The 409,461-nt window shown below is 55.8% G+C and carries 375 protein-coding genes, 2 tRNA genes, 1 other RNA gene, 1 pseudogene and 1 riboswitch (1 of these 380 cut by a window edge); of the genes and pseudogenes, 232 read left to right on the top strand and 147 right to left on the bottom strand.

The features are described from left to right. Positions 1-228: 228 nt before the first annotated feature. Together RBB44_RS13815 and RBB44_RS13810 are read right to left on the bottom strand one after the other, a co-directional pair. A complete protein-coding gene (locus tag RBB44_RS13815) occupies positions 229-1,167 on the bottom strand; it encodes a LysR substrate-binding domain-containing protein (protein ID WP_306147866.1) in 939 nt (312 codons plus the stop codon). Between the two features lie 174 nt (positions 1,168-1,341). After that, the gene (locus tag RBB44_RS13810; protein ID WP_306147865.1) at positions 1,342-2,139 is read right to left on the bottom strand and encodes a creatininase family protein; all 798 of its coding nucleotides are present in this window, start codon (positions 2,137-2,139) and stop codon (positions 1,342-1,344) included. 153 nt (positions 2,140-2,292) lie between these two features. Between RBB44_RS13810 and RBB44_RS13805 the strand changes: the two genes are divergently transcribed. Beyond that, positions 2,293-3,318: a putative metalloprotease CJM1_0395 family protein gene (locus RBB44_RS13805; RefSeq protein WP_306147864.1), complete on the top strand. Its 1,026-nt coding sequence runs from the start codon at positions 2,293-2,295 to the stop codon at positions 3,316-3,318. Positions 3,319-3,355: 37 nt separating this feature from the next. On the opposite strand, the gene RBB44_RS13800 is transcribed toward RBB44_RS13805, so the two are convergent. After that, complete coding sequence (locus tag RBB44_RS13800) at positions 3,356-4,081, bottom strand: YEATS-associated helix-containing protein (protein ID WP_306147863.1); 726 nt, start codon at positions 4,079-4,081, stop codon at positions 3,356-3,358. A gap of 242 nt (positions 4,082-4,323) precedes the next feature. On the opposite strand from RBB44_RS13800, the gene RBB44_RS13795 reads away from it, so the two are divergent. Continuing rightward, positions 4,324-4,842 carry a MarR family winged helix-turn-helix transcriptional regulator gene (locus RBB44_RS13795; RefSeq protein ID WP_306147862.1) on the top strand — a complete coding sequence of 173 codons (519 nt, stop codon included), beginning with the start codon at positions 4,324-4,326 and terminating at the stop codon, positions 4,840-4,842. Between the two features lie 40 nt (positions 4,843-4,882). Here the strand turns inward: RBB44_RS13795 and chrA are convergent, their stop codons facing one another. Beyond that, positions 4,883-6,220: a chromate efflux transporter gene (chrA, locus tag RBB44_RS13790; RefSeq protein WP_306147861.1), complete on the bottom strand. Its 1,338-nt coding sequence runs from the start codon at positions 6,218-6,220 to the stop codon at positions 4,883-4,885. A gap of 424 nt (positions 6,221-6,644) precedes the next feature. Then, entirely contained in the window at positions 6,645-7,100 is a 456-nt protein-coding gene (locus RBB44_RS13785) for a methylated-DNA--[protein]-cysteine S-methyltransferase (protein WP_209174873.1), read from the bottom strand. Positions 7,101-7,211: 111 nt separating this feature from the next. Here RBB44_RS13785 and RBB44_RS13780 point away from each other — a divergent pair, with 111 nt between their 5' ends. The 4 genes from RBB44_RS13780 (at position 7,212) to RBB44_RS13765 (ending at position 10,620) form a co-directional block, all read left to right on the top strand. Then, positions 7,212-8,120, top strand: a complete 909-nt coding sequence (locus RBB44_RS13780; protein WP_306147860.1) for a DMT family transporter — start codon at positions 7,212-7,214, stop codon at positions 8,118-8,120. Positions 8,121-8,284: 164 nt separating this feature from the next. Beyond that, positions 8,285-8,875 carry a L,D-transpeptidase gene (locus tag RBB44_RS13775; RefSeq protein WP_306147884.1) on the top strand — a complete coding sequence of 197 codons (591 nt, stop codon included), beginning with the start codon at positions 8,285-8,287 and terminating at the stop codon, positions 8,873-8,875. After that, positions 8,872-9,444 carry an OmpA family protein gene (locus tag RBB44_RS13770; protein WP_306147859.1) on the top strand — a complete coding sequence of 191 codons (573 nt, stop codon included), beginning with the start codon at positions 8,872-8,874 and terminating at the stop codon, positions 9,442-9,444. Before RBB44_RS13775 ends, RBB44_RS13770 begins: the two co-directional genes overlap by 4 nt. 84 nt (positions 9,445-9,528) lie before the next feature. After that, entirely contained in the window at positions 9,529-10,620 is a 1,092-nt protein-coding gene (locus RBB44_RS13765; RefSeq protein WP_306147858.1) for a LacI family DNA-binding transcriptional regulator, read from the top strand. Between the two features lie 60 nt (positions 10,621-10,680). Here the strand turns inward: RBB44_RS13765 and RBB44_RS13760 are convergent, their stop codons facing one another. The 4 genes from RBB44_RS13760 to RBB44_RS13745 all read right to left on the bottom strand — a co-directional run bounded on the left by RBB44_RS13760 (position 10,681) and on the right by RBB44_RS13745 (position 16,472). Continuing rightward, positions 10,681-12,318 (bottom strand): BCCT family transporter, encoded by a 1,638-nt coding sequence (locus RBB44_RS13760; RefSeq protein ID WP_306147857.1) that lies wholly within the window; start codon positions 12,316-12,318, stop codon positions 10,681-10,683. A gap of 30 nt (positions 12,319-12,348) precedes the next feature. Beyond that, the gene (locus RBB44_RS13755; RefSeq protein WP_306147856.1) at positions 12,349-12,762 is read right to left on the bottom strand and encodes a universal stress protein; all 414 of its coding nucleotides are present in this window, start codon (positions 12,760-12,762) and stop codon (positions 12,349-12,351) included. 216 nt (positions 12,763-12,978) lie between these two features. Next, the gene (locus tag RBB44_RS13750) at positions 12,979-15,147 is read right to left on the bottom strand and encodes a diguanylate cyclase (protein WP_306147855.1); all 2,169 of its coding nucleotides are present in this window, start codon (positions 15,145-15,147) and stop codon (positions 12,979-12,981) included. A gap of 149 nt (positions 15,148-15,296) precedes the next feature. Next, on the bottom strand, positions 15,297-16,472 hold the full coding sequence (locus RBB44_RS13745) for a pyridoxal phosphate-dependent aminotransferase (protein WP_306147854.1): 1,176 nt from the start codon (positions 16,470-16,472) through the stop codon (positions 15,297-15,299). Positions 16,473-16,705: 233 nt separating this feature from the next. On the opposite strand from RBB44_RS13745, the gene RBB44_RS13740 reads away from it, so the two are divergent. From RBB44_RS13740 to RBB44_RS13720, 5 genes are all read left to right on the top strand, one after another. Beyond that, positions 16,706-17,758: a GTP-binding protein gene (locus RBB44_RS13740; protein ID WP_306147853.1), complete on the top strand. Its 1,053-nt coding sequence runs from the start codon at positions 16,706-16,708 to the stop codon at positions 17,756-17,758. 9 nt (positions 17,759-17,767) lie between these two features. Then, complete coding sequence (locus RBB44_RS13735) at positions 17,768-18,748, top strand: WD40 repeat domain-containing protein (RefSeq protein ID WP_306147852.1); 981 nt, start codon at positions 17,768-17,770, stop codon at positions 18,746-18,748. Positions 18,749-18,810: 62 nt separating this feature from the next. Next, positions 18,811-19,305, top strand: a complete 495-nt coding sequence (locus tag RBB44_RS13730; RefSeq protein WP_306147851.1) for a DUF2937 family protein — start codon at positions 18,811-18,813, stop codon at positions 19,303-19,305. Between the two features lie 45 nt (positions 19,306-19,350). Then, positions 19,351-20,265 (top strand): LysR family transcriptional regulator, encoded by a 915-nt coding sequence (locus tag RBB44_RS13725; protein ID WP_306147850.1) that lies wholly within the window; start codon positions 19,351-19,353, stop codon positions 20,263-20,265. 100 nt (positions 20,266-20,365) lie between these two features. Continuing rightward, positions 20,366-20,905: a TetR/AcrR family transcriptional regulator gene (locus RBB44_RS13720; protein WP_133951281.1), complete on the top strand. Its 540-nt coding sequence runs from the start codon at positions 20,366-20,368 to the stop codon at positions 20,903-20,905. 65 nt (positions 20,906-20,970) lie between these two features. On the opposite strand, the gene RBB44_RS13715 is transcribed toward RBB44_RS13720, so the two are convergent. Further along, positions 20,971-22,044 carry a Glu/Leu/Phe/Val dehydrogenase dimerization domain-containing protein gene (locus RBB44_RS13715; protein WP_306147849.1) on the bottom strand — a complete coding sequence of 358 codons (1,074 nt, stop codon included), beginning with the start codon at positions 22,042-22,044 and terminating at the stop codon, positions 20,971-20,973. A gap of 246 nt (positions 22,045-22,290) precedes the next feature. Between RBB44_RS13715 and RBB44_RS13710 the strand changes: the two genes are divergently transcribed. Beyond that, positions 22,291-24,216 (top strand): DUF1007 family protein, encoded by a 1,926-nt coding sequence (locus RBB44_RS13710; protein ID WP_306147848.1) that lies wholly within the window; start codon positions 22,291-22,293, stop codon positions 24,214-24,216. Between the two features lie 41 nt (positions 24,217-24,257). Here the strand turns inward: RBB44_RS13710 and RBB44_RS13705 are convergent, their stop codons facing one another. From RBB44_RS13705 to RBB44_RS13695, 3 genes are all read right to left on the bottom strand, one after another. Continuing rightward, entirely contained in the window at positions 24,258-25,016 is a 759-nt protein-coding gene (locus RBB44_RS13705; protein WP_306147847.1) for a gamma-glutamyl-gamma-aminobutyrate hydrolase family protein, read from the bottom strand. A 68-nt stretch (positions 25,017-25,084) separates the two neighbouring features. Beyond that, entirely contained in the window at positions 25,085-25,753 is a 669-nt protein-coding gene (locus RBB44_RS13700; protein ID WP_040452569.1) for a response regulator transcription factor, read from the bottom strand. 7 nt (positions 25,754-25,760) lie between these two features. Continuing rightward, on the bottom strand, positions 25,761-27,122 hold the full coding sequence (locus tag RBB44_RS13695) for a cache domain-containing protein (protein ID WP_306147846.1): 1,362 nt from the start codon (positions 27,120-27,122) through the stop codon (positions 25,761-25,763). 189 nt (positions 27,123-27,311) lie between these two features. Between RBB44_RS13695 and RBB44_RS13690 the strand changes: the two genes are divergently transcribed. The 4 genes from RBB44_RS13690 (at position 27,312) to RBB44_RS25535 (ending at position 32,075) form a co-directional block, all read left to right on the top strand. After that, positions 27,312-28,412, top strand: a complete 1,101-nt coding sequence (locus RBB44_RS13690; protein ID WP_055672577.1) for a TRAP transporter substrate-binding protein — start codon at positions 27,312-27,314, stop codon at positions 28,410-28,412. A 79-nt stretch (positions 28,413-28,491) separates the two neighbouring features. After that, positions 28,492-29,526 (top strand): TRAP transporter small permease subunit, encoded by a 1,035-nt coding sequence (locus RBB44_RS13685; RefSeq protein WP_133951289.1) that lies wholly within the window; start codon positions 28,492-28,494, stop codon positions 29,524-29,526. A 21-nt stretch (positions 29,527-29,547) separates the two neighbouring features. Further along, positions 29,548-31,812, top strand: a complete 2,265-nt coding sequence (locus RBB44_RS13680; RefSeq protein ID WP_371932633.1) for a TRAP transporter large permease subunit — start codon at positions 29,548-29,550, stop codon at positions 31,810-31,812. A gap of 17 nt (positions 31,813-31,829) precedes the next feature. Next, the gene (locus RBB44_RS25535) at positions 31,830-32,075 is read left to right on the top strand and encodes a hypothetical protein (protein WP_371932632.1); all 246 of its coding nucleotides are present in this window, start codon (positions 31,830-31,832) and stop codon (positions 32,073-32,075) included. 84 nt (positions 32,076-32,159) lie between these two features. Here the strand turns inward: RBB44_RS25535 and RBB44_RS13675 are convergent, their stop codons facing one another. Together RBB44_RS13675 and RBB44_RS13670 are read right to left on the bottom strand one after the other, a co-directional pair. Further along, positions 32,160-32,903: a response regulator transcription factor gene (locus tag RBB44_RS13675; protein ID WP_306147843.1), complete on the bottom strand. Its 744-nt coding sequence runs from the start codon at positions 32,901-32,903 to the stop codon at positions 32,160-32,162. After that, on the bottom strand, positions 32,900-34,942 hold the full coding sequence (locus tag RBB44_RS13670; RefSeq protein WP_306147842.1) for a PAS-domain containing protein: 2,043 nt from the start codon (positions 34,940-34,942) through the stop codon (positions 32,900-32,902). The genes RBB44_RS13675 and RBB44_RS13670 overlap by 4 nt, the downstream gene beginning before the upstream one ends. Positions 34,943-35,108: 166 nt before the next feature. On the opposite strand from RBB44_RS13670, the gene RBB44_RS13665 reads away from it, so the two are divergent. The 10 genes from RBB44_RS13665 to RBB44_RS13620 all read left to right on the top strand — a co-directional run bounded on the left by RBB44_RS13665 (position 35,109) and on the right by RBB44_RS13620 (position 46,435). Continuing rightward, positions 35,109-37,094: a long-chain fatty acid--CoA ligase gene (locus RBB44_RS13665; RefSeq protein WP_306147841.1), complete on the top strand. Its 1,986-nt coding sequence runs from the start codon at positions 35,109-35,111 to the stop codon at positions 37,092-37,094. Next, positions 37,091-37,918, top strand: a complete 828-nt coding sequence (locus tag RBB44_RS13660; RefSeq protein ID WP_133951299.1) for an ABC transporter ATP-binding protein — start codon at positions 37,091-37,093, stop codon at positions 37,916-37,918. Before RBB44_RS13665 ends, RBB44_RS13660 begins: the two co-directional genes overlap by 4 nt. A gap of 13 nt (positions 37,919-37,931) precedes the next feature. Then, positions 37,932-38,885, top strand: coding sequence for a branched-chain amino acid ABC transporter permease (locus RBB44_RS13655; RefSeq protein ID WP_133951301.1), 954 nt, complete (start codon positions 37,932-37,934; stop codon positions 38,883-38,885). Positions 38,886-38,889: 4 nt separating this feature from the next. Next, a complete protein-coding gene (locus RBB44_RS13650; protein WP_306147840.1) occupies positions 38,890-39,966 on the top strand; it encodes a branched-chain amino acid ABC transporter permease in 1,077 nt (358 codons plus the stop codon). A gap of 107 nt (positions 39,967-40,073) precedes the next feature. Beyond that, positions 40,074-41,402 carry an ABC transporter substrate-binding protein gene (locus RBB44_RS13645; protein ID WP_133951305.1) on the top strand — a complete coding sequence of 443 codons (1,329 nt, stop codon included), beginning with the start codon at positions 40,074-40,076 and terminating at the stop codon, positions 41,400-41,402. 54 nt (positions 41,403-41,456) lie between these two features. Further along, on the top strand, positions 41,457-42,311 hold the full coding sequence (locus tag RBB44_RS13640) for an ABC transporter ATP-binding protein (protein WP_008196185.1): 855 nt from the start codon (positions 41,457-41,459) through the stop codon (positions 42,309-42,311). Positions 42,312-42,337: 26 nt separating this feature from the next. Further along, positions 42,338-43,576 (top strand): phenylacetate--CoA ligase family protein, encoded by a 1,239-nt coding sequence (locus RBB44_RS13635; RefSeq protein WP_306147839.1) that lies wholly within the window; start codon positions 42,338-42,340, stop codon positions 43,574-43,576. 130 nt (positions 43,577-43,706) lie between these two features. After that, positions 43,707-44,783, top strand: coding sequence for a ferrochelatase (gene hemH, locus RBB44_RS13630; protein ID WP_306147838.1), 1,077 nt, complete (start codon positions 43,707-43,709; stop codon positions 44,781-44,783). A gap of 198 nt (positions 44,784-44,981) precedes the next feature. Next, positions 44,982-45,968: an SPFH domain-containing protein gene (locus RBB44_RS13625; protein ID WP_133951311.1), complete on the top strand. Its 987-nt coding sequence runs from the start codon at positions 44,982-44,984 to the stop codon at positions 45,966-45,968. After that, positions 45,965-46,435 (top strand): NfeD family protein, encoded by a 471-nt coding sequence (locus RBB44_RS13620; RefSeq protein WP_133951313.1) that lies wholly within the window; start codon positions 45,965-45,967, stop codon positions 46,433-46,435. Before RBB44_RS13625 ends, RBB44_RS13620 begins: the two co-directional genes overlap by 4 nt. 25 nt (positions 46,436-46,460) lie before the next feature. Here the strand turns inward: RBB44_RS13620 and RBB44_RS13615 are convergent, their stop codons facing one another. The 3 genes from RBB44_RS13615 to RBB44_RS13605 all read right to left on the bottom strand — a co-directional run bounded on the left by RBB44_RS13615 (position 46,461) and on the right by RBB44_RS13605 (position 49,279). Next, a complete protein-coding gene (locus RBB44_RS13615; protein WP_133951315.1) occupies positions 46,461-47,315 on the bottom strand; it encodes a flagellar motor protein MotB in 855 nt (284 codons plus the stop codon). Positions 47,316-47,341: 26 nt separating this feature from the next. Beyond that, complete coding sequence (locus RBB44_RS13610) at positions 47,342-48,109, bottom strand: motility protein A (protein ID WP_133951317.1); 768 nt, start codon at positions 48,107-48,109, stop codon at positions 47,342-47,344. 156 nt (positions 48,110-48,265) lie between these two features. Continuing rightward, positions 48,266-49,279, bottom strand: a complete 1,014-nt coding sequence (locus tag RBB44_RS13605; RefSeq protein ID WP_306147837.1) for an SIS domain-containing protein — start codon at positions 49,277-49,279, stop codon at positions 48,266-48,268. 192 nt (positions 49,280-49,471) lie between these two features. Here RBB44_RS13605 and RBB44_RS13600 point away from each other — a divergent pair, with 192 nt between their 5' ends. The 3 genes from RBB44_RS13600 to RBB44_RS13590 all read left to right on the top strand — a co-directional run bounded on the left by RBB44_RS13600 (position 49,472) and on the right by RBB44_RS13590 (position 53,526). Beyond that, entirely contained in the window at positions 49,472-50,944 is a 1,473-nt protein-coding gene (locus RBB44_RS13600; protein WP_306147836.1) for an outer membrane beta-barrel protein, read from the top strand. A 73-nt stretch (positions 50,945-51,017) separates the two neighbouring features. Continuing rightward, a complete protein-coding gene (locus tag RBB44_RS13595) occupies positions 51,018-52,304 on the top strand; it encodes a lytic murein transglycosylase (protein ID WP_306147835.1) in 1,287 nt (428 codons plus the stop codon). A 163-nt stretch (positions 52,305-52,467) separates the two neighbouring features. After that, positions 52,468-53,526 carry a DUF459 domain-containing protein gene (locus RBB44_RS13590; protein ID WP_306147834.1) on the top strand — a complete coding sequence of 353 codons (1,059 nt, stop codon included), beginning with the start codon at positions 52,468-52,470 and terminating at the stop codon, positions 53,524-53,526. Positions 53,527-53,615: 89 nt separating this feature from the next. Here RBB44_RS13590 and RBB44_RS13585 read toward each other — a convergent pair whose 3' ends face one another. Further along, a complete protein-coding gene (locus RBB44_RS13585) occupies positions 53,616-55,049 on the bottom strand; it encodes a glutamate synthase subunit beta (protein ID WP_306147833.1) in 1,434 nt (477 codons plus the stop codon). A gap of 86 nt (positions 55,050-55,135) precedes the next feature. Beyond that, positions 55,136-59,869, bottom strand: coding sequence for a glutamate synthase large subunit (gene gltB, locus RBB44_RS13580; RefSeq protein WP_306147832.1), 4,734 nt, complete (start codon positions 59,867-59,869; stop codon positions 55,136-55,138). A gap of 600 nt (positions 59,870-60,469) precedes the next feature. On the opposite strand from gltB, the gene RBB44_RS13575 reads away from it, so the two are divergent. The 5 genes from RBB44_RS13575 (at position 60,470) to RBB44_RS13555 (ending at position 64,290) form a co-directional block, all read left to right on the top strand. Next, on the top strand, positions 60,470-60,775 hold the full coding sequence (locus tag RBB44_RS13575; protein ID WP_133951331.1) for a DUF2282 domain-containing protein: 306 nt from the start codon (positions 60,470-60,472) through the stop codon (positions 60,773-60,775). Between the two features lie 101 nt (positions 60,776-60,876). Then, a complete protein-coding gene (locus RBB44_RS13570; RefSeq protein WP_306147831.1) occupies positions 60,877-61,773 on the top strand; it encodes a DUF692 domain-containing protein in 897 nt (298 codons plus the stop codon). A gap of 1 nt (position 61,774) precedes the next feature. After that, positions 61,775-62,566, top strand: a complete 792-nt coding sequence (locus RBB44_RS13565) for a DUF2063 domain-containing protein (protein WP_306147830.1) — start codon at positions 61,775-61,777, stop codon at positions 62,564-62,566. Between the two features lie 41 nt (positions 62,567-62,607). Continuing rightward, positions 62,608-63,186, top strand: coding sequence for a DoxX family protein (locus tag RBB44_RS13560; RefSeq protein WP_133951337.1), 579 nt, complete (start codon positions 62,608-62,610; stop codon positions 63,184-63,186). Between the two features lie 45 nt (positions 63,187-63,231). Beyond that, positions 63,232-64,290, top strand: a complete 1,059-nt coding sequence (locus tag RBB44_RS13555) for a low specificity L-threonine aldolase (RefSeq protein ID WP_306147829.1) — start codon at positions 63,232-63,234, stop codon at positions 64,288-64,290. A gap of 78 nt (positions 64,291-64,368) precedes the next feature. Here RBB44_RS13555 and RBB44_RS13550 read toward each other — a convergent pair whose 3' ends face one another. Then, complete coding sequence (locus RBB44_RS13550; protein WP_133951341.1) at positions 64,369-64,815, bottom strand: Hsp20 family protein; 447 nt, start codon at positions 64,813-64,815, stop codon at positions 64,369-64,371. A 270-nt stretch (positions 64,816-65,085) separates the two neighbouring features. Between RBB44_RS13550 and RBB44_RS13545 the strand changes: the two genes are divergently transcribed. Then, a complete protein-coding gene (locus RBB44_RS13545) occupies positions 65,086-65,511 on the top strand; it encodes a hypothetical protein (RefSeq protein ID WP_306147828.1) in 426 nt (141 codons plus the stop codon). 106 nt (positions 65,512-65,617) lie between these two features. Beyond that, the gene (locus tag RBB44_RS13540; RefSeq protein ID WP_306147827.1) at positions 65,618-66,697 is read left to right on the top strand and encodes an alpha/beta fold hydrolase; all 1,080 of its coding nucleotides are present in this window, start codon (positions 65,618-65,620) and stop codon (positions 66,695-66,697) included. A gap of 41 nt (positions 66,698-66,738) precedes the next feature. Here RBB44_RS13540 and hisN read toward each other — a convergent pair whose 3' ends face one another. Together hisN and RBB44_RS13530 are read right to left on the bottom strand one after the other, a co-directional pair. Further along, positions 66,739-67,545, bottom strand: a complete 807-nt coding sequence (gene hisN / locus RBB44_RS13535; RefSeq protein WP_306147826.1) for a histidinol-phosphatase — start codon at positions 67,543-67,545, stop codon at positions 66,739-66,741. 278 nt (positions 67,546-67,823) lie between these two features. Continuing rightward, complete coding sequence (locus RBB44_RS13530) at positions 67,824-68,669, bottom strand: N-formylglutamate amidohydrolase (protein ID WP_306147883.1); 846 nt, start codon at positions 68,667-68,669, stop codon at positions 67,824-67,826. 250 nt (positions 68,670-68,919) lie between these two features. On the opposite strand from RBB44_RS13530, the gene cpdR reads away from it, so the two are divergent. The 5 genes from cpdR (at position 68,920) to RBB44_RS13505 (ending at position 71,638) form a co-directional block, all read left to right on the top strand. After that, positions 68,920-69,279: a cell cycle two-component system response regulator CpdR gene (gene cpdR / locus RBB44_RS13525; RefSeq protein ID WP_008196017.1), complete on the top strand. Its 360-nt coding sequence runs from the start codon at positions 68,920-68,922 to the stop codon at positions 69,277-69,279. Positions 69,280-69,413: 134 nt separating this feature from the next. Beyond that, a tRNA-Val gene (locus RBB44_RS13520) sits at positions 69,414-69,488 on the top strand. Positions 69,489-69,640: 152 nt separating this feature from the next. Beyond that, on the top strand, positions 69,641-69,766 hold the full coding sequence (ykgO, locus tag RBB44_RS13515; RefSeq protein ID WP_008196524.1) for a type B 50S ribosomal protein L36: 126 nt from the start codon (positions 69,641-69,643) through the stop codon (positions 69,764-69,766). Positions 69,767-69,932: 166 nt separating this feature from the next. Further along, positions 69,933-70,583: a tetratricopeptide repeat protein gene (locus RBB44_RS13510; protein WP_306147825.1), complete on the top strand. Its 651-nt coding sequence runs from the start codon at positions 69,933-69,935 to the stop codon at positions 70,581-70,583. A 71-nt stretch (positions 70,584-70,654) separates the two neighbouring features. After that, complete coding sequence (locus RBB44_RS13505) at positions 70,655-71,638, top strand: alpha/beta fold hydrolase (RefSeq protein WP_306147824.1); 984 nt, start codon at positions 70,655-70,657, stop codon at positions 71,636-71,638. Between the two features lie 50 nt (positions 71,639-71,688). On the opposite strand, the gene pyk is transcribed toward RBB44_RS13505, so the two are convergent. Both pyk and RBB44_RS13495 read right to left on the bottom strand, forming a co-directional pair. Next, positions 71,689-73,125 carry a pyruvate kinase gene (pyk, locus tag RBB44_RS13500; RefSeq protein ID WP_133951353.1) on the bottom strand — a complete coding sequence of 479 codons (1,437 nt, stop codon included), beginning with the start codon at positions 73,123-73,125 and terminating at the stop codon, positions 71,689-71,691. Continuing rightward, positions 73,122-73,565: a DUF1036 domain-containing protein gene (locus RBB44_RS13495; protein ID WP_306147823.1), complete on the bottom strand. Its 444-nt coding sequence runs from the start codon at positions 73,563-73,565 to the stop codon at positions 73,122-73,124. The genes pyk and RBB44_RS13495 overlap by 4 nt, the downstream gene beginning before the upstream one ends. A gap of 464 nt (positions 73,566-74,029) precedes the next feature. On the opposite strand from RBB44_RS13495, the gene RBB44_RS13490 reads away from it, so the two are divergent. The 3 genes from RBB44_RS13490 to RBB44_RS13480 all read left to right on the top strand — a co-directional run bounded on the left by RBB44_RS13490 (position 74,030) and on the right by RBB44_RS13480 (position 75,581). After that, positions 74,030-74,839, top strand: a complete 810-nt coding sequence (locus RBB44_RS13490) for an N-formylglutamate amidohydrolase (RefSeq protein WP_286183426.1) — start codon at positions 74,030-74,032, stop codon at positions 74,837-74,839. 39 nt (positions 74,840-74,878) lie between these two features. Continuing rightward, positions 74,879-75,175, top strand: coding sequence for a DUF1244 domain-containing protein (locus tag RBB44_RS13485; RefSeq protein WP_133951359.1), 297 nt, complete (start codon positions 74,879-74,881; stop codon positions 75,173-75,175). Positions 75,176-75,314: 139 nt separating this feature from the next. After that, the gene (locus RBB44_RS13480; protein ID WP_133951361.1) at positions 75,315-75,581 is read left to right on the top strand and encodes a DUF2312 domain-containing protein; all 267 of its coding nucleotides are present in this window, start codon (positions 75,315-75,317) and stop codon (positions 75,579-75,581) included. A 75-nt stretch (positions 75,582-75,656) separates the two neighbouring features. Here RBB44_RS13480 and RBB44_RS13475 read toward each other — a convergent pair whose 3' ends face one another. After that, on the bottom strand, positions 75,657-77,414 hold the full coding sequence (locus RBB44_RS13475; protein WP_371932254.1) for a DUF882 domain-containing protein: 1,758 nt from the start codon (positions 77,412-77,414) through the stop codon (positions 75,657-75,659). 286 nt (positions 77,415-77,700) lie between these two features. Further along, positions 77,701-79,263: a sigma-54 dependent transcriptional regulator gene (locus RBB44_RS13470; RefSeq protein WP_306147821.1), complete on the bottom strand. Its 1,563-nt coding sequence runs from the start codon at positions 79,261-79,263 to the stop codon at positions 77,701-77,703. A 189-nt stretch (positions 79,264-79,452) separates the two neighbouring features. On the opposite strand from RBB44_RS13470, the gene RBB44_RS13465 reads away from it, so the two are divergent. The 8 genes from RBB44_RS13465 to RBB44_RS13430 all read left to right on the top strand — a co-directional run bounded on the left by RBB44_RS13465 (position 79,453) and on the right by RBB44_RS13430 (position 87,992). Continuing rightward, positions 79,453-81,279: a M3 family oligoendopeptidase gene (locus RBB44_RS13465; RefSeq protein WP_306147820.1), complete on the top strand. Its 1,827-nt coding sequence runs from the start codon at positions 79,453-79,455 to the stop codon at positions 81,277-81,279. 16 nt (positions 81,280-81,295) lie between these two features. Then, positions 81,296-82,210 carry a DUF3445 domain-containing protein gene (locus RBB44_RS13460; RefSeq protein WP_306147882.1) on the top strand — a complete coding sequence of 305 codons (915 nt, stop codon included), beginning with the start codon at positions 81,296-81,298 and terminating at the stop codon, positions 82,208-82,210. 99 nt (positions 82,211-82,309) lie between these two features. Further along, positions 82,310-83,689 (top strand): AarF/ABC1/UbiB kinase family protein, encoded by a 1,380-nt coding sequence (locus tag RBB44_RS13455; RefSeq protein WP_306147819.1) that lies wholly within the window; start codon positions 82,310-82,312, stop codon positions 83,687-83,689. A gap of 177 nt (positions 83,690-83,866) precedes the next feature. Continuing rightward, positions 83,867-84,148: an aa3-type cytochrome c oxidase subunit IV gene (locus RBB44_RS13450; RefSeq protein ID WP_008190938.1), complete on the top strand. Its 282-nt coding sequence runs from the start codon at positions 83,867-83,869 to the stop codon at positions 84,146-84,148. Between the two features lie 61 nt (positions 84,149-84,209). Continuing rightward, entirely contained in the window at positions 84,210-85,349 is a 1,140-nt protein-coding gene (locus RBB44_RS13445; RefSeq protein ID WP_209174833.1) for a Re/Si-specific NAD(P)(+) transhydrogenase subunit alpha, read from the top strand. A gap of 11 nt (positions 85,350-85,360) precedes the next feature. Beyond that, a complete protein-coding gene (locus tag RBB44_RS13440; RefSeq protein ID WP_008188999.1) occupies positions 85,361-85,831 on the top strand; it encodes a proton-translocating transhydrogenase family protein in 471 nt (156 codons plus the stop codon). Between the two features lie 12 nt (positions 85,832-85,843). After that, on the top strand, positions 85,844-87,238 hold the full coding sequence (locus RBB44_RS13435; RefSeq protein ID WP_133951373.1) for an NAD(P)(+) transhydrogenase (Re/Si-specific) subunit beta: 1,395 nt from the start codon (positions 85,844-85,846) through the stop codon (positions 87,236-87,238). Between the two features lie 82 nt (positions 87,239-87,320). Further along, positions 87,321-87,992 (top strand): pseudouridine synthase, encoded by a 672-nt coding sequence (locus tag RBB44_RS13430; RefSeq protein WP_306147818.1) that lies wholly within the window; start codon positions 87,321-87,323, stop codon positions 87,990-87,992. 13 nt (positions 87,993-88,005) lie between these two features. On the opposite strand, the gene RBB44_RS13425 is transcribed toward RBB44_RS13430, so the two are convergent. The 4 genes from RBB44_RS13425 to rpsU all read right to left on the bottom strand — a co-directional run bounded on the left by RBB44_RS13425 (position 88,006) and on the right by rpsU (position 89,954). Beyond that, positions 88,006-88,398 (bottom strand): NAD(P)H-dependent oxidoreductase, encoded by a 393-nt coding sequence (locus RBB44_RS13425; protein ID WP_306147817.1) that lies wholly within the window; start codon positions 88,396-88,398, stop codon positions 88,006-88,008. Positions 88,399-88,437: 39 nt separating this feature from the next. After that, positions 88,438-88,599, bottom strand: a complete 162-nt coding sequence (locus RBB44_RS13420) for an NAD(P)H-dependent oxidoreductase (protein ID WP_306147816.1) — start codon at positions 88,597-88,599, stop codon at positions 88,438-88,440. Between the two features lie 102 nt (positions 88,600-88,701). Next, on the bottom strand, positions 88,702-89,565 hold the full coding sequence (locus RBB44_RS13415) for a tetratricopeptide repeat protein (RefSeq protein WP_306147815.1): 864 nt from the start codon (positions 89,563-89,565) through the stop codon (positions 88,702-88,704). 161 nt (positions 89,566-89,726) lie between these two features. Continuing rightward, the gene (gene rpsU, locus RBB44_RS13410; protein WP_008188883.1) at positions 89,727-89,954 is read right to left on the bottom strand and encodes a 30S ribosomal protein S21; all 228 of its coding nucleotides are present in this window, start codon (positions 89,952-89,954) and stop codon (positions 89,727-89,729) included. A 353-nt stretch (positions 89,955-90,307) separates the two neighbouring features. Between rpsU and RBB44_RS13405 the strand changes: the two genes are divergently transcribed. Then, the gene (locus RBB44_RS13405; RefSeq protein ID WP_306147814.1) at positions 90,308-91,708 is read left to right on the top strand and encodes an MATE family efflux transporter; all 1,401 of its coding nucleotides are present in this window, start codon (positions 90,308-90,310) and stop codon (positions 91,706-91,708) included. On the opposite strand, the gene RBB44_RS13400 is transcribed toward RBB44_RS13405, so the two are convergent. The 3 genes from RBB44_RS13400 to RBB44_RS13390 form a co-directional block, all read right to left on the bottom strand. Beyond that, positions 91,709-92,803, bottom strand: a complete 1,095-nt coding sequence (locus RBB44_RS13400) for a 5-(carboxyamino)imidazole ribonucleotide synthase (RefSeq protein WP_306147813.1) — start codon at positions 92,801-92,803, stop codon at positions 91,709-91,711. A 24-nt stretch (positions 92,804-92,827) separates the two neighbouring features. Further along, complete coding sequence (gene purE, locus RBB44_RS13395) at positions 92,828-93,322, bottom strand: 5-(carboxyamino)imidazole ribonucleotide mutase (RefSeq protein ID WP_306147812.1); 495 nt, start codon at positions 93,320-93,322, stop codon at positions 92,828-92,830. 135 nt (positions 93,323-93,457) lie between these two features. After that, a complete protein-coding gene (locus RBB44_RS13390; RefSeq protein ID WP_133951385.1) occupies positions 93,458-93,655 on the bottom strand; it encodes a YdcH family protein in 198 nt (65 codons plus the stop codon). Positions 93,656-94,003: 348 nt separating this feature from the next. Between RBB44_RS13390 and RBB44_RS13385 the strand changes: the two genes are divergently transcribed. After that, complete coding sequence (locus RBB44_RS13385) at positions 94,004-94,183, top strand: YdcH family protein (protein WP_133951387.1); 180 nt, start codon at positions 94,004-94,006, stop codon at positions 94,181-94,183. Positions 94,184-94,253: 70 nt separating this feature from the next. Here RBB44_RS13385 and RBB44_RS13380 read toward each other — a convergent pair whose 3' ends face one another. Then, the gene (locus RBB44_RS13380; RefSeq protein ID WP_306147811.1) at positions 94,254-95,885 is read right to left on the bottom strand and encodes an acyl-CoA synthetase; all 1,632 of its coding nucleotides are present in this window, start codon (positions 95,883-95,885) and stop codon (positions 94,254-94,256) included. Positions 95,886-95,972: 87 nt separating this feature from the next. Beyond that, the gene (locus RBB44_RS13375; RefSeq protein WP_306147810.1) at positions 95,973-96,737 is read right to left on the bottom strand and encodes a sulfite exporter TauE/SafE family protein; all 765 of its coding nucleotides are present in this window, start codon (positions 96,735-96,737) and stop codon (positions 95,973-95,975) included. A 167-nt stretch (positions 96,738-96,904) separates the two neighbouring features. Here RBB44_RS13375 and RBB44_RS13370 point away from each other — a divergent pair, with 167 nt between their 5' ends. From RBB44_RS13370 to RBB44_RS13360, 3 genes are all read left to right on the top strand, one after another. Then, positions 96,905-98,812 carry a propionyl-CoA synthetase gene (locus RBB44_RS13370; protein WP_306147809.1) on the top strand — a complete coding sequence of 636 codons (1,908 nt, stop codon included), beginning with the start codon at positions 96,905-96,907 and terminating at the stop codon, positions 98,810-98,812. Between the two features lie 135 nt (positions 98,813-98,947). Then, positions 98,948-99,739 carry an SDR family NAD(P)-dependent oxidoreductase gene (locus tag RBB44_RS13365; RefSeq protein WP_306147808.1) on the top strand — a complete coding sequence of 264 codons (792 nt, stop codon included), beginning with the start codon at positions 98,948-98,950 and terminating at the stop codon, positions 99,737-99,739. A gap of 109 nt (positions 99,740-99,848) precedes the next feature. Continuing rightward, positions 99,849-100,253, top strand: coding sequence for a hypothetical protein (locus RBB44_RS13360; protein ID WP_306147807.1), 405 nt, complete (start codon positions 99,849-99,851; stop codon positions 100,251-100,253). A gap of 28 nt (positions 100,254-100,281) precedes the next feature. Here the strand turns inward: RBB44_RS13360 and RBB44_RS13355 are convergent, their stop codons facing one another. Continuing rightward, the gene (locus RBB44_RS13355) at positions 100,282-102,075 is read right to left on the bottom strand and encodes an ABC transporter transmembrane domain-containing protein (protein ID WP_306147806.1); all 1,794 of its coding nucleotides are present in this window, start codon (positions 102,073-102,075) and stop codon (positions 100,282-100,284) included. Positions 102,076-102,394: 319 nt separating this feature from the next. On the opposite strand from RBB44_RS13355, the gene rpmE reads away from it, so the two are divergent. After that, complete coding sequence (gene rpmE / locus RBB44_RS13350) at positions 102,395-102,619, top strand: 50S ribosomal protein L31 (protein WP_008196026.1); 225 nt, start codon at positions 102,395-102,397, stop codon at positions 102,617-102,619. A gap of 127 nt (positions 102,620-102,746) precedes the next feature. On the opposite strand, the gene RBB44_RS13345 is transcribed toward rpmE, so the two are convergent. Both RBB44_RS13345 and RBB44_RS13340 read right to left on the bottom strand, forming a co-directional pair. Then, entirely contained in the window at positions 102,747-103,289 is a 543-nt protein-coding gene (locus RBB44_RS13345) for a DUF1465 family protein (protein ID WP_306147805.1), read from the bottom strand. A 403-nt stretch (positions 103,290-103,692) separates the two neighbouring features. Beyond that, positions 103,693-103,890, bottom strand: coding sequence for a DUF1192 domain-containing protein (locus RBB44_RS13340; RefSeq protein WP_306147804.1), 198 nt, complete (start codon positions 103,888-103,890; stop codon positions 103,693-103,695). Positions 103,891-104,029: 139 nt separating this feature from the next. On the opposite strand from RBB44_RS13340, the gene RBB44_RS13335 reads away from it, so the two are divergent. Next, entirely contained in the window at positions 104,030-105,034 is a 1,005-nt protein-coding gene (locus RBB44_RS13335) for an NAD(P)H-quinone oxidoreductase (protein ID WP_306147803.1), read from the top strand. Positions 105,035-105,188: 154 nt separating this feature from the next. Continuing rightward, a complete protein-coding gene (locus tag RBB44_RS13330) occupies positions 105,189-105,935 on the top strand; it encodes a DUF1013 domain-containing protein (RefSeq protein ID WP_209174820.1) in 747 nt (248 codons plus the stop codon). A 138-nt stretch (positions 105,936-106,073) separates the two neighbouring features. Here RBB44_RS13330 and RBB44_RS13325 read toward each other — a convergent pair whose 3' ends face one another. The 13 genes from RBB44_RS13325 to tkt form a co-directional block, all read right to left on the bottom strand. Further along, the gene (locus RBB44_RS13325; protein ID WP_306147802.1) at positions 106,074-106,457 is read right to left on the bottom strand and encodes a GFA family protein; all 384 of its coding nucleotides are present in this window, start codon (positions 106,455-106,457) and stop codon (positions 106,074-106,076) included. Between the two features lie 61 nt (positions 106,458-106,518). Then, the gene (locus RBB44_RS13320) at positions 106,519-107,553 is read right to left on the bottom strand and encodes a peptidoglycan -binding protein (protein WP_133951411.1); all 1,035 of its coding nucleotides are present in this window, start codon (positions 107,551-107,553) and stop codon (positions 106,519-106,521) included. Positions 107,554-107,559: 6 nt separating this feature from the next. Next, positions 107,560-108,549: a flagellar motor protein MotA gene (locus RBB44_RS13315; RefSeq protein ID WP_040451027.1), complete on the bottom strand. Its 990-nt coding sequence runs from the start codon at positions 108,547-108,549 to the stop codon at positions 107,560-107,562. A 168-nt stretch (positions 108,550-108,717) separates the two neighbouring features. Continuing rightward, entirely contained in the window at positions 108,718-109,524 is an 807-nt protein-coding gene (locus RBB44_RS13310) for an inositol monophosphatase family protein (protein ID WP_008191746.1), read from the bottom strand. Between the two features lie 66 nt (positions 109,525-109,590). Continuing rightward, positions 109,591-110,154, bottom strand: coding sequence for an elongation factor P (efp, locus tag RBB44_RS13305; RefSeq protein WP_008196321.1), 564 nt, complete (start codon positions 110,152-110,154; stop codon positions 109,591-109,593). A 157-nt stretch (positions 110,155-110,311) separates the two neighbouring features. After that, positions 110,312-111,445, bottom strand: a complete 1,134-nt coding sequence (locus RBB44_RS13300; RefSeq protein ID WP_306147801.1) for a tetratricopeptide repeat protein — start codon at positions 111,443-111,445, stop codon at positions 110,312-110,314. A 7-nt stretch (positions 111,446-111,452) separates the two neighbouring features. Then, positions 111,453-112,091 (bottom strand): thiamine phosphate synthase, encoded by a 639-nt coding sequence (locus RBB44_RS13295; protein WP_306147800.1) that lies wholly within the window; start codon positions 112,089-112,091, stop codon positions 111,453-111,455. A gap of 136 nt (positions 112,092-112,227) precedes the next feature. After that, positions 112,228-113,295: a class II fructose-bisphosphate aldolase gene (fba, locus tag RBB44_RS13290; protein WP_306147799.1), complete on the bottom strand. Its 1,068-nt coding sequence runs from the start codon at positions 113,293-113,295 to the stop codon at positions 112,228-112,230. Between the two features lie 216 nt (positions 113,296-113,511). Next, positions 113,512-113,892: a VOC family protein gene (locus tag RBB44_RS13285; RefSeq protein WP_209174814.1), complete on the bottom strand. Its 381-nt coding sequence runs from the start codon at positions 113,890-113,892 to the stop codon at positions 113,512-113,514. A 24-nt stretch (positions 113,893-113,916) separates the two neighbouring features. Then, the gene (gene pgk, locus RBB44_RS13280) at positions 113,917-115,110 is read right to left on the bottom strand and encodes a phosphoglycerate kinase (protein WP_306147798.1); all 1,194 of its coding nucleotides are present in this window, start codon (positions 115,108-115,110) and stop codon (positions 113,917-113,919) included. Between the two features lie 16 nt (positions 115,111-115,126). Further along, positions 115,127-115,750 (bottom strand): LysE family translocator, encoded by a 624-nt coding sequence (locus RBB44_RS13275; RefSeq protein WP_133951419.1) that lies wholly within the window; start codon positions 115,748-115,750, stop codon positions 115,127-115,129. Positions 115,751-115,852: 102 nt separating this feature from the next. Continuing rightward, a complete protein-coding gene (gene gap, locus RBB44_RS13270; RefSeq protein WP_306147797.1) occupies positions 115,853-116,863 on the bottom strand; it encodes a type I glyceraldehyde-3-phosphate dehydrogenase in 1,011 nt (336 codons plus the stop codon). Between the two features lie 139 nt (positions 116,864-117,002). Further along, positions 117,003-118,991, bottom strand: a complete 1,989-nt coding sequence (gene tkt, locus RBB44_RS13265) for a transketolase (RefSeq protein WP_306147796.1) — start codon at positions 118,989-118,991, stop codon at positions 117,003-117,005. 443 nt (positions 118,992-119,434) lie between these two features. On the opposite strand from tkt, the gene RBB44_RS13260 reads away from it, so the two are divergent. From RBB44_RS13260 to RBB44_RS13230, 7 genes are all read left to right on the top strand, one after another. Further along, entirely contained in the window at positions 119,435-119,713 is a 279-nt protein-coding gene (locus RBB44_RS13260) for a DUF4164 domain-containing protein (protein ID WP_209174937.1), read from the top strand. Between the two features lie 6 nt (positions 119,714-119,719). Continuing rightward, complete coding sequence (locus tag RBB44_RS13255) at positions 119,720-120,097, top strand: cell division protein ZapA (RefSeq protein WP_306147795.1); 378 nt, start codon at positions 119,720-119,722, stop codon at positions 120,095-120,097. An 89-nt stretch (positions 120,098-120,186) separates the two neighbouring features. Further along, positions 120,187-120,341: non-coding RNA, 6S RNA (gene ssrS / locus RBB44_RS13250), on the top strand. A gap of 55 nt (positions 120,342-120,396) precedes the next feature. Next, positions 120,397-120,975, top strand: a complete 579-nt coding sequence (locus tag RBB44_RS13245) for a 5-formyltetrahydrofolate cyclo-ligase (protein WP_306147794.1) — start codon at positions 120,397-120,399, stop codon at positions 120,973-120,975. Positions 120,976-121,015: 40 nt separating this feature from the next. Then, positions 121,016-121,843, top strand: a complete 828-nt coding sequence (locus tag RBB44_RS13240; RefSeq protein ID WP_306147793.1) for a TIGR00282 family metallophosphoesterase — start codon at positions 121,016-121,018, stop codon at positions 121,841-121,843. A 96-nt stretch (positions 121,844-121,939) separates the two neighbouring features. Beyond that, positions 121,940-122,686, top strand: a complete 747-nt coding sequence (locus RBB44_RS13235) for a YebC/PmpR family DNA-binding transcriptional regulator (protein WP_040451022.1) — start codon at positions 121,940-121,942, stop codon at positions 122,684-122,686. Between the two features lie 79 nt (positions 122,687-122,765). Then, the gene (locus RBB44_RS13230; protein WP_306147792.1) at positions 122,766-123,062 is read left to right on the top strand and encodes a MazG-like family protein; all 297 of its coding nucleotides are present in this window, start codon (positions 122,766-122,768) and stop codon (positions 123,060-123,062) included. Here the strand turns inward: RBB44_RS13230 and RBB44_RS13225 are convergent. Next, positions 123,051-123,812, bottom strand: coding sequence for a sulfite exporter TauE/SafE family protein (locus tag RBB44_RS13225; RefSeq protein ID WP_306147791.1), 762 nt, complete (start codon positions 123,810-123,812; stop codon positions 123,051-123,053). The genes RBB44_RS13230 and RBB44_RS13225 overlap by 12 nt on opposite strands. Before the next feature lie 95 nt (positions 123,813-123,907). Between RBB44_RS13225 and ruvC the strand changes: the two genes are divergently transcribed. The 18 genes from ruvC (at position 123,908) to serA (ending at position 143,687) form a co-directional block, all read left to right on the top strand. Beyond that, the gene (gene ruvC, locus RBB44_RS13220) at positions 123,908-124,423 is read left to right on the top strand and encodes a crossover junction endodeoxyribonuclease RuvC (protein WP_306147790.1); all 516 of its coding nucleotides are present in this window, start codon (positions 123,908-123,910) and stop codon (positions 124,421-124,423) included. After that, on the top strand, positions 124,420-125,037 hold the full coding sequence (gene ruvA / locus RBB44_RS13215; RefSeq protein WP_306147789.1) for a Holliday junction branch migration protein RuvA: 618 nt from the start codon (positions 124,420-124,422) through the stop codon (positions 125,035-125,037). The genes ruvC and ruvA overlap by 4 nt, the downstream gene beginning before the upstream one ends. Beyond that, positions 125,034-125,279, top strand: coding sequence for a hypothetical protein (locus tag RBB44_RS13210; RefSeq protein WP_008196106.1), 246 nt, complete (start codon positions 125,034-125,036; stop codon positions 125,277-125,279). The genes ruvA and RBB44_RS13210 overlap by 4 nt, the downstream gene beginning before the upstream one ends. Continuing rightward, positions 125,269-126,312, top strand: coding sequence for a Holliday junction branch migration DNA helicase RuvB (ruvB, locus tag RBB44_RS13205; RefSeq protein ID WP_306147788.1), 1,044 nt, complete (start codon positions 125,269-125,271; stop codon positions 126,310-126,312). Before RBB44_RS13210 ends, ruvB begins: the two co-directional genes overlap by 11 nt. Before the next feature lie 143 nt (positions 126,313-126,455). Beyond that, positions 126,456-128,567, top strand: a complete 2,112-nt coding sequence (locus tag RBB44_RS13200; protein ID WP_306147787.1) for a methyl-accepting chemotaxis protein — start codon at positions 126,456-126,458, stop codon at positions 128,565-128,567. A gap of 81 nt (positions 128,568-128,648) precedes the next feature. Further along, on the top strand, positions 128,649-129,110 hold the full coding sequence (ybgC, locus tag RBB44_RS13195; RefSeq protein WP_209179836.1) for a tol-pal system-associated acyl-CoA thioesterase: 462 nt from the start codon (positions 128,649-128,651) through the stop codon (positions 129,108-129,110). A 270-nt stretch (positions 129,111-129,380) separates the two neighbouring features. Beyond that, entirely contained in the window at positions 129,381-130,088 is a 708-nt protein-coding gene (gene tolQ, locus RBB44_RS13190) for a protein TolQ (RefSeq protein ID WP_306147881.1), read from the top strand. A 3-nt stretch (positions 130,089-130,091) separates the two neighbouring features. Then, the gene (locus RBB44_RS13185) at positions 130,092-130,544 is read left to right on the top strand and encodes a biopolymer transporter ExbD (RefSeq protein ID WP_040451020.1); all 453 of its coding nucleotides are present in this window, start codon (positions 130,092-130,094) and stop codon (positions 130,542-130,544) included. Positions 130,545-130,550: 6 nt separating this feature from the next. Next, a complete protein-coding gene (locus tag RBB44_RS13180; RefSeq protein ID WP_306147786.1) occupies positions 130,551-131,492 on the top strand; it encodes a cell envelope biogenesis protein TolA in 942 nt (313 codons plus the stop codon). A 46-nt stretch (positions 131,493-131,538) separates the two neighbouring features. Beyond that, on the top strand, positions 131,539-132,888 hold the full coding sequence (tolB, locus tag RBB44_RS13175; protein WP_209174800.1) for a Tol-Pal system beta propeller repeat protein TolB: 1,350 nt from the start codon (positions 131,539-131,541) through the stop codon (positions 132,886-132,888). Between the two features lie 130 nt (positions 132,889-133,018). Continuing rightward, on the top strand, positions 133,019-133,504 hold the full coding sequence (pal, locus tag RBB44_RS13170; RefSeq protein WP_209002513.1) for a peptidoglycan-associated lipoprotein Pal: 486 nt from the start codon (positions 133,019-133,021) through the stop codon (positions 133,502-133,504). Positions 133,505-133,736: 232 nt separating this feature from the next. Beyond that, complete coding sequence (ybgF, locus tag RBB44_RS13165; RefSeq protein WP_306147785.1) at positions 133,737-134,672, top strand: tol-pal system protein YbgF; 936 nt, start codon at positions 133,737-133,739, stop codon at positions 134,670-134,672. After that, positions 134,611-136,023, top strand: a complete 1,413-nt coding sequence (gene tilS / locus RBB44_RS13160; protein ID WP_371932247.1) for a tRNA lysidine(34) synthetase TilS — start codon at positions 134,611-134,613, stop codon at positions 136,021-136,023. The genes ybgF and tilS overlap by 62 nt, the downstream gene beginning before the upstream one ends. Before the next feature lie 181 nt (positions 136,024-136,204). Further along, complete coding sequence (ftsH, locus tag RBB44_RS13155) at positions 136,205-138,121, top strand: ATP-dependent zinc metalloprotease FtsH (RefSeq protein WP_133951456.1); 1,917 nt, start codon at positions 136,205-136,207, stop codon at positions 138,119-138,121. Positions 138,122-138,293: 172 nt separating this feature from the next. Beyond that, positions 138,294-139,637 (top strand): phosphoglucosamine mutase, encoded by a 1,344-nt coding sequence (glmM, locus tag RBB44_RS13150; RefSeq protein ID WP_306147783.1) that lies wholly within the window; start codon positions 138,294-138,296, stop codon positions 139,635-139,637. 232 nt (positions 139,638-139,869) lie between these two features. Further along, positions 139,870-140,685 (top strand): outer membrane protein, encoded by an 816-nt coding sequence (locus RBB44_RS13145; protein WP_166672791.1) that lies wholly within the window; start codon positions 139,870-139,872, stop codon positions 140,683-140,685. A gap of 158 nt (positions 140,686-140,843) precedes the next feature. Beyond that, positions 140,844-142,022 (top strand): phosphoserine transaminase, encoded by a 1,179-nt coding sequence (locus tag RBB44_RS13140; protein ID WP_306147782.1) that lies wholly within the window; start codon positions 140,844-140,846, stop codon positions 142,020-142,022. Between the two features lie 78 nt (positions 142,023-142,100). Continuing rightward, positions 142,101-143,687, top strand: a complete 1,587-nt coding sequence (gene serA, locus RBB44_RS13135) for a phosphoglycerate dehydrogenase (RefSeq protein WP_306147781.1) — start codon at positions 142,101-142,103, stop codon at positions 143,685-143,687. A 39-nt stretch (positions 143,688-143,726) separates the two neighbouring features. Here the strand turns inward: serA and RBB44_RS13130 are convergent, their stop codons facing one another. Then, positions 143,727-144,632 carry a DMT family transporter gene (locus RBB44_RS13130; RefSeq protein WP_306147780.1) on the bottom strand — a complete coding sequence of 302 codons (906 nt, stop codon included), beginning with the start codon at positions 144,630-144,632 and terminating at the stop codon, positions 143,727-143,729. Positions 144,633-144,934: 302 nt separating this feature from the next. Here RBB44_RS13130 and RBB44_RS13125 point away from each other — a divergent pair, with 302 nt between their 5' ends. The 4 genes from RBB44_RS13125 (at position 144,935) to RBB44_RS13110 (ending at position 150,266) form a co-directional block, all read left to right on the top strand. Next, positions 144,935-146,227 (top strand): adenylosuccinate synthase, encoded by a 1,293-nt coding sequence (locus tag RBB44_RS13125; RefSeq protein ID WP_133951466.1) that lies wholly within the window; start codon positions 144,935-144,937, stop codon positions 146,225-146,227. A 239-nt stretch (positions 146,228-146,466) separates the two neighbouring features. Then, entirely contained in the window at positions 146,467-148,209 is a 1,743-nt protein-coding gene (locus RBB44_RS13120; protein ID WP_306147779.1) for a hypothetical protein, read from the top strand. A 78-nt stretch (positions 148,210-148,287) separates the two neighbouring features. After that, a riboswitch (TPP riboswitch) is annotated at positions 148,288-148,394 on the top strand. Between the two features lie 154 nt (positions 148,395-148,548). Further along, positions 148,549-149,301 (top strand): ABC transporter permease, encoded by a 753-nt coding sequence (locus tag RBB44_RS13115; RefSeq protein WP_306147778.1) that lies wholly within the window; start codon positions 148,549-148,551, stop codon positions 149,299-149,301. A gap of 23 nt (positions 149,302-149,324) precedes the next feature. Beyond that, the gene (locus RBB44_RS13110) at positions 149,325-150,266 is read left to right on the top strand and encodes an ABC transporter substrate-binding protein (RefSeq protein WP_306147777.1); all 942 of its coding nucleotides are present in this window, start codon (positions 149,325-149,327) and stop codon (positions 150,264-150,266) included. Between the two features lie 34 nt (positions 150,267-150,300). On the opposite strand, the gene RBB44_RS13105 is transcribed toward RBB44_RS13110, so the two are convergent. The 3 genes from RBB44_RS13105 to RBB44_RS13095 all read right to left on the bottom strand — a co-directional run bounded on the left by RBB44_RS13105 (position 150,301) and on the right by RBB44_RS13095 (position 154,743). Continuing rightward, positions 150,301-152,520 carry a CHASE2 domain-containing protein gene (locus RBB44_RS13105; RefSeq protein WP_306147776.1) on the bottom strand — a complete coding sequence of 740 codons (2,220 nt, stop codon included), beginning with the start codon at positions 152,518-152,520 and terminating at the stop codon, positions 150,301-150,303. 142 nt (positions 152,521-152,662) lie between these two features. After that, positions 152,663-153,550 carry an RNA polymerase sigma factor RpoH gene (rpoH, locus tag RBB44_RS13100; RefSeq protein ID WP_040451015.1) on the bottom strand — a complete coding sequence of 296 codons (888 nt, stop codon included), beginning with the start codon at positions 153,548-153,550 and terminating at the stop codon, positions 152,663-152,665. 167 nt (positions 153,551-153,717) lie between these two features. Next, positions 153,718-154,743, bottom strand: coding sequence for an RluA family pseudouridine synthase (locus tag RBB44_RS13095; protein WP_306147775.1), 1,026 nt, complete (start codon positions 154,741-154,743; stop codon positions 153,718-153,720). Here RBB44_RS13095 and RBB44_RS13090 point away from each other — a divergent pair. Together RBB44_RS13090 and RBB44_RS13085 are read left to right on the top strand one after the other, a co-directional pair. Beyond that, positions 154,742-155,098 carry a hypothetical protein gene (locus RBB44_RS13090; protein WP_040451014.1) on the top strand — a complete coding sequence of 119 codons (357 nt, stop codon included), beginning with the start codon at positions 154,742-154,744 and terminating at the stop codon, positions 155,096-155,098. The two genes, RBB44_RS13095 and RBB44_RS13090, sit on opposite strands and share 2 nt — an antisense overlap. A gap of 111 nt (positions 155,099-155,209) precedes the next feature. Then, a tRNA-Glu gene (locus RBB44_RS13085) sits at positions 155,210-155,285 on the top strand. A 79-nt stretch (positions 155,286-155,364) separates the two neighbouring features. Here the strand turns inward: RBB44_RS13085 and RBB44_RS13080 are convergent. The 3 genes from RBB44_RS13080 to RBB44_RS13070 all read right to left on the bottom strand — a co-directional run bounded on the left by RBB44_RS13080 (position 155,365) and on the right by RBB44_RS13070 (position 158,252). After that, positions 155,365-156,138, bottom strand: a complete 774-nt coding sequence (locus tag RBB44_RS13080; protein ID WP_008194524.1) for a DeoR/GlpR family DNA-binding transcription regulator — start codon at positions 156,136-156,138, stop codon at positions 155,365-155,367. A gap of 81 nt (positions 156,139-156,219) precedes the next feature. Further along, positions 156,220-157,527 carry a hypothetical protein gene (locus RBB44_RS13075; protein WP_306147774.1) on the bottom strand — a complete coding sequence of 436 codons (1,308 nt, stop codon included), beginning with the start codon at positions 157,525-157,527 and terminating at the stop codon, positions 156,220-156,222. A gap of 119 nt (positions 157,528-157,646) precedes the next feature. Beyond that, positions 157,647-158,252 carry a DUF1134 domain-containing protein gene (locus tag RBB44_RS13070; protein WP_306147773.1) on the bottom strand — a complete coding sequence of 202 codons (606 nt, stop codon included), beginning with the start codon at positions 158,250-158,252 and terminating at the stop codon, positions 157,647-157,649. A gap of 231 nt (positions 158,253-158,483) precedes the next feature. Here RBB44_RS13070 and RBB44_RS13065 point away from each other — a divergent pair, with 231 nt between their 5' ends. The 7 genes from RBB44_RS13065 to RBB44_RS13035 all read left to right on the top strand — a co-directional run bounded on the left by RBB44_RS13065 (position 158,484) and on the right by RBB44_RS13035 (position 165,667). Further along, positions 158,484-158,861 (top strand): YHS domain-containing (seleno)protein, encoded by a 378-nt coding sequence (locus tag RBB44_RS13065; protein WP_306147772.1) that lies wholly within the window; start codon positions 158,484-158,486, stop codon positions 158,859-158,861. Positions 158,862-159,058: 197 nt separating this feature from the next. Then, positions 159,059-159,703: a histidine phosphotransferase ChpT gene (chpT, locus tag RBB44_RS13060; RefSeq protein WP_133951483.1), complete on the top strand. Its 645-nt coding sequence runs from the start codon at positions 159,059-159,061 to the stop codon at positions 159,701-159,703. Between the two features lie 132 nt (positions 159,704-159,835). After that, positions 159,836-162,646, top strand: coding sequence for a chemotaxis protein CheW (locus RBB44_RS13055; protein WP_306147771.1), 2,811 nt, complete (start codon positions 159,836-159,838; stop codon positions 162,644-162,646). Next, complete coding sequence (locus tag RBB44_RS13050; RefSeq protein ID WP_133951487.1) at positions 162,643-163,134, top strand: chemotaxis protein CheW; 492 nt, start codon at positions 162,643-162,645, stop codon at positions 163,132-163,134. Before RBB44_RS13055 ends, RBB44_RS13050 begins: the two co-directional genes overlap by 4 nt. Positions 163,135-163,172: 38 nt before the next feature. Then, positions 163,173-163,538, top strand: a complete 366-nt coding sequence (locus RBB44_RS13045) for a PleD family two-component system response regulator (RefSeq protein WP_133951489.1) — start codon at positions 163,173-163,175, stop codon at positions 163,536-163,538. Positions 163,539-163,553: 15 nt separating this feature from the next. Continuing rightward, the gene (locus RBB44_RS13040) at positions 163,554-164,783 is read left to right on the top strand and encodes a chemotaxis response regulator protein-glutamate methylesterase (RefSeq protein ID WP_209179940.1); all 1,230 of its coding nucleotides are present in this window, start codon (positions 163,554-163,556) and stop codon (positions 164,781-164,783) included. Then, complete coding sequence (locus RBB44_RS13035) at positions 164,780-165,667, top strand: protein-glutamate O-methyltransferase CheR (RefSeq protein ID WP_133951493.1); 888 nt, start codon at positions 164,780-164,782, stop codon at positions 165,665-165,667. Before RBB44_RS13040 ends, RBB44_RS13035 begins: the two co-directional genes overlap by 4 nt. A gap of 125 nt (positions 165,668-165,792) precedes the next feature. On the opposite strand, the gene RBB44_RS13030 is transcribed toward RBB44_RS13035, so the two are convergent. After that, positions 165,793-166,689, bottom strand: coding sequence for a LytTR family DNA-binding domain-containing protein (locus tag RBB44_RS13030; RefSeq protein ID WP_306147770.1), 897 nt, complete (start codon positions 166,687-166,689; stop codon positions 165,793-165,795). A 253-nt stretch (positions 166,690-166,942) separates the two neighbouring features. Between RBB44_RS13030 and RBB44_RS13025 the strand changes: the two genes are divergently transcribed. Beyond that, positions 166,943-167,914 (top strand): MBL fold metallo-hydrolase, encoded by a 972-nt coding sequence (locus tag RBB44_RS13025; RefSeq protein WP_306147769.1) that lies wholly within the window; start codon positions 166,943-166,945, stop codon positions 167,912-167,914. A gap of 128 nt (positions 167,915-168,042) precedes the next feature. On the opposite strand, the gene ctrA is transcribed toward RBB44_RS13025, so the two are convergent. Beyond that, a complete protein-coding gene (gene ctrA, locus RBB44_RS13020; protein ID WP_008194123.1) occupies positions 168,043-168,735 on the bottom strand; it encodes a response regulator transcription factor CtrA in 693 nt (230 codons plus the stop codon). Positions 168,736-169,108: 373 nt separating this feature from the next. On the opposite strand from ctrA, the gene fliI reads away from it, so the two are divergent. The 3 genes from fliI to RBB44_RS13005 all read left to right on the top strand — a co-directional run bounded on the left by fliI (position 169,109) and on the right by RBB44_RS13005 (position 171,488). Further along, entirely contained in the window at positions 169,109-170,434 is a 1,326-nt protein-coding gene (fliI, locus tag RBB44_RS13015; protein ID WP_209179816.1) for a flagellar protein export ATPase FliI, read from the top strand. Between the two features lie 28 nt (positions 170,435-170,462). Then, entirely contained in the window at positions 170,463-170,873 is a 411-nt protein-coding gene (fliJ, locus tag RBB44_RS13010) for a flagellar export protein FliJ (protein WP_008193062.1), read from the top strand. Between the two features lie 171 nt (positions 170,874-171,044). After that, positions 171,045-171,488: a paraquat-inducible protein A gene (locus RBB44_RS13005; RefSeq protein WP_306147768.1), complete on the top strand. Its 444-nt coding sequence runs from the start codon at positions 171,045-171,047 to the stop codon at positions 171,486-171,488. Here RBB44_RS13005 and RBB44_RS13000 read toward each other — a convergent pair whose 3' ends face one another. Next, positions 171,489-172,604 carry a DUF2336 domain-containing protein gene (locus tag RBB44_RS13000; RefSeq protein WP_306147767.1) on the bottom strand — a complete coding sequence of 372 codons (1,116 nt, stop codon included), beginning with the start codon at positions 172,602-172,604 and terminating at the stop codon, positions 171,489-171,491. Positions 172,605-172,878: 274 nt separating this feature from the next. Between RBB44_RS13000 and RBB44_RS12995 the strand changes: the two genes are divergently transcribed. From RBB44_RS12995 to RBB44_RS12960, 8 genes are all read left to right on the top strand, one after another. Continuing rightward, positions 172,879-175,149 carry a mechanosensitive ion channel domain-containing protein gene (locus tag RBB44_RS12995; RefSeq protein ID WP_306147766.1) on the top strand — a complete coding sequence of 757 codons (2,271 nt, stop codon included), beginning with the start codon at positions 172,879-172,881 and terminating at the stop codon, positions 175,147-175,149. Between the two features lie 160 nt (positions 175,150-175,309). After that, positions 175,310-176,830, top strand: a complete 1,521-nt coding sequence (gene glpD / locus RBB44_RS12990) for a glycerol-3-phosphate dehydrogenase (protein WP_306147765.1) — start codon at positions 175,310-175,312, stop codon at positions 176,828-176,830. Between the two features lie 82 nt (positions 176,831-176,912). Further along, positions 176,913-178,406, top strand: a complete 1,494-nt coding sequence (gene glpK, locus RBB44_RS12985; RefSeq protein ID WP_306147764.1) for a glycerol kinase GlpK — start codon at positions 176,913-176,915, stop codon at positions 178,404-178,406. 176 nt (positions 178,407-178,582) lie between these two features. Then, the gene (locus RBB44_RS12980; protein ID WP_371932246.1) at positions 178,583-180,187 is read left to right on the top strand and encodes an ABC transporter substrate-binding protein; all 1,605 of its coding nucleotides are present in this window, start codon (positions 178,583-178,585) and stop codon (positions 180,185-180,187) included. Between the two features lie 209 nt (positions 180,188-180,396). Then, on the top strand, positions 180,397-180,750 hold the full coding sequence (locus RBB44_RS12975) for a helix-turn-helix transcriptional regulator (RefSeq protein WP_306147762.1): 354 nt from the start codon (positions 180,397-180,399) through the stop codon (positions 180,748-180,750). 26 nt (positions 180,751-180,776) lie between these two features. Next, a complete protein-coding gene (locus tag RBB44_RS12970; protein WP_306147761.1) occupies positions 180,777-181,268 on the top strand; it encodes an arsenate reductase ArsC in 492 nt (163 codons plus the stop codon). Between the two features lie 11 nt (positions 181,269-181,279). After that, positions 181,280-181,978 carry an MIP/aquaporin family protein gene (locus tag RBB44_RS12965; protein ID WP_306147760.1) on the top strand — a complete coding sequence of 233 codons (699 nt, stop codon included), beginning with the start codon at positions 181,280-181,282 and terminating at the stop codon, positions 181,976-181,978. A gap of 68 nt (positions 181,979-182,046) precedes the next feature. Continuing rightward, entirely contained in the window at positions 182,047-183,288 is a 1,242-nt protein-coding gene (locus tag RBB44_RS12960) for an FAD-binding oxidoreductase (protein ID WP_306147759.1), read from the top strand. 15 nt (positions 183,289-183,303) lie between these two features. On the opposite strand, the gene RBB44_RS12955 is transcribed toward RBB44_RS12960, so the two are convergent. Continuing rightward, entirely contained in the window at positions 183,304-185,733 is a 2,430-nt protein-coding gene (locus RBB44_RS12955) for a Tex family protein (RefSeq protein WP_306147758.1), read from the bottom strand. Positions 185,734-186,187: 454 nt separating this feature from the next. Here RBB44_RS12955 and RBB44_RS12950 point away from each other — a divergent pair, with 454 nt between their 5' ends. Then, positions 186,188-186,829, top strand: a complete 642-nt coding sequence (locus RBB44_RS12950; protein WP_306147757.1) for a TetR/AcrR family transcriptional regulator — start codon at positions 186,188-186,190, stop codon at positions 186,827-186,829. On the opposite strand, the gene RBB44_RS12945 is transcribed toward RBB44_RS12950, so the two are convergent. Together RBB44_RS12945 and RBB44_RS12940 are read right to left on the bottom strand one after the other, a co-directional pair. Next, positions 186,813-187,934 carry an ATP-dependent RecD-like DNA helicase gene (locus tag RBB44_RS12945; protein WP_306147756.1) on the bottom strand — a complete coding sequence of 374 codons (1,122 nt, stop codon included), beginning with the start codon at positions 187,932-187,934 and terminating at the stop codon, positions 186,813-186,815. The two genes, RBB44_RS12950 and RBB44_RS12945, sit on opposite strands and share 17 nt — an antisense overlap. Before the next feature lie 83 nt (positions 187,935-188,017). Next, positions 188,018-189,346 carry an FAD-binding oxidoreductase gene (locus RBB44_RS12940; protein ID WP_306147755.1) on the bottom strand — a complete coding sequence of 443 codons (1,329 nt, stop codon included), beginning with the start codon at positions 189,344-189,346 and terminating at the stop codon, positions 188,018-188,020. Positions 189,347-189,626: 280 nt separating this feature from the next. Here RBB44_RS12940 and RBB44_RS12935 point away from each other — a divergent pair, with 280 nt between their 5' ends. Both RBB44_RS12935 and RBB44_RS12930 read left to right on the top strand, forming a co-directional pair. Then, on the top strand, positions 189,627-190,553 hold the full coding sequence (locus tag RBB44_RS12935; RefSeq protein ID WP_306147754.1) for a fatty acid desaturase: 927 nt from the start codon (positions 189,627-189,629) through the stop codon (positions 190,551-190,553). Further along, positions 190,550-191,377 (top strand): phosphate/phosphite/phosphonate ABC transporter substrate-binding protein, encoded by an 828-nt coding sequence (locus tag RBB44_RS12930; protein WP_306147753.1) that lies wholly within the window; start codon positions 190,550-190,552, stop codon positions 191,375-191,377. The genes RBB44_RS12935 and RBB44_RS12930 overlap by 4 nt, the downstream gene beginning before the upstream one ends. A 16-nt stretch (positions 191,378-191,393) precedes the next feature. Here the strand turns inward: RBB44_RS12930 and RBB44_RS12925 are convergent, their stop codons facing one another. After that, positions 191,394-191,528, bottom strand: coding sequence for a hypothetical protein (locus RBB44_RS12925; protein WP_286183412.1), 135 nt, complete (start codon positions 191,526-191,528; stop codon positions 191,394-191,396). A 170-nt stretch (positions 191,529-191,698) separates the two neighbouring features. On the opposite strand from RBB44_RS12925, the gene RBB44_RS12920 reads away from it, so the two are divergent. Both RBB44_RS12920 and RBB44_RS12915 read left to right on the top strand, forming a co-directional pair. Next, positions 191,699-192,610 (top strand): LysR family transcriptional regulator, encoded by a 912-nt coding sequence (locus RBB44_RS12920; RefSeq protein ID WP_306147752.1) that lies wholly within the window; start codon positions 191,699-191,701, stop codon positions 192,608-192,610. A 105-nt stretch (positions 192,611-192,715) separates the two neighbouring features. Continuing rightward, positions 192,716-193,012 carry a hypothetical protein gene (locus RBB44_RS12915; RefSeq protein WP_306147751.1) on the top strand — a complete coding sequence of 99 codons (297 nt, stop codon included), beginning with the start codon at positions 192,716-192,718 and terminating at the stop codon, positions 193,010-193,012. Positions 193,013-193,031: 19 nt separating this feature from the next. Here the strand turns inward: RBB44_RS12915 and RBB44_RS12910 are convergent, their stop codons facing one another. The 3 genes from RBB44_RS12910 to RBB44_RS12900 form a co-directional block, all read right to left on the bottom strand. Next, positions 193,032-194,408 carry a Xaa-Pro peptidase family protein gene (locus tag RBB44_RS12910; protein WP_306147750.1) on the bottom strand — a complete coding sequence of 459 codons (1,377 nt, stop codon included), beginning with the start codon at positions 194,406-194,408 and terminating at the stop codon, positions 193,032-193,034. A 53-nt stretch (positions 194,409-194,461) separates the two neighbouring features. Beyond that, a complete protein-coding gene (locus RBB44_RS12905) occupies positions 194,462-196,897 on the bottom strand; it encodes an FAD-dependent oxidoreductase (RefSeq protein ID WP_306147749.1) in 2,436 nt (811 codons plus the stop codon). Positions 196,898-196,959: 62 nt separating this feature from the next. Further along, entirely contained in the window at positions 196,960-198,540 is a 1,581-nt protein-coding gene (locus tag RBB44_RS12900) for a trimethylamine methyltransferase family protein (RefSeq protein WP_306147748.1), read from the bottom strand. Positions 198,541-198,806: 266 nt separating this feature from the next. Between RBB44_RS12900 and RBB44_RS12895 the strand changes: the two genes are divergently transcribed. Both RBB44_RS12895 and RBB44_RS12890 read left to right on the top strand, forming a co-directional pair. Beyond that, a complete protein-coding gene (locus RBB44_RS12895; RefSeq protein WP_306147747.1) occupies positions 198,807-199,715 on the top strand; it encodes an aminoglycoside phosphotransferase family protein in 909 nt (302 codons plus the stop codon). 59 nt (positions 199,716-199,774) lie between these two features. After that, the gene (locus RBB44_RS12890; protein ID WP_306147746.1) at positions 199,775-200,821 is read left to right on the top strand and encodes an ABC transporter ATP-binding protein; all 1,047 of its coding nucleotides are present in this window, start codon (positions 199,775-199,777) and stop codon (positions 200,819-200,821) included. A 9-nt stretch (positions 200,822-200,830) separates the two neighbouring features. Here RBB44_RS12890 and RBB44_RS12885 read toward each other — a convergent pair whose 3' ends face one another. The 3 genes from RBB44_RS12885 to RBB44_RS12875 form a co-directional block, all read right to left on the bottom strand. Next, entirely contained in the window at positions 200,831-201,298 is a 468-nt protein-coding gene (locus tag RBB44_RS12885; protein ID WP_306147880.1) for a GNAT family N-acetyltransferase, read from the bottom strand. 72 nt (positions 201,299-201,370) lie between these two features. Continuing rightward, positions 201,371-203,086, bottom strand: a complete 1,716-nt coding sequence (locus RBB44_RS12880) for an iron ABC transporter permease (RefSeq protein ID WP_306147745.1) — start codon at positions 203,084-203,086, stop codon at positions 201,371-201,373. Positions 203,087-203,092: 6 nt separating this feature from the next. After that, entirely contained in the window at positions 203,093-204,073 is a 981-nt protein-coding gene (locus RBB44_RS12875) for an ABC transporter substrate-binding protein (protein ID WP_306147744.1), read from the bottom strand. Positions 204,074-204,315: 242 nt separating this feature from the next. On the opposite strand from RBB44_RS12875, the gene gndA reads away from it, so the two are divergent. Beyond that, complete coding sequence (gene gndA / locus RBB44_RS12870) at positions 204,316-205,740, top strand: NADP-dependent phosphogluconate dehydrogenase (protein ID WP_306147743.1); 1,425 nt, start codon at positions 204,316-204,318, stop codon at positions 205,738-205,740. A 75-nt stretch (positions 205,741-205,815) separates the two neighbouring features. Here gndA and RBB44_RS12865 read toward each other — a convergent pair whose 3' ends face one another. Beyond that, positions 205,816-206,556 carry an SDR family oxidoreductase gene (locus tag RBB44_RS12865; protein WP_306147742.1) on the bottom strand — a complete coding sequence of 247 codons (741 nt, stop codon included), beginning with the start codon at positions 206,554-206,556 and terminating at the stop codon, positions 205,816-205,818. Positions 206,557-206,689: 133 nt separating this feature from the next. Between RBB44_RS12865 and RBB44_RS12860 the strand changes: the two genes are divergently transcribed. After that, positions 206,690-207,310: a TetR/AcrR family transcriptional regulator gene (locus RBB44_RS12860; protein ID WP_306147741.1), complete on the top strand. Its 621-nt coding sequence runs from the start codon at positions 206,690-206,692 to the stop codon at positions 207,308-207,310. A 109-nt stretch (positions 207,311-207,419) separates the two neighbouring features. Beyond that, positions 207,420-210,086 (top strand): AsmA-like C-terminal region-containing protein, encoded by a 2,667-nt coding sequence (locus tag RBB44_RS12855; protein WP_306147740.1) that lies wholly within the window; start codon positions 207,420-207,422, stop codon positions 210,084-210,086. Positions 210,087-210,098: 12 nt separating this feature from the next. Here RBB44_RS12855 and RBB44_RS12850 read toward each other — a convergent pair whose 3' ends face one another. The 3 genes from RBB44_RS12850 to RBB44_RS12840 all read right to left on the bottom strand — a co-directional run bounded on the left by RBB44_RS12850 (position 210,099) and on the right by RBB44_RS12840 (position 212,373). Next, positions 210,099-210,917: a sugar phosphate isomerase/epimerase gene (locus tag RBB44_RS12850; protein ID WP_306147739.1), complete on the bottom strand. Its 819-nt coding sequence runs from the start codon at positions 210,915-210,917 to the stop codon at positions 210,099-210,101. 98 nt (positions 210,918-211,015) lie between these two features. Then, positions 211,016-211,963, bottom strand: a complete 948-nt coding sequence (locus tag RBB44_RS12845; protein WP_306147738.1) for a glyoxylate/hydroxypyruvate reductase A — start codon at positions 211,961-211,963, stop codon at positions 211,016-211,018. After that, complete coding sequence (locus RBB44_RS12840) at positions 211,960-212,373, bottom strand: VOC family protein (protein ID WP_209174750.1); 414 nt, start codon at positions 212,371-212,373, stop codon at positions 211,960-211,962. Before RBB44_RS12840 ends, RBB44_RS12845 begins: the two co-directional genes overlap by 4 nt. Before the next feature lie 90 nt (positions 212,374-212,463). Between RBB44_RS12840 and RBB44_RS12835 the strand changes: the two genes are divergently transcribed. The 4 genes from RBB44_RS12835 to RBB44_RS12820 all read left to right on the top strand — a co-directional run bounded on the left by RBB44_RS12835 (position 212,464) and on the right by RBB44_RS12820 (position 216,800). Further along, positions 212,464-213,360: a LysR family transcriptional regulator gene (locus RBB44_RS12835; RefSeq protein ID WP_306147737.1), complete on the top strand. Its 897-nt coding sequence runs from the start codon at positions 212,464-212,466 to the stop codon at positions 213,358-213,360. Positions 213,361-213,821: 461 nt separating this feature from the next. Next, complete coding sequence (locus RBB44_RS12830; protein ID WP_306147736.1) at positions 213,822-214,814, top strand: glycine betaine ABC transporter substrate-binding protein; 993 nt, start codon at positions 213,822-213,824, stop codon at positions 214,812-214,814. A 74-nt stretch (positions 214,815-214,888) separates the two neighbouring features. Beyond that, a complete protein-coding gene (locus RBB44_RS12825) occupies positions 214,889-215,776 on the top strand; it encodes a proline/glycine betaine ABC transporter permease (protein ID WP_306147735.1) in 888 nt (295 codons plus the stop codon). Continuing rightward, positions 215,769-216,800: a glycine betaine/L-proline ABC transporter ATP-binding protein gene (locus RBB44_RS12820; RefSeq protein WP_209174747.1), complete on the top strand. Its 1,032-nt coding sequence runs from the start codon at positions 215,769-215,771 to the stop codon at positions 216,798-216,800. Before RBB44_RS12825 ends, RBB44_RS12820 begins: the two co-directional genes overlap by 8 nt. Before the next feature lie 71 nt (positions 216,801-216,871). Here the strand turns inward: RBB44_RS12820 and RBB44_RS12815 are convergent, their stop codons facing one another. From RBB44_RS12815 to RBB44_RS12805, 3 genes are read right to left on the bottom strand one after another with little or no spacing between them, the layout of a single operon-like run. Then, entirely contained in the window at positions 216,872-218,212 is a 1,341-nt protein-coding gene (locus tag RBB44_RS12815) for an HlyD family type I secretion periplasmic adaptor subunit (protein WP_133951565.1), read from the bottom strand. Between the two features lie 56 nt (positions 218,213-218,268). Continuing rightward, complete coding sequence (locus RBB44_RS12810) at positions 218,269-220,455, bottom strand: peptidase domain-containing ABC transporter (RefSeq protein WP_306147734.1); 2,187 nt, start codon at positions 220,453-220,455, stop codon at positions 218,269-218,271. Position 220,456: 1 nt separating this feature from the next. After that, positions 220,457-222,232, bottom strand: a complete 1,776-nt coding sequence (locus RBB44_RS12805) for a peptidase domain-containing ABC transporter (RefSeq protein ID WP_306147733.1) — start codon at positions 222,230-222,232, stop codon at positions 220,457-220,459. Between the two features lie 1,090 nt (positions 222,233-223,322). On the opposite strand from RBB44_RS12805, the gene RBB44_RS25530 reads away from it, so the two are divergent. Both RBB44_RS25530 and RBB44_RS12800 read left to right on the top strand, forming a co-directional pair. Next, positions 223,323-223,400, top strand: a complete 78-nt coding sequence (locus tag RBB44_RS25530; RefSeq protein WP_371932253.1) for a hypothetical protein — start codon at positions 223,323-223,325, stop codon at positions 223,398-223,400. 98 nt (positions 223,401-223,498) lie between these two features. Then, positions 223,499-232,504: a cadherin domain-containing protein gene (locus RBB44_RS12800; RefSeq protein WP_371932252.1), complete on the top strand. Its 9,006-nt coding sequence runs from the start codon at positions 223,499-223,501 to the stop codon at positions 232,502-232,504. Between the two features lie 71 nt (positions 232,505-232,575). On the opposite strand, the gene RBB44_RS12795 is transcribed toward RBB44_RS12800, so the two are convergent. Both RBB44_RS12795 and RBB44_RS12790 read right to left on the bottom strand, forming a co-directional pair. Further along, positions 232,576-234,006 carry a TolC family outer membrane protein gene (locus tag RBB44_RS12795; protein ID WP_306147731.1) on the bottom strand — a complete coding sequence of 477 codons (1,431 nt, stop codon included), beginning with the start codon at positions 234,004-234,006 and terminating at the stop codon, positions 232,576-232,578. A 270-nt stretch (positions 234,007-234,276) separates the two neighbouring features. Further along, entirely contained in the window at positions 234,277-235,557 is a 1,281-nt protein-coding gene (locus RBB44_RS12790) for a bifunctional diguanylate cyclase/phosphodiesterase (protein ID WP_306147730.1), read from the bottom strand. 1,370 nt (positions 235,558-236,927) lie between these two features. On the opposite strand from RBB44_RS12790, the pseudogene RBB44_RS25525 reads away from it, so the two are divergent. From RBB44_RS25525 to RBB44_RS12755, 8 genes and pseudogenes are all read left to right on the top strand, one after another. Then, a pseudogene (locus tag RBB44_RS25525) lies at positions 236,928-237,128 on the top strand (GntR family transcriptional regulator); the annotation flags it as partial. A gap of 45 nt (positions 237,129-237,173) precedes the next feature. Continuing rightward, positions 237,174-237,596: an FCD domain-containing protein gene (locus tag RBB44_RS12785; RefSeq protein ID WP_306147729.1), complete on the top strand. Its 423-nt coding sequence runs from the start codon at positions 237,174-237,176 to the stop codon at positions 237,594-237,596. A 345-nt stretch (positions 237,597-237,941) separates the two neighbouring features. Continuing rightward, entirely contained in the window at positions 237,942-238,733 is a 792-nt protein-coding gene (locus tag RBB44_RS12780; protein ID WP_133951579.1) for a DeoR/GlpR family DNA-binding transcription regulator, read from the top strand. Continuing rightward, entirely contained in the window at positions 238,730-239,800 is a 1,071-nt protein-coding gene (locus RBB44_RS12775; protein ID WP_306147728.1) for an ABC transporter ATP-binding protein, read from the top strand. Before RBB44_RS12780 ends, RBB44_RS12775 begins: the two co-directional genes overlap by 4 nt. An 83-nt stretch (positions 239,801-239,883) precedes the next feature. Continuing rightward, complete coding sequence (locus tag RBB44_RS12770) at positions 239,884-241,167, top strand: ABC transporter substrate-binding protein (protein ID WP_209174738.1); 1,284 nt, start codon at positions 239,884-239,886, stop codon at positions 241,165-241,167. Between the two features lie 109 nt (positions 241,168-241,276). Beyond that, a complete protein-coding gene (locus tag RBB44_RS12765) occupies positions 241,277-242,164 on the top strand; it encodes a carbohydrate ABC transporter permease (protein WP_306147727.1) in 888 nt (295 codons plus the stop codon). Then, positions 242,161-242,982: a carbohydrate ABC transporter permease gene (locus RBB44_RS12760; RefSeq protein WP_306147726.1), complete on the top strand. Its 822-nt coding sequence runs from the start codon at positions 242,161-242,163 to the stop codon at positions 242,980-242,982. Before RBB44_RS12765 ends, RBB44_RS12760 begins: the two co-directional genes overlap by 4 nt. A 162-nt stretch (positions 242,983-243,144) precedes the next feature. Continuing rightward, entirely contained in the window at positions 243,145-244,059 is a 915-nt protein-coding gene (locus RBB44_RS12755; RefSeq protein WP_306147725.1) for a sugar kinase, read from the top strand. A 22-nt stretch (positions 244,060-244,081) separates the two neighbouring features. Here the strand turns inward: RBB44_RS12755 and RBB44_RS12750 are convergent, their stop codons facing one another. After that, positions 244,082-244,453, bottom strand: coding sequence for a helix-turn-helix domain-containing protein (locus tag RBB44_RS12750; RefSeq protein ID WP_306147724.1), 372 nt, complete (start codon positions 244,451-244,453; stop codon positions 244,082-244,084). A gap of 136 nt (positions 244,454-244,589) precedes the next feature. On the opposite strand from RBB44_RS12750, the gene RBB44_RS12745 reads away from it, so the two are divergent. The 5 genes from RBB44_RS12745 to RBB44_RS12725 all read left to right on the top strand — a co-directional run bounded on the left by RBB44_RS12745 (position 244,590) and on the right by RBB44_RS12725 (position 249,241). After that, positions 244,590-245,201, top strand: coding sequence for an NAD(P)H-dependent oxidoreductase (locus tag RBB44_RS12745; protein WP_306147723.1), 612 nt, complete (start codon positions 244,590-244,592; stop codon positions 245,199-245,201). Next, positions 245,188-245,907, top strand: coding sequence for a glutathione S-transferase family protein (locus RBB44_RS12740; RefSeq protein ID WP_306147722.1), 720 nt, complete (start codon positions 245,188-245,190; stop codon positions 245,905-245,907). Before RBB44_RS12745 ends, RBB44_RS12740 begins: the two co-directional genes overlap by 14 nt. 98 nt (positions 245,908-246,005) lie before the next feature. Beyond that, on the top strand, positions 246,006-246,623 hold the full coding sequence (locus tag RBB44_RS12735) for an NAD(P)H-dependent oxidoreductase (protein ID WP_306147721.1): 618 nt from the start codon (positions 246,006-246,008) through the stop codon (positions 246,621-246,623). Further along, positions 246,623-248,533 carry a monovalent cation:proton antiporter-2 (CPA2) family protein gene (locus RBB44_RS12730; protein ID WP_306147720.1) on the top strand — a complete coding sequence of 637 codons (1,911 nt, stop codon included), beginning with the start codon at positions 246,623-246,625 and terminating at the stop codon, positions 248,531-248,533. Before RBB44_RS12735 ends, RBB44_RS12730 begins: the two co-directional genes overlap by 1 nt. Before the next feature lie 36 nt (positions 248,534-248,569). After that, on the top strand, positions 248,570-249,241 hold the full coding sequence (locus tag RBB44_RS12725) for a DsbA family oxidoreductase (protein ID WP_306147719.1): 672 nt from the start codon (positions 248,570-248,572) through the stop codon (positions 249,239-249,241). 37 nt (positions 249,242-249,278) lie between these two features. Here RBB44_RS12725 and RBB44_RS12720 read toward each other — a convergent pair whose 3' ends face one another. After that, entirely contained in the window at positions 249,279-250,676 is a 1,398-nt protein-coding gene (locus tag RBB44_RS12720; protein ID WP_306147718.1) for an adenylate/guanylate cyclase domain-containing protein, read from the bottom strand. A gap of 276 nt (positions 250,677-250,952) precedes the next feature. Between RBB44_RS12720 and RBB44_RS12715 the strand changes: the two genes are divergently transcribed. The 6 genes from RBB44_RS12715 (at position 250,953) to RBB44_RS12690 (ending at position 256,673) form a co-directional block, all read left to right on the top strand. After that, entirely contained in the window at positions 250,953-252,152 is a 1,200-nt protein-coding gene (locus RBB44_RS12715) for a substrate-binding domain-containing protein (RefSeq protein WP_306147717.1), read from the top strand. Between the two features lie 137 nt (positions 252,153-252,289). Next, on the top strand, positions 252,290-253,060 hold the full coding sequence (locus RBB44_RS12710) for an ABC transporter ATP-binding protein (RefSeq protein WP_133951606.1): 771 nt from the start codon (positions 252,290-252,292) through the stop codon (positions 253,058-253,060). Beyond that, complete coding sequence (locus RBB44_RS12705) at positions 253,060-253,785, top strand: ABC transporter ATP-binding protein (protein ID WP_306147716.1); 726 nt, start codon at positions 253,060-253,062, stop codon at positions 253,783-253,785. Before RBB44_RS12710 ends, RBB44_RS12705 begins: the two co-directional genes overlap by 1 nt. Then, positions 253,782-254,810, top strand: a complete 1,029-nt coding sequence (locus tag RBB44_RS12700) for a branched-chain amino acid ABC transporter permease (protein WP_306147715.1) — start codon at positions 253,782-253,784, stop codon at positions 254,808-254,810. The genes RBB44_RS12705 and RBB44_RS12700 overlap by 4 nt, the downstream gene beginning before the upstream one ends. A gap of 10 nt (positions 254,811-254,820) precedes the next feature. Continuing rightward, entirely contained in the window at positions 254,821-255,882 is a 1,062-nt protein-coding gene (locus RBB44_RS12695; RefSeq protein WP_306147714.1) for a branched-chain amino acid ABC transporter permease, read from the top strand. Then, the gene (locus RBB44_RS12690; protein WP_306147713.1) at positions 255,879-256,673 is read left to right on the top strand and encodes an alpha/beta fold hydrolase; all 795 of its coding nucleotides are present in this window, start codon (positions 255,879-255,881) and stop codon (positions 256,671-256,673) included. Before RBB44_RS12695 ends, RBB44_RS12690 begins: the two co-directional genes overlap by 4 nt. A 440-nt stretch (positions 256,674-257,113) precedes the next feature. On the opposite strand, the gene RBB44_RS12685 is transcribed toward RBB44_RS12690, so the two are convergent. From RBB44_RS12685 to RBB44_RS12665, 5 genes are read right to left on the bottom strand one after another with little or no spacing between them, the layout of a single operon-like run. After that, positions 257,114-257,482 (bottom strand): phosphate acetyltransferase, encoded by a 369-nt coding sequence (locus RBB44_RS12685; protein ID WP_306147712.1) that lies wholly within the window; start codon positions 257,480-257,482, stop codon positions 257,114-257,116. After that, complete coding sequence (locus tag RBB44_RS12680; protein WP_306147711.1) at positions 257,475-257,870, bottom strand: MaoC/PaaZ C-terminal domain-containing protein; 396 nt, start codon at positions 257,868-257,870, stop codon at positions 257,475-257,477. Before RBB44_RS12680 ends, RBB44_RS12685 begins: the two co-directional genes overlap by 8 nt. A 3-nt stretch (positions 257,871-257,873) precedes the next feature. Next, positions 257,874-259,412, bottom strand: a complete 1,539-nt coding sequence (locus tag RBB44_RS12675; RefSeq protein WP_306147710.1) for an AMP-binding protein — start codon at positions 259,410-259,412, stop codon at positions 257,874-257,876. A gap of 45 nt (positions 259,413-259,457) precedes the next feature. Next, complete coding sequence (locus RBB44_RS12670) at positions 259,458-260,231, bottom strand: enoyl-CoA hydratase/isomerase family protein (protein WP_306147709.1); 774 nt, start codon at positions 260,229-260,231, stop codon at positions 259,458-259,460. After that, on the bottom strand, positions 260,228-260,869 hold the full coding sequence (locus RBB44_RS12665; protein ID WP_133951622.1) for a TetR/AcrR family transcriptional regulator: 642 nt from the start codon (positions 260,867-260,869) through the stop codon (positions 260,228-260,230). Before RBB44_RS12665 ends, RBB44_RS12670 begins: the two co-directional genes overlap by 4 nt. A gap of 318 nt (positions 260,870-261,187) precedes the next feature. Between RBB44_RS12665 and hemA the strand changes: the two genes are divergently transcribed. Continuing rightward, positions 261,188-262,405: a 5-aminolevulinate synthase gene (gene hemA, locus RBB44_RS12660; RefSeq protein WP_306147708.1), complete on the top strand. Its 1,218-nt coding sequence runs from the start codon at positions 261,188-261,190 to the stop codon at positions 262,403-262,405. A gap of 29 nt (positions 262,406-262,434) precedes the next feature. Here the strand turns inward: hemA and RBB44_RS12655 are convergent, their stop codons facing one another. The 3 genes from RBB44_RS12655 to RBB44_RS12645 form a co-directional block, all read right to left on the bottom strand. Next, on the bottom strand, positions 262,435-263,298 hold the full coding sequence (locus RBB44_RS12655; protein ID WP_306147707.1) for a glycosyltransferase: 864 nt from the start codon (positions 263,296-263,298) through the stop codon (positions 262,435-262,437). Positions 263,299-263,379: 81 nt separating this feature from the next. Next, positions 263,380-264,327, bottom strand: coding sequence for a DUF563 domain-containing protein (locus RBB44_RS12650; RefSeq protein WP_306147706.1), 948 nt, complete (start codon positions 264,325-264,327; stop codon positions 263,380-263,382). 362 nt (positions 264,328-264,689) lie between these two features. Continuing rightward, on the bottom strand, positions 264,690-265,088 hold the full coding sequence (locus tag RBB44_RS12645) for a DUF427 domain-containing protein (protein ID WP_306147705.1): 399 nt from the start codon (positions 265,086-265,088) through the stop codon (positions 264,690-264,692). Positions 265,089-265,279: 191 nt separating this feature from the next. Here RBB44_RS12645 and RBB44_RS12640 point away from each other — a divergent pair, with 191 nt between their 5' ends. From RBB44_RS12640 to RBB44_RS12555, 18 genes are all read left to right on the top strand, one after another. Continuing rightward, complete coding sequence (locus tag RBB44_RS12640; protein ID WP_306147704.1) at positions 265,280-266,542, top strand: glycerate kinase; 1,263 nt, start codon at positions 265,280-265,282, stop codon at positions 266,540-266,542. 3 nt (positions 266,543-266,545) lie between these two features. Continuing rightward, entirely contained in the window at positions 266,546-266,857 is a 312-nt protein-coding gene (locus tag RBB44_RS12635; protein ID WP_306147703.1) for a Dabb family protein, read from the top strand. A 147-nt stretch (positions 266,858-267,004) separates the two neighbouring features. Further along, positions 267,005-268,153, top strand: a complete 1,149-nt coding sequence (locus RBB44_RS12630; RefSeq protein ID WP_306147879.1) for a GAK system CofD-like protein — start codon at positions 267,005-267,007, stop codon at positions 268,151-268,153. A 27-nt stretch (positions 268,154-268,180) separates the two neighbouring features. Further along, positions 268,181-268,591, top strand: coding sequence for a D-ribose pyranase (gene rbsD / locus RBB44_RS12625; protein ID WP_209179747.1), 411 nt, complete (start codon positions 268,181-268,183; stop codon positions 268,589-268,591). Between the two features lie 387 nt (positions 268,592-268,978). Continuing rightward, positions 268,979-270,067, top strand: coding sequence for a LacI family DNA-binding transcriptional regulator (locus RBB44_RS12620; protein ID WP_306147702.1), 1,089 nt, complete (start codon positions 268,979-268,981; stop codon positions 270,065-270,067). Between the two features lie 22 nt (positions 270,068-270,089). Next, the gene (locus tag RBB44_RS12615) at positions 270,090-271,439 is read left to right on the top strand and encodes an ABC transporter substrate-binding protein (RefSeq protein ID WP_306147701.1); all 1,350 of its coding nucleotides are present in this window, start codon (positions 270,090-270,092) and stop codon (positions 271,437-271,439) included. A 160-nt stretch (positions 271,440-271,599) separates the two neighbouring features. Next, positions 271,600-272,904: a carbohydrate ABC transporter permease gene (locus RBB44_RS12610; RefSeq protein WP_306147700.1), complete on the top strand. Its 1,305-nt coding sequence runs from the start codon at positions 271,600-271,602 to the stop codon at positions 272,902-272,904. Further along, complete coding sequence (locus RBB44_RS12605; RefSeq protein WP_306147699.1) at positions 272,901-274,130, top strand: carbohydrate ABC transporter permease; 1,230 nt, start codon at positions 272,901-272,903, stop codon at positions 274,128-274,130. Before RBB44_RS12610 ends, RBB44_RS12605 begins: the two co-directional genes overlap by 4 nt. Before the next feature lie 42 nt (positions 274,131-274,172). Beyond that, complete coding sequence (locus RBB44_RS12600) at positions 274,173-275,462, top strand: hypothetical protein (protein WP_306147698.1); 1,290 nt, start codon at positions 274,173-274,175, stop codon at positions 275,460-275,462. A 13-nt stretch (positions 275,463-275,475) separates the two neighbouring features. Beyond that, positions 275,476-276,540, top strand: coding sequence for an ABC transporter ATP-binding protein (locus RBB44_RS12595; RefSeq protein ID WP_306147697.1), 1,065 nt, complete (start codon positions 275,476-275,478; stop codon positions 276,538-276,540). Positions 276,541-276,635: 95 nt separating this feature from the next. After that, positions 276,636-277,727: an ABC transporter substrate-binding protein gene (locus tag RBB44_RS12590; protein ID WP_306147878.1), complete on the top strand. Its 1,092-nt coding sequence runs from the start codon at positions 276,636-276,638 to the stop codon at positions 277,725-277,727. Between the two features lie 105 nt (positions 277,728-277,832). After that, complete coding sequence (gene kynA, locus RBB44_RS12585) at positions 277,833-278,690, top strand: tryptophan 2,3-dioxygenase (RefSeq protein WP_306147696.1); 858 nt, start codon at positions 277,833-277,835, stop codon at positions 278,688-278,690. Between the two features lie 124 nt (positions 278,691-278,814). After that, positions 278,815-279,951, top strand: coding sequence for an ABC transporter substrate-binding protein (locus tag RBB44_RS12580; RefSeq protein ID WP_209174704.1), 1,137 nt, complete (start codon positions 278,815-278,817; stop codon positions 279,949-279,951). A gap of 249 nt (positions 279,952-280,200) precedes the next feature. Continuing rightward, positions 280,201-282,081: an NAD(P)H-dependent oxidoreductase subunit E gene (locus RBB44_RS12575; protein WP_306147695.1), complete on the top strand. Its 1,881-nt coding sequence runs from the start codon at positions 280,201-280,203 to the stop codon at positions 282,079-282,081. Then, complete coding sequence (locus tag RBB44_RS12570) at positions 282,078-282,806, top strand: 2Fe-2S iron-sulfur cluster-binding protein (protein WP_306147694.1); 729 nt, start codon at positions 282,078-282,080, stop codon at positions 282,804-282,806. Before RBB44_RS12575 ends, RBB44_RS12570 begins: the two co-directional genes overlap by 4 nt. Further along, a complete protein-coding gene (locus tag RBB44_RS12565) occupies positions 282,803-283,387 on the top strand; it encodes an NADP oxidoreductase (RefSeq protein ID WP_306147693.1) in 585 nt (194 codons plus the stop codon). Before RBB44_RS12570 ends, RBB44_RS12565 begins: the two co-directional genes overlap by 4 nt. 14 nt (positions 283,388-283,401) lie before the next feature. After that, positions 283,402-284,844: a Ni/Fe hydrogenase subunit alpha gene (locus tag RBB44_RS12560; protein ID WP_306147692.1), complete on the top strand. Its 1,443-nt coding sequence runs from the start codon at positions 283,402-283,404 to the stop codon at positions 284,842-284,844. Between the two features lie 10 nt (positions 284,845-284,854). Next, on the top strand, positions 284,855-285,295 hold the full coding sequence (locus tag RBB44_RS12555; protein ID WP_306147691.1) for a hydrogenase maturation protease: 441 nt from the start codon (positions 284,855-284,857) through the stop codon (positions 285,293-285,295). 3 nt (positions 285,296-285,298) lie between these two features. On the opposite strand, the gene RBB44_RS12550 is transcribed toward RBB44_RS12555, so the two are convergent. Beyond that, positions 285,299-286,168, bottom strand: a complete 870-nt coding sequence (locus RBB44_RS12550) for a MurR/RpiR family transcriptional regulator (protein WP_306147690.1) — start codon at positions 286,166-286,168, stop codon at positions 285,299-285,301. A gap of 145 nt (positions 286,169-286,313) precedes the next feature. Here RBB44_RS12550 and RBB44_RS12545 point away from each other — a divergent pair, with 145 nt between their 5' ends. The 7 genes from RBB44_RS12545 (at position 286,314) to RBB44_RS12515 (ending at position 294,248) form a co-directional block, all read left to right on the top strand. Continuing rightward, positions 286,314-287,108, top strand: coding sequence for an N-formylglutamate amidohydrolase (locus RBB44_RS12545; protein ID WP_306147689.1), 795 nt, complete (start codon positions 286,314-286,316; stop codon positions 287,106-287,108). Continuing rightward, complete coding sequence (locus RBB44_RS12540) at positions 287,101-287,697, top strand: TRAP transporter small permease subunit (protein ID WP_306147688.1); 597 nt, start codon at positions 287,101-287,103, stop codon at positions 287,695-287,697. Before RBB44_RS12545 ends, RBB44_RS12540 begins: the two co-directional genes overlap by 8 nt. After that, complete coding sequence (locus RBB44_RS12535; RefSeq protein WP_209174697.1) at positions 287,697-289,037, top strand: TRAP transporter large permease subunit; 1,341 nt, start codon at positions 287,697-287,699, stop codon at positions 289,035-289,037. The genes RBB44_RS12540 and RBB44_RS12535 overlap by 1 nt, the downstream gene beginning before the upstream one ends. A gap of 119 nt (positions 289,038-289,156) precedes the next feature. Then, positions 289,157-290,206 carry a TRAP transporter substrate-binding protein gene (locus RBB44_RS12530; RefSeq protein WP_055670853.1) on the top strand — a complete coding sequence of 350 codons (1,050 nt, stop codon included), beginning with the start codon at positions 289,157-289,159 and terminating at the stop codon, positions 290,204-290,206. Positions 290,207-290,345: 139 nt separating this feature from the next. Further along, a complete protein-coding gene (locus tag RBB44_RS12525; RefSeq protein WP_306147687.1) occupies positions 290,346-291,713 on the top strand; it encodes a glutamine synthetase family protein in 1,368 nt (455 codons plus the stop codon). 2 nt (positions 291,714-291,715) lie between these two features. Beyond that, positions 291,716-293,101, top strand: a complete 1,386-nt coding sequence (locus RBB44_RS12520; RefSeq protein WP_306147686.1) for an aldehyde dehydrogenase family protein — start codon at positions 291,716-291,718, stop codon at positions 293,099-293,101. Position 293,102: 1 nt separating this feature from the next. After that, a complete protein-coding gene (locus RBB44_RS12515; RefSeq protein WP_306147685.1) occupies positions 293,103-294,248 on the top strand; it encodes an iron-containing alcohol dehydrogenase in 1,146 nt (381 codons plus the stop codon). 75 nt (positions 294,249-294,323) lie between these two features. On the opposite strand, the gene RBB44_RS12510 is transcribed toward RBB44_RS12515, so the two are convergent. Genes RBB44_RS12510 through RBB44_RS12495 form a run of 4 tightly spaced genes read right to left on the bottom strand, consistent with a single transcriptional unit; the run spans position 294,324 to position 296,842 of the window. Further along, on the bottom strand, positions 294,324-294,806 hold the full coding sequence (locus RBB44_RS12510; protein ID WP_306147684.1) for a DUF6505 family protein: 483 nt from the start codon (positions 294,804-294,806) through the stop codon (positions 294,324-294,326). Beyond that, positions 294,803-295,510, bottom strand: coding sequence for a biotin/lipoate--protein ligase family protein (locus RBB44_RS12505; protein ID WP_306147683.1), 708 nt, complete (start codon positions 295,508-295,510; stop codon positions 294,803-294,805). The genes RBB44_RS12510 and RBB44_RS12505 overlap by 4 nt, the downstream gene beginning before the upstream one ends. Beyond that, entirely contained in the window at positions 295,507-296,646 is a 1,140-nt protein-coding gene (locus RBB44_RS12500) for an Mrp/NBP35 family ATP-binding protein (protein ID WP_306147682.1), read from the bottom strand. Before RBB44_RS12500 ends, RBB44_RS12505 begins: the two co-directional genes overlap by 4 nt. Before the next feature lie 7 nt (positions 296,647-296,653). Continuing rightward, positions 296,654-296,842 (bottom strand): DUF6494 family protein, encoded by a 189-nt coding sequence (locus tag RBB44_RS12495; RefSeq protein ID WP_008193496.1) that lies wholly within the window; start codon positions 296,840-296,842, stop codon positions 296,654-296,656. Positions 296,843-296,980: 138 nt separating this feature from the next. On the opposite strand from RBB44_RS12495, the gene RBB44_RS12490 reads away from it, so the two are divergent. Then, positions 296,981-297,694: a cytochrome c gene (locus RBB44_RS12490; protein ID WP_306147681.1), complete on the top strand. Its 714-nt coding sequence runs from the start codon at positions 296,981-296,983 to the stop codon at positions 297,692-297,694. A 16-nt stretch (positions 297,695-297,710) separates the two neighbouring features. Here the strand turns inward: RBB44_RS12490 and RBB44_RS12485 are convergent, their stop codons facing one another. Further along, the gene (locus tag RBB44_RS12485; RefSeq protein ID WP_306147680.1) at positions 297,711-299,669 is read right to left on the bottom strand and encodes a 4Fe-4S binding protein; all 1,959 of its coding nucleotides are present in this window, start codon (positions 299,667-299,669) and stop codon (positions 297,711-297,713) included. Between the two features lie 220 nt (positions 299,670-299,889). On the opposite strand from RBB44_RS12485, the gene RBB44_RS12480 reads away from it, so the two are divergent. The 9 genes from RBB44_RS12480 (at position 299,890) to RBB44_RS12440 (ending at position 308,568) form a co-directional block, all read left to right on the top strand. Next, positions 299,890-300,435, top strand: coding sequence for a DUF3305 domain-containing protein (locus tag RBB44_RS12480; RefSeq protein ID WP_133951682.1), 546 nt, complete (start codon positions 299,890-299,892; stop codon positions 300,433-300,435). Further along, the gene (locus tag RBB44_RS12475; protein ID WP_306147679.1) at positions 300,432-301,109 is read left to right on the top strand and encodes a DUF3306 domain-containing protein; all 678 of its coding nucleotides are present in this window, start codon (positions 300,432-300,434) and stop codon (positions 301,107-301,109) included. Before RBB44_RS12480 ends, RBB44_RS12475 begins: the two co-directional genes overlap by 4 nt. A 57-nt stretch (positions 301,110-301,166) precedes the next feature. Then, a complete protein-coding gene (locus tag RBB44_RS12470; protein ID WP_306147678.1) occupies positions 301,167-301,775 on the top strand; it encodes a molecular chaperone in 609 nt (202 codons plus the stop codon). Between the two features lie 92 nt (positions 301,776-301,867). Next, entirely contained in the window at positions 301,868-302,068 is a 201-nt protein-coding gene (locus RBB44_RS12465; protein WP_306147677.1) for a twin-arginine translocation pathway signal protein, read from the top strand. A gap of 104 nt (positions 302,069-302,172) precedes the next feature. Further along, positions 302,173-305,067: a molybdopterin-dependent oxidoreductase gene (locus RBB44_RS12460; RefSeq protein WP_133951686.1), complete on the top strand. Its 2,895-nt coding sequence runs from the start codon at positions 302,173-302,175 to the stop codon at positions 305,065-305,067. A gap of 12 nt (positions 305,068-305,079) precedes the next feature. Next, a complete protein-coding gene (fdh3B, locus tag RBB44_RS12455) occupies positions 305,080-305,688 on the top strand; it encodes a formate dehydrogenase FDH3 subunit beta (RefSeq protein ID WP_040450988.1) in 609 nt (202 codons plus the stop codon). A gap of 137 nt (positions 305,689-305,825) precedes the next feature. Beyond that, on the top strand, positions 305,826-307,040 hold the full coding sequence (locus RBB44_RS12450; protein WP_306147676.1) for a formate dehydrogenase subunit gamma: 1,215 nt from the start codon (positions 305,826-305,828) through the stop codon (positions 307,038-307,040). 74 nt (positions 307,041-307,114) lie between these two features. Beyond that, a complete protein-coding gene (locus RBB44_RS12445) occupies positions 307,115-308,443 on the top strand; it encodes a c-type cytochrome (RefSeq protein WP_306147675.1) in 1,329 nt (442 codons plus the stop codon). Continuing rightward, on the top strand, positions 308,440-308,568 hold the full coding sequence (locus tag RBB44_RS12440) for a hypothetical protein (protein ID WP_008194840.1): 129 nt from the start codon (positions 308,440-308,442) through the stop codon (positions 308,566-308,568). Before RBB44_RS12445 ends, RBB44_RS12440 begins: the two co-directional genes overlap by 4 nt. Positions 308,569-308,593: 25 nt before the next feature. On the opposite strand, the gene RBB44_RS12435 is transcribed toward RBB44_RS12440, so the two are convergent. From RBB44_RS12435 to RBB44_RS12395, 9 genes are all read right to left on the bottom strand, one after another. Further along, positions 308,594-309,562 (bottom strand): NAD(P)H-binding protein, encoded by a 969-nt coding sequence (locus tag RBB44_RS12435; protein WP_306147877.1) that lies wholly within the window; start codon positions 309,560-309,562, stop codon positions 308,594-308,596. A gap of 209 nt (positions 309,563-309,771) precedes the next feature. Continuing rightward, on the bottom strand, positions 309,772-310,608 hold the full coding sequence (locus RBB44_RS12430; protein WP_306147674.1) for a substrate-binding domain-containing protein: 837 nt from the start codon (positions 310,606-310,608) through the stop codon (positions 309,772-309,774). Positions 310,609-310,633: 25 nt separating this feature from the next. After that, positions 310,634-311,413: an ATP-binding cassette domain-containing protein gene (locus RBB44_RS12425; RefSeq protein WP_306147673.1), complete on the bottom strand. Its 780-nt coding sequence runs from the start codon at positions 311,411-311,413 to the stop codon at positions 310,634-310,636. Beyond that, positions 311,406-312,113 (bottom strand): ABC transporter permease, encoded by a 708-nt coding sequence (locus RBB44_RS12420; protein WP_306147672.1) that lies wholly within the window; start codon positions 312,111-312,113, stop codon positions 311,406-311,408. The genes RBB44_RS12425 and RBB44_RS12420 overlap by 8 nt, the downstream gene beginning before the upstream one ends. Before the next feature lie 192 nt (positions 312,114-312,305). Continuing rightward, positions 312,306-313,097, bottom strand: a complete 792-nt coding sequence (locus RBB44_RS12415; protein WP_306147671.1) for a citryl-CoA lyase — start codon at positions 313,095-313,097, stop codon at positions 312,306-312,308. Next, the gene (locus RBB44_RS12410) at positions 313,094-314,287 is read right to left on the bottom strand and encodes a CaiB/BaiF CoA-transferase family protein (protein WP_306147670.1); all 1,194 of its coding nucleotides are present in this window, start codon (positions 314,285-314,287) and stop codon (positions 313,094-313,096) included. Before RBB44_RS12410 ends, RBB44_RS12415 begins: the two co-directional genes overlap by 4 nt. Positions 314,288-314,312: 25 nt before the next feature. After that, complete coding sequence (locus tag RBB44_RS12405) at positions 314,313-315,830, bottom strand: tripartite tricarboxylate transporter permease (RefSeq protein ID WP_209174684.1); 1,518 nt, start codon at positions 315,828-315,830, stop codon at positions 314,313-314,315. 1 nt (position 315,831) lies between these two features. Further along, positions 315,832-316,326: a tripartite tricarboxylate transporter TctB family protein gene (locus RBB44_RS12400; protein ID WP_306147669.1), complete on the bottom strand. Its 495-nt coding sequence runs from the start codon at positions 316,324-316,326 to the stop codon at positions 315,832-315,834. Between the two features lie 115 nt (positions 316,327-316,441). Continuing rightward, positions 316,442-317,428: a tripartite tricarboxylate transporter substrate binding protein gene (locus RBB44_RS12395; RefSeq protein ID WP_306147668.1), complete on the bottom strand. Its 987-nt coding sequence runs from the start codon at positions 317,426-317,428 to the stop codon at positions 316,442-316,444. 193 nt (positions 317,429-317,621) lie between these two features. Here RBB44_RS12395 and RBB44_RS12390 point away from each other — a divergent pair, with 193 nt between their 5' ends. The 3 genes from RBB44_RS12390 to RBB44_RS12380 are packed head-to-tail and all read left to right on the top strand — an operon-like array spanning position 317,622 to position 320,747. After that, entirely contained in the window at positions 317,622-318,284 is a 663-nt protein-coding gene (locus RBB44_RS12390) for a response regulator transcription factor (protein WP_306147876.1), read from the top strand. Further along, complete coding sequence (locus RBB44_RS12385) at positions 318,277-319,674, top strand: sensor histidine kinase (RefSeq protein ID WP_306147667.1); 1,398 nt, start codon at positions 318,277-318,279, stop codon at positions 319,672-319,674. The genes RBB44_RS12390 and RBB44_RS12385 overlap by 8 nt, the downstream gene beginning before the upstream one ends. After that, on the top strand, positions 319,671-320,747 hold the full coding sequence (locus RBB44_RS12380) for an ABC transporter substrate-binding protein (protein WP_306147666.1): 1,077 nt from the start codon (positions 319,671-319,673) through the stop codon (positions 320,745-320,747). Before RBB44_RS12385 ends, RBB44_RS12380 begins: the two co-directional genes overlap by 4 nt. Positions 320,748-320,757: 10 nt before the next feature. On the opposite strand, the gene RBB44_RS12375 is transcribed toward RBB44_RS12380, so the two are convergent. The 3 genes from RBB44_RS12375 to RBB44_RS12365 all read right to left on the bottom strand — a co-directional run bounded on the left by RBB44_RS12375 (position 320,758) and on the right by RBB44_RS12365 (position 323,905). Then, complete coding sequence (locus RBB44_RS12375; protein ID WP_306147665.1) at positions 320,758-321,672, bottom strand: ROK family protein; 915 nt, start codon at positions 321,670-321,672, stop codon at positions 320,758-320,760. Between the two features lie 124 nt (positions 321,673-321,796). Then, positions 321,797-322,498, bottom strand: coding sequence for a GntR family transcriptional regulator (locus RBB44_RS12370; protein ID WP_306147664.1), 702 nt, complete (start codon positions 322,496-322,498; stop codon positions 321,797-321,799). 18 nt (positions 322,499-322,516) lie between these two features. Continuing rightward, the gene (locus RBB44_RS12365; protein ID WP_306147663.1) at positions 322,517-323,905 is read right to left on the bottom strand and encodes a formimidoylglutamate deiminase; all 1,389 of its coding nucleotides are present in this window, start codon (positions 323,903-323,905) and stop codon (positions 322,517-322,519) included. Positions 323,906-323,988: 83 nt separating this feature from the next. Here RBB44_RS12365 and hutI point away from each other — a divergent pair, with 83 nt between their 5' ends. The 7 genes from hutI to RBB44_RS12330 all read left to right on the top strand — a co-directional run bounded on the left by hutI (position 323,989) and on the right by RBB44_RS12330 (position 332,575). Then, positions 323,989-325,194, top strand: a complete 1,206-nt coding sequence (hutI, locus tag RBB44_RS12360) for an imidazolonepropionase (protein ID WP_306147662.1) — start codon at positions 323,989-323,991, stop codon at positions 325,192-325,194. Continuing rightward, positions 325,191-326,747 carry a histidine ammonia-lyase gene (hutH, locus tag RBB44_RS12355; protein WP_306147661.1) on the top strand — a complete coding sequence of 519 codons (1,557 nt, stop codon included), beginning with the start codon at positions 325,191-325,193 and terminating at the stop codon, positions 326,745-326,747. The genes hutI and hutH overlap by 4 nt, the downstream gene beginning before the upstream one ends. Beyond that, positions 326,734-327,567, top strand: coding sequence for an N-formylglutamate deformylase (hutG, locus tag RBB44_RS12350; RefSeq protein ID WP_306147660.1), 834 nt, complete (start codon positions 326,734-326,736; stop codon positions 327,565-327,567). The genes hutH and hutG overlap by 14 nt, the downstream gene beginning before the upstream one ends. Further along, complete coding sequence (gene hutU / locus RBB44_RS12345; protein WP_306147659.1) at positions 327,560-329,233, top strand: urocanate hydratase; 1,674 nt, start codon at positions 327,560-327,562, stop codon at positions 329,231-329,233. Before hutG ends, hutU begins: the two co-directional genes overlap by 8 nt. Positions 329,234-329,280: 47 nt before the next feature. Next, the gene (locus RBB44_RS12340; protein WP_306147658.1) at positions 329,281-330,378 is read left to right on the top strand and encodes a TRAP transporter substrate-binding protein; all 1,098 of its coding nucleotides are present in this window, start codon (positions 329,281-329,283) and stop codon (positions 330,376-330,378) included. A 146-nt stretch (positions 330,379-330,524) separates the two neighbouring features. Then, positions 330,525-331,028, top strand: coding sequence for a TRAP transporter small permease subunit (locus tag RBB44_RS12335; protein ID WP_306147657.1), 504 nt, complete (start codon positions 330,525-330,527; stop codon positions 331,026-331,028). Then, positions 331,025-332,575: a TRAP transporter large permease subunit gene (locus tag RBB44_RS12330; RefSeq protein WP_209179711.1), complete on the top strand. Its 1,551-nt coding sequence runs from the start codon at positions 331,025-331,027 to the stop codon at positions 332,573-332,575. The genes RBB44_RS12335 and RBB44_RS12330 overlap by 4 nt, the downstream gene beginning before the upstream one ends. A gap of 45 nt (positions 332,576-332,620) precedes the next feature. Here RBB44_RS12330 and mgrA read toward each other — a convergent pair whose 3' ends face one another. The 12 genes from mgrA to RBB44_RS12270 all read right to left on the bottom strand — a co-directional run bounded on the left by mgrA (position 332,621) and on the right by RBB44_RS12270 (position 343,981). After that, a complete protein-coding gene (gene mgrA / locus RBB44_RS12325; protein ID WP_306147656.1) occupies positions 332,621-333,670 on the bottom strand; it encodes an L-glyceraldehyde 3-phosphate reductase in 1,050 nt (349 codons plus the stop codon). A 166-nt stretch (positions 333,671-333,836) separates the two neighbouring features. Beyond that, positions 333,837-335,114, bottom strand: coding sequence for an NAD(P)/FAD-dependent oxidoreductase (locus RBB44_RS12320; protein ID WP_306147655.1), 1,278 nt, complete (start codon positions 335,112-335,114; stop codon positions 333,837-333,839). Positions 335,115-335,162: 48 nt separating this feature from the next. After that, on the bottom strand, positions 335,163-335,924 hold the full coding sequence (locus RBB44_RS12315; RefSeq protein WP_306147654.1) for a c-type cytochrome: 762 nt from the start codon (positions 335,922-335,924) through the stop codon (positions 335,163-335,165). 28 nt (positions 335,925-335,952) lie between these two features. After that, a complete protein-coding gene (locus tag RBB44_RS12310) occupies positions 335,953-337,062 on the bottom strand; it encodes a c-type cytochrome (protein ID WP_306147653.1) in 1,110 nt (369 codons plus the stop codon). Further along, positions 337,046-338,329: a sulfite dehydrogenase gene (soxC, locus tag RBB44_RS12305; RefSeq protein ID WP_209174670.1), complete on the bottom strand. Its 1,284-nt coding sequence runs from the start codon at positions 338,327-338,329 to the stop codon at positions 337,046-337,048. Before soxC ends, RBB44_RS12310 begins: the two co-directional genes overlap by 17 nt. Positions 338,330-338,356: 27 nt before the next feature. After that, positions 338,357-340,054, bottom strand: coding sequence for a thiosulfohydrolase SoxB (soxB, locus tag RBB44_RS12300; protein WP_306147652.1), 1,698 nt, complete (start codon positions 340,052-340,054; stop codon positions 338,357-338,359). Between the two features lie 199 nt (positions 340,055-340,253). Further along, positions 340,254-341,111 (bottom strand): sulfur oxidation c-type cytochrome SoxA, encoded by an 858-nt coding sequence (soxA, locus tag RBB44_RS12295; protein WP_306147651.1) that lies wholly within the window; start codon positions 341,109-341,111, stop codon positions 340,254-340,256. 48 nt (positions 341,112-341,159) lie between these two features. After that, complete coding sequence (soxZ, locus tag RBB44_RS12290) at positions 341,160-341,489, bottom strand: thiosulfate oxidation carrier complex protein SoxZ (RefSeq protein ID WP_306147650.1); 330 nt, start codon at positions 341,487-341,489, stop codon at positions 341,160-341,162. 31 nt (positions 341,490-341,520) lie between these two features. Further along, entirely contained in the window at positions 341,521-341,970 is a 450-nt protein-coding gene (gene soxY, locus RBB44_RS12285; protein ID WP_306147649.1) for a thiosulfate oxidation carrier protein SoxY, read from the bottom strand. A gap of 23 nt (positions 341,971-341,993) precedes the next feature. Continuing rightward, entirely contained in the window at positions 341,994-342,473 is a 480-nt protein-coding gene (soxX, locus tag RBB44_RS12280; RefSeq protein ID WP_306147648.1) for a sulfur oxidation c-type cytochrome SoxX, read from the bottom strand. Between the two features lie 154 nt (positions 342,474-342,627). Then, positions 342,628-343,224 carry a thioredoxin family protein gene (locus RBB44_RS12275; RefSeq protein ID WP_306147647.1) on the bottom strand — a complete coding sequence of 199 codons (597 nt, stop codon included), beginning with the start codon at positions 343,222-343,224 and terminating at the stop codon, positions 342,628-342,630. A gap of 22 nt (positions 343,225-343,246) precedes the next feature. Next, entirely contained in the window at positions 343,247-343,981 is a 735-nt protein-coding gene (locus RBB44_RS12270) for a cytochrome c biogenesis CcdA family protein (RefSeq protein ID WP_306147646.1), read from the bottom strand. Positions 343,982-344,171: 190 nt separating this feature from the next. Between RBB44_RS12270 and RBB44_RS12265 the strand changes: the two genes are divergently transcribed. The 3 genes from RBB44_RS12265 (at position 344,172) to RBB44_RS12255 (ending at position 346,165) form a co-directional block, all read left to right on the top strand. After that, positions 344,172-344,465 carry a transcriptional regulator gene (locus RBB44_RS12265; RefSeq protein ID WP_306147875.1) on the top strand — a complete coding sequence of 98 codons (294 nt, stop codon included), beginning with the start codon at positions 344,172-344,174 and terminating at the stop codon, positions 344,463-344,465. A 95-nt stretch (positions 344,466-344,560) separates the two neighbouring features. Further along, complete coding sequence (locus RBB44_RS12260; protein ID WP_306147645.1) at positions 344,561-344,920, top strand: helix-turn-helix transcriptional regulator; 360 nt, start codon at positions 344,561-344,563, stop codon at positions 344,918-344,920. 138 nt (positions 344,921-345,058) lie between these two features. After that, entirely contained in the window at positions 345,059-346,165 is a 1,107-nt protein-coding gene (locus tag RBB44_RS12255) for a YeeE/YedE family protein (RefSeq protein ID WP_306147644.1), read from the top strand. Between the two features lie 92 nt (positions 346,166-346,257). Here RBB44_RS12255 and RBB44_RS12250 read toward each other — a convergent pair whose 3' ends face one another. Further along, positions 346,258-347,196: an MBL fold metallo-hydrolase gene (locus RBB44_RS12250; RefSeq protein ID WP_306147643.1), complete on the bottom strand. Its 939-nt coding sequence runs from the start codon at positions 347,194-347,196 to the stop codon at positions 346,258-346,260. A gap of 123 nt (positions 347,197-347,319) precedes the next feature. Here RBB44_RS12250 and RBB44_RS12245 point away from each other — a divergent pair, with 123 nt between their 5' ends. Continuing rightward, positions 347,320-348,408 carry a YeeE/YedE family protein gene (locus RBB44_RS12245; protein WP_306147642.1) on the top strand — a complete coding sequence of 363 codons (1,089 nt, stop codon included), beginning with the start codon at positions 347,320-347,322 and terminating at the stop codon, positions 348,406-348,408. 6 nt (positions 348,409-348,414) lie between these two features. Here RBB44_RS12245 and RBB44_RS12240 read toward each other — a convergent pair whose 3' ends face one another. Next, a complete protein-coding gene (locus RBB44_RS12240; protein WP_306147641.1) occupies positions 348,415-349,290 on the bottom strand; it encodes a LysR substrate-binding domain-containing protein in 876 nt (291 codons plus the stop codon). A gap of 118 nt (positions 349,291-349,408) precedes the next feature. Between RBB44_RS12240 and RBB44_RS12235 the strand changes: the two genes are divergently transcribed. Both RBB44_RS12235 and RBB44_RS12230 read left to right on the top strand, forming a co-directional pair. Continuing rightward, on the top strand, positions 349,409-350,383 hold the full coding sequence (locus tag RBB44_RS12235) for an NAD(P)-dependent oxidoreductase (protein WP_306147640.1): 975 nt from the start codon (positions 349,409-349,411) through the stop codon (positions 350,381-350,383). A gap of 21 nt (positions 350,384-350,404) precedes the next feature. After that, positions 350,405-351,829 carry an aldehyde dehydrogenase family protein gene (locus RBB44_RS12230; protein ID WP_306147639.1) on the top strand — a complete coding sequence of 475 codons (1,425 nt, stop codon included), beginning with the start codon at positions 350,405-350,407 and terminating at the stop codon, positions 351,827-351,829. Positions 351,830-351,974: 145 nt separating this feature from the next. Here the strand turns inward: RBB44_RS12230 and RBB44_RS12225 are convergent, their stop codons facing one another. The 10 genes from RBB44_RS12225 to RBB44_RS12180 all read right to left on the bottom strand — a co-directional run bounded on the left by RBB44_RS12225 (position 351,975) and on the right by RBB44_RS12180 (position 361,538). After that, the gene (locus RBB44_RS12225) at positions 351,975-352,160 is read right to left on the bottom strand and encodes a hypothetical protein (protein ID WP_306147638.1); all 186 of its coding nucleotides are present in this window, start codon (positions 352,158-352,160) and stop codon (positions 351,975-351,977) included. 56 nt (positions 352,161-352,216) lie between these two features. Next, complete coding sequence (locus tag RBB44_RS12220) at positions 352,217-352,792, bottom strand: carbon monoxide dehydrogenase subunit G (protein WP_306147637.1); 576 nt, start codon at positions 352,790-352,792, stop codon at positions 352,217-352,219. A 24-nt stretch (positions 352,793-352,816) separates the two neighbouring features. Further along, positions 352,817-353,689 carry an XdhC family protein gene (locus tag RBB44_RS12215; RefSeq protein WP_306147636.1) on the bottom strand — a complete coding sequence of 291 codons (873 nt, stop codon included), beginning with the start codon at positions 353,687-353,689 and terminating at the stop codon, positions 352,817-352,819. A 19-nt stretch (positions 353,690-353,708) separates the two neighbouring features. After that, on the bottom strand, positions 353,709-354,908 hold the full coding sequence (locus RBB44_RS12210) for a VWA domain-containing protein (RefSeq protein WP_306147635.1): 1,200 nt from the start codon (positions 354,906-354,908) through the stop codon (positions 353,709-353,711). Between the two features lie 3 nt (positions 354,909-354,911). Further along, positions 354,912-355,796: a MoxR family ATPase gene (locus RBB44_RS12205; RefSeq protein ID WP_306147634.1), complete on the bottom strand. Its 885-nt coding sequence runs from the start codon at positions 355,794-355,796 to the stop codon at positions 354,912-354,914. A gap of 20 nt (positions 355,797-355,816) precedes the next feature. Beyond that, positions 355,817-355,969: a hypothetical protein gene (locus RBB44_RS12200; protein WP_306147633.1), complete on the bottom strand. Its 153-nt coding sequence runs from the start codon at positions 355,967-355,969 to the stop codon at positions 355,817-355,819. 60 nt (positions 355,970-356,029) lie between these two features. Next, positions 356,030-358,450 (bottom strand): aerobic carbon-monoxide dehydrogenase large subunit, encoded by a 2,421-nt coding sequence (locus RBB44_RS12195; protein WP_306147632.1) that lies wholly within the window; start codon positions 358,448-358,450, stop codon positions 356,030-356,032. Beyond that, on the bottom strand, positions 358,447-358,956 hold the full coding sequence (locus RBB44_RS12190) for a (2Fe-2S)-binding protein (RefSeq protein WP_371932245.1): 510 nt from the start codon (positions 358,954-358,956) through the stop codon (positions 358,447-358,449). Before RBB44_RS12190 ends, RBB44_RS12195 begins: the two co-directional genes overlap by 4 nt. Before the next feature lie 23 nt (positions 358,957-358,979). Next, positions 358,980-359,846, bottom strand: a complete 867-nt coding sequence (locus tag RBB44_RS12185) for a xanthine dehydrogenase family protein subunit M (protein ID WP_306147631.1) — start codon at positions 359,844-359,846, stop codon at positions 358,980-358,982. A 423-nt stretch (positions 359,847-360,269) separates the two neighbouring features. Continuing rightward, positions 360,270-361,538, bottom strand: a complete 1,269-nt coding sequence (locus RBB44_RS12180; protein ID WP_306147630.1) for an MHYT domain-containing protein — start codon at positions 361,536-361,538, stop codon at positions 360,270-360,272. A gap of 229 nt (positions 361,539-361,767) precedes the next feature. Here RBB44_RS12180 and RBB44_RS12175 point away from each other — a divergent pair, with 229 nt between their 5' ends. From RBB44_RS12175 to RBB44_RS12160, 4 genes are all read left to right on the top strand, one after another. Then, complete coding sequence (locus RBB44_RS12175) at positions 361,768-362,625, top strand: metal ABC transporter substrate-binding protein (RefSeq protein WP_306147873.1); 858 nt, start codon at positions 361,768-361,770, stop codon at positions 362,623-362,625. Positions 362,626-362,698: 73 nt separating this feature from the next. Next, positions 362,699-363,598 carry a manganese/iron ABC transporter ATP-binding protein gene (locus RBB44_RS12170; protein WP_306147629.1) on the top strand — a complete coding sequence of 300 codons (900 nt, stop codon included), beginning with the start codon at positions 362,699-362,701 and terminating at the stop codon, positions 363,596-363,598. Next, positions 363,595-364,497, top strand: coding sequence for a metal ABC transporter permease (locus tag RBB44_RS12165; protein WP_306147628.1), 903 nt, complete (start codon positions 363,595-363,597; stop codon positions 364,495-364,497). Before RBB44_RS12170 ends, RBB44_RS12165 begins: the two co-directional genes overlap by 4 nt. After that, positions 364,497-365,363: a metal ABC transporter permease gene (locus RBB44_RS12160; RefSeq protein WP_306147627.1), complete on the top strand. Its 867-nt coding sequence runs from the start codon at positions 364,497-364,499 to the stop codon at positions 365,361-365,363. The genes RBB44_RS12165 and RBB44_RS12160 overlap by 1 nt, the downstream gene beginning before the upstream one ends. A 103-nt stretch (positions 365,364-365,466) precedes the next feature. Here RBB44_RS12160 and RBB44_RS12155 read toward each other — a convergent pair whose 3' ends face one another. Continuing rightward, positions 365,467-366,525, bottom strand: a complete 1,059-nt coding sequence (locus RBB44_RS12155) for an MBL fold metallo-hydrolase (RefSeq protein ID WP_306147626.1) — start codon at positions 366,523-366,525, stop codon at positions 365,467-365,469. A gap of 101 nt (positions 366,526-366,626) precedes the next feature. Then, the gene (locus tag RBB44_RS12150; RefSeq protein ID WP_306147625.1) at positions 366,627-367,013 is read right to left on the bottom strand and encodes a YciI family protein; all 387 of its coding nucleotides are present in this window, start codon (positions 367,011-367,013) and stop codon (positions 366,627-366,629) included. Positions 367,014-367,116: 103 nt separating this feature from the next. Between RBB44_RS12150 and RBB44_RS12145 the strand changes: the two genes are divergently transcribed. From RBB44_RS12145 to RBB44_RS12115, 7 genes are read left to right on the top strand one after another with little or no spacing between them, the layout of a single operon-like run. Next, positions 367,117-367,998: a fumarylacetoacetate hydrolase family protein gene (locus tag RBB44_RS12145; RefSeq protein WP_306147624.1), complete on the top strand. Its 882-nt coding sequence runs from the start codon at positions 367,117-367,119 to the stop codon at positions 367,996-367,998. Next, on the top strand, positions 367,995-368,675 hold the full coding sequence (locus RBB44_RS12140; protein ID WP_133951780.1) for a malonic semialdehyde reductase: 681 nt from the start codon (positions 367,995-367,997) through the stop codon (positions 368,673-368,675). The genes RBB44_RS12145 and RBB44_RS12140 overlap by 4 nt, the downstream gene beginning before the upstream one ends. 6 nt (positions 368,676-368,681) lie before the next feature. Next, positions 368,682-369,140: an OsmC family protein gene (locus RBB44_RS12135; RefSeq protein ID WP_306147623.1), complete on the top strand. Its 459-nt coding sequence runs from the start codon at positions 368,682-368,684 to the stop codon at positions 369,138-369,140. 28 nt (positions 369,141-369,168) lie between these two features. Further along, on the top strand, positions 369,169-370,254 hold the full coding sequence (locus tag RBB44_RS12130) for a C4-dicarboxylate TRAP transporter substrate-binding protein (protein WP_306147622.1): 1,086 nt from the start codon (positions 369,169-369,171) through the stop codon (positions 370,252-370,254). A 29-nt stretch (positions 370,255-370,283) separates the two neighbouring features. Beyond that, positions 370,284-370,901 (top strand): TRAP transporter small permease, encoded by a 618-nt coding sequence (locus RBB44_RS12125; protein ID WP_306147621.1) that lies wholly within the window; start codon positions 370,284-370,286, stop codon positions 370,899-370,901. Then, positions 370,898-372,205 carry a TRAP transporter large permease gene (locus tag RBB44_RS12120; protein ID WP_209179680.1) on the top strand — a complete coding sequence of 436 codons (1,308 nt, stop codon included), beginning with the start codon at positions 370,898-370,900 and terminating at the stop codon, positions 372,203-372,205. Before RBB44_RS12125 ends, RBB44_RS12120 begins: the two co-directional genes overlap by 4 nt. 10 nt (positions 372,206-372,215) lie before the next feature. After that, positions 372,216-373,085, top strand: coding sequence for a dioxygenase (locus RBB44_RS12115; protein ID WP_133951790.1), 870 nt, complete (start codon positions 372,216-372,218; stop codon positions 373,083-373,085). A gap of 85 nt (positions 373,086-373,170) precedes the next feature. Here the strand turns inward: RBB44_RS12115 and RBB44_RS12110 are convergent, their stop codons facing one another. After that, a complete protein-coding gene (locus tag RBB44_RS12110; RefSeq protein WP_306147620.1) occupies positions 373,171-373,851 on the bottom strand; it encodes a GntR family transcriptional regulator in 681 nt (226 codons plus the stop codon). A 328-nt stretch (positions 373,852-374,179) separates the two neighbouring features. Here RBB44_RS12110 and pcaF point away from each other — a divergent pair, with 328 nt between their 5' ends. The 8 genes from pcaF (at position 374,180) to paaZ (ending at position 382,120) form a co-directional block, all read left to right on the top strand. Continuing rightward, entirely contained in the window at positions 374,180-375,385 is a 1,206-nt protein-coding gene (gene pcaF, locus RBB44_RS12105; protein WP_306147619.1) for a 3-oxoadipyl-CoA thiolase, read from the top strand. A gap of 115 nt (positions 375,386-375,500) precedes the next feature. Then, positions 375,501-376,499, top strand: a complete 999-nt coding sequence (gene paaA, locus RBB44_RS12100; RefSeq protein WP_306147618.1) for a 1,2-phenylacetyl-CoA epoxidase subunit PaaA — start codon at positions 375,501-375,503, stop codon at positions 376,497-376,499. A gap of 29 nt (positions 376,500-376,528) precedes the next feature. Further along, on the top strand, positions 376,529-376,816 hold the full coding sequence (paaB, locus tag RBB44_RS12095) for a 1,2-phenylacetyl-CoA epoxidase subunit PaaB (RefSeq protein ID WP_306147617.1): 288 nt from the start codon (positions 376,529-376,531) through the stop codon (positions 376,814-376,816). Continuing rightward, entirely contained in the window at positions 376,816-377,634 is an 819-nt protein-coding gene (gene paaC / locus RBB44_RS12090) for a 1,2-phenylacetyl-CoA epoxidase subunit PaaC (RefSeq protein WP_306147616.1), read from the top strand. The genes paaB and paaC overlap by 1 nt, the downstream gene beginning before the upstream one ends. A gap of 11 nt (positions 377,635-377,645) precedes the next feature. Next, on the top strand, positions 377,646-378,167 hold the full coding sequence (gene paaD, locus RBB44_RS12085; protein WP_306147615.1) for a 1,2-phenylacetyl-CoA epoxidase subunit PaaD: 522 nt from the start codon (positions 377,646-377,648) through the stop codon (positions 378,165-378,167). Between the two features lie 23 nt (positions 378,168-378,190). Further along, the gene (paaE, locus tag RBB44_RS12080; protein ID WP_306147614.1) at positions 378,191-379,267 is read left to right on the top strand and encodes a 1,2-phenylacetyl-CoA epoxidase subunit PaaE; all 1,077 of its coding nucleotides are present in this window, start codon (positions 378,191-378,193) and stop codon (positions 379,265-379,267) included. Then, positions 379,257-380,036, top strand: coding sequence for a Phenylacetic acid catabolic protein (locus RBB44_RS12075; protein ID WP_306147613.1), 780 nt, complete (start codon positions 379,257-379,259; stop codon positions 380,034-380,036). Before paaE ends, RBB44_RS12075 begins: the two co-directional genes overlap by 11 nt. A gap of 29 nt (positions 380,037-380,065) precedes the next feature. Further along, positions 380,066-382,120: a phenylacetic acid degradation bifunctional protein PaaZ gene (gene paaZ, locus RBB44_RS12070; protein WP_306147872.1), complete on the top strand. Its 2,055-nt coding sequence runs from the start codon at positions 380,066-380,068 to the stop codon at positions 382,118-382,120. Positions 382,121-382,170: 50 nt separating this feature from the next. Here the strand turns inward: paaZ and RBB44_RS12065 are convergent, their stop codons facing one another. The 4 genes from RBB44_RS12065 to paaG all read right to left on the bottom strand — a co-directional run bounded on the left by RBB44_RS12065 (position 382,171) and on the right by paaG (position 385,490). Next, positions 382,171-382,770, bottom strand: coding sequence for a TetR/AcrR family transcriptional regulator (locus RBB44_RS12065; protein WP_133951805.1), 600 nt, complete (start codon positions 382,768-382,770; stop codon positions 382,171-382,173). A gap of 131 nt (positions 382,771-382,901) precedes the next feature. Beyond that, entirely contained in the window at positions 382,902-384,212 is a 1,311-nt protein-coding gene (gene paaK / locus RBB44_RS12060; RefSeq protein ID WP_306147612.1) for a phenylacetate--CoA ligase PaaK, read from the bottom strand. Between the two features lie 35 nt (positions 384,213-384,247). Further along, positions 384,248-384,694 carry a hydroxyphenylacetyl-CoA thioesterase PaaI gene (gene paaI / locus RBB44_RS12055; protein WP_306147611.1) on the bottom strand — a complete coding sequence of 149 codons (447 nt, stop codon included), beginning with the start codon at positions 384,692-384,694 and terminating at the stop codon, positions 384,248-384,250. Between the two features lies 1 nt (position 384,695). After that, complete coding sequence (paaG, locus tag RBB44_RS12050; protein WP_306147610.1) at positions 384,696-385,490, bottom strand: 2-(1,2-epoxy-1,2-dihydrophenyl)acetyl-CoA isomerase PaaG; 795 nt, start codon at positions 385,488-385,490, stop codon at positions 384,696-384,698. Between the two features lie 430 nt (positions 385,491-385,920). Between paaG and RBB44_RS12045 the strand changes: the two genes are divergently transcribed. The 5 genes from RBB44_RS12045 (at position 385,921) to RBB44_RS12025 (ending at position 390,435) form a co-directional block, all read left to right on the top strand. Then, positions 385,921-387,060, top strand: coding sequence for an ABC transporter substrate-binding protein (locus tag RBB44_RS12045; protein WP_306147609.1), 1,140 nt, complete (start codon positions 385,921-385,923; stop codon positions 387,058-387,060). 72 nt (positions 387,061-387,132) lie between these two features. After that, a complete protein-coding gene (locus RBB44_RS12040; protein WP_306147608.1) occupies positions 387,133-388,005 on the top strand; it encodes a branched-chain amino acid ABC transporter permease in 873 nt (290 codons plus the stop codon). Between the two features lie 3 nt (positions 388,006-388,008). Further along, positions 388,009-388,965 carry a branched-chain amino acid ABC transporter permease gene (locus RBB44_RS12035; RefSeq protein ID WP_306147607.1) on the top strand — a complete coding sequence of 319 codons (957 nt, stop codon included), beginning with the start codon at positions 388,009-388,011 and terminating at the stop codon, positions 388,963-388,965. Further along, a complete protein-coding gene (locus RBB44_RS12030) occupies positions 388,965-389,747 on the top strand; it encodes an ABC transporter ATP-binding protein (protein ID WP_306147606.1) in 783 nt (260 codons plus the stop codon). Before RBB44_RS12035 ends, RBB44_RS12030 begins: the two co-directional genes overlap by 1 nt. After that, positions 389,734-390,435 carry an ABC transporter ATP-binding protein gene (locus RBB44_RS12025; protein WP_306147605.1) on the top strand — a complete coding sequence of 234 codons (702 nt, stop codon included), beginning with the start codon at positions 389,734-389,736 and terminating at the stop codon, positions 390,433-390,435. Before RBB44_RS12030 ends, RBB44_RS12025 begins: the two co-directional genes overlap by 14 nt. 5 nt (positions 390,436-390,440) lie before the next feature. On the opposite strand, the gene RBB44_RS12020 is transcribed toward RBB44_RS12025, so the two are convergent. From RBB44_RS12020 to RBB44_RS12000, 5 genes are all read right to left on the bottom strand, one after another. Next, positions 390,441-391,430 (bottom strand): LacI family DNA-binding transcriptional regulator, encoded by a 990-nt coding sequence (locus tag RBB44_RS12020; protein WP_306147604.1) that lies wholly within the window; start codon positions 391,428-391,430, stop codon positions 390,441-390,443. A 79-nt stretch (positions 391,431-391,509) separates the two neighbouring features. Next, complete coding sequence (rbsK, locus tag RBB44_RS12015; protein ID WP_306147603.1) at positions 391,510-392,436, bottom strand: ribokinase; 927 nt, start codon at positions 392,434-392,436, stop codon at positions 391,510-391,512. A 92-nt stretch (positions 392,437-392,528) separates the two neighbouring features. Next, positions 392,529-393,527, bottom strand: a complete 999-nt coding sequence (locus RBB44_RS12010) for an ABC transporter permease (RefSeq protein ID WP_306147602.1) — start codon at positions 393,525-393,527, stop codon at positions 392,529-392,531. Continuing rightward, positions 393,524-395,092 carry a sugar ABC transporter ATP-binding protein gene (locus RBB44_RS12005; RefSeq protein ID WP_306147601.1) on the bottom strand — a complete coding sequence of 523 codons (1,569 nt, stop codon included), beginning with the start codon at positions 395,090-395,092 and terminating at the stop codon, positions 393,524-393,526. Before RBB44_RS12005 ends, RBB44_RS12010 begins: the two co-directional genes overlap by 4 nt. Positions 395,093-395,173: 81 nt before the next feature. Next, complete coding sequence (locus tag RBB44_RS12000; protein ID WP_306147600.1) at positions 395,174-396,094, bottom strand: sugar ABC transporter substrate-binding protein; 921 nt, start codon at positions 396,092-396,094, stop codon at positions 395,174-395,176. Between the two features lie 435 nt (positions 396,095-396,529). Between RBB44_RS12000 and RBB44_RS11995 the strand changes: the two genes are divergently transcribed. The 7 genes from RBB44_RS11995 (at position 396,530) to RBB44_RS11965 (ending at position 404,372) form a co-directional block, all read left to right on the top strand. Continuing rightward, positions 396,530-397,537 carry a BMP family protein gene (locus tag RBB44_RS11995; protein WP_306147599.1) on the top strand — a complete coding sequence of 336 codons (1,008 nt, stop codon included), beginning with the start codon at positions 396,530-396,532 and terminating at the stop codon, positions 397,535-397,537. Between the two features lie 112 nt (positions 397,538-397,649). Then, positions 397,650-399,197 (top strand): ABC transporter ATP-binding protein, encoded by a 1,548-nt coding sequence (locus RBB44_RS11990; protein WP_306147598.1) that lies wholly within the window; start codon positions 397,650-397,652, stop codon positions 399,195-399,197. Further along, a complete protein-coding gene (locus tag RBB44_RS11985; protein WP_306147597.1) occupies positions 399,194-400,276 on the top strand; it encodes an ABC transporter permease in 1,083 nt (360 codons plus the stop codon). The genes RBB44_RS11990 and RBB44_RS11985 overlap by 4 nt, the downstream gene beginning before the upstream one ends. Continuing rightward, entirely contained in the window at positions 400,273-401,217 is a 945-nt protein-coding gene (locus RBB44_RS11980; protein ID WP_209002528.1) for an ABC transporter permease, read from the top strand. The genes RBB44_RS11985 and RBB44_RS11980 overlap by 4 nt, the downstream gene beginning before the upstream one ends. 13 nt (positions 401,218-401,230) lie before the next feature. Next, positions 401,231-402,523 carry an amidohydrolase family protein gene (locus RBB44_RS11975; protein WP_306147596.1) on the top strand — a complete coding sequence of 431 codons (1,293 nt, stop codon included), beginning with the start codon at positions 401,231-401,233 and terminating at the stop codon, positions 402,521-402,523. Positions 402,524-402,609: 86 nt separating this feature from the next. Further along, the gene (locus RBB44_RS11970; protein WP_306147595.1) at positions 402,610-403,335 is read left to right on the top strand and encodes a uridine monophosphate kinase; all 726 of its coding nucleotides are present in this window, start codon (positions 402,610-402,612) and stop codon (positions 403,333-403,335) included. A 134-nt stretch (positions 403,336-403,469) separates the two neighbouring features. Next, entirely contained in the window at positions 403,470-404,372 is a 903-nt protein-coding gene (locus tag RBB44_RS11965) for a heparin lyase I family protein (protein ID WP_306147594.1), read from the top strand. On the opposite strand, the gene bhcR is transcribed toward RBB44_RS11965, so the two are convergent. Then, positions 404,350-405,204, bottom strand: coding sequence for an HTH-type transcriptional regulator BhcR (gene bhcR, locus RBB44_RS11960; RefSeq protein ID WP_306147593.1), 855 nt, complete (start codon positions 405,202-405,204; stop codon positions 404,350-404,352). The genes RBB44_RS11965 and bhcR overlap by 23 nt on opposite strands. Before the next feature lie 170 nt (positions 405,205-405,374). On the opposite strand from bhcR, the gene bhcA reads away from it, so the two are divergent. From bhcA to bhcD, 4 genes are all read left to right on the top strand, one after another. Further along, the gene (bhcA, locus tag RBB44_RS11955) at positions 405,375-406,565 is read left to right on the top strand and encodes an L-aspartate--glyoxylate aminotransferase BhcA (protein ID WP_306147592.1); all 1,191 of its coding nucleotides are present in this window, start codon (positions 405,375-405,377) and stop codon (positions 406,563-406,565) included. Beyond that, positions 406,562-407,533 (top strand): beta-hydroxyaspartate dehydratase BhcB, encoded by a 972-nt coding sequence (gene bhcB, locus RBB44_RS11950; RefSeq protein WP_306147591.1) that lies wholly within the window; start codon positions 406,562-406,564, stop codon positions 407,531-407,533. The genes bhcA and bhcB overlap by 4 nt, the downstream gene beginning before the upstream one ends. Positions 407,534-407,555: 22 nt before the next feature. After that, positions 407,556-408,719: a 3-hydroxy-D-aspartate aldolase BhcC gene (bhcC, locus tag RBB44_RS11945; RefSeq protein ID WP_306147590.1), complete on the top strand. Its 1,164-nt coding sequence runs from the start codon at positions 407,556-407,558 to the stop codon at positions 408,717-408,719. A gap of 62 nt (positions 408,720-408,781) precedes the next feature. Continuing rightward, positions 408,782-409,461 carry the 5' portion of an iminosuccinate reductase BhcD gene (gene bhcD / locus RBB44_RS11940; protein ID WP_306147589.1) on the top strand. Its footprint extends 286 nt past the window's final position, so the window shows 680 of its 966 coding nt (coding positions 1-680); the start codon lies at positions 408,782-408,784; its stop codon lies off the right edge, out of view.

Here is a 409,461-nt window from a genome sequence, read left to right as displayed (position 1 = left end):
TAGGTTCAAATCCTACTCCCGCAACCAAATCCCAACAAAATAAACAAAACCTCGCTCTTTAGCGGGGATATGCGCGTTGTGGTGGGCGCACGGAACTCCTCGCAGAGGCCAAAACCCCAATCCGCTCAAACAAAAGGGTAAATGCTAAGGCGATATTTCCGGAAATGATTGGGTCTCGGCCGCCCATTTTCAGGTTGCCCCAATCCTAGCTAAAAATTCATTCGAACATCAAGAAACCGGCCTAATCATTGCTGCCCGTATTTCGGAAATGCGTTCGCCAAGCGTATCGGAAAATTCCTTAGCCACGATAGATATCGGTCTATGGGTCGGAGTCAGTATGGACAGATTGTTTTGGATCCGAGGCCGAAAGGGTCTGAAGACTATCAGTGGAGGACCAAAACCATGCTTGTATATTTCTTGAGTTTTGAATGCTGTCACCATATCGCAAATGAGCGCACAAAGGCCAGCTTCCACGAACTTTAGACCAGGTTTGGATGTTTGGAGTTCAAATCGTTGATTTAATTGGACGCCAGTATCACGAAACCGATCCAAGGTTTGCTTGTGACTGCGGTGTTCTGGATGGAGCAGAGCAAGCGGGTACCCATCGAGATCGGCCGGTGTGATAACTTCTTTAGATGCCAGTGGATCTGAAGAGGAAAGTGCACACATGCACTCCAACTCGAAATCAACCTGATCAAAAGAGCTTCTGATCCTCGGAGTTTCAGCAATGCCGAGGTCAAAGTGTTGCGCTGCGATCAGGTCTTCAATTTCTGCGGAAGACTTGCTGGCCAGCGCGATATTCACTTTTGTCTTATCGGACAAAAAACGCGATATCACATCAGGCAGAAAGTCCTCCGCGACTTCCGGAATACAAGCGATACGCAGCTGACCTTGTTCCCGATTGGCAAGTCCGCGCAAAGTACGTTTGGAAATTTCGAGGCGCTTCAGAATAGCGTCCGCTTCCTCAAGGAAGAATTCAGCTTCGGGTGTGGGCACGAGCCGACCCTGTTCTCTCACAAAAAGTTTGAGTTCGAGTTCGGTTTCCAGGCCGGATATTGTTGAACTGATGGCCGGTTGCGTTCGCCCGAGCGTTCGCGCGGCTTCAGATATTGATCCGCACCGCATGACTTCCCGAAAGGTCGCAAGCTGCCTGATTGAAAGGTTCATAGAGGCTCTATGTTACAATCCGCAAATCCCCTCACACTGTGGAACTGAATTTAACCACCGTCAACTGCTTGTCGTTGTTGGAAAAATTCAACTTGCAGCAATCGCGCAAAGCATTCCGAACCTTACTCAGTACACTTTCCGTTGTGAAATATGCGTTGGGAAGAGGTTTATTCATTAACGGTGCTTAAGCCGGTGAAGATCATAGCTTTGCACATCTTCCAAGAGTTCGATAAAGGCTTGCGCCGCGTGGTTCAGTGATTGCCGCCCCTTTTCTACTGTTGCTGCAGAAGCGTTGCCTTGAGTGCCGTGCGGGTTGAGGTCTTGTGCTTTCCAGCCGAATTGGGCCTTCCCGTGCCCTCTCAAATGTTTAAATTCTTTGAGAAAATTCTGTTGTTCCGATGAGAAGTCCTGTGAAAGGTCTATCCGCACTAGATCAGGCCGGATAGCAAGCATGAGTGACGTTTCAATGTCACCGCCGTGGATGCCGTAGGTAAATTCGTCCTCCGGAAAAAGACCTTCTGGCTGTCCAAAGCGGAGCCAGTTCGTCCCAAGCACAAACATATCGTGCCTGATGCGCAGTTCCCGGCTCACAATATCAATCACGGGAACATTACCGCCATGGGAATTGATGATAACCAGTTTCCGTATTCCGGCACGGGCGACGGACTCACCGATCTCGATCCAGCATTTGGTGATGGTGTCCCAGCTGAGCGTAAGAGTTCCCGGATAATCGATATGTTCGTCTGATTTGCCGATAGTCTGTACAGGAAGGAATGTCACTGGAAGGCGCTTAGGAAGAAGCTCAATTACCCGTTGGATCTGACCCTCGGCGAGCGTAGTGTCCGTCGACAGTGGCAAATGTGGCCCATGCTGCTCAATTGCCGCCACTGGCAGGACCGCGATCCAGTCTTCGGTGCCGGCATCTTTGAAATCCTCTGTTGTCATCTCATGCCAGAAACGTTTGGGCAGCATTCTTGGTATCCTGATTCTAAGTCTCGCCTTCTTGATACCCGATTTTCTGGTGTCTGACGAAAATGGGCGCCGAATAATCCTCGCGAAGTTTTGATCTCGAATTCTTAATGCAAATTAATAAATTGGCGATGTTTTTCGGGGATATATGGCCCGATGATCGGCGCACTTTTATCCAACACGCCGGCGAACCTATTGAGAAGCAGCGGTGTCGCTGGTGATGCGGCTCCCGGTTCTGAGGAGACAGCCCAGAACCGGGACGGTGGTGCTGTGCGCGACAGTCAGGCGAGCCCAAGGGCTATTGCTGTCCGGGCGGGGGCGACCACCCTTTTAACGCCGCAAGCAATCCTTGCCTTGCAAGAAACCGATGAATCGGACGCCCCAGCGCGCCGAAAATCCCAGGCGGAACCGTTAGGTAATGGGCGCCAATTATCTGAAGAAAGTGGCCTGGACCAATCTCAGAAGTCCGGCGATACTGTGAGTGCTGGTGCAGCGCAATCAGCCGGCGCGCAATTGCCTGCTAACCCTGCGTCTTCTGGTCAGGATGCGGCACAGCAGACAGAGCCGGACGACGATGCAGATGGAGATGGCCTGACGGAGGGCGAAGAAAAACAGGTTCAGGAACTGAAGCAAAGAGACCGTGAAGTCCGAGCACACGAGCAGGCTCATGCCCGGGTGGGCGGTGCTTATGCAAGTGCGCCGACCTACACCTTCCAGCAAGGCCCTGACGGCAAGCGTTATGCCGTTGGCGGTGAGGTTCAGATCGATACCTCAACAGAACGCACACCTGAGGCAACGATCCGGAAGATGCGCGTGGTGATCAGCGCTGCTCTGGCCCCGGCCGAACCCTCTGGCCAAGACCTTAGAGTTGCGCAACAGGCACGTTCGCAATTGTCTGAGGCTCAAGCTGAGCTGCGTCAACAAAAGCTGGAAGAGTTGCGCGGCGATGAAACATCAGAAGTCTCGGGTGTTGAGAACAGCTCGGCGAGCAGGAATAACCCATCTGAAAATGTGGCCAGTGCCAATGAGGCAGAATCATCGGGCGACGCCAATTCCGACAATGAGGACGATACTAGCCGCTCCTCGCGTAACCGACCTGACGCCAGTGCAATAGAGGCGTACCAAGCAGCTTTGGAGCGGGCGAATGACTTGCAACAAGCAGCAGGATCGCTTTTTGCCTGAAGACACCTTCTGCGGCATTCATGATACCAGCGTGATGCTAGAGTATTGCACCGGTGGCAAGACGGGCTGCCAATTCGAGACCATCTTCTGTGAGTGAAACAAGCCTCCGGCGAGTTCCGAAAGGTGAATGGTGGGTGGCAAGCTTGCGGTCGATCAGTTTCGCGATGGCGTCTTCTGCCTGGTTATTTGTGATCCCACAATCCTGGGAAATGCCGTCTATTGTCCGGACTGCCAAATCGCCCAATGCGCTTAAGACCGTTTTCTCAAGATCGCTCAGCGACCGGCCTGTTTGGCCGAGTTTTGGCGGCAGAGGACTGTTTTGATCAATAACTGCGGCTTCTTCCTTTTGTAGTTTATAGGCGAGATTGTCCTTTAGCTCCTGAATTTGAACTTCCGCGCGCTGTTGGCTGTCTGCCATCTTGTTAGTCAGCTCGTTGATGACGCGATCCGACAATGTCGACAGAAAGGCCTTTGCCGAGAAACCGGCCAATATGCAGAAGCCTCCAAAAATGAGATAGGCCTCAGTGTTTTCGCCGTTTTTAACTTCGTTCAGGATGTTCGATTGTAGAAGTGACAGGAAAAGGGGAACAGTGAAAGCGGCGATGATACCGACCATCGCAAAACCGGCCATACCGAACCGAACCTGCGTAGAAGCGGTCTTTGATGTGGTTAGAAATGCCGCGATGCCACCCAACCCACCTGCGATCACGATCGTCAGGCTCAATGGCAAAAGTGCTTCCAGGAATGAGATGATATCCGCCATGGGTTTCAATGACAGTCAGTGCTGCCGCGGCCTTGAGATCATACGTTCACCTGAAGAGACGCTTGAGCCGAGCTGACGTGAAACTGCCCTTCCAAGGCTTCTGAGCTGCGGCAAGTTTTATGCGCAGATCACGCTTGTGGGATGTCGATATTCAGACTGTCATTTGACGGTTAAATAACTTGGTTAGGTTTCCCCCGTTCAAGATGAACGATTTGAATGAATCTGCGTTCGGGGATCCCTTAATGCCTTTCAACTACAAAAAGAGCATTACATTCCGGCTGTTACAGGCCGCCAAAGCACAGCGCGCCCGGTCGGGTGCGCATCTGATGCGGATCGGTTTGCATCCAGGGCAAGAGCTTGTTTTGAAGGTTTTGGCGGATGCCGACGGCCGGACGATGAGCCAGCTTGCTTTGGCCCTTGGGGTTCAGCCGCCGACGGTCACCAAAATGGTTACCCGGCTCTCCAGTCAGGGGTATGTCCGCCGTCAGGTGTCAGATTCAGACGGCCGCCTTGCACGTGTCTATCTGACAGAAACTGGCCGGGACCTGGTTGTCTCTGTCGATAAAGCCTGGAAGCGCTTGGAACGTGAGGCGATGGCGGGCATCGAAGACAAGGATCGTAAGAAACTGCGCAAGCTTTTGCGGCAGGTTGAAAAAAATCTGTCTGTCTCGGTTGATGATGACCCGGATCACGACGAAGATCTGGAACCCGACGAAGCGGACACAGCGAGCAAAGCCAATAAGGAATTGACTGCCGCTTGATAGGGTGCGCTCAGCGCCACAATCTAAAACCAAGTGATTTTTAGCTGGTCAGCATTCTTGCGGCCAGACCGAGGGCGGCCGTTGTTCCGATCACTGTGAACATTCCGCACTTAGCCCAAAAAACAAGCACGGCGGCGGCAACGGCGATCGCGAAAAGGATCGTGTCTAAGCTGCCGGGGGTCGGTGCAATAACTGTCACGGGACCAATCGACGCGGTCTTTGTTTCAGTAAACAAGACATTGATTGCGAACCATACTGCAAGGTTCAAGACTGTGCCCGCAACGGCAGCAGTGATCGCTGACAGAGCGCTTGCCAAATACGCATTCCCATACAGCCGCTCCATCCAGGGGGCGCCGGCCAAAACGAACAAAAAGCTTGGCACAAACGTTACCCAGGTGGTCATTGCTGCTGCGAGTAACGCCATGGTTATCGGTGTGAGCGGTCCTGGGTTCTGCCAGCCTCCCAGGAACCCGACGAATTGCGTCACCAGAATGAGTGGGCCCGGAGTTGTTTCGGCAAGGCCGAGGCCATCCAGCATTTGACCCGCAGTTAACCAGCCTTTTGTGTCAACAGCGACTTGGGCCATGTAACTGAGGAGTGCATAGGCTCCCCCAAAACTGACCACAGCAAGAGTTGCAAAGAAACCTGCAACATCAACGAGGACGGACTGGGGTGTCAGCAATAGAGCAGCCAGGAACGGCGGCGTCAGCCAAACAAACCCTCCGATTACGAGCGTCTTGAGCGTGTTGATGGCAGATGGATGAGACTGCGATGTGTCTGCCGGCCGCTCTTTTTCTTCTTCCCGCTTGCCAAAGAAAAGCCCGATAGCTCCGGCGGTGATGATGACCAACGGAAAGGGAACTGCGAAGAAAAACAGGGCGCAAAACGAAAGACCGCATAGTAGCCAGCTTAATCGGGTCTTTAGTGCCTTTGCGCCAATCCGCAACAACGCTTGCATTACGATTGCCAGCACTCCGGCTTTGATGCCGTAGAACAGCGCGTTGAAAATCTGGGTTTCGCCATATGCCGCATAGATGTAGCTCACGACAGCCATTGTGAGAGCGCCGGGTAAGATAAATAGCAAACCGGCGATCAGCCCACCCAAAGTCTTGCCGGTCAACCAGCCACAATAGGTTGCCAGTTGCTGGGCTTCCGGACCGGGCAGAAGCATGCAGTAATTCAAGGCATGAAGAAAACGTTCTTCGGAAAGCCATTTACGGGTTTCGACAAACTCCTGGTGCATCACCGAGATTTGCGCCGCGGGGCCACCAAAAGACAAAAGCCCAACTTTTGACGCGACTTTCGTCACCTCCATAAGAGACGGCAAGTTGTCATTGTGGTTTTCGTTATTTTTGTTGGTGTCGGGACTGACTGACATGTGGGATCCGGTCACGCGCATTGGTGTTTCGGTTTCCTAGTGCGCCTGTATGACCCCAGCAAGACAGAAGTCTTGGTGCCAAAGATTACAAAACGCTCATTTGAATTTTCTTGTAGCCGACCCACGTCAAAATCGAACGATCTAAATTTCAAGGAGAAAGAGAGGGCGGTTATGTCCGGCCATACAATCGACAATGAACGAGGCGCTAAACGGGCTGAGGAACTGCGCAAACGGTTCAATAAGGTCTCGACGGCTTCTCTTGGGCGCAGCGGACCGCGAAATCCATTCAATATGAATATTGGGCGGCGCTCAGATACTTCCCGGTATAATTCTCAGAACAAAGCCTTGGCATTGTGGCTTGTCCTTGCACTTCTGGTTATGTCCGCGACGCTCTTTCTTTAACGCGTAAGCCTCAGAATGCGGGCTAAATCAAAAAAGGAAAGCCGCCCTCGAGTTTGAGAAGCGCAATTTTTGTCTCAGTGCCGCCAGAACCGGAATAACCGCCGAGCCCGTTGGCAGACAAAATCCTGTGACATGGGATGATGACCGGGATCGGGTTGGCGCCGCAGGCTTGACCGATCGGTTGCCCATAAGTGTCCAGGTCACGGGCCAGGTCGCCATATGTTCGTGTCTCGCCGTACGGGATCTCCAGCATGGCCTTGAATACGGCCTGATGCAGATCACCGCCTTTGGGGCTCAGAGGCAAATCGAAGTTTTTCAAGTCTCCCTCCAAATAGGCTGACAACTGCCGGATAGTTTCTCGCAGAAGCGGCGTTTCCGCTTGGCTTGGCTCACCATTCCATTGTAGGTCGGTGATGGCGCCATCGGTTTCTGTCACGGTGAGGCAGCCCAGCCATGTTTCAATTCCTGCAACTGGCATCTTGTATCCTTGTGGCCCTGCACCTGTTTCCCTAAGCCGAGGCAGGGCCGTTATCTGCGTTTTTGGTTCTCTTCAACACCAACTGCAGCATTTTAAAAAGGTCAACTGGCGATGTCTGCAGTCTCGGGTCAAGGACAAAATGATGGCGGCGGTGCCAATACCACGGCTCCAATTGCCGGGATCGGGCTGATTATTCTTGCTTGCCTTTGTTTCTCCGTTCTGGATGCGACCGCAAAGTACCTGTCCGCAAGTCTGCCAACGCTTCAAATTGTTTGGGTGCGGTTTGTCAGCCATGTGGTTCTCGCCCTGGTTCTGTTTCAGGTTTGGAAGTCACCGCAGTATTTGCGTACAGACCACTGGGGGCTCCAAATCGTGCGTGCCTTCTGTTTGTTAGGGACGACGATCTTTAATTTCTTGGCGGTTCGCTATCTGCAGCTTTCCGAAACGATGTCGATCATGTTCGCAGCGCCGTTTGTCATTACCGCTCTCGCCGGACCGTTTCTTGGGGAGTGGGCCGGAGTCCGGCGTTGGGCTGCCATTGTTGTCGGGTTCATTGGTGTACTCGTGGTGACTCGGCCGGGGCTTGGAGGGCTCCATTGGGCCGTCGTCTATTCACTGGCCGCTATGACCTTCTATGCCGTTTATGCGCTCCTTACCCGGAAATTGGCTGCGACCGACAGCTCCGCCGGAATGCTGATCATTTCAGGTGTCGTTGCAGCGGTTGCCATGGCACCTGTGGGCATTTCTGTGTGGCAAGCGCCAAATGGGCTTTGGGAGTGGACCTTGCTGGTTGCGACTGGGGCACTTGGCGGCGGAGGTCACTTTCTCTTCATTCTGGCACACCGTATGGCCCCAGCTCCGGTCCTTGCACCTTTGATTTATGTTCAGATCGTTTGGATGATTGTTCTTGGCTATCTGATTTTTGACGATGTTCCGACCGTGACGACGATCCTGGGAGCATCGATTGTTGTCGCTTCCGGGCTTTACATCCTCTACCGGGAACAAGTGAAGGCATCCTAAGCCGGAATTCCGGTGCCTCCCCTGTTGACCCTGCGCTGGAGTTGACGGCTTAATAATCCCAGATGTGAATTGTCAGGTCTCAATTGGCTGGATTGCCTGGGAGGATCGGGATGGAATTTGATCGCCGGACGCTGCTGAAGGGTGCAACGGTTGTTGCCGGAAGTATGGCATTGCCCACAGCTGCGCGCGCAAGTGCTGCAGCCAATGCCTATTTTACCGGATACCAGGATGACAACGGGTATCGGTATCGCCGGACCAACTTCAAGAAGATTGATCCGGTCTGGCACCGTCAGATGGTCAAGTACTTCAGTCCGGAGCCTCCTGGCACGGTGGTGATCGATACCAACAACCATTTCCTTTATTGGGTCTGGGAAAACAATACTGCGCTCCGTTACGGAGTGGGAGTTGGCCGGGAAGGCTTCAAATGGTACGGGCGGGCCCGCATTGATCGGAAGGCCTTATGGCCGCGCTGGGTGCCGCCCCCCGAAATGCTGAAACGCCAGCCTGAATTGCCGCGCAAAGTGGAAGGCGGGGCGGCGAACAACCCGCTTGGGCCGCGGGCACTTTATCTCTACCGCGATGGCGTTGACCTTGGATACCGTTTGCACAGCACCTTGGAGCCTTGGAGTATCGGTCATGATGTGTCGAGTGGCTGTATCCGGATGTTCCCGGAAGATGTGATCGATCTCTACCAGCGCTGTCCGAAGGGCACAGGTGTACTGGTGCTGGAGCACCTTGGGGCAAATGCCGGTTGAACCCGGTCATAAATGAAAAACAATTGGGGGCGTTTTTGTCTATTCGATTTGGCCGTACGACAGGCGGCATCTGTTTGGCTGTCGTTTTTGGCCTGGGGCTTGCCAGCTGCAATACGGCGTCAAACCTTGCTTCACCGAACGTAACGAATGCTCCGGCGGCCGGTTTTGCCGAAATCCGTCCAGGATCTGAAGAAGAGTTCATCATCAATGTGGGCAGAAGGATCTATTTCGACAGAGGATCGGCGACGATCTCTGATGAAGCGAAAATGACTCTGGATAATCAGGCAAAATGGTTGAAGCAGAACAAATCCTGGTTGGTGAAAGTACAGGGCCATGCTGATGATCCGGGCAGTGAAGCGACCCAAAAAACATTGTCGACACAAAGAGCAACAGCGGTTTACAACGCGCTTGTTGCACGGGGTGTCGATGCCAAACGCATGTGGACCAAGGGTTATGGCGTGGAGCGTCCTGTAACCGATTGCGATGCGGTGACCTGTCAGTCGCAAAACCGCCGCGTCGTTGTGAATTTGAGAGAAGAATTCGACGCTTCCGCTCCCCAAAGTAACTGATCAGAGGATTGTTACGCGGTATCGTTCCAGCTGGCGCAGTGTTCCAAACTGCCGCCCGCTGCAACCGAACTTTGAGTGTACGGCATGCCCGACAGTGAAAATAACAAGTCCCGCACACCGGAAGGGACGCAAAAACCCGGAAAACGTCTGACGCTGGGTCATATTGCCGACCAACTTGGGATCTCGACAGCGACAGTCTCTTTGGCCTTGCGGGACAGTCCGCTGGTTGCCGAAGAAACCCGGGCAAAGGTCAAGCAGACAGCTGAAGAGATCGGCTATATCTACAACCGGTCAGCCGCTTCTCTGCGCACCTCGAGAAGTCAAATTGTCGGGGTGGCGGTCCATGACATCTTGAACCCGTTCTTTGCCGAAGTGTTCTCAGCGCTCGAGGATGTTCTGGAGGAGCAGGGGCAGATGATCTTCATCTGCAATCACAGGGACGATGTTAAGCGGCAAAAGGCGTTCGTGAATACCCTGCTCCAGCACCGTGCCGACGGTCTTATCTTGTGTCCCTCGGTTGGAACCTCTGCTGAGGAGATAAACCGCCTTGTCGACCAGGGCATCCCTGTCACTTTGGTCGCGCGTGAGGTGCCCGGGGTCTGGGCGCCGTGTGTGCGCGGCGACGATGAAGCCGGCATGTACCAAATTACAAAGCACCTCATTGATCAGGGGCACAGTCAGATCGCCATGCTGGGTGGCCGCCGGGACAGTTCCACCGGCAGATACCGGCATACAGGGTGGCGGCAGGCCATGCTGGATGCTGGATTAGATCCGGATGCGCAAGTTGATATGCCGGAGCTGATGACCCAAGCAGACGGGCGCTCGGCTGCACCGGCGATCCTGGGAGCCGCTGAACGGCCGACAGCGGCTGTCTGTTTCAATGATTTGGTCGCCTTTGGCATGATGACCACCTTGCGGCGGGCCGGCGTCGAACCTGGGCCGGAAATGGCCATCACCGGGTATGACGACATTGACGGCGCCGATGCCCGCACACCGGCCCTAACGACCGTTGGTGCGCAACCGGACAAGATCGGGCGGCTGGCAGCATTGACACTGCTCCGGCAAATCGCGGGTGATCGTGTTCCGAACACACCGATCGTCATCGAACCCCAACTGCGGGTTCGCGAAAGCTCGCCGCCGCCGGGAGTGCGGTTGGCGCCGCAGCTCCCGGACTAAACAACGTCAACAAAAATGGGCGGCCTAGCCGCCCATGTCTTAGTCCAGATGGCGATTCGCCTAACGCGGTTCATCTTTCAATCCCTTGAAGATCGCATAACACGCGAGCAACAAGACGATTGTGAAGGGAAAGCCCGTAGAGACCGCCATGGCCTGCAAGGCCCCGAGGCCGCCGCCGAGCAAGAGCGCAATCGCTACCAAGCCTTCAAACGTGCACCAGAAGACCCGTTGAGAAACAGGCGCATCCACCTTGCCACCGGCAGTGATCGTATCAATGACCAGGGATCCGGAGTCCGACGAGGTCACGAAGAAGACAATGACCAAGATGATGGCAATGAACGACGTGATGGATGCGAACGGCAGATCCGCAAGCATTCCGAACAAGGAAAGCTCGGGGCTGTAAGATGCGATCACATATTCTCGAACCTGACTTCCCGAATCCGTCAGTACTTGCTCGATCGCGGTGCCGCCGAAGGCAGTCATCCAAAGAACCGACACGATTGACGGAATGATCAGAACGCAGATTACGAACTCGCGCACTGTGCGGCCGCGGCTGACCCGGGCGATAAACATGCCGACAAACGGCGACCAAGAAATCCACCACGCCCAATAAAACGCAGTCCAGCCCTGCCGGAAACCGTCATCTTCCCGGCCGAAGGGCATGGAAAGCGGCACGACCTCGCGGGCATAAGCGCCAAGGTTCGCAAAGAAATCGCTGACAAGCGTCATGGTTGGGCCGGCAATGATGACGAACAGCAGCAGCAAAGCCGCAATCATCATATTGATCTCTGACAGCACCTTCACGCCGCCGTCGAGGCCGCGCATCACCGACACAAGAGCGACAACCGTGATGCCGATGATGAGAACGACCTGTGCCGTATCGCTCACAGGAATGCCGAAGACAAACTCCAGTCCGGCATTGGCTTGCTGAGCGCCAAAACCGAGGGATGTCGCAAGGCCAAAGAGTGTTGCGAAAACTGCGAGAATATCGATGACGTGTCCCGGCCAGCCCCAAGTCTTCTCTCCAAAAATCGGGTAGAAGACGGAACGCATCGTCAACGGCAGGCCCTTGTTATAGGAAAATAACGCTAGAGAAAGCGCAACGACTGCGTAGATTGCCCAGGGATGCAGGCCCCAATGGTAGATGGTGGCGGCCATGCCCATGGCCTTGGCCGCGGCAACATTCTCCTCAATAAGGTTGCCATCCGCATCAAACGGTGAGGGCACACCGAGCGGCGATGAAAACGCCATGTGATAGACAGGTTCGAGCACGCCGAAGAACATCAGACCGATGCCCATGCCTGCTGCGAACAACATCGCGAACCAGCCGAAGTAGGTATAGTCGGGTTCTGCGTCTTTGCCCCCAATGCGGACACTGCCCAAAGGGGTCACAATCAAGAGCAGGCAGACCAATACGAAAACATTTCCAGACAGGATGAAGAACCAGTCCAGGTTGGACGTCAGCCAATTTCGCAGGGCGTCAAAGACCGGTCCAACTTCCGTCTGGAGAGCGAGCGTCAGAAAGACAAACGCGACGATTGTCAGGCCGGACACCAGGAAAACAGGATTGTGGATGTCCAAATTAAATGGTCCAACCTGTGTTTCGATATTGTCTTGGCCGATCTCATAGTCGGTATCGATCATGTTGGCAGCGCCGTCGGGATCCGGGATGCCCTGATTGCTTGTATCGTCGCTCATGGAGCGTTCCTTTTAACATGAGAGGCGGGTCTAGCGGACAAGGAAGACCGAAACGCCCGCGTGGGACGCAATTCGGCCGCCGTTGGACGGCCAGAAGCGATCGAACAGGTGCGGCACGTGCGTTGCCATAACCACCAGATCCGCGCCGGTTTCGTCGATCGCCTTTAAGAGAGCGTTTTCCAGATCAATCGACGGGTCATGCGAAAAAAACGCTTGTCCGGTCGCATCAATCCCATGCTGCCTGCCTTGTGCGTCGGCAAACTCCGCCATCTTCGATTTGAGTTCATCCGGGTTGTGTGCGAGCGCAGACGGGGCTGCCGTTGATACTGCGGCGAAGACAACCGGAATGTTTTCAGACTTGGCGATTGCTGCCGTAGCCGAGATCGCCTTCTCAAGAGCATCAGGGTGTCTGAGGTCAATTGGAACGAGTATTTTTTTGAACAAGCGAACCTCCCATGGTTGCGTTCACCAAGACGTTGTCGTCGAGGTAAACCGTAATGGCGCGGTCGCGTTCCAAATTTTTCTGTGATGGGCTTGGTTTATGCTCACGTACTCATGCGCCAAACACCACGGTAGGGTCTCACCGTGATGTTCGACTGTCAAATGTACGGCATGCTCCGGCTAACCTGCGACACCCTGTCGCAAAGTCGGATGTCGTTCCTAAACTGCAGCGTCCGGCTCCAGGGCGGGCGTGAACTCGACGCAGCGGTTCCTGCCAGTTTCTTTTGCGGTGTAAAGGGCCGTATCGGCGCGCTGCATGAGCGTGGAAAACTCGACATCTTCACGCGCGATGGATGCAAGCCCCATGCTGCAGGTGATCGTCTGGTCGACATTGTCGAATTGGCACTCTTCGACGATTTTCTCGCGAAGCCGCTGTGACACCAGCATGGCATCTTCCATGGTGGTGTTGTGCAGGATCATGCAGAACTCTTCGCCGCCGACGCGTCCAAATACGTCAACCGCGCGCAGAGCGCCGCCGATAATACCGGTAAACTTCTTCAGCACTTCATCGCCGACAGCGTGGCCGCATCGGTCGTTGATACGCTTGAAGTTATCGATGTCGATCATGACAGCCGTGAAGGGGCGTTGTGTCCGACGGTAGCGAGCGACTTCCGTGTTAGCGGCTTCGAGGAAAGCCCGCCTGTTCATGATGCCGGTCAGGTCGTCGATACTTGCGATCCGCTCGAGGTTGATCTTGGCTTGCATCAGAGCCTTGTGGGCACGGTCGCGGGCGATCTCATGACCCACCCAATCCGCAAACTGCCGAACGATTTGAACATCAGCTTCTGTAAACGGACGTTTCCTTACTTCTTCGGACGTGAAGTTGATCGTCCCGTGGATTTCCCCATCGACCAGGAGAGGAGCACCGATGTAGGTTTCCAGGCCGAAAACCCGGTAGCACGGATGTTTTGCGAACTCAGACTTTGAGGCCTCTGCCGTTGCGATCGGGCCGTCGGCATCCAGAGTCAGGGTGCAATAGGTGTCTTCGAGCGGGAAGGATGTGCCTGGTTCGATGACACATCCCGGGCTGTGCGCATGGCTGATGGAATAGCGATCATCTATGACGTGACTGATGATCCCGCATGGCAGGTCGAGATGCTCACATCCGAGCCGAAGGATCTCTGCAATCTTATCTTCGTATGTAAGTTCGTTGGTTGACGTAATCGCATAAAGCTCTGCGAGTGTGCGCTCTGTCTTTTTCTTGTCCGTGATGTCGACAATCATGACCACGAGCCCTGAGACGTCGCCCACCTCGTCAAACCTTGGTGTTGCCTCAAACTGGCATTCGCGGGAAATGCCGTCCGGGAAGTGGAAAGAGATGTCTGCGGCAGACTTCTCGCCGGCATAGGCTTTTTGAAACACCTGGCGAACCTGCTCGCGCTCTTTCCACGGAAGGCGTTCGCGAAGACGGGTTCCCAGGAGTTCTTCCTGCGTGCCATTGAACCATTCGCAGCCGATCTTGTTGATGAAGACGCACCGGCCTTCAAGATCAACCTCAGTAATGGAACAGGAAACGTTATCGGCAATCAGAGAGAGGTTCCGGTAAGCGGATTCGGCCTCAGCTTTGGCCGTTTTCATCTCCGTGATATCTGCCCGGATACCTGCTCTCCGGCCGCTCCGGGTTTTGGTCTCTGAAATCCGAAGCCACCGGCCATCCGCCAGAGATTGTTCAATCACCTTGCCGTCGGCAGCTTCATGATGACTAAGGCGTTCCTGGAGCCATTCCTCTTTCGTTAGGCCTTTGGTGTCGTACTGATCTCTATCAAGACCGTATTTCAGGATGGCCTTAAAGGAGTTGCCCGGCTGGATGGCGGGCGCTGAAGGCGCGTAGATTTCGCGGTATGTGTTGTTGCAGACAACCAGCTTGTCATCCGTGTCGTAGATTGCAAAGCCTTCTGAAATTGCATCCAGAGCATCGTCCAGTGTTTCCGCGATGTTTTTGACCCGTTTTTCCAACGCGATCCGCTCAGATTGGTCGCGTGAGATGAACAGGATGCCAGTCAGTTCGTGATCAGCGTCGAAGAGCGGTGCGCTCACGACCTCGAGGGGGACAATACTTCCGTCCCCCGTTTTGATATCGAAGGCATAGGACTTGCGATGCCGCTGGTCAGTCGGCGTGTCGTAGATCTCGCCAAGATTTTCGAAATGCTTTTTGTCTGCGAAAAAGCGCTCGGTCGTCGTGCCAATTAGGTCCTGACGATCCACCTTGAGCAAGTCTTCCATCGCCTTGTTGACGAAGATGATCGTGCGGTCGGGTTGCGTGACCAGAACACACTCATTGAGCTCTCCAAAGGATTGCTCCAGATCCAAGGCAATATTTGTCGCCATCTCTCGTTTCCCACCATCGCGCTTTTTTCAGCTTGAGCGGCATTGAACGGCCTAAAGGTTTAATAAAACAATACGTAGCGTAATTCGAATTTTCTTAAGGTAAATTATGTCTTATTCAGAAGTATCTTAAGATGGGTGTGGATAAAGACTTATGATTTTTGACCGGATAGGAAAATTTCTATCCTGTTAAGCGCTCTCTGGATGTTTTCGGATGAGTTTGCATAGCTGAGGCGGATGTAACCTTCTCCGAGTACACCGAAGTCCGGGCCTCCGATTACGGCAACGCCGGCTTCTTCAAGGAGTGCAGACGCCAGCTTTTTAGCCGGCCAACCAGTCTGCTTGATGTTTGGATAGGCATAGAACGCACCGAGCGGTGTTTTGCACGAAATCCCTTCTATTGCATTCAGACCCTCGACGACGATCTTCCGGCGCTGATTGAACTCCCGAACCATCGCATGAACGGCGTCTTGCGGACCGGTCAGCGCGGCAAGTGCAGCATATTGGGCAGGGGCGTTGACGCAGGACCAGGCGTTGACCGCAAGCTTGCGTGCTTTGTCGATCAGCTGATCCGGCCACAAGGAAAACCCGAGCCGCCATCCGGTCATGGCATAGGTTTTGGACCATCCGTCCAGTAAAATCAGGCGGTCGCGGATTTCCGGAAACGACAGCAACGACACGTGCTCCATGCCGTCATAAGTTATCTGAGAATAGATTTCGTCAGAAAGAACGGCTGCCTCGGGGAAGGCAGCCAGACCTTTGACCAGTGTTTCGATTTCCGTTCTCGGCGTCACACCGCCGGTTGGATTCGCTGGTGAATTGAGGATCAGAAGACGGGTCTTTTCCGTCATTAGTGACAGCGTTTCTTCAGCGGAAAACCCGAAATTGTTTTCTTCGCGAATAGGCACCGGAACCGGGCGTGCGCCCGTGAACTCAATCATTGACCGATAAATTGGAAAACCGGGGTCCGGATAAAGAATATCCACGCCGGGTTCGCCAAACATAAGTATCGCCATGAACATGGTGACCTTGCCGCCTGGCACTATGACGACATTGTCCGGATTGCTGTCGACGTTGTGACGCTTGTAAAGATCGGCTGATACCGCTTCGCGCAACGGCGCAATGCCGGTTGCCGGTGTGTAGCCATGGTGGCCGTCCTTAAGGGCCTTGATGGCCGCTTCGACGATGTGGTCCGGCGTTTGAAAATCCGGCTGGCCAATTCCCAGATTGATGATGTCATGCCCTTCGCCTGCCAGCTGCGTGGCGCGCGCAAGAACGGCGAATGCATTTTCCTCACCGATCCGATCAAACCCAGAAATCGTTTTCATGACGTCTTCGTTCCACGTTGCAAAGCTGACTGGACTCCAGTGATAACACGCTGCGAAACGCCTGAAAGGTCGCTTGTGCTGAAAGCAGTTCGGGGTCCGGCAGTTCGCGTATTGACTTTCAACGGCTGCAAAAATCGCGATCTGCTCTCCCAATTCGGCAAGGATATGATTATATGGCGGCTAACCGGGGCTCAGATGAGCCCGCCTTTTTCAATTTTCCAGGAAGATACGCAATGCCTGCGACCCAGGAGACCCCGGCTCAGATTCCGGTCACCGTTTTGACAGGATATCTGGGGGCCGGGAAAACCACCTTGCTTAATCGGATCCTGACCGAAAACCACGGTCAGCGGTACGCCGTTATCGTCAATGAGTTCGGAGAAGTCGGCATCGACAACGACCTGTTGGTCGAGTCGGATGAAGAAATTTTCGAAATGAATAACGGCTGCATTTGTTGCACGGTTCGTGGGGACCTGATCCGGACGGTACAAAATCTGATGAAGCGCAAGGGCGCCTTTGACGCCATAATCGTGGAGACCACTGGCGTCGCCGATCCTGCGCCCGTCGCGCAGACGTTCTTTATGGACGATGATGTGCGGGCAGCAGCCAAGTTGGACGCGGTCGTGGCGGTCGTGGATGCACGCCATGTACTGCAACGTTTGGAAGACACTCAGGAGGCTGAAGATCAGGTTGCCTTTGCAGACGTTATCCTGATCAACAAGACCGACTTGGTATCTGCTGACGAATTGAGCGCTGTTGAAGCCCGTATCCGGTCGATCAACCCATATGCGGTTCTTCATCATAGCGAACGATGCGGTGTCGACATCGCGAAGGTGCTTGATCGCGGGGCCTTCGATCTTGATCGGATCCTGTCGCTCGATCCCCATTTCCTGGAACACGGTCATCACGCCCACGAATGCAGCCCGGACTGTGATCATGACCACGACCATCATCATCATGACCACAGCCATGATCATGGTCACGAAGAGACGCATTCCGTCAAAAGCATTTCACTGACCGCGGGTGATCTTGACCCTGAAATGTTCTTCCCTTGGATCAATCAGGTGACCCAGATCCAGGGACCGAACATTCTCCGAATGAAGGGGATCCTCGCGTTCAAGGATGACCCACAGCGTTATGTCATCCAGGGCGTTCACATGATCGTCGAGGGAGATCATCAGCGGGACTGGAAGAACGACGAACCGCGCGAAAGCCGGCTGGTCTTTATCGGCCGGGATCTGAACTGGGATGTCCTGAAAGCAAACTTCAAGGCTTGTGCCGCGGAATAGGAGCGCAGGGTGCCGATTGTTGCTCCTATGGACGTGGACGGCTTCGTTGTCCGAGCCGGATTTTTGGGTGATGCTGCGTATGTCGCGACCGGTGAGGGCGCCATACACTTCGTTGAAGTAGGCGAAACTCACCTGGCGCCGCACAAGAACGGCCTTTTGGCCGCGGAGCCATCGTTTGATGGCACATCTCTGATCACTTCGGGCGATGATGGTGCGATTTATGCCTCGTCGCCGGATGGATCGAGCGAACTTCTGGCAGAACGTCCCCGCAAGTGGATTGATCTGATTGCCTGCGGGCCCAACGGCGCTGTTGCCTTTGCAAGCGGCCGGACAGCGTGGGTTCGCTTGTCGGATGGCCGGGAAAAGGAGTTTGTCCACGATCGGGCCGTAGGAGGTATTGCGTTTGCGCCCAAGGGCCTGCGGTTGGCCGTCTCGCGGTATGATGGTGCCACATTGTGGTGGGCAGGCACCGAAGGCAAGCCGGTCAACCTGACCTGGAAAGGTGCCCATCTTGGAACAAGTTTTTCACCCGACGGCAAATACCTCGTTACGGCAATGCAGGAAAACGCGCTGCATGGCTGGCGCTTGTCTGACAGTCAAGACATGCGCATGACGGGATATCCGGCAAAAGTTAAGTCTTTCAGCTGGTCGGTCAAAGGCAAGTATCTTGCAACCTCCGGAGCCAATGCCGCGATCGTTTGGCCGTTTTTTGGAAAAACCGGTCCGATGGGCCAATCCCCATTGCAGCTTGGGACACGGAGCGACGTCTTGGTTACGGCGGTTGCCTGCCATCCAAAGGAAGAGGTCGTCGCGCTGGGCTATCAGGACGGCATGGTCATGATGAGCCGGTTCGAAGATAACGCGGAAATCTTGTTGCGGCGTCCTGGAGGCCATTCAATCACCAGCCTTGGCTGGGATAACGCAGGGCTTCGGCTCGCTTTCGGCAGCGAAAAGAACGAAGCAGGCATTATCTCTCTTCAGGACGGGTAGATCTTTGTGATCTGATTGTCTTGGCTGTGAATAAGTTTGCATCATTTCATGGAGTGGCGCGGATGCTGCGGATTTTCACAGTTTTGACGATGCTAGCCAGTGGCACACTGACATCACAGCTTCCGGAGTTCGCGCAACAATACCGGCAACGCCTGGGCGGTGCGATTGATGCATTGGAACAGGTGATGGCAGACTTCCGGCAGGATGCGGCGGATTATGGTCTCACTGTTCCAGAGGCGATTGACCGGCAAAAGGCATCAGCAGATCCGTTCATTCAGGCGCGGGGCGCAAGTATTGAGCGGGCGAGCCAGCGTCTTGTTCATCTGAAAGATCAAAGATCCGGTTTTGAAACAGCCAGTCCGTTTGAGCGGATCTTCATTCTCGTTCAGAGCCCGGACCGCGAATTGGCGCAAGCGACCGCGGACGATTATGCGCCCGCTATTCCGGTCACCCCGGTCGGTCTGGCGAGCGCTGGGGCTGGCGCTGCGGGTGGTTTCATTCTCATTTGGTGCTTGTCGGGACTTGTCCGCTTGACGCGCCGTCGCGCCCCCGCTTGAACTGTGGTGATGTGAACACCTCAGATTCGGTGGAGGCTTTGCCCTATGGACGCGCTGACGCGGATGCGTTGTTTTATTCAGGTCGTGGATTCCAAGGGGTTTTCCGCCGCTGCCAGAGACATGGGGCGGTCCAAGGCGCTCGTCTCCAAATACGTTAGCGAGTTGGAAGATGAACTGGGGGTCCGGTTGCTAAACCGGACAACCCGCCAGGTTTCCATGACCGAAGTTGGAGAGTCTTACTACAAGGAAGCCTCTGAAATCCTCCAGCGCATTGATGACCTCCAGGCATCAGTTCAGTCATCCCATCAGGAGATCCGCGGGCGGCTGCGTGTGTCGGCGCCGCGGTCTATGGGGGACAAGCTCTTAAATGCGGCCATGATGGAGTTTCTCGCGCAGCATCCTGATGTCGTTCTTGATCTCAGGCTTGAAGACCGGTTCGTGGACCTTGTGGAGGAGGGGTTCGACATCGCGGTGCGGGTGACGCAGCTCGAAGACTCAAGTCTGATTGCAAGAAAAATAGCGCCCTTTCGGACAGTGATTTGTGCCAGTCCGTACCTGCTGGCTAAAGTCGGTGTTCCAAATACACCGGCTGATCTTGCCGATCGTCCCTGCATCATCGATACCAATTACCGGTACAAGCAAAACTGGGCGTTTGGCAGCCAAGGCGAACGCCAGATGGTCACTGTAAAAGGGCCGGTTGAGGTTAACAGCGCCGAGGCGGTCTGTGAGGCCGCGCTTCAGGGGCTTGGCTTCATACGGATGCCACTGTTTTTCGTCTCAGAGTACATTAATGAAGGTCGTCTCAAGATTGTGCTGGCGGAACATGAAGAGCCAATGCGCGGAATATATGCCGTTTACCCGCATCGGCGCCATTTGACAGTAAAGGTCCGGGCGTTGGTAGATTTCCTTGTCAGCTGGTATGCGGCTCGATCAAGGGCGGAAGTGCGCACGGAGGCTTAGCGCGAGGAATTTGAGTGACTTAGGGTAAATAAGACCCTGCACGGCGAAAATAAGCGTAATTTTTTCTTGATTAAAAAAAATACAGGCTCACAATCTGAACATGAGTGACTCCAAGGACGATATTGCCGCGGGCCTGGAACAGGTTTTCTGGAGCCGTGGTTTCGCGGAACCAAGCGTTCCCGTCTTGCGCGCCGGCGTTGGTGTCAGCATGCGGACCCTCTACCGGTATTTTCCCTCTCGTGAGGCGATGATTTTGGGCGCTTTGGAGTTCCGGCATCAACGGTACATGCGGTACGTCACAGATGGTGTTGAAGAGCCTGGTTTGAGTGCTGCCGAGCAGTTGTTTGACAAACTGGGTGGCTGGATGCGGATGACGGAGGGCAAAGAGTGTTTCTTCCGGCAAGCTCTTGCAGCAAACCCTGACAGTACAGACATCGCTGAGACCGTGAACCGGCATAAATCGGAGCTGCTGACGTTTTTTGGAAATCTCAGTGGTCAGATGCAGTTCGCTTCAACGCTCTATCTTCTCCACGAGGGTGTAACCGCTTCTTACGCGGAGCTGGGCGAGCAGGCTGTAGAAGATGCCAAACGTCTGGTGCGTCAAATGTTCAAGAGCGCGAACGAGAGCAAATACTCTTAAAGACGGCAGTTTGTCTAAGAAACGGCGGGACTAAACCCGCCATTCCAAGATTAGTCTTAGGAGACTTAGATCGGACGTGCGGCTGAGAGGCGTTCTTCGGCCATTCTGTCAGCAATCTGTTCCGGTGCCGCATTCTCGCGGACTGCCCGGTCGTAGATCCGGGTCAGCGTATCGCCGATTGCGATTGTTTTTTCACGGACTTCCAAGTCGTTGCCGCCTGGCTTTGCCAGAGCGATCGAGATAACGCCGCCTGCGTTGATCGCGTAGTCCGGTGCATAGAGAATGCCTCGGTTTTTGAGAGCCACGCCATCAGCCGGTGTCTGCAGTTGGTTATTCGCAGCACCCGCCACGATCCGCGCCTTGATTTCCGGAATGGTGCGGGCGTTGAGGCCTGCGCCTAGAGCGCACGGTGCAAACACATCTGCTTCCACCTTGTGCGCGTCCGCCGGATCAACTTTCTTTGCACCAAAGGCTTCGACAGCCTTCTCAACGGCCGGCTTGTGAAGATCGGAAACGATAAGGTTGGCGCCGGCTTCATGAAGTTGACGGGCGACATCGAAGCCGACATGCCCAAGACCTTGAACCGAGACTGTCCGACCGGACAAGGACGGATCACCGAAGACATGCGCAACGGAAGCTTTAATGCCCTCAAAGACACCCAGCGCGGTGTAGGGTGAGGGGTCTCCCAGTCCTGTTGCCTGGGTGCCGCGCACGTGGTCCGTGTGGCGCGCAACCGCCTCCATATCTTCTGGTGAGACGCCGACGTCTTCCGCTGTGATGTAAGTGCCGGACAACCGCTCCACATGCCGTCCAAAGGCTTCCATCAAAGCTTCTGACTTATCCTTGCGCGGATCAGCGATGATGACCGCCTTACCGCCGCCAAGTTCAAGGCCTGCGAGTGAGTTCTTGTAAGTCATACCTCGGGACAACCGGAGCGCATCGTTCAAAGCTTCGGACGGCGTGGCGTAAGGCCAGACGCGGCAGCCACCGAGAGCGGGGCCAAGCCGGGTGTCATGGACGGCGATGATCGCTTTCAGACCGGTATTCGCATCTTGAACGATCACGATGTTTTCGTGGTCTTCCATTTCCGGATGGTCAAAGACAGCGGTGTGATGGACAGTGGTATGGATGGCGTTCATGGTTGGCTCAATTCAAAATGATTTTTGTTGAGTATATTTTATTCAGCCATTCTGAAATTTGCTGCTTTTCTTACTCAATTGAATGCTAATAGGTGAAGGTTCTTTCCTGTATCTCAGAACTATTGTGAAAAATTTTTCATTTCGTTTTTGCGGCTGCGAACAGTTTGGGTCATCTTGTTGCCGCCTTCTGGGACAACAACCCGATTGCGCTATATTAAGGTTCAGGGATTCGAGCAGGAGCAACAAGTGCGTCAGCAAATCGTTCGCGCGTGGAACTTGATGAACGCCAGGGCAGTCTTGCTCCTTGCGGTATTTGGTTTTGCGATGTTTGGCGCGACCGGCGCTCAGGCGCACCCGCACGTCTTCGTGGAGGCGCGCTCTTCCCTTGTGTTCGATGAAACCGGTGATGCTGTCGCCGTCCGGCATATCTTCCGCTTCGATGACGCGTTTTCAGCCTTTGCGATTCAGGGCTTCGATACCAATCAGGACGGCATCTATTCTCGGGAAGAGCTTGCCGAACTGGCTGACGTCAATGTCGAGAGTATGGCTGATTTCGGCTATTTCACGTTTGGCGACAACACGCGCATCGAATTGGATTTCGCAACGCCGACCGACTACTGGCTTGAGGTGAAGACTGTCGCACTCGAAGACTACTGGGTCATGAAGCCAGAGGACTTTGAGGCGATCGCCGAAGATATTCAGATGAACGGCGGCACAATGCCGGAGGATGTAAAGCTCCTTGAGCTGCATTTCACGTTGCCGCTCAAAGATCCAAGTGATGCGTCTGCACCAATCACGCTTGATGTCTATGACCCGACTTATTACGTCGATTTCCGGTTTGGCCAAGAGGATAGCGCACTCGGAACAGTAAATGCGCCTGGTGCGTGTCAGATCACGCGCAAAGAACCGCCGCCGCTTGATGATGCGACGGCCTATGCTCTTGCTCAAATCGGTCCGGATCAAAGAGACCTGCCGCCCGAGCTGCAGTCTGCAGCCGCGACACAAGTCAACCAGATGATTGTCACCTGTGGGGCTGCTGCTCAAGTAGCCGCCACTCTCAACGCTTCAGAGCTTTCAGAACAACAATCATCAGCAGGAAATGCTTCGCCCGAGACTGCGGCAGCGGCAATTGAAAGTGCAATCGCGCAAGGCCCGGGTACAGAGCCGATGTCCCGGGCTTCAGATGTGCTGCAAAACACGCAGCAGACGATCACGATAGAGCCGGGTTTGATGGACCAGATTTTCGGATCGATTGCCCAGATGCAGAAGGACTTTTATCAAAAGCTGGTCGCGAGCTTGAGGTCTTTCCGGACCAATCCGAATGCGTTTTGGCTGCTCGTCGGCCTTTCCTTCGCCTATGGAATATTCCACGCGGCAGGTCCGGGGCATGGGAAGGCGATCATCACGTCTTATGTCGTCGCCAACAACGAAACCTTGAAGAAAGGTATTATACTTTCCTTCGCCTCCGCGTTTGCTCAAGCAGTCACCGCGATCGTCCTGGTGGGCGGGCTTGCCGTTGTGTTCAATCTCACGAGTATCGCTATTCAGGATACGGCGCGCTGGTTCGAGATCGGGTCTTATGTGCTGATTACAGCTCTGGGCGCCTGGCTCTTGTGGCAAAAGGCGGGAAAACCCGTTCTGGCAAGCATGGTGAACCGTCAGGCCCACGAGGGGCTTGCTTTTGCCGGTGCCCACGCTGGGGGGCATCATGGCCACGATCATCATCACCACCACCACCACAGTCATTACCACCATCATCATGACCATAACCATCATATTGGCCCGGATGGTGTGTGCTCCAGTTGTGGGCATGCCCACGCACCGACACCGGATATGCTTCAGGGCAAGATCACGCTGTCCAAGGCCGTGTCCATCATTTTGGCAGTAGGCTTGCGGCCCTGCACCGGTGCGCTTGTCGTGCTGGTCTTTGCTTTGTCGCAGGGCATGATCGCTGCCGGGATTGCCTCAACGCTTGCGATGGCCGTCGGTACAGGGATTACCGTTGCGCTTCTGGCAGGGCTTGCCGTCTCGGCCAAGGATCTGGCCGTCCGCCTCTTCGGCGAAGGCAGCCCCATGGCGGTAAGAGTGCACCGTACAATCGAGATCCTGGGCGCTGCAGTTGTATTTTTGCTCGGGATTACACTTTTGATCGCCGCTGTCGGCTGGGGATAGGGACTGATTTGTTCCGAAAGAAAGAGATTTTGGGTTGGCGCTTAGAGTGCCAGCCTTTTTTGCCTGTAAGTGCGTACGGCGTCTCCAAAAGCTGAAAACAATTTCTTGGAGGGCCCGTCGGTCATCACCCAATACTCTGGGTGCCATTGGGTGGCCATCACATAGCCAGGCGCATCCTTAATGGTCATGGCTTCGATCGTGCCGTCTTCCGCTTTGGCTTCGATCACAAGCCCTTTGCCGAGTTCCCCGACCGCTTGCCGGTGGAGGGAGTTCACCTCAAACGGTTCCTCGCCCAGGACGGTTTCCAACGGGCCGCCTGTGTTGATCTCGACGGTATGAGCGATACGGAAACGTTCGTCCTGACTGTCTGATGTCGGCGGCCGGTGGTCCTTACGCCCTTCAATCTCCTGAACCTCGGTCAATAGTGTCCCGCCAAAGGCTACATTCATTTCTTGCATACCGCGGCAAATCGCGAACACCGGAACGCCGCGTTCCACAGCCCTCTTGATTAGCGGCAATGTGGTCGCGTCGCGGTCCGGATCATAAGGCCCGTTGGCTTCTGTCGGTTCTTGTCCATAGAGCTGCGGATTTACATTCGACCGCGATCCAGTCACCAGAACTCCATCTACGTTGTCCAGAGCCGCGTCGATATCCAGGTCCGCTCCAAGAGCCGGCAGGATCATGGGTATGGCGTCTGCGCCTTTGAGAACCGCCTGCAAATAGGTGGAGATGGTCGCATGCCAGTTGAAGCCATCGATGGATTTGACATCGGCGGTCACGAGAACCAGCGGTTTGGACATGGTCTTGCCTTATCAGATTGTCTGGACAGAACGTTACGAGATCAGAAGAGAGTGATACTGCCTGCCGATCAATCGAGCAATCCAAGATCCTGTGCAACCTTGTAGAGCTGCGCTGCGTTCTTGTTGCCGACCTTCTCCCGCAAGTTCAGACGATGGGACTCAACCGTCCGCACACTGATCCCGAGGCTCTTGGCAACTTCCTTGTTGGGCAGGCCTTTGGCAATTGCTGTGAGCACCTGGCGCTCGCGGTCAGTCAATCCATAAGGGTCCTCAATCGGAGCGGAGGTTGCGGTCCCAACTAGTGTCGGCCCCACCGCAGAGGAGAAATAGTATCCGCCGGACGCCACACTCGAGATCGCAGTGATCATTTCAGGGGCTGAAATATCCTTCAGGATGTAACCGCGGGCACCGGCTTGAACAACGCCGCGCACATATTCAGAGTTGTCATAGATCGACAGGATCAGCACCGCGATTTCCGGGAAGGATTTGCGAACTTCCGCAGCGGCTTCAAGGCCGTTCATGACCGGCATCGAGACATCCATCAAGAGGACATCCGGCCGGAGTTCATGCGCGAGTTTGACCGCTTCCCGGCCATTCGTTGCTTCGCCCACAACTTCGATTTCCGGAACCTTGTTCAACCGGGCCCTTATCCCGTCGCGGACAAGGGCATGATCATCGGCCAGCAAAACCCGTATCGGTTTGGTCATTGGCTCAAGATTAGGTGAGTGAACTGTCATGTTGATATCATGCAGCCATTGCAGTGGCGTTGTCGAGAGGCATTTCAACGTCGATCTGTGTCCCGCCGAACTTGCCGCGGCTCATGGATAATTTGCCGCCGTATGTTTCGATACGCTCGCGCATGTTCCGGAAACCCAGACCGCCAGTTTTTGGAAGCGGATAAGGCAGTCCAATCCCATCGTCTTCAACCCGCAGCTTGAGCGTGCGCGCGCCGACGGTCAGGGAGATGTTTACTTCCCCGGCTTCAGCGTGACGGGCCACATTTGTCATGCACTCCTGCACAACGCGATAAAGTGACGTTTTTGCGCCTTCTGACAAGCGGGCGTGGCATCGTTCTGCCTCGACGTTGACTGTGATGCCCGATTGGGCCTGGAATTCTTTGCCAAGGCTCCCGAGCGCTGCAGCCAGCCCCATGTCGTCCAGAACACTTGGCCGCAGGTCCCGTGAGATCCGGCGAACCTCGGTAATGGTTCCGTCGATGATGTTCAGGCATTTTGCAGCTTGGGCCTGAAGGTCCGCGTTTTGGTTGGCTTCGCTATGGATCAGCTCAAGGCCATACCGGACGGAAACCAACAGCTGCGATATACTGTCATGAAGTTCGGTGGAAACGCGTTTGCGTTCTTGTTCCTGAACTTCAAGGATCCGGTTGGTCAAGGCCTTCAAACGCGTGTCAGCAAAGCGCTGCTCAGAGAACCGTACGGCTGCGATCAAGGTGCCGACTATAACAATCGTGGCAAGCGTGATCAAAAATATCACAAACAGGGTTTGCCGGATGCTGCGGGCAAAATCGGCTCGTATGGCAGCAATTTCCTTCGCAATATCGTCGGTATAAAGACCTGTACCGAGCATCCAGCCCCATTTGTCCAGAAGAATGGCGTAGCCGAGCTTTTCTTCCACCGTTCCGGTCGACGGCTTGTGCCAGACATATTGATGAAAGCCGCCGCCTTGCTGCGCAGCCTTGATCAGATTCTGGATGACGAAATCGCCCGTCTTATCCTGCAAGTCCCACCAATTGTTACCGACGAGCTGCGGTAATTTGGGGTGCACAACGTTGGTGCCGTCCAGCGTGTAGACGAAAAAATAGCCGTCATAATCAAAGGTCAGATTCTTCAAGATCTCCTTGACCTCAGCTTGAGCAGCCTGCCTTCCGTCCGGTTCGTTTTCATAGATCTGTTCAATCGACGTGAGCGCAAGGCTCACGTAATTCCGGATTTCCTGGCGTTTTGCAGCAAGGATCCGGGTTTCGACGGAACGGGTCTCGGCATCTATGAGTGCGCTGGACTGATAATAGCTGACGCCACCGATCAGCAACGAAACAGCGATCAGTGGCAGGATCGTGATCAGCAGCAATTTTGTCTTAAACGTCACCCACTTGTTCCTCATATTGCGCGAACCGGCGCCCTAATAGCACTCTCTTGCGTGGAATTCAGTAGTACTACTGAAAAGATGCGCAGAACCACGAATAGCATCAGTGCCGCTTGGTCAACTAGACATACGGCGAGATCGGTGCAAGGGTGTATTCCGGTCCGATATCAGGTCCGTTTAGGGAGGAAACTAATGGATCGTCGTTCGTTTATCAAAAAAGCTGGTCTTGGTGCTGGTGGTATCGCTGCAGGTTCTGCTCTTGCGGCTCCGGCCATCGCGCAGGGCACCAAGGACATGGTCATCGTGTCAACCTGGCCGCGGGACTTCCCGGGTCTTGGTATTCCGGCTCAGCGCCTCGCAGCTCGCATTGCAGAGCTGACCGAAGGCCGCATCAACGTTCAGTACTTCGCCGCTGGCGAACGCGTTGGTGCTTTCGACTCCTTCGATGAAGTTGCTTCCGGCAACGCGCAAGCTTACATCGGCGCAGACTACTACTGGAAAGGTAAGCACCCGGGTTGGGCTGCATTTACTGCTGTTCCGTTCGGTCTCACCTACACTGAAATGGACGCCTGGATTAAGTTCGGCGGCGGTCAGGAACTGTGGGATGAGCTTGCAGGTGAATTCGGCCTGAAGAACTTCGCCATGGGTAACACAGGCGTTCAGATGGGCGGCTGGTTCAACAAGGAAATCGAGACAGCTGACGACCTTAAAGGTCTGAAGATGCGTATTCCTGGCCAGGGCGGTGACGTCATGGCGAAACTCGGTGCATCTCCGGTTTCTCTGCCGGGTGGCCAGATCTACGAAAACCTGGTTTCCGGTGCAATTGATGCGACTGAGTGGGTTGGTCCGTTCAACGACTACTTCATGAAGTTCTACGAAGCTGCGAAGTACTACTACTATCCGGGTATGCACGAGCCGGGCGCACAGCTGGCCATGGGCATCAACAAGGCATGGTGGGATACACTTGACGCGACCGATCAGGCGATCATCGCGGCAGCGTGTAACGAAGAAAACGCCCTGACCATGGCTGAGACAAACGCCAACAACGGTGTTTACCTCAACCGTCTGATCAACGAGCACGGCGTTGAGCTGCGTGAATTCAACGACGAAATCTATGATGCGTTCGGTGAAGCAGCTCAGGAAGTTCTTGAAGAGGCAATGGACCATTCTCCGATGGCCAAGAAGATCTTCGAAAGCTTCATCAATGCCCGCAAGGACATCGGCAGCTGGATGGCGATTTCCGACGTTGCATACAGCAACAAGCGGAACGCCGTTCTCGGTATTCCTTCATAAGGGATGCTCTTCTACGGATAGGGGCGGGAAACTTCCCGTCCCTTCTTTTTATTGACACGATAAAAAAGGCTCCGCCACGATGACTGCCTTGGACAGTGTTCAAGACGGATCTCCAGCCATGAATACAGGCACGGGACCAACACCAGAAAGCGCGCGTCTTTTCCGCCTATTCGGTTGGGGTGTACTGGCCATCATGGCCGCATATCTGTTGAACAATTACCTGACATACTGGCAAGATCTACCCGGCATTGCGCCCATCTATGGTGGTGCTGCAAACGGGTCGCTGCCGATCGTCTGGTCTTGGTTGCAAATGGCTGTTTATGCCGGTTTTCTGGCGGCCGTGTTCGTCTATGTGATGCGGAGTACAACACCGCTGCGCGTCGACAGCGCACGGATCAGCAACATCAACACTTTCATAATCCGGGCCGCATTTTTTGCGGTTTTGATCGTTGGATTGGTGGACAGTGCGATTTCCTTCCTGCGGATCGAAGAGTTGTTGCCGGGAATTGTTGGGCAGGATCTCGCAGATGAGCTTGGCAAGTCTCGGTTCCGCGGCGCCTACGTCCACATGCCGTTGATTGCCTTGTCGATCGTGATCGCCGCCTTTACAAGAACACTTGGCTTTACTTGGCTCGCACTGCTTGTGGTGGTGGCCGAGCTGGCCATCGTGATTGGCCGTTTTGTGTTTTCCTACGAGCAGGCCTTCCTCGCCGACTTGGTGCGCTTCTGGTATGCAGCACTCTTCCTGTTCGCGAGCGCCTATACGCTGCTTGAAGAAGGGCACGTTCGAGTGGATGTGTTTTACGCCGGTATGGCTCCGAAGACCAAAGGCTATGTCAACGCGATCGGGTCGGTTGTACTGGGCATGAGCCTTTGCACGACGATCCTTGTTCTCGGCATGGGCGGAAAACAGAACATCATCAACAGCCCGATCCTGGCCTACGAAGTGACACAGGCAGGATTTGGTCTTTACGTGAAATACCTCATGGCCGGTTTTCTGGGAGTGTTTGCCACCTCCATGATGATCCAATTCGTGGCCTATTTCCTGGACGCCATTGCCGACATTCGCGGCGAACCCGGCGGCCGGGATCACGAAAACCACCCTGTTAACTAGAGCCAGACGAGATCGTTTGATATGGAACTTTTCTTCCTTCTTCTTCTTGTCGTGATAATGGCGTTTGCGCTTGGCTGCGGTTTTCCGGTGGCATTCGCCCTTCCAGGCGCGGCAATCATCACAATCGGACTTGCGGCCGGTGCCGGCGCGCTCTTCGCCAGTGGGGCGGACGCGTTCTTCCACTCCGGCAGCGCCGCACAGTGGCTGAGTGCCGGTGTTACCAACTTCCGGGGCATCTACTGGGAAGCGGAACGAGATACGCTCATAGCGATTCCGCTTTTCGTGTTCATGGGCATCATGCTCCAGCGGTCCAAGATCGCTGAGGATCTTCTCGTGACCATGGCGCGGCTTTTCGGTCCGGTTCCGGGCGGTCTCGGCATTTCTGTTGTGTTCGTGGGCGCGCTGCTGGCGGCAACGACGGGCATCGTTGGTGCGACCGTTGTGGCGATGGGTCTGATCTCCTTGCCGGCAATGCTGCGGAACAATTATTCGGTGCCTCTGGCAACGGGTACGATCGCAGCTTCAGGTACGCTCGGACAGATCATCCCGCCGTCCATCGTTCTGATTATTTTGGCTGACCAGCTCGCAAGTGCGGTCGACCAGGCCGGGTCTATCCGGCAGGCGCTTTACAAGGACAACACTGGCGAACTTTCGATGCCGTCCGACTTCTCGGTCGTGTCGACCAGTGCCGGTGAGATGTTTCTTGGCGCGTTCTTGCCAGGCCTCGTCCTTGTTGGGCTGTACATGCTGTTTATCCTTGGCTTCGCGCTTCTGAAGCCAAGCGCTGCACCTGCAGTGCATGAGGAAGGCACGTTTACACGCCAGTTCGCTGTGAAGGTTTTCATTACTCTGGTTCCGCCGCTGGCCTTGATCTTCCTGGTTCTGGGTTCGATCATTGCGGGTATTGCAACGGTGAACCAGGCTGGCGCGATCGGTGCTGTCGGCGCCATGATCATGGCTGGGTACAGGCTGCGTGATGGTGAGAAGGGGGCATACACCCCTGCGATCATCGCGATCGTGGCGTTGCTGGCGATCGCTATTGTGATCAGCTTCATTGGTGCCGTGAACATCAAGTTGATCCAGACAAGCCAGGACCTTCTTGGACTTGTGTTGGCTCTGATTGCCGTCTCGTTGCTGCTGATTGCGATCTTCTGGTCCGGTTGGCGCACATTGAAGTTGGAAGACACCCTCCGTGGTGTGATGGTTGAAACCGCGAAAACAACGTCGCTGGTCTTTATCATCCTGCTTGGTGCGGCGATGCTGACATCCGCGTTCCGGGCCTTCGGTGGTGAAGACCTTGTGAAGGACTTCTTGCAGGGGCTGCCTGGCGGCTTCTGGGCGCAATTCCTCATCGTGATGCTGGTGATCTTCATCCTCGGCTTCTTTCTCGACTTCATCGAGATTGCAGTTGTGGTCGTGCCGATTGTTGCACCGATCCTGCTTGCTGACCCGTCTGCAAACGTCACGGCTGTGTGGCTTGGTGTGATGATCGGTCTGAACATCCAGACCTCCTTCCTGACACCACCATTTGGCTTTGCTCTGTTCTACTTGCGCGGGGTTGCACCGGCGATCGTGAAGACGGTCGATATGTACAAGGGTGTGATCGCGTTCATTGCACTGCAGCTCGTTGCGCTCGCGATTGTCGGGTTTAATCCGCAGCTCGTGAACTATCTTCCGAACCGCTCGACTCTGTTGTCGGAGACCGCACCGCCGCCGAAGAACCCGCGTCTTCAATACTGCATGGAAAAAATCGTTCATGAGGACTTCCAGCAGAATGGCGATGGCATTCTGTCTACAATCCAGTCGACGGCAAACGTAGACATGAGCTACCTGCCGGAGGATCTGCGTGAAGACCTGGCCGAAGGCTTTGAAAAAGCGCAGAACGCACTTCCGTTGATGCAGGAGATCAAGGACGCAGAGGCGGCGGTAGCGGCAGCTGCGGGCGACTACCGTCCAATCCACGGCCTGGTACGGGCTCTGGAGCGGGATGCTCGCCGAATCGACGAGACGATCGAAGAGCTTAAAGTGGTCGTCAGCCGGTCTGGTCCGGAAGGCATCTATACGGTGGAGCAAGGCGAACGGGCTCAGGCACGGATCGACGCTCTTCAGGCCGAGCATGATGCGCTTCTGGCTCAGATCCCTGAGGAATGGAACGACACATATGCGACCTTCTCGCAGATCCAGAAAGCGGAAAATACGGCACGTCTTACGTACCGCCGCAATGCGGATCAAGCCTACGAGCCAGTGCTCGAGCTGAAGGCACAGGCGATATTCGCGATGGTCTGACGGAAGCCCGTAAGATCATGCGGAGCCGGACACCCAACGCGGAGGAGGCGATTGCGGAGATCGACAAGTCGATTGCTGCAGTCCAAGCTGATCTTGCCTGGCGCCAACGTGCGGCATCGGAGCTGTTGCCGCAACTGGAGGCGTATGACGCCGCGGTTGGCAACAACATCGGTCTGCGCCAACAGGACCGATTGCCGGACGCAATGGCTCTGGAAGTCGCCGGATGTCTCTCCGATCACAGAGACATTTCGCTCAGCTTCTAAGTTAAAAAGAGACGAAAAAAGCGGGGAGAGAAATCTCACCGCTTTTTTGTTTGGATGGGCGGTTGCTGCGTTGGGGCGCTGAGCTCAATCCCACTTCACATCGCAGGTCAGCATGTAACCGGACCCGTAAATCGTCCGGATGTGCGCAGGGCCGTCTTTCCTATTCAGCTTCTTTCGTATCCGCGAAATGCGAACGTCGATGGACCGGTCGAGGCTCTCATCGCGGCCGCCGTGTTCAAGCAGGTAATCCCGGGTGAGTACCCGCTTTGGTGCTCGCAATAGTGCCTCCAGGAGTGTTGCTTCCCCGGTCGACAGAAATGTTTCCTCCCCTTCCGGAGCTGTCAGGCAGTGGGAAGACGGTATGTAACTCCAGTCTGCAAAGCGTGCGGTTTCTTCTTTCTTGGCGGCGCGGATCGGTTCGCCCCCCAATCTCCGAAGAATTGACCGAATGCGCGCCACGACTTCTCTCGGATCGAAGGGTTTGACAACATAGTCATCTGCACCGAGTTCCAGGCCAAGAACCCGGTCCGTTGCATGTGCTCGGGCAGATAGAACGATGATTGGTACCGAAGAGTGCCGACGGATCTCATTGATCAAGGCCATGCCCTCCATATCCGGGAGGCCAAGATCGACAATGCATGCGTCTGGTGTTTCTGCCTCAAGAGCTGCCAGCATCTGCGCTGCAGTTGAAAATACCTCACCTTCCATATCGAAGGGCTGCATCGCCTCGATCAACAGACGACCGATTTCCGGTTCGTCATCGACGATGAATGCGCGGGTCTTTCCCGTTGCCAAAGGCTTTGAGTGCGAAGAGCGTTCTGATGTCATGGTTGCAGTATTTTGCGGAGTGTTTCCGCGAGTTGGTAGTCGTTAAAAGGTTTAGCTAAAACAGGAAATTCGCAGCTGCTGCTGTTGTCTGCGAGTGCCGACCAATCCGCGTAACCCGTCATCAAAGCGATCCCCAACTCTGGCCGGTTCTGGCGTATTTCACGGGCAAGCTTCAAACCGTTGGTTTGCCCTGGCATGATGATGTCACTCAAAACTGCTCGCAGCTCCGGCAGGTCCAGCGCGAGTTGACGGGCATCGTCCGCGTTTTCCGCCTTCAATATCGCGAACCCGAGGTTCTGCAGCTGATCAGCGATGGTTTCGCTCACATCCGGATCATCCTCGATCAGCAGAAGCAGTTCTCCTGAGCCGTATTTCAAGGATGCTTTGTCATCGCTTTCGCCGATGTCACCCGCGTCTTGCAGCCTGACAAGCGGCAAGTAGATTGTAAGTGCGGTGCCTTCTCCCAGCTTGCTGCGCACCTGGATCGCGCCGCCCGATTGCTGAATGAAGCCATAAACCATTGACAGACCCAACCCGCTGCCAGTGCCGAAAGCCTTGGTCGTAAAAAAGGGTTCAAAGATTTTGAGTTGGCTGTCTTCATCCATACCGCTGCCTGTATCAGCAACGGTGATCACGGCATATTCTCCCGCCGGCACCGACAATTCTTGGGCCTGTTGAGAATCCAGATCAGTTGCCTTCAACCCGATGGAGAGCGAGCCACCATCCGGCATCGCATCACGCGCGTTGAAGGCCATATTGATGAACGTCGTTTCCATCTGGGTCGGATCGATCAATGCGCCAATCCTGCGATCCTCGGCATCTATGGTGAGCGAGATGGAAGATGGTAGGGAGCCTTCAAGCAGTCGCGCCGCTGACCCGATCACATCGGCGACCGGAACCCTTTGCGGATCGACCGGCTTGCCACGGCTGAAGGCTAATAGGCGCTGGATCAGATCAGATCCTCGTTTAGCGGCTTCCAGCATCGGGGTGACCTTGCTGTCGAGCGCTTCCTTACCAACAGGTGTTTCCATCCGGCCAAGCGTAAGAAGATTGCCCATCATAATGGCAAGAAGATTGTTGAAGTCGTGCGCCAATCCCCCGGTCAGTTTGCCGACGGCATCCATTCGCTGGGATTGGACCAGCGCCGCTTCCGCTGCTTTTTGATCGCTTGCATCGAGGGACAAAACGAATATTCCGAGAGTCCTCCCGTCAACGGTCATGTCGGGGATGAGCGTCGACCGCATATAGGCCATTGTGCCGTCCAGGCGTTCCCTTTGATACTCATAGCTGACAGCGTTGCCCTCAAAGGCACGATTGATATGCGGTTCAAGCTCTGCAAACAGCTCGTCGCCCACAATATCCCGCGCCGGACGCCCGGCAATCGAGACGATGGAATGGCCGAACCAGTCCGCATATCTGCGGTTTGCAAACCTGAAAACCGGTCCCGGTGAAAGGTACGCAATGAGGGCCGGGATGTTGTCCGTCACGAGACGGAGCCAGTCCTCACTCTGCTGTAAGGCGTGCGTTCTTTCTTCGACAGTCCGTTCGAGTTTCTCCTGCCGTTGACGTTCTTCGGTGACATCTGAGTAAATCGTCACGAACCCGCCTTGGGGGAGGGGCGTCCCAGAAACCGCAATGATCTGACCGTTTGGGCGAATGCGTTCGAAATAATGCGGCTCGAAAAGCTTGGCGCGTTCGATCCGGCGTTCAATTTTGGCTTCGATGTCTCCCGGGCCATATTCGCCCCGTTCGGCATTTACGCGAATAAAATCTTGCAGGTGAGAACCGCGCCGCACAATGCTCTCCGGCATGTCCAGCATGTCGTACAAACCGCGGTTCCAAGCGACCAGGCGAAGGTCGCTGTCAAAGACGGTAAACCCCTGATTAATATGATCAAGAGCCGCCTGCAGCAGGTCGATCTGCGCTTTGAGTTGTTTGGTCTCCTCCATATCCGAACAGTAAGGTGCGATGGAGGCTTTGGCTACTGCCTTGTTTCGCACCCGCAGCGAACTTGCAACATTTCGATAAGATTTGAACATACTGCTGCAAACCACCCGAATTAGCGTGAAGGCGTTGGAAGTGGATCAAGCCTTTGTCCGTTCGACAAACCAGATTCTGGTTGAATGGGATGGCACTAGGTAGTTTCATATCCAGCATGAGAACGACCTCGGATAACCGGGGCGCCTTCTAAGGGAAGAAACATCTATGGTAGGGTCGGCCAGCGCTGGACAGCGCGCGGAGGACACCTTTCCGAAAATCCTTCTAAGCAATGGGAAGGTATTCGGATCTCGGACGGCGTTCCGGGAAAAAGATCGGGGGATCTGGCAAAGCTGGACCTGGTCTGAGGTGCTTGATGAAATCCGTGCTTTTTCAATCGGACTTCAGTCTTTGGGTCTGAAACCCAAGGACAAGATCGCTATTGTCGGGGCCAACAGGCCGCGTCTGTACTGGTCGATGGTGGCCGCGCAGGCCCTCGGCGCGGTGCCAGTGCCGGTCTATTCCGATTCTGTTGCGGAAGAGATGGCATATGTCCTCGGCCACGCGGAAGTGCGGTTCGCGGTGGTCGAGGATCAGGAGCAAGTCGATAAACTGCTCAGCATGGGCGATGAAGTTCCGTCGCTGGAGCATCTCATTTATGACGATCCTCGTGGCTTGCGCGACTATCAGCAGGATCATCTGCACTTCTTCGACACGGTTCAGGAAATCGGCCGGAAACAGTTGTCTGAGAACTCCGGCCTGGAAGCCGAATGGGTCAACGGGTTCTCAGGGTATCAAGGCAGCGACATTGCAGTGATGTTGTACACCTCCGGAACCACTGGGCGTCCGAAGGGGGTCATGCTTTCGTTCGACAACTTGGTAATATCGGCACGCAACGGAAATGCGTTCGACAACCTCGATGAGACGGAAGAGGTTCTGGCCTATCTACCGATGGCCTGGATAGGCGATCACGTGTTTTCGCTCGCGCAGGCATTTACGGCCGGATATTGCGTGAACTGCCCGGAAAGCATGGACACGATCGATACAGATCGCCTCGAAATTGCGCCAACATATTTCTTCGCCCCGCCGCGCGTTTATGAAAATCTGCTGACCCGGATCATGGTCCAGATGGAAGACGCAGGTAGGTTCAAGAAAAAGATGTTTGATCATTTCATGGGCGTTGCCCGGAAAGTCGGCGAGAAAATCTTGAACGGTGAGCAGGTCTCGTTTGGCGACCGTCTTCTTTATAACATCGGCGAGTTCTGCGTTTACGGCCCTCTCAAAAACCGTATGGGTCTGACACGCCTGAAAGTTGGCTACACTGCAGGTGAAGCGATTGGTCCGGAGATCTTCCAGTTCTTCCGCTCACTGGGGCTGAACCTCAAGCAGCTTTATGGCCAGACCGAAGCCAGCGTTTACATCACCCTTCAGCCGGACGGCGAGATCTATGGTGACACGGTGGGTAAACCGGCACCGGATGTTGAGATCAAAATCGCCGACAACGGTGAAGTCATGTACCGCTCACCCGGCGTATTCGTCGGCTATTTCAAGAACGATGAGGCGACAGCCAGCACCAAGACACCAGACGGCTGGGTGCACACGGGCGACGCCGGCATTATTGCAGACAACGGACATCTCAAGATCATCGATCGGGCCAAGGACGTCGGCAAACTCAATGACGGAGCTTTGTTCGCTCCAAAATACATCGAGAACAAGCTGAAGTTCTTCCCGAACATCAAAGAGGCGGTTGCATTCGGTCATGAGCGGGACATGGTGACGGTGTTCATCAACATCGATTTGACTTCGGTCGGGTCGTGGGCTGAACGGAACAACGTCAACTATGCGTCCTACCAGGAACTGGCGTCCAACCCTGAAGTCTATGCGATGATCGAAAGTCACGTAGATCAGGTCAACCGTGACCTTGCCGGCGAACCGATGATGGCGGGTGCCCAGATCAAGCGCTTCCTGGTCCTGCACAAGGAACTTGACGCTGATGATGGCGAATTGACACGGACGCAGAAGGTCCGCCGGTCGTTCATCGCAGACCGGTATGCCCCGTTGATCGAGGCGCTCTATGACGGGTCGACCAGCAAACACGTGCGTACGGAAGTCACCTTCGAAGACGGGCGCAAGGGCGCTATCGAGGCGACTGTCGAAATTCGCGACATGAAGACCTACGAGCCCGGTGCAGGGTTCCAGGAGGCAGCCGAATGAACGCCCTAGTATCAGAGAAAGAACTTTCACCGGCTGCCGCGGGAGCACCTGCTGCCGGTGAAGAGCTCCTGCGCGTGGATAACGTGTCCTTGTCGTTCGGCGGCGTGAAAGCGATCACCAACATCTCTTTCGACATTCTGAAAGGGGAAATCCGCGCCATCATTGGTCCGAACGGGGCCGGCAAGACCTCAATGTTGAACGTTATCAATGGGTTCTACCACCCTCAGGAAGGCACCATTACCTGGCAAGGCAAAGTGCGCCGGAAGATGAAGCCGTATGAGGCGGCCAGCAATGGCATTGCCCGGACCTTCCAAAACGTTGCGCTGTTCAAAGGCATGACGACGCTGGACAACATCATGTCCGGCCGGTCCCTGAAGATGCACAAGAACTTCTTCTGGCAGATGCTCTGGCGAGGTCCGGCAGAAGCGGAAGAAATCGAGCACCGCAAGAAGGTCGAGGACATTATCGATTTCCTCGAGATCCAGGCGATCCGCAAAACCCCTGTAGGCCGTTTGCCATATGGCCTTCAAAAGCGGGTTGAGCTTGGCCGGGCGCTTGCCATGGAACCGGATCTTCTACTCCTGGACGAGCCGATGGCCGGCATGAACTTGGAAGAAAAAGAAGACATGAGCCGCTTCATCATCGATGTAAATCAGGAGTTTGGAACCACCATCGCCCTGATTGAACACGACATGGGTGTTGTCATGGATCTCTCCGACCGGGTCGTCGTGCTCGACTACGGCAAGAAGATTGCGGACGGTCCTCCCGAGGAAGTTCAGGCCAGCCAGGCCGTTATCGACGCTTATCTCGGTGTGAGCCACTAACGGGGGGAACCAAATGCTCTACGATATTTTCATTGATCCCTTCGTCCAAATGTACCAGATGCCGGACTTTTTCCTGCAGGTGCTTTGGGAAGGATTTGTTGCCGGGATCCTGTATGCGCTCATTGCGCTTGGATTTGTGCTTATCTTCAAGGCCTCCGGTGTCTTCAACTTTGCCCAGGGCATCATGGTGGTGTTCGCCGGCTTGACGCTTGTGGGCCTTCACGAAAACGGCGTTCCGGCGTATCTGGCCTTGCTGCTGACCATCGGTGTCATGGGTGTGCTGGCCTACAGCGTGGAACGGGTTGTGATGCGTCCGCTGGTCAATCAGCCAGACATCATCTTGCTGATGGCGACCATCGGTCTGACCTACTTCCTGATTGGGTTTGGTGAATTTGTCTTCGGTGGTGAGCCCAAGCAAATGATCACTCAAGAACTTGGCCTGCCAACCGGTTCAACGGCATTCGAATTCGGTGAGCGCGGTCTGGTTATCCTGCAACATATTGATATTGCAGCGGCTGTGATCGCGGTCATCATGGTGGCGTCGCTCGGTATCTTCTTCAACAAGACGCGTATTGGCCGGGCCTTGCGTGCTGTTGCCGATGATCACCAGGCAGCGCTTTCCGTCGGCATTTCGCTCAATCAGATCTGGGCAATTGTCTGGTTCGCAGCAGGCCTGGTTGCGCTTGCAACGGGGATCATGTGGGGCGCGCGCTCCGATGTGTCCTTCGCGCTGGAAATCGTCGCCTTCAAGGCCTTGCCGGTCTTAATCCTCGGGGGCTTTACCTCGATCCCAGGCGCGATTGTTGGCGGCCTTATCATCGGGTTCGGCGAAAAGATAGGTGAACTTTACTGGGGTGGTCTTGTCGGCGGCGGCATCGAGTCGTGGCTCGCCTACATCATCGCACTCATTTTCCTGCTGTTCCGGCCTCAAGGGCTGTTCGGCGAAAAGATCATCGAGCGGGTTTGACACCATGTTTTATCGCGAAGCTGGCCAATTCAAAACAAGCTACCAGGCGGACCAGGCGCTTATGCCGATCCGTCAGGACCGGATCGGTCTTGCGGCAATCCTGCTGATCGCATTTGTCGCCATTCCGTTCTTTGCCAACGACTTCTTTCTGACGTCCATCATGATCCCGTTCCTGGTATTTTCGCTGGCGGCGATCGGGCTGAACGTTCTGACGGGGTTCTGTGGGCAGTTGTCACTCGGCACCGGCGCCTTCATGGGTGTCGGAGCCTATGCTGCCTACAAACTGACAACCATCTTCCCGGACGCCAACGTTATCTTGATGGTGTTGTTGTCCGGCGTGTTCTCCGCCGGAGTTGGCGCAATCTTTGGTCTTCCGAGCTTGCGCATCAAAGGCCTCTACTTGGCTGTGACAACACTGGCGGCCCAGTTCTTCCTTGAGTGGTGCTTCATCCGCATTGGTTGGCTCTACAACTACAATGCTTCCGGGGCGATCGAAGTCCCGCACCGTGAAGCCTTCGGTCTCGTGGTTTCCGGTGCGGAATCGTCTCCACTGGTGCGTTACTTCATCGTACTGACAATCACTGTCGGCATTGCGATGTTGATGGCGAACGTCTTGCGCGGCCGGATCGGACGGTCCTGGATGATGATCCGCGACATGGACATCGCGGCGGAACTGATGGGCATCCGCCCCTTGCAAACCAAGTTGTTGGCTTTTGCCGTGTCGTCTTACATCTGCGGTGTTGCAGGTGCGATGATGGTGTTCTTCTGGCTCAACGCGGCTGAACCGTCATCCTACTCCATCCAGCTGTCCTTCCAGGTGCTGTTCATGGTGATCTTGGGTGGCTTGGGCAGCCTTGCAGGCGCCTTTATGGGCGCAGCGTTCATCTGGATCCTGCCGGTCTTCCTGAAGTTCATTCCGGGTGTTCTCGGATTTGACGTGGCAGCAGAAGCCGTCGAGCATGTCACTTTCATGATCGTCGGTGCATTGATCATCTTCTTCCTGATCGTCGAGCCGCACGGGTTTGCCCGGCTGTGGCAGATCGGGAAACAAAAGCTCAGGGTCTGGCCGTTCCCGTACTAAGGCGGCCAGCCTTATACCCGCCATCCGGACTTGGACCAGTCCGGGGAGGAATGGCGTCACTGGTCTGGCGGTATCGGATCGTCCGGTCCGCATGGGAGGAGTACAAAATGAACTTCAAGCAACTTGCTCTGGGAACAGCTGTTGCCGTCGGTGTGGGCTTGTCGGGTGCTATGACGCCTGTCGCCCAGGCCGAAGACACCAACTATGTTCCGCTGCTGACTTACCGGACCGGTCCGTTCGCAGCTTCAGGCATTCACATCGCCAACGGCATGCACGACTATCTGAAAATGCTCAATGAGCGCGATGGTGGTATCGGCGGTGTCAAGCTGGCCCTCGAAGAGTGCGAAACCGGCTACAACGCGCAAAAAGGCGTGGAGTGCTACGAAGCAACCAAAGGCAAAGGCGCGCTGGTCTATAATCCGTATTCAACGGGCATCACGCTCCAGCTGATCCCGAAGGCCAGCGTTGATAAAATTCCGGTTCTCTCCATGGGGTACGGTCTGTCTGCGGCCGCAGACGGCAACACATTCCCTTGGGTCTTCAACGTGCCGGACACATACTGGGACGGTGCTTCCGTGGTCATCAAATACATTGGTGAACAGGAAGGTGGCCTGGACAATCTGAACGGCAAAAAGATCGGTTACATCTTCCTGGATGCCGGCTACGGCCGTGAGCCGATCCCGCTTCTGGAACAGCTCGCAGAAAAGCATGGCTTTGAGCTCCTGAAGTACCCGGTTGGTCTGAAGGAAATGCAGAACCAGTCCTCACAGTGGCTGAACGTGCGCCGTGACCGTCCGGACTACATGATCATGTGGGGCTGGGGCGCAATGAACCCGACCGCGATCAAGGAAGCCGTCAAAATCCGTTACCCGATGGACAAGTTCATTGGTGTGTGGTGGTCCGCAGGCGATGACGATGCAGCTGCGGGCGGTCAGGATGCCAAAGGCTACAAGGCTCTGAACTTCTCTGGCGTTGGCCGTGACTTCCCGGCTCTGGATGACATTCAGAAGTATGTCATTGACGCTGGTCTGTCTTCCACGGACGGCGAGACACTGGGTCAGACGCTCTACAACCGTGGTGTGTTGAACTCCGTAATCGTTGCCGAAGGCATTCGGACTGCTCAGGAACTGACCGGTAAGAAAGTGATCACTGGTGAAGACATGCGGATGGGTCTGGAAGCCTTGAACCTTGATGAAGCTCGTCTTGCGGAACTTGGCCTTAAAGGTTTTGCACATCCGATGAAGGTGACCTGTGAAGACCACTCCGGCAGCCATCCTGTGTTCGTTCAAGAGTGGAACGGCACAAAGTGGCAGCAGGCATCTGGCTGGATTGAACCGATGACCGATGTCGTTCGCCCGCTTATCGAAGCTGCGGCTAAAGAATACGCAGAGAAAAACGCTCCGTGGCCTGCACGGACTGAACCCTGCCCGAACTGATTGGCAGCCCGCTCCGCCGCACCACTGCGGCGGAGCCTCTCAGGAGAGGACGGAATGGCTTTATTGGATGTAGAAACGCCGAACACGGAAGCTGCCGCTGAGCCGGCTGAAACGATCCTGTCGGTCAACAATATCGAAGTGATTTATGACCACGTGATCCTGGTGCTCAAGGGCGTGTCCCTGACTGTACCAAAGGGTGGGATCGTGGCTCTGCTCGGGGCGAACGGCGCCGGCAAATCAACCACATTGAAGGCCATATCCAATCTGCTCGGCGCTGAGCGCGGAGATGTGACAAAAGGCAAGATCCTTTTTGAAGGGGAAGAAGTTCAAGCACTGTCTCCAAATGATCTGGTCCGCCGCGGGTGTATTCAGGTCATGGAAGGCCGGCACTGCTTTGGTCACCTTTCAATTGAAGAAAACCTGCTGACAGGTGCTTACACACGCAAGGACGGGCACGCTGCGGTAAAGGCAGATCTGGAGATGGTTTATGACTATTTCCCCCGTTTGAGAGAACGCCGCCAGAGCCAGGCGGGGTACACCTCAGGCGGTGAGCAGCAGATGTGCGCCATTGGCCGGGCCCTGATGAGCCGGCCGAAGATGATCCTGCTGGATGAACCGAGCATGGGCCTTGCGCCGCAGCTCGTGGAAGAGATTTTCGAAATTGTTCGCAAGCTCAACCAAAACGAAGGTGTTTCCTTCCTCTTGGCTGAGCAGAACACCAACGTTGCGCTCAAATACGCAACCTACGGCTATATTATGGAATCGGGACGGATCGTTCTTGATGGGGCTGGGAAATCCCTTCTGGAGAACGAAGACGTCAAGGAATTCTACCTTGGTGTTGGCGGCGAAGGACGCCGCTCCTTCAAGGACGTCAAACACTACAAACGAAGAAAGCGCTGGCTGGCCTAAACAAGGGCTTACAGGCGGAGACGACCATGAGCAATCAACCATATGAGGCGCGCGAGCAGCAAAGCCCTGCTCAGCGCGAACAGGATCTCTTTGCCCGGCTACCGGAGCAACTGAGTGGCGCCATGCAGTCCGCCCCAGGGTGGGCGGCACAATTGGATGGTGTCGATGCGCATTCCGTAACAGACCGTGCGGCGCTCGCAAAACTACCGGTCTTGCGCAAATCCGAGATGCTCGAGAAGCAGAAAGCGGCTCCTCCGTTTGGTGGCTTCCTATCGCAAAACGGTGTCACGGCCGCGCGCGTTTTCATGTCGCCTGGACCGATCTGGGAACCTCAAGCACCCGGTCTGGATCCGTGGAACGGGGCGCGGGCGTTGCACGCTGCAGGCTTCAAGATGGGCGATACCGTTCTCAACGCCTTCTCTTACCATTTGACACCTGGCGGCTTCATCCTGGATCAGGCTGCGATTGCGATGGGCTGCTCCGTGTTTCCTGCCGGTGTTGGCAACACGGATATGCAAGTGGAAGCGGTTGAAGTATTGAAACCGACCGGTTTCACGGGAACGCCAGACTACCTCAAGGTTCTCCTCGACCGTGGGGCAGAGCAGGGCCGGGACATGTCCTCCATCAAGGTTGCGCTGGTCTCCGGCGGAGCCTTGTTCCCGGCCTTGCGCGAGGAATATGCATCCAAGGGCATATCCGTTGCGCAGTGTTATGCGACGGCCGACCTCGGTGTCATTGCTTATGAGACCGAAGCGCGCGAAGGCATGGTGGTCAATGAGGACTATATTGTTGAGATCGTGCGCCCTGGAACCGGAGAACCGGTTGCCGATGGCGAAGTCGGTGAGCTTGTGGTCACCAACTTCAACCCCCTCTACCCGTTGATCCGGTTTGGAACCGGGGACCTGTCGATGGTTATGCCCGGTCAGTCGCCCTGCGGGCGGACCAACATGCGGCTGGCCGGGTGGATGGGACGGGCCGATCAGCGGACCAAAATTAAAGGTATGTTCGTCGACCCGTCCCAAATCGCCCAGATCCTCAGCAACCATCCGGAAGTCAAGAAAGCGCGCTTGTCTGTCAGCCGTGCCGGGGCCAGTGATGCCATGAAGCTGTCTGTCGAGACGGAGGTCATGGGCAACGGGCTTGCTGAGCGTGTTGCAGATACCTTGCGGGATGTAACCCGATTAAAGGGAGATGTGGAACTTGTGTCTCCCGGGACGCTGCCTAACGACGGGAAAGTCATCGCTGACGAACGCGACTACGGCTAAGGTTGCCAGTCGCCTGGTCGGTCTCTGTTAAGAAAAGATCATCTGCGCCGGTGATGCCGCATTGGCCTTCCGCAGTCGTTGTCCTATGTATGGGCGAAAGTGACGCAAAGCGTAAGGGTAATGAAAGCAGATGAACGTTCAACCGACAGCTCCCATCCTCGATCAGGCAGCTGAGTTTCAAAAAGTCCGCCTGCCTGAGGGACACCCGGATGTGAAAGCCGGAAAGGTCGGCGTCCTTCTTGTCAATCTCGGCACGCCGGATGCGACGGACTACTGGCCAATGCGCCGGTATCTTCGCGAGTTCTTGTCGGACAAACGCGTGATCGAATGGCCTAAGGCGATTTGGTATCCGATCCTCTATGGAATTGTTCTGATGACCCGCCCGGGGAAATCCGGCAAGGCCTATGAAGAGATCTGGAATCACGAGAAAAATGAGTCGCCCCTGCGCACCATTACCCGCAGTCAGTCGGACAAGCTCACTGACATGCTGGGCGATGCCAATGGCCGGTTGAAAGTGGACTGGGCGATGCGTTATGGCCAGCCGTCAATCCCCGATAAGCTGAAAGCGCTGAAGGATGCCGGCTGCGACAGAATTCTCGTGTTTCCGCTTTACCCGCAGTATTCGGCCACAACCACGGCCACTGTGAATGACGTTGTTTGCAAAACCCTGATTGACATGCGTTGGCAGCCGGCAATCCGGACTGTGCCACCCTATCATGATGATCCGATCTACGTGAACGCGCTGGCGAAATCGGTCGAGAGACATCTGGAAAGCCTGGATTTCGAGCCGGAAACGATCCTTACGTCCTACCACGGTATCCCGCAGTCCTATTTCAAACGGGGCGATCCTTACCATTGCCACTGCATGAAAACGACGCGCTTGATGCGTGAGGTGCTGGGCATGGACGAAACGAAATTGCGGACCACGTTCCAGTCCCGTTTCGGGCCTGAAGAGTGGCTTCAACCCTACACCGACAAGACCGTAGAACAACTTGCCATAGACGGCATGAAGAACATTGCGGTCATGAACCCTGGGTTCGTGTCGGATTGCCTTGAAACGCTCGAAGAAATCGCTGGCGAGGCTGGCGAGATCTTTGAAGAGGCCGGCGGCGAAAACTTCACCCATATCCCATGCCTCAACGACAGCGATCTGGGAATGGATGTTCTGAACACGATCGTTCGCCGCGAGCTCGGCGGTTGGATTTGATCTGAATTGGAAGTTGAAGTTCATCGGGCGTTGCGAACAGCAATGCCCGGTGGATTGAGGCCGTCATAATCCAGCCAGGCTCAAGCGCCTAATATCATTTTGAAAACAGTCACACCACGTTGACGCTGGGTGTTTCGTCTGGAACAACCCGACCTCACGTCGTAATGTGCTGTCAGATAATGATTTTAGGAGGCTGAAATGCCTATTGCCGGATTTGATATTGTTTTGATCGGCGTACTTTTGCTGGTCATCCTTGTGTTCTTTGCCGGGGTCAAAACAGTCCCGCAAGGATACAATTACACGATTGAGCGTTTTGGGCGGTACCGCAAGACACTGACCCCAGGACTGAACTTCATCATCCCGTTCATCGACCGGATCGGTCACAAGCTGAACATGATGGAGCAGGTCCTGGATGTTCCCTCGCAAGAGGTGATTACCCGAGACAACGCGACCGTGACGGCCGATGGTGTCACGTTTTATCAGGTGCTTGATGCCGCCCGGGCAGCCTATGAAGTTCTGGGTCTACAGAACGCTATCCTCAATTTGACAATGACAAATATCAGGTCTGTCATGGGATCCATGGATCTTGATAGTCTGTTGTCCAACCGCGACGAAATCAATGCCCAAATCCTGAGGGTTGTGGACGCCGCTGCAGAGCCGTGGGGTATCAAGATCACCAGGATTGAGATCAAGGACATCAATCCGCCGCGTGATCTTGTTGATGCTATGGGCCGGCAGATGAAGGCCGAGCGGGAAAAACGGGCATCGATCCTTGAGGCGGAAGGCAAACGTCAGTCTGAGATTCTGAAGGCGGAAGGCGAGAAGCAATCGCTCATCCTTGAGGCAGAAGGGCGCAGAGAATCAGCGTTCCGGGACGCGGAAGCCAGAGAGCGTGAGGCGGAAGCCGAGGCCAAAGCAACGCAAATGGTCAGTGAGGCCATCGCCAATGGTGATGTGCAGGCGATCAACTACTTCGTTGCCAATAAATACGTTGAAGCCTTCACGGCGCTGGCTACGTCCCGCAACCAAAAGACCCTGATTTTGCCAATGGAAGCAACCTCCTTGCTTGGCTCGTTGAGCGGTATCGGCGAGATTGCGAAGGAAGCTTTTGGTGATGGCGATAAACCTCAACGGTCATCATCTGGGGTGCCGGTTACACGTACATCGACCGGAGAACAGCAATGAGTCTTACAGAGAGCATCATTCAGGCTCTCGGCTCGTGGAGCTGGGTCGTCCTGGGGTTGATCCTTCTGGGACTGGAAATCCTGGCTCCTGGCACGGTCTTCCTATGGTTTGGACTGTCTGCCATTGTGGTCGGGATTGTTGCGCTGCTCTTCGATTTCAGCTGGCAGGTTCATGTCGGCCTCTTTGTTGTCCTCTCAATTGTCAGCTTGTTGATTGGTCGTAAGCTGATGCTGAAAGCGGCTTCTGAGACCGGGGATCCGGGGTTGAACAAGCGCGGCAGCCGTTACATTGGACGTGAATTCACCCTCACGACGCCGTTAAGCGAAGGCGCCGGCAAGCTGTCAATTGATGATACGATTTGGCGGATTTCAGGCCCAGATTTGCCAGCAGGCACAAAAGTGCGTGTCGATGGTGTCGACGGCGCTCGGTTGGTTGTTTCCGATGTTAACGGGGAGAGCACGTCTTAGCCCCGTTGTAGATCGCAACACTGGCTTAGAGCTTGTGGCCCGGCGGGATCGGTGGTTCTTCGGCCATCAATAGGATACCAACCCGCCGGTTGGCCGCAAGATAAGGATCGTTCGGGAACAAAGGTTCTGTGTCCGACTTTCCAACCACTGAATAGAATTGTCCGTCCGGCACACCATACTCTGAGAGGATCTGACGGGCGACATTGGCACGCTCCGTCGACAGGTCCCATCCGGTGTAGCTGGGGTCTACCGTTGCTGCACCAGCTGTCGTATGCCCGGTGATCTCGATCCGGTTGGGCATTCGCGCAAGCACCGGTGCCATCTTCGCGATCAGCCGGCGTGTGGTCTCGTAAGGATACTTCGACCCTTCTCGGAACATGGACCGGCCGTCCTGATCAACCAGCATGATGTTCAGACCTTCCTCGGTCTCTTCCAAAATGATGTTGGTCGAAACTTCCGTGATTTCCGGCATTTCCTGCCAGGCTTGCCGAAGGGAGGCCGCGGCGGTTGCAAACTGACGCGGTTTTTCGATTTCCGCTTCCATCGTGTCGTGCGTGTTGGCTTCCGGGCCTTGTTTGCGGCGCTTCTCGTGGCGCTCTTGTGCAAAATCTGAGTCCAGTTCCTGCTCGACCTGGCTGATATCTTTCATGTAGTCCCGGATCGGGATGCCTTCGACTTCGATGATCCCGGTACGGCGAGAGTTTTCTTTCACGCCAAAGGCTTCGCGCATTGAACCGGCGACGACCTGAAGTTTTTCCTTATCTTGAATGGAAAACGAGATGATCAGAACGAAGAAACACACGAGGAGTGACATCAAATCGGCGAACGTCACCAGCCAATCCGGTGCGCCGCCTCCCCCTTGTGGTTTCTTTCTTGCCATAACGCGTTACTCGCCCCTAAGCCAACTTAAGCAGCTTCTGCCAGATCAGCCCGGGCTTTTTCCGGCAGATATGCGACCAGCATTTCCTTGATCAGGGCAGGGCTCTTGGATTCTCGGATTTGGCAAACACCATCGATGATCAGGGTTTGGTTCAATTCATCGACATCAAACTTTGCATCCAGCTTGTCGACCATCGGCAGGCACAAGATGTTGGAAATCAATGCGCCATAGAGCGTTGTCAAAAGAGCAACCGCCATGGACGGGCCGATCGCGGCCGGATCGTCCATGTTCGCAAGCATTTGGACGAGACCGACCAGCGTACCGATCATGCCGAAGGCCGGTGCCGAATCCCCAAGGGCTTTCATCACACGTTTGCCCTCCGACAAACGGCTTAATTGAAGGTCGCGTTCGCGCTCCATGGCTTCCTTGATGAATTCCAATTCGTATCCGTCGGCGATGTATTGCACGCCCTTTGCAAGGACAGGATCTGAAACGTCGACGTTCTCAAGACCGAGCGGACCGGACTTGCGAACTATTTCACCGAGGTTGGTAATTTCAGAGATGAGGTCGCGCGGGCTTGCGCTTTTCCCGGACAACGCAACCTTGAAGGCGGTCGTGAACGCCGCTGCGATATCGGAAACCTGAAATCGGATAAGGGTCGCGGCAAGGCCGCCACCGATAACGATCAGCATAGATGGAACATCGACGAATTGGCCGAAACTGCCGCCAAGAAAAATAGCGGTAATAACGATGGCAAACGCACCGATAATTCCAAGTAGGGTCGCGAGATCCATACGAAACACACCAAGGTCTCGGGCGAAAGGCCCAGTCAAACTTGGGAGCAGTGTAGGCTCGCTATGGCTAATCAAATGCTAATGCTGCCACTAAAATTTTGCAGCGCTGAGAAAATGTCAGAATCCGTGACCTACTTGTGAACGCAAAGCTTTCGTCTAAGCGGCACCAGCTCGAAGAAGGTCATGCATGTGAACAATTCCAACCGGTCGGCCGTCTTCTACGACAAAGACAGTCGTGATCGAGGAACTGTTCAGGAGTTCCAGGATTGAGGCGGAAAGTGTCCCTGGATGCACAGTCTTCGGCCCGCGTGTCATGATGTCACCAGCCGTTTTTTCCAGAAGGTTGGATGTCACATGGCGGCGCAAATCACCATCGGTGATGATACCCATCAACTGGTTCAACTCGTCTACGACACCCAGAACGCCAAAGCCTTTTTGTGACATGACAACAATACCGTCGGTCATGGGTGTAGCTGCCGGGACAAGTGGTAGCGACTCACCAAGATGCATGATATCTTTTGCCGTCTTGAGGCTGGCGCCAAGGCGGCCACCAGGGTGAAAGACCTTATAGTCCTGAACGGTAAACCCGCGCCCCTCGAGAAGCGCCACCGTCAAAGCATCGCCGAGGGCAAGCTGTACCAGAGCAGATGTTGTTGGTGCCAGCCCGTGCGGGCAGGCTTCAGCCACACTTGGCAGCTTTAGAATAATGTCCGCGGCTTGGCCGAGCGTGCTGTCCTGCCGTGATGTGATGGCAACCAATGGAACTTTAAAGCGCCGTGTGTAGGCCACAAGGCTGGCAAGTTCCTGTGTTTCACCGGACCAGGACAATGCAAGGACAACATCATCTTGGGTAATCATCCCGAGATCGCCGTGACTTGCCTCCGTGGCATGGACGAAGAACGCAGGCGTTCCTGTTGAGGCAAGGCTTGCCGCGATCTTGGTCCCAATATGGCCGCTCTTGCCGATGCCCGAGACAATGACACGCCCGGAAATGCCTTGGATCAGGCTGCAGGCTTTCTGGAAAGGCGCCGCAAGCCCATCTTTCAGAGCCACCCGCAATGCGCTCAGCCCTGCCATTTCGGTTTCTAGGGCCCGCTCAGCGGAAACGATATACTCCATGTGCAGCTCTGAGCTTTCCGAAGTGTTGGGGTCTTGAGCTGGGCTGGTCATGGATCGCGGTCTTTCTTGCTTTTCGGCGCTAGAATTAGGCCACAGCAGGCTTTCGTTCAAGAACCTGTTTATTTTATGTCCATATCCAGCAGCTATGGTTAATCAGCGTTGGCATTTTGCAATATGGAAACGAAGCATTAACCATCCTTCGTCAGGTTGGGCGGGTATAATCTGACCGCATTCTGGCTGTGAATGACCCGTTTTTTAACATGCATCATCTGTTTCGCGCTTAGCCTGGCGCTTGCGGAACCGTCGTTCGCTCAGACGGCGGTGCCGGGTCTGCGTGGTTCGGATGATCCTGGACGTGTCAATGCTGCAGATGATGATGGCCGGGAAGAAGCAGAAACACCGGCAGGTGTGAACCCGACACAATCAAACGTTTTTGCCCTACGCCCTTCCGTCAATATTGCGGAAGAAGAGGATGGATCAACGGGACTCGGTGCAGCCGGACGTGTTCAGCCAGTGCGGCCATTCTCCGACAGGATAACTGCCGTAACGCGTGCCGTCCCTCTCGCTCAGGGCGGGATCGACGATACTGTCTTTGGAGGTGACACCACGTTCGATGCGCCGGACGGGATTCGGCTCGGCTCGTTCATTTTGACACCGCAATTGACCGTCACCGCTGGCTATACCGACAACACCTCAAGATCAGCAACAGGTGGTGCGGGCAGTCTTTACAGAATCGCCCCGGACATTTCTCTGACTTCGGATTGGGTCCGGCATCAGTTTGATGCTTCCCTACGCGGCAGTTACATCGGTTATCCTGGAAATCCGGACGACGATGACATTTTCGGGTCCGCCGCTGCGGGCCTGCGTCTTGATATTACCGAGGCAACACGGGTTGATGCGGACATCAGCTACGGCATTAGCCGGGAGGAAGATGGGAGCGCCGAGTCGCTCGGGAATGACACTTTCATCCATGAAGGCAATATCGATCTCGGTGTCACGCGCAATGTTGGTCTTCTTGCTGCGACTGCAGCCGTTGGCGCAGATCGCAGGGTCTATGATTCAGATAGCACCATCGAGAGCGGGCGTGACAACACAGTCTATTCCGCGAGTTTGAGGCTCGGCAGCAACGCTGGAGGCTTGTTGTCACCGTTTGCTCAAGGCTCGCTCCTTTTCCGCCGGTTCGACCAAACCTGCAGCGACAGTATCTGCGAAATCCGGGATGCAGACGGGTATGAGCTTCGTGGCGGTCTTGCCATTGCAGCCGGCCCGAAACTCGTCGGTGAAGTCAGCGCCGGTTGGCGTTTGGAAGACATTGAAGACAGCCGTTTGAAAAATCTGTCGGGACTTGTGATTGACGGATCGCTGGTCTGGTCGCCCAGCCGCCTGACAACGGTCACAGCTGGCGTTGGAACGAGTTTTGATGCAACAGACATCGACAATGCCAGCGGCTCCATTATCTACTCTGGAGATCTTCGGCTTGCGCATGCCTTCAGCGACCGGTGGGTAGGCGAGGCTGGGCTTGGTTACAGCTATCGGACATATGAAGGTGTTTCGATCGAGGAAAATACGCTGACCGGCTTTGGTGGAATGACATACGCATTGACGCAAAACGTTGCGCTCACTGCAAATTATATTCATCGCCGCTTTGAGAGTTCCCAAGACGGTGGTGATTACACCGAAAACGCCATTGAAGCCGGCCTTCGTTTCCGGCATTAACTGCACAGTAACCAAAAACAGATCATTTGGACGAGGCGGGGCGACACTACGGTTAGGGCATTAGGAGGCCCGTATGCGGGATATTTTTCGGCAAACGACACGTGTGATCGGCGGAATGCCTTCGGTTTTTTCCTTCAAACCAGTGCTGCGCAACAGCCTAAGAGCGTTTGTTATTGCGGTTGGCAGTCTAAGCGCCAGTTCCGCCTTCGCTACGAGCGGCGGGGCGTCGGATCCCGGTTTTACCCGTTTTATCAAGGATTTCTGGCCGGCAGCCCGGTCTGCTGGCATCACCGCACAGACCTACAATGCGGTCTTCACGGGCATGCAGCCCGACAACGATACGATCCGCCTGATGAGCAAGCAGTCGGAGTTCGTAAAGCCGATTTGGGAATACCTTGACAGTGCAGTTTCCGATACCCGTGTCGAAAAGGGCCGTGAGCTTCTGATCGAGTACGATGGTGTCCTGCGCCAAATCGAAGCCCGCTACGGTGTCGACCGTGAGGCCGTGCTCGCCATTTGGGGCATGGAAACCAACTACGGCGGCTTCATGGGCCGCCACAACGTTATTCAGGCGCTTGCGACCCTGGCTTATGCCGCGCCGAGGCGGACAGACTTCTGGCGCAAAGAACTCGTAACGGCACTTGCGATTGTTCAGGCCGGACATGTGAAATTCTCTGAGATGGAAGGCTCCTGGGCAGGAGCAATGGGGCATACCCAATTCATGCCGTCCAGCTGGAAAGCCTATTCGGCGGATTACAACGGTGATGGAAAGCGGGATATCTGGACCTCAATACCGGACGCTCTGGCGTCCACTGCCTACTATTTGAAACGCCATGGTTGGCAGACGGGCAAGACATGGGGCTATGAAGTCCAGCTCCCGAACGGTTTTGACTACAATCTTGCCGATGGTGAGAAGACACTCACACTCGGAGAATGGCAACGTTATGGCATCCGCCGGGTAAATGGCCGAGGGTTTCCGCGTCCATCCGACAACGGCATCCTTGTCTTGCCTGCCGGCGCCTCCGGCCCCGCCTTTCTGATGCTGCGCAACTTTTATGTGATTAAGCGGTACAACAATGCAACGGCCTATGCCCTGGCAGTTGGCCATCTGGCGGATCGTATTATTGGTGGTGGACCTCTGGCCGGAAACTGGTCGAAGGAACATCTGCCACTAACACGGTCAGAAACGACCGAGTTGCAGGCGCTTTTAAACCAGAAGGGCTTTTCTGTTGGGGCTGCCGACGGCAAAGTCGGCCCGGCTACCCGCAGGGGCATCCGGGCCTATCAGCGGTCAAAGGGGATGGTGCCGGATGGGCATCCGTCAGTTGTTTTGCTGGCGCACCTGAAAACAGACCGCTAAACTGACCCGAACACGGATCGGTGTTGGGACGCGAACAGTGGCTTTCAAATCTTCACTTCGTCGTTTGACGCAGATGGCTCGGCCATCTGCGTTGCCGTTCGCACTTGCCCTGGCACTTCTTGTTTGTCCGGCTGAGCCGACTGGCTGGTTTCAAAGAGAGGCCATGGCTGAAGAACCGATAGTGCTTGCTCAGAATAATGGATTTCGGGGCTTCAACCCGTTCGCCCCAATTCAGCGTTTGTTTGGTGGTGGCCGTGAGAAAAAACGGCAAGCGCCAGTTCAGCAAGCTCCAAAAGTGGTTCGTCCTGCCGGCCTCCCGCCGCGCTTTGAGGAAGTGGAAAAAGACCCCGACGCCGGTCTGATCCTTGTGGTCGGAGACCGGATGGCACGGGGTGTGGCCGACGGTCTGCGATTTACGCTGGCGCAACAACCAAAAATCAAGGTTGAGGAAATCACCGAAGACCGGGAGGGTTTTGCAGGCGCAGAGTCGCCGGACTGGGCCACACGTACGCTCTCCCGTATTCGGGGCGCGGATGTCAAAGCGGTTGTCGTGATGATGGGATGGCGTGACCGGGACGAAGAGTTTCCGGGCGAACCGCCCATCGAGTATATGACGGCGGAATGGCTTGAGACCTATCGAAACAAGGTCATGGCGCTGGTTCGTAGTGTTCGGCAGGAGAAGCTTCCAATTGTCTGGGTCGGGTTGCCGCCCACCAATGACGAACTTCTCAACGGTGATTTCACCCAACTGAACTCTGTCTTTGCCGGGGCGGCGGAAGAGCGCCGTGTCCGATATGTTGATTTGTGGGATATCTTCCTCTCAGAGGATGGCGCCTACACATCCTTTGGTCCCGATGTAGACGGTAAGAACACCCGACTTCGGACCAATGACCGGATCGCATTTACATGGGCCGGGTACCGAAAAGTTGCGTTTTTTGTCGAACGCGAGTTGTCGCGTCTTCTTGGCGGCTATGGTGGACTGGCGTTCGAAGGTGTCGAGGATGACCCCAATTTCATCGTGTTGACGGGCCGGACAACATCACCTGAAGGTTTTTTGCTTGGCGGTGAGGACGATGCCGAAATTGACACCAGCAGTACAGCCTACCGGTTCTTCGTTGAAGGCGAGCCGCTTGCGCCGGTGTCCGGGCGTGTTGATGATCCGCGCATGATCGGCAACGATAGCGTGTCTTCCTTGGTAGAGGCGGAAGCCGGAGATACATGAGTTTCTATTCCGGGTCAGATGTACATTTCAACGCAACAAAAAGCCGCCGGAGATCCGGCGGCTTTTGCATGTCGTTTGACGTGTTTCGATCAGCGCGGCAGGTCGCTTGACCCGGTCAAGTACTCGTCTACCGCGCGCGCTGCCTGGCGGCCCTCACGGATTGCCCAGACGACCAGCGACTGCCCTTTGCGAACATCTCCCGCTGCAAACACCTTGTCGATCGATGTTTTATAGTCGTCAGTGTTGGCCTTGACGTTGGTGCGGCCATCCAGTTCGAGTTTCTCACCGGCCTGTGCGATGTAGGTGTCCAGGCGTGGTCCGGAAAAACCGATCGCTGCAAAGACCAGATCGGCACGCAGGATGAATTCCGTGCCTTTAATCGGCTTGCGCTTCTCGTCAACACGGGCGCATTTCACACCGGTTACGACACCATCTTCATCTGCGACCAGACCGAGCGTTGCAGCAGAAAACTCGCGCTCTGCCCCTTCCGCCTGAGAAGAGGATGTGCGGAACTTGGTTGGCCAGTAAGGCCAGATTGTGAGCTTGTCTTCTTTCAGAGGCGGGATCGGCCGAATGTCGAGCTGCGTGACTGAAAGCGCACCCTGACGGAATGCAGTTCCAACACAGTCGGATGCGGTATCGCCGCCGCCAATGACGACAACATGCTTGCCGCCGGCCCAGATCGGGGCTTCGTCGCCTTCCGGTTCGCCGCCAACGCGGCGGTTCTGTTGAACCAGGTAGTCCATTGCCCAATGGCAGCCCTGAAGGTCCATGCCTTCAACGCCAGGATCGCGCGGACGTTCAGCACCGGCGCACAGGATTACAGCATCGTGGCGTTCGGTGAGCTCGTCCATGCTGACTGTGACGCCGACATCGACGTTGTAGTGGAAGGTGACACCCTCGCCCTCCATCTGTTTGATGCGGCGGTCGATGAAGTGCTTTTCCATCTTGAAGTCCGGAATGCCGTAGCGCAGCAGACCGCCGGCCTTTGGCTCCCGTTCATAGACGTGGACCGTATGGCCGGCCCGGGCGAGTTGCTGGGCCGCGGCCATGCCTGCGGGGCCTGAACCGATGATGGCAACGGCTTTGCCTGTCTTCGTGGCGGACGGTTCCGGGGCAATCCAGCCTTCTTCCCAGCCCTTGTCGGCAATCGCCTGCTCGATGCTCTTGATGTTGACCGGAATGTCTTCAAGGTTCAGCGTGCAGGCTTCTTCGCACGGGGCCGGGCAGATACGTCCGGTGAACTCCGGGAAGTTGTTGGTCGAATGCAGGTTGCGCAGCGCGATGTCCCAGTCGCCTTGAAAGACCAGATCATTCCAGTCCGGGATCTGGTTGTTGACCGGACACCCGCTTGGTCCATGGCAGAACGGAATGCCGCAGTCCATACAACGTGCCGCCTGGTTGGCGACTTCCTGATCGTTGAGCGGGATCGTGAATTCGCGGAAATGGCGAATGCGGTCAGAAGCTGGTTGGTACTTCTGTTCCTGACGATCGATTTCCAAAAAACCGGTTACCTTGCCCAAGGCGACCTCCTCAAATTTGTGCGTCCTCAAGGTGGCTGCAATCGGCCGCGATCGGCGGCCGAGAGCCATTTTGTTCAATGTGCCGGTTACTCCGCCGCGACCATGCCGAGGCGTTGCTCTTCCATTTCCCGCAATGCACGGCGGTACTCGACCGGCATGACCTTCACGAATTTCGGCCGGTAAGTGGCCCAATCGTCCAGGATCGCTGCTGCCTTGGTTGAGCCGGTCAGCTCCTTGTGCTTGGTCAGCATCTGCCGCAGGCGCTCATCATCATGACGTGTCATGTCGCAGGAGAGATCCACACGGCCCTTGTGCTCAATGTCACCGCCATGGTGATGCAGCTTCTCAAGCAAGTCATCTTCTTCGGTGACTGGTTCAAGTTCCACCATTGCCAGGTTACAACGGGATCCGAAGGTTCCATCCTCATCGAGAACGTAGGCGATGCCGCCGGACATGCCAGCTGCGAAATTCCGTCCTGTCTGACCAATCACGACGACGACACCACCGGTCATGTATTCACAACCGTGATCTCCGACGCCTTCAACAACGGCAACCGCACCGGAGTTGCGGACTGCGAACCGCTCACCTGCAACGCCGCGGAAGTAGCATTCGCCCTCAGTTGCACCGTAAAGCACGGTGTTGCCGACAATGATGGAGTCTTCGGCAACGATCCGGGTGTTTTCCGGTGGGCGGACAATGATCTTACCGCCGGACAGACCTTTGCCGACATAATCGTTGGCATCGCCTTCCAGGTCCATTGTGACGCCTTTGGCGACGAACGCGCCAAACGCCTGACCCGCTGTGCCCTTGAGTTTGACCGTCAGTGTGTCCGGTTTCTTCAGGCCTTTGTTGCCGTAGCGCTTGGCAATCTCGCCAGACAGCATGGCGCCAACCGACCGGTCCACCGAACAGATGGTCTCCTCGATGGTCGACGGTTCCTTGGTATCCAGCGTGTGTTGCGCAGCTGCAATCAAGCGGCGGTCAAGAATGTCGACGATTGGGTGCTCTTGGCGCTCCGTCCAGCGGGTTTCTTCCGGCTTTGCGTCCGGCTGGAAAAAGATCCTGGAGAAATCAAGGCCGTTGGCTTTCCAGTGATCGAGCGCGGCTTCCTTGTCGAGGAAGTCGGAGCGACCAATGAGGTCATCGAGTTTTTCAACGCCGAGGGATGCCATGAGCTCACGGACTTCTTCGGCAACGAAGAAGAAGTAATTGATGACGTGCTCCGGAGTGCCCTTGAAGCGCTTGCGCAGAACCGGATCCTGTGTCGCAATCCCAACCGGGCAGGTGTTCAAATGGCACTTGCGCATCATCAGACAACCGGCCGCGATTAGAGGGGCGGTCGAGAACCCGAACTCGTCCGCGCCCAGAAGAGCACCGATGATTACGTCGCGACCCGTACGAAGCCCACCGTCAACCTGCAGGGCAACACGTGAGCGCAAGCCGTTCAGAACGAGGGTCTGCTGGGTCTCTGCAAGGCCAATCTCCCACGGAGAGCCGGCATGCTTGAGCGAGGTCAGCGGTGATGCACCGGTGCCGCCGTCAAAGCCTGAAATGGTGATGTGGTCTGCCCGTGCCTTGGCAACGCCTGCGGCCACGGTCCCGACGCCGACCTCGGAGACTAGCTTCACCGAGATGTCCGCGACCGGATTTACGTTTTTCAGGTCGTAGATCAGCTGTGCCAAATCTTCGATGGAATAGATGTCATGGTGCGGGGGAGGCGAGATAAGGCCAACGCCCGGGGTCGAATGACGGACTTTTGCGATCACCGCATCCACCTTGTGGCCCGGCAACTGACCGCCTTCGCCAGGCTTTGCACCCTGAGCAACCTTAATCTGGATCATGTCGGAGTTGACCAGATATTCGGTTGTCACGCCGAAACGTCCCGAGGCGACCTGTTTGATGGCCGACCGTTGCGGGTTCATGGTGCCATCGGGGAGCGGATTGAAACGTTCTGGCTCTTCGCCACCTTCACCGGTGTTGGACTTGCCGCCAATCTTGTTCATGGCGACGGCAAGGCTGGAATGGGCTTCTTTCGAAATCGACCCGAACGACATTGCGCCGGTGACGAACCGCTTGACGATGTTCTCAGCGGGCTCAACCTTGGAGATGTCGATTTCGGAGCGGCCGATTTCCTCTGCATTTTTGATGCGGAAATGGCCACGGATCGCGAAGCGTCCGCTTTCCTGATTCACTTCTTTTGCGAACGTCCGGTACATGTCCGGTAGCTTGGAGCGGACAGCATGTTGCAGGTTTGCAATGGAATCTGGCGTCCACATGTGGTTTTCGCCGCGGATCCGGTAAGCGTATTCGCCGCCAACATCCAGCGACCGGCGCAGAATTGCCACATCGCCGAATGCCTCGGAATGGCGCTGAACGGTTTCCTGGGCAACTGCACTCAGGCCAATGCCTTCGATCATGGTCGCTGTGCCGAAGAAGTACTTCTCGACGAATTCAGAAGACAAACCAACGGCGTCAAAAATCTGGGCACCGCAGTAGGACTGGTAGGTCGAGATGCCCATCTTGGACATGACCTTCAAGATGCCCTTGTCGATCGACTTGATGTAGCGCTCGACGACTTCGTACTGATCAACTTCTTCCGGGAAGTCCATCTCCATGTGCATGGAAAGAAGGGTTTCGAAGGCAAGATACGGGTTGATGGCTTCGGCACCAAAACCGGCAAGAACACAGAAATGGTGCACTTCACGGGCTTCACCGGTTTCAACCACCAAGCCGACAGATGTGCGAAGGCCCTTGCGGATCAGGTGGTGATGGACCGCAGCTGTCGCCAAGAGGGCCGGGATCGCAATCCGCGATCGGTTAATCATGCGATCCGACAGAATGATGATGTTGTATCCGTCAAGCACCGCTTTTTCGGCGCGCTCGCAGAGTTCGGCCAATGCGCCTTCCATTCCTTCAGCGCCTTTATCGGCGTTGTAGGTGATGTCCAGGGTTTTGGCCGAGAACTGATTGTCGGCGATGTCGCCGATCACCCGGATTTTTTCCAGATCTTCGTTGGTCAGAATTGGCTGACGGACTTCCAGGCGTTTGGATGTCGACAAACCTTTCAGGTCAAACAAGTTCGGGCGCGGCCCGATGAATGAGACCAGGCTCATCACCAGCTCCTCACGGATCGGGTCGATCGGCGGGTTGGTGACTTGAGCGAAGTTCTGTTTGAAGTAGGTATAAAGCAGCTTAGATTTGTCCGACAACGCCGAGATTGGCGTGTCGGTGCCCATGGAGCCAATAGCTTCTTGACCGACTGTTGCCATCGGGGTCATCAAAAGCTTGATGTCTTCCTGGGTGTAGCCAAAGGCCTGCTGACGGTCGAGCAGGCTTTCGCCTGCGACCGGGGCCATCTGGCGGACGCCCGGCAGATCTTCCAGAACGATCTGTGTCTTGTGCAGCCAGTCTTTATATGGGTTGGCCGTGGACAGCTGGCGCTTGATTTCGTCGTCAGAGACGATCCGACCTTCTTCCAGGTCGATAAGCAGCATCTTGCCCGGTTGCAGGCGCCATTTCTGGACGATCTTTTCTTCTTCAACCGGCAGAACGCCAACTTCGGAAGACATGATGACGAAGTCGTTTTCAGTCACGATGTAGCGGGCCGGGCGCAGACCGTTCCGGTCAAGCGTCGCACCGATCTGGCGGCCATCGGTGAAGGCAACAGCAGCCGGGCCGTCCCACGGCTCCATCAATGCAGCGTGGTACTCGTAAAAGGCACGGCGATTGTCATCCATCAGCGGGTTGCCAGCCCAAGCCTCCGGGATCAGCATCATTGCAGCATGGGCGAGCGAGTAACCGCCCATCACCAGGAATTCGAGCGCATTGTCGAAACAGGCTGTGTCTGATTGGCCTTCATAGGAAATCGGCCAGAGCTTCGAAATGTCGTCTCCCAACAGCGCGGATGAAACCGATGCCTGGCGGGCAGCCATCCAATTGACGTTGCCGCGGAGCGTGTTGATTTCGCCGTTATGGGCGACCATCCGGTAGGGGTGGGAGAGGTCCCAGGACGGGAACGTATTGGTCGAGAAACGCTGGTGAACCAGCGCGAGAGCAGAGGTGAACCGCTCATCCTTCAGGTCGCTGTAGTAAGCGCCAAGCTGATAGGCGAGGAACATGCCCTTGTAGACAATGGTCTGGCTCGACAGCGAGACGATGTAGAAGCCTTTCGTGACCGCATCTGTTTCCGCGCGAACGGTATTGGAGATCACTTTGCGCAGAACATAAAGCCGGCGCTCGAACGCATCCTGATCGTCGCCATTCGAGCGTTTGATGAAGACCTGACGCGATACCGGCTCAGTGGCTGCAATGTCTGGAGCTTTGGAAAGGGACGCGTTGTCGACCGGCACATCGCGCCAGCCAATCAACTCTTGCCCTTCGGCTTTGATGACCCGCTCTACGATTTCTTCGCACTTGGCACGCAGGACATCGTCCTGTGGCAAGAATACAAAGCCTACGCCATAGCCGCCGAATTCCGGAAGCGGTGTGCCAGCGGCAGACATCTCAGCTTCGAAGAACCCGTGAGGGATTTGAACCAGCATGCCGGCGCCGTCGCCCATGAGCGGATCTGCACCAACTGCGCCGCGGTGTGTGAGGTTCTCCAGAACCTGCAGTCCATCTGCAACGATCTTGTGGGATTTTGCGCCCTTCATGTGCGCAACAAAGCCAACACCGCAGGCATCGTGTTCGCGCGACGGATTGTAGAGCCCTTTGTCGGCGGCCGTGCCCAGTCGATCGGCAAGTGTTGTGGCTGTCACGGTGTTTGTCTCCGTCTGGCCTGCTTGCATGGCTGTGCTGGTCGTCAGCTCTGTCTTCGTCATGTGCGCCCTCACTGTTACCCCAGTGTTAGCCGTGGTTTGGAGCGTCGGGTTCCGTTCGGGTCGCATTCCATCAAGAGTGCGGCTCGGTGAACCCTGGCTTTTGCCCCGGCTCTGTCGATGTACTTACTGCAGCGGCTTGTTCTGGCAAACCGTCGCATTGCCGCAGCGCCAGTTAGCGCTGTTGAAACACAATTGCCTCATCTTGCTGGAGGCCCTCCCCGGACCGAGCAAGCGGCTGCTTGGATCTTACATTTATCACGACCGGCGGTCCGGTGGTGTTTCCCTTACCTCAAAAGGACAGTATGCCTGTCCTATTCCAAGCGGGCGGAACATGACAGATTTCATTGCAAGGAGCAAGTGTGTTTCTTTGTCGCTATTATAATTGTTTCGTACGTAAAGTGCCAATCGTCCGGAAACGTCGCGTTGAGTTGGGTTTGAGTAAGAATCTTTCGTTTAATAGTCTAAGGTAGGTGACAGCTCGCAGCAGTGTCACAGGCGTTTGATTTCCCATTGAACGCCAATCCGGCCATGTAACGGGTGTAGCAGCACTTATCCGGCATCGTGGTTGCTGCGCTGATTTTTTGACCAGAGGAGTTTGATATGAAAAACAAGGCTATGTCTGCAGCAGTTGTTGCTGGCGCCGTTGCCACTGCAATTGCAGGTCTTTCGGCGACCACTTCGACACCGGCCCATGCTCAAGCCAAAGAGAAATGCTATGGTGTTTCCCTGAAAGGCCAAAACGATTGTAAAGCCGGTCCGGGAACGACGTGTGCCGGTTCTTCAACCGTTGACTACCAAGGCAACGCTTGGACGCTGGTTCCGAAAGGTACATGCGTGTCCATGGAACTGCCGGACGGCCGCAAGGGATCCTTGACGGAATTGTCTCGCGACCTTCCGGAAGCGTAATTGGAAGAATTCGAATCGGCCATTAACGGGCGATCATGCGAACTCAGGCTGGCGGTTTGCGCCGCCCGCCTCACACCGTAGTTCAAGGTCTGGAGCTTGCCATGCGGTCCGACGAGCAACCCGTTTCTCCTTTTGGCACTCAGGCGGCCGTTCCGAACCGGCCCGGCGCTGGTTTGAAATCGGAGCATATCGCCGACATTCTTCAAAGCCACCCGGACATCGGATTTTTCGAAGTTCACGCGGAAAACTATATGGGCGCCGGAGGGCGGCCGCATCAACAACTCACGGCAATTCGCGATATCTATCCGCTATCGCTTCACGGGGTTGGTCTGTCCATTGGCGGCGAAAGCCCGCTCGACAAAGATCACCTGGCTCGGCTCGCGGAGCTGAACAAACGCTATGAGCCGGGTCTGTTCTCTGAACACCTGGCCTGGTCTACACACGAGACGACCTACTACAATGACCTCTTGCCGGTTCCATACGACCAGGCAACTCTCATACGCGTGTGCGATCACATCGATGAAGTTCAAGATGTGATGGGGCGGCAGATGCTTTTGGAGAACCCGTCCACTTACATTGCCTATGCTCAGAGCACCTTCAGTGAGTTGGATTTCCTTAAGGAGATCACTCGCCGGACAGGGTGTGGTCTGCTGCTTGACGTCAACAACGTCTACGTGTCCTGTACTAACCAGCAACAGTCGCCGGCCGCTTACCTTGCCGAATTTCCCATGCAATATGTCGGTGAGATACATCTTGGAGGCCATGCTCCGGATATGGACGAGGCGGGACGTCCGCTGTTGATTGATGCGCATGACCGCGCCGTCGATGATGCTGTTTGGGCTCTCTACAAAGACGTGATTGGAATGCACGGCGCCCTGCCGACGTTGATTGAATGGGACAATGATGTTCCTGCATGGCCCGTTTTGCTTCGTGAAGCAGATGCTGCGCAGGAAATCCTGCGTCGTGCCGAAAACGCAGACCTGAAGGCGGTCAGCTGACATGGCACAAGTGTTTGTACTGCCAAGGCTCTCCGCAGCTGACTTTGGCGACGCTCTCATCAATCCGGAACTCGGGACACCCGAAGGCGCTGTCGGACCCGATGGGCTGCCGGACGTGAAACGCTTCAATGTTTATAGGAACAATGTCATCGTCAGCCTTTGCGAGGCGCTGGGCGAGACCTACCCGTCTATCAAAGCGCTCCTCGGCGACGAATATTTTGCGGCTTTGGCCCGTGCGTTTGTCGCAAAACATCAGCCGTCAAACCCTGTCCTTATCTGGTATGGAGAAGAGTTTTCAAGTTTTCTTGCCGCATTCCCACCGCTGAAGGCCTATCCTTATCTGGAAGATGTGGCGCGCCTAGAATGGGCTTGGCTTCAATCCTACCACGCGAAAGACTGTCAAGTTTTTGATCCGGCTACGCTTGCGACGATCCCGCCCGCAGATCTTGGAGGGGTGAGATTTCGGCGCCACCCCGCCGCAACGATCGTGGCTTCAGAGTGGCCGATCTGGGATCTCGTGAAGGTCAACCGGTTCAAAGATGGAGAGCAATCGCAGATCGATCTCTCTGTTGCCCAGCCCGTGCTGATCGTCCGGCCAGAGCTTGATGTCGATGTCCGGGTTTTGGAACCAAGCCATGCTGCCTTCGGGGGCGCAATTTTTTCCGGAGCGTCGTTGGGGGAAGCGGCTGAAACGGCACTTGAAGTAGACAGCGGTTTTACACTGGCTGATTGTTTGTCGAACTTTCTATCAAATGGGGCTCTTGCCGGTTTGCAGACCAAAGAACCCGCCTAAGCGGGATCCGGCTAGAAACAACAAAAGAGGCTATGAAGCGGATGGTTATTGGTTTTTTTGTAAGGCTTTACACGTTGGTGTTCGGCGCAATTGAACGGCTGACTGAGGGCTGGTTTCTGGGTCTTGCCTCCCGCCTTATTTTTGCTGCTGTGCTTTTTCAGTTTTTCTGGAACTCGGCGCTCACAAAAATTGGCGGCAACATCATGAACATCTTCACGCCGACGGCTGGCGCATATGCCCAAATGCTGCCGGCTATGATGGAGCAGGTCAGCTATGACACCAGCCAGATCGCCTTTTTTCCATATGGACTGATTGTCCTCCTCGGAACTTGGGGCGAGTTCATCCTGCCGGTGCTTGTTGTTGTTGGCCTTTTCACCCGCGCGGCGAGCCTTGGCATGATCGTCTTCATTATTGTCATGACTTATGTCGACATCACGGGTCATGGGGCCGATGCCAAGACAATCGGGGCGCTGTTTGACGGAGATCCTTATGCGATTATTGCAGATGATCGGCTGCTGTGGATCTTCCTGCTTCTGGTGCCGACTTTGAAAGGACCGGGTTTGATTTCGCTCGATGCGCTACTGGGTGTCCAGTACCGCAAGCGGGAAATGTACTACTAGGAAATAGCGGTTGCCCGGTTGGGGCCGTGGTGATTTAACGGCCCCATGAATTTTGCCAGTGACAATTGGGCGGGTGCAGCTCCGGCGGTGATGTCGGCGCTGACCCGCCATAATAATGGTCATGTGCCGGCTTACGGCAGTGACCCCCTCACCGAAAGCGTCTCCAACAAGTTCAATGAGCTGTTTGAACGGGAAGTGGCCGTTTTTTTTGTGGCAACAGGGACAGCTGCAAATTCGCTCGCCCTCGCAGCATACGGGAAGCCGGGTGGCGCCATTTTCTGCCACCGCGATTCGCACATTCAGGTCGATGAGTGCAATTGTCCGGAATTCATGACAAGCGGCGGCAAGCTGGTCAGTGTTCCTGGGGCGAATGGGAAGTTTGCCGCAGGAGGGTTGGCCGAGGCCATGTCCGCTTTCCCCGATGGTGTGGTGCATCATGGTCAGGTTGCAAGTGTCTCCATCAGTCAGGCGACGGAAAGCGGCACAGTCTACACGTTGGAAGAGATTGCCGCGATTAAGGAAGTTGCGGCTTCCCGGTCTGTTCCTTTGCACATGGACGGCGCTCGCTTCGCAAATGCACTCGTAACGCTTGGATGTTCACCTGCCGACATGACGTGGAAGTCCGGCGTGGATGTGCTGTCCTTCGGTGCAACAAAAAACGGATGCTGGTGCGCGGAAGCGGTCGTCTTCTTCGACCTGGAAGCTGCCAAAGGCTTTGAGTACTTCCGCAAGCGCGGCGGGCATCTTTTTTCCAAGAGCCGGTTTGTGGCTGCTCAGTTTGATGGATATTTCAGTGAAGACAGCTGGCTGGATACGGCAGCACACGCCAATGCGATGGCATTAAAACTAGCCGAAGGCATTCGGTCCGCTGGTGGAAGAACAGCCTGGCCTGTTGAAGCCAATGAGCTGTTTCCAATCCTGGAGCGTCGGCAGTTCGAGCAATTGGAAGCCAAAGGCGCAAAAATTTACGAATGGCCGGCGAAAGATATGCCTGAGGACCATGCTCCGCAGGCGGATGAAGTTTGCGTACGCATGGTGTGCAGCTTCGCAACGACCGAAGACGACGTGGCAGCGTTCTTGGGTGCGCTGTCCGAGATATCTTGAGGCTGCGGTAGATACGAAGAGAGGCGCCTGTTTGACAGGCGCCTCCGCACCGCTTCAGCTCAGGGGAGAAGCTGCCGGTTAGTGAGCGGTGCTTTCAATCTGTTTGGTCCCGCCGGATGTGATCTCGATCTTGCGGGGCTTCATGGCCTCGGGCAGTTCACGGACCAGGTCGACGTGAAGGAGACCATTTTCGAGGCTCGCACCGTCAACGCGGACGTATTCCGCGATCTGGAAGCGGCGTTCGAACGTCCGGGATGCGATGCCGCGATATAGTATTTCGCGATCAGCAGCTTCTTCTGCTTTTTCACCCTTGATCGTCAGAACGTGTTCTTTTGCTTCAACGGAGAGTTCCGCATCGCTGAAGCCTGCAACAGCCATGGTGATCCGGTAGGAGTTTTCGCCGGTCCGCTCGATGTTGTACGGCGGATAGCTTGGAGCTTCATTGCCAGCTGCATCCAGCATGGAAAAAAGGCGGTCAAAACCGATTGTGGAACGGTGAAGTGGGGTAAAGTCGAAGTGACGCATAGTCTGTCCTCTCTTTGAGCAACTGTTACTTCTGATTTTTGCGATCTCCTGTCCCCCATTATTGGCGAGACTGGAACGCTCCGCAGACCCGTTTTGGCGCCTGCACTGATCGAGATGGGAATTCTGAATTTTGAATTCAAGAGGTCGTGGGTAAGCGGAATCATCGGCGATGAACTGAAGATGAATAGGGCCTTCCGGTCCCGTTCAAACGCTCTTCGGCATTCTCCGGGTATCGCCAGCACGGGGCTGGCGGAACAAGGAGATCACACAATGTCGATGTCACTCATGAAGCGCATTTCCACGAAAGCGTCTGCCCCGATTGCAGGAGCGGTTTTGCTCTTGGCCGCCGGTGGAGCAACGCAAGCGCAGGCTGTTCCTGTCTCAGGTTTCGGTGCAAAGGCACCCGTGGTCAGCGGCATGACGATTACAGTCGATTACCGCGGCGGGCCGGGGCGCGGTTGGGATCGTCGGCACGGTCGGCATCAATACGAGTTGGGGCCGAGGCAAATTCGCCGCAGCTTGCGCCATCGCGGGTTTCATCGGATCAAAATCATTGATCGCCGCGGCCCGATGTACATCATCAAAGCACGTGGCTGGCGTGGTTTTCCTGTCAGACTCGTTGTCGATTCCCGCAATGCAGATATCGTGCGTAGCCGCCCTCTGGGCCCACGGTACAACTGGCACAGCCGGTGGTAATTCTGGTCACTTTTGGAGCCGGTCCTGCGGGGCCGGCTCAAAGTATATTGAGAGCTGGAGCTCAGGCGGCTATCACTGATCGCTGCGACAAGCGAATCGGATCAAGATGAGCCTGATTGACACCAAGGATAATCCGGTCCCGGATGGGGCCGTTTCCGGGTTTTTGGAGATGAATGGCCGGGTCAAGCTGCGCTATGCGCATTGGCCTGCTGCGCCGGGCAAGTCGTGTCGGGGCACTGTGACCATCCTCCAGGGACGCGCTGAGTTTATCGAAAAATACTATGAAGTTGTCTCCGACCTGCGTTCGCGAGGATATGCTGTTGTTGCCTTCGATTGGCGCGGGCAGGGCGGTTCGACGCGTTTGACCCGAAGCCCGGCGCGGGGACACGTCACGAACTTCAAAAGATATCAGCAGGATTTGCTGGCGATCTTGAAGAACGTTTCCCTTGCAACCTACCCGGGGCCGCATTTTGCGCTGGCGCACTCTACGGGCGGCCTCATTTTGATGTCATGTTCACAGCGACTGCGGACGATGTTGGATCGGGCGGTTATTACGGCGCCGCTACTGGCGATCGCACCAAGGGATTGGGAAAGCGAACTGACGGCCGGTTTGCGAAAGCTGCTCCGTATTTTGACTTTGGGGCTGTTTGGAAGACCTCAACTCAGGGCGACCCGCCCGTCCACTTCCCGATTGATCGAGACACTCGGTTTTGGCCTTGCTCGATTTTGCGCCTGGACCTTTTTGGGCCGGCTCTACGTTCCAGGTGGAAACGGGAGGCTTACGCTCCCATTCGAAGAAAACCGCCAGACAACTGACCGTCAGCGCTATCGCAGGTTTTCCAAGGTTCTGGAGGAGTACCCGGAAATCGGTATCGGATCGCCGACGATGAGTTGGCTGAACGCAGCCGCCACGGCCATGAAGTCGATGCGTCAGCGCCGGGCCGGACCTGAAATGCGACTGCCGTGCCTTATACTTGGTGCCGGCCGTGACAGAATTGTTTCGACGCCTGCCATTGAAGAGTTTGTCTCCCGCACAAAAAATGCATCGTATATCGAGATCTCGGGCGCGGAACACGAGCTTCTTATGGAAGCCGACAGATACCGGGACCAGGTCTGGGCGGCATTTGACGCCTTTATTCCGGGTTTGGAAGCAGATTTAGTGATGGACCAGGCGGGTGCTGATTGATCTTCAGTGATACGCCGCCTGGTTGATCTTGCAGGCAAGTATTAGACGGCAGCTTTCGCCAGTTCGGTCAGCAAGATGTCGTGGAGGCGTTTATCGCCGGATGCAACGATCTGACCGCCATCTGCCGGTGAGCCGCCTGTCCATGTCGTCACAACGCCGCCGGCACCTTCAATTATCGGGACCAATGCGACGATGTCATAGGCTTGCAGCCCGGACTCTATGACGGCGTCGCCATGGCCCGCTGCAACCATGCAATAGGCGTAACAATCCGTTCCGTATCTCGTCAGCTGTGCCTTTGCCTCCAGTCGATCAAAGACCGGCCGTTCGCTGGCGTTAAAAAGCGCGGGTGTTGTCGTAAACAAGGTCGCGCTGTCGAGCGATGCGCAGGCCCGCGTTTTTAGATCTTTTTGGCCGAGAGGCCCATGATACCAGGCGCGTTCACAATCCCCGCTGTAGCGCTCGCCAATGTAAGGCTGGACCATCATGCCAAGGCTGGGTTTGCCATTTGACCGGAGGCCGATCAGCGATCCCCAAGTTGGAAGACCGGTAATAAAGGCCCGTGTGCCATCAATCGGGTCCAAGACCCAAACATGATCAGAATCAAGGTTCTCTGGTCCATGTTCTTCACCCAGTATGCCGTGGTCGGGGTAGTGTTCGTTGATCAGCGCCCGCATGGCTGTTTCGCCGTTCTTGTCGGCGATTGTGACCGGGTCGAAACCGCTTTCCAACTTGTTGTCGACCGAGAAGCCTTGCCGGAAATGCGGCATGATCGCAGCGCTGGAAGCGTCCGCCAGGCGATCGAGAAATGGAGCCAGCGGGTTTGCACTGGCAGCGAGCGGCATGGACATATGGCCTCCAGTCGATGTGTCACTTTTCGGTCAGAACGACCGCAGGTGGCTGTCTTATAACCTGATTTGCAAAAAAAGAATTCGGAATACCTGAATTGATGCTCATATTTTGAGCATGAAACAACCGCTGTTGGGGTTGCATTTTGTGCGGTGCGGTGCGATCTTATTGCGGTGCGATAGAGCTTTCTGTCGTACCGCCCTCCTTGGGCGTTTCCTCCCTAGACTTCGGCCGCCTCGTTCGAGTGCGGCCTTTTTTTTAATTCGATTTAATTCAGGGATTATTCGGCCGCGATAGAATCCGCGACGAGACCGGCGTCCGGCATTGCGGTCAACTCCCGGACGAAGTCTTTCAGATCGTGGAACAATTGTCCGAAATGGGCCGTCGGTTCATGGGTCGCTTCGTCCATGTAAAGGCCGCGATTGATTTCAATTTGAAGAGCATGCAGTCCGCTTGACGGCCGGCCGTAATGCTCCGTTATGAAGCCGCCCGCATACGGTTTATTGCGGCTCACGCTGTATCCTTTGCTCCGCAATGTTTCAAACGCAAAGTCGGTGAGGTCGCTGTTGCAACTGGTGCCGTAGCGATCACCCAGAATGAAATCGGGCCGTGTATCTGTGGTCTGACATTTCACTGTTGACGGCATGGAGTGGCAGTCAATCAAGACTGCATGCCCAAATGTCACGTGCGTTTGCGCCAGCAGACGCCTCAGTGTCGAGTGGTAGGGCTTATAGATCGTCTCGATGCGGTTGAGCGCTTCTTCAACAGGCAGCCTGTGCCGATATATTTCGTGGTTTTCGCTGACAATGCGCGCGACGGTTCCAAGGCCACCCGCTACCCGGATTGAGCGGATGTTTGCGTAAGACGGCAGCCGGCCGTCATACATCTTCGGATCGAGCTCATAAGGTTCCCGGTTCACATCCAGATAAGCGCGCGGAAAGTGTGCCCGCAGCATGGGGGCACCAAGTGGCACCACATGCGAAAAGAGCTCGTCCACATAAGCATCTTCGGACCGCCGGATCGAGCGCGCATCAAGCCGTGAGGCAGCCAGGAAACTCTCTGGATATTGACGGCCCGAATGAGGAGAGTTGAAAACAAATGGCAGCCGTTGATCAGCAGGGGACAACACATCAAATGCAGGAAAGCCGTTGAAGTCGACTTCGAACTGGCTGTATGGGGCGCTGGGCGTTGAACTTGTCAATATGTGTGTCCCGTTTGCGGCGATTGCCTATCGTGCCAAGGAATCAACACGCAGTCCACAGTCGAGCGCGCAAAAGCTTAGGAGAACCAATTCACCCTATCTTTCTGTTGATTTCGAGCTATAACCGGCGAAAGACTTGAATGCTCCGTAATGCGAAGGAAATTGGTTGCAAACTATGCCGCGTATCCTGCTTGCCGAAGACGATAACGACATGCGCCGGTTCCTGGCGAAGGCTCTGGAAAATGCCGGGTATGACGTTGTGTCATTTGATAACGGCAAAAGCGCGTATGAGAGACTGCGCGAAGAACCGTTTTCCCTGCTTCTGACCGATATTGTGATGCCGGAGATGGACGGCATTGAGCTCGCGCGGCGTGCAACGCAGCTCGACCCTGATCTGAAGGTGATGTTCATAACCGGATTTGCAGCCGTTGCGCTCAATCCTGAATCGGATGCGCCGAAGGATGCAAAGGTTCTTTCAAAGCCCTTCCACCTCAAGGACTTGGTGCAGGAAGTGGAGCGAATGCTCGCTGCCTGATCGGCATTTTCAACAGGCTGAAGAGCGAAAAAGGAATTTTTGACAGTTCGGTGAAAAGGGGGTTGCACAGACTTTGGATCCCCGCTATATCGCACCCCACCACGGCGTTGGGGCGCCGGTGGCCGAAGAAATTCGGGCGTGTAGCTCAGCGGGAGAGCACTTCGTTGACATCGAAGGGGTCACAGGTTCAATCCCTGTCACGCCCACCATTATTGCGCAGATCAAATCAGTGACGCGCTCTAGCTAGGAAGACTGGCGCAGATATCTGCAGCGACTTCCGGCAAAAATGACTGAGAAGAATGGGCGCCTTGGGCGCTCATTTGGTTTGAAGCTAAACAGACGACCCCACGGGGACAATGACATGAAGATCAAGAATTCGCTCAAAGCGTTGATGACCCGTCACCGGGAAAACCGCATGGTCCGCCGTAAGGGCCGCGTTTACATCATCAACAAGAAAAACCCGCGCTTCAAGGCACGTCAGGGCTAAGTGTTCTGACGCTGCTTTTGACAGCGTCACGCAACAGGCATTGTCAGGTGCGCGCCTTAGAAAGGCGCTGTATCACAATGTACCCAATTCGCGTTTGTGTGAACGTGTGAGCTTTCGGGATTGACCGCCGCATTCAACGACCCATAATCGTTGTATGCGGATTTTTGTGTTTGCCACCTTTCTTTTTCTGTCTCCGGTTGTGGGGCTTGCCCAACCGGTGCCTGATCTTGGCCCTGAGACAGATACGCCCTCTATTGATGATTTTGATGCCTTGCCGGATGCGGAGCCGGACGAAGGCGGGCAGGTGGTCGTGGAAGAAACCGACCCTGGCGAAACTCTTACCAAGCTCGATAGTCTTTATGAAGATCTCGCAGGTGCCGAAGATCCGGCTGCGCGCCAACGCGTTGCACGCGACATCCGGCGCATTTGGATGGACTCGGGCTCTGATACTGTCGATCTGTTAATGGCGCGCGCTGGGCGCGCCATCCAGGCCGAGGATCATGGGCTTGCGCTTGATCTTCTCGACGTCGTTGTCGTCCTTGAGCCGTCCTTTGCTGAAGGGTGGAACCGCAGGGCGACCGTGCATTACATGAAGGAAGACTTCGGCAAGTCACTTGTCGATATTGAGCGAACCCTGGCCTTGGAACCCCGGCATTGGGGTGCATTATCAGGCCTTGCGATCATCCAGCGCCGATTGGGATTTGAAGAGCAAGCGCTGTCCACGTTCCGGCGGGCATTGGAAATCCATCCAGGTCTCGAAAACGCAAGTGATGCAGTCGAATCTCTGGAAAAGGAAGCAGAGGGCGAACCCGTTTGATGGAAACGCGCAAATCCTGCGCCACTTAACCCGTATGACGCGTTCCAACGATACGGTTTCAGGCCCTCAACATGCTCTCAGTTCTGCTCGCAATCCTTGTTGTACTCGCATCGCTTGCCGGTTACTCGGCCTTGCGGTTTCATCAGATCAGACGCTCGATCCAACCTGATGGGGAAATGTGCGCCGTAGACGGTGTGCAACTCCACTATCATTTTTTCCCAGCGGAAAACGCGTGTCCCGATACGCCGACCTTGGTCTTCCTGCATGGTGCGAGCGGAAATGCCTATGATTCTCAACTCGCGTTTCTAAAGCCGCTGAAAGGTCGTTATCCGCTGCTTTTTTTGGACCGGCCGGGTTTGGGTTTTTCCGGTACGATCCCGGATGGAAAGAACTCGCCCGCGCGTCAGGCGGAGCTGATTGACGGACTGCTTCGTGAATTGGGCATTGATCGTTGTATTGCCATCGGTCACTCACTCGGCGCGTCTGTCACCGCTGCACTTGGTCTGAGGGCGCCGGACCGGATATGCGGTTTGGCGTTTTTAGCGCCTGCAACACATCCTTGGCCTGGCGGTGTCGCGTGGTACAATCATGTGGCAGCAGCGCCGGTAATCGGGTGGTTGTTCTGCCGGATCTTGACGCTTCCCGTTGCCGAGTATTTGGCACCACAGTCCATCCGGCACGTTTTTCATCCGGAGCCGCAGCCAGAGAACTACAATCAGGCAACACGATTGCCATTGCTCTTTTTGCCGGACGCTTTCCGCTCAAATGCCACGGATATCGCTCGCTTGAAGCCTCACGTGATAGCGCAGTCCAAGGACTATGGTGGTCTGGAGCAGCCCACTGTCATCTTAACCGGCACGGAAGACACGGTCGTGTGGCCATCTATTCACAGCGAAGGTTTGCTGCGCGATCTTCCAAATGCCGAGCTTGTGGTTTTAGAGGGGGCGGGGCACATGCCGCATCACACCCGAACGGATGCGATTGTCGAGGCTTTGGACCAGCTTGTTCTCCGGGTCGGGAGGGCAAGCGTATTGGATTGCCGGAGCAGCGTATAAAAAAGGGCGGCCAGTTGCCGCCCTCCTGGAAATTTCAACCGATTAGATCGTCAAATGCCGCCCTGGCCGTCTGTGCCAACAAACGCAATCCGCAACATATTGGTGGATCCTGGTGTGCCGAACGGAACGCCGGCAGTGATGATGATCCGCTGACCCGGTTTTGCCCATCCTTCAGAATGAGAAATCCGGCAGGCGCGATCGATCATATCCTCTTCGTTGGCAGCGTCTTCGCTGACCACACAGTGGAGACCCCAACCGAGCGACAGCCGACGGGCTGTTGCCATGACGGGTGACAATACGATGATCGGGCTGGACGGGCGTTCCCGCGAAGCGCGCAAACCCGTGGCGCCGGATGTCGTGTAGCAAACCACTGCAGCCAGATTAAGCGTTTCCGCAATTTGGCGTGCCGCCGCAGAGATCGCATCAGAACCGGTCGCTTCCGGTTCGGTACGCTGGGCGTAGATGATGGTCCGGTAGTTCGGATCCTGTTCCACCTGTTGAGCGATCCGGTCCATTGTGGACACGGCCTCGATCGGAAAGTCGCCAGCAGCCGATTCCGCGGAGAGCATGACTGCGTCAGCGCCTTCAAAGACAGCAGTCGCGACGTCAGAAACCTCTGCACGGGTTGGTACCGGTGCGGTGATCATGGACTCAAGCATTTGGGTTGCGATAACTACAGGCTTTCCTGCGCGCCGGCAGGCGCGTGTGATCCGCTTTTGCAGACCTGGAACCTGTTCCAGCGGCATTTCAACGCCAAGATCGCCACGAGCCACCATGATCGCGTCTGACAGCTCGATGATTTCATCAAGGCGACCGATCGCTTGCGGCTTTTCAATTTTTGCAAGTACACCGGCGCGGCCGCGGGTGATCTTGCGCACTTCTGCAAGATCGTCCGGGCGTTGAACGAAGGACAGGGCAACCCAGTCCACATTCTGCTCCAACGCGGCAATTAGGTCCTTGTGGTCCTTTTCCGTCATCGCGCTGGTCGCGATTTCAGAGTCTGGGACGCTGACGCCTTTCCGGTCAGAGAGCTTGCCGCCGACGATAACTTCGGTCTGAGCTTTCGTCGGAGACGATTCAGTCACGCGCAGCTGGATCTTGCCATCGTCAAGAAGTAGCCGGTGGCCGGGTTCCAGAGCCTTCAGGATTTCGGGGTGAGGAAGGTGGACACGATTGACATCGCCTGCCGATGTGTCTGCGTCCAATGTAAAGACTGCGCCGTTTTCAAGCATCACCGGGCCATCGCCGAATGTGCCTACGCGTAGTTTTGGTCCCTGTAAGTCGGCAAGAATCCCAATCGGTCTTCCTGTTACTTCCTCCACAGCACGGATGCGGCTGACCAGCATCTTGAGACGATCATGATCGGTATGGCTCATGTTGATGCGAAACACATCAGCACCAGCTACATACAATTTTTCGATGATGTCTTGTTCTGAGGAGGAGGGTCCGAGAGTTGCGAGAATTTTAACTCGTCGGTTTCGCCTCATCGCCCACCTGTCCCTTGTTGCACGGGTTCTGTGAGCTGGACTGTCCAGCTGCTTTGTTCTCCCGTGTCGATTTCAAAAAAGCCTGTCCGCTCGAATCCCCGAGCAACACAATCTTCAATTCCGCGAATAGTGAATTCTTTTTCCCGGGTGCACATGAATGCGCGACCGCCCCATTCGCCGAACTGATCGTAATCCACCGCATAGATGTAATAGTAGCGTGACACCAAAGCGCCCGGGACCAGTGTTTCACAGCTGTTGGACGCAAGGTTCCACCAACCTTCAGTGATCCAGTCGGACTTGTCCTTGTATCCAATAGCCACACCAACCTGGCTGTCCGTCTTGTTGCATAGACGGAGATCAGCGTGTGCGTTGTCGCTGAAAATGGTGTTCAGGAAGACGGCCAGACATAAGGCGCAGAAGGTCTGGATGGATGCACGCATCCACGTTTGCGACCAGCCCCGGTGCCGTTCCCCTACCTCTAACATACGCAGTCGTTCACTTTGCTGCTTTACAGACATTGGCTTTTTGCGTGGACAGAAGTGTCTTGTCAACGTCGTTAACAAGATATGTGCGGGAGGAAAACCCCTTGACATCCATCGCTTCCATCTCTTGGGCCCACCCAGATGAAACCAAGCTACCCTATGAAGTTATAATTGGGGCGGGAACATGACCGTATCTCCGTGGGTAGCCGTTAGCCGTCAAAAAAGGGTAACCAAACACTTTCATCCACATCAAAAACCTGGGTTGTTGATTGCTGGCAGCTGCGATCATCTAACGGGCTGATTTTTCACGATTCGGGCCCATATAAGCGGCTGTCGTTGGAATTGGGCTTGGTTCCGCTGAGCCTTTGTCGTAAATCTGGCGCCCTGCCTCCACAGCCGCATTAGAAATCAAGAAGACCACGATGACCGATCCTGTCCCAATGCCGGACACGTCTTTTCAGCCGTATGAATATGTTCATGGTGACGAGACCGCAGGCATCCTGCTCTTGTGTGACCATGCGCGGAATACGGTCCCGGATGAGTATGGTGATCTTGGGGTCCCTGCCGCTCAGTTTGAGCGGCACATTGGCTACGATATCGGAGCTCGGGCGGTCACGTTGGAGCTGGCCCGGCGTCTCAATGCTCCGGCTTGCTTGTCGACATTCTCAAGACTGTTGATTGATCCCAATCGGGGCGAAGATGATCCGACCCTAATCATGCGCTTGTCGGACGGTGCCGTTGTCCCTGGGAATGCGGGAGTTGATGCCACCGAGAGGCGGCGGCGGATTGATCTTTTTCACAAGCCGTATCATGACCTGATCGATGCAACGCTGGATCGGATGATGGCGGTTGCGTCGGCGCCTGTGATCATTTCGATCCATAGTTTCACTCCAGTCTGGCGGGGCGTCCCGAGACCTTGGCATGTTACGGTGCTCTGGGACAGTGATCCGCGCGCTGTCGATCCCATGCTGGCAGGTTTGAGGGCACAAGCCGATCTGGTTGTCGGAGACAACGAGCCTTACGACGGTGCCCTTGAAAACGACACGATGTATCGGCACGCAACCAAGCGGGGCCTGTCTCAGGCTCTTCTGGAGATCCGGCAAGACCTGATCGGAGATACCCGTGGGGCGTTGGAGTGGGCCGATCGGTTGGAGCCGATACTGAAAGAACTCGCACAATCATCGGAATGCCGTCAGGTTCGGCACTATGTGTCGCGATGTGACAACAAATGACCGCTCGGTTTCAGGAGCAGACTTGAGGGAGATGAGTTGATGGATGATCAAACGAAAATTGAGCTGGAGGCTGCCGTTTTCCGTCGGTTGGTCGAGCACCTGCGTGGCCGGACCGATGTTCAGAACATTGACATGATGAACCTTGCAGGCTTTTGCCGCAATTGCCTGTCCAATTGGTATGCGGATGCGGCTGCCGAAAAGGACATGAACCTGGACAAGGACGCAGCTCGCGAGATCGTTTACGGCATGCCCTACGGTGACTGGAAGGCAAAGTATCAAACCGAGGCCACAGCTGAGCAGAAAGCCGCTTTTGACAAAAACAAGCCTGAGCATTGAGGGCTTTGGTCTGGTCCGCTTGACGTGCGTCTTGAAGTCTGGCACGGCACCGGCCGGAATTAACGTGGACTGGTGTTGTGGCACCGTCCGTGACGTGATCGCAGAAGAAGAACACAACTAGCCAAGGAGAAACACTCGAATGTCCGATCCGGGTGGAGTGGCCGCAGACCAGCTGCGCGCCTTCATTGAACGTATTGAACGTCTGGAAGAAGAAAAGAAGGTCATCTCGGATGACATCAAGGACGTTTACGCCGAAGCCAAGGGCAATGGCTACGACGTCAAAATCCTGCGCAAGGTTGTCTCTCTTCGCAAGAAGCAGCCGCATGAGCGCGAGGAAGAGGAAGCTGTGCTCGACCTCTACCTGCATGCGCTCGGCATGGCAGGGCCTGGGCCTTCCGAGGGCTGAGCTGACTACCGAAACTGAAAACGCCGGGCAGTTGTCCCGGCGTTTTTTTTGATGTCACTGCGTTCTGAAATTTCGCTATCTGGCAAACCGGACAGGCAGCACCACGATCGCAGGTCCGTCAAATCGGTCGGTGCGCAGATTGCCATAAGGATCTTGCTGAAAGCTTGCAGCTACGAACCTGTTACCCGGCTTCATCACATTGTTCAGTTGCCGTTGATTGGGATGGCTCAGCCACGCAAAAGTCTGGTGGCGGGCTGTGCCTGCGCCAGTAAGCAGAAGTGGTTCGGACCGGTCCGGAAGACTCGCGAATCCGGCAAGCGGATCAACAATCTGGTCTTTCTGAATGCGCCCGGATACCGATGGCCGCGCGGCGGTCGCTGCCGGTGCAGCCGTTGGACGTGGCGCTGCAGCTTGTTGGTTCGTGGCGGTGCCAGGCCGCAGTGACCGTGTCAACTCGGGCGGTGTCGGTGCCGCCGATGCATAGGCAAGTGTGGTATCTGAGCGGGGCGCAGGGGCTGGTGACGGGATTGCAGTTCCCGTTGCAGCAGCAATTGCCGCCACCGGATCGTCAACCGTTGTTCCCTCAGAGCCACCAATTCTCTCTGCTGCGGCTTGTGCAGCTGCTTGGAGGCTCGCTGCCGGCTTTTGTGCCGGCGCCCTTGCAATCTGGAACCGTGCGTCGAGCGGTTCGCTTGCAGCTGAAGGCTGGCCGGCATTCAAAGCTGCCCGCTGACCATCGAGTGTGTTGGGCGCGGGTGTAGGAACAGATGCCGCGCTTGCAATTTGAACCGGCTGTTCGTCGATTGGCTTCAACTCTGGAGCTGCACTTGCCACTGCAATGACGGGAGCCTCCTCAGGCGTGTCGACGATCTTGCGCGTAGGCACAGGAGGATTGGCTATGACCGGAGAGACTGTCTCAGCCTGTGATGCCGCCTGACGACCGCCAACCGCGCCGGGCCGGGTTGCATCGGAGTTTCCGGTGCGCTCGCCGCCACCAAACAGGCTCGCAAACAAATTACCACCGCCCTCAGGCGCTTCACGCGTAACATTTGCCGGAGGCGTTGGTGCTGGTGTGCTGCGGACACTCTGGTTCCGGGTCGTAAGCGTCCGTGCGCCTTGGTCCCGATCATTGATGTTCCGAGCAGCAGATGTGTCGTTTGATGCGACAATGGTCGGCCGTGTTGAACTCCGCCGGCCTGATTTGGACTCTGCAAGAGCGATCTTGTAGCCCTTCATCGGCTTGCCGTCGGAGGGGATATGCAAAGTCTTGCCGTTTGGGAATACCCGGGCAAGCTGCGACCGGCTCATCTTCGGCCAATGGCGAACGCTGCCTGTATCCAGATGGACAAATGGCGATCCCGAGCGCGGATAATACCCGACGCCGCCAACTTGCTTGCGCAAGCCGGTTTCACGCAGCTTTCTGATGTTCACGCCAGGAATATAGAAATCCATGGCTTTGCCGAGCGTGTGCTGGCTGTTTCTGGCAACGCCCTTGGAGCGCTTGCGCAACATGTTGTTCGTTGCAGGCGACCGGTAGCTGGATACAACGTGAATGTAATCTCTGGCTCGTACCTTTTGGTAGACTTCCCAAACAAGGTCGAGCAGTTCTGGATCAATTTTTGTGATTTCGTTGCGCCGCCAGTCGCGCAGAAACCGATTGGCTTCGCGCAGACCGGACGGAATATACCGGCCGTTCTTCTTGAAAGTGATCGAAACACGCTCTTTGGTATGCGTGTTATATAGTTTCAAGGTTCTGGTTTCTGCTTGAACCGTGCCTGCAAATGTTATGGCAAACGCCACGATCGCTGCCGCTGAAATCGCGGCGCGTTTCATCCAGGCGACGGCGTCGAAACCAACAGACCGTTTACGCAATTTCTATCCCGCCGTTTTGTGGTGGCTTGCACCCATCCCGTGCTCCCCAGCAGAACCCGAGTTTTACATGCCGCAGGTTAAGAAGTTTTTACCCTAATCTCAGTTCTGCAGAAATCGTGGTAAAATTGCAACTTGTTGGGCGGTTATCCGCAACGGATTGCCCACAATAACCCAAGGGCATCCCGTACCGCCCGAATGTGTCCAAAAATCGGCCAAAGCCGAGTGGGCGCCTTAAAGTGTCCGGAAATTAGGCAGCTGCATCCGTGCCACCATCGTCCAACCCGTATTCTTTGAGCTTGCGATAGAGAGTGGAGCGGCCAATGCCCAGCCGCTTGGCAACTTCTGTCATACGCCCGGAATAGTGTTTGATGGCGGCCCTGATCAGCTCTTCCTCAATATCAGTCAGTTTTCTGACATGTCCTTCCGGGTCGAGGTTCCGCATGAAGCCAAAGGGTGCTGAGCCCTCAAATCCGGCCGGCGTTGAGGTGGTCGTTGCTGTCGGCGCAACTTGTTGGGCAGGTGGCGGCGGCGTACTAGCAGCCGGGTCTAGCGGAGTCGCTGCAAATGGGGCTGAAGCGCTTGGGTGGACAACGCCGGACTGGCTGCCAGGGTGCTCGATTGTGGCTGCAACTTGCGGAAAATCGTCGATGGTCAGTTGAGCTCCATCACACAAGACAACGGCCCGGAAGACGGTGTTCTGCAATTGCCGAATGTTGCCGGGCCAAGCGTACTCCTGAAGCATGGCCAATGCGTCTTGAGCAACGCCTGACACCTGGGGCTTGCCTTCTTCAGCCGCAAAGCGTGCCAAGAAATGCCGCACAAGGGCTGGGATGTCTTCCCGGCGGTCTCGCAATGGCGGGATCCAAATGGGGAAAACGTTCAGGCGATAATAAAGGTCTTCACGGAACGCGCCGTCTTTGACTTGGTCAATGAGCCTGCGATTCGTTGCGGAGATGAGCCTGAAATCCACTTTGACCGGCCGGCGGGACCCGATCGGATCAATCTCGTTTTCCTGTATCGCGCGGAGCAGCTTGACCTGCACATCTTGTGGCAATTCACCCACTTCATCTAGAAAAAGGGTGCCGCCATGTGCTTCCTGAAATTTGCCGACATGCTTGTCGACCGCGCCAGTGAAAGCACCTTTCTCGTGGCCGAAAAGGATTGATTCCACCAAATTGTCGGGGATGGCACCGCAGTTGACCGTGATCAACGGTTTTGACTTGCGGTCACTGGATCCTTGGATCGCGCTTGCGATCATTTCCTTGCCAACACCGCTCTCCCCTTCGATTAGAATGGGAATGTTGGAGGCTGAAGCCCGTTTGCCCAGATTAATCACCCTCTCCATTGCCGGCGAATGGGTGATGATATCGGCAAAGGTCAGGGTCCCGGAAGCCTTCTTCTGGATCCGGGTGATTTCACCTTCCAGGGCGGACGTTTTCAGAAGGTTTCGGATCGAGACATTCAACCGCTCAGGCGCGACCGGCTTTACTGCAAAGTCCTGTGCTCCAGCATTCATCACCGAAACAACCGTGTCGATGCCGCCATGAGCTGTTTGAACGATCACGGGGGTGGAAATCTTGTCTGAGCGCAGGCGCTCCAGTACGCCGAGGCCGTCAAGTTCGGGCATCACCATATCGAGGATGATCAGATCGATTTCGCTGGCTTCTGGGCCGGTCATGATCCGCACAGCTTCCGCGCCGTTTTCGGCAGTTTTGGATCTGTAACCAAATTTGTGCACGGCTTCCTGCAGGAGCCGCCGCTGAATTGGATCGTCGTCAACAATGAGAATTTTGCCGCTGAGTGCTTGCATCAGGTGCCTTCGAACTCGTCAAGGTGTCTCGTTTCGGGCCATTCTGGTCGTAAAGCGGTAAACAAATTCTCCAGCCCAATTGAAAAAAGATGCTGTTTTTCGTTTGCAGCTACAGGTGGCTAGGGCCTACAAATTCTCTAAATATCCCATCGGAGCAACCAATCGTTCCGCCGTTTTTCGGAGTATGAAATGCCCTTTTTGAGCCCGAATTTTGCGCCTTCCGCCTCAGGAACAGCAGAGCTTGGCGAACTCCCCGTCTGGGATCTGACGGACCTCTACCCGTCCGTCGACGCACCCAAAGTCACCTCTGATCTAAAAGAAGCGCTCGATCGCGCAAAGACTTTCGAGGCGTCCTACAAGGGGCGGCTTGCCGATTTGGCGGTAAACAATGTTGCGGCTTTGGTGACAGCCATTCGCGCATATGAAGATCTGGAAGACCTCATGGGCCGCCTGATCTCTTTTGCCGGATTGGTCTATGCAGGCAACACAACTGACGCGGCTGCGCAAAAGTTCTACGGCGATGTTCAAGAGCAAATCACGACGGCAAGCTCACATTTGCTTTTTTTCAGCCTGGAACTGAACCGGATCGAGGATGCTGTGGTCGATGCCGCACTGGAGGATGCACATCTCTCCCACTACCGGCCCTGGATCGAGGACCTTCGCAAGGACAAGCCGTACCAGCTGGAAGACAGGGTCGAGCAGCTTTTTCACGAAAAATCGGTCACCGGCAGCAGTGCCTGGAACCGCCTGTTCGATGAAACCATGGCGCGGTTGACCTTCAATGTTGCAGGCGAAAAGCTGCCGGTCGAGCAGACCCTGAATTTGTTGACCGACCCTTCACCTGAAAGGCGGGAAGAAGCCTCAAAGGCGCTCACCGAGACGTTTTCCAAGAATCTCAGCACCTTTGCACTGATCACAAACACCTTGGCCAAGGACAAGGAGATTTCCGACCGGTGGCGGAACTTCTCCGATATTGCCGATAGCCGGCACCTGGCCAATCGTGTCGAGCGTGAAGTCGTTGACGCAATGGTATCCGCAGTCCGGGAGGCCTATCCGCGGCTTTCGCACCGGTACTACAAACTCAAGGCAAAGTGGCTTGACGTTGATCAACTCAACACCTGGGACCGAAACGCTCCGCTTCCCGATGCCGATACGCGGGTTATTCCTTGGTCTGAAGCCAAGGACACCGTGCTTTCTGCCTACAACAAGTTTTCACCAGATATGGCGGAGATCGCGAGCCGGTTCTTCGACAAAGGGTGGATTGACGCCCCGGCGCGGTCCGGCAAGGCGCCAGGCGCCTTTGCCCATCCAACAGTACCAAGCGCGCATCCCTATGTTCTGGTCAATTACCAGGGCAAAGTTCGGGATGTCATGACCCTTGCTCATGAACTCGGTCATGGCGTTCACCAGGTGCTCGCAGGTCCGAATGGTCCGCTCATGGCGCCCACTCCGCTGACACTTGCAGAAACAGCGAGTGTCTTTGGTGAAATGTTGACCTTCAAGTCTCTCCTTGCGAGAGCGGAAAACCCGAAAACCAAAAAAGTCATGCTCGCCTCCAAGGCCGAAGACATGATCAACACGGTCGTCCGGCAAATCGCATTTTACACTTTTGAGCGGAAGGTTCACACGGAACGGCGTAATGGTGAGCTGACCGCGGACAAGATCGGAGAACTCTGGTTGTCGGTGCAGGGGGAGAGCCTCGGTCCTGCGATTAAGCTCAATGACGGCTATGAGACTTTCTGGACTTACATCCCTCATTTCATCCATTCACCCTTCTACGTTTATGCCTACGCCTTCGGGGATTGCCTCGTGAACTCGCTTTATGCGGTTTACGAGGAAGCTGAGACTGGGTTCCAGGAGAAGTATTTCGCCCTCCTGAAAGCTGGAGGCACCAAGCATCATTCCGAACTGTTGAAGCCATTTGGTCTCGATGCAACCGATCCTGATTTCTGGAAGAAAGGTCTGTCCGTCATCGAACGTTTGATCGATGAGCTGGAAACTCTGGATCAGGCCTGAGCAACGGTCTGCTTTGATGTCCAAGGAAGATTTCCGGTTTCAGCATACTCCCTATGACGGCTCCAGCCATCCATTCACGGTCGGTCTAAAGCCGATCGACGAAGGGGAATGGCTCGAGCCGGATGCTTTCCTTGTTCCGCATCTGGCTGAGAAGGACCGTTTGGTATCCGAGCGCCATGATGCTGTTTTCCGCGCTGAGGACGGCACGGAAGAGGCGCAGCGGGAAGTGCTTGCGCTTATCGTTGAAAACCTGAAGCAGTATCACGGCAAGACCCACAAGTTTGAGGCTGGTCGTGTGGTGATTGCGGATCGGGGGCCGGTCGTCGACCTTTCCAACGAGCCAGCCCTTCTGACAGCCGCGCGCCTTGTCCAAGAAGACTTGGTTCTGATGCGTCAGGGGCCAGACGGCTACAGGTTGGCGGCGGCCAGCCTGAGTTTTCCATCTTCCTGGTCATTGGCCGAGAAGTTCTCGAAATCCATGAGTGCAATTCACGAGACGGTCCCGGGTTTTAACGGCGCGCGCATGGGCCTAATGGTCGCTCGCCTCTTCGAGAACCTGAAGGTGGGCCAATTTGTGTGTCGCTTCAACTGGTCGATTTACCCGGATGATGAGCTCTACAATCCAAAGCCCCATCGCATCGATATGCGGGATGGCGAGCCGGCCCTGTCGCGCCTCTTCCTGAGAGTTGAACGGCAAACTCTGCGCCGTTTGCCGGGAAGTGGGGACATTATCTTCACGATCAAAATCCATCATGATCCGTTGCGCGCATTGGAGGGACATCCAGAGCGGGGGCAGTTGGCCGGGCAACTCAGAACGCAGTTGATGGCGCTGGATCCGGACCAGCTGCAATACAAAGGTTTGGCCAATGCGCGGGATGAACTGGCGCGCGCGCTGTCCGAACTCTCCACTTCTGAAGCTGGAGTGATGTGACAGATCGTCGTTTCTGAGCCTCTGGACTGGAAGTTGGCGGGCAATTTTATATGTACCGGTCAATAGAAACGTTTCGTTCGGTAAGGAGCATCTGGGCACATGCCTCAGGACAAGGATCGGGAAAGCAACCGCTTCAGCGCACGTATGGGCCGATATGCACGTGTGGGCACGAACGTTGGCGGCATTGCTGCCAAAGTTGCCGGCGCGAAACTGCTGGGCATGGATCTCGACAATGGGAAGAACGCTTCCGAGCTGGCTGCTGCCTTGGGAGGGCTCAAAGGTCCGCTGATGAAGGTGGCGCAACTTCTATCGACTATACCCGATGCACTGCCACCGGAATACACCACCGAACTTGCCAAGCTCCAGGCCAGTGCGCCCCCTATGGGATGGGCGTTTGTCAAACGGCGCATGCGGGCTGAGCTTGGTGCTGGCTGGGAAAAACGTTTTGAAAGTTTTGAGCGCGAACCGGCTGCGGCCGCATCGCTTGGGCAAGTGCATCGCGCTGCTGGACACGACGGCCGTGTTCTGGCCTGTAAACTTCAGTATCCAGATATGGCATCCGCAGTGGAGGCTGATCTCAAGCAACTGCAAATGCTGTTTTCACTACACCGGCGTATGAAGCCGGCAATTGATACCAGCGAGATAGCGAAAGAAATCAGTGCTCGCGTTCGCGAGGAGCTCGACTATGGCCGCGAGGCCGGGCACATCGGGCTATATAAGCAGATCCTCGAGGATGCGCCGCATATCCGTGTTCCCGACGTCGTACCGGATCTGTCGACTAAGCGGCTCTTGACGATGAACTGGCTGCACGGGCGGCCATTACTTGATTTCAAAGAGCATGATCAAGCGGATCGCAATGGGTTGGCAAAGACCATGTTTCACGCATGGTGGCATCCTTTCAGCCATTACGGTGTGATCCATGGTGATCCACACTTGGGCAATTACACGGTGTTTGAGGAAGATGGCGTGCCCTCCGGGATCAACCTTCTGGACTATGGTTGCATCCGGATCTTCCCTGAAGCTTTTGTCGAAGGCGTTGTTGAACTCTACAAAGGGCTTTTGGAAGAGGATAATGACCGTGTGGTTGCCGCATACGAACGCTGGGGATTTCAAAACCTGAAGAAGGAAGTCATTGAGGTCCTGAACATCTGGGCCCGCTTTATTTACGGTCCGCTTCTCACGGATCGTGTCCGATCGATCGCAGATGGCGTTTCGGCGGCTGAATACGGCCGGAAGGAAGCGTTCAGGGTGCACTCTGCGCTGAAAGAACTCGGCCCTGTCACAGTGCCGCAGGAGTTCGTTTTCATGGACAGGGCCGCAATCGGCCTGGGTGGTGTCTTTTTGCACCTGCGGGCAGAGTTGAATTTCTTTCAACTGTTCAATGAGCAAATTGACGGATTTGAAGCGAGTACAGTTCGCAATCGGCAGGAAACTGCGCTAGAGGCTGCGGGCCTTCTTGAGGCTGGATGGGCTGCTTAGGCGTGGTGCCTATCACTTTTAGCCTGCAGGTTTAACTCGAAAGTCGGATATATATCCCGTTTACGTAAACGGAATTGCTGCTATGCTTCCTTCGAATTTGCAATGCAAAAGATTGCCGAGTGGCAAGGGTTTATTGTAAGGAAGACCACTGAATGAGGAATTTATTTGGGGGACTTTATGTCTGACGAAACTGCACCGGCAATGGACTACGAAACGCACGAGAGCACTTACGAGGGGTTCATCAACTTCTCCAAGATCGGCACCGTAGCGGTTTTGAACATTGTTCTTTGCCTGATCCTGTTTGCCTTCGGTGGCACCTCTGCTGTTGTCTTCGGTTGGTTGATGCTCATCGCGACGCTTGTGGCCTCTGGCATCGGCATGGCGCTGGGCGAAAAGGGATGGGTCCCGCCAACAGTCGTATTTGCTCTGACCGGCGTTCTGTGCATCCTGCTGGTCTAAGCCTTACCTGACATACGCTCTGGCCCCGGATCCCGGGGCCGCAAATCCTGGGGAGGGGTATATGAAAATTGCTGTACCGCGCGAAACCGACGCGGTTGAAACACGTGTGTCCGCCACGCCTGACACGATCAAAAAGCTGATCGGCTTCGGCGCAACTGTGGTTGTTGAGAAGGACGCCGGCAAGCTTTCGCGTATTCCCGACCAGGACTACAAAGACGCTGGCGCGGAAATCGCGGCTGACTATGCATCAACGGTTGGCGACGCTGACGTGGTGTTGAAAGTCCGCCGCCCTTCCGCAGATGAGCTCGGAGCCATGAAGAAAGGCGCGCTCGTTCTGGCGTCGATGGATCCTTACGGCAACGAGAAGGACGTTGAGGCCATGGCGAAAGCCGGTATCACCGCCTTCGCAATGGAATTCATGCCGCGCATTACTCGTGCGCAGGTCATGGACGTGCTTTCTTCCCAAGCCAACCTGGCAGGTTATCAGGCTGTCGTTGAAGGAGCGGCCGAATATGATCGCGCCATGCCGATGATGATGACGGCAGCAGGAACTGTTCCCGCGGCGCGTGTCTTCGTTATGGGTGCTGGCGTTGCTGGTCTTCAGGCGATTGCGACCGCGCGGCGCCTGGGTGCGGTCGTCACCGCAACAGACGTGCGGCCAGCTGCCAAGGAACAAGTTGAATCCCTCGGCGCAAAGTTTGTTGCCGTTGAAGACGAAGAGTTCAAGCAGGCGGAAACTGCTGGCGGATATGCGAAGCAGATGTCCGAAGAGTACCAGAAGAAGCAGGCTGAACTCGTTGCGTCTCATATCGCCAAGCAGGACATCGTGATCACCACAGCGTTGATCCCCGGTCGTCCGGCGCCGCAGCTGGTCAGCAAGGCGATGCTAGAGAGCATGCGTCCTGGCGCTGTCGTCGTTGATCTTGCTGTTGAGCGCGGCGGTAACGTGGAAGGCGCCAAACCTGGCAAGGTAGCAACGGTCGCGGGCGTGAAGGTGGTCGGTCACCTGAACATGGCAGGCCGCATCGGTGCGTCCGCGTCGGCCCTTTACGCCAAGAACCTGATCGCATTCCTTGAGACCATGATCGACAAGGAAGCCAAGGCCTTGAAACCTGATTTCGAGGACGAGCTGCTGCAGGCGACTGTATTGACCCGCGATGGCAAGGTGGTTCATCCCGCCTTCGCTCCTGCGGAAAGCTAAGGGGGAGAGTGATGAGCGACTTGTCTCAAACCGAAGCCTTGGAACGCGCAGAAGCGGCCGCGGAAGCAGCCAGGGAAGCCGCGTCCAATGCGCAGGAAGCTGCCACGGCAGCTCAGAGTTATGTGGACCAGATCGCAGGCGGAGCTGCCGATGTTGCCGTTCAAGCAGCATCAACGAGTGCAATCGAACCGTTTGTGTTTCTGTTCTCAGTCTTCGTTCTGGCGATCTTTGTCGGATATTACGTGGTTTGGTCGGTGACACCGGCTCTGCACACGCCGCTTATGGCGGTAACCAACGCGATTTCATCGGTTATCGTCGTCGGTGCGTTGCTGGCAGTTGGTGTTGACCTGACCCAAAGCGATGGCGCCTACATGGCGCGGGTCTTTGGGTTCCTGGCCCTTGTCCTTGCTAGCGTGAACATATTTGGCGGGTTCCTTGTGACCAGCCGAATGCTCGCTATGTACAAGAAAAAGCAGCGATAGGAGGCCGAACCCATGTCAGCTAATCTTACGGCGGTTCTCTACCTCATATCCGCAGTCTTGTTCATCATGGCCCTTCGCGGCCTGTCCAGCCCTGAGACCTCCCGTCAGGGCAACACTTACGGCATGGTCGGGATGGCCATCGCGGTTCTGACAACGTTGTTCGCAACGGGCCTGACCGCTGGATCGTTCTTCCTGATCGTGATCGGTGTCGGTGTCGGTGGCGGCCTCGGTGCCTACATCGCGCAGCGTATCCCGATGACGGCCATGCCGCAGCTTGTGGCAGCCTTTCACTCGCTGGTTGGTCTTGCGGCGGTGTTCGTTGCGGCCAGTGCGCTCTATGCGCCCGGCGCATTCGGGATCGGCGCGCCGGGTCAGATCTACACCTCGGCCATGGTTGAAGCGTCCATTGGCGCTGCAATCGGTGCGATCACCTTCACCGGCTCGGTGATCGCCTTCTTGAAGCTCGACGGCCGCATGTCCGGCAAGCCGATCATGCTGCCGATGCGCCATGCCATCAACATCGCGCTGGCAGTTGGAATGGTGGTTCTGACGATCATTCTGGTCGGCTCGGAAAGCATGACGGTCTTCTGGGCCTTGGTGATCGTAGCGTTCATCTTCGGTGTCCTGATCATTATCCCGATCGGCGGTGCGGACATGCCAGTGGTGGTGTCCATGCTGAACTCCTATTCCGGATGGGCCGCGGCCGGCATTGGTTTCACAGTGTCGAACATGGCGCTGATCATCACCGGTGCGTTGGTCGGATCTTCAGGTGCGATCCTGTCCTACATCATGTGTAAGGGCATGAACCGGTCGTTCATCTCGGTTATCCTTGGCGGATTCGGCGGCGAAACAGCTGCCGCCGGCGGTGATGGCGGCGAAGAGCGTCCTGTCAAACAGGGTGCTGCGGACGATGCAGCCTTCATCATGAAGAACGCGTCCAAGGTGATCATTGTTCCAGGTTACGGTATGGCTGTGGCTCAGGCGCAGCACTCGCTGCGCGAGCTCGCCGACCAGCTCAAGGAGGAGGGCGTTGAAGTCAAATACGCTATCCACCCGGTTGCAGGCCGTATGCCGGGTCATATGAATGTGCTCCTTGCCGAAGCGAACGTTCCGTATGATGAAGTGTTCGAGTTGGAAGACATCAACTCCGAATTTGCGCAGGCAGATGTTGTCTACGTGATCGGGGCGAACGATGTGACCAACCCGGCTGCTCGCGATGATCCGCAATCGCCGATTTACGGCATGCCGATCCTGGATGTTGACAAGGCGGGCACCGTCCTCTTCGTCAAGCGCGGCATGGCCTCCGGTTATGCGGGCATTCAGAACGAGCTCTTCTTCAACGACCGTACGATGATGCTGTTCGGCGATGCCAAGAAAATGACCGAGGAAATCGTCAAAGCACTTTGATCGGTTCCACCTGGTTTGGGGTCTGAAAGGCGCGGCACCTGCCGCGCCTTTTGTTTTTGTCAAAACCCGCTATAAGCCGGGCATGAACCAATCCGCCCCAGCTTTTTTTGTCTACGAGCCGCCGAGAGAGCCGTTCCTGCACGTTCTCCATGTGGATGCGGATCTTTTGGTGGTAGATAAGCCAAGCGGGCTGCTGAGTGTCCCAGGTAAGGCCCTGGAGCATTCTGATTGCATCGAGGCCCGCGCGCAGCAAACCTATGCAGAGGCGCGGATCGTCCATCGGCTGGATATGGATACCTCCGGTGTCATGGTGCTGGCCATGAATGCTCAGGCTCACCGACACCTTGGTCTTCAGTTTGAGCGGCGGAAAACGGAAAAGACCTACGTGGCAGAGGTCTGGGGTCAGATTGAGAAGGATGCTGGAGAAATCGATCTGCCGCTTATCTGTGACTGGCCGAACCGCCCAAAGCAAATGGTGAGCTTTGAACACGGCAAGCCGGCCTTGACCAGATGGCAGGTGATTGCGCGGAACGAGCGGACCACGCGTGTTCGGCTTTTCCCGTTTACAGGCCGATCTCATCAGCTGCGTGTTCACATGCTGTCACTCGGCCATCCGATTGTTGGTGACCGGTTTTATGCGACTGGCGACGCGCTTTCAGTTTCGCCGCGTTTGCGCTTGCATGCAGAAAGTCTGACCTTGCATCACCCAACCGGCGGAGAGCGTGTCACGTTCGACTCTTTCTGCGAGTTTTGAACTCCAAAATACCCTAGGCAGCTTTTTGTCCGAGGGTCCTCATTTTTCGTTTCCAGCTCGAGATTTTGGTGTCGTCTGCAGCTTCAACCATTCCGAATAGCGTTGACCTGACGTGCGAAAATCCGATGAAGCGAAAGATGTTACGCTCAAGGCTTTTCAGACTATGGGCCCGGTACCACAGGCGGTAGAAGAGCGAGGGCATCCCCATCGTCACGACAATTCGTGCTGACTTTCCCTTCATTTTCCCTCTAGGCCAAGCGTCATCAGCACCGCGCTCAAAGGCGGTGTCGTAATGGAATATCTGCTCTAGAAAGGCTTTCGTGTAGGCGGGCAACGTGCCGAGCCACAGGGGATACACCAGCACAACATGGTCCGCAGCCAGTAGGAGGTCTCTGGCCGGATGCAAAGGGACTGGTGTTGGCTGGTTTTGAAAGTCGGATGGTGTTTAGAGGACCGGGAAATCCAGATCGGCGATCCGAATTAACGTTGCATCGTGTCCAGCTTCGATAGCGCCGCTTCGGTAGCTCTCCGCGAGGGCGTGGCACAGATGGTTGGGGGCTAGGTCCGGGTGCCCGTCCAAAATCACGATACGTTTTTCGATAGCCATTGACCGCTCCGAATTCTATTGGAGACGGTGGTACTCTATTGTTTCTGCGATTGGTCGCCTTGAGCCCAGTCAATCAGAAAGGAACTAATATGCGTCGGCCGGTTATGCGCCGCCCACCCGGCGCAACCCGTCTCGTGCTATCTGGTTCGAATTGTCGAGGGTCATCGCGCGGGTAAAATTGCGCCGCGCATCTTTTGGCTTATCAAGCATTTCCAATGCAAGCCCCCGGTTTGCCCAGGCAACGGACGAATCGCGGTCCAAATTGACCGCCATGGAAAGGTCAGAGAAGGCTGCATTCGGATCGTTGACAGCGAGATAGGAAATGCCGCGGGCAATGTAAGGCGCGCTGGCTTTCGGGTTAAGGCCGATCGCTGTTGCGAAATCTTCGATGGCGCGCGGGTTCTGGTTTTGCGCCTGATAGATTAGCCCGCGGTTATAGAACGCTCGTGCATCACTGCTGTCTCGTGAAATCACGGAGTTGAAGTCGTTCAAAGCCGCTGTAAAGTTGCCCTGCTGACGGTAGATGTTCCCGCGGCCGACATAAGCGACGTCATAGTCCGGCTTGATGTTGATCGCCCGCGTGTAGTCAGAAATCGCCAGATCGTTTCGGCCCATCCGGCGGTAGACCAAAGCCCGGTTGGCATACGTCTGGAAAGACTGCGGATTGAGCTGCAGGGCCCGATTGAAGTCTTCTATCGCGTTGTCGAGTTTTCCCGCCTGGCCGTAGGCAATCCCGCGTGTGCTATATGCGTTGGCGTCAGACGGGTTGGCTTCAATCACGGATGTCAGCGAGGCGATGTTCGTCGAAGACCCTGCAGACGAGTTGACCGGCACACCTTGATAAACCCCGCTGCCCTGGCAAGCCCCCAGGAGCGTGGCCATCCCGAAAAGGGCGGCGTGTGGCAGAAAATTCCTGATCCGGCGCATGGAACTCATCTTAGTCAAGCCAATGGACATGCCGTTCATCTGCCTCCAATTAGGCGGTAATATGGCTCTTAAGTCCGCTGCCATCCACGGCGGAGCGGGTATCCCCGACAAACGCCAAAAAGCCGACCGATCTTACGGCCGGCCTCTCGGCAGATATGGTTTGCAGAAAGCTTGCTGCCAGCAGCACGCTCAAGCCGGGATTAGCGGCGAGCGGATTTGCCCGGCAGAAGGCCTTCGCGCTGAGCCCGCTTGCGAGCCAGCTTGCGTGCGCGGCGGATAGCTTCAGCTTTCTCACGCGCTTTTTTCTCAGACGGCTTTTCGAAGTGACCGCGAAGCTTCATTTCACGGAAGATGCCTTCGCGCTGCATCTTTTTCTTGAGCGCCTTCAGCGCTTGATCGACATTGTTGTCGCGAACCAGAACCTGCACGCGTTTTTTCCCGTTTTTAATATGCTACGGTCAATTCCGCAGCGAATTAAGACCATGATTGAAGCGAGGTTTCGTCAAACGATCTTGAGACTGCTCTGAACAACATGCAGTCAACGCAAGAGTGCATCCACTAGTGTACAGAAACCGGATCGCCGCTGACGCGTCGCTCACTTTGAGCCGGGTGTTTACCAGAGGCCGGGGATTGAGTCCACAGTGATTTGAAAAAGAAATGGCTCAAATCCGTGATTTGGTCATTTCCAAGCGCTCCGGCAAGGGCGGAAAGGTGGTGGACACCGATGAGTTAGACGAGTAGAGGTGGTTTTTCAATTCCCGCCCATACTTTGGAATGACGAATGGCGCAGCGCGCTGCAGGGGCTCCTGATTCGACGACAAAACAATCCTTGTGGCAGAGCGATATTCTGCCAACCCTTTCGCTTGGGTTGCCCTTGGCCGGTGCGCAGTTGGCGCAAATGGCTATCAACACAACTGATGTATTGATGATCGGCCGTTTGGGCGCCGAAGAGCTGGCCGCGTCGGTGTTGGCGTTCAATTTTTACATGCTGCTCTGGTTTTTCGGCATGGGACTTCTTCAGGCGGTGATTCCCCTCGCAGCCCGTGCCCGGGGGCGGCGGCAACCGCGGGATCTTCGCCGCGCGGTCCGGATGGGGTTTTGGGTTTCGGTTCTGTACTGCCTGCCGATCTGGGTGCTTCTTTTTTTTACTGAGGAATTGCTCCTGCTTTTCGGTCAGGATCCGGAACTTGCCCGGCTCGCTGGCATTTACATGGGCGTCTTGCAATGGACCATGTTGCCGGCGCTTCTGATCATGGCTGTTCGCGGCTTCTTGACCGTGATGGAACGTACACAGGTCGTCCTGTGGGCAACGATTGCCGGCGCCTTGGTCAATGCGGCCCTTGATTATGTACTGATCTTTGGAGAGTTCGGGTTTCCGCGTTTGGAATTGATAGGTGCGGGTATTGCCTCCGTTTTCAGCGCAACGACAACGTTCCTGTTTCTACTCTTTTACGCGCTCTATCATCCGAGGCTGCGGCGGTATCACATCCTCGGCCGAATTTGGCGGTCGGACTGGCCCGTTTTCTTCCAGATCGTTCGGTTGGGAACGCCAATCGCGGTCACGATTGTGGCTGAAGGATCATTGTTCACTGCATCTGCAATCATGATCGGGTGGTTGGGCACGATTCCGCTTGCCGGTCATGGCATCGCGTTGCAGATTGCTTCCCTGACGTTCATGGTCCCCGTTGGCTTGTCTGTTGCTGCAATGACCCGGGTGAGCTTGGCTGATGGGCGCGGCGACAAAGAAGGTGTTGGCCGTGCCGGGTGGACGGCGCTCGGCGTGACGATGACCTTTATGGGTGCGTTCGCGGTTCTGTTTTGGACCGTGCCGGAGACACTTGTCGGGTTTTATCTGGATCTCAGCGACCCGCAGTCGCAAGAAGTGCTCGCCTACGGCGTGTCTTTCCTTCTCGTGGCGGCACTCTTCCAGTTGGCCGACGGCGGTCAGATCATAGGCGTCAACAACCTGCGTGGCCTAGGCGACACCACGATCCCGCTTTTTTATGCCCTTTTCGGCTACTGGATCGTCGGGATCAGCCTCTCGCTTGGCCTCGGATTTTTGGCCGGCTGGGGCGGTGTCGGGGTCTGGTGCGGTCTTGCTGGGGGCCTCTTGTCGGTCGCGATCCTGTCCAACGTCCGCTTTGCCCGTCGGGAAAGCCTCGGTCTGCTTCAGCGCAATTGATCAGCGGGTTTTGGGAGAGATCCGGTTCACATGACCCATCTTGCGGCCATCCCTGATTTCGGCCTTGCCATAAAGGTGCAGTTGAGCCGCCGGGTCTTTGAGAATGCCATGCCAGTCTTCGGCATCACGGCCGATGAGGTTTTCCATGACGGCATCAGAATGACGGTCTACAGGGCCAAGCGGCCAACCGGCGACTGCACGAATGTGTTGATCAAACTGGGACGTCAAACACGCGTCCTGGGTCCAATGACCTGAATTGTGAACGCGCGGCGCGATCTCGTTGACCAAAAGCTTTTCGGTATCGCCGTTGCGAACAAGGAACATCTCAACGCCCATCACGCCAACATAGTCGAGACTTGAAACGATCCGTTCGGCCATTTGCCGGGCTGCCGTCAGCGTTTGCTTAGAAACGCCAGCCGGAACCGTTGATGTCTTCAGAATGTGGTTTTCGTGATGGTTTCGGGCAATGTCATAACTTGCACTGTTGCCGTCCAAGTCTCGTGCGACGATCACCGAGACTTCACAGTCAAAGCCAATGAGGGCTTCTAGAACCGCAGGAGCGTTGCCGATCCGTTCGAATGCACCGCCAATGTCCTCAGGCGAACGGATCATGGTCTGGCCTTTACCGTCATATCCGAACCGCCGGGTTTTCAAGACGCCTTGGCCGCCAAAGTCTTGAACGGCTGTTTCGACATCCGCTTGCGAGGTGATTTTTTCAAAGTCAGCAATCGCCACACCTGAATTTTTCAGAAACTCTTTCTCAAACAGGCGATCCTGGGAAACTTCAAGAGCACGGACGCCGGGGCGAACCGGGACCTTGCCCGCAAGATGCTGCGCGGTGGGCCCAGGGACATTTTCAAACTCGTAGGTTACGACGGACACGGCATCAGCAAATGCTTCCAGCGCAGCTGTGTCCTCATAAGCTGCGATCGTGTGTTGGGCGCTGACATCAAACGCAGGGCTGTTCTGGTCAGGACAGAAAATGTGTGTTTTGAGGCCCATGCTGGCAGCCGACTGAGCCAGCATGCGGCCCAACTGGCCGCCGCCAAGAATTCCGATCGTGTCACCGGGTTGAAGGCGAATGGAAGCGCTCATGGCAGCCTATCCTGCGTCTGGTGATTAATTGGTGTCGTCGACCGGGAACTCTGCGACAGCGGCAGTACGCCCGGCCCGGTACTTGTCGAGAGCTTCTTCGATATCAGAATTGTTGAGGGCCAGGACCGCGCCTGCCAACAATGCCGCGTTGGTCGCTCCGGCGTTGCCGATTGCCAATGTGCCAACCGGGATGCCGCCGGGCATCTGTACGATCGACAGGAGGCTATCCTCCCCGGAAAGCGCGCGGCTTTCGACCGGAACACCGAAAACGGGCAGAGGTGTTAAAGCTGCAGTCATGCCGGGCAGGTGAGCCGCACCGCCGGCGCCAGCGATGATAACCTTGAAACCTTCGGCCTTGGCGCCCTTGGCAAATTCATACATGCGGTCTGGCGTCCGGTGCGCGGACACAATGCGCGCTTCGAAGGAGATGCCAAGCTCGGCAAGCGTGTCGGCAGCGTGTTTCATGGTCGGCCAGTCGGACTGACTGCCCATAATAATTGCAACGTCTGCCTGCGCCATTCTCTACTCCAAGTGTTGCGGGAGGCCGGAAGAGCCGCGGAGTATAGGCACGGAGCGCTGCTTCGCAAGCATCAAAGCAGACGAAACATCAGGGAGCTCTGTCAAGCAGGGCTGTTTGGCACTGACGTGTCGATATTATGCAATAATGTCGGGGCGAAGCTGATCTTCCAAAACCATGATCCGGTCTTTGATCATCAGTTTCTTTTTCTTCAAGCGCTGAAGTTGAAGAGCGTCGTGATTGGACGTGGCCGCCAATGCCTCTACGGCGACGTCGAGATCCCTGTGTTCCTGACGGAGCTGCGCAAGCTCCACCCGCAAAGCCTCAGTATCCATTCGTGCCTTCAATCCCCCAGAACCGGTTCCTAGTCCTAGTCCATTTTTGGGTGTACGGGCAAGACAGCATAAGTTTTTGCTGTTTATTCACCGCAGGATTGGGCCCTGGCCCTTGGAACTACTTTTTCCTGTGTGCCGTAATTTCTGAGATGGCAAATCTGTCATGATCAAAAACCGATAGTTTTTAGTGTCTTAGGTATGTGCCGGAATTTAGGAATTCTAAAGGATAGTGGCGAGAACCCGTTCTACGACGGCAAAATGGTTCCGGTATGCAGAATCTGCAATCGACAACGCCTGAAAATGTGTGGCACGATGCTTTCGTTGAGCCAACAGACAGGAGGTTTATCCATGTCAATGCAGTCACATCTCGCAGAACTTGAGCGCCGCCATGCGGAAATGGAACGCAAGATCGAAGACGCTCTGTTACATCCGAGTACGGACTCCCTGAAATTGGCTGACATGAAACGGCAAAAACTCAAGATCAAGGATGAGATTGAGCGAATACGAAAAGATGTGACGATCCACTGATCGCACGGACTTCGGAAAATTCAACGCCGCGCCATCTGCGCGGCGTTTTTTATTTATGGAGATGAACTTTTTATAGGGCCTTGGCTTGCTCCCGGAGGGCAAACTTTTGGATCTTACCGGTCGATGTTTTCGGGAGGTCGCAGAAGACAATCGTCTTTGGAGATTTGAAGCTTGCCAGATGTTCTTTGCAAAAGGCCATCAGCTCGGTCTCCGTTGTATCCGAGCCAGGCTTCAGCTCAACGAAGGCGCAAGGGGTCTCGCCCCATTTTTCGTCCGGTCGGGCCACAACAGCCGCGGCCTGAACGTCCGGGTGTTTGTAAAGGACATCTTCAACCTCAATGGAGGAGATGTTTTCCCCGCCTGAAATAATGATGTCCTTGGACCGGTCTTTCAATTGGATATAGCCGTCCGGGTGCATCACACCGAGATCGCCGGAATGGAACCAGCCACCCTTAAAGGCTTCATCCGTCGCCTCCGGGTTTTTCAGATACCCTTTCATGACGACATTGCCGCGGAACATTACCTCCCCAATGGTTTGCCCATCGGCGGGAACCGGTTCCATGGTCTCCGGGTTGAGAACCGTCAGATCTTCCAGCGCAACGTAGCGAACACCTTGCCGCGCTTTCTTTTGAGCTTGTTGTTCAAGAGGCAGCGAATCCCATTCCCCCTTCCAGTCATTGACCACCGCTGGGCCGTAGACCTCGGTCAATCCATAGAGATGGGTCACGTTGAACCCGGTCGTTTTCATTGCTGCCAGAACGCTTTCTGGCGGGGGCGCTGCGGCGGTGAAGAACTCGACCTCCCGGTCCAAATCGCGTTTGTCGTCGCCGGCATTGAGGAGTGTCGACATGATAATCGGCGCACCGCACAAGTGGGTCACGCCTTCATCCGCGATCAGATCCCACATGGTTTTTGGCCGGACCCAACGCAAACACACATGCGTTCCGGCGACAACGGATAGGGACCATGGAAAGCACCAGCCATTGCAATGGAACATGGGCAATGTCCAAAGATAGACAGGATGCTTGGCCATTGATGCGGTGATGACGTTCGCCTGGGCCAGTAGGTAAGCGCCGCGGTGGTGGTACACGACACCTTTGGGATTTCCTGTGGTGCCAGACGTATAGTTCAGCGTGATGGCATCCCATTCATCATCGGGGAGGGACCAGCTGAAATCCGGGTCCCCGGATTGAAGGAAATCTTCATAATCCAGTGACCCCAACCGCTCGCCATCCTGTGGGAATTCGGGGTCTGAATAATCGATCACGATCGGTTTGACGGTGGCCAGTTCGAGCGCTTCCTTGATTACGGGCGCATATTCGCGATCCGTAATCAGCACCTTGCAGTTGGCGTGATCGAGCTGGAACGCGATGATCGCTGCATCAAGCCGTGTGTTGAGGGAGTGCAAGACAGCTTTCGTCATCGGTACACCATAGTGAGCCTCAAGCATTGGCGGGACATTCGACAGCATCACGCTGACTGTGTCTTCTTTACCAATGCCGTGTTTGCTCAGTGCGGATGCCAGTTGTTTCGAGCGCTTGTAGAATGTCCGATAATCTGTCCGCTGTTTGCCATGAATGATCGCGGTGTGTTCTGGAAACACATCTGCGGCCCGCGCCAAGAAGCTTAGCGGGCTCAGCGCTGCATAGTTAGCGTCAGTCTTGTCCAGTCCTTTGGCAAAGGGGCTAACTGTCGCGTCCATGATTTTCCTCCCAATCGTCTTTGCCCGGTATCAAAGCCGGAAAAGTCTTTGGGAGCAATGCAACAAAGGGCGTTTGTGGTACTGCGATCAGGCAAGCAGTCCGGCGAGCCCGTCATACGTCAATTTTGCGCCGATTAGGCCCATGACGACATAGATGATGGTGTAAAACGTTTCCGCCTTGATAATGCGGACAAGACGCACACCGGCCAGCGTGGCAACCAGTGCGACCGGGAACAAAACCGCTGATGTTGTAAGGTTCGTCGTATCAAATTGCCCGAGAAAGAAATATGGGATGACCTTTACCGCGTTCACGGTGGCAAAGAAGATCACTGCTGTCCCGGCAAACAGCATCGGCGCGAGTTTCAGGGGCAACATATACATCTGAAACGGCGGGCCTCCGGTATGGCTGATGAAGCTGGTAAAGCCGGCGACTGCTCCCCAGAAAGACCCTTTCGGTATGTTGTGGCCGAGTGCTGCAGCCTCTTTTCTACGTTTGAAAACATAGTCGGCGACAAACGCCAGTGAGATCACCCCGATCATCAGCGTGACGAATGTGTCATTCACGTAGGCAGCCGTGCCCCAGCCAATACCGATCCCGACGATTGCTGCCGGAAGCAAAATAGCCAGGCTGCGCCAATCTGCTTTGCCTTTATATGCCATCAACGCAACGGCATCCATCACCAGCAGGATCGGCAACATGATCCCGGCGGCCTGAAGCGGCGAAATCACCAATGACATGATGGGAACCCCAAGCATGGCGAAAGTTCCACCGAACCCTCCCTTTGACAAGCCGACGCAGATGACGGCAGGGACAGCAGCTGCATAGAACCAGGGGTCGGTGATGAGAAGCATCAAAAATCACTGTTATGACGTGGGAAAAGGCGCTGCAAACAAGCACGACGGAGGGATTACGTAAAGGTCCGCTCATCGAATTGCTAAGTCAGTGACACTTGCTTTTCAAACCATACTTGCAACACACTCGCGAAAATCGATGAGTGCTGCTGTTTGGGAGGAAGACGATGGCAAGCCGGTATCATGACGTTTATCAAGGCTGGCATTCCGATCCGATGGGGTTTTGGAAAAATGCCGCTTCCGAGATTGACTGGATCAGCACGACAGACAAGGTCTTCGATCCCGATCAAGGTCAATTTGGCCGCTGGTTTCCGGATTGGGAATGCAACACCTGCTACAATTGCCTAGACCGTCATGTGGAGCGCGGCCGACCCGGCCAGCCGGCGCTGATCTACGACAGCCCGATCACTGGAGCTAAAGCAACCTACACCTACGCTGAGCTGCTCGAAGAGGTCGAGGCACTGGCGGCTGTTCTTCAGGACAACGGACTGGAGAAGGGAGATCGGGCAATCATCTACATGCCGATGATCCCGCAAGCTGTCATGGCGATGCTGGCTTGCGCGCGTCTTGGCGTGATTCACTCAGTGGTTTTCGGTGGCTTTGCGGCCAATGAACTTGCCACCCGGATCAATGATGCGACCCCGAAAACGATTATCGCAGCGTCCTGCGGGATCGAGCCGGGAAGGGTCATTTCCTACAAGCCGCTGATTGACGACGCTATCGGGCTGTCCACACACAAGCCGGACAGCGTGTTCGTTTATCAACGTGAGGCAGAGATTGCTTCGCTGGTAGAGGGTAGGGACCATGATCTTGGCAAGCTGATGGAAGATGCGGTTGCTGCTGGCCGCCGTGTGCCGCCGGTGCCGGTCAAGGCGACCGATCCGCTCTATATTCTCTACACTTCAGGCACCACCGGGCAGCCGAAGGGCGTGGTCCGTGACAATGGTGGCCATATGGTCGCGCTCAAGTGGTCCATGTCGAACCTCTATGACATTCAGCCCGGCGAAGTTTTCTGGGCAGCGTCAGACGTGGGGTGGGTCGTGGGCCACAGTTACATCGCGTACGCACCGCTTCTTCACGGCTGCACCACGATTGTGTTTGAGGGCAAACCTGTGGGAACGCCGGATGCAGGTACTTTCTGGCGTGTGATCTCTGAACACAGCGTCGCGTCCCTTTTCACCGCGCCAACTGCGTTCCGTGCAATTCGTAAGGAAGACCCGAACGGTGAACTGATCAAGAAATACGATCTGTCGACCTACAGGTCTTTGTTCCTTGCCGGAGAGCGCGCCGATCCGGAGACCGTGAACTGGGCGATTGATCAGTTGCAGGTGCCTGTCATTGACCATTGGTGGCAGACCGAAACCGGCTGGTGCATCGTCGGCAACCCGCTCGGGCTCGGGGCGCTTCCGGTCAAGCCGGGCTCACCCACTGTTCCCATGCCCGGATATGACGTCCAGATCCTGGATGATGCGGGACACCCTCTGGAAGCAAACACCCTCGGCAACATCGTTGTAAAGCTGCCGTTGCCTCCGGGCGCTCTGCCAACCCTTTGGAATGCGGACAAGCGTTTCTTTGATGCGTATCTGGCCGAATTCCCAGGGTACTACAAGACCGCGGATGCTGGCGTGATTGATGATGACGGGTATCTGTCAATCATGGCGCGGACTGACGACATCATCAACGTTGCTGGGCACCGCTTGTCGACTGGCGGGATGGAAGAAGTGCTTGCCACGCATCAGGATGTTGCTGAATGTGCGGTCATCGGGATAGCCGACAAACTGAAAGGTCAGCTGCCGTGCGGCTTTGTTGTTCTGAAAGCCGGTGTCGATCGCGAGCATGCGGATATCGAAAAAGAACTGATCAAGCTGGTGCGCGAAAAAATCGGCCCTGTTGCGGCCTTTAAGATCGCCATTACGGTTGACCGATTGCCAAAGACGCGGTCTGGCAAGATCCTGCGCGGGACGATGCGTCAGATCGCCGACGGCGAAGAGTACAAGATGCCGGCGACGATTGATGACCCGGCAATCTTAGATGAAATCACCGACGCCCTGAAATCACATGGGATTTCCGCATAAGTGGGAAAGGTGACGCGACTGGAGGTGTGCCAGAGGCATCGACAGACGTAATTTTCGGACTTATGGTCGGGCCGCCGCGAAGCGGCCCGTCGCATTTGCGGCGGTGTTTTTGTTAGCACAGCCGTGAGGTTTTCCGTGTCTTTAGAAAATAAAGTCGCCATCGTAACTGGCGCAGCCCGAGGTATCGGTTTTGCTGTTGCCAAGCGTTTTGTCATGGACGGCGCAAAGGTTGTGATTGCCGACGTTGATGACGAGGCTGGCGAAGCGGCTGTTGAAGATCTCAGTGGCCTCGGCACTGCCATGTACATCCATTGCAATGTTGCGGAGCGGTTGGACGTCCGCAACATGGTTGCCGAAACGCTGAACGCCTATGGCGATATTGATGTTCTGGTCAACAATGCCGGCATTGTTGTCGGCGCCGAATTCCTTGATCTGGAAGAAGACGACTTTGACAAGGTCCTGTCGATCAACCTGAAAGGGGCCTTCCTGTGTTCGCAGGCTGTTGCCCGGCACATGGTTGAAAAGGTCGACAATGGCGGTGATCCGGGCTGCATCATCAACATGTCATCGATCAACTCTGTGGTCGCGATCCCGAACCAGATCCCATATTGCGTCTCCAAAGGCGGGATGACACAGCTGACCAAAACGACGGCTCTATCTCTTGCGAAGTATGGTATCCGCGTCAATGCGATCGGGCCCGGGTCGATCATGACCGAGATGCTTGCCTCCGTGAACAGCGACCCGGCTGCGAAGAACCGGATCATGTCCCGTACGCCAATGCTGCGTATCGGGGAGCCATCAGAAATTGCAGGTGTGGCGGCCTTCCTTGCTTCTGAAGATGCCGGTTACGTCACGGGTCAGACAATTTTTGCAGATGGTGGCCGGATGCCGCTGAATTACACCGTGGCCGTTCCAGAAGACGACTGAGTCTCGAAGCATCCGCCTTTACTTCACCGCGTTGGTGCGTCTTCATGTCAAGAGAGCGTTCGCTTTGCTCGACGTGACAGAAGTGCCAGCGCTTTGGGAGGGGGCAAAAATGAGACAGTTCCTTTGGTGGTGTGTCTGGTCCATGCTTCTTGTGTGGCCAGCAACAGCACAGAACATTGCATATGTGAAATTCGCCGCGGGCAATTACGGCGCCATGGTAAGCGGAACAATCATCGGTGACGAGTTTTTCGATTACCGTCTTGATGTTGCAGCCGGGCAGGAGATGTTCGCAGAGTTGACGGTTTCAGGCACAAACGGTACCGGAACCGTTTATTTTAATGTGCTGCCGCCGGGCAGTGATGGCGTGGCTGTCTATAACAGCTCAATCAATGGGAACAGCGCGACCGTCGATTTGACGGAAACCGGTGTCTACACAATCCGTGTGTATCTAATGGGTAATGATCGGGATGCTGGCAAGACTGTTGGCTACAATCTCGATCTATCTATTCAGTAACCGGCAATGCAGATTGTGGAGTGCGCCCTCAGAGTTCGGACGGCTCTGGCTCCTTCACGGTGCCAAATTGCAATTTGGCGAGTTTCGCATAAAGCCCGCCAGCCGCACTCAGCTGTTCATGTGTTCCGGTTTCAACGATCCGGCCCTCGTCCATGACAATGATACGATCCGCTTTCAGCACCGTAGCCAACCGGTGGGCAATGATCAGAGTCGTTCGCCCTTCCATCAATTGATCCAAAGCCTTTTGGACGAGCTGTTCGCTTTCGGCATCCAGGGCGCTGGTTGCTTCGTCAAGCAACAGCACAGGAGCCTGTTTCAACACGGCACGGGCAATGGCAATTCGTTGGCGTTGCCCACCCGACAAAGTGATGCCGCGTTCGCCGACGAGTGTGTCGTAGCCATTTGTCATGGTTTCGATGAAAGGGGAGGCAAGGGCGGCCGTGGCCGCTTTGACGATGTCCTCACGTTTTGCATCAGGAAGGCCATAGGCAATGTTCTCGGCGATGCTGGCGCCGAATACAGCGGTGTCCTGCGGCACCAGCGCAATGTTGCGCCGAAGTTCATCTGGGTCGAGGTCACGCAGTTCCACGCCATTCATTCGAATGGCCCCTGATGTCGGGTCATAGAACCGCATCAGCAGACTGAATAGCGTGCTTTTGCCGGCGCCTGAGGGGCCGACAACCGCAACTTTCTCTCCCGGAGCAATGGTCAAGGTCAGATCCTGCACTACCGGTAGATTGCCCGCTGCTTGGTAGGCGAACGAAACGTCCTCGAAACGAATTTCACCCCGTGGTGTGTCCGGCAGGGGGATGGGATTGAGAGGGGCCCGGATCTCCGGCGTGATCTCCAGAAGTTCGGAGAGACGTTCAGCGGCACCAGTTGCCTGTGACAGCTCGCCCCAGACTTCGGACAAAGCGGCCAATGAGCCCGCGGCAAGGATTGAATACAAAAGGAACTGGCCAAGTTCACCGCCGGTCATGCGTCCGGCAAAAACGTCACTCGCGCCGATCCAGAGAACAGCGACGATGGAAGAGCCAATGACGAGGATGGCAAATCCCGTCAATGCGGCGCGGGCGGTTATCGCCTGGCGCGCAGCGGTGAACGCTGTTTCCACAGCAGATCGGTAGATCCCGGAGCTGCGGCTTTCGTGCGTGAAAGCTTGCAATGTCCTAACCGATCCGAGCATTTCCCCGGCATAAGCTGAAGCGTCTGCCAGCATATCTTGCGCAAAACGCGAGCGCTTTCTAACCTTCCGGCCAAACCCGATGATCGGGATGAGGATGACCGGGATCGCCGCGAGCACAATGACCGACAAGCGCGGACTGGTTACCACCATCATCACCGAGGCACCGGTGAACATGATCGTGTTCCGCATTGCCAGCGATGCACTTGCGCCAAATGCCGCTTTGATCTGGGTTGTGTCTGCAGTCAACCGGGACAGGATTTCGCCAGACTTTGCGCTGTCGTAAAAAGAAGGACTCAGCCGGGTCATGTGGGCAAACACATCTGCCCGAACCTCGGCCACGACGCGTTCCCCGAGCCACATGACAAGGAAGTACCGGACAGAACTGGCACAGGCGAGGGCGCACACGACCCCGATCAGCACAGCGAAGTAGGAGTTGACCAGCACCGGATCATCTGCGCCAAAGCCAAAGTCGATCATGCGCCGGACGGCGGCGGGCAGAACCAATGTGATGATCGCGGCGGAGAAAAGAGCAGCGAGCGCAGCAAGTACCATGCCTTTGTGCTTCAACAGGTACGGCAGCAACCGGGTCAATGGGCGCAAAGACCTTCTGGTGTCAGAGGGGGCATTTGATGTCATGTGTTGCCTTGCGAAAACCGGTCTTCCAAAACTATGTCTCCGCCTACTTAATTGGACGGGTGCAGTATGCCAATCCCGTATTGGTCTAACCGGAGGTTTCTAAAGCCAGTTATGCGCTGAAATGCTGTAGTGGATTTGATTCCCGGAAATGTCCGGAATTGCGGGAAATTCGGTCTTGTCTTGTCCGCTGCCTTGGGGTATATCCCCGCCTCATGTTTCTAAGGGCGGCATCCGCAACTGGATCGGCGGCCCTTCATCTTGTTTGCGCTCCATAGCATTCTGACCAAAGATGGCTTGAAGGCGCTGGAAAGGACCGGTCATGAAAGCGGATATCCATCCCGACTACCACACCATCAAGGTCGTAATGACCGATGGCACCGAATTTACCACCCGCTCCACGTATGGCGCGGAAGGCGACACCCTGCAGCTCGACATCGACCCGACGTCTCACCCGGCTTGGACCGGTGGTGACCGTCAATTGATGGACCGCGGCGGCCGCGTGTCCCGCTTCAAGAACAAGTTCGCTGGTTTCCTGGGTTCCTAAATCCAAGCCAACAGCGTGACTGTTTAAGACCCGGCCGGAAGGCCGGGTTTTTTTGCCTTGTATTCTGGTGATAAAAAAAGCCGCCCGGAGGGGCGGCTTAAAAGAAGAGAAACGTGAAGACGATCTATCAGCCGATTTTGCCGAAGGCGGCGTGCAGCTGGTTGATCTGAGATGCCACAGGGTTGTCGTTGTTCGCTTCTTCCTGCGGTGCGGCTTCTTCAGCTCTGTAGAGCATCTTGTCGAGATGAACGACGCGCTCCTGCAGCCGGGTCGAACGTTCTACAAGATTGCGCAAGCTTTCCGGCAGGTCGTCCCAGGCCGGGCCGCCAATTGCGCTGCTGAGTTTGTCTAGACGGACCTTGTTCTTGTCGCTACCGGCTTGTTCGCGGGACATCTCGCCTTCGTTGACGGCGCGTTGCAGCAGCAGCCAGGAAGCCAGCTGCATAAGGCGCGTTGTCAGGCGCATGGATTCAGTTGCATAAGCCAGCGAGGCTGGGCGTGGCAGCTTCTTGGCTTCTTCGCGCCCATCGCCATCAAGATAAAGAGCTGTCTCTTCGACCAGAGACATGCCTTCCTGAAAAAGCGTCTGGAAGTTGTCGGAGCTGGCCAGATGATGCGCGATGTGTACGGCATCAGAAGTGCGGTCCGTTGTCTTGATATCTTCCGTCATGAGCTTACTACGCCTCGGTTACTTATTCTGGTTGCCCGCGGTTGTTGTGCCGTTTGTGTCACCTTTGATCAGGTGTGCACATTTGGAACAGTGCGAGCCCGTGTGCCCTTTACACAGCAATCCGTGTGCCAGATGCAGTCACTTGAGCCGCGTTAACCAGAACTACCGCAGAGTACTACGCTCGAACGGCAAAAAAAAGAGCCGCACGGTTGCGGCTCTAAGTCTTTAACAGGGAGGCGTCAAACAGAGTGGTCTGAACCACTCCTATCCAGATGACTGGATGCATAAATTTATAATTTGGAAAGATTAATGATTGGTAAATGAATAAAAATCTATTAAAGGCGTTAAGGATAAAGGCCGTCGATTTCGAATAAATTCACAATTTTTGCAGATAGTTACAAGGTTACTTCTGAAAGAATGCGTCTGCAGCATTGCGAATAGTGCTGCGTTGCTCAAGCGCCTCTCTTGTACGGTTAACTTCTGCAGTTAATGCCTCGATCCGGTCCTGGAGTTCGTCCTCTGACAAGCGGCTTAGATCTTCGCCAACGGTAACCACATTCGATTCCTGCTTTTTGGGGATATCATCGTCAAAGAGGCCCATGTCATATCTCCTGCTGGATCTACGCGAATGGCAATCTTGCTCACCCGTGTTTGATACTCATAAACTCGGCCATTATTTACCATAGAACCGGGACAAGCACAGCCGTATGTCCCAATTTGGATCATAAGGACAGTTCCATATGCAGAATTTGCCGGACACCATGACAGTTGTTGCGATTTCAGAACCGGGTGGACCTGAGGTTCTCATTTTGGAACAGCGCGCCCTGCCGGACGTGGGCGACGGCGATATCCTGATCCGGGTTGAGGCTGCAGGTGTGAACCGCCCCGATGTCCTTCAGCGAATGGGCGCTTATCCGCCTCCGAAGGGCGCATCGGATCTTCCAGGCCTTGAGGTCGCCGGCGAAGTGGTTGCTGTCGGGGCAGCCGTTCATGGGCACTCTGTCGGTGACAAGGTGACAGCTCTTTGCCCGGGCGGAGGCTATGCGGAGTATTGTAAGGTGCCAGCGGGTCATGCCTTGCCGGTGCCGGCTGGTATGAGTGTCCTGGAAGCGGCCGCGTTGCCGGAAACATTCTTCACTGTATGGACCAACGTTTTCGACCGTTGCGGTCTACGGGAGGGCGAGCGCTTTCTGGTTCATGGTGGGGCGTCCGGAATTGGCACATGTGCCATTCAGTTGGCCAAGGCCTTCGGTGCTGAGGTGTTCACCACCGTCGGTTCATCAGATAAGATCGAAGCGGTGAAAGCCCTTGGTGCCGATCATGTCATCAATTACCGGGAACAGGCATTTGAGAAGGTCATCCTTGAGGTCACTGGCGGACAAGGTGTTGATGTCATCCTGGATATGGTTGGCGGCGATTATGTTGAGCGGAACTGGAAAGCTGCGGCCATTGAAGGCCGGATATGTCAGATCGCGACTCTGAACGGTGTTTCGCATGATGTGAATTTCTCGCGCCTCATGGTGAAGCGGCTAACACACACCGGTACGACGCTGAGGCCAAGAGATGATGCGTTCAAGACTGCCATTGCCGATAGTCTCCGATCCAAAGTTTGGCCATTGATCGAATCGGGCCAGATCAAGCCGTTGATCGATTCCACCTTTCCGTTGAGTGAGGCTGCCGAAGCTCATCGGCGCATGGAAAGCTCTGGCCACACTGGTAAAATCGTCATGACGGTCGGATCCTAGAAGACCGACCGGACCTGGGCGCTGTGGTGGTTCGCAAGATCATTTGCGTTTCCGCCGCGTTCAGCCTATATTCGCGCCAATTCCCATTAAATTGAAATGGAACACCGCTCTTCCGACCTGCCGGCCGGGGGAGCAGATAAGAGGAATTTGACCGATGGCGAACACGCCGCTTATGCCGAAAGCAACTGCCGTCTGGCTCGTGGACAACACTGCGTTGAGCTTCACGCAGATCGCGACATTCTGCAAGCTGCATCCGCTTGAAGTGAAAGCCATCGCAGATGGTGAAGCGGCACAGGGCATCAAGGGTTTGGATCCGGTTCTGACCGGCCAGTTGACGCGTGAAGAAGTTGAACGTGCTCAGAATGATCCGAACTACCAACTCAAGCTGCAAGGCTCAAAGGTTGTTGTCCCGGAAACCAAACGCAAAGGCCCGCGCTACACGCCGGTTTCGCGCCGTCAGGACCGCCCGAATGCAATTCTCTGGCTGGTGCGCAATCACCCGGAGTTGAAAGACGCGCAGATCATGCGTCTTGTTGGAACCACCAAGCCGACGATTGCCGCCATTCGCGACCGTACCCACTGGAACTCGGCGAACCTGACGCCATCCGATCCGGTGACGCTCGGTCTTTGCAGCCAGCTTGAGCTCGACATTGAAGTTGAAAAGGCTGCGAAGAATGCACCGCAGCCGATGGCAGGCGAGCCGGCAGAAACGCTGATGTCGGTTGATGACAGCACCAGCGAAGATGCAATTGCTGCAGCGTTCTCGCTCGATCCGAATACCGCGCCGAAGCGCGAGGAAGAAGAAGAGATCGATGTCGACGCCGTGTTCGCCAATCTGAACTCTCCGAAAGACACAGATGGCGACGACGAAACAGACGACGACAGCTCAACTAAGCTCTAAACGCCTGTCACAGTAACAATTCTGGAGCCACCGGATGACGTGTCATCCGGTGGTTTTTATTTCACACGGCAATAGCGGAAACCAATCCGGCCCGGAGTCTGTCTCTCTTCCTAACCTTCGTAGAGGTGGAGGCGCTGGCTAAAATTTCTGGATCTGTGGTGCATCGTCGGTGATGTTATAGTAGTCACCTTTATCTTTGACAAAGATGTGCTTGCCAATCTCCAGCCCTGTCGGGCTCTCCAGGCAACCGGCAGCTATTCCGATGCCATCCTCAGTATTCATCCGGTAAAACAGGCTGGACCCACAGAATTTGCAGAAGCCACGTTTGGCAAAGTCAGATGACTCATACCAAGTCAGGCCTTCGTCAGTTGTAAACTGCAATTCCTTGAAAGGGGCGTGGGTCGACGCCCAAGTGTGCCCGCTGGAGCGGCGGCATTGCCCGCAATGGCAGATCGTGACTGTTTTTCTAACCTCCGGGACTTCAAACCGGACTTTTCCGCAATCGCAGCGACCTTTGAGCAATACTGCCTCCTGAAATTATCCTTAAAGAACGGATTTCATAGATCGAGATGGGTCCGGCGGTTTAGCGCTCGGTTAGTTTCAGCTCGATCCGGCGGTTTTTCGCCAAAGCATCCGGCGTTTCACCTTCTTCCAGAGGTTGGAACTCGCCAAAGCCCGCCGCTACCAGCCGTTTTGGGTCGACACCCTTCTCAATGAGATACCGGACAACCGAGATGGCACGGGCTGCCGACAATTCCCAGTTGTTGCGCAGGCGCCCAGTTCCGGAAAGCGGCCGGGCATCGGTATGACCATCCACACGCAAGACCCAGTTGATCTCATCCGGGATCTGTCCGCTTAGTTCGAGGATTGCCTCCGCAAGCTTGTCCAGTTCCTGCTGGCCTTCCGGGTTGATGTCCTCAGAGCCGGAATCAAAGAGCACCTCCGACTGGAAGACAAAGCGGTCGCCGACAACCGAAATGTCGGAGCGTTGGGAAAGGATTTCCCGCAGCCTTCCGAAAAAGTCTGAACGGTAGCGAGAGAGTTCTTGAACCCGCTGCACCAGAGCGGCGTTCAGTCGTCTGCCAAGGCTCGCGATCTTCGCCTGGCTTTCGGCTTCCTTGGCTTCAGAGGCCTCAAGCGCGGCATTGGCTGCTGCAATTTGGCGGCGAAGAGCCGCAATCTGCTGGTTGAGCAGTTCGACCTGGGCCAAGGCCTCCTGGCTGACCTGACGCTCATCATCGAGGAGATTCTCAAGTTGTGCTGCTCTGCCGCCGGCTGCCTCGGCATCTCCTGAGCTGCTTTCCAAAAGGCCCAGCAGGCGAGACTGTTCAGCTTCAGCGCTGCTGAGGCTGGCCTGAAGTCCAAGAATGGTGTCTTCCAGTTCGCCAGACGAGGCCCGTTCCAGTGCAAGCAGCTCAGTCAGTTCACTGATTTGGGCGTTCAGCCGGTTCAGAACTGTGTCACGCCCGGACAGTTGCTGCGAGAGAAAAAACTGCGCGATCATGAAGATCGACAACAGGAAGATAATAACCAACAGGAGTGTGGCCATCGCATCGACGAAGCCGGGCCAGTAGTCGGTCTGTTGGGCGCGGCGGCGCGACCTGAGGCTGCCAGCCATCCGCGATTACTCCTTCGCCCGATCGAATGCGGCGGAGATCGAGGCCAGTAGACCCTCGATCCGCTTTTGCTGTTCGCCTTGTGATTCCGCCCAGTCGCGCATCATCTGCTGTTCAGAGCGCACATGTTTGACCAGTCCCTGAATACCTTCAGCGAGGTTTGCCATGGCCTGGGAGGCGGTTTTGCTGCCGCCCTCTTCAACGCTTTTCTGCAAGGCTGAGATCGAAGCCTGAATCTGCTCGACGCCCGGGGAGTCTCCAGAGGCAAACATACCGTCTTCCGGGTCGATATCTGTCACTGTCGACAGCCAGTCTTCCAGTTCGTTGTAGAACCGGTTTTGTGCCTGACCGGCTTGCAGATCCAAAAAGCCGAGGATCAAAGACCCTGTCAGACCGAAGAGGGATGATGAAAACGCTGTGCCCATGCCGGACAATGGGGCTTCCAAGCCGGCTTTTAGGTCCTCAAAGATGACATTCGCATCGCCAGAGCCGACATCCAAGGACTGGATCGTCGCGCCAACCGAACTCACTGTTTGCAAGAGGCCCCAAAACGTCCCAAGCAGACCGAGAAAAACCAGCAGCCCGGTTAGGTAACGGGATATTTCCCGGGATTCTTCAAGGCGCATGCCAATGGAATCGAGAATGGAACGAGCAATTGTCGGGGTCAGCGCCATGTCTCCGGATTTGTTACCGAGGAGGGCTGCCATTGGTGCGAGCAAAACGGGAGACCGGGTGTCGAGCGCAGGATCCCCGATCCGGAAGCTGTTGACCCATGCGATTTCCGGAAACAAGCGAATGACGCGGCCAAAAAGGAGGAGCACTCCAAAGGCACCAACAAACACAATCAGGCCGTTGAGGCCCGGGTTGCTCATGAAAGCTGTTGAGACTTGCGGAAAAAGAATGAAGGCAATGAAAGCGACGATCACCAGAAAGATGATCATGAACGTCAGATAGGCCCTCGGGCTCGACAAGCTGTAGGGGTCAAATTCACGTGCCATGTTCGCTGTCAATCACCATTCTGCAGAGGTCATTGATAGATAGCGTGATTTTTAACGTCTTGGAAACCGTGAATCGGCCCGGCAACCCCAATTAAATTTGGAAAGCCAAAAAATCGGCAGGCCTCATGGGGCTGCCGGTAAAAAACATTTGCGGGTGAATGTGGGGCGTTATGCTTGTTGCGGGGCCGCTGCTTTCTTAAGCAGGCGCAGGAGGTGCTTGTGGGCATCCTCATTGCCGACCACAACATCGCCGGTCTCCAGCATCTTGGATTTGCCGTCCAGATCGCTGACGAAGCCGCCCGCTTCGCGGACCATCAACAGGCCGGCTGCAATGTCCCAGGAATTGAGGTCGCGCTCCCAATAGCCGTCGAGCCGGCCGGATGCTGTCCAGGCCAGATCGAGCGCTGCGGCGCCAGCCCGGCGAATGCCAGCGACTTCCGGCATGATGTGGCGCAGCTCGCGCAGTGTACGGCCATGATCACCGCGTCCGATGAATGGCAGGCCGGTCCCGAACACCATCTCCGGCAGCTCTGTCCTTCCCGCAACACGAAGTCTGCGGTCGTTGAGAAAAGCGCCACGGCCACGTTCGGCGGTGTACAGCTCGTCCATGACCGGATTGTAGATCACACCGGCAACGATCTCGCCGTTCCGCTCAAGTGCAATGGATGTTGCGAAAATCGGAATGCCGTGCAGAAAGTTGGTCGTGCCGTCGAGAGGATCAATGTGCCAGCGATGCTGACCGTCCGTTCCCTCAACTTCACCGCTTTCTTCCATAACGAGGCCAAAAGTCGGACGGGCCTTGGTCAGCTCGGACCGCACGATTTCCTCAGCTTTCCGGTCGGCTGCCGAGACGAAATCTCCAGGACCTTTCCGGGATACCTGCAGGTTTTCAACTTCACCGAAGTCACGGACGAGGCTGCGACCGGCTTTGGTCGCGGCTTGAACCATGACGTTGAGGATTGCTGTGCGGGCCATGTTGTTTCACTTGTTGTTGGGCGCAACAGCAGATCCGCTGCGCCAGATGTTCAGCTGGTTGAGGCGTCAGTCTGCGCGCTTCACGTATTCCAGCGTACCGGTGTCGACGATAATTTTTTCGCCAGCGGTGATGAACGGCGGCACCATCACGCGAACGCCATTTTCCATGAGCGCCGGCTTGTAGGATGAAGACTGGGTCTGGCCTTTCACGACCGCATCGGCTTCGCTGATTTCCAGCGTGACGTGTTGCGGCAGAGTGATGCCTATCGGGCGCTCTTCATGAAGTTCCACGGTCACCATCATGCCGTCCTGCAGGAAGGCGGCACGATCGCCGACAAACTCTGTCTGCAATTCCAGCTGTTCGTAGGTCTCTGTGTCCATGAAGATCAGCATGTCGTCTTGCGTGTAAAGGTACTGGAAGTCCTTCTGCTCAAGACGGACGCGCTCGACTTTATCTTCAGACCGGAAGCGCTCATTGAGCTTGCGGCCGTCTAGCAGGTTTTTCATTTCGACCTGCGCAAACGCACCGCCCTTTCCAGGCTTTACGTGTTGAACCTTGACGACGGCCCACAGGGTTTCCTGATGCTGAAGCACGTTGCCCGGCTTGATTTCGTTACCGTTGATTTTCATGGAACGACCGATTTTTGATTTGTCTGGATCTTGTACGGCGCAAAAATCAGTTCAATAGACCGCGCCAACAATGGATTGCGCCTGTCCACCATAAATGCTCGCTTCTTTCAAGGAAAAAAGCGAGCTCCGGCCACAAACAGTCGGGCAATTGCCAGGATTACGGAGAGTTCAGGTACGATTCGTCCGATGGTGCCATCAAGGTCGCGGAATACTGCTCAGCCAGCTTTCTTGCGGCAGCAAGTGTCTCGTCGTCCAGCGTTCCGAATATGCCGTCCAGTGTCGGGTCGGAAACTCCAAGTGTCCGGGCAATAAGATGCCATCCGGCAGCCGCAGCATTGTCATGCTCGCGCCCGCGGCCATACGCATAGATCCGGGCAAGCCGGTTCATAGCGACAGGGTTTCCAGCAGTTGCTGCGCGTTCAAACCAATCTGCAGCTTCGCTTTCATCGGGATCTACGCCGCGGCCCTGAAACCGGAGAATGCCGTAGTAGACTTGCGCAAAGGTATGACCTCTGCGGGCGGCGCGCCCCATCCAGAAGGCACCTTTGCCAGGATCATTGAGACCGTCACCGGATTCAAGATATGCCAAGGCGAGTGTGTATTGCGCTTCAGGATCGTTCAGTTGAGCAGCTTCTTCGAGAAGTTCCCGTGCCTTTTCCTCGTTGTAAGGCCGCCCCTCGCCCTCCTTGTAAAGCATCGCAAGATTATAGAGCGCGGAAGGGTTGTCCGCTTCGGCAGCTTGTTCGAAGAGTTCGGCTGCCTTGGCCTTGTCCTGCGGTATGGCATCGCCGAGCAGGTATAGTTGCGCGAGCTGAAGCGCAGACCCATTGTCGCCTTGTGCCGCTGCAAGACCATACCAGTCCGCAGCTTTCGCCTTGTCCTGTTTGATGCCAAGCCCTGCCTCATGGAGAACACCCAACAACGCTTGCGCGGATCGGTCGCCGTTCTCCGCGAGCGGCGTTGCCAGGGCCAAAGCGGTCAAATGCCAGCCGCGCTGGAAGGCGCTGTAGGCTGTGTCCGAGGAAGCCGTTTCCCCGTCGGCCAGAGACGGGGGGCCGGAATCGATCAGGCTGGCAATGGTTTTGTCCCGTGTCGTGACATCGACAAGTGCAGGAAGTTTCGCAGTGCCTGGAGCTTCAACTGCCGAGATATCTGCCGCCGGTGTTTCCGTTTGTCCGGATGCGGCTAAGGGCAATCCAATCAAAGCTGCAGACACGAATGCTGCCGCTGCAGTGTGCCGAACCACGGGGGTGGTGGTCAGTTTATCCATGGCCGGTTTGAGACCTCTCATACGGCTGTCAGTCAACCTCCGGGAACGGGTGCGCTTCAAGCACCGTGTTGGCATCTGAAATTGTCTTGGCGATGTCTTCAGAATCCCAGACAGCATCCTTCAGGGCAACGAAGTCGGCGCCAGTGGCCGCCACCTCGGCAAGTGTTTCAAGTGTGTTGCCCGCCAGGGCGACACAAGGTGTCTCGAAAAGTTCCGCCCACCAATTGGCACCGGACAGGGTCTTGTCGTGGGCGGTTTCTTTTTCCGTCAGATCCAGCTTGCCGAAGAACAGGTAGTCGACGCCGGTCTCTGCCCATTCCATGGCATCATGTTTCGTTTTGGTTCCGCCTGTCCCGACGACGCGGTCGGGCTGGAAGCTCTCCACGGCGAGTTTCACATCTTCAAGGGACTTGTCGACGTGGACCCCATCGGCGCCCGAGCGACCCGCCGCTTGTGTGTCGCCGTAGACCAATGCGGCTGCGCCGCCTTCCTGAATGATCGGAACAAGGACTTCTGCTGCCGCTTGAATGTCCTTTGTTGATGCATCCGGCATGTAGATCATCACACACGCGATATCACCGCCCGTGAAAGCCTGTTTGAGCTGATCTGCGACCTTTACCGTATCAAATGCAGGCGGTGTCACAAGGAAAAGGCGGGGTCGGTTCACGAAAATCTGTCCTGATGCATGATTGAGTATGGCAGCGCGTTACTGCCGTTTCTTGTCCCTAAAGACGGCGAAAGAGGGACGCAAGGCCCCTCTTTCAAGATTTTGATCTGACCAACGTGACAGATGTTGCCAATACTCAGGCGATCTTCGGATCCAGGCTACCATTCTGGTAGCGGGCCGCCATGTCGGACAGCGTGACAATTTTCTTGATCTTGGATGCTTGGCCTGCGGTGTTGAACGCTTCCAGACGGGCTACACAGAGCTTTTGCATTGCCTCACGTGCCGGCTTCAGGTATTTGCGCGGATCGAATTCGCCAGGGTTTTCCTGCAAGATCTTGCGGATCTGGCCGGTCATCGCCATGCGGTTGTCGGTATCGATGTTGACCTTGCGCACGCCGTTTTTGATCCCACGCTGGATTTCTTCAACCGGCACACCCCAGGTTTGCGGCATTTCCCCGCCATACTGGTTGATGATGTCCTGAAGATCCTGGGGTACCGTAGAGGACCCGTGCATCACAAGATGTGTGTCCGGCAGGCGGCGGTGGATCTCTTCGATCACGTGCATGGCAAGGATATCACCGTCTGGCTTGCGGGTGAACTTGTAGGCGCCGTGGCTTGTGCCCATGGCAATTGCCAGCGCGTCCACCTTGGTTTCCTTGACGAATTTTACCGCTTCATCCGGATCGGTCAGGAGCTGATCTTCTGTCAGCTTGCCTTCTGCACCGTGACCGTCTTCCTTGTCGCCCATGCCGGTTTCAAGGGAGCCGAGGACACCCAATTCACCTTCGACCGAGATGCCGCCGAGATGCGCCATGTCGGTCACGGTTTTTGTGACGCCGACGTTGTAATCCCAGGACGCAGGAGTTTTGCCGTCCGCTTCCAGAGAGCCGTCCATCATGACGGATGTAAAGCCCGCCTGAATCGCAGTCATGCAGGTTTGGGCCGCATTGCCGTGGTCCAGGTGAACGCAAACTGGGATGTGCGGGTAGATTTCGACAACCGCGTCCATCATGTGCTTCAGCATAACATCATGTGCGTAGGCCCGGGCACCGCGGGAAGCCTGAATGATCACTGGAGAATCGGTCTGGTCAGCGGCGGACATGATGGCCAGCGCCTGTTCCATGTTGTTGATGTTGAATGCCGGCACGCCGTAATCGTTTTCGGCAGCGTGATCAAGCAGCTGGCGGAGTGTAATGCGGGCCATTTATGTCTCCCAGAAGCCGGTATCGCAGCGTCCACTTTGGGGTTGTTTTACGATCCGGGTGTTGCGGTGCGTCAATCTCCGGTGGTTCTATCAAGAATCCGGCAGAGGAAAAGGGGCGAGAGGTTTCTTAAATCAATTTAATTTCAAGGTGATGCCGGTTTCTACCCGGTTGTGATTAATTTGACCTGTGAATTAATTGAGGTGGTTTTTATGAACTCAACTGCCAGCCTGGATCAGTGAGCTCACATCAATGATTGTTCCTGATGGATCGCTCAAGATCATCCGGCGTTGTCCATATGGCATGTCGCGCGGCGCTTCGATGATGTTTGCACCCAACTCCAATGCTCTGTTGTGAACAGCATCGCAATCATCAAGGACAAACGTCAAGATGATGCCTGCGGGTTGATGCCGAGCGGCCTCGGGCACAATCTCATGGCTTGCGAGAAGTATGCCGAGCTCCAAACCCGTTTGATCAGGGGCCTCCAGGTTTACAAACCAGTCAGAAGAGAACTTCGCCGTGTAACCAAAGAGCTTCTGGTAAAAGGCCGCGGTGACCGCGACCTCTTCTGTCAGGATGTTGGTGAAAGCACGTTGCATTTCAATCTCCCGAAGCGTTGTAGATCAGCTCTCCAAAGCCTTTACGCCCGGCAGTTCCTTGCCTTCAAGCCACTCAAGGAACGCGCCGCCTGCGGTCGATACATAAGAGAAATCGCTTGCAGCTCCTGCATGATTGAGGGCTGCCACCGTGTCACCGCCACCGGCAACAGAGTTCAATTTGCCGGATTTGGTGTTCTTGGCAGCGTGTTTGGCAGCCGCCACAGTCGCAGTATCAAACGGGGCGATTTCAAAGGCACCGAGGGGGCCATTCCAGACCAGGGTCTTGGCAGCGTCGATTTTAGACTTCACCACCTCAACCGACGCTGCGCCAACATCCAGGATCATGCCATCCGCAGGTATAGCGTCCACCGACACGGTTTCGTTGTCCGCGCCTGCCTTGAACTCCTTGGCGACAACGGCATCGACCGGCAGCACGATTTCGCAGCCAGCGGTCTCCGCAGCAACCATAATCTTCTTTGCCGTGTCCGAAAGGTCATGTTCGCACAGCGACTTGCCGACATTTACGCCTTTGGCGGCCAAGAAAGTGTTGGCCATGCCGCCGCCAATCACCAGCATGTCCACTTTGGCAACGAGGTTCTCCAGAAGGTCGATTTTGGACGACACCTTAGCGCCGCCTACAACAGCCAGAACAGGGCGGACGGGTTCACCAAGCGCGGAGCCGAGTGCTACTAGCTCCGCCTGCATCGTGCGGCCTGCATATGCCGGAAGCAGCTGGGCGATGCCTTCCGTCGAACCATGCGCCCGGTGAGCGGCGGAAAACGCATCATTCACATAGATGTCGCCATTGGCGGCGAGCGCTTTTGCAAACTCCGGATCGTTCTTTTCTTCGCCTTTGTGGAAACGCGTGTTTTCCATCATAAGAACCTGGCCGTTTTGCATGACCGCAACCGCGCCGGCCGCCGAGGGGCCGATGCAGTCTTCCGCGAAGCCAACGGTCTTGCCAAGCAGATCAGAAACGGCTCGTGTCACCGGCGCAAGGGACAGTTCCTTGACCTTTTCACCTTTCGGTCGGCCAAAATGCGCGAGCAGAATGACCTTGGCGCCTTTCTCGGAGAGTTCTTTGATTGTCGGTAGAACCCGTTCGATACGGGTTGTGTCGGTGACTTTGTAATTGTCCATCGGAACATTGAGGTCAACGCGAACAAGGACGCGTTTGCCTGAAAGATCGGTGATGTCGTCGAGTGTCTTGAAAGTCATGAGATCCACCTAGTTGTCAGGGGCGGGTTGAACTGGTTGTAACAGCGATACCGATCCCGAAAAGGGTCAAGAGAACGCCGAAGGACCGTTCCATCCAGAGTTTTGCGCGGATGAATTGCTGGCGCACTGGCGGCAGCGTGAAGAAGAAAGTGACGAGCACGAACCAAAGGAATACGCCGCTTGCCATGATCACGCCATAACTGACCTTGGTCCAAAGCGGTGTTTCCGGGGAGGTGACCTGCAGAAAGACGCTGAGAGCGAACATTGTTGCCTTGGGATTGGTCACGTTGGTGAAGAAACCCCAGCGCAGAGCCTTTAGCGGGGGCATACCAGCAAGCGCGCTGTCTGCCGGCATTTCCCTTGAAGCTGTCCGGTACATGGTGACACCTAGAAACACCAGATAAGCTGCGCCGATGAGCTTGAGTGCATTAAAGAGAAAAATGGACTGCGAGACGATGAGGCCAATTCCGGCGAGGGCGTAGGTAACGTGAACGCCTAAAGCGAGGGCGATGCCAAGTGCGGTCATGATACCGGCCAAACGGCCACCGATGAGCGCGTTGCGAAGCACAACGGCGAAGTCGGGGCCAGGAACGATCGCAACGACAATCGTTAGTGAAATTACAGTGAAAAGCTCGAGCAAGCGTGCCCCCAGGTTGGATGTTTTAAGCAAACAAAAAGCGGATGCAGGAGACCTGCATCCGCCTATATGTCATAGCAGATGGCTGCCCATCCAGACCATGTTTTAAATCAGTTTTGCCATGGCGATGGCCGTGTCCGCCATCCGGTTGGAGAAGCCCCACTCGTTGTCATACCAGGACAGCACCGACACCATTGTCCCGTCCATGACCTTGGTCTGATCCATATGGAAGATCGACGAGTGCGGGTCGTGGTTGAAGTCGATGGAGACGTTCTTGTCTTCAGTGTAGCCGAGCACGCCTGTCAGGGCTCCGCCCGCTGCCGCTTTGACTGCAGCATTGATCTCTTCAACAGTGGTGTCGCGTTTGGCGATGAACTTGAGGTCAACCACAGAAACATTCGGGGTTGGAACGCGCATTGCGAAGCCGTCCAACTTGCCGTTCAGTTCTGGCAAGACGAGACCGACAGCTTTCGCTGCACCGGTTGATGTCGGGATCATGGACATGGCCGCAGCGCGGGCGCGGTAAAGATCCTTGTGCATCGTATCCAATGTCGGCTGGTCACCGGTGTAGGAGTGAATGGTCGTCATCATGCCTTTTTCGATGCCGACGGAATCGTGCAGGACCTTGGCGACCGGTGCCAGACAATTGGTGGTGCAGGATGCGTTGGAAACGACAAGGTCTTCAGCCGCCAGCGTGTCATGGTTGACGCCGTAAACAATTGTCTTGTCGGCGCCAGACGCCGGTGCAGATACGAGGACGCGCTTTGCGCCAGCATCGAGGTGTGCGGCAGCCTTTTCCTTCGAATTGAAAATGCCTGTGCATTCCATGGCGATGTCGACACCCAGTTCTCCCCAGGGAAGATCTTTCGGGTCGCGGATCGCGGTGACCTTGATCGGTTTGCCGCCGTCGATGGAAATCGTGTCACCGTCAACTGTGACCGTTGCCGGAAATTTGCCGTGAACAGAATCGTAGCGCAGCAGGTGCGCGTTGGTCTCAACCGGGCCGAGGTCGTTGATGCCGACGACCTCAATGTCAGCGCGGCCAGATTCGATAATGGCACGCAGAACGTTGCGGCCGATGCGGCCAAAGCCGTTGATTGCTACCTTGGTTACCATAGTATTCTCCCGCATTTGGGGCCAGCTTAGGCCCTGCGCCTATCAATAGGTTACTATATCTAATCGATTTAAAAGGCAAAATAATTGCCAAAAAGTCCCGGCAGCGTGCAGAGCCGCTGCGCTGCCGGGAAACGTTACATCAAACGTTGAGCTTTTCCTTGGCCGCAGCAACTACAGCATCCTTCGTGATGCCGAAGTGCTCGTACAATTCCTTGTAAGGCGCGCTGGCACCAAACCCGGTCATGCCAATGAACAGACCGTCATTGCCGATGAACCGGTCCCATCCCATGCGGATGCCGGCTTCGACGGCGATCTTGACCGGGCTGGAGCCGATGACGGCCTCTTTGTAGTCTGCAGACTGTGCTTCGAAGAGTTCGAAGCTCGGCACGGAAACAACGCGAGCGGCAACACCTGAGTCCGTCAGTTCCTTATGCGCGTCAACGGCGATCTCCACCTCAGAACCTGAGGCAAAGATTGTAACGGCTGCGTCGTCTTCGCTTTCGATCAGAACATACGCGCCATTTGCGCTCAGGTTCTTCTCTTCAAAAGTCTTGCGCTGGGACGGCAGGTTTTGGCGTGTCAGGGCAAGAACGGAAGGTCCATCCTTGTTCTCCAGCGACAATTGCCAGCATTCCAGTGTCTCGGTGATATCAGCCGGACGGAAGAACGTCAGGTTCGGGATCGCCCGAAGCGCTGCGAAGTGTTCAACCGGCTGGTGGGTCGGGCCGTCTTCCCCCAGACCGATGGAATCGTGCGTCATGACATGAATGACGCGCTGGTTCATCAGGGCTGCGAGGCGGATTGATGGACGGCAGTAGTCGGAGAAAATCAGGAACCCGCCGGAATAGGGGATCAGGCCGCCATGCAGGGCCATGCCGTTCATCGCGGCTGCCATGCCGTGTTCGCGAATGCCGTAGTGGATGTAGCGGCCTGAGAAGTCATCCGGGGTAACCGGATTGGTCTGCGCCGTTTTGGTGTTGTTGGACCCGGTCAGATCGGCAGAACCACCGATTGTTTCAGGGATAACGCCGTTGATGACACCAAGGACAGCCTCGGATGCTTTGCGCGTTGCCATGGTCGGCTGCTCTTCGGCAAGCTTCTTCTTGTAGTCGAGGACAGCCTGCTCAAATCCTGCCGGAAGATCACCACGGTTGCGGCGTTCAAATTCGGCTCGGGTTTCGGTGTCCGCATCGTTGAAGCGTTTCTGCCAATCCTTGTGAGCGTGGGCCGAACGAAGGCCGGCAATGCGCCAGGCGTCCAGAATTTCGCTTGGAACCTCAAATGGCTCATGCGGCCAGTTCAGTGTCTCGCGGGTACCTGCGATTTCCTCAGCGCCGAGGGGAGCGCCGTGCACCTTGGCCGTACCGGCTTTTGTCGGGGCGCCGAAGCCGATGGTTGTCTTCGCTGCGATCAGTGTTGGTTTGTCGCTGGCCTGTGCCTGCCGGATTGCAGCCGCGATGCCATCAGGGTCGTGCCCGTCGACATTCAGCGTGTTCCATCCAGAAGCAGCAAAACGGGCAACCTGATCCGTGGAATCCGTGATGCTAACAGCGCCGTCGATCGAGATGCCGTTGTCATCCCAGATTACGATCAGTTTGTTCAGTTTCAGGTGACCTGCGAGCGACAGGGCCTCCTGACTGATGCCTTCCATCAAGCAACCGTCGCCGGCCAGAACGTAGGTATAGTGATTGACGAGATCCTTGCCGAAACGCTCTTCTTGCAAGCGCTCCGCGATCGCCATACCGACGGCATTGCCGAGCCCCTGACCCAGCGGGCCTGTGGTCGTTTCGATACCCGCACCATGACCAAATTCCGGGTGACCGGCGGTCTTTGCGCCGAGTTGACGGAAGTTTTTCAATTCTTCGAGCGGGAAGTCTTCATAGCCGAGCAGATACAGCAGGCTGTAAAGCAGCATGGATCCGTGACCCGCTGACAGAACAAACCGGTCGCGGTCAGCCCAGTTCGGCGCGGTCGGGTCAAACTTCAGAAATTCTGTAAAAAGGACAGTGGCGATATCGGCCGCGCCCATTGGCAATCCGGGGTGTCCGGATTTGGCCTGTTCCACGGCATCAATGGCAAGAAAGCGGATTGCATTCGCCATGCGCTGGTGTTTTTCAAGATCGCTCATCTGTGTCCCGTCGCTTGCGTTGGAGCCCCTGCCGCCAGCGTGGACCGTCCGGCGTGGAGTTGTAAGGTGCGTTGTTTCTTTAAAGGCAACTGTTGTCAGTTCCGATCAGGCGCCAGACAAATATCAGGAACGGTCAGCGAGTCAATAAAGCCCTGAATAGCGAAAGAGGGAATAAATTCCGCATTTGGGGGTTATCGAATTGAGGAAACTAACAATGGTGCCATTGACGGGAAGAATATGGTGCACCTAATCTCAGCTGCCGGGGCCGGATTTACCTTTTTTGATTTATCAGGTTGCCAGGGAAAGCGCGAAACCCGCTGGTTGTTTGCGGACGCTGCTTTTTTTATGCAAAAAGCTACGTTGAGGGTAAGGCATAACACAAAGCGGCAAAAACCGCTCCAAGAGGGATTGAGGTGACGCTTTATATGGCGGAAGTCGATGTCATGGAAAAGACGAGCCTGTCCGATGCCGTAAAGCGCCTTGAATCCGCCCTCGGCCAGTTGGAGACTGCCGTCCAGCGCCGCTTGGATGCAGACCGTTCTCTCAATTCCCTTCAGGATGACCTTCAGCGTATGGGAGAAGACAGGTCTCAGTTGGCTGCCTCTTTGGACGAAAGTGAAGCGCGCGCGTCCCGGCTTGAAGAAGCCAACAAAGATGTTTCCCGCCGGTTGGTAACGGCCATGGAAACGATCCGCAGCGTTTTGGACACCCACGGAGGCTGATGCGGTTTGGCTCAGATTAGCGTAACCATCAATGGCAAGTCCTTTCGGATGGCGTGTGATGATGGCGAAGAGCAGCGCCTCGAAGGGTTGGCTGCGCGGTTCGATGGCTGGATTGGCGAGCTCAAATTGGCCTTTGGTGAGATCGGTGATCAGCGCCTGACTGTGATGGCCGGCATCATGGCAACCGATCAGTTGTCGGAACTGGAACGTAAAGTTACACGGCTTGAGCAGGAGTTGGCGGCAGCCAAGGATCAGCAAGTGGCTGCCCTCAACAATATGAGCCAGAATGAACAGGATCTTTCGAGAGCCGTAAACACCGCTGCGGCGCGCATCGAAAGGCTTGCCGACGGACTTACGAAGAGCCTGCGAACGGCCAATGACTGAGCGGCCAAATCCGCCTTGTCCAAGACTTCGTTTGTGATCAACGCGGCGCCGCACTGGTAATTGCGCAGGCGTGCCTCTATATGCAGTAATCGTGGCTGCCCGATTTGTCAGGACACTTATCCCCGGGGCCTTACGCATTCCTTAGGGAGCTGTCCCTGCTTTGGGCCGTGGTCCGTTGCATACGGCGCCCACCTACTTTGTAGGTTCTCCGGGATTGCACATCCAACGGTCGGGTGGCTACGCAGCTTGAGCATGTCTCGTTCAAGCCGGGCCGGTCAAAACAGATGATGTGAGCGCCCATGACTTCAAATCTTTCACTCGCAGACGAAAAACATCAGCTCCGCAAGGAAGCTTTGGCGCGCCGCAAGGCTATGGCCGAGGTCGTGCGGATCGAGAAAAGCTTGGCGCTTGCCGATCACGTTTCTGATCTCCCGATCCCGGAGGGGGCAATTGTCGCAGGCTTTTGGCCGATCCGGGACGAGATTGATCCGCGTCCGCTGCTAGACCGTCTTCGTCAAAACGGCCATACCTTGTGTTTGCCGGTTGTCGCAGACCCTCATTTGATTTTCAGGAAGCTGGACCGGGGCTGTGCAATGGAAGATGCCGGTTTTGGCACGATGGCACCTGGACCAGAAGCACAGGAGCTGCGGCCGGATGTTCTGTTGATGCCGCTTGCGGGGTTCGACCGGCAGGGCAATCGGATCGGGTACGGCAAAGGCCATTATGACACCGCGATTTCTGCTCTTGAGAAATCAGGGCCGCTTCTTTGCATTGGCCTTGCGTTTGCCTTGCAGGAGGTCGAGCTTGTCCCGGCAGAAGAGCACGACAAACCCCTCGCTGGGATATTAACGGAAGACGGCTACCAATCGTTCTGCTAATGGATGGCCGTTTGGCAAAGTCGGCGTGCTGTGAGGTTTGATGCGTATTCTTTTTCTGGGGGATTTGGTGGGCCGTGTCGGCCGAACGGCAGTCATTGAACAACTGCCGGACCTAGTAGAAGAACAGCAGCTCGATTTTGTCATCGTCAACGGCGAAAACTCCGCATCCGGTTTCGGCATAACCGAAGCGATCCTCCAAGACGTGTTGGATGCTGGTGCAGATGTGGTGACCACCGGCAACCATGTGTGGGACCAGCGGGATACACTTGTCTACATCGAACGTCAGGACCGTTTGCTGCGGCCGGTCAACTATCCGGCCGGGACGCCTGGCCGGGGCGCGCATCTTTTTACAGCGCGCAATGGCGCCCAGGTCATGGTCGCGAACGTCATGGGACGTGTCTATATGGATGCACTCGATGATCCGTTTGCGGCAATAGACAAAGTCGTCTGCGACTGTCCGCTTGGGGATGTTGCTGATGCGATTATTATTGATGTTCATGCGGAAGCCACCAGCGAGAAACAGGCGATGGGCCATTTCCTGGACGGCCGGGTTAGCCTGGTGGTTGGCACGCATACGCATGTTCCGACGGCAGATCATCAGATTTTGGAAAACGGCACGGCCTACATGTCGGATGCCGGCATGTGCGGTGCATATGACAGCGTGCTGGGCATGGATAAGGAAGAGCCGGTCAATCGCTTTCAGCGCAAGATCCCAGGTTCCAGATTTACGCCGGCGACAGGTGCCGCGACCATTTGTGGTGTAGCGATCGAAACAGATGATCGGACCGGACTGGCCCAAGCGATTGCGCCGGTCAGAATTGGCGGGCGTCTTGAGCCGGTCCTGCCGCCATTCTGGGCCGCAAGCTAGTTCCGAATTTTCAGGAACTGGATTTTCCGCGTCAACTTGCATATAAGCGGCGCAGTTTTCGTTAAAAGCAAATCCGACTGAGAGCCGAGAAGAGCCATGGCAGGCCATTCAAAATTCAAGAACATCATGCACCGCAAGGGGCGTCAGGACGCCGTTCGTTCCAAGATGTTCTCCAAACTGTCCAAGGAAATTACTGTCGCAGCGAAGATGGGCGACCCGGATCCGGACTCCAACCCGCGCTTGCGCCTGGCGGTGAACAACGCCAAAGCTCAGTCCATGCCGAAAGACAACATTCAGCGCGCAATTAACAAGTCGCAAGCTGGTGATGCTGAAAGTTATGACGAAATCCGCTATGAAGGTTACGGTCCGGCTGGCGTTGCTGTTGTCGTTGAAGCCCTGACAGATAACCGCAATCGGTCGGCGTCCAATATTCGATCCTACTTCACCAAGTGTGGCGGGTCTCTTGGCGAAACCGGTTCTGTGTCTTTCATGTTCGACCGTGTTGGCGAGATCATCTACAAGCCGGAAGCTGGCGAGGCGGATGCTGTTCTTGAAGCGGCCATCGAAGCTGGTGCCGAAGACGTTCAATCCGATGAAAACGGACACACGATCTACACGGCATTTGAAGATCTCAACGATGTCGCAAAGGCATTGGAAGAGGCGCTTGGCGAAGCAGACTCCACAAAAATCATCTGGAAGCCGCAGAACCTAACACCAGTTGATGCTGACAAGGCCCAAACGCTGATGAAACTGATCGACATGCTGGAAGACGATGACGACGTCCAGAACGTCTACACCAACTTCGATGTCGATGAAGAAACCATGGCAGAACTGGCCTCTTAAGGTCTTTGAAACACCGATTGTCAAACCCCGGATTTTCCGGGGTTTTTCTTTTTGATCATTGAATCCAAGGCTCAGCGATATGTTCCAGATTTTCGAACTCACCCAAGCGGATCCGAAGTCTCTCCTTCAGCGCGCCTTGAAATTGTCGGAGGAGACCGGCGAGTTGGCCGAGGCCGTGCTTTCAGTCACCGATGCGCCCGGAAGTGCCTACAAAGTGCACACCCTTCACGATGTGCGCGAGGAAGCGGCCGATGCGGCATTGGTTGCCTTAAGTGTTTTGGCTCAAACGTGCAAAACTTCGGAAGAGTTTTCGGCAGAACTAGACCGTTTGATGCGAGAAAAGTCTGCCAAGTGGCAGGCGAAACTAACGGAGTAGGGGGTCTAGTAGTGGCAGGCTGGTAATGGCTGCAATGGCGATGAGCAGGTTTGCGATCCATCTGTATGTCCACTGATTTGAACCGGTAAAGCCCTTGGACCCGAGATAAAGCGCAATTCCGTATACCGGTATGGCGAGGACGAGAAGCCGGGCGACCTCAACCGTGAAAAATCCATTCAGTATGTAGGCGACAAATGTTCCTATGCTTGCCAGCGGGAAAAACATAATGAGGTTGGCGCGGATGACTGGTGTGTCGTTCCTGCCGGAAAGCCAGAAAGCAGCAACCGGCGGAGCAGAGACTTGTGAGACACCGCCCAGAACTCCGGACACTGCTCCAACGCCAAATGAAACCTGAGGTGTTGGGTGTTTCTGATAGCGCCAACCGGACACCACGAGCGCCAGGGTGCCTGTGACGACAGCACTGATTATCCAACGCAAGGTCAATACATCCATAGTCGCCAGAAACCACGCTCCGGCATGGACAAATAGGACAGATCCAATCACTGCAGGAAGCACCGTCGACCAGTCACACAAATGGATCGCCCGGCGGACCAGAGGCAAGGAGACGATGCTGTCGATAAAGAGAAATGTGGCGGCCGCCGTTGAGGGGAGCATCACACTTGCGGCGACCGGTATGAAAATCATTCCTGCGCCAAATCCTGCAAAGCCTCGGATATATCCGGCAACAAACAGGACCGCCGCCAGAAAAACCAGCAACTGCGGGGAAAAAGACGCCAGAATGTCGAACATGCAATCTCGCAATTTGCGGAAAGGCGCTGTGGGAAATGTTCGTAAGCAGCGCTTTAGCTGGCGTCAATGGGCAAGTTTTGTTACCGATTTGTTCCATGACACATGCGATTCGATTGCTGGGCATAGACCCCGGCCTCCGGCGGACCGGGTGGGGCATGATCGAGGCGGCTGGAAACCGGCTCTCCTTCATTGCCTCAGGGACGGTGACTTCCGATAACAAGAAGAGCCTTGCAGAGCGCCTGGTCGAGTTGCATGACGGGTTGACCGCTGTTGTGCGTCAGCACAATCCGGCAGAGGCCGCCGTCGAGCACACCTTTGTCAATAAGGATGCAGGGGCAACTCTGAAGCTCGGTCAAGCGCGCGGCGTGGCGCTTCTTGTTCCTTCGCTGGCCGGGCTATCGGTCGCGGAATATGCTCCGAACCTGGTGAAGAAAACTGTGGTCGGGACCGGGCACGCGGAAAAAGAACAGATTCGGGCCATGGTGAAGGTCTTGATGCCACGGGCGACCTTCAATTCAGATGACGCAGCAGATGCACTTGCGATTGCCATCTGTCATTCCCAGCACCGGGCGAGCACGGCTGCGCAACTGAAAGCCTTGGGGGCAGCATGATCGGGAAACTGAAGGGAACAATCGACAGTTATGGAGAGGATCACGTGATCCTTGATGTTCATGGCGTGGGGTACCAGGTGCATTGCCCGTCCCGGATATTGCAAGCGCTGCCGCGGGCTGGGGAGGCTGCCGTTCTGTTTATCGAGACAATCGTGCGCGAAGACATGATCCGCCTTTACGGATTTGCAGCGGAAGCCGAACGGGAATGGTTCCGCATCCTGATGACGGTGCAGGGCGTTGGTGCAAAGGTGGCGCTGGGCATACTCGGGATTTTGAAGGCAAGCGAAGTTGCCAATGCGATCGCGCTGGGCGACAAGGCCACGATCTCGCGTGCGCCAGGTGTGGGCAAGCGGGTCGCAGAGCGGATCCTCAGCGAGCTGAAAGACAAGGCGCCCGGCTTTGCGAGCATTGATCAAGATACGATTGCTGTCTCTCAAACGGTGGCGGACAATGTGGCGGCTCGTCCGGTGGCAGAGGCCGTATCGGCCTTGACAAATCTTGGTTATGGGCAACCTCAAGCAAGTGCCGCTGTTGCCAAGGCGATGCAGTCTGCAGGCGAAGATGCGACAACGGAAACCTTGATACGTCTTGGGCTGAAGGAGCTCGCGGGATGATTGTTTTTACCTATGCCGTTATTGCGATTTCTTTCGTCGTGCTTGGGATCGGCGGGATCATGTATCTGGACCATCGGTTTTCTCTGACGGTTGGTGATCGGCCGTTTGCGATCAAGGGGCGCCGGATCGAGACCGATGATCCTTTTGTCCGGAAACAGTTCCGGAAATTCTATGCTATCCGGGTCGCCTACTCTCTGTTCCTACTCGTCTTGTTGTTCGTGGTGGTCAGCCATGTCGGATGACCAGCGCATCGTCTCTCCGGAAATCCGGGGCGATGAGATCGACAGCACAATGCGCCCGCAAGCGCTTGATGACTTTGTCGGCCAGGCGCAAGCCCGTGCGAATCTGAAGGTCTTCATTGGTGCGGCCAAGGCGCGTGGGGAAGCGCTGGACCACGTCTTGTTCGTCGGGCCTCCCGGGCTCGGAAAAACAACCCTTGCGCAGATCATGGCGCGCGAACTTGGCGTGAACTTCCGGGCGACTTCCGGCCCGGTCATTGCCAAGGCGGGTGACCTGGCAGCTCTTCTGACAAACCTGGAAGAGCGCGACGTTCTTTTTATTGACGAGATCCATCGACTCAATCCGGCCGTTGAGGAAGTCCTTTATCCTGCGATGGAAGACTATCAACTGGATCTGATCATCGGAGAGGGGCCAGCCGCGCGCTCAGTAAAGATTGATCTTGCGAAATTCACACTGGTTGCAGCCACCACACGTCTGGGACTTCTCACAACGCCTCTGCGCGACCGGTTTGGTATTCCGGTGCGTCTTGAGTTCTATACGGTGCCGGAGCTGGAGCACATCGTAAAACGTGGCGCGTCCATCCTTGGGATTGGTATGGCGGAAGACGGTGCCCATGAGATCGCAAAACGGTCCCGCGGAACGCCCCGGATCGCGGGTCGCCTGCTGCGCCGGGTTCGGGACTTTGCAGTTTTTGAAGGTGCTGAGAAGGTCGACCGAGCGTTGGCGGATAAGGCCTTGCGGCAGCTGGAGGTCGATGGCGCCGGGCTCGATAGCCTGGATCGGCGCTATCTCAATCAGATCGCCGTCAACTTCGGCGGTGGCCCGGTTGGGATCGAGACCATCGCAGCCGCCTTATCGGAGCCGCGCGACGCGATTGAAGAAATCGTGGAACCCTACCTAATACAAAACGGATTTTTGCAGCGGACACCGCGTGGACGCATCTTGACGCCAACCGCATTCTCGCATCTTGGTCTTGCCGTGCCGTCGCGGCCGGATGGGCCGCAAATGGGTTTGTTCCTCGATTCTGATCCGTGACCCTTAAACCGAGCGTTCGGCAGACATTTACCCTTGAGCAAATGCTTCTAAAGATGTCTGCAGTTTTAACGGTAGGGATTTTTACTAGTTAACCAATAATTTCCGATTCTTTCCTAGGGTTCGCTCGAATTCTGGGGGGACCTATGCGTAAGCGGCTTTCAACTAAACTTGCTGTTATGTTCTTGGCCGGTGCACTCACAATGTGCATCGCGATTGTCACAGTTACATCGACGCTCTCGCGTGATGTGGCCAATGGTCAGGCGGATGCCGCTTTGCAAAGCGGAACAAAGGCGAAATTGAAAGTCGCTGAACTCGCCTTGGGTCAGGCAGCTGACAGCGCCAAGTTCTTTGCATCGCTCGAAGATGCCAAGAACAGCCTGATGAAAACGCTGGTTGGCTGGAAGAACCTCAAAGAAGGCCAGAACGCGATCCTGCGCGGGATCTACGTCACCAACAACCCGCATTCTCCGGACGAGCGGCACTTGCTGATCGAGCCTGCGGAAGGGAACCAGTACACGAACAACCACAAAGTGGTGCACCCGATCTTCCAGGATCTGGTCAGCCAGGGTGTTTTCTCGGATGTAGCGCTGGCAACTCCGGATGGGGTGATCACTTACACGTATGCGAAAGGCGATGAGTTCGCGTTTCACATCGGCGATGCTGAAATCTCCGGGCACCCTGTGCAAATCGCATTCAGCCCACTGTTCGACGCGGTGGCGAATGAGACGATTGAAGCGGGTCAGATCTTCACGTCGGGTTTCATGACCGGGGAAGACGGCAAAGTTTCCATGATCATCGCTACACCGGTTTTCTATCTCGACCGGTTTTTCGGTGCCGCGGCCTTCTCTGTGAACATGGCAAACTTCGCAAACCTGGTCAGCGGATCTGGTGAACTTGAAGATGGCGAAAAGGTATTCCTGATTGATACTGCCGGGCAGTTGGTCGGTCTGGACGCGGCAGGGGCTGCTGAAGTTGTCCACGACAAGCAAACGGTCTATGCGGGCAATGAAACACTTGTTTTGGATGGAAACGACTATCGGTATGCGGAAGCTGACGCCTCATTCGCAAACATGCCTTACGGGATTGTGGATGCTGTTCTCCAGACCAAGCTGTCTGCTGCAGCCGACCGGATTACCTATGGCGCGGTCATTTCCGGGTTCTTGTGCCTGGTGCCAATCGTTGGTGTCATCTGGTGGGTGACAGGCCGGATGTTTGCCCCGCTCCAAGGACTATCTGCGGCAGCGCGGCAAATTGCAGACGGTGATCTTGAAGTCCCTGTGCATGCGACCGAACGCTCGGATGAGATCGGCGAGATGGCGCGCTGTATTGAAGTCTTCAAAGACAACTCGGTTGAGCGCGAGAGGTTGGCTGCTGAACGGAAAGTTGGCCATATTGCTCGCGAAAAGCGCGAGAAACATATCGATGCGTTGATCAATGGGTTCCGCGCAGAAGCCCAAGGCGTTCTGGAGTTGGTTGAAGCCAATATTGGCCGGGTTGAAGCCGTCACGGCAGAATTGCGTGAGCGATCTGGAGCTGCAGCAGATGAAGGACAAACTGCTGTGGTGTCGTCCGAAAACGCATCTGCAAATGTGCAGGCTGTTGCCTCTGCAACAGAAGAACTGAATGCTTCGATTTCAGAAATCTCCCGCCAGGTCGAAACCACGGCCGGCATCGTGGCTCAAACAACCACTGCTGCGCAGGTGTCTAACGGTAAAATTTCTGGGTTGGCTGAAGCTGCCAACCGGATTGGTGACGTTGTCTCCCTGATCTCCGAGATTGCCGAACAGACCAATCTGCTGGCACTCAATGCGACGATTGAGGCCGCACGCGCTGGTGAGGCGGGCCGCGGGTTTGCTGTTGTTGCTTCTGAAGTGAAGTCGCTTGCGGGGCAAACGGCCAAGGCGACCGAAGAGATTTCAACGCAGATTGCAGCCATTCAGGCGTCCACCACAGAGGCGGTCGCGGAAATCGCGCGTGTTTCGGAGTCCGTTGGTGAAGTCAATGAGTACACATCCACCATCCAGGATGCGGTACAGCAACAAGGCGCTGCGACGAACGAAATTTCCAGAAACGTCGCCGAAGCTGCCGATGGGACCCGTTCTGTTGCCACCACGGTTGCGTCTCTCAACGACGGTGTTACTGAGAATTCTCGCGCGGTTGATGACATGTTGTCCGCGACGATCGAGATGAAACAGCAGGCAGATCGCTTGAGAGGATCTGTCGAAAAATTCCTCAATGAGGTTGCGGCGGCCTGACCGTCTTCCTAAATCAATAGAGTTATGGGCTTTCCGGTTTTTAGATCGGAGAGCCCTTTTTGGATTTGTGGAGACACTATCGTGAGTGATTGGCCGGATCTCGCAGGCCGTTTGGACCAAAGCGGTCACGTTCTGCCCGTACGCGTCTATTATGAGGACACCGATTTCACAGGTATCGTCTACCACGGTGCCTATGTCCGTTTCTTTGAGCGGGCCCGATCCGACTTTTTGAGGCTGATCGGTATTCACCACAGTGAGTTGGCAGAAGGGGACGATGGCACATCGCTGGCTTTTGCCGTGCGCACAATGACCTTGGATTTCCAGAAACCTGCGAAGATCGATGATGTCCTGGAAGTGCAGACGTCTCTAGCCGAGTATAAGGGCGCCAGGATCAAGCTTGATCAACTCATTTACAGAGGTGATGAACTGCTTGTGTCGGCGGCAGTGACCGTTGCTGTCATTTCATCTGAAGGTCGGCCAACCCGTCTTCCGTCAGCCCTTTCGGAGAAGCTGCTAAAACACAGGCCTTCTGAGCAAGACTGACTTGGCTGTTCGCGGGCAAACGCTGACGCATAATTGAGCGCGCCAGCGGCAAAAATAAGCGGTTCGACCGGGTCGCGTTAATCTTGCAGTAACCTTAATTGATTCTTTTAGAAAAGCGCGCAATTGCGCGTAATAAGTCCCAGTTTTGACAAAATCAAACGTCAGAGAAGCGGTCGGCGAATAGGGGCGAATTCCCCCGTGATCGGTGCAATCGGGGCGCCGGTACTCTGAATGCAACACGCATCATTCGGCCGAGAGGTCATCGGGTTTATGGAAACACTAGTCGAAACGACATTGGCGGCGCCGAAAGGCGACCTTTCTTTTTATGGCTTGTTCTGGCAAGCGCACATTGTCGTACAGATCGTAATGTTGGGATTGCTTGCTGCATCGGTTTGGTGCTGGGCAATCATTGTCGACAAGATCATGATTTTCGGAAAGACAAAACGGCAAATGAACCGGTTCGAAACCGTGTTCTGGTCGGGTCAGTCTTTGGAAGAGCTTTATGGAACGCTGCACAATCGTGTGAACCATTCCCTGGCGGCGCTGTTTGTAGCGGCCATGCGGGAATGGAAGCGCAGTCATGAGGGCGCGCGCCCGGCGATTGGAAGCCTTCAACAACGGATCGACCGCGTTATGGATGTCACAATCCAGCGCGAGCAGGAGCGGCTGGAAAACCGGTTGCTGATCCTGGCGACCGTTGGGTCATCTGCTCCGTTCATCGGACTGTTTGGAACCGTTTGGGGCATCATGACTGCATTCCAGGCGATCGCGGCGTCTGAGAGTACGAACCTTGCGGTCGTGGCTCCCGGTATCGCGGAAGCTCTGTTTGCGACGGCTCTGGGTCTTCTGGCCGCCATTCCAGCGGTTATCGCATACAACAAATTCTCTTCGGATGTCGGCCGGGCGGTTGCTCGTATGGAAGGCTTTGCTGACGAGTTCTCCGCGATCTTGTCGCGGCAGATCGACGAGAGGGCCTGATCCATGGGCATGCAGGCCGGTGGTGGACAAGCAGGTGGCGGCCGCCGGGGACGGCGCCGGCGGCGCAGTCTTCCGATAAGTGAGATCAACGTCACACCCTTCGTCGATGTGATGCTGGTGCTGCTCATCATTTTTATGGTCGCAGCGCCATTGTTGACAGTCGGTGTGCCGATTGACCTGCCGGAGACACGTGCGAAGGCCCTGGAAGGGGACACCGAGCCGATAACGATTTCCATCAATTCGGCAGGCGAAATTTTTATTCAGGATACTCCGATCCTCATTGATGAGGTCGTTCCCAAATTGGAGGCGATTGCGGCCAACGGGTACGAAGAACGCATCTACGTGCGTGGAGATCAGGATGCTGATTACGGCACCATGATGAAACTCATGGGCCGGATCAACGCGGCTGGCTTTAAACGGCTCGGCCTTGTCACTCTGGAAGAACGGGACTCGTAACGCAGAATGCGCGCAGGTCTCATTGCGTCTTTGACCGGTCACTCGGTTTTTTTGGTCTGGGGCTTGATAGCCTTTCCGGACGCAAAGAGTTTTTCCGTTCCTCAAGTTGAAACGCTGCCGGTGGATCTCGTTCCAATCGAGGAATTTACGCAGCTTCGCTTAGGTGAGAAAACGGCTGAAGTTCGGGACGTTGCGGCGCTGCGGCCGAGCGATACACCGGCTGAAGACACCCCGCAACCGGCCGACAAACCTGGTGACAGTCAAGTTCAGCAGCCCTCGCCTCCCACGCCGGCGCCAGCGCCAACTCCGACGCCGCCTGAACCGGAACCAGTCGCAGAGCCTGAAGATGCCCCTGAACCTGCACCTGCGCCCGAACCGGTACCAGCTGCTGAGCCAGAGCCGGCCCCTGAACCGGAGCCTGTACCTCAGCAGGAAGCCGCACCGGCTGTGCAGCCGATTCTGACAAGCGTTGCACCGAGGACAAAACCGGCGCCGCCACGGCCGCAGCGACAGGAGCCGCGGGATGAATCTATCGTCAACGACGTTGCGGCCCTGCTCAACAAGGTGGAGCCAGCCGGCCAGACCGGGGGACAACCTGATACGCCTGCATCGCTGGGAACACGGCAAGGCGCGCCAAACATCCGCATGACCCAATCGGAGTTGGATGCGTTACGCTCCCAAGTTGCCATGTGTTGGAGCCCTCCTGTTGGGGCAGTGGGTGCGGAAGATCTGAATGTGCGGGTTCGTTTCAACCTGTCGCAGAACGGCGAAGTGTCCAATGGTCCGGAAGTCATGAATTCCAATGCAAATCCGGCCTTCCGCGCAGCAGCAAGCAGTGCGGTCCGTGCTGTGATGCGCTGCCAGCCATACAGCCTGCCAATTGCGAAATATGATGCGTGGCAGGAAGTGATTATCAATTTTGACCCGAGAGAGATGCTCGGGGGCTAAGCCGATTTCGCAGTCGGAACCCAAAGGTGAAGGAGCTGTATTGCTCATGCGTCAGATTTGGAAACATTTTTTAGGGTTCGTCGGGTCCTCGGCCCGCGTCCGCGGTGGGTTTGTTGCACTCCTAGCAGTACTCAGTCCGATCCCGGCCGCTGCGCTGGTTGAAATCGACATCACTCAAGGGAATGTCGAACCGCTGCCAATTGCCTTGCCGCAGTTCTCTGCAGAAGGTGGCGACAGCAAACTGGCCGCCGACATGACCGCGGTGATTGCGGCGGATCTCAAACGGTCCGGTCTCTTTAATCCTCTCGATCCAGCGAGCTTCATACAGAAGAACATGAGCGTGAATTCCACCCCGCGCTTTGGGGATTGGCGTACGATCAGTGCACAGGCGCTTGTGACGGGAACCGTGACAAAGCAGGCGGATGGCCGCTTGCGCGCTGAATTCCGGCTTTGGGATGTCTTTGCGGCAGAGCAGATGCTTGGGCAACAGTTCTATACGACACCGGAAAACTGGCGGCGACTCGCCCATATCATTGCGGATGCCGTTTACGAGCGTCTCACCGGCGAAAAAGGCTATTTTGACACGCGCATCGTGTTTGTCGACGAGACGGGGCCGAAAGACAAGCGCGTAAAACGCTTGGCACTGATGGATCAGGACGGCGCGAATGTTCGGTACCTCACCCGGGGTGATGATCTGGTTTTGACACCGCGTTTTTCGCCGACGAGCCAGGAAATCACCTACATGTCTTATGCAGGTGCGGATCCAAGTGTGTACCTCTTGAACATCGAGACCGGGCAGCGCGAGATCGTGGGCAATTTTCCGGGGATGACCTTTGCGCCGCGGTTTTCACCTGATGGACAGAGCGTGGTCATGAGTTTGCAACAGGGTGGCAACGCAAACATATTCAAAATGGATTTGCGGTCGCGGCAGACGACCCGCTTGACCAACACAGCCGCCATTGATACGAGCCCGTCTTTCTCTCCGGATAGCGGCCGTATTGTTTTTGAATCCGATCGGGGGGGCTCACAGCAGCTTTATGTGATGAGTGCAGCTGGCGGCCAGGCTCAGCGGATTTCCTTCGGCCCGGGGCGCTACTCGACACCGGTCTGGTCTCCACGGGGCGACCTGATTGCTTTTACCAAGCAGCACCAGGGCCGGTTCATGATCGGTGTGATGCGGCCTGACGGAAAAGGCGAGCGGATTCTGACAGAGGGATATCACAACGAAGGACCAGCCTGGGCTCCGAATGGCCGGGTTCTGGTGTTCTTCCGTGATACGCCGGGCGCAAACGGAGGTCCGCAGGTCTGGACCGTCGATTTGACCGGCTACAATGAACAAAGGCTGGAAACACCGGCATTTGCATCAGATCCGTCTTGGTCGCCATTGATCGACTGAGACAACGAATAACGAAGTGTTTACCAGCCTTATTGAGAGCGCATTAACCGACTTTGGCTAGAAAGCGTTTACCAAAATGTGGGGGCGCATTTGGAAAGCCGGTTTAGCGGGCTGGGGTAAGGAGACAGGAATGTTCAATATGGTGAGTGCCTCCAGCGGGGCGCGTTGGATTGCAGTCTGTTTTGCAGTCCTATTTGCCGCAGCGTGCGCGCAAACCAAGCCGGACGGGCTGGCGACCAACGTCAAGCCGGGGACCGGGCAGGATTTCGTGGTGAATGTCGGGGACCGGGTGTTCTTCGAAGAAGACCAATCCACCCTGAATTCGCAGGGGCAGGCCACGCTTGCCAACCAGGCAAAGTGGCTTCAACGGTACTCGCAGTACACGATTACCGTGGAAGGCCATGCTGATGAGCGCGGTACGCGCCAATACAACATCGCACTTGGTGCAAGGCGTGCGCAGGCCGCACGCGATTACCTTGTATCCCAGGGAGTTTCTGCCTCCCGGATCAAAACGATTTCGTATGGCAAAGAACGGCCAGTTGCCGTTTGTAACGACAACAGCTGCTGGTCTCAGAACAGGCGGGCAGTGACCGTGCTGAACAACGCGACCAACTGATCAGTGTCCGAATAACGCTAAAAACGCCGGGGTCAGCCCGGCGTTTTTATTTGCCCGGAGCAAAAACACGCCCTTTCCCGGTTTGTTTGTCAAAATTTGGCCGAACTCGGAGCGCCATTTGCGCTAGAATTCAGCGTGTGGCCATACGGGTGAGAACCTCTCCCTGCCAATCAGATGGCTTTCCATTTATCAATATTGGTATATGACAGGTGGCTGCACAGCGGAGGGACGAATGAAACAATTTTACAGGCTGGTATGCCCTGTATTGGCCGTAATGCTCATCTCAGTGGCAACGCCATCTCATGCGCAGCTTTTCGGAAAACGGAATGATGATTCCAGTGTCCGGATCGGACAGCTGGAAGAGCAGATCCGGGTGTTGACCGGTCAAATCGAGCAAATGGCGTTTCAGATGCGCGAATTGCAAGACCAGATGCGCCGGATGCAGGAAGACAACGAGTACCGTTTTCAGCAGCTTGAAGGCGGGACGCCTGGCAAACGGTCGGACGCTTCTCCTGGGCTGGCGCCGGATGGCACACCTCAGTCTGGAAGCCTGGTTGCACCTGGCGGCGGATTTGCAACCCTTCCTGCCGATGGCTCTGGAGACGGAGATTGGTCCCAATCGGGCGGATATGAAGCCGGTGCAGGCGTTCCTTCGAACGGACCGATTGATTTGTCGTCTCTGGCGCAAGGTCAAGTCGTGCCACCCGGAGGAGCTTCAGACTCCACTCCCAGCCCTGAGTTTTCGACAGACGATGACCAGATTGCCGGTATCATTGGAAGTGGTGACCCGCGGACGGACTACGACCGCGCGTATTCCATGGCAGTGAATGGAGATTATGCAGCGGCTGAGGCCGGATTTCGCACATTCCTGGAAAGTTATCCAGACAATCAGCTGGCGGCCAATGCGCAGTATTGGCTCGGCGAAAGCCTCCTGGCTCAGCAGAACTATCGCGAAGCTGCGGACGCGTTTTTGAAAACCTACCGGGATCATCCCGGCAATTCAAAAAGTCCGGACAGTTTGCTGAAACTCGGAGTTTCGTTGCGCGGGCTCGGCGAAACCGATGTTGCTTGCGCGACGTTTTCCGAACTCTTGAGCAAATTTCCAAATGCTGCGCCGGCGGTTTTGTCACAAGCGCGGGATGAACGCCAAAGTGCCCAGTGTTCGTAACCAGCCGGATCCCTATTCCGGGCTTACTGACCGGGAAATTGACCAACTATTTCATTCATTAAACAACTTTTCAAAGATTGCTCTTGCTGTCTCAGGCGGTGGAGACTCAGTTTGCCTGCTGATCGCCTTTTGTGAATGGCGATCGAGACAAAACTGGGAAGGTGCTTGCGAGGTGGTCGTTGTTGATCACAAGCTGCGTCCAGAAAGTTCTCAAGAAGCGTGCTTTGTTCGGGAATTGAGCGAACAATATGGTTTGCACTGCCATATTTTGAAATGGACGGATGACAAGCCGGCAACTGGCCTTCAAGAGGCTGCGCGCGACGCGCGATACAAATTGATCGCAAAACAGACTGCTGTGTCGGATTTTGAAGCCGTTCTTCTCGCGCATCATCTCGATGACCAGGCTGAAACGTTTCTCGATCGTTTGACCCGTGGAAGCGGATTAAACGGGCTTGGCGCCATGGCTTCAGATGAACCTGAAGGACCCGCCGGACTTCGTTTGCTGCGCCCTTTTCTCGGTGTACCCAAAAGCCGTCTTTTGGCGACCTTGGAAGACCGGGGTCAAAAATGGTGTGAAGATCCTTCCAATAAGAGTTTGAAGTACAAGCGCAGCCGTTTGCGGTCGATTTCGAGCACTCTCGCGGAAGAGGGGTTGTCGCCGAGTCGAATTGCCACAACAGCACGGCAGCTTAGGCGTGCGCGCGAAGCTCTGGAAACGGTCCTCGCGGAGCTTTTTCGTCAGCATGTCGAGGAACATCCGGCAGGACCGGTCAAGACTTCGACGCTGATGTTTCGCGCTCAGTCAGAAGAATTCAGGCTCCGTTTGCTCATACTCATGATCGAGCGGGTGACCGGCCGGGTTTATCAGCCGAAGTTGCGGAAGATCGAAGCCCTCGATCACTGGATTTTGAACAACAAGGTAGGGCGCCAAACATTGGGTGGAGCCGTTCTGGAAATGAAACGGGATACTCTATTTGCCTGGAAAGAAATCGGCCGATCACCGCCTGTGGTTCTTGAGAACCTCAGCGGAGAGGGGAAATGGGACGCCCGGTTTCTGTTCGATGTTCAGGCCGCCGAGGGGGCACCGTCGAACGGTATGACAGTCAGTCTCGGCCCGCTGTTCAATGCGCCGGTCGACCGGCGGCAGATTTCCTGGCCAAATGGGTGGCCAAAGGAGGCGTTTGAAAGCGCGCCGGTGTTCTGGATCGGAAACGGGCCGGTGGGTGTTCGGTCTGCGGCCTCCTTGATTTGGCATGATGTGCTGCGCGGCGGGTACGAAATTTCACTTCAGCGGATCCCCGTTCCGGCAAAATTGGCCGGTAACTATAGGACAGATCTTGAGGGGTCTTAGGATTTCCGCGGTTTTCGCGGGCGCAAACATCTGTTAGGGGTGTCTCTTAAGAAAATAGTCAGTGTGCATGCGCAATATGGCGCACCACCTTGGCATAGGGCTATGGGCGACCTATCTTCGATGAAAGAAATGTAACCGCGCGCATTCTAATAAAGTCGCGTCGGGCGGTTAAGGGATAGAAATGAACGCACATTTTCGCAACTTCGCGCTCTGGGTGATAATCGCCCTTCTGCTGATCGCTTTGTTCCAGCTGTTTCAGAGCCCAACACAGAACAGCGCAACGGACGAGATCGCTTTCTCCGAGTTCATGAATAAAGTCGATCGCGGCGATGTGCGATCGGTGACCATTCAGGAACAGAAGATCTCGGGCAGCTCGACGACGGGTCCGTTCCAGACGTACGCGCCCGAAGGTGCGCAGTATGTCGAAGAACTTCGCACCAAAGGCGTGTTGATCAACGCGCGTCCGCCGGCCGAAAGTTCACCGCTCCTCGGCGCGCTGTTCTCTTGGCTTCCGATGCTGATCATTCTTGGCATCTGGATTTTCGTGATGCGGCAGATGCAGGGCTCTGGTGGCAAAGCCATGGGCTTTGGCAAATCCAAAGCGAAATTGCTGACCGAAGCGCACGGCCGGGTCACATTCGAAGACGTTGCCGGCATCGACGAAGCTAAGGAAGATCTCCAGGAAATCGTCGAATTCTTGCGCGATCCGCAAAAATTCCAGCGGCTCGGCGGTCGTATTCCGCGCGGCGTGCTGCTGGTAGGCCCTCCAGGTACTGGTAAAACCCTGACCGCCCGAGCGGTTGCAGGTGAAGCAAACGTGCCGTTCTTCACGATCTCCGGTTCTGACTTTGTGGAAATGTTTGTCGGCGTGGGCGCAAGCCGCGTCCGCGACATGTTCGAGCAAGCCAAGAAGAACGCACCTTGCATCATCTTTATCGATGAGATTGACGCCGTCGGCCGTCACCGCGGTGCAGGCCTAGGTGGTGGTAATGATGAGCGCGAGCAGACGCTCAACCAGCTTCTCGTCGAGATGGACGGCTTTGAGCCGAACGAGGGCATCATCATCATCGCGGCCACCAACCGTCCGGATGTTCTTGATCCTGCGCTTCTGCGCCCTGGTCGTTTCGACCGTCAGATTGTTGTTCCGAACCCGGACGTGACTGGCCGCGAAAAGATCCTCAAGGTCCACATGCGGAAAGTACCACTGGCTCCCGATGTCGATGTGCGCACACTGGCACGCGGCACGCCAGGCTTCTCTGGTGCCGATCTTATGAACCTTGTTAATGAGGCTGCCCTACTTGCAGCACGCCGGTCCAAGCGCTTGGTCACGATGGCCGAGTTCGAGGACGCCAAGGATAAGGTCATGATGGGTGCAGAGCGCCGCACGTTGGTAATGACTGAGGAAGAGAAGAAGCTGACGGCCTACCATGAAGCTGGTCATGCTCTGGTTGCTCTTCATCAGGAAGCTTCTGATCCCATCCATAAGGCGACAATCATCCCGCGCGGTCGCGCGCTTGGCATGGTCATGCGGTTGCCGGAAAAAGATCAGGTGTCCTTGACACGCGCCAAGTGTAAGGCCGACCTGGCCGTAGCGATGGGCGGACGCGTCGCCGAGGAAATGATCTTCGGATATGAGAAGGTAACCTCAGGTGCATCTGGCGACATCCAGATGGCCACCAAACTTGCCCGTGCGATGGCGACCCAGTTCGGCATGTCCGACAAGCTCGGTCCGCTGCTCTACGGCGAAAACCAAGAAGAGGTTTTTCTCGGCCATTCCGTTGCGAAAAATCAGAGCGTTGCGGATGAGACCCAGAAGATCGTCGACGCTGAAATCAAATCCTTCGTTAACCAGGGATATGAGACAGCGAAGAAGATCCTTGGTGATCACGAGGACCAGTTGCACAGTATTGCGAAAGGTCTACTCGAATACGAGACGCTTTCAGGCGATGAGATCAAGGATCTTCTCGATGGCAAGCCGCCGGTGCGTGACACTGATGACGATCAGCCGATCGGTCGTTCCTCTGCGGTTCCGAAAGCGGGCGCAAAGCGCGGCGGCGATGAGCCGAGCGGCGGCATGGAGCCTCAGCCTCAGGCCTAAAACGCTCCTCTATTGAACAATTAAAGTGCCCGGTGTCTCACCGGGCATTTTTCATGTGTTTGGATAGATATGAACTGGCCGCCGATGGTAACATTTGCTCATAAGATGTGACACACGGCGCCGGTAATCTCGGTTACAACGACAAAGATTCTAAAACGACAAGGTTTGGTTTATGCGCAAGTTCTTTGGCACCGACGGTATTCGCGGACAGGCGAATGCCTATCCTATGACCGCGGAAATGGCTCTTAAGATCGGCATGGCGGCGGGCCTGGTGTTTAAGAATGGCGGTCATCGCCATCGTGTTGTCATCGGAAAAGACACAAGACTGTCCGGTTACATGCTGGAAAATGCGCTGGTGGCAGGTTTTACATCGGTCGGTATGGATGTTTTCTTGCTCGGGCCTCTTCCAACCCCGGCCGTTGCGATGCTGACCCGTTCCTTACGTACGGATCTTGGTGTCATGATCTCCGCATCTCACAATCCCTTCCAGGATAATGGCATCAAGTTCTTTGGGCCTGACGGATTCAAACTGAGTGACGAAATCGAGAAGTCCATTGAGGAACTCGTCGAAAGCGATCTGACACCGCATCTTGCAAGCGCTCAGGAGCTTGGACGGGCCAAACGAATTGACGGGGCTCAAGAGCGCTACATTGAAACGGCCAAGCGCACCTTGCCGCGTAAGATGAGCCTTGAAGGCCTGCGGGTCGTTGTCGATTGCGCCAATGGCGCTGCCTACAAAGTCGCGCCGGATGCCCTTTTTGAGCTCGGAGCCGATGTAATCCGGATGGGCGTGTCTCCGGACGGGTTCAACATCAACAAGGACTGCGGGTCGACCTCCACAGATGCATTGTCCAAGAAGGTTCATGAAGTGCGCGCCGACATCGGCATCGCTCTTGATGGCGATGCGGACCGGGTGATCATCGTAGATGAAAACGGAAACGTAGTTGACGGTGACCAGTTGATGGCGGTGGTTGCCCAATCCTGGCAAGCCAATGGCCGCTTGGCAGGCAATGGCATCGTTGCAACTGTTATGTCCAACCTTGGGCTGGAACGGTATTTGGGGGATTTGGGGCTCGGTCTTGAGCGCACGAAAGTCGGCGACCGTTATGTGGTTGAACATATGCGCGCCAATGGCTTCAACGTGGGCGGGGAGCAGTCCGGCCATATTGTGCTGTCGGACTTTGCGACCACGGGTGACGGTCTGATCGCAGCACTTCAGATTATGGCTTGTATCAAGCAGCAGGATAAACCTGTGTCAGAAGTTTGCCGCCGGTTTGAGCCTGTTCCGCAAATCCTGAAAAACGTCCGATACAAAGGCGGCGCGCCGCTTCAGCATTCCGAAGTAAAATCTGCGATTGAGGACGGCGAAGCCCGTCTCGGGACGTCCGGCCGTCTCGTGATCAGGGCTTCCGGGACAGAACCTTTGATTCGGGTTATGGCTGAAGGCGATGACGCGGATTTGGTTAAACAAGTTGTGAACGATATTGCCGGGGTTGTTGCGTCTTCCGCTGCGTAGCGCCTGCCCCCTCTGAGTTTCACTTACGTTCTTAACAATAAAGCCAGCTGTTTCAGCTGGCTTTTTTAATGTTTGGTAAAAAGCAAGGCGCAGGATTTACCATTCATTTACGTAAAAAAACTCGGTTAAAGAACACAGTTAAGTCAACCTTAATGAATACACGTCATTTTTGGCCTCGAGATTGGTGTGTCGGCAATGAAATGCAGACGCTACATCGAAAGAGGACGAAGACATGGATAAATTTTTTAAACGTTTGTCTTTGACCGGCTTTGCTGTTGTGCTGTCCACTGCGGGTTTTGCAGCAGACTTGCCGACGCCGGTCATTGAACACGTTCCGGTCGCTCCTGCGGCGGTCGGCGGTTTCTACTTGCGGGGTGATATCGGCTACAAGGTCTACGGCGACCCCAGTGGAAGTTTCAGCGACTCCGCGATCGGTGGGCTGCGCTATGAGCGCGAAAGCCTCGACAACACCTGGATGATTGGCGCAGGTGTCGGTTATCAGTTCAACCGTTACTTCAGAAGTGATGTCACGGTCGATTATGAAGCCAAGGCAACTGCAACCGGCTACGCGCCGTGTGGTGGCTGTGCGGCTGCAGGCCAATTCTCAACCGAGAAGGCCGATATCGACGTCTGGACGGTCATGCTGAATGGTTATGTCGATCTTGCGACCTGGAACCGGATCACACCTTATGTCGGTGCCGGTATCGGTGCGTCATACGTGAGCGCCAGCAACAAAACGTCCCTCAACCCGGACGGTACGTTCTCCAGCTACGACGGCAGCAACGGCGATTGGAATTTTGCCTGGGCCTTGATGGCAGGTGCAGAATACGCTGTGACGCCGAATTGGAGCATCGATGCGGGTTACCGGTATAAGGACCTTGGCGAAGCAAAAACCGTTAAGCTTTATAACGTTGGCACCGGTGAATCCCGTGAAGTCTGGGAAGACCTGACCGCTCACGAGTTCCGCATTGGTGCGCGCTACACATTCAACGCACCTGCAGCGGCTCCGGCATATTATCCAGCCGGCCCGATCACGAGCAATTTCTGATTATCCAGCACACGTGTTGGTGAAAGGGCTGGTCATCGACCGGCCCTTTTTCTCGTCTTTTTCGCAATTGAATTGACGTAACTGCCGTTCGGCTTTATCCCCATAGGTGGGCCACCCCTCCCCAACGAGGGGCTCCTATCTGTGAGGGTAGACTTGAAATGAGCATAGTTATCTCCAAGCCGGACGTGCGTCCGGCCAATCCTAATTTTTCTTCTGGTCCCTGCTCCAAGCGTCCCGGCTGGTCGCTGGAGGCGCTTTCCGATGCGCCGCTTGGACGGTCGCACCGCGCCAAGGCGGGCAAGGCCAAACTTGCGGAAGCTATTGAGCTGACACGCAAGGTGCTGAGCGTTCCAGCAGATTACCGCATTGGCATTGTTCCGGCCTCCGATACCGGCGCAGTTGAAATGGCCATGTGGTCATTGCTTGGTGCCCGGGGCGTCGACATGCTCGCCTGGGAAAGCTTCGGATCCGGCTGGGTGACCGATGTGGTCAAACAGCTGAAGCTGGAAAATGTCCGCAAGATAGAAGCGCCTTATGGCGAGCTGCCGGACCTTGCGACGGTCGACTTTTCGAATGACGTCGTCTTCACATGGAATGGGACCACATCGGGCGTCCGTGTGCCGAACGCAGATTGGATTCCAGCGAACCGCGAAGGTCTGACAATCTGCGATGCGACCTCGGCCGCATTCGCTCAGGAGCTGGATTTTACCAAGCTCGATGTGGTGACGTTTTCCTGGCAAAAGGTGCTTGGCGGTGAAGCCGCACATGGCATGCTGATTCTCAGCCCGCGCGCCGTCGAACGCCTGGAAACCTATTCTCCGGCTTGGCCCTTGCCGAAGATTTTCCGCCTGACCAAAGGCGGGAAGTTGATTGAAGGGATTTTCCGCGGCGAGACGATCAATACCCCGTCTATGCTGTGCGTTGAAGATTATCTCGATGCTCTGAAATGGGCTGACGATCTCGGTGGTTTGGCCGGTCTTGTCGCGCGCGCTGACGGCAACCTTCAGGTTCTGGCTGACTGGGTTGATCAGACGTCTTGGGTCGATTTTCTGCCGAAGGATCCTGCCAACCGGTCCAACACGTCCGTCTGTCTGACCGTGGTTGATCCGGACATTCTGGCGCTGTCCGATGAGCAGCAGGCCGCTTTCGCGAAGGGCATGGTTTCCCTGCTCGACGGTGAAGGCGTTGCCTATGACATCGGCGCTTACCGGGATGCACCTTCCGGTCTTCGGATCTGGGCAGGGGCAACCGTTGAGGCTAGCGATCTGAAAGCGCTGACGTCTTGGCTGGATTGGGCCTTCCAAACCGAAAAAGCGAAACACGCTCAGGCCGCCTGAGCCTGTTCTTTGAACAGCTAAGTCCAATGCCGGGCGGTACGCTGCCCGGTCAGGTATTGATGTCAAGGAGAGGCTCATATGGCCCCGAAAGTATTGATTTCTGACAAGTTGTCTCCAGCTGCCGTGCAGATCTTCAAGGATCGCGGCGTGGAGGCGGATTTCCTGCCAGACGTTGGCAAGGACAAGGAAAAGCTGCGCGAGATCATCGGTCAGTACGATGGTCTGGCGATCCGTTCTGCCACGAAGGTGACCGAAAAAATCATTGCTGCAGCGGACAACCTGAAGGTTGTCGGCCGCGCAGGGATTGGCGTCGACAATGTCGACATTCCCAAGGCTACGGCACGCGGCATCATCGTGATGAACACGCCGTTCGGCAATGCCATCACGACGGCCGAACACGCGATTTCCATGATGATGGCGGTGGCCCGTCAGATCCCGGCCGCTGATGCGTCGACCCAGGCTGGCAAATGGGAAAAGTCCCGGTTCATGGGGCGTGAGATCACCGGCAAAACCTTGGGCCTGATCGGTTGCGGAAACATTGGATCGATCGTTGCCGAGCGGGGTATCGGTCTCAAGATGAAGGTGATCGCCTTTGACCCGTTCCTGACGCCGGAACGGGCGCTTGCGCTCGGTGTCGAGAAGGTCGAACTGGAAGGGCTTCTCTCCCGGTCTGACTTCATCACGTTGCACACACCGCTCACTGATAAGACGCGGAACATCATTGATGCGGCCGCGATCGCCCAAATGCGGGACGGGGCTTACCTCATCAACTGTGCCCGCGGTGGTCTTGCTGATGAACAGGCTGTCCGTGATGCACTTGATAGCGGGAAACTTGCGGGCGCCGCTTTCGACGTCTTTGTCAACGAACCAGCCAAGGAAAATGTGCTTTTCGGCGCGCCGAACTTTGTGTCGACACCGCATCTTGGAGCCTCAACGGAGGAAGCCCAAGAGAACGTTGCTCTGCAAGTTGCCGAGCAAATGTGCGACTACCTCTTGAGCGGTGCTGTCCGGAATGCACTCAACATGCCGTCAATCACGGCGGAAGAAGCGCCGAAACTGGCGCCGTTTGTCCGGTTGGCCGAACAGTTAGGGTCTTTCGCTGGACAGCTTACTGAAACCGGCATTGAACGCGTTCGCCTGGAATATGCCGGTGCCGTCGCCGACATGAACGTTCAGGCACTGACATCGGCAGCACTCACAGGATTGCTGACACCGCTTTTGCAGACCGTGAACATGGTCTCTGCACCCATCCTGGCGAAGGAAAGGGGCATGCAAATCGAAGAGGTCCGGCGGGACAAGCAAGGGGCGTATGAGACCTACATCCGCCTGACTGTGGAAACCGAGCGCCAAAGCCGCTCCGTTGCCGGGACGGTGTTCGCCGACGGCAAGCCTCGGATCATCCAAGTGAAGGGCATCAATATGGAAGCTGAGCTCGGCGAGCACATGCTTTACATCACCAACGAAGACAAACCGGGTTTTATCGGCCACCTTGGAATGGAATTGGGCAACAACGAGGTAAATATTGCGACCTTCAACCTCGGCCGGACAGCACCAGGAGAGGAAGCGATATGTCTCGTTGAAGTGGACGCCCCGGTCTCAAAAGAGGTCATGGCCCGCTTGGAGACGGTCTCCCATGTAAAGCAAGTCAAGCCGCTTCGCTTTTGACACCAAGGGCGCCCGGATGAAAAGTCATCCGGGCGCTTGCTATTTTGCGGATGTGGATACTGGTTTGAAACGGGCGAAGAGCCGCCCATCAAGAACGACCAACCCACTTAACAAGAGTGCGAAGCCGGCAAGTTGGATCGCCGACAGTTCCTCGCCCAACAAAAGCCAGCCAAAGAACAAGGCGCTGGCTGGCACCAGAAGCGTGACCAGCGAAGCGTTGGTCGCGCCAGCTTCGGCCAGAAGCCGAAAGTACATCAGGTAAGCAAGTGCTGTCGCGAAGATGCCGAGCGCGAGAACGTTGAGCCAGGCAATGAGGCTTGGATCCGCCACGCTCCAAGAACCGGATGCGAACAGGGCGATCGGAGCCATGATCAGGGTTGAACCGGACAATTGACCAGTTGCCGAGATCAGGGGCGGTAGGCCTTTGAAGCGTTTTGCAAAGGTTGCTGCAAAGGCATAGGACAGCGCTGCTCCCAGACATGCCACCTGAGCCCATAAAGGGTCTGAGACTATGCCGGACAAACTGCCGGAGAGCATGGTTGCGACGCCAGCGATTCCCAGAGCAATACCGGTAATCTTGTGAATGCCGAGAGTTTCCTGGCGGAACAAAACGCCTGCTACCAAAACGGTGAAGACCGGTGTCGTTGCGTTGAGGATAGACGCAAGACCTGCCCCGATCACAGTCTGTCCTGCAAAGAGCAGCGAAAACGGAATAACGTTGTTCAAGAGGCCCATTGCCAGAAACGAGGCCGCCATCTTGATAGGAAACTGCTTCAGGGTGCCTTGGGCCCAGAGCACAAGCCAAAGGGCGAGGCAGGCGGACGCGACGCGGAAAAATACCAGCGTCAGCGGAGGGATCTCGGCAACCGCAACCTTGGCAAAGATAAACGATCCGCCCCAAATCGCGCCGAGACAAATCAGCAAGATCCAATGCTGCAATTTCATGTGGGAGCTCCAACCAGGTGAATGTCTCCCGGGTACCATGTGTTTTCGGATCCCGACACCCGAAAACCGAGTGAATATTGGACGCTCAGACTTGTCTTGCGCAGTGATAAAACGAACAGGCACCGGAATTGGGGAGAGTTTGATCGGTCGCTTGCGCAATTCTTCAATTAAATGGCTGGGAAGACTCGCGCGGCAAACCAATCCTGTCTATAGTCCGCGCCGTTTGCCCCGGGGCCTTGTCCGGGGCTTGTTGTGTTGGCGTCAAGGACGTCACGAACCTGCTTTAGGAGAGCAAAAGCTAGATGGCGAATGTGGTTGTTGTCGGTTCGCAATGGGGTGACGAAGGCAAAGGCAAGATTGTCGACTGGTTGTCGGAACAAGCCGATGTCATTGTAAGGTTCCAGGGCGGACACAACGCTGGACATACACTCGTTATTGACGGTGTGAGCTACAAGCTCTCCTTGCTGCCATCCGGTGTGGCCCGGCCGGGCAAGTTGTCTGTGATCGGCAATGGTGTTGTGCTGGATCCACATGCGTTGGCCGAAGAGGTCAAACGGCTCGGCGAGCAAGGCGTTGTTGTTACGCCTGAAAGCCTGCGGGTGGCTGAGAACGCAACCTTGATCCTGTCTTTGCACCGGGAACTGGACGCTCTTCGCGAAAACTCCAACACCGGCACCAAGATCGGCACAACAAAACGCGGTATCGGTCCGGCATACGAAGATAAGGTCGGCCGCCGTGCGATCCGTCTGATGGATCTGAAAAACCTCACAACGCTTCCGGCGAAAATCGACCGGCTCTTGACTCACCACAATGCTTTGCGCCGGGGGCTGGGGCAGGACGAAATCTCAGCGGATGTCATTTTCGAAGAGCTGTCCAGCGTTGCAGATCAGGTTCTGCCTTACATGGACAAGGTCTGGTACCTGCTCGACGAGCAACGCCGCCAAGGCAAACGGATCCTCTTTGAAGGGGCTCAAGGCGCACTTCTCGACATCGACCATGGGACATATCCGTTCGTGACATCGTCCAACACGGTCGCCGGGCAGGCTGCGACTGGCTGCGGCCTTGGACCAGGATCGGTTGACTATGTTCTCGGTATTACCAAGGCTTATACCACACGTGTGGGCGAGGGGCCTTTCCCGACCGAGCAGGAAAACGAGGTTGGTGAGTTTCTCGGGACCCGTGGTCATGAGTTCGGTACGGTGACCGGCCGCCGCCGCCGTTGTGGCTGGTTCGATGCGGTTCTTGTGCGTCAGACCGTTTGTACGTCCGGTATCAACGGGATCGCGCTGACCAAGCTTGATGTTCTGGATGGTCTTGAGGAAATCAAGATTTGCGTTGGCTACGAACTCGACGGTGAGCGCATCGACTATCTTCCAGCGTCACAAGGCGCCCAAGAACGGGTCAAGCCGATCTATGAGAGCATGCCGGGTTGGAAAGAATCCACTGAAGGTGCGCGGACTTGGGCTGAGCTTCCGGCGCAAGCGATCAAATACGTACGGCATGTTGAAGAGCTGATCGGTGCACCGGTCGCGATCTTGTCGACCAGTCCGGAACGCGATGACACAATTCTTGTGCAGAATCCTTTCCAAGACTGAGCGAATTGACGTAAACAAGACAATATCAAAGATGCTTAGAGTGCGTTGCGAATCGCTACGCACTCGGCAGCTTTTGAAGTCCGGGGTCTCCGGCATCAAAAGCAAGATGGAACGACAATTGTGCGCGTCTCGCGCGATCTGATAGGCGAAAATCTCTTCGAAAGCTTGGTATAAGTCACGAAGAAGTCGCGAATCGGATCCAGGAGACGCAGGAGCGCAGTTGGCCGGTAGGCAGGAAGATGGCTGATTACTATTCGATATTAAAGAAAACAATCGCGTCCTTGCCCGAAAGCAATGGTGCAGCGCGGCGCAGCGTTTACAGCCGTGCGCGCAATGCCATCGTGAATCAGCTCAAGGCCTATGAGCCGCCACTGTCGCCATCGGAAATCACAGCAGAACAACTTCGTCTGGAAGAAGCAATCCGGAAGGTCGAGGCGGAGGCTGCCAGAGAAAGCCTGGGATTGCAGCCATCTACGCCGCCAGCGCCTGCCACCCCAGCTGCACCGCCGGTCCGGGAGCCGGAGCCAGCGCCTTCGATCCCGGCGGCCACCACGACTTCTCCAGTTGAGACTTCGGCGCCACCTGCACCGCCAGTGTCGTCTCCGGAGCCGTCTGCCTATCCAGTCGAAGAGCCAGCAAGTGCTCCTTCGTCCGATGCTTCATATGACAGCCAGCCACAAGCCGCACCTCTATCAGGAACGACTGGTTCAAGTCTGGCTGAGCCCGAAGGTCCAGTATCCTCACCAGAGACAACTCCGGCCTATGACCCTGTTTCAGTCGAACCGGCTCCGGTCTCGGATGATCAAGTCTCTCAAACAGAACCGCTCTTTGAAGATGAGGTGGTTCAGCCGCAGACCGGAACAGCAGGCTTAACAGACGCCCCAGTATCGTCCCGCGCCAACCGTTCAAGATCGTCTGCTTCAGCGGCGCTTCGCGGTTCGGACGAAAAAAGCCGGACAGTGCCGATTGCAGCTGCTGCTGTGGTTGCCGTTCTGGTTCTTGGAGCCGCTGCCTATTTCTTCTTGTCCGGGCCGTCTGATGAGGCTGTGACCGACGCCGCACCGGCTGTTTCACAAGAGCCGGAAACAACGGCTGTTACCGAACCAGCGGCACCCGTCGAAGACACCGTGGCCGCATCCTCGGAAGATGCAGACGAGGCGAGCAAGAACACTGATCGTCTTTTGAATGAGACCGATGCAAATGTGGTTGCACCTGACGCGCGCGCAGTGACAACTACGACCATCAACCCGCAAGAAACCGCACCGGGGACTGTTGCTCAGCCGTCGATCGTGACGAATGTGGAAAGCACCCCGTCTGCCGATGTCGATACGCCAGCGACGGATAGCGCCGAAGTAAGTCAGGGCGTTCAGCCGGACAGTCTTGCTGCAGTGAGCCCAGAGCAATCCGAACCGGCACCGGCAGCTCAGGTGCCGGCTTCCGGAGCGCAACGTTCCATCCTTTATGAGGAAGGGGCAGATGCCAGCTCTACCGGCACTGCGGCACAAGGAGCCGTCATCTGGACACTTGGCGAAGAGACCGATCTTGGCGGTGAAGCGCAGTCCGTCCTCTCCGCTGCCGTCGAAATTCCGGAGCGGGATATCAAAGTCGATATCCGTATTAAGCCCAACGACGATACCTCCCTGCCGGCAAGCCACTTGGTTGAAATCAAATATGAGCTACCAGAAGGGTTTTCCGGTGGCGATATCGTCAATGTTCCCGGCTTGGTCATGAAGCCGACCGAGGAAGCGCGCGGCGATGCCTTGATCGGAGCATCCGTGAAGGTCTCTCCCGGCTTTTTCTGGATTGCGTTGTCCAGCTTGCCCAATGAGCAACAACGCAATTTGGCACTTCTGCGTGAGCGTGGCTGGATCGACATCCCGATGCTTTATGAGAATGGCAAACGCGGCATTCTTACGCTCGAGAAGGGCCCGATCGGCGAAGATGCCGTTGAAAAGGCAGTCACCGCCTGGCAAGCCGGCTAAGCAGATCCAGCTTCTTGTGTTTTTGGCCGGTGGTCGGCACTTTCTCTTGCAATTTGTAAATTGGCGGGGCATTGTCCCGCTTGGTCCGAGGGGTGTTCCGGTTTCCGGAACTGAGATGGCATCGCGCCGAACCCTTAGAACCTGATCCGGGTCATGCCGGCGAAGGGACGGAAACCTTAGCCTCTTCCCGGATCTCCAGTGTCATTTTCGGCTTTGCTGAAGGCAGGAGATCCTTATGTCTGCTAATGCGTTAATGCGCGGGGCACACGCTGTACAACAGCTGTCTGCCCTTTATAGATTCACAAAACCATACGCCATCCCGGTAGGGAACGGCGATATATGATGGTTTTGGTTTTCCTGCTGAAACGCTGTGCCGGCGTTGCGGTCGCCGTTTTCATTTGGGCGGCCTTGGTCCGTTTCTTTGAAATCCCGCCTTATATGCTACCTGGCCCTGAGCGCGTTTTTGTTGCGTTTCAGAACCAGGGTCTGTTTCTCCTGCACCATGCAAGCATCACCTTTTCCGAGACACTTCTCGGCTTCGTCTTTGGGGTCGCTGCAGGGTGCCTTTTGGCGATCCTTATTTGGGTGTTTCCCGTGGCCAAACGGGCGATTATGCCGACGATCCTCGTCACCCAGGCCTTGCCCGTTTTTGCGATCGCGCCGATCCTCGTTTTGTGGCTCGGATTTGGATTAGCCTCCAAAATTGTCATGGCGGTTTTGGTGATCTTCTTTGCCGTGACCTCCACGTTCTATGATGGGCTGCGCCGCCTTGATCCCGGGCTTGCGGACCTCAGCCGCCTTTATCGTGTGTCTCGCCTAAAGGAACTTTGGGTGTTCCGGCTGCCGTCTGCCATGCCTGCCTTGGCGTCCGGCTTGAGGATCGCGGCTGTTTTCGCACCAATCGGTGCGATTGTTGGGGAGTGGGTCGGCGCGAAGGGCGGGCTCGCTTTCATCATGCTTCAAAGCAACGCACGGATGCAGACGGACGTGATGTTTGCCGCGCTGATCCTGCTGGCTCTCATGGTTCTGTCATTGCGGTTCGCCGTAGACCATTTCACCCGGTTTCTTGTTCCTTGGCAGGTTGAAGACTGATCTGCTTTTCCTTGGAGGATTGAATGAAAAAAACACTGCTCTCTGCCGCTTTCGCAGCCGCTCTGTTTGCGTCGGCACCTGTACAAGCAGCCGAAAAACTGACGGTCTTGATGGATTGGTTCACCAATCCCGACCACGCACCGCTGATCACCGCCCAAGCGATGGGATTCTTTGAGGCAGAAGGTCTGGATGTCGAATTGATAGAACCTGCCGACCCTGCGATGCCGCCGAAACTGGTTGCAGCAGGACAGGGCGACATTGCCATTTCCTATCAGCCGACCTTGCACGCCCAGATCGAGGAAGGACTTCCGCTCAAATGGATCGGAACGCTTGTTGAGACACCATTGAACTCACTGATCGTCCTCAAAGATGGTCCGATCAAGGAATTGAAAGACCTTAAGGGAAAGAAGATCGGTTTTTCTGTTTCCGGGTTTGAAGACGCCATGCTCGGCCAGATGCTGCGGTCTGTCGATCTCAGTGTCGACGATGTCGAGCTGATCAACGTCAACTTTGCTCTGTCACCGTCGCTGATGTCCGGCCAAGTCGATGCGGTCATTGGTGCTTACCGGAATTTCGAGCTCACTCAGATTGAGATTGAAGGCAAGGAAGGCAAGGCGTTCTATCCGGAAGAGAACGGTGTGCCGATTTTTGACGAGCTGATTTACGTTGTTCACAAGGACAAGACAGATGATCCGCGCTACGTAAAATTCATGGCGGCCATCGAAGCGGCAACGATTTTCCTGACGAACCATCCGGACGAAGCCTGGAATGCGTTCATCGAAGCCTACCCGAACCTGAATGACGAGCTGAACAAACGCGCCTGGGCCGATACGCTGCCGCGTTTCGCAAAACGCCCGGCAGCCCTTGATGAAGGCCGCTATCAGCGTTTTGCGGAGTTCATGGCTGAAAATGACCTGATCTCTAAAGTGGTTCCTGTCGATACCTATGCGGTCGAGATCCGCTGATCATCACTAACTTCTAAATCAGCAGCGCGGTGTCTCAGGATGCCGCGCTGCTTTCGTCTTGCGCCAAGGGGAGGTCTGCAATCCGGGCGGCAAACGGGGCGTAAAAGCTGCTGAGCCGTGGGGCGGACTGCTGGGCGGTAGTGAGAGCACTATGTGCGGTAGTTACATTGCCTGCTTCGATCGCACTTATAAGTGAATTGTGATTTTGAGCGAGCCTCTGAAAATCCTCGGATTTTGCGTAGTTCTCATCGCCTAACAGCGCAAACAGTGTGACGGTTTCGCTTTTGCCTTTGAGAGAAATCTCGCCGGCTTCCAGGTAGGCCAGCTCCGGTGCCTGCTTTCTTGTCTCTTCCGAGACGAGGAGATCTGCGCCCACTGCCTTGCAACTTGATTCAATCCTCGATGCCACGTTTACCGCATCGCCGATCACAGAATAATTGAACCGGTGCTCTGAGCCCATGTTGCCAACGCAGGCATCGCCGCTGTTCAGACCTATACCGATCTGAACCGTCTGTGCTTTTAATCCGCGCGCCTTGAAACCGAATGCGTCTTTCTCGTTCAGTTCATCGACAATCTTAAGCATAGCGAGACTGGCCCGGCCTGCTTTTTCTGCGTGGTCCGGCACGGGTATTGGGGCATTCCAGAACGCCATGATGCTGTCACCGATATACTTGTCGATCGTTCCCCCTTCGGCCTGGATGGCATCGGACAGAGGAGAGAGCAGAGTATTGAGGAAGGTAACGAGCTCTGTCGGCGTCAGTTGCTCGGAGATTGGCGTGAAGCCGCGAATGTCCATGAACAGTATGGTCATTGGCCGTATCTCACCGCCCAATGTCAGTTGTTCCGGCGCCTTCTCCAGCTGATTCACGAGATCCGGAGAGAGATATTGACTGAATGCCTGCCGGACAAAACGCTTTTCACGTTCAGTCAGAAAATAGAGCATGACCGTTGCTGCTGCGAAGACAAGAAACACAGACAGGCTTGGGTATATCGGGTCGATGAGAAGCCCTTTGTCCAAAAAAAGGTAGAAAGAACCGCCGATCAGCACCGCGGCAACAATACCGCCAAGCAAGGCTGTTCCAACGCTGCCAATGATGGGCAAGATGAGAATGAAAAGCGCACCGACCAAAAAAGTCGTGAGTGTCTCCAGGCCACTTGCCCAGTCCGGCCGGCTCAGAAACTGACCGTTGATGATTTGCTCAAGTGCCTGAGCATGCACTGCCACACCTGGAACCAATTCACCGATCGCGGTTGAGCGGATATCACGGAGGCCTGCTGCAGACGTTCCGACCAGCACAATTTGCCCTTCGATCAACGGCGCAAGTACGCCATAGTGCTCCGGTTTAAAAAAATCCATCGCCCGGACATATCGATCTGATTGGTCCGGTGTGTAATGGACCCACATTTCCCCTGCAGCTGTTGTTGGAACTTCAAAAGCACCAATTTTAAGGTCAGTTATTGCTGGAGTGCCGCTGTCCACTTCGCCGCTGGCGTTGGTCGTTCGGACTATCAAGCCGCTTGCTCCCTGGGCCACCCGAAGGGCCTCTGTGATCAGGCCTGGATAAACGTTGGTTCCGTCGCTCGTAATCAATGGAATGCGGCGGATGACGCCATCGCGATCATCGAGGGAAACAGAAATCGATCCAATTCCGCTCGCTGTTTGTTGAAGTGCGTCGAGGCTGGGGACTGCGGCTGGGAAGGGCGGCAGGATCGTAACAGGATCTGCTCCCCCATAGGCAATGCCGGCTTTTTTCAAAGGCGTTCGGCCGGTTAACTGATCCGAGATCGCGAAGCCGAGAACAACCGGTGCGCTGGCTATTGTCGCGGCGAAACGTTCATCATTGTCCGGCAGCTGTTGCAGAGCTTCCTGAACACTCGCTGGCGTCTCTGGGGGAAGGGAAGCACGAATTTGCGTTGGCGACGTTCGATCCGGTTCAGCGAAAACTACGTCGAATGCAATGGCGGCTGCGCCCATTTCAGTCAGGGTTTCGACCAGCTCGGCAACTTTGGTGCGTGGCCACGGCCATTGCCCGATTTCGGTGATGGAGGTCTCGTCAATGTCAACGATCCGAACTGGGGCGGGCATATACTCGCGCGGACTGAAACGTTGATAGTAATCGAATGTGAGCTCCCGAACGGCAACGAGAAAGTCCGGATTGGCAATCCGAAGCCCGGTCATGAGAATCAGGACGATGGTTGCGGTGAGGGCAACAAAACCGCGCCGTGAAAAAAAAGGGTCTATCCGAAACGCCATTGGTGCCTGATGTCTTGAAACTAACCAGCAGTGGTCCTGACCCTAGGGTGGTAAGGCGCCAAGGAGCAAGCTCAGACGGACCAGCAAACAAAAAACGCCGGGCGTTTTGCCCGGCGTTTCCTTAAATCTGTGTTCCAGACGATTAAGCGGCTGGTTGTTGGTCAAGCGTGCGGGCACTGTTCCGGACCGCTTTTTGAACCTTTTCAAAAGCACGGACCTCGATTTGCCGCACGCGCTCCCGGCTGACACCAAACTCTCCGGAAAGATCTTCCAGCGTCATTGGGTCCTCCGACAGCCGGCGAGCCTCGAAAATCCGGCGTTCCCGATCATTCAGAACGTCCATAGCGTCGCTGAGCATTTTGCGACGCATGTCGAGTTCTTCCTGATTGGCAAGCAAGGTTTCTTGGCTATCGCTTTCGTCGACGAGCCAATCCTGCCATTCGCCAGCATCTGCTTCCGCCCGGATCGGTGCGTTCAGGCTTGCGTCGCCGCCGAGGCGGCGGTTCATCGACACGACTTCTTCTTCCGAAACGCCGAGACGGGTTGCGATTTCCTGTACCTGGTGCGGCTTCAGATCGCCCTCTTCCAGCGCTTGTATCTTGCCCTTCAGGCGGCGCAGATTGAAGAACAGGCGTTTCTGGTTGGCTGTCGTCCCCATTTTGACGAGTGACCAGGAACGGAGAATGTATTCCTGGATGGCAGCCTTGATCCACCACATGGCATAGGTCGCCAAACGGAACCCTTTGTCGGGCTCAAAACGTTTAACGGCTTGCATGAGGCCAACGTTGCCTTCGGATACGACCTCGCCAATCGGGAGACCATACCCGCGATAACCCATGGCGATCTTGGCAACGAGGCGCAGGTGTGAATTCACAAGGCGCTCGGCAGCTTCCGGATCTTCGTGCTCCTTGTACCGCTTGGCGAGCATGTACTCCTCCTGCGGCTGAAGCATCGGAAACTTGCGAATCTCATCAAGGTAGCGGCTAAGTCCGCCTTCCCCTGCAGTGAGTGTCGGTAAGTTCTGGGCCATTGAATGCACCCCCTCTCGTCGAAATCACCCGGTTCCCCACTTTGCCCCGCAGAGCGCAGGCGTTTGGCTGAGGCAACCAAGTTACAATGCGTGCCCTATCGGCACACGCGAACAGCTAATATAGGTTGAATTTTGCCGATTGCATGGCTTCAATGCGAATTGGCTTTCTAAAATTTTTGTAATCCGGATAAAAGATTTGCAAAATCATCGGGATATGGGCTCTCAAAGCGCAGTGTCTCGCCTGAAACTGGATGCTCAAATGCCAACAGTCCAGCATGCAAAGCTTGCCGTGTGAAACCGCCGACAAGGCTCTTTAATGGCTCTTCCAACCGGTTGATTTTCGTCTTGAAGCCGGAGCCATAATCATCGTCGCCAAGCAATGGATGGCCAATATGGGCCATGTGGACCCGGATCTGATGAGTTCGGCCTGTCTCTAGTCTGCATTCCATGAGTGAGGCAAGTGGAGGCTGGTCCGCGGCGCCGAAACGTTCCTTGACCTGCCAATGCGTAATTGCATGACGTCCGCTCGTTTTCACAACCGCCATCTTCTGCCGGTTTGCCTGAGAACGGGCCAGATTGGCATCAATCGTACCCTTGAGGCTGGATGGCGCGCCCCACACAAGCGCGGAATATGCTCGCTCCAGTGGTCCGGTGCGGCCATGATCTGCAAATTGTGCTGCTAGCCCTTGATGTGCCTGATCCGTTTTGGCGACGACTAGAAGCCCTGACGTGTCTTTGTCGATCCGGTGAACAATGCCGGGACGTTTCACCCCGCCTATCCCCGACAGACTGTCACCGCAATGATGGATCAAGGCGTTGACCAGTGTGCCGGTCCAGTTGCCGGCACCAGGGTGAACGACCAACCCAGCCGGTTTGTCGATTACGATGACATGTGAATCTTCGAAAACCACACTGAGCGGAATGTCTTCGCCTTTGGGATCCGGATCCTCCGGTTCAGGAAGATGCAAAGTAATCTCGTCACCTTCATTGACCCGGTATTTCGGCTCCCCTATTTTCGCGCCTCCGATGGAAACGTCGCCCGCCTTGATCAGTGACTGAATTCTGTTCCGGCTCAATGTTTCCAAATGCGATGCAAGGACGGCGTCTATCCGCTTCCCGGCGTCCTCAGGATCAACCTTTAAAATGAAATCCGCGTCAAAGCTGGCCGGATCGTCTTGGGAATTGTCTGTCATGTCTCAACCTGATTTCCGGGATGAAGGTCCGGAAGATGCCCCTTTAGATCCTGCGACCGAACGCGTTCAGGCAAAACTGAAGCGCCTGTTGCTCGGGTCGTCCCTGATCATGTTTGCCGGGTTTATCGCTGTCTTTGCAGCAATCCTTTACAAGATCAACACTTATGAGGCCGATCCATCTGAGGCCGCAATCGTTGAAACCCTAAATGTCGGTGCTGATGCCGAAGTTCTGCAGGCAACGATATCAGAAGGGATTATGCTCGTTCTCGTGCGTGAAGGCACCACCACCGCCTTGCTCCGGTTTGATCCGCAAGATGGAAAATTATTGGGCCGGACGGTTTTCGTCGGCCGGTAGTGGATATAGACCGGTTGACTTCAAAAAAATGACCAAGGGGGCTTGCGTCCTGCTCGAACCCCCTTTATACGCACGGTCCTCGGCTTGAAACAAGCAACTTTCAAGCCCCGCGCGCCCATCGTCTAGCGGTCTAGGACGCCGCCCTTTCACGGCGGAAACACGGGTTCGAGTCCCGTTGGGCGTGCCAACTTTCTCTCGAGATCTAGGTCTATTTTTAAACTGGTCACAAGTGGCTGGTTTCGAAAAGGCTTACCACTTGGCCGCTTCTAGATGGCCGGCAGGTTTTCAGTTTCGATAAGCTGCGTATCTGAGTCTTTTGCAATCGTCGCGAATTCCGGGCTCGGGCAACGGTCGGTTACAAGCGTCGTGACTTGCGAGAGGTGGCCAACCCGGACGGGCGCGGTGCGCTCAAACTTGGTGCTGTCCGCTGCCAAGATCACATGCCGAGCATTTTCCATGATCGTTTTGGTGACTTTGACTTCGCGATAATCGTAGTCGAGCAAAGACCCGTCCGGATCAATGGCAGATGCGCCTATCACTGCAAAATCCACCTTGAATTGGCGCATGAAATCAACTGCGGCTTCGCCGACAATTCCGCCGTCGGCATGCCTTAAAACCCCGCCGGCAACAACCACTTCAATCTGGGAATAACCCCGCATCAAGCTGGCGACATTCAGGTTGTTGGTGATCACCATCAGTCCGTGGTGTTGCAACAGCGCCTGTGCGACCGCCTCAGTTGTCGTGCCGATATTGATGAAAATAGACGCATTGTCGGGAATGAGTGCAGCGACACTGGAGCCAATGTCAGCCTTTTCCTTGCTGGAAATGATGCGTCTTGCTTCATAGCCGACGTTTTCAATACCAGATGAGAGTAAGGCTCCGCCGTGCGTGCGTGCGAGAAGTCGGCGCTCACACAGCTCATTCAAGTCTTTACGGATGGTCTGCGGACTGACTTCGAATCTTTTCGCCAAGTCGTCCACGCTGACACGACCCATCTGGCGGGCCAGTTCGAGAATGGCGTTATGGCGTTCGATAAGCATGAGGTATTGGTCCGGTAGGAAGTTAGTTCAATAATTCAAAACGCACACAAACTGACGCCTTCTGTCGCAGCAGAACTCTTGTCAGGCAGCCCCGGCGGTCCGCCGTTGTTTCGGCTTTTTCATAGTCGGCGGATCTGTCTTTTCAGGGGGCACTTGATCGCTGTCACTCGAGGGCTCTTTGTTTTTTCGGGTCGACGCAACAATCCGGCTAACAAGGGCTTCCGCCGCGTTGGCGATATCTGTGGTAGATGAGCTTTCTGCGGCTTTGGGAGCCGGTGGAGGCGCTGTGTTTGGCTTTTCGGCACTAGCGGCAGCACGGCGTGTTCTTCTCTTGGGCTTCATGTCACCAGCGGTATTCGACACAGGTGCCGATTTGCCGGCTGCTTTGGGGGAGGGCTTGGAAGCGGCTTTCTTTTTATCGTTAGGGTCCGCTGACACTTGAGCAACCAGCTGCCGGAAATCCTGCCGCACCTGCGCAAGGGAAGAGGTGGCGGCAAGGTCTTGCCGAAGCTTCTTGATCTCCCCGGTTAGCCGGTTGACCGTGCGGTCCTTGTTTTTTAGCTGAGAAAGTCTTTGCGCGTTTTCTGTTGCCAGCGCTTCCAACTGCTCGGTCAAATGCTTCTGAAGATCGCTGTCCTTAATGTCGGCTGCGTCCAGCTGCAGGGAAAGCCGGGTCACTTCCGCCTGAGCAGTTATGAACTTTGCCTCAGTATCCACAAGCTGGGCTTCAAGCTCTGCAAGGCGGGCCCGGGCAGTCTCTGATCGTTCAGCGTCGAGTTCTCCGGCAACAGACGGTTCCGCCTTGGCCAGGCGCGCTTTCAAGGTCGCAACTTCAGCTTCCAACCCCGTGATGGTCGCAAGCGCCATCGTGTCTGTGGCAGGCAGCCAATCGGAAGTGTCTTCGCCTTGCGCGCCTTTTGCGAGCACGTCTTCGCCGGTTTCCGGTTTCTGAGACCAGCTTTCCGCCAGAGCCTTCTCAGCTTCGGCGAGTTTTTGCTTTAGTTGTGCGACTTCCGAGGACAGCATGTCAGCTGATTTCTCATCAGAGGCTTTTGCAGAAAGCTCTTCTTTCAGTTTGGAAATCTCGCCTTCGTGGCTTTTTTCCAGCGCAGCCATTTCTGTTTTCAGCCGTGTCACATCCACGTGCCATTTTGCCGCCTTTTCCCGCTCGGCGTTCAGAGACTGTTCAACGCGGCGCAGATCGACGGCATGTTGTGCGCGTGCCTGGTCTTGCGCAGCTCGGACCTCTGCGTAACTGGATGGATTGACAGCCCGAAGAGCCTCTTCGGTCAGTCTCGCGGCACGGCGATAGAAAGCTGGCAGGATCGCAAGGCAAATCAGCCCGGCCGTGCAAAACCCTAGTGCCACATACATCGCCGCTTCTATCACATCAGGCTCCCGGTGGCCGTTCAAAGCATCAAGACGTTACATCATCATTAGAGGACATCGGTTTAATAGCCAAGTCTGGGCTCCAGTTGAGGCTGGACCCTGATAGTTTTTGCAGGTCTCTAGAAAGGATTCCAAGTCGGTTCTCTTGTGAATTTCAAGTAACCGAGATTCAACCCGAGGCGTGCGCCGACCCCGGCCTTGATCGGGACCACGAAGACTGAGTCTTTTGCAAGGACTGTCATGCCGACGCCGCCAACCAGATAGGCGGACCCATTTACGCCGCTGAACCGGTCGTAAACCCGGTCAATGCTCGGCAAATTGTAGATCAGCATCATGACGCGTGCGCCGTCAGCTCCAAAGTCGAAACCTATAGACGGTCCTTGCCAGAATATTTTGTGGTTGCCTGCATTGCGGGTGTAAAGCTGACCTTCTCCAAACCGGGCACCTGCAACGAATGCACCAGAGCCTTCTTCCCCAAGGATGTACCCATTTGGTTCGCCATAACTTGCAAAAGCTCTCTCCACAACCGAGGCCAGCCCACCAGACACAGATCCGAAAAACTGATGCCCCGTTTGCAGGATCTGATCTTGGTCATAAGTGTTGACGGGGGGCGACTGCGTGTTGGTCGTGGTCTGTGCGAACGCAGCTTTGGGTCCAACGGACAAAAGCAGAATGACTGCGGCGGCTGGAAGAATTGAAAATATGAGCCGTGACATATGTGCCATCCAGTAAACTCCTTGGCGCCAGACAGGCGACGTCTTTCTCGCTGCGTTGCGTCTCTTCGATGTTAAACTTAACGAATACAGTGATGATTCGCAGTTCAATTGATGAAAGACGTGTCCGCCGAATCAATGAAACGTTGGCCCCCAAAAAAGACCTGGATGTGTCTTTCTGCAATCCTTGCAGCGGTTATTTGTCTGTGGAGTGTCGACGGAAAGGCACGTCCGAGGAGCTTTGTGCCGGATCCGATTACTGGGTATGCAATTGGTGGGCACGACCCAGTCAGCTATTTTGTTGATGGATACCCGCGGAAGGGAAGCCGGGAATACACATATAAATGGGGCAACACCGAGTGGGTTTTCGTCAACAAGGGCAATATGGAAGCCTTCAAACTGCACCCCAATGCCTATGCCCCGATGTTTGCGGCTTGCGGCGGATATGGCCTGTCGGAAGGCTTCGCGACGGCCGGAAATCCGTTTATCTATGCGATAGTCGAAGGGCGGCTGATGTTCTTCTATTCGGTGGTCAACCGGTTTCTATTCATTGTGAATGGCACCCAAAGGCTCACCGAAGCTCGGTCGTATGCTGAAACTGTCGGCTGCCTGCCGGAATGACGATTGATGTGGCCGTTGGGACGGATTTGAGTTTGGTTTGCCGGTTTCGGCAGATGTATCTCCAAAAATAGCTTGGATGACCGGGAAATCGGCTGATTTGCCGCCTTGGCAGGGCCTTTGCGGATGTGTAACGCTGGCATATCGGCTTGCGAATCAGGTCGTTTTGGCAGGTTTTTTACAAAGAGCAGCGTCGAGCAATGTCCGCACTTAAAGAGCTTTCATCCATGGATCTTGCAGCCCTGGTGGCAAGCCGGGTCTGTCACGACATCATCAGTCCGGTTGGTGCGATCACCAATGGACTGGAAGTGCTGGATGAAGAAGGGTCTGAGGACATGCGCGAATTCGCCATGGATCTGATCCGGAAAAGTGCGCGACAGGCGTCTGCCAAGCTGCAGTTTGCACGACTTGCCTTTGGTGCTGCCGGATCCGCCGGCGCAGAGATTGATCTTGGCGATGCCCAAGTGGTTGCCACCGGGTTTATGGAAAATGAAAAATCCAACCTGAATTGGCAACTGGACCGGCACTTGATGCCGAAAAATTTTGTGAAGTTGCTTCTCAATCTCATCCTGATCGCCAATCAGTGCGTTCCGCGTGGGGGCGAGATCAAGGTTGAAATGAGTGGGACACCACAATCTCCGTCCTTTACTTTGAATGCGGCTGGTTTGAACCCGCGAATTCCACTTGGAATGAAGGAAACCTTGAGCGGAGAAGAGCCTGAGCGCGTTGATGCACACTCTGTTCAGCCGATTTACTCGTTGCTTCTGGCGCGTGAGTGCGGGATGGAGTTAACAATAGATAAAGACGAAGACTGCGTAAAAATAACAGCCCTTCCGACCGAATAACTTAGGCCCGAAAAGAATCTTTTTGCTTCAGCGTATCTTAACGCTTTGACGCCAATCTACTCTCATGGACTTCCCGGTCCAGACATCCTTTTCAGGGTGCGGAACCAGTAACAAGTCGGGTGAGAGCAGGCCATGGACGACCTCCTCAGGGAATTTATTACCGAGACCAATGAGAGTCTCGACGTTGTAGACGTGGAGCTCGTAAAATTCGAGCAAGAACCGAACAACGCTACGATTCTAGACAACATATTCCGTCTGGTACATACGATTAAGGGCACCTGTGGGTTCTTGGGCCTTCCCCGGCTTGAAGGAATTGCACACGCGGCTGAAACCCTTATGGGCAAGTTCCGCGACGGTGCGCCGGTCACCCAAGACGCGGTGTCATTGATCTTGGTTTCCATTGACCAGATCAAGGACATTCTTGGTGAGCTGGAAGCTGCTGAAGGCGAAGAACCGCAAGGCGATGACAGCGAGCTGATCGGTAAGCTGGAAGAGATGTCTGCAGCGGCTGATGCCGCGATGGCCGGCGGCGGTGCAGCCGATGAACCGGCGCCGGATGCTGAGCCGGAAGCCGAAGCTGCGACCGACAGCGACGACTTTACACTGCCTGAACAAACCATTGAACGGCCGTTGCGGCCAGGCGAAGTTTCGCTCGATGAGCTTGAGCGTGCCTTCCGTGAGACCGAGATTGAAGTCGAGGTTGCCGAAAGCGCTGAAGATGAGGCTCCGGACGAGCAGCCGGAAGAAATTGAGGCGCCGGCCCCGGCTCCAGCGGCAACAAAAGCCCCTGAAAAGCCTGCAGAGGCGCAGCCAGCGGCAAAAGCCAAGCCTTCTGGTGAGGGCGGCGAGAAGAAAGCATCCGGCGGTGGTGTCTCCAACCAGAGCATCCGTGTTGCGGTCGATACGCTTGAACACCTCATGACGATGGTGTCCGAGCTGGTGCTGACCCGGAACCAGCTTCTGGAAATTGTACGCCGCCATGAAGACAGTGAATTCAAGGTTCCGCTTCAGCGCCTGTCAAATGTGACTGCCGAGTTGCAAGAGGGCGTGATGGCGACCCGCATGCAGCCGATTGGCAATGCTTGGCAGAAACTGCCTCGGATCGTTCGCGATTTGAGCCAGGATCTGGAGAAGCCGATCGAACTGGAAATGATCGGCGCTGACACCGAACTTGACCGTCAGGTTCTTGAGATGATCAAGGATCCGCTGACGCACATGGTTCGGAACTCCGCCGACCACGGATTGGAGCGTCCGGAAGAACGCCGCGCAGCTGGCAAGCCGGAGAAGGGCATCATCACCCTTGCTGCCTATCACGAAGGTGGCCACATCATCATCGAAGTTCGTGATGATGGTAAGGGTATCGACGTTGAGCGTGTAAAGGCCAAGATCATCGAGCGTGGTCTTGCGACCGAGGCCGAAGTCGAGAAGATGACGGATGCTCAGGTTCAGAAGTTCATCTTCCATGCAGGCTTCTCGACAGCGGCGGCAGTGACAAGCGTTTCTGGCCGTGGTGTCGGGATGGACGTTGTCCGCAACAACATCGAATTGATCGGCGGAACCGTTGATCTGCGGTCTGTTACGGGCAAGGGTTCGAGCTTCATTATCAAGATCCCGCTGACCCTTGCGATCGTTTCCACGTTGATCGTTGAGGCCGGTGGCGACCGGTTTGCAATTCCGCAGCTTTCTGTCGTGGAGTTGGTGCGTGTTCAGAAGAACTCCGAGCATCGGATTGAACGCATCAAGGACACGCCGGTCCTTCGGTTGCGCAACAAGCTGCTTCCTCTCGTCCATTTGTCCCAGCTTTTGGGTATCTATGAGGGCGAAAACGCAGACGAGGCGATTGATGCTGATAACGGCTTCATCGTTGTGATGCAGGTCGGCAGCCAGACATTCGGTGTTGTCGTAGATGGTGTCTTCCACACGGAAGAAATCGTGGTCAAGCCGATGTCCACCATGCTGCGTAATCTCGACATGTTCTCGGGCAACACCATCCTCGGCGATGGTTCGGTGATCATGATCATCGACCCGAACGGCATTGCAGGCGCAATGGCAAGCCATGCATCCAGTGCTGTCGCAGAAAACAGCGAAGACGAACAAGAGGATTTGCAGCAAAAGGCAATGACCGGACAGAACGCGATTTCGTTGCTTCTTTTCCGCGCCGGTGCTCCAGAACCGAAGGCAGTTCCGCTGTCGCTGGTCACGCGTTTGGAAGAGTTCGACATTTCCAAGATCGAACGTTCCAATGGTCGCGATCTGGTGCAATACCGCGGTGCGCTCATGCCGCTCGTTTACGTCAACGACGGCGACAGCCACAAGACCGAAGGCACCCAGCCGATGCTGGTGTTCTCCGATGCGGGTCGATCCATGGGCCTTGTGGTCGACGAAATCGTCGACATCGTCGAGGACCGGATGAACATCGAAGTCGGTTCGGAACGCCCGGGCGTTCTCGGCTCCGCGATTGTCAAAGAACGTGCGACCGAGATCATCGACCTTGGCTTCTATCTGCCGCAGGCGTTCGAAGACTGGTTCATGCGGAAAGAAATGGACATTGAGGCGCTGACGAAGAAAGTTCTCTTTGTCGACGACTCGTCTTTCTTCCGCAATATGCTGACACCCGTTCTGAAAGCGGCCGGTTACGATGTAACCACTTGTGTTGGTGTATCGCAGGCGTTCGAACTGTTGGAAAACGGTGACAAGTTCCACGCGATTGTCAGCGATATCGAGATGCCTGAAATCAACGGCTTCGAGTTCTGCGAGGCAATCCGTCGTGATCCGCGTTTCCGACAGATGCCAATCCTAGCACTGTCTTCGCTTGTGACGCCCGCGTCCATCGAGCGTGGCCGTCAGGCTGGATTTGATGATTACGTCGCAAAATTCGACCGTCCAGGTCTGATCGCAGCGTTGAAAGATATCTTTGCCGGTGATTTGGGAGCTGCCGCATGAGTATGTTGGAGAACAAGGTTGCCGGAGATAAAAATGCCGGCAACGACATGATCCAATATGTGACCGTAGTGATTGGCGGTCAGTTGTTTGGATTGCCGATCTCTCAGGTTCACGATGTGTTTGTTCCTGAGAGCGTGACACGGGTCCCGATGTCCGCACCGGAAGTACAAGGCGTATTGAACCTGCGTGGACGTATTGTCACTGCGATCAATATGCGGCGTCGGCTGCATCTGCCGCCGCTTCAGGATGAGCAGATGATGGCTGTCGGTATCGAATACAAACATGAGAGCTATGGACTGGTTATCGACACGGTCGGTGAGGTTTTGACCCTGCCGTCCAGTTCAGCTGAACCAAACCCATCGAACCTGGATCGCCGCTGGGCGGAAATCGCAGGTGGTGTCCATCGGCTTGATGGTCAGTTGATGGTAATTTTGGACGTGGACCGCTTGCTTGGCGCAATGTTCACCGAACCCATGGCAGCAGCATAAAAAGACCTGCAAGACGGTCGATAGTGGAGTTACGCCCGATGAAACAGTGCCTTGTCGTCGATGACTCTAGCGTCATTCGAAAGGTCGCACGCCGGATCCTTGAAGATATGAACTTCGAGATTGTCGAGGCAGAGGACGGTCAGAAGGCGCTTGAAGAATGCCGGAAGACAATGCCGGATGCCATCCTTCTGGACTGGAACATGCCTGTCATGGATGGGCTGGAGTTCTTGACCAGCCTGCGCGCAGAGGAAGGCGGCGAAAGTCCTGTGGTCGTGTTTTGTACGACGGAAAATGATGTTGCTCATATCGCCCGGGCAATTCGTGCGGGTGCAAATGAATACATTATGAAGCCGTTTGATCGTGAGATCGTGGAAGCCAAGTTTCAAGAAGTTGGGCTTATCTAAGTACAGAGTTGGTCGATCAATATGGCATTTGCTCAACGAAATGTGACGGCTGGGGTCACGCCGGGTGCAGACCCGATTAAGGTCATGGTGGTGGATGATGCCGTTGTGATCCGTGGGCTTTTGACCAGGTGGCTCGGTGAGGACAAGGCGCTCAAGGTTGTCGGCTCTCACCGGAACGGCAGGTTAGCCGTCGAGGATATTGAGAAAAGCAACCCTGATGTTGTGGTCCTCGATATTGAAATGCCGGAAATGGACGGGATGACTGCTTTGCCGCTTATGTTGGCAAAGAAACGGGACTTGGTTGTCATCATGGCATCCACACTGACGCGTCGGAACGCGGAGGTCAGTCTTAAGGCCCTGTCATTGGGCGCCGCCGATTACGTCCCTAAGCCGGAGTCGACTTCTGAAGTCACTACATCTGTCGATTTCCGCCGGGAACTGATCGACAAGGTCAAAGCCCTTGGCGCCCGTGCTATTCGGATGCGTGCACCAGTGCGGACGATGCGTGCGGAGACGCGTGCTGGCCAGACATCACGGCCATCCGCACCAACGTCTCCGGCTGCTCGTCCAGCTGTTGATACGCGTGCAAGCTTTCGCGGAGCTGGTCCTCAAGGGGCAGCCGCGACGCCGAAGTTTAAACTCCGGCCGTATTCCTCAGCGCGTCCGCGGATCCTGGCAATCGGGTCGTCGACCGGTGGACCTCAGGCTTTGCAGGAAGTCATGAAGGAAATTGGCACGGCAATGAATGATGTGCCGGTGGTTATTACACAGCACATGCCGCCGACGTTTACGGCGATTCTCGCTGAACATATGGGGAAAGCCGCGCTGCGCCCGTCAAAAGAAGGCGAGGATGGCGAGGTATTGAAACCCGGAAACATCTATGTCGCTCCGGGTGGCAAGCACATGACAGTCGAAAAAGAGGGTGGAGCTGTAAAAATACGGCTCAATGACGGACCGCCTGTCAATTTCTGTAAGCCAGCAGTTGATCCGCTTTTTGACAGTGTGTCGAAGGCCTATGGGTCGGCCTGCCTTGGTTTGATTTTGACCGGCATGGGCTCCGATGGGGCCAATGGCGTCCGGACAATTGCCGCAGGAGGCGGTAGCATTATCACTCAGGATGAAGAAACAAGTGTTGTTTGGGGTATGCCTGGAGCAGCCGCCAACACCGGCATGTGCTCTGAAGTTCTGCCATTGAAGGCAATCGGACCGAAGGTGTCCCGCGTCTTGAAGGGGAGCACACGATGACCCCTATGGAATTTGATTTTCTCAAGACATTCTTGAAAACGCGCTCCGGTCTCGTTCTGTCAAACGACAAGCAATATCTGGTGGAAAGCCGGCTGTTGCCGATTGCCCGTAGTTCCAAGTTGGAAACCTTGAGTGCGCTGATTCAGTCACTGCAAAAAGGTGGCAACCGGGCTTTGGAAACGGAAGTTGTCGAAGCCATGACGACCAATGAGTCGTTCTTCTTCCGCGACAAGACCCCGTTTGAGCATTTCAAAGAGACGATGCTTCCGGCAATGTTGCAAAACCGTGCAACCCGTAAGCAGATTAAAATCTGGTGCGCGGCCGCATCGACTGGCCAAGAACCGTATTCGCTCGCGATTTGCCTGAAAGAGGCGGCCGCAAAGGTCGGCGGTTGGCGGATCCGCATTCTGGGCACAGACCTCTCGCAGGAAGTGCTGGAAAAGGCGAAAACCGGGCTTTATAGCCAGTTCGAGGTTCAACGCGGACTGCCGATCCAGCTTCTGTTGAAATACTTCGATCAAAAGGGCGACATGTGGCAGATCAATGCCGGATTGCGGGCCATGATCGAGTGGAAGAAACTGAATCTTCTGGAGCAGTTCTCTCATATCGGGGAGTTCGATATCGTGTTCTGCCGGAACGTCTTGATCTACTTTGATCAACCGACGAAGACCGAGATCCTAGAGCGGATCGCCAAGGCTCTCCCAGATGATGGTTTCCTGGTTCTGGGCGCAGCTGAAACGGTGGTTGGCTTGACTGATGCCTTCAAACCGGTTCCTGGGAAACGCGGTCTTTTTCAGAAAAAGCAGGCTGCTCAGACGGCGACACGTCCTGCTTTGGCAGGGGCAACATCACGGCTGGCAGTTGGTGCAACAACGCTCCGTTAAGGCGACACTCCAAATTTCTATAAAGCCCGCTGGTTTTCCCGAAACTTTGCGGGCTTTTCTTTTGATCTGGAACGATGCAAGTGCCGGTGGAGGTCCGCGCCAGTTCGTCCTGACGGACTAAGGTTCTATTTATCGATTTGAGATCCATAATCAGCTGACGGTTGTCGCAGATTTTGCTCTGCCCAGGCTCTTACCGTGCTGACATAGCGTCGGCTAACCGGGATTTGAGTTCCGTCGTTCAACACGAGCCGCGTATTGTTGCCCTCTTTCTGGACCTGCTGAATGGCCTCGTGGGCTATCCAATGGCTCCGGTGAACCTGCATGCCAGTGTTTTCCGGAAGCTCCCGGAGAATATCGCTGAACCTGTAGAGCACCATTTGTGTGTCATTCGGGCCGACCAGTTTTACATAATGCTCTTGAGCTTCTGCGCGGAGAATGCGGTCAGTAAATGGTGGTGACAGGCTCTGCAGCAAAGATGATTTTGTCGAGGTGTTCTCTGGTTCTGTTATTCCCGGGCCGGATGGTTCTGCGGCTGACATCTGCGTTGAGCCAGTGTTTGCGCCGCTGAGTGGCTGAAGCTGTGCCGGTCTCCAACATGCCTGGAGTATCATGGGAATGCTGAGCAACGCGCACAAAGCGATATGGTTGTCCAAGAGATAGACAAGCTCTTGCAGAAACGCCCCAAGTCGAATTGCGGATCCCGCTACGCCCAATGCGGGCGCGTCGAGTTCAGGGAGTCCGAGAACAATATCCAGTGCGGTTACAGATAGGACAAAGGGAATGTAGCTTGCGAGTGCAGCGAGGCTGATTGCCCAAAGGGTATGCTTGGCAATTCTGGGCAACAAGCTGAGCAGCTGCAAAAAGGCTATAAACAGAGTGGATTCAATTCCGATCCGGACCAACCAATAGCCATAAACGCCGATGACAGGCCATCCCTCCGGCCGCGTCTGTTGGTTCGCAGCCAGCAATCCCGCTGCAGCGAGGGTCAGCCCAAACAATGTTAGCGACCCGTGCCGCGTCATTCAGAATTCCTTCCATCGGACAGGGTTCATCATACCATTGATGATGCATGAATGGAAAACTTCAATAAGCATCTGGAAATATTGATATTATTTTTACGCTTAAGAATTCACGAATTAATGAGGGCTCAATTGGTCTAAGGCGGTTTACTGTCAGCTATTGTGTCCCAGTTATCCAAATGTGTTCGTTCACGGCTTCGTTGTATGACGAGTTAAAAAGCCTTGGACCCAGTTTGATCAATCAAGGGAAATACACATGAGTGATATCCAAGTCCAACTGACGCGGCGCGCTGCGCTTCTCGGGGCAGGGGCTGCTGCAGTAGGAGCTGGAGTGGTGTCTTCTGGAGCAGTGCATGCTGCTGCCGAGAAGCAAGGCCCTATGGCTGCACCCGTCGCGCGCTACAATGTTGGCTCTTTTGAGGTCAACACGTTGCTGGATGGTGCCGTGACCGTTGGTGAGCCACAAAAGACCTTCGGCATGAATGTCGATGCGGACACATTTGCGGCAAAATCGTCAGAGTCCTTTATCCCTGCGGACACGTTCAAAGCGTTTTTCACACCCACTCTGGTCAACACAGGCTCTGAGCTGGTTCTCTTTGACACTGGCGTTGGCGAAGGTGGACGCCCAGCGCGGGGCAACATGCGTGCTGCCCTGGAAAGCGCAGGCTACACTCCGGAACAGGTCGACGTCGTGGTCATCACCCATATGCATCCTGACCACATCGGTGGCCTGATGGAGGGCGGTGCGCCAGCTTTCCCGAATGCGCGTTACGTGATCGCTCAAAAAGAATATGATTTCTGGGCGGGAATGGATCCGGAAGCGAACGGTGTCACAAAACTGATGACCAAAAACGTCAAGCCGCTCGCGGACAAGATGACTTTCCTGGATGAAGGTGGCAGTGTTGCCGGTGGGATCACCGCAATGGCTGCCTACGGTCATACACCGGGTCATACACTTTATATGTTGGAAGATGGCGGTCAGCAGCTTCTTCTCGCTGCTGACCTGGCAAATCACTATGTCTGGTCGTTGGCGCGCCCTGACTGGGAAGTTCGGTTTGATATGGACAAGGAAGCTGCGGCAGCAACCCGGAAATCTGTCCTGGGCATGCTCGCATCCGACCGTATCCCATTTGTCGGCTACCATATGCCATTCCCAGCCGTCGGATATGTTGCAACGGACGGTGACGGCTTCCGTTACGTACCAGCGTCCTATCAGCTTAGCCTCTAGCGCACAGGCCCCATCCCTGAAACTAGAGAGGCGGAAGCGGCTGGAGCTCGATCCAGCCGCTTCTATTTTGAGCAATAAAAAACCCGGCTATTTCAGCCGGGTTTTTTCGATCTAATTGAGCCGCGTGTTTATGCAGCAGCCTCAACATCCGGTTCACGCAGAACGTATCCACGGCCCCAGACTGTTTCGATGTAGTTCTTTCCAGACGTCGCAGCGGCCAATTTTTTGCGCAGCTTACAAATAAAGACGTCGATGATCTTCAGCTCGGGTTCGTCCATGCCGCCATACAGGTGGTTCAGGAACATCTCCTTGGTCAGGGTCGTGCCCTTCCGAAGAGAGAGAAGTTCAAGCATCTGATATTCTTTGCCGGTCAGATGCACACGCTGTCCACCGACCTCAACTGTCTTGGTGTCCAGATTGACCTTCAAATCGCCAGTGACGATGACGGACTGTGCATGACCTTTCGAACGGCGCACGATCGCGTGGATGCGGGCCACAAGCTCGTCCTTGTGGAACGGCTTGGTCATGTAGTCGTCGGCGCCAAAGCCTAAGCCACGGACCTTGTCCTCGATGCCGGCGTTACCGGACAGGATCAAGATCGGTGTCTTAACTTTAGAGACCCGAAGTGTGCGGAGAACCTCGTACCCGGACATGTCCGGCAGGTTCAGATCCAGCATAATGATGTCGTAATCGTACAGCTTGCCGAGGTCGATACCTTCCTCGCCAAGATCTGTCGTGTAGACGTTGAAGTTCTCGGACTTCAGCATCAATTCGATGCTTTGCGCTGTCGCGTTATCATCCTCAATCAACAATACACGCATGCCAATCCCCTTATTCTGCCTTTCCTGGGCAAGTCGCAACGGCTGTGTCGGCGCCTGCTACGAAGGACTGCTGTTAACCCCGACTCATTTGTTATCGGTTAATGGTTAACAAATTCTCTTTCATAGCGGCAAGGCTCGTTGGAACGTTTCTGTGAACAACAACCAACTAATTGAATCCCCGGAAAGAATCCCGATTCATCTTTCTTAAAGTGGTGCGTTAAGAAACCGGCGTAACCGATTCCGTTCAGATTCCTTTCAACAAAGCCAGATTAACTTAGAAATGACCCTCGCTCGTCTGCCTTTCAAAGGTTAAGATTAACCAGACTCGTAAACGATCGGTTACCAAAACCATTAATGGTTAGAGGATTCTTAGGTGAAGGCGCTTTTTGCGGAAATTGATTCGCTTATGGCTACGGAAATTTATGGCCGTGTAGCCGCCGTTCAGGGGCTGCTTGTCGAGATTGCCGGACCCATTCACGAAATGAGTGTCGGATCCCGTTTGTTGATCGACAGTGGTGAGGATAACCCGCAGGTTCCTGCAGAAGTTGTAGGTTTCCGGGAAGGGCACGCGCTGTGTATGCCTTTCTCCGGTCTTGAAGGAGTGCGGATGGGATGCAAGGCCGTAATCACCTCCCGGGAGAGCGTTGTTCATCCGAGTAATGCCTGGCTTGGCCGAGTGATTAATGCTCTTGGTGAACCGATTGATGGTAAAGGACCTCTTCCAAATGGCGGTCTGCCTCGCAAATTGCGAAGCGCACCTCCGCCGGCCTCTGAACGGGCCCGAGTGGGGCCGCCGCTGGATCTAGGTGTTCGGGCACTCAATACCTTCGTTACGTGCTGTGAAGGTCAGCGTATGGGTATCTTCGCCGGTTCGGGCGTTGGTAAATCCGTGCTTATGTCGATGCTGGCCCGAAACACTCAGTGCGATACGGCCGTAATCGGGTTGATCGGTGAACGTGGCCGGGAAGTGCAAGAGTTCATTGAAGACGATCTTGGCGAAGAAGGATTGGCCCGGTCGGTGGTTGTGGTCGCGACTTCCGATGAGAGTGTGTTGATGCGGCGGCAGGCAGCTTATCTTGCTATGACGGTCGCAGAACATTTCCGGGACGAGGGCGACAAAGTCCTGTGCATGATGGATTCGGTAACCCGATTCGCTATGGCGCAACGGGAAATCGGCCTTTCCATCGGCGAACCGCCGACATCAAAAGGATATACACCGACGGTCTTCACCGAATTGCCGCGCCTTCTGGAGCGGGCTGGTCCCGGCAAAACCGGATCAGGCTCGATTACGGGGCTCTTCACTGTTCTTGTGGAAGGCGACAATCACAACGAACCTGTGGCGGATGCTGTGCGCGGGATCCTGGACGGGCACGTTGTGATGGAGCGCGGGATCGCGGAACGGGGACGGTATCCAGCAATTAATGTCTTGAAATCTGTATCGCGGACCATGCCGCGTTGTGTCCCTCCGGAGCAGCAACCTGTCTTGAGAAAGGCAAAGCAGCTTCTCTCCACCTATACGGATATGGAGGAACTCATTCGGCTTGGTGCCTACAGGCGGGGATCGGACCCGACTGTTGATGAGGCAATCTTTCGATTCGGGCCAATTGATGATTTCCTGAATCAGGGCAAAGACGAGTCGACAACAATTTTTGAAGGTTATGCGCAGCTTGCCAACCTTTTGGAAATGACTCAGGGATAGACTACCCGTGTAAGGGGAGTATTGAGTAATGAAAACCCGAGACAGTTTGATCCGTTTGAAGCGGTTTCAGGTTGACGAAAAACGGCGGCAGCTCGCCCAGATCGAGAGCATGATATCCGAGTTCAACCGGATGGCAGACGAGCTCGATGATCAGATTCGCACCGAGCAGGAGCGGACAGGGATTACCGACGTCAGTCATTTCGCCTACCCGACATTCGCAAAGGCTGCTGCTGATCGTAGAGACAATTTGCGTAATTCGGCCCATGAACTGGACGATCAGTTGCAACGCGCTCAGGACGAGCTCAGTGAGGCTATTGAAGATCTGAAGAAGTTCGAACAGCTGGAAGAGCGGGATCAGCAGCGCGAACGCACCGCTCAGGAAGCCGCAGAGCAGGAACAACTTGATGAAGTTGCGGCGCGTGGACGGTCCAGATACTGAGATCAGGAACGGTTTGTGAAACAGGCGCCGCGGCGGTTTTGGCCACGGCGTATAAATTGTGTGAGCCACTCGCCTTCATAAAGATATATTTGGAATACTATTCTCACGACATAAATTGCGGGACGAAATCGTCTTCTGAAATTGAATAAACCTTCTGCAGGAGCAACCAATATGCGGTTGATGATTGCACTACTCCTGCCATTCGCAACTTTTTCATTCACACTCGGCATTACCCTCCCGCTGATGAGTATTGAAAAACTCTATTTTCTGGAGGAGCGGCCGTCTCTGCTAGCGGTCATTCATGGTTTGTGGCTGGAAGGGGATGGAGCGCTAGCGGTGATCATCGCGTTGTTTTCCGTCGTGTTTCCTGCTGCAAAGATCATCGTTGTACATGTCGCGGTGATAACAGGCGCACGGCTGAGATCGCTCGCATTGCTGTCGACGCTCAGTAAGTGGTCCATGCTGGATGTGATGCTTGTCGCGCTGGTCCTCTTCGCGGCGAAAACCAGCGGTTTGGCGGCCGCCTCGATCCTGCCGGGGTTATGGTTTTATGCCAGCGCTACTGTTGCGACCGCACTTGCTGCAGCCTTGTGCCGGCGGGCGACCGGAGGATGATTATGCAAAAGCGAGCCTGCTAGAAACGGTCGCAACTGCGTCTGATTTTCTGCCTTTGCGATTTGCCTGGAAGTCAGAACACCGGCCCTCTTTAGACGCTTCCAACTCTTTAAGGTGCGCAGCGTAAGCGCCGATCCAGCTCGAACCCTTCTTTGACGGAATCCGAAGGTGGTCGCACCGAGCTTTCACAAACAATGCAAAAGTTTGAGGTTGAAGGCCGCAACGGGCAGCCGTCCGCATGACGGTTTCCAGCTTTCCGTTGAAAACGGCGTCCTTGAAGGCTTTTTGCGCGATCCTTCCACGCAAGCTCATCAGCTCGATGACGTGGTTAAATCGCTGGTCCTGGAGCAAGAGTGTGATCAGCTCATCCGGTGTTGCACCGGCGCGTTGTGCATCAGGCCACAACAAGCTCATATCGTGATTGTCCAAGGCATGCCCAAGTTCCCGTCTCAGTTTCTTGATCTTCGCAATCTGATCGAGCTGTTCCTGTGACAGGGCACCTTGAATGATTGACGTCAAACGCTTCTTTGCGTCTTCATTGACCATTGGCAGCAATTGCTGACAGATCGCGGGCGTCAGATCCGATCTATGCGACAAGCTTTCCCGAACTTTGGTGTCTTCGGCAGCAAGCCGTACGAGGCAAACCATGGCATCTCGGGACAATCGAATTTCCCGGTTTCCGGCAAGGATACGGTGAATCGGGGTATCACCCTTTTGCGCAAGTGCGTCGGAGACTTCAGAGCTGAGGTCCGGACGGTGGGCAATGGCTTGCAGATGCGCATTGCTCAGTTCTTGAATGAACTGAAGAAGATCTTCCTGTGAGAAGACAGGAGAAGACGCCAGGAGGGGGGATGCGATTGGTGCATCATCTTCCGCGATTTTTTTGGCCAGCGTATCGGGTATGTCTGGGCAGTTTGACAGTTTCTGCGCGAGGCGCACGCGGTCGTCGGCCGTGGCGTCGCTGTAAAGCTTGAGCGTTACCTCAGCAAATATCGTGAGTTCCGGTGTGGTGCGCTGGTCCAGATCATCAGTAACGAGCCTGCAAAGCTCACCGAACAGCGCCGCCCGTGCGGAATCTGTACCTTCCTCGGCAAGTTTTAACAGCGTGACTGACATCTTTCCTCCTCTTAACACGGAAGGAAAGCTTCATACTGTTATTAATACGTTACCATTTAGTCCGAAAGTTAAAGATGACCTTGCGGAAATTTAGGATATCTCTTGATATTTTGCGACGTATATCGTCATAAATCGCAATGTATTGACTGATCGGGAGCAGACATGGCTTCTGTTGAGCGAACGGCTAAAGACACCGAACCGGGATTGCCGTGGGCCTACGTCACCTCTAGCATACTGTCTTTCCAACGATAATTCTGTGCTGGTGGAAGCCTTTATGACCGTCCTTATGCGTAGCCTTTGCCTGATCATTTTTCTCATGCTTGTTCCAGGTGCGGCCATCGCGCAAGACGCTGCTGATTCCACCCAGCAAGCAGACGAAATCAGCCAGGCGCGTGATGCACTGATCAAGATTTTAGAGGATCCTGATACCCGCGCGGCACTCATCAAACAACTGAGCGAAGACCAGCAGACGCCGGATAACGGCAGTGATCAAACTGGCGCGCAGTCCGAGCCCGCTACGGCGACACCAGTTGAGGCCAATGAGAGCTTTGTGCTGAGGGTGGGGGAATACACCCGCAAGCTTGCAGATGAAGTTGGCATCTTCCTCGATAGGGCCGGGCATTCGCTGAACGGACTGTATTTGATCCTCAAAGGGGATATCCCGATCAAGTGGGATCGGGTTCAGACGGTATTTGTGCAGGTTGCGGCGGTCTTGATTGCCGCATACTTGGCTTTCTGGTCAGGTCAGTTGGTTGCTCGAAAAGCGTATGCCGGGCTCGCTCTCAAGGCGCGGTATGGTGGCGGGCTGATGCGGACATCCATTCTGGTTTTGTCGACCGTGATTGACGGCATCACGGTCGCAATCGGTTTGGGCGTTGGCTATTTTGTTGCTCTTTTGGCGTATGGCGGGTTTGCAGCTGGCGTCACCATTCAGGAAAGTCTTGCGCTCAATGCGTTTTTCATAACTGGAATGGCCAATGTCGCGCTTCGGTTTGTGTTTGCGCCGCGCCGTCCGGAGTTGCGATTGCTTCCCTTCGACGACCAGAATGCCCTTTATTGGTACACAAGGCTTCGTCTGTATATGTACTGGAACAACTTCGGCATATTTTTGCTTGTTCCCGTTTCCAACATTGCTGTTTCGTTTGTTCTTGGGAATGCGCTTCGCTTTCTGATCGTGCTCAGCGGTATGATCTACTTGATGGTGCTGATTGTGCGGAACCGCGTCCGGGTGCGGGAAGGAACGCAAGGATATGCGGAAACGCTGCAGAGTAATCTGGCGCAAAGGGCTCTATCCAACCTTGGAAAGCTTTGGCATGTTGGCGCGCTCGGTTACATCATCGCGATCTTTGTTGTCTGGGTAACGCGACCGTTTGATGCAACAACCATCATCTTGCGGGCGACCGTCCTGTCGATTGTCACGATCATGGCAGGGATGGCGCTGTCGTTGATCGTTACCCGAGCCATAAAGGGCGGAATTCGACTGCCCGATGACCTGAACGCAAAGCTTCCGGCACTCCAACACCGGCTAAATGCCTTCGTTCCGCGACTTCTCAAGCTGGTTCGATTTTTCGTCTTTATCGCAACTGTTCTCCTGCTCTTTGAGGTTTGGGGGCTCTTCAGCATTCTGGATTGGTTGTCGTCTGAAACCGGCAATCGTCTCGTCAGCAGCTACGGGTCCGCGTTCCTTGTTGTTCTGGTTGGTTTCGCTATCTGGTTGGCGTTGATGTCTTGGGTTGACCTGCGTCTGCAATCGCGGCGCGGTCACATCGTTACCGCGCGCGAGCGAACACTTTTCCAACTGTTTCGGAATGCCGCGACCGTCGTCATTCTCGTGATGACCGTTTTGCTCGGACTGTCGGAAATCGGAATCGATATTGGCCCGCTGATTGCCGGTGCCGGTGTGGTGGGTCTTGCGATTTCATTTGGCGCGCAGACCCTGGTTAAAGACATCATCACGGGCGCCTTCATTCAGATTGAGAATGCAATCAACCAGGGAGATGTTGTGACCGTTGCAGGCATCACCGGCACTGTTGAAGGCATTACCGTGAGATCTGTCCGGATTCGCGATCTGAATGGGACGACACACATCATTCCATTCTCGTCTGTGGACATGGTGTCCAATTTCATGCGCGGTTTCTCGTATCACGTGGCCTTGATTGGGGTTTCTTACGATACAGATATCGCCGAGGCAAAAGAGGCGATGCAGGAAGCATTCCGGCGTCTCAAGGCGACCGACTACGGTTCCAAGATATATGAAGATCTTGAAATGCACGGGGTCACAAACTTCGGTGCAAGTTCGATCGACATTCGTGCCCGGATCAAAACCACGCCAGGTGATCAATGGTCGGTCGGCCGGGCTTATAACGAGTATGTCAAACAGGTTTTTGACGAGCGCAATATCGAAATTCCGTTCCCGCAAGTGACCTATCATGCAGCAACGCCAGCGTATGCGCAGGATGATGTGCCAAAGGTCACGCAAGCCAAGGCCGCCAAGAAACCGAAACCGCTCGCCGATGACGCGCCGGCGGAGGATGGCGATCGCTAGCCGCACACTTCTCATTTGCATTTTTCTGAGCCTCTGCTGGCTGGCTTGTCCTCTGGCAGGGGCTTTTCTTATGCGTGAATGAATTGTGATTGATTTTCGACTGGTTTCGAATTATTTTCGTTTTTGAAATCGCGCGAAATATACGGAGCCTTAGAGGACCATGGCGGCGGACTACGATCTTTTGGTAATTGGTGGCGGGATCAATGGTGCAGGAATCGCCCGTGATGCTGTCGGTCGGGGCGCGTCGGTTATGCTTGTTGAGATGGGGGATCTTGCGGGAGCAACCTCGTCTGCATCTACCAAGCTTATCCATGGCGGCTTGCGCTACCTTGAGTATTACGAGTTCGACTTGGTGCGCAAAGCGCTGAAGGAGCGCGAGGTCCTTTGGAAGCTGGCGCCGCATATCGCCTGGCCACTGCGTTTCATCCTGCCCCATCACAAGGACCTGCGCCCGGCGTGGCTGCTGCGGCTCGGCTTGTTCATGTATGACCATCTCGGCGGCCGGAAACTTCTTCCGGCGACAAAAACCGTACCCCTGGATCAAGGGGCCTTCAGCAAGGGTTTGAAAAAGCTTTTCAAGAAGGGTTTTGAGTACTCAGATTGCTGGGTCGACGATGCGCGTTTAGTGGTTCTGAATGCCCGCGATGCTGCCGATCGCGGGGCTGAAGTCCTCACCCGCACAAAATGCGTCAGCGCCCGCCGGGAGGGGGATCATTGGAAAGTTGTCCTGAAAGATCTATCGACCGGCACTGAGCGCACCGTGACAGCCTCCGTCTTGGTCAACGCTGCAGGGCCTTGGGTTGCGGAAATGTTGCGCGGGGTCGTCGGAGCAAACAATTCGTCGGCAATCCGCCTCGTTAAAGGCAGCCACATCATTGTGCCGCGTCAGTTCGAGCACGACCGGTGCTTCATTTTCCAGAACGGAGATGGCCGGATTGTATTTGCGATCCCGTATGAAAATGACTTTACGCTCATCGGGACCACCGACGTTGATTACCAGGATGACCTTGGCAGGGTGCAAATCTCTCAAGACGAGGTTGAGTATCTGTGCAAGGCGGTGAGCGAATATCTCGAGACGCCGGTAACTCCGGATGATGTCGTCCATACCTATTCGGGCGTGCGCCCACTTTATGATGATGGCGCGAAAGATGCGAAGGCTGCCACACGCGACTATGTCCTTGAGTTGGATGCCGGGGACAAGAAACCCGCCGTTCTGTCTGTGTTTGGCGGTAAAATCACAACGTACAGGAAGCTATCCGAACACGTTCTGGAAAAACTGAAACCACATCTGTCGTTCAAACGCGATGAGTGGACGGATCAGGACGTGTTGCCGGGCGGAAACTTCAACGTTCTGGCTTTTGATGAAGAAGTCTCAGCGCTAAAGGCTCATTATCCTTTCCTCGACAAGGCCTTCGCCACGCGCCTGATCCGCCTTTACGGCACTGATGCCCGGTCTATCCTGGGCAAGGCAGCGCAACTTTCTGATCTTGGTCAGCTGTTTGGCTACAATCTCTATGAAGCCGAAGTGAAATGGCTCGTCAGCCGCGAATGGGCCCGGACCGCAGAAGATGTCTTGTGGCGGCGGACCAAATTGGGTTTGCGTTTGAGCGAAGTGGAAACAGCCGCGCTCGACAACTACCTCTCTGCTCATCTTGCGGAGTTGGTTGGCACTGCTGCATAGTACTGTCAAAACCTGACCGAACCGCCGGGAGCCTTCGGCGGTTTTTCAAAAAACAACAAGCATGAAATTTGGGAGGAGCGCCATGGCCGGATGTGTGTTGGCGATTGACCAGGGCACTACGTCAAGCCGTGCCATTGTCTTTGGTGAGGATTTTCAGCCGGTAAGTGTCGGGCAGCAGGAGTTTCCGCAACACTTTCCAAAGTCTGGTTGGGTTGAGCACTCACCATCCGATATTTGGACCAGCACGCTCCGTGTTTGCCGCGAGGCGATGGCAAATGCACCGGGCAACGGTGCCGATGTTGCAGCGATCGGGATTACAAACCAGCGTGAAACAACGCTGGTCTGGGAGCGTAAAACCGGTGAGCCGGTCTACAATGCGATCGTGTGGCAGGACCGCCGGACCGCCGACTTTTGCGCAAAACTCCGCGCAGACGGTCTAGAGGCAAAATTCACAGCCAAGACTGGCTTGCTGCTTGATCCTTATTTCTCCGGGACAAAAATCGCCTGGATCTTGGACAATGTCGACGGCGTTCGTGCACGAGCCGAACGCGGCGAACTTGCGTTCGGAACGGTTGATAGCTGGCTGATATGGCATTTGACCGAAGGCGAGGTACATGCCACTGACGCGACGAATGCGTCCCGGACGCTAATTTACAACATTCATGACAACACGTGGGATGCGGAGCTCTGCGAGCTTCTGAAAATCCCTATGAGCCTGCTTCCTGACGTCAAAGACAGCGCGGATGATTTTGGGGTGGCCAAGGCGGATCTCTTCGGGCGGGAGTTGCCGATCCTTGGTGTTGCCGGGGACCAGCAGGCAGCCACTGTGGGACAGGCGTGTTTTGAACCGGGCATGGTTAAGTCGACCTACGGGACCGGCTGTTTTGCCTTGATGAATACGGGTGCGAACCCGGTCGCCTCTGCAAACCGGATGTTGACGACGATTGCTTACCGGCTGAATGGGGAAACAACATACGCGCTCGAGGGGTCGATTTTCATTGCAGGTGCCGCGGTCCAATGGCTCCGTGATGGCCTCGGCCTCATTGAAAATGCGGCCGACTCTCAGGCTCTTGCCGAACAAGCGGACCCAAACCAGGACGTCTATCTGGTCCCGGCCTTCGTCGGTCTCGGTGCGCCATACTGGGACGCGGATGCGCGTGGCGCGATGTTCGGGTTGACCCGGAACACCGGGCCAAAGGAAATCGCCCGCTCGGTTCTGCAAAGTGTTGGTTATCAGACCAGTGACCTCATCTCTGCGATGCAGTCTGACTGGCCGGATGCGCATTCGCCCGTATTGCGTGTCGACGGGGGCATGACGGCGTCCGACTGGACGATGCAGTTCCTGTCCGACATCCTTGGTGCGCCGGTGGATCGTCCGACCGTTGCTGAAACCACGGCCCTCGGCGCCGCCTGGCTCGCGGGAAGTCGGGCAGGCATCTGGCCTGGCCAGAAGGAATTCTCAGCCAAATGGAAACTGGAAAAACGGTTTGAACCCAATCTTGACCAGGATCGGCGGGAGCAGCTTCTGACCGGTTGGAATGACGCGGTCAGAAGAACGCGCTCCAATCTGGACTAGGCAGACAGTTAGGGCCCCGGCATTGCCGGGGCTTTTTCGTAATTACGCATTTCCAACATGTCGAATCTAGTTATCTTTCGAACCGTGGAATCCTGTTTCCTGAGGGCTCAAGTTCTACTCAAAGAGAACGTTCCGATGGTTGTGGGCTATGCTTTTTCAAAAAAGAGATGCGCTTGATGACTGTTTCGAGAACTTTGAAGTCCGCGGTCCTGGGTGTTTGCTTGGTAGTGGCCACCGCTTCGGGATCTGCAGCGAAGACACTGGTGTTTTGCTCAGAAGGCTCACCAGAAGGTTTTGACCCAGCACTTCATACCTCAACGATCACGTTCGACGCGTCTTCCAAGCCCCTCTACAATCGTTTGGTCGAATTCAAACCCGGAACCACTGAAGTCGAACCTGGTTTGGCTGAGAGCTGGGACGTGTCTGATGATGGGCGGGAGGTCACGTTTTATCTCCGCAAAGGCGTTGCATTCCACAACACCCCATTTTTTACGCCGAGCCGTGAGTTGAATGCTGACGACGTGCTGTTCTCTCTCGAGCGCCAGCGTAAGAAAAGCCATTCCTGGCACGCCTACATGCCTGGCACTGCTTGGGAGTTTTTCGATGCTATGTCCATGCCGGAGTTCATCAAGGACATCGTCAAGGTCGATGACCACACAGTGAAAGTTGTGCTGACACGCCCGGAAGCGCCGATTTTGGCAAACCTTGCGATGGATTTCGCGTCCATTTTGTCAGCTGAATATGCTGATCAGCTTGAGGATGCGGGTGCCAAAGAGCAGTTGAACGTCCAGCCGGTTGGCACGGGGCCTTTCGCCTTTGTTGGCTACCAGGAAGACGCGATCGTTCGCTTCTCCGCGCATTCCGATTACTGGGATGGCAAGCAAGCCATCGATAACCTGACTTTCGCAATCACCCCGAACGCAGCAGTCCGGCTTCAAAAACTCAAGGCGGGCGAGTGTCATCTGATGTCACGCCCGGCTCCGACGGATATCGATGATATTCGCTCAGACGGCGATCTGACTTTGATGGAGCAGCCGAGCTTGAACATCGGCTATCTGGCGTACAATACCAAAGTGCCTCCATTCGATCGCAAGGAGGTTCGCAAGGCTCTGTATCACGCCATCAACAAGCAGGAGATACTTGGGGCGGTTTACCAGGGAGCCGGTCAAGTTGCGAAAAATCCGTTCCCGCCGACAGTCTGGTCCTACAACACTGCGATCAAAGACGATGCCTATAACCCGGAACTCGCCAGGGAAATGCTTGCCGCGGCCGGCATTGAAGATCTTTCCCTGACGATCTGGGCGATGCCGGTTCCGCGGTCGTACAATCCGAATGCGCGTTTGATGGCTGAATACATCAAAGCTGACTTGGAGAAGGTTGGTGTGCGTGTTGAGATCATTTCCCATAAATGGGGCAAGTACTTGTCGTTGTCGAAAGACGTTAATCGGCAGGGTGCTGTGCTATTCGGATGGACCGGTCGCAATGGTGATCCGGACAACTTCTTGAGCGAACTTTTGAGTTGTGAGCGTGTCGGGGGTTCCAACAGAGCGCAATGGTGTAACAACGCATTTGAAGAGCTGATCAAGAAGGCTCGAACTACATTTGACACTGCAGAACGCGCAAGGCTTTATGAAGAGGCTCAACGGATCTTCAAGGAAGAAGCCCCTTGGGTGACCATCGCGCACTCTATGGCTTATGTTCCGATGACCGCGAAAGTCACCGGATACGTTATGGATCCGCTCGGTGGTCATTCGTTTAAGGGCGTAGACCTGACCGATTGAGCGCAAACGCCATTAAAGACAGTTAGCCCCATCAGGGTTTGGGGAGTCATGTCGGCTGGCCGGTTTTAGATCAGTTCTTTATTGGCGTTTGGTCTCCAAACCAAACTCTTCCATCTTCCATTGGTATGTTGGGCGGCCTCCTCCGTTTGAGGTTCTCTTTTGGCGGGAGTTTGGGTTGCACTTTTCCATAATTCGAGTATTCTCGAAATATGGAAAAAGAAGATGCCTTGAGAGCATTGGCGGCCTTGGGTCAGGAAACCCGCCTCGACGTCTTTCGCCTGTTGGTGAGAGCGGGAAAAGAAGGCATGGCAGCGGGCGCCATTTCAGATTCTCTCAGCGTGCGTCCGAATACCCTATCGACCCACTTGAGCGCCCTGTCCCGCTCCGGCCTTGTGCACGCCGAACGGGACGGGCGCTCAATCCATTACCGCGCGGATCTCTCCGCCATGGGCGCGCTCACAACGTATCTGCTGCAAGACTGTTGCGGCGGAAACCCGGAAATGTGCGCCCCGATCATGACCATGCTCGGCGATAGTGTGAGCGTTGAAAAGGACCGGTGTTAGAACCGGAAAAAGTGGGGCTTCTTAATATGCGTAACGCCTTGTTTGTTTGCACGGCCAATTCTGCGCGCTCGGTTTTAGGCGAAGCGATCCTGCGCCATATGAGCGAGGGAAAATTCAACACGTATTCAGCGGGCTCGACACCGCGGGGCATGGTCAATCCCGACGCAATCTCCTGCCTGCAGCGCAAGAACCTGCCGACAGACGGCTTTAGATCGAAGAGCTGGGAAGAGTTTGCCGGTGTGGGTGCACCTAAAATGGATCTGATCATCACTGTTTGTGACAGTGCAGCCGGAGAGGCCTGCCCGGTTTGGCCGGGGCATCCGTTTGTCGTGCATTGGGGTATTGCCGATCCGGCCTCCGTTGAGGGCGATGATGCGACCCGCGCTGAGGCTTTCGACCTTGCTTATGACCGTCTTGAGCGCCGCATCGGTGCGATGCTCGCGCTTGGCGATGATGTCTTCTCCGCAGCTGACGGAAAAAACCAACTCTCCGCTATCGGCGCCTCGGCCGACGACTAGGATTACACCTCATGTCAGAATTCTCTCTCTCACGGCGTCTCGTCGCTGAAGCGCTTGGAACCGCGATGCTGGTTGGAACCGTTGTCGGGTCCGGCATCATGGCAGACAATTTGTCCGAGGATGTTGCGGTCTCCCTTCTGGGCAACACGATCCCGACCGGTGCGATCTTGGTGGTCCTGATCACCTTGTTCGGACCAATTTCGGGGGCGCACTTCAATCCGGCGGTCACGTTTGTGTTTTGGTTGAAGCGTGAACTGACAATTCCGGTGGCCGCAGCCTATGTCGCTGTTCAGATCCTCGGCGGCATTTGCGGGTCGCTGATCGCGCATGTGATGTTTGAATTGCCGGTCTGGCAGGCATCGACCACGGTTCGAACCGGCGGTGCCCAATGGGTCGCAGAGGTGGTCGCCACATTTGGCCTGCTTGCAAGTATCTTGGCGGGTATCCGGTTCCGCGCTGATGCGGTGCCGTGGCTGGTAGGGCTCTACATCACCGCAGCTTACTGGTTCACCGCTTCCACATCCTTCGCCAATCCGGCGGTCGCGATCTCCCGTGCGTTTACCGATACCTTTGCAGGCATCCGGCCGGTTGATGTGCCTGGGTTTATTGTTGCCCAGCTGATCGGGGCGGCGCTTGCCCTTGCGGTGTTCTCTTGGCTCCTGCAATCAAAAACGTCGGAGAAGGAAGCCCTGAAACCCTCTGAGGCTTAACCGGTAACGCGCGCTTTAAACCCGATACTTGGCTTGCAAAATCCGGTTTGGGTTGATTGAAGGGATGCATGAGCAAACCTGACGTCACTATCGTCGGAGCCGGCATCATTGGGCTGGCGACGGCGGCAAATCTCCTGCAACGCGGATACCGTGTCACAATCCTCGATCGCGAAGGACCAGCGGCTGGCGCGAGCCAGGGCAATGCCGGTGCGATTGCATGGACTGATGTCGCCCCGCTCGCGAGTCCCGGCCTTTGGAAACAGGCGATCAAATGGTTGATGGATCCGCTTGGGCCGCTGACTGTTCGCCCGGCTTATGCCGTCAAGATCTTGCCATGGATGCTCCGTTTCATGGCGGCCTCCAATCACAGCCAGATGAAACGCAGCACTGAGGCTTTGGCCGCACTCAATGCCGAAGCCTGGCCGTCGTGGGAGCGTTTGTGGCGGGTTTCCGGAACGCACAATCAAGTGCGCAAGGATGGTTGTCTGGAGCTGTTCGATACCGCCAGTTCACTAAAAGATGCGCATTCGGGATGGGAGGAACAGCGCGCCTTCGGCATTGATGTTCAGGAGCTCGATCTTACGGCGATCAGAGACATGGAGCCGGCATTGTCTGATCGCGTTGTGGGCGGTGCCCTCGTACCAGAATGGGCGCAGGTTGATGATCCGAAACTGTTGTGCCTGTCTCTGGCCGATTGGTTGAAAAGCCAGGGCGTTTCTTTCGATGTCGGGGATGTCGTGAACGTTCAGTCCGGCTCTTCAGGCCCGGAATTGACGCTTGCAGATGGCCGAACCGCTCATCCGGATCGGTTGGTCATCGCTTGTGGTGCCTGGTCCAAAAAACTTGCGGCACAACTTGGTGACAAGATCCCATTGGATACAGAGCGAGGCTACAACATCACGATCCCGGAGCCCGGTGTCACCGTCAACCGCTTCATCATGTTGCCAGGACATGGTTTTGTCCTGTCGCCCCTGTCCACGGGATTGCGGGTCGGCGGAGCCGTCGAGTTCGGCGGATTGGACCTGCCTGAGAACTGGAAGCGGGTTGATGCCATGGTTGCCAAAGCGCGACGCTTCTTTCCGGATCTGAAGACTGAAGGGGGCAAGCGCTGGATGGGCTTCCGTCCGTCTATTCCAGACAGTCTGCCTGTCATTGGTCCTGCGCTACAGGCTGATGGGGTCTATTACGCCTTTGGTCATGCCCATCATGGTCTGACGGAAGCCGCAGTGACCGGGGAGATGATCACCGACATGATCGACGGTGCAGCGCCTTCGGTCGACCCGAATCCATTTCGCGCCGACCGGTTTTGACAAGTACCAAAGTTGCTACTTACGCTTCTTGTTCATGGCTGCCGCAAGAGCCGCGGCCATGGCGTTGTTTCCGCCGTCATTGCCGGAGGACTTTTGAGGGCCGCCCTTGCCACCGCGTGAGGCGTTAGCCGGGCCCCGGCCACCACCTGATCCTTTCCCGCCAGCACCACCCGACCGGTTTTGCGCATTCCGTTCCTTTTGTCCCTGATAATCGGCCTGTGACTTCATTGTCATTGAAATGCGTTTGCGCGGAATGTCGACTTCCAGAATGGTGACCTTGACGATGTCACCCGCTTTGACGACCGTGTGCGGATCATCAACGAACTTGTCCGCAAGCTGGGAGACATGAACCAGACCGTCCTGGTGTACCCCTACGTCAACGAAGGCACCGAAGTTCGTGACGTTGGTCACCGTGCCTTCCAGTTTCATGCCCGGTTTCAGATCCGAGATTTCCTCGACACCATCCTGAAGGGCTGCGGTCTTGAATTCGGGGCGCGGATCGCGGCCCGGCTTTTCAAGTTCGGACAGGATGTCCTTGACTGTTGGCAATCCGAATTTCTCGTCGATGAAGTCTTTCGGTTCCAGGTTCTGCAGAATGCTGCTGTCGCCCATCAACTGGCGAACATCCCGGCCACAGGCTTTCACGATGCGCTTGGCGAGCGGATAGGCTTCCGGGTGAACCGAGGACGAATCGAGAGGTTCGGCTCCATCGTTGATGCGCAGGAAGCCGGCGCAGAGTTCAAACGCCTTTGCACCCAAACGCGGTACGTCCTTCAACTGCGAGCGCTTGTCAAACCGGCCGATTGTATCGCGATGTTCAACGACCGCTTTTGCAAGGCTATCGGACAGACCGGAAATCCGGGAAAGAAGCGCCGGCGAGGCGGTGTTGAGATCAACACCAACTGCGTTCACCGCGTCTTCGACAACTGCATCCAGGGCACGGGCAAGTTTCGTCTGGTTGACGTCATGCTGGTACTGCCCAACACCAATGGACTTCGGCTCGATTTTGACGAGTTCTGCCAAAGGATCCTGGAGGCGCCGGGCAATCGACGCGGCCCCGCGCAGGGAGACATCAACGTCCGGCATTTCCTTCGCGGCCAATTCCGACGCGGAATAGACCGACGCACCTGCCTCGTTGACGATCACCTTTACCGGTCGCTGAGCCGCCGGAACATCGGCCAGGACGTCGCCGGTCAGCTTGTCGGTCTCCCGGCTCGCCGTACCGTTGCCGATGGCGATCAGGCCGACCTTGTGCTTTGCAATCAGTGCCAGAAGTGTGTTGCGGGATCCGGAAAGATCATTGCGCGGCTGGAATGGATAGATCGTTGCGGTGTCGATCAGCTTGCCGGTTTCGTCGACCACGGCAACCTTGACCCCGGTCCGGATGCCCGGGTCCAGGCCGAGCGTTGCTTTTGAGCCGGCAGGAGCGGCAAGCAGCAGATCCTTGAGGTTCTTGGCAAACACCTGAATGGCTTCTTCTTCCGCCTTGTCCCGAAGGACACCCATCAGGTCGAGTTCCAGATGAAGGGCTAGTTTGACCTTCCAGGCAAAGCGGGCGACATCCATCAGCCATTTGTCGGCCGGGCGGCCTCGATCGGCGATGCCGTAGGTGTCTGCGACCATCTTCACGGCTGGCAGGATCGGCGCCGGATCATCGGCGTCGACTGTCAGATCGACAGACAGAATGCCTTCATTGCGGCCACGGAAAAGGGCAAGCGCCCGGTGGCTCGGGATTTTGGACCAGCTCTCCGAATAGTCGAAATAATCGGCGAACTTTGCACCCTTGTCGCCCATGCCGTCGATCAGCTTCGACTGTACCACACCGCGCTCTTCCATATACCGGCGCAGCCGTCCGACGAGCTCGGCATTTTCTGCAAACCGTTCCATGAGGATCTGGCGCGCGCCGTCAAGCGCGGCTTTCGTATCCGCAACGCCCTTGGCATCGTCGATGAAACCTGCAGCTTCCGTTTCCGGTGTTTTTCCTGGATCGGCCAGCAGCAGGTCCGCGAGCGGTTCCAGTCCGGCTTCCCGCGCAATCTGAGCTTTGGTGCGGCGCTTCTTTTTGAAGGGCAGGTAGATGTCTTCGAGCTGCGACTTGGTCTCGGCTGCCTGAATGCTTGCAGCGAGGGCCTCGGTCATCTTGCCCTGCTCATCGATGGACCGGGTGATGGCACCGCGCCGGTCTTCAAGTTCGCGCAGGTAAATCAGCCGCTCCTCGAGCTTGCGCAGTTGGCTGTCGTCCAGTCCGCCAGTGGCCTCTTTCCGGTACCGGGCGATGAACGGCACTGTCGATCCTTCGTCCAGCAGCTGAACAGTTGCATTCACCTGACCGGCCTGGCAGCCGATTTCGTCTGCAATTCTTCTTGCGATCCGCAGCGCCGTTTCTGCGGGGAGGGAATTTGCGGACTTCTGGGATGTCGGGTCTGGAGCAGCGACGCTTGTCATCTGGGTCTACACTTTCAGGACTGGAAACGAGACAGGGACGATAATTCGGACACTCTCCGCGCAAAAGAGGTCCGATCTATGATCCACTGGCAATTCTCGATATCTGGTGTGTCGATCGCCATGCGCTTCCAAATCGGAAACCATTGAACGCCCAGCAACAGACCTGGACCGCAAAAACTCAAGATGGATATTTGATAAAAATCGCGTAAAGAGTGCAGTTTTGTTCGGCAATTGGTCGGTAATATTGCGTAAAATTTCAACAATCGAACGATTTGCTTAGTTTTGCGTATTCTTGCGCCGCTGTTATTTGGTAGTTTCAACAGTGCTGAATAGCGAATAATGCTGCTTTGCGCGTTGGAAAACAAAGTGCGTTCGAAGAGAGTTGGTTCTTTCGGCTCATCGTTGGTTTGGACGCTGACGTTGTGAGCAGACATTGGCAAGTGGAGATGTGGGTGTGACAAGAGGCCGACCGCGGAAAACGGAAACGCAAGACGCTTTACATGGCATCATGCGCGCGTTCTGGCAGAACGGCTACAAGGCGACATCCATGAATGATCTTGTCGATGCTTCGGGGATGGCGAAGCCCAGTCTCTATGCCGCTTTTGGTGACAAGGAAGCGATGTTTGAAAAATCGCTTCTGCATTATTTCGACTGCTACGGCGATACGGTTTTTGGCCCGTTGATGAGGGCTGAAAAACACTATCTCATCGATATTCGGAACCTTATCCAGACCGTCGGGTATCTTGCCGCGGACAAGGCCACGCCGCTGGGCTGTTTCCTTTTCAACGCACAGGTTGAAAACGCCTATGGAACAGAAAAGCACAAGGTTCTGTTGTCGGATCTGGGGCAGACGAGATACGAGGGTATCCGGACCCGCTTGTTGAAGGCCGTCGACTCTGGCGAGTTGGGAGACGACGCTGACATCGATGCCCTGGCGACCTACGTCGATGGTCAGCTTGGGGCCGTGTCCATTCTGGCTCGAACCGGAGCAAATAAGGTCCGGATAGACCAGTTTGTCGAAACGGCGGTCAAGGCATTGCCCTCTGCAACACCGTTTGATTTCGAAGATTTTCCAGAATTCACTTTACGACAGTGATCCGTTCGGCCGCGCGGGTCACGGCCGTGTAAAGCCAGCGGTCCCGGTGCTCACGGAAGGCCCAGCTTTCGTCAAACAGCACGACATCGTCCCATTGTGACCCTTGCGCCTTGTGAACCGTCAGGGCGTAACCAAAATCGAATTCATCCGCCTTGCGCCGGATGGCGTATGGAATGCTCTCAGCCCCGTCCTCGAACATGGCCGGAAGAACCTTGACCTTCACCGCCGTTTTGATGAGCTCGTCTTCCGACACCACGTCGAAGCGCAAGGTGTTTCCGCGCGGCTGCCGCAGGCGTTTCACCGTCCAGAGGCCGCCATTCAGCAAACCTTTGGTTTTGTCGTTGCGCAAGCAAACCAGTTTGTCACCAACGGCCGGCATCGGCGTAGTGAAGTCCTTCAGTTCACGAATGCGGCTGTTGTAGAGCCGACGCGTCTTGTTCGTCCCGACCAAAACCTGATCGGCGGTAAGGATCTGATCCTTGTCGATCTGGCGGCGGTTGATCACTTTGCTCTCGCCGAAATCACCGTAGTCCAATTTGCCGCCGTCGCGGATGGTCATCGACATGCGAACAATGGGATTGTCCTGCGCCTGGCGATGGACTTCCGTCAACATGATGTCCGGCTCGGCCTCCGTGAAAAAGCCTCCGCCCTTAACTGGTGGGAGCTGCGCCGGGTCGCCTAGAACCAGAACAGGCGTGCCGAACGACAGAAGATCGCGGCCAAGCTCCTCGTCGACCATAGAGCATTCATCGATAACGATCAGCCGGGCCGTGGCCGCCGCACTGTCCCGCTTGATGGCAAACTGCGGGCCGGCGTCTTCCTCATCGTCATCGACGGCTTCTTCTTCCTTGGCGGAACGGGGGCGATAGATCAGGGAATGAATGGTGCCGGCATCTTCACAGCCTTTTTGGCGCAAAACATGTGCTGCTTTGCCTGTGAAAGCCCCGAAGCAGACGTCTCCGTCAATGTCCTCAGCCAGATGCCGCGCTAGCGTGGTCTTTCCGGTGCCTGCAAACCCGAACAGCCTGAATACCTGCCGGTCGCCGCGTTTCAGCCAAGCTGCGGCGTCCTTCAAGGCGGTGTCTTGTTGAGGCGACCAAGCCAAATCGTATCTCCGGGATCTACAATCGAGCTGCCTCCATAACCTGATTTGGCAGTGCGCGCCAAGGGAAAGCGGTCGATGATGTATTACCCGAGCACCGAGAACGAGCTGTCCTGATTGACCGGACGCTTTCTGGAGAAAGTCGCCGTGTTAATCGTGTAACCGATGTTTGGCAATCGAAACTGCAAAGGGGCTTCATCGTGAGCATTGCCGGTTTCGCAATAGCCGATCAGTTCGGCCATCAGCTCACCGGCCACAGGGGCATTCTTGAATTGATTGCCACTGGTTCCGATTGCAAGATAGTAGCCTCCAACATCGGTGCAGTCGTAAATGGGCAGCCAGTCGTCCGTCGCGTCGTACAGATCGGCAATGCCGACCGGGTGTTGTGAAACGCCCAGGTTCGGCAGTCTTTGGGAATAGCGGTAAGCATACGTGAGTGCGCGGTCGCTTAAGTCTCTGGAGAAATCGTCCGGATCGACTTCATGCGGTGCATCGCAGGCCGGGTTTTCACTGCCGATCATCAGTTGGCCGCCGCTTCCAGGCTTTATGTAACAGGCAATGTCGTTGTCGGATACGATCAGACCTTCCCGCGAATAGCCCAGATCGCTGGGTGGAGATATTTGAACCACTTCTTGCCGAAGGGGGCGGGTCCGGATTGTCATGCCGGGATCGATTGGCAGCAGGGAGTTCACCTTACCGGAATGCGGGCCGGCAGCATTCACGACGATTGGCGCAGAGATTTGTTGTCCAGTTTCCAGCTCAACGCCAGTCACGCGATTTTCTGCGACCAATATCTCGGTCACCGAAGTCTTGAACATGAAGGTGGCACCGTGTTTTTCAGCCGCATCCTTCAGATTACGGGCCGAGAGCTGCGGGTCGTCGACATACCCTCCAAACGGGAAATAAACTCCGCCTGAAATCTCGCCGCCAGCTGGCTGGCCGAAGGTGTCGTCTTCCATAGACTTGGCTGGCGCAAAGCGCTGAAGGTCATAGCCCGGCATCGCGTCTCGGATTTGATCAGCAGTCCAATGCTCATAGGAAATGCCCAGCTGGTCTGCACTTTTGAGAACCTTTGCCAAATATCCATTGGCTTCGGTTTTCATGACGAGTGTGCCGGTTTCGATAAACCGGGCAAGGTCGGAGGCATCATCGCTTTCCAGATAAGAGGGCCAGTTTTTCCAGGTGTGGTAGCCCTCATAGGCCATCGCTGACCCATCAAGGGTTGAATAATACGTCCGGATAACGGCTGCAGAACTGGATGTAGAGCCGTAGCCAGCGGCGGGTAATTTGTCGATGTTCAGCGTACGATAGCCACGTTTGGCGAGATTGAATGCGATTGCGCAACCGATGACCCCGGCTCCGATGATAACGGCATCGAATTGCAAAGCTTTAGCGGCGTTTGATTGGGCGTTCATGATGGTCTCCAGTACAGCGATGACAAGATCATGACCCGTGGCTTGATTTGTCCAGAAAGAAATCCGGCTACGACTGTCGCTTTTCGGTCATTACAAACGTCTCGATATGGCTTACTTGCAGAAATTATTCAGCAAAATAGACAAGATGCATCATTACGTTTTGAAAATTATACTTTGTAGACTTTGTTCCCAAGTCTCTCGTTGAATGCAAATTACCAACTCTGCATCCTCCCCAAACCATTTCGGTTTTTCAAAATGTATCAGTTATTTGGGGGAAAGCGTGCCGCTTGGGAAATCCTGCGAGTGGCCGACGTTGGCGCTGATTATGGCCACAACGGCGGCTTGGACTTTGGTCATTTCGTTTTATTCGGACTGGGGAGGCTGGATCGTCTGTCCGCTGGCTGCCCTGCTTGTGACGCTTCAATCTTCCCTTCAGCATGAAGTCCTGCATGGCCATCCGACCCGAAATGCGAGGTTCAATGAAGCCCTGATTTATTGTTCTTTCGGGTTGTTTATCCCGTATCGCCGGTTCAAGACGCTGCACTTACGCCACCACAATGACGATCGGTTGACGGATCCTTACGATGACCCGGAGAGTTTTTACCTCGCCTGGGGAGACTGGCAGAAAATGCCTTGGGCCTTGCGACTTGTATTGACCTTGAACAACACACTTGCCGGCCGCTTGCTGATTGGTCCGGCTGTGTCTTTGGTCGGGTTCTATGGATCGGAAATTCGCGCAGTAGCGTCCGGAGACAGCGGTGTAGCGAGAGCATGGGCGCATCATCTGGTGGGCCTGCTTCTCGTGCTGGCGTTCTTATCGTTTGTTGGCGGCATCCCCCTCTGGCTCTACATATTTGGAGTAGCCTATCCCGGAATGAGTTTGTTGATGTTGCGCACTTACGCAGAGCACAGGGCTCACGAAAATGCCGAGGCGCGATCTGTGATCGTAGAGTTTTGCCCTCTGTTTTCGCTGCTTTTCTTAAACAATAATCTACATATCGTGCACCATTCGCACCCACGGGCGCCTTGGTATACGCTTCCGAAGTTGTACCACGACGCTCGGGACGAATGGCAAGCGCGCAATCAGGGGTATGTGTTCAAGAGTTATTTGCAAATGGTCAAAGCCTTCCTTTTCAAGGTCAAGGAACCTGTTCCACATCCTCTCGTTCGGAATGCCGACGCCGGTCGCGCACTGCCACCATCATGACCCAAAGACCATTCCGGCCGGTTCGGTTGCCGATGTACGATTGGCCGGAAGTGGCTAGTGAAACACAAGAAATAGAAGCAGCGCTGACGGATGAGATCTGCAGCGCGCTGGCCATTGCGCCGTCTGCTTTGGAACCCTGGGATCCTGAGATCAGCCTTTATGATATGTGGACCGATCCGGCCTTGCTTCTCGCGCAGACCTGCGGGTATCCCCTCACGCACAAACTGGCTGGCAAGGTCTATCTTCTGGGGGCACCGCACTACAGGGCCACTGGATGTACTGGTGCTAAGTATTGCAGCCAGATTGTGGTCAAGAAAAACAACCCATTTCAATCTTTGCCCGATCTGAAGGGAGCGCGCGCTGTCTTCAACGGTCCGGACAGTCAATCTGGCATGAATGCGTTTCGAGATACCATCGCACCGATGTCGGATGGGGGCCCCTACTTTGAAAGCGTCGTAGAAAGTGGTGGTCACTTGGCGTCGATGGACGCTGTTGCCAAGGGGCGGGCTGATGTTGCGGCCATTGACGGGGTGTGCTGGGCCCTTGCTGAACAAGAAAAGCCTGGGCTTGCCAACCAACTGCGCGCTTTAGCGCAAACCGCGCAAGTTCCAGGTTTGCCGTTCATAACCTCAATGCATCTGGGCGCGGAAACACATGCGGAGATATCCGCCGCGGTGTCTCGTGTTCTTTCAAATCCGCAGACAGAAAAAAGCCGCAAACGCCTTCGCATTTGCGGCTTTTCAAAACTGTCTTTGGCTGACTATCAAGTCATCCTGGATATGGAAGCTGATGCAAGGGCGCGAAACTACTCCGTCCTTGTTTGATGCTTCCACTCGGCAATTAGCGGCCGAGGATACGAGCTTTTGCAGCTTCGCCCAGACGCAGAGTCTGGTTCATACGGGCGAGTTCAGCAGCGGAGCGGCCGGAGACAACACCCATGAGGTTGGTGCCGAGGGCTTGTGCAAGATAGGTCATGATCTTCCCAATCCTGAGTTCAGTTCGAAGTTTGATTTTGAAAGTGCGGTCCGCTGCTTAAATAACGGGCCGCTTGACTGCTATATGGGCATAACTTGCGGTTCAATCAATCGAATAGTATTCATCGGTTTGTTCAAAAAAATTGAACTCAGAAAATCCGGAATTCACCTATGGAAAAATTGCCAGGGACAGGAACTGAACTGATCGATATGGATCTTTATCGAACGTTCCTTGTCATCGCTGAAACCTCAAGCTTTTCAAAAGCATCTGACCTGATTGGCCGGACGCCATCTGCCGTTTCCATGCAGATTAAGAAGTTGGAAACCATTCTCGGCGTTGCAGTTTTTGCAAGGGAGGGTCGCGCTGTGCGGTTAACTTCAGAAGGTGAGGCATTGCTGGGATACGCTCGCCGGATATTGATGTTGAACGAAGAGGCTGTGAGTCTGTTTGTTTCGCCATCTGTCGAGGGTGAAGTGCGGTTCGGCGCACCGGCGGATTTTGGGACACGCTTCTTGCCAAATTTCCTGTCCCGCTTTGCCCGGTCTCATCCCGGCGTGAATGTCGACGTGCATCTGGACGGCAGTCCGGCGTTGGATGATAAAATTCGCAAGGGCGAATTGGATCTTGTACTGTCAACGGTCCGTCCTGGAGCACCGATGCCAACGGGAACGGATGTCGTGTTTTCTGAACCACTTGTATGGGTGGGTTTGGAGGGGGGGATTGCCTACGACCGGGATCCGCTTCCATTGGCCGTGTCGACCCCTGGGTGTCCATGGCGCCGTGCGGCCCGGATTGCGCTGGACGCGGCCCAGAAACCCTATCGCATCTCATACACAAGCTTTCATAGCGCGGGGCAGGAAGCGGCCTTGTTGGCGGATCTCGCAGTTGCACCGTTTCCGGCCAGTGTTGTTGAGCCACCCCTTCAAGTCCTTGATGATCGTCACGGGCTGCCAAAGATTGGCGACTATCATATCATCATGAAGCAGCGTCCGCGCGCTGGGCGCGCGACCCATGCCTTTGCCGAGCATGTGGAGGAGTGTTTCAAGGAGATCACGCTTGGCGGTGCGCTCGCATCCGGATGACATTAACCATAAAGTTAACAATCCGTAAAAACGGATCGCCACATAGTTAACAAAGAGTTACTCTTTCGCGAATTGCAAAAGTGTATTCAGCGAAGAGGCGCTCAAATGAATATCCTGACAAAAACTATTGTCGCTGCGGCGGCGATCGTTGTTGCCGGATCGGCTTATGCGGGCGACACAACCCGTATCCTTCATGACGAGCCGTACGGCGCCATCGTGACCAAGGAAGCGGGCGTGTTGGTTTTCCGCGGTCTGCCGCCAACCCGCAAAGTGATCATCAATCCAGGTGGCAAGACGCCGCTGGAGCTCCGGCAAACAGAAATAAATGAGACCAATGTGGTCGTCATGAGCCAAGATGACTACGTGCGTGGCCTTGGTGCCAAGATAGTCCGTCTGAAGTAGTCTTGGTTGGAATAGGCCGTCAGATCTGACATCCCATCAACCGGGTATCGTATGGATACGTGCTGAGGCGTTCATAGCCAGTTTCTGTGATGAGCAGTTGCTCCTCCAACTTTACGCCTTCATGTCCGCCATGGCGGCCAATATAGCTTTCCACACAGACCACCATTCCAGGTACCAATACCCCATCGTATCCACCGCTCGCCCAGTCTGCGGGGTAGGGGACTGCCGGGTATTCATCACACAGGCCAACACCGTGAAACAGAACCGAGTATCGATTCGCCTGATAGTCTTCCGGTAGGTTCTTGGCGCTGTGTGAAAGCTCGAAGAAACTGCGCCCTGGCGCGAGCATTTCTATGTTCGCTTCAATCTGATCCACCGCCATTTGATAGAGAGATCTCTGCTCGTTGGTCGGTTGTCCGTCGCCGCACAGCCACGTGCGGGAAATGTCGCAGCACATGCCGTAGGGCCCAACAAGATCGGTGTCGAAGGCGACCAGCTCACCGGATTTGATTTCACGCGCTGAGGCTTCTTGAAACCAGGGATTTGTGCGTGGGCCGGAAGCGAGCAGATGCGTTTCAATCCACTCGCCGCCGCGTCGGATATTCCCTGCATGCAACAGCGCCCAAAGATCCCATTCCGTCATGCCCGGCCGGAGGGCCGCTTCCATTTCCGACATTGCAGCTTCACAGGCAGCAATGGACCGGCGCATCGCCTTGATTTCGTCGGAGCATTTAACGGCACGGGCAAGTTCCATGACCTCTTCACCGTCGTGCAGCGTCATACCATGGCCTTGAAGTGCTGCAACGCCTTCCCGGCGGCATTTGTCGACGGCGATCCGAGCGTTTGGGCCACAATAAGTCTTGATCAGATCGGCCAGCTCATCAGCCCACTTCTGAGCAAGTTCCGCAGACCGCGGTCCGGCTTCAAAGTAGAACCAGGGCACACCGTGGCGGACTTCATCAACGAGCATGTTGTGCGCGGACAGGTGTTCGCAGTTGTGAAAGTCGAAGGCGATGACCGGGCCGTTAAGCGTCACGAGCGTGTAGCGCACAGCATTATGAGTGCTCCAGACCTGCATGTTGGTGCTGTCGGTCGCATACCGAACGTTCAGCGGGTCACACAGTATAGCTGCGCTTAAATCGAAGGCCTGGAGCTGTTGGCGAATCCGTTGAAGCCGGTATTCGCGAACGGCATCCAGGTCAGGTGCGGCAAGGCCAAGCGCTGACCACTCGGTTTCTGCAAGCTCACCATATCCAAGGACATGACGATTGAGCACAGAGGCTTTTTCAGTCGCGTAGGCCGACAGCGCCTCGTATCCGGCTGCATCACCAGGATGATCGGGCAAGACGGCCGGCATGATTTTTCGCCGGTGCCGGCCAAAGTGTTCCGTATTCATGACCGCCTGCTCTCCTCCGCCAATTGGTCAATCCCGCAAATGCCGTGTCCCGTCTACATCCGCATACGTTCCGCTTTGGGATCGAACAATGGATCCGTGATGAGGGTGGCCTTGCGGCGCTCTCCGAGAATTTCGATCTCGAAGGCTCCGTCATCCGTGTTTCCCGCAAACTCGCTGGGGACATAGCCCTGAGCCAAAGACCTCTCGACATGGTGTGCGTAGCCGCCCGATGTGATCCAGCCGATCACATCGTTCTCGTGCCAGATCGGTTCATCGCCCATTACATCGGCATCGAGTGCATCGACGACGAAGGAAACCCGTGATCGTTTCGGCCCATCCTCGTATTCCCTGCGCGCGGCTTCCTGGCCAATAAAATTGTTTTTGCCAAGTTTTACGAACCGCCCAAGATCGGCTTCGAATGGACCATAAATGGGGCGAAACTCCCGGAACCAAGTCCCGAAGTTCTTTTCCAGGCGCATGGCGAGCAGCGCGCGCATGCCAAAGTTTTGGATGCCGAATTCCGCCCCGGCTTCCATTAGAGCCATGTAGACCTGACGCTCGTATTCCGGTGTCATCCAGATCTCGTAGCCAAGGTCACCGGTGTAGCTGATCCGATTGATCTTGCAGGGCGCATTCGCGATGTCCATTTCGCGGAAGTCCATAAACCGGAAAGCGTCATTGGAGACATCGTCACCGGCAACTTTGGCAAGGACATCGCGGGCCTTAGGGCCTGCAATGGAAAGACCCACCCAGCCAAGGTTGATGGCCTCAATTGCAACGCTGCCATCATCCGGCAAATGCTTCTCAAACCACCGCATATGATAGACTTCGGCTTGACTTGACCCGAACATGTAGAACGTCTCATCACTGGCGCGGGCGATGGTGAAGTCGCCGATCAGCTTGCCGGCTTCGTTCAGCATCGGCGTCAGCACAATCCGTCCGACCTTCGGCATGGTGTTGGTCATCAGGTAGGACAGGTAGTCCTCGGCTCCTGCGCCGGTGATCTTGTACTTGGCGAAATTGGCGATTTCGGTAATGCCAACCCCTGATCGTACCGCTCGGCATTCCGCTCCAATCGCTTCAAAGTCGTTTGATCGCCGGAACGAGACGACATCTTCAGCTGGCTCACCATCTCGAGCAAACCAGAGGGGTGTTTCAAGCCCCCAACTGTCGCCCATGACAGCCCCTTGCGCCAACATCTTGTCGTAGAGCGGTGTTGTCTGATGCGGACGCCCGGTGGGCAATTCTTCGTTCGGGAAGCGGATGCGGAACCGGCGGCTGTAGTTCTCCTGAACTTTCTTGTTCGTGTAGGCAAGTGTCGCCCAGTCACCGTACCTGGCAACATCCATGCCCCAGATGTCGTAGCCCGGATCGCCGTCGATCATCCAGTTAGCAAGTGTCAACCCAACGCCGCCGCCCTGACTGAAGCCGGCCATGACGCCGCAAGCAACCCAGTAGTTCTTGAGGCCCCGCACCGGGCCAACCAATGGATTGCCGTCCGGGGCAAAGGTGAACGGGCCGTTGATGATCTGCTTGATGCCGGCGTTTTGCAGGGCTGGGAAATGCTCAAAGCCGACTTCGAGTTCCGGAGAGATCCGGTCAAGGTCCGGTGCCAAGAGCTCGTGCCCGAAATCCCAGGGCGTTTCCTTCGGGCTCCAGGGGCGGCAATTCTGCTCGTAAGTGCCAAGCAGCATGCCCTTGCCTTCTTGTCGGGTGTAGATTTCACCGCCAAAATCAAGGACGCCAATCAGCTCCTTGCCGGTTGCCTCGTTATGCGCGACGACTTCGGGCATTTCATCGGTGAGCAGATACATGTGCTCCATGGCGAGCACCGGCAATTCTATCCCGACCATGCGGCCGCATTCGCGGGCCCAGAGACCGCCCGCGTTGACGACATGTTCAGCCCGGATGGTGCCTTTGTCGGTGATGACATCCCAGGTGCCTTCCGAGGTCTGTACCATCTCCTCAACCTTGGTGTGCCGATAGATCTCTGCGCCATTGATCCGCGCCGCCTTTGCATAGGCGTGGGTGGTGCCCGAAGGATCGAGATGTCCTTCAATCGGATCCCATAAGGCGCCGATGAAGTATTTCTCATCGAGGATCGGAAACATCTTCTTGGCCTCAGAGACCGAGATCAGTTCCAGATCCATGCCGAGATACCGGCCCTTGGCCTGGGCGAGGCGCAAAAAATCCATCCGCTCGGGAGTGTCTGCCAGCATCACGCCACCGGTCAGATGCAAACTGCAGGACTGGCCCGAGATCTCTTCCAGTTCCTTATAGAGATCGACCGTGTAGCTTTGAAGCTGGGAGACGTTCGGGTCACCGTTGAGCGTGTGAAAGCCGCCCGCCGCGTGCCAAGAGGAACCTGATGTGAGTTCGCTCCGCTCGACCAGGACCACGTCCTTCCAGCCAAGCTTGGTCAAGTGATAGAGCACACTGCAGCCAACGACACCGCCACCAATCACGACGACCTGAGTATGGGACTTCATTCTCAATTGCTCCAAAAAGTCAGTTTCATCCGCTTAAAGCGCGGCATGTCAAAATTGGCTCGTTAGAAGTCGGTTGGCGCGCCGCCTTCTTCCTTGCGTTTTGCGACAAAGGCAGAGAGTTCTTCATCGATTGCAGGATCAAGTGCCGGGGCTTCGTAGGCCTCAAGTGCCTTCTTGTAGAGCATATTCGCCTTGTCGTACGCGACCGGGCTGCCCGCCTCTTGCCACGTCTCATAATTGCGCCAATCGGAAACGATCGGAGCGTAGAATGCATCCTTGTAGCGCGCCTGAGTGTGCTCGGTTCCAAAGAAATGCCCAGCCGGCCCCACGTCGCGGATAGCCTCGATGGCAAGCGCCTCTTCCGACACATCGAGGGGCGTCAGATATTCGGCCAGCATCTGGAGGAGGTCGATATCCGTGATGAATTTCTCAAACCCGGCCGATAGGCCACCTTCGAGCCATCCGGCGGCATGCTTGATCAGGTTGCCGCCGCCATTGATCGCACCCCACTCTGACAATGTCGTTTCAAGTGCAGCTTGATAGTCGACAGTATTGGCCGCGCACACGCCGGAGGTGCGGAACGGAAGGCCGTAACGCCGGGCAAGTTGTCCGCTGACGAGGGCGGCCTTGATATATTCCGGCGTTCCGAAGGCCGGTGCGCCGGATTTCATGTCCACATTCGAGGTAAAACCGCCATAGACCATCGGCGCGCCGGGATTGACCATCTGGGTGAAGGCGATGCCGGCGAGTGCTTCGGCATTTTGGAGTGTCAATGCTCCCGCGACCGTCACAGGAGCCATTGCGCCCGCCAACGTGAACGGCGTCAGAACGCTCACTTGTCCGGCCCGTGCCATTTCGATGAGGCCCTGGAGCATCGGCGTATCGAGCCGAAGCGGGGAGGAAGAATTGATGATGGTGATAACGCTCGGGGTCTTGCGGAACTCTTCTTCCGATAACCCCATCGCGATGCGGGTCATCTCCAGACCATCGCGATTCCGTTCCTTGCCGAGCGAATAGATGTGAAACACCTTGTCCATCAGGCGGATCATGTCGGACACACAATCCAGATGCCGAACAGAGGGGTGAATGTCGACCGGTTCGACCGGATACCCCATGACGCAGTGAATGATGTTGAAGAACTGCGCAAGCTTCAGGAAATTGCGATAGTCCGCCTGGTTTCCGGGCCTGCGCCCACCCTCGCGGTCGACAGCATTCGGTGCACTTGCGACACAGGAGAAGGCAATATGGTCGCCGCCAAGAGTCAAATTATGCGCTGGATTTCTGGCATGAACCGTAAACTGGTTCGGCGTTTTTCCGACGAGCTCTTCAACCATAGCCCGGTCCATGCGAACCCGGTCTGATCCCGGTGTCACATCCGCGCCAGCAGCTTTCAAAATACCTTTTGCTTCCTCATGAAGGAAGTCGATGCCGATGTCTTCGAGCACCCGCATTGAAGCTTCGTGAATGGACTCCAGCTCATCAGCGGAGACAGCCTCCACAGGTTTGTAGATGTGGCGGGGTTGTTTGAAAGGCTTTTGAGGGAAAAGCTCCGGGCCCGCTTTGTCTCCACCCCCGCGCCGGCGGCGGCCACGCCTTACTGGCGCCGCTTCCGTGGTCTCAACAAGATCGAGCTGACTGGACATGGCGAGACACCTTTCCGTGGCCGTATACACAGAGCGTGAAAGACTTTGGGGCCGTGAGCAGATGTCTGCCCAAACCTGTCGTTCAACCTTAATCGAGAGGGTCATTTTTCCACGGCGTCTCAGAACGACGGCGGTTGCCACTTTCGCGACATTTCCGGATCCGGCGGTCAATCGAGTCTGCCCGGCTATTGACGAAGCTTGACGTCTGCGTTGCAAAGGCTTCAAAAAATTGAAGTGAATTTTGATGGTGTTGCGTGACTGACAGGATGACCGACGCTGAATTGCTGGACTTTTTGCAAGGCCGCTATCCGTTCGGGGATCTGGGCGGAGCGCGGCTACGGCCTCTTCCGAGTTCCTACACACACCGGTTTTGGCGTCTCCAAACGCGCGAGCGCGATTATGTCATCAAGGAGTATTTTCCGGGCCTTGAGAACAATCCGCTCTATCCGACGCTGCCCCAGGAAGAAGCGACTGCCCTGACCTTGTTGGAGCGTCATCGATTGGCGCCGCGTTTGGAGTGTTTTCTAGACAGTCCAGCTGGGTCGCCCTTAGTGATTTATGGATATGAACGCGGCTCGGAAGCTGAAATTGATGTGCGTGATGCGGCTCTGCTGCTTGGGCGGTTTGCAGCTCTGGAGCTTGCACCAGAGGAAGTCAGAATGGTGCCGTCTGGGTATCACCAGGTGCTCGCTCATGCTGATGCTATTCTGGAAAAGATTCCGGATAGCCGCCGGGCTGCCAATTTGAAACGTCTCCGGCCAAATGACAGTTCAATTGAGGTGCCTGCGGTACCCCAACACATTTTGATTCATAGGTCCCTTTGCCTCGGCACAGTGCAAATGACAGCGGCAGGACCCGCTTTGATCGATTGGCAATATGCTGGTCTCGGCGATCCCGTTGAAGACATCGCTTGTTTTCTCTCTCCCGGTCTCCTCACGCTTTATGGCCTGAAGCCACTCGTCCTTTATGCCGAGGACCTGTTTTTGGAGCATTATCCGGACCGCGCGATTGTTGATCGTTTTTTGGCTGAACGATCCGCCTACCATTGGCGATTGGCCGCATATTGTCTGTTTCGGCAGGAAACCCTGACCCACGAAAACGCTCCGGCCTCACGTGCCTATGCACGTGCACTGGAAGAAGAGGTCGATCTTCTCCTCAGACTGCGCGGAAAGTGAACGAAGCGACCATGGACGGGTGTAATCCGGCTGTCATAGGAAGCCGGTAACGGGGTCATATGTCTATTGAAATTGCGTCCGTTACCAAGTCGTTCGGGTCACACAAGGCTCTGAATGACGTATCTCTTTCGATCCCGGAGGGCACATTTTTTGTGGTGCTTGGTCCTTCCGGCTGCGGCAAGTCCACACTGTTGCGTACGATCGCCGGACTTGAGCCGATCGACAGTGGAGAAATCGCGCTGGGCGGCGCAACAGTCGCTCGAGACGGCTACCATATGGAGCCGGAACGGAGGCAAACCGGCGTCGTATTCCAGTCCTACGCTCTCTGGCCACACATGAGTGTTGCTGAAAATGTCGCCTTTCCGATGGAAACGTCTGGCTTGAAAAAGTCCGACATCAAAACACGCACCAATGAACACCTTGCCACGGTGGAATTGACGGCACTTCGCGACCGGAAACCGGCTGATCTTTCTGGCGGGCAGCGTCAGCGGGTTGCGCTCGCCCGCTGTTTGGCGCAGGGCGCAAAAACAGTGTTGATGGACGAGCCGCTTGCGAACCTTGATCCGCACTTGCGCGGTGCCATGGAGGAAGAGCTTGCGGCGTTTCACAAGGCCAGTGGCGCAACGACACTGTTCATCACTCACGATCAGCGTGAAGCTATGGCACTCGCCGATCAGGTTGCGGTTATGTGGGACGGCGAGATCTTGCAGGTTGCCGAGCCCGATGTGCTTTACCGGCGCCCTACATCGCGAAAGGTTGCCAGTTTTATCGGGCGCAGCAGCCTTGTTGGCGTTGAGGTCAACCATGTGGAAGCCGGGCACGCGAATATTACACTTGCCGGGCACCGGGTCGACGTGGACTGCCCTGTTGGTACCAGAACCGGTTCAGCAACGTTGATGCTGCGGCCCGAGCACTTGGTTCCATCTGTTGGTGGGCAGGGCCTCAAAGCAACCGTTGAGCGGACGATTTACCGCGGCGGGTTCTGGGAGGTTTTTGTAGCCCTCGATGGGCTCTCAATGCCGTTGTTGATGACCCTCAATCGCCCGGCTGTGACCGGTGAAACTCTGTCTCTGGACATACTCCGTGGATGGATATTGCCGGAGTAGTTGGCTTGCTCAAGTCAGCGCTTTGCGCATGGCGCAGCGTTGTTCGGGCATAGGCAATCCGCGGCCGAGTTCTTCCGCGAGGATGCTGCCAAGCCGCGCATCACATTCTTCCAACTTCAGGATCTGGAACCCCAGTCTTTCATAAAATGGCGCATTCCAGGGCACGTGCCTGAACGTCGTTAATGTCATTTCCAATAGTCCGAGCGCTCTTGCATGGGCTTCAGCGTATTCCATCAGCGCTTTGCCGATCCCCTGTTTCTGGTAATCGGAATGAACGGAAATCTCATAGACATGGATTGCGTCGTCTTCCGGGATCGCGGCCAGAAAGCCGACCTGTTGTCCGTCATCTGTTTCCGCGGTCCAACTTGTTCCTGGTTCGATTGCAGACATATGCTGTTCTTCGGTCGCGCAACTGCCATCCGCGAAGGTTTCCAATCCTTCGATTTCTAGAAAGGCTCTGCTCGCGGAAATCTCCACGGCCTGAAGAGCTGAGATATCGCTTTTGCGTGTTTGTCTGATCTTCAAATCTCACACTTTCTAAGACTGATACTAGTCCTTCCAGGGGATCGTTCCAGAGGGCACGCGTTTTGCCAGACCATTCATGCCGAGCATGACCAGTATTGTTGCCAGAACAACCACCACAGACATGGAAGCTGCGAGCGTTGTGTAACCACCATCTTCGTAATTGAAAATGGTGGTTCCGATTGTCTCGTTTCCCGTGGACCACAGAAGTGCCGAGACAGTGACCTCGTTGTAGGCAGTGAGGAACACGAGAATGGCGCCGGAAGCTGCAGACGGCGCAACAAGCGGCGCAAATACCCGCCGGACGCGCCGAAAAAATCCCGCGCCGGATACACGGGCGGCGTCTTCCAGTGATCTGTCCATCTGCACAAAGGCAGCTGCAACGGGTTTTAATCCGACCGCGAGAAAAGCGGAGATATAAGCAATCAAAATGATCCAAAGCGTGTTGTAGAGGGAGATGTTCAAGAACGGTAGCGGATGGATGAACGCCAGAATAAAGGCGATGGATAGGACCAGACCGGGCACGGCAAAAGCAATCTCTGCCTGTGCGGCCGTTGCGGTCCCCGCAAGGCGACAAATTTTATGCCGGTGACTTAGGAAGTACCCCAAGAAGATGCTGATGACCGCGATGACGCCCGCTGCAATGGCAGCAATCAGCGTCGAATTCGCAAAGGCTCTTAGCGTCACAGACTGGCGCCAGAGAACTTCTGCGAAATTGTCCAGATTCACGGTGCTTGCTAAAAGCGGGAGCCCGTATGTCTTCACCAAGGAAGTCGCCAGAAGCGATGCAGCGGGAAGCAACAGAACCAGGCCAACAAAACTCCAAAGACCTGCTTCTACCCATTTGCGTTTTGACCCAAGCGAGATTGCCAGCGGGTCCTGCGGCAGGCCAATGAGGCTGGCGCGCATACGTCGTTGCAACACCCCCTGTATGAGGAGGGCTACAAGAGCGACCAGCGCCAGGATGACCGAAATGATTGCGACATTCGGGAGGACATCCGGCCCGAAACTCGCCAGTCTTCGCCAAATCAGAACCGGCAGTGTCGTGTAGCGTGCCGGAACGCCGATCAGCGCGTTGATGCCGAAGTTTCCAAGCGCTGCGACAAATGCAAGAGCGAAGCCGGCGAGCAAAGCTGGCGCGAGGAGTGGCAGCGTAATTCTTGTCAAAAGACGGAATGCCCCTGCGCCGGACACGCGCGCAGCATCAGACAATTCCCTCGGAAAGGACCGGAGCGCTGCTCGAACCAGCAGGAAGACCAAGGGGCTGTGCTGGAGTGTCAGAAGAAGAACAAGACCCTCGCGTGAATAAAGCGGATGCGTCGACCCGATTTCGGGTGCCAGCCCAATCCATCGAAGCACCGGACTTGCCGGCCCCAGTGCCTGGATCCAGGCAATTGCCGTGACATGCGGCGGGATCATCATCGGTAGGAGGATCAAAAAGACGAGCAGTCCCTTGGCGCGAACATCTGTCAGTCCGACAATCAGGGCCAGAACTGTTCCCAAGACTGTTGCCGCGAGCGCCGACAAAAGGCTGCTTTCCATGGAGTGCCAGAGCGCCCTTTGAACAGACCGGCTGGATAAGGTTTCTGCCAGCGGCGCCAAAGCAAGCGCGCCGTCCTGTGTCAATCCGATCTTGAACAAGAGGAGGAGCGGCAACCCGCACAGGAGCGTCGCGCAGAGAACCAAAATGGCGAGAGAGATCCTCTCGCCATTGAGGAGTTTTGATTTCTGGGCTTGCGCCATCAAGTCTTAGCCACCGAAGATCTCGGTGAACTTGATCTTGTTGGCTTGATCCCGCTCGAGGGCCTTTGCTGGATCGAAGTCCATCAGCTTGATCTGGTCACGAGCCGGGAAGCCTTCCGGTGCTGCAACAGCCGGGTGGGCTGGCAGATATCCTTGAGACGACGCCAATTTCTGGCCTTCTTCGGAAAGAAGAAAATCAACAAAAGCCTTGGCAGCAACCGGGTTCTGGGCGGTGGACAGGATCGCAACCGGTTCGGTGACAGCAGAAACACCTTCTTCCGGGAACACGAATTCGACCGGAGCGCCTTTCAGCTTTTCGCGGATCGGAAGAAAATCCACGACGAAACCATAGAGTTTTTCACCGCCGGCGATGGCCTTGTAGGTGCCACCGTTGCCACCTTTCGGATTGGCGCCCTGATCAGCAAGGCCTTCGTAAAAGGCCCAGCCGAGATCCGGGTCGGAGGTCAGAGCTGCCATGTGGATGGTGGCCGCACCGGAGGTCAGCGGAGACGGCATGGCCAATTTGTCTTTGGCCTCCGGCTTCAGGAGATCCTTGTAGGAGGACGGCTTCATCGGTGCATTGATGTTGTAGACGATGCCGCTAGTGATCAGCTTGGTGGAGAAGTAGGTTTTGTCATCATCCATCAGAGCCGGATCATAGGCGGACACATCAGCGCCTTCGTGGGCCATCAAACGGCCTTCCTGCTTCAGCCCTTCCATGGTGACCATGTCTGCAATCAAGAGAACGTCTGGCTTCGGCGCGCCTGCTTCAAATTCCGTGCGCAGCTTGGCCATCATTTTTGTGGTGCCGTCGCGCACCCATTCGACTTCAACGCCCGGGTGTTTTGCGGTGAACGCGTCGACCGTTGCCTGGGCGTCCTGGTTCGGCTGGGAGGTATAAAGAACCAGTTTGCCGGAAACGTCGCCGGCAAATGCGGATGCGGTTGCACCGGCAAGAATGCCGGCAGCCATCAGGAACTTTTTCATGTCACGGATCCTCTTGCGAAAGGCCACTGGTGGTTAACAGATGGCCTTGGCTATCAGGCTTGTGTGACAGATTTTTTTGGCTGCTAGGTAAAAATACGTGATTGGGGCTTCCGTCTTATTGACGGACGATTGAGAAAATACGCTGCCCCTTCACTGACGATGACACCAGGCAATTGCCGATTGTCATGAGGTCGGCTATCACCACGTCAAATCGATTTAAAGAAAACTTACGGGCACAATGCATGACAACTGACGGCGCTAAAGCGGAAATCGGCCTGATCGGCCTTGGAACGATGGGCGGAAATCTGGCGCTCAATATCGCTGAAAACGGTTTTCGGATTGCCGTGTTTAACCGGACATCGGAAAAAACCGATCAGTTCATGGAAAAGTCGGGTCCGCTGGCTGGGAAACTCGTGCCAAGCAAGGCCCTTGAGGGCTTCGTTGCGTCGATCGCTTCACCGCGCGCAATCATTTTGATGGTGCCGGCCGGGGAGGCCGTTGACGCGCAGATCGCGGCTCTTCGTCCGCTTCTGGATGCGGATGATCTCATCATCGATGCGGGCAACGCCAACTACCACGACACCAATCGGCGGGCGGAAGAAGCCGATGAAAAGGGGCCGCGGTTCATGGGCATCGGAGTGTCTGGCGGTGAGGAAGGGGCCCGGTTTGGTCCGTCCATTATGGGTGGGGGCGACAAATCCGCCTGGGACCGCGTGGGGCATATTCTGGAGGCGATCTCGGCCAAGTATGAGGACGAGCCGTGTGCCGCATTCCTTGGCGCTGCCGGTGCCGGTCACCTGGTCAAGACGGTGCACAATGGCATTGAATATGCCGACATGCAGATGATCGCCGAGGTCTATGGTGTGATGCGTGATGGCTTCGGTATGAGCGCAGCCGAAGTTGGTGAGGTTCTTGAACGCTGGAATGGCGGGATACTGCAGTCGTACCTGATCGAAATCTCAGGGAAGGTCGCCAAGACGGCAGATCCGGAAACCGGCAAGCCGATGCTGGATATCATTCTGGACACCGCGGGTCAGAAGGGCACGGGCCGCTGGACAGCGATCGAGGCGTTGATGCTTGGCACGCCTGCCAGTGCAATCGAGGCTGCCGTTGCCGCGCGCAATATGTCCGCGAGACTTGAAGAGCGTGATAAGGGCGAACAGGTGTTCGGCGCTGCGCCTCAGCGTATGGACAAGGACCTCATCGGAATTGACGCTCTGGAGGCTGCGCTCGTTGCCGGAAAGATCATCTGTTACGCGCAGGGGTTCGGTCTCATTCTCGAAGCCGCCAAACAGTATGGCTGGGACATGCCATTGCCGGAGATCGCCAAGATCTGGCGCAACGGCTGTATTATACGCTCTGCCATGTTGAACGACATGTCGTCCGCACTGTCGGACGATGCAAAACGCAATCTGATGCTGGCCCCGTTCTTCACTGAAAAATTGAAAGAAACCGAAGCGAACCTGCGCCAGGTCGTGGCACAGGCCACGCTTCACGGACTGCCGGTTCCGGCCCTATCGGCCGCGCTGTCGTATTTCGACATTATGCGGACCCAGCGTTCGACTGCGAACATGCTTCAAGGTCAGCGTGATTTCTTTGGAGCACATGGATTTGCGCGTACGGACAAGGAGGGCGGTGGCTATCACGGTCCCTGGGCGATGGGTTAAGGGCGGATCATAGAATTAGACCAGGCGTGGCAGTTTGAGCGCGCCGAGTGGCGCGCTCGAGAATTTTCTGTCTTGTTAGCCGGGCAGATATGTCTGACCAACAAACTGTGCCGTTGCATCGGGCGCTGCGAGGAATTGATCATACAATTGCGTCGATGTAGGGTCTGGGAAGACATTCTCTTTCCCCTTATCCAAGGCATCAAGGATCTGCCGGACGACCTCCTGAGGCGAGGTTTTATCGGTTTCAAACTTCTCCGCCATGTCGGTATCCACCGGTCCAGGGTAGACGCCGACAACTTGCGTTCCTTGTGCTGCGAGCTCCGCTCGAAGGCCCTGTGTCAGCGAGTGTACGGCCGCTTTCGAGGCGCTGTAGGTCCCCAAGACCGGGAAATTCACGTGCGAGGCGATCGATCCTAGGTTGATGATCGCGCCTCCGCCGTTGGCTTTCAGGATCGGAGTAAAGGCTTGAGACACATTCAAAGTGCCGAAATAGTTGGTCTCCATTTCAAAGCGCCCGCGATCTGCGGCATCCGGATTCGTGAAGCTTGAGAAACCGGCCGTTCCCGCATTGTTGATCACAAGTGCTACGTCCTTGTGTTTTGCCGCGGCCGCAATGTCTTCCGGTTTAGTCACATCCAGCTTGACTGGAACCACCTTGCCATTGTTGTGCGCAACTACATCACTCAGTGTTTCTGGCTGGCGCGCGGCTGCGTAGACTTTTGCGGCACCGCGTTCCAGAAGCGCAGTGACAAACGCCCGTCCGATGCCCCGGTTCGCGCCTGTGACCAAGACGGCTTTTCCTTCAATTTTCGACATTTGCAAACGTCCTCTCTGGTGGCAGATCGAATAAAATACGATACGGTATTTTAATAAGTGCTTGAAAGCGAGTTTCAAGACAATAAAATACGGATTGGTATTTTAATTTGCGATCACGTAGGACAACCAGCACATGCCGAGAGGCCGGCCGAGAAAAATTGATCCGAAGGATGCGCTTAAAACCGCTATGCACACTTTGTGGGAGCGGGGCTATGATCGCACGTCAATGGCGGATCTTGTGTCCGCCACGGGAATGGCCAAGCCGGGCCTTTATGCCAACCTTGGTGACAAGGACGAGATTTTCCAAAAGGCTTTGCGGCTCTACCAGGAAGAGATTGGTGCGCCTCTTGTCAACGATCTTGTGAACTCACCTGAACCTCTGAAACAGAGCTTGCGAACCGCTTTGAGGGGCGTGCTGCACGCGAAAGAAGGGAGCGGACTGCCCGAGGGCTGTTTCATCGTCAACAACAGTTTCACTTGTTCGGCCCAAAGCCAGCAATTGAAACAGGCGCTTCAAGACCTTAATTTTGAGCGGCGGGACGCCTTTCTTCTGCGCTTAAGGCGGGCCGAGACCGAAGGCGAGTTGTCGAACAGCACCGATATCAATGCACTTGCAGACTTCTTCGCGGGACAAGCGGCCGCCATTTCGTCCATGGCCCAAGCTGGGCTTTCGCTGACTGAGTTGGACAAGATGATCGAGGTCAGTTTGTCGGTGCTGCCAGTAGACCCTCCGGGCGGGGGCGCGCAGGGATAAAATCCATGCACCGGAGACTTCTCAGTTGAAAGCAATATCTGTTTGATCTGTAATTGCAGTTCACATTCAGATCCCCCGGCGGGGGGCTGCAAGAGAAGCGGTCTCCAAAGTGGCAATAGAAACCCCGAAAGTGACGGTTCGGCCGAACATCAGAATAGTCCGGCGTGTCTTCGCCGGCTGTGTGGTTGGTCTGTTGGTATTGGCTGCTCTTATGGTCTCGGCTCTAACCCTTGGAGTCCTTGAGCCACTCCGGCAAACCATCGCAAGCCGCATTCTGACGGTGCAGCTCGATCGGTCGGCAGAGGTGCAAGGTCCTGTCCGGATCGAATTCGGGTCTCAGATCGTTGTGCGGATGGAGGATGCCGTCGTCGAGCGGTACAGCCAGCCAAAAGGCGGCACCGGAAGGTTTTTTGATTATGTCCGGTTTGATGCACCTTACAGACTTCTTCTCGGCGACCTATCCGGTATCTCCAATTTTGAAATGGCTGGTGCTGACATTGAATTGCTGGCGTCTCCGGGGGAGACCACTGACGAGGAACTTTCCTATTACCGGCTGCCGTCTGAGGTTATCAATCTGCCGGTGTTTGAAGCGCTGAAATTGACCGACGTTACCTTACACTACCTGGGCGTCCAAAGTGGATGGAATGAGCGAGCTAATATCCGTTCGCTCAACATTGCTCCGTCAGAAGAAACGGACACGCTCGATATTGAACTGGATGCCGACTTGAACGGAACTCCGCTTCAAATATCGGGTGAAATTGCCCGGCCACCGCAAAACGGGCCACTGCAAAATGGCGCCTTTGAACTCGCGCTGGCGTTTCCCGGCATAAACTCCAAAATTTCCGGCAGGATCAACACCTCGACAGCCTACGCCGGTGTTGAGGGTGAGCTGGAATTGTCTTCCGGCTCGCTGGCTCAAGCATTGGCCTCGGGCGGATTGACCAGTGAAGTCGATGGTCAAGTCGATGCGTCTTGGAAGTTCTCTGGAACGCTTGAGTCGTTATCGATTTCCAACATCGAGATCAACGTCACAAGCCGGCACTCCGACAAGGTGACGATTACGGGAGCGGTTGAAAACGCCAGCCTGGATCCGTCTTTGGATCTTTCGCTCAACGCGCTTTTAGCGCCGTTCGCGTCAACGGACAATGAACTGGCAATTGAAATTTTGGCGCTGGCCGGCGAAATCTACGGCCCGTTGAATGATCTGGCGATTCGCAATGCGCAAGTCAAAACCAACGCCGCCATCTTGGATATTGAGACGATCGGTCCAATCTCCGTGGGTCACATTGTTAAATCCGAAGACGGCCGGGTAGGCCTGCAGGAGCTGACTATCAATAATGGGACCGATGGCGGTCCAAACCTCACACTGGCTGGTCAGATAGATGATGTGATCGCATTGGACGGGATAACGCTTGCCGGACGTTTTGAATATCCGGTGTCCTTCTTTCTCAACTCGAACAGAGAACCACGACCGGATCTTGGAACGCTTGTCGGGCAGGTTGAACTCAGCGATTCCGATAGCTGGTTTGCTCTCAACACCTTCAAGGGGGCGGTGGAAGGCACCGATCTGCTGGATTTCAGTTTTGACCTGACCGTGCCTGAGTTGCGCCGCGTTGATGAGCTTAACTTCACAACCGAATTTGCAATTCCGGACCCTGCAGCAGTCGTAGAGCTGGTTTCGGGGGCGGCTTCAGAACCATTGCCAGATATCACTTTCTCAGGTCAAAGCAGCCTGCAAGCTGGCGAACTCGGGATTTCCGGAGAGTTTCTTTCCGGCAGCAGCGCTATCTCGGCCGATCTGAATGTTGGTCCAAAGCCCGAGACTTCTACCTGGCTCTTGAGCGGTGATATTCGCTCTGAAGCTTTGAACCTCTCGGAGTTATCAGGTCTCGCGCAGCTTGCCGAGCTTGGGTTTGAAGGACCGGAGACCGGACTTGAGATTACTGACGGTGACGCATCCCAGTTTGCGGCCAGCATTCATGTCGCAGCGAAAAGCCTAGTCGTTGGCAAAAAGAAAGCAGGTGACATCTCGGCACATGTTCTATTCGAGGACGAGGTTTTGAGCATCGCAGAGTTGGCATTGGCATATATCGGCGGACGGGTGAGCGGTAATCTCGGTTTTAACTTCAAAACAGAACCGCCGGTGGCTTCAATCAAGGGGCGGATGGAAAAGTTTCCACTCAAGAGCCTGATGAATGAGCTTGGCCTCACGGCTCCGATCAGCAGCACTGTCTACGCCAGTCTCGATCTCCACGGAGAGACCGGCTCTCTTGATGCTTTTTTGGATACGTTGAACGGCAAAGTGACAACATCCTTGTGGGGAGGACGTTTTCCGGACCGTTTGATCGAGCTCAGCGGTTTGAGTGTTTTCACTTGGCTGATGTCCGGTAACTCGGAACAGGGCGCCGAGCTGGTCTGTGCGGTTCTGCCACTCCGGTTCAAATCCGGTAAAGCGTCAGGCAATTCCCTGGTTGTCGAAACCGAAAATGTTCAGATTGTCGGAGGCGGCTCAGTCAACTTCAAAAGCGGCAATCTGGACTTGGCCTTTTTGCCGCGCGCTAAGAAAAAGCAACTTGTTGAGATTGTGTCTCCATTTGAAATCAAGGGTAGCCTGTCGGACCCGGAACTCATTGTGAAAGACGGTGGAGCTGGCCGAGCCATGGGAGAGGTCTTGTCACTTCCGATCAACGTCCTCGGTCACATCTTTTCCGGATCAGGCGCCATCGATAAAGACGCCCGCCCGTGCGTCATTCCCAAAAACACAGGTCCAAAATAGATCGCCGATTGTCTATTGGGCGAGCCCTAGAGCTTCCATGTTGGCAATTGAGGCGGGTAGCCCGGAAACGTCCCGCAGTTCAACGATCAGCCGCGGGTCGCTGTCCAGTTTTCCAAGTTCTGCAAACACGCTCGGCCAGTTGATGGTGCCTTCTCCTAACGTCCAGTGACGGTCCGCATAGCCATCAGCATCCTGAAGATGAATGTGCCTTAGGTTGTTGCCCGCAGCCTTGATGAAATAGTCGACCGGCGGTGCGCCTGTGGACCCGTGGGCGTAGTGGGCATGACCCGTGTCTATGGATATCTTCACAGATTGCGAACCGAAACTCTCGGCAAGTTCAATGCGAGCGTAAGGGTCCTTGTCTTCAATGTTTTCAAACACCAGTTCGCAACCGATATCTTCTGCGCGCTTGACCGCTTCTGTCATCGTGAGGTGACAGAGTTCGATCTTTGTTGCCCGGCCGGTCTCGTAGTTGTCGAGATTGTTGTAATCCCAAGTCGAGTAAGGGCTGTGCACGACCATGTGTGTGCCACCAATGGCTTCGCAAGCCTCAAGCCCCTGCAACAGACGTTTCTTGACGATCTCTCGTACGTCAGGGTCCTTTGCATCAACTGTAAAGCCCCAGAACGGGCCATGGATGCCAACCCGACCTTTATGTCCATCCAGCAGTTTCTTGGCGTGGTCCGCAATGGACGCCCAGTCTCCGTTTAGGACTTCCCCGGTTACAAAATCCTGTAGTTCCAGGTCCCGCTGTTTTTCAAGCATGAGATCCCGGTGGCGTTCGAAAGACGACAGCGACATGGCAGCGCCAAGGATAGGAAGACTGGACATATTCGGCTCTGAAAAATTGAACATCAATGTCCGCCTCTTAGGCGGTAACCGGTGACAGTTTTGCGACGGCCGTAAACGGTACTGGCGTGGGGCGTACCTTAATAGCCCCTTTGACGATCAACGGTTGGCGGGATGCTGCCGGTTTCCAGATACTGTTTGATGTTTTGAGCAACAATCGCAGATGCAGTGCTGGTGATTGTTGGCGCGGAGATATGAGGGAGGACTGTCACTTCAGGGTGGGACCAGAAGGGATGCTCCTTGGCCAAGGGTTCCTGGTCAAAAACATCCAGCACGGCATGCCCGACACGGCCGTCGTCAAGCGCGGCAAGAAGCGCGTTGGTGTCTACGATCGGCCCCCTGGCGAAGTTGATCAGCTTTGCACCCGGTTTCACCGAAGCCAGTGACTGCTTGCCGATCAGACCGCGTGTGTCGCCTGTCAAAGGCATCAGCAGCACAAGGATGTCGGATCGGGCCAGGACTTTGTCGAGTTCTTCTGCTCCGGCAAATGTCTCGATGCCTTTGAGTGTTTTGCGGGACCGGCTCCACCCAAGCACATTGAAGCCATTGGCTTTCAGGCGCAGTGCCGAAGCTGATCCGAGTTCTCCAATTCCCAGCACACCGATCGTTACTTCCTGAGGCGTTTTCAGGAGATGGTGTTGCCAGACATGGTCCCGCTGCTGCCGCATATATACCGGCATGTCACGGTGGAGATAGAGAGACCAGGCAAGGACCGCTTCCGACATGGTTTCCGCCATTTGCGGATCCGCGAGGCGCACGATCTGGGGACCCGTGTCCGGCAGTTCGGCGACCAGGCGCTCAACGCCGGCCCATAAGCTTTGAACCCAAACCAGGTTGGGAAGTGAGGCCACTTTTGTCGGGTCTGGATTTGCGACGATAGCGACGGTGGCTTTCTCTCGTTCAACCTGTGTCAGATCATCGAACGCCTTGACTTGCGCAATCCCGCTCAGGGCTTCGGGCAGCGCATCTTTCCATGCTTTCCGCTCCACACCGCCGACCTCGGAAACGAAAGGTATTACGGGCATCATGCAGCGAAAACTCCCGTTTCATCGGCAAATCCCTTGATCTCGATCGGATTGCCGGAAGGGTCCCGAAAAAACATGGTGCTTTGCTCCCCTGGTTGCCCTTCGAAACGGATGGTAGGCGGGATAACAAATTCGACGCCCGCGCTCGTGAGCCGGTCCGCCACTTTTTTCCAAGTGCCCATATCAAGCACCGCGCCCATATGCGGCATCGGAACCATGTGCTCGCCAACTTTTCCGGTGTTGGTGGTCTCGAAAGGTTTCCCGATATGCAGCGAAAGCTGGTGTCCAAAAAAATTGTAGTCAACCCATGTGTCGGTGCTGCGTCCTTCTTGGCAGCCCAACAATTCACCGTAGAAGGCGCGGGCGTCATCAAGATTGGTCACGTGAAAAGCGAGGTGAAAGCAGGGCTGCATATGTCGTCTCCAACTGAGGTCTTTGTTTCATAGCAGAGCCTGAGAAAAACAATTACTATGTTTTTTCTTCTCTGAGCATAGGAAAAAATATTGGACACGCGATTTTTGGAAAGCCTCCTTGCTGTGGTCGAGACGGGGTCCATTGCCGGGGCTGCGCGCCAACAAGGCTTAACCGCTGCTGCAATCAGTCAGCGGATCAAGGTGCTCGAAACTGATTTGAATTGCAGACTTCTCGTTCGTTCCGCCAAAACGGTAAAGCCATCGCCAGAATGTCAGCGGCTTCTTCCAGCAGCAAGCGCGTTGGTTCGTGATGCAAGCCGGTTGTCGTTTGGGATATCAAATGACCGTCTGAGCGGGCCCTATCGCATTGGAGCTATTTCAACGGCGTTGCTTGATGTTGTGCCCAAGGTTGTGCGGGCGTTTCGTGAACAGGCGCCCGATGTGCAACTGTCTGTTCTGCCTGGCAACTCCCGAGCGCTTTATGAAGATCTGTTGGTTGAAAAGGTTGATGCAGTGATTTGCGTCGCACCTCCGTTTCAGCTGCCGAAGGGGATCCGGTCCTTCCCGGTTGCAGAAGAGCCCTTTCTGCATATCCGCCCAGAAACGCACCTTCGGCAGGATAAAAACGATGTTCTACCCTGGATTATCTACGACCGGTCATCTTGGGGAGGGGGGCTGGCGAGCCGTTATCTCGATAAGGCACTTTCGCATGTGCCTGTTTTGTGTGAACTGGATTCCCCGGAGACCATTGCCGCAATGGTCCATGAGGGGCTTGGGCAAGCGGCAGTCCCTCGTTGGTCTGGTCTCGAAATTCATCATTCCGATCTCTGTGCTTCGGCGTCGCCAATTCCTTCCATCCCGAAGCGTTCGATTGTCTTGCTGCAACGGAACATGTCCCTCGTCGCCAAAATAGATTTGCTTTTGCAAAACACCGCATTAGGTGCTTCCGATAAATTCAGTCCACGGCAAGCAAAAGCACAACCTTAAGGTGTTTTTAATTAAAAATTAGCCAAAATAGTGTATTCAGAACTGCACTTAAAAGTCATAATGTTATCTTCTGTGGCGTTTATTGGCAGGAAAATGTCGCTGCTTGGCTAGTCTGGGAAATAAAAGGAACGATCGGCAAAAGAAGTGCAGGTCAACTGTTGTGCTGGCCGTCGCATAATGCAATGGTATTGAGAGCGAGCCCAAGAGCTTGGTCGAAATACCTGTTTCGACCTCGTGCGGCCCAATGGGCTCATGCTGAAGATTAGGGAGCAGGGTCGAAGTATATGCTACGAGTAAAGGCAGTCGAGAAGATCTTAGATCTTCCCGCCCTTTTGTGTGATTTGATCCACATTCCCAATTTACATGATCAATTGATGCGCCGGGAGGTGAATACTAGAGTTGTAGTATTCTCAGGATGCGCCAATGGAAAACTCAACAAACAGACTGCATAGGAGTACCCCATGAAAAAGTTGTTTGTCACAGTCGCTGCGACTGCGCTCGTCGGGATGGCGTCTTCCGCCATGGCCGAAGAATGCGGAACAGTCACTGTTGCGGAAATGAACTGGGCATCTGCCGGCGCGATCGCGCACATCGACAAGATCATTCTTGAAAATGGATACGGCTGTAATGTTGAGTTGGTCACTGGCGACACCATGCCGACCTTCACGTCCATGAACGAGAAGGGTGAGCCGGACATGGCTCCGGAGCTCTGGATTAACGCTGTGCGTGAGCCGCTTGATAAGGCCGTCGCTGAAGGATCTCTGATCATCGGTGGTGAAATCCTGAACGAAGGTGGTGTTGAAGGCTTTTGGGTTCCGACCGCTATCGCCGAAGAGCATGACATCTACACCGTAGCTGCCGCCAAAGAGCGTCCAGATCTCTTCAAAGGCGCCGAGGACGACACCAAGGGTGGCTTCTTCACCTGTCCGACCGGTTGGAACTGCCGCATCACGACAGGTAACCTCTTCCGCGCAAACGGTTTCGACGAAGCTGGTTTCGAACTCGTAGATCCGGGTTCTGCTGCCGGTCTTGACGGGTCTTTGGCTCGTGCAAACGAGCGCGGTGAAGGTTGGCTCGGTTACTACTGGGCTCCGACAGCGATCCTCGGCAAGTACGACATGACACTGCTCGATTTTGAAGTCGAACACGACAAGGAAGAGTGGGACAAGTGTACAGTTGTTGAAGACTGCCCGAACCCGAAGCCAAACTCCTGGGTTAAATCCGAGGTGTTCACAGTTGTTACCGAAGAGTTTGCCAAAAAAGCTGGTCCGACCATGGACTACGTGAAAGGCCGGACTTGGGACAACCGGACTGCCGGTAAGGTCTTGGCATGGATGACTGACAATCAGGCGACCAACGAAGACGGCGCATACTACTTCCTTGAAAACTTTGAAGATGTATGGACCCAGTGGGTCAGCCCGGAAGTCGCTGAAAAAGTGAAAGCTTCTCTATAATCCGTTGAAGCGAAAAGGAGCCCGCATCACGATGCGGGCTCTTCATTGAGGGGCAAAGAAACGGGACGAGAGTGATGGAGTGGTTACAAGAATTCCCCGCTATGAGCCGGGGTGGCTTGCGCGAAATGCGCCAAACAATTGACGGGGCCTTTAAGGATTTTACGCGTGCCTACGGGGACGCAATCGAAAGTGCGTTTGATCCGATCAAGGACTTCCTGATCTTTTTGGAGCAACTGCTCATCAACTCGCCTTGGCCAATTATCCTGGCAGTGCTGGTTGGGATTGTTTATCTCATGAGCCGGAACACCCGAATTACAATCGGCTCCTTGGTGGCACTTTGTGTCATCGGCTATCTCGGCATGTGGGAAGACACCATGCGCACAATCGCCATGGTGACTGTTTGTACGATGATGGCGATCGTGTTGGGTATCCCGCTTGGAATTTTGATGGCCCGCTCAGATCGAATTCAAAGCATCATCAATCCAGTGCTCGATCTCATGCAGACGATGCCGAGCTTCGTTTATCTCATTCCGGTGGTCATGATTTTCGGCCTTGGCAAAGTGCCAGGCATGATTGCGGTGGTTATCTACGCCATTCCGCCGATGATCCGACTGACCAACCTCGGTATTCGTCTTGTTGACCAAGACGTTCTTGAGGCAGCAGACGCCTTCGGTTCCAGTTCTTGGCAGAAGTTGACCAATGTGCAGCTGCCACTTGCGTTGCCAACGATCATGGCTGGCGTGAACCAGACCATCATGATGGCACTTGCGATGGTTGTTGTTGCGGCTCTTATCGGCGTGAAAGGTCTCGGTCAGCCGGTGCTGAACGCCATTGCGAACCAGTATTTGACGATGGGCGTCATGAATGGTCTCGCGATCGTTGCGATTGCCATTATTTTCGACCGCGCGACCCAGGCCTACGGTAAGCGCCTTCAGAAACACTCGGAGGTGATCCATGGGTGAGGCGACAGGCATTGAGATTAAAAATCTATACAAGATTTTTGGTCCAAACGGCAAAGACATGGTGCAGCTCGTAAAGGACGGCATGTCCAAAGCCGAGCTCAACGAAAAGCACAATCACGTCTTGGGCTTGAACAACATCAACATCTCTATGCCTGGCGGTAAGATCGAGGTGGTGATGGGGTTGTCCGGGTCGGGGAAATCCACCTTGATCCGGCACATCAACCGACTGATCGATCCGACAGACGGAGAAGTGCTCTACGGTGATGAAGACGTTTGTAAGATGTCTCAGGGTGAGCTGAGGGAATTCCGTCGCCACAAAACAGCGATGGTCTTCCAGAAGTTTGCGCTCCTGCCGCACCGGACTGTCATGAAAAACACGGTCTACGGGCTGGAAATCCAGGGCGTCTCTATGAAAGAGGCTGAGGAACGGGCTGCACGATGGATCGCTCGTGTTGGCTTGGAAGGCTTTGAAGACCATTATCCGAACCAGTTGTCGGGCGGTATGCAGCAGCGTGTCGGTCTTGCCCGTGCTCTGACAAACGATGCGGACATTTTGCTTATGGACGAAGCGTTCTCAGCGCTTGATCCGTTGATCCGTATGGATATGCAGACTGTTTTGCTTGATCTTCAGGAAGAGCTTCACAAGACAATCGTCTTCATCACTCACGACCTAGATGAAGCGCTGCGGCTCGGCGACAAGATTGCGATCTTGCGCGATGGTGCAGTCATTCAGCAAGGCACTGGACAAGAGATTGTCCTGCGGCCTGCGGACGAGTACATCGCTGATTTCGTCAAGGAGGTGAACCGTGGGCGCGTGATCCTCGTCGATACAGTGATGGACAAGACGAAGACCCTCGAGGGCGGTTTGACCGTCCAGAGCGGGATTATGCTGGAAGAAGCAGCCAAGAAGTTTGCCGAAACCGGTCAAGGCGAGTGCTGTGTTGTCAACGGTGACGGAAAGCCCTTGGGTGTTTTGAACGTTCAAGACACCATCAGTGCGATGGTGACGCCAGCGTCCCACTGAAGGCTGGAAACCAGACAAAAAGAAACCCCGGTCGGTTGACCGGGGTTTTTTGTTTGCTGTGTCCCAATCGCTTAGCGTTCTGAGAACACCGTGCGCATTGCGCGCGTGACAGGGTTGAGCAGATAGGCAAGGACTGATTTGGACCCGGTCACAATCTGCGCATTCACCTGCATGCCCGGCCGGACGGGGCTGGTTACATTCCCGGTGCCGATGGTGTTGCCGGGAAAGCCAAGGTCAGCCTTGAAATAGTACTCGCCATATTCATCTTGGAAACTGGATGCTGAGATGGTTTCCACCTCCGCGACGATCGTCCCATAGATGTTCGGGTCATAGCTGGTGATCGTGATTTCAGCCTTGTCGCCCACATTGATGTGGCCGATGTCGCGTGGATTGACCTTCACCTCAGCCACCATGCTTTCGGTCTGCGGAACGATCTCCGCGATCATGTCGCCCGGATTCACAACAGCACCACGTCCGGTTTGACCCAGTGTTTTGATGTAGCCATCAACTGGAGCCCTTACGAACAAGCGATTCTGCCTGTCTTCGAGTTTCGCGATTTCCTGTGCCAGCTCAGCCCGCTCTTGAGCAATTCGAGCGCGCTCATCGGCTACATCCCGGTTCACCTCAGCGCCCGCCTGGTTCAGGCTCGCTTGAGCTTCGGTCAGCATTTCACGGGCTTGTGCCAGATTGCCGACGAGCTGTTCCAGCGTTACCTGGGAACGTTGGTATTCACCTTTTGATTCAAGATACCGGCGGCGGGATGTGTAGCCATCTTTCAGAAGGTTTTCTTGAATCTGGAATTTTTCCCGTTCCAGCTCCACTTGTGACCGTTGCAGAACAACCTGGGCCTCCAGGCTGGCCACTTCCGCACGTTTTTGTGCGACACGAGCCGTATAAGCATCCTGTTCATCGGCGACAGCTCTGCGGTTGGCTGTGAGTGCGGCACGTTGCTGTGTGCTCAAACCGCTGACTGCCGGGTCCAAACGCAGTCCAACTGTGTTCGGATCACTGAACTCTTGGGCTCTTAGCCGCTCTTCTTCGAGTTCCAGATAACTCAGGCGGCTCTGAATGCGGCCAAGTTCGGCAGTAGTGTCTTCTTTCTCGAGGCGAGCGATCGGGTCGCCTGCCATGATGAGTTGGCCTTCTTCAACGAGGATCTCACTGACAATACCGCCCTCCAGGTGTTCGACAGCAAGGATCTGACCTGCAGGCGTGATTTCACCGATCGTGTTGGCAACTTCACGGATCTGACCAATGGCTGCCCATACCAAGAGTGCCAGGGTCGCAATCGTGAGACCGATCAACAGCCGGGTGTAGAAGGCCGGTGGAACCCCGTCCTCCAATTCGAGTGGCAATCCTACTCGGCCATAAACGGCTTTGCGAAGCGGATCTGAGGTATCTTTGGCTGCCATCGGTTTCTTCCTCGGCGGTTGTCGTGAGGTGCGGCTTTTCTCAGCGCACGCTCCAATTACTTCGATTGCTGTTTCAGGACGTCGTCCAAAATCTCTGATGGCGGACCTGCCATGGTGACCATTCCGTTCTGCATGTAGACGAGCTGGTCAGCGATCCGCATGTGGCTTGGCCGATAAGTGGTCAGGATGACGGTTGATTTACCGCGAACCTGTTCAATTTTTTTCATCAGCAGCTTGTCGCCATCAACATCTAGATTGCCGGCTGGATCATCCAGAACGTAGATTGAGGCCGGCCGTACGAAGGCCCTTGCAAGCAGGATCCGCTGTTTCACGTTGTCTGGAAGCACTTGCAGAAGCTGGCCTGTAAGACGCGTCTCAACTCCCTGAGGAAGCAGCTCTGCGTAGTTGTTGAGGCCAAAGTCTTCGAATGCGCCGCGGACCTGATCATTGTCAGCTTGCGGATTGGCCATCCGGAAGTTCTGGGCGATGGTCCCGTAGAAGAAATCGTAGTGTTCGGGCGCATAGCCGATTGCATGGCGCCATTCACCCGGATCCAGCTGGCGGATATCGAGGTCATCCACCAAGACCGCCCCCATCTGTGGCCGGTAAAGCCCCAGCGTCGCACGAACCAGAGAAGTTTTCCCTGATCCACTTGGGCCTGTGATCGCAGCGACTGCGCCTTGTTCGACCTGTAAAGAGAAATTCCGCAATGCGGGTTCCTGGCGGGCCGGATAGCGAAGCACCACGTTGGAGTAGCGGACAGTACCTAGGAATTGACGATGCAAGCTCGGGAGTTTGCCAGGTTGCCGTTCCATGTCGATCTTCAAAAGACCGTTGATCCGTTCGATCGTTTGCTGGGCCTGGCCGAGCTGCGAGAAGCTCAGGAAGGCCTGATGCATCGGGTTCAACGCGCGCCAGGACAAAGCCATGACCGCGATCAAGGCGCCTTGTGTGAGGCTTTGGTTCATCACCATGATGGCGCCGAAACCCAAAACACCGATACCGCACAGAGTCATCATCATTTGCGAGATGACCTGCATGATTTGAGACAGGTGTTTTGTTTTCAGGTTCTTCTGCGCAAAATCTGCTGACAGGGCACGAAACTTGTCGATCCAAACGTCATCTGCGGACAAATTTTGGATCGCATCGCGCTTTGACAGGATTTCTACCGTGATGTTCTGGACGCGGGATTTGGCCTCACCGGCAAGGTTGATCGCACGTTTCATCCGGGGAACGATGAGAAGCGCGGCGATGATGTAGAGCCCCAGCAAGCCGAGCGGAAGCAGCGCGAGCGGGCCGCCGATCAGTGAAAGAACCACCACGAACAAAGCAGAAAATGGCAGGTCAATCAGAGCATTAGCAAGGTTGCCGTGAAATATTTCTCGGACACCGTCAAACTGCTTCAGGCGGGTGATCTGTGCGCCAATTGGTGCTGAAGTCGTCAATGGCAAAGGCAGGTGTAGGAAATGGCGGAAGGTCGTATTCGCAACGACAGCGTCCAGTCGTGCGCCAAGGTATGCTTGGAGGCGGGATTTGGTACCCTTGACCAGCCAATCCATACACAAGATCACCGCGATGCCTATCATGAGTGTAATGAGAACGGAAACGGACTTTGCGCCAATCGCTTTGTCGTAGACGTTCATCACAAACAAGGGCAGGCCGAGCGCCAACAGGTTGGCAAGAAAGCCGATTGCCATAATCGAGGTCAGCGTACCCCGAAATCTGTGAAACAATCTGGATGACCAATGTTTGAAGCCGGAAGTGGCCGTTGGATCATCTTCGGCGATCAGGAACAGCTCTGCATCCTTCAGGGCAGAGTAATCAAGATTCACAGTTTGCTGAGCTTCGCCGCTGAAAACACGAAGCCGGCCGTCCCCGCTTGGTCCAAGGCCAACACAGACATTTTGTCCGACCTTTAACAGGCAGGGAAATTGCTCCGCTGTGAGTTGCTTGATCGGCCTTGATGAGCTGGTGACCCGGTAGTTGAGCCGGGTAAGCACGGCCCGCAAATCATAGATTTCGGTGATGCCCTCAAGATGTGGCAAAGCCTCAAACAGGTGCCGCTCCATGCCGTCCCACCCAAGTGCTTCCAGCACCGGCAAGAGGCATGCTTCAGCTGCCGTGTTTCGGTCAATATGTGTGCCTGCTTGCTGGCGGACCCGGCTTGCCAGATTTAAGCGCCGGGTAGACGGGTCTGAACCCTGAATATAAGCGGAGCTGTTTTCAAACGCTGCCAGGGACATGTCAGGCTCCTTGGCTCATTTTTGGCGCTACTTTGCGTATACGCGGCTGAAGCTTGTATTTTTTTGTTGTGGCGGGTTTTACCGGTACTGATTTCAATTTCCCGTCCTCCACCAGATACTGCTTGTCAGCAATCGCCCGGAAGGATGGGCGGTGGCTGACAATGATCATCGTGAGCTGCCCTTTGATGCGTTTAAGTCCTTCCGCAAGCTCAGCTTCGCTGCGGTGATCGAGGGCGCCGTTTGCATCATCCAGGATCAAGATTTTTGGTTCTCGGGCCAAGGCACGTGCAATCGCGATCCGCTGGATCATGGAGTCCGTGAGATTTTCCTCGATGGTGTTGCCCAATTGTGTGTCGTAGCCCAGCGGGAGCAGGTGAATATCTTTTTCCAGGCCGATGAGCTCTGCGGCCATTCGTGCGGTCTGCGGCGTCGATTGGGACCCAAACAAAGTCAGATTCTGTAAGATTGTTCCGGCGAACATCTCGGAATCGTTGCCCACGTAGGCAATGTGTTTCCTCAGGCTCCAATGATCTTCACCGTACAGATCATGACCATCAAGCAAGACTGATCCCGAAGTTGGTTCCAGGCTGCCTGAAATCAATCGGGAGAGTGTTGATCGTCCGCTACCATCTTTGCCTTCAAAGGCTATCGTTTCTCCAGCATTGACGGACAGGTTCAGTCCGTGGATCGGGACGATCACGTCATGCCTTGAATCGTATCCAGCATTTTGGATCTGTACATTGCCGATGATCGGAATATTCCGCGATTGCTGCCTGTTTTGAACTGGCAGATCAAAGAGGGATTGAGCGGCACGATAATCGTGCTTGACCCGCTGCATCTCCGTCCAGTGGTTGATGCCCCGCAAAAGAGGCTGGACGACTTGGCCCGCAAGGAGCGTACATGCAGCAACAGCACCGATGCTTATGAAGCCTCCCATCACCAGCAATGCACCAGCCGATACAACGCATACCGTTGTCAGGACAGTGAAAAAGCCGCTGCTGTTGCGCGCCTTGTTGTTCAGGTCGATCTGGTCGTAACCGAGGCGGGAGACCTGGGTCTGTAGTCTTTCAAATCGCCGGAGGATCACGGGTTCAAGCGCCATCGCCTTGATCGTGTTGAGCCCAGACAGGACTTCGAAAATGAAATCGTATTTGCGTTGGTCCTGGACAGCGCGTTTTTCAACGAGCGTATTGAGTTTGGAATTCAGGTGAGCGGTCCGCAACACGAAAATCAACAACAAGACTGGCGGGATGAAACCGATCGGGCCGCCGATGAGAAACAGGACAACGAGAAAGATAAGGCTAGCCGGGAGGTCGATCGCCAAAAGGCGCGCCGGTCCGCCGTACTGGTCTCCCAAGGACTGAAGTGACTTCAGAGAGTCCAGATGCTTGGAAACACTGGCATCGGTCACGGCATCAGAACGGGAGCAGAGCAGACGGTGCGTCGCTTCCATGTTTGCTTTGTGTGTAAAGGAAGCTGCTGACCAGGCGACAACAAATGATCTAGCAATCTTCAATACCGCATCGACCGCCAGGACGATCCCAAGCCCGACAATTAGAACGACCAGTGTATCGATAGCCTGGTTTGGAAGAATTCGGTCATATACCTGAAGAATTGTTAGGGGCATTGCCAAGCCCAATACATTTATAAGTATCGAGGCCATTACCACCGAGCGCGGCAAATTTGGGGCTTTAACTTGTTCTCCTGTCTCAGATGAATGAAATTTCAGCTGAGGTAACGCAGTGTTAGCTAAAGCATTGCTGATAAAACTGACCATACTTGGCGCCTCCTAACTCTATTAAGGCGCGCAAGTGTTTCAAAAGCGTTTACCAAGAACTATGGAACTCGCTAATTTACATCAAGATATAGTGGTATTTCACAGGTTCTGGTTGGTTTTTGTTAAGACAAGCCTGCGCGAATGGCTTCATGATCTAATGGAGCTTGTGCGAGCATGGCTGATACCGACACACCGAAAACATCTGGCAAACCGACTGAAGGCGCGGGCGCAGAAGCGGCTGCACGAACCAATTCAGGTGCGAACTCGCCAAATGCTGCCCGTGCGGAAGCTCAGGCCGGTGATCCGTACAAGCCAGCGGATGGCAACGACTACTCCTTGTCCATCAATCCAGAGGACACAGGTGAGGCAACAGTTGCCAACCTCTTCCAGGCGGTGCCATTGGAATACGAAGGAAGCGGTTCCTCTCTTCACGATGGTGACGGTCTTGGCGGTGACGGCGGCTTGAATGGCGGAGCAGGCAACGATGGTCCTAGCAACGGCTTGGGTCTGGACCGCAATGATAACGTGCCGCTTCCGGATGGTCTTCAGGATGTTGCGGAAACATCTGACGGTGGTTTGGGCGATGCTGGTGGTCTCGGAGGCGGGGATGTTCCAGAAGCACGCGGCCTTGATGCCGGGCTTTCTCAATTCAATCTCGGCGGTCAAGGCATTCCGACAAGTGACGATGGCATCGGTGACGGCATTGGCGGCGGTGGAGGCGGCGGCGATGGCGGCACGACCGTTCTGGCCGACGATGACGGTGACGACGGTGGCGATGATGCCGGCGACGATGACGATGGCGGTGATGGCGACGGCGGCGGCGATGATGATCTCGGCGAACCGATCGGCCCGCTGACTGATATCAATCTCGATGTAAACTTTGTCGAAGAAAACGCAGATCCTGGAACAACTGTCGGGGTTGTCGCATTCGCAGAAGATCCTGATGGAGACGACGTTACCTATTCCATCGTCGGCGACTCGCCATTTGTTATCGATCCAGAGACCGGTGTGATTTCTGTTGGTCCCGGTGCAGTCATTGATCGAGAAGAAACGCCCGCTATCAGTGTGACGGTGCAAGCGACTTCCAGCGATGGATCGTTTGCGGTTGAGACTTTTGTCATCCAGATTGGAGACGATAATACAGAGTTTCAGATCGGGCCTGTTGTAGACACGGACACAACAGACAACTTTATTCTCGAAAATTCTGATCCAGGCACGGTTGTTGGAGTAACGGCATTCGCCGAAGATCCGGATGCAACCGATACGGTGACTTACGAAATCGTAGGCGATACGCCGTTTGTCATCGACCCGGTTACGGGTGTTATCAGCGTCGGACCCGGCGCCGAGATTGATCGCGAAACCACACCGTTTTTCGATGTAACGGTCCAGGCCACGTCCACGGATGGATCGACCTCTCAGGAGACTTTCCGGATCACCGTTGGTGACGACAATTCGGAATTTCCGGTCGGTCCGGTGATCGATACGGACGAAGACGCCAACTTCGTTCAGGAAAACGCTGTCGGAGGAACGGGCATCGATGTCACGGCCTTTGCCGAGGACCTCGATGATACAGACACGGTATCTTATGAAATTATCGGCGATAGCCCGTTTGTTATCGACCCCGTCTCAGGTGTGCTCACGGTAAAGGACGGTGCAGTCATTGACCGGGAAGAGACCCCGTTTATTGATGTGACCGTGCGGGCGACGTCAACGGATGGAACAACTTCCCAGGAAACCTTCCGGGTAGACGTTGGTGATGAGAATGAATTCGCGATCGGCCCGGTTACCGATGTTGACGATGACACAAACTTTGTCGAAGAGAATTCAGATGGCGGCACGGTTGTTGGAGTAACGGCATTCGCCGAAGATCCGGATGCAACCGATACGGTGACTTACGAAATCATTGGCGACACGCCGTTCGTCATCGATCCAACGACCGGTGTGATCACCGTCGCCCCGGGTGCTGACATCGACCGTGAAACCACGCCATTTGTAGATGTAACGGTACAGGCGACCTCGACCGACGGCTCGACGTCTCAGGAGACCTTCCGTGTCACCGTAGGTGACGCCAACGAGTTTGGCATTGGGCCGGTGACCGACACCGATGCAGAGCAGAATTTTGTCCTTGAAAATTCTGATCCAGGAACGGTCGTTGGTCTTACTGCCTTTGCAGAAGACCCGGATACAACCGACACGGTTACGTATGAAATTGTTGGCGACTCGCCGTTTGTCATTGATCCGAACAGCGGTCTTATAACTGTTGGCCCGAACGCAGATATTGACCGTGAGACAACTCCATTCATTGATGTGACTGTCAAAGCGACGTCCACTGATGGATCGACGTCTCAGGAAACCTTCCGGGTTGAGGTGGGTGATGACAACGAGGGCGACATTGGCCCAGTCGTCGATATCGATAAGTCAAACAATGACTTGAACGCTGTGGCTGAAAACGGAACTGGTGGCGAAGAAGTCGGTATTACGGCTTTCGCTGAGGATCCGGATGCAACAGACACGGTGACCTATTCGACCGATGATCCGCGGTTCGATATCGATCCGGACACCGGTGTTCTGACCGTCAAGCCAGGCGTTAGCTTCGACTACGAGCAGACCAAAGCCGTTGACGTTGAAATCACCGCGACTTCGTCGGATGGATCATCTTCAACGGGAACGTTCACTGTCAATATTCTAGATGTGAATGAAGCGCCTGATCTCACCTTTGAGACCGGCGATGTCGATGGCGTGAGCGCAACTCTTACTTTTGTATCAGAAGGTGCAAACTACAGCAGTTCGCTGGGTGTGTTCGTGATGGACGCGAACGGTGATCCGGTTGCTGGTCAAATCGTTTGGACAAACGGCAATGAGCTTACGCCGGGCGATACCGTGAATGTCGCGTTCCCGAATGTTGATGCGGCCAATATCGGTTATTTCCTTATCCCGGATGGCGCTGACCAGAACCCGGGTATTGCCGCCGGCGACATGGTGACTTTCCAGAAAGACAGTGATGGAAACTGGCAAGCCGTCGCGCAGGATGGGACACCTCTGACTGGCCAAGGTGCCGATGCCTACTTCTCTGGAGGCGCGGGCCTTAATCCAGACGGATTGGACCACACGGTCGAAAGTGGTGTCACGATCGGTTTCGAAGATTTGGTCAACAATGGCGACGAAGACTTCGATGACTTTGTCTTCCAGACCCAAACAACTGACTTTGACTACCGGACAACGATCGTTGAGGAAGTTGAAGGCGCTGAAGCAGCGCCCCTGTCGGTTATTGATCCGGACGAGGGCGACACGCACACCTTTACCGTGTCCGATGACCGGTTCGAGGTTGTTGTTTCAGGGGGCAAGTATGTCCTGAAACTGAAAGATGATCAGGCGCTTGATTACGAAACCGAGACACAGGTGAGTGTCACAGTAACGGCCACCGACTCTGGTGGATTGTCCGACACGGAAACCATCATCATTGACGTTATCGATGTCAATGAGAGCGAAGAGCCGATTGGGCCGCTCTCCGACAGCGACACGAGCGACAACCTCGTAGCTGAGAATTCCGATGCCGGAACAGTGGTGGGCGTCACGGCATTCGCGACTGATCCTGATGCCATTGACACCGTGTCGTATGAGATCGTTGATCAAGACTCTCCATTCGTGATCGATCCGACTTCTGGTCTGATCTCGGTTGCGCCGGGTGCGGACATTGACCGGGAGACGACCCCGTCTATTGATGTCACGGTCAAAGCAACGTCTACGGACGGGACGTCGACAACGAAGACCTTCACGGTTGAAGTTGGCGATGAGGATGAGTTCGACATTGGTCCGGTTTCAGATGTCGACACCAGCGACAACACCATTTCGGAGACTGCTGACGGCGGCGAAGACACCGGTATCACGGCCTTTGCCGAGGACGAGGATGCAACCGACACCGTCACTTACGAGTTGACAGGTGGCAACGATCGCTTCGAGATCGACGAAAGCTCCGGCGTTATCACGGTGAAAGACGGAGCGCAGTTTGATGCGGAGACAGAGCCGACCGTCGACGTAACCGTCAAGGCGACCTCCACGGATGGGTCTTCGTCCAGCAAAACCTTCTCGATCGACGTGACGGACGGCAATGAGCCGCCGGATCTGATCGTTGAGTTGGAGAATGCGTCCAACGAGTTGGTGATCAATGGTGGTTTCGAGAATTTCTCTGGAACCTTGAGCGGCACAGATGGCACCGGCTGGTACGACACGCCGGACACCATTGAAGGCTGGACCTACAATGACGTCGACATCCATCAATCGGCGCGTCACGGCGAGGGCACAACAGATGGCGCGCACCGCCTGGATCTGACAGCTGACGACAACGGCACGATCTCTCAGACAATCGAAGGTCAGTTGGACGGCCATGTCTACACACTGTCGTTCAATATGAACTCGCGTGGCAATCGGTCTGGCGAAGGCGTTGCCGAGGTATATTGGAACGGTGAGCTCATCGACACCATTGATCCAACCGATGGCGGGGGCGACTGGCAAAGCTACAGCTATGACATTGTTGGTGGATCTGGTGACGGCTCCAACACGCTGACGTTTGTTGAGAAGGGCTCTGACAACAGCCACGGAACCTACATCGACACCGTGTCGATCAAGGCGGATGGCCGCATCGCTATCCTGGAAGAGTTCAAGGGCGCTGAAGTCGCGCCGCTTTCTGTCATCGACCCGGATGTGGGCGATACGCACACCTTCACCGTGTCCGATGACCGGTTCGAGGTTGTGGCTGCAGATGGCAAGTATCTGCTGAAGCTGAAAGATGACCAAGCGCTCGACTATGAGACCGAGCAGCAGGTCACGGTCCAAGTGACAGCGACAGATAGCGGTGGTCTTTCCGACACTGAAACCGTCATTGTCGACGTGATCGATGTCGATGAAAACTCAGAGCCGATCGGTCCGCTGTCGGATAGCGATACCAGCGACAACCTGGTTGCGGAAAACTCCGATGCTGGCACTGTTGTTGGCGTAACGGCGTTTGCGACCGATCCGGACGCGGCCGATGACGTGACCTACGAGATCGTTGATCAAGACTCTCCGTTTGTGATTGATCCGACGTCTGGCGTGATCTCTGTCGCACCGGGTGCGGACATTGATCGCGAGACGACTCCGTCGATCGACGTCACGGTCAAAGCAACGTCGACGGACGGGACTTCGACGACGAAGACCTTCACGGTTGAAGTCGGTGACGAAGACGAGTTCGACATCGGTCCTGTTTCAGATGTCGATACCAGTGACAACACCATTTCTGAGTCTGCTGATGGCGGCGAAGACACCGGCATCACCGCTTTTGCCGAGGACGAGGATGCGACTGACACCGTCACCTATGAGTTGACAGGTGGCAACGATCGCTTCGAGATTGACGAAAGCTCCGGCGTTATCACGGTGAAAGACGGTGCGCAGTTTGATGCGGAAACAGAACCGACTGTCGACGTGACCGTGAAGGCAACGTCCACGGATGGATCTTCGTCCAGTAACACTTTCTCGATTGATGTCACAGACGGCAACGAGCCGCCGGATCTCGTTGTTGAGTATGGCGACATCGGCACCAACCTCATCAAAAACGGTTCGTTCGAGTCCTTCGATGTTGCCACCGGAAAGTGGAATCAATTTTCGGAAGACAGTTCAGGTGCCTGGACGAGTAACGGCAAAATGGAGGTCTGGGACAACTTCGGCGGTATAAAAGCCACCGAGGGTGACCAGCATCTCGAGTTGGATTCTGAAAAGAACGTCAATTCGATTTCCCAAACCGTCGAGACGTCGGTGGGTCAGGTTTATGACCTTTCATTCGATGTCCAGGCGCGCAGGGATGATGCCTCCAACACCGTCGAGGTTTATTGGAACGGTGAACTGGTTTCCACTGTCGATCCAGCTTTCGGCAACTGGGAAACGCTTGAGGTCCAGGTTGTCGGAACAGGCGGCAATGACGTCCTTGAGTTCCGTGAAACCAGTGAAGACAACAACACCTATGGCGCGTTCATTGATAACGTCGAGCTGACCGGCACAAACCGGATCGGCGTCTATGAAGAATTGGAAGGTGCCAAGGTTGTTCCGCTCTCCGTCATCGATCCTGATGTGGGTGACACGCATACTTTCACAGTGTCCGACGACCGCTTCGAGGTGGTTGCCGCCGACGGCAAGTATCTGCTGAAGCTGAAAGACGACCAGGCGCTCGATTATGAGACCGAGCAACAGGTGACTGTCCAGATCACGGCAACCGACACCGGCGGTCTGTCCGATACGGAAACAGTGGTAATCGACGTCATCGACATTGACGAGGGTGCGGAACCAATCGGCCCGCTGACCGACAGCGACGCTACTTCGAACCTGGTTGCGGAAAACTCCGATGCTGGCACCGTTGTTGGTGTGACAGCGTTTGCGACCGATCCGGATACGTCTGACGATGTCACTTATGAGATCGTAGATCAGAACTCTCCATTCGTGATCGACCCGACGTCTGGTGTGATCTCGGTCGCTCCGGGTGCGGATATCGACCGCGAGACCACGCCGACGATTGACGTTACGGTCAAGGCGACGTCCACAGACGGGACGTCCACAACGAAGACCTTCACGGTTGAAGTGGGTGATGAAGATGAGTTCGACATCGGTCCTGTTTCAGATGTCGATACCAGTGAAAACACCATTTCTGAGTCTGCTGATGGCGGCGAAGACACCGGCATCACCGCTTTTGCCGAGGACGAGGATGCGACCGATACGGTCACCTATGAGCTGACTGGCGGCGGTGACCGCTTTGAGATTGATGAGACCTCGGGTGTTATCACTGTCAAAGATGGTGCTCAGTTCGATGCCGAGACCGAGCCGACTGTCGATGTGACGGTAAAGGCGACCTCAACGGATGGATCTTCCTCCAGCCAGACGTTCTCGATCGACATCACGGACGGCAACGAGCCGCCGGATCTCATCGTTGAGCTGGAAAGCGGTTCGCAGCAGTTCATCATCAACGGCAGCTTTGAGAACTTTGACGGACAGTTGGGCGGCTCGGATGGGTCTGGCTGGTACCAGGATCCGAATTCGATTGAAGGCTGGACCTACGACAACGTTGATGTCCATCAGGCGGGCCACAACAACTTCGGTGCCACTGACGGCAATCACCATCTGGATTTGGCTTCGGTCACGAACGGTTGGGCATCCCAGCAGATCGAAGGCCAGATGGAAGGTCAGGTCTACGAGCTTCAGTTTGACATGAAGTCTCGGGGTGGTGTCGGCCAGAGTGTTGCCGAGGTTTACTGGAATGGTGAGCTGATCGACACGATTGATCCGGCGACCACGGGAACCGGCTGGCAGACCTACAACTTCAACATTGTCGGTGGATCCGGTGACGGCTCCAACACGCTGACCTTTGTCGAAATCGGGTCTGACAACAATGGCGGAGCACTGATCGACAGCGTTTCCATCGTCTCAGACAATCGCACAGCTGTTGTTGAAGAGTTCTTCGGCGCGGAAATCGCTCCGTTGTCGGTCATTGATCCTGACATAGGCGACACCCACACGTTCACGGTGTCCGATGACCGGTTTGAAGTTGTTGTCTCTGGCGACAAGTACACGCTCAAGTTGAAGGACAATCAGGCACTCGATTATGAAACTGAAACGCAGGTTACCCTGGAAGTAACTGCGACTGATCAGGGCGGTTTGTCTGATACGGAAGTGGTGGTGATTGATGTCATTGACGTCGATGAGACCAACACACCGCTCACAGATCTCATCGACAGCGACACATCGGATAATGTGATCGCCGAGGGCGCGACGGCAGGCACTGTTGTTGGTTTGACGGCGTTTGCAAATGAGCCGGATGCCGGGGACAGCGTGACCTACGCAATCACTGATCCGCGTTTTGAGATTGACCCGGACACCGGTGTGGTGACCGTTGCGGACAATGCCAGCTTTGATGCGGAGCAAACACCGTTTATCGATCTGGACGTTACGGCAACCTCTACAGATGGATCCAGTGTTACTGAGACATTCCGGATTGATGTCACGGAGTTTGACGAGCCGCCAGTGGCAAATGACGATGCGGCGACAGTCGGGCTGACCAAGACATCTTTCTACTACAGCGATGATGACGGTGAAATCCACCTGATCAGTTCGGATGGTTCCGACGTTGTGATCGGGTCGACGGGTGTTGGTGCGATGACCGACATTGCGCTGGACAGTGCCGGAAATCTCTATGGCATCAGCTTCAGTAAGCTTTACTCCATTGATCCGGATACTGGCGAGGCGTCGCTTATTTCAACCTCTCGGTTCGGAACGTCGATGAACGCTTTGGAGTTCGGGCCGGATGGTACGCTCTACGCTGCGGACACTTCTGGGAAACTGTACTCAGTCGACTTTAACGATGGCAGCCTGACCACGATCGGGCAGATGGACTATGGTTCTGCCGGTGATTTGGCCTTTGCCAACGGCAGTTTGTACCTGTCAACATCCACCGGCAAAATCGTGGAAATCGATCCGGATACCGGGGCGACCATTGATGTTGTTGCGACCTTGCCGGTGTCCAACGCCTTTGGGTTGGTCGGTGACGATGGCGGGCAACTCTACGCCTTCACCAATGGCGGCCGCGTTTATCAGATCGACCCGGAGACGGGGACTGTGTCTGTTCCGGATGACTATGTCATGAACGACAGTGGTTGGGGCGCAACGGAGACTGCCGACTCGTCCGGTCAGACAGCAAAAGTGGAAGGCAATGTCCTGACCAATGACACGGATGCGGAAGGTGCTCTGACGGTCACGAACGTCTCCTTCGACGGCCAGGATTATGCGCCGGGCTCGACCATCCCAGGTGACTACGGATCGCTGCTGATCAACTCTGACGGTACGTACACCTACATCCTTGATCCCGACAGCCCCGCCGCGCAGGCACTTGGCCAAGGGGAATCCGATGTCGAAGTGTTCACGTACACCGTCACCGACAGTGGTGGGAACACGGACACTGCAAACCTGAAGATCACCGTCAACGGATATGATGATGGACCGGCAGTGCCGAACACAGATATCGGCCCGGTTCAGGATGCCGATTCTGCCAAGAACCTTGTTGCCGCCTCTGTTGCAGCGGGGGCGTTGGTTGGGTTGACGGCGTTTGCAGAAGATGCAGATGCCGCAGACACGGTGACCTACACGATCGACGATAGCCGGTTCGACATTGATGAAGACACCGGAGTTGTGACCGTGGCTGATGGCGCAACCCTGACACCGGGTGAAACCATCGATGTTGTCATCACGGCAACGTCCAGCGATGGATCAGAGTCTTCCGGAACTTTCCCGATTGACGTGGTTGCCGGTAGCAACGCTGCCCCGGATCTCATCGTTGGCAATCCGGTTAATGTGACCGAAAATTCTGCTGGCGCGGGAGTGGTGGCACTCTCTGTTGTCGATCCGGACGTCGGAGACACCCATACGTTCACTGTATCTGATGATCGCTTTGAGGTCGTGCCGGATGGCAACGGATACATGTTGAAACTGAAAGATGGGGTCGAACTCGATTACGAAGAAGAGCAAAGCATCACACTTGATGTAACGGCGACCGACAGCGGTGGACTTTCAGATACGGAGACCATCACGCTGGATATCATCGATGTTGACGATACAGATGATGATTTGCCGCCAGTCGCCGGTGATGATGATGATGACGATGATCGCGACGATGATGACGATGAGCGCGACGACGACAATGAGCTCGCAGCTTCCTCGGCTAGCCGCTTCAGCAATGATGGCGATGATGATGACGAGAGCGAAGATGAAGACAGCAATGTCATCGAACTCCCGACATTCCAGGTTGGCACGGAAGATGACGATGAGCTGGTTGGCGAAGATGCCAATGACGCCTTGTTCGGCAAGGGTGGTGACGACATCTTGAGCGGTGAGGGAGGCAGCGACGCTCTCTTTGGCGGCCCGGGTGATGACACGCTCGATGGTGGCCCAGGTGACGACAGCATGAATGGTGGTGACGGCTCCGACGTCTTTGCCTACATGCTGGGCGACGGCAACGACTCCATCTACGGCGGTGCCGGTGAAAACTGGATTGATATCATTGATCTCGGTGACGGCACGAATGGCACCCAAATCGGTGAATACGGCACCGACTGGTCGGTGACCGTGACCGATGGGAGCATTGAGAATGTCGATCCACTCAACGGTGAAGTGTCATTGTCTCAAGACTCCGGTGGCCACATCGATCTTGCAGACGGCGGCCGCGTCGACTTTGCCGAGATCGAGGGTATCCAATACTCCTGATCCGGACAGCTTCTAAAGCACAAAAAAGCGGGCCTTGCAGCCCGCTTTTTTAATGTCGGCAGCTTGACCGTCTATTGGATCGGAGGAAGCGCTTCTGCTTGGATGATCACCGGTTCGGTCTCTGCAATCTCAATGACGCCAGACTGGAACGGATCATTCTCCGTCGGCCCGAGACGCAAATCCCACGTATTGAATTCAGGGATAATCCGGGACGGCGGCGCCGGCCTCTCTTCGATAATAGCGAAGTGCTGCGGTGCCAGTCGGCCGATATTGGCCAGCAGGAAAAAGTCCGCGATTTTCGCGTCATACTGGGCCCGGACGTAGTCGACCTGGCTCAATAGCAACTCACGTTCACCGTCCAGCACGTTGAGCAATGTGCGTTGGCCGCTTTCAAACTCGACTTGAAGACCTTTGACAGCGCGCTTGTTGGCTTCGATCGCGCGGACACCAGCTTTGGCCCGAAGGCGCGCCGCCGCGCGTTGCTTCATGGCACGAATGACGTTCTCGCGGATAATCTGTTGCGTATCATCCAGCTCATACTCTTCCTGCGCTGCGGTGTATTTGGCACGCTTCACTGATGCAATGTTTCGACCACCGGTGAAGAACGGAGCCGTCACCCGAATGCCGAGCCGGTAGTCTTCCCGATCGCGGTCGCTGAAATCGCGCCGGTATCCATTCGACCATTCGCCTTCCAAGGAAACCCGGGGCAGCATGTCGCCAACTGAGGCGCGCGCAGCATATCGTGCCGCCCGCGCGTCATTCATCGCGGCGCGAATGGACGGATTGTTCTGAAAAGCAACTGTGATGGCATCATCAAGACCAGCAGGTTCGATGGTCTTGGGGATGCCCGGCCAGCCAATTTTTCCAGGTTTTTGCCCGGTGAGGCGTTCATAGAGCGCTTCTGACGCTTCCAAATCGCCAACAGCCTGGTCCTTGTTCCCTTGAGCTTCCGCAAGGCGGGCAAGAGCCTGTTCGATGTCGGTACGCGTGGCATCGCCAGATTTGTAACGTGCTCGTGCAGCATTCACCTCACGCTGCACAACATTTGTGTAAGACTTCAAATAAGCCAGTACGCCGCGGTCCCGGACCACACGCAAATAGGCGTCGGCTGTGTTGAACAATAGCGTCTGTTCGGCACCGATGAGCTGGTTGCGGCCGGATTGGGCTTCTTCATGGGCCTGATTGAGTCGGTTTACACCGGCAAAACCCTGGAAGAGCGTCTGCGACATGGAGACGCCAAGCTCGTGGAAGTACTCCCGGTCACTTGACAATGTGTCCCGAGTGTTCCGGAACGAATTGTGTTCGCCGATGTAACTGCCGGTCACTGTCGGAAGGAACTCTGAACGCGCAGTCCAGACACCTTGGTTGGTCGCTTGATATCTGGACCGTTCTGCTTTCAGGCCGGGGTTCAAGGCATATGCAGCGCCCATCGCTTCTTCGAGGGACTGGGCGTATGAGGGAGCGCCTGACATCAAAACGCCGACCAAAGCAGCGCTCGCCATCAGCAATCGCGAGAGCGTTTGCCGATCGTTGCGTCTACTTTTTCCAGTTGTCGAAGATGCGTTCGAGTTTGTCATAGCAGCACCGTTTTCGTTATCTGCTACTAAGGTAAAGTTTTATAGTTAATCAAAGGTAATTGTAATCAATTGTTTATCGTTAATGCCTGTCAATAAAATAGTAGATATCATATTGTAATAATTGTCTAGAATATTAATTTTTGAATTGTTTTTGTTAATGTTCAAATATTTTCAAGGTCTGTGGGATGAAATTCTTTATCCGGCGCGTCTTTTTTCGGTTTCTCGTGCCGACTTGATTTGGCCTGGCAACAGGTGCTTTCCGAAGAGGAAGCCTTGCACTTGCTGGCAACCCATTTCTTTCAAAAAGTTCAATTGCTTTTCAGTTTCGACGCCTTCGGCGATAACGGGTATACCAAAGCTGTGTCCTAGCAAAACAGCGGAGCGCAAGATCGCCCTGGCTTGCGGGCTGTCCTCAAGAGATTGAGTGAAAACACGGTCGACTTTCAACTTGTCGAACGGAAATGCCTGCAAGGTGTTGAGAGAGGAATAACCAGTTCCATAATCGTCCATCGCCACCCGAACTCCCATTTCGCGTAACGCAATAATGGTTTGAAGTACTCGGCTGTGGTCTTCGATAGGGGTGCTTTCGGTCAGTTCTATTTCAAGGCGATGCGGTTCCAATCCTGTTTCCATGAGCACTGTTGAGACCAGGCCACTGAAATCACTGCGGGTAAACTGCGAGGGGGATGCGTTGACGGAAACTGCGACCGGGTCTTGCCAGTCAGCAGCGGCGCGGCAGGCCTCCCGCAGCACCCAGGCACCAATATCCAGAATGATGCCCGAGCGTTCGGCAATCGGAATAAAGTCCTCTGGAGGAATTTGTCCCTTCTCCGCGTGGCGCCATCGTACGAGGGCTTCGTAGCCTACAAGTTCACCGGTTTTGGTTTGGTTCTGTTTCTGGAACAAAAGGTTCAGCTGATTGTCCAGAGTGGCGTAACGAAGGTCTGCCGCCAATGCGGCTTCCCAACGATTGTTTTCCTCCATGCCGGTGACGTAAGGTTGAATGGAATTCCCACCGATGGATTTTGCCCGTTTCGCCGCAAGGTTTGCGCGTTGGACCAGCTGTGCCAGGTTCTCACCATCCCTTGGCGATACTGCGACACCAATGCTGCACTGAATAGAGAGCCGGTAGGTTGCTGTTTGTATGGGGCGTCTGGCCATATCGCGGACCTGACGGGCTAAACTGGTTGCTTCGTCCAAGGTATTTACAGTCGGGTTTATGATGAGAAACTCGTCACCATAAAACCTTGAAATGACGATGGGGTCTGCGAATTCTTCCCGGAAAAGACTGGCCATTTGCTTCAAGACTGCGTCGCCGGTCGCGTAGCCGTGTAGCTCGTTCACTGTTTTGAACTGGTCAAGGCTGACAAGAACCACTGCGCAGATTTTTTGGTTTTGGCTAGCTTCCTTGAGCAATTGTTCTGCAATGTTCTCGACATAATGCCGGTTTGGAAGGTGGGTGAGGGGATCCTGCAAGGCCAAATGCTGGTAGGTTCTGCGGGACAAGTGTTTGTAGTGATGTTCCAGAACATCTCCAGATGCCGCGAAAACAGCACAGAGCGCGGGTAGCAAAACAGAAACAACCAGGGTCTGGGACACCGGCAACAAGTTCATTCCCGGCGGAAACCAGTATGGGACCTCAGGTGGAACCGAGGTTGGTGAGGCAAGGAGGCACACGACTGCCGGGATGGAGATAAAACAGACACCCTGGACCAGTTTGGTCTTAGCAGCTGCGTCAAGGGCCACAGGAAAAAGCGCGGCTCCGAACACGGTGCCAAGGATGATTGGCCAGATGGCTGAAAGTCCGGCTCCTGCCTGCATGCCGGCAACCTTGTAGGAAAAACCAATCATTAAAAAGGTTGTTGCGACACCTGCTCCATAAACAATGCCGCTGATGACCTGCATCACCAGGTTTTTAGCCAACTGTGGGAGCCAGATGCTCACAAAAGTGCCGGTTGTTGCGATAAACAAGGCGGCCATGAGCGTCGCAAACTGAAATCCCGTCTGTGACGATGGAATAGGTGCGGCTGCGGCAAACACACCGGCAGCCCACAGCGAAGTGCCAAGCACCAAAGAGACCCAGATCAATCGAATAGTCCGCGCTTTTCCGGCGCTCTTGTTTAGCCTTCCAATGAGTTGAACAGAGAAGACCGCTCCGGCGATGCAAAGCGCAAGCGAAAAAATCAAGAGAACAGAATTGTAGTTTGACGATATTACAGCTGTCGCCAAGTTCATATAGGCCCCCACGTACTCCGTGAGAGGTTAAGTTAAAAGTAATAACAAACAGTTTTTATGTAAATCTATAATATTGTCTTTTTTATCTATTGTAATAATTTCGCATATTTGTTTTTAGGCCAGGAATTTTTGGAGCGCTGTAGGCGCTTGTAGGCGACATCAAATTCGGTGGTCAGGCGCCAATGAAGGGTGGTTTCCCGAAAGGTGTTCATAAAAGGCTCTCAAGGTGATCCTGATTTGAGGCAGCGTGTCTTCGAAGGCCGAATTTAGCTTTCCAAGCTTATCGCACCCCACCTGTCGTCTCGTGTATTCGTCTCTATATATTGGCAGTTTTACGAATTATTTTATGTTGAGTGTATTTCTAATTTATTAATTAATAACAATGCCTTAGATCGAATATGGTGGCATCTATTCCGTTGCGTAACGTGTTTAAATAAAATCTTAATGATAAAATTTACAAGCCAGAATGAATTTGGCCTCAGAACCGTCCCTCAACAAACTCGTTTGATGCAATTCTGCTGCTTCTGGTATGCCAATGAGACGGCCAGGAGCGGTAGCGTCTGTCCAAAGCGGGTTTCGTGCCGTGCCACAAGAACCAGGTTCGCCCGCCAATGCTTGCTCGTGTCAAAGAGACCCGCGTTAACAACGCATATGAAAAACTTAAAACAGATATACTTAGCGGTGAACTTGCGCCCGGATTTCAGGCGCCCGAACCAGAGATAGCTGCCCGTCTTGAAATGAGCCGCACACCAGTCCGCGAAGCGTTGATCCGTTTGGAGTCAGAAGGGTTGGTGTCGTTGATCCCGCGGCGGGGGGCGAAGGTGTTGTCCATCCAGCTTCAAGACCTGACAGAGGTGATGGAAATCCTCGCGGCGCTTGAGGGGCTGGCGGCCTCACTTCTTGCTCGACTTGAAAACAAAGCCGATGCGCTTGCAGAGTTGGAGTGTGCGTCGACGGCCGCGTTGCTTGCGCGGGAACAGAACGATCTAAATGGATGGATTGATCAAGACGACCGCTTTCACAGGATAATTGCCAGATACAGCAATGCACGCCTTGAGCGGGAAATCGGTTTGAATCTGGATCAGATTCATCGGGCGGTCCGCGTTCTCACACGAATGAACGGTGCTCCTGTTGAGGCGGATGCAGATCATCGCTCTTTAATAGAGGCTTTCTCAGGTGGCAATGAGAAAGCAGCAAGCGAAATAGCCCAGGCTCATAGATTGAGTGCCTTGCAAGCACTGATATCTGTTTTCGAACGTAGCGGCGTTTCGCAATTGTGATTTTTTCCAGCAGCTTATCGATAACTCGGTGTTTTTAGATTGAAAAGGGTTCCGGCGCGGATTCGATCTCTACAAAACGGGCACCGCTGACTTGCGAGGAAGCCTCTAGAGCACAATTGATTTCTGTTTCTGAGGGGTGACGGTAGCCAGACGCTCTCCCGGCGTTTTGCAGCAATTTTCAATCTCACGGCTGAAACTGTCATAGCATTTTCATATGAGCGTCGAATAAGGTTCATATGAAAATGATTGATTGTTGGGAACAGCCGCTGAGCGGTTCGATCCAGATTTGTTTGTACCTGGTCGGACGAGATATGGCAGCGGCGGCAGGAATGTTGGGTGCGTCGTATGCTCGGGCAAATTGATATCACAAAACGGCAGGCAGAGATTGCTGATCTGGTTCAAAAAGCCGGATTTGCCTCAGTTGAGGAATTGGCCGAGCGGTTTGAAGTGACAACCCAGACAATTCGCCGCGATGTAAACGGACTTTGTGAACTTGGAATTTTGCGCCGGACCCACGGTGGCGTCGAGCCACCAGCGCGCGCTGCCAACATCCACTACTCCACCCGGCAGATTCTGAACCTTCCGGGCAAGCAGGATATCGCCCGTCAGGTCGCAGCTCGGGTTGAAAACAATCAGTCGATAGCTTTTTCCATTGGTACAACGCCTGAGATCGTGATGCAGGCTTTGACCGGTCACGAGAATCTGGCGGTCTTCACCAACAATTTGAACGTAGCGTTCAGTGCATCAAGCAATCCGTCTTTTCAGGTAACGATTGCGGGTGGCCGGCTGCGCTACGGCGACAGGGATGTTCTTGGGTCATCTGCCCAGTCGTTTTTTGCGAACTACAAGGTGGATATCGGCATCTTTGGTGTTGCCGGGGTCGATGAAGACGGCACGCTGCTTGACTTCCATGAAGACGAGGTCGCGGCCCGTCAGGCTATTCTGGCCAATTGCCGGACTTCCTATCTTGTTCTCGACAACAGCAAGTTTGGCCGGAGTGCCCACGTTCGGGGCGGCCACTTGAGCGACGTCACAGATATTTTCACCGACAAACCTGTGCCTCAGGCCTTTCTGGAGAGTTTGAAAGATGCACAGACCATTGTTCATCTCCCCGGATCGGCGGAGGGTGAACAATGACAGACCTGAACCTGTCCAGTGCCGGTAAGCCGATCGTTCTGGAGAACATCTCCCGGGTCTGGGGGGAGACGGTGGCCGTCGATAACCTCAGCATCACAATGCCCGCAGGGTCTTTTACAGCTCTTTTGGGGCCGTCCGGTTGTGGCAAATCCACAACCTTGAGGATGATCGCCGGACTGGAAAGCGTTTCGTCGGGAAGCATCAAGATTGGTGAAAGCGATGTGACCCATACACCGTCATCAAAGCGCGATTTGTCTATGGTGTTTCAGTCCTATGCATTGTTCCCGCACCTGTCGGTCGCAGAGAACATCATCTTCGGATTGAAGGTGCGCCGCGTTGGCCGTGCGGAACGCGATGAGCGCTTGCAGAAAGTCGCTGACCTTCTGGGCTTGTCCCAGCTTCTGGAGCGGAAACCCGGCCAGCTTTCCGGCGGTCAGCAGCAGCGGGTTGCGCTGGGCCGGGCGATTATCGGCGAGAAGCCGATCTGTTTGATGGACGAGCCGCTGTCCAACCTTGATGCTAAACTTCGCCACGAAATGCGGGTGGAAATCCGTGCGCTGCAGCGGCAGCTCGGTTTTACCATGGTCTATGTCACCCACGATCAGGTTGAAGCCATCACAATGGCGGACCAGGTCGTCCTGTTAAACAAAGGGCAATTGGTTCAGGCCGCAGGGCCGCGGACGCTTTATGATCGGCCGGCCACACCCTTTGCAGCCCGGTTTATCGGCACGCCGCCGATGAATTTGTTCCCGGCAGCGGCCTTTCGAAAACTCGAAAATGCGCCATCGCACAAGTTGGGTGTTCGCCCGGAAGCCATGCGCCGGCAGGCAGGTGGCCCACTGGAGGCGACGATCCGTACGGTCGAATATCTTGGAGCGGACATTCTCGCCGACTGCGTTGTTGCTGATACGGCGTTTCAAGTCCGGTTGGCGACCGCAGATCCGGTTACACCCGGTCAGTCCATTGAACTCGGCTTTGAGCCGGATGCCTTGCACGTCTTTGATGCGCAGTCCGGTGCGCGCCGGGATGATCTTGTTTCTGAAATTGGGGCGCAGTTGCGCTCCTGACAGTCTACGTGGGCCCGCGTGGAAACCCCGCCCTGTGCGGATGTTCAAACCCTAGGAAGTCATTAGCCTTAGGAAGAAAACGAATGTTGAAGTCCACTTTCCTGAAGGCCGTTGCTGCAACGGCTTTGACATTCAGCACCTGGGCGTCCGCTCAGGCTGTTGATCTTCAGTTCTATTTCCCGGTTGCTGTCGGCGGCAAAGCAGCTGACACCATTCAAGAGTTGACCGCTGAATACGTCGCTCAAAACCCGGATGTGAACATCGACGCGGTCTACGCTGGTTCCTATCAGGACACAGTTGCCAAGGCGATCACTGCTTCGCGTGGTGGCAACCCGCCACAGCTCAGCGTGATCCTGTCCGTCGACATGTACACACTGATTGACGAAGACCTCATTGTGCCGTTCGATGACTACCTCACCACCGAGGAAGACAAGAAATGGCTTGAAGGTTTCTATCCTGCGTTCATGGAAAACAGCCAGACTGGTGGCAAGACCTACGGCATCCCGTTCCAGCGCTCCACGCCGGTGCTTTACTGGAACAAGGAAGCTTTCAAGGAAGCAGGTCTTGACCCGGAAGTCGCTCCTGAGACCTGGGAAGAAATGGTCGAATTCGGCAAGAAGCTGACCAAAAAAGACGCGTCCGGTAATGCAACGCAATGGGGTGTGCGCATCCCGTCTTCCGGTTTCCCATACTGGCTATTCCAGGGCCTCGCCATCGCGAATGGTGCAGAGCTTGTGAATGCGGAAGGCAACAAAACCAACTTCGATGATCCGAAGGTTGTTGAGGCGCTGCAATACCTCGTTGACCTGAGCACCAAGCACGAAGTTATGGCTCCGGGCATTATTGAGTGGGGCGCGACACCGAAGGCTTTCTTCGAAGGTCAGACGGCCATGATGTGGACCTCCACCGGCAACCTGACCAACGTGCGTGACAATGCGCCGTTTGATTTCGGTGTTGCAATGCTGCCTGCAAAAGTGACCCGCGGCGCGCCGACAGGTGGCGGCAACTTCTATCTGTTCAAGGGCGCATCCGATGAGCAGAACAAGGCCGCTGTCGAGTTCGTTCAGTGGATCACTGCGCCGGAACAGTCTGCAAAGTGGACCATCGCAACCGGATACGTCGCACCGCGCGCCGAGACCTGGGAAACCGAAGAGATGAAAGCCTACACGGCTGACTTCGCTCCGGCTCTGGTTGCCCGAGATCAGCTTGAGTTCGCCAAGGCCGAGCTGTCCACATACCAGAACCAGCGCGTCACCGGCATCTTCAACGACGCCCTGGCAGCTGTCATCACTGGCCAGAAAGACGCTGAGACGGCTTTGAAAGAAGCGCAAGCACAAGCTGACGAGATCCTGGCGGAATACCGCTAAGGAGGGTCGGGGAGCAGCGCACCGGACCACGGCCCGGTGCGCTGCTTCTCATTTTTGTTGACGCCCATTCAAAATCGGGCCGGAAAGACATCTCCGGGTTGTGACGCGCATGCAGACGTTGAGACTGAAACGTGACTGGATCTATGGCTGGCTCTTGTTGCTGCCCGCACTCGTGTTCCTGTTCGCATTTACGCATATTCCGGCTGTCACGACGCTCTTGAACAGCTTCTTTTCCACGCCCCGTGGCCGCCGTCCTGCGAAATTCATCGGGCTCGAAAACTACGAGCGCATGCTCAATGACGCGGTCTTTTGGAAGGTGCTGTGGAACAACCTCTGGTTTGCAATCGGCACCATCCCGGTCTCCGTGGCCCTGGCTATTGTCATGGCTCTTTGGGTCAACGACAAGCTGGCTGGTCGGAGCTTCGTCCGCATGGCTTATTTTACCCCAACCGTTTTACCGCTCATTGCCGTGGCAAACATCTGGCTGTTTTTCTATACGCCCGGCTTTGGCCTGTTTGACCAGATCACTGGTTTCCTATTCGGCTGGCCGGCATCCAATTACCTTGGCAATCCGGACACCGCCCTCAATGCGATCATTGTCGTGACAGTCTGGAAAGAGGCTGGGTTCTTCATGATCTTTTATCTGGCCGCGCTTCAGGCAATTCCCGTTTCACTAAAAGAGGCGGCGCAGATTGAGGGAGCAGGGCGCTGGACGATCTTCTGGCGGATCACGTTTCCGCTGTTGATGCCGACGACCTTGTTCGTTTGCGTCAATGCAGTGATCAACTCCTTCCGGCTTGTTGATCACATATTCATCCTCACCGACGGTGGTCCGGACAATGCTTCGGCGTTGCTTCTCTTCTACATCTACGAGGTTGCCTTCCGGTTCTGGGAGACCGCTTATGGCGCGACACTCACCGTCGCCCTGTTGGTTTTGTTATCGCTCCTTGCCATCGGCCAGTTCTTCTTCTTTGACCGCAAGGTGCATTACAAATGACCCGGGCCTCCGACATGTTTGACCGCTTTTTGAATGCCTTTGCTGCCTGGGCGCTGGCGCTTCTGTGGATCCTGCCACTCGCCTATGCGGTTTGGACCGCTATCCATCCATCTGCCTATGAAGCCAACTTCGATCTCTTCGCGCCGCTGACAACGGAGAACTTTGTAAAGGCTTGGGAGGCTGCGCCGTTTCACCGCTACTTTCTCAACACCTTCATCTTGGTGACCATGATCCTGGCGGGGCAGTTCTTCCTTTGCACCTTGGCCGCCTTCGCCTTCGCACGGTTTGAGTTTCCCGGCCGCAACGTCCTGTTTGCATTGGTGCTCCTTCAGTTGCTGGTCATGCCGGACATTCTGATGGTGGAAAACTATCAGACCATGCGGCTGCTGAATCTGGTCGACACCATTCCCGCAATTGCGCTGCCGTACATTGCTTCCGGCTTCGGGATCTTCCTGCTGCGCCAGACCTTCATGACCATCCCGAAGGAACTGGACGAGGCGGCCCGGATTGAAGGAGCTTCGGTTCTGGGCGTCTTATGGAAAGTCTACATTCCGCTCGCAAAACCGACCTACCTCGCCTACGGACTGGTGTCCGTCAGCCATCACTGGAACAACTTTCTTTGGCCCTTGATTGTAACGAATTCGGTCGAAACTCGCCCAGTGACTGTTGGCCTCAGCGTGTTTTCCGCCATTGACAGTGGGATCGAATGGTCGGTGATCAATGCAGCGACGCTCATGACATCCGGTCCTCTTTTGATCGCATTCCTGCTGTTTCAGCGCCAGTTTGTTCAGAGCTTCATGCGCGCCGGCATCAAGTAACGGCCGCGAGGTTGAACCAAAGCCAGGTTATCGCAGTGGCGAGCAGGGCACCGTGTCTGCGAATATCACCCCTTCCGCAATTGACCTGTTTCGTGTTAATGGATTTAAGCCGCAGAATTCTGCGGTTTTTTCGTGCCTGTATACTGCCCCGGAGGAAGGTTCGTGCCATCAAATTTTCTGGCAATTGGTGAGTGCATGGTGGAAATGGCGCCGACCGGCGGGGGGACTTTTGCAAAGGGTTTTGCTGGAGATACGCTGAACACTGCCTGGTATGTGCGAAAGTCCTTAAGCCAAGATTGGACTGTTTCCTATCTCACCGCAGTTGGCAACGATCAGATCTCCGAAGAAATGATTGCGTTTCTTGATGGGGCGGGGCTTGCAACCGATCACATTCAGCGGCTGAATGACCGCACCATCGGTCTCTACTTGATCCAGCTGAAGGATGGCGAGCGCAGCTTTGCCTACTGGCGGTCGCAGTCTGCTGCCCGATGTCTTGCAGATGATGCCGTTGCTCTGTCGACGGCGATGGATACGGCAGGGCTGATCTATTTCAGCGGTATTACGCTCGGCATCCTTTCACCGGAAAGCCGACAGGCATTCCTATCGTCACTTGCTGCCGCACGCGAGAAAGGAGCCAGGGCCGCCTTTGATCCCAATCTCCGGCCGCGTCTTTGGGAAGATGCGCAGACCATGCGGGATTGCGTTACCGAGGCAGCGGGCCTGTGTGATTTTGTGATGCCGTCCTTTGAGGACGAGGAAGCACATTTTGGCGACACAACGCCATTTGTGAGCGCGGATCGCTATCTTGCAGCCGGTGCGAAAATGATAGTCGTCAAGAATGGCCCGCAAGAGGTGATCGTGGCGACGGAAAACGACCGTAGATCGTTCCGGCCGGACCCGGTCCGCAATGTGGTCGACACAACCGCCGCCGGCGACAGTTTCAACGCCGCGTTTCTTGCTGAATATCTCGTATCGGGTGATGTTGACGCAAGCGTGGCGGCGGGGGCTCGTCTCGCCGGAACTGTTATCCAGCATCGGGGTGCTCTGGTTGATCTTTCCAGTGGACTGGTCGCCTAAATCAGATCTGACCGTCGCCTGTTCAGTTATATACCAAGTGATCTTGAGGCAGGTTCTCTGACCAGATCCTGAGCTCATCCAGAAACTTCAAAGCTGTCGCGCCGAACTCTGTGATTTCGTATTCGACGGAGACAGGTGCGGTTTGAAGTACTGTCCGGGTGACAAGCCCGCGCTCTTCCAGTTGTTTGAGACGTTCCGCGATCATTTTTTTGCTGGCACCTCCCAGCATTCGCGACAGATCGTTGAAGCGGACTGGGCCGTCTTTCAGGTGCCAAAGAAGCGAGCCTGTCCATTTGCCACCGAGAATACGCATGCCGCGCTCGATGGGGCAGGGTTCCGTGCAGGCTTCCAGCACGACCCGGCGTTTGCCAACAGTCTCCAGCCGACCGGCCATTCCGTGATCCTCTCCTGATTTTTAGGTTACAAAAAGTATACTGGTTGATCTTTGTAACTTAATCGCTCATCTCAGGGCTGAAATCAAGTAGCACCGTCGGGGTCCGGCGGTACGTCAGCTCAAGAGGTGTTTGCACATGGCGCGAATTCTGATCATTAACGGGCATCAGCCTTATCCATTTGCCGAAGGGAGGCTAAACGCTGCACTGGTCGAGCGTGCCAAGGCGTTTTTTGAAGATCGCGGCGATGAAGTCCGGGTTGTTGAGACCGCAAAGAACTATGACACGGAAGTCGAGGTGGGAAATCACCAGTGGGCCGACACGATTGTCATGCAGTTTCCCGTGAACTGGATGGGTGTGCCGTGGTCTTTCAAGAAGTATCAGGACGATGTCTACACTGCCGGAATGGATGGGCGTCTTTGCGCCGGCGATGGGCGTACTACCGAAGCACCAAAAGAAAACTACGGCGCTGGCGGCAGTCTCACAGGCAAAACCTACATGTTGTCCGTGACATTCAACGCGCCGCGCGAGGCTTTCAATGACGCGCAGGAATTCCTCTTTGAGGGCCGATCCGTCGATGATTTGATGATGCCGATGCATATGAACGCACGGTTTTTCGGCCTTGAGAAACTGCCGACGTTTGCTGCCTACGATGTCATGAAAAACCCGGATATCGAACACGATTTTGTCCGCTTCGATGCGCATCTGACCGAAATCTTCAAAGAGGACACGTCCCATGCCGCAGCCTGATATTCATCTTTACACCGCAGCGACCATGAACGGTTACAAGCCGGTCATCTTTCTGGAAGAAGCCGGTGTTCCGTACGATCTGACCTTTATTGATTTTTCCAAAAAGGAGCAGAAAGCTCCGGACTATGTGAAGCTCAATCCGAACGGCCGGATCCCGACCATTGTCGACCGCAGCAATGACGACTTCGCCGTTTTCGAAAGCGGTGCGATCCTGTGGTATTTGGCTGAGAAATACGGCGTGTTTCTGGCTGAAGAACCCAAGGCCCGTTCAGAAACACACCAGTGGCTAATGTTCCAGATGGCCGGTGTTGGCCCTATGATGGGGCAAGCCATGTATTTCCAGCGCATCGCCGCGCCGAACGGACACGAAGAACCGTTTTCCATCAAACGCTATGTCGATGAAACGCGTCGTCTTCTGGAGGTTTTGAACACGCGGCTTGAGGGCCGTGAATGGCTCGCCGGGGACGCGTATTCGATTGCTGATATCGCCACCTACCCCTGGGCGCGGGCGTACCCTTGGGCAAAGGTTTCGATAGATGGACTGGACCATCTCAAGGCCTGGTTCGACCGGATCGATGCGCGTCCAGCGGTTCAAAAGGCCCTGACGATCCCGAAGGCTCAACCGGCTTTCTGGGGCGATGCGGACGAAAGCGCGTTTTTGAAGGAAAATGCGGCGCGTTTTGCAGCTGACGTAAAGAAAGCGTAGCATTTTACAAAATTCGGTTCAGCCGCAGCAGCTGAACTCACCGTGTTGGCGGGCGGTCCTTAATGGCTGGCCGCCTTCCTTGCTTACCGGAGTGTCCTTTGGCCAAAGTTCTTGTTCTTTACGCCCATCCCCGGCCTGACCGGTCGGAGATCAATCAGCCCCTGTTTGAAACTGCAAAAGGCGTCCAAGGGGTGACGGCTGTTGATCTTTATGCCGAATACCCCGATTTCGACATCCGTGTCGATGTGGAGCAAGAGCGGCTGCGGAGCCATGACACCATCATCTTCCAACACCCGTTCTATTGGTATTCGGCGCCGTCAATCATGAAGGAATGGCAGGATCTGGTGCTTGAGCACGGCTTCGCCTATGGCCTCCATGGCAAAGCGCTCGTCGGAAAAAGCTTCATGAATGTGACGACAGCCGGTGCCAAACCGGAAGCCTATTCAGCCGATGGTCTGAACCATTCCGATATCCGCAGTTTGCTCGCCCCGTTCGAGAAGACAGCGGACCTATGCGGCATGCGGTTTCTGGCACCCTTTATCATGTTCGGCGCCGGAAGAGCCTTGGAAGAAAACCGGTTGAATGTGCACCGCAATGCTTACGATGATCTTTTGAAGGCGATGGTTGCGGACCGGTTCGATCTCGAAAAGGCTGCCAAGGCAAAACAGATCTCGGATGTTCTCGACGACTTCATTCTCAAAGGGGAGGCGGTCTGATGGAACTTCTCAGTGACGCCTTTGTGTATCTGTGCGCGGCTGTGATCGCGGTGCCGATTGCGAACCGTCTGGGACTTGGATCCGTTCTCGGTTATCTCATCGCTGGCGTGGTGATTGGTCCCGTTCTCGGGATCGTCGGGTCTGAGACGACCGAGGTGCAGCATTTTGCCGAGTTCGGCGTGGTTATGATGCTGTTTTTGGTTGGCCTTGAGCTGCAGCCTGCCATGCTTTGGAAAATGCGCAAGCAGCTTATCGGGCTGGGCGGGCTTCAGGTTCTTGGAACCACAGCCGTCTTTGCAGGAGCGGGGTTGGCATTCGGCCTTGTCTGGCAAAGCGCGGTCGCGCTGGGCATGATCCTCGCGCTGTCATCAACTGCAATCGTCTTGCAAACCCTCAATGAAAAAGGCTGGCTGAAGACGGAAGGCGGTCAGAGTTCTTTCTCGGTTCTCTTGACCCAGGACATCGCAGTCATTCCCATGCTAGCCATCCTGCCGGTTCTCGCGGTTGGCCATGGCGGTGGCAGCCAGGGGGATTCCCACGGCGCAGGGCATGGCGGCGGACATAGTGATGGGGCTGCGCATGGCGGCGAGGCGTTGGCGAGCCTACCCGGCTGGTTGCAGGCAGTGGTCATCCTCGCCGTGATTGCGGCCATTATTGTGGCTGGACGTCATTTGATGCGGCCCATATTCCGGTTCATCGCCGAATCGCACCTGCGGGAGATTTTCACAGCAACCGCACTGTTGTTGGTGATCGGCATCGCCCTTTTGATGGACTTTGTTGGTCTGTCGCCCGCCCTTGGGACGTTTCTTGCCGGCGTGGTCCTGTCCGATAGCGACTACCGGCACGAGCTTGAAAGTGACATTGAACCGTTCAAGGGCCTGCTTTTAGGGCTGTTTTTCCTAACGGTTGGGGCCGGGATCGACTTCAACCTCTTGTTCGGCGCGCCAGTTACCATTTTTGGTTTGGCAATCGGCTTGATCGTCACCAAATTCGCTCTTCTCTTCGGATTGGGGACAATTTTCAAACTGAAAGGCGCTGACAAATGGCTCTTCGCTCTGGGTCTTGCCCAAGCGGGGGAGTTCGCCTTTGTCCTGTTTGGCTTTGCCTTGAGCGCCGGTGTTCTGGAACCTGCCCTGCTGCAGACACTAACCCTGGTTGTTGCGATTTCCATGTTGCTGACGCCAGCGCTTTTCATTCTCTATGAGAAGGTCATTGCGCCCAGAGCTGTAACCCAATCCACCAGACCGGCTGACGAAATCGATCGAAAAGGGCGCATTGTTATTGCGGGGATGGGCCGGTTCGGCCAGATCGTCGGGCGGCTCCTGATTACAAGCGGTTATGATGTCGTGATCCTTGATCACGATCCGCAAACAGTTGAAAATCTTGGGAAAGTGGGCCTGAAGACCTTTTATGGTGATGCAACGCGGCCGGATTTGCTGCACGGAGCTGGTTTGCAAGATGCAGACCTCTTCATTGCGGCATTAGATGACCGGGACAAGCAGACAATGGTTGTTGAGCATGTTGCGAAGACATACCCGAAAGTGCGGATCCTTGCGCGAGCACGGGACCGCCACCATGTCTACGAACTCGAACAAGCGGGGGCCCATCATGCCGAACGTGAAGTCTTTGAAGGCGCGATGACAATGGGACGCCGCGCCCTAATAGATCTTGGCATGCACCCGTTTCGGGCACGCAGCAAAGCGAAGGACTTTTGGCATCACGATCGTGCGATGCTGGACGACCTTCGGGAAAACTATAACGACGGCGGCGTCGACAAGTCTTATATTGATGCGATGCGCGCGCACTCGCAAACTCTGTTTGAAATCATGCGGACTGATCACGGTGATGAAAAACATGAGCGCACGGAGCGGGGGTGGAACCCGCCGCCAAAGGGCGATGCCACACTTTGAATACCCGCTGTGCACGGGGCAGAAAGGACCAAGCCAATGACCGCCATGACAGATCTCGACATGGAAGAACTGCTCCAGATCGACATCGTGTCCGATGTTGTATGCCCTTGGTGCATCGTCGGTTTCAAGCAACTGGAACAAGCGATCGAAAAAACCGGGGTTTCTGTTGCCATCAAGTGGCACCCGTTTGAACTCAACCCGGATATGGCCGGGGATGGTGAAAACCTGCGTGAGCACATCATGCGGAAATACGGCTCGACCGCTGAGCAGTCACAGGCTGCACGCGACAGATTGACAGAGCTCGGCAAGGAGCTCGGATTTGAATTCCAGTTTTCCGATGAGAGCCGAATGGTCAATACGTTCAAGGCGCATCAGCTCATTCATTGGGCCGGCCCGCAGGGACAAGAACATCCTTTGAAAATGGCACTTTTTGAAGCTTACTTCAGGGACGGGAAAGATCTGAACGACAATGCGGTTCTGGTAAAGATTGCCGGCAGTGTTGGTCTGGATGAAACTGAGGCGCAGAAGGTCCTGGAAGAAGGGCGGTACGCCGTTCCGGTGAAACAAGAAGAGAAGTTTTGGATACAAAATGGCATTCAGGGTGTTCCGGCCGTTGTGTTCGATCGGCGGCACCTGATCACCGGCGCCCAAGGCGTCGACAACTATGCAGCTATTTTAAAACAGCTGGTCGAGGGCGAAGCAGCCTGACGTAACAAAACCTGATCATTGTTGGCACCAAGCAGCGTCAAATCGTGCAGACGTTGATCGACGTTTTGCGTCCACGAAGTTTGATGGCCTGTTGTTCGGAAAACTCGGCGAGATCGGGCTGCAGGGCTTCATCAGAGTGTCCAGCCTTCCTCATCAGGTCTTCGCTGACAACGCATCTGCATCCAAGGTCGCGAGTAGCTGCCTCAAGGCGGCTGGCGACATTCACAGTGTCGCCAACGACCGCAAACTCCAGCCGGCGTGACGGCCCGATATCACCAAGAATCACAGGGCCGAAATGAACGCCGACCGAAATCTGGATCGGGTCCAGGCCAAGGTCCGCCTGTCCTTTGTTGAAGGCTTCGTTTTCTTCGAGAAGCTGGGTTGCAGCCTTGAGCGCATTTGCGGCGTCTCCTGGCTTTGTTTCAGGCGTGCCAAAGGTCGCCATCACCCCGTCGCCAAGATACTTGTCGAGCGTGCCTCCATTCTGGAATATCACCCGCTCAACCATGGCATGGTACTGCCTGAGCAAGGTCATCACCTGTTCAGGTTTGTGCCGTTCGGCGAATTCGGTAAAGCCGACGATATCCGTGAAGAGAACAGCGACGTCCTGTGTCCGGACGGCACCAATATCGCGGTCCGATGAGGCCAGAACATCCACAAGACTTGACGGAAAATAGCGAGACAGGTTGGCCCGTTCTGCTGCGATATCCGCTTGCCGCATGAGCAGCTGGTTTGACCGCCATCCCTTCAACGCCAGTATCGCTGCGACCATGAAAAAGACGACGATTTCCTGGATCCTGACACCGGGCTGCACGCTGTTTGGATCCAGTTCCCCCAAGATTATGGGGTTTGCTGAAAACGCTTGGGCGGCCAGCGCGCTGAGTTCTGGCACCTCGTGGCCGAACAATGAGACACGGATCATGCCGAGCATCCAGAGAATGGCCACCCAAGTCCCGATTGCCCAAACCGTGCGCCATGAATAGGCAAGCGTGCCAACGGCCAGAATGATGAAGAAATAGATGAAATTGTCGAAGCGGTAGGTGATCGCGGTCGGTATGTCCTCGCTGACGAAGGGATTGGCTGTCGTAAAGAGTGCGGTTAGCAGAAAAAGGTCCAGGAAAATCAGCAGGAGTTCCGCTCTGGAGTATCCGACGCTCGCCAGGCGAAGTTGCAACCATCCAAGTGCAATGAAAACCAAGACCCAAGCCTGGTAATAAAGGGCACTGAGCGTGGGGTTCAAAAAAGGGATCAGGAGAATAACCAGACCAAGCGCGACCGTGCGGGCAATGACGGCAAGGCGATGGCCCTCCATTTTCTCCTTTTCAAGCGCCTGAGACAAAAACAGGTTGGACTGTGCTTGCTTGCGTTCTTCGTCCCGCAGTTCGCGAAGCCTAGCGAAGATACGGAATGGATTTGTAAGTTTGAGAGCCGACATGTTTGCTCCGTCGCATTGCGGTAATCGGGACAGTTATCAAACATTTTTGTCCAAATAAAAAACGCCCGAATGCGTCTTTCTCATCTGCCTACCTGCCGATACGGAAAGAAGTCCTGGAGACCCAACAGGAGGTATTGATCTCGGGATTGGTTCTTGACATGAATACTGATTCAGGTTTCATATATTGCAGCCGTAGGACGGACCTTCACAAACTGGCTGTGAGACTAGCGCCAGCACCGTTGGTGTCCGATACTGCGCAAACGGGAGGAAATTTTTATGACGATCCGCGTTTCACGCTGGGCCGCTCCGCTTGCGGCCGGGCTCGGACTACTGGCGGCCAGCACGTTTGGTGCGGCGGCCGAGGACATCAAAATCGCCCATGTTTACGGCAAGACCGGGGCTCTTGAGGCCTATGCGAAGCAGTCGCATACAGGTCTTATGATGGGCCTTGAGTACGCCACTGACGGAACCATGGAAATCGATGGCCGCAAGATCGTGGTGATCGAAAAAGACACCCAGCTGAAGCCGGATATTGCCAAGGGCGCACTGGCGGAAGCTTATGGCGATGACGAGGTGGACATCGCTGTTGGCCCGGTGTCCTCAGGTGTGGCACTTGCCATGCTGCCGGTTGCTGAAGAGTATGAGAAGATCCTGATCGTGGAACCGGCCGTTGCCGATTCCATTACTGGTGCGAACTGGAACCGTTACATCTTCCGGACTTCCCGGAACTCGTCCCAGGATGCAATTGCCAATGCGGTTGCTCTTGGTCAGGAAGGCGTCTCCATCGCAACCCTTGCACAAGACTACGCCTTCGGCCGTGACGGCGTTGCAGCGTTCAAGGAGGCCCTTGAGGGCACCGGGGCAAATCTGGTCTTTGAAGAGTATGCACCGACCGATACCAAGGACTTCACCGCCAATGCGCAGCGGATCTTTGATGCCTTGAAAGACGAGCCGGGCCGTAAGTTCCTGTTCGTCATCTGGGCCGGGGGCGGCAACCCGATCTCCAAGATCAAGGCGATGGAGCCGGAGCGCTTCGGGGTTGAGATCGCAACGGGTGGCAACATCCTGGCGGCCATGAAAGCCTATAAGGAACTTCCGGGTATGGAAGGTGCGACCTATTACTACCATGAGATCCCGCAAAACCCGGTGAATGACTGGCTGGTGGCCGAGCACCAGAAGCGGTTCAATTCGCCGCCGGATTTCTTCACCGCCGGGGGTATGACGGCTGGCCTTGCAATCGTCGAGGCGATCAAGAAGGCCGGGTCCACGGACGCCGAAGAGCTGATTACTGCCATGGAAGGCATGGAATTCGAAACGCCGAAGGGCAAGATGATGTTTCGCCCGGAAGACCATCAGGCGCTGCAGTCCATGTACCACTTCAAGATCAAGGTGGATCCGGACGTCGAATGGGGCATTCCTGAGCTGGTCCGCGAGCTGAAGATCGAGGACATGAACATTCCGATCCGCAACCAGTGATCTTATTGGATCAAGGCGGGTTGCAGCCTGCCTTGATCCCTGTTTCCTTTCTTTCACTGCTAGAGTTTTGATGGCTGAAACCCAAACGTTTCAGTTGACCTGATCCTTTTGTCCTTGAGCTCGGAAGTCTTCGAACCGTGACCAAAGAACATCCTATTCTGGAAACGAAAGACCTGACCATTCGCTTCGGCGGGCACGTTGCTGTCGATCACGTGTCTTGTGCCTTTGACCGTGGCACATTGACCGCCATCGTTGGGCCGAATGGAGCGGGCAAGACCACCTATTTCAATCTGATGTCCGGGCAACTCAATGCGACCAGCGGTACTGTGCTTCTGAATGGTGAGAACATCACACGGATGTCGGTTCCCGAGCGGACAGACAAAGGGATCGGTCGGGCGTTCCAACTGACCAACCTGTTTCCAACGCTGACCGTTCGCGAAAATGTACGTCTGGTGGCGCAGGCCAAGGCGCGCCAGGGCTTCGATTTGTTTTCCATTGCCGAAAGTCATATCGAACTCATCGAGCGCGCAGATCATGTGCTGAACGAGGTCCGGCTGATTGATCAGGCCGATCAGACCGTATCGGCTCTGCCGCATGGTGATCAGCGGAAGCTGGAAGTCGCTATGCTGATCGCCCTTGGGCCGCAGGTTCTGATGTTTGATGAGCCGACAGCCGGCATGAGTGTTGATGAAGTCCCGATCATCCTGGAGTTAATCGGCAAGCTGAAGGCCGATATGGATCGGACCATCCTGCTTGTTGAACACAAGATGGATGTCATTCGCTCCCTCGCCGACCGGATTATTGTCCTGCACAACGGTGCGCTGGTGGCGGATGGCGACCCTGCAGAAGTGATTGCCCTGCCGGTGGTGCAGGAAGCTTATCTAGGCAAGACACCGGAGGCCGCGTGATGGCAGATACGCTTTTGTCCCTGTCCGGCGTGCACACGCATATCGGTCCCTATCATATCCTCCAAGGTGTCGAACTGATTGTTCCAGAGGGCGGCGTCACCGTTCTGCTCGGCCGTAACGGTGCCGGCAAGACCACGACCTTGCGCACCATCATGGGGCTCTGGACGGCCAGTCAGGGTGAGATCCATTTCGCCGACCACGACATCACTAAGCTGGACACACCGGCCATCGCGGGTCGGGGCATTGCTTTTGTGCCCGAAGACATGGGGATCTTCACCGATCTGACGGTTGAAGAAAACATGATCCTGGCTGCGGCAAACGGGACGATGGATCCAAAGAGGCTGTCCTGGATCAAGGAGCTGTTTCCCCCTATCGGCAGCTTCTGGAATTCGTCCGCCGGAACGCTCTCGGGCGGGCAGAAGCAGATGCTGTCTGTCGCCCGCGCCATCATTGAGCCGCGCCGCCTGATCCTGATCGATGAGCCGACCAAAGGACTTGCGCCAGCAATCATCAATGCGATGACAGATGCCTTGCGTGAGCTGAAGAACACCGACACCACAATCTTGCTGGTAGAACAGAATTTTTCCATGGCCTCGAGCATCGGCGACACCGTCGCTGTCATGGATGATGGCCGGATCATTCATTCCGGCGGCATGGCGGAGCTGGCCGCCAATTCCGAAATGCAGGAACGGCTGATGGGATTGAGCCTGGAGGCGCACCAATGAGCGACACGACGATCAAACCGCGCATTGAAAAGGTTCCCGTAACCGAGCAGCTGATGCAGAAACTGCCAGTTCTGCTTGTTCCGGTTCTGGCGCTGGCCGGGCTGCTTGCGATCGGCAATCCGTCCACCTGGCTGACCCTGACCGTGGCCGGTCTTGCGATGGGCATGATGATCTTCGTCATGGCGTCCGGACTGACAGTCGTCTTCGGCCTGATGGACGTGATCAATTTCGGTCACGGGGCGTTTGTCACCGTCGGTGCCTTTGTCGGATTTACCGTCCTTGCGTGGCTCGCCGGCTGGACCGCCTCACCCAGCGTGCTCCTTAACTTGAGCGCTCTGCTGGTTGCCATTCTGGCCGCGATGCTGATCACCGGTGGTCTCGGCTATGCCTTCGAACGGGTGATTGTGAAACCCGTTTACGGTGAACACCTCAAACAGATCCTCGTCACCATGGGCGGGCTGATTGTGGCGCAGCAGATGATCCACGTCGTTTGGGGGCCGGACGAGATGCACCTGTCGCGCCCCGAAGCGCTGCAGGGTTCGATTGTCCTTGGCGATGCGGCCATCGAGAAATACCGCCTCGTCGCGGTTGCCATTGGCCTCGCGCTGTTTCTCGGCATGCGCCATATCTTGAAGAACACGAAGATCGGCCTGCTGGTCCGCGCCGGTGTTGAAAACGGTGAGATGGTTGAGTCGCTCGGCTACCGGATCCGACGCCTGTTCCTGATCGTCTTTATGACGGGCTCCGCGCTCGCAGGTCTTGGCGGTGTCATGTGGGGCCTCTACCAGGAGACCATCACCGCACACATGGGCTCTGAAATCATGGTGCTTGTTTTCATCGTGGTGATCATCGGCGGTCTAGGGTCCGTTGAAGGCTGTTTCATTGGCGCGCTGCTTGTCGGGTTGCTGGCCAACTACACGGCCTTCCTGGCGCCAAAGGTCGCGCTCATTTCAACCATCGCGTTGATGGTGGCGGTGCTGATGTGGCGGCCGCAAGGGCTCTATCCGGTCGTCAAGGCGAAGTGAGGAACTGCAGATGCTGATCAAACTTCTTTCAGGCGATACGCCGCGCAGCGGTCTGCTTGCCGTGCTTCTGCTTGTCATCCTGATTTCGCTGGCCTTTGCGCCGTTTCTGTTTCCCGGCACCCGCTCGCTGGAAACGGCCGCAAAGATCTGCATTTTCATCGTTCTGGTGGCAAGTTATGACCTGCTTCTGGGGTATGCCGGCATCGTCTCTTTCGCGCATACCATGTTCTTCGGGATCGGCGCCTATGGCACCGCATTGGCCTTGTCGACGACTGGCCCGACCTACGGGTCCATGATTTGGGGCACGGCTGCAGGGGCCATCGTCGCAGCGGTCTTCGCGCTCGCGATCGGTCTGTTTTCCTTACGGGTCAAGGCGATCTTCTTCGCCATGGTCACCCTTGCCGTTGCCAGCGCATTTGCCGTTCTGTTGTCGCAACTCTCCTGGCTCACCGGCGGTGAAGACGGTTTGAACTACAGCATCCCGCGTGAGTTCAAGCCGGCCTTCAAACTTGTCGATGAAAAGATTTTCGACGTGCGGATCAATGGCAAGCTGCTGCTCTATTATCTTGTCTTCTTCGCTTCACTGATCCTCTTTTTGACCATGCTGCGGATCGTGAATTCACCTTTTGGCCGAACGCTGAAAGCCGTGAGGGACAATGCCTTCCGGGCGGAAGCGATCGGCTATCGTGTCGTCTGGTACCGCACCACCGCAACGGTTCTGTCGGCAGTCATGGCAGCGCTGGCGGGCTCGTTGCTCGCAATCTGGTTGCGCTACACAGGTCCGGCGACAACACTATCGATGGAAATCATGATCGACATCCTGCTGATGGTTGTGATCGGTGGCATGGGAACGCTGTATGGGGCCGTCATTGGAGCCACGATCTTCATCCTGGCGCAGACCTATTTGCAGAACCTGATGGGTGTCGCTGCAGATGCCACCAGCGCGCTGCCACTTGTCTCTACACTCGTCGCGCCAGAACGATGGTTGCTGTGGCTCGGGGTTTTGTTCATTCTGTCCGTCTATTTCTTCCCGTCCGGAATTGTGGGGCGCTTGAGGGCAGGGCGTACGTGACGGCATCAGGACTTTACATTCGCGACGAGGGTGCCGGCCGACCGATTGTTTTTGTTCATGGCTGGTCCTGCCCCGGCATGTTCTTCGATCGCCAGGTTGCTGACTTGAAGGACGATGCCCGCTGCATAGTTCCGGATCTTCCCGGGCATGGGGCAACGGGAGTTCGCTTACCGCGCACGATCGACGCTGCGGCAGACGCCATCCATGCCTATTTGAGCGAACAGGACCTTCAAGACGTTGTCTTGTGCGGCTGGTCTATGGGAGCACTCGTTTCCTATGCGCTTATCGAGCGGCACGGTGCGGATCGGATTGGCTCGATGATTGCCATCGACATGTCACCGAAGGTTCTGAACGATGCAGGCTGGCAAAACGGAACACGCAGCGGTTTGACGGCCGACCAGAACACCCATTTCATCAACACGATTACCGCCGACTGGCAGCGCCTGCCGCGCCGGATCGCTCGGCGTATGTTTGCAGCTGACAGCGAACCGTGCCCGGGCTTGTTGGACTATGCCAGCAGGGAAATCGCAAAAGCCAATCCCCTTTGGCTCAAGGACATCTGGATGTCTCTGACAGCCCTCGATTTCCGGGATCTGCTCAGAACCTTCCCAGTCCCGTTTCATTTGGCTGCTGGTGCAAAAAGTCAGCTTTACGGTCCGGATGTCCATAAGTGGCATTGCGAAAACGTCCCGGATTTTCAGCTTACCCTCTTTGACCACTCCGGCCACGCGCCGCATCTGGAAGAACCGGAGAAGTTCCAGGCTTTGGTGCTGGGTGAGGTGGCCCGGTAAAGCGGCATCAGCAGCCATTCCCGCATGGCACAGGGGTGATGCCAGTGGGGGGACTTTGGCTCCGCTTTTTTCCCCGCGCTTTGGAAAGGAGTAGGCCCGGGAACGCGTCCGGGGTGACGGTTCGTGATTGCGGCAAAGCCGTGCCTTCTCCTTCTGCGGTCATCCCCGCTTCATGCGGGGATCCAATCCACCGACCCGCATCGGCCAGAGGAAAGTTTGAGCCCGCAGCCGGACTGCAATGCCATGCCCCTTTCCTTGTCCTCGGGTGCCAATGGATCCCCGCAAGAAGCGGGGATGACGACGGCAGGTGAGGATAGGTTTTGCCATTTCCCTTTCGCTTTGGAAACGACGGACTCAACATCAAGCCAGGTGTGGCGGAGAAAAGGCCTTGCCGGACCGCTTGCGTCAAAGCCTTGGCATGATGGAGTGAATGGTAGAAATCACCCCTTGCCTACGTCCCCCACGTAGACCAAGGCGCGGCCCTGGCAGATGCGGGTGCCGTCGGCAGTCTCGCAAACGGTTTCGAGGTCTACCAAATGCTTTTCAGGGCGCAGGCGGGTGATGGTGACTGAAGCTGTGAGTTCTTCACCGACCGGCGCGGGCGTCAAGAACTCAAGGCTTTGCTTGAGATAATTCGTGCCCCGGCCGGGCAGTTTGACGCCGAGGAGATAGGAAAAGAGACCGCCGATCAGCGGGCCGGGAACAGTCTCGGGCGCAACTGCTTCTGGGCCGGCAAGGGCGGCAAAATCCGCCATGTCGGTAACCGTGTAGGACCGTTTGATCTCGTCGCGTTGACCGACTTCAAACATCACGCGCCTCCGTCAGTTCGCAGCTTCCGGACAGGGTGACAGCCCCATCCGCTGTTCTTGAGATTTCAATCTGGATCTCTCCAGGCATGCCGGCAGTTTCGGAAAACCGCAGCGTCAGTTCTTCATCGGCATAGGACGGATTGGGGAACATCAGGTTTTGCACGGCATGAGCGCGACCTGGATAGAGCTCCTGCAAATATCCGAACACGCGGGTGTAGAGCAGCATGCCGTGCGAGACCGTTCTGCCGAACCGCGTGCGCGCCGAGAAGTCCGGATCAACATGGATCGGGTTGTCGTCACCAGAAAGCTTAGCAAAAGCATCGAATTCGGCCTGAGTTGGGATCCAGGTGAAAGTTGCCGTTGCCGGTACTTCGTCAATCAGGCTCATAGTTCAGGCCTCCTCGGGCAATTTTTGAAGCAAACTGTCTTTGAGAATGTTTTTGCGGACCTTGCCGGCAGCCGTGCGCGGCAAATCGTCAGAAACGGTAAAGGTTTTCGGGATCTTGTAAGGGGCAAGATGATCCCGGCACCAGCCGGGCAGGGCTGCGGTGTCGATCTCTGCTCCAGGGCGAGATACCAGGAACGCTGCGCCAACCTCGCCCCATTTTTCGTCCGGAACGCCGATCACGACAGCTTCCATAATGGCCGGGTGAGCGTCCAGAACCTTTTCGACCTCAGCAGGGTAAACGTTTTCGCCGCCGGAGATGTACATGTCCTTGATCCGGTCGACGATGTAGTAGTAGCCGTCTTCATCCCTGCGGGCGATGTCGCCAGACTTCAGCCAGCCATCGACGGTGAAGGTCGCAAGGGTTGCTTCCTTGTTGTCCATATAGCCGGGTGTGATATTGGGACCGCGGAACTGAACCTCGCCTTCGCCCGCGCCGTCAACGACCGCGCCATCTAAAGACTGCAGGCGAACATCGGTCATGATCTGGGCCTTGCCGACGGAGCCGATCTTGGCGGCAGCATGGTGCTTGTCCATCAGGAAGACGGTCGGTCCGGTTTCCGTCATGCCCATGCCGTTGCAGATCGTTACACCGCGTTTTTGAAAGCTGGCCAGAAGGTGCTTTGGAACGGGGGCGCCGCCGCAGCCCAGTGAGCGGACTTTTGAAAAATCCGTTGTGCCGACGGTTTTGGACAGAGCAAGGGCCTGATAAATCGCCGGAACGCCGAAGAACGCGGTGACCTTGCCCGCATTGACCAGGTCCAGCACCACATCGGGGTCAAACTTGCGCAGCACTGTCGAAGATCCGCCGTTCAGAAAGATCGGCAAGGTCGGCAGATTTATCCCGGCCGTATGAAACAGCGGTAGGAAGTTGACGCCTGTTTCGTGCGTACTTAGCCCGGTCGCCTGGCAGTAGTTGATCATGTTGGCAGTGGCCATGCCGGCAGTTTGGATAACCGCCTTGGGCAGGCCCGTCGTTCCGGATGTGTACAGCAGATACCAGGGCGCGCTTGCCTTGATGGCAGCTTGGTTGGGGGCGGTGGGCCTGGCCCCTTTCAGATATGCGTCGAGCGCGCTCTTGCCATCCGCGGTCGCGCCGATCTGGATAAGCTCCAGGCCGCTCGCCGTTGAAAGGTCGTGCGCTGCTTCTGCGAACGCGCCGTCGTGGAACAGAACCCTGGACCGGGAGGCGTGCAGAATGGGCCTGAGCTCGGCGGCTGGTTGACGCCAGTTGAGCGGAACCAGAAGAATTCCGGACTTTTGGGCGGCAAACAGCAGAACAAAGAAGTCTGGATGATTGTGACAGAGCACCGCCATCCGATCGCCCCGTGACAAGCCGTTTTCGCGCAGACGATTGGCCAGCTGATTTGCCCGGACATTGATATCGGCAAATGTATAAAGAAGCCCCGTGTCATAATCTGCGAAGGCCACAGCGTCAGGTGTTAGTTCCGCCCGCTTGGCGGCCATATCGGTCAAGAACTCCATGTGTCCTCCCAACACTTGGATCCTGGTCAGCTATAGTGCTGATGCTCAGGCGCTTTGTTGTGTAAATTCTTGCATGCCGGCGAGCGTTTCCGGTCTGGAGATCAGGTCGAGGAACCGTGCCTTTTCCCGATCAAGCCGCTCCTTCACCTGTTGCCGGCGCGGTTCATCCCAAACGTTTTGACGCGTCGCGATATGGGTCTGCGCAAATCGGCAGGAAATCCCGGTGACCCATTCTGCTATCTTCTGTTCAATATCGGATGGGGCGCAAACGTGGGTCGCCAGTCCGAAACGCTGTGCCTCGTCTGCCGAGATCCGCGAGTTGAGGAACTGAATTTCCAGTGCTTTGGCGGTGCCGATCTTTTCGGGCAGCATTGCTGTCCAGCCGCCATCCGGGGCAAATCCGACCTCAGAATAGTATGGTTGAATGAATGCGGTGTTCGACAGCGAGACCATGTCTGCCGCCAGCACCAAGCCTGTTGAACCGCCGGTGACAGGGCCGTTCACGGCTGCCAGAACCGGTGAAGGAAAAGCAAGAAGAGACAGGATCACATCATGCAGGGCGCCGACCAGCCGATCCGCGTAGGCCAGCAGCTGGTCTTGTGATTCTGCCTGGTCGAGAAAACCTGCGATATCTCCGCCGGTCGAAAAACTACGGCCTCTTGCGGAGAGCACGAGCGCCGTAGGTTTCTCTGCTTCAGCCAGTTTGATTGCTGTAAAAAGCTCATCTAACAGCGGCTGGGTGAGTGCGTTGTGGCGCGCAGGCCGATTCAGATAGAGCCATATGGCACCATCTTTGTGCTCGGTATCAACCAGTTTCATGGCTTCAGGCCGTTGGCGATCAAATCATGGGCGCTGTCGACAAGCTCGGGAATGGTTTTCTGAGTATTGAAGACCACCAGTTGCTCTCCGAGCGCGCGGGCAATTCCCATCAGAGCCCACGCCCGCGTTTCCGCATCACCCTCAGAAATTTGCCCCTTTTTGACGGCGGCTGTCAGGCCAACCCGATATCCGGAAGCGAATTTTGCGTAGTACTCGCGGTATGCGGCTGGATCAACGAACAGGGCTTCCTGAACGATCTTATAAAGGTTTGGATGGGCTCGCACGAACCTCAAGAATGCGGTCAGGCCGGCCTTTTCGACATTCAGGTGGTCCGTCAGCGTTGAGGTCGATTCGGAAATCGAATGACGGACGAGCCGGCCCATTTCCAAGACCAGTTCCGAGAAGACCTGCTCCTTGGTTTTGAAATAGATGTAAAAGGTGCCTTGGGCGACACCAGCCTCGCTGGTAATGTGACCGATGGAGGCGTCGTTGTATCCCTTTTCTCCAATGACCCGTTCTGCTGCCGCCAGTATGGCGCGCCTGGTGGCTTCACCGCGTGCCGTCTTAGGCTGCGGTGTCGCAGCTTTTGCGCTCGTTTTCGCGGACGCGTGCTTGTTCGGTGCGGCGGTGGTACCCATGGATCAATTCCGGTTTCTTCAAACATGAACCAGTATTCATGTTTTGCGGTGATCTGCAAGCGATAATCTCAGGGAGGATGGATACGTGGGTTGGGCTCGTCGGCAGTCTTTGGACTATGGCGTATCGCCGCAGAGCCGTTTTTGATTTTTGTCATGGAACTAAGTTTGATATTTAGTTTTGAATGAATATAAGGTGAGCCTCTGGCCTAAACGAGCCGGATCGCCTTTTCAAAGAGCGAACGCGCAGCCCGGACGCAGGCTGATGTGGAAATGAATGAGCAGCCGGGGCTGGACCTGGCGGATTGAGGGAGCCGCACCATGGACGTGAATGCGTACCTGGAAGATCGACTGAGCAAACTCCATGATAATGGCAATTACCGCGTGTTCGCGGATTTGGAGCGGCATTCAGGCGATTTCCCGAAGGCAACGCGTTACCGCGAAGATGGATCAACCCAAGAAGTGACCGTCTGGTGCTCAAATGACTACCTTGGCATGGGGCAGCACGATAAAGTGACAAACGCCATGCAGGACGTGCTTTCAAAGTGCGGCGCTGGCGCAGGTGGGACCCGAAACATCTCCGGCACCAATCACTATCACGTCTTGTTGGAAGAAGAGCTGGCGGACCTTCATGCAAAGGACGCGGCGCTTATTTTCACGTCAGGCTATGTGTCGAACTGGGCGGCGCTCGGAACGCTGGCATCAGAAGTTCCAGGAATGATCGTCTATTCCGATGCGCTCAATCATGCGTCCATGATCGAAGGCATTCGCCACGCCCGTTGCGAAAAGCGGATCTTCAAGCACAATGATGTCGCCGACCTTGAGCGTCTGATGGCAGCTGATGACCCGAATGCACCGAAGCTTGTGGCATTCGAGAGCGTCTATTCCATGGATGGTGATATCGCTCCGATCAAGAAAATCTGCGACGTCGCCGACAGGTTCGGCGCCATGACCTACCTTGATGAAGTTCATGCCGTCGGCATGTACGGTCCGCGCGGTGGTGGTGTTGCCGAACAAGAAGGCCTCATGGACCGGTTGACCATCATCGAGGGCACCCTCGGCAAGGCTTTCGGTGTCATGGGTGGTTACATCACCGGTTCCAAGACCGTGGTTGATTTCATTCGCTCGTTTGCATCCGGCTTCATTTTTACAACGGCTTTGCCGCCGGCCCTTGCGGCCGGCGCCGCTGCTTCGATCAAACACCTGAAAGCCAGCCCGTTTGAACGCAAGGCGCACAAAGACAGGGTGGCTCAAGTTCGCGCAGCGCTGGACAAAAGCGGCATCCCGCACATGGACAACCCGAGCCATATCGTCCCGGTGATGGTGGGTGATGCGAAGAAGTGCAAGTGGATCTCGGACATCTTGCTGGATACCTATGGCATTTACGTTCAGCCGATCAACTATCCAACCGTGCCGGTCGGCACGGAACGGCTGCGCTTTACCCCGACGCCATTGCACACGGCAGATGACATTGACCGTCTTGTCAATGCGATCAACGACCTTTGGTCACAGTGTGCTCTGGCCCGCGCGGTCGCCTGATCTCAGGACTTTTTTAGTCGACATAGAACCTATTTGGAATTTCTCAAGAATGGCGCGGTTTGACCCGCGAGGTTCTTGAGAAAACCGTTGGCTATGCCTATTTGCCGCCGCGCTTTGCCTGACCGGAAGCTGGCAACATAAACCAGCAGTTTGCCGAGAATTTTGAAAAACGTAATCCAGCGGTTTCCAAGCTGCATTTTGTCCATCAAATAGCCCCACGACCAGCCGAAGGAAATGTCCTTGATCCGGTTGGCCGAGACGGTATTTCCTGAAGACCCATCTCCAATATGCTTGGCGCTGGCGTCAGCCACAAAGCGCATGGGTTGATTGAGTTTTCGAAATCGCAGCGAAAGTTCATCATCTTCAAAATACAAAAAGATATTTGTGTCGAAGCCGCCGTATTGAATGAATGGCTTTCTCCGCACCAGCAAGACAGCGCCGCTGACGGTATCCACGTTCTGATCTGTTGATGGGGGAACGCGGTTTCGCACACGCGGATCAAACCTTGTTTCATAGCGAAAGAACTCGCGGCCGTCCGGCTTGAAGATTCTCGGAATGAAAAGACTGCAATCAGAGTTTCGTGCAGCTGCGTCCAAGAGTGCTTGCACGGCCTTTTTTGAAATCTGCACATCCGGATTGGCGATCAGTGCGAATTCTGTCTCGATCTTTTCAAGGCCGGCCATAATCGCGTTGGCGTATCCGACGTTCTGGTCGAGGTTCAGTACCTCATAGCCAAGAGCTTGGGCCTCGGTGGGGGTGTTGTCACTACTGGCATTGTCGACAGCGAGTGTCGCAAGCTCATGCGCCGGGATACGTGAGTACTCAAGCACGTCCGCGCTGTTATAGGTCACGATCAAACGTGTGACGGTCGAGAGGTCTTGCGGTGACGCCATCAGATTGGTTTACATTTCTTTTCAGGTGACCCCGCACGGGGTTAAGTGCAGCAATCGCCAGTGTATCTGGACTATGATTTCTTATGTTTGAACCTGTACCAGCATGTCGTCGAACATTTTTTCAAGTTCGACCAGATCGACTTCAGTGCTGGCGGTAAACGTCCGGCCTTCCGGGTTCTTCGTGAGCGTCGAGCGATAGCAGAAGCCAAACTCGCGAGCCATCATTGCATAATGCGGAGAGCCCATGCTCGGACTGAAGAGCTCTATTATGCCTGAAGGTTTTCCTGCGCGGAAAATCATATTGGTCAAGGCAGCCCCGTGAGCACCGGCGATAATGGGTGCGTTTGCAAACCGGTTTGCCTGTTCCTTGAGGCTCATCGTTGCCGGATCAAGTACCTCAAAACCGGCTTTCTCGGCAAGGCGTGAGACCTCGTCCTGATTACGAAACAAACGGCCATTGGGGGCCGTGCTGCTCCGTATCGTGAAGACAGGCCTGTCGGGCTGTTCAGAGGTTTCATCCCTGAACGCGCTTGCAATCCACGTCATCGTGTCCGCGTTGCAGAAAAATGGCAAAGCCAAATATGCCTGATCGACCTTTACGATCTCTCGCCGACCTTGAACGATAACATCGCGTCCAAAGAACGCGCCCAGTTCCTGAGCCTGACGAAAAAACGGGGTGTTGGCTGATGCCGCATTTACAAGAAAGGGGATCGAGCGCGGCAAGCCGAACTGTTCCACCAGCCAAACCTTGTTCATGATGAACATGAAAAAGTGGAAATAGTTGTCGCCGAAGACGTGATGAAGCACGATAGCTTCTGGAAGTTGGCGGGAGGGTGACTTCCTATGGGCAAAAAAGAGCGGACTGCGCTCGCGTTCTGGCAAGTCACTGGTTTTCCAGATCACGCGCCCCTGGTGAAACAGGACACCAATCTTGGGGTCGACTGAACAGGGGGCCAACGCTTTGTAAAGGCCTTCCCTCTCGGTCGCACCTTTTCGTTCTTCTGCCCACGCTCTTGCTTGTTCAGGCATTGGGGCGGCCGTTTCAAAACAGAAAGGGTCACTTGTGCGCTCTAGCAGAGGCTGCAAAAAGTCTGAACGGGGACGTGCCGGCAGAAGTGAGTCGCACAGCCGCAGCAATGGTTTTCTTAAGCGGTGGTATTGATCGCGAAACGGATAATTCATTTTGCCGGCCGCATTTTTGCGTTTTCTCGGAAAGTCGTTTTCGAAGTGAAAGCAAAATACTGGTGGCAGCCAGTTAAGCCACCGAAGAGCTGTCGCTAGCTACCACACACAGTTTCCAGTGACAATTTCTTTTGGGGAAGCAGTGATGTCGTCAGCACTTGTTAGGTATCAAGCTGAGGTTGCCGGCTTTGGTCCGGCTCGTCCTTTCGCTATTTGCCTTCGACGATCCTGACTTTGTCCGGCCAAAATGCGTAGTGATTTTTCAGCTGGAGGCTCATCTGAAGCGGTGTCTTATAGACCCAGCCGATCTCATCTCCGCCAATGGCCACATAGCTCGCATCTCCTTTTATCGGGCAATGCGTCGATTTGCTAAGCTCAGAGAAGGGCGACTGGAGGCTGTTTGCCGGCACATAGATGACCGGATCATAAACGCTTCTACCAACCTCCATTACACGAATGGCATTTGTTGTCTCGGCAAGCAGGGTTTCACCTCCAAAAACACGGATGTTCCGCGTTACCGGTTTGATGACCATCAGATGATTGGGATCTTTCGGGTTTCGAATGGCATCCACAAAGGCGGGTGATTGAAGTACTGGATCCACTGTCATGATCAATCCTGCGGTAGAGAGGTATGTGGCGGTGCCTTGGGTGGTTACAAAAGCGACCGGAACTCTGATTTTCGTCCAACCTATACCACCACAAGATCCGAAGTGGTCCTTTTCCAGCCAAGCACAGCTTGCAATTCATTCAGCTTTTGCGCTCAAAAGAGCTCCCGACCTTTTCGCCTTGGAGACAGAATATGGCTACCAACCCCCAAGAGTTGCTACGTGCTCTTTTCGAGCGGGCCGTTGAGGTTGCTGATCCGATGAAGAACCTTGCGAGCCAGTTGCCTGAAAAACCTGATGGCAGGGTTGTTGTGATCGGTGCTGGAAAAGCGTCCGCACGGATGGCAGAGGCTGTTGAGGCAGAATGGGGGGCTTGTGAAGGGTTGGTCATCACTCGCTACGGCTATGGGCGCCCCACAAAGGGCATTGAGATTGTCGAGGCTGCGCACCCGGTGCCGGACAAGGCCGGACAGGACGCGACGAAACGCATGCTGGAGTTGCTATCCGATCTTGATGGGGATGATTGCGTTCTTGCCCTCATTTCCGGTGGTGCATCGGCTCTTTTGACCGCACCGGCAGGAGCCATTAGTCTTGAAGAGAAGCAGGCGGTCAATCAGGCGCTGCTCGCATCCGGCGCGCCGATCGGCCAAATGAACGTTGTTCGCAAGCATCTGAGCCGGGTGAAGGGGGGGCAGCTTGCGGCCGCTGCTTATCCGGCAAAGATGGTGGCATTGCTTTTGTCCGATGTTCCAGGAGATGATCCGGCTGAGATCGGGTCCGGGCCAACGGTCGGGGACGGCAGTACTCCGGAAGATGCCCTTCAAATCCTTGCAAGATGGAGCATAGATGTACCGGGCTCGGTTTCGGAGGTCCTCTCTGGGCAAACCGGAGTTTTGCCGCCAGACCATGAACGTCTGGGCCGCGTGACAAACACTATCTTTGCCGCGCCGTCGCAGTCCTTGGAGGCTGCGAGAAGCCTTGCAGAGAAGGCTGGATGCGACGTCGAGATCCTTGGTGATGCCTTGGAAGGCGAGGCGCGAGATGTTGCCGCAACACATGCGGACCTTGCTCTGCAAAGGCAAAAAGAGCGGGGATCATCAAAGCGGCCTTTGATCCTGTTGTCGGGTGGAGAATTGACGGTTACGCGGCGCGGCGACGGAGTTGGCGGTCCCAATGCAGAATATGCACTTGCTTTAGCAAATTCGCTCAAAGGTGCAGCGGGTATCCATGCGATTGCTTGCGATACAGACGGTGTCGATGGCGCAGCCGAAGTGGCCGGCGCGATTATCGGTCCTGACACCCCTTCCAGGGCCACTTCGAGGGGTGTGTCGATGAGTGACGCGCTTGACCGGAATGATGCTCATGAGTTTTTCAGAGCAATTGGTGATCAGGTCGTGACAGGTCCAACACTGACGAATGTGAATGATTTCCGCGCAATTTACATCAATGGAGTGTGAGGCATGCTGCAGCACTGTGTTTTGTTGTCGTTGAGGGATCCGGATAATCTATCAGCGCTCGTTGAACCGATGGCGTTGATTTCAGGGCTAGTTGATAAACTTTCTGGCGTGCTTTCAGTCACACATGGTCCGAACATCGATCTGGAGGGCAAATCGAAGCCGTTTCAATATGGGTTTATTGTAACGGTCAGCGATGAAGCTGTTCTTGCCGACTATGCGCCGCATCCAGATCATCAAAGGGCCGCTGCAATGTTGATCGCTGCTTGCGAAGGTGGTGCAGACGGCATTCTCGTGGCTGATATTCGCTGCGGCTGATGGAAACGCTGGATCGCCAATCTCTATCTAAGTCACAGAGAGGTAACTCCTTTTTGTTATTCTAGCGGCGAATGACCTGAAACACCTCGAAAGATTGGGCAAAAAGGAAGCCGCGTGTCTGAAGTGACTATTACCCGGGCAGTGCGAATGCCGGACCAATTCCGTATTGCGCGGTTTTTGTCCAATCCCAAGCTCGGTCCGCGGCTTTTGTTCTTTAGCGGCGGCTCCGCGCTGAATGATGTTTCAAGGTGTCTGAAAAGGTATACGCACAACTCCATTCACCTTGTGACACCTTTTGATTCCGGAGGCAGTTCACAAGGGTTGCGGCTTGCCTTTGATATGCCTGCGATAGGTGATCTCAGAAGCCGTCTGATGGCTCTTGCAGATGAAACCGTTCTTGGTCAGCCCGATGTGTTCCGGCTGTTCACGCATCGGTTTTCCAAAGAGTCTGGACAAGAGGAACTGGCAGGTGAGCTTGAGGCGATGATCGCCGGCATTCATCCGCTCGTGGCAGTCGTTGAACAACCGATGCGGACGCTCATTCAAAACCAACTGCGGACGTTTCAGAAGGGGTGTCCGCCAACCTTTGATTTGCGCGGTGCAAGCATCGGCAATCTCATTCTTGCCGGTGGTTATCTCAACCAAAACAAACAGTTGGAACCTATTATCTTCCTGGTCGCAAAACTCGTCGGCGTCCTTGGCCATGTGAAAGCTGTATCCGATGACAATCTGCATCTGGCGGCCAAGCTCGAAACCGGCGACATTGTCGTCGGACAGCACCTTCTGACAGGCAAAGAACAAGCGCCACTGACGTCGCCGATTGAGGAGATATTCCTGAACAGAAGTTTGCAAAGCCGGGAACCGGCGGTGTCCGTGTTCCCGGAGCGCAATACGGCTTTGGTGCAGTCTGCGGATCTCATCTGCTATTCCCCCGGCAGCTTGTACACAAGCCTGATTGCCAGCCTTTTACCTCGGGGTGTTGGCCGAGCTGTTGCCAGCCGCACGGTTCCCAAAGTGTATGTGCCTAGTTTGGGTCATGATCCCGAAGCGCCTGGAATGACGCTTGAGGATCGCGTTCAGGCATTGCTTGCTTATCTTCGAAAAGATGCCGGTAGCGATTGCCCGGTCGAACGGCTGTTGAATTTTGTCGTAACGGATCAACGCACGGAAGAAGATGATATCGGGGCAGTGGAGCAACTTGGCATTACCGTTTTGCGGCTGGATCTGATATCCAGCAAATCAGATCCTTATTACGACCCAGTGCCGCTCTGTGAGGCGCTGGTTTCACTGACTTGACCGATAAAGGATGCGAAGGAAACGCCCATGAAACGGACCCCGATGCTGAATCGGCACATGAGTACGCTGATCGCCTCCCTCGGGCACATGGATGAAATCGTTGTTGCAGACGCTGGTCTGCCGGTGCCGCCGGGCGTCGATGTCATTGACTTGGCTGTTTCGCCTGGGGTGCCCGGCTTCTTTGATGTCCTGGATGTTCTGACGAGCGAATTGGTAGTCGAGAAAGCTGTTTTTGCCGAAGAGGCAAGTGCGGAACTGGCGACCGAGATCGAAGTTCGGCTGGCCCATTGGGCTGCGGAAACCGGCAAGCCGATCGAGCATGACCGGGTGCCTCACGAGGACTTCAAAACACGGACGAAGCAGGCGCGTGCCGTTATTCGCACGGGCGAATGCACACCTTATGCGAATGTCATTCTGGTCTCGGGTGTACCGTTCTAACGGCCTGTTTTACAGATTTGCCAACATCGAGCCCGCGCCTTTTCTGCGCGGGCTTAATTGTTTTATATGAAGTACTGGTCGACCAGCTGCGGGCGAGTGCTCTTCTGATTTACCGATAGAGGCATACTCTCAGGGGAGTGTGTGCGTGGTAACACTGCCAAGCTGGCGTAGCTGGCGCTGTTTGGATCTGTTCCGAAACCTTTCCGATTGAAGTTTCGTTTATCTGCCAAAGCCTTCCCGTTCTGCAAAAACGAATTTTTGAGTTTCCAAAACCGATTTTGTTGACTTCCGAAATCGGTTTTGGAACCATTATTGAAATAAATCGCCTTCGATCATCTGAGCCGCAGGCAGAAAGAAATTCGGGCCGGTCGGCCTTTGGGAGGAAAAATGTCGGGTCACCGCGGGTCAGTGACGATTGACGACGTTGCACGCCATGTGGGCGTCGCAAAGGGAACCGTTTCGCGGGTCCTGAACAATTATACCGACATTTCCCAAGCCACCCGCGAGCGCATCCTGAAAGCCGTCAAGGAACTTGGCTACCAGCCGTCGGCGACTGCCCGTAACTTGAAACGCGGCCGGCAGGATACGCTCGGCATTGTCATACCCGTTGGGCATGGCAATGGCGCTGATCCATTTCTGTCTGAATTTATCGATGGAATTGCACGTGCCTTGGATGAACTCGGGATTGATCTCCTGGTGACAACCGCCCACTCGCGGGATCACATGATCGAGACGCTTCAGCGTCTTATTGCCCGGCGGAAGGTCGATGGTTTTATTCTCACCAGAACCGAAGTTGAAGATCCGCGCATTGCTTTCTTGAGTGAACAGGGGTTTCCCTTTGTCACGCACGGCCGGTCGCATCTTCCCGACACCCATGCGTGGTTCGACATCGACAATGAAAAAACCTTTGCTGATGGCGTGCGGCATATTTACAGCCTCGGACACAGCCGCATCGGATTCATAGGCGGATCGCTAGACCTGAATTTCGCGCTCCAGCGCCGAGATGGCTACCGTGCCGGTCTCGAGGCGTTGGGCGTATCTTATGATCCTGGTCTTGAAACATTCGTGGACCTCAACGAAGAAGGCGGTTTTGCTGGAGCGGAACGACTTCTGGCGGGCAACGATCTGCCGCCCACCGCCTTGTTGTGCGTGACAGACGCACTTGCGATTGGTGCTATTCAATACTGCCGGAAACATGGCCTCACCGTAGGCTCGGATGTCACGATCATCGGCTATGACGGACTGCCCTTTGGTGACTATCTCGAGCCGCCGCTTACCACCTTTTCGCAAAGTGCGTCGGAAGCAGGCAGCCGCGTCGCCCGGATGTTGATTGATGTTTTGGACGGCAAAGATCCGAAGACCCTGAAGGCACTTTCAGAAGCGACTTTAATCCGGCGTGCATCAGACGGCGCGCCGCATAAGACACCGGCGGCACTGGCAGAAGTGCTCCGGTCCCGGCTGAACCAACAGCCATGACCTGGCAGTAAGGGAGACTGACATGATTGGGAGGAGCACTTTCCTGACCTCGACCATTGCGGGTGTACTCGCATTGAGCATTACGGTGGCTCAGGCGCAAACCCTGCGTTTCTGGACGACGGAAGAGCAGCCGGAGCGGCTGGCGAAACAGGAAGAACTGGCCGCGGCCTTCAAAGACAAAACCGGCATCGAGGTTGATGTCATTCCAGTCACGGAATCCGATCTTGGAACCCGTGCCACTGCAGCTTTCGCTGCCGGTGATCTGCCGGATGTGATTTATCACACCCTACAGTATGCGCTGCCATGGGCAGAGGCCGGTATTCTGGACACCGAAGCGGCGACAGAGGTTCTGGAGAACCTGGGCACTGATACATTTGCGCCTGGCGCAGTGGCAATGGCCGCGGTCGAAGGGGGGGTCGCTTCTGTGCCGGTTGATGGCTGGACACAAATGGTTGTCTATCGCAAGGACCTTTTCGATGCGAATGGCCTCGCGGCCCCCGACAGCTACGAGAACATTTTGGCAGCGGTTGAGAAACTTCATAACCCGCCGGAAATGTTTGCATTCGTCGCAGCCACCAAGGTTGATGAGAACTTCATGAGCCAGGTGCTCGAGCATGTTCTTCTGGCCAATGGCGTTAGCCCGGTCGGCAGTGACGGCTTCAAGCCGCTGGACGAGAAAAAGACGATCGAAGCACTCGAGTTCTATAAGGCAATTGCAGAGGCATCTCCTCCAGGAGATCTGTTTTGGAAGCAGTCTCGGGAGCTATACTTTGCCGGCAAAGCAGCCATGATCATCTGGTCTCCGTTCATTCTCGATGAGCTCGCTGGTCTTCGCGACAGTGCTCCGCCAACCATTTCCGATGACCCGACATCCAAAGAACTGGCGTCAAAAACCGGTATCGTGACAACCTTAAAGGGTCCGTCAAATCCGGATGGCGCTGCCTGGGGGGATGTGCGTTACTTCGGCATCACAAACGATGCGGATACGGACGCCGCCATGCAGTTTGTCGAGTTCTCGATGGATGACGGTTACATGTCGACCCTGTCGATCGCACCGGAGGGCAAGTTCCCGATCCGCCGAGGCAACAAAGCCAATCCGACAGCGTTTGTTGAAGGCTGGTCCAAGTTGCCGGTTGGTGTGGACCGCAAGGCACCGTTGACCGATCTTTATGATGCCGAGACCATCAGCACCATTGTTTCCGGTCTCGATACGGCTGCGCGTTGGGGCGTCAAGGAAGGACAGTTGTCTTTGGCCTCCAAGATCATCAACAGCCAGGCGATCAACCGGCTTGTCCGGGAATACATTGATGGCGAACGGGACGCAGCACAGACCGTTGCTCAGATGAACGAAGAACTGGCCAATATCCAGTAACTGCAAAATGGCCCGTGTTTTCGGACACGGGCCAACCCCATCGGCCACCACCCCTCATTTAAAGAGGGCCTTTGCACTATGAAGTTTCGACGGGTTGAACCGTCGACGCACAGGGACTTTTTGCCCTATCTCTGTCCGTTTGAAACTTGAGCAGGAAACCATGACCGCGCAGGACAAGACCATCGCCGAGCACCGGCCGCCGAAAGGCATTGGACCGATGCAACGACGGGAGATGCGGCTCGCCTACCTGATGTTGGCGCCAACATTCCTGATCATTCTCGCCATTGTTGCAGGTCCTTTGCTTGCCAATTTCTGGATCAGCTTCAAGCCGGTTCAACTCGCGGACCTCCGGCCCCCAAGCGTGCTGGTAAACGAACGCATGCGCGGCAATCCGGAAAGTGCAGGCGATGCGGCGACACTCGAATACCGGATGCGCAACTCCTCGCAGGACAAGGAAATCCGGGATGTTGTTGTGCGGGACACCCTACCTGATGGGTTCGATGTAACGAGCGTGCCTGAGGTTTGCGCGCTTCAGGGCGCGTCGATCACATGTGACATCGGCACTGTTCCGCCAAAATGGCGTGAGCGGCTGCGCTTTGAGGGAACAGTAACCCCGGCCTATTTGGCAGCTGACCGCCCCGAGCGGGCAAGCACACCTGAGGTCTCGGGCGATGCAGACAATGTCCTGACAAACCTCGACTTCACCTTCGACAATTTCGTCCGGATCTTTGATGCAGATGAGTTTTGGTCGGTGCTGCGGGTGACGTTCTATTACACAATCTTCGGGACGGCCGGAGCATTGGTGCTCGGGCTGTTCGCTGCGCAACTTTTGAACACGACGTTCAAGGGGCGCGGTTTTCTGCGCGGACTGTTCCTCTTTCCTTACGTCTCGCCGGTGATTGCCGTTGCCTTCACCTGGGTGGTGCTGTTCGACCCATTTTCCGGAACCTTAAACGCGCTTTTGACCAAAATGGGCGTCGTTGCGGACCCGATCAATTTCTTCGGTCAGCGGGCCGTGGAGTTTTCATTCTTCGGGATCCCAATGGAGTTTCCTCTGGCGCTTTCGACCGTCATCGCGTTTGAGGCATGGCGTTACTTCCCCTTGTCTTTCCTGTTCATTCTCGCGCGCATGCAGTCGCTCAATACAGATATCTATGAAGCGGCTGAAATGGATGGTGCAACGCCGCTACAGCAGTTTTGGTACCTGTCCTTGCCGCAGTTGATGGGCATCCTGTCGGTCCTGTTCCTTCTCCGTTTCATTTGGACCTTCAACAAGTTCGACGACATCTTCCTTCTGACCGGCGGCAATGCCGGAACGAGAACGTTGACAGTCGATGTTTATGAACAAGGGTTTGCCCTGTCCAACCTTGGAGCAGGGGCTGCGGTCGCCGTGGTGATCTTTGTCGTCCTCGTTACGTTTGCGACACTCTTCCTGCACTTTTCACCCAAGGAGGAAGGCCTATGAGACCCGGCAGCATTTTTCTGATAGCCATCACGGGCCTTATCTGGGGCGTGACCGCCATGGTGGTGATTGGCGTCACCTTGACCCTTATCACTGGCGAAGTTGCTCTGCCTCAGGCGACTGCCGCCGGAGTGGCCGGCTTGATCGGAGCGCTGGTTCTGGTTTGGCGGCAGACTGCGGACATAAAAGGGATGCCTGCCTGGGTGTTATCCGCGGTCGTCCTAACGTTGGTTCTTCTGTTGGGTACGTTCGCAGCACCTTTCACTTTGCCTCTAAACAACGTTCCCTTTTGGCAATTGGCCGGACTGCTCGCCTTCGTTGCCAGCGTCACGGCGGCCAACCATGTGAGCCTCAATGGCGCAACTCTCGGGTCGATGTCGCGGTACGAACGCGAGGTGATCTACATCCGGATCTTCAAGGGAATTGGTTTCGTCGTCTTCACGATTATCGTTGCGCTGCCCTTTTACGTGATGGTGATGACATCGCTGAAAAGTCAGCAGGCGTTGCTTGCCAATCCGCTTGATCTGTCGATCGACCTCTCGCAAGGGTTTGACGGGCTCTTCCGGTCCTATGTGGAGCTCTTCACGCAGTTCAATTTCGGCCGCTATCTGATGGTCTCGGCCATCGTGTCGGTGGGTACCGTGATCCTGACGCTGCTATTTTCGGTGCCCGGCGCTTATGCGGTCTCCCGGTTGCGGTTTCCGGGGCAGGCGCTTTTGTCCCGTTCGGTGCTCCTGATTTACATGGTTCCGGCCATTGTTCTTGTAATCCCGCTTTATGCTGTGTTCTCACAGCTGGGGCTGCGCAACACATTGACCGGTTTGCTGATTGTCTATCCAGCCACAACAATTCCGGTCGCGCTCTACATGTTGCAGGGTTACTTCCGGGGGCTTCCGTCCGAATTGGAAGAAGCTGGCCTGATGGACGGATTGTCGAGGCTTGGGGTGATCATGAAGATCACGCTGCCGTTGTCATTGCCGGCATTGGCCTCTGTATCGCTCTATGTGTTCATGATTGCCTGGAACGAGTTCCTGTTCGCTTTCATGTTCCTCGATGACCCGGACATTTTCACCCTTTCGCGCGGTGTGGTTTCGCTGAACTCCTCGGAGGTCCCGCGCCAGCACCTTATGGCAGGCGCAGTGATCGCGACCGTTCCGGTTCTCTTCATCTTTCTTTGGTTCGAACGCTTCCTTGTCCAGGGCCTGACGGCCGGCAGTGTGAAGGGCTAACCAACTCATCAAAGAGCTCACAAGAAGCTCAAGGAGATATTCGTGTCACAGACTGAGTTAGACAAAGTCGCCCGGAAAATCCTGACCGACAACGACCAGGGTGGATACACGGTGCCGACGAAGGGGCTTTACCCCTACCAATGGAACTGGGATTCGGTCTTTGTTGCCCGAGGTTTTGCGACCTTCGACACCGACCGGGCCTGGCGGGAGATAGAGCTTCTCTTCGAGGGGCAATGGCGAGACGGGATGGTGCCACATATCCTGTTCCGGAAGGACGATCCGAGTTACTTCCCCGGTCCCTCCGTTTGGGGAACAGATGGCGGACCCATTCCAAGTTCAGGCCACTCTCAGCCTCCGGTCGCCGCAACCATCGTCCGGGACTTGCTGGAACTTGATGCCTCTGACGCCGCTCTGGATCGGGCGAAGTTGCTCTTCCCAAAAATCCTTCAATGGCACCGTTGGTTCATGGCTTACCGGGATCCAGACAGTCTCGGCGTGATTGCCGTAATTCATCCCTGGGAGTCAGGGCGGGACAATCTTCCCGACTGGGATGATGCCTTGCGCGATGTGGAAATCAAGGATGTCGCTCCATACGAGCGGAAAGACACCTCTCATGTCGATCCGGCCATGCGCCCGCACAAAGAGGACTATGACCGCTACCTTTCTATCGTTGCGGCTTGCCGGAAAGTGGGTTGGGATCCTGAAAAGGTTGCCCGAACCTGTCCGTTTTTCGTGGCTGACCCGGGTATCACCTTCATTCTCCTGAGAGCTTGCCGAGATCTCCTGGCACTCGCAGATCGCCTTGGAGAAACAGCCGCGCAGCCGGAAATTGAGGGATGGATCAGCCGGATGGAAACGGGTGCTGCGCGCCTTTGGAATGCAGAGCTCAAGGCTCACGTAGCCATGAACCTGCGAACCGGGAAACAGACCGACGGTGTTTCAAGTGCGTCTTTCCTTGCGCCCTATGCAGGCCTTACTGATCCTGAGGTGTTAAAGCCGCTTCAGGAACATTTCGACCGGATCAGCGCAAAGGTCCGATATCTGATGCCGTCCTACGATCCGGAGCATCAAGCCTATGAGCATTTGCGGTATTGGCGCGGCCCTGTCTGGGCTATGGTCAATTTCATGATTGCTCGCGGTTTCGCGGAAGCTGGTGATCCTGGCCGGTCTGACAGGCTTCGGCGTGACACGGCTGCGCTCATTCAAACCGGCGGATTTGCGGAATATTTCAGCCCGGAAACGGCAGAAGCTGCCGGTGGCGGATCATTCTCTTGGACAGCGGCGATCTGGCTTGCCTGGGCAAGACCATCGCTAGCAGATCAAGCGGCTTAAGGGGGCAGCAGATATGGGTGCAATCCAGCTCAAGAGTGTCGAGAAGTGGTTCGGTGACCTGCAAGTCATCAAAGGAATTGATCTCGATATCCAGGACGGTGAATTCGTTATCTTTGTCGGCCCATCCGGGTGCGGTAAGTCCACACTGCTGCGATTGATTTCCGGACTTGAAGAATCGAGCCGCGGCGCAATCGAGATTGACGGCAAGGACGTCACCGCATTGCCGCCCTCCGGGCGCGGTCTTTCAATGGTGTTTCAGTCCTATGCGCTTTATCCGCATATGTCCGTTCGGGAAAATGTTGGGTTTGGCCTGAAGACTGCGGGCGTGCCAAAAGCGGAGATCGACCGGAAAGTGAACGCGGCCGCGGAGATCCTAAAGCTGGATGACTACCTTGAACGTAGGCCCAAAGCTTTGTCCGGTGGTCAGCGTCAACGTGTTGCCATCGGCCGGGCCATCGTCCGCGAACCGAGCGCGTTTTTGTTTGACGAGCCGTTGTCAAACCTGGATGCCGCACTGCGCGTTGAAATGCGGTTCGAAGTGGCCCGGCTCCACAAGAGCCTCGGGACAACCATGATCTACGTGACCCATGATCAGGTCGAGGCGATGACACTTGCGGACAAAATCGTTGTCCTGCAGGCTGGCGAGATTGAGCAAGTCGGCTCTCCGCGCGAACTCTATGAGCGGCCCGACAATCTTTTCGTTGCCCAGTTTATTGGGTCCCCGAAGATGAATGTTCTGCCCTGTTCAGTAACAGGAGATACGTTCTCGCTCGATGGACATGGCGGTGGCCATTACCCGCATGGTGGTGCATCCGGTGCGCCGGTCAAACTGGGCATCCGGCCGGAACACATGCTGGTTGTTGCACCGGAAGAGGGGCACTGTTCGGGCACCGTTGAGGTTGCCGAATATCTCGGGGCTGACACGTTCCTTTATGTCGCGCTTGATGGCCTTGACACTGTCCTCGTGCGGATCAGCGGCAGTGAAGAAATCGCAGAAGGGGCACGCATCGGACTGAAGTTCGATGAAAGCCGCATGCACTTCTTTGACAAGGACGACCGAGCGATCCGCAGTGGTTGATGAGGTGTTTTTACAGCGTATACAATGCGGAATGTCAGTAATAGGATAAAGCATCGGTCGCGAACACTTCAATTGTGAAGGGGGCGGTGCTTACCATGACTATCCTGCGCAGCATCCTGCTGGCCTTCGGTGTTCTCGTGAGTGCTTGCGTGGCCAATGTTCATGCCGCTGGCTTCCGTGTCACATTCATCAATCCAGGTGGGGACAGCGGGTTTTGGGGCCATGTTTCAAAGACCATGCAGGCGGCAGCTGCAGACTTTGATGTCGATCTTGAAATTTTGAATGCCGACCGGCGACCCTATTATATGGAGAAGCTCTTACAGGAGCGTCTCAGCAAGGGAGATCTGCCTGACTATTTCATCTTGGTGAATGAGCTTCAGGAAGGTGCCCGGCTTATGCAGCTGCTCGATGGGCAGCCGGTTGAGACAGTATTTCTTCTAAACACGTTGACCCAATCCCAGTACGGAGTTTTGAACGAGCGCGGTAAGTCCTCAATCATCGGGTCCATTACCCCAAACAATGAGTGGGCCGGCTATGAGATGGCGCAGTCCCTAGTCTCCTTCGGAAAAACCGGAGGTGCAGCCAACGGCGGCCTAAGAATGTTGGCCCTCACCGGCGACGATAGCACGCCGGCGGCTCTCGACCGGCAAAGGGGTATGGAACAGGCTGCGGCTGACAGCGGTGTCGATCTAATCGGCGCAGTGCCCGTGAATTGGAACGAAGAGACTGCTTATGAGCGGGCAAAGACGTTTTTGAATCGGACGAAGGTTGATGCCATCTGGGGCGCGAATGACGCCATTGCCCTCGGAGCAAAACGGGCCGCAATCGAGCTTGGTATGAAGCCCGGTGAGAACATTGCCTTTGCTGGATTGAATTGGTCAAAGGCGGGGATGGAGGCGGTCAAGAATGGACAGTTGACCATGACGCATGGCGGTCATTTTTTCGCCGGAGCCTGGGTCATCGTGATGCTCTATGATTACCACAACCGGCCCGCACCCAAGAGTGCACTAGATAATGTGTCTTTCCAGATGTCCGCGATCACCCGGGATAACGTCAATCTCTTCCTCGACCGGTTGGGTGATCAGAACTGGGCCAAGATCGATTTTCTCGGTTTCAGCCAGGCTATGACCGGCCTGTCGCAGTACGATTTTTCAGCAACTGCGATCTTGAATGCTGCAAAGAATTGAAGCCGCAGCGTGAGTTTTTTGACTTAAATGTCGCAGGTCGTTTGTTCTTGCCTTGATTGAGTGAAGCTGAAACCTTCCCCGATGATTCTGGAGGTGAGGTGTTTCATGAACAACAAGAACGAAACTCAGTCTGGTGGCTATAATCCTGAGACTGAAGGCGCGGAAATGGCGTTTTCCGGCAAAATGTCATACGGCGATTACCTCGGCCTTGAGACTATCCTGAGCTCGCAAGCTCCTTTGTCGAATGCGCCGGATGAGTTGCTGTTCATTATTCAACACCAAACGTCCGAGCTTTGGATGAAGTTGATGCTTCACGAGTTGGAAGGGGCACGGACAGCCATTGCCGAAGATCACATGCCGGAAGCGATGAAGCTGCTTGCACGTGTCAGCAGGATCATGGAGCAATTGAATTCTGCGTGGGACGTGCTTCGGACCATGACACCAAGCGATTACACCCAGTTCCGGGATTCGCTCGGTTTGTCGTCCGGGTTTCAGTCTTTGCAGTACCGCCTGATCGAATATGCCCTTGGAAACCGCAATCTTGCGATGATCCGTCCGCATGAACATGTCCCCGAAAACGTCGATCTGCTGCATCAGGAACTTGCCAAGCCAAGCCTTTATCAGGTGGTGCTGTCATTTGCGCAGCGGCAAGGACTGGACGTTCCTGAGCATGTGATCGCAAAACCATCGGACAGACCGCATGGCGAGGTGCCAGAAATCGTGGACCTTTGGCAGAAGGTTTATCGTGATCCTGCACAATATTGGGCGCTTTATGAAGTGGGTGAAAAACTGGTCGACCTGGAAGACTACTTCCGGCGTTGGCGGTTCAATCACGTCACCACGGTGGAACGTGTCATCGGTTTCAAGCGAGGCACCGGCGGCACGGGAGGTGTGACCTATCTGAAGCGCATGCTGGAGGTCGAACTGTTCCCCGAACTCTGGCATGTCCGAACGGAACTCTGAGCGCACCTCGCAAGATTTACGGTCAAGCAGAAGAAGCATTGCCAATTCCAATCCTCGAGTTAAGCTGCTGATCAAGGACCTGAAAAACAAGGTCCGGGAGCAGTTGAACAGAGGGGAAGTTCTGATGTTGAAGAGACTTGCGGCAACAGCAAGTGTGCTGGCCATGCTGAGCGGTGCCGCCGTGGCGGAGCCGGTCAAAGTTGGCATGATCACCACCTTGTCCGGTGGCGGCGCCGGGCTTGGTATTGATGTGCGGGATGGTTTCCTGCTTGCTGTGAAACAGGCAGGCAACTCCGACCTGGAGGTGATCGTTGAAGACGATCAACGCAAACCGGATGTGGCTGTGAAGCTGGCGGACAAGCTGGTGCAGTCGGAAAATGTTGACGTTCTGACCGGCATTATCTGGTCAAATCTTGCTATGGCCGTTGTGCCATCTGTGACCGCCCAGGGCAAATTCTATCTGTCGCCAAATGCGGGGCCATCCGCTCTCGCAGGTAAAGGCTGCCACCCGAACTATTTCAATGTGGCCTGGCAGAACGACAATTTGCACGAAGCAGCCGGTGCCTACGCCAAGGACCAAGGCTACAAGAACAGCTTCATTCTGGCGCCGAACTATCCGGCCGGCAAAGACGCGTTGACAGGTTACAAGCGTTTTTATGGTGGTGAGTTGGCTGGCGAGCTTTATACCAAACTCGGCCAGACTGACTACGCCGCAGAGCTTGCTCAGATCCGGGCCTCCGGTGCTGATAGCGTGTTCTTTTTCCTGCCGGGTGGCATGGGGATTTCCTTCCTGAAGCAGTACGCGGACAGTGGAATCGACCTTCCGGTCGTCGGGCCGGCGTTCTCTTTCGACCAAGGCATTCTGCAAGCTGTCGGCGATGCGGCAATGGGCGTGAAAAACACCAGCCAGTGGTCAAAGGACATCGACAATCCGGCCAACAAGGCCTTTGTCGAAAGCTTCCAGGCTGAATATGGCCGCCTGCCGTCGCTCTATGCGTCCCAAGGTTTTGACACCGCCAATCTTCTGCTGTCGGCGATGGCCAAGGCGGATGTGAAGGATGCCGATGCATTCCGCGCGGCACTCAAGGAAGCTGATTTCGCATCGACCCGTGGTGACTTCAAGTTTGGCGACAATCACCACCCGATCCAGGACATCTATGTCCGCGAAGTCATCAAGGAAGGCGATGTCTATACCAACAAGATCATTGCCACCGGCTTGAGCGATCATGCGGATGCCTACGCTGGTGAGTGCAGCATGTAAAATCGACCATCAACGGTCATCAAAAGCCCGGGCACATTGCCTGGGCTTTTTTGTTGGCGCTGTATTCGGGCTCAGGCCCGGCCGTTTGGTCGCGGTCCGTTGATATTGCTCAAAGACGTGTCAGGCCATCTCTGGAACGGTGTGGGCTACGGAGTTTTGCCAGTGATGCGGCGAACCTCAGGTCCGGGTGTGTCGCCTTAAGAAGCAAAAAGGCTGCATCCGGGTCCTGCTGGACCTTGGGAGAAAATCATGGATAACGGTCAGCAGGCTGGCAACGGAGTATCGAAGGCAGCTTGCAGCGTGACCCCGGTACCGGACGGTGCGATTGCCGAGATCTGCGAACGGTTCGGCAATGACAAGCATCGGATGCTGGATATCCTGCGCGAGGTTCAGGACCGTTTCCAATGCATTGCACCAGCGACCATGGACCAAATCGCTGAAGAAACTGGCCTGACCCGGATCGAGGTCGAAGGGGTCGCGAGCTTTTATTCTTTCCTGTCCCTAAAGCCGAAAGGCCGGATTACCATCCGTCTGTGCGACGATATTGTCGATCGATATGCCGGACTGGAAGCCGTCACAGCCGCTTTCGAAGATGCGCTCGGGGTCAAGATTGGCGAAACATCCGCAGATGGGGCCGTGTCCCTTGAATACACCCCTTGCATTGGTATGTGCGACCAAGCGCCTGCAGCGATGGTCAACGATATTGTCCTGACCAATCTGACAGCTCAATCTGCGCGGGAAGTGGCCCTGACGATTAAAGCAGGCGGCAGCCCAGATGATCTTGTCAGCGACCGGTTTGCCACTCTCTCACAGCATGACCGTGCAGTGCGCATGGTGGACAACAACATCCGCCATGCCGGTACTGTGCTTCTTGGGCCGGTGCGCGAAGATGCGGGCCTTTCCAAAGCGGTCAGCATCACCTCCTCCCAGATTATCTCGATGATTGAAGAAAGCGGCTTGCGCGGTTGTGGGGGTGCTGGATTTACGACGGGGCGCAAATGGCGATTTGCGGCAGCTGAGCGAGCTGAGCGGTCTTTTGTGATCTGCAATGCAGATGAGGGCGAACCTGGCACCTTCAAGGACCGCGTTCTTCTCACAGAGCGGCCACATCTTCTGATCGAGGGTATGACAATAGCCGCCCGTGCGGTTGGGGCGAAGGAAGGGATCCTTTATCTGCGCGGCGAGTATGTCTACCTGCGCGAACTTTTGGAACAAGTGCTAGAGGAGCGCCGCCGGCGCGGACTGCTTGGCAAAGAGATCCTTGGCACCAAGCGCTTCAACTTTGATATCCGTATCCAGATGGGCGCGGGCGCTTATATCTGCGGTGAAGAAGGTGCCCTGATCAGTTCTTGTGAAGGGTTGCCGGGTGAGCCGAAAACCCGCCCGCCGTTCCCGGTCAATCGCGGGTATCTCGGCTACCCGACCGTGGTCAACAATGTGGAGACCTTCTGCCATGCCGCACGCATTCTGGACCAGGGTGCGAAGTGGTTCCATGACATGGGCACTGAAGGCAGTCATGGAACCAAGCTGTTCTCGGTCTGCGGTGACTGTTTAAACCCTGGGATTTACGAGCTTCCTTACGGTCATTCAGTCTGGGAGCTTCTGGAAATGGTCGGCGGTCAGGATGCTGCGGCGGTTCAGGTTGGCGGGCCGAGCGGTGCAATGATCGCCCGGGACAGTTTTCACCGAAAGCTCACATTCGACGATCTCGCGACCGGTGGCGCGATCATCGTCTTTAACGGTCAGCGGAACATTCTTGAAATCGTTGACTACTACATGTCGTTCTTCGTGCATGAAAGCTGCGGCTATTGCACGCCTTGCCGGGTCGGTAATGTCTTCTTGCAAAAGGCAATCCAGAAGTTCCGCAAAGGGCTCGCCAATCCAGAGGACATCGACTACCTCAAGGATCTCTCCGGCACGATCATTGAGACCAGCCGCTGCGGCCTTGGCATGACATCACCCAATCCGGTGTTGTCGACCTTGGCGAACTTCCCGCTGGTCTATTCAGCCATGACCAAGCCGAGCAAGGACGGGATCCGCGACACTTTCGATATTCAGTCGGCGATTGAGGGTGCCCGGAAGATCGCCAAGCGCCGTTCCTACATCTTCGACAGGGATTTCACAGAATGAGCGGCACAAAAAAGGAAACCGGGTTCAGTTTCACGATCGATGGTGTCGAGGTCACGGCCTATGCCGGGCAAACCATCATGGAAGCTGCCGATGAGGCCGGTGTCTACATCCCTCGTTTGTGCGACCATGAAGGGCTGCGCCATCAGGGCAGTTGTAGGGTTTGTACCGTGAAAGCAGGCGGCCGGAGCGTATCCGCCTGCACCCAGCCGGCGGCTCCGGGCCAGACGGTCGAAAACGAAACGCCGCACCTCAACAAGATGCGCCGTGATCTCGTGGAAATGCTGTTTCATGAAGGCAATCACTTGTGTCCTATCTGCGAAGCCAGTGGCAATTGCGAGCTTCAGGCAATGGCTTACCGGCTCGACATGACCGAGGCGACAAATTTTCCGTATCTGGAACCTTGCCGGGCTCTCGATGCTTCTCACCCTGACATTGCGCTCGACACCAACCGCTGCATCAGTTGCGGACGGTGTATCCGGGCGTCTCAGGATGTCGATGGCAAGGGCGTCTTTGGTTATGTCGGCCGGGGAATTCACCGGCGTGTCGCTGTGAACGGCGAGAACCTTGCCGACACAGATGCAGCTGTGACTGACAATGCGATCTCGGCGGAAGTCTGTCCGGTCGGCTGCATCATCCGCAAACGGGTCGGTTTTGTAACTCCGATTGGCGAGCGGGAGTTCGACAAAGGGCTGATCGGTCATGACATTGAGGAGAAGCGCAAATGAGTGCGAGATCTCAGGTGGAGCTTCCTAAGGCCCGGATCGCGACAGCTTCACTGGCCGGTTGTTTCGGCTGTCACATGGCAATCCTCGATGTCGATGAACGCCTGATTGATCTGATGAAGCTCGTCGAGGTCGACCGGTCTCCCTTGACCGATAAGAAGCGTTTCACCCAGCGCTGCGACATCGGTATCATTGAAGGCGGTTGCTGCAACGAGGAAAACGTTCATGTCCTGCAGGATTTTCGGCGGAACTGCGATGTGCTGATTGCGCTAGGGCAGTGCGCGATCATGGGCGGACTTCCGGCCATGCGCAACGCGATCATGCACTCCGACGAGCCCTTACGAGAATGCCTGGACGAGGCCTACATAACCGGCCGCTACATCCGAAACACGACCCACAATGTGCCCAATGATCCGGCTTTGCCGCTGCTGCTTGATGAGGTGTATCCGTGCGCGCAGGTGGTGGAGATCGACTATCAGATTCCCGGCTGCGCGCCGGAAGGGGACATTATTTTTGACACGCTCTCAAAGCTGCTCACCGGGAAATTTCGGGGCTTTGAGCGCGAAATGATCAAGTTCGACTAACCAGGGGCGAGTATATGGGCGAACCCAGACTGATTGAAATCTCGCCGGTCACCCGTGTCGAAGGGCATGGGAAAGTCACCATTCACCTCAATTCGGAAAACGAAGTGGATGAGGCCAGGCTGCATATTGTCGAATTCCGTGGTTTCGAACGGTTCATTCGTGGGCGCCTCATGTGGGAAGTCCCAGTCATCGTGCAGCGCCTGTGCGGTATTTGCCCGGTCAGCCACCACCTAGCGGCCGCCAAGGCCATGGACATGATCGTGGGCGTCGATCAGTTGACGCCGACCGCTGAGAAAATGCGGCGGTTGATGCACTACGGGCAGGTCATGCAGAGCCACGTACTGCATTTCTTCCATTTGGCGGCGCCAGACCTGTTGTTTGGGTTTGGGGCTCCTGCCGAGAAACGCAACATTTTCGAAGTGATCAAGGAACAGCCAGAGCTCGGCAAACGCGCCGTCCTGATGCGCAAATACGGTCAGGAGATCATCGAGGCGACGGCGGGCAAGAAGATCCATGGAACCGGCGCTATCCCTGGGGGCATCAACCGCAATCTTCCGATCGAAAGACGCGATCATTTTCTGAGCACGATTGATGAGATGCTCGAATGGGCACAGGACGCGGTCAAGCTTGCCAGAGACTATACGCTCGAACATGAGGATCTGGTCGCCGAGTTCGGATCATTTCCGTCGAACTACATGTCTCTCGTACGAGAGGAAGATGGTGCGCTTGATCTCTACCATGGCAACCTCCGCGCATTGAAGTCGACTGGGGACGAGATCTTCGATCAATTGCCTTATACGCAGTATCATGAGCGTCTGATCGAGGATGTGCGGTCCTGGTCTTATATGAAGTTTCCCTTCATCAAGGAGCTTGGACCAGAGGTTGGTTGGTACCGGGTTGGGCCGCTGGCGCGTATGAATACGGCCAGCTTCATAGAAACGCCAATTGCCAACGCTTCACTGGACGAGCTTAAAACCGTCACGGATGGTCGCCCAAACAATTCGACGCTCGCAAATCACTGGGCCCGGATGATCGAGGTCGTGCATTGCGTTGAGAAGATCCGCGAACTGCTCAACGACCCAGACCTACAAGGAGACGATTTGGTTGTGACCGGGGACCGGCGCGGCGAGGGGATTGGCGTCATCGAAGCGCCGCGCGGAAATCTCATTCATCATTATCAAGTCGATGAAAACGATCAGGTCACCTATTGCAATCTGATCGTGTCAACGACGCACAACAACGAGGGCATGAACAGGGCGGTCAAGGATGTCGCCGTCAAACACTTAAGTGGTCATGAACAGATCACAGAGGGCATGCTCAACCATGTCGAAGTTGCGATCCGGGCTTATGATCCATGCCTCTCCTGTGCCACCCATGCGCTGGGCCAGATGCCATTGCAGGTGGAGCTTTTCAATTCGGACGGGGAGTTGGTCGATAGCAAGGCGCAGTCGGTATGAGGGCGCTGGGATGTTGTTGATTGGGTACGGCAATCCGGGTCGGGGAGACGATGGGCTTGGGCCTGCGTTTTCTGAAAGCATGGCAACGCGTGACCTGACGTCCTGGACGATCGATACCGATTACCAGCTCGTGGCAGAGCACGCCTTTGATGTCTCTGGACATGAGCTTGTCGTGTTTGCAGACGCAGAGATTGGGAGCTCGGAGCCCTTTTCGTTCCGCGAGATCAAACCTGGTGCGCCGGAAGTTCTGGGCAGCCACAGTCTGGTTCCTGAAACTGTCCTGTCCTTGTGCGAAACCCTTTATGGCGCGGCGCCGACCGCCTTTGTACTTGGGATAACCGGTGTGGAATACGGTGACGTGAAGGAAGGCCTTTCAGATCAGGCGGCCGCCAACCTCACGAGGGCACAGGCATTTTTCCTGGATTGGGCCGGAAAGCTTTCTACACCTTAGGCTTTAGATGTCCGGTGTATCGGTCCGGCTCTCAGTTGCAGGGTCATGGGAATTGCGAAGTGCCTCCAGGGCGCGCATCCGTTCTTCTGCTTTGTCCTGATTTTCCCGCGTCACCCCGGCAATCAACACTTCGGCAATAGCCATCAGCGCCAGGGATGAATCCCAGGGCGAGGGAACTGCGACACGGGCTGGCAACACGTAGGAAGCTATTCGGCCAATGGGCGACATCCAGCTGTCTGTGACCAGCGCAACGGTCGCTCCTTGTTTGGCCGCAGCTTCTGCAAACTGAATGATCTCTGCCTGGTACCGGCGGATGTCGAAGACCAGCACAACATCTTTTGGGCCAATCCCAAGCAACTGGTCGAGCCAGTTCCCGTGCTGCCCGGCCACATGAACGACGTTCGGCCGCACGATACGCAAGTGCGCTGCCATGTACCTTGCAAGGCCGTCAGTGAACCGCCCGCCGATCAGGTGAACGGTCTTGCGGTCGTCGGCCAATAATTTGACAAGACCGTCAAGCTCGCCTTTTGGCAGATGGTCGAATGTCTCACGGATGTTCTCGATCAGTTGCCCGACATGCGGGTCGCCCGTTGTATCCTTTGCAAGACTGGCGCTGCGTGCGAGCGGGGAGTTCAGCTGATTGGCGAGTTCGCTGCGCAGCTTTTTCTGGAATTCCGCGAAGCCTGGAAACCCCAGCCGGGCCACAAACCTGAGAATGGTCGGAGCGCTCACCCCGGCGGCTTTTGCAAACTCTGCAACAGTCCCCAATCCCTGCACCGGATAATTTGCCATCAGGGCATGCGCCGCCTTCTTTTCGGTCGCGGTAAACTCGTCGAGCCGATCACGTATGTCGTCCAAAAGTGGGCGTTCCATGGGCTGCTGCCTCAATTTTTGGCGGAGCTATCAAAACTGTTTGACAGAACCGTATTTCGTGTATCAGATATTACAGAGTTTGAATTTGTCGGCAATACTGTAACAAACATTACAGAAACAAGCAGACGCTTTTCCGGGGGGATGAATGGGATCAAACCACCAAAACGGCGGAATGTCCCGTGCTGTAGAGGTTGTAAATGCAGAAGGTGCCGGTGAGCTGGTCCTTTTGTGTGATCATGCTTCGAATCATTTTCCTGCTCCCTATGATCAGTGCCTTGGTGTGTCGGATGAAGAGAAATCCGCGCACATTTCATGGGATCCGGGCGCGCTCGGCGTCGCGATGGCGTTGTCGAAGGCGCTTGATGCGCCTTTGATCTATACGACGGTTTCCCGTCTGGTCATCGACTGCAATCGCGAAGAAACTCGCGAAGATCTGACGCCGTGCTTAAGTGAGCTGACAGAGATCTCCGGAAACAAGAATTTATCCGATGAAGAGCGGACATTCCGGATCAATCTGGTTCATCGCCCGTTTCACGATGCGATCGACAAAGTGCTTGCGCTTCGGGCGGACAAGGGGCTGCCATCTGCAGTGGTGTCCATCCACACCTATACGCCGGTCTACAAAGGCGAGTCTCGGCCCTGGGAAATCGGTTTGATCTCCGAAAACGACCGCCGCCTGGCCGATCCTGTGTTGGCGGGGTTGAAGGCACGTGGCGATCTGACCGTTGGCGACAATGAGCCCTATGCCCCCTCCGATGGGGTTTACTACACTGTCAGGCGGCATGGCGAAGACAAGTCGCTGCCGTGCCTGATGATCGAAATCCGAAACGACGAAGTGCGCACGCCAAATGAGGAACTGCACTGGGCGGACATCTTGGGACCTTTGTTGAAATCCGCTGCCAAAACGGTGTTGCGGAAGGAGGTTGCGGATCATGCCTAGGATCGCCCATTGGTATGTTCACGCGGTTGACGGTTTCAATCGCGGTCTGGGCAAAGTCATCATGTGGGGTGTCTTTGTCATGGCGGGGATCCTGTTGTGGTCCTCAATCTCCAAGACGTTTTTCAATCCGTCGCTTTGGACCCTGGAAGTGGCGCAGTTTGCAATGGTCGCCTACTACGTTCTGGGCGGACCCTATTCTGTTCAGCTTGGGTCGAATGTCCGTATGGACCTGTTTTATGCGGAGTGGAGCATCAAGAAAAAGGCTTGGTTCGATGCTTTCACCGTGCTTCTTTTGATCTTCTATCTTGGCGTTCTCCTCTATGGGGCGCTTGGGTCTACAGCCTATTCCCTAGGTTATTTCGGTCGGGAGTTTCCGGAGTTCTACTGGGAGCTGATCGTCGCCTTCTTTACCGGCGGGCCTGCTGCCGCCGGAGAGGTCATGGGCTATATCGAACGCAGTCCGACGGCGTGGCGGCCGGTTCTCTGGCCAATCAAGGTGACCATGTGTATCGGCTTTTTCCTGATGCTTCTGCAGACCGTTTCTGAGCTGATCAAGGATATTGCGACCATCCGGGGAGAGACCATCTGATGTCTTACGAGATGATCGCCCTTTTGATGTTCTCGTCGATGATGCTCATGCTGCTCACCGGGCAGCGGGTGTTTGGAGCCATCGGCGGTATTGCAGCCATCGCAGCCATTAGCCTGTGGGGTGTCGGCGGCCAGGATATTCCGTTTTCCGCGGCGATGAAGCTCATGAAATGGTATCCGCTGCTGACGCTGCCGATGTTCATTTTCATGGGCTACGTCCTGTCGGAGACCAAGATCGCCGACGATCTTTACAAAATGTTCCATGTCTGGATGGGCCCGCTCAACGGCGGACTCGCCATTGGAACGATCCTCCTCATGGTTCTGATTTCAGCCATGAACGGTTTGTCGGTTGCCGGAATGGCGATTGGCGCGACAATCGCTCTGCCGGAGCTCTTGAAACGCGGGTACGACAAGCGCATGGTCACGGGGGTGATCCAGGCAGGGTCATCGCTGGGCATTCTGGTGCCGCCTTCCGTTGTCCTCGTGCTCTACGCGATGATTGCACGGGCACCAGTCGGACAGCTTTGGCTTGCCGGTATCATCCCGGGCCTGATGATGGCGGCCATGTTTATTGTCTACATCGCAGTCCGCTGTAAGCTTCAGCCCAATCTTGGCCCAGCCCTTACGATTGAAGAGCGGGAAGCGTCCAAGGAAGAAAAGTATCGGCTTCTGCTTGCCGGACTGCTTCCGCTGATCATTTTCGCGGTGATGATGGTACCGTTCGTCAATGGCTGGACCAGCCTTGTCGAAAGCTCTGCGATCGGTGCTCTGGCGGCCTTGCTTGCATCGATCATCAAACGCCGCATGACCATGGACATCCTTATCCTCTGCCTGCGGAACACGCTCGGCATCTCCTGCATGTTCATGTGGATCATTCTTGCGGCTCTCGGCTTTGGCGCGGTCTTTGACGGGCTCGGCGCAGTCAAAGCGATCGAGAACCTCTTTACCGAACAGCTTGGCCTGTCTCCCTGGATGATCCTGATCCTGATGCAGCTGTCGTTCTTGGTTATGGGAACATTTTTGGACGACACGGCAATGCTGGTGATCGTGGCGCCTCTTTATGTGCCATTGGTGGCAACCTTGGATCTAGGCATGCCGGTCGGGCAAGTGCTGATCTGGTACGGAGTGCTTTACACGATCACAACACAGATCGCCTACATGACGCCACCGTTTGGCTACAACCTCTTCCTGATGCGGGCAATGGCGCCCAAGGACATCACCATGCGGGACATTTACGGGTCGATTACGCCGTTTGTCCTGGTGATGGCTCTTGCGCTGGCTCTTGTCATGGCTTTCCCGCAAATCGCTCTTTGGCTGCCTGAACTGGTTTACAGCCGATGACGCGCGGAGCGGGACAAAAACAATATATCCGGAGGAAACGGATTTGAATGTGCGGTTAAATGAGATCCGGCAAACGGACGGACCGCTTGACCTTGGAACCGAAAATTAGGGGAACAGTAATGACGAACAGACGTGATTTTCTCAAAAAAGCCGGGACAGGTACCGTTGCAGCTGCGGGTGCCGTAACGCTCGCCGCACCGGCCGTTCACGGCCAGACGCCGATCAAGTGGCGCCTTCAGACCTATGCAGGCCCGGCGCTGGCCGAGCATGTGATCAAGCCGCACATCGATGCCTTCAACAAGGCCGCTAACGGTGAAATGGAGATCGAACTCTACACCGCCGATCAGCTGGTCCCAACGGGCGAGCTGTTCCGTGCCATGCAACAGGGAACAATCGATGCGGTGCAGTCTGACGATGACTCCATGGCATCTCCGACCGAAGTCACTGTATTCGGCGGTTATTTCCCGTTTGCGTCTCGGTATTCCCTGGATGTGCCGGTACTCTTCAACCAGTACGGTCTGAAGGAAATCTGGGAAGAGGAATACGCCAAGGTCGGCGTCAAGCACATCTCTGCTGGCGCTTGGGACCCGTGCCACTTTGCCACCAAAGATCCGATCCGCTCGCTGGAAGATCTGAAAGGCAAGCGCGTCTTTACCTTCCCGACGGCCGGCCGCTTCATGGCACAGTTTGGCGTTGTTCCGGTAACCCTGCCTTGGGAAGATATTGAAGTTGCGGTTCAGACCGGTGAGCTCGACGGTATTGCCTGGTCCGGCATCACCGAAGACTACACGGTCGGTTGGGCTGACGTTACCAATTACTTCCTGACCAACAACATCTCTGGCGCTTGGGCAGGCTCGTTCTTTGCAAACCAGGAACGTTGGAACGAGCTTCCGGATCACCTGAAAACGATGCTGCAGCTCGCCATGGATGCATCACACTACTACCGCCAATGGTGGTATTGGGGCGGCGAAGCGAACCTGCGCGTCAACGGCACCAAGATGGAACTGACATCCATTCCGGATGAAGAGTGGGCAACAGTTGAAGCCGCTGCCATGGTCTTCTGGGATGAGATCGCTGCAGAGTCTCCGACAAAGGCGAAAGTTGTCGAGATCTTCAAGAAGTACAATCAGGACATGCAGAAAGCTGGACGTCCTTACCGCTACACCTAATGCAAGCCCTGGAGCCGACCATCTCACCCTTCGGGGTGGCCGGTTCTTGCAACTACCGGTCCGGAAAAATAGAACCCTCCGGACCGGGAATTTTTTTGAATAAGAGCGCTCGTAAACCGCCAAATAGGGACCAGACAACATGCCGGGAAATCTGACCTTTGATGCCCTGAATTCACTCGTGACATCGGGTGAGATCGACACAGTACTTGCTTGCATCGTCGATATGCAGGGGCGGTTGATGGGCAAACGCTTTCTGGCCCAGCATTTCGTGGACAGCGCTTACGAAGAAACCCATTGCTGCAATTACCTGCTGGCAACGGACCTGGAGATGTTCACCGTGGAGGGCTATGCCGCGACCAGTTGGTCGGGCGGCTATGGCGACTACGTCATGAAGCCGGATCTCTCCACGATCCGCCGCATTCCGTGGCTCGAAGGCACGGCCATGGTGATCTGTGATGTTCTTGATCACCACACTCACAAGGAAGTGCCGCACTCGCCGCGCGCGATGCTCAAGACCCAGGTTGCGCGCATGAACGCCCTGGGCCTTACACCGATCATGGCAACCGAACTTGAGTTCTTCCTTTTCGAGAAGAGCTTCGATGAGCTGCGCAAGAGCGGTTACCGGGATATGGAGCCGATCTCCGGCTACAACGAAGATTATCACATCCTTCAAACAACGAAGGAAGAGGACGTGATGCGGCCGATCCGCAACGGTCTCTATGCCGCTGGAATTCCGGTCGAGAACACCAAGGGAGAGGCCGAAGCCGGTCAGGAAGAGCTCAATATCAAGTACGCACCGGCTCTTGATACCGCCGAGTATCATACGATTTCAAAGCACGCGGTAAAGGAAATCGCATGGGCAAAGGGTCGGTCAGCGACGTTCCTGCCGAAATGGGCGAGCGACAAGGTTGGCTCTTCATCTCACGTGCACCAGTCGCTGTTCGACAAAGACGGAAACAATGTCTTTTGCGATCCTGATGGTGAATACGGAATGTCTGCGTTGATGCAGCATTATCTGGCTGGCCTTATCAAATATGCGCCCGACTACACCTACTTCCTGGCGCCTTACATCAACAGCTACAAACGCTTCCAAAAAGGCACCTTCGCGCCGACCAAGATGGTTTGGTCTGTCGACAACCGCACCGCCGGGTTCCGCTTGTGTGGCGAGGGGACCAAAGCGCTGCGCATCGAGTGCCGCATTGGCGGTTCGGATCTGAACCCATATTTGGCGCTTGCGGTTCAGATTGCGGCTGGCCTCAAGGGAATTGAGGATGAACTGCCGCTCGATAAGCCGACATCCGGCGACGTCTATGAAGTAAAAAAAGCCAAGGAAATCCCGCACACCTTGCGAGATGCGCGCGAAACACTGCGCAAATCAAAATTCCTGCGGGAAGCTTTCTCCGACGCGGTCATTGACCACTATGCCCGCGCAGCGGAATGGGAAATCGAAGAGTTCGACCGGGCTGTCACCGATTATGAAATCGCCCGGGGTTTTGAAAGAGCCTAAACATGACAAGCAAAGTAACCTGTATTTCTCCGATTGACGGATCGGTCTATGCGGAGCGCCCTGTCTTGTCCGCCGACGACGCCCGCGAGGCTGTCGCGCGGGCAAAATCCGCTCAGATCGCCTGGCAAGCACGTCCGCTGGAAGACCGGATCTCTCTTGTTCTCGCCGGAGTTGCCAAGGTCGGTGAGATGAACGACGAGATCGTTCCCGAACTCGCCCATCAGATGGGCCGTCCCGTCCGCTACGGTGGTGAGTTTGGCGGCTTTACAGAGCGTGCCTCTTACATGGCGGAGATTGCTGCCGAGGCACTGGCGCCGATCGAAGTTGCCGATGATGCGGCATTCAAGCGGATGATCAAGCGCGTGCCCCATGGCGTGGTGCTTGTCGTGGCTCCTTGGAATTACCCTTACATGACCGCGATCAATACGGTCGCACCCGCGTTGATCGCAGGGAACTCTGTTGTTCTGAAACATGCCTCCCAGACACTGTTGGTGGGCGAGCGTATGGCGAAGGCTTTCCACGAAGCAGGCGTTCCGGAAGACGTATTCCAGAATGTATTTCTGGATCACGCGACAACCTCTGCGCTGATTGCTGAAAAGTCCTTTGGGTTCGTGAATTTCACGGGCTCAGTAGGGGGCGGTCAGGCGATGGAAAAGGCCGCAGCTGGAACGTTCACCGGCGTTGGCCTTGAGCTCGGCGGCAAAGACCCCGGCTACGTCATGGAAGACGCGGATCTCGATGCAGCGGTCGATACACTGATCGATGGGGCCATGTTCAATGCCGGTCAATGTTGTTGCGGCATTGAGCGGATCTATGTGGTGGAGAGCCTCTATGACGCCTTTGTCGAAAAGGCGGTAAAGATTGTCGAAGGCTACAAGCTCGGCAATCCGCTAAACCCGGAAACGACGCTTGGTCCGATGGCCCATGCCCGTTTCGCGGCAGAAGTCCGTGCCCAGACGCAAGAAGCTATTACAGATGGGGCCAAGGCCCTGATCGATCCTGCAAAGTTCCCGGAAGATGATGGCGGCGCTTACTTGATGCCGCAAATCCTCGTCGATGTGGATCATTCCATGCGCGTTATGCGCGATGAGAGCTTCGGCCCCGTTGTCGGCATCATGAAGGTCAAAGACGATGCGGAAGCTATCCGGCTGATGAACGACAGCAATTTCGGTCTGACAGCATCGCTCTGGACCCGGGATGTCGCCCGCGCGGAAGCCATCGGCGATCAGATCGAGACCGGAACCGTCTTCCTCAATCGTGCAGATTATCTGGATCCGGCGCTGTGCTGGACAGGTTGCAAGGACACTGGCCGCGGCGGCGGTCTGTCCATTATCGGCTATCACAATCTGACACGTCCGAAATCCTATCACCTCAAGAAAGCTCAATAAGATGGTGCTGACTGCCAATTGGTCATATCCAACCGCCATGCGCTTCGGCGCGGGACGTATTTCGGAAATCGCCGATGCCTGTAAGGCGTCCGGTATCTCCAAGCCGCTGCTTGTTACGGACAAAGGTCTGGCAAGCATGGACATCACCACCAAGACCCTGGACCTGCTGGATGCTGCCGGTCTGGGCCGGGGCCTGTTTTCCGAAGTCGACCCGAACCCAACGGATCTGAACGCCGCAGAAGGCGTTAAGGTTTACCAGGATGGTGGTTATGACGGGGTTGTTGCTTTCGGCGGCGGCTCCGGGCTCGATCTTGCTAAGGTGATTGCCTTCATGGCGGGGCAGACCCGTCCGCTTTGGGACTTTGAGGACATTGGCGACTGGTGGACCCGGGCAAATGCCGATGCGATCGCGCCGATCGTCGCTGTTCCAACGACCGCCGGGACCGGATCCGAAGTCGGCCGCGCCAGTATCATCACCAAGGTCGATACGGCGGAAAAGAAAATCATCTTCCATCCGAAGATGCTGCCGTCCGTGGTGATCTGCGATCCGGAACTGACGGTCGGAATGCCGAAGTTCCTGACTGCTGGAACGGGCCTCGATGCTTTTGCCCACTGTGTGGAAGCCTATTCCAGCCCGCACTACCATCCGATGAGCCAGGGCATTGCGCTGGAAGGCATGCGTCTGGTTGTGGACTACCTCCCTCGGGCCTACGCCGATGGCACGGATCTGGAAGCACGCGGACACATGATGTCGGCGGCTGCAATGGGCGCGACCGCGTTCCAGAAGGGCCTCGGAGCCATTCACGCACTCAGCCATCCGATCGGCGCGGTGCACCACACCCACCACGGCACGACCAACGCTGTGTGCATGCCGGCAGTCCTCCAGTTCAACAAATCCGCAATTGCGGACCGGTTCGACACGGCAGCAGGCTATCTCGGTATTTCAGGCGGTTTTGACGGCTTCTGCGCGTTCGTGGATGAGTTCAACGCTTCGATGAACATTCCGAAGACCTTGACCGAGCTCGGCGTCAAGGATCCGAATATCGAGGAACTGACCGCGGCGGCTCTTCGTGACCCGAGCACTGGTGGTAATCCGATCGAGATGACCGCCGAAAACACGCGAGCGCTTTTCGAAGAGATCATGTGATATCAACATAAGCGAACGATCAGCACGTAAAGGGCGCCAACCGGCGCCCTTTTCTATTTTTGAACTTTAGAGAACTTAGTGCCCGCCCATGTCTCCATGCACGGCGACCATGTCGAGCTCTGCCGCCTGCGGCTTGATTGCCGAGAAGCCCTCCCGGAGGCCTTCGTCTGAGAGTTCACGCTGGACGGCGAGGAGCGTGTTGTCGTCGTGCTCTGCGCACATGGAGGCCATGTAGGACAGCTCTTCGGACGCAACGCCCCTTGCTGCCTCGACAGACGGGGCGCCATAGATGTCGACAAAGTGTTGTGCCAGCCGGTCCACCAGTTGGTTGAACTCCGGATCCTCAATCGGAGTAACTGCCACAAAGGTCACCCGGCCGAAGGTTTCCAATCCGAGCCAGCCGTTGACGAAGGCCTGCCTGGCCTTGCCGGTCAGCTCCGCCTCCGTCCAATCCGAGAATTCAAAACCGCCGGATAGGCACCATTCGCCAGTCCTTGCTGGCGAAAAATAAACGTTCTGGTCGCTCTCATCGAGATGGATCGCGCGAGCAAGCTTCATTTTGATCCCTCAAGTTGGGTAGACAGCGGAACAAGCTTTGTTTCACCATCCGTCCGCATCAACATACCGAAAAACTCATCAACGCCAACAAATGTCCCGGTTTCACCGTTGAAATCGATGTCCTCGCCGAGGTTTTTTGCAAGGCCGCGCCATTCTGCATGCACCGGACGAGGACCGTCTTCCTGCCATCGGTTGATCCAGTAAAGCGTGTGGCGAACCCAGCTTTCAAGAAGGCGTTCGGGTTCAACTTCGCCGCAGCCCTCTTCAATCAGAGATGTCCTGTCTGGATCGTTGCCTGGATTTCCCTCAAGGATTTGAACATTGAGCTCCAGGCCAATGATCAGCCAGTCCGGTGTTTCGGCCGGGTCTGTTCCAGACGCGCGTACGCGAAAACGCCCGCAGGTGGCCCCGTTTACCCGAATGCCGCCAGCCCAATCCAGATGAACCGCGACCTCGGGCGGGGCGAGGGCGCCGAGAGCTGCCTGAAATCCTAGTCCGCAGACCGGCAGCATGCTCATCGCTTCTTCCAGCGGAACTTCCGGAGCAAAGATCAGGCTTGCCCGTAATGTGCCACCTCCAAGGTTATAGACAACAGTTCCGGGGTCTGTACCCGCAACAGCAAGGGCTATTGCCCGGTCGAATGGGTCAGCCGTACCGGTGACCGCTTCTCCCTGGAAGAGCGGTGGGAATTGGAGATCGTTCACGCCGAGCTCTCCTGAGCGGCAAGCTGTTCTGTCACTGCTCTCGCCAGCTTCTTGAAGGCTGCCGATTCCGGCGCATCTGGGGCCTTGATCACGGCTGGTGTATCGCCATCTGCCGCAGTGCGGATGTTGAGGTGCAAGGGTATCTCCGCAAGTACTGGAACCCGCAGGTTTGCGGCCTCCTTGGCGACGCCGCCATGACCGAAGATATGCTCCTCGTTTCCGCATTTCGAACAGATATGCGTCGACATGTTCTCCACCATGCCAAGGATCGGCACTTTCATTTCCTGGAACATGTCGATGCCCTTGCGCGCATCCAGCAAGGCAATGTCCTGCGGAGTGGAGACAATCACTGCGCCGTCGACAATGAACTTCTGCGACAATGTCATTTGGACGTCGCCGGTTCCAGGTGGCAGATCGACAATCAGGACATCCAGGGCACCCCATTGAACCTGGGTCATCATCTGTTGCAAAGCGCCCATCAGCATGGGCCCCCGCCAGACAACAGCCTTGTCGCCAGATGTCATCAGGCCGATCGACATCAGTGTCACGCCGTGGTTCCGAAGTGGCAAAATGGTCTGGCCATCGGGTGAAGACGGTCGTCCTTTTATGCCGAGCATTTCCGGTTGTGACGGACCGTAAACGTCCGCATCCAGAAGACCGACCTTTAGACCCTGCGCTGCCAGAGCACAGGCGAGGTTTGAGGCAACAGTCGATTTTCCAACGCCACCCTTACCGGACGCAATCGCGATGATCTTCTTGATGCCCGGCACATGCTGCGGTCCGGAAGTGCCAGGTGCAGCCGGGATCGGTTTGATCGGCTTCAGCTCTCCAGGACCCGCCTGAGGGATTGAGGCAGCAGGTGTTGCCGGTGCTGGCGCGGTGGGTTGGTCAGAGTGCGATGTCAGAATCACTTGCGCAGACGAGCAGTCCGGCAAGGCTTCGAGCCGTTGGACGGCATCTTCCCGGAGCCGTTCCATCTCATCAACACGGGTTTGATCGATCTGAAGGACGAACCGCACAGTCCCATCGGCAACCTTGAGGCCGCGGATCATGCCTGTTGCCGGAAGGTCTTCCCCCGTCACCGGATCCACGATCGCCTTGAGTGTTTCAATAACAGTTTCGCGTGAAAGGGACACGTCTGCCTTACCCCTTGATTTCGCCTTCAACGACATGCTCAAGGCCGAGTTCCTCGATCACGATCACGGCCTTTACGTTGAAGCTTTTGCCCTCCGGTGCGCCAGCTTCGCGAACTGCGTTTTCAATGGCTTGTTGGGATGTGACCCCGACCTGTTTCAGGAATTTGCGCATGGACATGTTAAAGTCGTCGTTCATTTGGACCTCCCCGTTGTTTTGACATGCATTGACGTATCGGCATTTTCGCTTCTACGCTTACAGACTGATGTCAGCTGCGTGAAGGAGGAGCGCGTGGCCTGCCGGAAACTATTGATATTCGTGTTTGCGTGCATCTGGATGAGCGCGTCTTTTAATGCTGTGCGCTCTGCGGAGCCGTTTCGGCTCAGCGTGCCGCAAGATCTCAACGACAGCGATTTCCTGAAATACCTGCTGCCCCGATTTTCCTTGAAAACGAATACGCGGATCGAACTGGTTTCGCCTGAGGATCCAGCCGAAGTGCGGCTATTGGATGAGGAAGGCGGAACACCAGTATTCGAAGGATTGGACCGCACATGGTACGCATCTGTCGAACAGGAAACGGGCGGTACCAAAAGATTTATGGACTGGCTTACCGGCGATGTCGGCCGGCGGACCATTAATGGTTTTCCGGCTAAGGATGGCTTTGCGTTTACCGCTGCAGCTCCTATCGCAAAGGAAGTTGACGACGGACTGATCGCCGGAGATGCGGGAAAAGGCGAAAAGCTCGCCGTGGTGCATTGCGGGCGGTGCCACCGGGTTAATGCCGCAACGCGCATGGCGGGCATCGGCTCTACCCCGTCGTTCGCGATTCTCCGAACGCTCGCCGACTGGAAGCCGCGATTCGAGGCGTTTTTCGCGCTCAATCCGCATCCGTCATTTACGCTGATCGAAGACGTAACGGAGCCGTTCGATGAAACACGGCCGCCGCCCATTGTTCCGGTCGAAATGACGCTGGACGATCTGGATGCCATCCTCGCCTTTGTCTCACGCATCCCGCCGGCCGATTTGGGCGCGCCGCTCCAGTACCAGTGATCCTGATCAGGCACGGTCAATGGTCGCGCCTGATATAATCGTCGGTGGTTCGAACCCGCGGGCGTTCGTTGGATCCAAACGGATTGTTCTCGCTGTGGTAAGCCGCATTGACCCGGCAATCGTCACACATCTGAATCATCCGGGCGGCCCCGCCATCTTTGAACATGGAATGCTTGCCTGCCAGCTGCCCCATGATCCGTTCGACTGTTGAGCGAACCCCAAACGGTTTGCCGCATTCGATGCACTCAAACGGTTCTTCCTCTTTCAGCACAATCGGTGTCAAAGCCGCGTCGGTCAAGTTCAGCTGGGGAACCAGGGAAAGAGCGATTTCCGGGCAGATGTTTGTGCAAATGCCGCATTGCAAGCAGGCGTCTTCCTGGAAGCGAAGTTGCGGTTGATCAGGGTTTTCCTTAAGGGCACCAGATGGGCATAAGGACACGCAAGAAAGGCACAATGTGCAAGCGTCTTCGTTTATGGCAACGGCGCCGTAGGGGGCTCCGGCAGGAAGTTCCAGCACGGCGTCCGGTGCATTCAAGGTCTTCGCGGCAAGGCGCGTCACCTGTCGGCGGGATCCAAGCGGAAGGATTGGGGCCTCGTTTGCTGTCCGTTCCGCCTCTTCATAGAGCGCGGCTTCCAAATCATCCGGATCCGTTGGTTCGAGCAATCGTATCTGGTTGTTTCCGGAGATGGAGTTTGCGAGATCGACCTGAAAGGCGAGACCATCCTGTTCTGTCTGGGGTGACACTAGGATGTCGACTGCTGAAAATCCACACCCCAGGGCTGCTAGAGCCTCTGCGTGGCCGAAAGCGGCCAATGCCGATACTTCAAGCGGAATAACGTCAGTCGGCAGGCCTTTGCCGTATCGGGCCGACAGTTTGATGATTTCAAGACCGTAGGCCGCATCATGGACCAGCAGGCGTGGAGGCTCGTTTGACGCCTTTCGCCAGGTCGTTGAAAGCGTCTCAATCCGCTTGAAGACATGTTGCGGTGTCGGCGCGTCATAGGAAACAGCGCCGGACGGACACACCGCTGAACACATCCCGCATCCTGCGCAAACCATCGGGTCGATGGTGATGTGATCCCCAGCGGGAGTAATTGCACCGGTTGGGCAAAGGTTCAGGCAGCGGTTGCAGCCGGTTTTCTGTGCTCTGGAGTGCGCACAAAGGTCTTCGTTGACCTTTACGTAGATTGGTTTTTCAAACGTCCCGATGAGTTGAGAAGCTTCCAGGATAACCTTCGAATAAGCATCCTTGTTGCCGGGATCCGCGCGAAGATACCCCTCGCGCTTATCAGCGGCGGGAAACAACGGTGCATCCCTGCGCAGGTCTACGATGATGTCACACGCGCTCTGGCCGCCGCCTTTCGGTTCTGTCCAGTTGAATGCGCCCCGGCCACCTGGAATGCGTTCCTGCAGAGCATCGAAAGCGACTTGAAATCCGCCGAGGGCACCGGTTGCCGATTTGATGTGACCGCGCACGACATCAAAGCGGCGATCGTCAGTAACCGGTAACTCGACATCGGGGGTGACCAGAACAGTCACACTCAGTGTGTCACAAAGAAGCTTGGCCGCATCAAACGCGATGTCCGGTTCACCAAGTAGCAGGCAAGTTCCTTCGGAGGAAACGTCGACGACGCGCTCACCTGGGTCCGGCAACATGGCCTCAGCAATGAGCGCCGCCATTTTTGCCGTTGGTTCAACATCGTTCGAGGTCCACCCCGCTCGGTCGCGGATATCGATAAAATGCGGGTCATTAACTTCAAGATCTTGCGCGAGCTCTTCGAAAAACGTTCGTTCTTGAGCGCAGGCAATGACGACGTCGCCGCTCTGTAACTCTGATTCGGCCGCTGCAGCTTCCGTGTGACACAGGGCTGTGTGGACTTTCGAGCAAGCCAGCCCAGTATATTTTTCAATCTCTTCTGCGTTAATCGACTGGCTTTTCAAGCAGTCGCACAGCAGCAGCTTCGCATCTGTCATCGAGCGCGCGTCCTCTCCCCCATGATGCCATTTCAGCGTCTCCCGCGCAGGAAATTGGCTCAACAGTTTCTAATCAAGGGCGAAGGTGTCTTTCCGTCAAGTGGCCTTTGTAAGGACTTGAAATTTCCAAATGTTGCGTCAGCATGGGCAAAAATAAAATTTCCGGCCGGACCGGATATCTGGAGGATGCGCGCCTGTGAATACGGAAAGAAGCCGTTCGATGCCGGTTGGCGTTGTCGTGCGCCGCTTGCCCGGCGTGACGCGCTGGCAGAAATGGTCGTGGCGTGCTGTATCGCTTTTGCCAGGCGCAGGTGATGCAGACTGGCAAGTGCTGCGCAAGGAAGGAGACGCAGTTGAGTACCATGCGGCCACCCTTCCGCTTGAGCTGCACCGCGCCGAAACCGAGGCCTATCTCACCGCGCTCTCTGACAAAACGCCCTCGCTTTATGTCGTGATGCGGCCCGCCGAAGAGCTGGACCGGGACGTCCCCATGGAGGTGATGCTGATCACTGCGTCAGCTTACGAAGGGCAAGACTATGCGGATACGAGCGACGTTCTCGTTGAAAAGGTTCCGATGCCGCCGGGCCTGATCGCATGGGTGCGAGAGTTTGCCGAGACCCATCATGAGGACGAAATCTTTATCAAGCGCCGTCGGGATAAAAAGCGGGTCGATCTGCAAGAAGAAGGAATTGGCGACCCCCGCATTCGCCAGATGACGGATGTCTACCGCTCTCCGCGGCGCAAGCCAAAGGACACTTTGCAATGACCGGCGATGAAAAAGCGGGGATGGATTTCTGGTCGCGGCGAAAAGCGGCAGTGCAGCGGTCCGAAGAGCTGGAACGTGTTCAGGTAGAAGAAGCGGTGGTCGCAAAGGAACGGGCGGAGCTTGAAACCAAAAGCGATGCTGAGATCCTTGAAGAACTCAACCTTCCGGACCCCGATACGCTCACCGAAAAAGATGACTTTAGCCAATTTTTGTCAGCTGCGGTTCCTGAGCGGCTTAAGCGGCGTGCGCTGCGCAGGCTCTGGGGCCTCAATCCGGTTCTCGCCAACCTGGATGGCTTGGTTGATTACGCAGATGACTTCACTGATGCCGCAACAGTCGTCTCTAACCTCCAGACCGTCTATCAGGTCGGTAAAGGGATGGTGGAACGGTTTGTAGAAGGCGAGGAAGACGAGATCGCCGAAGAGGTGGCAGAAGCGATCGTCGAGCCAGACGAAGCAAATCAAAGAATTGCTGCAGTGCAAGATGATGAAAATACTGCAGAGCAGCATAATTGTGGCGAAAATGAAGAAGCACTTGTGCAATTGACGCAAGGAGAAGCGTTGTTGCAAGATATGCCAATACGTGACGAGTTTGAGTCTTCGGCGGGTGATACAACCAATGTCGAGGCAGAGCCGCCTCAACGCCCTCGCCGAATGAGGTTCGACTATTCGTGAATATCGAACCCGACTTGTGGGAGCTAAACTCTTTGCGTTTGAGGGAGGTGACGGCGCATGGCCGCTGTTGTTACGGAATATGTGATCGACCCGGAAGACCAGGCGAGAGCAGACTTATATAATTTTTTGGGGGTATTGCTGGCAAAGCCGGCGGACAACGACCTCCTTAAGCAAATTGCTGCGCTTTCGGGCGACGACACCCCGCTGGGCACGATCCTCAAAACCCTTGCAAAACTTGCTTCGGTGACATCGGAACAGGATGCCGAGCGCGAATTCAACGCGTTGTTCATCGGCCTTGGACGCGGCGAGCTCTTGCCCTACGCGAGCCATTACCTGACAGGATTTTTGAATGAAAAGCCTCTTGCAAACCTGCGGCAAGAGATGGCTGAGCGCGGTATACAGCGCGCAGAGGGCAAAAAAGAGCCAGAGGACAACATCGCATCGCTAATGGAAATCATGGGCGGGCTGATCGTTGGACGCTTCGGTAAGGTCACTTCGGTCGCAGACCAGAAGTCCTTTTTCAACGCACATGTAGGCCCTTGGGCCGTGCATTTCTTCAGTGACTTGGAGGCCTCAAGGACGTCGGTCCTTTACTCGGCCGTCGGGTCGCTCGGGCGGCAGTTTATGGAGATCGAAGCAGAAGCATTCGAGATGCTGCCCAATTAGATCTTTCGGCATGACGCGATGCCGGGAAATCTAAAATTCACGTTGGCAATTAAGGCGGCGCCGCCGCCTGGAATGAGAGGAGGATTGCAACGATGAAACGACCCGAAGAGTCGGGCGCAGGCCTTGAGGCCGGACGCCGTGACTTTCTGAAACTGGCGGCCATTTCGGCCCCGGCCGCAGCTGCTGTGGTCGCGACGGGAACAGCTGCGCAAGCCGCTGAGCCGGATCTTGCTTCTGAGAAGATGCAAGATACCGTGCACACCCGCGCCTATTACGACAGCGCCCGGTTCTAACTGGACCCTGTGAACACACCGGCCGATGGTTGCGTGACGCCCGATGGCCGGTTCACTGACACACCCAGCCGTACCCAAATAGGGTATCAGCAAGGTAGGGCAAAATGCTTAGGAAAAAGACCAATGGGGTTGCGCGACGCCCCCAAGGTGCAAGTATCCTTAGAGACACTGCACATAAATCTGTAGACCGCCGGACATTCCTTAAGGGTTCCGGTGTCGCAGCTGGCGGATTGGCCGCCATTTCCGCCATGGGCGGTTCTGTAACACAAGCCAAAGCACAAGCTGGCGCCGGTGCCGTGAAGAACGTGAAAACGGTCTGCACACACTGCTCCGTCGGTTGTACAGTTGTGGCTGAAGTTTCCAACGGGGTCTGGGTCGGCCAGGAACCGGGTTGGGACAGCCCATTCAACCTCGGTGCGCACTGCGCCAAGGGTGCTGCTGTTCGTGAGCATGCGCACGGCGAACGCCGCCTGAAATATCCGATGAAAAAGGAAGGCGGCGAGTGGAAGAAGATCAGCTGGGAGCAGGCGATCAACGAGATCGGCGACCAGATGATGCAAATCCGCGAGGAAAGCGGTCCGGACAGTGTTTATTGGCTCGGTTCGGCCAAGCACAACAATGAGCAGGCTTATCTGTTCCGGAAATTCGCGGCCTACTGGGGAACCAACAACGTTGACCACCAGGCTCGTATTTGTCACTCGACAACGGTCGCCGGCGTAGCAAACACATGGGGCTACGGCGCCATGACAAACAGCTACAACGACATCCACAATTCCCGTGCGATCTTCATCATTGGCGGTAACCCGGCTGAGGCGCACCCTGTGTCTTTGCTGCACGTCTTGCGCGCCAAGGAGCAGAACAACGCACCGCTGATCGTTTGTGATCCGCGTTTCACCCGTACCGCTGCTCATGCAGACGAGTATGTCCGTTTCCGTCCAGGTTCGGACGTGGCGCTCATCTGGGGCATCCTCTGGCATATCTTCGACAATGGCTGGGAGGACAAAGAGTTCATCCGGACCCGTGTCTGGGGCATGGACCAGATCAAGGAAGAGGTCGCTAGGTGGACGCCGGACGAAGTCGAGCGTGTCACCGGCACTCCGGGCAGCCAGTTGAAACGCGTGGCGCGGACGCTTGCAAACAACCGTCCAGGCACCGTGATCTGGTGCATGGGTGGAACACAGCACACCAACGGTAACAACAACACGCGCGCTTACTGCGTGCTGCAGTTGGCTCTTGGCAACATGGGCACAACCGGTGGCGGAACCAACATTTTCCGAGGCCACGACAACGTCCAGGGTGCAACCGACCTTGGCGTTCTGTCCCACACCCTGCCGGGCTACTACGGCCTGAGTGCAGGTGCTTGGGGGCACTGGTCCCGTGTCTGGGGCGAGGATCTTGATTGGCTGAAGGGGCAGTTCGCAAAGACGACCGGCGCTGACGGCAAAGAAAAGAACCTCATGAACCTTACCGGTATTCCGGTCAGCCGCTGGATCGACGGGGTTCTGGAAGATCCGGCGAACACCGATCAGCCGGCCGAAGTTCGGGCCATGGTGCTTTGGGGCCACGCTCCAAACTCCCAGACCCGCATGACGGAAATGAAAACCGCGATGGAGAAACTGGATACGCTGGTCGTCATTGACCCGTTCCCGACCGTCTCTGCCGTACTTCATGACCGGACGGATGGTGTCTATCTACTCCCGGCAACGACCCAGTTCGAAACCTATGGATCTGTCACCGCCTCAAACCGCTCCATCCAGTGGCGCGACCAGGTGATTGAGCCGTTGTTCGAATCCAAGACCGACCACGAAATCATTGGCCTGTTTGCCAAGAAGTTCGGTTTCCATGACCGAATCTTCCGCAACATTGCCCTTGAGGATGACGGCATCACGCCGAACATCGAGGATACAACCCGCGAGTTTAACCGTGGTATGTGGACGGTCGGCTACACTGGTCAGTCTCCAGAGCGGATCAAGCTGCACATGGCCAACCAGCACACGTTCGACAGGACGACGCTGCAGGCAAATGGCGGTCCCGCGGATGGCGACTACTACGGTATGCCGTGGCCGTGCTGGGGTACTGCAGAAATGAAACACCCGGGCACGCCGAACCTTTACGACATGTCCAAGCCGGTCGCCGAAGGCGGTCTCAGCTTCCGGGCACGTTTCGGTGTCGAGCGTGATGGTCAGAACCTTCTGGCCGAAGGTGTCTCCAATCCGGGTGCGGAAATTCAGGACGGCTATCCGGAATTCACCATGCAGATGCTGATGGATCTTGGATGGGACGGTGACCTGACCGATGAAGAGCGTGCAGCGATTGATGCCGTCGCCGGACCGAAAACCAACTGGAAGACCGACCTTTCCGGCGGCATCCAGCGGGTGGCCATCAAGCATGGCTGCTCACCGTTCGGCAACGCGAAGGCTCGTGCTGTTGTATGGACCTTCCCGGACCCGGTTCCGCTTCACCGCGAGCCACTCTACACCAATCGCAGGGATCTCGTGGCGGATTACCCGACCTACGAAGACCGCAAGTTCTATCGTCTGCCGACGCTTTACGCGTCGATCCAGAAGCAGGACTTCTCCCGCGACTACCCGATCATCCTGACCTCCGGTCGTCTGGTCGAGTATGAAGGCGGTGGTGATGAGACACGGTCGAACCCGTGGCTTGCCGAACTTCAGCAGGACATGTTCGTCGAAATCAATCCACGTGATGCCAACAACATTGGTATTCGGGACGGCGCGCAGGTCTGGGTCGAAGGTCCGGAAGGCGGCAAGGTCAAGGTCATGGCAATGGTGACCGAGCGGGTCGGCGAAGGCGTTGCCTTCATGCCGTTCCACTTCGGTGGTCATTATCAAGGCGAAGACCAGCGGTCGAAATATCCAAAAGGGGCCGACCCGTATGTTCTCGGCGAGAGCACGAATACGGCTCAAACCTACGGCTACGACTCCGTTACCCAGATGCAGGAGACCAAAGCCACTCTCTGCAAGATCTCGGCAGCGTAAGGAGGAAACGCAATGGCACTTGGTGGACAAGCGAGGGCTAAGTTCCTCTGTGACGCTGAGCGTTGCATTGAATGCAATGCCTGTGTGACCGCCTGTAAAAACGAGCATGAGGTGCCGTGGGGCATCAACCGCCGCCGGGTTGTGACCATCAATGATGGTAAGCCGGGGGAACGGTCGATCTCCGTTGCCTGCATGCACTGTTCGGACGCACCATGTATGGCGGTGTGCCCGGTCGACTGCTTCTACCAGAACGAAGAAGGTGTGGTCCTTCACTCGAAAGACCTCTGCATTGGCTGCGGCTATTGCTTCTATGCCTGTCCGTTCGGCGCACCGCAGTTCCCGCAAGCGGGCAACTTCGGATCGCGCGGCAAGATGGACAAGTGTACCTTCTGTGCTGGTGGCCCTGAAGAGAACCATTCCACAGCGGAATTCGCGAAATACGGCCGCAACCGTATTGCGGAAGGCAAGCTGCCGATCTGCGCGGAAATGTGTTCGACCAAAGCTCTGCTCGCAGGTGATGGCGACGTTGTCGCCAACATCTACCGTGAGCGTGTGGTCGCCCGCGGCTTCGGCTCCGGCGCCTGGGGCTGGGGCTCTGCATACGGCCAAAACGGCGGCTAAGGATACGTTGGTCAATGCCGGCTCAGATGCACTCTGGGCCGGCCGATCAAACGCCCTTCTGACAAAAGAAAAAAGAGTGGGGCGGCTGTTTGCCGCCCCACCTGTCTCTACGGGAACAATTGGGTGAGGAACCAGAGATGAACCGCTTCGTGCTGGCATTTGCCGTACTGTTTGCTTTCATGATGCAAGCCTTTGCGCAGGACACAGCGGCACCAAGCGCTGACGTCGATCGCTCCGCGACAGGCGGCGCACAAACTCTGGAAGACATCCTGAAACGCCAGCGCGGCGAGAAGGTCGATTATGACTTCCGCAGGAACGCGACCGGCGATCCGGATTCAGCTGCAAGCATGAGTTCTCAACTCGGGACGCTCGGCGGGGCATCCGACCCGGAGCTTTGGCGGGCACTGCGTTATGGGTCTGCCGATGTAACCGTTTCATCTGGCGGGCAAGTGGCATCCGTTCTCATGCAAGACGGCGGCATGCGGTGGCTGTTGTTCCGCCAGGGGCCGCTCGCCACCTACGGCGGCTATCTTCTGCTCGGAACTCTCGGGTTTCTGGCACTGTTCTATTTGCTTCGCGGCCGGATCCGTATCGATGGTGAGAAAACCGGCCGGACAATCACCCGGTTCAAGGCGGTCGAGCGGTTTGGCCACTGGCTACTCGCCGGCTCGTTCATCCTGCTTGGCATCACCGGTCTGATCACCTTGTTCGGCCGGATGGCCATTATCCCGCTGATCGGCCACGACGCATTTGCCCCGATCGCGCAGGCCTCGAAATGGATCCACAACAACGTGTCCTGGGCATTCATGATCGCCTTGGTGATGGTGTTTGTGATGTGGGTGGTCCACAATATCCCCAACAAGACTGATCTGAAATGGATTGCAGTTGGGGGCGGGCTCCTCAAAAAAGGTGTGCACCCACCGGCCAAGAAATTCAATTTCGGTCAGAAGATGATTTTCTGGAGCGTCATTGTTCTGGGTGCGTCTATTTCCGCGTCCGGTATTTCACTGCTTTTCCCGTTTGAATATCCAATGTTTGCGGCGACATTCAACGTGCTGAACTCTACGGGCTTGCCACAACTCATTGGATTTGGAGACTTGCCGACCCAGCTCGCGCCGCATGAGGAAATGCAGTACGCCCAGCTTTGGCACTCCATTGTCGCATTCCTGATGATGGCGATCATTCTGGCTCACATCTACATTGGATCGGTTGGCATGGAAGGTGCCTACGACGCCATGGGGTCCGGAGAGGTCGAGCTGCAGTGGGCGAAGGAGCACCACGGACTTTGGGTTGCGGAAGTCGAAGCCGCCGAAAAAGACCGGGAAGCCAAAAACGCTGTTCCTGCTGAATAGTCGTTCAGGCGATCAGTTCGATGTGCGCGTCACTCATCCAAAGGTCATTCGCGGCGGTTGGGAAAAAAACCGTCGTGGCAGTTGCGATTTACGTGTGCTGTTCGCTTTGGCCTGTTTCCCCATCTTTGGCGACCGAGTTTCAGACCCTTAAAGGGCACGGTGGCCCGGTTATGGATATTGCGGTGGAACCCGAGACCGGTGCTGTCGCAACCGCCAGTTTCGACAATTCTGTCGGGCTTTGGTCAGGGCGAGACCCGACTTGGCTCGACGGGCATGAAGCAGCTGTGAAGGTTGTCCAGTTCATAGATACCGATCGGCTTGTGTCAGCGGGCGACGACAATGATCTGATCCTCTGGGACCGTGTTGCAGGAACACAACAAAGACTGGAAGGCCATACCGCCAAAGTTCAGGGGCTTGCCGTTTCGCCGGACAAGAGCCTCATTGCCAGCGCCAGCTGGGACGCTCGGGTCGGGCTCTGGCCGGTTGACGGAGGTGAGCCGATTTTCCTGAGTGGGCACAATGCGGGCGTTAATGCGGTTGCTTTTACTAAAGACGGCAAATCTCTCTATTCGGCCTCTATGGATGGTTCGATAATTCTCTGGGATGTTGAAGAACGCACTGAAAAGCGGGTTGTCGATCGCAACGGGTTCGGTATCAACGTCTTGAGGCTGGGGGGGGCGGCAGACGGACCCGAGACGTGGCTTGCTTACGGCGCACAAGACGGCGTGACCCGGATCCTCGATCTTGAAACAGGCGACCGGCTGTACGAGTTTTCACTCGAACGTCGGCCAATCTTAGGGCTCGATGTCAGCCCCGATGGTACACGGCTCGCAACAGGGGATGGTCAAGGTTACATCACAGTGTTCGAGACGGGGGCTTGGGGGATAGAGACCGATTTTCGCGCCGCGCTCAAAGGTCCCATCTGGGCCTTGGCTTTCTCAAATGACGGGTCGGTTCTGCATGCTGCCGGCATTGAGAGTATTGTGTATTCTTGGCCGGTTGCCGACCTTTCCAGTTTTGATCCAATGGCAACGGAAACACCCGAGTTCTTGCGCAAACCAGAAGAAATGTCCAACGGTGAGCGGCAGTTCGCGCGCAAGTGCTCCATTTGCCATTCGGTGACCGATGATGGTGTGCGGCGGGCAGGGCCGACGCTCTACAAGTTGTTCGGGCGAAAGGCCGGCGCCCTGCCGGATTACAGCTATTCTGCAACCCTGGACGGATCTGATATCATCTGGTCAGAAGAGACGATAGACCAATTGTTTCTGGACGGTCCGGACCATTATATTCCTGGCTCCAAAATGCCGATGCAGGTCATTGCCTTGCCGGAAGACCGGAAAGATCTAGTTGACTACTTAAAGGTGGCAACCGCGCCAGAAGAAGCGGAGGGAGGACAACAATGAAAGCCATGCTGACGGCCTTTGCGGCCCTTATTGTGCTGACCATCGGAGCAAGCCAGGTATTGGATCGGGCAGGGTTCTCAAGCGCTGAGCAGGGCAGCAGCTCGTCAGTCCGACTTGGAGACTGAGGCGAGGGGCACCTAAAGGCCGGTTTCAGACGCGTGACTTCCGGTCGAAAACCGCGTGCTCGCCCAGGGACGGGGTTTCGTCTCCGTTCGCAAGCTTTTTATAAAACCCGAACAGCGTGTCTTTTCCGAACGAAGGCGTGGCGTCGGCGTCATACTGTCCGGTCTTCGGATTGATTACCAGCATGGATTCAGTTGCATAATAACGGCCGATGCGGGCCAGCTCCGCCTTGTCCCGGTATTTCGGCCCAAACCGGCCGGCAAACTCAAGTGCTCTGATAATCCAGTCCATCAGTGCAACAGGTACCTTGCGGAACCGCGGCTCCAGCCCAAAGCTTTGAAACAAGTACGTGCCCTGTGCCCGGGGCGTGATCGCCTCACCCGGGCCGCCAATCGGCAGGACCTTGTTTTTCATCGCCGGGTTCTCCAAGCAGTCGGCAATGAAGGCCGCGACATCATGATCGCTGATCGGCTTGCAGGACGTCAGCGTTCCATCCCCAAAGATGAGGAATGGTTTGCCGGCTTTCACACGTTCCACTTGCCCGGAGAGTGACTTGAAGAAAGCGGTAGGCCGAAGGATCGAATAGGGCAGGCCTGACGCTTGGAGCTCCGCTTCGAATGCGAGTTTGGCGTGCTGAAATGCAAGTCTCGGTTTTTGTACGCATATTGCCGATAACAAAATGAAATGCGGCTTCCCGGTTTCTCTCGCGATTTGAAGGATTTCACTGTTCGCCTGATGATCGATTTTCCAGGCGTCGTCGGGAATACCTGTTCGAGAGGACAGGCAGGAAATCACAGCGTCGAACTGATCGCCCCGGAAAGCATCCTGGCGGATCGACTTTGGATTGGTGACATAACCAGTTCGAACAACCGTCTCTGGCGCGACACGTTGTATCTTTGCAGCTGTCTGTGGCCGGACGAAACAAACGACGTAATGACCTTGGCTCAGCAACTCGGTCAGCGTGGCGCGTCCGATGGTTCCGGTTGCGCCAAACAACAGTATTCGTTTCGCTCTCACGCCCCCGTTCGGCTCAATTGGGTTCGTAGAGCCTTTCGTCTCTGGACCCCGGGCCTCCACGGTCTGTCTCCTTTCGCATGTTTCTGCAGTCAAGCTGCCCGGAAGCGGGTGATAATGTCAATTCTGCGTAGGGACTATGGTTTCGGATCTCTTCAGCACTGCGGTGCAATTTTGCGTATCTTTACGGCTTAGCTTGAACCGGATCCGGCATTCGGGAAGAATAGCTGCTGCCCGTCCACCTGATAGTCTGCGATTGCCGCCTGGCCTTCTGGCGAGAGAAGCCAGTCAATAAACCTTTGTGCCATGTCAGCCTTGACGTGCGGATGTGCTTCGGGGTTCACCAGAATGACACCATACTGGTTGAACATCTTGGCATCTCCCTCAACAACGATTTGATGCGTGCCTTTGTTGCCAAAGGCGATCCAGGTTGCTCGGTCGGTCATCACGTAAGCGCCCATACCGGTTCCTGTATTAAGGGTTGCCCCCATACCGGAGCCGGTTTCGCGATACCAGGTTCCGGAGGCTTCTAACGGATCGATCTCTGCGCTCTTCCAAAGCCGGAGCTCTGCTTTGTGGGTGCCGCTGTCATCCCCGCGGGACGCAAAGATGGATTTGCTTGAGGCGATCTTGGTGAGCGCTTCAGCCACATTGTTGGTGCCGGCGATGCCAGCCGGATCATCTGCCGGACCAACAATGACAAAGTCGTTGTACATAACATCGGCGCGGGAGACGCCCAATCCGTCAGCCACGAATTTTTCTTCCGATGGTTTGGAATGCACAAACAGAACATCGCCGTCGCCATTTGCCGCGTTGCGGATGGCTTGTCCGGTCCCGACAGCAACCACGCGGACGTCAATGCCTGTCTTGGCGGTGAACTTCGGTAGCAAGTCGTCGAACAGGCCGGAGTTCTGGGTCGAGGTGGTTGATTGAACGATGATAAACGGGTTTTCCGCCTGAGCGGATTGAAGGAGGCCGGTTGTGAGAAACGCGGCAGCAATGATTTTCAAAAAAGCTCGTCTGATCATGTTTTCCTCCAAAAGTGCTTTTGTTTTAACTCTTTACGAAAAGCTGTCCGTCCCGAAGAGCACGTGCAGGCGCGCTTTGTGGGATCTTTAACACCCGTTGCGCAGGGCCGGTTTCAGCGATTTCTCCATCTTGCAGGAAAATCAATTCCTGCCCCAGGCGGCTCGCCTGTCCTGCATCGTGGGTCACAAGTACGATGGTGATACCGTTTGCATTCGCTTCCAGGATGAGCTGCTCAATAGCGGCAGTGGAGGCCGGATCGAGGCTTGCCGTCGGCTCATCCAGAAACAGAATATCCGGTTGGCAAGCGAGCGCGCGGACGGTGGCAAGGCGCTGCTGTTCGCCGCCTGACAGGACGCGGGCAGGACGGTTCGCAAGATGGCTTAGCCCGGCCGCCGCCAAGGCTTTCTGGATCAAGCCATTGCGTTTTTCACCCTTTTCTCCGCGAACCCCAAGCGCGAAATTCAGGTTTGCCTTTGCAGACCGCCGGAGTAGCACAGGCCGCTGGAAGACCATGGCCTGGTCTTGCCGGGCGGCTTTGTCCAGCGCGTGGCCCCGCCACAAGACGTCACCGTGTGTCGGCGAAATCAGGCCGTGCATCAGTCGCAGAAGCAGGCTTTTGCCGGCGCCGTTCGGCCCCATGATTACTGTGCGCGAACCGCGACGTATCTGGAGGTCAACATCAGTGAGCAAGCGGTGCCCATTGGTTTCAAATCCGAGCCCGCGGGTCTCAAGCAGGATCTCTCGGGTATCGGGCAATGCAGAAATGGATGGAGTGGACGGGGTGTCTTGCACAAGATTACGCATAAGCAGCCCTCACAGCGGATGCGCGCAGGGTCATGACAAGAGCATTGACCGCAAACGCAATCGCCAGAAGGATCACCCCGAGCGCCAAAGCAAGCTCAAGATTGCCCTTGGAAGTTTCCAGAGCAATCGTTGTGGTCATGACCCGAGTGACATGGTTGATGTTGCCGCCGACAATGATCACTGCGCCAACTTCAGCGACTGCGCGGCCAAACCCGGCTAACGCAACGGTGAGCAGGCTGTAACGAGCATCCCAAAGGAGTGCCATGACGCGGTCGAATGGTCCGACGCCGAGCGAAGTAAATTGCTCGCCATATTCCTGGTAGAGGTCCTCCACCACCTGCTTCGTCAATGCCGCAACGATTGGGGTCACCAGAACCGTCTGGGCGATGATCATGGCAGTTGGGGTGTAGAGGAGTCCCAGTGGTCCGAGCGGCCCAGAGGCCGACAACATGAGGTATACCAAAAGCCCGACGACGACAGGTGGTAGTCCCATCAAGGCATTGAGGACAATCGACAATAAGGTTCGGCCGGGGAACCGGAAGGCGCCTGCGATTGCACCGAGTGGAAAGCCGATCAGGCATGCGATTGCGACAGCACTCAAGGTGACCTGCATTGACAGGCCAACAATCTCCATGAGGTCTGGATCAAACGCGAAAACAAGGCCAACGGCACTTGCCAGCACGTTCCAGAAACTGTCCATATGCGCTTTTCCTCCCACCTTTTCGGAGAAAATAACACAAAAAACATAAAAGCGCATAGCTCGAAATTGTTGCCGGCCGGAGCGCGACAGCCATTCAATGCCGCTTTTGTCAAAAAAGAGCCCTGCTTCGGACAAAGCAGGGCTCTAAGGTTGGCCGGATTAGGTAAAGCGGTCCGGCCAAAGGGATACCTTTCAATCGGAGCCGGAGCCTTCTTCGTAGGTCCAGCGGTAATGCGGTGGGGTCGGACCTTTGTTGCGTCCGCCTTGTTCGGACTGTTCCCACGCGTGCGCCAGGATGCCGACAGATCGGGACAATCCGAAGAAGCCACGGGCAAGGGGAGCTGGACAGCCAAGTTCGGCATAAATCACTGCGGTCGCGCCATCAATGTTCATTGGCACCGGCTTGCCGCGTTCACTAGCCAGATGCGTCTCGATGGCTCGACCGATCTGAGCGTATGCCCCGGAGACCTCACCAGTGGCTGCGGCTTCATCGACCAGCCCGAGCAGGCGCGGTGCCCTTGGGTCGACAGGTTTGTGGAAGCGATGTCCAAAGCCTGGAATGAAACGCCCGTTAGCTTGCCGCCAGGTATCAAGCGTTGTGCCGAGTTCATCAAGTCCGGCGGTCTCTATCGCCCGGTAAAGCTCCACTGCCTGTTCGCCCGCGCCGCCGTGAACGTCACCGAGCATATTGAGACCCGTCGCCATGGCCGATTGCAGACCGATGCCACAGGTCGTCGCCATCCGTGCTGCCGCGATAGACGGGGCTTGAGGTCCATGATCAACGGCGGCAACGAGCGCCGCTTCAAAAAGGCTGGCTCGTTGCCCGGATATTTCCTTGCCGGTGACCATCAGCCAGATCATCTGGGCAAAACCCTGGTTACCGATCAGGTCTTCGACCGGGTGTCCGCGAAGAGCGATGCGACCGGGTTCCATGTCAATGATCGAGGTGCGCCACCAATCGGCGACATCTGTGTTCTCGCTCACACCACGTTCTCCTTGCGCAAGGTCTCAATGTCTTCTGCAGCGTATCCAAGTGCCGTCAAAATACGGTCGGTGTCCGCACCGAGGGCCGGAGGCGGGGTGTCCACAGATGGGCGTGTGCCGTCAATCATGGCGCCAATCCGTAAGAGATCGATGGGTTTTCCAATCCCCGGCGTTTCATCGAAGCGTGCCAGAAAATCGCGGTCCCTGATCTGGGGATGGTCAAGAACTTCAGGCACGCTCAGGACCGCGCCAGCAGGCACGCCCAGCTTGTTGAGCTCGCGTGCCCATTCCCGCGCAGGCCTTGTGGTGAGAACGGTTTCCAATTCTGCCTTAAGCCGTAGCCTGTTGCATTTCCGGTCTTCCCGGGAGGCAAAATCAGCGTGTCCAACAAGGTCTTCCCGGCCAAGGTGTTTGGCCAGAAGGTCCCACTGCTCGTCCTTGTTGGCTGCAATGTTAATCAAGCCGTCCGAGCATTGAAACGCACCGGATGGCGCAGACGTTGGATTTTCATTGCCATTGGGCGTTGGGGCAACGCCGCCGATCAGATGATTTGAGACGACCCAGCCCATGGTGGCCAGAACCGACTCCAGCATGGATACATCAATGAAAGCACCGCGCTTTTCGGCATTGAGCGCACCGCAAATCGCCATGGCTGCTGTCAGACCACCCACAGTATCTGCCAGCGGATACCCTACGCGCAAAGGAGCACTGTCAGCATCGCCGGTGATCGACATGACGCCCGAAGCCCCTTGGACAATCTGATCATAGGCGGGGCGGTGAGCCCAGGGCCCATCTTGCCCGAACCCGGAGATTGCACAGTAGATAAGATGCGGAGCCTCCGCTTTCAGAACTTCATAACCGAGCCCCAGACGATCCATGACCCCCGGGCGAAAGTTCTCCACGAGCACATCCGCTCCGGCAACAAGGCGCTTCAAAACGTCTTTACCGCGCGGGTCCTTGAGATTGAGGGTGAGGGATTTCTTGCCGGCATTCTGGGCAAGGAAGCTGATGCCCATGCCCTTTGCCGAGAGGTCCGGATCTGCGCCGAGATTGCGCGCAAGATCGCCCCGCCCAACGGCTTCAACCTTTATGACTTCTGCGCCGAGATGGGCCAGCTGGTGGCAGGCAAAAGGCCCAGCAAGCACATTCGTCAGGTCGAGAACCCGGATTCCATCAAGGGGTTTTGTCATATCCGGGTCCTCGTTTCGTTTCGTCTCAATCGCCGTCGGCCACGCCTTCTGCCCGCGCACGCGCCCGGCGGGCACGATAGCTCGGCAGGACAACTAGGATGACGGCCAGGACCAAGAGACCCATCGTCATTGGCCGCTCAAGGATGAAGCCGATGCCGTCATAAAGCTGCATGGAACGGGAGAAATTGTCCTCCAGCATCCGGCCCAAGATGAAACCGATCAGCAGCGGCGCCAGCGGGTAGTCGGCGAAGCGGAGGACGGTCGCGCAAATCCCGAAGCCCACTAGGATCAGAAGTTCGGTCGAATTGTTCTGCCCGATGTAAGCGCCCATCAAGGTGAAGAACAAAATGAAGGGGATCAGGAAGTTGCGCGGGACCGCGAGGATCTTCGCAATATACGGAATCAACGGCAGGTTCAGGATCAGCAGGATCACGTTGCCGAGATACATGGAGATAATCACCGCCCAAAAGATTTCCGGCTGGTCGACCATCAAACGTGGCCCTGGAGATACGTTGAGGGCGATCAGTGCACCAAGCAAAATGGCCGTTGTGCCGGATCCGGGAATACCAAGTGTGAGGAGCGGTACGAAGGAACCTGTGCAGGCGGCGTTGTTGGCACTTTCCGGCGCTGCCAGACCTTTGACGGAGCCTTTGCCGAACTGCTCTTGTTCTTCCTTCGTTGCGATGTTGCGCTCCACCGCGTAGCCGAGGAAAGACGCAATCGTTGCACCAGCACCTGGCAGGACGCCGATCAGGAACCCCTGGATGGACTGGCGTCCAATAACCGGAGTGATGGCCTTGGCTTCTTCTTTGGTGATCCTGAGATCCTTGATCTCGTTGTTGCCGCTCTCGGTTTTGGAACGGTTCGGATCGAGAACGAGGTAGAGGGCTTCGGGCAGCGCAAACATCGCCATCGCGAGCGTGATGAAGCCGAAGCCGGATTGCAGGTCCATCAAACCCATGGTGAAGCGGGGCATGTTGAAGAGCGCACCTTCACCGACCGTCGCCATGATGACCCCAAGGATGGTCATCAAAAGTGCCTTGATAACCTGGCCAGTTCCGGCAAAGGCTGCGATCGCAGAAAGACCGACGACCATCAGCGCGAAATATTCGGCCGAATGGAATAGAAGTGCGACGGTTGCGAGAGCCGGAGCGAAAATCATCAGAAGAACCGCACCGATGGAGCCGCCTGCAAACGACGAGATGGCTGCAACGGTCAATGCCTTGCCGGCCTTGCCCTGCCTTGCAAGGGGATAGCCATCGAAACTCGTCGCAACGGTCGAGGCCACGCCGGGCGCATTGATGAGGATAGAAGACGTCGAGCCGCCGAAAATCGCCCCGTAGTAAACACCGGCAAGCAGAATGAGGGCGGCAGATGGATCGCCAATTGAAATGGCAACCGGGATCATGATGGCTATGATCGACATCGGCCCCAGGCCCGGGAGCATGCCAATGAATGTGCCGATCAAACAGCCGCCGACAACCATCAGCAAATTGGTGACAGAAAAGGCTGTGCTCAGCCCGATCAGGATTCCTTCGAGCATGTCAGCCTCCGTTAGCCATGAAGACGGGCATCGGGCTCAGGAAGATCCCGAGGACCCGATCGACCAGATACCAGACGACACCTGCCGCGATTGCGGATGCGAGCGCCATGACAATGTACTTGCGCTCGCCGAGGATAAACGACCCTAAGAACAAGAAGCCGAACGTGGAAAGCAGGAAACCTGCCGGCCGTAGGAGCAGAGCATAAGCAACCATCAACCCCAGCAAGGCGATTGCCTGTCCGAGTTTGTAATCGGTCAATCGCCGATAGTTGATTTCGCTCGGCTTCGGTTCGCCGCTGCTCTTCTCAAATCCAAGCAAGATCAGCAAAGAGCATATGATCGCCATGACCGAGAGGATTTTGGGAAAGGTCGACGGCCAGATCGGATTGCGCCGCATGAAAGGCGCGAGCGCCTCATCCATCGTAAAGAATGCCGCATAGCCATATGCGAGACAGATCAACAAAATGATCATGGCGATCCATCGATCGAGCGCCATGGCCTCCTCCCCAAGTCTTTATTTGTTTCGTTAGATGTCCGCTCGTGCGGCGGTTGAGATCATCTTCATATGCAAAGACGGCGCAGACTGGGTCTGCGCCGTCATGCCGTTCAGATTAGAGGAAGCCCAGCTTCTTCATCAGATCGCCGATAACCTGCTCCTGGTTTTCCAGGAAGGCGCGGAAGTCATCACCATTGTTGTGAATGTTGACCCAGCCGTTGCGGGCACGAACTTCTTCCCACTCCGGGGTGTCGTACATTTTGGTCAGTGCAGTCTGGTAAGCAACCAGCTGCTCTTCCGGCAGGCCCGGTGCTGCGAAGAAACCGCGCCAGTTGACGAAGGTGGTGTCGATGCCCTGTTCCTTCATGGTTGGGGCGTCTTTATAGGCATCCACGCGCTCATCAGACGTCACACCGATGATCTTGACTTCACCAGCGTTGGCAAGGTCCACAGCTTCGGAGAAACCGGTCGACAGAGCAGCAATCTCGCCGGACAGCAGTGCGGCCATTGCCTTACCGCCGGCATCATACGGGATGTATTTGAAAGCGGTCGGATCTTCGCCAGCGGCTTCCATTGCCATGGCTGCAACCAGGTGGTCCATGCCGCCCGGAACGGAGCCGCCACCAATGGCGGTGCCGGACGGATCAGCCTTGTAGGCCGCGATGAGGTCGGTCATGGAATTGATCGGGCTGTCCTTGCCAACCACCAGGGCTGCATAGTCGCCGATTGTTCCTGCGACGAGTGTCAGGTCACGGAAGTTTTGCGGAAATACGCCAGTCAAAGACCGGATCACGATCGGGGTCGAGTTGACCATAATCGTGCCGTGGTTTGACGCAGCATTCTCGATCAGGTAGCCGATCGCCTTGCCGCCGCCACCGCCGGACATGTTTTCGTAAGATGCAGTGCCAACCAACCCTGCTTTGGTGAGCGCTTCGCCAGTGCCGCGTGCCGTGCCGTCCCAGCCACCGCCAGCACCACCCGGGATCAGGAAGTGAATTGAATCGACAACCTTGTGGCCGTCCGCGAGCACTGGGCTGGCGAACGTCATAGAAGCTGCAACCGCAGCCAGAACGACCCGGCGGGTCATTTTCATGAGTGTCATGTTTTCCTCCACATAAACTGGCCCATTGCATGGGCCTATTCAGCCTCAGGTCCGCATTGCGGAGCCTCCCTTTGGGCTTGAATTCAACCTAGCGGCAAACCCTGTCACCAACCTGTCACCGGCTGTCTATGCGCTTGCAAGAAGTGATTAGGGCAGGCAAGAGTGAGGGCAGGAGGACCAAGAATTGCGGCTATTGCTCGTTGAAGACACCTTTGACATGGCTGAAGCCATCATGATCCGGCTGGACCGGAGCGGTATAGCCTGTGACCTTGCCAAAACACTGGAGGAAGCACGCTCTCTTCTGGATGTTCAGCGTTATGATGTCATTGTTCTGGATCTGAATTTACCGGACGGGCTTGGAACCGATCTTTTGAAAGAGTTGCGGCAAAAATCCGATCGCACGCCGGTTTTGGTGCTGACCGCAGAGTTCTCCGTGGATGATCGCGTGTCGACGCTCAACTCCGGAGCTGACGATTATCTGGTGAAGCCCTTTGATCATCGCGAGCTGGAAGCGCGCATACAGGCGCTCTACAGACGTGAGCAAGGAGACAAAGCGGAAGAACTGGCGATCGGGGATCTGACCTTTAATGCGACGGCCCGCGTTGTTCGGTTGAAGGAGGCACCGGTCAACCTGACACGGCGGGAATTCTCACTGCTGGAATTGTTCATTCGGAATCGGGGAAAGGTTCTGAGCAAGGAACGGCTTTTTGAGGGCATTTTCAGCTTTCAGGACACGGATGTCAGCATGAATGCGCTGGAGCTTTATGTTGCGCGCCTGCGTAAAAAACTCTCCGGAAGTTCTGTTGTGATCGAGACGCAGAGAGGGCTTGGATACAAGCTTGAGGTCAATGACTAGCTTGCTCAGCCGGTTTGGTGCGACCTCCCTTACAGCGCGGGTTGCGTTGGGCTTAACGTTCCTTTTGACGTTTGGTGGGATTATCGTCTCGATCGCGGCCTTTGCATATGGACGCGAAGCTGCCCGCTCGGCTTATGACCGGTTGCTTGTGGGCGCGGCCAATGACATTGCCTCCGCAATCACTGTCGTGGACGGCAATCCGGTCCTTGAGTTGCCGCATTCTGCATTCGAGCTTCTGGCGCTCGCGCCTGATGACCGGATCGGGTACCGGATCGTTGGGCCAAATGGCCAGACCCTGACCGGTTACGATGAAATCGCTCTTCCTGCCGGGTTGACGGGATACAACGACGTTTTCTTCGATGGCGCATTTTTTGGCGAAGCGGCCAGATATGTTGTTGTCTCCCGGCGATTTGCCGAACGCACTTGGAGCGGGACCATCCGGGTTGTTGTGGGGCAGACCCTGAAGGCGCGGAACGCCATGGCCGTGGATATCACGCGCAAAGCGCTCTACGTGTTGGCAGCATCCGGATTGGCGATGATGCTCTTAGCGGTTCTGGTGGTGCGTGCTGTTTTCAATCCCTTGAAGCGGATTGCCGGTGGATTGGCAGAACGTGATCCTCACGATTTGACACCGCTTGATACAGACGTGCCGCGTGAAACCGCCATGATGATCCAGGCGTTGAATGCCTTTATGGGGCGGCTGGATCGGCAGATGGATTCCATGCGGCATCTGATTTCGGACACGGCTCACCAATTGAGAACACCCGTCGCGGCGCTCAGGGCACAAGCAGATCTCTTTTCAGATGAGGAGGATCCCGAGCGCAAAGATCGCATTGTTGAGCGTATTCAGACCCGGTCCGCGAGTCTCGGCCGGCTGCTCGACCAAATGCTGAGCCAGGCGTTGGTGATCCATCGCGGCGACAGTGTCCGCCGTGAAAAAATCGATCTGCGGGATGTTGTGCTGGACGTTTTCGAGGAGGGCGATCATGCAGTTCTGCGGCCGGATATTTCAGTCGTTCCGCAATTGGCAGACCAACCGGTTCACGTGCTTGCGGATACGACGTCCCTTCAAGAAGCTGTCAAGAATCTTCTGAGCAATGCCTTGAAATATGGACGGGCACCGGTGCGCATTGGTGCTACGACCGAAAACGGTGTTGCCTCTATCTGGGTAGAAGATGATGGCGGTGGGCCCGATCCTGAAATCCTTTCCGCCCTGGGAACACGCTTCAATCAATCTGGTTTGTCCCGTCAGAACAGTTCCGGTTTAGGACTTGCCATAGCGCATGCTGTTGCCCGGTCTTTTGAAGGACAGTTGGTTTTGGAAACACACGGCGACAGGACCTTTCGCGCGGCTCTGTGTTTTCCGGAAATCAATGCGGAGGCTGCATGAAGGGTATTCTGTGCAAGTCAATTGCTTTTGGTCTCTGGATGTTGGCAGCCTTCAACGTCCCTGCAATGGCGGCCGAACCTGAGTTGGTCGAACAATATGGGGGTGCTGCTGCCGAACAGACCCTCACTGTGCGCTCGACCGCCGACATTTCGGTCTTTGCGCCGGTTGTCGAAGCTTTTCTGGAAACGCGGCCTGATCTGACACTCATCTATGAGCAGTGGGGATCGAACGATCTCTACACCCAATCCCGCGCAGAGTGCAGGGAAGGGGCGCCGGTCGCCGATGTCGTTATCAGTTCCGGCGTTCACCAAATGGTCAAGCTGGTCAACGAAGCCTGTGCCCAAAGCCATGTGTCGCGGGAGACTGAGCAGTTGCCAGCTGCGCTGCGATGGCGCGATGAATTGTGGGGTATTTCCAGAGAACCCGCTGTCGTAATCTATAATCAGGACTTGGTACCGCCAGCTGAGGTGCCAAAGTCGCGTTTTGATCTCCTGGATTTGCTCCGGCCAGCCAACACCCCCTATGCCGGCCGTGTCGCCACTTACGATATCGAGCGCTCCGGCCTCGGGTATCTCTTTGCTTTTGTCGACGCACAAGAGGCATCGACCTTTGGCGCATTGCAGGAAGCCTTTGTGCGCACCCAAGCCGTCCGGTCGTGCTGCTCCTCCGATATTATCCGGAGCGTGGCCGATGGCCGCTACCTGATCGCCTACAATGTGCTGGGATCTTACGCCCAAGGATATCAGCAGCAAGATGACCGGATCGGGATCGTTTTGCCAACCGATTACACATTGGTGCTGTCCCGTGCGCTGATGATCCCGAATGGGGCAGACAACGGTGCTGCAGCCACTGATTTTCTGGACTTTTTGTTGTCGCCCGAGGGGCGCAGGGTCTTGCGTCAAGCGTTGCTGATCAGCCCGCTTCTTGAGACGGAAGAGGGGGCTGAGGGAGAGACCTTAAGTTCGACAGCGCTTCGCCCGATCGGTTTGTCTCCGGCGCTCATGGTTGCGCGGGATCAGCTGACCCGGGAAACTTTCTTGAAACGCTGGCGCGTGACATTTCCTGGGCCGTGAATGCAGAAAATCAATTCGTAAATTCTTTTGGAAACGCGCGTCGGGCGTGAATACTCGCCCCTTGCAAGCCGCCGGTCTTGGAGAACACGCCACGCACCACAAGTGGTTTGGTGTAATTCGCAAGTGTTATTGCGCGGGTCTTGCTATCGATTTCTGCCAGAAGCCGGCCATCGGCGCTCAAGCCTCCGCTCACCGGGATTACATCCGGGCCAAGCAGATTGATCACCATGCTGAGCGCTCGAGCTAGAATAGTTGTAAAGGCGTCGATGGTCCTTGCTGCTTGCGGCTCTCCGGCGTGCCAAGCGGTCGTTACTTCAATGCTTGAGTACGATGTGTTGTGAAGAGCGGCGTGTATCTTTTCCAGACCTCGCGCCGAACCGTAAGCATCCAGGCAACCGATTTGACTGCACCCGCATTGAAAATGCGGAATGCCTGAAATCGTCCCACCCGCGGTTGGATCGACAACCGGACCGTGCCCCCACTCTCCGGCGATCCCGCCGCGCCCCGAAACAAGGCTGCCGTTGTGAACCAAGCCACCGCCGACTCCTGAGCCAAGAATGATGGCGAAGACAGTTTCTTTGCCAGCGCCCGATCCCTCAACAGCTTCTGCCAGTGCAAAGGCATCCGCATCATTGATGATTTCGACCGGTGTGCCGAGTTCTCTCGTCAGATCCGAAGCGATCGGGCGGCCGTTCAGACAGGGAATGTTCGCGACGTCTGCGATGCCGGTTTGTGCATCGAAGGCCCCTGCGAGGGATATAACAGCCGGGCTGCGAGTCTCTGGAAGACACTTACGGAGTGCTTCGACAAACTCAGACCACGAGTGCAACGGTGTTGGAACCCGCCCAGCCTCTTGCACCGGACCATGCGCATCGGGATGCGCGTAGCGTATAAAGCTGCCGCCGATGTCGAACGAAGTCACCATCCCGATTTAATGTCTTTCAAAAGAGGTTCCGGAACGTTCAGTCAATAAACCGCAACATGCTTCTTGCACAGACGTTTTTCCGTCAGAGTGAAGCGCCCGTTGCCTCCGGTAACACCTCCAGCTCCTATATGCGGCTGCGCATTCGGTAGCCTGGAGCAAAGATGAGTTTTACATGTGTGATCGGCGCATCGCCGGTCCAAGTTATGCGCTCCATGGCAAACAATGCTGTCCCCAGTGTGCAATCAAGGATCCGGGCGGTGTCTTCGTTGGCGTTGAGCGCAGAAAACGACAGATCCCCCCGGCTGTAGGGGGCATTGTGGACCAGCCATTCGTTGGCGCTGGAGACCTCGAACTTACGCTGGCGCGCTTCGGGCACGGTATCAAGATTGATGTAACGCTCTTCAAACGCATAAGGACGGTCGTCCGCAAAGTGGAGCGTTTTCAGATAGAGCACGTCATCACCAAGCGATGCGTGAAATACCCCGTGCAGCATTGGTGGAACCGGTTGGTAGGCCCGTTCGAGAAGACTGTGCCGGTAGGTCTTGCCAAGCGCTTCCACCTCTTCCCGGATGATTGGAATCGTGAGCGTGGCCCGCTGCGGCGGATTGAGTGCAACACGCGTGCCCGCACGGCGTTTGCGTATGACCAGCCCGCTTTCGGCCAGGTCCCTGAGCGCTCTATTGACGGTCGTGCGCGCGCAACCGAATTCCTCTGCCAGATCCGCTTCGTGCGGGATCTGCGCGCCCGGTTCCCAGACGCGGTCATGGATCCGGCGAAGAAGCTCTTTGCGAATGCCAGTCCAGGAGTTCGTATCGGTCAGGGCCACAGGTGATCAGTTCCTTGTTCAGATTCGGCCGCGCAACGCCTTCATCGTCGCCCGGTAGCGCGCGCGGATTTCCTCGCCTTTTACATGGATTCCCCCGGTAACAACATGGCGGCCTGCCGACCAGACATCCTGGATCATTCTGTCATCGCCCGCGAAGATGTAGGCATCCAGGATCTCGTCGCCCTCGCGGTCCTCAAGGTCGATGGCATTCGCGTCCAGCGCGACCATGTCGGCAAGGTAACCGGCAGCGATCTGTCCAGCACTGCGTCCACACGCTTGCGCACTTCCCGAAACCGCTCCATCAAACAACACGCGGCCTGTCGAATTTTCCGGATTTGCCACCGACGCCCGGCATTTGTCGCGAAGGCGCTGTGAGTACTCGAGCGTGCGCAACTCTTCTGACAAGGAAATCCGGATGTTGGAATCGGAGCCAACTCCGAACCGGCCGCCGGCACCCAGATACCGGACGCCGTCGAAAATCCCGTCGCCGAGGCTCGATTCGGTGATTGGACAAAGCCCGGCAACCGCGCCCGTCCGTGCCAGTCCAACGGTCTCTTCGTCTGTCATCTGTGTGCAGTGAATGAGGCACCAGTTCTTCGACACATCATGGTTTTCCAAAAGCCAGTCGACCGGCCGCTTGCCCGACGCTTCCAGAACTTCTTCGACTTCGGCGACTTGTTCTGCCAGGTGCATGTGCAAGGGACTTTGCCCTGCGAGTACGACAGCGTTTTTCAAGGCGTCCGAATCGACTGCGCGCATTGAATGGGGCGCGACGCCTAAAACGCAATCCTGATCAAGGGACTGTAGGGCGTTGCCAGCCTGTTCATGGAGTTTTTGGAACCGGTCGAAATCATTGCCGAAGCGGATTTGTCCCGGCGCCAGAGGGCGTTGATCGCAGCCACCATGTGTGTAAAGCACTGGCAACAAGGTCAACCCAATGCCGGTCTTGCTTGCAGCTGCCACAATCCGTTCGGACATTTCGCCGAGATTATCAAAAGGCGCGCCGCCAGGTTGGTGATGCAGGTAGTGGAATTCTCCGACGGCCGCATAACCGGCCTCAAGCATTTCCATCTGAACAAAGGCGGCAATCGCTTCGACATCATCTGGGGTGAGCGTGTCGAGAAACCGGAACATGATCTGCCGCCAAGTCCAGAAGCTGTCGCGGCTCTCCTGACCCCGGCGTTCGCTCATTCCGGCCATCGCGCGCTGAAACGCATGGCTATGCAGGTTGGATGGTGCAGGTAACAGGATCCCGACCCGATGCGCTTTTCCAGCTGGCGACGCCGCGTTTGGTTCGACAGCAGAAATCTCGCCGTTAGCGGAAACATCAACGTGGACGTATTCCGCCCAGCCAGTGGGAAGCAGCGCCTTGTCTGCGAAAATGGTGCTGTCTTGCGCCGTAGGCATGCCGGTCTCTTTCCCTCGTTGACACGTTAATATGTGCATGCATATTATCTTTTATCGCAATCTAATCAAGCGGGAGATGTCCGGTGCCACAGCGCCTGCTGACAAATGCCAAATTGGTAACACTCACCGAGACGGGAGATCCGTACGGCTTGATTGAAGACGGTGTGCTCGCCATTGATGGCGAGACGATTGGCTATGCTGGTCCGGCAGCAGATCTGCCAGAGGCATTCTCGGTCTATCCGAATGAGAACTTGAATGGGCGTCTGGTGACGCCGGGTCTTATCGATTGCCACACCCATGTTGTCTTTGGCGGTGACCGGGCCCGCGAATTCGAAATGCGTCTCGAAGGCGCGTCCTACGAAGAGGTTGCACGCGCAGGTGGGGGCATTGTCTCGACCGTCAAGGCAACGCGTTCAGCCAGTGAAGACGAATTGCTTGAAGGCGCGCTGTCCCGGGTGGATGCGCTGATTGCCGAAGGTCTTACCGGTATAGAGATCAAGTCTGGTTATGGCCTCGATCAGGAGACTGAACTCAAGATGCTCAGAGTAGCCCGCAAGGTCGGCAGCCTGCGGCCCATCACAGTATGCACAACGTTCCTTGGTGCCCATGCTGTTCCGGCAGATTATAAGGACAGAGCGGACGCTTACCTCTCGGAGGTTTGCCTGCCGACGTTGGAAGCCGCCCATGCCGAGGGTCTTGTCGATGCGGTCGACGGCTTCTGTGAAGGCATCGCCTTCTCCCCGGCCCAGATCGCGAAAGTATTCGACAAGGCAAAGGCACTTGGCCTGCCCGTCAAACTCCACGCCGAGCAGCTGTCAAATCTGGGCGGTACCGCGCTTGCGGCTTCCTATGGGGCTCTGTCGGCAGATCATTTGGAATACCTGGATGAAGCTGGCGTCGAAGCCATGGCCAGCAGCGGAACGGTTGCCGTCATCCTGCCCGGCGCTTTTTACACCTTGCGCGAAACGCAAGCCCCGCCGGTTGATCTTCTGCGTCGACATGAAGTGCCCATGGCGCTTGCGACAGACTGCAATCCTGGGTCCTCACCGCTCGCTTCTCTCCTTCTCACCATGAACATGGGCTGCACGTTGTTCTGCATGACACCGGAAGAAGCACTTGCCGGTGTCACCCGCGAGGCGGCCAAAGCACTCAGACTAACGGACCGCGGTACGCTGGAGGCCGGAAAACGCGCCGATCTTGCCATCTGGAACGTTCAGCACCCGGCAGAACTCAGCTACCGCATCGGCTTTAACGCCCTAGAAAAACGGATTTTTGGAGGAGCCGAATGAGCGCTCTTGTTGTCTCACCGGGCGCTGTTCGCCTTGCCGATCTGGAACGCGTCTACCGTGAAAGCCTTTCCGTCCGGGTCGACCGGGCTGCAGAAGCTGCAATCTGTTTGGCTGCGGAGCGGGTTGGCATAGCGGCACGCGGTAAAGAGGCCGTCTATGGCGTCAACACAGGGTTCGGCAAGCTGGCGAGTGTAAAAATTGCCGCTGAAGACACAGAGACACTTCAACGTAATCTGATCCTGTCGCATTGCTGCGGTGTTGGAGAGCCGCTCGACACGGCGACAACTCGTTTGATGATGGTACTAAAGCTTCTCTCCCTCGGGCGCGGTGCGTCTGGAGTTCGGCTTGGAGTGCTGGAGCTGATAGAAGCTTGCCTAGAAAAGGGCGTCACACCGGTCACGCCCTCTCAAGGCTCTGTGGGAGCTTCCGGTGATTTGGCACCCTTGGCCCACATGGCTGCCGTTCTCATTGGCGAAGGCGAAGCAGAATTCGGCGGCGAGCGGATGCCGGGTGGTGTCGCGCTTGATAGGGCGGGGCTTAAACCGGTCGTTTTGGGGCCCAAGGAAGGTTTGGGCCTAATCAATGGCACACAGTTTTCGACCGCCTGTGCGCTTGTTGGTCTCTTTGAAGCCTGGCGTCTCGCCGAGGCTACGGTCTTGACCGCGAGCATGTCGACCGACGCCATCATGGGGTCGACGGCACCACTTCTTCCCGAGATCCATGCACTGCGCGGCCATCGTGGTCAGATCGAAGTGGCTGCCGCAATGCGCGCAGTCATGGAGGGGTCTGAAATTCGTGAAAGCCACCGGGAAGGCGACACTCGTGTTCAGGATCCCTACTGCATCCGCTGCCAGCCGCAGGTGACAGGCGCCTGTATCGATCTTCTAAGGATGGCGGCCAGCACACTTGAGATTGAAGCCAATGCGGCAACCGACAATCCTTTGGTTTTGATCGAGGAAGATCGGATTGTTTCCGGTGGCAACTTTCACGCAGAACCTGTTGCTTTTGCTGCAGACCAGATTGCGCTCGCGATAGCTGAACTCGGGGCAATTGCTCAGCGGCGTATTGCCTTGATGGTGGATCCGGCCTTGTCTTTCGATTTGCCTCCGTTTCTTACGCGCGATCCGGGGTTGAATTCCGGGCTTATGATTGCCGAAGTGACCACTGCTGCATTGATGAGCGAAAACAAACATCTCGCAAATCCATGCTCAACAGATTCCACGCCCACCAGCGCCAATCAGGAAGATCATGTGTCGATGGCCGCGCACGGCGCGCGCCGATTGGCACGCATGAATGAGAACTTGGCTCATATCCTGGGTGTTGAACTGCTTTGTGCTGCTGAAGGGATTGAACATCGTGCACCGCTCAAGACGAGTGCACCGCTGCAAAACGCACTGGAACAGCTTCGGCACCGAGTTCCTGCGCTGGAGAAGGACCGGTACCTGGCACCGGACCTGGAGACCGCTGCAGAGTTGATCAAGTCCCGAAGCTTGGTTGCGTTTCTTGATGACAATGCCGCCTTGGTCCTTGGAGGTGCGCATGCAGCCGGTTGAGGTCTTTTACGGAGACGGGCCGTTGGTGCTTGGGGTGCCGCATGCCGGAACGTACGTGCCGCCTGAGATTTGGTCTTGCCTGAATAAAGTGGGCCACAAGCTTGCCGATACCGATTGGCACGTTGACCAACTCTATTCTGAGCTTTTGCCGGGCGCGACGATGGTGAAGGCAAATTTTCACCGCTATGTCATCGATGCCAACCGCGACCCGGAAGGCGTCAGTCTTTATCCTGGCCAGAACACGACAACGCTCTGTCCAACAACGGACTTTGACGGGCGCCCGATCTATCTGAACGGCAGCGAGCCGGATCCAGAAGAGATCGAAAAGCGGCGGCTGGTTTGGCATGCGCCTTATCACGCTGCGCTCAAGGCCGAACTGGAGCGTGTCCACGCAATACACGGCATCGCAATTCTCTACGATTGCCACTCGATCCGTTCCGTCGTGCCCTACCTGTTTGAGGGCACGCTGCCGGATTTCAACACCGGAACAAATGGTGGCGCTACATGCGCACCCGGAATCGAGAAGGCCGTTGTCGACCTCACAGCAAAAGCTGAGGGCTACACGTCGATCCTGAACGGCCGCTTCAAGGGCGGCTGGACCACCCGCCACTACGGCCAGCCGGCGCGCGGCTTCCATGCCATCCAGATGGAACTGGCACAGTCCACGCATCTTGTGACCGAAGACACGCCCTTTGCTTATGACGAGGCGAAAGCTGCGCGTTTGCGGGTCCATCTGAAAGAAATTCTCAGCGCACTGGCTGATCTCGCCCCTGCGCTCGTCCAACAGACCAAAAATTCCGAGGGAGCCAACCATGGTTGACCGCCGCCACAATGCACGTGACGTTTTCCCGCCGACGGGGACGGAGCTCAACACCAAGTCCTGGTTGACGGAAGCTCCGTTGCGGATGCTGATGAACAACCTGCATCCAGATGTTGCTGAAAACCCCCACGAGTTGGTTGTTTATGGCGGCATCGGCCGTGCTGCGCGCACTTGGGATGATTTCGACCAAATCGTTGCGAGTTTGAAGTCACTGGAAGACGATGAAACCTTGATGGTTCAATCGGGCAAACCGGTTGGTGTGTTCAAAACCCATAAGGATGCACCGCGGGTTCTGATCGCGAATTCCAATTTGGTGCCGAATTGGGCTAACTGGGACCACTTCCACGAACTCGATAAAAAAGGTCTGGCAATGTACGGCCAGATGACCGCGGGCTCCTGGATCTACATCGGCACGCAGGGCATCGTTCAGGGAACCTACGAGACCTTCATGGAAGCCGGCCGCCAGCACTATGAGGGTAACCTGAAAGGCCGCTGGATCCTCACCGGTGGTCTTGGTGGCATGGGCGGTGCGCAACCGCTTGCTGCCGTCATGGCCGGAGCCTGCTGTCTCGCGGTCGAGTGCGATGAAAAGAGCGCTGACTTCCGCCTGCGTACAAAATACGTCGATGAAAAGACGCGTTCCCTCGACGAAGCGCTTGAGATGATCGAGCGCTGGACGAAGGCAGGCGAGGCAAAATCCGTTGCCTTGATCGGCAACGCTGCAGATGTCTTTTCAGAACTCGTCAAACGCGGTGTCAAACCGGACATCGTTACCGACCAGACGTCCGCGCATGACCCGGTCAATGGGTACCTGCCGCAAGGCTGGACTGTTGCCGAATGGCGCTCAAAGGCAGAGACAAATCCGAAAGCGGTCGAGAAAGCCGCACGGGCTTCAATGAAAGTTCATGTGCAGGCGATGGTCGATTTCTGGAATGCCGGTGTTCCAACGCTGGACTACGGAAACAACATCCGCCAAGTCGCCTTGGAAGAAGGTTTTGAAAACGCTTTCGCGTTCCCGGGCTTTGTGCCTGCTTATATTCGGCCGCTCTTCTGCCGCGGGATCGGGCCGTTCCGCTGGTGTGCGCTTTCCGGCGATCCGGAGGATATTTACAAGACCGACGCCAAGGTGAAGGAACTCATTCCGGATGATGAGCATCTGCACAATTGGCTCGACATGGCCAAGGAGCGGATCTCGTTTCAAGGACTGCCGGCCCGGATCTGTTGGGTTGGTCTGGGTCAACGCCATCGGTTGGGTCTTGCCTTTAACGAGATGGTCCGCAACGGTGAACTGAAGGCCCCGGTCGTTATTGGCCGTGATCATCTGGACAGCGGATCCGTGGCGTCTCCGAACCGGGAAACGGAATCTATGAAAGATGGCTCGGACGCGGTGTCAGATTGGCCACTTTTGAACGCACTGTTGAACACCGCATCTGGCGCAACCTGGGTGTCTTTGCACCATGGTGGCGGCGTCGGTATGGGATTCTCGCAGCATTCGGGCATGGTCATTTGCTGTGACGGAACAGATGATGCCGCGCGCCGGATTGAGCGTGTGCTTTGGAACGACCCTGCAACCGGTGTGATGCGGCACGCCGATGCGGGTTATGAAATTGCGCTGGATTGCGCAAAAGAACAGGGATTGAAACTGCCGGGTATCCTTGGGAGATAAAAACAACGGCGGACAGCCCTCCAATCACCTTTGACAAAGAGGACAAGATGAAAAGACGTGATTTTCTGAAAGCCGGTGCAATCGGCGCAACAGGCGCAGCAGCGACAACGCTTGCAGCACCTGCCATTGCTCAAGATGTCCGCCAGTGGCGCATGGTTACGGCCTGGCCGAAGAACCTACCAGGACCTGGTGTTGCCGCGCAGATGCTCGCGGACCGTATCACGACCCTGTCGGGCGGGCGCATCGAGGTGAAGCTGTTTGCGGCCGGCGAAATCGTTCCGGGCAATGGTGTTTTCGATGCCGTCGGGCAGGGCACCGCTGAGCTCTATCATGCGGTGCCGGCCTACTGGGGCTCAAAGTCCAAGGGCATCCTGTTGTTTGGGTCCCAGCCGTTTGGACTGACGGCTCCTGAACAAGCGGGCTGGTTGATCCACGGTGGCGGTCAGGCGCTGTATGATGAAATGTACGGACGCTTCAATCTGAAGCCGTTCTTGTGCGGCAACTCCGGTCCGCAATGGGCTGGCTGGTTCCGCAACGAGATCAACAGTGTTGACGATCTCAAGGGCTTGAAGTTCCGCTCAACGGGGCTTGCGTCAGAAATGTGTTCCAAGCTCGGCATGGCAGTCCAGGCCATGAGCGGCCCGGCAATGTTCCAGGCGCTGCAGTCTGGCGCCCTTGATGCTGGCGAGTTCATCGGCCCGTGGACGGACAGCGCGCTTGGCTACTACCAGATCGCCAAGAACTACTATTGGCCGGGTGTTGGTGAACCGTCTTCTGCCGAAGAATGCGCGGTCAATCTGGATGCCTACAACGAATTGCCGGATGATCTCAAAGAGGTCGTCACACAAGCCTGTTCCAGCCTCTACAACGATGTCCTGACTGAGTACAACACCAAACACGCTCAGGCATTGACGGGTCTCGTCAACGATCATGGCGTGATGGTGCGTAAGCTCCCGGACGATGTGATCGTGGCGATGGGCAATGCAGCTGGTGAAGTGATCGCTGACCTGCGAGCAGACAGCGACGATTTGGTCAAGCAGATCACGGAGAGCTTCCTCGGCTACCGCAAACTGATGCGCGAGTACATGCCCTACGCTGACAATGGCCAGATGAACGCGCGTCTGCTGGACTACAAGTACGACTGATCGTCGGTAACATAAGGCACAGCCTGCCTTTGGCGATCGGAGAAGTCGAAACGCTTCTCCGGTCGCCACTGCTTGACTTGACCATCTGGTCCAACTCCTCACGATGAGGGCGTGACCTTGTGAGACAAAAACAGGAACCGACCGCGATGGAAAAGCTTGCGGGTGTGCTCGAGCGTGTGAATTCGGTAATAGGCAACACCCTGTGCTGGGCGGCGCTGGGCATGCTGATGTTGCAGTTCGTGATTGTGCTTCTGCGCTATGTTTTCGGCTACAGCTTCATCTTTCTCGATGAAGGTGTTTTGTATTTCCATGCAGCCATCTTCATGCTGGGCGCAGGTTATACGTTCCTGGTCAATGCCCATGTGCGTGTGGACATTTTTTATGCCAAGGCGAGCGAGCGCGCACAGGCCTGGATCGACATCTTTGGCCACCTGTTTCTGCTGACGCCAGCGTTGCTTATTCTGTTGTGGTTCTCCTGGCCGACTGTGCGCAGCAGCTGGGCAATTCTCGAGGGACCAATTTCCGTTGGTGGGATCCCGGCCTCGTTCCTGTTGAAGACGCTCATTCCGGCCTACTGCATTCTTTTACTCGTTCAAGGCGCGGCTGCCCTGATCCGTGATATCTCCCGTCTGAAAGCCACCGCTGCATGAGCCTTCCTCTTGACTTGATGATGTTCGGGGCGCTGATCGCCTTCATTCTGCTCGGCTATCCGGTGGCCTTCACGATAGCGGGCGTTGCAACCGGCTTCGCGCTCCTGGGGTGGATGCTTGGAGACTTCAACATTCAGCTAATGGGGGCGATGGGCCAGCGGTTTTTTGGGGTTCTGACCAACCCGGTGCTCACCGCAATCCCACTATTTGTTCTGATGGGTGTAATCCTGGAAAAAAGCCGGATTGCCGAGGACCTTCTTGAAACGATGGGCCGGCTGTTCGGCAAGATGAATGGCGGCCTTGGTGTTTCCGTCGTTCTGGTCGGTGCCCTTCTGGCTGCGTCGACCGGTATTGTCGGCGCAACGGTCGTTGCGATGGGCCTGATTGCGCTGCCGACCATGTTGCGCAACGGGTATGACCCGAAATTGGCCTCCGGCATGGTATGTACAGCCGGTACACTTGGTCAGATCATCCCGCCCTCGACCCTTCTGATCATCCTTGCCGATGTCATGTCGAATGCGTTTCAGCAGGCGCAATATGCGCAAGGCAAATTCACGATCGAAACGATCTCGGTTGGACAGACCTTTGCGGCCGCAATGGTGCCTGGACTTCTGCTGGTGGCCGTCTATTGCGTCTACATCATCGGTCGCGCGAAACTATTTCCTGGTGACGCACCGGCTATGAAGGAGAGTGTTGAGCCACCAAGCGGCGTGGAAATCGCGTCTGCAATCGTTCCGCCGATCCTGTTGATTATCGCCGTTTTGGGCTCGATCCTTGGCGGTGTGGCATCTCCGAATGAAGCAGCTTCTGTCGGCGCCGTTGGAGCTATCTTGCTGGCCGGTCGGCGGTTGGGCGTGCCGGTCAAACTCATCATTCTGGCGACCATCGCTTTGCTGGTAGTTGCAGTGTCGGCTGCGGCCTTTCCCGTTCGCCTTCAAAGGTCAGATGTGACGATTGGTGGCTATGTGCTTGCTGCAATCTACGCTGGGCTTGCTCTTTTTGCGCTGGCCGTTGTTCTGAAAATTTTACGTGCAGCTTTTGCCGATGGGCTTTTGAAGTCATCATTGCTGTCGACCCTGACCGTAACCTCAATGATCTTCGCAACCATCCTGATGGCGAGTTTTTTCAGTCTGGTATTTGTCGGCCTGGGTGGGGAAGACCGTGTTCATGAGCTCTTGAAAGAAATGCCTGGGGGGGCGACGGGCGCATTGATCTTTGCAATGCTGTTCGTCTTCGTGTTGGGCTTTTTCCTCGACTTTGTCGAGATCTCGGTGATTCTTCTGCCTGTTTTGATCCCGCCGCTCATCCTGATGGGTATTGATCCGATCTGGCTCACAGTCCTGATCGCAATCAATCTTCAGACATCGTTTCTGACGCCGCCGTTCGGTTTTTCGCTGTTCTATTTGCGCGGCGCTGCGCCAAAAGAAATCACCACCGGACAGATCTATCGCGGTGTGGTTCCGTTCATCGGATTGCAAATAGCTGCCGTCGCGATCTTGTGGATGTTCCCGATTATCGCAACGTGGCTTCCGCGCTGGCTTTATTAGGCCGTCTAGGATGACCGGGCGGTCGAAACCGCCCAGTGTCCGGACCTATTTCTTCCGGGAAGGGCCTTCGCGCTCAGACGAGGCCGCCCAAAGATTGATGTTGGCGTCCTTGGCTGTCGCATCGATTTCCTGAAGCTCCGCTTCAGTGAACTCGAGATTGTTGAGCGCGCCGACACAGTCAATCACTTGGGTTGCACGGCTTGCCCCAATGAGGGCGGTCGTGACGCGTCCGCCTCTCAAGACCCAGGCAAGTGCCATCTGCGCCAGGGTTTGCCCGCGCCGCTGTGCGATGGCGTTGAGTGCCCGGATGGTTGCAAGGTTCTCGTCGCTGAGGAATTGGTCCTGCAGGGATTTGCCCTGTGTGGCCCGGCTGCCTTCCGGAATCTCCTTCAGATACTTGTTTGTCAGCATGCCTTGGGCGAGTGGGGAAAAGGCGATGGAACCAATGCCGAGATCGTTCAAGGTGTCGAGAAGGCCGTCTTCTTCCACCCAACGGTTGATCATGGAATAGCTCGGTTGATGGATCAGACAGGGAGTGCCGAGCTCCTTCAGGATTGCTGCTGCTTCTCGGGTCCTCTTCGTATTGTAAGAGGAAATACCGACGTATAGGGCCCGTCCGGAGCGGACGATGTGGTCCAGCGCCATCATGGTTTCTTCCAACGGCGTGTCCGGGTCGAACCTGTGTGAATAGAAGATGTCGACATAGTCGAGACCCATGCGTTTCAGCGATTGATCGCAGGACGCGATCAGGTATTTGCGGCTGCCCCACTCGCCATAAGGCCCAGGCCACATGTCGTACCCGGCCTTGGACGAAATGATCATCTCGTCCCGATACGGTGCAAAGTCGGTGCGCAGGAGTTCGCCGAATGCGCTCTCCGCGGAGCCCTTTGCCGGACCATAATTGTTGGCAAGGTCGAAGTGGGTGATGCCGAGATCAAAAGCGGCCCGCGCAATTTCCTGTTTGCGTTGGTGCGGGGTGTCATCGCCGAAATTGTGCCAAAGTCCCAGAGAAATGAGCGGCAGTTTCAATCCGGACCTACCACAGCGGCGGTAGTCCATGCTGGTGTAACGGTCGGGCGATGCGGTCCAGGTCATTGCGTCTCCATTTGGCTGGTTTTTCCAAGCAACACTGTTTCAGAATGCCGATGGAAGCGGACGCTGTCTTCGCACTAAAGGCGGGTAATGTGAAGTATGGACAATAGCGATGGAGAAAAAGAGGCTTGCGGCGGACGGCACCACCGCAAGTAAGGTGGGGGAGGAATTAGGCGCCGAACATGTCGGTGGTGATACCTTTGTACCAGCCGATAGACTCTTCATAGGTCGCCTGACGGAGGCCTGCATCTTCACCGGTCTGGCTGATGAATTTCGAGGTGGACGCGATTTTTTCATCTGTCGGGGCGTATTGTGCGCCGACTTTTACGCCGTCGTTGGTCTCGATCAGGCTCCAGCAGGTGTTGGAGTACTTTGCTGGGAAAACACGGGACCCGGTGAGGTCTCCGCGAATGGCCATGGCTGCCACCTTGGCCTGGCTGTTCGCCGAGAAACCGGACTTCGGCATGTCTCCGGCGATGCAGGCATCTCCGATGACAAAGATGGAATCGTCTTCCTTGGAGCGCATGGAAGCCGGATCAATGGCACAGAACCCGCTGTCGTTGGCAAGTGCGGCCTTGGAAGCGATCATGCCCGCCTTTTGCGCCGGGATGACGTTCACCAAATCGCCCTGGAAGGTGTCCAGGTCCGTTTCGACCTCCCCGGTCGATGCATCGACCTTGACGATACCGCCATGCACATCCGGTCCATACCACTCGATCATGCCCGGATAGTGCTTGTCCCAGCCTTCCTGGAATAGGGCTTGTTTGGAGAATTTCGGCTTGGGATCAATGATGACGATCTTGCTGTCGTTCAGCCCCTTAGATTTGAGAATATGCGCCATCATCGAAACGCGCTCATACGGTCCCGGAGGGCACCGATATGGGTTCGGCGGGGCCACCATGACGATTTGCTGGCCGTTTTCGATAGCATCCAGTTTGGCTTTCAGAAGCTGAGTCTGAGGACCCGCCTTCCAGGAATGCGGCATGATTTCAGCCGCTTCTTCTGAGTAGCCGGGCACACTGTCGTAGATGAGATCAATGCCCGGAGACACGACCAGACGGTCGTAAGGCACTTTGGAACCGTCCGCCATAACAACCATTTTAGCATCCCGATCAACGGCATCTGCCATGCCGTTTACAACGGTGATGCCGTAGTTCGAAGACAACGTATCGTAGCCGTGTGTGATGGAATCGAAATCGCGGAACCCGCCGAGATAAAGGTTGGAAAAGAAGCAGGTAGTGTAGGCCGGGTTGGCTTCGATCAGAGTGACGTCAAGATCCTCACCAGCATCCTTGGCCATATACCGGGCGGCTGTGGCGCCTCCGGCGCCGCCGCCGATGACGACGACTTTAGGTTTCCCCTGCGCCCGGGCGTAGTACGGCAGTGCCAGGGATGTCGCCCCGGCGCCAACCAGAAGCCCAAAACTACGGCGTGTGAGATTTGGCATGTCATTTCCTCCCAAGTATGCAGTTTGGCCCCTGCATTTGACAAAACCTCATTGCGGATCGATGGACCCGAAATAGGCGGCCAAGGCTGCGATTTCCTCGTTGCCGAGGTTGACTGTCATGTTCTGCATGACCTGATGACTGCGGACATTTGTCTTGTACTCAAAGAGTGCCCGGATGAACGGTTTCTTAGGCCAGCCGATAATGGATGGGATGCCATCGGCCCGGCCAGAGACTTGATGACAGATGACACATTCACTCGAAAGATATTCGCCATACGCCATGTCTCCGTCGATCTGCATAGCAACGGCACCCATTTCCGGCGTCACAGTTTCCGCCTCCGGTTCTGACGCCGGTTCGGCTTTGGAAAGTTCTCTCAAGTAAGCGATGATGTGGGTGCGATCCTGACGGTCTGGCATGCCGCGATAGGACATTCGGGTTCCGGGTACATATTCTCGCGGCTTTTCGAGATAAAGGTCCAACGAGAACTCGTTCCAGACCATACCGTCACTGCCAAGTTTCTTCATCGCACTGGAATACTTGAACCCTTCCAGGGTCCCGGCCGGGCGTTCAAAAAGGCCGTCGAGATGAGGACCCACGCCATTACGTGCATTGGCTCCAACTTGGTGGCATGCTTTGCAGGCTTTAAAGAGCTTTTCGCCTTTTATTGGATCGCCGTCCGATGCCATGGCCGGCACCGTCAGTAAAAACGACGCGCCTGCGATCCATTTCCTTGCTCGGGCCCATGCCGCATTTCTCAATGTCGGAAAGTCGGCATAAGGCCGTTCAGCCTTTTCCTGCTTTTGGTCCATACCGGTTCCTCCCGTGACCCGGTATGGATCAGTCTACCGCGCCGACACCGGCGTTGTCATCGCCGCCGTCGTCGGGCGTCACATCCAGAATGCGCGCGCGCATGGTAATCTCTACAGGACCGGGCTTGCAGTCGGTCATGCACGGTTCGCTCTTTTGAGCGTAATGTGCTTCTTCGGCCCGGTCATCCGCAATGAAGTTTTCCTCATTGGGCAGGCGGATATCGAGGAAGTTGTCCTTCGAGAGTTCAAACTCCTCATCGTCCACCAGATCGTTCAGGTAAAGGAGATACGCGGTGATGGCGTAGACCTCATCGTCGGACAAAGACCTGGCATTGCCAAAAGGCATTGCCCGGCGGACATAGTCATAGACTGTCGACAAGTAGGGCCAGTAGGAACCGATTGTCTTTTCTGGGCGATCGTCGGTCAGGGTGTCATGGCCACCAGCTAAAACCGGCCAGCGGTCTACTGCCTCGCCAAAATCACCGTGACACATGGCGCAGTTGTCTGTGTAAAGAACTTCTCCGTCGGCAACAGTTCCCGATCCTTCGGGAAGCCCTTGTCCATCTGGCCGGATGTCGATGTCCCAGGCCGTCACTTCTTCAGCCAAGGCAACACGGCCGAGGCCGAAGACTCCACCGTCTCTTGTATTAAAAGCAGCGGCGGTAACGGGTTCTGTTGAGGCAGATGCGGCGGCGACTTGAGATCCGCTATCTTGTGAAGGTGCCTCTGATTGTTGTGAACCGTTGTCTGCATCTTCCGAGTAAGTTGCAAGATATGCCAAAATGTTGTCGAGATCCGCATCCTTGCGGAGCCCCGTGAAGGCCATCTTGGTGCCTTTGATCATGGCCTTCGGTTTGGCGAGATAGGTGCGGGTGGTTTCCATGTCCCAGACCAATCCATCCTCTCCAGCCTTGATCATGGCGTTCGAGTACTTGTAGCCATCGATCTCGCCAGCTGTGCGCCCAAACAGGTCGTTTAGATGCGGACCAACTTTGTTCTTGGCCCCATCACCGACAGCATGGCAGGCTTGGCATTTCTTGAAGACCTTCTCGCCCTTGGCCGCATCACCCGCGGTGGCAGTGGAGGCAAGCGCAACGAGAACGGTGCCGAGCGAAAGCGCTTTAAGAGACTTCAACATTTTCAACCGCCCCGTTCTTTTGGACATACCAGGTCTGAATGCCGTTGTTGTGGTAGATGGAGTTTTCGCCTCGGGCGGCCCGCAGCTCGTTTTTGGTTGGCTGGTAGAACCCGTGTTCATCCATTGCGCGGGACTGGATCAGCATTTCCGACCCGTCCCAATCAATGTCTAGGTAGAAGCGGTGCAGAGATTTCGACAGGCTTGGCCCGTCAATCCGCGCCGTCTTCCAATTCCGGCCGCCGTCCAGAGATACGTCTACCCGGGTGATGCGGCCGTTGCCCGACCAGGCTAGCCCTGAAATCACCATTGGTCCCTTGCCGTGAGAAACCGGCATTTGCGGGCTTGGGCTGGTGATGACGGATTTCGGATCCATCACCCAGGTAAAGCGCCTGGCTTTTCCTGTTTCCAGAAGGTCGGTGTATTTCGACGTTTCCTCCCGGTGGTGCCACGGCTGATCGCCGACTTCCAAGCGGCGCAGCCATTTGACCCACATGTTGCCTTCCCAACCTGGAACGACGAGACGCAGCGGGTAGCCCTGTTCGGCGCGCAGCGCTTCGCCGTTCATTTTCCAGGCAACCAGGCAGTCATCCAGCGCCTTTTCCATTGGGATGGAACGTGTCATGTGGGCGGCATCTGCGCCTTCGGGAAGCACCCATTTGCCGTTGGTCTTGACACCGGCTTCTTCCAGAAGTGTTTTCAGTTTCACGCCGGTGTACATCACGTTGTGCACCATACCGTGGGTGAACTGGCAGCCATTGAGCTGAGACCCGCGCCACTCCATGCCGCCATTTGCCGCGCATTCCAGGAAGTAGACGTGGTTTTCGCGGGGGAAGCGCTTCAGGTCTTCCATGGTGAAGACCAGAGGTGTGTCGACCAGGCCGTTGATCATCAGGCGGTGATCCTGCGGTCGGATCTGCGCGACACCGCCATGGTGGCGCTCAAAACACAGCCCGTTCGGTGTGATGATCCCGTCGAGTTCATGGAGTGGTGTAAAATTGATTGAGGCGACGGCATCAGCGGTCAGCCAGGGCACGTTGCGCCGGACCACTTCCGATTCAAATTCTGATGGTAGACCGTACGGTGCTGCATCGACGCCATCGCCGAGATACCGGTTCCAGTCCTGAATTTCCGTGATCAATGGGTCACCTGCTGCGCGCGCTGCGCCTGCAGCTCCGGCGGCACCTGCGGCAACACCGCTCGCGAGGCCGGCCTTGAGAAGGGACCGCCGAGAGAGGGAGGGAGTGCCCTTGTCCTTTGTCTCAGTCATGTTTCTGTCCTCAGGTCTTAAACAAATTTAGACACCGATCACCTTCACGGACTCATTGTCCGGAAGCTTCACGGTCGGATTTTTTGTGATGTGGTTTTCAACGACGTCCCAGATCGCCGGGCCCTCGGTGTCTTCATTGACCGAAGCCCAGCCGGCAACGACGTAGTCTTTCGCAGGGTCGATCGGCTCACCGGTTGAAAGAAGCGTCATGTCGGAGATGCGTTCGCCGATCTCCATTTTGGGGTCGATCGTATACCCCATGCCGCCAACGCGGACCATGTCGCCGCCTTGCTGATAATACGGGTCCTTGTTGAAGAGGTTGTCGCCAACGTCTTCGAGAATGTCCTTCAGCATTTGACCGTTCATGGTCGAGCGATAAGCGGCCGGGTAGGTCATGGCACAGGCGTTGTGGAGGTCTTCGAAGGTGATATCTTGACCGGGCAGGAGGCTGGTGCCCCAGCGAAAGCCGGGCGACAGTGCAATCTGGGCGTCGCGTTCCTTCACAAGCGCCTGACAAATCAGGTCATCGAAGGTGCCGTTGAAGTTGCCGCGCCGGTAAAGGAGGCTTTCTGTCTTGCCGAGAATCCGCGAAAGGTCTGCCTCAAAGGGCGCGCGGACCTCATCGATCAGCGCACTCATCTCTGCATCTGGCGTGATTACGTCAGAAAAGATCGGGATCAGACGGTACTTGTAGCCTATAACCGCGCCGTCTTTCACATCCAGATCAACGCGGGAGACGAACTTGCCGTTCGAGCCAGATGCAATCACCAGCGTGTCGTTGACAATGACCGGTTCAGGCAAAGCGTCGTGCGTGTGGCCGGTTAGGATGACGTCGATGCCAGCAACGTTGGAGGCAAGCTTCCGGTCAACGTCGAACCCATTGTGAGAGAGCAAGACAATGACCTCGGCGCCTTCGCCGCGGGCCTCTTCGACGTGCTTGGCAATGTCTTCCTCGCGGATGCCGAAGGACCAGCCCGGAATCATCCAGCGTGGATTGGCGATCGGCGTGTAGGGGAAGGCCTGCCCAATGACCGCAACCTTTGACCCACCGCGCTCAAACATTTTCCAGGCTTCGAACGCGGGCTCATCCCACTCGTTGTCGTAAATGTTGGAGCCCAGGAACGCAAAGGGAAGGTCGTCGATGATCTCCTGAACCCGGTCCGTGCCGTATGTGAATTCCCAGTGGCCGGTCATGGCATCCGGTTTCAACGCGTTCATGACCGTTACCATGTCCTGGCCAAGCGTTTGATTGGACGTGTAACTGCCCTGCCAGGTGTCGCCCCCGTCCAGTAGCAGGACGTTGTCATCGCCGCGCTCGGCGCGAATGCGCTTGATCACGGTTGCAACCCGGTCCATGCCGCCCATCTTGCCGTAGGATTTCGCCAGGGAGGCGAAGTCCTCTGATGTGAGGGCGTAGGCGTCCGGCGAACCGGCTTCGATGTTGTAGAGTTTGAGAAAGTCCGCACCGGTCACATGCGGAGGTTTGCCGGTGACATCGCCAATGCCGAGATTGATGGAGGGTTCCCGGAAGTAGATCGGCTTCAGCTGGGCATGAATGTCGGTAATGTGGACCAGCGTCAGGGACCCTGCCGGCTCCATGGCCAGGAGTTGGTCTTCGCTCAACGCCTGTTGTGCCGTCAGCTTTGACCACGACCCGGCCATGCCGGAGCCAAGCAGGGCGCTTGTTGCGGTTGCCGCCATCAAGAACTCACGTCTTGAAAACATTCACTTAACTCCCGAATCCTGATGAGGCCAAAGCCTCCGAATTAGCCAATAGCAAAAGGCAAAGTTTTTCTGTTGGCGCGTAAAAACTTACGCACCTTGATCGTTTTATCGACCGGTGTTGATTTGATCAGCCGCCGGCGCCCTGGCCGGAGTTTAGGAAGCGGCAGTTCACCGCCGCCTCCAGAGTTCTTACGTTGTTTTACTGGCGAACGGCCGGTGTTTCGACCGACAGGCCGGAGCCGCGCCAGGCGAGGTACAATTCAAGCGATGTGAATTCATCCGAGCCGCGTTTGAACGGCGTTGCGCGGATGTTGTCCATGCAGCCTTTGAACCGCCGGTGTGTTGATCCAAGCCCCTGCCATTTCAAGCGATAGGTCGGGAAGCCGTTGATCTGACCCTGACTCAAATGGTCGGCACGGATCATGTTGCCATAGTTGTCCTCATGACAATTGGAACACGACATGTCGAGCTGACCGACGCGTGTGTAGTAGAGATCCTTGCCCTTGTTGAACCACTCCTTGGCAGGGCCGTCGATCTTCACATTGACCGGCATGCCGCGGGATTGAAGACCAAGAAACGCCGTCATTGCGAGCATCTCGGCACTTTCCCATTTCCATGGATCGGCGCCCTGGTGTTCCTTCCGTGACCAGTTGATGTGGTCTTCAAGGGTCATCAGGGTGTTTTCGCCCTCGTGCCATTTGGGCATGGAGGCTCGCAAGCCCTTCATGCTTTCCGAGGCATCTCCGTGGCAAGACGCACACGATTTCCCGGAAGTGCCGGCTTCAGTTTCCCAAAGTTCCGAACCGTAGTCGACTGCTGCAAATGCGGGGTTTTCAAAGTCGTCTGTTTGCAGGGCCTGAGTTTCATCAGAGCGGAACCGCCATCCAGAAAGAAGTTCATCCAACGGGTGACCTTCCGGTGCCGCCACTTTTGTAACGAGCTGTTCGCCTTCGACGATCAATTCCGCATTTTCATCCGCAACGGATTGGTTGGACATTCCGAGTACCAAACCTGTCGCAAGGATTGCAGCGGCAGAGCGTCCTGTATTTTTCGTCATGGTCAAATCGTCTCCTCCCGATTTGTGCGACCGTGATGGCTTTAGACCCTATTCGACCGTTATTTTCTTTTCGGTCTCATAGACGCTGCCGTTGTCGTCCACCCAGGTGAACTTGAAGGTCCCGCTGTTGTCGACCTTTGCGCTGAACTGAAGGTATGGGTTAGCCGATACCGCAGGGTCCAGATCACAGGAGAACACGACTTGGCCGTCGAACTCGCAGGTGAACTTGTTGATGATCTGCCGGGGGATCAACTCGCCGGTTTTCTTGTCTTTGCGCTGACCTGATTCCATCGGATGGCTGATCAGTGTCTTGATGGTGATGACTTCACCCTTGTCGGCCTTCTTTGGCACTTTTACGCGGGGTTTTGGGGATGCCATTTTTCGTTTCCTCTCGTCCGGTCGTTGCCGATTAGCCGCCGCAGCCGCCGATGGTGACCTTGACTTCCTTGGTGTCCATGAAGGTTGAACCGTCGCTCATTTTGGCGACAGCGATGACGTTTTGTGTCTTCGCCAGCCGGATCCGGGTCTTGGCTTCGGCTGCACCGCTCATGGCTGAAAAGTGGAACGTCGCAACAGCCGGGTTCGGGTTCCCATCTGCCAGGATCAGAACCGATTCAACATAATTGTCCGAAGTCATCGGGCTATCGACAGTCACACCCACGGGAACGGTGTTACCGTTTTCCGCGATTTCCGGCGTATCCAATGAGACTGTGCCCTCGGTCGGGGTCGCTCCTCCGGTAAACTCCTTGATAGCAGCGTCCGTGTCAGGTGTTGCCGCGAAAGAAATTCGCGGGGCGAATGTCAGGAAGGCGGCTGCACCTGCAGTCATGGCCAAAGCCTGGCGTCTAGTGATGGTCATCTCTTGCTCCTTGAAACCGGAGATCAGTTTTCTTTGAGGGTCAGCAGATAAGCGACCACATCCTCGACTTCCTGGGCGGAGAGGATCGTCTTATCGGTGAATTTATCGGCGATGCGTGCTCCAAGTGCCGTCGTGTAGAAACCGGGCATTATGGTTTGGTCGCCGAATACCTGCTTGCTGTTGATCACGATCGCGCGCAATTGCTCCGTGCTCCAGCGATCGCCAACGCCATCCAGTTCCGGGCCAACTTCGCCGTGAAACAGAAGCTCGGCCAGGTCTGCGTTCGCGTGACAGGCGAGGCAGTTGCCTTTTTTCCGGTCAGCGAAAGTGTCCCGGCCGGCAACAGGGTCACCGGCCTTGCCGGTAAGTGATGATTTGGCCTCCATGTCGACAATCTCGACGGCCGTTGGAGCGATGGTTTCCGCATGCAATGCGCTGACCGAAAGTGTCCCGGCCAGGCATATCGCTAAAGCAGCGCCCCATAGTCTTGCGCCCTTTGTCATATTATTGGCTTTCCTCCTCAGTGCGGGTACGCTCCACCGTACCCAAGATGGACTCATTTCCACGGTCCATCTGTTCTCCTCACATTAAAAGATATGATTTTTTGCATATGTTATGCAATACGCCTTTTTGCGGACTTTCAAATTTGTGCAAGTTTTAGTCCCCTCCAAGACGGCCTTGGTCACGTAACTCATTGATTATACGAGCGTGATACTTCTGAAAGTGTTCGTCACTCTCGTAGCCTTTTTCGTTCACCCAGCGGAACATATTCAGGAATGTCCACTTTCCGAATGATCCGGGCATTGTCGCAACCGCCGAATCCGCGACCGTTCCATCTTCCGGTATTTCGTCTGGAAGAAAGACGATTGTCGGTGTGAACACATAGCCCCATTTTCGGGCGGCGGTCTTCTCGGTCAGCTCTTCTCCGTCAATGTCGATGACTTCTTCGTCGCCGAACATGTTGTATTGCACAACCATGAAGTGCTCTTTGATGTAGTCCGTCACTTCCGGGTCACTCAGGAGCTTCTCATGCATCGCCTTGCAGTAGATGCATCCGCGTTGCTCGAATACCAAGGCGAGACGTTTTCCCTCGTCGGATGCTGTTTCAATGTCTTCTGCGATATCCTTGAAAGTGATGGTGAACCAGGGTTGTTTGTGGAGCCCGTCTTCGCCGAGGGTTGCGGTAAGGCCTGCAGTGTGGCTCAGCGTTAAGCAGACCGCTGCCGCCGCGATTGATTTGATGATCTGATGCATGTCGAACTCCTCCCAGATACGCTCAGCCGATTTGTGAGAAAACCGGAAATGTTTCCAACAACCAGAAGGCAATGGCGGACATCTGGCCGGTGATGAACAGAACTCCGGTCAAGACCAAGAACCCGCCCATGATTTTTTCGATGGTGCCCATATGTTTGCGGAAGCGACTGGCCCAGCCCAGAAACTGGCTTGCAAAGGCTGCCGCGAGAATGAACGGGATACCGATGCCTAAGGCGTAGACGGCCAGAAGGCCTGCGCCATGCCAGGTCGTTTGCGAGGATCCGGCAACAAACAAGATTGCTGCCAGCACTGGCCCGACGCAGGGCGTCCAGCCAAATGCGAAGGCGAGCCCCATGATGAATGCACCGACCAGACCAGCCGGTTTGGTCTCCACGTGAACTCTTGCCTCGCGGAACAATAGTCCGATCCGGAAAATGCCGAGAAAGTGCAGACCCATGATAATGATGATCGTGCCGGCGATGTAGGACAGAACATCGTAATAGCGCGCGATAGATTGACCGATCACGCTCGCGGTTGCTCCAAGCGCCACGAACACGGCAGAGAAGCCGAGCACGAATGCAATTGCGGCCAGGACCACCCGGCGTCCGGTGGCAGCCGTTGCCGCCTCCCCCTTCAGCTCGTCCACGCTCACGCCGGCGAGGTAACACAAATAGGGTGGTACGATTGGCAGGACGCAGGGCGACACAAAGGATAGCAATCCCGCCAGAAAGGCCGCGCCCCACGAAACCTCGAGCATAAAGTGTCCTCCCAGACATGACGACTTTGTGTTTTGTTTAAAATATTCAAAAAGTCATATATATTGCAATCACAGAAAACACGGAGAATGGCAAGTGCGTCGTTTGAATGTTGTGGGAGCGCTGGTTGCGTGCGCCTTTTTTACCGGACTTGCTGCGCTTCCCAGGCCCGGGATTGCAGCAGAGTTGATCATGGTTGAACAACCGGGTTGTTCCTGGTGCATGATCTGGAATGAAGAGATCGGCGTTGCCTACCCGAAAACCGATGAGGGCAAGCGCGCGCCCCTGCGCCGTGTGGATATCACGGATGGCTGGCCGGAAGATCTGGACAGTATTCAACGCGAGCGCCTGACTCCGACGTTCATCCTAGTTGAAGATGGCGAGGAGATCGCACGGCTCCGCGGGTATCCCGGTGAGCATTTCTTTTGGCCATTGCTCGGCGATATGCTCGACAAATTGGAGGAACACAGAAAAAGCGGCAGTTGATTATTGCTGCCACTTGCATCATCTACCTGAATGAGCGCAGAATTGCTGCGCTGCAGTAGTTTTTCGCTGGACCTGTACGGATACTGAAACGTTCGATGAACCTGCCCGTCTTCAAGAAGGATATGAGCGCCGAAGACTTTGACCAGTTGATGGGTCAGGCGCGCAAGGCAAGTGATCTTTTGAAAGCACTGTCCCATGAAGTGCGTCTTGTGATCTTGTGCCTGTTGTCTGAAGGAGAGAAATCCGTTTCAGAACTGGAAGATATCCTCACTGTGCCGCAAGCGGCAGTGTCACAGCAGCTCGCCCGATTGCGTCTTGAGGGTCTTGTGCAGACACGGCGCGAAGGCCGGATGATTTACTACAGTCTGGTTGATGATGAGGTCAGCTCCATCATCTCCACCTTGTATGATCTTTTCTGCAAGGAGGTCAGGCCACAGCCCAGCGATAATCAGTAAGCTTGGACTATGCTGCCGCGTGCATTGCAGCACGCTTGAGCGTTGAAGAGCCTTATCCCCCTTGTTACTCTCTAAAAAGAGCCACCGGAGAGTAGCCTTTGGGGGGACGCGACGAGGGGCCGGTAACGGCAGCCAACAATGCCTGAATTAGACCTGACGCTTGTGTTGCCTGTATTCGGCGTTCTTGCCGGATGCTTTCTTGGATTTATTGGCCGCGCCACACATTTTTGCACCCTGTCCGCGCTGGAGCGGCACTGGTATGCCGGAGACAGTTCCGGCCTAAGAACCTGGGTGCTTGCAGCCGTGGTTGCGTTGATTGGAACGCAGGTGCTTGTCGCATTCGGTCTCGCCAACACTGGCGCTTCCTTTTATCTCGACCCGGGATTCCCCTGGACCGGTGCCATTCTCGGTGGGGCGATGTTCGGCCTCGGCATGGCCTTGGTTGGCACATGCGGGTTTGGCGCCGTGCTGCGCCTTGGTGGCGGCAGTCTGAGAGCTCTGGTGGTTCTGACCGTCATCGGACTGGCCGCATTGGCCGCTCAGCGCGGGATCGTCGGGATCATTCGGGTGCCATTGGTTGATGATCAAATGATTACCTTCACGGCCGCCGGCAGTCAGTCCATGGGCGATATTGCCTCCAGTCTGGCTGGTTTCGATCTGCGGTGGCTGGTCGCGCTTCTCATGATTGGGATCGGACTGGGCTGGATATTCAAGGACAAGGCCTATCGCAGTGCCCGGGCCAAAATCGCTTCTGCCGTTGGGATCGGTCTGGTCATCCCGTTCGGCTGGTGGGCCACAACTTACGTAGCCGCAAATTCCTTTGACCCTGTGCAGATCGAGGCAGGGTCCTTCGTTGTGCCGGTTGGAGACAGTATTCTGCAGCTGATCACCTACACCGGTGTTTGGCCCGACTATGGTGTCGGACTGATCGCAGGCACGCTCACTGGTGCGGTTCTTGCGGCTCTCTGGAATCGCGATATCCGCTGGGAAGCTTGTGATGATGCCCGGGAACTCGGGCGTCACATTCTTGGCGGTACACTTATGGGCATCGGCGGTGTTTTCGCGATGGGCTGCACCGTTGGGCAGGGCATTACGGGTTTTTCCACCATGGCGATCTCGGCACCGATCGTGATGCTATCCATGGCATTCGGCGCCCGGGTAGGTCTCGCGTGGCTCGTCGAAGGCTCCGCCCTGGCGGCTTTCCGGCGGAGTGACGGCGCCGATCATCGTCATCCAGCGGAATAGCGGCAGCGGAGTTGTACGGACTAGTGCAGTCCCGGTTGTGAACCGGGACCATTATTGAGGCCCTGGCTCAAGGCCGAGGCGGCTTCACAGCTTCACCCCGCCACGAACTTGTAGGCAGACCCGGCACGCTCGACGCGGCCGATGCCCATGTCCGGCAGATGAAAGCCGATCAATTGCGTTTGGTCCGTGGCCAGTCGATCCAGAAGAGCCTTCCGTGTTTTTATACCCTTTTGCGGGTCCTGATCCGATCCAGACACCCAGTCGGGCTTCTCGAAGGAAATCACTGAATTGGTGATTGCATCCCCCAAGACCAGAACGGATTCGCCATCTCCATGGATCATATAGGACGTGTGACCCGGTGTATGACCGGACGTGTCGACAGCTTCAACACCGGGTACGACTTCCATGCCAGGCGTGACCATCTGCACCTGGTCTTCGATGGCCTCAAAGCGTGCCTGCGCCCCGACGACGAAGCTTTTACGGGCTTCCGGTGTCTTCGCCAGCGTGTCATCGGCGCGCCAATAGTCCCATTCAGCTTGCGGCACCCAGAGCGTCGCTTCTGGATAAAGCACATCATCAAAGTCATCGAGAATGCCCCAGAGATGATCCGGATGCGCATGGGTGAAGATCACATCGGTCACGTCTGAAGGATCAATGCCGGCCTCTTCGAGACCGGATAACAGCTCGCCTGCGCTGGGCTGGAAGTTGGCTCCGGCGCCTGCATCGAACAGAACAAGCCGGTCGTCTTGGCGCAGGAGGGTGATGTTGCAGTCCGGTGATGCTATATCGGTTGGCAGGCCATGAGGTTTCAACAGTGCCTGAATCTCCTCCGGGCTTTGCTCAGGCAGAAGGAAATTCATCGGTAGGCTCAAGTTGCCGTCAGAAAAGACGCTGACCTCATTGCCGCCGAGTTTTATGGGGTCCGAGGCTGCAAAGGAAGGGCGGAGGCCCGTGATCGCAGCTGCTCCTATGCCGAGTCCGGCCTTTAGCAAAAAGCGGCGCGAGGGGTGTTCTTTCAAGGCAACCGGCATGCGTAGTCCTCCACATATTCAAATTTATGAATTTATCTATGTTTCCTTGAGAAACGTCAATGCAGATAGGGAAAGAGGCAGGCAAGTGTTGCAGATCCAACACCGGCTAATCGGTAGAAAACGATGGATTTGACCTACTTTCTGGATCGATTTTCAGAACCTGCGATTTTGACTGCGGGCGGCTTTCTGGCCGGTGCTTTGTTTGGCGGGTTCGCGCAGCAAAGCCGGTTCTGTTTGAGGGCTGCAGCGCTTGACTTTGCGCACGGTGTTTTTGGCGTTCGCTTATCAATCTGGCTGTTTGCGTTCTCCGCAGCACTTCTTGGAACGCAGCTGCTTGTTGGCTTCGGCGAAGTGCCATCGCAAGAAGCCCGTCAACTCGCCTCTCCGCAAAGTCTCTCTGGTGCGGCGCTGGGCGGCGTGATGTTTGGCATTGGAATGGTCTTGGCTAGGGGGTGCGCCAGCCGGCTTCTCGTCCTCTCTGCGACCGGCAACTTGCGGGCGCTTCTGTCCGGACTGGTCTTTGCGGTGATTGCCCAAGCCAGCCTGAGGGGTATCTTGAAACCCTTGCGCGAATGGTTCGCCGGGCTCTGGACAACGGCGGACATCGGCGGGAATGATTTGATTGCACATTTAGGGCTGTCGCAGACAGTCGTACTTGGTTTTGCATTGCTTTGGTTGGGGGCCGGGATTGTGATTGCGATCAAGGCCAAAACACCCCTTTGGCAAGCAATTGCAGCGTGCGGAGCGGGGCTTGCCGTACCGCTCGCATGGTGGTTCACAGCTTCCGTTGCCAGTCAGGCGTTTGAGCCGGTGCAGATCGAGGGCATCACCTTTACCGGCCCCTCGGCTGATACGCTGATGCTGTTCTTGTCGCCCGCGCAGTCTGCGCTCGATTTTGGTATCGGACTTGTTCCCGGCGTTTTTGCCGGCTCGTTCCTCGCTGCACTTTTTTCCCGCGAACTGGAGCTTCAAGGCTTTGAAGGTGGCCGGTCTATGGCCCGCTATGGAACGGGTGCAGCGCTGATGGGCTTTGGCGGCATGCTGGCCGGCGGCTGTGCCGTTGGCGCGGGTATCACCGGGGCCTCAGTTTTCGCGGTGACTGCCTGGACTACGCTCTCGGCGATCTGGCTATCTGCGGGATTGACCGACTTTGCATTGAATGGCCGTCCGGCCAAGACCGCACCTGCGCAGCCGGTCGTTGGAACGTCTTAAGCAAGGCTATGTGAGGATTGTCCTTAGCCAGGCTTTCACCGTCTCCACTTCAGGACGTGTTCTTGCTGAATGATCCCGTTCCACAAGGTAATGGTCTTGTCCGAGTGGAATACGAATGTCCAAGGGAATCTTGAGCCGCCCAGCCTCTTCCAGCCGGATCGCAGCCCGCTCCAGGATGAGAGCGACTCCAGCACCTGCTGCTGCCAGCTCAACAGCTGCAAGCGTGGTGTCGACAGTTACCCGTCGCTGCCCCTTTGGGCGTTCCAGGCCACATCTTTCAAAGTATCGGTCCCAGTGATCCTCGAAACCTAGAATGTGGATGAGCGGTGTCTCCAGAAGCGTATTGGGCGTGTCTATGGCTTCGGCAAGCAAGGGGGCGCAGACGGGAATGATTGTGTCCATTGCCAGAAGGTCTGCGTGGCCGTCTGGCCATTTGCCGATGCCAAGTCGAATGTCGATATCGACTTCGGTCTCTAAAACTGTCTCTGCCCAGATGGCAGACAGGAGGCGAACCTTGATTGTCGGATGTTGCTCTAAAAATATAGGCAATTGTGGCGCGACCACCAGAACCGTCGTTGAGATTGGTGCCCGCAGGGTGACAGTCCCGGACTGGCGTGCCCCGAAAAGACCTGCCGTTGACAAAGACAGCTCGTCAATTGCCTTGCGTACGGAGGGCAAATAGGCCTTTCCGATTTCGGTCAGAGCGAGTTTGCGCGTCGAGCGGAGAAACAGCGCATGCCCGAGCTGGCTCTCCAAGTTGCGGATATGTGTGCTGACGGCGGCCTGGGTGAGGCCCAGGTCATCGGCGGCCGCTGTGAAACTGCCGAGCCGGGCGGCCGTCTCGAAGCTTCTGAGCCACATCAGATTTGGAAGAATGGACATCTTCTTATTGATAAAAAAATTATAGGAATGTCCATCTATTTATTCGTTTTTCTTTTTGTACTGGTTCAGGAATCCTTTCCGCCATCTGAATTGGCCTTGTAACTTCGGAGAGGCGGACATGCATGTAGGGTTTATCGGTCTTGGCAATGTTGGCGGCAAACTGGCTGGAAGCATCTTGCGCAATGGTTTTGATCTCACGGTTCTCGATCTCGATGAAAATCTCATCCCGAAGTTTGCCGCGCTTGGCGCCCAAAAGGGGCAAAGTCCGAAACAGCTAGCTCAAGACTGCGATGTGGTGATTACTTGTCTGCCAAGTCCGGCCGCCTGTGCTGCAGTTGTCGAGGGGCCGGATGGTATTCTTGAAGGCATTGGTCCAGGCACCATTTGGGCGGAAATGTCGACAACGGATGCCAGCGAAGTCAAACGGCTTGCCGGGCTTGTAACAGAAAAGGGCGGTGCGGCCATTGAATGCCCGGTTTCAGGCGGATGCCACCGGGCGGCCACCGGCAATATATCGATCTTCGCCGGGTGCAGCCGGGAGACCTTTGAAAAGGCCCTGCCTTTCCTGACTGTGCTGGGACGCCGGGTTCTGCACACAGGTGACATCGGGTCGGCTTCGGTGTTGAAAGTGGTCACGAATTATCTGGCGACCGCGAACCTTGTCTCCGTCTGTGAAGCTTTAACCACCTGCAAGGCGGCTGGTATGGATCTCAACACGGCCTATGAGGCGATCAAGATCTCATCTGGGACTTCCTTCGTGCATGAAACCGAAGGCCAGGTCATCCTCAATGGGTCCCGGGATATTTCCTTTACAATGGATCTGGTTGCCAAGGATATCGGATTGTTCCAGTCGATTGCCGAGGAACACTGCGTCCCGCTCGAGCTGTCACCCCTGTTGAACCAGATCTTCGCTGATGGCATCTCCCGCTATGGTCCTCGCGAGCTGTCGCCGAACATCATCAAGCGGCTGGAGGATGCGACAGGACTCACGATCCTTGGAGATGGCTTTCCGGCCGAAATGGAAGATGACGAGCCGGAAGAACCGGGGTACGAAGTCAGACCAACAGCTGCGGTTGCCATCGCGGCGGAATGAGTCTGGAGTGATCTGACTGAAATGCTTGATAAACGCCAATTTTATATCGATGGGCAATGGGTTGCTCCAACTGAAGCCAAAGACTTCGATGTCATCAATCCGGCAACGGAGCTGCCGGTTGCGGTCATCTCTTTGGGAGGCGAGGCTGACCTGAACAAGGCGGTCGCCGCGGCCAAATCAGCCTTTCAAACCTGGGGTGAGAGTCCGGTTGAAGAGCGTGTTGCTCTGTTTGAACGGATCATCGAAATCTACAATCGCCGGTCCGTTGAAATGGATGAGGCGATCCGCCTTGAAATGGGGGCGCCAGCCAAATTTGCCCGTGAACAGCAGACACCCTCAGGTTCCGGTCATTTTGAGGCTACGCTTGAAGCGCTCAAATCCCATCAATGGGAGCGGCCAAGCCCGCGCGGTGGCAGTACCTTGCGGGATGAGCCGATCGGTATTTGTGGTCTCATCACTCCTTGGAACTGGCCGATCAATCAGATAGCCGCAAAGGTCGCGCCAGCACTTGCCGCTGGATGCACGATGGTCCTGAAACCGAGCGAAATTGCGCCGCTCTCGGCGATGCTATTTGCCGAGATCCTGCACGAGGCTGGCTGCCCCAAAGGGGTCTTCAATCTGGTCAACGGGGATGGTCTCGAGATCGGGGTGCCGATGTCGTCACACCCCGAAATCGACATGGTGTCTTTTACCGGGTCGACACGGGCCGGCACATCCGTCTCCCGGAACGCAGCGGCGACTGTCAAACGCGTTGCGCTGGAACTCGGTGGGAAATCGGCGAATATCCTGTTTGCCGATGCTGACCTTGAAACCGCCGTCCGGTTTTCAGTCGAAGGTTGTTTTGCCAACTCCGGCCAGTCTTGCGACGCGCCAACCCGGCTACTGGTCGAGCGGTCTGTCTACGATGAAGTCCTCGCGCTGGCCAAACAATTTGCCGGCGAGACGGCTGTCGGCGATCCGGAGCAGGATGGAGATCACATCGGGCCGGTCGTGAGCCAGCTGCAATATGAGCGGATCCAAGGCCATATCGAGGCGGGCATCAAGGAAGGCACCAAACTGCTTGCCGGCGGTGCTGGAAAGCCCGAAGGGCTGGAAACCGGCTACTACGTCCGGCCAACCATCTTTGTGGACGTCTCCAACGACATGCATGTTGCGCGGGAAGAAATCTTTGGGCCGGTGCTTGCGGTCTTGCCATTTGAGACGGAAGAAGACGCAATCCGCATTGCCAACGACACCCCCTATGGTCTGGCCGCCTATATCCAGACCGGAGATCCGGAGCGAGCTGCTAGGGTCGCTCGAAAACTGCGCGCTGGAAACGTCTATATCAACGGCGCGGGCATTGACTACGACGTTCCCTTCGGCGGGTACAAGCAGTCCGGCAACGGCCGCGAATTCGGCCAGTTCGGTCTGGAAGATTTTCTGGAGCTCAAGGCGATCACGGCCTGAGTTTAATCATCCTGACATCCGCCGCTAGCGCCGCCCCGGCCTTGAGCCGGGGTCTCTGCGTTGCATGAATTGGTCCCGGCTCAGGACCGGGACTGCCAATCGTGAGTTCTGGGTGATTGAACCGACAAAGCTCTTTGAAGGCCAGTCACCCCGCCGCAGAACAGATCTGCAGGAGCGCGGCGATTGGCGGTGTTGCAAGGCCGAGGCAGCAGGCGTGAACGGTTGCCAGAAACGCGGTCAGAGTTGCGCCGGTACCAAGTGCCAGCATCAATGAAGGGTCTTGCCGGACTTCATCCACGGCGGCCTTCCAGCTCAAGGTCTGTGCGGTCATCAGCTCACTTCTTTCCAGTTTCAGTGGTTCACATTGCGTGACATTTCCCAGGCCGGTCACTCGGCTGCTTCCTGGGGTGTTTCTTCGGTTTTCTTTCCGCCAAACAGACCGCCAAGCCAGCCTTTCTTTTCCTTGGACGCGTCTGTGTCACTGTGAGCGTCTATGCCTTCTTCAGCCTCTTCTGGTGTGCTCGGGGCGACTTGTTCCGCGAACGCAGTGAAGAACTCACCAGCCAGTCGCTTGGCCGTGGAATCGATCAGCCTGGCGCCGAGCTGCGCGAGCTTGCCGCCAACTTTTGCGTCCACCTCGTAGTGCAAAATGGTGGCATCCGGCCCATCTGCCTCCAGTTGAACTTTCGCGCCGCCGCGTGCAAAACCGGCGACACCGCCGGAGCCTTCGCCCTCAATGCGATACCCGTTCGGCGGATCGAGATCGAGCAGTTCTACCTTGCCGCCGAATGTTGCCTTCACCGGGCCGACCTTCAGCTTCACTTTGGCTTCCAGTTCGGTGTCGGAGTGCTTGATCAACTCTTCGCAGCCGGGGATGGATTCCTTCAGAACTTCCGGGTCGTTCAGCGCCGCCCAAACCGTTTCGCGGGGCGCTTCGATCCGTTGGCTGTCGGTCATTTGCATGGGTCTTTTACTCCGTCTGTGACTTCAAATGTGATGAACGTCGGTCCCGCGTTGGCCCTTGCGGCGGACCATCAAGAGTTCGGCAAGGATCGAAAGGGCGATTTCTTCCGGCGTGATCGCACCAAGGTCGAGCCCGGCGGGACCGTCTATCCGGTCAAGGCGTTCCTCGCTGATACCCTTTTCGCGCAGCTTGGATTTCAGATGGGCGATTTTCCTGTGGCTTCCGACAAAGGCGATGTGTTTCGAGTTTGCAGCAAGGGCGGACTGAAGCGCCGCCAAATCACCGCGCCCTTGCGTGGAGACCACGAGATAGCGCTCGGCATTGCTGTTCTCGGGGATGTCAAAACCGTCTTTGAGATCACAAAACTCTGGGAATGCACTCAGGTCTTCGAGCGGGGCATGAGCAATACACTCAAAGCCGATGTTAGGCCCCTGCTGCGCAAGGGCGGCGGCCACCGGACTGGCACCCAAGATAAGCAGCTTGGGGCGTGGCAATACCGGTTCGACAAAGATGTCCATCGTGCCCTGGCTTGGGCACATGTTCCTGGCAAACTGGACCCCTTGCCGGTTGTCTCCAGCTTCAACGCCAAGTTCCGCCAGCAGGTCTTCGGGCTGAATGGAAATCAGCTTTGTCTCGCCGTCCTCAATGGCAGCCTTCGCAGCCTTGATGACGGCGGACCGGGCGCAGCCGCCACCGATCCACCCCCCTGCGATGCTGCCGTCTGCGGCAATAACGGCCTTTGCGCCCGCTTTTGCGGCAGTCACCGAAATGGTTCGGACGACTGTCGCCAGTGCATAGGGTTCTGCATCTTGCCGCAGTTGCTCCGCCAAAGCGGAAACATCGCTCGCCGAGGCTTGGTGTGCAGCGCTCAGTGTTTCAGGGGCAGAGTGTTTCATCGGTGTCTCTCCCATCGCATCACAGGCGTTCAAGATAAGGTTCAAGGGCGGCCAGGCTGTCGAGATTATGGGCTGGCGCAAACAGATCGACATGGGGCAGGGCGGCCTGCATCCCGCCGGTTACCGGCTCGTAGCCATCCCACCCGATCATGGGGTTGAGCCAGACGATCCGCTTACAGCGTTTGCGCAGACGGGCCATCTCTTCGCCGAGCTGGTCCGGCGCTCCGGTGTCATAGCCATCGGAAAGGATCATCACGCAGGTCCGTGAGTGGATGACACGGGCTGCATGGGACCTGTTGAAATCCGCCAGAGCCTCACCGATCTTCGTGCCGCCGCCGATGCCCTGGGCCATCAGCCTCATCCGGTCGAGGGCGCGCGTTGCATCCCGTTCTGAAAGTGCGGATGAGACATGTACAAGCCGGGTGTGGAACAGGAAGGCCTCGGCCTCCCGGAAGTTGTCGAGCAGGCCGTGCACGAACCGTGTAAAGACACCGGTGTAATTGCTCATCGACCCGGAAGCATCGAGCAGGACAACAAGGCGGAGCTGGCGCGCGCGCGGCCCCTTGTGGATCAACTCGATGGGTGTGCCGCCGTGGGCGATCGAGTGACGGATCGTCTTGCGCAAGTCGAGCCGTGGGCCCTTGCGCTTTTGCTTGTCCCGGCGTGTGAGGCGGATCCGCATGGCTTTGGCGAGTTTTTCCGCGAGCTCATGGGCCTTGGCCATTTGTTCCGGATCATGGATGTTCCGGAAATCGGTCTTGCCGAGGTGGTCGGCAATGCTGGCGCCCTCCCGGCGTCCCGACGGTGCCTCGTCGCTGGGTTCGTCCTCTTCGCCCGGAACCCGGTCAACATCGCCTGCAATTGTGTCCTGACGCCGTCCTTGGGCATCAACCATCTCGCGAATGGTTTTCATGGTCTTCTTGGAACTGCTGCCGGAGACCTTGATGCCAGATTTGACGCCGCGCCCAAGCCAATAGGCATCGAAAAGTTCGTCGAATTTCTTCCAATCCGAAAGCCGGCCACAGAAAAGCGCCCGAAACGCTTCTTTCAACCTGTGGGGACGTTTGATGGCATCGGAGCGAAGCAGCCGGATGGCATCTTCCGTCTCGCCAAGACCCACCTTGTAGCCGCTGTCGCGCAAGGAACGCACGAACCCGGCAAGGCGGATCCTGACTGCAGCGCCGAGATCGTCATGGTTGTCAAGATGAACGGAAGTCATGGCTCAGGCCACCTTTCCAAGAAGCCGGTCGGTGACTTCCGGAGTAATGCGGGCCTGGTCTTCGCGTGTCTTCAGAACACAGACCAGAGTATCGAAAACCGTCTCACGCTGCTCATGCAGATTTTTTGTGCCGAGGCCGACAAGGGCAGCCGCCCAGTCGATGGTTTCTGCGACGCCCGGCACCTTCATCAGGTCTTCCTTGCGCAACTTGCCCATCAGTTCGGCGATTTGCAGGGCAAGCGCAGTGTCCAGTCCCTCTACCCGGCTCGAAAGAATGCGCGCTTCGCGGCTGGTGTCTGGGTAATCGACATAGTGATAAAGGCACCGGCGGCGCAGTGCATCGGACAGCTCCCGTGTTCCGTTCGAAGTCAGGATGACCCGGGGAATGCTTTTGGCTTCGATGGTGCCGAGTTCGGGAATGGAGACCTGAAAGTCGGACAGGAGTTCCAATAGGAACGCCTCGAATTCTTCATCGGCCCTGTCGACTTCATCGATCAGAAGGACCGGTGCCTTGTCCTGGCGGATTGCAGCCAGAAGGGGACGTTCCAGAAGGTACTTTTCGGAAAACACCGCCTCTTCAACGGTGTCCGCATCGTCGCCGGCACCTTCCCGTGCCTTGATGGCAAGCAGTTGGCGCTGATAGTTCCATTCGTAAATCGCGTCGGAACGGTCCAGGCCCTCATAGCATTGCAAACGGATCAGATCCGTGTGGTCCAGCTTTGCGAGCGCTTTGGCGACTTCCGTTTTACCGACCCCGGCTTCCCCTTCCAGAAGCAAAGGCCTGTTCAGCATCTCGGTGAGGAGAAGGGCCATGGCAAGGCCATTGTCTGCAACATATCCGGTGGCAGCGAGCGCTTCGGCGAGTGTGTCTTTTGTCTGGGTCGTCATGGTCTGTTCGGCTGGGCCAGTCAGCTGGACGCCAGCGCCTTTTCAGATTTTTCGTTGGCCGGTTTCGGCCAGACCACAAAACCATTCGCGACGGCGATTTCGAACACACGCCGGGACGGTGCATTGATTGGAAGAAGCAGATTATCGGCCTGCAGCGCATCAGTGAGTGTCATAAAATCGTCCTTGAATTGTCCCCCTCCCGGCCCCGGGAGGGAGATCCCATTCGATTGGGCTTAGCTGTGCGCGCCAAGATCCTTGGCCGCCTGCCAGACACGCCAGGCATCATGCGGCATCTGGATGTGCGTTGAGCCCAGGAACTGGAACGCATCGTTGACCGCGTTGGAGAAGGCCGGAACGCCGCCGACGTTCGGGCTTTCACCGACCCCCTTGGCACCAATCGGGTGATGCGGGCTCGGGGTGACCGTGTGATCGGTTTCCCAATGCGGCGTTTCTACGGCGGTTGGCAGGAAGAAGTCCATGAACGATGCGCCCATGACATTGCCGTTTTCGTCGTATCGAATTTCCTGGCCCATCGCGATGGCGAATGCCTCGGTCAAACCGCCATGCACCTGTCCTTCGATGATCATCGGGTTGATGCGGGTGCCACAATCGTCCAGTGCGTAGAACCGCCGTGTCTTGGCAACGCCCGTATCGACATCGATGTCCATGACACAGAAGTACGCGCCGAACGGATAGGTCATGTTGGGCGGGTCATAGTAGCTGACCGCTTCCAGACCTGGCTCCATGTTCGGCGGTGGAGCGTTGTAGGCTGCCCAGGCAATTTCCTTCATCGACTTGCGGGCCTGCGGATTGCCTTTCACCTGGAACCCGTCGATGTCCCACTCCAGGTCGTACTCGGAGACTTCCAGCATGTGCGCCGCGATCATCTGGGCCTTGTTGCGGATTTTCCGCGCAGCAAGCGCTATAGCAGCACCCGCGACCGGCGTCGACCGTGAGCCGTAGGTCCCGAGACCATAAGGCGCCGTATCCGTGTTGCCTTCCTCGACCATGATATCGTCAGCCGGGATACCGATCTCGGTCGCGATGATCTGGGCCCAGGTGGTCTCATGGCCCTGGCCCTGGGATTTTGTGCCCATGCGCGAGATCACCGAGCCTGTCGGATGGACACGGATTTCCGCACTGTCGAACATGGCAACACCGAGGATGTCACAGTTCTTCGACGGGCCGGCGCCGACAATTTCGGTGAAGAACGAAATGCCGATGCCCATGATTTCGCGAGTTTCTCCGCGTTTAAAGGCCTCTTGTTTGGCTTTTTGTTCTTCGCGCAGCTGGCGGTAGCCGATGGTGTCCATCGCCTTTTGCATGGCCGTGTGGTAGTCGCCGCTGTCATACTCCCAGCCGAGTGCCGACTGATATGGGAACTGTTCCTGCTTGACGAAATTCTTCATACGAAGATCGGCTGGGTCCATCTCCAGCTTCTGTGCCAGGATGTCCATGGCCCGTTCAATGCAGTAGGCTGCTTCCGTCACCCGGAAGGAACAGCGGTAGGCAACCCCGCCCGGTGCCTTGTTGGTGTAGACCCCGTCGACCTCAAGATGGGCGGTCGGGAAATCATAGGAGCCGGTGACGATGTTGAAGAACCCGGCGGGCCATTTGGACGGGTCGGCGCAGGCATCAAAACCGCCATGGTCGGCGAGCACGTGCACTTTCAGTCCGGTCACGGTGCCGTCATTCTTTGCGGCGATTTCCGTGGTCATGTGATAGTCGCGGGCAAAGGATGTGGTGGAGAGGTTCTCCATCCGGTCCTCAACCCATTTCACCGGAACCCCTGTGACGATCGACGCAACAATTGAGCAGATGTAGCCTGGGTAAGCGCCCACCTTGTTGCCGAAGCCGCCGCCGATATCCGGCGCGATCACATGGATCTTGTGCTCCGGAATGGTTGACAGCAGCGAGGCAACCGTCCGGATAACATGCGGCGCCTGGAAGGTGCCCCAGACCGTCAGCTCTCCCTTCATCTTGTCCATGGACGCAACACACTGGCAGGTCTCCAGCGGTGACGGGTGTGTGCGGTGATAGGAGATCATCTCCTCGATGGTGACGTCGGCGTCGGAAAATGCTTTGGCGGTTTCGTCCTTGTCGCCCACTTGCCATTTGAAGATGTGGTTGTGGTGATCGCGCGGTCCGTGTGCGCCTTCTGTCTTGCCTTCAAGATCGGGCCGCAGGACGGGTGCGTCCGGGTCCATGGCCTTGAACGGATCGATCAGCACCGGCAGCTCTTCGTATTCGACTTCAACGAGCTGGATGGCATCATCCGCAATATAGCGGTTTTCCGCCACGACAAAGGCGACTTCCTGGTTCTGGTAGAGGACCTTGCCATCGGCCAGAACCATCTGGACGTCACCAGCAAGTGTCGGCATCCAGGCAAGGTTTACACCCTTCAGGTCTTCCGCCGTCAAAACGGCAATCACGCCTGGGATCTTGAGCGCTTCTGAAGCATCGATCTTGGTGATCTTTGCGTGCGGGTAGGGCGAGCGCACGAAATCACCGAACACCATGCCCGGCAGTTTGAGATCGTCCACATACTGGCCCTGGCCTTGCGTGAAGCGGATGTCTTCTACGCGCTTGCGCTTGCAGCCCATGCCTTCGAGGGCTGCTTCCCGCTGTTCCCGTGTAGGGGTCATGTCGTTCATTCTGCAGCCTCCTGGAAATCAGCGCCGTTGAGTTTGGCGGCGGCATACTGGATGGCTTTGACGATGTTCTGGTATCCGGTGCACCGGCACAGGTTGCCGGCGATCCCCATGCGGATTTCGTCTTCCGTTGGGTTCGGGTTTTCCTTCAAGAGAACATGCGCCCGCATGATCATGCCCGGTGTGCAGTAGCCGCACTGGAGACCGTGCATCTGCCGGAAACCTTCCTGAAGCGCAGATAATGTGCCGTCCGGGTTGGCCATGCCTTCGACGGTCGTAAGATCTGCGCCGTTGGCTTGCGCTGCGAACATCGTGCAGGCCTTGACCGACATGCCGTTCATTTCGATGGTGCAGGCCCCACAGTGGGATGTTTCGCAACCAATATGCGGGCCGGTGATGTCGAGATCTTCCCGCAGGAAGTGGATCAGAAGCGTGCGCGGCTCCACGAAGCGCTGCACCTTCTTGCCGTTGACGGTCATGGTGACCGGGATTTGTTCAATATCGCTCATTCTTGTCTCTCCCTCGTCCCCGGTCAGCTGCTTGCGCGCTCTGCTGCGCGGGCCAGCGCGCGTTCCAGCATCACGCCCGCCATTTTCGTGCGGTATTCGGCTGGACCGCGTCCATCGGATGCCGGTTCGGTGATGGCCTCTGCGGCTGCGACAGCTCTCTTCACGGTCTCTGCGTCCAAAGCAGACCCGGTCAGGATCTCGCCTGCCTCAGCGGCAAAAAGCGGAGTGTCGGCCACATTTGTGAGGGCTATAGAACAGGATGCGACGGTGCCGCCGTTCATCGTGAGGACGACTGCTGCGGCGGCGGTAGCGTAGTCACCCACCTTGCGCTTCAGTTTTTCATAAGCATAACCATGGCCCGTCGCCGGTGTCGGGATCCGAACAGCGGTCAGAATTTCTTCCGGCGCCAGTGCCGTGAAATAGGCGGCCTCGTAAAACTCGCGCGCAGCGACTTCGCGGTCGCCGTCCGGGCCGGTCAGCACATAACTTGCGTTAAGGCATTGCATCAGGGCGGGCATGTCGTTGCCCGGATCGCCGTTAGCGACGTTGCCACCGAGTGTACCGAGATACCGGATTTGAGGATCGGCGATCAGCAGGGATGTTTCGCGAATGATGGGAAGTTTTGCGGCAAGGAGATCCGACTGGATCATCTCATGTTGGGTGGTCATCGTTCCAATGACGATAGTGCCGGCGTCTTCTGAAGTACCCTTGAGGCCCTCGACACCGCCGAGGTCGATCAGATGCTCCGGCGCGGCCATGCGCAGCTTCATCATTGGGATCAGGCTGTGGCCTCCGGAAAGGGGCCGGGCTTCATCGCCGTGTTCGGCCAGGATCGCTACTGCTTCTTTGACAGTCGCTGGCCGGTGATATGTGAATTCACCTGGGATCACGTCTTTCTCCTCCCTCATGCAGCTTAAACGGTTGGGCGTTGGTCCGAGATTTGGACAGGCCCTTTCGTTTGAGTTCGGCGCTCTCCCACGCGCCTCATTTGACAATAAGCGTCGCAGTTGCTGCAGCGCACTCTCAAGGAAACCTGCACAAATGACCTAGTAGTATGCACGGAATACGTTTATTCCCTCACGAATTACGTCATCATTACTGACGCTTTTTGTGAAAAAATCGATATTTTTGACTTTGGTGTAGAGATAAATTTGTTTGAAATGTCAGTAATTTAAGGATATCGAATTTCCGATTGACCTGTGGCTGTGCAGCGAAAGGCCAGAAAAGCGTTCTGGTTCACGAAATGCGGCCTTTGCACGCGTATGTTGCACTGCGTGCTGGGCGTTTTGCCGAAGGAAACCGATAGTACGATGCTAGTGAGCGGGAGCCGGGTCGGGCTCTGGAGCGTTGGTCGCCGACATCGTCGTGAGCTGGGATTTGACACGGCTTAAGCGAGAGCGGCTGACTGGTACGGTCTGCCCGGCGTCGCCGTGCAGGACCAGTAGGCCACCATCACCGGATCTCTTGAAGGAAGCGACACATGCAAGGTTCACGATGTGGCTCCGGTGCACCCGGTTGAAAGTTTTGCTGTCCAGCTGACGCTCGGCTTCGCTTATGGATAAGGGACAAAAATACTCCCGTGATCCGTCGAACAGCTTCGTGTAATGCGCATCTGCATGGATGGCCACGATCTCCGTTGTGGCAATCTGAGTTTTTTGACCGTCATGTTCGATCGGCAGCATCCTTTTTGCCGTCAATTTCTGCGCTTGGATCGGAGTGGCGGCGGACTGTAAACCATGGGCAGTGCGTTTGGAGGTCTGCTCCGGTTTGGCAGAAGACGAACCTCCGGAATTCGCTTCCGCAGCCGCAGGGCTCGCTGGTGTTGCCGCTTGCAAAGCAAGCTCATCATCAAAGTGGGGAGCCTCATCCCCTTCAAGAGGCTGTTCCGGGACAAGCTTGAGCAGAAAAAGACCGGAGACAAGAAAAGCCACACAGGACACCAAAATGGCGAGAGTTCCGGGGTCTAGGGCCGGAGCCAACGAGGGTGTTGGCGATACAAGCGGTTCAACGGTCAAGCCGGCCATCGCGATGTAATGCATTGCAGAGATCGCAAGCGCCATCACTACAGCGGAAAAAAACATTGGTGGCCGTCGTCCGGGGCCGAATAAGAGCCAGAGCGCAAGGCCTGAGGCGTTAAAGGCGATCAAGAAACTGGCAAATACATAGGCCGTGTCATGAGACAGACTTAACGAGAGATGCAACGCGTACATGCCTAGATAGTGCATCGTGCATATCCCGGCCCCCATGACAAAGGCTGCGATCCCAAGGCGAACGGGCGTCAGTTGGCGATTGCTGGCCGCAAACACGCCGATACCGACGACCAGCACACAGACGAGAAAGGAAAGAAGGGTCGGCAATACAAGAAAGTCTGTCAGGACGGGCAGGCGGGCGGCGAGCATGCCGACAAAATGCATCGACCAAATCGCAAGTGCGAGTGTGAGCGCGGCTCCGGCCAACAGCAAGCGCCGACGGGGTTCAGTCGACGTACGGACTTGGACAGCCAAACCCAAACCAACAAAGCTGCCCTGAAACGCCATTATCAGGGAAAGCGCCACGAGCCAGGGCTCGTGCGTCACTGTCATTGTGAGCGTCCTCCCACTCAACACCATTCTTAGAACGAAGCAGTGTTCTGAGTACAGGATAAGTGAAGAAGTGGCTCAGGCCAAGTTTCCAGTTTTTAATGCAACTCATTCGCAATAAGCTTGACACTTGCGAATGAGTTGCAATATCACTTGCATCAGGGTCAAACACTTCTTGTGTGAGGTTTCAGTGAAAAAGACTGCTTTATTTGCTGCTGTGGCAGCGGTCGCGATGATGTCCGGGCAGAGCGCTTGGGCGGAAGATAAGATGAAGGTCGTTACGACCTTTACCGTCATTGCCGACATGGCCTCGAATGTTGCCGGTGATGCGGCTGAGGTGGTGTCCATCACCAAGCCAGGCGCTGAAATTCATGGGTATGAACCGACGCCGCAGGACATCGTACGGGCCTCCGATGCCGACCTAATTCTGTGGAACGGCATGAACCTGGAGCTTTGGTTTGAACAGTTCCTGTCAAACCTCGGCGACATTCCGTCGGCGACACTGACAGACGGCATTGATCCGATTTCCATCAGAAGCGGGTCCTACGAGGGCAAGCCCAACCCCCACGCTTGGATGGGCCTCAACAATGCGCAGGTCTACATCGACAACATTGCAGCTGCTTTTTCTGCTCAAGATCCGGCCAACGCGGACGTCTACAAACAGAATGCGGAAGCTTACAAAGAGCAGTTGCGTGGCGTAATCGAACCGCTTCGTGAGACAATCGCACAAGTTCCGGAAGACAAGCGTTGGCTTGTGACTTGTGAAGGTGCGTTTAGTTATCTTGCGCGCGATTTCGGCATGAAGGAACTGTACCTATGGCCGATGAATGCTGATCAGGTTGGGACACCGCAACAGGTCCGCTCGGTTATCGACGGCGTAAAAGACAACAACATCCCGGTGGTCTTCTGTGAAAGCACGGTCAACACAGCGCCTGCTGAACAGGTCGCCCGGGAGACTGGCGCGAGTTATGGCGGGGTGCTTTATGTCGATTCACTCAGCGAAGCCGACGGGCAGGTCCCGACCTATCTCGACCTTCTGCGGGTGACCTCAACAACGGTCGCCAAAGGGCTCGAAAGCGCGACCAATTGATTTTTCCGCGGCGCCTTTCGGTGCCGCGGCTCTTCCCCGGCGGACCGGATTTTGTAATGATTGGATTTGTTGAATGTTGAAGGTCATCGAGGAGCCGGAGTTGGCATCGACAAACATGGTGTCAGATATCGGGATCTCCGCAGAGGACGTGACCGTAACCTACCGCAATGGCCATACCGCGCTTTGGAACGCCAGTTTTGAGATCCCGCGTGGCACAGTCACCGCACTCGTCGGCGTCAACGGGGCCGGTAAATCAACACTCTTCAAGGCTATCATGGGCTTTGTGCCAGCTGCGAAGGGAACCATTCAACTTCTGGGCATGAGCGTCAAAGAAGCGCTTCGCAAAAACCTCGTCGCCTACGTACCGCAGTCGGAAGAAGTAGACTGGTCTTTTCCGGTGCTGGTTGAAGACGTCGTCATGATGGGCCGGTATGGCCACATGGGGTTCTTGCGCCGTCCCAAACAGTCCGATCACGATGCTGTTGCCGAAGCGCTCAGCCGGGTCAACATGCAGGATTACCGGAAGCGCCAGATCGGGGAACTGTCTGGTGGTCAGCGCAAACGTGTGTTCCTCGCGCGGGCATTGGCACAAGACGGCCAAGTCATTCTGCTCGATGAACCGTTCACGGGCGTCGACGTGAAAACCGAGGAACAGATTATCGAACTCCTTGGAGAATTGCGGGCCGAAGGACGTGTGATGCTGGTCTCCACTCACAACCTCGGATCTGTACCGGAATTCTGTGATCGCACTGTGCTCGTCAAGGGAACGGTGCTAGCCTTTGGCCCCACCGAAACGACGTTCACCCGTGAGAACCTGGAGCAGGCCTTTGGCGGCGTTCTCCGGCATTTCACCATCAGCGATCAGACGTTGCACACGGATGGGGATGAGCGGAAGGTGACTATCCTGACCGATGATGAACGCCCATTTGTTCAATATGGAGATGAGACGCAAACGGCCGAGAAACGGCCATGATTGCCACTCTGCTTGAGCCCTTCAACTACGCCTATATGACCAACGCTATGTGGGTTTCCGCGCTTGTCGGCGGCGTTTGTGCGTTCCTTTCTGCCTATCTCATGCTCAAAGGCTGGTCTTTGATTGGCGATGCTCTTTCGCACTCTGTCGTGCCGGGTGTCGCCGGCGCTTATATCCTCGGATTGCCCTTTGCTCTTGGGGCTTTTATTGCCGGCGGGCTCGCTGCCGGAGCCATGTTGTTCCTGTCGGAACGGTCCGGATTGAAAGTCGATGTGATCATCGGATTGATCTTCACCTCATTCTTCGGACTGGGCCTCTTCATTGTGTCGGTCAATCCGATGTCGGTTTCGATCCAGACGATCACCATGGGCAACATTCTGGCCATCACACCGGAAGACACGCTTCAGCTTGCGATTATCGGGTTTGTGTCGCTGGGCGTGCTGCTGCTCAAGTGGAAGGACCTTATGGTCACTTTCTTTGACGAGAACCACGCGCGCACCATTGGTCTGCGACCAGGACTCCTGAAGGCTGTTTTTTTCATACTTCTTTCTGCCTCCGTTGTGGCGGCCATGCAGACGGTCGGTGCGTTTCTAGTGATCGCTATGGTGGTCACGCCGGGTGCAACGGCATATCTTTTGTGTGACAGGTTCCCAAGACTGATCGCACTGTCTGTCGTGATCGGATCGGTCACCAGTTTTTCCGGTGCCTATATCAGCTACTTTCTAAATGGAGCGACCGGCGGGATCATCGTGGTGCTGCAGACCCTGATCTTTCTTGTTGCCTTTGTCTTTGCGCCAAAACACGGCCTTTTGGCCGCGCGCCGGAAAGCATCTGAAGCGCTTCGCAATGGTCCTTCTGATACCGTGTTGCCAGGACAGCCCGGCGGAGGGCCGCAGTGATGGATCTCGATTTTCTTCTTCTGCCGTTCAAATTCCCATTCATGCAGAACGCGTTCCTGATCTGCGTTCTGGTTTCGATTCCGACCGCGCTGTTGTCCTGTTTTTTGGTCATGAAAGGATGGGCGCTGATGGGTGACGCTGTCAGTCATGCCGTTCTTCCCGGCATTGTGCTGGCCTACATCGTCGGCCTTCCCTTGATCCTGGGTGCCTTTGCCGCCGGCATGGTGTGCGCTGTGGCAACTGGGTATCTCTCGACCAACAGCCGGGTAAAGCAGGACACCGTTATGGGTGTTGTTTTCTCCGGCATGTTCGGTCTTGGGATCGTGCTCTATGTGGCTGTCGAAACCAACGCTCACCTTGACCACATCCTCTTTGGCAACATGCTCGGTGTTGGCAATCAGGACCTCTGGACCGCTGGCATCATCTCATTTGTTGTTGCAGGTGGTCTGGTTTTGAAATGGAAGGATCTCGTCCTTCACAGCTTTGATGCCGCGCAGGCACAGGCCTCGGGGCTGCCGGTCAATTTGCTTCACTATGGCCTGCTTGCTGCACTCTCATTGACGATCGTTGCGACCCTTTCGGCGACCGGGCTGATCCTTGCCATTGGTTTGGTGATTGCACCGGGCGCGATCGCATTCTTGCTTGTGCGGAAATTCAGCACGATGCTCTGGGTGTCCGTGGTTGTCTGCATGCTCTCCATGCTTGCCGGTACGTATTTGAGCTTTTTCATCGACAGTGCGCCGGCACCGACCATTGTCCTAATCCTGACAGCAGCGTTCATTGCAGCCTTCATCCGCCGGCAAATTGTTACTCGGCAGATGTCTTTGCGCAGGGTTGAGGAGGACAGGACCCTCAAAGAGGTTTGAATTTTACAACGTTTGTTTCCTTTGAAATCGTTCAGGAACAGTGACGAAAAAAGCCGCCCCGAAGCTTTCGGGACGGCTTTTTCGTTTTGGACTTTTGACCGGGTCAGTTTTTGACCGGAAGTGTCAACGAGACAAGATCCTGGCCTACAATCGTGGTGCCGTCGAAACCGCTTTCGGCTACGGCTCCGGTATAGTCCTCGTTGGTCAATGCGCCTTCAGGGAGTTTGTAGGGGCCTTGACGCGGGGCGCCGACCGGCGGGATCAGATGGGTGAGCATCAAGTGTTTTACCCCGGCCCTGCGGGCTAGATGCCCAAGGTCCGTGGCATTGCTTTGACGGAAATAAATCGGTGGCGGGAAGCCCGTGCCACCGTCTGGCCCCATGACCGGGTGGATCGTGGAATGCACGACAATGTCGGCACCTTGTGCCAGCTTTTCGACCTGGCCTGATGTAGATGTCTCTCGCGGCGGCTTGCGCACATCATTGCCTGCATCACCGCCGATTACCACGCTGCCGGCAGGGGTATCCACCCGATAGGAAGCATGTCCTGGGATGTGTGTTGACCGGATGGCGCTGACTGTAACGTCGCCTTTTGACCAGACTTCCTGGGCCTCATCTTGAGGTTTGAAGTCCTTGACATTGATCAGTTCGGCCGGGCCACCGGGAAGGCGTTTTTTGTTTTCAGCAAGCCGTTGGGCGATTTCACCGGAGTTGATCAAGGCATCTCCGATATGTGTGGCAAAGCGCTCGCAGCTTAAGGAGAAGCCAAGCGGAGATTTGGTTTCCTCACTGCACACCAGATCAACCTTCGGCCCGCCAGAATTAAAGTGCCAGCGCAGCTGCATCATGTCTGCAAGGCCTTCGGTGTGATCGGAATGCAGATGGCTCAGGAAAATCGCATCGATTTTGCCGACCGGTACACCGGCCTGGGACAGGCGCTGCGTGGTTCCACGGCCGGTATCGAACTGCAAGCGCATGTCATTGCATTTGTTTTCTTCCGAGCCGTACTGCACAAGAGTACCGGCACCCGCCTGTCCTTGAAAGACAGGTGGTCCGCCTTGGGTGCCGGTTAAGGTGACTTTGAGACAGTTTTCTGCCAGTGCGGGCGGCGCCATCAAGGTGCCTGCGCTGAGCAGTAATCCAGAAATCAGTGCCCGAAACATCGTTTCCTCCCAATGGTTTCGTTTCTTCCTTCTTTGAGTCCCGTTTTTCTTGATCCTTTGGACGGCGCTGCGTGCTTTGCCCGGCGCCGGCCGATTTTTGCTTACGAGAAACTCGTTTTTTTCGCCGAAAGACCGACCGACAGCGTGAAACTGCCTTCATTGATCATCCAGCGTCGGAGTGTGTAGCTGCGAACCCCGCGCGCATGCATCGGGTCGCCATCAGCAAGCGCTCGAGCTTCTTCCAGAGACGTCGCTCGATAGATGATCATGCCTTCGCCCTGCATTTCTTCGCCGGTTTCATCGGAGACCGGACCAGCAAAGGCGAGACTGCCTGATGCTTCCAACTGCGCCTGGTATGCGAGGTGATCTGGGAGGGTCCCGGGAATGTCTGCACCCGGACCGACAGGCTTTGTGTTGACGACATAAAGCTCCAATGCAAGCGCACCGCGCTCTTTGGCGACCTGCTTATATTCCTGCCATTTGGGCATTTTTATCCTCCAATTTTGAAGTAGTATAAAAAAATCGATATTATTTGACAAACTAAAAAAACGTCGTCAAAGTGAGATTGTATTCGTTAACACCGAGGAAATCATGCGCTTCATTGTGGGAACCGGACCCGGAGGTCAGGGCGTTTATCTGGTCGAAGGTCAAAAGGCTTGGAACTTGACGGCACTGGACCGCAAAGTTGGCCATGATCTGATGGGTTTGATTTCCGGCGCAGCGGATATTTCGGAACTGGTGGCCAAAAAAGACGAAGGTGCCAGTTTTGATCTGTCCGCGATTGCGCCGGAATTGCCGGTGGCGGCACCCGGCAAGATCATTTGCCTTGGGTTGAATTACGTCGATCATATCAAGGAAGGCGGTTATGATGTGCCGACCTATCCGGCGCTCTTCATGCGGTCGATGACGTCAATGATCCCCGCCGGGGCTCCGATGGTGCGTCCTTCGTGTTCCGAGCAGCTCGATTATGAAGCCGAACTTATGGTGATCATCGGCAAAGGCGGCCGGCATATCAGTGAAGACAGCGCGTTGGATCACGTCTTCGGTTACACGCTTTTCAACGACGGTTCCGTTCGCGAATATCAGCGCAAAACCCATCAATGGACGCCTGGCAAGAACTTTGACGGCACAGGTCCCGTGGGTCCAGTTGTTGTGACGCCAGACGAGCTGCCAAAGGGCGCTGAAGGCTTGAAGATCGAAAGCCGGGTCGGCAGCGAAATTTTGCAAAGCGCGACCACGTCCGACATGCTTTGGAGCGTGGCCCGTACGATCTCCACCATCTCTGAATATACGACCCTGGAGCCGGGTGATTACCTTGCCATGGGGACACCCCCTGGCGTGGGGCACGCGAAGACGCCTCAGCGCTGGCTGCGGCCGGGTGAAGTGGTTGAAGTCGAAATCGAAGGCATCGGTATTTGTGCAAATCCGATTGTCGCTGAAGAAGACATGCGCGCGACGGAGGCCGCCGAATGACAATGGCAGCGTCGCAAGCACCGGTTGGAGAAGCTCTGGCAACATTGCGTGCTGAGGCCCAGGATGTGGTCCGGTCCCTACGCGAACGAGTCACGAAACTTGATGATGACGGCATTGATTTGATCCTGCGCCAGGCGCGTTCGCATTATGCCTGGCAGGACAAGCCAGTGTCCCGTGACACGCTTGAATTGCTTTACGAGATCACCGCTGCAGGTCCAACGAGCATGAACACCTGTCCGGCGCGGTTCTTCTTCATCGAGAGCCAGGCTGCAAAGGAGCGGCTGGCTAAGTCGCTCAAGGACAAGAACATCGACAAGATGATGTCTGCACCGGTGGCTGTGATCATTGCCCATGATCTGGACTTCTGGAAAGAGCTGCCATTCCTGTTTCCGCACGAGGACCGGAGGCCGCATTTCGAAGGGAAGCCCGAGCATTCCGAGACGACCGCATTCCGCAACGGGACGTTGCAAGGCGCCTATTTCATGATCGCTGCACGGGCCCTCGGTCTTGATGTGGGAGCCATGTCCGGCTTTTCGAACAAGATAGTCGATGAGGAGTTTTTTGCCGGCACGACGTTGAAGTCGAATTTCTTGTGTAATCTTGGATATGCGGATGAGAGTGCGTTGTTCCAAAAACTGCCGCGGTTGCCGTTTGAGACCGCCTGCAAATTCTTGTGAGGCCTCATGCCGAGCTTGAGAGAAAAAACAGTTGTCAAGCTTCGTGCCAAAGGGCTGGGCATCAGCCATTCACGGACAGACGTTGCCATACGCGACTTGACCTTTCAGATCGATGAACCGGAGGCGCGGGGTGGCACAAACTTGGGACCAGCGCCAACAGAAGCTGCAATGGCCGCACTGGCGGGTTGTACAAATGTAATCGGGCACAAGTGTGCCAGCAAACTGGGGGCCGACATCGGTCACCTGACAATCGAAATTACCTGCGAATTCGATCGCCGGGGCGTCACTCTTGAGGAGGAGATCGACGTTCCCTTTGTCGCGTTGCGGCAGGTGGTGACCAGCGATGGTACGGTCTCGCAAGAGGAGCTCGACCGCGTCGGATCTGAAGTCGCCAAGTACTGTCCCCTGTCCAAACTGTTTGAACAGTCGGGGACCTCAATGGAGACAACTTGGGTCAAGGCCTGAGGTCTCTGATGTTTTGGGAGGAAATGTGATGATCGGAAAACTGACCAGACGGAGCGTAATCGCTCTTGCCGCGTTAAGCGCAACTGCAATGCCGTCTTTTGCGACCGAAACCATCAAGGCGGTTGTGATTGATGGCTATCCAGCCCGTGCGATGTGGGTCAAGGAGTTCACAAACTTCTTTATTCCTGAAGTCGACAAACGCCTTTCTGAAAAAGGCAACTACAAGATCGACTGGCAAGAGAGCTATGGTGGGTCAATCGTCAAACCGAAAGGTGTTCTTGAGGGCGTTAAACTCGGCCTGGGCGACATCGGGATTGTCACCACGATCTTCCATTCATCCAAGCTGCCAAGTCAGGCTTTGTCCGCCGTGACACCGTTCATTGCGCCGGATGCCCGGGCTGTTGCCAAAGCGGTCGACGAAATCGCCAAGGAATACCCAACTATGCAGAAGGAGTTTGAGGCTCAAAACCAGGTCTATCTGGCAACGGGCGTGGTGCTCGACACCTACCAGGTGTTTTCCAAGGAGCCGATCAACTCGCTATCTGACTTGAGCGGATCCAAGGTTGCCGGTGCAGGCATGAACTTGCGGTACCTGGAAGGTCTCGACAATGCCGCTGGTGTGCGTGGTGGTCTGACGGACTTCTACAACATGCTGCAGACCGGTCTGGTCGACAACGCGATGCTGTGGCCGGAAGCTGCCAAGACCTTCAAGATCGCTGAAGTGGCACCGTATATGCTCAAAGCGGATCTCGGCGCGGTGAATTCCAAAACAATCACCGTGAATAAGGACTACTGGGACAAGCTCCCGGATGAAGTCAAAGAAGTGCTGCAGGACGTGGCTGTTGCCTATCGCGATCACGTGGCCGGTGTTGCCATGGACCGCGCTGAAGCAAGCCGTGCCGCTTATGTGGAATCCGGCGGTACTGTCGTCGAGATGGACCCGGCTGAACGTGCACAATGGGCCGCAAACATGCCGAACATCGCGGTTGAATGGGCTGCAGATCTCGACACAAAAGGCGAGCCAGGCAGCGATATGCTGAAGTCTTATACGGCCAAACTGAAGGACGCAGGGCATACCCCGGTCCGGGACTGGTCCGCGGAACTAACGCAGTAAGCCGCAGGCTTGAGTACAGGATTAGCTCTATGCTGCGTCTTCTGGACACCGGCCTCAAGGCCTTGGCAACAGCAGCCAACTGGGTAGCGATTGGCGCTAACGCAGTTGGCACCCTGATCGTCCTCGGTCTGGTTCTGGTGGTCAATTACGATGTGGTGGCGCGTGGCTTCTTCAACGCGCCATTCCGGGGTGCCGTTGAAGTCGTTCAGTTCTCGATGGTTCTGATCGTCTTCCTGCAGTTACCTGATGTTGTTCGGATGAGCCGGCTCACGCGTTCCGATGGATTTCTGACGATCCTAGGAACAACCCGGCCAAAGCTGGCTGACACGATCCGCCGGGTTATCGACTTTGCATCGGCGGTGTTCATGGCTTTGGTTGCTTTTGCGATTTGGCCTGAGTTCGTCGAAATGTATGAGACAAAAGACTTCTTCGGTGTCCCTGGTATCTTCACGGCCCCTTGGTGGCCGATCAAGCTGGCCATCTATCTTAGCGCTGGACTGTGCACACTTCTGTTTCTTTTCAAGGCCTTCGAACGACTGGGTAAGCCTTCAGACGACGACAGTGAACTGGGGTACAGCGGACCCTATTTCGGCCAGAAGAACGCACCAAAACCCGATGAGCCTGCGGCTGAAGAGAAAACTCAATGAGCCCATTTGAAATTGGAATTGCGTCCGTTGTCGCGATCGTCGTTCTCGTCTATCTCGGCGTCTACATTCCGATCGCGCTCGGCTTGGTGTCCTTCGTTTCAATCTTGTTGATGCGAGACAATTTCGATCTTGCGATCAATCTTTTGAAAATCGCCATTGGCGACAGTGTGATGGAATACACTTTCGCCACCGTGCCACTCTTCACATTCATGGGTCTGATCGTCTCCAAGGCAGGGCTTGGGGCCGATATCTATCAGGTCATGAATTCCGGATTCCGGAGGGTCAAAGGCGGGATCGGCATGGCGACAGTCGGTGCCAATGCAGTCTTCGCTGCGGTGACTGGATCATCCATTGCCTCCGCTTCGGTCTTTTCTAAGGTCTCCGTTCCTCAAATGCTCGCGTTCAACTACAACCCGCGTTTCGCGGTCGGTGTGGTTGCCGGATCGTCGGTCCTTGGGATGATCATTCCGCCATCGGCAATGTTGATCATCTATTCCTTCGTCGCTGAGCAAAGCGTCGGCGATATGTTCCTTGCCGGTGTTGTCCCGGGCTTGATGTTGGCGGCGGCTTACGTTGTTGCGATCTTCTTGATGGGACGTTTCACGCCGAAGTATGTCGGTGGGCGTACTTCGGATGAAACAGAATGGATGAGCCCTCTGGAAATTGCCGACAAAACCATTCCAACGCTCTTGTTGATCGTTGCGGTCCTCGGCGGGATATACACTGGATGGCTAACCCCGGTTGAAGCAGGTGCTGCAGGATCTCTTCTTGGATTGCTGATCGCTGCGTTCCGTAAAAAGCTGACATTGCAGTCGCTGTGGCAAGCGCTTTTGGAAACCGGTCACATCACTGCGTCAATTCTGTTTTTGATCACCGCAGCCTCGATCTACAGCCGGATGCTCGGTCTCGCAGGCTTGCCGAATGAGCTCGGAGATCTCCTGACGGAAACGCAAATGACCTTCTTCTGGGTCATGGTGATCTATGTGCTGATGATGATTTTCCTTGGCACCATTCTCGATACTGCGTCGATCATCCTCATCGTGGTGCCCTTGTTCCTGCCGCTGGTCGAACCGATGGGCATGTCCCTTGTCTGGTTCGGCATTGTGACGGTGGTCGGCGCGGAAATCGGGCTTCTAACTCCCCCACTCGGCATTTCGTGTTTTGTGATCAAGGCAACGCTAAACGACCCCAGGATTTCCTTGAAGGATGTGTTCATCGGCGCGTTTCCCTTCGCGCTGGTGATGCTGATCGTTCTAATCGCTCTGATCCGCTGGCCGTCCTTGAGCCTGGCCATCTTAAACTAAGGGGAGCTCCATGCGCAGCGTCACCAAAGACAACATAACTGACGTCTTCATGAACTATTTCGGGCCGGATACGGATCCGCGCCTCAGGGAGATATTGCAGAGCCTTGTCACCCATCTGCATAACTTTGCCCGGGAGACGAACCTTACTCATGCCGAATGGCGCAAGGGCATCGAGTTCCTCGAATGGGCCGGAGATATTTCAGACAAGGAACGGCACGAGTTTGTGCTTTTGTCCGATGTTCTTGGCCTCTCCTCGCTGGTTGACATGCTGCACTCTCACCCTGAGGGCACGTCTTCCAGTGTGCTTGGGCCGTTCCATATTACGGGGTCTCCACCGCTTCCGATTGGCGGGGATCTGCGTGGTGATTTCAAGGAACAAGTCCTGCTCGCCCAAGGCATTGTGCGGGACATGGACGGAAATCCCATTGAGGGTGCCGAACTTGATATCTGGCAGACGGCACCGAATGGTCTGTACTCTAGTCAGGACCCAGATCAGGACACTTACTCCTTCCACGGGATCCAAACCACGGGCGCAGATGGCCGTTATGCGTTCACGTCTGTAAAGCCGGTGAGTTACACGGTTCCAAGTGATGGCCCGGTTGGCGATATTCTTCGGGCAAGCGGACGGCATCCATGGCGGCCATCGCACCTTCATTACATTGTTACCGCTCCGGGGTTTCGGCCGCTCGTTACAGAGATTTTTCCAGATGATGATCCGTATCTGGATGAGGACACCGTGTTCGGCGTGCGTGAAGATCTCGTAATGACCTATGTCGAGAAGCCAGCTGGGAGCTTCCCGGCAGACGGCTTTGAACTCTCCGGTAAGGTGGACGGTCCCTATCTTCTGGCGGACTTCGACCTGGTTCTGGTCCGGGAGTAAGGTCAACAGCCAGGCAATATAAAGGCGGGTCGTTTGGCCCGCCTTTTTTGTACCTGATCCACTTTTTGAAAGATGCTCTGCTGGTTCATTCTGCAGCTTCTGAGGTGAAGAGCCTCTCCAAAAAAGCGCCAGTGCGCTGGTAGTGATCCAGCAATAGATGGCATGCGGTCTCTGTGTCGCGGTCGACAGCTGCATTCATGATCGCAGTGTGTTCGCTGCCGATATCACGGGTCGAATAGTCCAATGCCTTGCCGGCCAGATAGCGGTAGCGGATATTGAGATCATAGAGCTGATTGCAGAACTTCAGGAGAACCTTCGAGGTGCAGGCTGCGAGAAGGTTCATATGGAACGTCTTGTGCAGATCCTCGAACCGCTCAACATTGTTGCGTGGTTCGCGCATCATCCGGTGGTGGCTGATGACCAGGTTGTCTTCCCAGGCCTGATCGGCATGGGCAATGCTTTCCCGAAGCGCCATCTCTTCCAGATGGCACCGGAGTTTCAGGATTTCAGCGAAGTTTTCCCGGCCAACCTCCGCACTCCGGAAGCCACGTTGATCCAGTCTTTCGACCAGGAGATCCGATACAAGCAACGTCAGAGCCTCGCGGATCGGGGAGCCGCCCATATCCAGCTTCTTGCGCAGGTTTTCGATTTTCAGTTTTTCGCCGGGCGGGATTTCTCCGGTCAGAATCATCTGCCGTATCGCGAGATAGGCGCGCTGGGTGGCAGACGGTTCTTGAGCCGGGTCGATATGAGGCTGAATATTCATGAGTGTGATAATATCGATTTTTTTGCAAAAATGCCAGTTTTTTCTTGTGTAATCCTACGTGCTTATACGTAAATCATCAGTCAAATTCCCGAGAGTTCTGCCGCATGAGGTGGTTCGGTGCCACAGTCGTATATGAACGCCCGTCCAAACCGATCTGTGAGCCGCATTGAAGAGATCGGTGTTCGATTTAAGTAGCTGAAAGACAGTTATAAAATTCAAAGTATCACATTTTTTCCAAAAAACAGTTCATAGTGTGATGTTTTGGTGTTATACAAAGCTGACCGATCGGTCGGCGAATGCCTGATAGATCGCGAAATGGGAGAGACAAATGCCAAATGCCTTCATCTGCGACGCCGTGCGCACGCCTATCGGCCGGTATGGCGGAGCCTTGTCTCAGGTGCGCGCAGATGATTTGGCGGCCATCCCTTTACAGGCGCTGAAAGAGCGTAACCCTCAGGTCGATTGGGAGGCTGTTGCTGATGTGATCCTCGGCTGTGCCAATCAGGCTGGCGAAGACAACCGCAATGTTGCCCGTATGGCTGTGCTTTTGTCCGGGTTGCCGGTCTCCGTTCCTGGCACAACAGTGAACCGGCTTTGTGGATCCGGGATGGATGCTATCGGCATGGCGGCCCGCGCAATCCGGGCAGGAGATGCTGAGTTGATGCTTGCGGGCGGTGTTGAAAGCATGAGCCGGGCACCGTTTGTTGTCGGCAAAGCGACGACAGCGTTTTCGCGCAATGCCGAGATGTATGACACCACTATTGGCTGGCGCTTTAAGAACAAGAAACTGGAAAAGGCTTTCGGCACGCATTCAATGCCGGAGACGGCTGACAATGTGGCGGAGGACTACAAGATCTCCCGTGAGGACCAGGACAAGTTTGCAGCGGAAAGCCAACGCCGATGGGCCGCAGCGCAGGAAGCTGGCGTTTTTAAAGATGAAATCGTTCCGGTTTCGATCCCGCAACGCAAAGGCGATCCGATTGTCGTTGATACGGATGAACATCCGCGACCGGGTACGGGTGTCGAGGCCTTGGCAAAACTGCGTGGCGTAAACGCGCCTGATTTGACGGTTACGGCTGGAAATGCGTCCGGGGTCAACGATGGATCTGCTGCAGCGCTGATCGCTTCGGAAGAAGCCGCAAGTGCGAATGGGCTGACGCCCAAAGCCCGCATTGTTGCCATGGCAGCAGCCGGCGTTCCGCCACGTGTCATGGGCATTGGTCCGGTGCCGGCGACGCAAAAGGTTCTGGGCCTCGCGGGTCTGACACTTGAGCAAATGGATGTGATTGAACTCAATGAGGCTTTTGCGTCCCAATCGCTCGCAGTTTTGCGTGAGCTTGGTTTGCCTGACGATGCACCCCACGTGAATGCCAACGGCGGGGCCATTGCCATTGGCCATCCACTCGGCATGAGCGGATCGCGGCTGGTCCTGCACGCCGCTAATCAGCTACAGCGGACTGGCGGGCAGTATGCGCTTTGCACCATGTGTGTCGGTGTTGGTCAGGGGATCGCGCTCGTTCTGGAGCGGGTGTAAATTGGATTTGAAGGGCTCGGGACGGTGCCGGTTGCTTTGAAAGCAGGCGGTCGCTTTGAGGAAAGCCCAATCGGAACGCGCTGGATTTAAGTCCGGCACAGTTGGAGGAAGTGGCATGTACGCACAGCTTGTGAAATCTGACGCTCTGAAGTCCCGCGAGGAAATGTCGCCCGAAGAGCAGGCTTTTCAGGAGCGGATCGATAACGGTGAAAAGATCGAGCCGAAGGACTGGATGCCGGAAGGCTATCGCAAGACCTTGATCCGTCAGATTGGTCAGCACGCGCATTCCGAAATCGTTGGCCAGCTGCCGGAAGGCAACTGGATCACGCGTGCACCGACTTTGGAGCGCAAGGCCATTCTCCTTGCAAAGGTTCAGGACGAGGCCGGGCATGGGCTTTATCTCTATTCGGCGGCCGAGACACTGGGCGTTAGCCGGGATGAGCTCTTTGAGGCTCTGCATTCCGGCAAAATGAAATACTCTTCAATCTTCAACTACCCAACACTGAACTGGGCCGATATGGGCGCGGTTGGGTGGTTGGTCGATGGCGCTGCCATCATGAACCAGGTGCCGCTGCAGCGGACATCCTTCGGGCCCTATTCCCGCGCGATGATCCGGATCTGTAAGGAGGAAAGTTTCCACCAGCGTCAGGGCTATTCCATAATGATGAAGATGGCCTTCGGCACGCCGGAGCAGAAGGAAATGGCACAGGATGCCCTGAACCGGTTTTGGTACCCGTCGCTGATGATGTTTGGTCCGTCCGACAAGGATTCCGTCCACTCCGCCCAATCGATGGCCTGGAAGATCAAAATCAATACCAACGACGAATTGCGCCAGAAGTTCGTCAACGAGACCGTGCCGCAGGCCGAGTATCTCGGGCTGACTGTTCCGGACGAAACGCTCGCCTGGAACGAGGAGAAGCAGGGCTACGACTTCGCCGAGCCGGATTGGAACGAGTTCTTTGAAGTGATCAAGGGCAATGGTCCGTGCAACCGAGAACGGCTGGAAGCGCGGGTCAAGGCCTGGGATGACGGCGAGTGGTTCCGCGATGGCTTGAACGCTTATGCCGACAAGGCGGCAGACCGCCGTCAGGCTGCCACCGTGGCCGCAGAGTAACCGACAAGGCGATTGAGGGAGAGACAGTCATGAGCAAGAAAGAGTGGCCGCTCTGGGAAGTGTTTATCCGCGGTCAGCATGGCCTGAACCACCGTCATGTCGGTAGCCTGCATGCATCGGATGCGGAGATGGCGATCAACCACGCCCGGGATGTCTACACCCGCCGCAAGGAAGGTGTTTCCATCTGGGTGGTGCCGTCCAAGGAGATCACAGCGTCCAGCCCATCCGAAAAGGGCCCGCTTTTTGATCCGGCTGAAAGCAAGACATACCGCCATCCGACCTTCTTCGATATTCCGGAAGAAGTGGGGAAAATGTGATGAGCGATCAAATTGCAGTTTCCGGTGCCACTCAGGATCCGTTCGTTTCCGACGCTGAGCTGAAACCGGCCTTTTTTGAATGGCTCTGCCGCATGGGCGACAATGCGCTAATCCTTGGCCACCGGACGTCCGAATGGTGCGGTCATGGTCCGGTTCTGGAAGAAGACATCGCCCTTGCCAACACAGCGCTCGACCTCATCGGCCACACGCAGATGTGGCTTGGTCTTGCAGGCGAGGTTGAAGGTGCGGGGCGCGACGCGGACAAGCTCGCCTACCTGCGTGATGCCTTCAAGTTCCGCAATGTCCTGCTCGTTGAGCTTCCGAAGGGCGACATGGCTGTCACGGTGATGCGGGAGTTCCTTTTCGACGCCCATCATCATCTTTTGCTCTCCTGGCTTGCAGAAAACTCCAAGAGCCCGCGCGTTGCCGAAATTTCCGCAAAAGCTTTGAAAGAAGTGAGCTATCACCTGGAGCGGGCATCTGATCTTGTTGTGCGCCTGGGCGACGGGACGCCGGAAAGCCATCGCAGAATGCAGGACGCCCTGGACCTCTTGTGGCCTTACACGGGCGAGATGTTTGAAGGTGATGCACTGGATGCGGCTGTAGCTGAAGCCAGTATTGCGCCGAAACCAGAGGATCTGAAAGCGGACTGGGAAACATCCGTGCGGGAGATCCTGGATGAGGCGACTTTGAAAGCGCCTGAGGCCGCTGGTTTCGTTCATAAGGGCGGCAAGCAAGGTCGGCACACAGAGCATCTAGGCTACATCCTTGCGGAGATGCAGTTTCTGCAACGCGCTTACCCGGGCGCAAGTTGGTAGGAAAGTCTGCTATGTCCGCACCCCAAACCACGCCGACTGAGCAGGTCTGGGACTGGCTTGCCGAAGTCCCGGATCCGGAAATCCCCGTTGTCTCTGTGACAGAGCTCGGCATCATCCGCGACGTTCAATATGATGGCGATACCCTCGTGGTGGCTGTGACGCCGACCTATTCGGGATGTCCTGCAACGGCTGTCATCGATCTGATGATCGAGGACAAGCTGCGCGAAAAGGGCATGGAGAATGTGCGTCTGGAACGCCGGCTCTCACCGCCCTGGACAACGGACTGGGTGACGCCTGAAGCGCGCGAGAAACTGAAACAGTTTGGCATTGCGCCGCCGATCGACGGAACCGCTTCCGATGGCATGGGCGCGAAGGCGGCCCGCTTGTCCGGCCAGACAAATCTCGTGGTTCCCTGCCCAAGATGCGGCTCCGCTCATACCGAACGGGTCAGCCAGTTCGGGTCGACACCGTGCAAGGCCGCCTGGCGCTGCAAGGACTGTCTGGAACCGTTCGATTATTTCAAGTGCATTTGACACCCAGGAGGAGGGTTTCGCCTATGGCACGATTTCACGCGCTACAAGTTACCGATATCCGCCGCGATACCCGCGATGCCGTTGTGGTCACGCTGAAGCCCGACGCCGCAGATCAAGACGCTTTTGACTTCATTCAGGGGCAGTATCTAACGTTTCGCCGCGACTTCGACGGCGAGGAGTTGCGCAGATCCTATTCGATTTGCGCGGGCAAGGATGAGGGGTGCCTGAAGGTCGGGATCAAACGGGTCGAGGGCGGTGCGTTTTCGACCTGGGCCAATGAAGACCTGAAAGTGGGCGACCTCCTTGATGTCATGCCGCCAATGGGCCGGTTCTTTACCGAACTTGAGCCGCAAAAGGCCAAAAGCTATCTCGGCTTTGCCGGCGGGTCAGGCATCACACCAGTTCTCTCCATCATCAAGACGGTTCTGGCGCGCGAGCCGAAGAGCACATTTACCCTGATTTATGCCAACCGCCAGACCAGCTCAATCATGTTCCGTGAGGAACTGGAAGACCTGAAAAACACCTACCTCGGCCGGTTCTCGGTAATCCATATTCTGGAGACGGAAACCCAGGACATTGAACTCTTCACCGGTCGGATCGATGCGGAAAAGATGGAACTCTTGTTCCGTCTATGGGTCGATGCCGAAGAGGTCGATACGGCTTTCATCTGTGGTCCGGAGCCGATGATGCTGACCATCGCGGACAGCCTGCGCAAGCACGGCCTTGCAGATGAGCAGATCCGGTTCGAGTTGTTTGCGTCTTCCCAACCCGGCCGGGCAAAAGCCAAAGCTGTTTCCGAAGCGGCCGCCAATAGCACGGGGACATGCGAAGTTTCCGTCACTCTCGATGGCAGTACCCGGAATTTTCATATGGAAAAAAACGGCAGCTCGGTTCTGGAGGCGGCCATCGCGAATTCAATGGACGCACCCTATTCCTGCAAGGCCGGTGTGTGCTCCACCTGCCGGGCAAAGGTCATTGAAGGGGAGGTGGAGATGGAAGTGAATCATGCGCTGGAGGACTATGAAGTCCGCGCCGGTTACGTGCTTTCCTGCCAATGCATCCCGGTCTCGGACAAGGTGGTGATCAGTTATGACGAATGAAGCCGTACTGGACAACGACACCATGTCCTTGGCCGACTATCTAGCCCGGGGCGGTAAGCTCACGTCGCCAAATAATGTCCCGCCGCGCTACCGCGCCGAACTCCTGCGTTTGATGTCGTCTTTTGTCGACAGTGAACTTGCCGGGTCTGCCGGGTTTGCCGACGCCATTAATTGGTCGCCGGGCTTGAAAGAACGGATCGCGGCCAGCCGGATCACGCTGGAAAAGGTCGACCACGCCGAACAGGTGCTGGATCTGATGAGCGACTTTGGAACCGACAAGGCGCTCTATAACAAGGCGCACTCGTGGTCCGCCCGTCAGCCGCGGGATGCACAGGTGGATGCAAAACGCCAGGGCGGAGATATGCGCCTGTCGGTGTTTCATTACCCGCTGCAAGGTTGGACAGATGCGGTCGTGATGAATTTTCTGATGGGCCTTGCGACCGTCCATCAGCTGAAGGAGCTCAGCCAAACTTCTTATCAGCCGCTTGGCGAAGTGTTCCGCAAGATCTTGCCGCGGGAGCAGCGTCACATGGAACTTGGCCTGGAGGGACTTCAGGTTCTGGCTGCCGACGCGGCAATGCGCGAAGAAGTGCTGTCGTCTGTTGCCTATTGGTTGCCCAAGGTTTCTGAAACATTTGGTCCGGCCAAGTCGGAGCGGTTTGACCGGCTTAAGCAGATGGGGCTGCGCCAGACAGATAACGAGACGCTTCGAGCCGCATGGCAAGCTGACGCAAACCAGCGGCTTATCGAATTGAAGCTCACCAGATAAAAAAACATAAAGGGAAATCCAGAATGGCCATGGGGACGACGGCGCGCCGTTTGGAAAGCTATGTGGAAGGCGCTTGGCGCCGCGGGGACGGTGAAGGTCAACCGGTCTTGAATGCCGCTACAGGAAACGTTCACGCGCTGATCGGGACCGAAGGCCTCGACTTCAAGGCAGCACTCGCCTGGGGGCGGGCCAAAGGTGGACCGGCGCTAAGAGCCATGACGATCCACGAACGGGCTTTGATGCTGAAGGCCGTCGGTTTGAGGCTGATGGAACTCAAGGAAGAGTTTTATCTGGAAAACTTTGCGACCGGTGCAACGCGCCGGGACGGCTGGATCGACATTGAAGGCGGGATTGGCACCATGCTGACTTTTGCGTCAAAGGCCCGCCGCGAGTTGCCGAATACCAAGGTACTGACCGAGGGGCCGGTGGAAGTCTTGTCCCGCGACGGATCCTTTGTGGCACAGCACATCCTTTCGCCTTTTATCGGCGTTGCCGTGCACATCAATGCCTACAACTTCCCGGTCTGGGGGATGCTGGAAAAGATCGCACCGTCCCTGATCGCCGGCATGCCGTGCATCGTCAAACCAGCCTCGCAAACCGCTTATCTGACAGAGCTTGTGGTGCGGCGGATGCTGGAAACCGGCCTCTTGCCGGAAGGCGCGCTGCAGATCGTGACCGGGTCAGCCGGTGATCTTCTGGATCATGTCAATGAACAGGATGTGGTCACCTTCACAGGCTCCGCATCCACCGGCCAAAAACTGAAATCCAGTCCCGCGATCCTCAAGCATTCTGTCCGCTTTACTATGGAAGCCGACAGTTTGAACGCGTCCATTCTGGGTGCGGATGCCGGTCCAGGGACGGACGAGTTTGATCTTTTTGTCCGCGAAGTCGCAAACGAGATGACTGTCAAGGCGGGCCAAAAGTGCACGGCCATTCGCCGGATCATCGTTCCGAAGATACACGAGCAGGCGGCGGTCGAAGCAATTTCCGCACGGCTTTCCAAGACGAAAGTTGGTTTGCCGGATGATGAGGCCGTGCGTATGGGGGCAATCGTCTCCCTGAAGGACCGCGATGGCGTCAAAGCAAAGGTCGCCGAACTGGCCACTGAAGCGGAGATTGTGTCCGGATCTTTGGACACGGTTGATCTGATTTCCGGAGAAGCAGATCGCGGTGCCTTCATGGCGCCAGTACTCATGCACTGCGCCAAGCCGCTCGACGCTGAGATCGTCCACTCCGTTGAGGCTTTCGGACCGGTTGCGACCATCATGTCCTACGAAGACAATCAGGAAGCTGTGGAACTGGCCCGCAAAGGCCGGGGCTCGCTTGCATCCTCATTGTTTTCCAATGATGGGGCGCTGATTCATGACGTGGTCACTGGTCTTGCGCCTTTCCACGGTCGCGTGTTGATCGGCAATCGCGGATCCGCGAAGTCCTCTACAGGACACGGCTCACCATTGGCACCGCTTGTTCACGGCGGCCCGGGCCGGGCAGGGGGCGGCGAGGAAATGGGTGGCATGCGCGGCGTGAAGCATTTCATGCAACGCTCAGCGATCCAGGGCACACCGGAAATGTTGTCCGCGGTGACCGGGCAATGGGTCGATGGAGCATCTGTGCGCACCGACGTCCATCCGTTCCGCAAATCGCTTGCCGAGCTCAAGATTGGCGATCAGATTGCCACAAAGGCACGCGAAGTAACGCTGGAAGACGTTGAACATTTCGCAGAGTTTACCGGTGACACCTTCTACGCGCATATGAACAGCCAAGCGGCCAAAGCAAATCCGTTCTTTGAGGATCGGGTCGCCCACGGGTATCTGATCGCGTCTTTTGCGGCGGGTTTGTTCGTGGATCCGGAGCCGGGTCCGGTTCTCGCCAACTATGGCGTCGACAACCTGCGCTTTCTGACGCCGGTCTACTTCGGCGACAGCCTGAAAGTCCGGCTTACATGCAAGGAAATCAATCCGCGCGAGAACGCCGACCACGGCGAGGTGCGCTGGGATTGCCAGGTGACCAACCAGAAGGACGAAGTCGTCGCGCAATACGACGTCCTGACCATGGTCGCCAAGACCTGGCCGCCTGCAGCATAAAAAATATGTGGTACTGCCGGTCAGCTGATGAAGCGTGACCGGCAAGCCATTCAGCGGACGGCCTTCACGCCTTCCAGGATCAAGGTGGTGGCGACCTTGGCATAGTCTTCGCGCGAGATCGGTCCACCTTCCTTGAACCACATGTAGACCCAGTTCATCATGCCGAAAAGCGACATTGTTACGGGCATCAGGAGGGGCCGGTCCGGTGTGTCGAGGTGCGGATGGATGTCTTTCAAGGCATTTGAAAAGTGCCGGACAATGCGCCGCTCTATTGCGACGATTTCACTCTTTTGTTCGTCCGACAACGCTGGGCCGGCATTGAGCTGCACCTTATGCTGATCGTCGGCTCCCCGGTAGGAATCAAGAACGGTCATCACGAGAGTCTGTAGCCGGTCTTCCGGTGGTAGGGTCGGATCGTCTGCTTCCTCCAGTGCTTTGTCGAGGATTGCCAAGTGAGAATGGATGATCTCGAAAATCAGCGCGTCTTTCGACGGGTAGTAGTGATAGAGCAGGGATTTTGAAACGCCGGCTTCCTGAGCGATCTGCGCCATGGAGGCCTTTTCCATGCCTTGTGTTGCAAAGACATTCGCTGCCGTCAGCAGAAGGCCATGCTGTTTTTCCTCAAAATCATTGGCGCGGGTTCTCGCCATGTGTTTGGAGCTCCATTTCTTGACACGGTGCCGCCATAGCAACTCAATGCCTTTTTTAAGTCAATGTAGAGCGAAGCCGACCAATGCCTGGCCGGCTTCAACTCATTGGGGATAGAAAAGCGACGACTGATTCAGTCCTTGGGCCGGTTGTCGATAACCCGCTTGGCTTTGCCTTCTGAGCGCTGCAGTTTATCCGGTTCGTGGATCTCGATTTTTGAAGAAATCCCGATTGTTGATTTGATGTGGTGTGCCAGCTCTTTGGCCGACGCTTCCCTTGCCTCGCTGCTGCTGGCATCCGGCATCGCTTCTCCATGAACGATCATCGCATCCATGCGGCCAGAACGGACGAGCTCGATATGGAAATGCGCCGCAAGACCTTCACATTTCAGGATCTGCTCCTCGATCTGGGTCGGGAAAACATTGACGCCGCGCAGGATGATCATGTCGTCGCTGCGACCGGTGATTTTTTCAATTCTGCGCATGGAGCGGGCAGTTCCTGGCAGGATGCGGGTCAGGTCGCGGGTCCGGTAGCGGACCATCGGCAGGCCTTCCTTGGTCAGTGTCGTGAAGACCAATTCACCCATCTCACCGTCTGGCAGGACCTCTTCCGTCACCGGATCGATGATTTCCGGATAGAAATGGTCTTCCCAAACATGGAGGCCGTCCTTGGTCTCAACACACTCTTGGGCAACGCCAGGGCCCATGATTTCCGAGAGGCCATAAATGTCGACGGCATGCATGTCGAAGGCCTGTTCGATTTCCTGTCGCATGGCATTTGTCCACGGCTCTGCGCCGAAAATGCCAACCTTCAGCGAGCTTTGACGGGCGTCGAGGCCACGGCGCCGGTATTCGTCCAAAATGGACAGCATGTAGGACGGCGTCACCATGATGACGTCCGGCTTGAAGTCTTCGATCAGAGTGACCTGACGCTCTGTCATGCCACCGGAAATCGGGACGACCGTGCAGCCAAGTTTTTCCGCACCATAGTGGGCGCCAAGCCCGCCGGTGAAGAGGCCATAACCATAGGCATTGTGCAGGATGTTGCCTTTGCGCCCCCCGGCTGCGCGGATGGAGCGGGCAATCAGATCTGACCAGTTGGAAATGTCATTGGCGGTGTATCCGACCACCGTGGGTTTGCCTGTGGTGCCGGAGGAACCATGGATCCGGACGAGGTCTTCACGCGGTGTCGCGAACATGCCGAACGGATAGGTGTCGCGCAGATCCTGTTTCACGGTGAAGGGAAATTTCGCCATGTCTGCCAGAGTTTTGAAATCACCCGGATGCGCGCCGTGTTCATCAAAGCGCATCTTGAAGAACGAAGAGTTGTCGTAGGCGTGGGACAGCGTCCAGGCGAGGCGCTTTTCCTGAAGGGCTGCAATCTCGTCACGGCTTGCAATTTCGATGGGGTCCAGAGTGGCGCGATCCGGTGTGAGATCGATCATGTGTTTCCTCCACAAGGTGCTGGTCAGGCCGGCAGTTATTCTGTTGGCAAAAAGGTGCGGTTGATAGTGCGGGAGTGGCCGCGAAATTCGGCGATTACGGTTCCGTCGCCACGGGCTACGCTGATGTCGTAAATGCCGGAGCGCCCGGTACGGGAGACCTCACGTGCCGAGGCGGTCAAGAGATCGTTCAGACTGCCCGGTGCGATGTAGGTGACCGAACAGTGCTGGGCGACGGTGACTTGATTGTACGTGTTGCAGGCAAAAGCGAAGGCGCTGTCGGCCAACGCAAAGATATAGCCGCCGTGACAGTTGCCATGGCCGTTGGTCATGTCCTTCGTCACGGTCATGGAGATATCTGCTTCGCCTGGCGCCACGTGAAGCAGTTTCATGCCGAGCTTCTGAGAGGCGTTGTCCTCCTCCCACATCAGCTTGGCACAGGTTTCTGCCAACTCCTGCGGGCTGAGTTCAGATATGTGTTTCATGTCATTCACCGCGAAACTGTGCAGGGCGTTTTTCCAAAAACGCAATTACACCTTCAGCATAATCGTCGGTGAAGCCTGCTGTCTGCTGGCAATCCCGCTCCATGTCGAGATGCGTGTCGAGATCCTGGTCGGCGGCGGCCTGGATGAGACGTTTGGTGAGGCCCAGTCCGACGGTAGGGCCGGCAGCCAGCTTCTCAGCCAGTGCGGTCGCCTCTTCAAGGAGAGCAGCATCATCGACCGCTTTCCAGATCAGGCCCCAGCTTTCGGCCTGTTCGGCCAGTAGCGGTTCCCCAAGGAGGGCGAGCGCTTTAGCACGTGGTTCTCCTAGAATGCGGGGCAGAGACCAGCTGCCGCCAGCATCCGGGATCAACCCGATCTTGGAAAAAGCCTGGATGAACTTTGCCGAACGTGCCGCCAGAACGATGTCACAGGCAAGGGCGATATTGGCCCCGGCGCCTGCCGCCACGCCATTCACCGCGCAGACGATTGGTTTTTCCAGGCTGCGGATCAGGCGCAGGGTCGGATTGTAAAATGTCTCGATCGTATGTCCGAGATCGGAGCGCTCGCCGCCCTTTCTCGGGTCCCGGTCGCCGAGATCTTGCCCGGCACAAAAGCCCCTTCCGGATCCTGTCAACAACACCGAGCGGACTGCTTTTTCGGAATGTGCGCGCTCAATTTCTGCGCGAAATGACAGGTGCATTTCATCGTTAAACGAGTTGAGTTTGTCCGGGCGATTGAGGGTTAGCTTCAAAACGCCGTTGTTTAATTCCGAGATAACAGTCTGATTTTCCGACATCTTTCTCTCCCTGACATCATTTTCTCACGATGCCGACAAAACAAATCGTTGCATAAACCGTCCGGTCGGTCAATTATAAGAGCTGAGGCGTAACGCTCGTTACGGACTTGGGAGGAGACACTATGCCAACACTGCTTGGCCGGCATTACAGAATGTTGAGCGCTGCGTTCTCGGTGATCAGGAAGCCGCGCTCTGGAATGCCGGTTTCAGTATTTTTCGATCCGGCAAACCGACACAGCATTGCGCTGCCCCGCCTGGCACAATCGAGGTCAGCCGGCGTCTCCAATTCGCTCCGTAGTCATCAGCAATGCGTGGCCGGCGGAGCGTTTACTCACCACAGCCGTCTTCGTTGCATCACTGACCGGAGCTCTCACAGCAGCTGAGCCCGGCTGCCCGTCACTTCGGAATTTTCACACTCTGGGAGGAAATTATGAAAGTTACCAATACAGCTCTCGCCACCTTGATGGTTCTGGGAACAGTCACAGGCGCCGCCGCCGACATCAAGTTGGGTGCCAGCCTGTCCGCGTCCGGCCCTGCTGCATTCCTTGGCGACCCGGAAGCAAAGACCCTTTACATGCTCGTTGATGATCTAAACGCCAAGGGCGGGATCAACGGCGAGAAGATCGAGCTGGTGATTTACGATGATGGAGGGGATCCGAACAAGGCGCGCACCTTTGCAACGCGGCTGGTAGAAGATGATGAAGTTGTTGCCATCATCGGTGGGTCAACGACGGGTACGACCATGTCCATCCTGTCGGTTGCCGAAGATGAGGGTATTCCGTTCATCTCACTCGCTGGTGCAATCCAGATCATTGATCCGGTGCGCGATTATGTCTTCAAGACCCCGCATACCGACCGCATGGCCTGTGAGAAGATCTTCACGGATATGCAGAAGAACGGCATCACCAAGATCGGCATGATTTCCGGCACCGGCGGATTTGGTGCGTCGATGGAAGCGCAATGCGTTGACGTTTCTGGCAATTACGGTGTCGAGATTCTGGTTCAAGAGACCTATTCCCGCCAGGATGCGGACATGACCCCGCAGCTTACCAAGATCAAGTCCACTGAGGGTGTTCAGGCTGTTTTGAACCCCGGTTTCGGTCAGGGGCCGGCCATCGTCACCCGGAACTATGCCCAGCTTGGAATTGATCTGCCTCTGTATCAGAGCCACGGGGTTGCCTCCGATGGTTTCATTGAGTTGGCCGGAAAAGAAGCTGCCGAAGGCGTGCGTCTTCCAGGCACCGCGCTGCTCATTGCAGACATCATGGAAGAGGGGGACCCGCAGAAGGAAGTGGTGATCGCCTATAAGACTGCGTACGAAGAAGAGTACGGCGAAGCAGTCTCGACCTTTGGCGGCTATGCGCATGATGCCTTCCGACTGATGACGGATGCAATGGCCCGTGCGGGCAGCTCGGATCCAAGCGCTATCCGCGATGCTCTTGAAGCAACCAGCGGCATGGTCGGTACAACCGGCACCTACACCTTCAGCCCGGACGATCACCTGGGGCTCGATCTCAGTGCGTTCCGCATGCTGGAAATTCGCGACGGCAAGTGGACTTCGATCGACTGACGCCATTTTCGGAGGCCGGGCGACAAGTCCGGCTTCCAACCTTGCACCCAAAATCCCGCTTAGGAGACGTCGATGGACGCATTGATGCAGTTCGTCTTTTCCGGCTTGACCGTCGGCGCGGTCTACGCCCTTGTCGCGCTCGGCTTTACCATCATCTACAACGCCTCTGATGTGGTGAACTTCGCACAAGGCGAATTCGTCATGCTCGGCGGCATGATCACCGTTTTCGCCTTCGATGCGGGTCTGCCGTTGCCCTTGGCGGCTTTGATTGCAATCGTGGCAACAGCAGCCATTGGTGTGGCGCTGAACAAGTTTGCGATCGAGCCTGCGCGGGGAGCGCCGGTCGTCTCCCTGATCATCATTACCATCGGCGCTTCGATCCTGATCCGCGGTGCGACACAGGTCCTGTTCGACAAGCAACTGCACCGTCTGCCTGCCTTCTCAGGGGACGATCCGATCCATCTTCTCGGCGCAACTTTGTTGCCGCAAAGCATTTGGGTGATTGGTGGAGCCTTTGCGATTTTCATAGCGCTTTGGCTGTTCTTCACGCGCACGCTTTTGGGAAAAGCAGTTTTGGCAACCGCGAACAACCGGCTCGCAGCACAGCTTGTCGGCATCAACACCGGTTTTGTCATGACCTTGTCTTTTGCCTTGTCAGCGGCCATCGGCGCGCTGGCCGGTGTTCTGGTCACACCAATCACGCTGGTGAGCTATGACGTCGGTGTTGGCCTCGCCCTCAAAGGGTTTGCGGCTGCAATGCTCGGCGGCATGGGAAATCCGAAAGGGGCTTTGGTCGGCGGGTTGCTGCTGGGCCTGTTTGAAGCCCTGACGGCTGGATACATCTCCTCCCAGTACAAGGAAGCGGTCGCTTTTGTCGTGATCCTTGCTGTGCTTTTTGTCATGCCACAGGGCCTTTTCGGTCAAAAGACGACAGAAAGGGTCTAGGTGATGACACTCAAAAACAAATGGATTCAACTGGCCATTCTGGCTGCAATCATCGTCATCCTGCCAGCCTTTTTCCCGTCCGGTTACTACTACCGTGTTGGCGCGCTTGTATTCGTGAATGCTCTATCCGTGGTCGGCTTGGTGATCCTGATCGGTTACGCCGGTCAGATCAGTCTGGGACACGCGGGGTTCGCCGGAATTGGTGCCTACGCCTGCGCTTTGGCACCGGTTCATCTCGGCATCCCGCCGGTACTGGCCATTTTGCTTGGCGCTGCGATTTCTGCTGTGCTCGCCCTTATGATCGGCCGCCCGATTTTGCGCTTGAAGGGATATTATCTCGGTGTTGCAACGCTCGGATTTGGCATCCTTGTCTCCATGGTGCTCTCCAATGAACGCGGATTGACAGGTGGCCCGGATGGAATGGCGGTTCCAAGTCTTGGTTTGCGTCCAATCCTGAGGGACATGGGGCTTCGGCTGTCCGGCGGTGAATTCTGGTACATCTTCAATGCGGCCGCGCTTCTGATCGGGATCTGGATTGCACTCAATCTCTACCAGAGCGCGACCGGGCGCGCGATGCGCGCCCTGCACGGGTCAGAGACCGCAGCGCAAACCGTCGGCATTGATGTTGCGCGTTTCAAGCTGCAAGCGTTCATCATCTCAGCTGTCTACGCGTCGGTGGGTGGCTCGCTTCTGGCCTTGCAGAACGGGTTTATCACTCCCGATGTTGCCGGTTTCATGCACTCGGTGGAAATGGTCACCATGGCTGTCCTCGGCGGTGTCGGCTCGGTCCTCGGTGCAACATTCGGCGCGGCGGTCCTGACGCTCTTGCCGCAGATTCTGACCGTGTTCCACGACTATGAGCATCTGGTGCTCGGCCTCGTCATGATCCTGGTGATGATCTTCCTGCCGCTTGGCCTTTTGCCGTCCCTTGCAGCGCGTATCAGATGGAGGGGTGTCTGATGAGCATTCTCGAAATCAGCGGCCTTGGCATCAGTTTCGGGGGGCTTCGGGCGGTGAACGATGTCGGGTTTTCGGTCAAACCGGGTGAAATCGTATCGGTTATCGGCCCGAACGGGGCTGGCAAAACAACCCTCTTCAACATGATCTCCGGTGTCTATTTGCCGGATGCGGGGTACGTGAAACTAAACGGGGAAGACGTGACCGCTAAGGCCCCAAATCTCCTCGCGGAGAAGGGGCTGACACGAACCTTTCAGAACCTGCAGATTTTTCAGGGAATGACGGTTCTGGAAAATGTGGTCGCCGGATTTCATCTGACGGAAAATCCGTCTGTCTGGGCTGATCTGTTATCGCTCCCCTCTGCTCGGCGGCGGTCTGCGGAAGTGCGCGAACAAGCGTTGCTGCTTCTTGAAAAGGTGCATCTGTCAAAGGCTGCCGAGGAAGAAGCCGGGAACCTTTCTTATGGCGCGCTCAAGCGCCTTGAGATTGCGCGTGCCTTGGCTGTTGGTCCGCAGGTTCTTCTGCTGGATGAACCGGCAGCTGGCTGTAATGCGGTCGAGACGGAGGAAATTGATGAGCTCATCGCGGAGCTTGCCAAATCCGGCATCGCGATCCTGCTCGTGGAGCACGATATGAAAATGGTGATGCGGATCTCCAATCACATCGTGGTGCTGGATCACGGCGAAAAGATCGCTGAAGGCACGCCGGAGGACGTCTCCAGGAACCCGGATGTGATTGCCGCCTATCTCGGCACGGAAGAGGAGCCCGCCCATGTTGACGGTTGAGGGCCTGCGGTCGGCCTATGGTCACATCGAGGTGCTGCACGGGATCGATCTGGAGGTGACATCCAGAGAGATCGTGACTGTGGTCGGCGCCAATGGAGCGGGCAAAACCACCTTGCTGAAATGCTTGTCCGGGACGCAGTCCGTCACCGGCGGAGACATCCGGTTTCGCGGCGATGCGCTGACAACCGTGCCCGCCTACAAGCGTTTGAAACGTGGATTGTCGCAATCGCCGGAGGGACGTCAGATCTTCACGAATATCACGGTGGAAGAAAATCTGCGTCTCGGCGCGTTTCTTTTCACCGATGATCGGGTCGAAAAGGATATGGAGGACGCCTTCCAGATGTTCCCAATCCTGCGGGAAAAGCGGAACCTGGCAGCGGGTGGCCTTTCAGGTGGGCAACAACAGATGCTGGCGATTGCCCGTGCCTTGATGGGGCGGCCACATTGCCTGTTGCTGGATGAACCTTCAATGGGCCTGGCGCCTCTTCTGGTCGCGCAGATCTTCGATGTGGTCAAGTCCTTGAGGGAAAAGGAAGTGACCGTTCTGCTGGTTGAACAGAACGCTTTTGGCGCACTCAAGATCGCCGATCGAGGTTATGTCATGGAAACGGGCCGGATCACGCTTTCTGGGCCCTCGGACGAACTTATCGCCGATCCGCGTATCCGTGAAGCCTATCTAGGGATCTAAACTGATCAGTTAAGGGCTGCCGTCGATTCCCGCACAACAAGGTCACCGGGGATCTCTTCATCTCCGGTGGCGTCTGCGGGTTCGAAGATCCGATCAATTGCTGTGCGTGCCAAAGCGGCGGTCGGCTGGCGGACAGTCGTCAGCCTGGGGACGACAAGAGCTGCCAGCGAGATGTCATCGAAACCTGTAACGGAAAGATCTCCAGGAACGTCCAGTTTCAAGTCTCGAGCTGCGCGCAAGACCCCAATCGCCTGCTGGTCACTGGCCGCGGCAATTGCGGTCGGGCGATCACCGCTGTCCGCAGTTTCTGCAAGTATCTCCCGGCAGACCTCTTCGCCGGAATCATAATCGAACTGGCCTGCGTGGATAGTCAGTTCGATTGGATCATCAGGTGTTGAGAGTGTCTTTATCTGGGTAACAAATCCTTCGCGACGGCGGCGGGCCACATCCATGGTGTCCGGCCCGGCTATGTAGGCGATCCGCCGATGGCCAAGCTGATGGAGATGATCTGCAATCTGAGCTGAGCCGTCGAAATGGTTTGTGCTGACCAGCGCATGGTCGCCAAGACGGCGGTCAAGCGAGACGATTGGAACCTCAGCCTCGTAAGGGTGGTTGCTGTCAGATGTCGCAACAACAATGACACCGCGCACGGAGCGGTCCAGCAAGGCCGCGATCTGGATCTTTTCGGTTTCCAGGTCGTCATCCGAATTTGCCAGCATGACCGAGTGGCTGCGGCTGGCCGCTTCCTTTTCGATATCCTTGGCGAGTTGCGCAAAGAACGGGTTGGTAATATCCGGCACCACCAGCCCTATAACATCGATGCTGTTTGTACGCAGTGCCCTGGCTGCCAGGTTGGGTTTGTAGCCAAGCTCGTCCATGGCTGCCTGCACCCGCAGCTTCAGCGGTTGTTTGACCGTATCGTTTTTCGCAAGAACCCTGGAAACCGTCCCGACTGACACATCGGCTTTGCGCGCGACATCCTTTATCGTCGGCATAGACAGGCTTCTCCCTAAATACTGTAGTCCCAGCCGACTGCGGGCCGCTGTTCCTTTTACTGCCTCTTTTAGGCCAGCGCTATACCAGGCCCGGCGCGTAGAACCGGTCGACCTCGATTCGGGTCGGCAGAGAAGCCGATGCACCCTTTCGGGTGGTTGCAAGGGCCGCAGCATGCATAGCAAATCGTATCGCGGACCGCATTGAGGCACCTTCTGAGAGCGCAGTTGCCAGCGCGCCGTTAAAGCAATCCCCAGCAGCCACCGTGTCAATTGCGGTTACATTCGGAGCAGGTTCTACGCTGTCTTCATTTCCAAAGGACCAGGCGACGCCTTTTTCCCCGAGCGTGATGATCGCACCACTCAGTCCAAAAGAGCGCAGGTGCCGCGCGCCGTCGCGGGCTTCGTCTAGCGTTTCTGGTGTTTTTCCCAAGATGGCACCAGCCTCACTTGCGTTCGGGGTCAGCACATCAAAAGCGGCAATCACATCCCTGGTCCAGGCCGGGTGAGGGGCTGGAGCTGGATCCATAATCACCAAAGCGCCACCAGCGCGTGCAAGTTCCGCGGCTTTCAATGACGTTTCCAGGTTGATTTCGTTTTGAAGGAGGACGACACCGCTTAGGCTTAGCTGGTTTGAATGTGGCCCAAGGTCTTCGGGCTGCATCTGACCATTGGCGCCACTTGCCAACCGGATGATGTTGTCGCCGTCTGGCCCAACATCGATGAATGCCATGCCTGTTCCGCAATCGCGTTTTTCGATTAATTCCGCGGTGACGTTGAACGCTGTCAGCTGATCTGCGGCGACGCGGCCAAAACCGTCTTGACCAACTGCGCCGATCATCGTGGCATTGGCGCCGAGCTTGGTCGCTGCAACAGCCTGATTTGCGCCTTTGCCACCCAATGTATTGGCGGTTTCCCGGACCATCACGGTTTCACCGATTTTTGGCCAGCGATCGAGATAGCTGAAGAGGTCGATGTTTATGCTGCCAACGACAGTAACCGGCTTCAAAATTACGCTCCGCTCATGGGGTTCGGATTGTGTATACCGTATTATTTTGCCTCAGCGGAAGATGTGTCCGCTGAGGCTTTAAATATAGGCGATCAAGTCGCCGCGTACTTGGCGCGGTAATGATCAAGGATGACTGCAAAGATGATGACCACACCGGTAATCATCTGGCGCATGAAGTCGCTTAAACCGATAAGGATCAAGCCGTTTGCGAGCACACCAATGATGAAAGCGCCGAGCAGTGTCCCGATTACCGAACCCCGGCCGCCGCTCAAACTGGTGCCGCCGATGATCACTGCAGCGATCGCATTGAGTTCAAAACCGATCCCGGCGATCGGGCTGGAGATGTTGAGGCGGGCCATATACACAACGGCCGCGATACCGGCTGTGAAGCCGCATATCGTGAAGGCTGCAATCTTGTAGCGACGCACCGAATGTCCGGCCAAACGGACGGCTTCCTCGTTGTTGCCAATCCCGTAGAGCAATCGCCCGAAAACTGTGAAGTTCAACACGAACCAAGCCACGAAGACCAGGAGCAGCGCCACCAGGAATACGACAGGCACGCCATAGATCATGGCGGACCCGAATTCCTCAAATGCATAGGGGAAGGAGTAGATTGTCTGCGCATCGGAGACCTGCAATGCCGCACCGCGGGCAATGTTCAACATGCCAAGAGTGATAATGAACGATGGCAGCGCCCAATAAGCACTGATGGCGCCGTTGATGAACCCGCACAGCACACCGGTCAGCGTTGCGGCAATCACCGCAAGTGCAATTGCCTCGGCCGGCCCAAATCCGGGAAGGGTGATGGCTTTGCCGGCAACAACCGCCGCAAACGCCATCACCGACCCCACCGACAGGTCAATGCCGCCGATCAGAATGACGAATGTCATGCCAACGGCGAGGACCAGATTGATGGTGATCTGGGTCAAGATGTTGGTGATGTTGTTCGGTGTCAGAAAGTGTTCGGTGAACACGGAAAAAAATATGATTAGAGCCAGCAAGGCGAGGCCGATGCCCGCGTTTTGCAAAACTGTCCGGAAGGAAAATCTGGATGGAGCCGGGAGCGTATCGGTTGTTGTCTGGAGTGTCATTGGCTGTTTCCTCCGGCCAGTTCGGTTTGCCCGTAGGCCAGTTTCAGGATGTTTTCTTCAGAGAAATCGGCGCGCTGAAGCGAGCCCTGGATCTGGTGTTCGGCAAGAACGAGAATGCGATCTGCCAGCGTCATGAGTTCCGGCATTTCGGACGAGACCACCAAAAGAGCAACGCCGTTGCGGGCCAGATCTTTCAAGATCGCGTAGATTTCAGCCTTTGCGCCGACATCGACGCCTCTGGTGGGCTCATCCAGCAACAGGACCTTTGGGTCACGTGCGAGCCACTTGGCCAGCACCACCTTTTGCTGGTTTCCGCCAGACAGGCTTGAGGCAGGGTCGGCTGTCTTGCCGTATTTAAGTTTCAGTTTTTCGCCGGCCTCCATGGCCTGGCGCCGCTCAGCTGCGAATTTGAGGAGACCGGATTGCGACACGGCCTTCATGTTTGCGAGCGAGACGTTGGCCGATATCGGCATATCGAGGATCAGGCCTTCGTCCTTACGGTCCTCGGTTACGAAGCCAATCCCGGCAGCTATGGCGTCGCCTGGACCTGAAAAACGGGCGGTCTTGCCATCCCGTTGAACTTCTCCGGACCGGATCGGATCAATTCCGAAAATTCCGCGCAGGATTTCAGTGCGGCCCGCTCCGACCAGCCCGGCGATCCCGACGATCTCGCCATAGCGCAAGTCAAAAGACATACCCGTTTCGGTCGGATTGGCCTGAGTGCAGATATTTTGGACACTTAGTGCGATGTCGCCGAAGGCTTTTTGTTCGTCACCGGAAACCATCTCCCCAGCAAGTTGGCGGCCGACCATTCTTTGGACAATACCGTCCGGCGTGGTCTCGGCGATCAGGTCAGTTGCGATTGTGCGGCCGTTGCGAAACACCGTGACCCGATCACAGATTTCGAAGACTTCATCGAGGTGATGGGACACGAAAACGACTGTCACGCCGTCTTCCTTGATCCGCGAGACAAGTTCGAAGAGACGCTTGGTTTCACGCTCCGTCAGTGTGGCGGTCGGTTCATCGAGGATCAGAATCTGGCTCTCGGACTGCAGTGCCCTTGCGATTTCAACAAGCTGCCGGTGGGCGATGCCAAGGGTGCTCACAGGGGCTTTGACATCGATATCAGTCAGCCCGATGGCGTCCAGCGCCTTGCGGGCACGAGAGTTGAGTTCTTGCCGGTCCAGGAGCCCAAACCGGTTGCGTGGCAACTTCTCGATCGAGATGTTTTCCGCAATTGTTAGATGCTCAAGGAGATTGAATTCCTGATGAACGACCTGGATACCGCGTTCCTTGGCCTCATGTGGCGACTGCGGGCGGTATGTCTGCCCGTCCAAGGAGATCGCACCGTGGTCGTGAGGGAAGACGCCAGACAGGATCTTAATCAAGGTGGACTTGCCAGCGCCATTTTCACCGACCAGCGCATGCACTTCTCCCTGTTCGAGGAAGAAGCTCACGCCGTCGAGGGCCTTCACACCGCCGAAGTATTTCTTCAGTCCTTCAACCGATAAAAACGGCGTGGAATGCGCAGGGGCCTGCGCCGCGGTTTGCGTCGCTGCTACCATGGTGCGTCCAGTCATATCGTAATTGGAAGAGTTTGATTTGCCCCCGCCCAAGGCTGACCAAGCGGGGGCACATGGGGCCGATTATTGAGCGGCCACCAATTCGATCGGGGTTTTGACCCAACCTTTGAGTTCATCACCGCCGCCGACGACCTCGAGCGCCAGATCAATGGCGTTTGCGGCCATGTCGGTGCCGAATTGGTCGACAGTTGCCAGCATCCGGCCGTCCTCGATCATCGGGCTTACAGCCGGGATGTTGTCGAAACCGACAACCATAATGTCGGTGCGGCCAGCGCTTTCCAGCGCCTTCACCACGCCGATGGCCATGGAATCGTTGGCAGCCATCACGCCCTGGATGTCCGGGTGTGCGGTCAACATGTTGGAGAAGACGGTGTTGGCTTCTTCTGTTTCCCAATGCGCGGTGCGGCTGTCGAGAAGGTCGAGCTTGTATTCTGCGACCGAGTCTTCAAAGCCCATGCGGCGCTGGTTGGCATTGTCTGCGCCCGGGTTGCCTTCGATGATGACGACCTTGCCGCCTTCGCCAAGTTTTTTGCCCAATGCATCACCGGCAAGTTTCGCACCACCGCGGTTGTCCGGGCCGACAAACGCCAGCTCGATGCCCTGTTGTTTCTTGGCATCTTCATCGAGCGCGACGTCGAAGTTGACAACGACAATGCCCGCTTCCATCGCCTTCTTCAGCGGTCGCACCATGGCACGGCTGTCAGCAGGAGCCACCACAATTGCGTCCACCCCCTGCGTGATGAAGTTTTCGACGGCGTTGATCTGACTCTCGAAGTCGGTTTCGTTCTGCATGCCGACGGCCAGAAGTTCATAGTCGCCACGCTTTTCCTGGTGGGCTTCGGCCCCTGCCATCATGTTTTGAAAGAACTCGTTTGCGAGCGATTTCATGATGAGGCCGACTTTTGGCTTGTCATCTGCCATGGCGGTGCCAGCAAGCAAAGCGAGACCGGTCGCTGCGGCGGCAGCGAGCTTGAATATCTTCATTATTTCCTCCCAAAGAAGACTGCCGTCCCTCCCTCCAGACTGGCAGGTGAACAGGCTCCTAAGTGAAAGCATGACTCCCGAAACAGGTCAATATGAAACGTTTCATTTTTTTGAATGCATTCAAAATTTGATGCCGATTTTCATTTTGAGGAATTCGCCGAGCGTTCAGAAGCCTCTGATACAAGACGCGAAAATGAGTTTTCCAAACTGGCTCGGTGTCGGTTGTTGAATTGTGAAAACATAACATTTTACGGGTTAGCATTCGGGAGTTTTCCCTGTTGAGCAGTTCGGCGGTCACCAGAGCCGCACAAAAAACAAGCGCCATTTTTTGCCGTTTGTTCAAAAAAAATGCTCTTGCAGGCCCTGCTTAACTTGTGGGCACGCCGGATTTGTGATCATCTTTTGGGGTTAAAAAAGCACTCCAGGGGTTTCCAGATGTTCACCGTTAAACCGTTTTCAAAGGTCCGCCGGGGCCTTTTGGCGGCTGCAATGACTGTCACAGCCGTTGCCGCCTTGCCGATGTCAGCTGCACAAGCGGCAGATCCAATCAAAGTTGCTGCGATCTATACCGTACCGGTCGAGCAGCAATGGGTGAGCCGTATTGATAAGGCGCTGAAAGCTGCCGAAGAGCGTGGCGATATCACTTACACCTTCTCTGAAAACGTCGCGAACACCGACTACGAGCGGGTGATGCGCGAGTACGCAGAGCAGGGCATGGATCTTGTTGTCGGGGAAGCATTCGCTGTGGAGCGGGCCGCACGCAAGGTCGCCGCAGAGTATCCGGACACAGCGTTCCTTATGGGGTCTTCTTTTGGCCCGGGAAAACCAAACTTTGCCGTTTTCGACAACTGGATCCATGAGCCGAGCTATCTGTCGGGCATGATCGCGGGCGCGACCACCGAATCCAACATTATCGGCATGGTCGGCGGGTATGCCATTCCAGAAGTGAACCGTCTGATGCACGCGTTCATGGACGGGGCAACATCCGTGAACCCTGACGTGAAGTTCCTCGTGACCTTCATCAACTCCTGGTACGATCCGCCCAAGGCCAAAGAAGCTGCATTTGCGATGATCGATAAGGGCGCTGACATCATGTACGCTGAGCGCTTTGGTGTTTCGGATGCGGCAAAGGAGAAAGGTCTTCTGGCCATCGGCAACGTCATCGACACATCAGCCGATTATCCGGGCACGATCCTTTCCTCGGCACTTTGGCATATGGAGCCGACGATTGACCGTGCACTTGAGCAGGTAAAATCAGGCACTTTCGAACCGGCCGATTTTGGCCGTTATAGCTTCATGGGCTATGGCGGCGGCAGCTTCATTGTCGATGAAGGCCTTGCTCCGGCTGATGCCGTTGCTGCCGCAAAAGAAAAAGAACAGGAAATTCTCGATGGCCTGTTCCGCGTCAATGTGAACGACAGCGAACCGAAATCCACGATGTAAGCAGCGCCTGCTGTTCTATCTGGCGGTCATTGGGTTCGACGCCTGTGACCGCCAGTGACCTGCCGATGTTTTCCCTTGTCGGACAAGAATTCAAAAACCACCGGAGGTTGGCATGGCGCCGCCAGCAATCGATGCCCCCGTCCTGTTGCGGCTTGAAGGCATCACCAAGCGCTTTGGCGCGTTGACAGCCAATGGCGATGTGTCGCTGGACCTGAGGCAAGGGGAAATCCTTGCACTTCTCGGAGAAAACGGTGCCGGCAAAACCACGCTGATGAACATCCTTTTCGGTCACTATGTGGCCGATGAAGGACAGGTGCTTGTGTTGGGGGCGCATGGCGCCCTTGAAGAGTTGGAGCCAGGCTCTCCGCATGCCGCACTGGATGCTGGCATCGGGATGGTGCATCAGCACTTTACGCTCGCAGAAAACCTGAGCGCCTTCGACAATATTCTTTTAGGCACAGAACCTCTTTCCGCCATAAAGTCTGCCCGATTGCCGGCACGCAAAAAGCTGGACAAGCTGATGGAAAGATCCGGATTGGCGGTCAATCTGGACACGCGCATTTCCAATCTCTCGGTCGGGGAAAAACAGCGCGTTGAGATCTTGAAAGCGCTTTACCGGGATGCGAGGATTCTTGTCCTTGATGAGCCGACGGCAGTTTTGACACCGCAAGAATCCGAGACGCTGTTTGCCACGTTGACGAAGCTTGCAGGCGATGGGCTCGGGATCATTTTCATTTCGCACAAGCTGGCAGAAGTGATGGCATCCTCCCACCGCGTTGCGGTCTTGCGCAGAGGCCGGAAAGTGGCGGACCTGCCGACTGAAGGCAGCTCGCAACGCCAATTGGCCGAGCTGATGGTCGGGCACGAGATTTCCGAAACCGTACGCGAGCCCGGTACTCCGGGTGCGTCGCTTTTTGTCCTGACCGGCGTCGCAGCGGGACACGGTCGCGACGCGATCTCCGATGTTTCGTTGGACTTACGAGCCGGTGAAATCCTTGGTATAGCCGGGGTGTCTGGCAATGGCCAAACCACGCTGGCACGGGTTATTTCCGGTCTTGAGACGGTGTCGGCTGGCAAATTGATGCTGGAAGGCGATGAGCTCGGGCAAGTCTCTGCGCGTCAAATGATTGACATCGGTCTGGCGCGCATACCCGAGGATCGTCATCACGACGGCATAGTGGGCGCGATGACCGTGTCTGAAAACCTTGCGATTGAGGCGATCCGCAAACCAGAAAACCAGCGCTTCGGTATGCTCCGGTTTTCGGCGATGCGGGACCGGGCGAAGGATCTTATCAAGGCCTATGATATTCGCTGCCAAAGCGAGGCAAGTCCCGCTCGGTTGCTCTCTGGCGGTAATATTCAAAAAATCGTTTTGGCGAGAACGCTTGAAACGGAGCCCAAGGTCGTGCTCGCCGCCCAGCCCTCGCGCGGGCTTGATGTCGGTGCCACGTCCGACGTTCACAAACGTCTGCTTGCAGCACGCGCCCGCGGTGCAGGCGTCATTCTCATTTCCGAAGATCTGGATGAACTCATGCGTCTTTCCGACCGCATCGCCGTCATTCATCGCGGCCAACTCTCACAAGCAGAACCGACGGAAGACCTCGATCGCGGCAAGCTCGGTCTGCGTATGGCCGGGCACGATGGGGAAGAAGCTGCATGATCCGTTTTGAACCCAGAGGTCCGGTTACCGTTTCCAAAGTCATCAGCGTGACCGTGGCAGCCGCTGTTGCCGCCCTCGTTTTGGCGGCTGTCCCGATGCTGTTCGCAGGTCTGTCAGTTTTTGAAGCCTATGGCCTTATGATCAAGGGCGCATTTGGGTCAGCCTTTGCCTTTACCGAAATGCTGACCCGCGCAACGCCGTTGATCCTGACAGGACTTGCCGCCGCCGTTGCTTTCCGGGCAAAGCTTTGGAACATCGGTGCCGAAGGTCAGCTGTATGCTGGAGCGTTGGCCGCTGTTGCGGTCGGTACCGGGCTGATCTCCGGGCCTTCCTTCGTGCTTATCCCCGCCGTCATTCTTGCCGGGGCCCTGATGGGCGGGCTGGTCATGTTGGGGCCGACCCTATTGAAAACCCGCCTCGGCGTCGATGAAGTGGTGACGACGCTTCTCCTGAATTTCGTCATTCTGCTGTTTGTGCAGATGATGCTGGAAGGCCCTATGAAGGACCCTATGGGGATGGGATGGCCGCAATCGGAACCCATTCTCGATGAAGCCGCGTTGCCCAAGCTGTTGGACCGGATGCGCATCCATTGGGGCCTCATCATTGCGCTCATTTCCGCGCTTGGCGTTTATTTTCTTTTGAAACGAACGGTCTGGGGGTTTGAAATCCGTGCTGTCGGAGAAAACGCGTCCGCAGCCCGTCATGCCGGTATTCCTGTCACGGCAACCTTCATTCGGGTTGGATTGCTCTCCGGTGCGCTGGCGGGCCTTGCCGGTGTGGGTGAAGTTGCAGGGCTGAAAGGATATCTGACAGCAGACCTGTCACCGGGTTTCGGGTACTCCGGTATCGTCGTTGCCATGCTGGCAGGGCTGTCGCCTATAGGCGTTGTCTTTGCTGCGCTCTTTATTGCAAGCATCTTCGTCGGTGCAGATTCCATGTCCCGCGCCACCGGTGTTTCAAATTATCTGGCTGATCTGATCGTTGCGATGGCGCTTTTATGCGTTCTTGTCTCCGGCTTGTTCTTGAGGTTCAAGATCCGCTTCGTCGGCGCGCCGCATGCGAAGGAGGCCTCGAAATGATCGAGATCCTCGATATTCTTGTATCCGAAAACTTCTGGGCGGCCTCTTTACGCATCGCCACGCCGCTGATTTTCGGTGTCATCGGCGCGCTTATCTGTGAGCGTGCCGGGGTGCTCAATCTTGGGATCGAAGGCATTTTTACCGCAGGTGCCATGGCTGGCTGGATGGCGGTTTGGCTCGGAGCAGGGCTATGGGGCGGTGTGCTTGTCGCCGCATTGGCCGGCGGGCTGTTCGGGTTGCTTCACGCCATCCTGACGGTGCCGCTCGGATTGTCTCAGCATGTCTCGGGGATCGGCGTCACCCTGTTCGCGACATCGCTCAGTTACTTTATTTACCGGACCGCTCTGCCGGATGTGTCGTCGCCGCCGCGGATTGAAGCGTTTCAGCCGTTGGATATCCCGATCCTGTCCGATCTGCCGTTTATTGGTCCTGCATTGTTCCAGCAAACCTCGCTGACGTTTCTTGCACTGATCCTGGTGCTTGCGACAGGCTATGTGCTTTATCGCACGCCGCTCGGTCTTGCGATCCAGGCTGTGGGCGACAATCCGTCGGCTGTCGAATCGCAAGGGCTCTCGGTCTACGGCCTGCGTATGGGCGCAGTCGTTGTCGGCTCGTCGATCATGGCGCTGGGCGGAGCGTTTTTGACCATGTCGGCCTTTGATGCCTTCTTCTTCGGCATGGTCAATGGCCGCGGCTGGATCTGTATTGCTTTGACCGTTTTCGCCTCCTGGCGGCCCGGAAAAGCGCTGATCGGCGCGTTGTTGTTCGGTGCGTTCGACGCGTTCCAGGTTCGACTTCAGACAGAAGTCGGCAGCTTCATCCCTGGACAGGTCTTCCTGATGATGCCGTATATCCTATCCATTATCGCGCTGATCGTGGTGGCCAGGAAAGCTGATTATCCGCGGGCGCTGCTTGTTCCTTATTTCCGCGGCCAACGCTGACAGGTGTTCTTCGATGTCCTTCGATCTACTCGTTAAAAACGCTAACTTGCCGGATGGCCGGACCGGTCTCGACATTGCCTGTAAGGATGGTCGGATTGCGGCCGTCGAGGCCGGTATAACTGCGGACGCGGCAGAGGTGATCGATTCCACTGGGAAGCTGGTGTCTCCGCCCTTTGTTGACAGTCATTTTCACATGGATGCGACCCTCTCGCTTGGTCTGCCGCGCATGAACCAGAGCGGCACACTTTTGGAAGGCATTGCGCTCTGGGGCGAGCTGAAGCAGATCCTGACCGTCGATGCCGTGGTCGAGCGGGCGCTGAGATACTGCGATCTCGCTGTTTCGCAAGGACTGCTTGCCATCCGCACCCATGTCGATGTGTGTGATAACAAGCTCACCGGCGTTCAAGGCCTATTGGAAGTGCGCGAAAAGGTTAAGGACTACATCGATCTTCAGCTGGTCGCCTTCCCGCAGGATGGCCTTTACCGCTCACCGAGTGCTGAAACAAACCTTCTGAAAGCGCTCGACATGGGCGTTGATATCGTTGGCGGCATTCCGCATTTCGAGCGGACTATGGACGATGGAGCGAAGTCGGTTCGCCGTCTTTGCGAAATTGCGGCCGAGCGTGGCTTGATGGTCGACATGCATTGCGACGAGACCGATGACCCGATGTCCCGGCACATCGAGACGCTCGCCTATGAAACGCAGAGACTGGGTTTGAAAGGCAAGGTGGCCGGCTCGCATCTGACCTCGATGCATTCCATGGACAATTACTATGTCTCAAAACTTTTGCCGTTGATCGCTGAGGCTGAGGTGCATGCGATCGCGAACCCGCTGATCAACATCACGCTCCAGGGAAGGCATGACACCTATCCAAAACGGCGGGGCCAAACGCGTGTTCCGGAAATGCGTTCCTATGGCATCAACGTTGCCTTTGGGCATGACTGCGTGATGGACCCTTGGTACTCGATGGGTTCCGGAGACATGCTGGAAGTTGCGAGTATGGGCCTGCACGTGGCTCAGATGACAAGCCGTGAGGCGATCCGCTATTGTTATGACTGCGTGACCAGCCATCCAGCCAAGGCGATGGGGCTTGAAGGGTACGGTTTGGAGAAGGGCTCCAAGGCGGATTTTGTGCTTCTGCAAGCGCGCGATACCATTGAGGCGATCCGGCTCAAGGCCACCCGGTTGGCTGTTATCAAATCAGGCAAGGTGATCGCAACATCCGAACCCCGTCAGACGCGTCTTAAGATTGATGGCCGCCCAGGGCTGGTCGATCCGGCAGACTACGCCCCTAAGGAACATTAGGCCTCGCCAAATGTCACGGCTGTGGTTGACACACGGCGCCACATCCGATGCCATTGCTTCTGTTGGTTCAAGACAGGGGTGGCGCGATGAGACTGTTGGTCAAAGTAAGCGGTGAAGCTCTGGCCGAAGGATCCGCAGGTGTCTTTTCGGACGCTGCGATCTCCAGAGTGTGTTCTCACCTCGTTGCGCTCGCTGAAAACGGTCACGAAGTTGCGGTTGTCGTCGGTGGCGGAAACATATTCCGGGGCACCAGCTCCTCAGATTGGAACATTGAGCATGTCGAAGCGGACAATGTTGGCATGCTCGGAACCATCGCGAATGGCATTCTTCTTCGTGCAAAGGTGGAAGCAACATCGGACATCGAAGTCCGGCTGATGTCAGCCGTCGATATACCGGCAATTGGCGAGAAATACATCCGCCGGCGGGCGCTGAGGCATTTGGAAAAAGGCCGGCTCGTCATCCTGAGTGGTGGGATCGGGCAGCCCTTTGTGACCACAGATTATCCATCTGTTCAGCGTGCAGTGGAGCTGGAATGTGCCAGTGTTCTCTGTCTGAAAAACGGTATTGACGGGGTCTACGACAGCGATCCGAAGACCAACCCGGACGCAAAACGATATCGGACACTTTCAATCGAGACCGCGATCACCAACTCCTTGGGGTTCATGGATCGTTCAGCTTTGGTCTTGGCCAAACAGCACAATGTTCATGTTCATGTCATTGGTGTTGATACGGGCATAGATGTTGTCGACGCGGTTGCCAGCGATGCTGTTGGGACGCGTGTGTCCCGCGATGCTGAAAGCAAATTTTACTGAGTCCCAGTTTCGTGTGTTACTGGCAACCGGACAAGCGCCAAGTCATGGTTGCCGCTTGTGTGAACAACGGGATGTTCTTACCCTTTCCGGAAAGCGACGCCGGGTCGCAGGTGTATTTGATGGGTGGATTGCGAATGCCAAACACAGTTTTTCTGAGGTTTCAGCCGATTTGGGCCCGGCTTGCCGGTGTTTTTGTCTCTTTGTTTTGTGCAGCCGGTGGTGTGATGGCGGCTCAAGAAGAGGTCGTGATCGAGGGTGTTCCGGTCGTGGTCACCGAGGAATCCATCAAATGCGATATTGACCCGGCTGACGTTCCCAAGGACATCAGCGTCAAGCGGCTGGTGGACTGCAGTTCCGCAGAACTTGTCGAAATTGACCTGCCCGGAGAGAGCATCGCGGCCATCAAGTTTACGATATCTCCTGATGATAAAAAGATCTCTTCCGGTACCCGAGCCGAACTGCGCGACATGCATGTTGCCAAAAACGGTGATGAAACCTGGTACCGGTTCTCAACGCTTCTGCCCGGTGATTTTCCAATGGAGTCAAAGCACCGATTGGTGATGGCGCAATGGCACGAGCGGGTGAATGAAGGTCAGGAAAGCCTGCGGCCGCCCTTGTCCCATCGCCTCTGGGATGGCCGGTTTGTTGTCACTCTTTGGAACGGTGAGCGCATCAAGAAGCTTGGAACCAAAAAGGGCGATGGCGAGATCCTTCATTCGCAGCCAGAACTTCAGCGCGAAGTGTTTCACGAATACGCTTACAAAGTCGTCTGGTCGCCTCAAGATGATGGTGAAATTGTCGGTTGGCGGCGTCAATGCCAACCCATCGATTTAGGTTGCTCCAACGGCGTATGGGAAGAGTTCATCCGCTACAACGGAGCAACCGGTTATACCGACAAAGAGGTCAACGGCTATTATTTCAAGATCGGGCTTTACACCGTTCGGGAATTTGATGTGCCCTTCACGGCTTACCATAACGGGTATGGCAGAGGCGCTTCTGCTGCCGACATCGGCCTCACCGATCCGATGTTTCAATAAGCGGTTCTCCGCCGAGTGCTGATGTCAGCCGGCCCGCTGCACTCATGACGGCGGAGCCAAAGCTCTCAATCTTGTCTTTTGTAACCCGGCTTGTTGGTCCCGAGATCGACAAGCCGGCTGCAATCTCGCCATAGTGGTTGAATACCGGCGCTGCGATGCAGCGCATGCCGAGGTTTTTCTCCTCCCCGTCAATCGAATAGCCGCGCGTTTGCGCCTGAGCCAGATCGGCTTTCAGGAGCGGTGCGTCGCATAATGTGTAGCTGGTAAACCTATCCCGCTTGGAGCTCTTCAGGATCTTCTCACACTGAGTGTCAGGCATGAAGGCGAGAAGGGCCTTGCCGATCCCGGACGCGTGCAGGGGAGACAAGGAACCAGGCGGAAAGAAGGCCCGGATGCTTGCATGCGTTTCCACCTGACTGACGAACAGCACCTGATCTCCTTTTTGTATGCCGAGATTGGCGGTTTCGCCTGTCTCTTCCATGAGCTCCCTCAGGATTGGCCGTGCTCTCTCAACAAGACTGGTGCGGCGTAGGAAGCGGGCCCCCACGATGAAGGCCGCGGGCCCGATGTGCCAGAGTTGCTGGGCTTGATCGAACTCGACCAACCCACGCGTTTCAAGCGTAAACAGGATCCGGTAAAGCGTCGCATTGGATTCTCCGGTCTGGTCGGAGAGCGCCGACAAGGAAACGCCCGACTGGGTGCTTAAGTGCTCGAAAACCGCCATTGCCCGATCGAGTGATTTGATGGTGTTCTGACCGCTCTTGTCGTCCCAGGCGCGCGGCCGGCCCCGTGCCTTTCTCCCGGTGATCAAGTCGTTTTCGCGTTCTGGCATGAGACTGTCTCAACAATTTATTGAAAAACTAATTCATCATATGAAAAATATATCTATTTGACAATATTGATGTTTTGTTGGATTTTAATTTCTAAAAAAGTTTTTTAAAAAAATTGCACGCTCTAGCTGCACTCCGGTACCGTTTTATGAAACCGTGAGAGGAAACGGCCATGAGCTTTCAAAATCCTGTTTTTATTCCAGGTCCGACAAACATGCCGGAGGCGCTTCGCAAGGCGTGCGATATGCCGACACTGGATCACCGATCACCGCTGTTTGGCGAAATACTCCAGCCGGCACTGTCGGGTGTAAAAAAGATACTCAAGAGCGAACTTGCAGAGGTTTTCATCTTTCCATCGACCGGTACCGGTGGATGGGAAACGGTGATCACGAACACACTAAGCCCGGGTGACAAGATCCTGGCTGCTCGCAACGGCATGTTTTCGCACCGCTGGATCGACCTTTGTCAGCGTCATGGGCTGGATGTTGTGATTGTTGATGCGCCGTGGGGAACTGGTTTGCCAGCGGAACGCTATGAAGAAATTCTGGCCGCAGACACGCATCATGAGATCAAGGCGGTGCTTGCTACGCACAATGAGACGGCAACGGGCGTTAAATCGGACATTGCCGCTGTCCGCCGGGCGCTGAACAATGCCAAGCATCCGGCGCTGCTGTATGTCGACGGTGTCAGCTCCATTGCGTCCATGGACTTCCGTATGGATGAATGGGGCGTCGATGCCGCTGTCACGGGATCGCAGAAGGGTTTCATGCTTCCTGCTGGTCTGGCAATCGTCGGATTATCACCCAAGGCGCAGGCGGCTGTAGACAAGGCGAAGTTGCCGCGAACATTCTTCGATATTCGCGACATGCGGAAGTCTTATGCGGTCAATGCCTACCCCTATACACCTGCGGTTGGACTGCTCAATGGCCTGAAAACAAGCTGTGACATGCTGTTATCCGAAGGACTGGATAATGTGTTTGCCCGGCACCATCGGATCGCAGAAGGCGTGCGCGCGGCGGTCCATGCCTGGGGGCTTCAGCTTTGTGCGGGATCCCGTGATGTCTATTCCGACACGGTCAGCGCCATTCGAACCCCCGAGGGCTTCAACGCCACCGACATCGTCACCCATGCAGCTGGGAAATACGGTGTAGCGTTTGGCGTTGGCCTCGGGGAAGTGGCCGGCAAGGTCTTCCGGATCGGGCACCTCGGCAGCCTAACCGACGTCATGACTCTCTCTGGTTTGGCAACAGCGGAAATGGTCATGGCAGATCTGGGTCTTTCCATCAAACTGGGCTCAGGCGTTGCCGCGGCTCAAGACTATTACCGCACCGAGGAGGCCGTTTCCTCAAAGGAGGCCGCATGAAGACCGACGCCCTGAACTCCTACATCCCAACCCTGGAGGACATGCTGGTTGCGCATGAACGGATCAAGCCATACGTGCATCGGACACCTGTTCTGACGTCTTCGTTCCTGAATGATCTGACCGGTGCTGAGCTGTTTTTCAAGTGTGAGAATTTTCAGAAAGCTGGTGCCTTTAAGGTACGCGGCGCGTCCAACGCGGTCTTCGGTCTCGATGAAGAAACGGCCAAAACGGGTGTCGCCACCCACAGCTCGGGCAATCATGCCCTGAGCTTGTCCTATGCAGCGGGCCGGCGGGGCATCCCGTGTCACGTGGTCATGCCGCGCACAGCGCCGCAGGCCAAGAAGGATGCCGTTCGCGGCTATGGCGGCATCATCACCGAATGCGAACCGTCGACCTCCAGCCGGGAAGCCGTCTTCGCCGAAGTGGAGAAAAAGACCGGCGCTGAATTCGTGCATCCCTACAATGACCACCGTGTGATCGCGGGGCAGGGGACATGCTCCAAGGAACTGATGGAACAGACTGACGGTCTCGACATGGTGATCGCGCCGATTGGTGGCGGTGGCATGGTCTCGGGCACGTGTCTCACCTTGTCGAACCTGGCGCCGGAGGTAAAGATCTTCGCAGCTGAGCCGGAACAGGCGGACGATGCAGCGCGCAGCTTTCGTGCCGGTCACATCATCGCGGATGATGCTCCAAGCACGGTTGCAGACGGCCTAAAAGTACCGCTGAAAGATCTGACTTGGCACTTTGTCTCCAACTACGTCTCGGACGTCTTGACGGCGTCGGAGCAGGAGATTGTTGAGGCCATGCGGCTGACCTGGGCGCGCATGAAAATTGTCATGGAGCCGTCCTCCGCGGTGCCGCTCGCGACAATCTTGAAGAACAGGCACATCTTCGCTGGCAAGCGCGTGGGTGTCATCATCACCGGCGGCAACGTCGACCTGAACAAACTCCCTTGGACCCTTTGAAGCCGTTTCGGAGATCAAACTGATGAACGCAATAACTGGATTTGAAAAACTTGAGGTTGGGTACGACGTTCCGGCTGTCCCGGGTATGGACGAAGCGGACATCCAAACGCCATGCCTGGTGCTCGATTTGGATGCACTGGAGCGCAACATCAAGAAGATGGGCGACTATGCCAAAGCGCATGGTATGCGCCACCGCGTGCACGGCAAGATGCACAAGTCCGTCGATGTCGCCAAATTGCAGGAACGCCTCGGCGGGGCTGTCGGTGTTTGCTGCCAGAAAGTCAGTGAAGCCGAGGTCTTTGCCCGCGGCGGCATCAAGGATGTTCTGGTGTCCAACCAGGTACGCGACCCGGCGAAGATAAAGCGCTTGGCGCAGTTGCCGAAGCTCGGTGCCCGCACTTTGGTTTGTGTCGATGATATCGACAATGTAGTTGAACTTTCGGCAGCGACAGCAGAGGCAGGGACGACGCTGGAAGTCTTCATTGAAATCGACTGCGGTGCCGGCCGCTGCGGCGTAACGACGACGGAGGCGGTCGTTGAAATCGCGAAAGCCGTTGATGCAGCGCCGGGGCTGAAGTTTACCGGTATCCAAGCTTATCAGGGCGCCATGCAGCATCTCGATACGTACGAGGCGCGCCAGGAGAAGCTCGACGTTGCCATTGCCATGGTCAAGGATGCAGTCGCAGGATTGAAAGCGGCCTGTTTGGAGCCGGAACTGGTCTCCGGTGGCGGCACAGGGTCCTACTATTTCGAATCCAATTCAGGTGTCTACAACGAGTTGCAGTGCGGGTCGTATGCTTTCATGGATGCGGACTATGGCCGGATCCTGGACAAGGACGGCAACCGCATTGACCAGGGCGAGTGGGAGAATGCGTTCTTCATTCTCACCCAGGTGATGAGCCACGCAAAGGCCGACAAGGCGATCTGCGATGCCGGTTTGAAAGCCCAGTCGGTCGACAGTGGTCTGCCCTTCATTTTCGGTAGATCTGATGTTGAATACGTCAAATGCTCGGACGAGCATGGGGTGATTGCCGATCCAGATGGTGTCTTGCAGGTTGGCGAGAAGCTGAAGCTTGTCCCGGGCCACTGTGACCCGACGGCCAATGTCCATGATTGGTACGTTGGGGTCCGCAATGGCAAGGTTGAGACGGTCTGGCCGGTCTCCGCCCGCGGCAAGGCTTACTGATCCAGCACGTTGTTCGATATGGCTGAGCCCCGAGCGGGCTCGGCTTTTTTGTGGAGACACCTATGATCATTGTTCCTGAAAAGGAAATACCAGCCCTTCTGGGGCGGGCCGAAGCTTTTGAGGCAGTCGAAAGCGTATTCGCTGCAATGTCGAGCGGCGCTGCCTATAATTTTCCGGTCATTCGCGAAGCCATTGGCCATGCGGATGCACTATACGGCTTCAAGTCCGGCTTTGACCGGTCCTCGCTGGCATTGGGGCTGAAGTCCGGTGGGTACTGGCCAGGCAATGCCGACAAGGGTCTGACCAACCACCAGTCGACGGTTTTCCTGTTTGATGCGGACACCGGCAAGGCCAGAGCTATCGTTGGCGGCAATCTGTTGACGGCGCTGCGCACGGCGGCTGCTTCTGCCGTCTCGATCAAGCATCTGGCGCGCAAGGATGCAAAGGTTCTTGGTATGATCGGCGCAGGTCACCAATCCGCGTTTCAAATGCGGGCGGCTGCCGAACAGCGGTCTTTCGAGAAGGTGATCGGCTGGAACCTGCATCCTGAAATGCTGTCCCGGCTGGAAGAGACCGCCAAAGAGCTTGGTCTGCCTTTTGAGGCCGTAGATCTTGATCGTCTGGGGGCGGAAGCCGATGTTGTCATTTCCATCACATCCAGCTTTGACCCGATCTTGAAAGCAGCGCAGGTCACATCCGGAACGCACCTTGCCTGCATGGGCACCGACACGAAAGGCAAACA

The organism is Roseibium sp. MMSF_3247, assembly GCF_030733765.1.
Taxonomy (GTDB): Bacteria; Pseudomonadota; Alphaproteobacteria; order Rhizobiales; family Stappiaceae; genus Roseibium.
This window is presented reverse-complemented; position numbering and strand designations above follow the sequence as displayed.

Coding starts and splice junctions, on each gene's coding strand:
- RBB44_RS13815 (WP_306147866.1), bottom strand. CDS start 1,167: ATGAACCTTTCAATCAGGCAGCTTGCGACCTTTCGGGAAGTCATGCGG.
- RBB44_RS13810 (WP_306147865.1), bottom strand. CDS start 2,139: ATGCTGCCCAAACGTTTCTGGCATGAGATGACAACAGAGGATTTCAAA.
- RBB44_RS13805 (WP_306147864.1), top strand. CDS start 2,293: ATGATCGGCGCACTTTTATCCAACACGCCGGCGAACCTATTGAGAAGC.
- RBB44_RS13800 (WP_306147863.1), bottom strand. CDS start 4,081: ATGGCGGATATCATCTCATTCCTGGAAGCACTTTTGCCATTGAGCCTG.
- RBB44_RS13795 (WP_306147862.1), top strand. CDS start 4,324: ATGCCTTTCAACTACAAAAAGAGCATTACATTCCGGCTGTTACAGGCC.
- chrA (WP_306147861.1), bottom strand. CDS start 6,220: ATGTCAGTCAGTCCCGACACCAACAAAAATAACGAAAACCACAATGAC.
- RBB44_RS13785 (WP_209174873.1), bottom strand. CDS start 7,100: ATGCCAGTTGCAGGAATTGAAACATGGCTGGGCTGCCTCACCGTGACA.
- RBB44_RS13780 (WP_306147860.1), top strand. CDS start 7,212: ATGTCTGCAGTCTCGGGTCAAGGACAAAATGATGGCGGCGGTGCCAAT.
- RBB44_RS13775 (WP_306147884.1), top strand. CDS start 8,285: ATGGCATTGCCCACAGCTGCGCGCGCAAGTGCTGCAGCCAATGCCTAT.
- RBB44_RS13765 (WP_306147858.1), top strand. CDS start 9,529: ATGCCCGACAGTGAAAATAACAAGTCCCGCACACCGGAAGGGACGCAA.
- RBB44_RS13760 (WP_306147857.1), bottom strand. CDS start 12,318: ATGAGCGACGATACAAGCAATCAGGGCATCCCGGATCCCGACGGCGCT.
- RBB44_RS13750 (WP_306147855.1), bottom strand. CDS start 15,147: ATGGCGACAAATATTGCCTTGGATCTGGAGCAATCCTTTGGAGAGCTC.
- RBB44_RS13745 (WP_306147854.1), bottom strand. CDS start 16,472: ATGAAAACGATTTCTGGGTTTGATCGGATCGGTGAGGAAAATGCATTC.
- RBB44_RS13740 (WP_306147853.1), top strand. CDS start 16,706: ATGCCTGCGACCCAGGAGACCCCGGCTCAGATTCCGGTCACCGTTTTG.
- RBB44_RS13730 (WP_306147851.1), top strand. CDS start 18,811: ATGCTGCGGATTTTCACAGTTTTGACGATGCTAGCCAGTGGCACACTG.
- RBB44_RS13725 (WP_306147850.1), top strand. CDS start 19,351: ATGGACGCGCTGACGCGGATGCGTTGTTTTATTCAGGTCGTGGATTCC.
- RBB44_RS13720 (WP_133951281.1), top strand. CDS start 20,366: ATGAGTGACTCCAAGGACGATATTGCCGCGGGCCTGGAACAGGTTTTC.
- RBB44_RS13715 (WP_306147849.1), bottom strand. CDS start 22,044: ATGAACGCCATCCATACCACTGTCCATCACACCGCTGTCTTTGACCAT.
- RBB44_RS13705 (WP_306147847.1), bottom strand. CDS start 25,016: ATGTCCAAACCGCTGGTTCTCGTGACCGCCGATGTCAAATCCATCGAT.
- RBB44_RS13700 (WP_040452569.1), bottom strand. CDS start 25,753: ATGACAGTTCACTCACCTAATCTTGAGCCAATGACCAAACCGATACGG.
- RBB44_RS13690 (WP_055672577.1), top strand. CDS start 27,312: ATGGATCGTCGTTCGTTTATCAAAAAAGCTGGTCTTGGTGCTGGTGGT.
- RBB44_RS13685 (WP_133951289.1), top strand. CDS start 28,492: ATGACTGCCTTGGACAGTGTTCAAGACGGATCTCCAGCCATGAATACA.
- RBB44_RS13680 (WP_371932633.1), top strand. CDS start 29,548: ATGGAACTTTTCTTCCTTCTTCTTCTTGTCGTGATAATGGCGTTTGCG.
- RBB44_RS25535 (WP_371932632.1), top strand. CDS start 31,830: ATGCGGAGCCGGACACCCAACGCGGAGGAGGCGATTGCGGAGATCGAC.
- RBB44_RS13675 (WP_306147843.1), bottom strand. CDS start 32,903: ATGACATCAGAACGCTCTTCGCACTCAAAGCCTTTGGCAACGGGAAAG.
- RBB44_RS13670 (WP_306147842.1), bottom strand. CDS start 34,942: ATGTTCAAATCTTATCGAAATGTTGCAAGTTCGCTGCGGGTGCGAAAC.
- RBB44_RS13665 (WP_306147841.1), top strand. CDS start 35,109: ATGGTAGGGTCGGCCAGCGCTGGACAGCGCGCGGAGGACACCTTTCCG.
- RBB44_RS13660 (WP_133951299.1), top strand. CDS start 37,091: ATGAACGCCCTAGTATCAGAGAAAGAACTTTCACCGGCTGCCGCGGGA.
- RBB44_RS13655 (WP_133951301.1), top strand. CDS start 37,932: ATGCTCTACGATATTTTCATTGATCCCTTCGTCCAAATGTACCAGATG.
- RBB44_RS13650 (WP_306147840.1), top strand. CDS start 38,890: ATGTTTTATCGCGAAGCTGGCCAATTCAAAACAAGCTACCAGGCGGAC.
- RBB44_RS13645 (WP_133951305.1), top strand. CDS start 40,074: ATGAACTTCAAGCAACTTGCTCTGGGAACAGCTGTTGCCGTCGGTGTG.
- RBB44_RS13640 (WP_008196185.1), top strand. CDS start 41,457: ATGGCTTTATTGGATGTAGAAACGCCGAACACGGAAGCTGCCGCTGAG.
- RBB44_RS13635 (WP_306147839.1), top strand. CDS start 42,338: ATGAGCAATCAACCATATGAGGCGCGCGAGCAGCAAAGCCCTGCTCAG.
- hemH (WP_306147838.1), top strand. CDS start 43,707: ATGAACGTTCAACCGACAGCTCCCATCCTCGATCAGGCAGCTGAGTTT.
- RBB44_RS13625 (WP_133951311.1), top strand. CDS start 44,982: ATGCCTATTGCCGGATTTGATATTGTTTTGATCGGCGTACTTTTGCTG.
- RBB44_RS13620 (WP_133951313.1), top strand. CDS start 45,965: ATGAGTCTTACAGAGAGCATCATTCAGGCTCTCGGCTCGTGGAGCTGG.
- RBB44_RS13615 (WP_133951315.1), bottom strand. CDS start 47,315: ATGGCAAGAAAGAAACCACAAGGGGGAGGCGGCGCACCGGATTGGCTG.
- RBB44_RS13610 (WP_133951317.1), bottom strand. CDS start 48,109: ATGGATCTCGCGACCCTACTTGGAATTATCGGTGCGTTTGCCATCGTT.
- RBB44_RS13605 (WP_306147837.1), bottom strand. CDS start 49,279: ATGACCAGCCCAGCTCAAGACCCCAACACTTCGGAAAGCTCAGAGCTG.
- RBB44_RS13600 (WP_306147836.1), top strand. CDS start 49,472: ATGACCCGTTTTTTAACATGCATCATCTGTTTCGCGCTTAGCCTGGCG.
- RBB44_RS13595 (WP_306147835.1), top strand. CDS start 51,018: ATGCGGGATATTTTTCGGCAAACGACACGTGTGATCGGCGGAATGCCT.
- RBB44_RS13590 (WP_306147834.1), top strand. CDS start 52,468: ATGGCTGAAGAACCGATAGTGCTTGCTCAGAATAATGGATTTCGGGGC.
- gltB (WP_306147832.1), bottom strand. CDS start 59,869: ATGACGAAGACAGAGCTGACGACCAGCACAGCCATGCAAGCAGGCCAG.
- RBB44_RS13575 (WP_133951331.1), top strand. CDS start 60,470: ATGAAAAACAAGGCTATGTCTGCAGCAGTTGTTGCTGGCGCCGTTGCC.
- RBB44_RS13570 (WP_306147831.1), top strand. CDS start 60,877: ATGCGGTCCGACGAGCAACCCGTTTCTCCTTTTGGCACTCAGGCGGCC.
- RBB44_RS13565 (WP_306147830.1), top strand. CDS start 61,775: ATGGCACAAGTGTTTGTACTGCCAAGGCTCTCCGCAGCTGACTTTGGC.
- RBB44_RS13560 (WP_133951337.1), top strand. CDS start 62,608: ATGGTTATTGGTTTTTTTGTAAGGCTTTACACGTTGGTGTTCGGCGCA.
- RBB44_RS13555 (WP_306147829.1), top strand. CDS start 63,232: ATGAATTTTGCCAGTGACAATTGGGCGGGTGCAGCTCCGGCGGTGATG.
- RBB44_RS13550 (WP_133951341.1), bottom strand. CDS start 64,815: ATGCGTCACTTCGACTTTACCCCACTTCACCGTTCCACAATCGGTTTT.
- RBB44_RS13545 (WP_306147828.1), top strand. CDS start 65,086: ATGTCGATGTCACTCATGAAGCGCATTTCCACGAAAGCGTCTGCCCCG.
- RBB44_RS13540 (WP_306147827.1), top strand. CDS start 65,618: ATGAGCCTGATTGACACCAAGGATAATCCGGTCCCGGATGGGGCCGTT.
- hisN (WP_306147826.1), bottom strand. CDS start 67,545: ATGTCCATGCCGCTCGCTGCCAGTGCAAACCCGCTGGCTCCATTTCTC.
- cpdR (WP_008196017.1), top strand. CDS start 68,920: ATGCCGCGTATCCTGCTTGCCGAAGACGATAACGACATGCGCCGGTTC.
- ykgO (WP_008196524.1), top strand. CDS start 69,641: ATGAAGATCAAGAATTCGCTCAAAGCGTTGATGACCCGTCACCGGGAA.
- RBB44_RS13505 (WP_306147824.1), top strand. CDS start 70,655: ATGCTCTCAGTTCTGCTCGCAATCCTTGTTGTACTCGCATCGCTTGCC.
- pyk (WP_133951353.1), bottom strand. CDS start 73,125: ATGAGGCGAAACCGACGAGTTAAAATTCTCGCAACTCTCGGACCCTCC.
- RBB44_RS13495 (WP_306147823.1), bottom strand. CDS start 73,565: ATGCGTGCATCCATCCAGACCTTCTGCGCCTTATGTCTGGCCGTCTTC.
- RBB44_RS13490 (WP_286183426.1), top strand. CDS start 74,030: ATGACCGATCCTGTCCCAATGCCGGACACGTCTTTTCAGCCGTATGAA.
- RBB44_RS13485 (WP_133951359.1), top strand. CDS start 74,879: ATGGATGATCAAACGAAAATTGAGCTGGAGGCTGCCGTTTTCCGTCGG.
- RBB44_RS13480 (WP_133951361.1), top strand. CDS start 75,315: ATGTCCGATCCGGGTGGAGTGGCCGCAGACCAGCTGCGCGCCTTCATT.
- RBB44_RS13475 (WP_371932254.1), bottom strand. CDS start 77,414: ATGAAACGCGCCGCGATTTCAGCGGCAGCGATCGTGGCGTTTGCCATA.
- RBB44_RS13470 (WP_306147821.1), bottom strand. CDS start 79,263: ATGCAAGCACTCAGCGGCAAAATTCTCATTGTTGACGACGATCCAATT.
- RBB44_RS13465 (WP_306147820.1), top strand. CDS start 79,453: ATGCCCTTTTTGAGCCCGAATTTTGCGCCTTCCGCCTCAGGAACAGCA.
- RBB44_RS13460 (WP_306147882.1), top strand. CDS start 81,296: ATGTCCAAGGAAGATTTCCGGTTTCAGCATACTCCCTATGACGGCTCC.
- RBB44_RS13455 (WP_306147819.1), top strand. CDS start 82,310: ATGCCTCAGGACAAGGATCGGGAAAGCAACCGCTTCAGCGCACGTATG.
- RBB44_RS13450 (WP_008190938.1), top strand. CDS start 83,867: ATGTCTGACGAAACTGCACCGGCAATGGACTACGAAACGCACGAGAGC.
- RBB44_RS13445 (WP_209174833.1), top strand. CDS start 84,210: ATGAAAATTGCTGTACCGCGCGAAACCGACGCGGTTGAAACACGTGTG.
- RBB44_RS13440 (WP_008188999.1), top strand. CDS start 85,361: ATGAGCGACTTGTCTCAAACCGAAGCCTTGGAACGCGCAGAAGCGGCC.
- RBB44_RS13435 (WP_133951373.1), top strand. CDS start 85,844: ATGTCAGCTAATCTTACGGCGGTTCTCTACCTCATATCCGCAGTCTTG.
- RBB44_RS13430 (WP_306147818.1), top strand. CDS start 87,321: ATGAACCAATCCGCCCCAGCTTTTTTTGTCTACGAGCCGCCGAGAGAG.
- RBB44_RS13420 (WP_306147816.1), bottom strand. CDS start 88,599: ATGGCTATCGAAAAACGTATCGTGATTTTGGACGGGCACCCGGACCTA.
- RBB44_RS13415 (WP_306147815.1), bottom strand. CDS start 89,565: ATGAACGGCATGTCCATTGGCTTGACTAAGATGAGTTCCATGCGCCGG.
- RBB44_RS13405 (WP_306147814.1), top strand. CDS start 90,308: ATGGCGCAGCGCGCTGCAGGGGCTCCTGATTCGACGACAAAACAATCC.
- RBB44_RS13400 (WP_306147813.1), bottom strand. CDS start 92,803: ATGAGCGCTTCCATTCGCCTTCAACCCGGTGACACGATCGGAATTCTT.
- purE (WP_306147812.1), bottom strand. CDS start 93,322: ATGGCGCAGGCAGACGTTGCAATTATTATGGGCAGTCAGTCCGACTGG.
- RBB44_RS13390 (WP_133951385.1), bottom strand. CDS start 93,655: ATGGATACTGAGGCTTTGCGGGTGGAGCTTGCGCAGCTCCGTCAGGAA.
- RBB44_RS13385 (WP_133951387.1), top strand. CDS start 94,004: ATGTCAATGCAGTCACATCTCGCAGAACTTGAGCGCCGCCATGCGGAA.
- RBB44_RS13380 (WP_306147811.1), bottom strand. CDS start 95,885: ATGGACGCGACAGTTAGCCCCTTTGCCAAAGGACTGGACAAGACTGAC.
- RBB44_RS13375 (WP_306147810.1), bottom strand. CDS start 96,737: ATGCTTCTCATCACCGACCCCTGGTTCTATGCAGCTGCTGTCCCTGCC.
- RBB44_RS13370 (WP_306147809.1), top strand. CDS start 96,905: ATGGCAAGCCGGTATCATGACGTTTATCAAGGCTGGCATTCCGATCCG.
- RBB44_RS13360 (WP_306147807.1), top strand. CDS start 99,849: ATGAGACAGTTCCTTTGGTGGTGTGTCTGGTCCATGCTTCTTGTGTGG.
- RBB44_RS13355 (WP_306147806.1), bottom strand. CDS start 102,075: ATGACATCAAATGCCCCCTCTGACACCAGAAGGTCTTTGCGCCCATTG.
- rpmE (WP_008196026.1), top strand. CDS start 102,395: ATGAAAGCGGATATCCATCCCGACTACCACACCATCAAGGTCGTAATG.
- RBB44_RS13345 (WP_306147805.1), bottom strand. CDS start 103,289: ATGACGGAAGATATCAAGACAACGGACCGCACTTCTGATGCCGTACAC.
- RBB44_RS13340 (WP_306147804.1), bottom strand. CDS start 103,890: ATGGGCCTCTTTGACGATGATATCCCCAAAAAGCAGGAATCGAATGTG.
- RBB44_RS13335 (WP_306147803.1), top strand. CDS start 104,030: ATGCAGAATTTGCCGGACACCATGACAGTTGTTGCGATTTCAGAACCG.
- RBB44_RS13330 (WP_209174820.1), top strand. CDS start 105,189: ATGGCGAACACGCCGCTTATGCCGAAAGCAACTGCCGTCTGGCTCGTG.
- RBB44_RS13320 (WP_133951411.1), bottom strand. CDS start 107,553: ATGGCTGGCAGCCTCAGGTCGCGCCGCCGCGCCCAACAGACCGACTAC.
- RBB44_RS13315 (WP_040451027.1), bottom strand. CDS start 108,549: ATGGCACGTGAATTTGACCCCTACAGCTTGTCGAGCCCGAGGGCCTAT.
- RBB44_RS13310 (WP_008191746.1), bottom strand. CDS start 109,524: ATGGCCCGCACAGCAATCCTCAACGTCATGGTTCAAGCCGCGACCAAA.
- efp (WP_008196321.1), bottom strand. CDS start 110,154: ATGAAAATCAACGGTAACGAAATCAAGCCGGGCAACGTGCTTCAGCAT.
- RBB44_RS13300 (WP_306147801.1), bottom strand. CDS start 111,445: ATGAGAGGTCTCAAACCGGCCATGGATAAACTGACCACCACCCCCGTG.
- fba (WP_306147799.1), bottom strand. CDS start 113,295: ATGGCCCGCATTACACTCCGCCAGCTGCTTGATCACGCTGCCGAAAAC.
- RBB44_RS13285 (WP_209174814.1), bottom strand. CDS start 113,892: ATGCAACGTGCTTTCACCAACATCCTGACAGAAGAGGTCGCGGTCACC.
- pgk (WP_306147798.1), bottom strand. CDS start 115,110: ATGACTTTCAAGACACTCGACGACATCACCGATCTTTCAGGCAAACGC.
- gap (WP_306147797.1), bottom strand. CDS start 116,863: ATGGTAACCAAGGTAGCAATCAACGGCTTTGGCCGCATCGGCCGCAAC.
- tkt (WP_306147796.1), bottom strand. CDS start 118,991: ATGAGCGATCTTGAAAAACACCAGCGCATGGCGAATGCAATCCGCTTT.
- RBB44_RS13260 (WP_209174937.1), top strand. CDS start 119,435: ATGGAAAAGACGAGCCTGTCCGATGCCGTAAAGCGCCTTGAATCCGCC.
- RBB44_RS13245 (WP_306147794.1), top strand. CDS start 120,397: ATGACTTCAAATCTTTCACTCGCAGACGAAAAACATCAGCTCCGCAAG.
- RBB44_RS13240 (WP_306147793.1), top strand. CDS start 121,016: ATGCGTATTCTTTTTCTGGGGGATTTGGTGGGCCGTGTCGGCCGAACG.
- RBB44_RS13235 (WP_040451022.1), top strand. CDS start 121,940: ATGGCAGGCCATTCAAAATTCAAGAACATCATGCACCGCAAGGGGCGT.
- RBB44_RS13230 (WP_306147792.1), top strand. CDS start 122,766: ATGTTCCAGATTTTCGAACTCACCCAAGCGGATCCGAAGTCTCTCCTT.
- RBB44_RS13225 (WP_306147791.1), bottom strand. CDS start 123,812: ATGTTCGACATTCTGGCGTCTTTTTCCCCGCAGTTGCTGGTTTTTCTG.
- ruvC (WP_306147790.1), top strand. CDS start 123,908: ATGACACATGCGATTCGATTGCTGGGCATAGACCCCGGCCTCCGGCGG.
- ruvA (WP_306147789.1), top strand. CDS start 124,420: ATGATCGGGAAACTGAAGGGAACAATCGACAGTTATGGAGAGGATCAC.
- RBB44_RS13210 (WP_008196106.1), top strand. CDS start 125,034: ATGATTGTTTTTACCTATGCCGTTATTGCGATTTCTTTCGTCGTGCTT.
- ruvB (WP_306147788.1), top strand. CDS start 125,269: ATGTCGGATGACCAGCGCATCGTCTCTCCGGAAATCCGGGGCGATGAG.
- RBB44_RS13200 (WP_306147787.1), top strand. CDS start 126,456: ATGCGTAAGCGGCTTTCAACTAAACTTGCTGTTATGTTCTTGGCCGGT.
- tolQ (WP_306147881.1), top strand. CDS start 129,381: ATGGAAACACTAGTCGAAACGACATTGGCGGCGCCGAAAGGCGACCTT.
- RBB44_RS13185 (WP_040451020.1), top strand. CDS start 130,092: ATGGGCATGCAGGCCGGTGGTGGACAAGCAGGTGGCGGCCGCCGGGGA.
- RBB44_RS13180 (WP_306147786.1), top strand. CDS start 130,551: ATGCGCGCAGGTCTCATTGCGTCTTTGACCGGTCACTCGGTTTTTTTG.
- tolB (WP_209174800.1), top strand. CDS start 131,539: ATGCGTCAGATTTGGAAACATTTTTTAGGGTTCGTCGGGTCCTCGGCC.
- pal (WP_209002513.1), top strand. CDS start 133,019: ATGTTCAATATGGTGAGTGCCTCCAGCGGGGCGCGTTGGATTGCAGTC.
- ybgF (WP_306147785.1), top strand. CDS start 133,737: ATGAAACAATTTTACAGGCTGGTATGCCCTGTATTGGCCGTAATGCTC.
- tilS (WP_371932247.1), top strand. CDS start 134,611: ATGCTGCGCCGGCGGTTTTGTCACAAGCGCGGGATGAACGCCAAAGTG.
- ftsH (WP_133951456.1), top strand. CDS start 136,205: ATGAACGCACATTTTCGCAACTTCGCGCTCTGGGTGATAATCGCCCTT.
- glmM (WP_306147783.1), top strand. CDS start 138,294: ATGCGCAAGTTCTTTGGCACCGACGGTATTCGCGGACAGGCGAATGCC.
- RBB44_RS13145 (WP_166672791.1), top strand. CDS start 139,870: ATGGATAAATTTTTTAAACGTTTGTCTTTGACCGGCTTTGCTGTTGTG.
- RBB44_RS13140 (WP_306147782.1), top strand. CDS start 140,844: ATGAGCATAGTTATCTCCAAGCCGGACGTGCGTCCGGCCAATCCTAAT.
- serA (WP_306147781.1), top strand. CDS start 142,101: ATGGCCCCGAAAGTATTGATTTCTGACAAGTTGTCTCCAGCTGCCGTG.
- RBB44_RS13130 (WP_306147780.1), bottom strand. CDS start 144,632: ATGAAATTGCAGCATTGGATCTTGCTGATTTGTCTCGGCGCGATTTGG.
- RBB44_RS13125 (WP_133951466.1), top strand. CDS start 144,935: ATGGCGAATGTGGTTGTTGTCGGTTCGCAATGGGGTGACGAAGGCAAA.
- RBB44_RS13120 (WP_306147779.1), top strand. CDS start 146,467: ATGGCTGATTACTATTCGATATTAAAGAAAACAATCGCGTCCTTGCCC.
- RBB44_RS13115 (WP_306147778.1), top strand. CDS start 148,549: ATGATGGTTTTGGTTTTCCTGCTGAAACGCTGTGCCGGCGTTGCGGTC.
- RBB44_RS13110 (WP_306147777.1), top strand. CDS start 149,325: ATGAAAAAAACACTGCTCTCTGCCGCTTTCGCAGCCGCTCTGTTTGCG.
- RBB44_RS13105 (WP_306147776.1), bottom strand. CDS start 152,520: ATGGCGTTTCGGATAGACCCTTTTTTTTCACGGCGCGGTTTTGTTGCC.
- rpoH (WP_040451015.1), bottom strand. CDS start 153,550: ATGGCCCAGAACTTACCGACACTCACTGCAGGGGAAGGCGGACTTAGC.
- RBB44_RS13090 (WP_040451014.1), top strand. CDS start 154,742: ATGTCTCAACCTGATTTCCGGGATGAAGGTCCGGAAGATGCCCCTTTA.
- RBB44_RS13095 (WP_306147775.1), bottom strand. CDS start 154,743: ATGACAGACAATTCCCAAGACGATCCGGCCAGCTTTGACGCGGATTTC.
- RBB44_RS13080 (WP_008194524.1), bottom strand. CDS start 156,138: ATGCTTATCGAACGCCATAACGCCATTCTCGAACTGGCCCGCCAGATG.
- RBB44_RS13070 (WP_306147773.1), bottom strand. CDS start 158,252: ATGGCACATATGTCACGGCTCATATTTTCAATTCTTCCAGCCGCCGCA.
- chpT (WP_133951483.1), top strand. CDS start 159,059: ATGTCCGCACTTAAAGAGCTTTCATCCATGGATCTTGCAGCCCTGGTG.
- RBB44_RS13055 (WP_306147771.1), top strand. CDS start 159,836: ATGGACGACCTCCTCAGGGAATTTATTACCGAGACCAATGAGAGTCTC.
- RBB44_RS13050 (WP_133951487.1), top strand. CDS start 162,643: ATGAGTATGTTGGAGAACAAGGTTGCCGGAGATAAAAATGCCGGCAAC.
- RBB44_RS13045 (WP_133951489.1), top strand. CDS start 163,173: ATGAAACAGTGCCTTGTCGTCGATGACTCTAGCGTCATTCGAAAGGTC.
- RBB44_RS13035 (WP_133951493.1), top strand. CDS start 164,780: ATGACCCCTATGGAATTTGATTTTCTCAAGACATTCTTGAAAACGCGC.
- RBB44_RS13030 (WP_306147770.1), bottom strand. CDS start 166,689: ATGACGCGGCACGGGTCGCTAACATTGTTTGGGCTGACCCTCGCTGCA.
- RBB44_RS13025 (WP_306147769.1), top strand. CDS start 166,943: ATGAGTGATATCCAAGTCCAACTGACGCGGCGCGCTGCGCTTCTCGGG.
- ctrA (WP_008194123.1), bottom strand. CDS start 168,735: ATGCGTGTATTGTTGATTGAGGATGATAACGCGACAGCGCAAAGCATC.
- fliJ (WP_008193062.1), top strand. CDS start 170,463: ATGAAAACCCGAGACAGTTTGATCCGTTTGAAGCGGTTTCAGGTTGAC.
- RBB44_RS13005 (WP_306147768.1), top strand. CDS start 171,045: ATGCGGTTGATGATTGCACTACTCCTGCCATTCGCAACTTTTTCATTC.
- RBB44_RS13000 (WP_306147767.1), bottom strand. CDS start 172,604: ATGTCAGTCACGCTGTTAAAACTTGCCGAGGAAGGTACAGATTCCGCA.
- RBB44_RS12995 (WP_306147766.1), top strand. CDS start 172,879: ATGACCGTCCTTATGCGTAGCCTTTGCCTGATCATTTTTCTCATGCTT.
- glpD (WP_306147765.1), top strand. CDS start 175,310: ATGGCGGCGGACTACGATCTTTTGGTAATTGGTGGCGGGATCAATGGT.
- glpK (WP_306147764.1), top strand. CDS start 176,913: ATGGCCGGATGTGTGTTGGCGATTGACCAGGGCACTACGTCAAGCCGT.
- RBB44_RS12980 (WP_371932246.1), top strand. CDS start 178,583: ATGACTGTTTCGAGAACTTTGAAGTCCGCGGTCCTGGGTGTTTGCTTG.
- RBB44_RS12975 (WP_306147762.1), top strand. CDS start 180,397: ATGGAAAAAGAAGATGCCTTGAGAGCATTGGCGGCCTTGGGTCAGGAA.
- RBB44_RS12970 (WP_306147761.1), top strand. CDS start 180,777: ATGCGTAACGCCTTGTTTGTTTGCACGGCCAATTCTGCGCGCTCGGTT.
- RBB44_RS12965 (WP_306147760.1), top strand. CDS start 181,280: ATGTCAGAATTCTCTCTCTCACGGCGTCTCGTCGCTGAAGCGCTTGGA.
- RBB44_RS12960 (WP_306147759.1), top strand. CDS start 182,047: ATGAGCAAACCTGACGTCACTATCGTCGGAGCCGGCATCATTGGGCTG.
- RBB44_RS12955 (WP_306147758.1), bottom strand. CDS start 185,733: ATGACAAGCGTCGCTGCTCCAGACCCGACATCCCAGAAGTCCGCAAAT.
- RBB44_RS12940 (WP_306147755.1), bottom strand. CDS start 189,346: ATGAACGCCCAATCAAACGCCGCTAAAGCTTTGCAATTCGATGCCGTT.
- RBB44_RS12930 (WP_306147753.1), top strand. CDS start 190,550: ATGACCCAAAGACCATTCCGGCCGGTTCGGTTGCCGATGTACGATTGG.
- RBB44_RS12925 (WP_286183412.1), bottom strand. CDS start 191,528: ATGACCTATCTTGCACAAGCCCTCGGCACCAACCTCATGGGTGTTGTC.
- RBB44_RS12920 (WP_306147752.1), top strand. CDS start 191,699: ATGGAAAAATTGCCAGGGACAGGAACTGAACTGATCGATATGGATCTT.
- RBB44_RS12915 (WP_306147751.1), top strand. CDS start 192,716: ATGAATATCCTGACAAAAACTATTGTCGCTGCGGCGGCGATCGTTGTT.
- RBB44_RS12910 (WP_306147750.1), bottom strand. CDS start 194,408: ATGAATACGGAACACTTTGGCCGGCACCGGCGAAAAATCATGCCGGCC.
- RBB44_RS12905 (WP_306147749.1), bottom strand. CDS start 196,897: ATGAAGTCCCATACTCAGGTCGTCGTGATTGGTGGCGGTGTCGTTGGC.
- RBB44_RS12900 (WP_306147748.1), bottom strand. CDS start 198,540: ATGTCCAGTCAGCTCGATCTTGTTGAGACCACGGAAGCGGCGCCAGTA.
- RBB44_RS12895 (WP_306147747.1), top strand. CDS start 198,807: ATGACCGACGCTGAATTGCTGGACTTTTTGCAAGGCCGCTATCCGTTC.
- RBB44_RS12890 (WP_306147746.1), top strand. CDS start 199,775: ATGTCTATTGAAATTGCGTCCGTTACCAAGTCGTTCGGGTCACACAAG.
- RBB44_RS12880 (WP_306147745.1), bottom strand. CDS start 203,086: ATGGCGCAAGCCCAGAAATCAAAACTCCTCAATGGCGAGAGGATCTCT.
- RBB44_RS12875 (WP_306147744.1), bottom strand. CDS start 204,073: ATGAAAAAGTTCCTGATGGCTGCCGGCATTCTTGCCGGTGCAACCGCA.
- gndA (WP_306147743.1), top strand. CDS start 204,316: ATGACAACTGACGGCGCTAAAGCGGAAATCGGCCTGATCGGCCTTGGA.
- RBB44_RS12865 (WP_306147742.1), bottom strand. CDS start 206,556: ATGTCGAAAATTGAAGGAAAAGCCGTCTTGGTCACAGGCGCGAACCGG.
- RBB44_RS12860 (WP_306147741.1), top strand. CDS start 206,690: ATGCCGAGAGGCCGGCCGAGAAAAATTGATCCGAAGGATGCGCTTAAA.
- RBB44_RS12850 (WP_306147739.1), bottom strand. CDS start 210,917: ATGTCCAGTCTTCCTATCCTTGGCGCTGCCATGTCGCTGTCGTCTTTC.
- RBB44_RS12845 (WP_306147738.1), bottom strand. CDS start 211,963: ATGATGCCCGTAATACCTTTCGTTTCCGAGGTCGGCGGTGTGGAGCGG.
- RBB44_RS12840 (WP_209174750.1), bottom strand. CDS start 212,373: ATGCAGCCCTGCTTTCACCTCGCTTTTCACGTGACCAATCTTGATGAC.
- RBB44_RS12830 (WP_306147736.1), top strand. CDS start 213,822: ATGAAAAAGTTGTTTGTCACAGTCGCTGCGACTGCGCTCGTCGGGATG.
- RBB44_RS12825 (WP_306147735.1), top strand. CDS start 214,889: ATGGAGTGGTTACAAGAATTCCCCGCTATGAGCCGGGGTGGCTTGCGC.
- RBB44_RS12820 (WP_209174747.1), top strand. CDS start 215,769: ATGGGTGAGGCGACAGGCATTGAGATTAAAAATCTATACAAGATTTTT.
- RBB44_RS12815 (WP_133951565.1), bottom strand. CDS start 218,212: ATGGCAGCCAAAGATACCTCAGATCCGCTTCGCAAAGCCGTTTATGGC.
- RBB44_RS12810 (WP_306147734.1), bottom strand. CDS start 220,455: ATGTCCCTGGCAGCGTTTGAAAACAGCTCCGCTTATATTCAGGGTTCA.
- RBB44_RS12805 (WP_306147733.1), bottom strand. CDS start 222,232: ATGGTCAGTTTTATCAGCAATGCTTTAGCTAACACTGCGTTACCTCAG.
- RBB44_RS25530 (WP_371932253.1), top strand. CDS start 223,323: ATGGATCGTTTGCGGTTGAGACTTTTGTCATCCAGATTGGAGACGATA.
- RBB44_RS12795 (WP_306147731.1), bottom strand. CDS start 234,006: ATGGCGAGCGCTGCTTTGGTCGGCGTTTTGATGTCAGGCGCTCCCTCA.
- RBB44_RS12785 (WP_306147729.1), top strand. CDS start 237,174: ATGGAAATCCTCGCGGCGCTTGAGGGGCTGGCGGCCTCACTTCTTGCT.
- RBB44_RS12780 (WP_133951579.1), top strand. CDS start 237,942: ATGCTCGGGCAAATTGATATCACAAAACGGCAGGCAGAGATTGCTGAT.
- RBB44_RS12775 (WP_306147728.1), top strand. CDS start 238,730: ATGACAGACCTGAACCTGTCCAGTGCCGGTAAGCCGATCGTTCTGGAG.
- RBB44_RS12770 (WP_209174738.1), top strand. CDS start 239,884: ATGTTGAAGTCCACTTTCCTGAAGGCCGTTGCTGCAACGGCTTTGACA.
- RBB44_RS12765 (WP_306147727.1), top strand. CDS start 241,277: ATGCAGACGTTGAGACTGAAACGTGACTGGATCTATGGCTGGCTCTTG.
- RBB44_RS12760 (WP_306147726.1), top strand. CDS start 242,161: ATGACCCGGGCCTCCGACATGTTTGACCGCTTTTTGAATGCCTTTGCT.
- RBB44_RS12750 (WP_306147724.1), bottom strand. CDS start 244,453: ATGGCCGGTCGGCTGGAGACTGTTGGCAAACGCCGGGTCGTGCTGGAA.
- RBB44_RS12745 (WP_306147723.1), top strand. CDS start 244,590: ATGGCGCGAATTCTGATCATTAACGGGCATCAGCCTTATCCATTTGCC.
- RBB44_RS12740 (WP_306147722.1), top strand. CDS start 245,188: ATGCCGCAGCCTGATATTCATCTTTACACCGCAGCGACCATGAACGGT.
- RBB44_RS12730 (WP_306147720.1), top strand. CDS start 246,623: ATGGAACTTCTCAGTGACGCCTTTGTGTATCTGTGCGCGGCTGTGATC.
- RBB44_RS12725 (WP_306147719.1), top strand. CDS start 248,570: ATGACCGCCATGACAGATCTCGACATGGAAGAACTGCTCCAGATCGAC.
- RBB44_RS12720 (WP_306147718.1), bottom strand. CDS start 250,676: ATGTCGGCTCTCAAACTTACAAATCCATTCCGTATCTTCGCTAGGCTT.
- RBB44_RS12715 (WP_306147717.1), top strand. CDS start 250,953: ATGACGATCCGCGTTTCACGCTGGGCCGCTCCGCTTGCGGCCGGGCTC.
- RBB44_RS12705 (WP_306147716.1), top strand. CDS start 253,060: ATGGCAGATACGCTTTTGTCCCTGTCCGGCGTGCACACGCATATCGGT.
- RBB44_RS12700 (WP_306147715.1), top strand. CDS start 253,782: ATGAGCGACACGACGATCAAACCGCGCATTGAAAAGGTTCCCGTAACC.
- RBB44_RS12695 (WP_306147714.1), top strand. CDS start 254,821: ATGCTGATCAAACTTCTTTCAGGCGATACGCCGCGCAGCGGTCTGCTT.
- RBB44_RS12685 (WP_306147712.1), bottom strand. CDS start 257,482: ATGTTTGAAGTCGGTCAACGCGACGAGATCAAACGGTCCTACACGGTT.
- RBB44_RS12680 (WP_306147711.1), bottom strand. CDS start 257,870: ATGAGCCTGATTGACGAAGTACCGGCAACGGCAACTTTCACCTGGATC.
- RBB44_RS12675 (WP_306147710.1), bottom strand. CDS start 259,412: ATGGAGTTCTTGACCGATATGGCCGCCAAGCGGGCGGAACTAACACCT.
- RBB44_RS12670 (WP_306147709.1), bottom strand. CDS start 260,231: ATGAAACTGGTTGATACCGAGCACAAAGATGGTGCCATATGGCTCTAT.
- RBB44_RS12665 (WP_133951622.1), bottom strand. CDS start 260,869: ATGGGTACCACCGCCGCACCGAACAAGCACGCGTCCGCGAAAACGAGC.
- hemA (WP_306147708.1), top strand. CDS start 261,188: ATGGACGTGAATGCGTACCTGGAAGATCGACTGAGCAAACTCCATGAT.
- RBB44_RS12655 (WP_306147707.1), bottom strand. CDS start 263,298: ATGGCGTCACCGCAAGACCTCTCGACCGTCACACGTTTGATCGTGACC.
- RBB44_RS12650 (WP_306147706.1), bottom strand. CDS start 264,327: ATGCCTGAACAAGCAAGAGCGTGGGCAGAAGAACGAAAAGGTGCGACC.
- RBB44_RS12645 (WP_306147705.1), bottom strand. CDS start 265,088: ATGACAGTGGATCCAGTACTTCAATCACCCGCCTTTGTGGATGCCATT.
- RBB44_RS12640 (WP_306147704.1), top strand. CDS start 265,280: ATGGCTACCAACCCCCAAGAGTTGCTACGTGCTCTTTTCGAGCGGGCC.
- RBB44_RS12635 (WP_306147703.1), top strand. CDS start 266,546: ATGCTGCAGCACTGTGTTTTGTTGTCGTTGAGGGATCCGGATAATCTA.
- RBB44_RS12630 (WP_306147879.1), top strand. CDS start 267,005: ATGCCGGACCAATTCCGTATTGCGCGGTTTTTGTCCAATCCCAAGCTC.
- rbsD (WP_209179747.1), top strand. CDS start 268,181: ATGAAACGGACCCCGATGCTGAATCGGCACATGAGTACGCTGATCGCC.
- RBB44_RS12620 (WP_306147702.1), top strand. CDS start 268,979: ATGTCGGGTCACCGCGGGTCAGTGACGATTGACGACGTTGCACGCCAT.
- RBB44_RS12615 (WP_306147701.1), top strand. CDS start 270,090: ATGATTGGGAGGAGCACTTTCCTGACCTCGACCATTGCGGGTGTACTC.
- RBB44_RS12610 (WP_306147700.1), top strand. CDS start 271,600: ATGACCGCGCAGGACAAGACCATCGCCGAGCACCGGCCGCCGAAAGGC.
- RBB44_RS12605 (WP_306147699.1), top strand. CDS start 272,901: ATGAGACCCGGCAGCATTTTTCTGATAGCCATCACGGGCCTTATCTGG.
- RBB44_RS12595 (WP_306147697.1), top strand. CDS start 275,476: ATGGGTGCAATCCAGCTCAAGAGTGTCGAGAAGTGGTTCGGTGACCTG.
- RBB44_RS12590 (WP_306147878.1), top strand. CDS start 276,636: ATGACTATCCTGCGCAGCATCCTGCTGGCCTTCGGTGTTCTCGTGAGT.
- kynA (WP_306147696.1), top strand. CDS start 277,833: ATGAACAACAAGAACGAAACTCAGTCTGGTGGCTATAATCCTGAGACT.
- RBB44_RS12580 (WP_209174704.1), top strand. CDS start 278,815: ATGTTGAAGAGACTTGCGGCAACAGCAAGTGTGCTGGCCATGCTGAGC.
- RBB44_RS12575 (WP_306147695.1), top strand. CDS start 280,201: ATGGATAACGGTCAGCAGGCTGGCAACGGAGTATCGAAGGCAGCTTGC.
- RBB44_RS12570 (WP_306147694.1), top strand. CDS start 282,078: ATGAGCGGCACAAAAAAGGAAACCGGGTTCAGTTTCACGATCGATGGT.
- RBB44_RS12565 (WP_306147693.1), top strand. CDS start 282,803: ATGAGTGCGAGATCTCAGGTGGAGCTTCCTAAGGCCCGGATCGCGACA.
- RBB44_RS12560 (WP_306147692.1), top strand. CDS start 283,402: ATGGGCGAACCCAGACTGATTGAAATCTCGCCGGTCACCCGTGTCGAA.
- RBB44_RS12555 (WP_306147691.1), top strand. CDS start 284,855: ATGTTGTTGATTGGGTACGGCAATCCGGGTCGGGGAGACGATGGGCTT.
- RBB44_RS12550 (WP_306147690.1), bottom strand. CDS start 286,168: ATGGAACGCCCACTTTTGGACGACATACGTGATCGGCTCGACGAGTTT.
- RBB44_RS12545 (WP_306147689.1), top strand. CDS start 286,314: ATGGGATCAAACCACCAAAACGGCGGAATGTCCCGTGCTGTAGAGGTT.
- RBB44_RS12540 (WP_306147688.1), top strand. CDS start 287,101: ATGCCTAGGATCGCCCATTGGTATGTTCACGCGGTTGACGGTTTCAAT.
- RBB44_RS12535 (WP_209174697.1), top strand. CDS start 287,697: ATGTCTTACGAGATGATCGCCCTTTTGATGTTCTCGTCGATGATGCTC.
- RBB44_RS12530 (WP_055670853.1), top strand. CDS start 289,157: ATGACGAACAGACGTGATTTTCTCAAAAAAGCCGGGACAGGTACCGTT.
- RBB44_RS12525 (WP_306147687.1), top strand. CDS start 290,346: ATGCCGGGAAATCTGACCTTTGATGCCCTGAATTCACTCGTGACATCG.
- RBB44_RS12520 (WP_306147686.1), top strand. CDS start 291,716: ATGACAAGCAAAGTAACCTGTATTTCTCCGATTGACGGATCGGTCTAT.
- RBB44_RS12515 (WP_306147685.1), top strand. CDS start 293,103: ATGGTGCTGACTGCCAATTGGTCATATCCAACCGCCATGCGCTTCGGC.
- RBB44_RS12510 (WP_306147684.1), bottom strand. CDS start 294,806: ATGAAGCTTGCTCGCGCGATCCATCTCGATGAGAGCGACCAGAACGTT.
- RBB44_RS12495 (WP_008193496.1), bottom strand. CDS start 296,842: ATGAACGACGACTTTAACATGTCCATGCGCAAATTCCTGAAACAGGTC.
- RBB44_RS12490 (WP_306147681.1), top strand. CDS start 296,981: ATGAGCGCGTCTTTTAATGCTGTGCGCTCTGCGGAGCCGTTTCGGCTC.
- RBB44_RS12485 (WP_306147680.1), bottom strand. CDS start 299,669: ATGACAGATGCGAAGCTGCTGCTGTGCGACTGCTTGAAAAGCCAGTCG.
- RBB44_RS12480 (WP_133951682.1), top strand. CDS start 299,890: ATGCCGGTTGGCGTTGTCGTGCGCCGCTTGCCCGGCGTGACGCGCTGG.
- RBB44_RS12475 (WP_306147679.1), top strand. CDS start 300,432: ATGACCGGCGATGAAAAAGCGGGGATGGATTTCTGGTCGCGGCGAAAA.
- RBB44_RS12470 (WP_306147678.1), top strand. CDS start 301,167: ATGGCCGCTGTTGTTACGGAATATGTGATCGACCCGGAAGACCAGGCG.
- RBB44_RS12465 (WP_306147677.1), top strand. CDS start 301,868: ATGAAACGACCCGAAGAGTCGGGCGCAGGCCTTGAGGCCGGACGCCGT.
- RBB44_RS12460 (WP_133951686.1), top strand. CDS start 302,173: ATGCTTAGGAAAAAGACCAATGGGGTTGCGCGACGCCCCCAAGGTGCA.
- fdh3B (WP_040450988.1), top strand. CDS start 305,080: ATGGCACTTGGTGGACAAGCGAGGGCTAAGTTCCTCTGTGACGCTGAG.
- RBB44_RS12450 (WP_306147676.1), top strand. CDS start 305,826: ATGAACCGCTTCGTGCTGGCATTTGCCGTACTGTTTGCTTTCATGATG.
- RBB44_RS12440 (WP_008194840.1), top strand. CDS start 308,440: ATGAAAGCCATGCTGACGGCCTTTGCGGCCCTTATTGTGCTGACCATC.
- RBB44_RS12430 (WP_306147674.1), bottom strand. CDS start 310,608: ATGATCAGACGAGCTTTTTTGAAAATCATTGCTGCCGCGTTTCTCACA.
- RBB44_RS12425 (WP_306147673.1), bottom strand. CDS start 311,413: ATGCGTAATCTTGTGCAAGACACCCCGTCCACTCCATCCATTTCTGCA.
- RBB44_RS12420 (WP_306147672.1), bottom strand. CDS start 312,113: ATGGACAGTTTCTGGAACGTGCTGGCAAGTGCCGTTGGCCTTGTTTTC.
- RBB44_RS12410 (WP_306147670.1), bottom strand. CDS start 314,287: ATGACAAAACCCCTTGATGGAATCCGGGTTCTCGACCTGACGAATGTG.
- RBB44_RS12405 (WP_209174684.1), bottom strand. CDS start 315,830: ATGCTCGAAGGAATCCTGATCGGGCTGAGCACAGCCTTTTCTGTCACC.
- RBB44_RS12400 (WP_306147669.1), bottom strand. CDS start 316,326: ATGGCGCTCGATCGATGGATCGCCATGATCATTTTGTTGATCTGTCTC.
- RBB44_RS12395 (WP_306147668.1), bottom strand. CDS start 317,428: ATGACACTCATGAAAATGACCCGCCGGGTCGTTCTGGCTGCGGTTGCA.
- RBB44_RS12385 (WP_306147667.1), top strand. CDS start 318,277: ATGACTAGCTTGCTCAGCCGGTTTGGTGCGACCTCCCTTACAGCGCGG.
- RBB44_RS12380 (WP_306147666.1), top strand. CDS start 319,671: ATGAAGGGTATTCTGTGCAAGTCAATTGCTTTTGGTCTCTGGATGTTG.
- RBB44_RS12375 (WP_306147665.1), bottom strand. CDS start 321,672: ATGGTGACTTCGTTCGACATCGGCGGCAGCTTTATACGCTACGCGCAT.
- RBB44_RS12365 (WP_306147663.1), bottom strand. CDS start 323,905: ATGCCTACGGCGCAAGACAGCACCATTTTCGCAGACAAGGCGCTGCTT.
- hutH (WP_306147661.1), top strand. CDS start 325,191: ATGAGCGCTCTTGTTGTCTCACCGGGCGCTGTTCGCCTTGCCGATCTG.
- hutG (WP_306147660.1), top strand. CDS start 326,734: ATGCAGCCGGTTGAGGTCTTTTACGGAGACGGGCCGTTGGTGCTTGGG.
- hutU (WP_306147659.1), top strand. CDS start 327,560: ATGGTTGACCGCCGCCACAATGCACGTGACGTTTTCCCGCCGACGGGG.
- RBB44_RS12340 (WP_306147658.1), top strand. CDS start 329,281: ATGAAAAGACGTGATTTTCTGAAAGCCGGTGCAATCGGCGCAACAGGC.
- RBB44_RS12335 (WP_306147657.1), top strand. CDS start 330,525: ATGGAAAAGCTTGCGGGTGTGCTCGAGCGTGTGAATTCGGTAATAGGC.
- RBB44_RS12330 (WP_209179711.1), top strand. CDS start 331,025: ATGAGCCTTCCTCTTGACTTGATGATGTTCGGGGCGCTGATCGCCTTC.
- mgrA (WP_306147656.1), bottom strand. CDS start 333,670: ATGACCTGGACCGCATCGCCCGACCGTTACACCAGCATGGACTACCGC.
- RBB44_RS12320 (WP_306147655.1), bottom strand. CDS start 335,114: ATGCCAAATCTCACACGCCGTAGTTTTGGGCTTCTGGTTGGCGCCGGG.
- RBB44_RS12315 (WP_306147654.1), bottom strand. CDS start 335,924: ATGGACCAAAAGCAGGAAAAGGCTGAACGGCCTTATGCCGACTTTCCG.
- RBB44_RS12310 (WP_306147653.1), bottom strand. CDS start 337,062: ATGTTGAAGTCTCTTAAAGCGCTTTCGCTCGGCACCGTTCTCGTTGCG.
- soxC (WP_209174670.1), bottom strand. CDS start 338,329: ATGACTGAGACAAAGGACAAGGGCACTCCCTCCCTCTCTCGGCGGTCC.
- soxB (WP_306147652.1), bottom strand. CDS start 340,054: ATGTTTTCAAGACGTGAGTTCTTGATGGCGGCAACCGCAACAAGCGCC.
- soxA (WP_306147651.1), bottom strand. CDS start 341,111: ATGACGAAAAATACAGGACGCTCTGCCGCTGCAATCCTTGCGACAGGT.
- soxZ (WP_306147650.1), bottom strand. CDS start 341,489: ATGGCATCCCCAAAACCCCGCGTAAAAGTGCCAAAGAAGGCCGACAAG.
- soxY (WP_306147649.1), bottom strand. CDS start 341,970: ATGACCATCACTAGACGCCAGGCTTTGGCCATGACTGCAGGTGCAGCC.
- soxX (WP_306147648.1), bottom strand. CDS start 342,473: ATGACAAAGGGCGCAAGACTATGGGGCGCTGCTTTAGCGATATGCCTG.
- RBB44_RS12275 (WP_306147647.1), bottom strand. CDS start 343,224: ATGCATCAGATCATCAAATCAATCGCGGCGGCAGCGGTCTGCTTAACG.
- RBB44_RS12270 (WP_306147646.1), bottom strand. CDS start 343,981: ATGCTCGAGGTTTCGTGGGGCGCGGCCTTTCTGGCGGGATTGCTATCC.
- RBB44_RS12265 (WP_306147875.1), top strand. CDS start 344,172: ATGGTTGAACAACCGGGTTGTTCCTGGTGCATGATCTGGAATGAAGAG.
- RBB44_RS12260 (WP_306147645.1), top strand. CDS start 344,561: ATGAACCTGCCCGTCTTCAAGAAGGATATGAGCGCCGAAGACTTTGAC.
- RBB44_RS12255 (WP_306147644.1), top strand. CDS start 345,059: ATGCCTGAATTAGACCTGACGCTTGTGTTGCCTGTATTCGGCGTTCTT.
- RBB44_RS12250 (WP_306147643.1), bottom strand. CDS start 347,196: ATGCCGGTTGCCTTGAAAGAACACCCCTCGCGCCGCTTTTTGCTAAAG.
- RBB44_RS12245 (WP_306147642.1), top strand. CDS start 347,320: ATGGATTTGACCTACTTTCTGGATCGATTTTCAGAACCTGCGATTTTG.
- RBB44_RS12240 (WP_306147641.1), bottom strand. CDS start 349,290: ATGTCCATTCTTCCAAATCTGATGTGGCTCAGAAGCTTCGAGACGGCC.
- RBB44_RS12235 (WP_306147640.1), top strand. CDS start 349,409: ATGCATGTAGGGTTTATCGGTCTTGGCAATGTTGGCGGCAAACTGGCT.
- RBB44_RS12230 (WP_306147639.1), top strand. CDS start 350,405: ATGCTTGATAAACGCCAATTTTATATCGATGGGCAATGGGTTGCTCCA.
- RBB44_RS12225 (WP_306147638.1), bottom strand. CDS start 352,160: ATGACCGCACAGACCTTGAGCTGGAAGGCCGCCGTGGATGAAGTCCGG.
- RBB44_RS12220 (WP_306147637.1), bottom strand. CDS start 352,792: ATGCAAATGACCGACAGCCAACGGATCGAAGCGCCCCGCGAAACGGTT.
- RBB44_RS12215 (WP_306147636.1), bottom strand. CDS start 353,689: ATGAAACACTCTGCCCCTGAAACACTGAGCGCTGCACACCAAGCCTCG.
- RBB44_RS12210 (WP_306147635.1), bottom strand. CDS start 354,908: ATGACTTCCGTTCATCTTGACAACCATGACGATCTCGGCGCTGCAGTC.
- RBB44_RS12205 (WP_306147634.1), bottom strand. CDS start 355,796: ATGACGACCCAGACAAAAGACACACTCGCCGAAGCGCTCGCTGCCACC.
- RBB44_RS12200 (WP_306147633.1), bottom strand. CDS start 355,969: ATGACACTCACTGATGCGCTGCAGGCCGATAATCTGCTTCTTCCAATC.
- RBB44_RS12195 (WP_306147632.1), bottom strand. CDS start 358,450: ATGAACGACATGACCCCTACACGGGAACAGCGGGAAGCAGCCCTCGAA.
- RBB44_RS12190 (WP_371932245.1), bottom strand. CDS start 358,956: ATGAGCGATATTGAACAAATCCCGGTCACCATGACCGTCAACGGCAAG.
- RBB44_RS12180 (WP_306147630.1), bottom strand. CDS start 361,538: ATGACAGTGACGCACGAGCCCTGGCTCGTGGCGCTTTCCCTGATAATG.
- RBB44_RS12175 (WP_306147873.1), top strand. CDS start 361,768: ATGATGTCCGGGCAGAGCGCTTGGGCGGAAGATAAGATGAAGGTCGTT.
- RBB44_RS12170 (WP_306147629.1), top strand. CDS start 362,699: ATGTTGAAGGTCATCGAGGAGCCGGAGTTGGCATCGACAAACATGGTG.
- RBB44_RS12165 (WP_306147628.1), top strand. CDS start 363,595: ATGATTGCCACTCTGCTTGAGCCCTTCAACTACGCCTATATGACCAAC.
- RBB44_RS12160 (WP_306147627.1), top strand. CDS start 364,497: ATGGATCTCGATTTTCTTCTTCTGCCGTTCAAATTCCCATTCATGCAG.
- RBB44_RS12155 (WP_306147626.1), bottom strand. CDS start 366,525: ATGTTTCGGGCACTGATTTCTGGATTACTGCTCAGCGCAGGCACCTTG.
- RBB44_RS12150 (WP_306147625.1), bottom strand. CDS start 367,013: ATGCCCAAATGGCAGGAATATAAGCAGGTCGCCAAAGAGCGCGGTGCG.
- RBB44_RS12145 (WP_306147624.1), top strand. CDS start 367,117: ATGCGCTTCATTGTGGGAACCGGACCCGGAGGTCAGGGCGTTTATCTG.
- RBB44_RS12140 (WP_133951780.1), top strand. CDS start 367,995: ATGACAATGGCAGCGTCGCAAGCACCGGTTGGAGAAGCTCTGGCAACA.
- RBB44_RS12135 (WP_306147623.1), top strand. CDS start 368,682: ATGCCGAGCTTGAGAGAAAAAACAGTTGTCAAGCTTCGTGCCAAAGGG.
- RBB44_RS12130 (WP_306147622.1), top strand. CDS start 369,169: ATGATCGGAAAACTGACCAGACGGAGCGTAATCGCTCTTGCCGCGTTA.
- RBB44_RS12125 (WP_306147621.1), top strand. CDS start 370,284: ATGCTGCGTCTTCTGGACACCGGCCTCAAGGCCTTGGCAACAGCAGCC.
- RBB44_RS12120 (WP_209179680.1), top strand. CDS start 370,898: ATGAGCCCATTTGAAATTGGAATTGCGTCCGTTGTCGCGATCGTCGTT.
- RBB44_RS12115 (WP_133951790.1), top strand. CDS start 372,216: ATGCGCAGCGTCACCAAAGACAACATAACTGACGTCTTCATGAACTAT.
- RBB44_RS12110 (WP_306147620.1), bottom strand. CDS start 373,851: ATGAATATTCAGCCTCATATCGACCCGGCTCAAGAACCGTCTGCCACC.
- pcaF (WP_306147619.1), top strand. CDS start 374,180: ATGCCAAATGCCTTCATCTGCGACGCCGTGCGCACGCCTATCGGCCGG.
- paaA (WP_306147618.1), top strand. CDS start 375,501: ATGTACGCACAGCTTGTGAAATCTGACGCTCTGAAGTCCCGCGAGGAA.
- paaB (WP_306147617.1), top strand. CDS start 376,529: ATGAGCAAGAAAGAGTGGCCGCTCTGGGAAGTGTTTATCCGCGGTCAG.
- paaC (WP_306147616.1), top strand. CDS start 376,816: ATGAGCGATCAAATTGCAGTTTCCGGTGCCACTCAGGATCCGTTCGTT.
- paaD (WP_306147615.1), top strand. CDS start 377,646: ATGTCCGCACCCCAAACCACGCCGACTGAGCAGGTCTGGGACTGGCTT.
- paaE (WP_306147614.1), top strand. CDS start 378,191: ATGGCACGATTTCACGCGCTACAAGTTACCGATATCCGCCGCGATACC.
- RBB44_RS12075 (WP_306147613.1), top strand. CDS start 379,257: ATGACGAATGAAGCCGTACTGGACAACGACACCATGTCCTTGGCCGAC.
- paaZ (WP_306147872.1), top strand. CDS start 380,066: ATGGGGACGACGGCGCGCCGTTTGGAAAGCTATGTGGAAGGCGCTTGG.
- RBB44_RS12065 (WP_133951805.1), bottom strand. CDS start 382,770: ATGGCGAGAACCCGCGCCAATGATTTTGAGGAAAAACAGCATGGCCTT.
- paaK (WP_306147612.1), bottom strand. CDS start 384,212: ATGATCGATCTCACACCGGATCGCGCCACTCTGGACCCCATCGAAATT.
- paaI (WP_306147611.1), bottom strand. CDS start 384,694: ATGAAACACATATCTGAACTCAGCCCGCAGGAGTTGGCAGAAACCTGT.
- paaG (WP_306147610.1), bottom strand. CDS start 385,490: ATGTCGGAAAATCAGACTGTTATCTCGGAATTAAACAACGGCGTTTTG.
- RBB44_RS12045 (WP_306147609.1), top strand. CDS start 385,921: ATGAAAGTTACCAATACAGCTCTCGCCACCTTGATGGTTCTGGGAACA.
- RBB44_RS12040 (WP_306147608.1), top strand. CDS start 387,133: ATGGACGCATTGATGCAGTTCGTCTTTTCCGGCTTGACCGTCGGCGCG.
- RBB44_RS12035 (WP_306147607.1), top strand. CDS start 388,009: ATGACACTCAAAAACAAATGGATTCAACTGGCCATTCTGGCTGCAATC.
- RBB44_RS12030 (WP_306147606.1), top strand. CDS start 388,965: ATGAGCATTCTCGAAATCAGCGGCCTTGGCATCAGTTTCGGGGGGCTT.
- RBB44_RS12025 (WP_306147605.1), top strand. CDS start 389,734: ATGTTGACGGTTGAGGGCCTGCGGTCGGCCTATGGTCACATCGAGGTG.
- RBB44_RS12020 (WP_306147604.1), bottom strand. CDS start 391,430: ATGCCGACGATAAAGGATGTCGCGCGCAAAGCCGATGTGTCAGTCGGG.
- RBB44_RS12010 (WP_306147602.1), bottom strand. CDS start 393,527: ATGACACTCCAGACAACAACCGATACGCTCCCGGCTCCATCCAGATTT.
- RBB44_RS12005 (WP_306147601.1), bottom strand. CDS start 395,092: ATGGTAGCAGCGACGCAAACCGCGGCGCAGGCCCCTGCGCATTCCACG.
- RBB44_RS12000 (WP_306147600.1), bottom strand. CDS start 396,094: ATGAAGATATTCAAGCTCGCTGCCGCCGCAGCGACCGGTCTCGCTTTG.
- RBB44_RS11995 (WP_306147599.1), top strand. CDS start 396,530: ATGTTCACCGTTAAACCGTTTTCAAAGGTCCGCCGGGGCCTTTTGGCG.
- RBB44_RS11990 (WP_306147598.1), top strand. CDS start 397,650: ATGGCGCCGCCAGCAATCGATGCCCCCGTCCTGTTGCGGCTTGAAGGC.
- RBB44_RS11985 (WP_306147597.1), top strand. CDS start 399,194: ATGATCCGTTTTGAACCCAGAGGTCCGGTTACCGTTTCCAAAGTCATC.
- RBB44_RS11980 (WP_209002528.1), top strand. CDS start 400,273: ATGATCGAGATCCTCGATATTCTTGTATCCGAAAACTTCTGGGCGGCC.
- RBB44_RS11975 (WP_306147596.1), top strand. CDS start 401,231: ATGTCCTTCGATCTACTCGTTAAAAACGCTAACTTGCCGGATGGCCGG.
- RBB44_RS11970 (WP_306147595.1), top strand. CDS start 402,610: ATGAGACTGTTGGTCAAAGTAAGCGGTGAAGCTCTGGCCGAAGGATCC.
- RBB44_RS11965 (WP_306147594.1), top strand. CDS start 403,470: ATGCCAAACACAGTTTTTCTGAGGTTTCAGCCGATTTGGGCCCGGCTT.
- bhcR (WP_306147593.1), bottom strand. CDS start 405,204: ATGCCAGAACGCGAAAACGACTTGATCACCGGGAGAAAGGCACGGGGC.
- bhcA (WP_306147592.1), top strand. CDS start 405,375: ATGAGCTTTCAAAATCCTGTTTTTATTCCAGGTCCGACAAACATGCCG.
- bhcB (WP_306147591.1), top strand. CDS start 406,562: ATGAAGACCGACGCCCTGAACTCCTACATCCCAACCCTGGAGGACATG.
- bhcC (WP_306147590.1), top strand. CDS start 407,556: ATGAACGCAATAACTGGATTTGAAAAACTTGAGGTTGGGTACGACGTT.